Genomic DNA, 461,373 nt, shown 5'->3' on the forward strand with positions numbered 1-461,373 from the left:
GTGGTTTTTCCGCAGCCGCTTGTTCCCAGAAGCACCAGAATTTCCTTATCATTGGCCTGAAAGGAAATACCATCAACTGCTTTTTTTCCGTTAAAACTTTTTGAAACCGATTGAACTGTAATCATAGGCAAAATTATTGTGCAAGTCTGATTCCGGTGAACTGCCACTGTAAATGAGTCGGAAAAAAGTTCCGGTAGGTATTTCTGCTGTGTCCCGGCGGAGTGGCCACCGAAGCACCACGAAGCACCATCTGATTCACCATGAATTTTCCGTTATACTCTCCTACTGCTCCAGCTTCTTTTGTATATCCCGGATACGGAAGATAAGCAGAATTCGTCCATTCCCAACGGCTTCCCCAGTTGAAACAGGCTGATGCAGCTTCCCATTCAGCTTCTGTTGGCAGGCGTTTTCCTTTCCATGAAGCAAAGGCAGATGCTTCGAAAAAACTGATATGACAGACCGCTTCCTCTAAATCGATTTCCTGTAAGCCGTTTAAAGTATAGTTCATCCACTTCCCATCAATGAAATGCCAGTATAAAGGGGATTTAACATTATTTTGTTTTACCCAGTCCCAACCCTCGGCGTGCCAGTGTCTGAAATCTTCATAGCCTCCGGCTTCCATAAATTCTATATATTCTTTATTGGACACCAATTGACTGCTAATTTTAAAATCATTCAGATATACCTTGTGCCTACCCAGCTCATTATCAAAACAGAACCCTTCCCCTTTAAAACCGATTTCATAAATTCCTTCTGAAAAACTGATCATTTCTGAATTTCCGGCAGTTTCTTTTTTTGAATTCTTTTCTTTTTTATAAGCAGGAAATAAAGGATTATGTCCTAAAATGTATTTGATATCTGTAAGTAACAATTCCTGATGCTGTTGTTCGTGGTTTAACCCTAATTCCAGCAGGGATTCCAATGGTTGTGTAAGATATCCGCTCTGAAGAAATTCATCCATCTTTTGATCCACATATTCCCGGTATTTAAAGACATCCGAAACAGAGGGACGGCTCAGGTTTCCCCTGTCGGTGCGGATAACACGGGCACCGATGGTTTCGTAATAACTGTTGAACACAAAATTATACTGAGGATCAAAAACTTCATACCCTAGAAAATTGGACTGTAAAATAAAGGTTTCAAAAAACCAGGTGGTATGTCCTAAATGCCATTTCGGAGGACTCACATCTACTACGGGCTGAACTACATAGTCTTCAATTTCCAGAGGACTGCAAATTTCAACGGAACGATTTCTGACTTCAGAGTATTTCTTAACCCAGTCTTTATGAGGATTTGCCTTTACAGGTAATGCATCTTTTTTCATAAAAATCTTTTTAAATTATACCATCCAGATAGAATCTACAAACCAGTTTTTAGAATCTTTAATTTCAGCAAGAATATGAAAACCCGAGTCGCCAGCCAGTTTTCTGATATCCTGTTCAGAAAATTTCCGGGAGATCTCCATATCAATCAATTCATCTTTTTTAAAGGTAAACAAACAGTTTCCTATATGAACTTCCTGATCACAAAGACTTACCAGGAAACTTCTGCAATCTCCTGAAACCGGATCGTAATTTTGATAATGCTGGAAATTTTCCACCTTGAAATCTGCTTGCAGTTCGCGGTTGATTCTTGTAAGAAGATTTAGATTAAATGAAGCGGTAATTCCCGCAGGATCGTTGTAAGCAGCAAGAATGGTGTGCGGATTTTTCTTGAGGTCAAATCCTACAAGAAACAGATCCCCGGAATTCAGTTTTCTTTTCACTTCACTGCAGAAATGTGCAGCTTCCTCGCTTTCCATATTGCCTATATTTCCGCCTAAGAAAAAAACTACTTTTTTCCTTTTTGAAATCCCGGTGGCTTTATCAAGCATATCAAAATACTCTCCTTCCAACGGTAAAACTTTCAGTTCAGGCAGGCTCTTTTTGAGGTTTTCCTGCAAAACAGAAAGAATATTTCCCGAAATATCAATAGGCATATAGGTGAAATTTGTTCCTTTCTCTACCAGATTTCTGAGAAGGTATGATGATTTCATCGCATCGCCAGCGCCTAATTCTATCAGATCAAAAGATTCATTAATATTGGAAATTGCTTTTACAAGTTCCTCTGTTTTATTTTGAAATATATCCAGTTCACAATTGGTAAGATAATATTCCGGCATCGCCATGATCTGCTGGAAGAGATGATCGCCTGTTTTGTCGTAAAAATATTTTGAAGATAATTTTTTCGGATGAGCGGACAATCCTTTTAAAATGTCCGAACCGAAATTATCGGCACCGTCATTTTTAAAATGACAATTCTGTTTTAACTGTACATTCATAGTTTATATTCTGTTTGGTCGTTCATTGAGTACAACTATCTTGCCGACACCGGATTACTTTCCGCATATCTGTAAGCTTCTTCAATTCATATAATTAAAGATAGCTTTTATTTGCGGTTTTAATGTACCACATCTCACCTTATTGAGAAAATTATCAATATTGCCCGGTAATTTTATTAGACCGTATTGTTTTATAAAACATCATATTGTTAAAAAACACCGGTAGTTCTGCAAGTAAAAACTTTAGTAAAAAATAGCCTATACATTGGATAATTATAAGTTTTTAACCTTTCCGGAAGTCTTTAAATGATTACATTAGCAAAGAATTAAAATGTGCTGAGATTTCTATGAAAAAAATATTCTGTGTAATGCTTCTTTCGATGGTACAGCCTATTATGGCGCAAACCAAACTGGAAAAAGCAATTACCAATCTTGAAGATCATTACGAGCAGGAGAAAGTATATGTACTTACCGACAAATCACAATATGCAGCGGGCGATAAAATCTGGTTTAAAAGTTTTGTATTTAACGGTTATAACCGATCGCCACTCTCTACTACCCTATTTGTAGAGCTTTACAATGCCGATAAAAAATTAATCGACTGGAAAACTGTACTTCTTACGAACGGCGAAGGCAGCGGGGATTTTCAACTGAAAGAAGATCTCCCGGAACAGGTTTATTTTGTGAGAGCCTACACTCCTTATATGACCAATTTCAATGAAGATTTCCAGATTGTCAAAACCATTCCGGTTTACAATCCGAACTCTGCGGAATCATTGGTTATTGCAAAAAATTCCGACTGGTCTGCCAAAGTATTTCCGGAAGGCGGAACTTTCATTAACGGTACCTCTACCAAATTTGCTGTAAGGTTATCGGGTAATTCTTTCCTCCCGGAGAGCTGGTCCGGAAAGATAATTGATATTCAAGCTCCCAACACTCCTGTTACTACATTCAAATCTTTTGATAAAAATGTGGCTTCCTTTAAAATAACTCCGGTATCAGGAAAAAAGTACCAGGCCATTATTCAGGATAATAAAGGAAAAAGCCAGACCATTGATCTGCCGCAAGCTGCAGACAGCGGTCTTAGTATAGAGGTTGTAAGTTCCAAAGAAGGGATAAAATACAACATAAAGGGTATTCATCTGAAACAACAGCTTCAGGGTTATAAAGTTGTAGGACTCATCAACAACCATCTTGCTTACAGAGCCAATATCAACCATCTGACGAGTGATGTATCAAGCCTCATTCCTACAAAAGTAAGTAATGGTGCGAATGGTATTTTACAGTTGGTTATTTTTGATGAACAGGACAATATCGTGGCAAAAAGGCTTTGCTTTATAAAACCTGCTGATCTAAAAATTGAGAAAGCAGAAATAATAGGACAAAGCTTAAAACCAACGCCAAGAGCATTCAATAGTATTGATCTTTCCCCTGAGTCTTATTTTAAACATTACACAGTTTTAGTGAGTGAAGATGACGGTAGCCAGACTCCTGAAGAGGAAAATATTCTGAGCGGACTTTGGCTGACGGGAGACTTTACAACAAGAATAGACAGCCCGGCGCAATATTTCTCTAAAAATGCCAACACCGAAGCTCTGGACGCCCTGCTTATTTCAGAAAACTGGAAAAGATTCGACTGGAATTCTGTACTCAGCGGAGCGGCACCCACCATTAAAACACAGTCTCAGCAATATCTTTCCTACAGGGTGAAACCTATTAAAAATAATGCCCTGATGATCAATTCGGCGGTCAATTTACTATCAAAATCGGGAGAAAATCAGCCCGTATTCGGTCAGTTCAAAACAGATCAGAATGGGTATATCTATTTAAACAACCTCAATAATGATGAACCGCTGGAGATCTCGGCCTTTGTGAATTCAGAAAATAAAGAATCGGGAAATGATGATTTGTTTGTTACCATAGAACCGTTAGTGACGCCTTCCCCATTTACAGGTAATTTCCCGGCAACCCCATACACATTGGTAAAAACCGACAAAAATAAAAGCCTGCCTCCAACCATTTCCAGAGCGATCAACACTCAGAAAAATACTAAAAAGAAAGAAAGTAATGATATACAAATCCAGGCAGTAGCTTTGGTAGGAAAAAAGAAAGATCCGAAAGCAGAGCTGGATAAACAACTTTCCAGTGGCATGTTCAGTTCTGTCAATTCGACAGTATTTGATTTCGTTAATGAAGACCAGCATATTTCAGGATCAAGCAATATTTTAGACTGGCTGCAGGGAAGAGCTGCCGGCCTGACATTTCAGAAAAACAACTCAGGAGCAAGCGTTCCTTATATCCGCGGACAGCAGGCTAAGCTCTATTTGGATGAAATACAGACCGACCCTACTATGATTAGCAGCCTTCCGGTTAATAATATTGCGATGGTAAAGATCATCAAAGGATCCGGATTAATAGGTGATGCCGTAGCCATCTATACCATGAAGGGGAATATGAAATCTAAAAGCAATGAAAAAGAATTGAAGAAGAACAATGTATCAATCATCAAAGGATATGATAAACCTTCAGAATTTCCTATTGAAATGATCGATGACGATGCTCCGGAAAAAATTGAAAATGATACGCGTGAGACACTGTACTGGAATCCTAATTTATTTGACAGTGATTATGTTCCGCCAAGAATTAAATTCTTTAACAACGACAGTGCCAAGCAATATAAAGTTTTGATCATAAGCTTTGATGAAGATGATAATATTCTCTATGATAAGCAGGTTCTAAAATAAAAAGTAGAGAGACTATCCCGGTCTCTCTATTTTATTTTGAAGAAGAAAATCAGAAATCATAGTAGCCAAAAAGATACCGCTACGTTTCTCAGTTTTATACTAGTCTACTACAAACTATCTTTTGTAATAGAAAAAAACTTGTAAATCTTTACGTTAAACGAACGTTCTCTAAAGTATTTATTGGTAAGCTCAAAGTTTCTCCTCACAGCCTCGAATATACTTTCGTGTTAAGCATTATAAATCAAAGATTCTGAAAACAACATTTTAAAATAATAACAAAACCCTTTTCAGTTTTTCTGAAAAGGGTTTTCTAGTTTTGAAGCTGAAAGGAAATTATGAAGTTAACCGGAACAGCTGCTTATATTTATTAAAAAATGGTGTTATAACTGTAATATCTTTAAGATACTTATTACAAAGGTGTACAAACAACAGACATTGTAGCTTCCATCTGTCTGTACGATCCACCTTTATTACATTGGCTGTATGCATAAAACTGTTCACCAGCATTTAGTATAAAAACAGCAGTAATATTGGTGTATCCATCGCCTAAATAATTAGATCCGTAATGCTGGGTTAGCTTGCCACCCGAAATATTCCTTACCCCAACGGTTACTCCTCTGTAATGGCTTTCCTCTACTGTCCCTGCAGGAACCTGGTCGAAGTGTGCGGTGATGTTTATGGTGTATAATCCTGTTTTGGTTGCCTGAAAGGTACCGTTATCTATTCTTGTAAGATAAGCGTTATTAGAAAGGTAGGTATTTTCAAACCACATGATGGCAGAGGAACCATCTGCAGATTTTACTGAAGGCCCTGTTCTTGTAGCAACCAAAGCACTGGCCGGTGTTGTGATGTCTACTTTTTTAGCAACCCCGTTAGTATCTAATGCCATTAACATGTCTGTGCTGTTCATTGTGGATGACGGGACACCTCTGAATCTTACATTTCCGTCTACATCAAGCTTTTGTGTAGGAGACATTGCATAGTTGGTATCATAACGTCCTATTCCCATAGATCCGTATTCGTTAATTACAACAGCCGGCCGGTCACTGGTAGAAAGTGTAAGAGCTGAAGAATTGGTTGAGCCGTCTCCCCAATAATTGGCTTTTATCCCTGCCAATGGGTAATTAGCCCCAAAAATCTTTCCGTTAAAGGATAGTTTTCCAAGCTCTGTTCCGGCAGATAGGTTATTCCCTGCTGTTCTTTCCAGATTAATTAATGGAGAACTATTGGTTGACTGAACTTTCAACTGATTACTATCAGGATTTCCGTTTTCTTTTATATGCAGCGCTGTATCAGGGGAAGCAGTCCCTATTCCTACTCTTCCATTGTCTTTAATGACAAAATCAGTGTTTGAAGATCTGGCAGTTCCGGTAGAAGATGCTCCTAATTTTACCATTGTGTTGGCGGGATCATCTATGAAAGCATCGGTTGTAGGATCCCCTGCGGCGATAGTTCCCGAGTTCAGTTTTTGCCAGCGGTTCAGGTTGCTGTCAAAATAAAAATATCCAGTGCTGGTTACTTCAGTTGTCTGCCCGCCGGGAGCCGTATCAGCAGCTGTTACATACACCAATGCTCCCTGCTGTTTTTGGGTATATGTTTTTGCTCTGAGTTGTGCTCCTGTAATTCTGGGTGCAATAATACCATCGAATACATTTGTAGATGTGGGCTTACCTACTACATCCAGGCTAGCCTGAGGATCTGGTGTATTAATACCTACTTGAGAGAATACCTGAAGGCTTAATAGTAAGCCTCCAAGCAATAGAAATTTTTTTTTCATTATTTGATCATTTTGTTGGCGTAAATGTAAGTAGATGTGAAATGACAACAACAATATTTGCATACATCAATGATACACCTCCAATAAATTTAACATACAGCAATAGTGCATTTATCCTCTATATACGTTGTATAAACGGGTGGACTTTTTTCATCAGAATATTCTATTCCACTATCTTCTGCACGCAGAAATATCCCCGTCAAGGTTTAAAACCTTGACAGCGATTCCAACATAAGCCTTTTTCTGTGGAAATTATACTGCACAGGAAAACCGTACTTTCTTTCTTCACTTTGGCCCTGCTACTATATGAAGCTTTTTGCATAGTAAGTAAGAATCTTCAAAAAAAACATCATCTTTCAAAAGAAACTCCCAAATATTCCGTTTAATTCTTAAATTTGGCTTATGCGAAAGAATTTTTATTTCATCCTTATATTATGCACGCTTACCAGCTGCTATACCTATCAGGTAAAAAAGCCAGCGGATCCGGCTGCCAACAATAATCAGGCTTCTAAAAAAAATACCGTTGCAGCGAATAATACTTCTGCAGAAATGGCGGGTACAAACCCTGCATCCCAGAGTCTGAACGCCCAACCTGCACCTGTGAATATTCAGGAGAAACTGGCTGCCGGTAAAAATGTTAAAATTGAAGTCGACAGCAAAAGTTATAAAGTCATTGTCGACCGATGGGAAGGAGACAGTCTGGTAGTACACCCGGTTCGTAATGCTAAAAAAAATCTGAAATTCCATAAGAACCAGATCAATAGTGAGAGAATTGCAGAAAAACGCTTTTCACAGCCTATTGCTGATATTCTTACCGTTACGGCTTATGCAGCCATTGGTGTTGGAATCTATCTTTTGGTCAAATAGTTTTTAAAACTTTAATACAATACAATCTAACAAAATAGACTGCCTTGTTGAGACAGTCTATTTTTATGATCTATTTTTGGGTTGGTTATGGCCAGATCACTCCGGATTGTTTAGGACTTGTCCAGGGTTTTCCTGCAGGGCTTGTACCCGGATGGGCGGCAAGACATTCGCTGACCCACGTAGCCCCCACAGCATGCGATTTTACTTTTTTCACAGAACAATAGGTCGTTCCGAAGTTATCTTTATACAGCTGATAGTTAGGATAGGCACCTTTAGCGACTAACTCTTCATCATTAAGAAGCTCAACATCATCACTCACTTCCGCAGGATAATCCACAATAGCACCAAGAACCCACGCTATGGAATCTCTATTATTACCTGCTACCAGACTTGGCGGAGGGCTGAGTGTGATCTTGATCGTAGATTTTGACTGATCCACAGAAAACGAAGAAGAATAGGTAGATTCTTTAACACTTGCCAAAGGAATTCCCAAAAAAGAAAGCGTAGCAGAAGAAGACTGTTCAAAGGTTTTCTGAATGCTTTTATAATCTTCACCTGTTACGGTGATTTCTACTGTAGGATAATTGGAAATGGCCACTCCGTTCAACAAACCGAAAGGTCCTTCAGGTCCGAATTTCATTCCCGGATCCGGAGAAAATTTGTATCCTGAGATATGTTTTTCTTCCTCTTTATCTCTGCTGTTGATCTGTGCTTTACGGATAGGATCGAACCATGCCCAGTACATATTGCTGGCTATATTAAAATCTTTTGGTCCAAAGTTTACAAGGGTAACTCCTGTAAACATCATGGATATTTTGATGGAGTTTTTGCTTGTCGCAATATTTTCACTAAAATAGTTGGCATTGCCTCCAATTCCTAAGGTAAAGAAATCAAAGATAGGAATAGAAAAACCCGTTTTCCCCTCAACGGAAACACGGAAACGGCTATCAGATTCACGGCTTACTTCCATATCAATCTGTGCGGTTTGAGATGTATTTTTAAGACCATTTAAAATCTGGTCAAGCGGAGTGGTCACCTCAAAAGCCGGTAAGATACTGTCATCATTCAGGAGCAGTCCGCCATTTTCTTTTTTAGGATTCTGTACATTTTTTAAGGCTTTGGATAAGTATCCGTTATTCATTGTTACATTGTTCTGCAAAGATATGGTGGCACCCAGCGCATCCAGATAACTGGCCAATACAGGGATAATAGGTTTTCCGCTAGCCGGTGTCTTATTCAGTAAGGCATCGAGGTTATCACTTTTCTGAATCTGGTATAAAGTAGTAGCAGGATTCGCCCATTCTGTAGCAATTTTATCCATAATGATATCGATAGGCTGCATGGTATCGGTAGCCGGAGGAAGCGTATTATAAGCAGCTACCCAGGCGTTAAGCAATGCCATTTGCTGATCTGTAGCTCTTGTATGGGCATCATTCAGTACAGCTGTATCTTCTAATGATAGAGAATAATTGACTTTTGAGAAAGCATCAATAAAATAATTGGTAAATACCTGATCCAGCTGCACGGGTTCAGTACTGGCTCTAAGGTTGGAAGAGATCCAGTCATACGTTTTCTTGTTAAACTTCAGATTAGACGGATCCTGCCAGTAGTAAGGAAAATTTCCTTTGCCGTTGATGGTGATCGCCGAGAGCTCTGTACTTAAAACACTTGCTAGAATATCATTGGCTCTGTCTTTCAGTTCTGTAATAATTTGTGATGCTTCTACAAACGGAGCAACATTTTCTGGATTTTTCATGATAATAATATTGGGTATGGTTCCTACTCTTTTGCTGGCTTTTCGGATGCTGCCGTTGTTCAGGGTTTCGAAGCTTCTTTTGAACATAACAAAGTAACGGTGAAAAAGAGCCGGATCTCAGAGTATAAATTTCCGATTTTGAAGCCAGGTATTTGTACTGTACCCTATAGGCATTTGTACGTATAAAAAGTAATAACGCTAACCGCCAGCCTCTGTGGAAGCCGGTATAATCAGTGAAAAAACAAACCATAAAAACCACAAAAGGTTTAAACACTTAAGTAGATTTAGAGTATATCTGGTGCATAATCAGTCCACGTAAGTTTAAAAAATATTTGATTTTAATTTCCGTCTGGGATGCTATACATCAAAAGGAAAAAGAATACGGGAGAATTGTCCGAGAAAAGTTTAAAAAGTAAAAAATACATCTGTTAAAATGATAAATCGCATTATTGAAGGTCAATAATGCGATCTTGTTTATTCAGGAAAAATCCGTTTAGTTTAACGTCTGATTTGTTTTCTTAACAAAATCATTCCATTGCTGGTTCAAATAAGTTATTGCTTTCTTTTTTTCACCATCATTCATAGAAGAATAATTAATAGAATTGAAAACCAGTTTTTTCAGGGCTTTCACATCCAGCTCCCAATACACCTGTGTTACCCAGAAATCATAGCTGAGACCGGTATATCCATAGACAGAAGGGTCATCACTGCTGATGGAACACTGTACTCCGTTACTTAATAAAACTCTTGCCGGATGATTTCTCAGATCACTTACATAACCTAAGATCTGATTACTGATCGGGCTTACCTCAACCAGCTTGTTTTGTTTTCTGATCTGATCCATGGTTTTTGGAAAATAGATGAGATTCAGTCCGTGACCGATTCTTTTATTATTGAGCGGTGCTACATCCAGAACATTTGTATTCAACCTAGAATTGCTTTCTCCGGCATGAAGGAAAAGAGGTAGCTCCACCTTATACTTTGCACTAAGTTCATTCATTTTTGCCCAGTTTTTTTCAAAAAAACTGATATGATGACCTGCTGCTTCATCTGCTACAAGGTCAAAACCTGAGATCATATCCGGAAATTCTTTCTTCATTTCAAACGCTGTTTCCAGCTGTTTCCCAATGCTTTCATTATCCAGGAATTTAAAACTTGAATAGATCAGTTTCAGGGTGAACTGCGGATCTGACTGGTGTATAACTTTAAGAATGTCCTGCAGATCTGTGATAGAAGTTTCCAAAGAATATTTTCCATGCTGAAAATCATAAAGTTCATCAAAGATATATCTGATTTCTACGTGCTGTACTTTGTCTTTTATCAAATCCTGAAATCCTTTCAGATAATATGCTTTAAAGAAAGGACGGTACGGAAGCAGCAAACTGATACGTTTAAAACGTTTTTCAAATTCAATCCAATAATCTGTGTAAGAGCAAAGGTTGTCTCTTCTCAATGTAAGAAGATCCTGCAGTTCTTTTTCAAAACCAGGGTTTGAAGTAAGCTTTTTATCAAGACTTACAAATCCGTCCGGAACTTTTCCTTTTTCAAAAAAAGCCAGCTGTCCGAAAATGTACTGATCATTATCTTTCTGATCGAAAACATAGCATTCCTGGTATTTTCTGGCCGTTGAAATAATCCATTTTACGTCTGTTATTCCACCGCTGTGGGTATGCAGCAGGCCTCCTTTAGGCATTGTCTGAAGAATTTCAAACAGCTTGCTGCTTTCTATTAATGGTTTTAATTCATTAAAAGAGCTGTTATATAAAGATATTTTCTTGGCTTCCGAATCACTGATAAACTGTTTACGAATCTGGAATAGTTTTTTATCCAAAGCGCTTTCTTCGTCGGACAATTTTATATCAGCATCAAATGCCATTAACGCATTTTCTGTCTCTGATAATGCCAGATTCTGTTGGTATACAGGTTTTTCAGTCACTTTAGCCTGGCCCCAAAATAAGGGTGCTCCAAAAAGTGATATATAAATAAGGTATTTTTTCATCATAATAAATATTGGAGGAGTTTTTTGTACTATCGGTTATGCTTTAACCGTTAAAAGTAGCTTTTTACAGCAAAAATTGTGCAAAATAAAGCTAATTCAAAAATAATATTAAATTTTTTAAAACCTCCAAGTAATTATAATGAAATAAAAAGGATGTAACATCAATGCTGCAGACTTATATTGACCAAAAATTATCTATGATCCTTTACTGGAAAGAGGTTCTGAACTGCGGAGGAGAAAGACTGGCATTATTTTTAGACAGCCCGGTAAAGGATTGGAATTGCTCACCCCTGATTCCTACCTTATTTCATTTATTTTTTCAATGAAAAAACTTACTTTTTAACACTTTTTTAATCTTTAGCGGTTGCACCTATTTTGAAGTTTAATTACCTTTGTCTCTGGGATGCGGAAAAGATTTTATCAATATTTATACAGTTTGCTATTTGCGTTGCTTACCATTTTAGGATGGTATTACGGGCAAATTCAGCAGTATATATCAACGGATATTTCTTCCGATCTTCATTTTACCACTGATCTTCTTGTTCACGAAAAAAAGAGCTTCAAAGACTCTTTTGCATTTCTTAAAAATAATGAAGCTCACGATACTTACAATGTCAGCCATCCCCGGTACAACAAAATCAGAGCTAATCTTTCTGAAAACGACAATGAAAATGACGACAACGTAGAGACCTCCGGTTCTACCGAGCTTCTTGCCCTTTTCAAAGATGGTTTCTGGCATCTGATTTCAGGTTTCGTTACTACATTTCACAACAGACAAATCGCTGTTTCACTTGCCCAATCAGAACATTTAAAGACCTTACATGATGATCTGTACATCCAGTACAGGGTCATCCGACTGTGATTTTATACTAATTTTTTCGAAAACCTTATCCGCTTTCATCCTTTATTGTGAAAGCCGGTCACTCTATTTTTTCAATTATAAATTATTATAAAACAATATATTATCATGGTCAAGAAAAGTCTCATGTATATCAACTTGTGCCTTATTCTCTTGTTTGTAAGCTGTCAATCTGAAAAAAAGGAAAAAACAGAAGCAGCGTCATTCAACGTAACAAGCCCGCTTATTAAAGATACTTTGGTGAACAAAGATTATGTTGCGCAAATCCGTTCTATTAATCATATTGAGCTTCGAGCCCAGGAAAAAGGATACATTCAGTCTATTTATGTAGATGAAGGACAGTTTGTACAAAAAGGGCAGCTGCTGTTCAAAATCATGCCTAATCTTTATGAATCTGATGTAAACCGTGCCAAAGCGGAAACCAAATACGCACAAATCGAATATCAGAATACCAAAAACCTTTCTGACAAAAACATTGTTGCCCCTCAGGAAATGGCTATGGCTAAAGCAAGATATGAAAAAGCCCAGGCCGAACTTGCTTCAATGAATACCCATTTAAAATTTACCGAAATCCGTGCTCCTTTCAATGGAATTGTAGGAAAATTACACGTACGTAAAGGAAGCCTTGTAGATGAAGGCGAGCTTGTGACTGAACTTTCCGACAACAGCAAAATGTGGGTATATTTCAATGTACCGGAAGCTGAATATCTTAATCAGATGGACGCGAAAAAAGATGACAATCCATTGCATGTACGTCTTAGAATGGCCAATGGCAAAGAGTTTACACAAGATGGTATTGTACAAACCATAGAGTCTGATTTTGACAATGAAACCGGAAATATCGCTTACAGGGCTACTTTTCCGAACCCGAAGGGACTGCTGAGATACGGAGAAACCGGAAACATCGTTATCACCTCTCCTTATGCCAATGCAATGATGATTCCACAGAAAGCAACTTTCGAAGAGCTGGAAAAGAAATATGTCTATGTGATCGGTAAAGATGGTAAAGTACATGCAAGAGAAATAAAAGTGGCTGCCGAATTACCGCATATTTATGTAGTGGCTTCAGGACTTGGAAAGGATGACAGAATCCTACTTGAGGGTCTTAGAATGGTACAGGAAAATCAAAAGATCAGTTCAAAATACCAAAAGCCTGAAAAAGTAATGTCGAACCTGGATCTGTACGCCGAGTAACCCAAAAGCAGCATTATGTTTAAAAAAGTAATACACCGACCGGTTTTCGCCATTGTAATATCGGTTGTGATCCTGTTTATGGGAGGTATCGCCATGAAGCAGCTTCCTACGGAACAGTTTCCAAAAATTGCCCCTACCACTGTAGCCGTTTCTATTGCCTATCCCGGCGCGAGTGCAGATGTATTGGTAAAATCATCTTTGATTACGATTGAAAATGCCATCAATGGAGTTCAGGGAATGCGTTACATCACCACCGATGCTACCAGTGCCGGGGAAGCTACCGTGAATGTTGTCTTTGATCCCGGAACCGATCCGAATGAGGCAGTTGTTCTGGTAAAAACCAGAGTGGACCAGGTAATGCCTTTATTACCGGAACTGGTACAGAAAGAAGGAGTTGTTGTCAACCCGATTCAGCCGAGTATGCTGATGTACGTAAACCTTTACAGTACGAATAAAAGTATGGATGAAAAATTCCTTTACAACTACTCTATGGTGAATATCATCCCGGAAATCAACCGTATCCACGGGATTGCAAAATCTCAGATCCTGGGTAGCAGAAGATATGCCATGCGTATCTGGCTGAACCCTGACCGTATGCGTGCGTATTCTATTTCTGTAGATGAGGTGATGAAAGCTATTGGCGAACAGAGTATCATCGGACGCCCGGGAAGAATCGGGCAAAGTTCCGGTATTGCAGCACAGTCGCTGGAATATGTATTGACTTATAAAGGACAATATAATAAACCGGAAGAGTATGAAAATATCATCGTCCGTTCCAATGCAGAAGGAGAAAATGTAAAGCTGAAAGATATTGCCAAAGTAGAATTGGGAAGTGAGTTCTTTGATATTTATTCCAATCTTGACGGCCATCCTTCTGCCTCTATCGTTTTAAAACAGAATTACGGAAGTAATGCCAATGACGTGATCAGAGATGTGAAAGCAAAACTGGCAGAAATGAAAGGAAACTTCCCTCCGGGAGTTGATTATAAAATCAGTTATGACGTATCCCAGTTCCTTGATGCTTCTATTGAACAGGTGATACATACCTTAAGAGATGCATTTATTCTGGTGGCCATTGTGGTTTTCATTTTCCTTGGTGACTGGCGTTCTACATTGATTCCTATTATTGCCGTACCTGTTTCTCTGATCGGAACTTTCTTTGTCATTCAGTTCTTTGGGTTAACCATCAACCTTGTTACCCTTTTTGCTTTGGTACTGGCGATCGGTATTGTGGTTGACAACGCGATTGTTGTCATTGAAGCTGTCCACGCCAAGATGGAAGACAGTAATATTTCACCTTATAAAGCGGTAAAAGAAGTGATGGGTGAAATAGCCGGAGCTATTATTGCCATTACAGCCGTGATGGTAGCCGTGTTTATCCCTATTTCATTTATGACGGGTCCGGTGGGAACTTTCTACCGTCAGTTTTCGATTACAATGGCAAGTTCTATTGTAATTTCTGCGGTAGTAGCCCTTACTCTGACTCCGGTTTTGGCCGCAATGTTATTGAAAAACCATCATGGAAAGCCTAAAAAAGCCAATATTTTCACCAAAGCTTTAGATTCATTCAATAGCGGGTTTGATAAAATAACAGGAAAATACGCTTCATTCCTTAGAAAAATTGTGAGCCGAAAGGTGGTAACATGGGGAATTCTGATCGCATTCTGTGCCGGAATTGTGATGATCAATAAGGTTCTTCCGGGCGGGTTTATCCCGAATGAAGACCAGGGAACTATCTATGCCATCATCCAGACTCCTCCGGGTTCTACCCTTGAGCAGACGAATAAGGTTTCCAGAACGTTGCAGAAAATCTGTATGGGAGTAAACGGTGTGGAATCTGTATCATCCCTGGCAGGATATGAAATCATGACGGAAGGCCGTGGATCGAATGCAGGGACCTGTCTGATCAACCTTAAAAGCTGGAACGACCGTGATCATTCTGTGAAGGAGATCATGGAAGAGCTGGAAGAAAAATCAAAAGACCTTGGAGCAACCATTGAGTTCTTTGAACCACCGGCTGTACCGGGGTTCGGATCTTCGGGAGGTTTCTCTATGAGATTGCTTGATCTGAACAGAACGACCGATTATCAGGAATTTGATAAAGCCAATAAAGATTTCATCGCACAGCTTAAAAAACGTAAGGAGCTTTCAGGAGTCTTCACCTTTTTTGCGGCTAATTATCCTCAGTATGAGCTGGTTTTTGATAATAATGCGGCGATGCAGAAAGGAGTTTCTATCGGAAAAGCGATGGACAACCTCAACATTCTGATCGGTAGTACCTATGAACAGGGCTTTATCCGTTTCGGACAGTTCTTTAAAGTCTATGTACAATCCTCTCCGGAATTCAGAAGACTTCCGACGGATATTATGAATCTGTATGTGAAAAACGACCGTGATGAAATGGTGCCTTATTCCGCATTTATGACGATGAAAAAGACACAGGGGCCTAATGAAATCACCCGTTACAACATGTACAATTCTGCGGCAATCCGCGGACTTCCGGCTGCAGGGTATACAACAGCGGATGCTATTCAGGCAATCAATGAAACAGCGGCTAAAACACTTCCTCACGGATATAAAGTGGCATGGGAAGGATTGTCTTATGATGAGGCCCAGCGTGGGAATGAAGCCATATATGTCTTCCTTGTTGTTTTGGTATTTGTGTATCTGGTTCTGGCGGCTCAGTATGAAAGTTTTCTTATTCCGTTTGCGGTACTTTGTTCACTCCCAGTCGGAGTTTTCGGATCTTTCTTATTATTAAAGGCAATGGGACTGGAAAATGACATCTACGCACAGGTTGGATTGATCATGATTATCGGATTACTGGGTAAAAACGCAGTACTTATTGTAGAATTTGCCGTGAAAAGACGCCAGGCAGGAGATTCTATTCTTGAAGCTGCGGTAGAAGGCTCCAAAGCCCGTTTCAGACCGATCCTGATGACTTCTTTTGCCTTTATTGCAGGATTGGTTCCGCTTGTTTTTGCAAGAGGTGCGGGAGCGATCGGAAACCATACCATTGGGGCATCTTCACTGGGAGGAATGCTGATAGGAACGCTATTCGGAGTGATTGTCATTCCGGGGCTCTACTACATATTTGCCAAGTGGTCTGATGGTAAAAAAATGATCAAAGACGAAGATGAATCTCCATTAAGCGAAGACATGATCCATTATGAATAAAAGAAAAATATATCAATATGCAGGTCTGGCAGTCGTTTTATTAAGTCTTACTGCCTGTAAACCTATAGAAATAGCACAACGTACTGAGAACAAAACTGTCCCTGAAAAATACGGTTCAGCAGAAAATGACACTATCAATACGGGAAAAATGAAATGGAATGAATATTTCAGTGATCCTCATCTTCAGGAGCTGATCAGTCAGGCCCTGCAGAATAATCAGGAACTGAATATTGTTCTTCAGGAAATTGAAATGTCTAAAAATGAAATCAAAGCCAGGAAAGGTGAATATCTTCCTTCTGTAGGTTTAAAAGCCGGAGCTGGCGTAGACAAAGTAAGCCGGTACACCAATATCGGAGCCATGGAGGCCAATACTGAAATAGAACCCGGCAGAGAAATGCCGGAACCTTTATTTGACTTTGGTGTTGGTGCCCAGGCACAGTGGGAAACAGATATCTGGGGAAAACTTCATAATGCTACAAGAGCACAGGTGCAAAGGTATCTTGCGAGCATTGAAGGAAAGAACTTCATGACCACTCATCTGATTTCTGAGATTGCCGATTCTTATTATGAGCTGCTGGCACTGGATAATGAGCTGGTCATTTTGAATCAGAATATCAAAATTCAGAATGATGCTTTGGAGATTATCAAAGAACTAAAAAAGAATGCGCGATCCAATGAACTGGCCGTACAGAGATTTGAAGCCCAGGTTCTGAAAACCCAGGGCATGCAGTATGACATCCAGCAGAAGATTGTTGAAACCGAGAATAAGATCAACTATCTGGTGGGTAGATTCCCCCAGCCTGTAGAAAGAAGTCAGGATTCTTTTGATTCTGTTGTTCCGCAAGCTGTGTATGGAGGAATTCCTTCCGAACTTTTGGAAAACCGTCCGGATATCAAACAGGCTGAATATGAACTGGCTGCTGCCAAGCTTGACATTAAAGTGGCCAAAGCAAGATTCTACCCTTCTCTTGATCTTTCTGCAGGAGTCGGGTTACAGGCTTTTAATCCGCTGTATATCATCAAACCTCAGTCGTTCCTGTTCTCTCTTGCTGGAGAACTTACGGCTCCGCTGATTAACAGAAGAGCGATTAAGGCCGCCTATTATAATGCCAATGCGAAACAGATTCAGGCAGTGTATCATTATGAGCAGACTGTTCTGGGAGCTTATATTGAGGTAGCCAATCAGCTGTCTAAAATTCATAATCTGGAAAGCAGTGTGAATATCAAAACGAAGGAAGTAAATGCTTTAACAAAGTCTATAGACATTTCCAACGACCTGTTCAAATATGCCCGTGCTGATTATATGGAGGTTTTACTGACTCAAAGGGATGCCCTGGAATCAAGGTTTGAGCTTGTAGAAAAGAAAGTGAACCAACTTAAAGCGAGTGTTGCTGTTTACAGAGCGCTTGGCGGTGGTTGGGATCAGGCTCCGTTGGCAGTTCCGGATATTACCAAACAATAAATTCTTTTCAATCTTGTTTTTATAGGGGTCTGCCGTGAGGCAGGCTTCTTTTTTTAGATGATTTCTTTAATCTTTGGTAAACGGGCTAAAGACCGTTCCTATTGAATGTTTTTGTTTTTCCCACAGATCGCACAGATGGGCACAGATGTTTGAGTATATTTCTTCAATTCATAATTCATAATTCATAATTCATAATTTATAATTCTATTCTAGCCCTGATAGCAGCGGTTACCCCGCAGCAGGAAGTGGATTCAGCCCTGTGCGAGGAGTATGAGCGGATAGCAGGATGAAGCTTCTAATGCTCAGCATGGTTTATCTCATATCCCCTTTTATAAGGGTTTGCCTTTTATTAAATTATTTTGACTCTAAGGTAAGGTGCTGATATTTTTTTGACTTTCACTTGCTAAAAATCTTTCTTCTCGCGGCTTAAAATTATTCATAGAATTAAAGAAACTTTGCATTTTTCGTTTTCAAAAAACATATAATTTTCATGGAAACTAAATTATTAAAATATTCTGATTAAAATAACAGTATATCAATATTTGTGTTATTTCAGATTCCTGCCCTATCTTCTTTCAAATTCTCTGAGTTTGTGCTTCATCAGCTTGATTTCTTCGGATTGTGTTTTAAGAATATTTTTCTGCAGGGTAATCAGCTGCGGATCGGTAAGATGTGCCTTTTGAGACATTAAAATAGCTGCTGCATGATGAGGAATCATACTTTTGACAAACTGCCTGTCATCAACATTCATCTGTTCTCTGATTCCGAACCAGGAAAAAATACCTGATGTTACGGCAATGATCACGATAGTCCAATTTATGGCTTTGTTGGTATACATCTTTCGCATCACCCACAATTCTATGAGAAGCATCGCTGAAGTCATCAACAAAGCCATATATAGATTATTAATGTTCGAAATAAGATTCTTCAGGCTGTCTATCATCGCATACATAATGATATACATCGCGCAAAACATCACTACAGCCATCAACACAAATTGTCCGTACATTGCAGAGGAAGGACGTTTTGAATGCTTTTCAACTTCCATGGAAGAAGGTGCTCCATGCTTATGCTCTGTATTTTCCATAAAAAAGAAATTTAATTGATTATTGACATTTCTGAATAAGGTACCATCAGCATTTTTGAAGTATTACTCCTCATATAAATTCAAACCACCATTAAAAATACTGACTTTTATCTTACTGATTTATGTTTTCACTCATATTAATTGACAAAAATATTTACTTGTACAATCTGAGGAAAAAGATATATTCGGGAGCTCAAATCTTTAAAACAACCATTTAAAGATTCAATAAGAATTTTCTTATATCTCAATTTTTAGCAAAAAAAAAGTAATGACCAAAACACAATTATTTTTCACAGGTGTATTTTCTACGTTGTTATCTGTTGCCGCAGCAGCTCAGAAACAAGACGTGAATACTGGAGTTTCAAAGAAGCTGCAATAAAGAATGTAATTCTTACAGCTATAGCTTCTCATTGATATTTTTTATTGATTAATTCACAAAACCTCATTTTTAACATTTATTTTTAATAAATTTTTAATTTCATAACACCTGAGTAAATTTCACTCTGTTTCTCAACACCTTACACCAGATTTGAAATATAAACCTGGCTTATACAAAAATAACAGCACTGTCACAAAAGAGATTAAAACCCTGTGAATCACAACTCTTTACATAAACAATGAAGCCCATAACATCAGCAGATGATCTCTTATAAGTATTAAAAAAAAATGTTACTTTTGCTTTAACGAATTAAAATTGCTTTTTAGCTTTTTTATGAGTAAATTTATGTGCACCAAGTTATAAAACATTAAAATTCATTCCATGAGAAAAATAATTCTACTTATTACATGTATGTTCGGTATTTCAGTTTTCTCACAGATCAAAGTGTTGAAAAATGAAAGTTTGGTGGAAATTGGTAAAGATAATTCCGTTGGTCTCTATAAAAAGGAAGATAAATTTACAGTTAACTACCAGGATCTGAACACCAGCAACCTGAATACAATCCGATCTTTTTCATTCCAGAACCTTAATGGAGATGTTGCCGGGCTCTATAAACTGATTATGGATGGTTTTATTTCCACTCCAGAAGAAAATGTTATATTGGAACTGCCTAATGATATCATAGAGCTTCATTATGAAAAGAACTACGGGCAGCAGACCATGCAGTTTATTCAGGTGATCAACAAGAACCGGAAATACATTGGAAAATCACAGTTTTTAACCCAAAAACAGGTGGAGAAAATTTTTGGAAGAACAAACGGAAAATATGCCATGTATGACAAACCTTCCAGCATAAACCCTTCGGCAGTAAAAGGAGCCACCAATACTGCTTCTACAGCAGCTCCGGCATCTGGCGGAGCCAAGAAAAAATCAAGAAAATAATTATATTTTATAAATATTGCGAAACTCATTCTATCGGATGAGTTTTTTTATTTTATTTTTGCAGAAAGACATTATAATTTATGCCGCTTCAGATAATCAATTTAACCAAAAAATTTGGTGAACAGACTGCTCTTGACAACATCAACATTTCTATTGATAAAAATGAGATCATCGGTCTTCTTGGCCCAAACGGTGCCGGAAAATCTACGCTGATGAAGTCTATTGTCGGTGCGCTGAAAATTGATCAGGGAGAAATTATTTTTAATGGAATGAATATCTCAGACCATGAGATTGAAAGCAAAAAGAAAATCGGTTTTCTTCCTGAGAATAATCCGCTGTATCTGGAGATGTATGTGAAAGAATATCTTCAGTTTGTAGCCAATATCCACAAAATTTCCGAATCCAGAGTAGATGAAGTGATTGAACTCGTAGGAATTACTCCGGAAAAATCAAAAAAAATCGGACAGTTGTCTAAGGGATACAAGCAACGTGTAGGATTGGCACAAGCGATCATTCATCAGCCGGATCTGCTGATTCTGGATGAACCTACCAATGGTCTGGATCCTAACCAAATCATTGAAATCCGTAATGTGGTGAAACAGATCGGACAGCAAAAGACTGTTTTACTATCTACCCACATCATGCAGGAAGTGGAAGCGCTTTGCTCAAGAGTCATTCTGATCCATAAAGGAAATATTCTTCAGGACTGCCCTATTGATGAATTCAAAGGAAAATTTGAAAGCCTGGAAGATGCTTTTGCAAGTTATACACAGAATTTTGAGATTAAACCTGAACATTAAATTAGGAGATCTATTTTGTAATTATGAATACAAAATTTACTTTTAAAGCTTTTTTACCAGCTTTATTGTTGATTGCCTGTTTATATATTATTATATCAATTATCCCCGGGATATTTATTACAAAAAATTATAATACTCCAGTATTTCCAAGAATATTTCTCCCAAGTATACTTTTTTTTTCGTATGTAGTACTCTTTGGAGAAGTAAGAACAAAATGTATCAAGATAACAATCAATAAAGATACTATTGTTGTAAGAAGATTTTTTGGACTTCTAACTAAAACTTATAAAACTCATGAAATTGAAGGTTGGAAGTTTAGCCATTTGACAGGTAAAGGAGGAACTTACGAATATCTTTACTTGTATAAAGAAGGAAATAAAGTTGTAAAAATATCACAATTCTATCATAAAAATTATTTTCAGATAAAAAATTACATTCAAGGAAATTTTAAGTACTTAGGTTATGAAAAGTTATCTTACACAGATGAGTTCAAAGAAATATTTAAATAATTATTTAATCTATTTTTAGCTTATACAAATTTATTATAATTAAAAAATCATTGTATAAACTTTACGCACTTGTTCTTAAAAAGAAAATTCAGCTGAAAAATGGCTCTATATTTGATAGAGTCTGAAATGTTAACCAATAACCACTCAATATGATAAAGCATATTTTATTAGGGACTTTCTGTTTAGCCCAGTTTTCTTTTGTTCAGGCTAAAGAAGTTCCCGCTCCGAAAACAGACGGTTTTATAACTTCTTCTGCCCTTCAGCAGGTACCGAAGACTGTTATTATTAAAACCAAAAAGTTCAAGATCAGAATCGACAAACAACCGAATGGAAAATACCTTTACCAGTCCTGGAATGCCAATGCAAAGATCACCGCTAAGCCAAGTATGATTATCAGTGATGGTGAGTTGATTCCTGACGGTACTGGAGGAAATTATTATATCGAATTCAGCAATGAAGGACACAGCTATCAGATCTGGAGAAATTACCTTACAGATTCTCCCAAAAAAGCACCTTACACGCTGGTTGTAAATGATGCGAATGATCGTGAAATTGTTCGCCAGGATGGCTATGTAGTGAAGAATTAAAGATGAAGATGGAGGTGAGAAGCTGGAAGTTGTTATCGTCTTTCTATAACTTCTCTTTAAGAACTCAAAACCGTTTTAAGCTTTTATAAAATAAAAATCCTGTATGATACAGGATTTTTTTATGTTCCGGATTGTCTTAATTCCGTAAAAAAACTACTTTCTTCGTAGCTATCTTTTGCTGCTTTGTAACCGATATTGAAAATCTCTTCCAACCTGTCTTTTCTTCGTTCAAAAGTCCCGTAAGACGATAGTTTCTGGGAAGAAATGAACCAGTCACAGTAATCAAATTTTATTTTTTCGATTCTGTAGGACAGAAGATCATAAGAACGGGAAACGATTGCTTTAATAGAGTTCAGATCTTTGATCTTTGCTTCATTGGGCGGAGATACAAATACACCGATCAGCTTATCACAGTCTTCTCTAATGATATCTGCGGGGAAGTTATTCAGTACTCCTCCGTCACAATACATTTCATCTCCAATGATGTAGGGAGTGGTGATTCCCGGAATGGAGCAAGAGGCAATAATAGCATCAACAATTTCAAAATCCTTATCAAAAATTTTCTGGGTACCTGCAACTAACTCTGTAGCTACGATTTTCACTTCGATATCAAGATCACCTAATTTCATTTCGTGGAAAATAGGTTTCAGGTAGTTTCTGAAGATCACTGAAGAAACCAGTCCCGGCTGATTGAACGTAAAGTGTTTCCAGTTGAAAAAATAGACAGAATTGAAGAATTCAAGGATTTCGTCCGGAGTTTTCCCGACAGCATGAAGACATCCTACAATAGATCCCGCACTGCAACAGGAAAGAATATCTATCTCAATACCTTTTTCCTGTAAGAATTTTAATACTCCTGCATGGGCGATTCCTTTGGTACCGCCTCCTGATAAAACAAGTCCTACTCTCTCAAAATTCATTGAATAAATGTAAGAAAACAGTCTGAAATAATTAAGTTAATTTTTATAAATATGTTAATTTTAAAATTATTTTAAGAAAAACGACTGTAATCACATCAAAATTCAATCAAACAGCTTTAAATCCTTAAGCGGCCTGACCTTATAATCTGCTATTAAAACCCATACTTTTCAAAATTAATGTAAAAATGACCATGCAGATATTAAAATATATCCTATAGTTTTTTACTTTTATTAAATCATTTTTTTTTAAATGGTCCTGGTAAAACCCATCGTTTAAAGTGAACAATAATAATGACTTAAAAGACCTTGCCAAATTATTTCTGAAGCTCGGGATCATTGGATTTGGAGGCCCTGCTGCCCATATCGCAATGATGCAAAAAGAAGTAGTGGCTGAAAAAAAGTGGCTGACAGATCAGGAATTTCTGGATCTTGTTGGAGCTGCCAATCTTATTCCTGGTCCTAACAGTACTGAAATGGCAATCCATATAGGACGTGAAAGAGCAGGCTGGAAAGGACTGATAGTTGCCGGGCTTTGTTTTATATTTCCTGCGGTTATTATTACAGGTATCTTTGCATGGCTATACAAAGAATATGGCCGGCTTCCCGAAGTATCTCCCTTTATTTGTGGAATAAAACCTGCCATTATAGCAATTATAATAGGTGCTGCATTCCCACTGGCAAAAAAATCAGTAAAAACTTTCCCATTAGCGGCTGTGGGAGGAATTGTTCTCCTATGCTCTTTGTTAAAAATCAATGAAATAGTTTTAATGTTCGGAGCCGGATTTTTAATATTGATAATAGAGTATCAAAGAAATAAAAAACTGAACAATTTTATTTTTATCAGTCCACTTCAGTTTTTACTATCCAACACTTCTTCCCTGCTCAATTTAAAATTATTCTGGATCTTTCTGAAAATCGGAGCCATATTATACGGCAGCGGATATGTTTTATTCGCCTTTCTGGATACAGAGCTTGTTTCAAGAGGGATTATTACCCGTCAGGAACTTATAGATGCTATCGCCGTAGGCCAGTTTACTCCGGGGCCTGTGTTTTCTTCAGTGACATTTATCGGATATCAGATTAATGGACTTTCAGGGGCTTTGGTATCTACTTTAGCCATATTCCTTCCTTCTTTTATATTTGTTGCTTTGTCGGGTCCTTTCGTAAATAAAATGAGAAATTCTGCAACATTTTCTTCTTTTCTTAACGGCGTAAATGTGGCATCTGTAGCTCTCATTCTGTCTGTATGCATCACTATGGGAATTGACAGCATTACCGACTGGAAAACAACTCTTATCGCCTGTATAAGTATAGCTGTTGTATTCGGATTAAAAAAAATAAACAGTGCTTTTGTTGTTATCGGAGGAGCACTACTAGGTTTTTTACTAAGCTTTTTATCCTGAAAAATACTAATGAGTATACTTTCACAGATAAAAATCTTTGGTTGTATGTGTATTAAACTTAACCGGTTTTTGAAACCTGTCAGGTTATTTTTACCTGTTTAAAGAATCAATTGCCAGCCTTACACGCTATTGAAGAATCTAAATAATAATAAACTCAATTTGGAACGATTGGTTTAAATTGTATATTTGCAGTATGCCAAGAAATAAAGAATTCGACTATACGGAAAAACTGGAACTAGCCCGTAATCTCTTTTGGGAAAAGGGATATCACGCTACCTCAATGCACGATATTGTAGATGCTATGAAGCTGAACAGAAGCAGTATTTATGATACCTATGGTAATAAACATGATTTGTTTTTAAAATGCTTATCCAATTATTCTGATTTCAAAGAAAATCAATATTACCAGGCGTTACAAGCAAAAAATGAAGGTATAACCGCGCTTGAAAATATTATCCGTGATGTTGTTGAACAAACTGTAACTGATAATAAAGCATGCCTTACGGTGAAAACCATTTTCGAAATTGTTCCGGAAGATCAGGAAGCCAGGCAGCTTATTTTACAAAGCGGCAAATCTTTACTGGCTATTTTAGAAAAAGCAATATTACAGGCTCAGGAAGATGGAAATATCAAAAGTACAACTTCAGCTCAGATTATTGCCCGCTATATATTATCTTCTTTCAGCAGTTTCTGGAGCCATTATAACCTGACCCAAAATAAAAAGGAAGTAATGGAAATGGTTGATTTTTTAATAGATCAAATTAAGAAATAATTTTTTTTATTAAATTCCGGAACGATCGGTTTAAATAAAATAAATGAAGAACAATATCATAATAACAGCTACTTTTCTGATATTCATAAACAGTACCCATATGAAAGCTCAGGAAAGGCCAGCAATACAACAACAAAAAAATATGAACAATACAGATCTTGCGACACTTCGCAAAAACAAAGTGAAAACGTATTTCAAAAAAGTGGATGAAGGGCAATTTGACGAAGAATATTTTAATCTCTATACAGATGATGTAGAAATATATTATCCTAAATTCGGGTTTGAAAAGGGAAAAAATGGAATCACAAATTTTGGAAAAGTAATGGGTGCCCATCTTCAAAGCCTCAGCCATGATATTGATAATTTTAAATATGTAATTTCTGACCATAGTATTGTGGTAGAAGGGACAGAAAGGGGAATTACAAGATCCGGAAAGGAGTGGCCTGATCATAAGATTTCTTATGGTAAATTCTGCAATGTTTTTGAATTCGAAGATGAATTTATCAAACGTGTACATGTGTATGTAGATCCTGATTTTACTTCAGAAGATGCAGATAGAGTAAATATCTTTAAAAATCCATCGCTGCCTATCAACAAAGAATCTCTAAAAACAACAAAAGAGGTGATAGATGAATTTTTTGCTTTACAATCCGGAAAAAAGGAAGGAAATATTTTAGATTTATTTTCTGATCATTTAGACTGGGACTTACCCGGAAATAAACAAAAATTTCCGTGGACAGGTAAAAGGCAAACCAAGAAGGAAATAGAAGAGTTTTTTAAAGAATTATACTCAAATGTCAAACCGGAAAAATTTGAAATTGACTTTATAGCTGTTAATGGTGAAAATGCCACTGCTGCCGGACATCTGTCTTCAAAAATTTTAAAATTCAACAAGATATTTACTACTGAATTTGTTGTGATTTTTAAAGTAGTGAATGGTAAAATTGTGAAATATCATTTTCTTGAGGATAGCTATAAACTTAATGAAGAAATGCAGTCCGAAGCTATTAATGTGCAATAGAGATTTACAAAGTTATTATTACTTTCACTAAAAAAACCCGGAAAATCCGGGTTTTTATTGTATATAAGATTCTGTATTTCAGATTAAATGTGAATCACTTCACCGTAAGCAGCAGCTGCAGCTTCCATAATCGCTTCAGAAACTGTTGGGTGCGGGTGAATAGACTTGATGATCTCATGACCTGTAGTTTCCAGTTTTCTGGCTACAACAGCTTCAGCAACCATATCAGTTACCCCTTCACCGATCATGTGGCATCCTAACCACTCACCATACTTAGCATCGAAAATCACTTTGATAAATCCGTCTGTGTTTCCGTTTGCAGTAGCTTTACCACTTGCAGAAAGAGGGAATTTACCAACTTTGATTTCGTATCCTTTTTCTTTAGCCTGCTTTTCAGTAAGACCTACAGAAGCTACTTCAGGGTGGCAGTAAGTACATCCAGGGATATTACCATAGTCGATTTTCTCAACATGCATTCCTTTGATTTTTTCCACACAAGTAATTCCTTCTGCAGAAGCTACGTGAGCCAATGCCTGAGTTGGGATAATATCTCCGATCGCATAGTAACCAGGTACTGAAGTTTCATACCATTCGTTTACCAATACTCTTCCTTTATCTGTCTGGATTCCTACTTCTTCTAATCCGATGTTCTCGATATTAGCAGCAATACCTACAGCAGATAATAAGATATCAGCTTCAAGGGTGATGTTTCCGTTAGCTGTTTTCACAGTAGCTTTTACACCTTCACCACTTGTATCAACACTTTCTACAGAAGCGTTTGTCATGATTTCGATTCCTGTCTTCTTCAGAGATTTCTCCAAGTGTTTAGAGATTTCTTCATCCTCTACCGGTACGATGTTTGGCATGAATTCAACAATGGTTACTTTAGTTCCCATTGTGTTATAGAAATCAGCAAATTCTACCCCGATTGCTCCGGAACCTACAACGATCATAGATTTTGGCTGCTCAGGAAGAGATAATGCCTGTCTGTATCCGATTACTTTTTTACCATCCTGTGGTAAGTTTGGTAATTCTCTTGAACGGGCTCCTGTAGCGATAATGATATGAGTTCCTGTATATTCAGTTACTTTACCTTCTTTATCTGTAACAGAAACTTTTTTACCTTTCTGTACTTTTGCAGTACCAAGAATTACGTCAATCTTATTCTTTTTCATCAAGAATTCGATTCCTTTGCTCATTTTGCTGGCAACACCACGGCTTCTCTGAATTACATTCGGGAATTCAAAGCTTGCCTCCACTTTATTCAAACCATAATCTTCAGCATGGTTGATATAATGAAAAACCTGAGCAGATTTCAATAAAGCTTTAGTTGGAATACATCCCCAGTTAAGGCAGATTCCTCCTAAATTTTCTTTCTCGATAATTGCGGTTTTGAAACCTAATTGCGCTGCTCTGATCGCAGTAACATATCCACCAGGACCACTTCCAATGACAATAATATCGTAATTCATTACTTTAAAAATTTTTATGCGAATTTAAGGAAAAATATTGGATGTTTTATGTTTCTTCAAACTGATCTTAAAATGCACCAATAAAGCTATTTTCATTCAATTTTCAACAAAGAAAGAGAATACACGATGTATTCTCTTTCAATAAACTTTCCTTACGTTGAAAACTTTTCAAAACTTTACGGATAAAAAAATGGTTTTACCATTTTAAAAACTGCAAAAATACTGTATTATCTTGCCTGTCTAAGCAATCGTTTTTCAGCTGCATATCTTTCATTCAAAGCTTTCATCTGATCTCTCTTCATCTTTTTGGTCGCAAGCGGGTGATTAAGGATCAGTTTTTTTTCAGTATTGTATTTTTTGGTAAGCTCTTGCATTTTAATATTGACCAACTCACTTTTTGAAGGATGCGGAGGTACTGGCGGATGTTTCTGTGCAGCAACATTCATGGATAAACCTAATAACAATACTGTTGAAATTAATAACTTTTTCATAATGTTCATATTTTTGAATGTTTTCAATTAAACCAATATCATTTAATGAAATTCATTCCGGTTCACGATAAATCTTACATATATCATACCAAGATTTTTTAAAGAAAGCATAGTATGTATCTCCAGGAGATGATTCCGCTTAAAATAATGTATATTGAGAAATGTCTGTTTCCGAACATTGATTGATATTAAAATCTTAATGATTTATTTAAAAAACATTTAAAATATTCATTATCAAATAATTTTCAGATGTTTTTTTTTATATTTTTGTGCTAATTAAATTATGCAATATGAGAAAATACATTTCGATCCTTTTATTGGCTGCTGTTCCCTTAACTGCGCAAGTAGGCATTAATACAACAACACCTAACAGTACACTTGCTGTAAACGGTTCTTTAAGGGCTGGCTATACTCAGATTACTGCTACAACGTATAATATTCTGGCTACTGATCATTATATTACCTATAACGGAACTGCAGATGCTACCTTTACCCTTCCTGTGATCGGAACAGGGACCACCAGTTTTACAGGAAGAATTTATAAGATTAAGAACATTTCTCCCAATGCTATTACATTACAGGCTTCCAGTGGAAATACTTTAAGAATAGACAATACTCCTGTTGCTTCTTTTGTAATCCCTACAGGAGCATATGCCGAAGTAGTAAACAACAGTAATACTTCCGGAGGAACATGGGATTTATCTTTTACAGTTCTTCCAAAACCAAGCAATGTAGAAATTTATGGTACACAGCTTTTCATTCCTCCTCATGCCCTTGGAACAGCAGCCCTTGCGGACTGGACCAATCATGCTAATGCAGGCTATGATTCAGGTACTGCAACAGACAGGTGGTGGATTGTGAGCAAAACATCTGTGGACAGAGCCCAGACTGCTTCCTACTCCAATGCCAGCAGAATGACCCTTGTGTATGAATATCAGGGTACTCCTTTCAATGTTACCAATATGTATCCTATTCTTACCGCAGGAAACAACTCAAGTTTCCCGGATGTGTTTACAGCATCTTTTGTAAGTCTGGCCAATAGCGGTACTGGCGGTAAAACCAGGCTTACTGTATCTGTGGCCCGTGTAGACTTTATCGGTACGAATGGTGTAACGACCAATAACAGTAACTGGGCAGGAACATTCTTACTGAACGTTTTACTGGCCAGAAAATACTAGACAATCTCAATAATAGATACAAAAAAGAGCAGAAATTTCTGCTCTTTTTTATGGTCATAAAACTTCAATATTTTGTTTTAAGGGAAGGTTCTTCGATGAATTACCGATCATAATTCTGTAGGTTCCTTTTTCTACAGCCCATTCCATTTTTTCATTTAAAAACTGTAATTGCTTTACAGGAACTTCTATAGTGACTGATTTTGATTCTCCAGGTTTTAGTTCTACTTTCTGAAATCCTTTCAATTCAATAACCGGTCTTGAAACGGAAGCCAGCACGTCTTTCACATACAGCTGAACGACTTCACTTCCGGCTTTTGAACCTGTATTTTTCACCTTGACTTCAGCAACAATGCTTTCATTTTCAGAATACTGAGTCTTGCTCAACTGAAGGTCAGAAATTTCAAAAGTAGTATAGCTTAATCCGAAACCAAAGGGATATAACGGTTCTCCGCTCAGGTCATGGTAATCATTTCCTCTTCCTGTCGGGTGATGATTATAGGTTAAAGGTAACTGACCTTCCTGAACCGGAAAAGTGACAGGCAGTTTTCCGGATGGATTTTCAGCTCCGAAAAGTGTTTTTGCCACCGCATTTCCGCCTTCTTCTCCCGGATACCAAATATCCAGGATCGCTCCTACTTTATCTTTCCATGATGTTGTTTTGATGGCAGAACCTCCTACTAAAACAACGGCAATCGGTTTATTTAATTTTGAAACTTCATGAATAAATGCTTCCTGATTTCCAGGTAAGCTTAGTGATGATCTGTCCTGAAATTCACCTTCATGAATTCCGGCCGTAATAAGGATATAGTCTGCTTTTCGGGCAAGATCCAAAGCTTCTTTAACATCTTTCTGATAATCATATAAACCATAGTTCCAGATCAATTCCAGATTGGCTTCGCCTCGATTTTCATGAAATTCGATCTTTATATCATATTTTTTCCCTTTTACAAAATCTACATCCACTGTTTTGGTAGAATAGCTCAGCTTTTCCCACTGATCAATCACTAATTTTCCATCCAGGTATAATCTGAAACCATCATTCCCACGTAAGCCTATCTGATATTTTCCGGAATTGGGAGCTTCCAGTTTTCCGGTCCAGCGGATACTGTAATTGTCAGACTGCAATTTTTCCGGATCAGGAGAATATAAAGTCCATTTGAAACTGAGGTTTTCATCCTGCCTTCCAAAAGCCGGATTGCCTATTAAATTGGTATTGGCAAAATAGAATCCTGTTAATCCTTTTTTGTTTTCAGAGGACAGATATTCCTTTGAAATTGTGGTGAAGTCTTTTACATTCCAGTCAATTCCTTTTGAATATATAATTTCGGTCTCTGTATTTTTCACATAGTTTTTAAGGCCATCCAGGATATTTACTTTTTTGTTTCCAGGCCCTGAGTAACCTCCTAATCTTGCATCCACAGCATCTGTTCCTACCACCAGAATCTTTTTAACATTCGTGGGAACAGGTAGCGTTTGGTTATTGTTCTGAAGTAAAACAAAAGACTCTGCTGCTGCTTTTTCTGCCAAAGGTTTGTGATTGAGTTTTTTTAATTCTTCAATTTCCTTAGCAGAAACATAAGGGTTTTCAAATAATCCAAGTTCAAATTTGGCTCTCAATACTCTTGATACGGCATCATCTATTCTTTCTTTTGAAATTCTCCCATCCAAAAACGGTGGAATGAAGAGCTGATAATGTTTGTAGTCGGTTTGAAAAATCACGTCAAGCCCTGCATTGATGGCCTGTGCAGACGCATCATCATAGTCTTTTGCCGTAAAATGCAGAACATTGGCGCCTCCTACTGCACTGGCATCACTGATAACAAAGCCTTTGAAATTCCAGTCTTTTTTCAATTTTTCCGTTAACAGCCAATGGTTTGCAGTTGAAGGTCTTCCATCAAGCAAATTATAGGAAGTCATCACTGAGCAGCTTTTTCCTTGGGTAAAAGCATTATGAAAAGGAATCAAATGGGTTTCTTCCAGATACCTTTTGCTCCAGTGAATCGGGTATGAATCTCTCCCTCCTTCTCCTACATTGGCCAAAAAGTGTTTGGGAGTGGTAATAATCCCCATCTTTTCAAAGGAAGTGACAAAACTTACGCCCATTACGGATGTCAAAAATGGATCTTCACCATAAGTTTCCTCTGTTCTTCCCCATCTGACATCATTGGCAAGGTTGACTACAGGTGTCAGAATCTGGCGGATTCCTCTCAGTTTTGATTCTTTTGCAATCGCTGTTGAAACCCTGGTCATTAATTCGGGATTAAAAGTAGCAGCCAGACCAATAGCCTGCGGAAAAGCCGTAGCACCTTCCCGAACCAACCCGTGTAAAGCTTCATCAAAAGGGATGATTGGAATTCCCAATCGTGATTCTTCCACAAAATATTTCTGAATGGCATTGATCTTTTTCACAAGTATCTCTGCATTTTCACTGGCATTGTATTTCAGCAGTTGTCCTGCTTCTCCGCCTCCCTGACTTCCTGCGCTTACCTGCAATCCGAAAATTCCGTGGGAATACTGTCCTTTCGGAACGTTATCTAGATCTCCGGGAATCATAAAACACTGCCAGAATTTTTCCTCCGGGGTCATTCTCTGCAACAGATCCTGAACTCTGGCTTCAACGGGCTGCTTGGGATCTTTATATAAAGGTTTTTGAGCAGAGATAAATACTGAGCTCAACAAGAAAATTCCTAAAATTTCAAATCGAAGTTTAAAACACATCTAAAGAATAATTTAGTTTAAAATTTGTTCTTTTACCTTGATGCAAAAGAACCAAAAGTTCAAGACCTGGAACTCTCCGCTAAAAATAAAATCTGTTCTCTAAAAATTCTAAAACTCGCGCGAATTTGATGTTAGTTTTTCTCTTCAACAGTTATCTCGCGCTCAAACAGTAGAGTTTTCTTAACGTTCTCAGACTTTATTCTCTTAACGCTCCGATTTCCTATGTCACTTTAATATAAAAAATGAGTCACAAATTCAACTATTGCAGTATTTGAATGACAGTTGAATATTTTAACTGAGCTCTTTCTTTCGGTAAATTAATTTCAATTGAATTCCCTGATTTTTTCCATTGAATTTTGTTTGATAATCCTAAAATTTTCAAAGATTTTGGTTTAAAATTTTCCGGAACTGTAAAAATTAATGTTGATGGAGACTCATAGTTTGTTTTTTCATCCAAGTGAAAAACATTTACTGTTTTTCCATCTTTGCTTTGTGTATAATAAAAATTTCCGTCATGATAAGGCGCAATGCTTCTGGTTGCAAAAACAGCGGACTGATTTTTCTCCATCCAACCTGAAATTTGCTGTAATCTTTCATAAACTACCGGATCATAATCTCCGTTAGGTCCGGGCGCAATATTCATAAGGTAATTTCCTCCTCTTGAAATGATTTTAACCAATGTTTCAATGATCTTTTGAGAGGTTTTATAGTTGTCATTGGGAACGTAAGAAAAGGACTCTCCCATAGTGATGCAGCTTTCCCAGGGAATGGAAAGCGCGTGTTCCGGAACTGCCTGCTCAGGAGTGACATAGTTCTCCCATTTTCCGGAAACGGTACGGTCTACAATGATCATTCCCGGCTGATTTTTTCTTGCCATTGTCCCTATTTTATCCATATCAATATCCTGCTCTACTTTAATGGTACGCTGCCATTCTACTTTAGGGTCTATCGTATGAAAAGGACGTACCCAGCCGCCATCCAGCCAAAGAATATCAACTTTCCCATAATTGGAAGTAATTTCATTCAGCTGATTGAAAGTGAATTTTTTAAAGTTCTCCCATCTTTCCGGGTATTTCTTTGGATCGTAATTGACATTTCTGTCTTTGGGCGGAAAATAAGACCACCAGTAATCATCGGAATGCCAATCAGGCTTTGAGAAATAAGCTCCTATTTTAAATCCTTCTTTTCGGAAAGTATTGAAAATTTCTTTCGTCACATCAGATTTTGGATTTTTTGAAAAAGGGGTCTTGGGAGATGTAATTTTATAATCTGATTGTTGGGTATCAAACATGGCGAAACCATCGTGATGCTTGGTGGTAAAAACCACATATTTCATTCCGGCATTTTTTACTGCATCAGCCCATTTCTTAGGATTGAACTGAGTTGGATTGAATGTTGTCTGAAGATTTTCATAATTCTTCACATATTCGTAATAAGATTTCCCGTGTTCAGGTTTTCTCTGTGTCCACGATTCATCTTCCGGGCATAAGCTCCAGCTTTCAACAATCCCCCACTGGCTGTAGGTTCCCCAATGCATAAACAGTCCGAATTTCATATCCTGCCACTGCTCAAGATTCTGGACAACCAATGGGTCTGTAGGCTTCTGATAACCTTCTGATACATTATGAGCTTGTGAAAAAGCAATTGAACTTATTAAAAAGGATGAAAGAAAAAAGGGTTTTATTTTGGATATAGCCAGCATAGGGAATAGTTTTCTGCTAATTTAATTATCCTTTGGGAAACCCGCAAACATTAGGATTCCAAGAGATTAAGAATCGCTTCATCAAATGTGGGATATGAAAAGTGAAATCCGTTTTTTATAAGTTTTTCAGGGTAAACGTTTCTGCTTTTTAATAATAATTCTGTTTCTGTATTCAGGAATAGGGAGGCTATTTCCAACTGCCACACAGGAGCATTGAGTCCAAAAGGAACTTTTATTTTATGTCTTAGTTTTTTCATCATATTTTCATTGGAAAGAGGATCCGGAGCAGTTATATTCACTGTTCCTGAAAGATTCTCATCCTGAATAATCCAATCCACTGCTTTACAGAAATCTTCGATATGAATCCAGCTTACCATCTGGTTTCCTCTTCCCTGTTTTCCACCTAACCCCAGTTTTGTAATCATTTTCAGTTTTGGAAAAGCACCGCCATTATTTCCAAGGACAATAGAAGTACGAAGGGCAACTTTTCGTATTTCTTCATTTTTAACTGCAAAAAATTCTTTCTCCCAGCTTTTGCAGATATTCATAGAAAAATCGTCTCCGATAATTCCGTTTTCTTCTGTATTTAAGTTATTTTCAGAGTGAACATAAATGGTTGCAGAACTTGCATTCAGCCATATTTTTGGTTTTTCAGAACATTCATCTACTGCTTTCTGTAATATTTTTGTACTGTTGATTCTTGAAGAATAGATCTCCTGTTTATTTTTTTCATGATACCGGCAGTCTACAGATTTCCCCGTAAGATTGATCAGAACATCGGCATTTTCAAGGCTGTTTTTCCATTCTCCTATTGTTCGGGCATCCCAATAGATTTCGTTTTTACGTTGAGGATTGCGGGTAAAAATATAGACATGATGTCCTTTTTCTGTAAAGTATTTTTCTAAGTTTTCACCGAGAAATCCGGTGCCTCCGGCTATGATGATTTTCATTGTTTTGAAGTTTAAAGTTTTGAGTTCAATGTTTAAGGTTTTCCCACAGATTTCGCAGATTTTCACAGATGATTATGTTGTATTTTCCTTGTGCTTATTTGTGAAAGTATTGGTGATATTTGTGTTTAAAATAATTTGTAGCAACTATTATTGGAAAGTGTTTTTTTCCCACAGATGACACAGATTTTCACAGATGTTTATGAATAAACAAGATATTTTAATCTCTTCATTTTTCAGCTGATGCATTTCTTGGTTTTGACCTGAATTTCGGAGCCTTCGGCAAGCATTACCGATAGAGGTTTCTGATGATTCAGGCATGCAAAATCATTGCCGTATATTTTTTGAAAATCTACCTCCAGCTCATATTCTTTTATGCTGTAGCATTCCCATTTCGGATGACATACTTCGTATTCGGAGGTTGTATTTTCCTTTTTTGTAAAGCCAAAATAGTGTTCTGTGATAAATTCAAATTCTGAGTTTTCCTCCATTGGTTTTGCTGTATTTCCAGCCTTAATCTGAATAGAATGCCAGTTTTTATCTTTCCATGAATAACGGATCAGCAGTTCATCCTCTCCTTTTTCCATCTGATTTTTCATCTTCATCGTGTGATAGTTTTCCTTGTAAACAGCATTGGCGACCAGGCTTAATGCAGGTTTGGGAACAATTTCTTTGATAAACACCACTCCTCTTTTCCAGATGCCTTTTTCTTTTTTCTTGACGTAAAACCTTAGATTCACTTCTTCAAAATTCCGGTGAAAGGGAATAGGAAGGCCTAACAGCCTGGTATTTAAAAACATAAATCCCACCAAGCTTACATAGCATCTGCCTTTATAAAAATCGAGCTCTGTTCCTTTTGGAAGATAGGGCAGCAAAACTTCAGGATTGATTTCGTAATTGATGATGGCCAACTTTCGCCATTCTGCTTTTAAAAAGTTCATAACGTTGTTTTTAAGGTTAAAAAATCGCAATCCCGTCACGGACAGAAGATTCTGCAATAGTTTTGATCATTTCATTTCTTCTGAGTAAAAATTTCCTTAGATATCCTTTAAGAAAAATTGAGTTAAATAATTTCCCTAAAATACCCAGCGGAGATTCAAACTCGAAAATATCTGTCATCAGGGTATTCCCATTTACGGATTTAAAAATATGTCGGTGGCGCATGGATTTGAAGGCTCCTTCCTGCATAACATCAATAAACTGAAACGGTTTTTCCATGCTGATAATTTTCGTGGTGAGATTTTGATAAACTCCCAGATGTTTTGCCCGCCAGGTTACGGTTTCGTTTTCTTCAATCAATCCAGAGGTACGTCCTCCAATGGCTTTTTCATGAGACTTAGAAGTGGATTGCTGATGCAGATCGATATTTCTTGCCAGATCAAAAACATAGTGAATATCTGCTTTAATGACTGTGTTTAAATAGATGGTTGACATTTTTAAAACGTTTTGGCTTGTTATATTTTATTTCCAAGTGGCCAGAAAAATGATTGTTAGCGCTGTTATTCTAAATAATATCCATGAAATGGTAGGAAGAAAATTTAGCTTTAGTATTCTACATCTCCTGATATGTTCCACAAACATGATCAATACTACAATTCCAAAATAGATCATATAAAAAACAGGAGCAAAACTGGTCATCAGCGCAGGAATTAACAGTAAAGTTCCGATTAACGAAACAGTCATCATATTTCCGAGATAATCCCAGATTTTATCTTTGACATAAGCTTTTAAAAAGATAATCTGCCAAAGGATCTGGCCAAAGCAAACGGCAAATTCTCTCACGAAATTCCTCTCTAAATTCAAGTTCAGTTTACCGGAAAATATACTTAGGATACATGCTGAAAAAATAACAACAAAACTGATGTATGCCATTCTGTATTTCAGATTAAAATCCGGAACACAGGATTGTTCTGTATAGTCTTTTGAGGAAGGAATGATCTGTTTCCTGTTATAAGAAACGAAAGAATACAGTTTTTGAAAAAACCAATACAGAGGTTCTGTCCGTGCAATTTTTGCCAACAATGGAAAAGAGTTTCCAATGATGAGGAGCAGACTGTCTAATCCGTAAACGACTTCATTTTTGTTGTGATCTACCAGAGCAATTTCATTTTTCGCACGGTTGAAGTCTATCAGGATTTTATTTCTCAATGTGATTTCTGTAAAGGCTTCTCTTCCATCTGCATCCAGCATTCCGCATTTAGTAAAACCTTTGGAGTAGAGATTGCACATAGGACATTCATTGTCGTAGATTAATGTGTGGTTTTTGAGCGTTTTCATAATTGTGATTGATAAGGTTGATAAATAGTATAACAGTCATAAACATACGCCACTGCCATCACAGGACTATATAAAAGAGCGGCCATTAAAACATATCCAAAAAAATCATTGATGTGTTTCTCTGTAAACAAGATGGTTACAATAATCCAGACCGGTACTATTACAATTCCATACGCGATATACAATGCTGACTTTTTTGTTTTGAAAAACAGTTTGATCAGGAAACTTACCAATTGAGGAATTCCTACTATAAAATAAAACAGAACAAATCCAGACAAACCACCCAATATAAAAGCCTGAGGCCCAATTATTATAAAGAATAACTGAATGTAATAATCATATTTTGCAAATGTTTTCATGGCAGCAATGGTTTTAAAGTGATCCTTTTCTTCTGAAATAAATAATCAGGAATAAGTGAATGATTAAATTTTTCATAATTATTATTAATTTTATATTTTCAGTAATTTTTGAAAATTATATTGAAATAAAAAAGGATTTTCACCCTCTTTATTTTTATTTCAACAGATTGGTAATCTTCCCTACCAGCCAGTGGTCATCACTTTTTATCGCCAGATCCATGATGTTATTGATTTTTCCGGTGACAGAACTGAAATCATTCATCAGCTTGATAAATTCCTGCGCTTCTTCCGAATCTTTATCCTCAATATTTTTTAACTCTTCAAGAAAGGAAATCACAGGTTCAATCTCTCTTTTTCTTCTTTCTTTGGTAATTTGTTTGAACAGATACCAGACATCTTTTTCAGCTACAAAATATTCTTTACGGTCGCCTTTTACAAATTCCTTTTTTACGATGCCCCAGTCTATCAAAGCACGTAGATTCATATTGGCATTTCCTCTTGAAATCTCCAGTTGTTCCATGACTTCATCTGTAGAAAGAGGTTTTCCGCTCGCCAGAAGCAATGCATGCACCTGTGCCATCGTACGGTTGATTCCCCAATTGGTAGCAAAGGTTCCCCAGGTCTGAATGTATTTTTCTTTGGCTTCTGAAAGTTGCATCTTGTTTCCTTTTTTAATTTCTGTAACAAATGTAATTATATTTTTTGAATTTTCAATAATTTTTGAAAATTAATTTAAGGTTATTTCTTTTAAAAAGATTTTTAATGATCCTTGCCAAGGTTTAAAACCTTGACAAGGATCAATAGATGTCTGTTTCAGTTTATAAAAATTAAGGTTCAATACTGGTTGTAATCCCTTGGTTCCAATATTTTGCTTCCGGCATATAATACAGATATACGTTACTCGATTTTCCTGTATACGTTCCGGCAAATTCTACTTTGAGATCAAGATTAATAGTCTTTGTTTCCTCTGCATTGAAATGTTCCCAGTATAAAACCAGATAGTTATCGAAAATTTCATAGTAAGAAACCTGTTTTTTATCAACCATATCTTTCAATAAGGCATTTTGCAGCGTCAGTCCTGCCGGGATACCAATCTTTGCTATGGTCATCGGCAATTCACCGTTTATTTTATTTTTTACAGTAATGGTCATTCTCCTGGTCTCCCCTGTTTTTGATATTCCGGATTTTAATTTGGTCTCCATGGTAAGAGGAATATCCTTGCTTTCCGGAGCCTGAAGCGTGTAATATTGATATTCCAGCTTATAAGGCAGTCCATTCTTATTTGGATAATGAATATTAATCGTATTTTCTCCGGCTTTAAACGCTGATGAAGTACTTATCATAGGTAAGGTTTGTGCTTTATTAATGGTAATCAGCGGTTTTTCAGTTCCATACAACTTATCATTTTTAGAGAAAAAATCAGATAATGCCTGGATTGCCAGTGTTGTGGCCTGCGTAGATCCGAATCCGAAATAGCCATTCAAACCAATAAGCTGATCAACTGCTTCAGCGATTTTCAACTGATTAAGTTTCTCATCTTTCTGAAGTGCCATTATATATAACGAAAGTGTTTCTGCATCTGCAGACATTCCCCATGAACCCGTAAAAGTAACTTCAGATTTTACCTTCTTTGTTTCATATTGTTTGTCCAGAATGTCTATCATATCGTCATATTCTTTTTGTTTCCCCAGATATGCTGCTGCATTAGCAAGTAAAGCCAATTGATAAGAATCTTTCGTAGCCAAAGCTCTTTTCAGCATTACCTGAAAGGAATCTTCAATTTCATTTTTAAAGCCCAGTTTGGATAAAGCATATACAACATACATATTTCTCGACCAGGAAAATTCAGAAAAGTCTTTTTGGGACTCATAGGGTTTTCTTACTTCGAATAATCCGTTTGCATTCTTTTTTGACAAAATAAATGAGGAAAGTCCCTGGATGAGCTTAGTATCCGGGTTCACATACTTCTTTAACTCCGTAAATTCCAGTAATGCGAATGCTGAAAGGGCAACATCTGATTCTGCGGAGCTGAAATATCCGAAACCTCCGTCTTTATTTTTATAACTCAGCAACTTCTGGAAGCCTTTTCTCAGGTTTTTTATCACCAGATTTTCAGTCGCGGTGTCTATTTTTTTATTTGATTTTAAATAATCAAGAATAAAAATGTTAGGATATACTGTTGAGGAAAGCTGTTCAAAACATCCATGAGGTTCCTTTTTAAGTTGCTCTATGTCTCCAAACATCTTCAGAGCCGTACTTTCAAATACATAATAGGACGAATACAGACTTCCGTTGATATACTCCGGAATATTGATTTTGAGATCTTCTGTTTTATTATTAATGATGGAAAACTGATGGAGAAATCCTTTTTCTTCTACTTTAAACGGAAGAATCATTGTCTCTCTGAAATCTCCTGATCTCACTGAAAACTGAATATCAGAATTCACAGTCTCATCAGCCTGTATTTTCACAAATAATCTTCCTGATTCTAATGGTTTCAGAGTGATAAGACTATCAGAACTGATGAGTTTCACATGGTTCGGTACAATAACGTCCATGGTCATTTTACGCGTTTCAGAAGAATTATTTTTAATCACCACAGGAATTGTCATCTGGTCTGTTCTCGTCAGGTACTGAGGAATTTTAGTATCTATCGAAATCAGACTCTGGGCAGCATATGTTGTTTCATCTCTTCCCAAAAGTCCTGATGCGGCAATTCCTTCTGTCATAATTCTGAAAGTGGAATTCGCATCTGAATTATAAAACTCTACTTTTGCTTTTCCGCTTTTATCGGTTTCTACTACGGGATTCCAGTAAAGCGCTTCTCTGTAATCAAAACGGTAAGAGGTACTGGTGGATTTATACTCAGGATAAACGAATTCTCTTGCCCCCTCATATGCTATTAGTTTTCCATAAGGCACGGTTTCTATGGCAAGGTAAGATTTCGGGGTAATATCAAAACTTATTTCTGATTTTCTATTTTTGGATGAGTTGACGATCACTACTCCATTCACAGCTCTGCTTCCGTAAATAGCGGTAGCCGCAGCATCTTTCAAAACGGTAATACTGTTGATATCATTTGGATTAATCGTCGTATTAAAGTTTTCGACAGGAATACCATCCACAATGAATAGAGGGTTCTTATTGGTAATAGAGGCCGTTCCTCTGATATTGATCTGTTCTCCTGTCCCCGACTGTCCGGTACCTGTTATAACTAATCCTGCTACTTTTCCACTCAACATAGAAGTTACGCTGGCATTCTGCATTTCCATAGAAGAAGAAACTGTGGTAGAAGCAACCGTTAATTGATCTTTCTTTACCCCGTACCCCACAACAATTACTTCTTCAATACTCTTATTTTTACTGATGGTATCGGTTTTTGATCTGCCGGGATTATTCAGCTGACTGGTATTGTTTCTGTTTTCTTTTTTTACTTCTTCTTTTCTTTCAGCTTCCTTTACAATTTCTTCTACGTCTATATGGGTAAGTTTCTGTTTTACTAAAGGATTAATATCCAGATTATAAGACAGAATTCTGATTTTCATCTGATGTTTAGGCTGAAAAGACTTTGCAATAATTTTATAAGAATTATTTGCATTTAAATCCGAAAAATAAAACTTCCCGTTTTCAGCAACAGTCTGTTTGAGGATCTTTTTATTATAGGTGTCCAAAAGAAAAACATCTGCTTTCACCGGTTTTTTGTTTTCATCTTCTACCACGCCATAGATTGTGTTTTTCTTTTCAGGAAGATATTTGTATTTATTGCTCTTCACAATTTCCGGAATAGGCTCAAAATATCGGTAACCGTTTGTCAGCATCACAAGATCTAAGCTTTTATCTGCTTTTTCTTCTTTTTTATCGAAATAAAACTGAGGCTTTTCAATTTTCCCTTTGAGCTCAGAGTCCATCAAAAGCCAGGAAATAATATGATTCTGTTTATCATCGGCATAAGTCCATAGCTTATCATCTACCACACTTATTCCAAGATTAGCGGGAACAGGTTTATTATTTTCATCGGTAGTTTCAATATTCAGCATTACTTTTTCCCTTGGAAGATAATGTTGCTTTACAGGGGTAACTTTTATATTCAGCTGGTTTACTTTATTGGTAAAAACAATCCTTTCTGCAAGTGGCATACTGTTTTCCAGAATGGTAAACCTACAGATTCCTGTGGGGAAATCTTTTTCTGCAATTTCTAAAGAATTTATTCCTTTTTTCAGCGAAATAATTTTGCTGTAAACGTCTTTTCCACGGAAACTTCCCTGCAGGGTAATTGTTTTTTCCCGGGTGGAAACGATGGTAACATTCAGGTTTTTATTTTCATTCCGAATATTCAAAACCAGTCCTTCATTTTTTGCTACCGGGAGATTAAAAGTCTGGGTAATATTTTCCGGTTTTACAACTTTTGCATAATAAGTTTCTCCTATTGTAGGCGTAAACCAGAAGTTTCCCATTCCGAAATTATAGGCTGAAATTTCTTTTATTTTTACGTGATTCTGATTGTAAACTGCCAGAACAGCATCTACAGGTTTTTCAAACTCATCCAGAATTTTAAAAGCGATATTCTGTTCTATTCCATTGACAAAAGTTCCGCCTTCCGGTAAGAATTTTACATCCAGATTATTCAGGACAACAGGAATATTTCTGGAGATGGATTCGGTAAATCCGTCAAAATTCACTTTGATATTCAAAAGAGCATCAGAGGATTTCAAAACTTCAGGAAGCTTAAAGGTCAACAGTTTTTTGCCTTCTTTATCCGTAATGAGTTTTCCTTCTGAAACGGTTTCTCCGTTGTGCATTACGGTGTAATCTGCTTCATAAAAAGGAATCGGAAGATTGCTAAGACTTCTCATTGAAAAATCAGCACTTACCTCATCCCCAGGGCCATATCCTTTTTTAGGAAAATCCAGTTTCATTAAAATTCTTGGAGATACAATTTTCTGGAGGGTAATTTCTTTTTCGAAGGTATTTTTCCCTTCTTCGTTCTGCATCCAGTTGGTAAAAGCTCTGATTTTATAGATGCCACCCTTCATATCTTCAGCAAAATAGAAATCTCCCACGGCGTATCCATTGGTAATTTCATATTTCAATTTTTTCACAACACTTCCTGCAGGGTCTGTTATTTCGAAATTTACGACTCTGCTTTCTTCGACCGGTAAATTATTGTTTCCTTTTACCACATATATTTTAAAATACATTTGCTCCCCAGGTTTATAAAAAACATGATTGGTCTGAATGTAGGTTTTTTCTTTTTCAAAGTCCTGAAATGGTTGCTGGCCTTTCACAGAAAAGGCTGAAAACAATAAGCACAGCAGGATGATATAGGTGGATATAAACTTGAGATTCATGAGTTAAAATTTAAGTGAAACAATACAGCCAAATGTTTTAAAGGAAGGAAGATTAAAAAAATCCAATCCTCTTCCATTGCTCATATCGTAGAAATTCTGGTTGGGATCTACCCCATTATTAGCCTGCCAGAGCATGACATTGTTTACATAAAAAGTCAGTTTAAGATTCTGTTTACTGTTGTTAATCGGGAAATCTGAGGAAACGGATATATTGTTGATTCTTATATAATCTGCCTTTTGAACATAATTTTCAGCCATGCCTAAATAACCGTACCTCGACCACCTGTTTTCCATAACATTCTGGTTGGGATCATAGAAATCCACAGGAATCTGGTTGACAGTTCCATTGGCCTGTACACCTTCGAAAATATAATTTTTGATGTTCCTTTCTTCTCCTGAGCCGTAAGAACGACCGTAGTAATCGAGAACCGCCTGTGTCCCGTTCCAAAGGTGGCCTCCTTTTTTCCATTCCCAATTGATATCTAAGGACCAGTTTTTATAGGCAAAACTGTGGTTGAATTTCATCACAAAATCCGGTGTAGGATCTGCAATAATTTTCATTCCGTCTGCTTTTTCAGGAAAACCGAACTCATCAATGATCAGTTGTCCGGCTGCATTTCTTTCAAAGTAACTGCCCATCACAGCACCCAAAACCTGACCTTCTGATAGTGTTTTATAAATATCTTTGAATCCTGAAACCGTCAGATCCTGATATCCCGGAGCTATCCGGTCTACAATATCTTTATATTTGAAAAAGGAAACTTTATGGGTGGTATACATATCGTATCCCAGACGTAATCGTTCGTAAGCAAAATTGAATTCATATCCGCTGTAGGTATGATCTGCTACATTCTTTAACCTCAGCTGATTGTTTTCAAAGACAGGAAATATATCGTCAGTATTCTTTTTATTAAAATATTCTCCATCTACACTTATTTTATACCCAAGATTCAGCCTGGCTCCAATTTTCCATTCCTGTGTATTAATATTAGATAAACCCCGGAAGCTTTCTACTTCCTGCACCGGAAAGTATTGATTGTAATTTTCCGCCTTCAGCAAAGTAGTAGAATACGAAGCATAGGATCTTATAATTTCCGGCTCGGAGCCTAATTGTGTATAGCTTCCAAATAATTTAAAATTGTAATTATACCAATTGAAGATCTCATTGAACTTCAGATAAAAGTTAGCCTTTGGAAGCCAATAATTATTTTTAATAGAAGTATTAGAGATATAAAATGAATTTCCAAGATTAAGACCTGCTTCGAAATCATAATCGCGGATGTTCATATTATAATTAAAAATATGATCCTGTGAAGTTCTCTGATAGAGATATCTTTGATGGGTCAGGCTGTTATAAATGTCGGATTTTTTGTCATTTAAAATAAAATTCAGGCTGAAAGTATTTCTAAAGTCATAGTTTCCCAATGAATAAGAGCCCTGTATATTGGAATGATAGGAGTTGTTGTTTTGAATCCTTTCATTCGATACACCGCTGATGAAACCATAAGTAGAAGGTTTATATTGGTCCTGATTCCAGGTAGTAATACTTTCATAGGACTGAGTAATATTCAGTTTAAACTGATCCCAGTCTTTCGCTACGCTGAGACTCAACTGTCTGTCCCGATTCTTATAGCGGTATTGGCTATCCTGCTCAAAAAGGAAAGAAGGATTGTCTGCATATTTGCTGTAGCTTCTCTGCGAACCGTTATTCAGGAGAGTATTTTGTTCATTTGAAAAAGAAACCGGCGTTAACAATGAGTTTTGGTAAGCTCTGTTGAACAGTCCTATTCTATTGGTATTCGTAGCTTTATCTTCTTCGTAGTTAAAAGCAAGATTAATGTAATATCTACCCAAATCTGCATTCAGCTTTGCTTTAAGGGTATTGGTAATATCAAACTGATCAATAAAATACATCTGGTTCTTTTGCTGCCCCAGATTCAGTGCAAGACGGAGTTTTTCATTGTTACCCTGTTGTATAAAAGCATTTACATTCAACTGGTTATTATAACCTACCGTTGTTCTAAAGAGGTTATTATCATATCTTTTTGCACGCTGAAGTCCATTAATCCACGGAATCAGTTTTCCATTCTGATCGTACTCATAAGGTAATCCATTAAATCCAAGGGTAGATAGCGCTGGTCCAAAACTGAACATTTCATTCGTTTCAGGGCCTTTCCAAACAAGGTTTCCATTTTCAGATCTTCCCTGGACATACTTATTTTGAGTCCCCGGAACAGCATTCCTGCTTTTAATATCAAAAGATGTGGTAAAGCTTCCGTTAAAGAGCAATGTTGTCTTATTGATCCTTTTTAAAACATAAACACTATCATTCTTCTGCTTTAATTTTCTTATTTTATCAAAATAAGAATGTGATCTTTTACTGAGTCGGGTTTTGGTTTTTTCAATACTGAAATCGTCTTTAATCTCCTTTGAAACAAGACTGTCATAGGCTTTACTGTAAACATTTTCTACACTTTTACTTCCTGTCTGATTTTCCAGAATTGTTTTTAATTCCCTGAGTTCATAAGAAGAAATAACATGGGTATTTTTCCCCTGGTTCCACACTAGGGTATCATAAGGTTTAGCTGCAATAATGGCAAATCCCTTTTCATCAGTCAGTTCATAAATACCACTGTTTTTATTATAAACCTTTAAAAAGTTGTGTTCTTTATCCTTAGATGTTAAAAATTTTCCGGAATAGTACAATTGTGAATTTTGTGCCTGTAATAAGGTAATCGTAAATGGCAATAACAGCAAATAATTCTTTTTCATCAATTATTAGTATGCTTAAAAATATAAAAAAAGAAATTTCCGGGGAAATTTCTTTTTTTATGAATTATTTTTGAATTGTTTTATAGCTCTCTATCAGCCTTATAAATTCTGAACGATAGCCTTCTTCATCCTTACTTTTTCCCTGTTTAGCAAGGTTTTCAATATCGGAAAGATCTTTTTTTGTAATCAGTTCTGAGTTTCTTAATACCAACCCGAACCAGGCTACGGAAGATGCAAATTTAAAATCCGGACTTACTGAAGATTTATTTTCTTTTTTAATAACTTTAGTTGTCTCAATGCTTTTATCTCCATCAGGTTTTTTGTATCTGAACTTTACCGTTGCCATTTCATCTCCAAAGTTCTTCTTTTTAGAAATTTCAGAGTATTTCAATTTTGTTTCTTTTGGGATAAATTCAGAATCTACGTTGGCCGGGATCACTTCATATAAAGCAGTTACTGTATGTCCGCTTCCTAGTTCTCCTGCATCAATCTTATCATTTATAAAGTCTTCATTTCTCAGTTTTCTGTTTTCATAGCCGATCAGTCGGTATGATTTTACATATTTAGGATTAAATTCAATCTGCACTTTTACATCTTTGGCAATGGTATAAATGTTTCCGGCAAATTCTCTTCCCAGGAATTTATTGGCTTCCTGCATATTATCAATATAAGCATAATTTCCGTTTCCTTTGTCCGCCAGAATTTCCATGGTATTGTCTTTGTAATTTCCCATTCCATAGCCGAGGCAGGTAAGGAAAATCCCGGTTTTCCTTTTTTCTGTGATCAATGTTTCAATATCAGTGGTAGAAGAAGCTCCCACATTAAAATCACCGTCTGTTGCCAGAACAACTCTGTTATTTCCTCCTTTTATAAAGTTTTGCTTCGCTAGTTTATAGGCCAGTTCAATTCCTTCTCCTCCCGCTGTACTTCCTCCTGCCTCAAGCTTATCTAGTGCCTGAATTATTTTTTCTTTTTCACCTGCTGACGTTGGGGGAAGTACCATTCCTGCACTACCGGCATATACTACAATCCCAACTTTATCCTTAGGTCTGAGCTGGTTCAGTAAAACTTTAAGAGAAGACTTCAGCAATGGCAGTTTATTTTCCTCACTCATTGAACCTGAAACATCAATAAGAAAAACAATATTGGAAGCAGGCAGACGATCCATCGGAATATTTTTCCCCTGAAGTCCTATTTTGAGCAATTTATGTTTAGGATTCCATGGAGATGCACTGTATTCTGTATTAATTGAAAAAGGATCGCCATTTGCGGGTTGAAGATAATCATATTTAAAATAATTGATCATCTCTTCTACTCTCACTGAGTTTTTATCAACCTTACCTCCGTAACTGATCATTCTTCTGACATTGGAATAGGAAGCATTATCTACATCAATGGAAAATGTAGAAACAGGTTGATTACGGGTTAATTCAAATGCATTTTCAACTAACGCTGCATATTCTTCATTGTTATAATCAATATCCTGATCTGCCTTTTTTGTAGGCTTTTTAATATTCTTTTTATCACCTACCTGATGGTCGTACACTCTTCCTGATTCAGGGAATTTTATGGAACGTTCTACTTCCATTGCGGTCACTGACTTCGGTTTTGGGCAGCCATTATATTCCGGTAATCCCGGAACCGTAGGACAGGCATCATCTTTGTCCAAAATACCATCTCCATCTGTGTCCGGCCATGGACAGCCATTATTTTCAGGAGGTCCTGCCACTGTAGGACATGCGTCATCTTTATCAATAACACCGTCTCCATCCGACTCTACCCACGGACAGCCTTCATTTTCTACCGGACCGGCAATATCAGGGCATTTATCCAATTGATTAGGAATTCCATCCTGATCCTTATCTTTCCTGACACTGTAAGTCTTTGTCTCCTTGGACATTTCAGTATTTTTTTGAGTTTTACAGCTTGTCAATGCAACAAGCCCTAGCATGGTTATTACAATTTTTTTCATCTTTAAAAATTTCGACAGGAAATTATTAAAATAAATTCAAACCTGTTAATAATTGTTAAATAAAACTTATTCCTTAAATAAAAAAGACAGTTAATTTTTAATGATCTTAAATGTCTCCCACAGATCATTAGTATGAATACGTACTAGATAAATCCCTTGAGGATAAGAAGTTAAATCAATTGTATTTTTACCTTCCGGCAGTTTTTCTTTTCTCATAATAATCTTTCCGGCAAGATCATAGATAAACAGTTCTTCAATTGGTTTTCTTGTTTTTATCTGCAGCTGACCTTTTGTAGGATTTGGAAATAGTACAGTTTTACTCTCAACCTGACTGTCAATTTCTTTTTCCATTTTTTTGTTGATGTTATCATTTGAAATTCCTGCGCTGCATTCTGGCAAAACAGCTCTCTGAAGGATTAATCTTAATAGTAAATCATTCAGTTTTTCAACTTCATAAGAATCTATGGTAGGTTTGATATGGCTGTTTCCTATTCCACTGTCATCTGTAAGGAACGTATAGGTTCCATTGGTGAGTAAAGCAAATGTACGCATCAGATATTCCGTTTGTTTATCGGTATCACTGGCTGCCAGTGGAATAATGGTAATTCCTTTCTTTGCGGCAGCCTTTATTGTACTATAAAGTTCCTTTATATTCTGTTCTGAATGGTGCGGAGGAGCATCCAGAATTAAAAACATTATTTTAGTAGAATTTTCATCACTCCACTTCAGCTCATCAACGGAAACTTTTAGTGCTTCTACAACAGCTTCCGGCGTATCGCCGCCACCGCCGGCCATCTGTTTTTTAATAAATCCTACAAGGTCTTCTGCTTTGTCTGAAAAATCAAACTTCCGGGTTACATATTCATCTCCCTGATCTCTGTAAAAAACTGATCCATATCTTACCGTTGTATTCTTAAGCTGTCCTTCGATCTTTTTCAACACATCCAAAAGTTCAGACTGAAGATAAGAAATCTCATCCCCCATAGAACCGGTAGCATCCACTACGAAAGCAAGATCTAATACACGCTTTTGCAGACAGTGTTTATCAAGAATAATCAGGTTTTGTCCATTTTTAAAGGTTCTGAGATTACTACTGATGATCTGCCCAGAACCATCAGATAAATAATATTTCTGAGAATCTGAGTTTTCATCAGTCATCGGTGATATCCATAATTCCACATTGCCCAGATTATCTGAAACGGCTTCCCAGATAATATTTTTCTTATCATCCAATAGTTTTATTTTCTCCCCTATTACCGGTTTTCTGTCTTGATTGACCAACTGAACTGAAACCCTTTTATCAGGGAAGAACTTCCATGTATTTTTATACTGATCCAGAGTAGGAACTGCAATATCTTTCCAATAATCCCACTTAGAAAAATCGTTAACTTCTCCTGCTGTGAGCTGGCCTGCTTTCGGAAGTACTTTTTCAGGTTCTTCAGGTTCTTTTAGTATTTTCTCTTTACTTTCTGAAGAAACTTTTTTAAGTTTTTCTATTTCTTCTTTAGATAATCCATTCGTGGTGATGACAACAACTCCGTTATTAGCTTTGCTTCCATACAGCGCAGTAGCTTCAAGACCTTTCAGTACTTTTAATTCTTTTATTTTTTTAGGATCAAGGATATTTAAAAATCCAGATTCTCTGCCTGATAATATTCCATCAACAATATATAAAGGGTTCGTAGAATGGCCATCAATACTTTTTGCTCCTCTGATTGATATTTCATCACGTTTTTTAATTCCAGTGGTTACTTCTATTCCGGCAACACTTCCTGCCAATGAAGATATTGCAACCGGAGCATGTGCAGAAGTTTTGTCTGTGGAAGCAATCATCACAGTGGAAGCAGATGAAACAGTCTTACTTTTAACTGTTTTTGAATATCCCATCACTACCACTTCTTCAATACTCTTAACGGCATTGGTATCTTTGCGTTGCCCTGAATAGATATAATCTACTTTTCTATCACTATATAAAGTATCATTTTTCTCTTTTTCTGAAAACACGGGATTGGGCAATGTTTTCTGAGGAAATCCCACAGGATATTGAGTATGAGTTGGCAGTGTATTAATTGCCAGTTTTTCTACCGGCTTAACACTATTTTTCTCTTTCTGGATATTCTGTTTTGTAAGGCTGTCTATTTTTGCAATATCAACTTTATTACCAGGAACGTTTGACCCTTTATTTTCTGTTATTACAGGTTGTGAAGGCTCTGCAACCTCTTTTTTATTCATAAAGTAAAAGGCCCCAAGACCAATCATCAAACTTGCGGCAATACCATACGGCAGCCAAAGTGGAATTGTTTTCTTTTTATCTTCTTTTTTATCTAATTTCTCTTCAATTTTATCCCATACTTTCTCAAAACCAGGAAAAACAGCTGGCTCTTCTGAAAGTCTGGAAGCTTCATTGAATTGTTGATCTATATGATTATTTTCCATTGTTGTAAAAGTTTAAATGTTTTGATTTACGAGAAGTTCCTGCAGCTTTTTCCTTGCAAAATTGAGCTGGGATTTTGATGTTCCCTCACTGATGGAAAGCATCGCCGCTATTTCTTTATGAGGATATCCTTCAATAGCAAAAAGATTAAAGATGGCTCTGCAGCCTTCAGGAAGAAAGTTCAGTAAGCTCAGAATATCTTTTTCCAGAGAAAGGTTTTCTGTAGTTCCTTCAGAATGATCAGTGAAATTTTCTTCCAGGGAAATAAACAGTCCTTTATCTGATCTCAACTTCTGCAGGCATTCGTTTACCGCTATCTTTCTTGCCCATGCTTCAAAAGTTTCGGGATTCTGAAGCTGAGTAATTTTCGTAAAGATTTTATAGAATGTATCAGCCAATACTTCTTCTATATCTTCGTCGTTTTTCAGATAGCGTCTGCAGACTGCGTAGAGTCTGCCCGCCATTTTCTCGTAAACCTTCCGCTGGGCATTGCGGTTGCTACGCTGGCATTCCAATAATAATTCTTGTTCCATAGTCAGGAGTTATACTATGATAGATGCGGAAACTTTTGAAAGGGTTGGAAACATGATCAACTTTTTTAAGAAAATAATTAAAAAATAAAATTATAAAGCAACTTCTTACTTCTTTTGAGTCTTTTTTTAATTTCAAATTTAACTTTTCCTTGTGTAACAAATCTCTATTATCAACGACTATTAATACAAATAATCTTTTTATAGTAATGAAAAATGCCAAAATTGCATCATTACTTTTTGTTTTGTCTGCAGGAAGTATGATGTTTGCCCAAGATGACTTAATCAACAAGTTAAAAAACAACCAATCACAAAATGCTAATTTTCAGTTCACAACGTTAAAGGACGTAGGTGCGACTTCTGTAAAGAACCAGGGTTCATCAGGAACTTGCTGGAGCTACTCCGGAAACTCTTTCCTTGAATCTGAAATGCAGAGAATGGGCAAAAAACCTGTAGATCTTGCTGAGATCTTTACAGCAAGAAATTCTTACCACGATAAAGCCAAATTATATGTTTTGAATAATGGTGCTATCAGCTGGGGTGACGGAGGAGAACTTCACGACGTAATCAATATGTACAAAAAGTACGGAGCAGTTCCTCAGGATGTTTACACAGGATTAAAAGCCGGACAGACTACGAATAACTTCAAAGAAATGCAAGGAAAACTGAAGCCGGTTCTTGACAGCCTTGTTCAGGCTTCTTCAAAAGGAAAACTGACCGATAACTGGATGGATTCTGTAGATGCTATTCTTGATGAATATTTGGGAAAAGTACCTGCCAACTTCACTTACGAAGGGAAAAACTATACTCCGAAAACATTTGCTAAAGAAGTTGTAGGAATCAATCCTGAAGATTATGTAGAATTATCTTCCTATAAAGATTATCCATATTTTCAGAAATTTGTAGTTCCGATTCCTGATAACTGGAGCCACGATTCTGACTGGAATGTTCCGATGAAAGATCTTACTGCAATTATTGATAACGCTGTAAATAAAGGATATTCTGTAGGTTGGGCAACGGATGTTTCTGAGCCTTATTTCTCTTACAAAAACGGGGTAGCTTATGTTCCGGACATGGATCTTGACCAGATTACTGCTGAGAACAAGCAGACTTTATTTACAGAGCCTAAAAAGGATAAAAGCATCACTGAAGACATGCGTCAGAAAGCACTTAATAATCTTTCTACAACGGATGACCATGGTATGCATATCGTAGGTCTGGCAAAAGACCAGACTGGTAAAGAATATTATATGGTAAAAAATTCATGGGGTGTAACCAATGATTTTGCCGGATATATTTATGTAACAAGACCTTATGTTGAATACAAATCAACAGCAATTCTTGTTCACAAAAATGCCATCCCGAAAAGCATCTTAAAACAATTGAAACCGACCAAGAATATCGGTTTATAAGGAAATCATTTCTGCCAATTTAAAGGCAGTTTTAGATATTTAAATCTGTTAAAACCCGCTCATGAAAATTCTGTGAGCGGGTTCTTTAATAAATAGGTGAAAATTAAATATAAAATAAAGTGAATTTATGCTGATTTAATACCAGATTGAATCGTCAATTCCTTTTCGCAAATGAATAAATTATGCTGTTAAAAAACCACCGCGAAACGAAATCACAATTCATAATTGATATTAAAATAAAACGCCCATACTCTCAGCTGAGAAGTCAAGCAGAGCTTCTGTATTGCCATCTTTGATCTTCTGTACCCACTGGTGATCCTGTAAAATAGCTCTTCCTACAGCAACAAGATCAAACTCTTCATTGTCAAGTCTTCTGATCAATTCTGTAAGGTCTCTTTTTTCTGTTCCCTGTCCTGCAAAAGCATTAAGAAAATCTCCGTTTAAGCCTACAGAACCTACGGTAATAGTTGGTTGCCCGGTAATTTTCTTGGCCCATCCTGCAAAGTTTAAATCAGAACCTTCAAATTCAGGTTCCCAGAAGCGACGCTGTGAACAGTGGAAAATATCCACCCCTGCTTCTTTTAATGGTAATAACCAGTCTTCCATTTCGTTTGGAGTAAATGCCAGTCTGGTTTTATAATCCTGCTGCTTCCACTGGGAAAGACGGATAATAATCGTAAAATCCTCTCCTACTGCTGCTCTGATTGCTTTTACTACTTCTACAGCAAATCTGCTTCTTTCTTTCAATGTTTTACCCCCGTATTCGTCAGTTCTGGTATTGGTTACTTCCCAGAAAAACTGGTCGATAAGGTATCCGTGAGCGCCATGAATTTCAATACAGTCGAAACCAAGATCTTTCGCTGACTTTGCAGAGGCTGCAAACTGTGCAATCGTATCCTGGATATCTTCGATGGTCATCGTAGAAGCTTTTTCCATTGGAACTAACGGATAGTCCTCTGACATTCTTGTATCTCCAACATGCCAGATCTGAGGGCCCATTTTACCTCCATTCTGATGTACAGTATCAATGACGTTTTTCCAACCATTCAAAGCTTCTGTTCCATAGAAATCTGGGATATTCTGCATATTTTTTGATCCAGGTCTGTTGATCACAGTTCCTTCGGAAAGAATCAATCCTACTTCTGAAGCAGCTCTTCTTCCATAATAATCTGCAATATTCTGAGTGGGAACTCCATTATCAGACTGTGCTCTGGTCATTGGAGCCATTACAATTCTATTTTTAAGCTGTAAATTCTTGTATTGGAACGGTTTAAATAATGATGATGTGCTCATATTTAAATTTATATTTTATAATTGTTACACAAAGTAACTAATAATAGTTCACTTTTGTATCTTATATAAAAAAAATAGTGGTAACTTCGCAGTAACTTACATTAGTAACATCAAAGTAACATATGAAACTACATTTTCATATGATATTAAAATAAAGATCTCTCTATGAAAAAGAATGAATTAATGCAATACAGCTGTCCTTTAGGGAAGGCAATGGCCGCTTTGGGAAGCAAATGGAAGCCTATTATTGTTCTGGTGATTAAAGACAGAAAGTTACGTTTTGGAGAACTGGCAGTACGCATTAATGTCATTTCCAGAAAGGTACTGACTGATCAGCTTAGAGAAATGGAAACCGATGGATTGGTGATCCGTGAAGAGTTTAAAGAACTTCCTCCCCGAGTAGAATATTCCCTTACAGAAAAAGGATTGGCTCTGCTGCCTATTCTTTATTTACTGGAGGAATGGGAAGCCAAATATCAGGTGAAAGGACAGCATGAAGATAAAGACTGTGCTTTTCTGAATGAGGAAGTAAAAAATAAAAAGGCTGTCAATGTTTGATAGCCTTTTATCTTGGATAGCACTTCCAAAAAGGTAAGTATATCACCAAAATGTAAGCATATAGTTTCAAAACTATTTCTGATGCAAATTTGCAGAAAAATATTCATTATGAATTACAATGAAATTGCAAAAGAAACCATTGGAAATCTCTACAGAGCCCATAACAGCATTAGAAAATCCGGTATTGATAAAAAACTGATCGCTTTGGTGGAGCTGCGTGTGTCTCAAATCAATGGATGTGCCTATTGCTGCAGTTATCACGCTAAAGAACTCTCTGATTTTGGCTTTGAACAGGATCTCATCAACAGACTTCCGGGCTGGAAACATACCAATGTCTTCAATGATCAACAAAAGCTTGTTTTAAGCTGGGCTGAAGCTCTCACTTATGGTAAAGATGACTGGCTGGAAATTAAAGCAAAACTTGCAAAGCAATTCACAGAACGGGAAATTGTAGAACTTACGGCAAGTATAACGCTGATGAATACTTTGAATACACTAAGGATTGCTTTGGCGGAAGAGGATTAGCAAACAAAAACCGCTCCCAAAAAGGAAGCGGTTTTAAATTTATCTAAAATCCCGATTAGAATATCGCTGGATATTTCTGAGGATTTGTTTCATTAAACATAGCGTAGATTTTTTCTACCATATCGTCTGCAGACGGCTTACTGAAATAATCACCATCACTTGCATATGCCGGTCTGTGATCATTGGCAGAGATCGTCAACGGATCTGAATCCAGATATCTGAATGCCTTTTGCTTTTCAAGGATCTGTTGCAGGATAAATCCTGTAGTTCCTCCTTCCACATCTTCATCAATCACTACTAATCTGTTGGTTTTCTTAACACTTTCAGCAATTTCGTGAGATAAATCGAAAGGAATCAACGACTGAATATCAATCACTTCTGCAGAAATTCCTAATTTTTCCAATTCATTAGCAGCTTCCGTTACAATTCTCCATGTAGATCCGTAAGTGACCAAAGTAACATCTTTTCCTTCTTTTGTTACTTCAATTTTCCCTACAGGAACAGTAAATTCTCCTAAGTTATCCGGTTGTTTTTCTTTTAATCTGTATCCATTCAGACATTCTACGATGATAGCAGGTTCGTCAGCCTGAAGCATTGTGTTGTAGAATCCTGCTGCTTTCGTAAGGTTTCTAGGAACCAATACCAAAATACCTTTTGAAAGGTTCAGAATACCAGCCATTGGAGAACCGGAATGCCAGATTCCTTCTAATCTGTGACCTCTTGTTCTGATAATTAACGGAGCTTTCTGACCTCCTTTTGTTCTGTAATGTACCGTTGCCAGATCATCACTCATCCCCTGTAAACAGTAAAGAACATAGTCTAAGTACTGGATTTCAGCAATGGGTCTTAAACCTCTCATCGCCATACCAATTCCCTGTCCAAGGATCGTTGCTTCACGTATTCCCGTATCAGCGATACGTACAGCACCGTACTTTTCCTGCATTCCTTCCAATCCCTGGTTGACATCACCAATGTTTCCGGTATCTTCTCCAAAGATTAAAGTTTCAGGATATTTTTCAAAAATTTTGTCAAAATTGTTTCTGATCACTACTCTTCCGTCTACCTCTTCGGAACTGTCAGAGTATACAGGTTTGATTTCCTGAACATTCTCAGCTTTCCATTGGGACTGAGAATATAAGTGAGAAGAATAGTTGTCTTTTTCAACAGCAGATACTTCATTGTACTTCTGCATCAATTGATTTCTTTCAGCAGAATTTGTTCCTCTTGTCGCCAGTAAAGTCTGTCTAACCAGATGGAAAATATCTTTCTTCGCTTTTGAAACCAATTTGTTAAAATGAGCGATATAATTTTCAACTTCAGCATTCTGTCCTTTAAGGTTTTCTACTAAAGGTAAAATAGACTGGATCAGTTCTGAAATGGCTTTCTGATAATTTTCCCAGGCTGTTTTCTGTCCGGTTTTTGCCGCTTTTTTCGCTTCGTCGTCGATAGCATCCAATTCTTCAGCAGTAGCAATTACTTCTTCTTTTCCGTCAATTTCGATAGAATAGTTCAGTATCCACTCTTTGAATTTCGCCAGCCCGTCATACTCAGCTTCCCATGCCAGACGCTCTTCGTTTTTATATCTTTCGTGAGATCCGGATGTAGAATGTCCCTGTGGCTGAGTAACGTCTACCACGTGTACTACCACCGGTACACTTTCTGTTCTTGCAAAATGTTCTGCCTTAGCATAAGCATCCAATAATGCAGGATAATCCCAGGCTCTTACCTGGATAATCTCACATCCCTGGTTTTCTCCTTCTTTTCTCTGGAAACCACTTAGCATTTCACTGATATCAGCTTTTGCTCTCTGATTTTTCGTAGGAACTGAAATTCCGTATCCGTCATCCCAGATAGAAACGATCATAGGAACCTGAAGCGCACATGCTGCATTCAGAGTTTCCCAGAAATGTCCTTCTGCTGTAGAAGCATCCCCAATAGTTCCGAAAGCAATTTCGTTACCTTCTCTTGAGAATTTTTCTGAACCGTCAAATTTTACGCTTTTATAAATAGTTGAAGCCTGAGCCAATCCCAATAATCTTGGCATCTGTCCGGCTGTAGGAGAAATATCGGAAGAAATATTTTTCTGAGCTGTCAGATCTTTCCAGCTTCCGTCTTCATGTAAACTTCTTGTTGCGAAATGCCCGTTCATCTGTCTTCCCGCTGAAGCAGGTTCCCTTTCCACGCTGGTATCTGCATACATCTGCGCAAAGAAACTTTCTACTGTCAAGGCATCTATTGCCAATGCAAAAGTCTGATCCCTGTAATATCCTGAACGGAAGTCTCCATTTCTGAAAACTTTCGCCATTGCAAGCTGAGGAAGTTCTTTTCCATCCCCAAAAATTCCAAATTTAGCCTTTCCTGTGAGTACTTCTCTCCTTCCGAGATAAGACATTTCACGAGAGATCCTTCCTAACCTGTAGTCTTCAAGTATCTGATTTTTAAAATCTTGAAAGGATATTTGCTGTGTTTCAATATAGGTTGTTTGCATAGCTAAGTAAAAAAGTTTTTAATCTTCAAGTATTTTGCTAATATACACTTTTTAAATTAATTTTAATTTTTAATAATCTTTTTTAAAAATTTGATAATAAAAAAAATTGTGCTTTATTTTGAAAAAAATTGTAAAAGATGGAAAAAAAATCACCACATATCTTGAATGCTTCCAGCAATCTTTTAGGATTTTCCTTACTCATTATCACCTCATTGAAAATCTCTAAAATCAGTCAGCATACCTATTTGGACGAATTTGCAGGATTTGCCTGTATTCTTTTTGCCTGCAGCTGTTTCTTTTCCTTTCTGGCAATCAGAACAAGGAATAGCAAGCGGGAATACACGTTTGAGAACATTGCGGATTATTTATTTTTAATCGCTTTATTTTGTATAGTTCTAGCCGTTATCATTGTAACCCTGAAAATTATTTAATTTAAATTTTTCGCTTAATTAAACAATCGAAGGTAATAAATAAGGATAATTACATGTAAATACAAGAATTCATTAAGTAGCTCTTTTCTCATTTTTTATACTGAATCACTATCAGATTCTGAATTTAAAAAGAAAAGTGCTGTACATACATTTTCAGTTTCCCGAAAACCTATATACAGCACTTTAGTTTGATTAAAGTAAAAATAGAATCAGATCTTCTGAACAGTTACATTGGTAACATTTCCACTTCCTGTAGATCCTGTTTCTGTCGAAATAATCGTAGAATTCTGATTCGGCGCCGCCGTAAAACGGATCTGATATCCGGCTGTAGGTGCAACAACTACGGTTGTATAATTCATCAGTTCGCCTACAGTTCCCGAAGCAGCAACTGCGTTATAATGGCTTCCTCTTCCCAGATAATTCGCATCCGGTACAGGTCTGATACCAATGAGCAGCTGTGTTCCTGCGGGCATATTGGTAAAACTAGCCTGCAGCGTTACCAGATAATTTCCGGGCTGGTTAAAAGTCATCACCCCAGTTCCGGTATTATAAGAATAGAAAGGGGAAGTCGCTATCGGTGCAGCGAATAATAATGTCGTGATCGTAGAAGAACTGATGTTCTGGTTCGCTGCCAAACGCGCATGAAACAGTGAATAAGCTGTAAAATCTATGGTCTTCAGAATTCCGGTAGCATCAGCTACAACCACCCTGTCGGTTCCTCCGATACCTACATTCGAATTAATATTACGGATACGGGCATTTCCAGACGCTACATCCAATTTTTCAGTGGGCGAAACTGTACCAATCCCTACTTTAGCACCTGAAGTTACACTGAAATCATTATCCTGTTGAGCCACAGAAGGAATTCCTGTTGCAGGATTGTCTTTAGAACCGTCAATATGAAAAGTTGTCTGGGGATTTTGAGTACCTATTCCCACTTGTGCGTACGCGATGAAGCTTGAACTGATAGCACATGCTATCATCATAGTTTGAATTTTTTTCATTATTTGTTGTTTTTTTCTAACGACAAATAAACAAAATTTATATTGAAAATCAATGAATTATTAGCAATTATTTTACTTAATTAATGCAAAATGTTAATTTACAGTAATTTAATCTTACAAAAAAGCTAAATAATCACAACTCATTGAATTATTGGAAGATAGGGTTATTTTTCTTTCAATAATATGGATCCGTTACACCATGCGGGATTAAAGGAAATAGAAGAATAAAAAAATCAGAACTGATAAAAAACGTTAATATCAGAATTTTCTTTCAATGACATAATCCAGCATACTATGCAGCGATTTTCTTGCTTCGGAATCCGGAAATTCATTCAGGATATTTTGAGCTTTCTGTTGAAATTCTTTCATCACTGTAATGGCATAATCCAATCCACCGGAGCTTTTCACGAATTCAATCAGCTCTTTTACACGTTTGGGATTGTTATTATATCGTTTTATGGTATCGAAATAATACTTTCTATCTTTTTCAGGCGCTATTTTCAAGGTATGAATCAAAGGCAGCGTCATTTTCTGTTCTTTGATATCAATTCCAACAGGCTTACCGATGACGTTTGAACTTAAATAATCGAAAAGGTCATCTTTGATCTGAAATGCCATTCCGGTATAAGTGCCGAAATCCATCATCTTTTTGGCTAAAGCTTCATCCGCATTATTGGAAAGAACTCCTATTTCACAGCACGCAGCAATCAGAGTTGCTGTTTTCTGTCTGATAATTTCATAATAAACCTCTTCCGTAATATCCAGCTTTCTGGCCTTTTCCAGCTGAAGAAGTTCTCCTTCAGACATTTCACGGATGGTTCTGGAAATCACTCCAAGCAGGTCATAATCTTTGTGGTCTGTAGATAGTAAAACTGATTTTGACAAAAGATAGTCTCCTACCAAAACTGCAATCTTATTTTTCCACAGTGCATTGATTGAAAAGAAATTACGACGTTTAAAACTTTCATCCACCACATCATCGTGTACCAGAGTAGCGGTGTGGATCAGTTCGATCATTGAAGCACCCCGGTATGTTTTTTCCGTCACCTCACCCACCAGTTTGGCACAAAGAAACACAAACATAGGACGCATCTGCTTTCCTTTGGTGGTAACAATAAAACGGGTTACTTTATCCAATAAAGCTACTTTACTCTGCATTGACTCATAAAACTTCTGTTCAAAAAGTTTCATTTCATCATTGATCGGTCGTTTAATCTCTTCTACAATGTTTGCCACAATCTGCGATGCTGGGTGAATAATTATTAATTCTCACAAAGATAATTTTTTTCGCTCAATTTTAAGGCAAATTAATCTTTGAGTTGTTCTTTCGGGATAAAATAAAATGAAGGTTTTGTAGTTCCCAACGGAGATCTGAACTTTTCCCCTGAAATATAAATTCCCGTTTCATCTGCACTTATTCCCTCAATCTGTGCTAATGAAAGCGCAGTCCCGAGGTAATAATGCTTTGGTTTTTCTTTAAAAAATATTCCGGGTTCTGTTTCTGTAAAAATATCTAAAAAGACTTCTGTTTTCCTGGTATATCCTACTAAGTAAAGCTTTTTATCAAAGTAAGAAGCATCTGTAACCACGAAGCCTGTTTTATAGGTTTCTATTTTTTCTGCTTTTTGCATTTCTGAGATTTCAGGATCTACGATATAATGCGTGGTTGTTTTTGAAGCCCATTCTTTGGTAAATATGTGCAGCTTTCCATTCAGGTAAATCATTGCTTCTGCATCGAAATCGTTCTTTGCGTTTTTAGCAATAAATTCGGTCTGTTCAGGATAATAAAATAAAATTTTCGTTCCATCGAGGGCTCTTTCCGAACCGGGAATTTTAATGACATTAGACTCATCGAGACGTTCGTATGGGACTTTGTAAATCGTCAGATCCTTTCTTGTTCCGGTATTATTTCCGAAATCCCCGATATAAAAATTCTCTCCGTCATTGGTTAACGCTTCCCAATCTGTATTGATTAAATTGGTTTTCAGTGTCCTGATAATTTCACCACTTTTTTTATCCAATTCAAAAATTTCGGCAGGATTTCCACTGTCATTGAATGTATACAGCTTTCCATTGAAAATATTCAGTCCTGAAGTTTCTTCAATCTTATCATCCAGGTAATTAACTCTGTATTTTTTTATTTTCAGAAAATCAGTCCGCTGGGAAAATGCAGATTGGCCAACGAAAAGAGCAACTATCAGAAGGAGTTTTTTCATAAGACAAAAATAAGGTTTTATTGTGAGTTGGAGAGTTGGAGGGTTTGCATGTGATGCGGGATGCGGGTTTCGGGATGTGGGCTGCGGGTTTGAGGGGAGAGTGTGGATTGCTGCGGAATATAAATATTGTATAGCCTTTGAAAAATGCCAATTCTAAAAATAGAAAAACGGGCCGAAACAGCCCGCTTTTCCCTTAGATTTCTATTGATTTTAAATCAGAAGTTAAGCCGTTTTCTGCTCTTTCTGATTTTGCTGTTGTTCTTTCTTTTGTGCCTGTCTTGCAAAATACTCTTTCTGATACTGTCTTACGGTTTTTCCTGTTCCGTCATGTCTCCATCCCGGGGAATTAAAGATATAATTGATTCTGTCTGTGAATTTTAATCCCGGCTGCTTCAGATCTTTCCAGATTTTTCTCCATTCATAAAATAATACCGTATCCGGTCTGTTATCCGGCATTTTTGGATAGATTCCATATTTCACGGGTACATTCGGATCTTCTTTTTGGAAAGTCCCAAATATTTTATCCCAGATAATGAGACACATTCCCATATTTTTATCCAGGTATTTCACATTACATGCGTGGTGTACGCGGTGATGAGAAGGTGTTACCAGAATATATTCCAGGAATCCCATACTCTTCACAGTCTGCGTATGTACCCATGTTCCATACACTTGTCCGATGGCGTATGCCACCATAATATGCCAGGGATTGAATCCTAAAAATGCCAGCGGTGAAAAATATAAATATCTGTAAAGCGGCTGTAATACGGGACTTCTGAATCCTGTTGTCAGGTTAAAATATTCTGAACTGTGGTGCGTAATATGAACTGCCCAGAATGCTCTGGAACGGTGATCCACATAATGCAGCACATAATAGGCAAAATCTGTGATGATAAAACAAGCCAGCAAGTACCATACGCTAAGGTCCCAAGAGAAAAGCCTGTGATGGTAAAAGAAGAACATTACGCCCATGGCAAATGCCTTCATGATAAGGTCAAGACCAAAGTTCATCAATGCAAGATAAACATTGGTGGCAAGATCTTTCCCGCTATATAATTTAGCTTCTGAAACGTGGCTGTAAATCATTTCAGCTAAAATGACAGTGGCATGCAATGGGATAGCCCATGCATACACATTTTCCAGCCCGTCCTCGCTCATAAGAAAATCCATCATCACAAAATAATTTGTGCAAAGGTAGGGTTTTAAGCTATTTTTTAAGAAAGTTTTAGGCTTTTTTTAAGGAAATTTTAATCTGTTGTTTTGTTGGCCAACTGCCCGCAGGCGGCATCAATATCACCTCCACGGCTTCTTCTGACCATTACGGTAATCCCTGCATTTTCAAGCTGACGGATGTAATTTTCTTCTGCCTGCTTGTTGCACTGGTCATATTTTCCGTCTCCGATCGGATTGTATTGAATCAGGTTTACTTTTGAAGGAACCTGTTTACAGTATTTGATTAAAGCTTTAATGTCTTCATCGCCGTCATTGATTCCTTTCCATACGCAGTATTCAAAAGTAATTACAGAACCTGTCTTCTGATACCAGTACTGAAGAGCCTCCATAATATCCGTCAACGGGAATTTATCAGAGAAAGGCATGATCTCATTACGCTTGGATTCGATAGCAGAGTGAAGGGATAAAGCTAGCTTCACGCGCAGTTCATCATCTGCAAGCATTTTGATCATCTTAGGGATACCGGATGTAGAAACGGTAATTCTTCTTGGAGACATTCCCAATCCTTCCGGCTGGGTAATTTTTTTGATGGCTTCCACTACGTTTTTGTAATTCATCATTGGCTCTCCCATCCCCATAAAGACGATATTGGAAAGCGGTCTGTCGAAATACATTCTGCTCTGGCTGTCAATCAGGGCTACCTGATCTACAATCTCAGCTACTTCAAGGTTTCTCATCCTTTTCAGTCTTGCTGTAGCACAGAATTCGCAGTTTAATGAGCATCCTACCTGCGAAGATACACAGGCTGTAGTTCTTGTTTCTGTAGGAATAAGAACAGATTCCACCATCAGCCCGTCATGAAGCTTTACTCCGTTTTTGATGGTTCCGTCAGAGCTTTTCTGAAGAAGGTCTACGGAAACAGGATTAATGGTATATTCTTCCGAAATTCTCTCACGAAGTGATTTTGAAAGATTCGTCATTTCGTCAATCGAATGGAGGTTTTTACTCCATAGCCAGTCATAGACCTGTTTCGCACGAAACGGCTTTTCTCCTAAAGACACAAAGTAGTCTTTAAGCTGGTCTAGTGATAATGTACGGATATCTTTCATTGTAAGGTTGTAGATTTTAGGTGGCAGGTTGCAGATACTATTATCTGCAACCTATTACCTATTATCTTTTTTATAGAATTAACATTGCGTCACCGTAAGAATAGAATTTATACTTTTCTTTTACGGCTTCTTCATAAGCGTGCATTACGAAATCTCTTCCGGCAAATGCAGCAATCATCATGATCAAAGTAGACTTCGGTGTGTGGAAGTTCGTAATCATTGAGTTCGCTACTCCGAAATCGTGAGGAGGATAAATGAATTTGTTTGTCCATCCGTTGAAAGCAGAGATTTTTTTGTTTGAAGAAACAGAAGTTTCCAATGCTCTCATGGTAGTAGTACCTACTGCACATACTCTTCTGTGAGATTCAACTGCTTTATTAATGATCGCAGCATTTTTCTCATCAATGATAATTTCTTCAGACTCCATTTTGTGCTTAGAAAGATCTTCTACCTCAATCGGGTTGAATGTTCCCAATCCTACGTGAAGGGTAACCTCAGCAAAATTGATTCCTTTGATCTCTAATCTCTTCATCAAATGCTTAGAGAAGTGAAGACCTGCTGTAGGGGCAGCTACTGCTCCTTCTACTTTTGCATAGATTGTCTGATATCTCTCTGCATCTTCAGGTTCTACAGCTCTTTTGATATATTTTGGAAGCGGAGTTTCTCCCAATTCTTTTAGTTTTGTTCTGAATTCGTCGTAAGATCCGTCGAATAAGAATCTTAATGTTCTTCCTCTAGAAGTTGTGTTATCAATAACCTCAGCTACCAAAGACTCATCTTCAGTGAAGAATAATTTGTTACCAATTCTGATTTTTCTTGCAGGATCTACCAAAACATCCCAAACTCTGGTTTCTTTATCAAGCTCTCTTAATAAGAAAACTTCAATTTTAGCACCTGTTTTTTCTTTATTTCCGTAAAGACGTGCAGGGAAAACTTTTGTATTGTTGAAGATGAACAAATCTTCTTCATCAAAATAATCCACAACATCCTTGAATAATTTGTGCTCGATAGTCTGTGTTTTTCTATCAAGTACCATTAATCTCGCTTCGTCTCTGTGCTCTGATGGGTGTTCTGCTAATAATTCCGCAGGAAGATCAAAATTAAAATCTGATGTTTTCATTTTTTAAATTACGGTTTAAAAATTATTGAAATTACAAGGTGTAATTTTCGGAGTGCAAATATACGACATTGAACACCCCTTTGTCAAGTATTATTTACAATCAAACATAAAACCGTGATTTTACGGGGAGTTTCAAGACATAAAAAGAGTATTTTTGGAAAAATTAAAATTCAATATGGAACCTGTAAGTAAAATATACTTCATTGATAATCCGTATCCTGACGGCCATACAATTGAAAATTTCAGCTGGAGTGGAAGAATTGATGAATATGGATTTATCTGGTTTGATTTTCATTTAAAAACTGAAAAATATTATGCCAATGACAATGAAAACAATGAAGAAGAAGACGAAGATCTGTCCGACTGGGACTCCAAAATCGTATGGAGAAACTATCATGCCTGTACACTCTCGTCCAACTATTGGGGTGAACAGAGAGGAATCAGAATTAATAATCTTGATGAAAAATTAGATTTCGATGCTGTTGTTCAAAATGATCTTTTCAGTAATGATCTTCCGTCTGAACACCATTCTGATGATGACGATCTTGCTTTCAACATCTACCTGCTGGGGCATGACAGCTGTGCCGGACATCAGATCCGGTTTTCAAAAAAAGAAAATCACCGGTATGATATTATATGGACAGGCAAAATAGCACTAACCTACGCAGGTGATCATGAATTTTCACATGATTTCAAAGCAAAAATTGTCAATGCAGAATTTGAAGGTTTTCATTACCCTAAAACCTGGTCACTGGAAAAGGCAACAGAGATGTTCAAAGCCAGGCTTGCCGGTTTTGAAGCATATGAATTTGTGGATCTGAATCCTAAAAGTAACAAAAGGGAGTATAAACTCGACAAACTAAAATAATAACACTATACATCAACCAATAAAATTATCATTATGAGCAAATATTCAATAGAAGCATTTATCAACGAAACAAAAGAAAATCCACAACAAAGAGATTATTTTGAGCTGGAAACAAAGCATCTTCTGGAAATCAACCTTAATAATCAGGCGGTATGGACCAAAAGAGGAAGTATGGTAAGTTATGTGGGAAATATCAATTTTGAAAGGCAGGGAATGCTTTCCGGAGGACTTGGAAATCTTTTGAAGAAAGCGATCAGCGGTGAAGGTGCCAGATTGATGAAAGCAGAAGGAACCGGAAAATTATATGTTGCTGATTCCGGGAAGAAAGTCCGTATTCTCTATCTGAACAATGAATCTGTTTGTGTAAACGGAAATGATATTCTTGCCCACGAACAAAGTGTGAAAAGTGATATCACCATGCTGAAAAGCATTGCTGGAATGATGTCCGGAGGTCTTTTCCAGGCCAAACTTTCAGGAACGGGACATATTGCTATTACGACTCACGGAGATCCTTTAACTTTACTTGTAACTCCTGATACACCTGTATTTACAGATCCGAATGCTACTGTGGCATGGTCCGGAAACCTCAGCCCGGAACTGAAAACCAATGTTTCTTTCAAAAGCCTTATCGGCAGAGGAAGCGGCGAAGAGTTTCAGATGAAATTCTCAGGTCACGGATGGGTACTGATTCAGCCTTATGAAGAGGTATATTATATGGAAAAATAAAAGAGACAAATTTTGAAGAGATTTAGTGTACATCCTTTAATGATAATGGACTTTTTGATGAGATTACAAAAATGACTTATCCTGATTCAAAACAAATTGCATTAAGAAAAGCCTGGATCAATCAATAAATTTTCACGCATATAACAAATATTTTAAAAAAAATATAAATGAGCAAAACCAATAAAAAAGTGAAAATTAATAATCTATATTTTAATAACTACAAAACTGTTCAATTTTAAAATCCAATAAGCCTCAAATTCTTACAAACCACCTTCACCACTTCATTCTCTAATTACCTATCACCTTACCGGGATTTACAAAAGTTTTAATATATTTAAAAAAAAAATAGATGGACAATAGTAACTCCCGCAGAAACTTTCTTAAGACTGCCGCTTTAGCAAGCTTTGGGGCATTGGTTTTACCCAATTCTTTATTTGCTTATTCCAATGATTTTAAAACAGATAAAAAAGTCCGCGTTGGTTTTATCGGCGTCGGTCTTCGTGGTCAGGAACATGTAAAATTACTGGCAAAACGTAATGATGTAGAGATTGTTGCATTTGCAGATCCGGAGAAAAGAATGCTTGTCGCGTCTCAAAAAATCTTAAAAGACAACAATAAACCGGCAGCTCAGGAGTTTTCCAACGGAGAATACGATTATAGAAATCTATTGAAATTAAAAACAATAGATGCTGTTGTGATCGCTACTCCATGGGAATGGCATCTTACCCAGGGTGTGGAAGCTATGCGTGCTAAAAAAATTGTAGGCATGGAAGTTTCCGGGGCGATAAAGCTTCAGGACTGCTGGGAATTTGTAAAGGTATATGAGGAGACGAAAGTTCCTATCTTTATGATGGAAAATGTATGCTATCGAAGAGATATTATGGCCATCCTGAATATGGTTCGTAAAGGAATGTTCGGAGAACTGGTACATGGAAGAGGCGGTTATCAGCATGACCTGAGAGGTGTTCTTTTCAATGACGGAGTTACTCCATACAATTCCGGTGCTGAGTTTGGAGAAAAAGGCTTCAGTGAGGCAAAATGGAGAACTGAACATTACGTAAAACGTAACGGGGAACTTTATCCTACCCATGGATTAGGTCCGGTTGCGATGATGATGGACATCAACCGAGGAAACCGTTTAACAAGGCTTTCTTCATTCTCTTCAAAATCCGTGGGGCTTCACAAATACATTGTTGAACATGCAAAAGGCGGAGAAAACCATCCTAGTGCGAAAGTAAAATTCAACCAGGGAGATATTGTAACCACTCAGATTGCCTGTGCCAATGGAGAAACCATCCTTCTTACTCATGATACAAGCTTACAAAGACCTTATGATCTTGGTTTCAGAGTTCAGGGAACTGAAGGGTTGTGGCAGGATTTCGGATGGGGAGATTTCAACCAGGGACATATTTATTTTGAAAAAACCATGAACCATACCCACCGTTGGGACAATACTGAAAAATGGATGAAAGAACACGATCATCCGATGTGGAAAAAGTTTGAAGCTACTGCTGCAGGTGCCGGACATGGCGGAATGGATTTCTTTGTGATGAATACTTTTATTGAATGTATCAAACGGAATATAGAGTTCCCGATGGATGTATATGATCTTGCATTGTGGTATTCTATTACGCCATTAAGCGAAGAGTCTATTGCCAAAGGCGGTCAGGTAGTTGATATTCCTGATTTCACCAATGGAAAATGGAAAACCCGTAAACCTGTATTTGGAATGACCGATGAGTTCTAAGAAAACATTACTTATACTGGCAGGCGGATTAGGCAGCAGATACAAGGGGCTTAAACAGGTAGACGGCATACTCGATAACGGTTCGCCAATTCTTGAGTATTCCATTTTTGATGCACTGGAAGCCGGTTTCCAAAAAGTCGTTATTATTGTCAACAAACTGATTCCTGAAAGTTATATTGAAAGGCTCAACGGCATTTCAAAAGCTAAAAATTTTGAATTGATCTGGGTATATCAGGAGATAGACAGCATTCCTATTTCACTGGAAGGTTTTGATTATCCTGACCGTACGAAGCCATGGGGAACCGCTCATGCCGTACTTTGCGCCAAATATTCAATACAGGAGCCTTTTGTGATGATCAACGCGGATGATTTCTACGGAAAAGAAGTGTATCAGCTCGCTGCACATGAAATTAACCATCATCATATATCAGATACACAATTAGGAATGATTGCTTATCCTGTAGGTACAACGTTGAGTGGAAACGGTACTGTAGCCAGAGGAATATGTACGCTGGATGCTGAAAACTACCTGATCAAAGTAGTGGAACAAACATCCATTCAAAGAATAAATAACTCAATTGTTTACATTGAGAACGGAGAAAGTATACAACTGGATCCTGACACCCTGGTATCCATGAATTTTTTTATTTTCCACCCACACATTTTCTGTTATCTGGACACCTATTTTTATGATTTCATAGAATCTGATCCACTGCCTGATCAGGAATTTTATATTCCTTCTGCAGTACAAAGAATGATGGATGAAAACAGAGTAAAGGTAAAGGTAAAAGTATCTCCTTGCCCATGGATGGGAGTTACGTATGCTGATGATAAAAAGGAAGTTAAAGATTTTCTGATTTCAGAGATTAAAAATAACAGATACCCGGAAAATTTATGGAGCTAAATGATATTGTTGCTGAATTTATCGGTACGGACAGTTATGACCTTACTCCTATTACTGACGGGTTGATCAATACCACCTATCTTCTGGAGGATAAAGGACAGGGGAAAAAGTTTATTCTACAGAAAATCAACAATCATGTTTTTAAACAGCCGGAAGTGGTCGTTAATAACCATTTAATGATTAATGAAGTTCTCAGGTCAAATCATTATCAATTTGAAATTATAGAACCTGTTCCTTCTCTTACCGGTAAAATTCTGGTAAAAGATAAAAATGGTCAGCCATGGCGTATGCTCAGTTTTGTAGAAAACAGTATAACATTCCTTACTGCTCCCACTTTGCAGACGGCTTATGATGCTGCTAAAACCTTCAGTTATTTTCTCAATACGGTCAATACTGAAAAACTGCCTGCCATTGAAGATTCTCTTCCCAATTTCCTCAATTTTGAGAAGAGGGTTGCAGATTATAAAAACTCACTCAAAAATGCAGAGCCTCATTTAAGAGAAAATGCCAGGGTTGAAATTGAAATCACCAACCAGCTTTTGTCCTTGCCGGACCGATGGATTGAAATGGAGAAAAACAATCAGATCCCAAAAAGAATTATTCATGCAGATGTAAAGATCAGTAATATTCTCTTTGATCAGAATCATCAACCTTTAGCGGTGATTGATCTGGATACCATGATGATTTCCACTATCCTGTATGATTTTGGAACCATGATTCAGTCTTACACCAATACCACCCAGGAAGATGATGGAAGCGCCATAGATAATTTCAACCCTGAAATGTATAAAGTCGTAAAAGAAGGATTTTTATTTCATTTAAAAGAAAAACTGACACCACTGGAAGCTGAGAATCTCGATTATGCAGCACAGGTCGCTATTTATATTCAGGAACTTCGTTTCTTAACCGATTATCTGAATGGAAGTACGTACTATTCTATCACGCATCCTGAACACAATCTGGACAGAACAAAAAACCAATTGGAACTGTTGAAAGGATTGAGAGAATACTTGGGTGCTAGTGGAGGGTTGGAGAGTTTGAGAGTTTGAGGGCTGGGTTTATAAAGTGCATAGATTCCTACTGAATGACAAAGTGTATGGAAATAAAGCGCCCCAGTTGTCCATTCTGCAGGAATCTATACGTTTAAAATTTCAGCATTCTAACTCTCAAACCCTCCCACTCTCAAACTCTCAAACCAAAAATTCCAATATTCTCTTCCACTCTTCCAGCTTCTTTTCAAAGGAAACCGTATGAAGCGGGCTGGTAGAAGGCAATAAAAAAACGGGCAGCTTATAATCTTTCCCGAGCAGTTTCTGTAAGTTCTTGTATGACTTTCCACCGTTGCAGAAAATGGCTTTGATATTTGGGTGTTTTTCTAACAATTCTGCGATCTGATTGGCTTCTTCATTCCTGATTTCAGAATCCAGGCTTCCTTTTCTCTCGCAGGAATCGATAACATCCCAAAGGGCAATATGATGTTTCTTTATCGTTTCAATTCTTTGTTTGTAATCATCAGTAAATTCTTCGTTCAACAATTCAAAAATGATTTTCCAGAATTTGTTTTGAGGATGAGCATAATACTGCTGTTTTTCCAGTGATTTCACTCCGGGAATTGATCCTAAAATCAGAATTTCAGACTGAGCGTTAATAATGGGTGGAAATGAAGAAATACGGCTTTGCATATTCAAATATAAAGATTTAATTTATTTTAATTAGGCTGGAAGCCGGGAGCCTGAAGAAGGAAGCTATTGAGGTTTTGGCTAAAGCCGTTGGATTTTTGATTATAAAAAAAGCGGGCTAAAGCCCGCTCCTATTGATATTTTATATTGTCTGTCTATAAAGTTTCCTTCAGCCAGTCGAAGAATTCTCTCTGCCATACCAATCCGTTTTGAGGATGAAGTACCCAGTGGTTTTCGTTCGGGAAGTACACCAGTTTAGATTTTAATCCTCTTAATTTTGCAGCCTGGAAAGCTTCCTGACCTTGCTCGTAAGGAACACGGAAATCAATTCCTCCTTGAACAATCATGATGGGTTTGTTCCATTTTTCTACGAAGTTGCTTGGATTAAATTCTGTGTATGCTTTTGGAAGTGGTTTTTCCCATGGAGAACCAAGATCCCAGTTGGCAAACCATAGTTCTTCGGTAGTCAGATACCATGATTTCATATCAAATAAACCATCGTGAGCAATAAATGTCTTGAATCTGTTCTCATGGATTCCAGCCAGCATAAATACGCTGTATCCTCCATAACTAGCTCCTACAGCTGCTACCCTGTCACCATCCACGTAAGGTAAAGTTTTCGCAAAGTCTGTGGCTGCCAGATAATCTCTCATTGGCTGCCCGCCCCAGTCTTTTGAAATGTCTTCATTCCATTTTGTTCCCCAGCCCGGCATCCCTCTTCTGTTTGGAGCCACTACGATATAATCGTTGGCTGTCATAAGAGCAAAGTTCCATCTTACACTGAAATATTGAGTAAGTGCAGACTGTGGCCCTCCCTGGCAGTATACCAGCGTTGGGTATTTTTTGTTCGGATCAAAGTTCGGTGGATAGTGGAACCAAACTCCCATTTCCTTACCGTCTGAAGTTTTCACCATTTTAAGTTCAGATTTCCCCTGAGCCAGCTTAGCATACGTTTCCTTGTTCGCTTCAGTTACCTGCTTCATTTCTCCGTTCTTAACGTTTACAGAGAATAATTCTGTAGCATGATTTACGTCTGTTCTTCCTACTAAAAGTGAAGTTTTATTGTCTGTAAAGATTTCGTTGACGTCAAAATCTCCCTTGGTGATCTGCTGTACTTTTGCTGATTTTGAATCCAGCGAGAAAAGCTGTTTTGTGCCTCTGAATGCCGCTGTGAAGTAGATTGTTTTTGAATCTGCTCCCCAAAGAACATCTCCTGAAACACTTTCATCCCAGCCTGAGGTAAGGTTAGTGGTCTTCCCTGACTTCCAATCCAGGATTTTCACATCATTTTTATCAGCTTCATATCCGTCTCTTGCCATACTCTGCCAGATCAGAGATTTTCCGTCCGGGCTGAACTTAGGGTTTACATCATATCCTTTGTTGGATTCTGTAAGGTTTTTGGTAGTACCAGATGCCAGATCATAAGCAAAGATATCGGTATTGGTACTTGTAGCATATTCTTTACCACTTTTAGGTTTGGTAACATATAAAAGCTGGGCAGAATCCGGGCTCCAGATAAAATCTTCAGCACCACCGAAAGGTCTTTGAGGAGAATCCCAGGTTTTCCCTTCCAAAAGGTCTTTTGCTCCTTCTACCTTATCAGAAGTATTCACTACAAATACATGATTGTACTTACCTTCATTGAAATAATCCCAGTGTCTGTGGTTCAGGTCTGTGTATACCTGAGCCGTTGTTTTAGGAGTATCGCTGAATTTATCTTTCCCCATTACTTTCTCCACCAATACCTGCTTACTGAAGGCAATCTTCTTTCCGTCCGGAGAAATTACGATATTATCTGCTTCACCAATGGTATAAAATTCTGCCCAGGTTTTTCCGGCATCTTTGGAAAGATAGATTTTATCTCCTTCCTGAGCATATATTCCGTTTTTATCCCACTGAATAAGGGCTTTTTTCCCGAAATCTATTTTGGAAGACTGATGATTAAGAACATTCAGAAAATAGTTCTCGTTTTTCGTTTTCTCTGTTTTCAGGTCTACCTGTCCTACTTTATAGATAAGGGAGCCCTGATCCGGTGAAACTGCCTGTACTCCAACTTTTTTCAAAGTCCAAAGAATTTCAGGCGTCATTACTTGTTGTGCATTCATTAAAAGCGGAGCTGCCAAAGCCAGCAGACTGTACTTAAGTTTCATATGTTGATATTCATTTTTAACGGATGTACAAAATCAGCTGATTTCCTACATCCTTTTATTAAATTCAAAGATTGCCAAAGTTAATATTTAAAATAAAAACGGACGAAAGAATTAACATTAAGTTTTTAAAGTTGAAAAATAATTGATTTATGTATGGCAAAAATTTTATTAGTTTTACAAAAAACTAAACTAATACCCATTTAATATGAAAAAATTTATACTTTTTTCTTCACTTTGTGTATCCTCATTCTTTTTTTCACAGCTTACGATGAGTCCTTTTCCCAATCATTATTATAATCCTTATCAGGTCACTATTAATGGAAACGGGACTATTTATTATACCACTGACGGAAGCACTCCGACAATTAGTTCTTCCTATGCCGTAAATAATGTGCAGATTTCTATTGATCAGAATAAAGAGATCAAGGCATTTCTTGTTAACGGACAAGGAAGTTCGTCTCCTGTAATCAGTAAAAAGTATTACACAGGAAATATTCCTAATGCTGTTATTTATTTTAAAGCTCCTTCTACATGGACTTCAGGAAGCTGTGTAATGGTTGATATGGTCAGTCCCAATTCTATAGACGGATTTGCAATCGATACCTTCTGGCCCGGAGTTGTGATGCAACCTGCAGGGTGTGAATCATGGTATAAGACTACAAGAGATTTTGAAACTGCCAATGTCCGTTTTAATAACTGTACTCTATTTGAAAATATTCCTGCCACCATCAGCACCAATCTGATCACGATGGGAAGTACTTTGTATTATGATTTTACGGATGGGGTCATAACCACTCCGCCTTCATGCTTATTTTTAGCGTCTAATGAATCAGTCTCTAAAAATAACAGCATTTTAATCAAAGTTTATCAGAACCCTGTTTCAGATATTTTAAAAGTAAATACGGACCGGAATTTCAATGAATATGAAATTATAGATGTGAACGGAAGAGTGATTTTAAAAGATCAGTTTGTGAAAGAAATCTTAATTAGTCAGCTTATTTCGGGAAATTACTTTCTAAAGCTTACAGATTCGAAAGGAGATCTAGTGTTACTGAAGTTCATTAAAAAATAAAGAAATCCGCTCGTTGAGCGGATTCCTTTATTTTGATCTTTTATAATTTAATTAATCTCCATCTGAGAACATAGAGTTCGCCAGAGAAGTTACAATTGATAATAATATACTGAAGATAAATGCCCACCAGAACCCATCTACGACCATACTGTCGATGAAATAGTCTGCAATCAGGACAATTGCGGCATTAATTACCAGGGCAAAGAATCCTAAGGTAAGAATGGTCAACGGAAGGCCAAACAGACTTAAAATAGGCTTTACAAATATATTAAGAACCCCAAGTACAATCGCAAAGATGATGGCTGAAGAGAATCCTTCAAATTGTACTCCCGGTAAAATTTTGGTTAAAAGATAAGCAACAATCGCTGTAATAAATAGTCGGATAATTAAGTTCATTGTGATATTTTTTAATGTTTATGGGGTTTGTTGAGCAAAAGCTATTCCATTCCGGGAAAAAAAATGCTTTGAAACCCTTTATTGAAGGAATATTTTGTCTTTTATTTTATTTTCATCATGGTGACTAATGAAGTGGCTACATGACTTTCAGAATCAGAACCTTCGGTCTGAACATAGATTTCCGTTCTCACCACAACAATTTTTCCGCCCCCTTTGATGACATAGGATTTTGAAATCAAAGCATCACCCATTGCCGGACGAAGGTAGTTCACTTTCAGCTCAACGGTCACAACATAACAGTCTTCCGGATAGTGGCTCACAGCGGCATATCCTGAAGAAACATCCACCAGAGAGGCGATCATTGCGCCATTGAACATTCCTGCTTTTCGGGTCATCATTTCCATCTTAGGGATCTTCATGGAGATAAAATCAGTTTCTACTTCCAGCAGTTCTGCTTTATAGAATTTCAGGGTTTCCGAGCGGCTGAAGCTGTCTGTAATGAGTTTCTTTTTTTCTGGTGTCATGAATTTTATTTTAAACAAAGGTAAGTGCTACAGGCTTTTTTATCTCAATGATCTTTCAATTTTTCATTAAAAAGCCGCTTCATAAACATGAAACGGCTTCTTTTCAAGGATTTTAACCCTTCTTACACAACAAACGATAACTTTTCAGATGAACCTGACGCTTTCAGATGATGATCTTCTTTGATCATATCGGCTGCTTTTTCACCAATCATAATGGTAGGCGCATTGGTATTTCCGGAAACCACATCCGGCATAATGGATGCATCTGCTACCCTTAATCCTTTTATTCCATATACTTTCAGTCTCGGATCTACTACAGAATGGCTGTCGGTTCCCATTTTACAGGTTCCGGTCATATGATGATAGGTGGAACATGATTTTTTGATATAATCTATCACTTCCTCTTTTGTTTTTCCTTCTCCGGGATAGATTTCACCGTCATTCCATTCTTTCATGGCTTCTGTTTTTCCCATTTCGCGGCATATTTCAACACATTGGTAAAGGGCTTCCAGATCGGATTCTTCAGAAAGATACATCGGGTTAATTTCCGGAGAAGCGGAAGGATCGGAAGACGTCAGTTTAATATACCCTTTACTGGCAGGTCTGATAAATCCGGCGCAGAATGTAAATGCGTTTTGCGGCCCTGTGAATCCCGGACTGTAATAAGGAAGTCCCATAAACAAAGGCTGAAGATCCGGGAAAGCCATTTCTTCTTTGCTTTTCCAGAATAACTGGGCTTCCAGCAGATTGGCTTCCGGAGCAGGAATTTCTTTTTTAGCTTTAAAAATAACACTTGCCAAAAGATGATCCTGAAGGTTTTTTCCAACTCCTTTCAAATCTTTTACTACCGGAATTCCCACTGATTCCAGTTCCTGTTGATCACCAATTCCGGAAAGCATCAGAAGTTTGGCAGATTCTATGGTTCCACAGGATACAATCACTTCTTTTTCTGCTTCCACTTCTACTAATTCACCGTCTTTCAAATACTGAACTCCGATGCACTCGTTTTCTTCAAAAATTAACTTCTGAGCCAGCGCATTGGTATGAATATGCAGATTAGGTCTCGATTTCACAGGATCTAAGAATGCTTTTGCCGTAGAACATCTTTTATGATCTTTACCTACACTGAGATGATTAAGACCTGCACCCCAGATTTCTTTGTTAAAATCATCTGTCAAAGGATAGCCCAATTCTTTACAGGCTTCAATAGCACTTATTGAAATGGCATTCGGGCGCTTGATACGGCTTACAAAAAGCGGTCCTTCCCCTCCATGAATGTCATCTTCACCTTCTTCATGGGTTTCTGATTTTTTAAAGTAAGGCAGAACACTTTTCCAGTCCCAGCCCACACATCCTTTATAAGCCCAACTATCATAATCCTGCTGATGCCCTCTGATGTAGATCATTCCATTGATGGAACTTGAGCCACCCAATGTTTTACCACGAGGCCAGTATCTTGTATTCCCTCCTGCATGTTCCTGCGCAACGGTATGATAAGCCCAGTCTCTTTCGGTATTCCAGATAGCGGGCCAGCCGGCCTGTTCTTCCACTTCAGTAACTTTATCATCAGGACCTGCCTCCAGCAGAAGAACATTTATATTTTCATTTTCGCTTAATCTGTTAGCGATTACAGCGCCTGCCGAACCGGATCCGACAATTATAAAATCGTATTTCATGAGTTCTAACTTTATTTTTTAATGCTGATGACTTTAGGAACTGTAACTGCTTTTAATCCTTCTATTCCGAACTCTACTCCATAACCGGATTGTTTTGCCCCTCCGAAGGGAACAAACGGGTGAATAGCACCATGCTGATTGATCCATACGGTTCCTGCTTCCAGTTGTGCAGCCACTTTCTGAGCTTCGTCAAGATCATCACTCCAAACGGAAGCTCCCAGTCCGTTTTCTGAATCATTGGCTTTATTGATCGCTTCTTCCAACGTTTTATACTTAATAATTGGTAATACAGGACCAAACTGTTCTTCGTCTACAATTCTGTCTCCGTTATCTACATTTCCAACCAGAGTTACGGGAATAAAATAACCTTCCAGATCAGGTTTTTGCCCTGTGAATATGAAGTCTGCTCCGATATTTTCAGCATCAAGAATCAGATCCTGAATTTTATCGTACTGCATTTTATTCTGGATAGGCCCTAAAACGCTGGCTTCATCCGCTCCGTTCCCCATCGGAATATTGGAAGAATAGTCTGCCAATGCTTTAACGACTTTTTCGTAATCGTTTTCATGAACGTATAGTCTTTTTAAGCAGGCACAGGTTTGCCCCATATTCAGGAAAGCTCCCCAGAAAATTCCATCAATATACTTAGAGACATCAAGTCCGGGTAAAATAATTCCTGCATCATTTCCTCCACATTCAAGGGTTAATCGGGCCATATTTTTAGCAGAAGCTTCTATAGCTTTCTTCCCCGTCGCGATAGAACCTGTGAACATAATTTTCACAATTTCCGGATGTGAGGTAAGGTAACTTCCCACTTCTCCTCTGCCGGTAACTACCTGCAAAATATCCTCAGGAAGCACACTGTTGATCACTTTTATCATTTCCAGACTGCAGAAAGTGGTATATTCCGAAGGTTTGATGATGACAGCATTTCCCATTCTCAATGAAGGAATAATCTGCCAGATGGCAATCATCAAAGGCCAGTTCCAGGGAGCAATGGCTGCTACTACTCCAATCGGGTTTCTGTATACAACATCTTTCCGGGTGTCGTCTTCGAAAACAATTTCTTCGGGTAAATCCAGTGATGCGGGAACCTGTGTCCAGCCTACACAAGCCTGCATTTCGAAATTAGCTCCAGGACCATTCAACGGTTTTCCCTGCTCGCGGGTGATCCATTCTGCAAGGTGTTTTGAATTTTGCTGCAACGCTTCCGCTACTTTTAATAAAATCTCTTTTCTTTCTGCATCCGGTCTTGCGGCCCATAGTTTCCGGGCTTTTTTTGCTTTCTCAATTTTATCATCAATCTCCTCTCTGGAAGTATTGATAACTTCACCTATAACCTCTAAAGTAGAAGGATTTACGGATAAAAACTGAGTATCTGGGGTATGGGTTTGTTTGGCTGCTGATGTATTTTCCATTGTTTTAAATTATTTTGTATTTTACGTAATCCGAAAATGGCAATAACATGATATAAATTATTTACTTATTCTCTATTTTTTTTAACCTAAACTCTCCCTATCATGGAAAAGATCGAAGAAAAAACTGTTTTCAGCATTCCTTTTGGTGAATTGAATGTATTTGAAACAAATGTAGTTTGTCATGATTTTCCTTTCTTTTTTAAAGAGCCTGTTATTACGCTTATGCTGAGTGGCAATAAGATTATTCGCAGTGATGATGAGACTTTTGAGTTTAAGGAGAGAAGTGTATTTATTCCGCCCTGTAACAAGGAACTGAGTATCGATATCCATCCCGTTTTTAAAGCACCTACGAAATGTCTGGTATTGAATATTGAGCAGGAGTATATTGACAGTGTATTCTCCGAAGTGATTGAAAACTGGCATCCGGACTGGGACAGAACAGGAATTATGATGAAAGAAAACACTGTGAAAAAGTTCATCAGCTCGGATGAGTCTTTATGGAGAAGCCTTACCAATCTTTATAACAGAAGAATTGACGGAAATCTTCATAATACCTCGGATTTTCTTTTAAGCTTAAGTCTTAAAGAACTGATTTATGAGCTGATGAAAACCAATGCAAAGCATATCCTCCTCCATTCTGGAAAGGCAGAAAATATACAGAACGGACTTCAGGAAGTGGTTCATTTCATCAAAAACAATTACAGAGAACCAATTACCATCAGGAGACTTGCTGCGCTTGCAGGAATGAGCGAAGCCAATCTGTTTAAAAAGTTTAAGCATTCTTACAACTGTACTCCGGTAGAATATATTATTCAGTTGAGAATAGAACACGCCAAGCAGCTTTTGATCAGCAATCCTGAAATCGGGATTAAAAATATCTGTTTTGAATCAGGTTTTAATACATTGGAGTATTTTTACAGAAAATTTACCCAGATCACCGGAAAGTCTCCAAAGAAGTTTAAGGTAGATTGATAGATAAAGCTGGAAGATGGAGGTTAATACCGGTCTTTTTATTTCTGGCAGTTGTCATTATTTAATAAAGTAATCATCCTATGTACTGTAAAAAAGTGTTTATTGTTGTAAGTCTTCTCTTATGCTGTGTCTTTTATGCGCAAACCCTGCATTTGTATGGCGGTGCAGATCAAAAAGAATATCTGGGATGTTTAAACTGTGACAATTTTGATAAAAATTCGATATGGAATAAGTTTGGTGATTACGGAAATGTTTTCAGCTCAAAATCTATCTGGAATACGTATGGAAACTACGGAAGTACCTATGGCCCCTATTCACCATGGAATGCTTATGCTTCTTATCCTCCGGCAATTGTTGATCAGGATGGAAATTTCTTCGGGTTTCTTACTTTGAATCCTTATCAATCTGACAGGTCTGAACTGGAGCTTGCTGTGATTTTATGTAAGCATCATGAGGAGATTAAAAGCGATATTGGCGCCTGGTATGAGAAATTGTTCCAGTAAAACCACCCCGTCAAAAATTCATTGAATTTTCGCCACCGCTCCGGAAGAGGGGAATTTTTACGTCTTCAGTTGAGGTATTGGTACATAATATAACGAATGTGATTGTATAGAAAAAGGGTAAGGCGGGATTTCTGCGGAATGACGAATAAAAAGCTTAGTTTATCCATGCACCTGGTCATTCCATAGGAATTTCTGCATTGTTTTTGTTAGAAAACGCAAAGACGCTAGTTTTGTCTTAAGTAAGGCGCAAGGATTTTTATCTCCGATAAAATGGATTGTAGCTTTGCATTTACAATGTAAATTATTTAACTTTTCCTGATTATTGAATTCAAAAACTCACGTACTCCATTATGCTGAATGATTACAAAAAACACGAATTGTTTGGGAAAACCCTGATACAGAAAATTGATATATCAGGGCCCTTCAGGTATGATTTTCCGGTTTCGGAGCAAGCCTGCTTTCTGTATGTACTTAAAGGTGAGTTTCAGTACAAAACAGAGGAGCAGGAGTTTGATGTTACTGCAAATTATTCCCTTTTTCTGAATTGTATCAGCTCCGGAAAACATATTCAGAACTCAACGTCAGAGGATCATTGTGAAATTGTGATCATTACGTTCTATCCTGACATCCTGAAAAAAATTTATGACAGAGAATTGCCTTTATTGCTGCAAAAACCTTCCGATATCGTTTCTAATAAATCCAATGAGAAAATAAACAATGATTTCCTGATCCAGAAGTATGTAGAGGGGCTGCTTTTTTATTTTGAAAACCCTTCCCTCGTTAATGAAGATATATTGGTTCTAAAGCTCAAGGAAATCATTTTGCTGCTGGCTCAGTCACACAGTGCAAAGGCCGTTCAGCTGATCCTGTCACAGCTTTTCTCTCCCACCGCTTATTCTTTTAAGCAAATCATTGAAGCGAATTTATTTTCACAGCTAACAATCGAACAGCTTGCTGAGCAAAGCAATCTAAGTGTATCATCTTTCAAAAGAGAATTTGCAAAACTATACAACGATACTCCTGCCAATTATATAAGAAATAAAAAACTGGAAAAAGCCGCTGAATTACTTTTAATATCCGATGAACGCATTACCGATATCGCGTTCGAATGCGGATTCAATGATCTGGCCACTTTTACCAAAAACTTCAGTGATAAATATCTTATCTCCCCTTCAGGCTACCGTCAGGAACGGAAAGAAAAATAACTGAACCATATTTTATGATACGGACATTTCTTAATTTCGATAAGGAATGTTTTTTTGAACCGAAATCCCAAATTTTTGAACTAAATCAAAAAATAATTTCTATGATTCTATTGCAAATTTGTACCGTCAGTTTCAGGGAACAGTAATATACCTGCAGCTTATAAGTATCAATTTAAAATACAATCAATATGAATCTATCAGGTTTAGGAATTTTCCACACGATTATTGGCGTAACAGCTCTTGTTGGCGCAGTGATCGGATTTATCAGATATGGTAAAATCAATCTGGCTAAGCCGTCAGGAAAGGTCTATTTTTATGCGACGGCCATCACTTCACTTACTGCATTGGGTATCTCAAAAAACGGAGGTTTTAATGCAGGACATGTGTTTTCATTATTTATCATCGTTTTGATCGCTGCAGCCTATTTTCTTTTTGCCAATAAAAAAGGAAGTAAGAAAGCCCGATATTTTGAGAATTTTCTATTGTCATTCAGCTTTTTTCTGTCGCTTGTCCCAACTGTTAATGAGACATTCACACGGGTTCCGATTGGACATCCTTTGGCCAAAGACATCAAAGATCCGATCATTGGGCAGACTCTTCTTGTTATTTTACTGCTTTTTATTGTTGGATCTGTTTTTCAGTTTATCAAACAGAAAAGAGAGAATGTTGAAGTTTCATGATGACAGGTTATTCAAGAAACTGTAAAACCACCCCGTCAAAAATTCTTTGAATTTTTGCCACCTCTCAAGAGGGGAATTTTTACGTATTCAGTTAGGGTATTGGTACACAGATTGGATAGAAAAAGGGTAAGGCGGGATTCTTTCAGAATGACAAATACAACGCATAGTTTATCCATACAGCTTGTCATTCCCTAGGAATCCCGATATAAAATAACCGATACGCTTAATTAGGTATTGAAAAATCACGGGTTCGAATCCCGTATTCTCCATTTGATAATTCTAGTTAGTTTATTTTTTTCTAATGATCATTGACGATGTAGATCAAATATACTATTGATTAGCTCAATTGTACGTGGAAATCATCGCTTAAGGTCAATACACCTTCTGTGATCGCTTCCGGGTGGGTAGAGAAGCCTTTTAATTTTGAAGTTTTTCCTTTTAATACCAGGTCTAAAAGCTGTTTATCCGATAATTTTTTACCAAAGATTTCGAACGTAATTTTAAAACCGCAGTTTTTGAAATCGGAGCAGCCTACAGCGGTTTTTCCTTTGATCAGATTATGTTCTTTGCATTTTGGGCATTTCGTTTCTTCCCAGGACTGCAGTTCTTTTTTCTGTGCGGGTTCTCTTTTTTTCTTCTCCTTCACTTCTTCTTTTCCTTCTTCCTGAAGGGTAATTACTTTCCCTTTTCCGTACACCACTTTCTCTGTCAGTTCGGTCACCATCTGAATCAGTTCTTCTTTGAAAAGATTAGCTTCATACTCTCCTTTTTCAATTTTACGAAGTTTGGATTCCCATTCTCCGGTCAGTTCAGGGCTTTTTAACAGCTCATCTTCTATGGTATCGATCAGCTGGATTCCGGTTTGGGTAGCAATCAGATTTTTTCTTTTCTTCTCAATGTATTTTCTTTTGAAAAGGGTTTCTATGATGTTGGCACGGGTGGATGGTCTTCCGATCCCGTTGTTCTTCAGCATTTCACGCAATTCTTCATCTTCTACCTGTTTTCCGGCAGTTTCCATCGCTCTCAGCAGTGTTGCTTCTGTGTAAGGTTTTGGAGGCGTTGTTTTTCCCTGGTGGATCATCGGATCGTGGGGTCCGGTTTCTCCTACAACAAATTCAGGAATCGTTTGTTCTTCCTCTTTTTCTTTTTCCTTATCGGTGGTTTCCTCTTTCGGTTCTTTGGCGTAAACAGCTCTCCATCCTGCTTCAAGAACCTGTCTTCCGCTGGTTTTGAAAGGAATGGTACCTACTTTTCCTTCTACCAAAGTATTGGAAATTTTACATTCCGGATAGAATACGGCTATAAAACGTTTTGCAATCAGATCATAAATCAGTTTTTCTTCCCTGCTCAGATTCTGAGAAGGTGGAATTTCCGTAGGAATGATGGCGTGGTGATCGGTTACTTTGGTATCGTCGAAAACAGCCTTTGATTTTGGAATCGGAGCTTCCAGCAACGGGGCAATCAGATCCTGATACGGATACATTTTCTGAAGGATTCCTGCAATTTTCGGATATAAACTGTCTGATAAGTAGGTGGTATCAACACGCGGATAAGTTACGTGCTTCTTTTCGTACAGACTTTGCACATAATTCAGGGTATTTTCTGCTGAATATCCATATTTTTTATTGGCTTCTACCTGAAGTCCGGTCAAATCGAAAAGTCGTGGATTTTTTTCTTTTCCTTCTTTAATTTCGAAAGAAACGATCTCAAATGGATTGACTTTAAGGTATTCCAATCCTTTTTCTGCGCGTTCCAACGTCTTTAAACGATCTATGGCTGCACTGAAAAGGACATCACGGTATTTGGTTTTAAGCTCCCAATATTCTTCTGTGGTAAAAGCATCAATTTCTTTCTGACGCTGCACAAGCATCGCCAATGTAGGAGTCTGCACTCTTCCAATGGAAAGAACAGCTTTATTTCCCCCGAATTTCTTCGTAAAAAGCCTGGTAGCATTGATTCCCAATAACCAATCTCCTATAGCTCTGGCGTTTCCGGCCAGATACAGGTTTTTATAATCTTCTGCTGGTTTTAAGCTCGCAAACCCTTCTTTAATAGCATCTTCCGTTAGTGAAGAAATCCATAAACGCTGAATCGGTTTGTTGCATTTTGCTTTCTGCAATACCCAACGCTGAATGAGTTCTCCCTCCTGCCCGGCATCCCCACAGTTAATGACCTCATCACATTCTTCTACTAATTTCTCGATTACTTTAAACTGATTTTCCACGCCTTTATTCGGGATCAGTTTGATTCCAAAACTATTGGGAATAATCGGCAGTGAAAAGAGGTTCCAGGATTTGAACTGCGGACCGTAATCGTGAGGTTCTTTCAGGGTGCAAAGGTGTCCGAACGTCCATGTTACGCAATAGCCGTTCCCTTCCATATAGCCTTGTTTAGGCGTGGTAGCGCCCAATACTTTGGCGATATCTCTGGCAACACTGGGTTTCTCGGCAATACATAATTTCATGAACTCGGGTTTATTGAAGGAGTGCAAAAATCGGGATTTTTTTTGACTTTTCAAATTTCGTTGAGGATTGAGGCCTTAAAGTTGAGAAAGAGCAAATTACGTTTTTATATTCTAAAGAACTAAAGTTCTACAACATATGTAAACGCAAAGGTTATTGGATTCTATTATTTATTTGAGGGAGCAAATAATTGCGACTAAAGTCGCTGATGAAGCGAAAGGATAATACACAAGCTTAGAAAGGATCAATTTCATTGATTCCAACTTTGCTTCCTTAGAATTTTAAAAAAGGGATATTAAACTTTGCGTTTAACAAATTGCTTTTTAGATATGTAATCATAATCATTTTTATACAAAAAGCCCCCTTATAAAAAGAGGGCCGGATCAACAATGTAATGAAACTAGTTCATTATTTCTTTTTAACTTCTGAGATAGCATCGGAAATTCCTCCGCCTGCAGTTTCAAAGAAGGCAGGACCAGCCAGAAGGTATACTTTTTCTAATTTTTTGGTGGTGGATAATTTGTGTTCTTTAAGGTAATTTTCAGAACGGTTGGCATGTACGATTCCTCTTACCACATTCCCGGCTACCAAAGCGGTTGGTGAATCTATTCCGGCATCCTTCAGGTCGCTGGCGAATGCAAAATTGGTAACGCCTAATCTCATGGCTTCACGGGCTGCTACTTCGCCTACGGAAGTCATTAAATCGGGTGTGAATTTATTACGATCACCTAAACCGATCAATAATAACTTCTTTGCAGACATCGATCCTGCAGGCGGCGTAATTAAAATGGTTTCCAAAGAATGCCCCTGAAACTGTCCTGTTTTTCTAAGGTTGGTCAGTTCTCCTTTTAAAGCCTCATCGAGGTGAACCAATCCGTTCAATTTAGCGGGTAATGCCTGAGGACTGAAAATATCACCTTCTGTATATTCAAAAACACAGGCTACCTGAAGCTGGGCGTCAGCAGACGATGGCCCCTGTACCAATCCTATTATGGAAATTCCGTCTACGGTTCCCCAGGTTTTGGAAGTTCCGATGGCTGTTGTCTTTGCAGGAGCTGTAGTTGTAGTTTGGGCAAAATTAATTGTTGATAATGCTAAAGCTGTAGTTACCAGTAAGTGTTTTAGTGTATTTTTCATGTGATTTATTTTTTGTTGTTTGTTGCGGGGTTCGGGATTCGAGTTGCGGGTTATTTTTGTTGCTTGTTATTTTTGTTTGTTGGAATAACGCAAGGGCGCTAAGTTTTTTAAGGTTTATGTTGTTAAGGCGCAAGTCGCTTCGCTCCGGCTATTTTATTTGTTTTTCAAAGGTAGTTTCTGTGATGGAGAGGTGCATTGATCTGGGGTAATTGTTGAATTTATTTTCAAATGATCTCATTTTCAAATTTTCAAATTCCCTATGTTTTTTTAGAATTTAAATACAATTCTGGAGTTGATGAAGAGTCCGTCTTTGTGGTTGTCAATTACATCATTGATGAAGGCTCCGGTATTGAAATATTGTATTCCGGTATTAAAGGTTAAAAATGGATTGATCTTATAATTGAAACTTCCTAAAAATGCAGTTCCGATGTATCTCTTTTTTGAGTTGGAAGACGCCAGGTTCAATGTTCCGCTGGGTCTGTAAATTCCGTCCTGGATAGAATATCTCCAGTTGAAAACTACATCTGCCTGCACCGTTATTTTTTTACCAAAATCAATAGTGGCATAAGGATGGATATCAATTAAATTAACCGGACCGATCTGAGGATTAAATCCAAAATACCCACCTTTCGGGTACAGCGGATTGAATGTTCCCAATGTTCCGTCTCCTTTATTGCTGTCTCCTGAGATATAGTCGTTTCTAAGGTTGATGGTCGGTTTTCCTTTTACATTTTCAAACATATATCCGATGTCTGCAGAAGCCGTCCACGCGCTGATATTTCCTTTATTAAAATTCCCGAACTGATAGGCGGCTTCAAAATTGTAAATAAAACCTCCTCCATATTTCCAGAACCGCCCGCCAAAAGTATGTCTGTTCTCATCGGAAAGGCCGTCTTCAAAGCGTACATCCTTTCTGTGAATTCCCAGATAATACAGCTCCAGATTTCCGCTTCTGGGAATAATCCATGTGTTGTAACTTCCCCAAAGATTGATTGATTTTGAAGACTTGTTATCAAAAGCTCCCGGATTGATTTCACTGGCGGCCATCATAAAGGCATCAGATCTGAAGTTCCCTCTCTTGTACATGAACTTGAATCCATCAAAATAGAGTCTTAAATTCGGGCCTTCTCTTACTGAAATCAGTCTTCCGCTTCCATAATCAAGTTCCTGTCTTCCGGCACGCACAGTCAGCTTTTCTTTCTCATTTTTCAGAACATCAATATCAATAAAAAGGTTCTGGATATTCAAATGATCTTCATCAATAGGTCTCGGCCCGTTCTTTCTTCCATTTTCCCATGCACTTCTCACCTGCCCGAAAATTCTTACCCGTGAGCCCAGATGCAGATCTGCATGTACATTGTATCTCTGAATCAGAAAAGGATTGCTCCCGATATCCGTTCTACCCCAATCTTCATTATTAAAGTCTACAAATTCCAGTCTTGCTTCTCCTCCCAATGACAGATAATGGTTGCTTTTTTCTGCAATGGGTATGTATTTGATGGAGTTGTAAAAAGTTTTTGCAGAGTCTTTATAGGAAGCATAATCTTCATCAAACCTCATCAGCTTGAACTGAGCAGAAAGCTTAACCGGAATAAAAATCTGCAGCAACAGTACAATGGCAATCAGTTTTTTCATGATGATTTCTTTGTTAAATAATGATCCACAGAATATCTTCCCGCTCCCATAAACAGTAAAAACAGGTAACACAAACTGTACATAAAAGGAGTATCTTTCACCAATAAAGCATCATTCCAATGGAGAATAAAGTATCCTGTAAGCGTCACCGCTAAGATCGGCAACACAGCAATTCTTGTGAAAAAACCAAGGATTACAAATACCGGAAATACCAGATTGGCAGCATCAGCGAAAAGGCTGTTGAAAGCTTCAGGAAGATGCAGCGGGTTGGGTACCTGCTCTGCTTCTGAAACGCCTACTCCTATTTTTTTTAATCCGTGCGCTACGATTAATTCTACGGAAAGTAAGACTCTGAAAGCTAGAAGGGCAACATCTGTTAATTTTCTTCCCGGATTGGTATTGGTGATGATATGGATTAACTTTTTCATGATTGGAATGAATTTTTAAAATGATTTTTGTTTTTTTAACCGCAGATTACACGGATTGACACGGATGATTGGGGGTATTTAATACTGTTGATAGCTTTGAGTGTAAAACCACCCCGTCAATAATTCTTTGAATTTTTGCCACCCTCCAAGGGAGGGAATTTTTACCCCTTCAGTTGGAACGTTGGTTGATACTTGAATAATTAAAAACTTTTGTGGCTAAAAAATTATTTTGTCTGATAGCCTCCGTAATATTTTACAGGTGACCAGTCCGGGATGACTGGAAGTGGTGCGGGTGCTTCTGTTTTGTAAGTTTCATCTCCGTACACTACTTTCCCATCTACGATCGTCAGTTTTGAGGTAATGTTTTTGATTTCTTCATCATTGACTGTGAAATAATCTTTGTCCAAAATAGTAAGATCTGCAAAGTATCCTTTCTGGATTTTTCCTTTCTGGTAGTCTTTGATGAGTTCGTATCCTCCGTAAGTAGAAAGTGATAAAGCAGTTTTTCTGTCCAGCGTATTTTCTTTACCCATCACCTGAGTTCCTCCTATTGTTTTTCCTGTAGTAATCCAGTATAAAGCTACCCATGGGTTGTAACTTGCGACTCTTGTTCCGTCTGTTCCCAATCCAATCGGAATTCCCATTTCCAGCATTTTTTTCACGGGAGGAGAAGCTAAAGCGGGCTTTTTACCATATCTATGGATGAAACTTTCTCCCTGATACGCCATTCTGTGCTGTACTGCAATTCCTCCACCCAACGCTTTGATTCTTTTCATATTATCTTCGGTAACGGTTTCTGCATGGTCAATGAACCATACTAATCCGTTCAAAGGGGTTTCTTTATTAACTTCTTCAATGACATTTAAAAATCTGGTGATACTTTCATTATACGTCGCATGGATTCTGAAAGGCCATTTATTTTTTACCAGAAGACTTACCACCTCTTTCATATTTTTCTCCATCGTAGCTGGAAGTTCCGGTCTTGGGAAAAGGAAATTTTCAAAATCGGCTCCGTCTGATACGAGGTTTTCTCCTCCTCCGTTGACATGATAATCGATTTCATTAAAATCATTATGACCATGGTCATCAATTTCTACCATTCCGATCCATTTGGTGTAATCTGCAAGTTCAGAACCTTTCTTCTGGGCAAATAAATAGTAAGGAAGACGAACGGTAATTTTCCCCTGTTTGTTCAGTTGATCTGTTGTTCCGTAGTCGTCCGGGAAATTCTGAAATCCTCCGCCTGCGTCCATTACGGCAGTCACTCCTAATCTGTTCAGTTCCGTCATGTATTGAAGAGTAGAATTCACTTTTTCTTCTTCTTTCAGCTCCGGCAGTTTCGCCAATGTTGAATAAAGAATAAATGCATTAGGCTCTGCCACCAGTAATCCTGTAGGATCTCCGTTATTGTCTTTTTCAATTAAACCTTGGGTAGGATTGGGAGTATCTCCATTGATGTTCAGTTCTTTTAATCCGGCTTTGTTCAACCACGCTTTTCCATAAAGATACATGATGAAAGTGGGCACATTTCCTGTAGCTTCATTAATTTCGGCCAGCGTAGGGAGTCTTTTTTCTTCAAACTGGTATTCATTCCAGCCTCCGATGACCCTTACCCATTGTCCTTTCGGTGTTCTCTGAGCCTGTTCTTTCAGCATTTCTAAAGCTCTTTTTAAAGATTTCACACCATCCCAACGAAGTTCGGTATTGTAGAATCTTCCTCCTCGGATTACATGCAAATGGCTGTCAAACAAGCCGGGAATCACTCTGTTTCCCTTAGCATCAATGACTTTTGTATTGCCACTTTTTAATTTTAAAATCTGGGCGTTGGTTCCCACCTGTAAGATTTTGTGGTCTTTGATGGCAACAGCCTGTACTTCCGGATTCTTATCATCCATTGTGGTAATCTTCCCGTTGGTAATGATCATGTCTGCTTTCTGAGCATTCAGAATTCCTGCTGCCAAAACCGTGGAAAGTGTAAGTATATTCAGTAGTTTCATTATTTCAATATTTAAGTTTGAAGGTTTCGGCAGGCTTTCAGCCTGCCGAAACAGCTCCATTAGTGTTTTAACATTTCCTGAGCATACTGAATTCCAATACCGTAAGCTCCACCATGTTTTTTCATCAGGTCATTAACCGGTTTGTAGGTTTCTTTTCTAGCCCAGTCTCTCTGCAACTCCAATACATACTGAACAGAAGTGATTGGATGTGCTCCTGCCTGAACCATACGGGTGATTGACTGATCGTGCGCTTCTTTAGAAATATCCCCTGAAGCATCGGTTACTACATATACATCATATCCTTCGTCAATCGCTGATAATACAGGTCCTACGATACATACGCTTGTCCATAATCCGGCGAAAACCAGTTTCTTTTTATTTTTTCCTGTAATGGCTTTGTGAGCGTTAACATCTTCCCACGTATTCATGGTAGTTCTGTCTACATATCCGCTTGTTGCTTGAGGATATACTTCTGAAATTTCCGGGAAAACAGGTCCGCTGAATGACTTTTCTGCCACCGTCGTTACTACTGTAGGAACATTGAATATTTTTGATCCTCCTGCTACCAGTGCCACATTATTTCTTAATTCTTCCATGCTGATGCTTTTTGTGGCAAAAGCCATTTGTCCTTCATGGTCGATGAGTACTACTGCGTGATTGGTAGGGTTTAATAATGATTTTCCGGGGTTTTGAGCTGATGCTGTTAATGATAATAAACCAGCTGCAAATGATAGGATTAATTTTTTCATAATAATTTAAAATTTAAGGGTTGTTATTTTTGTTTAATTTTTTATTTATAGTGTCATTGGTACTTCCATCAAAAGGATTTCGGTACCTTCTTTAAGGGCTTTGATGTTAATTTCCTGAATATCCCAGACTCCGAATCCATCACGTTCTTCTATAATCTCTCCGGCTATTTCTGCGCTTCCTTTAAGGATGAAAGCATAGATTCCGTTTCCTTTTTTTCTGATTGGATAATGGGTTTCTTTATTCTGATCAAAAGTTCCCAGGTGAAACCATGCATCCTGATGAATCCATACACCTTCGTCATCTGCATTGGGGGAAAGAATCTGTTGAAATTGATTATGACCTTTAGTTTTGTCTAAAGTGATCTGATCATATCTCGGCGTCACATTTCTTTTTTTCGGATAAATCCAGATCTGAAGGAATTTCACCGGCTGATCACTGTTTTTGTTGAATTCGCTGTGCATAATTCCGGTTCCTGCACTCATGACCTGAATATCTCCGCTTCTGATCACTGCTGTATTTCCCATGCTGTCTTTGTGTTCAAGGTCACCTTCCAAAGGAATACTGATGATTTCCATATTGTCGTGAGGGTGGGTTCCGAAACCTCTTCCTGCTTCCACTTTATCATCATTCAAAACCCTCAATACTCCGAAGTGCATTCTTTCAGGGTTGTAATAATTGGCAAAACTGAAAGTGTGCTGGCTCAACAGCCATCCGTGATCCGCTTTCCCTCTTGAGTCGGCTCTGTGGATCACAGAGTTTTCTTTTATTTTTGATTCTGTATTGGGAAGATGATTGTATCCGATCGGTTCTAGTGGCTCGATCTCGTCGATGTCATTTTTCATAGCGCCGGCCAAAGAAGCTGATGCTACAAACATTCCTGTTCCCAATAATCCTTTCTTTAAAAAATCTTTTCTGTCCATATCAGATTGTTATTTGTTCTTGTTTGATAGGACAAATTTAGAGAGACCGGAAACCCTGCACATTTAACTAGTTTAATAAATGACTTTGCAGCAAAAAAAAATGCCGGATACTTTTGTATCCGGCAGTATAACTATAATGGATTGTTATTTTTTGGAAAGTGTAAAAGTCTTTTTACTCTTAGGAACTATTTAATTTGATACAATATTTTAAAGAATAACTTCACTTAGATTCCTACGGAATTACAAACTGTGTGGGTAAGACCATCATTTCAATTATGTCATTCCATAGGAACCTCTGTATGAATGACAAGCAAAAAAATAGTTGGAAAACGCAAAGACGCAAGTTGTTTTCTAAGCTAAATATTTTTATGACGCAAGGATTTTATCTCCGATAAAATGGGTGACTATAATTTCACAGTAATATTCACACCTATAAAATCCATGCAAATCTCTGCAATCTGCAAGTATAAAAAACTAAGATTTATTTCTCCTTTGAAGCAAGGCGCTTTCTTATGGTACTGACAAATTCTTTTGAAACTCCCAGATAGGAAGCAATATAATACTGCGCTACTCTTTGGGGGATTGAAGGATATACTTTGATGAACTCAAGGTATCTGTCTGATGCAGTCTTTGAAATGGTATTCACCAGTCGGCTTTGCAGGGTTGCCAGGTTCCTCTGAACCAGCATTCTGAAAACTCTTTCAAATTTGGGAACTTCCTGCAGCAGTTTTTCTTTTGTTGTAGTATTCAACATATAGATTTCAGAATCTTCCAGCGTTTCGATAAAAACCTTAGAAGGCTTCTGTTCATGAAATGATGCAATATCACTGATCCACCAATCTTCGATGGCAAACAGTAACGTTACTTCAGAACCATTATCATCCAAACAATACATTCTCACACATCCTTTGTGAATATACCCTTCAAACTGACAGATCTCTCCTTCTCTGAGTAAAACCGTTTTCTTTGGAAACGACTGGCAGACAAGCAGATCTGTAAAGGTTTTTTCTTCTTCGGGAGTGATTGAAATAAATCGCGTAATATTTTTGATGATATTTTCGAACATAATGTCAGGTTTTATCCCTGCAAATTAGGAAAAAGACTGTAAACTTCATTCTTTAAAAGTCCACTTCCTCCTCCATAATGATCGATTACTTTAACATCCTTATCCAAACCGGCACAGAATATTTTTATATCTTTCTCAAAATCCTCCTCTAGGCCAGAGCTTAAAAGGACAATATCCACCGTATTATTCTTTACATACTCATAGCAGAAATTTTCATCACTTTGTATGTCTGCTGTCCAGCCTTCATTGTTTTCTATAATTCTTTTTAAAGTATCCAGAATTTCCTGGTTCTTTCCTATGACTAAAAAATGTAATGTTTTCATGTTGTTCAATGTTTAAAGTTTAAAATTCAAGGTTTAAAGTTCGAGGTTCAGAGTTTAATGTTTAAATTGTTTACGTAAAGGGTAAAATGACGATTTGGATTCCTGCGGAATGACATAGTGCATGGATAAATAAAGTGCTTAGTTTGTCCATTTTGTCTGTAACAATTTACACTCTTATAATTTCAAACGCACCCAACCCCAAGCTCCTCTACTCAACATCCTAATCTAGAAACCTCGCACCCACTCTCAAACTCTCTTACTCTCTTACTCTCTTACTCTCTTACTCTCAAACCCGAAACCCGCATCTCGAAAACCCGAAAACCCGCTACAAATGCTTATTCCCCGTAATTTTCAATTCATTCAGATCCAGTTGTGATTCTGCTTTTCGGATTTCATCATCACTGAAAAGTTTTTCACGTTTCATTTTAAAGAGTTCTTTTCGCTGTAAGGCAAATATATCCAGCATTACTTTATGATATTCTGCCATATCATTTCGTCTGTTGGTACACATTTCAATAGAATTGAGATGATTCTGGTGAAGTTTGATATCACTTTCCAGCGCCTTTTTAAGGTTCTCCAGCAGACCATTGCTGTTCACAGCTTCATTGTATTCATTATCAAGTTTATGAACGGCAAGTTTATCCAGTCTCATCTGAATTCCGGCCTGCTGTTCGTGAGAAGGCAGAATATGATCAATCTCTCCTATTTTGGTTAATTTAATGATCAAGGGCAGGGTAAGTCCCTGAAACACTAATGTCACAAAAATGACCACAAATGTGATAAAAATGATCAGATTTCTCATCGGAAATTCAGCTTGTGAATTCATCATCACCGGAATAGATAAGGCTGTTGCCAGGGAAACTACTCCTCTCATTCCAGCCCAGCCTATGATTAAAGGATTTTTCCATCCCGGACTCGGATCACGGCGGGCTTTTTCACTGAACCATCTTGGAAGATGAGCTACGGGATAGATCCATAAAAGACGTACTACAATGACGATTAAGCTTATAATCAAACCATATTTAATACCTTCCATTACTGAAATGTCCCCTAATCCATTAATGATATCAGGAAGTTCTAGACCAATCAATACAAAAACCAAAGCGTTCATCACAAAAATCAGGGTGTTCCAGACTCCTGTCATATTGATTCTGGTAGTTCCGGTTTTGAAAATCTCATGAGCACGGAAAGACATAAACAATCCTCCGCTCACGACAGCCATCACTCCCGAAAAATGAAAATGTTCTGCAGAAAGAAATAAAATATATGGCGTCATTACCGTAAGTGCCGCATCAATAGCTGGTGTAGTGGGCAAAAAACGGTGAATAGCATAAAAAACATGAGCCCCTGCAATCCCTACGACAACCCCCATACCTGCTACCAGAAAAAACTGCCCAGTCGCTTCATGCATTGAGAAAGCACCTGTCATTACAGCTGCCAGAGCAAATCTGAAAACTATCAGTGAAGATGCATCATTAATCAGACTTTCTCCTTCCAGTATAGCGAGGGTACGTTTCGGTACTTTTAATCCTTTTAAAATCGTTGTGGCAGCTACCGCATCCGGCGGCGAAACAATTCCTCCCAATAAAAATCCTAATGCCAGCGTAAATCCCGGAATCAACATTTGTGAAGTGTAGGCAACTACTAAAGAAGTCAGAAATACCAGCCCGAAAGCCAACAAGCTGATGGGACGTTTCCATTTCCAGAAATCATTCCATGAAGTATACCATGCTGCTTCATATAAAAGTGGTGGTAAGAAAATCAGAAATATAATCTCCGGATCCAGCTTTAAAACGGGAACTCCGGGAATAAGGCTGATCCCCAATCCGGCAAGTACCAGAAAGATAGGATAGGCAATTTTGATCCGCTGTGCCAGCATGACCAGCAGCATGACGAGTAATAAAAGTCCAAGGATTAAAAGGAGTTGTTCGTGCATGTTTTTTAGAAGTTAGAAATTAGAGGTTAGTTTTCAGGTTCGAATGATTTAGGTTTGGGCTAAAGCCAGTGATTTTTTGTTTTTTGTTTGGCGGGCTAAAGCCCACCCCTATTGAATGTTAATTTATTTATTGAGACTTCTACGGAGTGACAATCTGTATGGATAGTTAATCCTCATACTTTGCCATTCCGTAGGAATCTCCACTTCACTAGGTTACTTAAAATGTAATAACCACAAAAGTCACAAAGTTTTTGTTTTAAAATGTTTGTAAAGTTTAATAATATACAATATAAAGATCACATGAGAGAAAAATCAAAGATTTTTATACAACTTAAGTGTTCTTTTTAAGCGTTCGATATTTACTTATCAAAACTTTTATGACTTTTATGACTTTTGTGGTTAAACTATTTAAATATAACTGAATTAGCAATTTCAATTTCTTCCTCGTTAATAGAATGTCCAAAATTGGCATATACTTTTTCTGTTACCTCCGCATTCATTTCTCTTAAAATATTGGCTGTAGCATATACCCTTTCTACCGGAACATGAAAATCAGGATTGCTGGTTCCCAGGAAAATTGGAGTTCCTGCAAAATCACCTTTATAATTTTCACGGTTGATTTTCTCCCCTATCACTCCGCCAATAATAGCAGCCGCACCACCGAATTTCTGAGCGTTTCGGGCTAAAAATTCAAGGGTAAGACAGGCTCCCTGGGAAAATCCGAAGAAGTAGATGTTTTCAGGCTTAATTCCTGCATTGACAGCAGCTTTTACGGTTTCTTCAACCATTTCAAGGGCCGATGATAACCACGGTTCGTTTTGTTCCACCGGAGCTATAAATGAAAAAGGATACCAGGTGTGATTCAAAGCTTGTGGGGCCAGCAAAGCATAATCTTTTACATTCAAATGCTGGGATAAACTCAGAATATCCTGAGCACTTCCTCCGCGTCCATGAATCATTATCAAAGCTTTTTCTGCCTGATTTAATGGAATTCCTGCTGTTTTTATATTTAAAGTATGACTCATTATTTCTATCTGAATTTTTCTGTTGGATAATCGATTTTAGGAAGAACTTCGTTCAAACGTTCTCTTCTTTTTTCAAACTGTAGCGGCAATTGCAGATCTTCTCCTAAAAATGCAGCTTCTTCATCTACATCGAAGCCTGGGCCTGAAGTTGCTATTTCAAACAAAACACCTCCCGGTTCTTTAAAATATACGGAAGTAAAATATTTTCTGTCTTTCACCTCGGTATGCTCCAATCCGTATGCATTTAATCTTTTTACCATTTCAAGCTGAGATTCCGCATCGGGAGTGGCAAAAGCTACGTGGTGAACTGTTCCTCTTCCTGCTAAACCTTTTAAAGCATTTGGGGTAGAAAGCAGATCTACATATTTCCCCGGCCTATTTTCTGTTCCCAATCTCAATCGATCAGGACTTTCTTTGATCACTTTATGATCCATCTGAGTGGTCAGAAGTGCTGCTGTTCTTTCATAAGCATCCTGCCAGATTTCTACATGGTGAATCCCTTTGATGGCATAATCTTTAGGAATATAGCCGTTGTAATATCCTTTTCTTTCGTCTTTATCATTAAAAATCAATTCCAATCCCAATCCATCAAAATCTTCAAGATAAATGAAAACTTCATCAGAAAATCTCTGCTGCGGCTGTTTGAAAGGAATATTGAACTGTTCCAGACGGTTCATCCAATAATCCAGGGCATCGATGGAAACTGAAAAAGCTGTTGTATTGAGCATTCCTTTCCCATGTCTGCCATTGATCAGATCTTTACCATAAGGAAAAGTAGTCATAATCGTTCCCGGTGTTCCGTATTCGTCACCGAAGTAAAAATGATAAACATCTGAGTAATCAAAATTGACCGTTTTTTTGACTAAACGAAGTCCCAAAGCTCCGGTATAAAAATCTATATTTTCCTGTGCATTGCCGGTAATTGCCGTAACGTGATGCAATCCTGTGATAAGTTTCATTGTGATAAAATTGTTAATTGGTTATTATGATGGAGGCGAGATTTCGGGGTTCGGGATTCGAGTTGATAAATTCGGGAATAACTTTATTCATCTTCTGTTTTTTAGCTCAAGATTCTCAAACCCTCTTCCCCTCAGACTCTCAAACTCGAATCTCAAAAACCCGCATCCCGAATCTCGAATCTCGAAAACCCGAATCCCGAAACCCGACTCTCAAACTCCCTACAGTTCTTCCTTCAACCATACATCATTATATTCTTCCGGATGACGCTTAAACTGTGCGTGAACATAGGGACATAGCGGCAGAATTTTCAAATCGTTTTCTCTTGCGTAGGAAACCAGTCTTTCCAGTAAAATTTTGGCAAAACCTTTTCCTTCGTATTCCGGGTTTACTTCCGTGTGGTAAACGGTCAGTTTCTTTCCTATCACTGATATGTCCATTTTACCTGCTTTATGATCGTCTGAGAAAAGCTGAATCTCTCCTTTTCTTCCTTCTAAAACTATTTCTGTTCTTTCCATTTTTTATTTTTTTGGTATTAAATCGCGTTTTTTTAACGCAAAGATTTAATAATAATCCTTCATATTTTAAGTTGACTTAAGAATGGAATCAACAAGTTGATTCGATGAAGCGCCCTGTTACAATTACCTAAAATAAGTTTATATTCCGGATGTTTAAATCTTTATTCAAAATTAGCATCTTTATAAAATATGACCGATGATCTATGATAAGTTCGGCAATACTCCTTGTATTTTCTCACGCATTCCTTCGTATTGAACAGGAAGTTTAAGGTGGGTTCCCAACTCTTCCAAAGGCTCATCTACAGTGAATCCAGGATTGTCGGTTGCTATTTCAAACAAAACACCACCTGGCTCACGGAAATACAGTGAGTAGAAATAATCTCTGTTGATTTTCGGAGTGATGCTTAGTCCTGCGGATAAGGCTTTCTCACGGTATTCCATTAAAACATTATCATCTTTTACCCTGAATGCAATGTGGTGATTGGTTCCCGCTGCATTTCTTCCGGATGGAATGGTTTCGTTTTCAATAATATCCACAATATTAGCGGTATCAATGGCATCAGTAGCCAGTCTGTATCTTTCGCCTTCCTGTTTCTGCAAGTCGTATCCTAAAATATCGGTCAGAACTTTGATCGTAGGATCTGCTTTTTTCAAGGTTAAAGTCACATTATGGAAACCTTTTAATGCATTTTTATCTTTGATATCATCCGTTGTCCATACTTTTCTGTTGTCTTCAACTAATGGTTCTATCAGCTGTAACTGGAGGCCGTCCGGATCTTTAAAAGAAATCATCTTTTCTCCAAATATTTCGCCTTCTTCTGTAGTTACATTAAGGCTTTGTAAATGGTTTTTCCAGAATTCAAGGCTTCCTTTCGGTGCAGAATATCCGATATGAGTTGCCATTCCGCTTCCGTTGTTTCCTTTTCCTATTCCTTCCCAGGGAAAGAATGTAAGAATGGTTCCCGGGGTTCCGTTTTCATTTCCGAAATAGAAGTGATACGTTCCCGGATCGTCAAAATTTACAGTTTTCTTTACCAGTCTTACTCCTAAAACTTTGGTATAAAAATCTAAATTTCTTTTCGCGTTGTCTGCAATAGCAGTAATATGATGCAGACCTAAAATTCTATTGTCCATGTCTTTTAATTTTGATGCTAAATTACAGTGAACAGAAATCCTGCGCATTTAACTAGTTTAATAAATGCAAAACTCCGTTTCCGCAAACACATTTTAAATCATTTTTTAAACAGCCCTCAACCAACTTTACACAATCCTCAAAAAATTCAATTTATTTTACGTTTTCCACAACCCCAATTACCAGTCAATTTCTATAGCATTTGAATTAAAAAGCATAAAACATTGATAAACAGTTTTAAATAAGCAAAAAATAAAAATACATAAAACACTGAAATAAAGCTAATTAATTCATTAACGATAATTTAATATTCAAAATGTCTACTTTTTTAGTGGACTAATAAAAATTATATTCTATATTTGCAACCGTATTCAGGAAATAAGACAAAATGAAGGCAGAATTAAAATATAATCCAATTAAGAAACATACCATCAATAATATGATGAAGGATATGTGTATGCCTGCACATCAAGAATACTGTGGTTGACCTTACTTTTATTTAGATATATTTTCAAAGGCTTTACCACGTGGTAGAGCCTTTTTTCATTGAACACAACAACATTAAAAACATAAAAATGAGCAATTCTAAAAACAAATGGTTAATTCCATTAGCGTTTACAAACATCTATGTGATATGGGGAATTACGTTTTTAGCTATTTCATTTGGCTTAAAAGGATTTCCGCCATTCATTCTTTCCGGATTAAGATTTCTGGTAGCGGGAATTCTGATGATCGGATACCTTCTGTCTAAGGGAGAAAAAGCAAATTCGCTGATCAACTGGAAGAAAAATGCCATTACAGGTATTCTTATTCTTACCGGAGGAACAGGGCTTGTAGCCTGGGGAGAGCAATATGTAACCGCTTCTGAGGCAGCTATTTCTATTGCAACAGGGCCATTCTGGTTTATTGCTATCGACAAAAAGAACTGGAAATATTATTTTTCGGATAAATTTATTCCCATAGGATTGTTGATTGGTTTCGCAGGATTGATAATGTTTTTAAAAGGCAGTGTAAATTCTAATGCTCATGCACTGGCAGATGGAAACCTGCGTATTACTGCGTTTGTGGTATTAGGACTAAGCTCCATTGCCTGGGTATTGGGTTCATTATATTCAAAGAAAAATCCGGCATCCCAATCTACCTTTATGAATATTGCCCAACAGCTTATAATAGCAGGATTAGCCTCTTTTCTCATCGCTTTTTTCAGAAAAGAATGGACTGATTTTTCAGTTTCTGCGGTTCCGCTATCGGCATGGTTTGGGGTTCTATTTTTGATCTTCTTTGGATCGATAGTCGCTTATTTGTCGTACATTTGGCTTCTGTCCGTAAAACCCGCTGCTTTGGTAAGCACCCACACCTACATCAATCCTATTGTAACAGTGATTGCTGGCTGGATTGTTGCCCACCAAAGCATCAATGGAGGTCAGCTGTATGGTTTATTCATCATATTGCTGGGAGTACTTCTAACCAATGTCACCAAGTATTTCAGACTTTCAAAACGGGCCAAGGTCAAAATCAGAAGAGTAAGGAGATTTTTAAACAGAACAGGCAGAAGATATCAGCCTATTTAAAAAGTATATAAAATCAGAATGATAGAAATCAGAAACATATCAAAAACATTTCATCAGAAAAAACAGTCTTTCAAAGCACTGGATAAGGTAAGTCTTACTATCGATAAAGGAGATATCGTAGGAATTATCGGTTTTTCAGGGGCAGGAAAAAGTACGCTGATCCGTACCGTTAATTTATTGGAAAGGCCGGATGAAGGACAAATTATTATTAATGGAAAGGATTTTACCAAACTTAGCTCCAAACAACTGGCTGAGGAGCGTAAAAAAATCGGAATGATCTTCCAGCATTTCAATCTTCTTTCTTCAAGAACTGTTTTTGACAATGTAGCGCTTCCATTGGAACTTGATCATACCAGCAAGGACGAAATCAAAAGGAAAGTCAACGAACTCCTGAAGATTGTAGGACTTGAAGATAAAGCCAACGATTATCCCAAAAGTCTTTCAGGCGGCCAGAAACAAAGAGTGGCCATCGCTAGGGCGCTAGCCAATGATCCTCACCTTTTGCTTTGTGATGAAGCAACCAGCGCACTGGATCCGGCTACAACACAGTCTATTCTGCAGCTTTTAAGAGATATCAATCAGAGACTGGGAATTACCATCCTTTTAATTACCCACGAAATGGAAGTCATCAAATCGGTCTGCAACCATGTGGCCGTGATCGATAAAGGAAAATTATTAACAAAAGGAACTTTAAGCGAGATTATTTCGGACAAAGAGAACCCGATCATCCGTCAGTTCATCAATTCAGACATCATGACCCTGCCACAGGAACTCATCAGCAGACTGCAGAAAGAACCTCAAGAAGGTTTATTTCCACTGGTCGAAATAGAACTTAACGAAAATATCAGTGTTGAACAGATTCTTTCAACACTATACAACCAATATAAAATCCCATATAAATTGTTAAAGGCGGATGTAGAATATTTTGGAAATTCCAATTTCGGTAAACTACTTTTGCAGCTTCAGGGTGAAGCCGAAGAAAACCAGCAGGCGATCTATTATTTCAATCAAAATAAAATTCAAAATACAGTAAAAGGATATGCTTAGTGATGCGGTAATTGCCCTTTTGGCAAAAGGAACCTGGGAAACGGTTTATATGACATTTTTATCCGGATTTTTTGGATTTGTGCTGGGACTTCCGGTAGGAATCCTGCTATTTTTAACAAGAAAAGGACAACTGCTGGAAAATGCAGCCTACCATAGAGGATTATCTATATTGGTAAATATTTTCCGTGCCATTCCCTTCATTATTTTAATTGTATGGATGATTCCTTTCACAAGGATTCTGGCAGGAACTTCCATTGGAGTGAATGCCGCTTTGGTTCCGTTAAGTGTGGGAGCTGCTCCTTTTATTGCTAGACTTGTAGAAAACAGCCTTATCGAAGTTCCACACGGTCTTATAGAGACGGCAAGAGCTTTGGGAGCTTCGCCGCTGCAGATCATCAGAAAAGTATTGCTGCCCGAAGCACTTCCTTCATTAATCAATAATGCGACTATCACTTTGATTACCTTAGTAGGTTACTCTGCAATGGGTGGTGCTGTAGGAGCTGGCGGACTTGGACAGGTAGGTTACCAGTACGGATATATCGGATATGATATTGTAATTATGAATACCGTTTTGATTCTGCTTGTTCTTTTGGTATTCATCATCCAGTTTATGGGCGACAGGTTGTCAAAAAGGTTTGATCACAGGTAGTTTTGAGTTGGAGGGTTTGAGATTCGGGGGGCGACTTTCGGGATGTGAGGATGGATAAGATCATTTTTTACTCCTTTGGTTCAATAGTATTTAAATAAAAAATAGAATGAAAAAAATAAAGATTTTTGGTTTAGTGGCTGCCGGAATATTGCTGTTCAGTGCCTGTTCGGGAAGAAAGGATGATCCGAATTTTATCCGCGTAGGAATTACTTATGGCCCGGAACAGGAAATTGCCGAAGTGGCTAAAAAAGTGGCTAAAGATAAGTACAATCTTGAAGTGGAACTGATCCCTTTCAACGATTATGTAGTTCCCAATGAAGCTTTGACCAACGGAGATATTGATGCCAATGCCTTCCAGCATATTCCTTATTTAACGGAACAGTCCAAGCAGAGAGGATATAACCTTGTGCCTGTAGGAAATACATTTGTGTATCCTATTGTAGCCTATTCAAAAAAAATTAAAAACGTTGGTGAATTACAAGCAGGTAATACGATTGTTATTCCCAATGATCCTACCAACGGAGGACGTTCCTTACTTCTTTTACAGAAAAACGGCCTGCTGAAATTGAAAGACGGAGTTGGGCTTCTACCTAAAGTAACGGATATTACAGAGAATCCTAAACAGCTTAAAATTATGGAGATTGAAGGAGCACAGATTCCAAGGGTTCTGGATGACAGAGATGTTGTTGTGGGGATAATTAATAATAATTTTGCAGCACAGGCAGGTCTGGATCAGGAAAAACAAGGTATTCTTGTGGAAGATAAAGATTCTCCTTATGTGAATGTGGTAGTCGCCAGACAGGATAATAAAAACAGCCAGAAAGTAAAAAACTTTGTAAAAGCCTATCAGTCTCCCGAAGTGGAAAAGAAAGCCAAAGAAATTTTCAAAGGAGGTGCTGTGAAAGGATGGGATTGATGAGTGAGAGGGTTTGAGTGTGGGAGAGTTTGAGAGTATTAGAGTTATGATAGTGGATTCGGGATACGAGATTCGGGATACGAGTTGGAGGATTTGAGAGTAAGAGGGTTTGAGTGTAGATTCCTTCGGAATGAACAAACTGCACGCTATACCGATACGTCCGCCTTATCATTCCATAGGAATCTAAACACTGTGTTAGGAGCGTTGTATGATTCGAGGTGTTAAATAAAAGTATACGAGAGTAGCTTCATTCGTCTTTTATCATTTTGCAATTTCGCTTTTAGCCTTTTCACTTGTATGTTTCCCCATCAACTTCTCTTCATTTTTTCTCGTAATAATTAAAAATATTTAATAAGAAGCTGTCTTCAAATGGGTAGACAGTTTTTTATTTGCTATTTTTTTATTTTCTCAATTTGAGATAATAAAAATTTTCTCTATTTTTGTTTTTAATCAAATAGAAAGGCATTATGTTAAAGAAAACCGTCATTATAAGTTTATTCACCTTTATTTCTGCTTCTTATATGGCTCAGACTAATACTACCATTCCTGTTTATCTGGATGAATCCAAACCTGTTGAACAGCGTATTCAGGATGCACTATCAAGAATGACACTGGAGGAAAAAGTGGCTATGCTTCATGCACAGTCCAAATTCAGTTCACCGGGTGTACCAAGATTGGGAATTCCTGAATTCTGGACAACAGATGGCCCTCACGGGGTTCGTCCTGAAGTAATGTGGGACGAATGGGATCAGGCTGGATGGACCAACGACTCTATTATCGCCTACCCTGCCCTGACTGCTTTATCCGCAACATGGAACAAAAAAATGTCATGGAACTATGGGAAAGCATTGGGCGAAGAAGCCCGCTACAGAAAAAAAGATATTCTTCTGGGACCTGGCGTTAATATTTACAGAACTCCACTGAACGGAAGAAATTTTGAATACATGGGTGAAGATCCTTATCTGACATCCAAGATGGTGGTTCCTTATATTAAAGGTGTACAATCTAACGGAGTGGCAACTTCTGTGAAACATTTTGCTCTGAACAATCAGGAAATGTTCCGTCATACAAGCAATGTGAATGTAGATGACAGAGCGTTGTATGAAATTTATCTGCCACCTTTCAAAGCAGCGGTAACAGAAGGTGATTCATGGACGATCATGGGAGCTTATGATATGTACAAAGGCCAGTATGCCAGCCAGAACCAGTATCTTTTAAATGATATTTTAAAGAAAGAATGGAAATATAAAGGGGTTGTTGTGTCCGACTGGGGTGCTGTCAACAATACGGAACAGGCCATCCATAACGGTCTTGATCTTGAATTCGGGTCATGGACCAACGGACTTTCTGCAGGAACTAAAAATGCCTATGACAATTATTATCTGGCAAAGCCTTACCTTGATTTGATTAAAGCAGGAAAAGTAGGAACTAAAGAATTGGATGACAAAGTAACAAGATTACTTCGTCTTGCCTACAAAACAACGATGAACCGCAACAAGCCTTTCGGAAATATTGCTTCTGAAGAACATAAAGCGGTTGCCAAAGAAATCGGAGAAGAAGGAATTGTTCTGTTAAAAAATCAGGGAAATATTCTTCCGATTGATCCTAACAAGGCTAAAAAAATAGCGGTTATCGGAGAGAATGCCATCAAAATAATGACTGTAGGCGGAGGTTCTTCTTCATTAAAAGTAAAATATGAAACGCTTCCTTTAGACGGAATCAAAGCCAGATTTGGAAAACAGGCTGATGTACAGTATGCAAGAGGTTATGTAGGCGATATCGGAGGAGAATACAATGGCGTAAAATCCGGACAGGATTTAAAAGACACCCGATCTGAGGCTGAATTATTGAATGAAGCCGTAGAATTGGCAAAAAAATCAGATTACGTCATTTTCGTAGGCGGACTGAACAAAGCAGACTTCCAGGACAGTGAAGGAAACGACAGAAAAAGCTATGGACTGCCTTACAATCAGGATCAAATCATCTCTGCTCTTGCCAAAGCAAATAAAAACCTTGCCGTTGTTTTAGTTTCAGGAAATGCTGTGGCAATGCCTTGGATTAAAGACGTTCCGACGGTTGTACAAGCCTGGTATCTTGGATCCGAAGCCGGAAATTCTATTGCTGCCATTTTAGCAGGAGATGCCAACCCATCAGGAAAACTTCCGTTTACATTTCCGGTAAAACTTGAAGACAATTCAGCACATCAGCTGGGAGAATATCCGGGACAGAAAGATGAATTGGCAGCAGGAAAAGGAAAAGACCAGAAAAATCCTATCAATATTACGTACAACGAAAGCATTTTTGTAGGATACCGCTGGCATGATACCAAAAATATAAAACCTCTTTTCAGTTTCGGACATGGATTGAGCTACACTACTTTTGAATTCGGAAAAGCAAAAGCAGACCAGACTACTATTTCACAGGATGGTAAAATTACATTTACAGTAACCGTTAAAAATACAGGTAAAAAAGCAGGAGCTGAAGTGGCCCAGCTTTATATCAGCGATTTAAAATCTTCTGTTCCACGCCCTGCAAAAGAATTGAAAGGTTTTGAAAAAATATACCTGAATTCGGGAGAACAGAAAGAAGTGACTTTCACCATTGATAAAACGGCTTTAAGCTATTTTGATGCTCAAAAACACGATTGGGTAGCTGAACCGGGAGACTTTGAAGCACTGATAGGAAATTCTTCCGATGCTATTAAAACCAAAGTGAAATTTACCCTTAAATAGAAAAACTGAGTATAAACTCTATTTATAATTATTTGATAGAATGCAAACAGATTCCGGATTGGGATCTGTTTTTTTATTGCTCCTTTTTTGTGGGTGCTAAACTTATCAGCGTTTTTCTAACGCAAGTTTAAATAAAAAAAGTAACATTTTAAGGAAGCTAAGAAAGTAACTTTGTTGCTTAAGAAGGATTATGATTACGTTCGCTTAGAAAGAATCAATGTAATTGATTCAAAACTTTGCCGGCTTAAAATAATAAGAAATTCAGATAAGAACTTTGCGTTAAAATTTATTCTTCTTTCTCACAGATTACAGAGATTGCACAGATTTTTAAAGACAATCAAGGACGTACCTCACTACTAGCTTCCAGCTTCCAGCCAAAAATAAAAAGCAGATTCCCGATTGAAAACCTGCTTTTAACGTATCTAACAAATCCTGAATTATTTTCCGCCGCCGCCGTTTTTCTCTACGTCGGTTTTTGTATTTTCCTTTACCTTCTGGTTTCCGAAACGCTTTACAAAAGTAAGAGAAACTCCATACCAGTCCCATTTTGAGTACTCTCTGAAAGTTCCGTCCGCGCTGTATGTTGTGTTATCGCCATAAGGCCTTTTAAAGATGTTCATCAGCTGCATGCTCAGCTCCATCTGGGTTTTCGGGAATATTTTAGTCACCGAAATATTATGGAAAACATTGGTATTGTTGGCATATGAGTTACCGTTATTCTGATTGGCAAGTTCCATCCATGCACTTACATTAATGTTTTTATTAAACAGATTAGTATAAGATATATTCGCTGAAGCTCCCCAATAGCTGATATAATCCTTAGCTCCCAATTTATTCTTCTCGTTAAAATCCTTATTATTAATGTAGTACCATCCAAATCCGGCATTCACATTCAGTTTATTTTTCAGGAAATTCTGATTGGTATTGGCAAATAGGTAGTATTTTTCAACCTTGCCATCAAAGTTCCCCGGTAGTGAAACTGTTCTGCCGTTTTCCGTAACGTACGTCGTCCAGTAATCCTGATTCGTGTGCATATATCTTGCAGAGATAAAGTACTTTTTCAGAATTCCGAACTTCAGATAAAGCCTGTCATTCGGGTTGGGATTCAGATAAAGGTTTCCTCTGGAATACGTTCCGTTAATTTCAGGCATAAGGAAGGGATTAAATTCAGAATACCAGGGTCTCCAGATGCTTCGGTTGTAGGTAAGACTCAGGTCAAACTTCTCTGAAAAACTATATTTCAGCAATAAGTTGGGAAGAAAAGAGCCGTAAGAATCCCTTCTTTCCGTACCTGCTACATCCTGTCTTACTTTATAATCAATATATTCGTAACGGATTCCGACTCTGGTTTCCAGTTTTTCGAAAAATGTCTTGCTGTAATTGGCATATAAAGAACTCAGATGATCTTCATAATGGAATCTGTCATTGCGGGAAAGATTAGCGAATTCCGGGATGGCATTATCAATGCTGAATCCATACAGGCTGTTAGGAATAACATGGTTGTTTATTTCGGTCTTCCCTCCTGCTTCCATGGTGCCTCCCGATTTACCAAAAGGTTGTGTATAATCAACTTTCAGATAATAATTACGCATCTGATTGCTACTGATAACGCCCAGCTGCTGATGGGTTATCACCCCTTGCTTAGTAATTTGCTTGTCGATCAGATTATCATTATTATCACTGGAATAATTGGTTCCTAAATTAATATCTAAAATCCTGTTTTTCTCTTTATCATAGTACTTGTAGAAAGCATTAGTCCCCAGATTACGGCTGAATCCCCAGTTGTTTTGGTTCTGAAGGAAAGATTCTCCCGGATCTCCGTCTTTTGTAGTGGCCCCATCAGATTCTGCAGTATGAAAATTCCTGTTTTGTGAATATTCCAGTACAAGCCCGAAGTTATTTTTATCATTAATTTCAAACTCCGAAGTGGAAGAAACAGAAGGGCTTTCATTTCTCATTACATTTTTCAGATTAAACTGTGTCAGTTTATTTTCCGCATAGCGGTTATCCCATGTCTGATTCGTCTGTACATAAGTTCCGTTATTATAACCTCCTATAAGGGTTTGGGTAAACTTTTTTTTATGGTAGTTCAGGTTGAAATTCGTGTATTGCGAGTTTTTGGTACTTTGTCTGTTGTTGAGAGATATACTTCCTTTTAATCCTTCATCATCCCTTTTTTTAAGGACAATATTGATCACGGAACCGGAAGTTTCATAACGGGAAGACGGACTGGTGATCACTTCAATTTTCATCAGGTTATCGGCAGGAATTGTTTTAAGATATTCCTTGAGCTCCTTACCTGTAAAAACAGATTTCCTGTCATTGATATATACGGTAACCAATTGTCCCTCAGCTTTTACCTCATCATTGTTATCAATACTTACCAGAGGAGTCATTCTCAGCACATCCCATGTTGTATTTCCCGCCAGAATTGCACTGTTGGCTACATTAAATACAGTTCTGTCTACTTTAGATTCTACGGTTGGTTTTCTGGCAACCAGCGTAACCGCTTCTATTTCTTTTGCATTTCCTTTTACAGTATCGTTGGCAGCCGGAGCTGGAACCTGTTGGCCCATTGCTGATACGCCTGTTAATATTGCTATGGGAAATAATAATATTTTCATGTGAAATTATAGTTTTTTCTATAAGACCACTATCTTCATTAATATGTTACATCAAAAAATAAAAAAAAGTAAAATAATTATTTAATTTTCAAGCATATAACAATTAAAACATAAACATAAATTTAAAAATGATGTAAATTTTTCAACAAATCAAGCCAATAAAACTCACTTTCATTATAAATATTCTTAAAAAACAATATTTATACGAAATTGAAAATTTATTTAAAATTCCAACAGTTTGACCAGAAAAAAAGCCCGGATCTCACCCGGGCCGTTAGCAATAGCAAATTGACAAGGATTACTATTAAAAAATATATGCTAGTTTACACTTTCAAAGTAATGAATAACACCTACCTCAGGCAGACGGAACGGATCTTTATTAAAACCGGATTCTTTATTCCTGCTGCTTTCCAGAAAAGAATTACTGAAAAGTGCATAAGAAGGCTGTTCAGCGACTCCGTTTTTTAAAAGCTGATGAGCCTCGACAATTGTTTTTCCATATAATTTTCTGAAGTTTCCGATATTATACTGTGAAAAAGATCCGTAATGAACAATAAACTTGAGAGCCAGATCAATTTTGGTACTTAAACTTTTACTTAACTCTTCTATTTTCCTGTTGAAAGCAGTCCGCATCTTCCACAGCATTGTTGAAATACTCTGGTAAGACGGATTTTCATCATAACGGTAAAATAAAATGGCATCTCCCTCAATCTCGGAAATTTCAAAATACTGATCGTTCACATCAATGAGTGTCGACAGTAATTGCCGTACAATATACTCACCTGTATACAATTTTGTATTGAACACAAATTCAGTAAATCCGCTGAAATCCGGAATGAGAATAATCCCCTCCTGTATAGTTGTCTTCATAATGATAATGGATTAAAACCTGCTTCATCCTTACAGACGAAGCAGATTCAATTTTACTTTATCATTGTAAGACATTACAAAGAATCCTGTGGAAATTTTACTTCTATTTTTAAACAACAATCATCAGCTCCTTATCATATCCATTATACTTTTCGTCAATATAACCATGAGGATTACAGATAATTTCCGTTTCTCCGATTTTATATCTTACGGGAGTATGAATGTGCCCGTGAATCCAGTATAAGGGTTGGTATTCTTTAATTACATCTTCCAAATCTGAAGCATAAGCCGCTGTTAAAGGATCATTTTTGTAATGTTCTGGCACAGATTGTATGCTGGGTGCATGGTGTGTAACTACTATATTTTTAAGTCCTTTTGAGTCTTCAAGACTTTCTTTTAGCCATTGTTTTGAAAGCTGATGAATTTTAAAGGTATCCAATGTTCTCATTTTCGAATAGGAAGGATCTCTTTTTATCATTTTATAGTCATTCATCTTAGATTGACAAAGCATTCCGTACTCAACAGGATTTCCAAAGATGGAAAAATCCGTCCATAAAGTGGCTCCATGAAAACGGATACCATCAATATCTGTATATGAATTTTCCAACACATGAACATTGGAACCCAAGGCTGCTTCTTTAATCTTGTGAAGTGTTTTCGGATATGAGCCTTTATAATATTCATGATTACCTAAAACATAGATGACAGGTTTATCAGGTATAGCCTCTTTCATCCATTCAATTCCTTTGGTTCCCAGGTTGACGTCTCCTGCCAGCACAATTATATCGGCATGATCAAAACATAATTCCGTACTCCCAAATTCCCGGTGAAGATCGCTGATAATCTGTATTTTCATGATATATAGTAAACAGCAAAGGTAATAAAGGGAAGCAGAATAACAAAAATCGAAAAAAAGAACCGGCCCCTAAGCACCGATTCTTTCGTCATATAGTTTGTGTATTTTTAAGCCCGCTTGCTATGAAACGGCTACTTCTGCCTGCTTCACTTTTATGCTTTTCAATATAAAATAAAATAACATTCCGAGAGCCAGTAAAGCGTAACTGATCAAAATAATCAGATTCAGGCTTCCCACAGAAAGTTCTGACGGAAAGATCTGGCTCATTAAGGTCATAAACGACAATCCGATACCTGCTCCCAAAAAGTAACTTGTAGAGCTCAGACTTGAAGCCAATCCGTAATGTGCTGGCTCAACATCCTGAATTCCCATTACTGAAAGTGCGGTAAAACAGAACGTCATTCCTATTCCTGAAATACATGCTGCTCCAAGCAAAACCATAGTCAGCGGATGTCCTGCATATACAGAAATTAAGAGCAGCAAACCACCGGCCAGCATAAACAACCATCCTAAAACACCCATTTGAGAAGAACTCAGACGTTTTGATATGTGTGGAAGAATAAATTTAGCCGTTAAAGCTGACAGAATACTGAACGGAACAAGCATTAATCCTGCAGAAGCAGCGCTGTAGCCCATATCTTTCTGAAGCATCAGTGAAATCAGGAATAAAAATCCGATAAAAAATGCTCCCAGAGTAAAGAATACAGCATTGGAAACTACTAAAGATCTGTGTTTAAACAGTTTTAAATCTACCAATGGCTCTGCAACGGATTTTAAACGGTAGTACACCATAACAAGAAGTACTAAAGCGAGTATTAAAGAACCTGTTACCAGGAAAGGCTGTTCTTTGATGTGAACCAATTCATGTGTTCCGTAAGTCAGGCTTAGCAATCCAAGCACCATCAATATTCCTGAAACCATATCGGTTTTCTGAGCGGTTTCGCTTTTTTCATCTGTTGGCAGATAATAGTACGACAGCACCAATGTGATTAAAAGAATAGGAACATTGATCAGGAAAACCCAATGCCAGCTCAGGTAAGTACTGATGATTCCTCCTACTGAAAGACCACTTCCTGAACCAATGGCAGCAAATGAACTGAAAATTCCGATAGCACGGTTTCTCTCCTGCTCTCCTCTGAAAGTATTGGTCACAATAGACAATGCAGAAGGCATTACCAATGCTGCTCCCAGTCCCTGCAAAGCACGGAATAGGGCCAGCACTTCAAAGTTCTGAGATAGTCCGGCTCCTAACGAAGTCAGCATAAAAATCAGGGCTCCCCATAAAAACATTTTCTTTCTTCCGATCTGATCTGAAAGTTTTCCTCCAATGATCAGAAATCCGCCAAAGAATAACACATAAAGTGTCTGCAGCCACTGAACCGTCTCGGCTCCAATCTGAAACTGCTGCTGAATAGAAGGAATGGTCAAATTAATAATGGCAATATCCAACGCCTCTACAAATGTTCCTACCGATGCTAAAATTAATATTACATTCTTCCTTGTATCCATGTTTCAAATTTCCTGCAAAATTAAAATTAACAGAACGTATTTGAAAATTTAACCTTAAATTTGGAACAATATTGAATATTCAAAATATTCAATAGAACAAAACACCTGATACATCATAAAAAACCTATAAAAACAGAACAAAATGGCAACTGAAAATTATATTCCAGATGAAAAAGACTTATCCATCCTCCGTCTGCTTCAGAAAGACGCGAAGATGAGTGTCCGTGATATTTCGGCAAGAATCAACTTAAGTCCTACACCTACTCATGAGCGTATCAAACGTATGGAAAAACAGGGAATCATCAAAGAGTATACTGCTGTGGTTGACCGTAAAAAGGTTAATAAAGGAATGATGGTGATCTGTATGATCGCTTTAAATGTTCACAACAAGAAAACTGCGGGAAAATTCATTGAGGAAGTGGGCAGATTGAAGGAAGTGGTAGAATTTTACAATATCAGCGGGGACTTTGATTTTATGCTGAAGATCCTTGCTCCCAATATGGATGAATTTCATGAGTTTTTCGTGAACAAATTATCAGAAATTGAAGGAATCGGCCAGACGAAGAGCATTTTTGTCATGAACAGCATTAAGGAAAGTGCGCAGATTGTTTAAGACAAAATAAAAAGCAGCTGCGTGAAAACATGCAGCTGCTTTTTATAGTTAATCAATATTAGATTAATTTTTCATCATCTATTTCCAGTAATTCCAGACTGATCCGTCAAATACCGCCAGTGTTTTACTGACCGTATCATAGCACATCATACCCGGATAAGGATTTTTAACATTAAGATGCGGTGCTGCTATCTGAGGAAGAATCATCGCTTTATTCTGAGATTCCAGAACCAATACGCCATCAGCAGAACTTGCAGCCTCCCCCATAATGACTCCTTTTCCCGTTTCTGCAGAATTATTAGCGATAACCACACTTGAATTACCGGCATCTGACAGGGATTTCCACACATCATTTTCGTACATTTTTACTTTGTTATCCGTGACATCAAAGATGAATGTTCCGTTCTCCAAAGATCCTGCAGGAAAACCAGATGTTGCGGGAAGAATTATACCCTTTGTATTTCCTGCCACGTTATCAAAATCTAAGACCGTACTGTTTCCATCCACGGACTGTTTACCAATAGCAACCTGAGCAAAAAATGTATTGGAAATAACCAAAGCTGCTGCTATACTTATATTTTTTATATTGTTCATATTCTTATCAGTTTAATCATTACAGCTTCTTTCTACACATTTCCATTCCGTACCGTTGTACAGTTTTACACATTTATCCTGAATATCATACAGAAGCATTCCTTCTTTCGGTTCTGCGATGGCATCTCCGGGCTGTGGCGTCTGGCTTACATGCTGAACCCTGGTAATCACAAAACCTTTATTTTTTGATTCCATGGCCAGGAATCCGTTAGGTATATTTTCAGGCCACGAATCGCTTTTCTGCTGTATGGTAATTCCAAATTTTGTATATCCGTCCGGTGTCCCAGAAATTCCGGGCTTTGTACAAAATCCGTCGATCTCATCAATAATCACGGGAGCATTTCCACAGCTTGTTTTGTCTTCTGATAATCCTTCAGGCCAGAGAGCAGGACACATGGCTTTGGTTGCATTGGGTCCGCAGAAGCTTGAATTCCCCATTCCCAATCCTATAACAGATCCCATGGCAATGGTTACGATCTGGCTGTCATCACTGATAATGGAAGCTCCTCCACCACCACTTACGTCTGCTTTTGCAATACAGTACGCTCTTCCGGTAGGAACACCTACATATTCAACAGAAGGGTATGTCGTAGACTGCTGGGTAAATGTTCCGCAAATTTCTACCACGCTGCTTGTTCCCATTTCAATAACAGACGTTGTTCCGGGATAGAAACCGCCAAATGTCGGATCCTCCTGAATCACCGATCCTACAAGAGATAAGAAAGATTTGGTTCCCAGTTTAATTTTTGAATTTTTCTGAGACCCGAAAGTTCCTACTTTCACAGTTCCCGTACATTTAACACTTGTTCCGTCAGTAATTTCCAGAATCCCATCAACCTGAATACTGTTGGACTGCAGCTGTCCGGATTGTATGATAAGGGTAGCTCCATTCGGAATGCTGATATTGGTACTTACACTTAGGTTTCCATTAAGACAATACGTGTTTCCGCTTGTCATGGCCTGCCCTGTATAAGGGATACACTGAGCATAGGCTGCAGCACTGAAAACGAGCATTAATAAAAAAATCAATTTTTTATTAGAAATTAAAAAAAATACTTTATTCATATACATTTATAATACTTTAACAAATTATTACTGCTTTAATAATAAATTTTTAAACTTTCAACATCATCGACCCCACTAACAACAATTAATATACCAAACATCTGTTTAATTTTTTAATACTTACATGATATTCTACAACCCTACATCATTACCGGCGTTGTTAAAAAAACCTTATAAATGTTACACCACAATCAACTACATCTTTCAAATTCTGTTTATATTCAGCAGAATTATTTTTAAAATTTTATATTTTAATTCGTGTTTTTGCTCTGTGTTTAATAGAAATAATTCTGCGCTTGTTGATATAACAGGTTCATCTTTTATACAACAAGCCTCTCCAAACACAGCCTGTTTTAGATCTGCGCAGTTTTTGACTGAATACAGCAATAGATAATCTGAATAACAGACTTCCATCCAAATTCACATTAAAAACCGTAAATTTGCAGCATGAATAACGATACGATATGCGCGCTGGCTACAGCCAATGGAATAGGTGCTTTAGGCATCATCCGTGTTTCAGGAAATGAAGCTTTATCTGTAGTTCAGAAAAGTTTTCCGGCCAAAAACCTGGAAAAACAGAAATCCCACACCATCCATTACGGTTATTTTATGGATGAAGATGAAGCGATTGATGAAGTGATGCTTTCCATTTTCCTGGCTCCGAAAAGTTTCACCACTGAGAATTCTGTGGAGATTGCTTTTCACGGCTCTCCGCATATCGGAAAACGTATTCTTGAAACCCTGATCAAAAATGGGGCGAGAATGGCCAAAGCAGGAGAATTTACCCTTCGTGCTTTTATCAATGGCAGAATTGACCTTTCCCAGGCAGAAGCGATTGCCGATGTGATTGCTTCTGAAAATGAAGCTTCGAGAAAAGTTGCGATCAATCAATTAAAAGGAGGCATCACCAATGAAATCTCTGTATTAAGAACGGATCTTTTAAATTTCGTTTCCTTAATTGAGCTGGAGCTTGATTTTGCCGAAGAAGATGTGGAATTTGCTGACAGAAGTGCTTTAAGTGGATTATTGGATAAAATTGAAGTCAAACTAAATTCTTTGATTGAAAGTTTCCAATACGGAAATGCCATTAAAAACGGAACCGCTGTTGCCATCATCGGAAAACCGAATGCCGGAAAATCTACGCTGCTGAACTCTCTTTTGAAGGAAGAAAGGGCGATTGTGAGTAATATCGCCGGAACCACGAGAGATACCATTGAGGAAGTTCTTCATATTAAAGGTCATGCTTTCCGGTTAATTGACACTGCCGGACTTCGTGAAACGGTGGATGAAATTGAAGCGATCGGGGTAAAAAAAGCTAAAGAAAAGGTAGAAAACGCTAATATTCTAGTGTATCTGGCAGATGCTGCTACCGAGGATTTTTCTGAGGATATTGAAATGATTCAATCCTTGTTGAGAGAAGATCTGAAGCTGATTATCTGTGCGACAAAAATTGACGAAGTAATTCCCACAAAATACGAAACGGTAGAAGATATTTTCAGAAACGCCATTTCTCATGATTTTGACTTTATTAAAATCTCAGCCGTTGAAAATCAAAACATCCAGGATCTGAAAAATGAACTTTCTTCTTATGTGGAACATTTAAAAACTGAAGAAAATAACGTTATCATCACCAACCAACGACACTTTGAAGCCTTAAGAAAATCCATGGATGCCGTTCATAAAGTGAAAGAAGCTATTTCTTTCCAGATCTCTACAGAATTACTGGCGTATGAGCTTAGAAATGCCCTGGAACATCTTGGCGAAATTTCCGGAGAGGTGACCAATGATGAGGTACTGGGGAATATTTTTTCTAAGTTTTGTATTGGGAAATAACTTCAATCTCCTTTATCATATTTTAAGAATTTTGAATTCAAAATATAAAACAGCCTTTTTTGAGGCTGTTTTTTTGTTTATTGAAGTTTCTTTTGGAAAATTGTTGTTAAAGGAAAACTTTCTTTTTTACTCAAAGTCTCCTGGTTTTGTGTAACTGATCATTTTAATTTGCAATATTAATAAAGTTAAATATTAAATGTTTCAACGTTTCTATATTAGAGTGGTTCGATTCATAGTAATATTCAAATAACTTATTTTTTTTAATAATCAAGATTTCTGTGTTTCTTTTATCCTTTATAAGTAAAGAATTTACTCCATCAATAGTTTTATCAATTTCTCCATCAAGTAGATACCCTATTAAACTACCATTTTGATATTTTTTCGAAACAAAATTATTAATTCCAGTATTGATATATCTACGCTTTAATGCCGTAGATTTTTGTTTTAGATTTTTTGCTTCAAAAAAGTACTCATATTCCTCATTTTTTGAAAAAACGGATAGTCTAAAATCTATTCTGGGAAATTTATCCGCAAAACCTCTAACTTTAGGAATATCCTTCGGAATATCAGCTTCAACGTTTGTTGAAACCCTCCATTTTTTTCTTAATGGATTCTCTTTTATATGCCTATGTATTTCGGAAGAAATATCGTTTTCATTCCAATTTAGTTGGATTATTTTTTCAGTCATAGAAATTTGATATGCTTCGATAATTAATCGAAAACATTTTTGTTCAAAAGCATTCCTGAAATTTTCGTAAATATTCGAATTTAGCCCCATATTAATTCCCGTTTAATATTTCAAGAATTAACTCATTTGCGTCTTCCAATGCCATTGAAGATGACCAAAACCTACGTTGATTTGGACGAATAATATAAATATCATTACCTTTTTTGTAATTCATTTTTTTTCGAAAATAGATGCTACTTGATTTTTCTTCCCATAAATATTGGTCTAAGTTTTTCAACTCTATATCAATGAATTCTTTTGATGTTGCAATTTTTTTCTCTTTTTTATCAAAGGTTAGTTTAACCATCATCAAAGGTGTAAACCTATTTATATTATATACTGTCAAACTTGCGTAGAGTTCTTGACCATAAAGGAAGTCATTAATTTCCCTGTTAATTATATTACAATAATCCATTACATGAGCTTTATTCGTAGGATATAAGGCAATTGATTTTTCTTGCTTATGAAATAAATCTAAACTATAGTTTATGCTATCATTTACCAATGCTTTTTCACTTTCATTCAAATTCAAACTTTCATAAATTACCTTATCAATATTTTCATATATATATGATTCAAGCTCATTGTTAGCGAAAAGGTCATTTAAAAAACTTTTCGATTTTAGTTTGTCAATAATGTATTTTGAAGAATTGACTAATAATTTGAAATATTCTTCGCTAAGAGATATTGGAATAGAAAGATATTCATTTTTCATTACTTGTTCTCTCTCAATTCCATAAGAAGAAATTGTCATAAATAGATAATAAGAGCTTAACTTTGAATTAAAATATGACATTAATAAATATAATTCATCCGTTTGCTGACCATCCGAATAAAAGCCGTAAACACCATCCTTAAAAGAGCAGGGTATATCAATAAAAGAAGCACATATTCTATTTTTTTCTAAGCCTTTCTTTATGACTATATGAGGATTAATGAAAGCATCAATATCGCCCAATCTTCTAAAAGCAGTAAGCCTTTCAATTTTATCAATATCAGAAACATTATAAAATTTCTTATAAAAATTAACTGCTTTAGATGTCTTTATTGAGGTTTTAACATCTGATAATGAGTCATTAGGAGTGTAGTATCTTGTAATTACATTTGCGTCTAAATATTTAATATTACTTAATACTTCAGAATATAAAGGTTTATCGACTGAGTTAGTAAGTAAACCAAAACCAACCCCTGATTTTATATTTTTATTTTCATTGAATTTTCCAATAGTGCTCAAGTTCGAATTATTAAGACGTTCTATAAGTTCCCAATCACTTATGCTTCCCCACATTGCTACTTTCCAAATTTTAGTGTCAGGTTTTTTACACTCTTCTCTTGGTAGGTATTTTAAGTCTGTAAAATCTATGCTCAAACCTTCAATCACATTGGATTTGATATAAGTTTTTGGGGCATAATAAGCAATTTTATCACTGTAATTTTGAGGTTCTCCTTTCTGATAATAGATAATACTTATCGGACCTGTTGCGTCACCAAATAATTGTCCTCCAAAATTTTTCTTTGCGTTACGAAGAATTGAAAAGTTGAAAACTTTATCTACATAACAATCATTAAATAACCATTTTCTGAAATTTTGATAAGTTCCACCCGTATTAGTTAGAACTTTAGTGTTAAAAATTAAAGCAATTTTTCCATTTGGAGAAAATTGTGTTGCTTTATGTAAAAATGGTAATACCATCTCTTTAGCAAAATTATATTGGTTACAATAGTTTCTAATATTTTTATGCTTTCCTTCAATATCCTTTTCCTCAGATATTAATTCCCCAAATGGAGGATTCCCAACAATTAAATCGAAGTTTTGTAACTCATTTATATCTGATATGTCTGATATGGTGTCTCTACAAAATAAGTTTTTACCTTGTTCTTTTATTGCTTGGTCATTAGGGTTATTGATTAGATTTGGTAAGCTGTGTTTTTTGCTTTGCCACAAAGTTTTAGGGTCTAAATTGTCAACTAATGCAAGATACAAACTAAAAGCAGCAACTTTTATAGCCTGTGGGTTTAGTTCAATACCATAAATATTGTCGGTTAATAATTTTTTTAATTTATCAAAATTATTAAGTTTTTCATTGTTATGATTCTCATAACGTTTTACTAATCTTTTAAAACTTTCTACTAAGAAAATCCCCGAACCACAACTTGGATCTAAAACTTTAACATTATAATTTTTTTCTTTGTTATTAGTAGGTAGTTTTTCATTTAAAATAAATTCTACTAAAGAGGGAGGGGTATAATAAGTTCCTGTTTGTTTTTTTAGCTCAGGGTCGGTTTTGAAAAGAAAGTTTTCATAAATTTCGCTTAGTAGTTCAATTTGAATAATGCTAAAATTAAATAATCTCCAATCTTCAAAAAGTTTTATTTGAGGTGTATTATCATTTCCACTGATGAAACATTTTTTTATGATTTGAAGATGTTCTGTTTTTATAGTTTCAGTTTGTTCTAATGTGAAAATGTTACCATTGAAATCATCTTCTAATCGTTCATAAAGTTTATAAGTAGCTTCTACATCATCTAGGATATCAAAATAAGAATTTGCATCTTTTTTATAAAGTGAATAAAGTTTTTCATCAGTTGCTCCTCTATCCTCAAGATACAGTAAAAATAAGGACCGTAAAATGATTTTATGAATCAAATTAATTTCCAATCCATCATTTTCAAGTTGCTTTGAAGTGTTGATTAAACTTTCAACCAAGTATTTATCAACTCGCCTTTGTAAACTAATTTTGTCTCGAACGAATTGAGCTTCTTCCAAAGTCCAAATTATACCCGTATCAATGGCAATTCTTGAAAATAGTTTATTTAATTCTTGTAATTGTTGTTTGTCAGAATATCTATATGATTGAATTTCAATTGATTTTAATTCTTTTTCATAACTAAAATTCTTTTCAGTTATAATAAGTGGTTTTTCTGAACAATTGTAAATTCGTATTTCTAATTCAGAATAAGCATACAAAAACATTACTTTTTTGTAATTCCAAATTTTCCGTTGTGTTTCAGCAATATCTTTTAAAATTTTTACATCATTAAAATCAGAGACTTTTTTCAGAAAAATAGAAGGAAAACTATTTTTAGTTTCTTCGTCTGTATTAAAGTAAACTAAATCAATTCCAAAATCTTTTTCTTTTACTTCATTTAGGATAGAAACTTCGCTATCCAATAATTTTTTACTATCAGAATGAATTGGCTTTGCTCTGTCCAAACCAAGAAATTCAAGTATATTAAGTTCTGCCATATTGTTTGCTCAATATATATAACTTATACTAAAAATACAAATTTTTCAATCTATAAAACTAATCAATTTTAGCTAATAAAATATGATTTTATACTTTGTATAAGATGATGGTAGATATTTTATAAAATTATTTTTGTTTCAGTTTGTTAGAATGTTTAAAATCTTAACATTTTGAATATTATTCAAAGTTTGGTCAATAATGCGACAAAAGTCGTCGCATTAAAATTTATTTTTTGATATCTCAATAAAGTATCTATATTAGTCTTATGGGGAAGGTATAAGACAGGTTTTTACCACACCCAATATAAGATTAGGTAAGATTCCGATAAAATTTGATTCTATATTATCACTATTTATTTTAATATATAGATAATCAATATCTACCATTTTCATATTGGGAACATAGCTCCAATTCCCTCTATCACCACTCAATTTCAAATCCAAAAACATAAAGACAGCCCTTTCCAAGGCTGTTTTTTTCTTTATTAAGCCTCTTCAACAAAAAAATAGCGAAAAAGGGTAATTCCCTGGTAATGGTCTACACGGTAACTATATCAAAAAATAAGTATCATGAACGCAATTATTAAAAAACTATCCATTTTAAGTGTGCTGATTTCACTAATGAGTTTCTGTTCCTTCCTGTTTGCGCAGGTTTATCCAATCGGACAGATGTTTTTGACCACTTATGGCCAGTCTTTTACGATGTATAATACCGGGGTGATTGTTCAGGATGGCAATCCGGGAAATGCCGGCCAGGCCGTATATGATCAGACCGGAATTAATTATTTACTCTTGCCGTCTGCCATTCCTTACCAAAAGGCATTTTTTCTGGATTTTAATAAAAATATTATAGAGCTGGATTACAGATATGGATACCGCGTCGTGGGTTATTCCAATATTCCTGTTCCTCCGCAGCCGGTTATGTATCTGCCAAAGCCTACATATGATCATCAGATAGGAATTGAAACCGCTGACGGACTAAGACCGTTACCTACGCAGATTATTGATGAACAAAAACCTTATGGGGATGTCATGATGACCAGTGAGCAGAATGCCGTGGACTGTTATAAAAATTCTTTGAATTTTGACGGATCATTAAACCAGTTGAAATTCGGGGACTGTATGGTAACGAATATGGCAGGACAGAAAGAGCTTGAAATTTATAAATGTGCCAAAAATTCAGCAACCATGGAGGAACAAAGCCTTTGTATGCTCAGTATTTTAGGCGGTTCAAAAGAAAAACAGATTACCCGGGATATGATGAAGTGCTATAAAGAATATGGCGGCAATTATGAAATGTATCCCCTTTGTTTTGCTGATAAAGTCAATGATCCTGAACTCAAGCAATTAGTTTCCTGCTTTAAAGATCAGGCCAACAGTGGCGAAATATCTTTTATGGGAACTGCCGTGTGTTATGGAGCAAGTAAGCTTAATCTGAATACGGAAGCTCAAATAGCCGTGGAATGTGCGGTAAGCACCGGAGGCCAGCCGTACGCATTTGCAGGATGTGCGGGCGGCCAGTTAACCTATCGTGAATTAAATAAATGTCTAACAAACGGAGTTGGTGGTGACAATGGATGTTTCGGAAAAAATAATACGATTGTTAAAGGATTAAACCAGATTGGAGACGCTTTAAAAGGTCAGTTTGGTCCTAATAACGATATCGTCAAAACATGGAATACTACCGTTCATGATTTACAATACGGCCCCGGGAAAAATCACGAAGCGGTAAAAGTGGTCAGAAACATTAGTAACGAGCTTGGGAAAGCAGGAACTAATATAGCCAAAGAAATAAAAAAGGTAGTGCCCAAAATAAAAATAAAATGGTGAAGCTGATCTTCTGAAAATAAATAACTGATATGTAACCCGGTCTATCAACGATGAAATCCAATATCCTGAAGATGTTGGATTTTTCATGACCTCATGATTTCGATGCAAATTGAATTAACAAATCAGGAGAAGCCTGTATTCACCATCATTTTCCACGGGTGCCCTATGAACACAAGGCAAAGCGGATTGCTCAGGATGATCTACTGCAATACGCCAAAGATGGCCAATTCCTAAATTGACAGGCTCTGCATCGGGCTTAGGCTGATAATGAAGATCAAAGAAATACTCTCTCAGGAAGTCTTCAAATTCATCTTCAGTGCCGTCATGTAATTTTTTGAGCTGTTCCCGGACTTCAGGAATTACAATTTTCTGTTCCACCTGATCATTAGCGATGATATCACTTGCCGTTCCGTGATAAGTGCATAGAAAAGTATCTGTTGCAACAGGCGAACGGTCAACATGATACGAGTATACATCCGTTGAAATAAAACCGAGCTCTTCGTCCCGTTCATAGTTTTTAAGCAAATTAAGAACCGGAGATGCACCAAAATCTGTCAATAATTGCAGGTCATTTAAAATAATTTCTCTCGCCATACTCCCCTCTTCTGACAATTCCAATGCTAAAAGATCTTCGCCGGAAACTTCTGTAATATCATCTTTCAGCTGAAGCTTTGTGACGATTTCTTTAAAGTCACCCACTAAATTCCTATGCCAGCAAATGGCATTCATAACGCCATGAAAACGGGTATTGACAAGTTCAGAAAAAGAAGAAACCACCTCAATTTGATCATGGCCGGAAAATGCAGTGCTCATAGGTTGGAATAAACAGTTTAGCTGCTTAATTCTGCACAAAAATACGGAATAGGTTTTCAATCGCATAAGATGAAGGCTAAAAAAAACAGCATCCTTTTTAAAGAATGCTGTTTATATCTAAGGTTATTAATTTTCAGTTTTGTTTTTTTACTTCTTCAGTATCTTTTCTGTTACTGTTGAAGATTTTGTTTTAAGTTTAATATAATATACTCCTGTCTGAAGAGAAGATAATACGATCTGTTCCTGCATCATAGTCAAAGTTCCCTGTTTTAACAGTTGTCCCGTAGTTCCAAAGATTTCATAAGAAACCAAAGGCTCTTTGCTCCTGATGGTAAGCACATCCTGAACCGGATTCGGGAATAATTGAATTCCTGCCTGTACGGCTGTTTCCTCTACGGACATCTGGCTGCATGCTGACTTAGAATATTTTGTAATGAAAGACTGGGATTTTCCTCCCGTCACATTTACTGTCATGGTATTGACATTATCATTGGAATCTGTAAAGAGCTGGTCATGAAAAAGACCGCCTAGTACATAGTTTCCATCTTTATCTACAGCAATGGCTGTAAATTCATCCTGAACCTGAAAATTACTATGAATTTCTCCGGTACCAATTACTGCACCCGTATCTTTATTGAAACGTACCAGCAAAGGATCTGATAAATCTGAATTAGGACGTGTCATTGAAAAGCTTCCCCAAATCTCATTCCAGCTTCCTTTGGCGAAGGCCAGTTCATTTCCGTTCAGTGCCAGTTTTCCTTTCATGAAACGGTACGCAGAAAAGCTTGTAAGCCCATCCGGAACTTTTGCCCATTGTACAGCTCCATCAGCATTCAGCTTCATCACAAAAGGAGTCTGTCCCTGATAATTTTGTACAGGAAAAGAATAGTTTCCGAAAGTGGTAGGAACTGTTCCTGAAAAATAACGTCCGGAAATATAAATATCTGAAGAACCTGAACCTTTGATTACGGAATGAATTTCATCATCCATAAATGCCGGTAAGCTATTGTCAAATTCTTTTCTCCATAATTCAGCTCCGGTACTACCGTTAAACGCAAGTATATAGGCATTTTTTGTAAAAGGAATATTATTGTACGAAAGACTTTCCATAGTACTGCTGTAGTTTCCTACCATTCTTTTTCCTGCCAGATAATATCTGTTTAAGCTTTCATCGTACAGCAGATTTACTTTACCATCAGTTCCTCCTGCAGTTAATCCTCCGCTTATAGGAAGCAACAGTGGCGTTGCAGGTGTCATACTCCCGTTATCATAGTTGAATTTAACCAGATAGTACTGAAAGGAGGTAGTGAAGGTTGAAGGCACGGTAATTAAACCATTTAAATGATTTCCTGCTCTGAAACCCATAACAGCATGAATATTTTTGGATGAATCCATATACATCATCTGAACATCACAGCGTCTGCTGAGATAACTGACATCTCCCTGCAAAGCTTTACTCCAATCCAATGTTCCGTCAGAAGTTTTATATTTAAGCAGATATGCCGCTTTATGCGCCGGCTCTACTGTCTGATCATAATAGGTATACAAAGGCATGGTGTGAGTCGCATCAAAATGCATAGGAAGAGCGGTAGGATCGCCGCTGTAAGAATTATTATAAAGAGTAGCCATTACATATAAACCACCATTATTATCCACTTCAATATGCCAGGCATTTTCACCATCTTCTGATCCGCCAATAATGGTAGACCACAGTGCATTACCCTGACAATCCGTAGCAAACAAAATAAGATCACGTAGTCCATAATTAGGCACAGCTACCCCATTCAGATTCTGGCCTCCATTCCATACACTTGCGAGATAATAGGTGTTGTTATTGTTATCTACAACAATATCCCGTATAGATTCATCAAATTGGTAATTAAACCCCGGATCGGCAGAACCGGATTGGCCGCCGGCCTGTTTTGCCCATTGCCACTGGTAAGTCTGACTGAAAGATAATACCGGCAACATCAATAGTAATCCCCAAAGCTTGTTTTTTAGTTGTATCATATAAATTCATTTAATTATCACATACTATAAAAAACAGTGCTCTCCGAAGAGAACACTGATTTATAAGTCACTAATTTTTAATTAGTTTCCCTTGTAATGATGTGTCTCCCGTTTGTACAATAACGATATAAACACCTTGCAGCCAGCTGGAAACTTCCACGTCTACCTCTCCGGAAGCCGCTTTCACTTCTTTACGGAATTTGACATTGCCCATGGCATCAAAAACTGTAATCTGTTTTGCCAATAACTTTTCGTTACCTGTATTGTATGAGATTTTCACTTTTTCCTTCGCAGGATTTGGCATCATTTTCAGAGAAGAAACAGCAGCAGCGGTAACACTTCTTGATGCACTTCTCATGCCTATCCATTCCGGATCTACCGCTTTGGTACTAAACTTACATGTCTCATTATAGAATAAAACCTCGTCTGTACCCTGGAAGTTTGGATTTGGATAGAAAGCTAACGGATTAGCATTCAAATCATACACCCCTCCTGCAGGAATGGTAATAATAGACGGAATATAAGTTCCGTATCCGTTAACACTTGAAACATTAAGACTTATTGGCTGTCCTCCGGCATTGTGAATAATACCAGAAACAGAGTAATGGTCTCCTACCCACTTCATTGGTTTAATATCTCCTTCAATCTTACAATCTGTTTCGTATCCACAATCTTTACCTGGATAATAATTCATGGTTCCTGATGTATACTGGCATCCTAAGTGATTTACCTGTAATTGGTATGTACCAGGAGAGCCGATATATAACGGGAAGATAAAGTTATTGTTCCCGGTTTGAATACTGTTTCCGAACAACATCCAGTCATGATGATCAAATACCCCTTTTGGTCCTATAATGTAATTCTTCTCTCTAAGACATTCATCATAACAACCTGTAGGGAATACCCACATCAGGCTTTCAAGGCTTAATGGTACTTCCACAGAGCTGGATACTTTACAACCGCTTGGCGCAGTATAAGTAACCTGGAATACACCACCTTCATTGACTGTAATTGTCTGACCAGACATTCCATTACTCCAGTTATAATTTCCTGTAGATGGCCCTGATGCAGTTAACTGGATTTTATAAGGTTGGCAGCTCACCAAACTATACGTTGCCGTAATAGATGATGGCGGATTACTTACCGTAAGGGTAAAGTTTTTAGAGCTTACACATCCTGATGTACCCGGAGTTCTTACTTCAAGAGTATAAACATAGGTACCTGCAGCTAATGATCCTGTATTAAGAGTGATCGGATAAGGAGCAGAAGTCCATGGTATAACTACTGAACCTGCTTTCTTCCATTGGTATTCTAATGTATTATCTGTTACAAGACCAGTCAGTATGGTAGAAGATCCTGCGCAGATAGTAGCTTTACCAGAAATATTTACATATGGAGCATTTTTAACCGTTACTGTTGCAGGTTTAGTACTCATGATGCTTGTTTTACAACCATCAGGTGATACCAATACCGGCCAGTAAGTTCCCGACTGAGTAGGCGTGAATGTCATTGAATTTGGAGCTCCAGGCACCGGCTGTGAACCATTCATCCAGATATACTGGCTGGCAGTTCCTACCGAACCATTAAATACAAGTGTAGGAACAGATCCTGCACAGGCAAGTACGTTAACAGGTGAAATATTACCATCAATGGAAGCTTCATTCACGCTAATGTTTGCAATTGGTGAAGTATATACACATCCGTTAGGAGTAGTTACTTTTAGCTGTATTGTCTTGGCACCACTTGTATTATAGGTAACCGTAGCAGTTGCTCCCGAAGCTACATACGCCGTACCATCAAAAAGCCATGTGTAGGTATTAGCCGAGTTGTATCCCGGTGCAGTGAATGTAATAGGTTCACGTACACATAGCCATGCCGGAACCAGGAAGCTGGTACTAGGAACCGGAGCTAATGTAATCGTCTGTGTAGTGGTACACGTCGGTTTCCCTGGTGCAGACATTGTCATGGTAAAGGTATAAGTACCTGGCGCAAGGTTGTTATAAGTAGCCGTCTGTCCTGTTTGAGTTGGCTGACCCGGGCTGGTGAATGTATATGTAATAGATGACTGGTTAATCTCAAATATAGTAGAGCTGTTAAACAGAGTCACGTTATACCCGCCCCCGCTGCACACCGTGCTTACACTGAATTTAGGCTCGTAGTTCTTTCTTACTTCTACTGCTTTGCTGTACCAGCATGAACCATATCTTAAACGTACAAAAACAATATGTGCTCCCGCAAGTGTAGTCTGATACGTTGCTGTAGGCTGTCCCTGAGGAGAAGTTAAAGTAAGTACGTTGTCTGATGACCATTCTATCTGATCAGGAGTTCCGTTATACGTTAACCCTGATGCTGAAATTGTATTACAACCTGACCACGCAGCTGTAAAGTTGATCTGAGGATCTGTATTACAAGTTCCGCTGCTTGGGCAAAGCTGGCTCACATTAATATTCTGTGAAGAAACCACACAACCATTAATATCTACAGCCTGCACTCTATAAGTTCCAAAAGCACCTGCACCGCCTATGGTGTATGAGTTGGTGGTAGCACCTGATATAGGTGAATTGTTTTGGAACCACTGCCAGGAAGTAATATTGGTAAGCCCTGTAGAACTATTTGCCGTAAGCGTATACGGTGTCATTGTTGTAGGATCACATACCAGGATATTATATACCGGAGAAACTGTAATAATAGTTTCAGGATAGATTGTAAAGTTTGCGCTTGCAGTAGGCTTATAGTTACATCCGTTAGTTCCTGTATAAGTTACTGTAACCGTTTGAGAAACGTTACTTCCTGATCCGTTTTGAATATATCCGTTATTCGGGAAGCTGTAATTTCCTGATGGATTATAAGTGGTATTATAGGTATTTCCGTTTGCAAAAGTGAAAGTTACACCCGTTGCTGAAGTGATTGATCCCTGATCAACAGAGAATGTAAGGTTGGAACCTAAACAGATTCCTCCAACATTTATGAAGCTTACCACAGGAAGCGGTAATAAAGATACCGGAACACTGATGATTTTTGTAACTCCACATTTTACAACTCTCAGGTTCAGCATAGTGCTGCTTGTTGTAGAGATTTCGTTGAAGTTGACAGTAATGTTACTGGTACCCTGTCCTCCTACAACACTTCCGAAGTTAGGACTTGCGAATGTCCATTCCATAAAATCAGGAACAATACCGTTCAGATTTGCAGTAAATGTCTGTGTGCTGCTCGGACAGAAAGGCCCGCCCGGATTAGGATTAACCGTAATGGTATTAAGATCTAACGGCGCTACACTGAACGAAATCGGAGCAGAAAGACATCCTGCATTACTCATCGATTTGTTCTGTGCAGATACTGAATATGATGAAGCCCCCGTATTAAAGATAACCGTTACAGAAGATCCTGCATTACTGCCCTGGATGGTTCCGTTAGTGACACTCCAAACAGGTACCATTCCCGGATCCACTGAACTGATGGTATATACATAAGGTTTTCCAGGACATACTTTATTCTCTCCTGAAATAGTTCCTGTAGGAGGCTGCGGAATTGGTAATACCTTAATAATTCTTGGGTTACTTTCACAATCCCCTCCTTGCTTCACAGCAACGATAGTATAAGTTCCCGCAGTGTTAAAAGTATAGCTGAATGGCCCGGATACTACTCCCGAAGTCACAGTAGAGCCTCCGGTAGTTACTTTCCAGATAACAGGTACGTTAGGGGTAGCTGTAAATGTCTGGCTTGTTCCCGCACAGATCTCATCCGTACCGCCGCTTATCGTTACAGGCTGTTCAACAGTGATATCAATAGAAGCATTTCCTTCACAAGCTAATAAAGTATTGTAGTAGGTTGCCTCAAGGTGATATGTTCCGGGCTGTGTAGCCGAGAAAACAATTTCATTTCTCTGCTGGGTATTGACCAGCAGCCCTGTTCCAGGCCCGGATACATTCCAGTTAACTTTTGTCGTAGGCCATTGAGGAATAGAATAGGTATATTGCTTTCCGGCGCATACTTTATCCTGTCCTTTAACTTTTGCATTCTTTAAAATCACTGGGATTTTAACTGTAGTCCATTCAGGGCAGGCACATTCAGACATATACATGACATATCCGAAACCGTCCAGAGGATCCACCTGATCCCAAACTACTTCAATTTCGTTACCGTTATTGTTTATAATGTTTCCACCAATAACTTTCCATTGTCCTTTGTTACATCCATCCTGAGCATTGTATTTCTCAGTACTTCCTTCACATACTACAGAAGCACAATTGATCTGTACAGGATAAGATTTTACTACCTTGATTTCCTTTCTGTACTTGCTCTGGCATCCGCACTTATTGGTTACGGTAAGCTGAATGGTGTAATTACCGGGATTAGTGTAGACATGAGACGGTTCAAAAGCTGTGGAAGTGGAAGTAGTTCCATCTCCGAACTGCCAGAAATAATTGACAATATCTGACCCTCCGTTTTGTTCGGAAAGGTTATCAAAATACACCGTTGTATTATTACATACCGTGTAATCCAGATTAAGCAATTCAAACTTAGCAATAGGCCTGTTGATTTTTTCAATACAGATGGTCTGTGTTTCCACAGTTCCGTCATTGTATGTGATAACAGCCTGTAAAGATCCATTACCGGCGGCACCCCACGTAACATACGCCAAGGTATTTCCGGTTCCGGAAATTGTGGCAGTTCCTCCCGAAACTGACCATTGTACATTAGAAACGTTGGATCCCTGAACCAGATATTTGACAGGGTCTATTGACTTCTCGCAGACGCGGAGGCACTGCGAAGAATTGATGTAGGAACTGGCGATACCGTTGTCAGGGATCTGACCTTCTTTTTCGCCGCGGAATTCCTGGCATCCGACCTCTTCGGTCCATGTAATTTGAGCTTGTGCTTGCAGTACCCACGGTACCAGAAGCCAACATAGCAGGAGCCATCTGAAGACGTGCTGCCTGCCAAAGTAGGTGTTGTTTTTCATAGTTATTAAAAAAGTGTTATTAATTTTTTGTCAAATTAATAAAAATAATAATACAAAAATCATTTAATCGTGAAAAAATAACATTATTTCACAACTGAATTTCAACAATATAAACAAATTCGTGATTATATACTATTTCACAAACACATTAGTTATGTAAAAAAATCCCTGTGCTCCGGCCTATTTAAGCGCTCCAACCCCATTTTAATAGAATAAAATCATTCATTTTAGCGTATTAAAATCCAAAACAAACAACAAAAAAGTAAATAAAATTAATTTTTTACTTTAAAATAATAATTTAAATTAAAATTAATCACATATACGAAACAGGTAAAACAACAAACTTTTATCCGTTTCTTTTCTTAAAAAATTTCTCATGCAATCCGGCAATTTATTCTTCTTCTATAAGCATCACCTATGCCCACCTGCACCGATATTCGTAACTACGGTAATGAGAATTGCTGACAAGATTAAAATACTTTATCTTTGTTTTTCAAGGCTTATCATCAACATTATATTTGAATACACCTTTCCTATGAAAAACAACAGCTTTTTATTTTCTGCTAAAGGAATCTGTACAGCAGCTTTTATTTTCTTAAACACAATTGTTTATGCTCAGAAAACCGCAGATATATCAACCATTTCGGACAAAACCCTAAACAACATCCTGGAGAAGAACAGAGCTTATTACAGCCAGGGAAAAGTAGCTGATTACATTCCTGAACTGGGAAAAATGGACGCTAAAGCAATAGCCTTTTCAGTGGTAGACAAAAACGGGAAAGTATTCAATGCCGGAGATGTCAATAAAAAATTCACCATGCAGAGCATTTCCAAAATCATATCATTAATGGTGGCTGTCAATGAAAAAGGAGAAACCAACATCTTTGAGAAAATGGGATATTTCGGTTCCGACAAACCTTTCAACCATTTTTCCAACCTTGAAACTACAGGAAAACCGCTTAATCCTATGATGAATGCAGGGGCAATTCTTACTACTTCATTAATTTCCGGTGACGGAGAAAAACCATTCCTGAAAATACTGGATATGGTAAGATATATTACCAAAAATTCATCCATAGATTACAACAAATCAGTTTACGAATCTGAAAAATCAACAGGACACCGCAACCGTGGGATGTTTTACATCATGAAAAACAGTGGACTGATTTCAGGAAACGAAGACCAGCTGGACAACTATTTCAAGCAGTGTTCCATTGAACTTACCGCTGAGGATCTTGCCAAAATAGGTTACTTTTTTGCCAACCAGTGTGTAAGATTCGACGGAGATACCACTTTTAAAAATGCCGATATGGCCAAACTGATAGAATCACAAATGCTGACTGCCGGAATGTATGAGTTCAGCGGTGAATACTCCAGAATGGTAGGACTGCCAAGCAAATCCGGTGTAGGAGGCGGAATTACCGTAAGTGTTCCGGGAAAAATAGGAATCGGAGTTTTCAGTCCTGCTTTAGACCAGCATGGAAATTCTCTGGCCGGCTATCATATGATTTTAGATCTGGCCAAACAGTATGGATTAAGTATCTTTTAAAGGTTCAAGTACATAGAATATAACAAATTCTCCAAAACATTTTGTTTTGGAGAATTTGCATAAAGGATTAATCATTCCTTCTCTTTAGTAAAAATGTATTTATTTTATCTGCAAGCCCAACCAGCACATGTCCTTTGTCGGGATCAATATAGGATTCAAAATCAGGAAGTAATCCTTCCAGTCTTTCTTTTATTTGTTGAGAATCCCTGACCACATCACCTGCTCCCCCTATAAAAAAGACAGACATCGTCATATTTTTTAATTCTTCATCAGAAAAAATATACTCTTTGTCCATCCTTGAATCCACAGAAGACTGCATGAGATTCATAAAGTCCAGAACAGACTGATCTATTTTTTGTGAACCCGTTATCAGTTTATTGATTTTTCTCTTCCCTGCATTTCCAAGTAGAGAAAAGAATATCGCTTTTAAAATAAAGCTACGCTGTGTTTTTACAATTCCTCCCGGAGAAAGAAGGACAAGCTGACTGATTTTTTCCGGATATCTGACTGCAAACTTTATCGCAAGCCATCCGCCTTGAGACAATCCCACCAAAGAAGCTTTTGTTATTTTCAGCTGTTGGAAAACCTCAAACAGCCAATCACTGTAATAACTGCCTTTATAAGGAAGTCTGTTTTGTTCACTTTTACCCGGTTCCCCGATAATATCAATAGCATATACTTTGTATTCTTTGCTGTACAAAGCAAGATCCTCCATCCAGGATGCAGCGTTAGAATTAGCTCCATGAAGTAATATAAGCTTAGGATGATCTTCATTTCCATAACTCAGAACATGGGTTTCTCCAAAGCTTGTCGGGACCGCCTGCTGACGGATATTTCCTTTAAAATTTGCTAATGCAGTATCATATTGCTCCAGCACCCTTTCTTTGTGAGCATCTGATCTGAAAATTGTTGTCTGTTTCATATACCTGTTTTCTTTTGTTGTACTTTTTAAATCCAAAAACAAATTCTGTATCATGCACCCGAAAAGTCGGATCTATGGAATCTGACCACAGTTATTCAAGATCGACCGGAAATTGGCCAATTTCAGAAAAGGAAGTCAATACGAATTGAGTAATGGATAGGATTAGAAACCCGTTACATTATCTTAATTGCAAAAACAAGAGATAACGAGCTCACTATTACAAATACAGGCATATGTACATCATAATTTCATCAAATCAAATTATGATTGAGTTCTTAAGAGTACAAAAATACAAAAGTTTTATAAATACCCATGTAATCAAAAAATTATAATAAAAAAAACAATTGTTTTTTTTAAATCCCAGAATATCACCAATAGATAACACATTAATAAACAGATTCTTTACCTTAAAAAATAAAGAGTACCAATTTTATACATTTACTGTTTTTTTATGAATTTCGAAAAGATATATTAATTATTCTTAAAATATCCTATCTGTTTATTTATCAAAAAGATAGAAAAAATTCATAAATAATTTAAAGTAAATCACAATACATTGATTAATTTTATATAAATTTGCGCTGTCCATTTATCAGATTGACAAAGGAGATTCTTACACTTTCCGACTCTTATCACTGTATATTATCTTTTTGTAATATTACTCAAAACAAATCTCTTGTTTTTGAAATATTTTATTTTTTATTCCTATATTTGCTTAACATTTTTTTAACTATAAATAGTTATAGTTAAAATTACTAAGATTGTATCGTCACGTTTCTAAGAATAATAAAACAATAAATATACTTTAATAGCATTTGAATAATTAAACTTTTTATATTAAAAAATAGTTATCAAATTGCATTTATGATTAAGCATATTATATAATTTTATTATTTTTATTTCATCATAACAAAATATCATTGCACATCCCAATGATATTGATGTTTTGTTATGAAATAACATTAACTATCCCAATACCGTAAATGCTATGAAAAACTTGACCAAAATCAGGCTGATGCCCTTTGAACAACCGGACTCTAACCTTATATTATGCAATCTATTCCAAACCAATAGATCATTAAATAATTACCATAAAACGATTCAATTCGTTAACGATCTAACAAAAACCAATTTTATTATATCATAATGATAAGCAATTGCCTTATTACCGAAAGGCAAAGCATATTGTTATGAATCTCTGCTATCATTCAATAATTATCACGCCATGAAAAACTTAACCATTATTGGACTGACGCCTTTTGAAAAGCCGGACGTTACTCTTATATCCAGACTACACCAGGCGGGTGCATTTCCCGTTTTAAGTTTAGGAAATGAGATAACGGCTGCACAGGAAGCGTTACATCAACTTGATCAGATAGACGTACCATCTTATGGTATTTATTTTTCTGCAGACAACTTCGTCTCTCTTCAAATTCCTGAAAAGGTAAGATTTGCGATCCTTCCATTCGGAATGTCTAAGCCCTCTGCGCTGCCTGCAGTTTATCAGGTAACCAGTCTGGAAGAAGCAAGACAGGCTGAACAGGCGGGAGCAGAAGGAATCATTATCAAAGGAAATGAAGCAGGCGGATGGGTAGGCTATGAATCCACGTTTGTATTATTCCAGCGTGTGATCAAAGAAATCCAGAGCATTCCGGTGTGGGTACAGGGAGGAATAGGTCTCCATACCGCAGCGGCAACAAAAGCTTTGGGAGCAACAGGAATTGTACTGGACAGCCAGCTAGCGTTGTTCCCCGAAAGTTCAGTTCCTCAGGACCTGAAAGAAGTATGCTCAAAACTGAATGGTACAGAAACTAAGGTGATTGCCAATCATCGTGTATTGGTGAGACCCAACTCACCTTCCTTACCCGAGAATGCAGCTGCCGGAGATCTGAAACAATATTTTACAGGCCTGGATCTCAGCACTTGTTATATTCCAATGGGACAGGACATTTCGCTGGCTATAGATCTGTATGAAGACTTTAAAACACTGAAAAAACTTATCTTCGGTTTCAAAGAAGCCATGTACGGACATCTGAAGCAGGCAAAAGCACTCAAAGTAATTGATAAAGGAAACTCTTTAGCTCAGGAACTGGGACTGCAATATCCTATTGCTCAGGGCCCGATGACCCGTGTGAGTGACGTTCCTTCATTCGCCAACGCGGTAGCAGATGCCGGAGCGTTACCTTTTGTTGCTTTATCCTTATTGAAAGGAGAATCTGCAAAGTCTTTGGTAATGGACACCAAAAAGCTGGCCGGAGAAAAAACATGGGGAGTAGGAATTTTAGGATTTGCCCCTCAGGAATTAAGAGATGAGCAAACCTCTTATATCTTGGAAGCAAAACCTCCGGTAGTTTTAATTGCAGGAGGAAGACCTGCACAGGCTAAAGTATTTGAAAAAGCGGGAATAAAATCATTCTTACATGTTCCGTCCCCTGCTCTTCTGGATATTTTCCTTAAAGAAGGAGCTAAAAACTTTATTTTTGAAGGGCGTGAATGCGGAGGCCACGTAGGTCCGCTGTCCAGTACTGTTCTTTGGGAAAAACAAATTGAACGTATTTTAAAAGAAGAGCATCCTGAAAACATCAGTGTATTTTTTGCAGGGGGAATCCATAACGCCTTTTCAACGGCATTTGTTTCCATCATGACAGCTCCGCTGGCTGCAAGAGGAGTAAAAATCGGGGTATTGATGGGTACAGCCTATCTGTATACTCATGAAGCTGTACAGACAGGTGCCATTCAGGAAGAATTTCAGTCCCAGGCTATGCAGGCGAAAGATACGGTCTTGCTGGAAACAGCTCCAGGACACGAAACCCGTTGTTTAAATACAGCATTTGCCCACCATTTCAACACCGAAAAAGCAAAACTTCTTGCTGCCGGAATGGATAAAAAACAGGTCTGGGAACAGCTTGAAAAATTAAATGTAGGCCGTTTACGTATTGCTGCTAAAGGCATAGAACGTCAGGGTGATAAGCTTGTCAATATTCCTAAAGAGGATCAGCTGGACTTAGGAATGTATATGATCGGACAGGTAGCCACCATGCAGAATCGTGTGATCTCATTGGCAGCACTTCATCAAAGCGTTGTAGACAATTACGAACATATTCAGGAGGCGGCATTACCGGAAGAACCCGTTTCTACTGAAAAACCGCTGGACATCGCCATCGTAGGAATAGAATGTATTTTCCCGGGAGCTAAAAACCTTGATGAGTACTGGAGAAACATCATTCTTGGAAAAGACAGTGTCACTGAAGTACCCGACGAAAGATGGAATAAGGAATTATACTACCGTCCGGATTCTGACGGACCGGATGTATCCCACTCCAAATGGGGAGGATTTATTCCCAAAATTGATTTCGATCCGCTGGCATTCGGTATTCCGCCACAATCTCTTGCCGCTATTGAACCTACTCAGTTGTTAACTTTATTGGTCGCCAAGCGTGCCATGGAAGATGCAGGATATGGAGAAAAACACATCAACAGAGAAAACATTTCTGTCATCATAGGTGCTGAAGGAGGAAATGATCTTGCCAACAGCTATAGTTTCAGAGGATATTATAAGCAGGTTTTCGGAGAACTTCATGAAGAAGTAAAAGAAGCCTTCCCACATACGACTGAAGATTCTTTCCCGGGTATTCTGGCAAGTGTAATCGCAGGTAGGATTACGAACAGATTAGACCTTGGTGGAAGAAACTTTACGGTAGATGCAGCATGTGCTTCTTCTTTGGCAGCCATTGATCTGGCATGTCAAGAACTTGTATTAGGAAAATCTGATATGGTTCTTGCCGGAGGGGCAGACTTACACAATGGAATTAACGATTATCTGATGTTTTCCAGCACGCATGCCCTATCCAGAAAAGGAAGATGTGCTACATTTGACAGCGATGCAGACGGTATTGCTCTTGGAGAAGGTATTGCTATCCTTGTTTTAAAAAGATATGAGGATGCCGTACGTGATGGAGACCGTATTTATTCAGTGATTAAGGGCGTTGGAGGATCCAGTGACGGTAAAGCATTGGGCTTGACTGCTCCAAGACAGATAGGTCAGGTAAGAGCATTAGAACGTGCTTACACCCAGGCAGGTATAAGCCCTGCATCTGTTGGATTAGTGGAAGCTCACGGTACAGGAACGGTGGTAGGTGATAAAACCGAATTAAGTGCACTGACTAATTTATTCAGCCGTTCAGGGGCATTACCGGGGCAGACTCATTTAGGATCTGTAAAAACACAGATTGGTCATACAAAATGCGCAGCAGGATTAGCAGGATTAATCAAAGCTTCTCTTGCAGTATATCACGGTGTAAAGCCACCTACCCTTCACCTTCAGCAGCCTAACGCGTATTACAATGCAGAAACCAGTCCGTTTGCATTCCATGCGGAAAGTGGATTATGGGCAGAGAAAAACCGTTATGCAGGAATCAGTGCTTTCGGATTTGGAGGAACAAACTTCCACACCGTTATTGCGAACCATCCAAAGCAGGATGATTCAATTGTCATGCAGTCATGGCCTTCAGAACTGTTTGTTTTCCGTGGAGATACGTATGAAGAAGCGAAAGAACAGTCCGGTCAGATTAAAACTTTATTAGAAATTAATGATGGTATTCCGTTACAGGATATTGCCTATAGCTTAAGCATCAGTTCAGAAAAGCCTATCCAGTTCAGCATTGTGGCAGATACGGTTGAAGATCTGATGATGAAGGTTGAGCTGGTATTGCTAGGGATTGAGACTAAAGATACATTTACCGTGAATAAAAAAGAAGGTAAAGTAGCGTTCACATTCCCTGGACAAGGCAGCCAGAGAATCAATATGGCCCGTGACTTATTTGTCGTTTTCCCGGCCATGCGTAAGATTATTGATAATTATCCTGAGCTTGAAAAAGTGGTTTTCCCATCTAAAACTTTTAATGAGGCTGATGTAAAACAACAGAAAGAAACCATTAAAGATACCCGTTTAGCACAACCACTTTTAGGAATTGTAGACCTTGCATTGGCTCAATTCTTAGAATCATTGGGTATTATTCCGGATATGCTGGCAGGCCACAGCTACGGTGAAATTCCGGCTTTATGCTTTGCAGGAGTATTTGATGAAAATAAACTGGTAGACTTAAGTGTTCAGAGAGCTCAGTCTATTTTAAATTCTGTGGAAGGAGGAGATCCGGGTTCAATGCTGGCAGCAAGCGCTACAGCGGAACGTTTGCAACCGATTATTGCGAAAGTAGAAGGATGTTATCCTGTCAACTTCAATGCGCCAACACAATGTGTGATCGCCGGAAGTACGGATGCGATCAATAAACTGCTTGAGACGCTTAAACAGGAAGGGATTTCTGCTAAAAAACTGGAAGTTGCCTGTGCTTTCCACAGTCCGTTGTTAGCAAAATCCAAGGAATTATATGCTGAGGTATTGAAAGATATTTCTTTCGGGGAAATGCAGATTCCAGTGTGGTCCAATACCACGGCAGAAGTATATCCGGCAGATCCGGCAGAAATAAAAGAAAGACTTACTGACCACCTGGTACAGCCTGTAAGATTTGTAGAACAGCTGCAGGCCATGTACAATGACGGAGCAAGAATCTTCATTGAAGTAGGACCGGGAAAAGTTCTTACCGGATTAACCAAATCCTGTCTGGAAAAAGATCAGCTGACCTTATATGTTGAAGACAACAGCCACAATAAATTCAGTCACCTGCTTTGTATGCTGGCACAATATTTAGGAACCGGCCGAAGCTTTAATATTGAAAAACTTTTTGATGGCCGAAACGTGAAGGTTATTGATCTTAACCAACCTGAGCTTTATAAGAAAAGTCCAGCCATCTGGCGTGTTAACGGGCAGACTGCCCATCCAACTCATGGTAATCTGCCATCTAATGGTGCATTACCACTCATAAACCCTATTCCCATGAACAATTTTACTACGAATCATCAGGCACCGGCAGCTGAAGCGCAATCTACCGCTGAACGTATGCTGCAGGAATATTTAAACAGTATGAAATTAATGATACAGGCACAGCGCGATGTGATGCTTTCCTTTATGGGACAGAACCCTCAGGCGTTTCCTGCTCCTGTTTATCAGGCTCCGGCTCAACAGCCAGTTTCTGCTATTCCGGTTCAGCCTGTTCAGCAGGAAAGACCAGTAGCCGCTGCAGCCGTGAAACAGGCTCCTTCAAAAGATATCAAATCCTTATTACTGCAGGTGGTAAGTGACAAAACAGGATATCCTCAGGAAATGCTGGGTATGGAAATGGATCTGGAAGCGGATTTAAGCATCGATTCTATCAAAAGAGTTGAAATCATCGGAACACTTCGTAACGAACTGGGAACTCTGGGCAACGGAAACACCAGCGAAGACACCGTTATGGAGCAGCTGGCAGGCATAAAAACATTAAGCGGATTAGTTTCATGGCTTACTGAATTCTCAGGTGCTGAAACAACTGCTGGCACAGAAAAAAATGGATCTGCAGCTGAATCAGCAGCCTCAAAACTACAGGCTCAGCCGGCATTTTCTCTTGAAGATCTTCAAAATGCGATTCTGAATATCGTAAGTGAGAAAACAGGATATCCGAAAGAAATGCTGGGTCTTGATCTGGATCTGGAAGCGGATTTAAGTATAGACTCCATCAAACGTATGGAAATCATAGGTGATCTTAAAACCAAGATCGGTTTTGGTCAAAACCTTGAACAGGCGGATGATGTGATGGAAAAACTGGCGGCCATTAAAACCCTTCGCGGTCTGGCAAGCTGGATCAGTGAAATGAATGGCGAAACCAATGAAGCAACTCAGGAAGTGAAAACAGAAAATACAGCAGAACCAGCTCAAAATGTACTTTCACGTCTTCGTTTTGACATCACGCCTACTGATCCTTCTTTAGTGCAAAACACAGAAGTATTGCAGGGAAAACGTTTTGCCATTACCCAGGATAACAGCACTCATACCTCCGCAATCAAAGAAGCTCTGGAAAAACACGGAGCCATCGTAGAAGTGGCAGATAGAGAAAAAGATCTTTCCAACATTGACGGATTAATTATGCTGGACCTGTTCTCAACAGCAGATAAACCAAGCATTATCGATCATGTGGATCTGATCAAAAAACTGGATTTTGATAAAGCAAAATGGGTATACCTGATCTCTGATATTCCTGCACATCTTCAGGAAATCACAGATGTAAGCGTATTGCGCCATCATCAGGGTTACCCGGGACTTTTCAAAAGTTTAGCCAGAGAATTTGACAATACCGCCTGCAGACTGATCAGCCTTAGCACGCCTCAGGAAGTGGATCAGATTGCTGAAATTACTTTAAAGGAAATCCTTACAAATGATAAACCCGCTGAAATCATTTACAAAAATGATCAGAGACATAAAATAGACATCATCCCTTCTCCATTATCCACAAGCTTGCATGAAGCGCATATCCAGTTGGATCAGAAATCTGTGGTATTGGTACTTGGAGGCGCACAGGGAATCACCGCCGAACTGGTAAAGCATATGTCTCAGGCTTATCCTTGTACCTATATTCTGGTAGGAAGATCCGCAGACCCAAGAAATGAACTTTCTGCGAAAGATTTTCAGGGAATGAAAACCAAAGAGGAAATCAGAGGATTCCTGATCAGATCCGGACAATTCACTTCTCCGGCAGAGATTGAAAAAGAAACAACGAAAATTTTCAAAAACAATCAGATTCTTCGCACCATCCGTGATATGGAAGAACTTGGAAATACGATCATTTACCAATCGCTGGATCTTTGTGACGAAGAAGGTTTGAGCAGATTAATCAGCAATATCTATGAAAAATACGACCGTCTGGATGGAGTCATCCACGGAGCAGGTCTTTTAGAAGACAAATTATTCAAACAAAAGACCACAAGCTCTTTCGGACGTGTATTTGACACCAAAGTGAAACCCCTGCGTGTATTGGCAGAACAGCTTCGTTCCGACTGTCAGTTTGTAGTATTATTCTCAAGTATCGCTTCAGTATACGGTAACAAAGGTCAGACAGATTATGCGGCAGCCAACAGTGTACTGGATGATTACGCGAATGCTTTAAACAAAAGATTAAAAGGAAAAGTAATCTCTATCAACTGGGGACCATGGAAAGGTGCCGGAATGGTTTCTTCCACCCTGGAATCTGAGTACGAACGCAGAGGAATTTCTATGATCCCGTTGGATGAAGGAAAAGAAATCTTCCTTAATGAGATCAAATACGGAACGGAAAGCCAGGTGCTGATCATGTCAGGAAATAATTGGTAAAACTCTGCATAAACAAAGTATGAAAAAAACAGATGTTGCTGTAATTGGTTTATCCTGTGTCTTTCCCGGGGCACAGGATGCCAACACTTTCTGGCAGAATATTGTCAATAAAGTTGATTCTACCGAAGTCGCTCCGGCGGATCGGATAGATCCTGTTCATTTCAGTGATGCCACAAGTCCCGTTGACCGTTTTTACTGTCAGCGTGGAGGATTTATCCCTGATTATACATTTGATCCTACCGCATTTGGTATTTTGCCACTGGCTGTTGAAGGAACGGAGCCTGACCATTTGCTTACCCTTGATCTGGTACAGAAAGCACTGGAAGATGCAGGTATATTTCAAAAGAATACTTCTCTTGAAAAAGCAGGAATCATCATCGGGAAAGGAAACTATACCGGTCCGGGAGCAACCCGTGCTATCGAAATCGTAAGAACCGGAGAACAGATTTCCTCATTATTACAGGAACTGTTACCTCATGTTTCTTCATCCGATATTGAAAAGGTAAAACATGCTTTTCAGGAACGTAAAGGCCGTTTTGCAGCAGATACCGCCATGGGATTAATTCCCAATCTTGTTGCTTCACTTGTCGCCAACCGTTTCAATCTTGGAGGCGCTGCATTTACCGTGGATGCTGCTTGTGCCTCTGCTTTAATCGCTGTAGATCATGCCGTACAGGAACTTCAGAGAGGCCGTTCCGACATCATGATCGCAGGAGGTGTACACACAGGACAGAACGCTGCCTTCTGGAGTATTTTTGCCCAGCTGGGAGCGATGTCACGCCAACAACAGATCAAACCGTTCAGTATGGATGCTGATGGTCTTTTGATTGGTGAAGGTTGTGGTTTCGTGGTGTTAAAAAGACTGGAAGATGCTGTTCGTGATCAGGACAAAATCTATGCTGTGATCAAAGGGGTGGGCGTAAGCAGTGACGGTACCGGAACCAGCGTGATAAGCCCATCTGTAAAAGGTCAGTTGAAAGCGTTGGAACAGGCATGGATCAACGCAGATTTAGATAAAAATAAAGTCGGTTACCTTGAAGCTCACGGCACAGGAACACCGCTTGGCGATAAAACAGAACTTCAGACCTTAGCCCAGTTCTTCGGAAAAGAAGAAGCAGCTCCGGCTGCGGGTATCGGATCTGTAAAGTCCAATATCGGACATGCCATGCCGGCAGCAGGAATTGCAGGATTAATTAAAACCTGTTTAGCATTACATCACGATACTTTGCCACCGACCTTATATTGCGAGAATCCCACTTCGGAGATGCAGAATACAAGGTTTGAACCGGTACAGGAAGCGAAAAACTGGTCAAAAACAGGACTGCCAAAAGTAGCGGCAGTGAATGCTTTCGGATTCGGAGGTATCAACGCACACGTTGTTCTGGAAGGCTATGATATGCCTAAAAAAGATAAGGTGCTAATTCTGGCAAGACCAACACACGAAGAATTGCTTTCCGCATTACAAAATAATGAAACAACCATTGGTGAAGGAGATTTTAGAGTTGCGATATTCGATCCAACTCCTGCCAGACTGGAAAAAGCCATTAAAATTGTTTCCAAAAATATCACCTGGAAAAACAAACAGGATATCTGGTACACTTCTACTCCATTATTAAAAGATGGCGGTAAAGTAGCCTTTGTATTCCCTGGATTAGATGGTCTGGCAAAAGGTGAGGTAGAAACGGTAAGCCGTTATTTCGGATTATCAGCACCAATCGAAACAGAAGGTGAAGGTCTTTTAACCGATGCCTTAAACATCTTCAACAACTGCAGTATCCTTGATAATTCACTGAAAAAACTGGGAATTATTCCGGATATGAATGCAGGGCACAGTTTAGGAGAATGGCTGGCAGGATATTCGTCCGAGCTGGCAGAAGCAAATTCTGTAAAAGCTTTAATTGACGTGCTGAACCCTGAAACTTTTGAATTAAAAGATTCCAGATTCATCGCCATAGGAGCCGGAATTGAGGTAGTACAGCCTTTTATTTCAGAAATTTCAGACTTATATATTTCCAATGATAACTGCCCTAATCAGGTGATTCTTTGCGGAAGCAACACTGCTCTGGATGAGTTGGTTCCCTTGTTAAAAGCAAAACAGATCTTCCATCAGGTATTGCCGTTCCAGTCAGGATTCCACTCTCCTTTTATTGCTGATAAATTGGATGTGATCCTTGCGGGGATGGAAAAAGCACAGTTCCAGCAGACGAAAATCCCATTGTGGTCTGCCACCACTTTAGAACCTTATCCTGCAGATCAGGCAGCGATCAGAAAACTGAGTGCCGAGCATTTGGTAGAACCTGTCCGTTTCCGTGAACTGACCGATAAATTATACGAAGAAGGCGCAAGAGTCTTCATTCAGGTCGGAACTGGCGGTCTGATTGGATTTATTGATGATACCTTGAAAGGAAAAGCTTTCAGCACCATCGCTTCCAGCGTTCCGACCCGTTCTGCATTGGCTCAATTACAAAGGGTAGTTGCCTCCTTGTTTGTAGAAGGAAAAACCATTGCCCTTGACTTTTTAGAAATTCAAACTCAATCGAAAAGAGCTTCAGGAAAAGGTATTAAACTGGAATTAGGTTCACCTATCATCCGTAATTTTAAAGAAGTGAAAGCGTTGGCTCAATCCTTCGATTCGCCAAAACAATATTCCGCTAACGCTCCGACCATGACTGCCAAAAGTGGTCATCCGCTGGTACAGGCATTTCAGGACAATGTTGCGGATATGATCCGTATGCAGGAAGAAGTATTGACTTTATTCCAGAACCGTCCGGAGATTACAATTTCACGTCCTGCTCAGGCTGCTCCTTTAGCACAATATGCTGCTCCACAAGCACCAAGAAATACAAATTTCACAAAAGATTTGTACGTAACACTGGAAAGCCATCCTTACCTGATCGACCACAGTTTATTGAGACAGCCCAAAGGCTGGGCTCATGTAGCCGATATGGAACCGGTTATTCCGATGACGATGATTTTTGAGCAATTAGCAGAAATCGCAGAAGCGGAAATCCCGGGAACATTGGTTCATAAAATCATGAACGTAAGTGTATTCCAATGGATGAACGTCGCCAAACCTTTCGAAAAAACCGTAAAAGGAGAATGGCGCTCACCGAAGCACGCTTATCTCGATATTGAAAACTTTGCCAACGCAGAAGTAGTCTTAAAATCGGGTTCTGTTCCGACACCTGACTTCAATCTTTCCATCGGTCATCTTTTACCCATTGAAAGAACGCCTGAGGAAATCTATGACATGCACATGTTCCATGGAGACCAATACCAGGGAATTACTGAAGTTTCTGCCGTTGGAGATAAAGGTATCATCGGAAAAATAAAAGGAAACGGTGGTAAAGGTTCTTTACTGGATAATGCAGGACAGCTTTTCGGGCTTTGGCTTCAGCTTACGTTGGTGAAAGACCGTATTGCATTCCCTGTCAAGATCAGAGATATTGAATTCTTCGGCGATATGCATGATCAGGAAGGTATTTTTGAATGTACCTGCATGCTCACCGAATTGAATGATGAATTTGCCATCGCCGATATCATCCTGAAAAGAGACGGAAAAGTATGGTGCGCCATTACGGGCTGGCAAAACAGAAGACTGGAAATTGATACCGCCTTATGGAATGTTTCCATGTCACCACTGCACAACCGCCTTTCGGAAGAAATTGCTCCTGATGTATTCTTCTTCCACCAAGCCTATACAAGAGTTGCTTCATGGGATTTTATCCTGAAAAGATATTTCAACCAAACAGAAAAACAGCATCACCAGCAGCTATTACCTAACAAAAAGAAAAACTGGATGGTAAGCCGTGTAGCGGTGAAAGATGCCGTAAGAAATCTTCTTCGCAAAGAAAAAAATCATGCCTGCTTCCCGATCACGTTTGAAATCCGTTCAGATGAAGTGGGAAAACCTTACCTCATCAGTGATTTTACAGAAAATATACATATTTCCTTGGCTCACAAAGGAAAAGATGCCGTGGGAATCGCGAGATATGGAAAATCTGTAGGAATTGATATGGAACTGATGGAAGAACGCAGTTCAGGATTCTATGACATGGTATTTACCGACAAAGAATTAACCTTATTAAGAGACAGAGATCAGGCGGAATGGACTACCCGATTCTGGGTCGCCAAAGAAGCCTACGGAAAGTTTCTGGGAACAGGACTCAAAGGAAATCCTAAAGCCTTCGAAGTCGAAGAAATAAAAGACGATCACCTGTGGATCAACAATATTGAAATCAAAACTATTAAACATAAAAATTATATTATCGGATGGACACTGTAAACGCAACATTAAAAATGAACCACGAAGAACTTTTTACTTTATTAAAAGGTTTTATTACTGAAGTGATAGGTGCTGAATTTGTAGAAGAGATGGATATTACTCCTGAAAGTTCATTCACCAGAGACCTTGAAATGGACAGCATCGAGATTGTCTCTTTCTCTGAAAAGATCAAGGCGCATTTTGGCGATCAGATCGACTTTACAGGTTGGTTATCTTCTATGGATCTTGACCAGCTGATCAATCTTGACCTTAGTATGATCATCAATTATATCTACGAATGCCAATAATCACTGTCAATAACAGACAAGTTCATGTACAGGAACTCAACAAAGGAGCCGGACAAACCGTGGTACTCATCCACGGTATGTTCAGCAACCTGTCCATTTATTATTTTAATATTGCCCCTGTGCTGGCAAAACATTTCCATGTGGTGATGTACGATCTGAAAAGCCACGGTATGAGTGAGCGTTTTCTGGATGGCTACGACCTTGATAACATGTCTTCCGATCTGATAGGTTTAATAGATCATCTTCAACTGGAAAAAGTACACCTTGTCGGCTACAGCTTCGGAGGTCTTATCGCTTTAAAAACAGCTTTGGAATATCCTGACCGCGTGAATCAGCTTGTGGTGATGGAAGCTCCGGATCCTCAGGATGAAAAAGCCCGTAACATCATTGATGAATACAGCAAAGAATTTCTTGAGCATTACGTAGCCAATTTTACAGATACCACCAAAGTACAGATGGGCAAAAGACAAATGGAGAAGAACCACCGTATGTATGAATTTCTGTTTAATCAGACCAGCATCAAAGCAGATATGATTAAGGAAAAACATTTCCTGGGTGAAGCCCGTTTTAATGAATTATCGTCTCCCACTCTATTGCTTTATGGCGCTGATTCCAACTGCAGACCTACCGGTGAGTGGCTGCAATCTCAAATCAGCCAGTCTGAACTTGAATTAATCCCGGGTGATCACAATATTCCGATTCAGGAACCTCAGCACATTGCTGAAACGATCGCTCAATTTTTATCTAAAATTTTAACACAAAACCATGGCTAAATTTGCATTTATAGTTCCACCATTGACAGGTCATGTCAACCCTACTTTAAGCATCGGTGCTACCCTGCTGAAAAGAGGACATGAAGTAGCCTGGATCAGCCTTGACCCGACTTTAGAGGCCAAACTTCCCGAAGGAGGAAAATTATTACTGATCCAATATGATCAGACCGACGAAGAAAAGAAAGAAAGTGAACAATATCTCGATATTATCTCCAAAAAAGTAGTGTATGGAATCGACAGCGTTAAATTCCTGTATGAAGAGGTTCTTATCCCGCTGAACAGACATTGCTATAATGGTATTGTTACTTTATTAAAAATAGAGCAGCCCGATTTGGTTATCGGGGATCATCAGTTATTTGCAGCTCCGGTTGCAGCCAAAACTCTTGGTATTCCTTACGCCACTTCCGTTACCGCTCCGGCAGCTATTAAAATCATGAATGAACTTCCAAAAGTACACGAATGGGAAGTGAATCAAATCATCGATTTGCAGAAAGAACTGGGTTTCCAGGAAGAACGCTCTCTGGCAACTTCAGACCTTCTGACCCTGGTTTTAACTTCCGGTTATTTCTTTGGGGAAATGGAAGATCTGCCGTCTCAATACCAATTCACAGGTCCGGTTCTTACGGAAAGACGTGTTTCATGTGAATTCGACTGGGAAAAATTAAAAAGCAAAGACAATAAAAAGATCTTAGTAAGCATCGGAACTACCTTCGATCACGACCATAAAAAGGCATTTTTCCAGAAGGTTATTGATGCCTTCAAAGATGAAGATTTAACTGTAGTAGTAGTTTCTGATCCACAACTTTTTGAGCAATGGCCGGATAACTTCATGGTGTATCAACAAGTTCCACAACTGGATCTGTTACCTCATCTGGATGGTGTAGTTTGCCATGGCGGCCATAATACGGTTTCTGAAACCTTATCCAACGGGATTCCTTTGGTCGTGATTCCGATTGCGTATGATCAGTCGCATGTTGCAGGACGTGTGGTGCGTACAGAAGCGGGTGAGCGCCTTAATTTTAACAGATTTAAAGCCAATCACCTGAGAGAAGCCGTACACCAGATTTTAAATACTCCGGGCTACCGTGAAGCAGCCCGGAAGGTTGGTCAGTCTTTTGTGGAAGCAGGAGGCGCTGCTACAGCAGCCAACCTGTTGGAACAAGCGACATCAAAGGCTTCAAAACCTGAAAAACCGTCTAAATTTTTATTCGTAGTTCCTCCTTTTTTCGGACATGTGAGCCCGACTCTGAGTGTGGGAGCAAGTCTGATTGCCCGCGGACATGAAGTAAAATGGTTTGGGATTACCCCTTTAGACAGTAAACATATTCCTGAAGGAGGTTCTTATTTCTACCCTGAAGAAGATCTTGTTCCGTATCAGGAAGAAATTGCCCGTATTTTGAAAAGGCAGGATGACGGACCCGCATGTTCCGGTCCTGAAGTCATGAAGCTGGCACTGGAAGAAACCTATGTTCCTTTCGCTAAAATGATGATGCCGGGATTAACCCGTTTAACAGAGAGCTGGATGCCGGATGTGATCGTGAACGACTGTATCACTTTCGGAGGGGCTCTTTTCGCCCATAAAAACAATATTCCTTGTGTAACGACAACTCCTGTACCACCGGATGTGATGGGAGATACGGAAAAAAGTGCTCCAAAAATCTGGGAATGGCAGCAAAACCTGATCAAAGACCTTCAAAAAGAAGTGGGAATTCATGAGGAGGGAATTTATATCCATTCTCACAAACTGAATATGGTGTTTACTTCACAGGCTTTCGCAGGATTTGAAACCGTTCCGCCTCATATGAAATTTGTAGGGCCGGTAAAAGGCCGTCCGAATGATGCTCCGTTTGACTGGGATAAACTGAATGCGTCTACCACTCCAAAAATCTTTGTATCATTGGGAACGCTGCTGGTAGACATCAGAAAAGCTTTTTTTGAAAAAATCATTGCAGCATTTAAAGATCAGCCCGTTACAGTGATTGCTGCTACTCCACCTGAAATTTTTGAAGAATGGCCGGACAACTTTATCGTGAACAGCTTTGTGCCACAATCGGCAGTGATGCAGCGAATGGATATGGTCATCTGCCACGGTGGTTTCAATACTGTAAATGATACTTTCCGTAACGGATTACCCATGCTGATCACGCCTATTGCTTATGATCATTTCCATATTGCCAAACTGATCGAACAGGCAGGCTGCGGAATCAGCATCCGGTATAAAAGACTCCGCGTAGAGGCCCTTCGTGAAACCGTTTTTGAATTATTGGAAAATCCTAAATACAGAACTGCCGCTCAGGAAGTAAGAAATACATTCACCCTTGCCGGAGGAAATGACAAAGCGGTAGAGCTGTTAGAAAATTTTGTAAACGAACATTCAACATTAGCTTCTGTGTAGCCTATGAATCAACCTATGAAAAGAAGATTGCTATTTGGTGAGCGTATGTTACTGGGAGACGGAACAGAACCTTTTAACGCGGTCATTCCGTTCAGACTGAGAGGGACTTTTACCTTAAAAGAGATACAGCAGGCTCTGGCCCGGATTCAAAACAAACACCCTTGGCTGAGAGCATTGATCAGCCATGATGAAAAAAATATTCCATGGTTTAATGTTCCTGAAAAAACGGTTTCCATTCCTGTAAGAATCGTCACCAGACAAAGTGAGGACCAGTGGCAGGAAGAATCCAGGAAAGAATGGAACACCATCTTTAATTACGAAAAATTACCCCTGATCCGGTTTGTCTGGATCAAAGGGGAAGACGTTTCTGACATGCTGTTTGCGTTCCACCATTGTCTTTGCGATGGTGGTTCTGCAATGGCCTTCCTGAAAGAGTTTTTAATGGCTCTGGACAATCCGGCAGCTGAAATCGGGACAGAAAACCCGATCTTGGGAATTGAAGATGTGGTTCCTGCCCATATCCTGAACAGCCGCAGACAAAAACTGAAAGCCAGACTTATCGGAAGAATGGCCGCCACTGCCATCAAATGGATTCCTACAGGCAAAAAAGCTGTGGAAAGACAGAGTGATTACCTCATCCATTGGAAGCTGGATGAATCGGTAAGCAAAGAATTAATCACTTACTGCAAATCCCGGGGGGTAACGGTAAATACATTTTTAAGTGCGGCGGTATTGCAGGCATTTAAAAAAGTAAGAGCAGAAAAGTCCTTCAATAAAGTTTCCTGTCCGGTAGACATCAGACGTTTTGCAGGACAGATCAAAGAAGATCATATTTTCGCTTTCGGGCTGATGATTGTGGTTTCTTCTGATGAAAAGCTAAGCTTTGAGGATAATCTCCGTGCCATGCAGAAATCTGTGGAAAAAAAGACCTCAAAACTGAATCCCTATATCACCATGATGGTCATGGAATCCGGGCATGATGCCCTGAGTAATTTCACCAGGCTGTTGAAGAACGGAAAATCCTCCAACGATTGTATGTTTTCCAATCTGGGACGCATTCAGATTCCTCATGAGTACAAGGAGTTTACGGTAGATACGATTTTCAGTCCGTCAGTAATAGGACCGCTGGGAAATACCACTACAATGGTAACCTCAACGTACCGGGGTGAAATGGATTTCTCATTCATGGGAAGCGAAGGATATTTACCTTACACAGATGCGCTGGCAGTTCGTGAAGAGGTAATGCAGGTCATCCATTCTCAACTAAAACAAATGGCAGTATCATGATCAAAAGACCCTTAATGATGGTGGAAAGGATCATGTATGTAGATCCTGAAACTCCTTTAAACTGTATCTATACGGCAAGAATCAAAGGAGAGATTCCTGAAGAAAATTTTAAAGCTGCTTTAATAAGAATCCAGCAGAAGCATCCTATTCTAAGAACGAATATTGATCATAACATCGGAAACTATCCTTATTTTATGGGACAGAAAGATATTGAACCTATTCCGCTTCGCATTGTAAAGCGTACAACAGACGATGACTGGTTCAAAGAATCCGAAAAAGGATGGTTTAAACTTTTTGAAACACCAAAAAAACCATTGGCCGAAGTAGTATGGGTAAAAGGACACAATACTTCCGAAATCCTTTGGGTCATGCCTCACTGCATATCCGATGGAACCACCGGAGTAACCTTACTGCGTGAGCTCCTGAGTTTGCTCGACAATCCTTATGCTCCATTAATTCCTTATGTTGCTTTTGAATCTGTTGATGATTTTCTGCCTTCGGATTTTAATACATCAATCAAAAAATATAAGGCCGGCCTTTACCTTCTGTTCGCCAGAATATTCTTTTCCATGCAGCGAAAAAGTAAAAAAAGAAACCAGGGAAAAAGCTATACCATTCACTGGAAAATGACTCAGGAAGAAACCAGGCTTATCACTGAAAAATGTAAAGCCAACCAGATTTCTGTGCATGCTTTGCTGTGTTCTTCCGTGATGCAGGCCTTCCGGGATGTTCAGGGAGACCGTGCCAAAGGTAAAGTGATCAGCCCGGTAGATGTGCGTCATTTTATTCCGGAAATTAAAGAAGATCATTTATTTGCTTTTGCCCCAACCGTGGAGCTTTCCATCAGGAAAAACAGCAATGATGTGATGGACAATGCCAGGCTGATCAAAAAAGACCTTACTGCAAAAATCAATAAGATGGAAGCCCGTGAACTCCTTTGGATGGGAGAACATATGCATCCTGTTGTAGGACGGATGATCAATATGCTGAAATCCAGCGAAGGCGGACATGACATTACCTTATCCAATATGGGCAAGATCAATATCCCGAATGATTATAAAAACTTCAGCCTGGAAACGATTTTTAGTCCTACCGTGGCTTTCCCATGGCTGAACTCAAATACCTTAGTCACCAGTACGTACAACCAGCAGATGGACTTCACCTTCATGTCCAATGAAAATTTTCTTCCCAAAGAGGAAGCTCATCTGATAAAAGATAAAGCCATCGAGCTATTGACAAGTTCTCTATGAAATTTAAAATAAAGCCTCCGAAGCCCAGACTGATAAAGAAAACCACCCTCAAACGCTTTCTCATAAAGCGTACGATTTATTATGTCCTTCCGAATGTGTTTTTTAATTTCATTATTGCTTACGCCAGTTTCAAGGAATTGGGCTACACCCATTTTTTTTCAGGAACCCAAAATCTTGCCCGTCTCACCCTGCCGATGGCCATCTTCCTTCCGGTGGTTCTTACCATAGACATCATCAAAAGAGTAACGGATGCCGCCAGCCAGGAAGCTATAGAGTTTACGGTAGACGAGCAGCTCAACATCAAAAAACTGATGACCAGACTGAGCATCTTACATGGATTAATTACCGGATTATTGGTATTGTCACTGCTGTTTATAGGACAGTATAATTTTTCAAAGGATTACAAACTGGATGCAACGGCAATGGCTGTCGTAGTAGGAACGCTGGCGGGAATTCTGTCTGTGGTTTTTGTATACTTACCCGTATGGAGGTTAAGAAAATGGATGTGCAAAGTAACATCAGTCCCAGCTGATTTAAACACATAATTCCCCAATAAAAAACATACATCATTGTCTATCATTTAATTAACAATGAAAAAAAGTATAACAATACCCGGTTGATCAGACGGTCACCGGGTATTTTCATGGACACTCAACTTAATTTTTTCCTTCAAAACTTACTATTTGGTAAATTTTTTATATTTATATAATAATTTACAAGAATTTTTCTTGAACAGAATGATTAATAATGTATGTACAAAATAACGGATCAGTTAAAAAATATAGGATTCAGTATCAATCGTTTAGATTATATTATCGCCCGAAATAACAACAAAAGAGAATTCAATACCCTGGAATATTTTTGCATTTATATTATTCTGGAAAATATCCAGCTAACGGTAGAGAATGTTCCATACCCTTTAAAAAGAGGAAGTATCGCCTTCGTAGGGCCGCAAAAGAAAATAGTCTTCGGTGAAACCAAAAGATCAGATGTATATTCAATTGCTTTTTCATCCAGTTTTTATGAAAGATCAAATAAAGACAGTCTTTTTATCAATTCTCAGCTTTTTTATAATTATAATTCCGATATATTTATAGCACCTTTCCTGAATGTAGAACAGATGAGAGTGGTTTTTCTGGAGCAGATGGAAAGTTTCAGGAAAAAGGATGAAAGCTTATATATAGCGGCTGCCCATAATGCTATAGAACGACTGATGCTGGATGCCCTTCTGCATATTCCTACTGAAGAAATCAAAAAGGAAATCAAATTTGACTATATGTATTATGTCAACCGGTTCAAAGTTCTGTTGCAAAGAGATTATAAAAAGGCAAAAAAAGTGGCTTATTATGCCGAAGAACTAAATATCTCATCAAGGAAACTGACCGAGATGACCGAGTATGTACTGGGAAAAACAGCCAAACATATCATCATTGAAAAACTCATTACCGAATGTAAAAAGGCCCTGAGCTTCTCCAACTCAACGATTTCTGAGATATCTTACGATCTGGGTTTCAGCAATGAAGGGAACTTTACTAATTTTATTAAAAAACATACGGGAAAAAATCCCTCCGAAATGAAATAATTTGTATATTTACATAAGTAACCTTTTGGGGAAAAATATAGGTTATATGCTTGCAAAGTATATTTTATTCATTTTGCTTTATTTTGCTTTTACAAAATCATTTGCACAGGCAGCAGACGGTTTAAGGCTTAACGTTAGGCTTTATCCCGTACAGATGCTTGCTGTAGGCACAGGATTTTCGGACGAAGGGAACGAGTCTTCCTTCCGGGAGGTTCAGTCTGTAACCATCTCTAGTCCGACAGGGTTTCAGCTGAATGCACAATATGATGAATATCGTGACGCCTCCGGTAATTCCGAAAGCAGCAGGGAAAAATCTGGTGATTATTCTCTTATCAGCCATCACAAAGGAGTGGTTCAGGAGAGATATATCATTGATCATGAGTTAGAAAATGCAATGGAAGATTTAAGCTCCAACAGCAGTGACGAGCAAAATTTTTTAACATTAACTCTAATTTCTCAGTAAAAAATAAAGCAAGGCTTAAAAAAATTACTATGCATCGAATAACAATTATGCAATTTATTCATTCCCTATATATTAAGTAAAATTAATGTTTAAGATTAATTAAACATTCTTTTTACTTTATGGTGATTTTATCAGCATTTAAAAGATACTTTTTATGTAATTATTCATAAAATGTACTCATCAGTGCGCGCCTATTTCTTCGTAAAAATTCACAAATAATAAGTATTTTTTCACAAAGACCATGATGTTCTTTGTATTTACCTTTGCAACCGCAATTTTTAAAAACAATTAATACAAAAAAACGTCTTTAACCTTATGAAAAATTTTATTCTAGCATCTTTTGCTATCCTTGGATTTTCAACATTACAAGCACAACAGAATGTAACGCTGAATGTAAGACTGAAGCCTATCCAGACTCTTGTTGTTAACAACGCTCAAAAAATCGTTAATTTAGACTACGAAACCAAAGATGACTATGCCAACGGGGTATCTTCTCTTAACGCAGATCACTTAAGCATTTACAGCACAGGAGGATTCCAGGTAAAAGTAAAAGGTGGTAACGATGTATTACAGCAGGGAGGTAAAAACATCCAGGCTAACACGATCCAGATTATTGCAAGCGCAGGCTCTGAAGCTGTAAACGGCGCTCAATATGCTCAGAATGTACATTTATCAACTAACGAAGCTACTTTGGTAACTTCTTCTACCGGAGGGGTAGACAAAAAAATCAATATTGAATATAAAGGTGCAGGAGCTAATACTTACCTGGATAACTACATCGCGGGACAAGATCCAACAGTATATACTACTGAGCTGACGTATACGATTATTTCTCAATAATAGCTATCATTATGTAATGATAAAGTGTTGTACCTACCCCAGCACTTTATCAACATTTAAAAACTAATCTCCGTCATGAGCAGACTCTCTCTTTTCCTTTTCAGTCTTCTTTTCCTATCATCTTTTCATGGATACGCACAAACAGGAGTTTCGGTTTCACCGCCAAGACTGTATTTTGAATCGGGAAACGGAAACAGCAATACCCAGACAATAACGGTAACGAATGTAAGTGCCAAGAACTCTCTGGACCTTGCGGTAAGCCTTGGAGACTGGGAGTATGACAAAAAAGGTGAGAATGTAACCTATCCCGCCAATACCCTTCCCACTTCCTGCGCAAGTTGGGTTTCGGTCAAAAAGGAAGATAATTACTTCACGCTGGCTCCGGGAGAAAAAAAAGATATTGAGGTCACCATTACGGTTCCGAATGCGCTTTCAGACCAACTGGCTGCCCATACAGCCGTTTTGTATGTAAGTCAGATGAATCCGGTAGATGATGTGGATCATAAAGGCGCCAACATCAAAGTGAGCATCCGCTCAGGAATCAAATTATTCCATAAGCTGCCTGCCGCCAAAACTAAAAAACTGGAAATCCAGAATCTGGTATACGGAAAAACGACCAATACCATCAACCTATTTTTTGACAATCAGGGCGATATATGGGGAGACGGAAAAATTTTCACCGACTTTGTGAATACCCAAACCGGAAAAAAAGTATCACTGGATCCCATTATCTTTTACACCATGCCCGGAAACAAAAGAGAAATGGATATCCCGCTTCCGGCAAGCCTTGAAAAAGGGAAATATACCGCTTCTGTAATGATCGATTACGGAGACAACAACAATCTGGAATTAGGAGAATTAAGTTTCAGCTATGAATAGTAAAAAATTCTTCTGTTTCTTTCTGCTGATCTCTCTGAACTGCTTCTCACAGGTCAATTATAATTCCTGGATAAACAGCTACTTACAAATTAATTCCTACAGCGGAAATACCAATCCTGATGCCTATACCTTTACCCTGGCAGGTAATGGAGCATTTAATATTCCTTACTGGAAAATATCCATGAGGCTGAAACAGCCTATCACTTCTACAGATGGAAATTATACGATGCCTGCCAACAAAATATCATTTCAGCCCGTTTCCACTTCAGGACAGGCTTATCCGGGACCCGTACCCACCATTCCGCAGATCGGAATGCCGTTAAATACTTTTCTTCAGGCCAACCAGGAAGTCTTTTTAATTCCACAGTCCAATGCAGCACTGTACAATCAGCCGCCACAGCCCAACGGCTATTATAACCTGCAGGTAAAATACAGCCTGACCGTTATGGGAGGATCCTATCTGGGAAGCTACCCTTCCTGGACCCGATTTAATGTTCCGGTACAGTTTACGGCGTATGACCGGTACAACAATATTATTGGCAGGGCTGATCATAATTTTCAGATTCACATCGGACCGCTCAGCGGAACTCCGACCGATGTCCCTGAAATGTCGCTTCAGTTTTCTGCAAAAGCGGTCAACGGATCACTGGAATTCAAAAGCATGTCGGATTATGTCAACGGAGTAAGCGTCACTTATTCCAATGGACTGATTGTAAAAAGCAATACCAATTATCAGATCAAATTACGTTCTCTTCAGGGGCAGTTCAGCTCTCCTGCCGGAAACTACATTGCTTTAGGAACCGTAAAAATGAATCTCATCCCCGTTTCCGGAAACAATGGGAATGTATATCCTATCCTGCTGAGTGCTTCTCCACAGCTTATTGCGACAGGAGGCTCCACGGGAAACTCCAGCCTGTATTACGATATCCGATATTCTACCAAAGCCAATGATGAAAGACTGATTAATGCCAAATCGGAAGAATATTCCACCACCCTTCAATACGAGATTATCCCCCAATAACCATGCTTCAAGACCTGTTCAAAAAAATCTTTTTCATTTTTTTGATTTCGTTTCAGATATGGATTCCGGCACAAAGCAGTTCCGGGATAAGTCTTGATATCCGTAATGAATCCAGAACAGATAAAACAGGGATCCTGGATCTGATCATCGTCCTTGACAATCAAAGCACAAATGATTTCAAAGGAAAAATAAATATTACCATTCCTCAAGGTTTCAGAAATATTTCGGGCAACAATCTTCAGGTCGAAATGAAATCTGGGGAACACCTTTTCCTTCCCGTAAAGATCGTGGTCAGCAATAATGCCGTTTCAGGAGAATCCCGTCTGGGTTTCCGTCTTTCGGACCAGCAGAATAAAACAATGGCGGAAAAAGAAATACCTTACACCGTTACTGAAAATAATGCCATGCGCATCACGGCAGAAACCCCTCTGATTTATGTGAATAAGGCTACCGATTCGGTAGAAGTAAGGGCAAGGGTTTCCAATCTTGGGAACAGAAAGCAGCATGTAACGGTTGTCTTTAAAATTCCGGAAGCTGAGCAGGGAAATGCTTTTATAGAGAAAACAGGAAGTATTGGCGTGCAGAAAGATTCAGTCTTTGTGTTCCGTTTTCTGCCTTCCCGAATCAGATCCCGCAGCACTCAGATTTCCGTTAATATTGCAGGTTTCAGAGAGCCGGACAGAGAAATATTCGGCAACACTACGGTATCTGTGCAAAATGTTTCTTCGGTACAGCGTTATGAGGATATGGAATCCACTGCTTTTTCCAACTTTACCAGGAATACCATCACAGCGAGTTACAGACATGCCGGAGAAAACCTTGACATGTATCAATTGGTAGGTTCCGGAGGTTTCAACCTTCCGTCAGGATATATTTTCATCCGGGGAAATATCTATACCATGACGAATCAGAGCGATCCTATTGTCAACAATACCTATCTGACCTATCACAGGGAAAACAATGAATTCACCATCGGAAACATCAATAAATTACTGGAACTTTCCATGTTCGGAAGAGGGCTGGAATATGCCTACACGTCTCCTGATAAAGACAAAAAAATTGAAGCAGGTTTCGTAGATCAGACCTACAGCCTGATCGAAAGAAATTCTTTTCTGAAATCTGGTTATGGATTTTATACCAGAGGAACTCTTGGAGCTCAAAACGCTTCCCATAATATCTCCGGAACCTATATTTTCAGGGACGATCCTTACGAAAAAGCCAGACATCATGTAGCCGGAACAGACCTTCAGTATGCTTTCGGTAAAGACTGGAGAACCAACACCAAGGTGTATGGCGGACTGAGTTTCTACGAAAATAACCAGCCTACCAAGCCTTCTTTAGCTTTGGAATCACAATATTCCGGAATGATCAAAAAGGTCAATCTGAACGGAAATTATTTCTACAGCACAGATTATTATCCCGGAAACAGAAGAGGAATTTTACAGATTCAACAGAATTTCTCTACCATGATTTTCAAAGATCATTATGTGTATGCCAACATTACGGCTTCCCACTTTTCACCTAAGTTCTACTTTTACGACAACACCCTGAATTCAAGCAATCTAAGACTGGATACGGGAATCAACTTCCCTAAAAAAGGGAATTTCGGGATGGGACTTGGCTACCAGTATCAGGAAGAAAATTCCAATTCTTATAATAATTTCTTCAATGCCCAGCCTTATGAGAATACCAAACAGCTGAAAGCCCAGCGTTTTACGGAATACCTTACCTGGCTGAGTCCTGATAAGCAACACACCTCCATCTTAAGCATGGAAACAGGATTGGCACAATATCCGGACAACGACAAACAGCAGTTTCAGATGAAAGTAAGCGGAACCTACAGCTACAAATGGCTTACCGTGAACGGGATCTATCAGCACGGAAGTTATTTCCTTTCTGAATATGCTTTTTCAAAAATGATGAACCAAAGCACTCCCTACGAAAAGCTTTCCCTTTCTGCTTTTGTGAATAAAAATTTCTTCAACCGTCAGCTGAATGTTACCTCAGGGGTGTCTTATACGGATGATGTTCTGTATGGAAAGTCGCCTTCCGGCTTTATGAACCTGAAGTATTCAAGGGAAAAGTACGCTTTATATCTGAACTCATCCTACTTCAGCTATACTGCAGGAAGTTTCACCAATAATCTATTGACCGTGGAAGCCGGTGTTACCGTCAACCTTAGAAACAGCACCCTTGATCCGGGTAAAAAAGGTGATATCAAAGTATTTGTCTATTATGACCTGAACGAAAACAATATCTATGATGAAGGCGACAAAGAAGCGGCTGACTATCTCATTATGCTCAACAATATTTCATTTAAAACTGACCCGTCAGGTTCTATCAGCTACCGTTCTATCCCTTATGGAAAATATGCCCTGAAACAGGTGATCCAGCAAGGCTGGTATTACGATGAAACCGAATTTACGGTAGACAGGCACCACTACTCTTTTGAAATCCCTCTTCATCAAAACGGAACGACCCAGGGAAAAATAACTTACGACTTTGATTCCAAAACCGCAGTAGATTTCACGCCCAAAGTCGGTGGTGTTCTCTTCAATATTTACCGCAACGAACAGTTAGTACATCATATCATCACCGACGACAACGGGGAGTTTGCCTCCTTCCTACCTTCCGGAACTTACAGGATTGAGTTGAACAAAAACTCTCTGCCTTCCAACACCTATTGCGAACGCTCTACTGATACTTTTAAAGTGGAAGCCGGGAAAATAGTACAACTTGAACCTTTTGTGATTAAGGTGAGGGAGAAGGTGATCAGGGTGAAGAAGTTTGGGAGTTAAATACTGATATATCTTACTGATTGAAGAGGTTAGTTCGTCCGAAGATATCAACTTTTTCATAGATAAAAATATCTCAAATAAAATCAGTTAACTAACATCTAAAACAATGGGTTTTATTTTAGTAAATGGGTTGTTTACAAAAAAATTATATATTTGTAAACAACCATTAAAAACTAAAATCATGTTGACAAATAGACCTCATAAAACTACTGTATAGATTTACTTAAATCTTTAGCTCAATATTTGATATCACAAAATATTGAAAATTCCATTAAGTACTTACGGTTTTCCGTAATGATTACAGAATAAAACTTCATAATATTGCTACCAATAATTGATATGTTATAATTTTACTTATACTCAAGTGAATATAAACCTATTAACTATCATTTTATGTCATTTTTATTTTGTATATTTTTGCAATTACTAATAATTTCAAAATAGTAAATTAAATTAATGTCCGATAAAAAAATTAAAGCTGTTGATTTCTTCTGCTCTGGGGGTGGAATGAGTTGTGGTATGCAACAAGCAGGAATTGAAATAATAGCAGGAATTGATCATGATATTTCTTGTAAAGAAACTTATGAAGCCAATATTAAAGGTGCTACATTTATTCATAAAGACGTATTTAAATTGGAAGAAGAATATCTTGAAAACACTCTAAAGCTTAATAAAAATGATGATAATTTACTACTTATAGGTTGTAGCCCATGCCAGTTCTGGAGTATTATCAATACTGATAAGAAAAAATCAAAAGAATCTAAGGACTTATTAAAAGAATTCCGACGATTTGTTGAATATTTCAATCCAGGATATGTTGTTGTAGAAAATGTGCCTGGTGTTCTTAGAAAAAAAAGGGCCAGTGGCTTGGAAAGCTTTATAAAATGGTTAAAATTAAATGGTTACAAAGTTCATTTTAATGTACATGAAGTAAGTGAATATGGAGTTCCTCAATATAGAAAAAGATTTACCTTAATAGCTAATAGAATAACTGGAGTTGAAATAGTTCCAATTGCTCTAAATGGCAAAAAGGTTACCGTAAGAGATGTACTTGGTACGCATAATGGATTTCCAGAAGTATTACATGGAAATAAAGATACCTCTGAGTTCTTGCATACGGTAGCAAGACTTGAAGAAATAAATTTAAAAAGATTGGCAGTAACACCAAAAGATGGTGGAGATCGATTAGGATATGTTTTTGATAAAGAATTGGCACCTGCTTGTCATTATGGAAAGCTTGACGGATTTAGAGATATTTATGGACGCATGTGGTGGGATCGCCCTTCACCGACTATAACCACAAAATTCTATAGTATGTCAAACGGAAGATTTGTACATCCTGAGGAAGACCGTGCTATATCCTTACGTGAAGGAGCTGTACTACAATCATTTCCGAAAAATTATAAATTTAAAGGTACTAGTCTTGCAGGTATAGCAAGGATGATAGGTAACGCTGTCCCTCCCAAATATGCCTCCGCAATTGGTCAAGCAATAATACAAAATCATAAAAATGCAATTTAGAACAAAAGCAAGGGCCGTTGACTTATTGGGAAAAGGTCAAATTGCAGATTTACCAACTGCCATTACAGAATTATGGAAAAATGGTTATGATGCGTACGCAGATAATTTAAAAGCTGAATTATTTAAAGAAGACTACAATGGATTATCCAAATCTTACTTTATAATTTCCGATGATGGTAAAGGAATGTCTAGCTCAGATATTCTAGATAAATGGCTAGTGCTGGGAACTGATTCTAAATCGAGAGCTGAACTAGATATTGAATCAGAAGATACTTTATGGAAACGTCCTAGAATTAAAGCTGGTGAAAAAGGAATTGGTAGATTATCAGTAGCTTATTTAGGTAATCCAATGTTAATGCTGACGAAAAAAATCGGTTACCCTTTACAAGCAGTATATTTTGATTGGAGATTACTTGAAAATTATAATTTATTTCTGGACGATATTGTCATTCCAATAAAGTCTGTTGAAAAATTAGAAACTTTAGATTCTGTTTTTTTAGAACTCAAAAATACATTTCTATCAAATTTTGATAAGGAATATGATATAGAACAAAAGCCTATTTGGGAAGGGAAGCAAATAGAACTTAAGTCTGAAATTATTTTAGAAACAAGCGACTCTCAATTAGAAAAACCTATTTTTAATTATATATATTCTTTCTTTAATTCAGATGATTCCCATGGAACTATATTTTTAATTTTTAATCCAATAAATCAAATAGTAGAGTTATCTGAAAATGATGAAGATAAGATGGCAGAAGGAAGTTTTGTGACTTCTAGCCTAATTGGATTTACAAATCCTTTTAAAAAAACATCAATTGATATTGAAACCGTTTTTAATATCCATAATGATTCAGAGACTTATGACCTATTAACGAAACAAGGTAATTTCTTTGACAAATCAGATTTTGAGTTAGCAGATGTATATATCAAAGGAGACTTTGATGGAAATGGAAATTTTGTTGGAACCATCAGAATATTTGATGAAATAATTGATTATACATATACTAATCCTAGAAAAAAAGATAAACGTTTTTATTATGGTAATATTCCTATTGAATTAGGATATTCCCAAGGAGAAGAAAAGTCATCCATTTTATCAGAAGTGCAATTTAACAAAATTTCAAATAAGGTTAAAGAATATGGTGGATTATATGTATTTAGAGATGACTTTAGAGTATTACCCTATGGAAGAGAAAATGCAGATTTTTTGAACTTTGAACTCAGAAGATCTAAAAGAGCAGGAACATATTATTTTTCATATCGAAGAATGTTTGGTTATTTAGATTTAACCCGTGAACGAAACCCAAATTTAAAAGATAAATCCAGTAGAGAAGGCTTAATAAATAATGCTCAATACAGAGCTTTTACTAGTGATGCAATAAATTTCTTTATAGTATTAGCACAAGATTTTTTTGCTACAAAATCCAAACAATCTGTTTTTAGAGATAAATTAAAAGAAATCCAAGACGAAAACAAAGCTTTACAAGCTGATAAGGCCAGAGAAAAAGCTGAAAAAGTTGTATTTACTAGATCTCTCAATAGTTATCCTAAAAGGTTAGACGAACACCAAACTAAGTACGAATATTTACTTAATCTTTTAAAAGATAAACTAGAAAATATCAATGTTACATATTCCGAAATTGAGGATATTTTAGACGAACTTCAGAAGATGGATCTTGAATTAAAAAGCTTAATTCCTAAAATCCCTAAACGTTATAGACCTACCGAAGCACAAAGAGAACGACTATTTAAATTTGAAACCCGTTTAAATAAATATATTGAATTTGTTACTCCGAGAAGAGAAGAGTTAAACAAGAAAGCTCAAGATAAATTAGAGATTAGAGATTTAAAAATTGATTTTACTAAGAAATATAATAGCTATATTTCTGCTTTAGAAAAAGCACTTAATGAAAATAGACAGCAACTAGAAGATAAGTTTTCATCATTAAATAAAGATTATAAAGAAAGAGCAAAACGAGTTCTTAACTCATTTACAGAAAACAAAGGAAACATAGTAAGTAATATTATATCCAAAGAACAGGTTAGCCAATTTACTTATGAAATTGAACAACAATATAACAACCTATTCGAAGAAATAGACAGAACTTTATTTCCTCTAGTAGAACATGTTAAACGTTTATCTTTTGACATTGATGAAGAACAAGTTCAAGGAGCTTATAAAGCTCAATATGAACAAATGAAATATCAATGGGAACAAACTAGAGATACGGCACAATTAGGAATTGCTGTTGAAATTATTGATCATGAATTTAATCAATTGTATGCAAAAATCAATAATCAATTAGATATCTTAAGTAAAAATAATATAGTTAGTTCAATTAAAGAATTTGATTTTCTAGAAAATAATTTTAAACAATTAGAAGATAAATATGCTCTGCTATCACCATTATACAGAATATCAGGGGCTTTAACCAAAGATGTTTCTTGCAATGTTGTTTATAATTACCTACTTGAGTTTTTCGAAAATCAGATCAATGAATATAATATAAACTTTGAAGTATCGGATTCCTTCAAAAAACACACTATTAATATAAAAGAACCCGTTATTCATACTGTATTTATAAATATCATAAATAATGCTATTTATTGGATGCGAAACAAAGAACAACGCACTATTAGACTTGATTATTATTTCGATTCTCAAGAAATAATAATTGCTAATTCAGGTGAAAAAATACCTGATTACAGATTGGACAAAATTTTTGAACTTTTCTACTCACAGCGTCCAAACGGAAGAGGAATTGGTCTATACCTATCAAAGCAAAGCCTTAACGAAGCTGACTTAGATATTTACGCCACCAATGATAAAAAATACAATTCTTTAAACGGAGCTTGCTTCGTAATAAATAAAACTAAAACCCACAATGTATAGCCAAAAAGCATTTGAAATATTAAACTCATCAATTAACAATGCTATTTTTATTGATGAGAAAGCTAAAGATTTTTATTCAGGAACAGCCTTAGATCCAAATATTGCTGAAGAGAAGTTATCATATGATTTATTTGATACATTTAAAAAAAATGGAAAAAATCTAACTGTTCATAGATTTGAAAAATCAAATTTAGGAGATGAAATGACTTTAGAATATTTATTTAAAGGTAAAGATCTAATTTTATTGGATTGGGAGCTAGCAGATCATGCAGGGCAGGAATATTCTTTAAGCTTACTAAATAAAGCAGTTAGCACACCTCATATAAATTTTTGTTGCATTTACTCAAATTCTAATAATTTTAATCAAATTTCACTTTTTTTAGATGCCTACTTTTCTGGTTTAACAAGGGAAGATTTTGAAATAATTAAAGATGAATTTTCATTTATTGAAACAGAAGAATTAAAAAATATACTGAACAATGACGAAAAAAATATTAAAGAATTTATTGAGGAGTATGATTTAGATTTTAATAATTTTCCTATCCAACACCTTAGAGACCAATCCTCACTCTTACTACTTCGTTACATATACATTTCATTAAATACAGACAAGTTTATAATCTCAAATGATTTAATAAAAAAATACGAAGTTTTAAATATCGGCGATGACTCTTTTATGATTAACAATACTTTTGTTTTAACTTTAAAAAAAGACTTTATAGATGATACAGACTTCAATAATCTTTTACAGAGGATTTCTAAAGTTATTGTTAAAAATGATGGAAGTTTTTTTCAATTATTGGGCTTAGAAATGCAATCCATTTTTAATTTAAATGAGAGCTTTATAGATAATACAATTTTAAAATCTTCGACTGAGGCTCTTTTTCAATTCCGAAATCACTTAAAGAATGATAAAACATTCGGTACTGTTATAAAAAAATTGTTGATTGAACAAGCTACCTTAAAGCTGAGAACAGCTAAGTTAAAACTTCTCGAAAAAGAATTTTTAGACTCTAAAAGTAAAGATTTAGAAGGTAAAGCCCCAACTCACAATGAATTAATGCAATTAAACATATTTTACAACTCCGTAAATGTCAAGGGATTAGACAAGGAAAGCATCCCTAATTTAAATTTCGGTGATGTATTTATTGATGAGAAAGGAACTTATTATTTATGTGTTACTGCACTGTGTGATTGTTATGATCCAAATAAAATTCAAGGAAACTTTTATTTTGTTATAGGAAAAGTATTTAAAAATCTGGAATTAGCTCTTAAACTTGGAGATACTGCATTTATTAATTTTTTACCAAATAATACTGCTGTTTATTGGGGCAATATTGAAAGTGCAAGATTCTCTGAGATTGATAAACAAAAGACTGGTGAAAGTATGGATGCATATAGAGTACGTAAATTAACAAATGAGATTGAGGGTTATAAGCATTTTCTCTATAAACCTTTCTATGTTAAACCTCAAGTTTTTAATGTTGAAAACAATAAACTTATAGATAATCAATTAAGAGTTTGGGATATTTCGAACAAATATACCAAAGAAGAGATTAATCAGAATCTTAATTGTTTCAATTTAACTTATATAACTACATTAAGAAATGACTATGCACAAAGAATAGCAAATCATGCTTTTGGACACCCCGCTAGAGTTGGAGTTGATTTTGTAAAGATCTAATAAATAATCTTTTATATATTAATGTTATAATTCTTTATTGAAAACATTCCATCTAAAAAGCAAAGCATCTTCTGAAGGTGCTTTTTCTCCAATTATTATTTTTTGATTTTCGAATATTTTATACTCAGTATCTAACAAGTTATCCGAAATAGTAAGAGTAAGTGTATAGGGATTTATAGCAATAAGATTAAGATCAAATAAGGTGTGTATATCCGCTCTAAGCAAAAGCCCATTCTCTGGGTGATTATCATTTATTCCACGATAAGGATTAATGTGTGCAGCTTCAAGAATATCAATTATTTTACACCCGGTCACAATACATGTATTATTGTATCTTTTAAGTAGTTTATTTCTAAAATCTTGCTGTCCTCTACGAAGTTTTATAGCACGTAAAACGCTATCTCTTTCATCTTTATTGTTATTTATATATGGCTCATCAGTATCTTTTATATAGCCCTCTTCTTTCTCTAATGTAGGATAGGAATTTAGTAGCTTTGCTTTAATATGAATAAACAAGTCTATAACAGCTGGGTTCAGTCGTTGCATAGACATATTTTGATTATAGCCATTCATATAAAAAGAACGAAGTAATTTAAGAGTATGATCTTCATTATTATTTGCAGTAAAAGATGAAAAGAAAGCTGTATACTTATCAACATTCCTTACTTCCTCAATCGGAACTTCGAATTCATGCCCTTTATTACAGCGGTATTTAGGTCTTTTTGTTTTACGTGTATCTATAGTTGTTCCCTGACACTTTGGACAACGTCGGATTGTCTTTGTACTAGGTGAAATATTAATATGTCCTATTGTTGCAAACCCTAGTATTTTTTCCTTATCTATCAAAATCACAAAATCATCAGAACTAATTTGTTTTGAGTTAGGAACGAGACTGTCATAATTATAGTACTCTTCTAATTTATCATTATAGCTATCAATAGTTTGAAAAGAACGATCTTTATCCTCAATAATCGTTTTCAGCACCCAATACTTTCTTACATCCTCAAAAATTTCACCTTTTAACATATATGATTCAAATAATTCTTAAATTGTAATTAATTATACAAATATAATAATGTCTGACATCTTTTCATCTGAAAAACGTTCTGAAATCATGTCCAAGATTTCTGGAAAAGAAACAAAGCCGGAAATCTTGGTAAGAAAATATTTATTTGCTAATGGATTTAGATTTAGAAAAAATGATAAACGTTTTCCAGGAAAACCTGATATTGTTCTTCCAAAATATAAAACTATTGTTTTTATAAACGGATGTTTTTGGCATGGGCATAAGAACTGTAAAAAAGCCAAACTACCCGAAACTAGGAAAGAATTTTGGGAAAATAAGATAAATAGCAATATTATACGGGACCAACAAAATATTGATTACTTGGAATCAATAGGATGGTCAGTAATAGTAGTATGGCAATGTAGGTTAGGGAAAGACAAAGAGCATACATTATCAAATTTAGTTGATGAAATTCATGATAACAGGCCATTATAATCAGCTTTATTACTAATAAAAAAGGTTCAACATTTCTGCTGAACCTTTTTCTATATCTTAAGTTATCCTTTCTCAATCAATCTCTCCAACCTCACCATCATCTCATCCTTCTCCTTCAGCATCCTTTCATAAAGTCCCATCTTTTCCTCATGCAATTTTTTTATTTCATCAATAGGACTAAAGTTGAAAGTTGAATTTGGATTTCCAACACAAGCATTATCCCCAAACGTATTAGAAATAATATTCACTGCCTGCTCCTCATCAAAATTCTGAAACGCTTCTACCGGAATTTTCAATACTTCGGAAATTCTTTTCAGTAAAGGGTCTTCAATAATTTCTTTCTGTTCCAGCAGAGAAACTTTCTTCTGGTTCCAGTCGTCCCCAAGGTCAAGAGCCAATGCTTCCTGCTTGATGCCCAGCATTTCTCTGAATCGTTTTACATTGCGTCCCTGATGTATTGTATGTTCCATGATAAATCAACATTTATGAGGTTTAAATATAGAAAAATATTTATAAAAACTCGCCTTAAAAAACAGCTTAATTACAATCTCTGTTCTTCATGCTGATACTGTGAAACGGTCCTCCTCTCCTATTTCGCCATTTCCGTTTTTATGCCCGCTTTTTTTCATCAAAAAGTCAGAAAAAATAAACCTTATTATCTGGTTTTCATTTTCTGATGAACACCCTCTGAAAATCTTACAACACCCTGTTTTTCTATGCCTGGCACTCGCTATATTTGATCATACAAACCAAAAAAACACAATATTATGGCACTAGACAATTTAATCAGTTTAAGTTTTACTGCTGAAGAACTCACCAAACTTGATCAGGCATTACAAACTATTGAGACGGTATTATCAGGAAAAACCATCAATCTTACTCCCGAGGAAAGACAACAATACGGAAGTATTGCAGAACAGAACAAACTCTTCGTTAATAAAGCCAAAATCTACATGGAGCAATATCCCCAATATGTTCCGAACTTTTTAGATAAAGTGGAATTCGATAAAGATTATCTGGGAAGAGAACAGGTAGAACAACGCCTGCAAATCCTGAGCTCATTAACAGAACAGCTGTCTGATACTAAAGTTCTGCTGGATCACGATAATTACCACAATGCCATCACCTTCTATAGAAACATGAAATTCCTTTCAGGAGAAAATGTTCCGGGAACGAATGTCATTTATGAAGATATGAAACAGTTTTTCATAACTACAACCCCTTCTACCCCTCCGGTAACTCCCTCTGATGACCTAAAGAACTAACAGCGATCGGTTGTACAAGTATCAACAGGCGGTTCTGAAGTTCAAACACCCATTTCTACAAGTGTCTGTACCCCCTTACCCAAGGGGGTATTATCATTTAAAAACTGCCTGCAGGTTATTAATGAAGTATCTTCAGCTTATTCGGAAATGCCTGCAGACACTTAACCAACTTGTTGCCGTTATTTCAAGACCGGCTGTTGATATATTGATAACCTGTTTCAGGGGCATATCTATCCGGTTGTAGATATTTAAAAAGTAACTGTGGACACTTGTATAAGTGATTATTGTATACAATTACGTTTTCCCGTAAGTAGAAGTTGGAGATTTTTATTATTATTGCTTCTTCTAATGCAGAAGTTGTTCTTTCGCCAGGAAGACAGCTAAACTAAACACCCAGGAAAACCAAATGTCAGTAATAGAAACAGCAACAAGTTATTTTGAACGCCTTATACAATCCGATGAATTTTACTTTCAAAAAGGAAAAGATGCATTAAAAAAATGGATGGATCTTTATTTATCCGATGAAGGACAGATAGAACTGCAAAATCTTTTAGAGGACTATACTACCTTTGCTGAAATTAAAGAGGGACATCAATTCTTTTCGATAAAGGAAATTCTCTTTAGTATTATTTCCTATTGTGATATTCACGCTCGTGGTAAAGCTTTTTATAATCAGTATGATGATAAAAGAGTATTAGCTAAAGCTGGGGTAAGAATGAAACCATGGGTCATCAATACTTTTAATTACAAATATCATAAAGACAATGTGAATATCACAGTGAAAAATGCCTTAGATATGCTGGCTACACCAGAAAACAATATCAATTCTATAGCATTAAGTCACAGAGAGCTTATATCAAACCATTACTTGAATCATCCCTATAATTCAGACACTTTTGTTTCTGAGTTAAAAGAAAAATTTTCGAATCTCGACAGAACCAGAAATCCGGAAAATCAAACATTACTAATAGCCGCCCATATCTATGACCAGAAAAAAGAATGGGATAAAAAGCAAATGGATTTTAAAACCTTTATTGCCAATCTAAAAGAATATACTGAGAAAAACCAACTCGAGTATGATTTTGGAAATCTTAATGGAAATAATATATGGATCTTTGATAAAGAACAGTATTTTAATCATAAAAGAGCTCATTATGAAGTGATCATAAAAAAGGGAAGTATTTCCGTTGACCTGCATTTTGAAGACGGTCATCAGAACGCTGAAAAATTGAGAACTCTGTTGGGTGAACTTCCTACTGATACTCTGGAGTGGAAAAAGTGGCACTTCGGAAACTCGGTTTCTCATATTAAGAAATTTACACTCTCCGATGAAGACCTTGTAGAAAAGGTAGTAGAATGCTTAGACGAGCTTTATGATGCTACCTCAGAAAAACTAATTGATGTTATAAAAAATATGAATTCAGAACTTACAATGAATACTGTAATTAATCATCCGCTTAATCAGATTTTATACGGCCCTCCCGGAACCGGTAAGACCTACAATACCATTAATAAAGCTATTCAGATCGCTAACCCTGATTTTGTTCTGTCTGATCATACCCGAAAGCAAATCAAGGACGAATATAAAAAGCTGGTAGATGAAGGAAGAATTGTGTTTACCACCTTCCATCAGAGCATGAGTTACGAAGATTTTATTGAAGGCATTAAACCTAAAATTGATGAAGATGAGAACGGAAATAAAAAAGTAATCTATGAGGTCGAAAGTGGAATTTTCAAAAGAATTGCTGATAAAGCCAGAAAACCAAGATTAAAAAGTGAAAATTCAGTAACACCATATACCTTTGATGATGCCTGGAGCGATCTTGTTCAGGATGCAAACAGACATCTGGAAGATGGAAATCCGCTTGTACTAACTATACAAACTCCGAATCTGGGATTGAAAATAGTGGATATTTCTGATAAAGGAAATCTAAATCTCAAGCCTATTTATTCTGAAGATTCAAAAATTTATACGATATCTTATTCCAGAGCTGAGAAATTGCAGCAGGCATTTCCTGATCTGTCCGTAATTAAAAATGTGAATACGGAATTCAGAGAAGTGATCGGTGGTTCCAATTCTACAGCGTATTGGTCTGTTTTAAATTATATCAATAATAAAATAAAAGAAAAATCTATTACCGAAGTAAAAGAAGAAACTCTTCCTCCCCTTCCTCATGTATTGATCATTGATGAAATCAACCGTGGAAATGTGTCTCAAATCTTTGGAGAGCTCATTACACTTATCGAAGAGGATAAACGTATTGGTAATAATGAAGCCTTAGAGATCATTCTTCCTTACAGTAAAAAGGAATTCGGAGTTCCTTCCAATTTATACATTATCGGAACCATGAATACAGCAGACAGAAGTGTGGAAGCTTTGGACACAGCGTTGAGAAGACGATTTTCATTTGAAGAAATGCCTCCTAAACCTGAGCTTCTGAACCCGTCAGCAATGATAGAAAATCTATTATGGGAATATAAAAGCTATGAATGGACCGACAAAGAATATCTGACTGAAGAGAATAAATTATTTTCTGTTTTAGGTGTTTCTGAAGACTTCAAAAAAGAAAAAGAAGGTATCTGGGAACAGATGAAAGAAGATAAAAAAAATAATATCGTCAGAGAATCCGGATATTTTCAAAGGTTTGATTTTGAAAGAATAAATTTTGAAAAATTATTGACCATCATAAACAACCGTATAGAAAAACTGATTGATAAAGATCACGCCATTGGACATGCTTATTTTATAGGAAAAGACAATACAACCATCAGAGATTCTTTTTATAAAAATATTATTCCTCTACTACAGGAGTATTTCTTTGGTGATTATGGCAAAATAGGATTGGTACTGGGCAAAGGATTTGTGAAAAAGAAAGTTACCGAATCATCTGTTTTTGCAGCATTTGATGACTATGAAAGTGAGTATTCAGAAAGAGAATCGTATGAAATCATAGATTACAGAAAACCAGATCATCATTATAAAATTGGAGATACCGACATGGATTTCTCGAAAGCTCTTCTATTGTTAATGAATCAGCCTGTTTAATGAAACCAATAGAATCCATTGTTGTTTTTGAGCATGAAAAGCTCTACTTTACTGATGAACATAAAAAACTAAAACTGGACCAGGCTTTAGAGAATTATTATGGAGATGGAACTCCTTTTTTTAGCCTTATAAAAAACGGTGTAAAGTTTAATCAACATGTAGGAGTCATAAGGATTGCCCAAACAACCATTGAAATTCTTCCGAAAGCAGATCATAACGGCAAAGATGAATGGAGACAGCTATTGCACGACATGATAAGAACGGTATGGGGATTTGAAGTAAAGGTCTCCAGCAGTGCTTCGTTAAAGCTGAAAAAAAACTCTATTCTGGATCTTTATTATGAACTGTATGTAAAAGAATTAGAGTATCTGCTTCACCGTGGACTCATCAAAAGATACAACAGGAAAGAGGGAAATCTGCATGCTTTAAAGGGGGCTCTGCAGTTTTCAAAACATATATCTCAGAATCTGGTTCACCACGAAAGATTTTATGTAAAGTACTCTCATTATGATGTCAATCATGAAATACACCGCATTCTCTACAAAGCTCTGAAGCTTATTGAACAGACTAACAGTAAACCGGATCTGAGCAGCAGAATTGGTACGCTACTGTTGAATTTCCCCGAAATGAGTGATGTCAAAGTCACAGATTCAACATTTGAGAAAATCAACTTTGACCGTAAAAATCAACATTATGAAAAAGCTCTGCAGATTGCAAAGCTGCTATTACTGAACTATCATCCTGATGTTTCAAGAGGGAAAAATAATGTACTTGCCTTAATGTTTGATATGAACCGTCTTTGGGAACAGTTTATATATGTTGTTTTAAAGAAAAATATACAGCATATTGATATCAAAGTAAGAGCCCAGCAATCCAAAGAATTCTGGAGATCAGAAAACGGAGCCAGCAGAATGAAACCTGATATTGTTCTGGAAGCTAATGGAAACAGAATTGTTCTGGATACAAAATGGAAAAACTTAAACGGAAATTATCTTCCGTCAATCGAAGATCTAAGGCAGATGTATGCTTATCACCGATATTTTAAAGCAACAAAAACAGCTCTGATATATCCGGGAGAAGAAAGCAAACTGATTAATGGGGATTATTCGGCTATAGAACATGATGAGGTTACCGATAGACTGACTTGCGGAGTTGCTTTCATTTCGACTCATCAAGATATTAAGCAATGGAAAGAGAATATTGTATCATTTGTGAAAGACAATTTTCTCGCTTCACACAAAACTTATTAAGGTAAATTTCGATTATTATAAAAGTTTAGATCCCTACGGAATGACTAGGTGGATGCTTCTGTGTGCGTGCATAGCCACTTACTTGCTTCGGACATACTACAACCTATTCACTTAGTCTATCCACAACGTTTGTCATTCCGATTTCTATGACAAAAGGTGGAATAAAAACAATTAAATCCAATTGAAAAAACAGTGGTATTATATTTTTTGTACCTTTTCTAAAACAAATACACAAATGACTGCATTTTCAAAAGGAAGATATACCTACTATATCTATATTCTTACCAATAAAAACCGAAGAGTACTTTATACGGGTGTTACAGGCAATCTGCACAGGAGATTGTATCAACACAAAACAAAGCTCAATCCACGCAGTTTCACAGCAAGATATAATCTTGAATTTCTCATTTATTATGAAAAATATAATTGGATTCATCATGCCATTCAAAGAGAAAAGGAAATTAAAGATTGGTCAAGAATTAAGAAACTTGAATTGATAAGGAGCACAAATCCTAATTTAGAATTTTTGAATTATTTGTTTGAGAATTGGCTTTGATATGGACTGTTCATATGAATAATAAAATAATATATTGTCAGATTGATAAAGTAGAAAGTTCATAGAGAATGTTTTTAAGAGTGTAGATTCCTGCGCAATGACAAAGTGGGCGCTTATTTTTTTTTGTGTACGTGTGTATAGTTATTTGCTTCGGACATACTACAACCTATTCGCTTAGCCTATCCGCAACGTTTGTCATTCCGTAGGAATCCAGGCACAGAAGCACTCTGATAATAATGATGATAAACTACTGCTTAGATTCCTGCGGAATGACAAGGTGGGCGCTTATTGGTGTGTATGTATGTGTGCATAGTTACTTGCTTCAGACATACTACAACCTATTCACTTAGCCTATCCACAACGTTTGTCATTCCGTAGGAATCCAAGCATAGAAGCATTCTCATGATAAATGAGGATAACTATTGTTTAGATTCCTGCGGAATGACAAAGTGGGCGCTTATTGATGTGTGTAAGTGAATAGTTACTTGCTTCAACATACTACAACCTATTCGCTTAGCCTATCCGCAACGTTTGTCATTCCGTAGGAATCCAGGCACGGAGAACTTTCTGAAGATAAATGAGGATAAACGATTGTTTAGATTCCTGCGGAATGACTAGGTGGGCGCTTATTTGTGTTTGTGTACGTGTGTATAGTTATTTGCTTCAACATACTACACCCTATTCACTCAGACTATCCACAACGTTTGTCATTCCCTAGGAATCCAGGGCACAGAAGCATTCTGATAATAATGATGATAAACTAACAGTATAGATTCCTGCGGAATGACTAAGTGGGCGCTTATTTGTTTGTGTTTGTTTTTGTGTTTATGTGTGCATAGTGAACGGATGAAGGAGTGCGTCAAGATACTTATTGCACAGCTGTTTCAACCAACTCCTACGCCCCTCATAATACTTTAACACCCTTTATACCCTCTCCCCCGATAAATTTTCGTTCTTTTGCAAAAAGTTTTAATTTTTACCTAACCGCATGTCTAAGTTTGATGAAATCCGGTATTTCAATGATCAGGAAGTGAATGAGAGATTACAGAGTATCGCCCGTGATCCCATGATGAAAGCCTTTATGAATTTCACTTTTCCTGATACGGATGAGCAGGTCTGGCTGGAACAGTTTAAGAATGTTCATTCCATCAGTGATTTTCAGCATCAGTTTGTAGCCTTTGCCGTTCGCCAGATTCTTGCAAAAAGTTCTGACGGTTTAACGACTTCAGGATTTGATAAGCTGGATAAAAACACTTCTTACCTTTTCATCTCAAACCACAGGGATATCGTTCTGGATACTTCACTGCTTAATCTGGTATTGCTGGAAGGGGGTTATGTAATGACAGCTTCTGCCATCGGAGATAATCTTGTGCGCAAGAAGTTCTTAAACGTACTGGCAAAACTAAACCGTAACTTTCTGGTACAAAGAGGTCTGCCACTTCGTGAACAATTGACAAGTTCACAAACAATGTCTGAGTACATTAAAGAGTTGCTCCTTCAGGAAAACCGTTCTGTATGGATTGCCCAGCGTGAAGGCCGTACCAAAAACGGTAACGATTCTACCCAGCAAGGTGTTTTAAAAATGCTTGCCATGGCAGCCGGAGACCAATCATTGACAGATTATTTTAAAACATTAAAGATTGTTCCGATTTCAATCTCTTATGAGTATGACCCTACAGATTCGTTAAAAATGCCTCAGCTGCTGGCACAACACAGGGATGAAGAGTACATTAAAGGTAAAAATGAAGATTTCACCAATATCATCAGCGGAATTCTGGGCCAAAAGAAACGCATCCACCTTCATGCCGGTGATGTTCTGGATAAAGAACTGGATGAAATTGCAGCGACCATTGACAACAAAAACAAACAGCTGCAGGCCATTGCACAGGTGATTGACCGTTCTATCATCAGTAATTATAAACTTTGGCCAACAAAGTACATTGCCTATGATCTGCTTCACAACACCAATACTTACGCTTCCGAATATACGGAGCAGGAAAAACAGTTGTTTGTCCGCAGGCTTGAAATGCGCATAGATCCTTCAGATCCTGTTTCCAGAGAGTATTTCCTGGCCATGTATGCCAATCCTTTGGTAAATAAGCTGAAGCTTGAAGAAGAATCTAAAAACTAGTTTAGGATAAAATAAATAAAAACCACTGTTGTTGAGCAGTGGTTTTGTTGTAATTCTTTCAGATTTTTATTTGGATTTCGACATGGAATCCACCTCTATGATTGCATCTGCGAATGCTTTTGGAGCTTCCTGCGGTAAATTATGTCCAATTCCACCTGTTAAGGTATGGTGTGTATATTTGCCTGTAAATCTGGAAGCATAACTTTCCGGTGCGGGAAATGCTGCTCCGTTAGCATCACCTTCCAAAGTAACCGTTGGAACTGAAATGGACGGAGATTTTGCCAGCCTGGCTTCAAGTGCATCATATTGTTTTTCTCCTTTTGCCAATCCCAGACGCCAGCGGTAATTGTGAATTACAATATCCACATGATCAGGATTATCGAATGCTTTGGCAGAACGCTCGTAAGTCTGGTCATCAAAAGCCCATTTTGGGGAAGCTGTTTTCCAGATCAGTTTATTAAAGGCTAAAGTATTGGCTGTATACCCCTTATACCCTCTTTCTGTTGAAAAATAATACTGATACCACCATAACAATTCGGCATTCGGGGGCAAAGGTTTTTCGTTTGCCTTTGGACTTCCAATCAAATAGCCGCTTACCGCTACCAGTCCGGTGCATCGTTCAGGCCACAGGGCTGCCATGATATCTGCAGTTCTAGCTCCCCAGTCGAAACTGCCAATGATGGCCTTATCGATTTTCAGGGCATCCATAAAAGCAATGATATCCAATGCAACAGCACTCTGCTGACCGTTGCGTTTGGTATTGGGAGAAACAAAGGTCGTTGTACCATATCCTCTTAAATACGGGACCAGAACACGGTAACCTTTTTCAGCAAGTATAGCGGAGGACTCTTCAAAACTATGGATATCATAGGGCCATCCATGAAGAAGGATAACCGGTTTTCCATTGGCCGGACCTACTTCTGCATATCCAACGTTCAACAACCCGGCTTTGATTTGCTTTGTATTTTGAAACGCAGATCTGACCGCTGTGTTTTCCAGGTCTTTTTCACCCTTGGTATACGTCTGTGCATGTAAAAACAATAATCCTGCTCCCATCAAAATAATCAGGGACAAAACGGATTGTATTTTTTTACTGAAGTTCAATGTAGTATTCATAATAGTGATGTTTTGTGATGGTAAAATTATGGTAAAGCCAAGCCGGAAGTAAGTGCAAATACGTTAACAAGGTCATATTAAACGGTGAATCCTGAATTTCGGGCGGTAAACCGGACAGGAGAAAAAACAACAGTGCTATATATTATGATGTTAATGGACAAAAACATTATTCATCACCATAATTTTTTTCTAAAAGCATTATCTTCGTATCTGGAAAAAATTGACAAAATGAAGAAATTCCTATTGCTGGCTTCGGCTGTATTCGTTCTCCATTCATGTGTGGTAAGAACAGCTACTAAAGTGGTTTCCGGAGCGGTAAATTTAAGTTACAAAGCGGTAAAAGGAACCGTTAACGGAATCAGCTGGGCAGTGAGCAAAGCTAAGGGAAAAATTGATGAAGACCGTCTGGATGGTACCTGGAAAGTAGTGGGCGTTTACCGTGGTTCTTTTGAAGATTTTTCAAAAGATCAGAATCCTGATGGTTCATTTACTTCGGAATGTACGGAAGGTTTTGATCAAATTGTTTTCAAGGCTAAGAAGTCTAAATTCAAGCCCGTGCATTGCAGCACACAGGATGAAGATTGGGTAAAATATTCAATGGAATTCGGAAAAAATCCTTCAACGAAGGAAAAGGAGAATTATATCGAATACAATTCCAATAGCTATATTTCCGTTATCGATGTAACCAATAAAACAATGGTTCTGGAAGGCAATCTTATGCCTAAATTGGGATTTTCCGAAGCTAAATTATATCTTCTTGAAAAAGTAAAATAGAACTAAGGGCTGTATTTTGCAGCCTCTGTTTTTGTAGTATCACCTGCAGTTTCTTTTCACTGTTTAAACCTTCAAAACCATGCATGATCTTAGTCCTTTCTTCGAAACAGCAATATATCCTTTGTTTGATCTTACTGATGAAGAAAAAGAAATACTCCTGGCTGAAGCAAAAATACAGCATTTGGAAAGCAACAGTTATATCATACGGGAAAACTCAAAGGCTGACAATCTTCTTTTCCTCCAAAAAGGCGTTGTCAGAAGCTTTTATGTGAAAGACCACAGGGAGATCAATACCGAATTTTTCTTTGAGCATGATTTTTTTACAGCACTGACAAGCTATCTGACCGGCGAAAAGACATCTCTTAATTTTCAATGTCTGGAAGCTTCAGAAATTATTGTTCTTCCCAAAATAGTGACAGACAGGTTTTTAAAAGATCCGAAATGGCATCAGTTCATGAATCAAATCCTTGCGAAAGAGTTTATTAAAAAATGCCGCCGTGAAAGCTCTTTCCTGCTTCAAGATTCTTATGAACGGTATCTTTATTTTCTTGAACAGTTTCCGCATTCTGAAAACAGAATTCCTCTTTTCCATATTGCTTCTTATCTGGGAATGAGTCCTGAAACCTTAAGCAGAATCCGTAGTAAAAAATTAAGGCCAATTGACTTAAGTCAAGTAAACAGGATCTGATTTTCTTCACTTTTGTCTAAATATTTTAATAATGGACAAAAGAGTACAATTTGATTTTGAAGTGTATTTTACCAATGGGGGAAGCCTTAAAGGGGAAGAATTCAGACTTGACATTACAGGAGATCATATTACAGACCAGGAACTGATTGATTATATTATTGATGATCTCCGGCTTCTTATGGCTGGTAAAGTCAATATCCTGAATAAGCAGATCATTAACGAACCCCATAAAAGAAAGACTGTAAAACAAAAACCTCCTGCGGAACGGCTGATCGATCTGAGCCACACGATTGAAGAAGGACTTATTACTTATAAAGGGCTTCCGGCGCCTCATATCTGTGATTATCTCAGCAGAACAGAATCACAAAAATTGTATGAGGAAGGAACTTCGTTTCAAATTGGTAAGATTGAAATGGTTACGAATACAGGAACTTATATCGACTGTCCTTTCCACAGGTTTGAAAACGGAAAGGATACCGCTGAGATGGAACTGGAAAAACTGGCTGAATTAGAAGCGGTAGTAATCCGGATTCCTTATACGGAGACATTGGAGATTACAGATCAATATCTCAGAAACAGGGAAATCAGAAATAAGGCAGTACTTATCCATACCGGATGGGACCGCCACTGGAACACCGAAACCTATTATGAAAATCATCCTTACCTTACACAAAGCGCGGCAGAATATCTTAAAGACTGCCAGGTAAAACTTGTAGGGATTGACTCTCATAATATCGATAACACAACAGGCAAAAGCCGGCCTGTACACACCATCCTTCTGGGCGCTGAAATAGTAATCGCGGAACATCTTTGTCATCTGGATCAGCTTCCTGATGAAGGTTTTACCTTTACAGCTGCCCCGCCAAAATTCAAAGGAGCCGGAACTTTTCCGGTAAGGGCTTTTGCTTCAGTACAACAAAACTTATAAAGAGTTTCCTTGAAAACAGCTCAAGAAATTGACAATGAAGATTATTTCAAAAACCGTTCTGCAATAAAATACCCGCTTCCCACCACCAGTAGTGGAAGTGCTATTGAGATCAGGATTAAGGGCCAGGCAAAAATTCTGAAATAGGTATATAAACTTACTGAAGAAGGGTCTTCAGGATCATAGATCACAGTCTCTGTTTCCCCAATGGCCCATGCTGAGGGATTGGTTCCTTCCGCCAGTTCAAAAGTATGCTCCATATTATTTTGCGACCGGAAGGTAAAGACAGGGCTGAATACGGTTCCCTCCGATTCATATTCCCTTAATGAGGTAACGGTTGCCGTTGCCTTTTCTGCTTTTTTCAGGAATGAAAGAGTATTTTTGAAACTTAATAATGCTGCTGCAAACAGAATGATACCTGCCGCAAGGATGAGATAATATTGCCACATAGCTTTCGTTTTTTTTCTGTTCATCGTATTGCATCCGAAACAAATATTTTGATTATCTTTCTTGTTTTCAGATTGATACCCCGAAGATACAAAGATTTACCATATCATTATTTTACCCTGACAAAACCAATCTGCTATCTGGTTTCTATATCTACAATTTTCTTCCCTTCCTTACCAAGATAATGGCGAACCAGCTTCTCATACACTTTATAACCATCATCAATATTGGTGAAAATTACAATTCCTTTACCTGAACCGGGTATTATGATGGCAATACATTGTGTGCCTTTATCAGCTCCACCGTGTGACAAGACATAATCACCGTTTCCCAGGTCATATATCTCGAATCCCATGCCGAAATATTTTTGATCTTTTACTTTCACCTGTTTTTTGATCATTTCCTGAAAAACATCCGGTTTCAGATTTTTTCCTTTCATGACCCTCACCATAAAATTCCCGTAATCTTCAACCGTAGTATGGAGATCGTCAGCGGCATTGGCTGTATTACTTTTTTCAAAGAGGTAAGCTTCCCCTTTTTCATTATATCCTGTTACAAATCTTGATTCATCAGTATTCTTATCCCAAATGTAACTGGTATCCTTCATTTTGAGAGGCTGGAAGACGAATTCCTGTGCAAGCTGCTCCAATGTTTTCCCAAACTTCTTTTCCAGTGCTTTCCGAAGGTATTCAAAACCTTCTCCTGAATATTGGTATCTGGTGCCGGGGTCAAACTGAAAATTCAGTTTTTTATCTGCATTCATCCATCTCCAGTTGGGAAAACCTGTCTGGTGGCTCAGGATCATTCTGGTGGTTAATTTTTTATGCCTTGAATCGTTGGCAATATCTGGATCTGTCCAATAGGCATCAAGAGGTTCATCAAGCTTCCATTTCCCAAGACTTACCAATCGTAATACAACCATTGCCGTAACAGGTTTTGTAAGTGATGCGACATTAAACAAGGCATTATCAGGCGCTGAAATTCCTTTCCTGATCTCGCCGAAAACTTTCGCCTGCTGTAATTTTCCATCTTTGATAATTCCTAATCCCAGCGTTGGAATATTGTTTTCTTTCAGCCAGCTTTGCATCGACTGATCGTTATCAAACATGGTTTCACTATCGGTAGTCTGCTTCGGATGATGATTAAAACTCAATGAATTTTTAAGCTTCCACTCATTATTTTCCAGCATCCATAAATGGGTAAATTTTGCTTCCCCGACTAGTTTCTCAGCTTGGCTTCCCATCTTTTCATAAAAAAGGTGATCTCCGTTCTGAATGGTAGCATAGATCTTTCCCTCTTTATACATGGGATAGATTTCTGTGCTTTTATCAACAAGCACTCTTCTTATCTGATAGGTCTCCGGGGATTTGCATAATCCGTTTTTAAAATCAATGATAAATTTTTCCCTGCTCTCAAAGCCGCCTTTATCGTGATAAAATTCAAACTTTTCGCTTAACAGGTTTTCCATCAGTTTAATGTTGCAGGTATTGTAGCCCACAGAAAAAAACAGGCTGTCTTTCGACATAATGGTTTTATACAGAGGATCTGTTTTTTCTGTTTGTGCCTGCGTGATATTCATCAACAGCATAAAAAAAGGAAGGAAGAATTTTGAAGACTTTGACATTGTTATTTTTTTTGACAAAGATTCTACTTCATTTCCTTTTTTGGGTAAAAATGAACCCGACAAAAACCCGACAAAGTCCTGACAGGTTTTATATCATACTGAATTTCAGTCTGAAATAAAGTTTTTTATTCTTATCTATTTCGGCTGCATTCCGAAGGATAATAAATACATTGGAAAGCACAATCAGGATCATCAGGATCAGGGTAAACTGTTTTCCGAACTTTAAAAAGATGCCGAGCATGAAGGTGATAGGTGCCATCACTGTCCAGATCATCTGAACAGAAATAATCTGTCTTGCAAGACTGTTTCTCTGCTTCATACTATGCATGAGAATAAGCGGTACAAAAATATTGAGTGGCGGTAAAAGAGTAAAGATGAGTGAGGAAAGGTTAATGATTTTAATGTATGAATAATTGATTGGAGCTTCCTCTTCTTTTACTTCTATTTCAATCTCATCTGTTTCTGAAATTATTTGTGGTTGATCCTGCTGTAATTCAATCTCTTCTATTCCTAAGGCCTGAGCCAGTGCTCTGAGGGTATGTCCTTTAGGTTCTGTTCCCGATTCTATACGTTGAATGGTTCTTACAGAAATCTTTGATTGTTCTGACAGTTCTTCCTGAGTCAGGTTCTTTTGTTCTCTTATGGCTTTTAGCTTGGACATTGTTGAGGTATTCGGAAAATATTTTGGCTAATTTACTGTTTTCATTATTAAAATCTTTTCCTAGATCCGAAGATATTTAAATTATTAGTCTTACAAAACAAATGCATCCTGAATAGTTTCAGGATGCAGTCTCTTACCCTTCAAGCAGTTTTTCGTAGTTTTTACTTCGCTGAGGGACGTACCTTTCATATGCTGTTTCTCTTTCTACCCAGTCTGCAGGTTGCAGATAACTAAGAATAATCTTCATATCGTTTTCGCTGAAACCTTCTGAAAAGCTTTCCTTACCTTTTTTAGGTATAGCACTCGGAGGAATATTATCTTTACGGGAAGGGGCCATTTCGGGGCCTGCATATATTTTCTTTCTGGCCTCTCCTTCATCGTCTATTTCTTTTATCTTTTTTTCGAGGTTTTTAATAGTTTGACTTTGCGGACTTTCCCCACTTTCTTTTAAACTTTTAATATGATCTTCAAATGGTTGCTTCCTTTCCCGGATTTCTTTGTTTATTTCCTGAATCTGATATTGAATAAATTTACCGGATCTTGTAGGAGGCTCTGCCAATACAAGTCTCTCATATCCTGTTGCTTTACCAGTTCCCTCTGTAAAACCATCTCCTTTATCAAACCAGCTGGTCATTCTGTCTCCGCTTTCACTGCCTTTTTCTTCCATATACCGAACCTTATATCCCAGCATGGCCATCACTTCCAGATTACCGCTTCTGAACCCGAGATGTTTTACATTCTGAAAGTGTGTATCCAAATATTCATACAGCTTAAACTGTCCCATACGGGTGTTTCCTCCCCATGCTTTCAGTTCCGGAGAATTTCCTTTCCAGAATTCCGTAATATTGAAAACTTTTCTGGATGGAGACTTGCTGTTAATTTCATCAGCTGTTTCATCATATTTCTTTGCTCTTTCTTTCAGATATCCTTTATCCCCGGTAATGATAACGGCATCATACATATCTGCCACCCTGTGCACAATCTGCTTGATTCCCCAATAGCTGGTATCATGTTCTATATGGATATCACCTCCCTTTCCGCTGAAACGGGACCATAAAATTAATAGATTATTACCGCTTGTCGGGATTCCCTGGGTTTCCAGCCATATTCTTATTGCATTATCCTGGCTTCCGTTGATGTCCCATGCGTTTCTTAATGCAGTTCTCATGTTATCAGAAAAGTTGTCCGCGATATACCGTGTGCCTTCTCCTACAGGTTTGTAGTAGTTTCTGATTATTTCTCCTCTTGAAATATTATTATCATAAATTTTTACAAGGGTGACTACCTTTTTTTTAAGTTCGCTTGCCAGCCCCGGACTCCGCACTTCGGCCACATTATGAGTATGGATCCTGCTTTCATCTATTCCGGAACTTCTGTAGAATTCTATAATAGATTTGCTGTTATCATAAGGGTCTGTCATATTTCTGTCTTTATCCATTGTTGTAGAAATCAACACATGGTATCTTTCATTGTTTATTAAAGTGGCGGCAATGGCAAACATGTCTCCTGTTGCGTATCCCGGCTGCACTATGATAAAGGGAATTACTGTTTCTTCGCTGTTCTGATTATTCATAATATAATTTTAATGTTAGAATAGGTTATCAGACAAATTTCAAGGTAAAGCAAGGACTGGTATAGAGGGGAAGCTCCCATTTTCAGAAACTAGGGGTTTTCCCTTATTTGCGGATGATGTATTCGGGTTTCGGGTTTCGGGATTTTTGGGTTCGGGATTCGGGATTTTGGGTTTCGGGATTCGAGTGTTTGAGTGTTTGGGTGTTTGGGTGTTTGGGTGTTGATCAAATTAAACTTATAGAATCGTTTTTTGGTTTATCATTATTAAAATACTATGTATTCTATCAAAAATTCACCCATAAGAGAATTCCCTTATTTTTTAAAATTCCGTTTTTTCCCTTAATGAAGATTTATTCTGATTGCTGAAATTTGTATCAGACAAAAGAGATCAACAATCTCATAGTCAACATTTAGTAAAAAAATAGTAACCCATTAAAACCAGAATATGGCAGAAACAGTAAACACCCAGACTACAGATGCAGTAACGCAGACTAACGTTACCGTACTTGGTGAGTCTCCCGCACAGGCTATGAGTATGCTTTACCAGATGGCCACCCATGCCAGTGGAATTTCCATTCAGAATTCTGTGACAAACCAGCAGAACTTGAACCAGCTCAACCCTGCGATTGTTGCAGATGCCATTAAAATTTTAAAAGGATAATTTAAAACCTTACCATCATGAGTGAAAACAACAGTGAAACCCAACAATCCCAGGCAGCCAATGCTACCACTCCGGCGGAGAAAGCTGTAGTATTTGTGAACAGTGAGGTACTGGCTCCGCCTAAAGCTTCTCCAATGACCGGAGTAACCAAAGTAATGATAGAACAGTCTACAGGAATGATGGTTCAGGATTTACAGTCTTTTCTAAAAGGATTTGAGCAGGTAGGTCTTATTGCATTAAGCAGACTGGCTAATAATCTACTGACCTATGGAACCACTTTCGGGCCGGCGCCTGGGAGTAAAGAAACCTCTGTTCAAATGGCTGAAAATATTCAGGGTCAGGATGCAGGAAAAGGCAATGAAATGATGAAGGACTTATTCAAAATGGTAAGTGATTATGCTGAAGTAAAGGCAAAAATTTCCAATACGATCTATAATGTCAACGCGCTTCCTGTCTCAGAAGCACTTCCTTCTCCCCCATCCTATACGGAAGTTTCTGATGAGACAGAAGGTCCCGAAAAAAAAAACGGGTAGATCCGGTTTCGGAAGAGACCTCCTCAGAAACAGAAAGTATGAGAAAAAGCTTTATCACGGCTGATCACGGGGGCAAATTAGTATTAAAGTCGGTTAAACTGACACAGCCACTTGTAAAACCAGAGATCAAAGAAGCGGTAATTCCTTCGGTCGAAACTGAAGGTGATCCCAAGAAAAAAACAATAATAGCCCAGCTCATTGAAAAAATTAAAATAAATAAAAGATGAATTATTCCTCAGTAACCAAACCCGCCAAGATTTTAAATCTGGAAAGCTTAGATGATTTAAATGAAAGACTTTATCTGCTCAAAAGCAATGAAATCAGTTATCTGGACACCAAAAGTTCAGAACCTAAAAAGACGGAGCACAATTCGGAACGATTTGTATTTAATCTTCAGACATCGGACATTAATATTCAACCGTCTTTACGACTGGTTAACTGCATCGGCAGAGGAGGCAAAAGGTACAACCATTTTCAGTCTTTTGTAGTGGAGCCTAAAGATAAATCGACAGGAATTGCCGTAATCATGGTCAAGCTGGATGATCCAAAGGTATTTTACTGCAATGTAAGAATCCTGCCTCTTACCACCCTGAACGAAATTGCAGTTCCTAATTATGATTCAAAACTTCTCACGATCAATCTTGAAAGATCAAAATGGATACTGAAATCAGATATTACGATTACTCCCTCTAATACGGGTGAAGCTCAGTATTCCGTACATGATGTGGATGTAAGTACCATTTCCGAACTGGTTACCCAGGATGAGATGGTTGCCTTAAAAAGAGAACTGGAATTTCAGGCCTCCAAGCTCATTGCCCATTATTTTCAGGAAATCCTGAGTATCATAGTAAATGAAGCTCCATCCGGCAGTAAATCTCTGATTATTCCGGATGAATATATCCTGACCCTTCCTGCGCATCAGTTAAAAGAAATGCTGACTGCCAGTGCTATTTCTGCATGTATTGCTTTAGAGATTACAGGTTACAACGTTGTAAAAGACCTCAACCGGGATTGGAAATCTGCGTCTGCATTTATTAACTATCTGCTGTAACAAGACATTTTCTTTTTTTACAATAGTATAAAACAATAAGTATGCGTAAAAGAATCCGCAAGAAAGCTCCTGCTCCCCAACCTCCGGAACCTGTAACGGAACCTGAGATGGTGGAAAAAGAAATCATGCCTTTTGTGTTAAGACATGAAGATGAAATTATCAGCTATATCAGGGACAAAGCTGTCAAAGAGACCATGAAGTCGCTTGCCCCTCTCCTGGAAAAACTGGAAGAAGCCGTAAAACAGCACGAAGCGGCTTCTGCCCCTGTTGCTGCTCCACCACCGCCTGAAACCCCTGTCATGAATTATGAAGAACAGCTGAAAAAGCTGCAGGAAGCCTCTACAGCAAAAGTAAAGGAGAAAGAACTTAAAATAATTGAGCGGATGAATAAGCTGAATACAAGATTGGGTAATATCAAACCTTAGAACCACCAAAACGAATTAATATGAACGAAATTGATACAATCGTTACCGGAATGTCTACCGCAGTACCTCAGGCTATTTCCGCACAGGTAAGCGCACATTCCACCGGACAGATGCAAATCAATTCTGCATTGAATCAGCAACGGAATGCTATGACCGGGATCAGCCATTATGTGATGGGATTAAAAAAAATGAGTCCCAAAAATATAAAAATAAAGGAATTGGAGTCATTTAAAAAACAGCGTTTCTAATTCCTTTTCCACACAACTACGGATGCGGTTTATTTCTCTGCAAAGATGAAATCCGGTGCCCTCAGCATATATACAATCAGGTCAACATTTATTTTTTGCACCGCCTTTCAGATGCTGTCGATGTACAAAAGCAATCATTCAGAATCCATCGTTAGCCCAAAGGGATCCGACATTGACAGCATACCTGCAGCAGGAATTTATTTTTAAGACAGATATTAAAATAAGACCGCATCCTTTTTAGAAAAAATATGCTTTAAACTCGCGCAGATTTTACAGACAGGGGTTTCAGCCATTGTATTCAGAGCCACCCTTCAGAGCCAATTTATTCATAACCTGTCTATACCAATGTTTTTGAAACGCATTGATCTGCAGGATCTGTGGTGAGTTTAAAACCCAGATATAAACTAGTTTACTTCAATAATTTATTAACCGAGATCCGATCTCAAAAAAACAATTACCATTATGCCAGTTAATGAACAAATCACAGACGCAGTAACACAATCGAACGTAAAAGTAGTGGGAGAATCTCCTGCAATGGCACTAGCCAACGTGTATCAATCTGCAGCCCATTCTACAGGAATCATGTTTGAAAATGCGGTAAACACGCAAAATCAGCAGAATATTTTAGGCCAGGCGGCAACCACTCAGGGAATCCTGCAGATCTATAGCCTGGACACTGTAGCAGACGCAGTTTCTATGGCTAAGATTCTTAAGCCTTAATTTTTAAACTTTTTGATAAAAGTAATCACCTCAGCCGGAAAGCCCGGTTGTTTTTAACCCAATAAATCATCATCATTATGCCAGTTAATGAACAAATCACAGACGCGGTAACGCAGTCTAACGTAAAAGTAGTGGCAGAGTCTCCTGCAATGGCGTTAAGTAATGTGTATCAATCTGCTGCACATTCTACAGGAATTATGTTTGAAAATGCGACCAACGCTCAAAATCAGCATAATATTGTTACCCAGGCGGCCACTACACAGGGTGTAACTCAAATCTACAGCAAAGATACCATCGCTGATGCGCTTTCTATTGCTAAAATTCTTAAACCTTAATCATATTTTGCCTACCGCAAAATAAATTAACCCGCCGGAAAACCCGGTAATTTTAATCAAAATAAACAATAATCATTATGCCAGTAAACGAAAAAATCACAGACGCAGTAACGCAATCCAACGTAAAAGTAGTAGCAGAATCTCCTGCAATGGCTCTAAGTAACGTATATCAGTCAGCAGCACATTCTACAGGAATCATGTTTGAAAATGCAATCAACACTCAAAACCAGCAGAATATTGTTACCCAGGCAGCCACTACCCAGGGAGTCACTCAAATTTACAGTCTGGATACGATAGCCGATGCGGTTTCTATTGCTAAAATCCTTACTCCGTAATCACTTTTTTACGAACCTATTATAATCAATTATCCGAACAGCCGGAAACTCCGGTTGTTTTTTAACCTCAATAAACAATAATCATTATGCCAGTAAACGAACAAATCACAGACGCGGTAACGCAATCCAACGTAAAAGTAGTAGCAGAGTCTCCTGCAATGGCGATGGCCAACGTATACCAATCAGCAGCTCATTCTACGGGAATTCTTTTTGAAAATGCAGTGAATACCCAGAACCAGCAAAACATTGTTACTCAGGCGGCGACTACACAAGGCATTGCACAGATCTACAGCCTGGATACTGTGGCTGATGCAGTTTCAATTGCTAAAATCCTTAATCCTTAATTCGTTTTTGCGAATAGCTTAAATACATTATCCGAACAACCGGAAATTCCGGTTGTTTTTAACCCAAATAAACAATAATCATTATGCCAGTAAACGAACAAATCACAGACGCGGTAACGCAATCGAACGTAAAAGTAGTAGGAGAATCTCCTGCAATGGCTTTGGCCAACGTGTATCAATCTGCAGCACATTCTACAGGAATTATGTTTGAAAATGCAGTGAATGCACAAAACCAGCAGAACATCTTAGGTCAGGCAGCCACTACACAGGGTGTTATCCAGATCTATAGCCTGGATACTGTGGCAGATGCCGTTTCTATTGCTAAAATATTACATCCTAAATTATAGTGTTTTTTTAGATTTCTTGTGATCAGGGAGTACTTTGAAGTGCTCCCTGATTCTTTTTGGATGAGACTATTTATCGAACAATATAATTTCATCCGGATCTATTACCTTATTCTGTACGGCATAAATAACAAGTCCGGCCATATTTTTCACGCCGGTTTTGATCATGAGATTGGTCTTGTGGGTTTCTACTGTTTTGGGTGAAATAAACAGAGAATCTGCAATTTCTTTGGTGCTCAGCTGCTGGCAGACCAGTCTTAACACATCAACTTCCCTGTCTGTGAGCTCATTTCTGGAAAACGCGTGAAACTCCGGAAGTTTATTGGAAAGCTGGGTTCTCATCACGTCGATCTGATCATTGGAAAAGTAATGCCCTGTATGATAAACCGCCTTCATAACGGATAATAATTCTTCCAGTTCAATTTCTTTAGGCAAAAAAGCATGCGCTCCCAGCTTCAGCATCTGCCCCATGAATGAGCGGCGGTAGAAGCTGGTAAGAACAATGATTTTTGTTTCACTTTCTTTTTGAGCCAGTTCGGCCAGTACTTCAAGGCCGTCACCGTTGGCCATCCTCAGATCCAGAATCAGGATATCTAAAGAAACAGAATCCTTTTCTTTAAGAAACTGATATCCTCCTGTTGAGGTAAGTACAACCTGATAATCTCCATTATTTTCAATATAATTTTTCAAAAGTTGTACAAACAGCAGATCATCATCTACAATTCCGATTTTAATTTTCGAGTGTTCCATGTTTATTTTTTATTGTAATGCCATACAGGCAATGAATTTTGTACCTTTTTCAGGCTGGGTTTTAAGTTTATAGATGGCTTTAATTTTTTGAGCTCTGGACTGAATATTCTTCAGCCCTATCCCTCCTGACTGGTTTTCAATAGCGAACCCGCGGCCGTTATCCTCTATGGTTAATATTAAATAGTTCAGAGAGATTCTCAGTGAGACATCTACTCTGGTAGCTTCAGCATGTTTTAAAATATTGGTGATCAGTTCCTGAACAATTCTGAAAAGATTTAGTTTTATAGGGTTGCTGATCGGGGTTCTGATCGTCATATGACTGAAAACGACCTCTATATTTTTATTGATCTGATCAAGATAATCTGCAATTAAATCTTCCAGTTCTATCTCATCGAGATCAGGCGGCGTAAGATTATGAGATAACTCCCGGATCAGCTGCATCGATTTTTTTAAATCACGATTCAATTCTTCCGGTTTTTTATCATTGATATTCAAACGGATAAGATTCAATTGTGAGATAATATTATCATGAAGTTCTTCTGCCAGCCTTTCTCTGTCCTGTTCCTGTAACAGCAGCATATTTTCCCGATATTCTTTTTGGGTGTTCCGGACCAGCTTTGAGACTTTCTGTTTATTTTTCTTTATACTTTTCAAGTAATTAATTACCAATAATGTAATGAATAATGTTGTTAAAAAAAACAGTCCAATACCAATCCAAATCCATAGAACTATCTGATCCTGATTTTCCCAACGCCCCATCCCAGATTAATAAAAGCAAGATAAAAAGACAATAGCAGAATGCCTCTAAAAAGCCAGACAGGAGCTACCCAGTTCAGATGATTGCTGATTAAGAAATTAAAGGTAGTGGAGATGATACATTCTATAGAGAAAAACAGAAAAACGATGATATTCACAATAAACAGATCTCTGTTTACCCTACCTTCCCTGATAATTTTCATAAAATAAGAAGCCGCATAACTACAAATAATAATACTGGTGATAATGTTGAAATAAAAAGTAACCTTTGTATCATTCTGAACGTACAGCACATTGGTAATCAGCACCAGTACAGCATAACAGTAAATCATCCACCTTAATTGACGGGAAAGCCGGATATAATAATTGCTGTAAATCACAGTAAGGATCATCAAACCAAAAAACTGGCTCAATATATAATTATAAGTATTGAGTGTATTTAATTTCATCAGCCGGTCTGTTAAATCCGTCAGCTCCAGCATCAATTCTCCTGAGAGCAATATAATCACAGGAAGTTTTGTTTTGATCCCTTCCCTTATCAATACAATCAATCCGGCACATAAGACGAGATTAATTATAATTTGTAAATAAAGAGATAAACTGTTATACGACAACACTGGTACTTTGCTTCAGAAGTTGATAATCATTAAGAGTATCAATAATCGTAAAGGGAGGTCTTGGTGTGGAATAATTTTCAGCAGTCTCGCTCATATGATTGATGGCAAGACTTTTCACGGTAATGATTTCAATATGATAAGGGAAGTCGGGATCTTTTCTTTCCAGATCATCTGTAAGTCCAAAGAAACTGGTACAGGTCTGTCCTGCGGTAATTCCAATATTCATATAATCTGAAAACGGAATGGAAATCAATTGAAAAATATCTTCTGTTTTCTGAGCCTGCAGCCAGGAAGTCCCGAACATATTCCATCTGAAGTTACGGTTAATGGCTGATTCAGCAGTAATGGGAGGAACATCTAGCACAATATCATTGCTGCTTTCTATTTTTGATTCACTGAATTCTACTAAGAAATCTTTAACAAGAATAGTATTGAAATGAGCATCTTTATCACTTTTAGAATCGATCAGGAAAAATTTCAGCTTACCTTCATGAATACCCACATAGGCATGAATCATTTGGGGTTCCGTGGTTCCCAGATTTTTTTTCCACAGTTCAATGTCTTCGCCTGAAACGCTGAAGTGGGTTCCCTGATTCAAATAATTCAAAATTTCTGCTCCATTGGTATCAATTCCATTTTTGTAAGAATCAATAAGATTTTTCCATTTTCTGATAGCTTCAAAGATGTTTTCAGTAGTCATGATAATATTTATTTGTGAATGATAATTATTTTATGTGTTGAAATTTACAAAAAAAAGAGACTGGTATTCCTTTTTAAATCACATTCAGGTGGAAAATAAAATTTAATTGAATAAAAATGAATTTTTCTTCTGTCTCTGATAAAATTAAACAGGAAACACCTCTTATCTTTGCACCGGAAACCTTCTCATTTAAATAAGAACTGTCATGATTCCATTCCACGAGCTCCTATTTTTCATACTGGCTGCACTCATTTTAGTCATCAGCCCCGGTCCTAATATGATTTATCTGATTTCAAAGTCGATAACACAGGGGAAAAAGTCCGGATTTATCTCATTAGCCGGAGTCGTATGTGGATTTTTATTCCATATCATCATGGTTTCATTTGGTCTTACTGCTGTTTTACTGGCTGTTCCACTTGCTTATACCGTTCTTAAAACCCTGGGAACGGTCTATCTTTTATATCTTGCTTATCAGGCTATCAAACCCAAAAGCAGAAATATTTTTGATGTTGATAAAAATGGTGCTCATGATAGTCCCAAGAAGCTATTCACCATTGGTTTTTTAACGAATGTACTGAATCCGAAAGTGGCTGTTTTTTACCTATCTTTCTTTCCTCAGTTCATCAAACCAGAATATGGCTCAATATTGACCCAAAGTCTGGAACTTGGGATCATCCAGGTTCTGATCAGCTTCAGCATCAACTTTATCATTGTATTAACAGCTGCAAGAGTTGCTGTATTCTTTTCCAATAATCCGGTCTGGATAAAGGTCCAGAAATGGTTTATGGCCAGCGTATTAACTTATTTAGCCATAAAAATGGCATTTTCAAAAGCAAAATAGAATCCGGAACAGGTTTCCTTCTGCTCCGAATTCCGGTGTATATTCATATAAAATCTGACTTGAAGAAAGCATCATGATTATGCACCGCGAATTTGAGATTAAAATCCGGGATGTAAAACCGTGAAAATACGTAATTTTACCATTCCGTATTATCCTCATCACAACAGGTTTAAAAGATGAAACAAACCATTCCCACCTATGATTTAAATGGTATTACCCATCATCAGTTCCATATCAAAAGAATGGATAAACAGCCTTATGATTCAGGGGATATTCTTCTGGACAAAGGTATACACCGAGACAGTCATTATATTTTCACCTGTATGGAGAGCGGTCATGTGAGAATGATGGTTGACTTTAAAACTATTGAAGCGAAAGAATCCACTATTTTCTGTGTATTGCCGGGACAGGTACATCAGGGGCTTCTCATGAAAGAGGTCTGCGGATGGTTTGTAGCGGTAAAAGCAGAACTTGTTCCGGATTCTGTACGTTCTTTTTTTGATGAATCTCTGGGTGAAATACTGCCGCTGTCTTTGGATAAGAATCTTGTCAAAAACCTGAATACGACAGCCGGCCTACTTCATGCTTCATATACGAACGAAATGCTTTCCACTAAAGAAGGATTTCTCATTGTTCAATCACTGCTTAATGCCTTTCTCGGAATGTTTGCCCAGTTGTATTCTCAGAAAAATACTTCTCCGGCTTCAGAGGAAAACCGTGCTTTACAATTAACCAGAGCATTCAGGACTCTTGTTCGGAAAAATTTCAAAACCATGAAAAGTCCATCTGAATATGCAGAAATTTTGAACATTACAAGAGGATATTTAACGGAAACGGTCCGTGAAGTCACAGGAAAGCCTGCACAACACTGGATTCATCAGGAAATTTTAATCGAAGCCAAAAGATTGCTGGTCTTTACCAATCTCAGTGTAAAGGAAGTGGCTTATGAACTGGGATACGGTGATCATACCTATTTCAGCCGTTTGTTTTCCAAACTGGAAGATCAGTCTCCATCAGAATTCCGGAATCAACACCAATAGATATTTAACCACGAATAGTCCAATTAATTCCCCGAAACCGCTATCGCTATTTTCTGATTTTGCAACGTCCTTTGCAATAAAAATGATTTATGCCAAGCCTACCAAAATGGGTCAATGACACCGTAGAAAATGTCTGGTCCTCCAAATTTAAAGAATGTACCGTTAGCCATATAGAACAGATTACCAATGATCTCCGACTGATACGCTTTGAAACAGAATTAGAGAATGTTCCTTATGAACCTGCCTATGCCATTGGAATAAGGATCAACGACAGGGATTTCCGTAACTATTCTCCTTTTAATTTTAACAAAGAAGCAGGAACTTTCGATGTTTTGTTTCATTTGCATGACAGGTCTGCTGCAGGAAGTCATTTTGTAACCGGACTGACAAAAGGAGATTCCATAAAACTTTTAATGCCCAGAGGAAAACAATTCTTTACTCCAGGTGCCCGGATTCATTTTTCTCTGGGAGATGAAACATCATTGGGAAGTTCTCTTTCGATCAAGGAAGCGGTGGAGGAATCCGGTTCTTTATTTATTTGCCTTCATGAGCTGGATGATTGCTCTGCTCTTGAAAAGCTCAGCTTATATGGCTATCACTGTCCTAAAAACAATACCATGAGAATGATTGAAGCTTTGAATGATTTTCTGCTGGAAGAAAAAGAATCCATCTCTGATGATGAGGTTATTTTTTATCTCACAGGAAACGGAGGACGAATGTCTCTGATCAGAAAATTCCTTAAAGCCAGAGGCGTTTCCCCGAAGTGCATCAAATCACAAGCCTATTGGATTGAAGGGAAAAAAGGACTGTAAAATTGATCAGCAAAAGTGTTTTAACTTTAATAATGATAACTTTATCTCATAATAAAAGACATTATTACCGGATAAAGTTATCATTCTCCGTTACCTAAAAAATAAGGTGTAAACTATTTATGCTTCTTTCCTAGTTCCTTCACTTTTCTAAGCCATTGAGTCCTCTGTTCATCTTTAGAATTCCTGATAATACCTACGTAAGTCACCTTCACCGGTTTTACCCCACAGTATTCTAAAATAGATTTTCTAAGCTGATTCACACTGGGTCTTCCGAAAAACAGACGGTAATACCATCCCGGTTGGTCTAATGTTGTTATGATATGGGCTGTTTTACCTTTTAAAAGCTTGTCCCACCATACCGAATTTTCCCGGTATTTATAAGCCATTCCCGGTAAAAAAAGCCGGTCTATGAATCCTTTCATTAATGCAGGAAATCCGCCCCACCAAACCGGATGTACCCAAACGAGATGATCTGCCCACTGAATAATTTCCCAGGCTTTCAGTAAATCCGGCTCAAGCTCCATTCTTTTCTGGTATCCGAACTGTAAATTGGGATTAAAGTTGAGATCCCGTATAACGATTTCCCTCACTTCCGCTCCTGTTTCTGAGGCTCCCAACCTGTAAGCTTCTGCCACCCCAAAATTGAAGGAATCTTTATTGGGATGTCCGTTGATAATAGCTATTTTTTTCATGATTTCACATTAATATTGATAGAATCGTAGGCATTAAGCTGTGCCATTAATGATAAAGGCTCATGCAGCTGATGGCTGAAATACACCTTGTTTTCATGAGGATTTCTCAACAGTTCTTCGGTGTGCAGAACAGCAGATAAAGCGGTTAATTCCGCCTGTCCTTTTTCACTCTGCAAACTCAGTCTCTTTTGTCCTGACGGATCATCGACTACAATTTCAAAGACCGCCTGATCTCCGTTTCCACTGGATCCAAAAATCATTTTTCTTTCTTTTAAAGACAGAATATTGTAGATTCTTAGATATTGAAATGCTCCCAGCAGCCAGGTTATGAATTTTGAATTGTAGGTCATCTTCACACTCACATCGGAAATTCTTTCCACTTTGTTGAGAATGTACAGATCCGGCACATCAAAATTATAGGCACTTCTCTGCCCGATTCCATAAGAAAAATTGAAGATTTCCGTATCAAGAAAATGCCGTATAGAAACCGGTTTATCGTTCTTATAATGCACAAAAGGAACGGCTACATTTTCTGCCATAAAGTGAGCTGAACTCTCGCCTGCAAGATCCTTTACGGAATAATAGACAAACAGTTTCACCTCATTAATATCACCGGAATCTGACAAGGTATTGACTAATCCCGGGACAATTCCTCCCATCCAGCCTGAACTGAAAACAATTCTGCTGCTAACATCTGATTTACCGGCAATATCATAAGCCTTCACCAAAGCTGGAGTAGGTTTTGTAATATCCAGATAGTCTATGTGGTGATCAATCGCAAAACGAAGTACATGATCTTCTTTATCATTCACGGAAAGGATAATGAGGTGTATTTTTTTCTCTGAGATCACTTTAAACGAGGAAGGATCTGTGACATCGATTTTCAGGTCTTTATCTGTTTTTCCACCTTTTCTCCCTCCGATAAAAACAGTAAGATGAGGATTTCTTGATTTCAAAATCCGGGAAATTGTTTTACCTACCAATCCATTTCCTCCAATTATAAGAATATTTTGCTCCATAACTTTTTTTGACAAAAGTAGAGCGCTGCTGTTTCAATAAGCAGGACAAATGTCTAAAAAGAAATTTCCTTTCTGATGCGGCTCAGGTGACGTTGCGTAATGCCGAGATAGGAAGACAGATACTGCAATGGAATGTTTTGAATATAATCAGGATGATTCTTTAACAGTGTTTGATAGCGCTGGGCTGCGCTGTCTCTCTGCAGCTGAAAAAACCGTGATTCCAGTTCAAGATATTCCTGCTCTGCAATTATTTTTAAAAACTTTGTCCAGTTAAGACTGTTCTGAACCAGCTCATCTACCGCATCTTTTTTAAGAATAATCAACTCAGCATCAGTAATAGCCTGCATACTTTCTTTGCTTGGGCATCCGGAAACAAATGAGGAATAGGCAGCGATCATATGATTGGGAAACCGGAAACAATACGTCATATCTTTTCCTTCATCAGAGGTGTAAAAGGAACGAAAGATACCGGACTTCACCAATCCTACTTCCTTGCAAAGCTCTCCTTCCTGTATGAAATAATCATTTTTGCTGATATGCCTGAATTCGGAATGCTTCAGAAATTCTTCAATTTCATTTTCTGAAAACAGATTAAAGCTTCGGAAATAGTCACGTTCCATTATATATATCAAATAAGTTTCAGCGAAAATAAATAAAAAGATGGAGCCAATGTTGTTTATAAACGCAAAGTTTTAATTTTTGCAGAGTTTTAATGTAAAGTGGGCAAAGACGGAGACTGTCTCAAAAGTGAAATAATTTGGTCTATGTCATTGACTACGTCGAATCTTCGATTTCTGACGAAGGAAGAATCTCATTAATAAACAAATACATGAGATTCTTCACTACATTCCTGAACTGCGTTCGCAGACTTTTAGTCTGTGTTCAGAATGACACTTTTGTAGCAACCACTTTTTAAGCAGAAGCATATTGATAAATTTCAATTGAAAACAAAAAAAATCATCTCAGGACGAGATGATCTACCGTTTTGAATTTACTTGAGTTATTTATGAAGATATGAATGATGTTTGTTGTAACAAAGATAGGTGAACCTTATTTTTTATGCATCAGTGGAATCCCTGTAATTATATCCGTAAAAATACGGTTGTATAAAACGAAAAGCCCTGCAGGAAATACCTTACAGGACTTTTGGATTATCTAACAATATTCAGTTTAATGTTTATCATTCAAGGTTTAAAGTAATGATTGTCATCTGCTTTCACCTTTGAATCTTTATTAAAGAGGGCTTACCAGTTGAAGGAACCATTCTTTAACTTCTCCATCCAGGTGTGGAGCAAGCTTTTCTTCACAAGTTTTATGGTAGTCATTCAGCCATGCGATTTCGCTTTCCGAAAGTATTTCTTTTACCACTGTATCTTTGAAGAACGGGCAGAATGTTAATGTTTCAAATTCATAGAATGTTCCGTGAATTGTTTTCTCTGCTTCTTTTACTGCAATCAGGTTTTCATGACGAATTCCATAATGACCTTCCAGATAGTAACCCGGTTCATTTGAACAAACCATTCCCGGAAGAAGTTCCTGAGGGTTCAGATCTTTTCTGATATTTTGCGGTCCTTCGTGTACATTCATGAAGCTTCCTACCCCATGTCCTGTTCCGTGGTTGAAATCTTTACCTTCCATCCATAGCGGAAGTCTTGCAATTGCATCAAGGTGCACTCCTTTTGTTCCTTTCGGGAATTTCACCATGGATAAACGGATCAATCCCTGTAGCACCAATGTCGAATTTCTTTTAAACTCTTCCGAAGGGGTTCCTAAGGCAAAAGTTCTTGTAATATCTGTAGTTCCTTCAAGGTACTGGCCTCCTGAATCTACCAGGATTGTTTCCTCGTTGGTCACTTCTTTGCTTCCTTCTTTTTTGGCAGAATAGTGCATGATAGCACCGTTATCTTTATATCCTACGATAGATCCAAAGCTTTCTCCTACAAAGTTTTCACCTTCTGCACGGAATTCTCTCAGTTTTTGTCCGATAGAATACTCATTCATGGCTTCTTTTCCTGCATTGTGCGTTAGCCAATAAAGGAATTTCACCATAGCTACTCCGTCTCTTACCATTACTGTTCTGAAACCTTCCAGCTCAGCCTCATTTTTCTGGGCTTTCATAAGATTCCCCGGAACCGGAGCTTTGATAAACTGATTGTCTGATTTTAATGTTTCAAAAATCTGTTGGTTGCTGTTTGGAGAAACCAGAACTTTTTCGTTTTTGAAAGTCTTCAGATAATTGTAAAATTCTTCGTAAGGCATCATTTTCACAAAGGAATCATCCATTTGTTTTCTCGCAGCCACTTCCATCTTTTCTAATCCTGTGAACAGAACAGCGTCGTTTTTAGTAATCACAATGTATCCTAAGAATACAGGATTGCTTTCTACATCACTTCCTCTCAGGTTCAGTGTCCATGCTACATCATCAAGACTTGAGATAATGTGTACGGTAGCTTCCTGCTCTTCCATTTTCTGGCGGATCGCAGCAATTTTATCGGATACTGATTTACCGGCTCTTTCTACCGGATGTACAAAAATCGGGTTAGCAGATGGAGTTCCTCTGTCTTTCCATACTTCTTTTAAAAGCGGAATATCTGACAGCGTAATATTTTTGGAGTTGAATTTTTGAGAAAGCAGTTCCCAGTTGGCATGAGAAGCTGCAACAGCATTTACCGCCACTTTACCGCCTGCAGGAATTTCTGAAATAATCCAGTCGATATAATTGGGAGTTCCTTCCATTCCATCTTTGAAAAGATCAATTCCGGAACCTTCCAGCTCTAAAGCAGCTTGTGTAAAGTATCTTCCGTCCGTCCAAAGTCCGCCTTTATCTTTGGTAATCACCACGAAACCGGCAGAACCTAAGAAACCTGACAGCCAAGCTCTCTCCTGCCATTCTTCAGGAAGGTATTCGCTCATATGCGGGTCTGCAGAATATACTATAAATGCATCAACATTATTTTTCTGCATTTCTTCACGAAGCGCAGCAACTTTTTCCTTTGAAGTCATTCTTTTTATTTTTAACCACCGAAAGTTACAAAAAATTTGATGTCTGAAAGGTAAATCTACCCGCTATTTTGCTTTATAATTCTTTATTGTCAAAGAGGTCAGTAAAAAATCAACCACTAAATATATTTCATAAAATACATCATTTTTAAGTAAAAAAAACTACCACATTATCAAAATAATAAATTTTTGGAAAGATTATTGCTACATTTTATTGCATGAAACAGCAAAACTACAATAACCACAGGAAATTTTATCCGCCACATCATTTTATTTATCTTCCATTGCTAATAATATTGGAGATTTTAGGAATTTACAAAATCTGGGATGACCCGGGAAATAAGCTGATCTGGATACTGTTTTCTGTCGTGATTTTTTTGCTTTTTTACCTGGCTTTGATGACAAGGCAGCATTACGCGCTGGGACTTCAAAACCGTATGGTGATACTGGAGTTTAAACAGCGTTATTTCGAGATCTTCAATAAAAGGTCTGATGAAACTGCTGAGAAACTGAAATTCGATCAGATTGCTGCCCTGAGATTTACGTATGATGATGAATTCAAAGAGCTTTTATACAGGGCACTTCATGAAAACATCTCAGGAGATGAAATTAAAAGGTCTATCAAAAAATGGAGGGCTGACCGACTCAGAATTTAACACACCAACAAAATATATACCTATGAAAAAATGGAGCTTTTACAGTATTATACTGTTAAGTATACTGACATTAACAAGTTGTGAAGCCGTAGAAACAATTTTTAAGGCAGGAATGTGGTGGGGAATAATCGTAGTCTGTGTGATAGTAGGGATTATTTTACTGATTTTTTCGAAGGGTAAAAACTCTTAACCATGCTTTATGGAGAAGAATACAGATTTGGAGATCATTTCTCACCTTAAGCCTTCAAAAATTGTTAAAATAATGAAGGATCCGGAAGCTTCTGCAAAGGCGGTACATCTCGTATATACCACCGATGCGGAAACCGCCGGAATTACCCGTAAGAAAACCGGAAAGAAATATTCCTATTATAAAGACGGCGAAAAAATAAAGGATAAAGAAGAAATTACCAGGATCAATAAACTGGTGATTCCGCCTGCCTGGGAAAATGTATGGATCTGTGCTCTTGACAATGGCCATCTTCAGGCCACAGGTTTCGATGTAAAAAAAAGAAAACAGTACCGCTACCACCCTCTGTGGAGTGCTTTAAGAAATCATACAAAATTTTACAGAATGCTTCAGTTCGGGTATGCATTACCGGACATCCGTCTGCATATAGAACAGGATCTTGCTCTGAGAAATTTTGAGAAACGAAAAATCCTTGCCTTAATTGTAAGCCTTATGCAAAGAACCAATATCCGTATCGGGAATAATGTATATGAAAAATTATACGGTTCTTTTGGTCTGACCACATTAAAGGATAAACATGTAAAGGTAAAAGGACAAAAAATTTCTTTTTCTTTTAAAGGAAAGAAAGGTATCATGCATCAAATCGACCTCAGGAGTCCAAGGCTGGCAAGGCTTATTCAGAAATGCAAGGATATTCCCGGGAAAGAACTTTTTCAATATTTTGATGATGAAGGAAACCGTCATTCTGTCGATTCCGGGATGGTAAATGAGTATATCAAAGAGATCAGTGGTGAAGATTTTACAGCAAAGGATTTCAGAACATGGTCCGGAACCGTAAGTGCCCTGATCGCTTTTAAAGAAATCGGATATGCAGAAAACGACAGTGAATATAAAAAGAAGGTAAAAGAAGCCCTGGACATCGTGGCAGAAAACCTGGGAAATACATCGGCTGTCTGCAGAAAGTATTATGTTCATCCTTTGGTCATCAACCTTTATGAGAATAATACCATCAAAAAATATCTTGATGAACTGGAAGTGATAGAAGAAAATGACGGAAAAGCCGATCTTACAAAAGAAGAAAGACTGGTGCTGAAAATCCTGGAAAATGAAAAGATGTAAGGGAGACCAATCAATAATGAATGGTGAATTTGCTTCGCAGTAAATTTTTTATTCTGTACTTCAGCAACTCATTGACTATTCACTTGCGCAGCAAAAATTGACCATTGACATTACACAAATTCAATTCTTTATATCAGACTGAAATCCTGCTGTTGTTCAAAAACTGGATTCTATATTCCTTTGGCGTAATTCCTGCAATTTTTTTGAAAAGCTGGGTAAAATGAGATGCGGTATGGAAATTCAGTTCATAGGCAATTTCTGCAATATCTTTACTGGAGTGAAGCAATGCTTTGCTGTAATTGATATCAATCTCATTGATCCATTGTTTTGGTGATTTCTGAGTAACTCCTTTGACACATTTATTCAGATAACTTTCCGTAACGGACAGTTTATCAGCATAAAAAGCTACTCTTTTTTCTCCTACATGATATTTAAACAAAAGATCACGGAACTGAAGAGACAGTTCCATGGGGCGTGTTGCAGATTTGTGATGAGTATCAGAATCTGTGCTCAGCATTTTGATCAGAATCAAATGAAGCATTGTCACCACTACATCATTGATATTGAGATTATTCAACCATAATTCCTGTTCCATAATCGGGAGAAGCTGTGTAATGGTTCCATACGTCAGGCTGTCCAGATTCAGGAAGGGAGTCATGAAGAAAATACTGCTTTTATGTTTGGGCAGTTCCTGTTCAGACAGAATATTATTTTCATAAGCAAGGAAGAAACCTTCAATATCGTCTGACAGCTCTACGGTTGCGGTGATTGTTCCTTGTTTAATAAAGATTACTCCTCCTTTTTCCGCATGATATTCTTTATTTTCAAGATACTGTCTGATATGCCCATTGGTAACGAAAATAATAAAATTAAATGTAGTACGGTACGGAATCACCGGCATCAGAATACCTTTAAGATAATTTTCTATCCGATAGAGCTGTATATCAGCATTATTGGCTAATATCTTATCCGTAATATTCGGCAGAAAAAGCTTTTTATATTGAAAATTGGATAGTACTTCCATATCCTTGTTATGATTATTTAAAGTTATACAAAATATTTTAAAGCAAAGGAGGTAAGTAAAAGAGTGAAAAAGCTAAAGTGTAAATAATAAAATCCCCGAAAACACGTATCCCGAAAACACGTATCCCGAAACCCGTATCCCGAAACCTATAATTTATTCTCTCCAACCCTTCTACTCTCAAACTCTCTCACCCTCTCACTCTACTACTCTCCTACTCTCCCACTCTCCTGTTTAGAACTTATAATACACTCCTACTCTTACTCCAAAAGGGCTTCCCGGTGTATAGGTAAGATCTGTAATGGGCTCTGCTTCTCCTTTTAACTGTGTTTCTGTGGCAAACTGAGCTTCGTTCCATTTTACATTGAAAAGATTGTTCAGCTGAACATTCGCTCCCCATTTCTGACGATTATAGGAAAGCATCAAATCATTCACAAAATAAGCTTTCGTTCTGATGCTGTTATCCTCTACAGCGGGTCTTGCTCCCAGATATCTGTACTGAAGTCCCAGAGAAAAGCCATTCAGGAAATCCCAGTTGACAGATCCTGTACTGGTAACTACCGGAGCCAGCGGAACGTAGTCCTGACCTTTTTCTTCTTCTTCGGTAAATCTGGCGTGGGAATAATTGATATCTGCATTCAGATAAAAGTTTTCCAATGGCTGGAAGCGAACACCAAGATCGGCTCCGAAACGTCTTGATTTTCCGGAAGGCTCTACCACTGCATCATCTCCTACATACACAAATTCCTGCTGAAGATCCATATACCATAAGGCCGGAGTAATGATCAAAGATTTGAACGGGTGTAATCTTACCCCGAAATCCGCTCCTATAGAATATGGAAGGGTATTTTCGTTCTTATTGGGAACCACCACCCTTAGGTCATTGGAGTGAAAGCCCATTCCTGTTTTCAGGAACCACATCACATTGTCATTCTGAGCGTAGGAGAAATTAAGTTTAGGACTCAACCTTGTTGCTTCTTTTGACTGTCCGGATGGCAATTGCTCCACATCCAGCAGATTATGCATATTAAAGATAAAATGATCCACTCTCAAAGCAGGATTAATGGTCCATTTTCCTGTTTTCCAGATCAATCCTGAATACGCATGAAGATTGGTTTCTGTTCCTGTCACATCTGATAATCTGTCCAGCAGAAGATCTCTGTGATACACATGATTAAGCTGTAAAGTATTAATATCATCATTTCTTAATCCGATTCCTGAAGTCCAGTTTAAAGAGCTGTTGGCAAAGGAAAAAGTCTTTGTATACTTTACTTCAGCACCGTAAATATTTCTTCCATCCGTCTGCTGAATTTCATCTCCATGCTCTTTATCTTTTAAATTAAAGGTAAAATCAGAATACAGGTTGAAGTTGTATTTTGAATAAAAAGCCATAGCATCAATCTGCTCGGAAGGAGAAATAATATGCTTGAAATTCATCTGAAGGTTTGTTCTGGAAGTTTTTCCACCTTCTGTAGGATCTATACTTCCCCATCTGCCGATGATTCCTTCGTCTACAGCACGTTCCGGAATCTGCCCGGAAGCATTCCACGAAGAATTGAATGTTGAAAACTGGATGTTGAAATAGTCTTTGTCAGTCAACCATTGATTGTATTTCCCAAAAATATTAACCCTGTTAAAATTCTGTTTCACGTCAAAAGGGCCGTCTGTATAATTATATTCTGCAGCTATATAGGCATTTTTTCTTCCCAGATCATCATGCAGAATATTGAACATTCCCAATACTCTTTTGGAGTTGAAAGAACCTCCTTCCAGTTTGATCATGCTGTTTTTCAATCCATTGTAGGTCTGAAAATCAACATAACCGGCTGTGTTAAAGTCCCCACGGTCCATGTAATAGGCTCCTTTTCCAAAATCAATATTATTGACAGTTTCAGGAATCACAAAGTGTAAGTCAGAATATCCCTGACCATGGGCATGGGAAACAATGTTCACAGGCATTCCGTCTACATTGACGCTTACGTCTGTACCATGATCGGCATCAAATCCTCTTAAAAAAAGCTGTTCAGCTTTTCCTCCTCCTGCATGCTGTGCAATAAACAGCCCCGGAACTTTTCTCAACAGATCCTGCGCTGAGCTGACCGGAAATTTATTCAGATCAACCTTTGTAATAGCAGACAGAAATGAACTGTGATTAATGGCTACTTCAGAAATCTGAAAAGGTTTATGCTGTAAAAAAATAACTTTATTTTTATCATCATCATTAATCACTACCCATTTTACTTCATCATATCCCTGACGGCTGATCACAAGGGTATCAGGAAGAGATTTTACGGGAACGGCAAATGTTCCGTCTGTTGCCGTATGGGTATGACTGTTTCCATGGTCGTATTTCACCAAAACATCTGCAATGGGAAATTTGTCATCTGCATCTTTGATCAGCAACTGTTTTTCTGCTTCCTGCGCCATCATTTTTCCACTGAATGCCATAGCCAGAAATACGGCTGCTATTTTTGTTACTTTCATTTTTTAGTTTAGTTATATTTTGATTTTAGAAGTTAGAGGAATGTCAATAGTGAATTTGGCTTCGCCAGTGAATTGTCAATCATCATGAAAAACTTTAAACTTTAAACCTTGAACTTTCTTACTCTCAAACCCTCCCACTCTAAGACTCTCTAACTTTTTATTTTTTTGTTTTAAGAAATACTTTTTGAATCAAAAGTGTAATCCATGTTCCGGCTACGAATGGGAAAGTAAATACTCCACCCACAATATCCAGACAGTGATTGTCTATTAAAAGATCATCAATGACAATGGTGATAAGAACAGCGATCAAGACCCACAAACCATCCGTTTTTTTGATTCCGGAAAAAGCAATTGCGGAAAGCACTGCATTAAATCCAAATAATCCCATGTGGATTTCTTTGATGGGTTCTCCATTCAACTGTGATAATCCTGCCCCCAAAATAGATGCTGCCAATCCGTATAAAGCTGATATTGGCGAACTGATGAAAACGGCAAGGAAGAAAATCATTCCCGAAAGGATTCCTCCCTGAAAGATTACCTCACCGAAACCATTGGTACAGGCAAGAAAATCATCATATTCTGTAGGCACCACTTCAGCGCTCAACATCGCAGAGGGTGGAATATGAGTAAAATGGTGGAGTACAAATACCATTACCCATGTAATAACAATAAAAGGAAAAGTAAACACCGGTATTTTCTTTTGGATAAAGAAATGCTGAATCACAGCCGCTAACGCTCCGCCCAAAACAATTAAAATCCAGATCAGCAAGGTTGTCTCAAATAGAAAGGACAGCGCCACTCCCACAAGAGCCGCACTGAAACCATAAAGTCCGGCATTGATTTCAGATTTGTTGTAATTAAGCTTCATTGCAGTAAAAGTTCCGGCTGCTGTTGAAAGCAATACGGCCACTCCACACTGCCAGCTTCCCATAAAGATTCCTATCAGAAAAAGTAATCCGGTCCATCTGTTTTCCTGGAGCATAATCTGCCCGATTCCTTTTAAAATATTGTCTGTAAAGGGTAGTTTTTTGAAAAATTCGTCCATAGTTTTTTTAATTTATTAATAATGGGGTTGTTGTTTGTTTTTCGTTGCGGGTTGCGAGGTGCGGGTTTCGGAATCCACATCAAAACTCTCAAACTCTCTTACTCTCAAACTCTCCCACTCGAATCCCGAAAACACGTTTACCATCCAAGAAAGACCATTCCAACTCCGCACACAGTTACTACTGCTCCGCTTACCACGCCCATATATCTTTCCAGTTTTTCGGTATTGAATAGTGTTGAGTACCCATAGCGTCCCAAAAGAACCATTCCAAGCATGGTCAACACCGTTGTAGCGGTGAAAGAGGTTACCAGTACAGCAATTTCAGACATGGAATGTTTTACTCCTGAATAAAATAATAAAGGAATCAAAGGTTCACTTGGTCCCATCACAAAAATCATGAACAGGACAAGCGGTGTTACTTTTATTCTTTTTTGAGGCATTACGACTTCGCTGTGATTATGTTCGTAGACATATACATCATCACCCATCACATCAAAATGTTTATGCGGTTTGTTTCTGATCGCCTGAATGAGACCGTATACAAGGTAAACACCGCCAAAGATCAGCAGTGCCCATCCGGAGAAATTTCCTCTGATATCCTGAAACCATGAGATTTTATTCAGCTGCCATCCCAGGAACACCCCGATAAAACCTAAGATCAGGGAACTGAATACGTGTCCGAAACCGCAGACAACTGTTAATATAGCCGTCTTCATTCCGCTCCACTTCTTAGATTTTGAGATCACTATAAAAGGCAGGTAATGATCCGGGCCTGAGGCGGTGTGTATAAAACTTATTGAAACGGCGCTCAAAAGAAGTGCCCAAACTGTACTATCCATTTTCTATTTATCTATTATTGTTCTCCATTAAGTTTTGGCTAAAGCCAATGGAAGATTAATTTTTATTTCGCGGGCTAAAGCCCGCTTCTATTGAATATATTAGAATCCTTGACAAGGATCTCTTTTTACTCCAATGACCAGAGAACCTCCTGAATATGCAGAAAGAAATTATACATTATTTCACCTCCATGTCCCAGAGCTCTTACTACAAAACCGTTGTTTTCCATTGCAGAAACTCCTGTCTCCATTTCTTCACCATGCTGTGCCGCGGCCTCAACAATTTCCTCAAGCAATCTGTTTTTATCTACATTTTCTTTTGTACTGTAGAAAATAAGGGTTCCCTGATGGGTATATTGTTCCAGGTTTCCAATGCTGCTGATCGGAATCATTTCAGGCTGAATCAGCACATTATCTTTCACAACCAGTTTATTGTTGTGGTAGATTTCCATCACGTTCTGAAAACGTTTCAGTTTAAAAACTTCACCGTAATGTTTTCTTCCGCAGGTAATAATTTCACTGATGATGATCTGGCTGTTGTTCCCGATATGAATATTCGCTTTACTCTTAAAGTTCGAATCCTCGTGGGGAACTATCGGATGAGGAACATAAGCGAAAGAAGTTTCATCTTCCATAGATACATTGAGTTCCTGAAGTGCTTTGTCCTGCATATTGAAAAGCCTTTGGTAGGATTGTGACTGCAACTGAAGCGCAGCTCCTTTTTCAAGGGTAACTTCCAAATGATAGTGATCTCCATCCAGAATTCCCGGAGAGGAGCTCATCACCATCTGATAGAGCTTTTTGTCACTTTTTCGCTGTCCTACAGAAACGACTCTGAAAGGAAGTGAGACATAAAGATCTTTCACATAGGATTCTCCTCCCTTGAATCCTGCAATAATTTTTAAATGACTATCCATTTATCTTACCAGATTCGGTTCTTCAATTTCTTCTAAAAGGGCATATTTTTTAATCCAGCCTATTACTTTATCCAATCCTTCATCTGTTTTCAGGTTGGTGAATACGAAAGGATTCCCTTTTCTCATTCTTCGGGCATCATTTTCCATCACTTCAAGGCTGGCACCTACGTAAGGGGCAAGGTCAATTTTATTGATGATCAGTAAGTCCGATCTTGTAATCCCCGGTCCTCCTTTTCTAGGGATTTTTTCGCCTTCTGCTACATCGATGATAAAGATGGTAACATCTGCAAGATCGGGACTGAATGTTGCAGAAAGGTTATCGCCACCACTTTCAATCAAAACCAGTTCGATTTCCGGGAAACGCGCTGCCAGTTCGTCTACCGCTTCAAGGTTCATACTTGCATCTTCACGGATCGCTGTATGGGGGCAGCCTCCTGTTTCTACCCCGATAATTCTGTCGTGGGGAAGAAGACTGTTTTTCGCCATAAATTCAGCATCTTCTTTGGTATAAATATCATTCGTGATGACTCCAAGATCATAAGTCCCGAATAATTTTCTGCTTAAACGTTCCAATAATGCAGTTTTTCCTGAACCTACAGGTCCTGCCACTCCTACTTTTATATATTTTCTGTTTTCCATTTTCTTTAAATTTTATTTTATTGTTTTAACGCTATAGGCGCTAAGTTTTCTTTACTGTGAATATTTTTCGATGGCAAGGGTGTTTCACTTAGCAAACAGCACCTTGTTTCACGTATAATTTTTTATTAATTGAGAATATGATAAAGGGCGCAAAGGCATTTCATTCAGCTAAGAAACACACCACCCAATCAGTCATAAGATTTTCATTTTCTTAGCTCTACAATCGTTATCCATCATTTTGCCTTTCCTCCCTTTTAACTTTTATCTTTTTACTTTTGTCTTTTTACTTTTGTCTTACGACATATAAAGTCTTGAATACAATCTTTCATGCTGCATACATCTGATGTCAAAGGCTGTATTACAAAGCCCCACAAGATCTCTGTCTAGTTCCATAGTTTCCAAAGCAGTTTTTTCCATGACGGGGTAGAGTGAGAATAAAATATCCTGTCCATCCAGCTGTCCAAGAGGAACAAGTTTTACAGCGTTGGTAATCATCCCGGCAACTGAAGTGTAATAGAATCCTAAAAGGGCTTCATACAAAGGAATTTTCATCAGATAAGCATATACTCCAAATACAATACAGTAATGAGAATTGGCTTCTTTATGCTGAACCGCTTTCTCAAAAGCTTCCATGAAAGGGAAACTTTCTCTCCTTTTGAAGATCTTAATGAGTCTGAGTCCCAGTTTCTGGCTCGCCTGGCGAATTTCCTTTGGACATTTTATCGCATTACATTCATTATCCAGTTCTAAAAGCTGCTGCAAATCTCCCTTTTCTGCTGCTTCATAAGCCAGTTTTACAAAAGCGCCGTCATTGAATTTAAGGTTGTACTGAAGCATATTCTGCACAAATTCTTTCGCGGTTGCCAGATCATGTACAATTCTTTCCTGCACATACGTTTCAAGTCCGTTGGAATGGGTATATCCTCCGATGGGAAGTGTAGGATCTGCGAGATGAAGCAGTCCTGACAGGAAATTCATATTATTCATCTTTCGGAGCAGCCATTTTTAAGATTTTTGTAAAGATTGTGGAGCCCAGACTTCCATGTCCATGCGGTTCTACATTAGATTTAAGAAGATTCAGCAGTTTCACCGATTGTTTTTCCGGTTTGAAGCCGCTTGCTTCCAGCCATCTGAACATCGGCATTTCAAAAGGAAGCAACACTTTGTCATTCTGAATAAAAAGCGGAATATGTTTATTTCCGATCTCATAACATACAGTACCCATTTCCAGCAGGGAAGCTGGTGACATCACAATGGCTTCCGTTTCCAGAACATTGATTGCAATTATTTTTTCGGCATCCTCAAAGAGAATATCCCCTTCCCATAATCGTTGTCCTTCTCTGAGAAACTTGATGGCAACATCAGTTCCCTGTCTGGTTTTTTTACGCTGGATTCTTTTGGTGGTTTCAAACCATTCCAGATCAAGATAGTCTATGGTTTTCTCCGTAGGGTTTTCAGCAAGATTGCCTATGATTTGATTAATTATCATTGTTGGATTTTTTTCTGAAGTCTAAGTTTTTGGAGATTCCCACCCCGAATGTTGAACCGCTGATTCCCGCTACATAGCTTTTCGTCCAGCCTTCTTCTTTTGTTTTGGTCTGAAGCATTGAAAGTTCTGCAAATTTGAATTTCAGTGCCCAGCCGCCACCTAATAGGATTCCGATCAAAGGATAGGCACGAAGACGGAATCCGTTAAAATTCTGCATAGCATCCGCTGCTGTTGAAAGTTGCTGTCCCCAAACATAGTGGGCATCCACCTGACCAATCAACACAAAATATTTTCCAAGCATTACTGAAGGACTATACCAGATTCCCGCTTCATTTTGTTTGTAAACTACATTGTGATCTACTGTATTCTGCGAGTAAGCATAATTAACTCCGACAAGGTCATTATTATTGATGAAGTACCCTACTCCAAGCGGTGCGCTGGAAACGGTACTGCTGCTGCTTGATGGGGTTGTAAGTTTTGAATAGTCTAATGAACCGTACACCATAAACTGTCCTTTGGGTCCGTCTTCATCACTTTTCAATCTGTGTCCGCCCAGAAACTGGGCACTTACATTACCGGGAAGTAATGACATTCCGGCAACAGTAAGAGAAACAACTGTTTTATTTAAATATTTCATTCTAAACTTAGTTCTATAATTGTTTTAAATTGTATCGGATAAACTTTGGCTAAGCCTAACAGGTTTTTGAAACCTGTTAGGTTTATTTGTAAAATTTATCTTAGAACAAGTAATACAACTGTGTTAAAGGAAGTGTTTCTGCCGGTTCACAAGTGATGTATTCTCCGTCTACCGTTACTTTATAGTTTTCTGGATTTACTTCTATTAAAGGCGTCTTATCATTGTGGATAAGATCTTTTTTGGAAATATTCCTACAGTTTTTCACAGGAAGAATCATTTTCTCCAGTTTATAAGAAGCAATGGTTCCATTGTCAATTGAGATCTGAGAAACGAAGTTCGCACAAGTACCAAACTTAGCTTTTCCATGGGCTCCGAACATATTTCTGTAAATAATAGGCTGAGGCGTTGGAATAGAAGCATTAGGATCTCCCATTTTAGCCGCAATGACAAATCCTCCTTTTACAATCATTTCGGGTTTTACTCCAAATAAGGCCGGTTTCCAGATCACCAAATCCGCTAATTTCCCTTCCTCAATCGATCCTACATATTCTGAAATCCCGTGTGCAATAGCTGGGTTAATGGTATATTTTGCCACATATCTTTTTGCACGGTAATTGTCATTTCCGCTATCTTTATCTTCAGCCAGATCACCTCTCTGCTCTTTCATTTTGCTCGCCGTCTGCCATGTTCTGGTGATCACTTCCCCCGGTCTTCCCATCGCCTGAGAATCTGAGCTCATGATACTGAAAACACCCATATCGTGAAGGATATCTTCTGCTGCAATGGTTTCAGGACGAATACGTGAATCTGCAAACGCTACATCCTCAGGAATGTTTTTGCTCAAATGGTGGCACACCATCAGCATGTCTAAATGTTCATCAATGGTATTGATGGTATAAGGACGTGTAGGATTGGTAGAAGCCGGCAATACATTCGGATACATGGCTGCTTTAATGATATCCGGTGCGTGGCCTCCACCTGCTCCTTCTGTGTGGAAAGTGTGGATTACTCTTCCGTTGATTGCTCTCATCGTATCTTCAAGAAAACCTCCTTCATTCAATGTATCTGTATGGATAGCCACCTGAACGTCATATTTATCGGCTACTTTCAGTGCAGCATCAATCGTTGCAGGAGTTGCTCCCCAGTCTTCGTGAATTTTTACTCCCAAAGCTCCGGCTTCCACCTGTTCTTCAATAGGTTCTTCAGCTGAACAGTTTCCTTTTCCGAAGAAACCAAGGTTCATAGGATATTCTTCTGCTGCTTCAAGCATTTTCTGCATGTTGAATTTTCCCGGGGTAACGGTAGTAGCATTGGTTCCGTCATTTGGACCTGTACCACCTCCAATCATTGTGGTAATTCCGCTGTATAGGGATGTTTCGATCTGCTGAGGGCAGATGTAATGAATGTGAGTGTCAATTCCTCCGGCAGTTACAATATATCCTTTTCCTCCGTGAACTTCAGTTGAAGCCCCGATAATCATATTAGGACTTACACCATCCATCGTATCAGGGTTTCCTGCTTTTCCGATTCCTACGATCTTTCCGTCTTTGATTCCGATATCACCTTTTACAATTCCCCAGTGGTCAATGATCACAGCTCCTGTGATACAAAGATCCAGCACGCCTTCGTCTCTTTTAGCGGTAACATTTTGCCCCATACCATCACGAACGGTTTTTCCACCTCCGAAAACAGCTTCGTCACCATAATGGGTGAAATCTTTCTCGATTTCAATAATAATTTCAGTATCGCCCAGTCTGATTTTGTCTCCCGCTGTAGGACCTAATATATTGGCGTATTGTTTTCTGTCTACGTGTAAGCTCATCTTAATGATTTTTAAAGTTTAACTCTTCAACTTTTGCAAGGCTTACTTTTTTCTGTTCTTCAGAATCTACCTGCCCATCGACAAGATTATTGAAGCCCATTGCTTTTTTGGTTCCTCCTATTTCTACCAATTCCACTTCTTTTTCTTCTCCCGGTTCGAAACGTACTGCAGTACTTGCTACAATATTCAGTCTCTTTCCAAAAGCTTTTTCACGATCAAAGCTCATCGCTTTATTAACTTCAAAAAAATGGAAGTGTGAACCTACCTGAATAGGCCTGTCTCCTGTATTGGTTACTTTTATTTTCACAGTTTCTCTGCCCTCATTGCAGATAATTGTACCTTCTTTTACAAAAATTTCTCCTGGTATCATAATCAGTAGTATTAGCGGATTGGATTGTGTACGGTTACCAGTTTGGTTCCGTCCGGGAAAGTAGCTTCAATCTGAACATCGTGGATCATTTCCGCAACGCCCGGCATTACATCCTCTTTAGTAAGGAGATTTGCGCCTTCCTGCATCAGTTCGGCTACTTTTTTCCCGTCTCTTGCGCCTTCAAGCAGAAAGTGGCTGATCAGAGCAATGGATTCCGGGTAGTTTAATTTAAGGCCTCTTGCCTTTCTTTTCAGAGCGAGTTCGCCTGCCAGAAACAGCATAAGCTTTTCCGTTTCTCTTGGTGTTAAGTGCATAATATTTTTATTTAAAATTGGACAAACAATATCCGGTTCACCTCTCCGTAAAGGCAAACAGACCTGTTCAAAAATGTAAAATGGGAAATGATGTTTTCAGATCTGTATTGACATGAATACAAACCACAACGGATCATTAAAAATTAAGAAAAGGGCTTAGCAGCCCGCTACCTGCAGACAGTGATACAGGATGTATCTTGGTGCCGTAATATAAACGCGGTTTTGAACAGCCGCAACCTGTGTATTGTAAGTGTAACGTGCAAAGAAATAGTGCAGCCACTGCTGTGCAAGTATTGAGTAATCGAATTTTACTTTCTCCCAGTCGTTGGAATCCTGCACATCCTGCACATCTGAAAAACTATAGAGTTCAGGCTGGGTCTGCTGATCAGATTTCTGCTGTAAAAGATGAATTTTTGAAAGGATATCAGAATATGGCTGAGTTTTCCCTTTATGTGCAAAAAGACCTGCACACAAAGCTGAGAAAAATATCACAAAAGAGAAAAATAAGACTCTTTTTTTCATACCTGATAATAATGATGTAAAATTAGAACAATCTGATCCCTCCGGCTATCAAAAAAATTATTTAAAATGTTCAAAATCGCAACAAAAGTGAATTTATATAATTTTAACATTGTAACATAAACCCTTTATTTACAGTCATTAACAGCAATTCTTAAACTATGACAAATGTTTTATTGCCTTAATTCCTATAATTATAACAAAATGGTGTATTTTTTTCTAAAACCTAAAGAATTCTGAAAATAAATCAAGATTTAATAAAAATTTATCTCAGAAAAAGCATAAATAATAGTATCAGATCTGTTTTCTGGTTTATCTGACAAAAAAAGACGGCATTTTTTCTTTCCTTATAATTATCGTAAATTTGTATACACATCTTATTAATTTAATAAAATAATAAAACGTAATATGTCAAAAGCAATTTCGCAAGTACCATTAGCGGTAAACGAGCCTGTAAACTCATACGAACCGGGATCTCCGGAAGTTAAAAGCCTTATCGACACTTATAAAAAAATGTGGGCTGAAAAGGTAGAAATCCCAATGATTATCAATGGAAAAGAAGTAAAAACTGAAACAAAAGTACAGCTTCAGTCTCCACAGGATCATGCTCATGATTTCGGATTCTACTACCAGGGTGGTATGCAGCATGTGGATGACGCTATCAACGCGGCATTGGCAGCTAAAAAAGAATGGAATGAACTAGGCTGGGAACAGCGTGCAGCAATTTTCTTAAAGGCAGCCGATCTTTTGGCAGGACCTTACAGAGATGTGATTAATGCAGCAACAATGATCGGGCAGTCTAAAAACGTACACCAGGCTGAAATTGATTCCGCTTGTGAGTTCATCGACTTCTTAAGATTCAATGTAGAGTTCATGACAGAAATGTATGCTGAGCAGCCGGTTTCTGATAACGGAATCTGGAACCGCGTTGAATACAGACCATTAGAAGGATTCTGTTTTGCAGTAACTCCATTCAACTTTACAGCGATTTCCGGAAACCTTCCTACTTGTATGGCGATGCTAGGAAACGTAGTGGTTTGGAAGCCTTCTGACAAGCAGGTATATTCTGCAAAAGTAATTATGGATGTATTAACAGAAGCGGGTCTTCCTGCAGGGGTTATCAACATGATCTTTACAGACGGAAAAGAAACTGCTGAGAAAGTTTTGGCTCACCCGGATTTTGCAGGTCTTCACTTCACTGGTTCCACAAAAGTATTCCAGGGAATGTGGAAAATGATCGGTGATAATATCCACAACTACAGAACATATCCAAGAATCGTTGGAGAAACTGGTGGTAAAGACTTCGTTATTGCTCACCCGTCTGCTAACGTGGAAGCTGTAGCTACTGCATTGGTAAGAGGTGCTTTCGAATACCAGGGACAAAAATGTTCTGCAGCTTCAAGAGCTTATATCCCTAAGTCTCTTTGGACTGATGTGAAAAAAGTAATGGAAGCGCAGATGAGCACTATCAAAATCGGTTCGCCGGAAGATACTTCTAACTTTGTCAACGCTGTAATCGACAAGAATTCTTTCGAAAAATGTAAAGGATATATCGACAGAGCAAACGCTTCAGGTGAAGCTACTGTTGCAATCGGTGGAAAATATGATGATTCTAAAGGATGGTTCGTACACCCAACAGTAATTGAAACTACAAATCCTCATTACGAAAGTATGGTTGAAGAGATCTTCGGACCAATCTTATCCATCTACGTATATGAAGATCAGGACTGGAAAGAAACGTTGAAGCTTGTAGATTCAACATCTCCTTATTCATTGACTGGTTCTGTGTTCTCACAAGACCGTTACGCAATCGCTGAAGCTTACAAAGCTTTAGAAAATGCATCAGGTAACTTCTACATCAATGATAAACCAACGGGTGCCGTAGTAGGACAGCAGCCTTTCGGTGGTGGTAGAGCTTCAGGAACAAATGATAAAGCAGGTTCTAAAATGAACCTTCTAAGATGGGTTTCTGTAAGAAGCGTAAAAGAAACTTTTGTTTCTCCTAAAAACTACAAATATCCATACCTGGGATAATTAATAAATAATAAGTAATGAGCAATGAGTAATTTGTTGTCTGTTCCTTGAATACAGCCTCGGAATTTCGGTTTCGGGGCTTTTTTGTGGGGTTTCGGGGTACGAGATTTGAAATACGAGGTGCGGGATTCGGGGTTGAGAGTTTGAGAGTTTGAGGGGTTGAGGGGTTGAGGGGTTGAGAATATTAGAGTATTTTTGGTAATAAAGTATTTTTTGGACTGCATTAAACATTAAACTCGAATCTCGCATATCCCCGTAGCTCGTATCCCGAAACCCGATAGCTGCACTAACATCTTTTAACAAACTTTACCGATATTTTACGATTTTCAATGTCCTGTTAGGAATAATTATTGATTTTCTGTTATTATACACCCCAAAATAAAATAATATGAAAAAGTTATTGCTAACAGCTGTCGGAATAGGAATATTTGCAGTGAGCTGTGGAACCAAAGAATCGACAATGTCAACAAGTAGCAGAGATTCAGCAACAGTAGACAGTACCCAAAAAAGTATACCGCCTACAACTACTGATACGATGACTACAAAAAGGACGAATCCTGATACAATCATGATCAAAAGGGATTCTATGGCAACGTCTCCTGTCAAATAACATGTATATACGTTTAATTTAAAATGGAAAATCTGCAGATGAAAGCGCTGCAGATTTTTTTATTGGATAACCATAAATATTGGATATTCAAATTTTGGCTTGAAAAGACGCTTATTCCAGGTTTTTGACTACAGTTGGTGATTATATATTATTTCTAACGGCGGGGCTAAAGCTCCCCCCTATTGAATCCAAAATTTAAAGGAACACCTTTTATCTTTTATCTTTTATCTTTTATCTTTTATCTTTTATCTTTTATCTTTTATCTTTTATCTTTTATCTTTTAATCCTTATATTTGATTACATCAACAATCAAAATTAACTATTATGAGAAAATTATGGATAGGAGCAGTTTTTGGACTTCTTTTCCTTGGAAGCTGTGCTCAAAACAAAGAAAAAAGAGAGGAATATAAAGAAGCTCACAATAAAGATTCCTTAAGAAACAGAATGGGAGATTCTGCTGTAGCGAATTCAATCCCTTCCTCGGATTCTTCAAAAGTAAAAACCGACAGTACGAAAGTTAAATAAAATCACAAATCCACAGACGTCTGTGGATTTGCACTTAAAAAAACTTGACTGAAAAAAAACCGGGCAATCAACCCCGATTATAGGATATGGCAGATATTCTGGTCAGAATATTTCCTTAAAAAGTTAAAAAAATGGGAATGGCAGTTTCTCTTATAATGATCTTAGTTCAAAAATGAAATAAAAGTGATAAGCTGTAACAGAACTGTTGTGTACTTTGAAACTGCCACAAAGATATGATAGCAGAGGGTTCCTTTAAAATAATAGGTTGTTCATTTTCGTGAAAATGGCAATATAGAATTGGATAAAATGCCCGTTTTTAATCATTTTCGGGAAAATGACTATTTTTTATCTGACCGGGTTTCACTATCCAGATATTTAATGTATGCTGATGGAGAATAGTCTGTGACCGCCTTGAAGACTGCAGCAAATTTACTGTGGGAAGAAAATCCGCATTCATCAGCAAGGATACTTATTTTATACTGTCTGTACTTCTCATCATTGATCAGTTTGTCTACAATATAGTTGATTCTTAAACGATTGATATACGTTTTGAAATCAGCATTTTTATGCTGATTGATCACATAAGAAAGATATTTTGTATTGGTGTTCAATTCTCCGGCAAGAAAGGACAGGGACATGCCTTTATTGTTATAGAGATTACCTTTTTCAAAATCCTCAAGCAGTTCCAGCAGTTTTGATTCTGTTTCCGGGGTCATCAGAGAGTCATTTCTTCTTCGGTCTGTCTCGGAGTCTTTTTCATCAATTTCTTCCACAAAAATATTGGAAAACTCAAAATCACCAGGTTGTTTTAAAGGATAGTGTGTCCTGTTACCGATCATGTTCAACTGGGTTCTGATGATATTTCTAAGTTTTGACCGCTGTTTTTTCTGTTTCCTTCTAATAAAAAGAAACAGGCCAACCAATGAAAGGGACAGAATGACAATAGCTGCATTCTTCACTCCATTCATCTGCGTATTTTTTTTGGTAGCTTTTCCTTTGGGATTTTCAAAATCTTTCATGGCAAAACTCTGGTTGCGCGCTGCAATACTGTCATAGGCACGTACATATTTTACCGCATATAAAGAAGCCTTGAAATTGTCCCCAACTCCTTCGTAATAATCATTAATATTGGAATAAACTGCTTTTTTAAGTTTAAGACTTCGGGAAGTATCGGCAATTTTTTCTGCTTTTTTAAGATACAGTTCAGCATCTTTCCAGTTTTTCTGCTTCAAACGGATTCCTCCCAGGCCATTATAAACCAATCCCAGCGTACAGCTTCCTTTCTTTAGCAATCCTTCTGCTTTTCGATAGTAATCTTCAGAGACGGAATAATTATTAAGCTTGAAATAGACATCTCCCAATAGTTGATAAGATGCCGCTACGGTTCTGTTTTCATTACAACTGTTGATTTTTTCAAAATATTTCAGGGAGGATTCGATATGCTGTATGGCATTAGGATAATTCCCCATCTCCATTTCATAAAAAGCCATTTCCTGATTCAGCAGTCCTGCGGCTTCATTACTTTTCTGAAAATCGGTGATCCGGGCTGAAGCCTGCAGTCCTTTTATAATATATTTTTTGGATCTTTCGTATAACCCTACCTGTCTATATTGTCTCGCAAGTAATCGGGTTACTACAGCCATCCATTCAGGATCATTAGTCAGATTGATTACCGAATGGGCATTTTCACTGTAACAGATTGCTTTTTTAAGTTCACCGGCATGATGGTACAGCTCTGAAGAAAGGATAAGACACTTAATTTTCTCTGATGGCTTTTGTGCCTTCATATAGAGAGAATCTGCTGTTTTGATGGCTTTGGGTAAATCTTTATAGGCTGTAAAAGAAGAAGTCCTTTCACAGATAAGATCAAAGCTATTTTTTTTCTGGGCAAATATGGGAATTGCTGTTGCCAGCAAAAACAAAAATTTCAAAAGACTTTTAGGCATAGAAAAACAAATTATTATTTTCATTTTATAATAATTCATCATTGATTTCACGGAGTGTCTTTTTGTTTTTTACAAAACTAGTGATATTTTATTTTTTATTAAAACATTATATTGAAATTTAATCATTTAACCAAAAACACCAATTTACATTAATTTTAATAATAAGACAGAAATAATATATGGTTTTCTTTAATATAAACTGATTTCTGTTTTAAAACCAAAATTCCTGTATAATTATTTTTAATATGGACGGCTCAGGTGTCGTCATATTTATTACATTTGCAGGGAATAAAAAGTTTTTATGAAAAAAATAGCCATACTTTCCTCAATCTTTATAGGAGTCCTTGCATGGGCACAGGGAATTAAATTTGAAGAAGGCAATTTTGCCTCCATTCTTGCCAAAGCAAAAAAAGAAAAAAAACTGGTCTTCATTGATGCATATGCTTCATGGTGCGGACCTTGTAAACTGATGGTTAAAAATATTTTCCCACTTCAGTCTGTAGGAGATTACTATAATTCCCACTTTATCAATGCGAAAATTGATATGGAAAAAGGAGAAGGAATTGAGCTGGCCAGAAAATATAATGTAAAAGCATTTCCTACTTACCTGTTTATCGACGGAAACGGTGAAGCTGTGCACAGAACTTTAGGATATGTGGAAGAAAAAGACTTTATCCAGTTTGCGAAAGACGCTGAAGATCCCAATAAAAGACTAACCTCTTTGAAACAGCAGTTTGAAAAGGGAGAAAAGAATCCTGAATTTTTAAAGAATCTTGCCGGGCTTACCATGTATAATGACGCCGAGTTTGCCGGAAAAGTTCTTAACCGTTATTTTCAACAGAAAGCAAGCTTAGATCAGGAAGATATCCAAATGCTTCTTTCAGGAGTACAAACTACAGACAGTCCTTTATACAAAATTTTCCAGGATAAAAAAGCTGATATCGTTAAGTTCTTCCCGGAAGATAAATATGAAAAGTTTGAGAAAAATATCAAGCTGAATACTATTTCTAAAAAAGCTTATAATCCGGATACTAAAAAATGGGATGACAGCTATTTTATGGCCGAAGCACAGAAATTTCTAAGCAAAGAAGAGGCTGACAAGATCTTAAAAAGAATGAAAGCCAACAGAGCTTTAAAGAATAAAGATATTCCTGAGTATGAAAAGCTGATCCTTGATATCTACAAAGATTATTCTGCAGCAGGTTCTGAAGAACTGAACTCTCTTGCATGGAACTTCTTTGAGAATGTGAGCAATAAAGCTTCTCTGGAAAAAGCCATTGCATGGGCACAGGAATCTGTAAAGAAAAACCAGAACTTTGCCAATACAGATACTTTAGCCAATCTTTACAATAAGGTAGGTGATAAGAAAAATGCAAAAATATGGGCTGAAAAGTCTATTGAACTGGCCAAAAGTACAGGACAGGATTCTACAGATACGGAAAAATTACTGAAAAGCCTTTAATTGATTAAGGTCTATCATAAAAAAACGCAGAACAGAGTTCTGCGTTTTTTTATGATGTATAAAACCACCCCGTCAAAAATCCTTTGAATTTCCGCCCCCTTCCAAAATATAGAAATTGAGCACTTGAGTTGTGGTATAATTGAAAATAAAGCTTCTCTTAGTATTCAAACAGAACGCTGCCCCAGGTAAATCCACTTCCAAATGCTGAAAGAAGGACAAGATCACCTCTTTTGATTTTTCCCTGCTCAATTGCTTCGCTTAAAGCAATCGGAATAGAAGCTGCTGTTGTGTTTCCGTATCTCTGGATGTTGTTGAAGACTTTATCGTTCGGTAATCCGAATTTCTCCTGTACAAACTGAGCAATTCTCAGGTTTGCCTGATGTGGAATAAACATATCAAGATCTTCAACCGTCTTTCCGGCTTTGTTCAAAGCTTCCATCATGGTTTCCGGGAATCTTGTTACCGCATGCTTGAATACGAAGTTTCCGTTCATAATAGGATATACTTCTTTATTCGTTACATTTTCAGGATCTTTTCTCATTCTGTCGCTCCATCCGAATTTTGAACCCGGGAACTGGGTACAAAGGTCATCCGCATATTTTCCTTCAGAATGCATATTCATCGCTAAAATATCTCCTGCATTCTCATCTTCTGATGCAGAAAGAACAATTGCTCCTGCCCCATCACCAAAAATAACAGAAACTCCTCTACCTTCGTCAGAAAAATCCAATCCGAAAGAATGAACTTCTGCTCCTACCACAAGAATATTTTTATAAGTACCTGATTTGATGAATGCATTGGCCACACTCATAGAATATACAAATCCTGAACATTGATTTCTTACATCCAGTGCTCCGATCGTATCACATCCCAGCATGTCCTGAAGCAAGACACCACATCCCGGAAAGTAATAATCCGGTGAAAGCGTTGCAAAAACAATATAATCAATATCTTTTGAGGTAAGACCAGCATTGCGGATGGCTTTTTCTGCAGCTTTAAAACCTAGATAAGCGCTGGTTTCCTGAGAGTCATATCTGTTTTTTCTGTGTCTTCTTTCCTTGATACCCGTTCTTTCCGTTATCCATTCGTCATTGGTAGTCATTAGTTTTGCTAAATCATCATTTGTAACAACGTTATCTGGAACATAAAATCCCACCCCTTTTATGGTACTTTTAATCATATAGTTTTTTAATTTTGGCAAAGATAAAACTTATTTAACACATAGTTTTTCAAAATATTAGTATTTTTACTTTATGCCAATTGATACGATATACAGAACCTCCCAGTGCGAATGGGTAGATGTAGAGGCTCCTACTTTAGAAGACCTGAAATTTCTTCATGAAAGATATGAAATCAACAACCTTCTTCTGGAAGATACGATGGATCCTAATCACCTTCCAAAATATGAAGAAGACGGGAATGTAAAATTCTTTTTACTCCGTGAAAGTACAGAGCTGGAAAGGAAAAATCTCAATACCATCAGTGATATCAGCACCAAGATTGGAATTTTTCTGGTGGAAAATACCATTATTACCATCCACAGGATGAAAACCAGGAGTATTACAGAGACCAAGAAAAATGTTTCTCTGATTCAGGAAGATGTTACTCCTCAGCAAATCACCCTGATGATTGCTATCTTAATTATGAAAAGTTTTGATGATGAATCCTTAAGTCTGTTCGAAACAATGGACAATATAGAGAATGAAATTTTTCTTAAAAACACGAATCATACGAGCCAGATCCGCCGTCTCTACAAACTGAAACGAAAATCGGGCTTGAATTCCCGCGTACTGGTAATCTCTACGGATGCTATTGATAAATTTAAACTGCTGAATTTACAGGACTCAGAAATTGTCGATTTGAAAGATAAGCATAAGGATGTCGTTGCCGATTTTGATCATTTAAACATTCAGATTACCAACCTTATTTCCATGTTCCTGGCACTTTCGGACCAAAAAGCCAACCAGGTGATGAAGGTGTTGGCCATTTATTCTGTTTACTTTTTACCGATCACTTTCATTGCCGGGGTTTACGGAATGAATTTCGATAATATGCCTGAGCTTCATCATAAGTATGGATATTTTGTAACATTGGGAGCGATGGCTACGGTTGTGATCAGTACATTTATTTATGTAAGGCGAAAACAGTGGTGATTCATTTTTATATCAATACAAAGACACAAAGATTTTGATCACCCAATTGATGATCTTTGTCTTTTACCGGCACACCCTCAAAACAAAATACCATGACTACTGAAAACCTCAACAAAATTCTGGAAGATCCTTCTCTTTCACAGGCATCCAAAGATAAGTTGCTTGCCTTACACGGGAATATAGCTGCTAAAGAATTCTCTGATCTTCTGGATCAGTCTGGTAATCAGTATATAGAGTTTGTACAGGAAGGTGGCGGTGTGTGGGGAAGCGCATTGGTTGGTTATCTTTATGGTCTGGAAATATTCGGGATCCGTTTTCTGAAAGTAGCAGGAACGAGTGCCGGAGCTATTAACACCATGCTTATTGCAGCCTGCAAAACCAAAGAAGAACCTAAAAGTGAGCTGATTAAGGATATTCTTTTCAGCTGGAATTTTGCAGATTTTATGGATGGGAAAACGTATGTAAAGACGACCCTTCATGCAATGCTGAACAACAAAGATTTTTTTAAGATCAATGCCATCATTGCGGTCATTCTTTTCATTATTCTGCTGAGTATTCCTTTTCTGGCTCCTCCCACAACCATACTGAACGCCAAACTAATGTTCCTGATTCCATTGATTCCGGCTGTCATTCTCTTTTTCTGTATTAAAAAGCTTTATAATAATTTCAGAAAGGAAAACAGCGGACTGAATCCCGGAAATGTTTTTCAGAATACCATGCAGAATGCGCTGGCCCAATTTGGAATACAAACAGTTGCCGATCTCAATAAAAAATTCATTCAGAAAGAAAAAGACCTCAATCTCAGCTACCGTTATGGGAACGGGCAGGAATATTATCAGATGGCTTTGCAAAGCATCGAAAAGATCAGAATCAAAAATCAGGAACACATTGACCAGACCCGATACAGAATTTTCTATGAAAGTGCCGTCAATAATGATTATTATAAAAACAATCCGTTTTATCTTCTTACCTCAGAATATGTGGTTATTACCACTGATATCAATGCTAAAATTAAGGTAGAACTTCCTACGATGGCCAATCTCTACTGGTCCGAAGAGGAACTGAAACACATCAGTCCGGCTGAATTTGCAAGAGCCTCTATGGCGGTACCCTTTTTCTTTGAACCTTTCCAGAAACAAATTAACAGAAACGATGATTCTGTAAAATATGCCTGGAGGTATTGGATGAATACCCAACCTGAAAATATAAACCCAGCAGGAGTTTTCATTGATGGCGGCAGTATCTCCAACTTCCCTATTGATCTTTTTCACGCTGATGAAGTTTTTTATCCGAGAATGCCTCTTTTTGGGGTACAGCTAACCAGTGATTCTGCCATTCTTTCTGAAAAAGGGAAAACCAGTGAAGAAATCCTTAAAACACCGTTCAGCTACGCAGGAAATATCATCAGCACTCTGAAAGGGTTTAATGATAAAACATTCCTTACCAAACATACTTTTTATAAGCTATACAGTATACAAACCGTTAACTGTGGGACCAGCAGCTGGCTGAATTTCTTTATGAAAAGAGAAGAAAAGGAAGAACTCTTCAACAGAGGTTTTCAGGCTGCCCTTGATTTTCTCAACACATTTGATTGGGAAAAGTACAAATATGAAAGAATGATGCTTACGATGAAGGAGAAAAAAATACTCAAAGAAGAGGATACGCCTACGGTGGGGTAAAGATTTTCAAGTATTTTTCTCTGTATTAAAAAAAAATACAGAGAAAAGTAAGTTGAACCCGTTTTAATTCAAGTTCAACTTCATTTTATTGGTTACAAATTATCCAGAAAATCCAGATACATCGGAACACTTCTGTTGATCCATTCATCGGAAGAATCTCTTTCAATTCCGTAATAGACGAAAGGTTCTTTATAATCGGCTTTTATATAATCGAAAGTCAGTTCATAAGGTCTGAAAAGTTCCTTCATCGTGTATTTATATTCCCCTGTTTCAGAATATCCATCTTCATCTATTCCTGCGGTAACAGCTAGTGTCATTTTCTTTCCGGCCAGTTTGAAACCGCTGTTGCTTCCATACGCCCAGCCGTATAAAACCACTTCATCCAGCCATTGTTTTAAAAGCGGCGGACTGCTGAACCAGTAAAAAGGAAACTGAAATACAATCTTGTCATACGATTCCATCAGCTTCTGCTCTTCTGCCACATTGATTTTTCCATCAGGGTAAGCCTTGTACAGTTGATGAACCGTATATTTTTCAGGGTATTTTTTTAACTCGTCGATCCATTTTTTATTGATCACTGATTTTTCAATATCAGGATGCGTCACAATCACTAATGTTCTCATTATGTTTAAATTTCGATCACAAAATTACAACGTGTTACTTACATTTCGTACATTAGCAACCTATTGTATGGTACTATAAAAAATGTAAGTAATGACTAAAATAAAGGAAACCTCAACCAATTTTGCCAATAAAAAAGCTCTTGCTGATGAATGTCCGGAAATCTATGCTTCCAATATTATCGGAGGGCAGTGGGCATTAGCCATATGCTGTTATCTGATCAATGGAAAAATGAGATTTGGAGAACTTAGAAAAAAGCTTCAGAACATTACCGAGCGTATGCTCACCCTTCAGCTTCGCAGGCTGGAAGAGGATAAAATCATTACCAGAACAGTCTATGCAGAAGTTCCTCCAAGGGTAGAATATGAGCTTACAGAAATCGGTTATAAGTTGAAGCCCATCATTCTTGAGTTTGAAAAATGGGGTAATGAGCATAAACAGATTATGGAAAAGAAATAAAAGGCTTGGGTTAAAGGAATTTCGCAAAGATCTTACATTAGCGAAGGCAAGCACCTAAAATGTGATCAGTTCAATAGCAATGGACTTTCTTTTTCTATTCTTAATTTCGGAAGCTGGATTCCTGCGGAATGACACAAGTATGCATAGTGTCAAACAGTTCTATATGTAATTCCGTAGAATCCCGGCTTGTTAATTGAAGAATAATCCGTATTCTACTTTTCCTCAGCTTTTTTCCACAAAGGTTTTTGTGCCAGTACTTTTGGGTGAACAGGACAGCTTTCATGATGAGCTCCCTGAAGATATCCGGTACTCATCAGAAATTCGTTGACAATCTCCCCGCCAGTGAATTTGAATGTTTTTTTGAACAGCTTCATCCATTCCTGCAATGTCATAGGATGATGGTGCTCCAGCCATTTTTCAAAGGAACCAAATTCCTTTTGTAATTCAATGATTGTTTTAGCATTTTCAATGGCAGCATTGACCTTTAATTTATTTCTGATAATTCCAGGATCACTCAACAGCCTTTCACGGTCTTCTTCTGTATAAGCCGCAATTTCCTGAATATCAAACTGATCATAAGCTTTTCTGAAGCTGTCTTCTTTTTTCAGAACCGTTTCCCAGCTTAGTCCTGCCTGATTAATTTCCAGAATCAGTCTTCCGAACAATTCATTATCATCGTGAATGGGAAACCCATAATAGTTGTCATGATAATTTTTGTGCAGTTCTTTTCTGCTTTCAGGCTGCATTCCTTCTATTGCTAAACAGTAACTCATTTCAGTATATTTTCTATTTTGTAAAACTTTCAGACTGTAAAGATAAAGCGGGATTGTGACAACTGTCCGTCAGTAGTGTTTTTTATTTTTAAATTTTAATAGCACAATTTTTTTTTAAGAGAATCCATTATTAATTAAAAGTCTGCTGATACATATTGAAATAAAGCGTAGTTTTGTAATTATGCCCAGTTCAGGACTTCATATGAAAATTTATAAAGGTGTCATTACGATGCTTATATTGTTGTTTTCGTTGTCTCCGTGCTCAGTCAAAAGAAATGTCCTTGATATTTTTGACATTCAGTACATCAGCGGGCTTAATAAGGTAAAAACAACCTCATCGCTCTCTTTCAGCTGTGATACCGCTTTTACTTCTTCAGAAACTGCCGTTTCAAAAACCAAAATTCAAAACCAGTACTATAAGTTTCTATCTGGTTTTAATTCAGCTGCAGCCAATCTTTTTGAAGAAAAATCTTTTCTCAATAACTATTCCGGGCATTCTACCGGGAACAGCCCTCCGAAATATATTCTGTTTAAAAGACTGAGACTTCATCTGGTTTAGACTTTTTAAGTCAGATTATAAAAAATCAGTTTTTTTACAACACAATATTAATTTCAATGAAACATACCTTAAACAGCCAGTCTTCAGACATGGCCGGATTATATACTTTATCCCTCCGTATGGTTATCGGATGGACCTACTTTTCAGCGTTCTGGCGCCGTCTTATCCTTGAAAACAAACTTATTCCTGACGAAAAGGGATATATCGGGGAAAAATTCAATCATTTTTTGCCCAATGCACTCGGAATAAAACCTGTTATTGAATATCTGGTGACTCATCCTGATGCTTTGCAACGCTCCATGATGATTTTTACCATTATTGAGGCAATTGTCGGATTATTCATCATCCTCGGTTTATTTACCCGGCTGATGAGTATTGGCATTTTCAGCCTTGCTCTCGGGATTTTATTAGGTTCCGGCTGGCTGGGAACAACCTGCCTTGATGAGTGGCAGATTGGTGTACTGGGTGTAGCCGGTGGATTTGTCATGTTTCTCACAGGAAGTGGTCCTTATTCTCTGGATCATTATTTTATGAAAAATAACAAAAAATTCACTCAAAAAAAATGGTTTCAATGGCTTGGCTCAGGAAATTTTCCTGTGTCAAATCCAAAGGGTTTTGTATTGGCGGGCTCACTCATCATATTGGGGTTAACTCTTTTTACCAATCAGTATTTTCATGGAGGTGTGTGGGGAATACTTCACAATAAATCGGTAAGACCCAAGCTGGAAATTTCAAAAATCTCTCATCAGCACTCAAAGTTAACGTTCGAAGTTTACAGGACGGAAGGTGCTGATGTGTATGGTTCTTTTCTGATAGGCATTCATATCCTCGACAAAAACGGAAAGATTTTAAAGGAACTGGATCATAAAGAACTTGCCGGAATTCCTAAAGAGGATATTCAGAATCATTATGTTGCCAAAGTGAAACCGGGAAAGCACAGTCTGGTAATTCCATTAGGAGCAAAAGCAGATGTAACACTGAATATTGATGATATTTTTCAAAAAAATGATATCTACAGTCTGAAACTGATTGATGTGAGTGGTATTGAATGGATAGAAAAGATTGATTAGCGATGCGGGGTGCGAGACACGGGTTTCATGTTTAGGCTGAAACCTATTCTTGATTTATTATAGAGAAAGCGGACTAAGGTCCGCTCTTATTGAATGCTGTCTGTACAATTTCCAGGTACTATTTATGTTTGAGGCTATTTCTCAGAAACTATGACATGATAGGTGCACTTGCTGTCCGGATCAAGTCTGAGTACTTTTATATCCAATAAAACATCCAGCCCCATGGTGTCGCAAACGCCCTGTATGAAAGGTTTTATGACTGGCCAATTCAACAGACCTGCAATTTGCAGGCTATTTGTGATTTTGTGGTAACGGTCTACTCCTTTAATAAGCAATTCGCATTTGTAGTCATTTAATTCTTTAAATTCAAAATTGTATTCGGGACTGGATGTAAAAACTGCTCCTATCAACATTTTTGCAACGGCCGGAATTCCAGGCTGCAGATTGGGTTTTGTTTCAAGATTCCTCAGTGTCATTCTTGATCCCAGATCATACATAAAGGTACTGGAAAGCTGTTCAATAGCTTCGGGTCCGTAAAGTTTTTCGATCTGTTTGAGCATACCTCCGTAAAAAGCTCCTGTAATATCAGAGAGGCGCTGTGTAAGCTCTGTGAAAGTTCCGGGAAAGAAATCTGCAATAATCTGAGCCTGATTCATTTCAGGGAGATAGATATCATTTTTTCTGAAATCTGATAATGCCGCGTAAGTTTCCGGCAGTTGAATTTGATTCATATATAATAAGTTATTAGTGACTTGAAATCATGATTTAGCTAAATAATAAAACGGAATACAATACTTCACACCGTTTTCTGATATTGGGAAATTGCCTTTAAGAAATATAAAAAGCAAAGTGAAAGACAGCCAGATCTTTCAGTTCAATAACCGGAAATCAGATAAAGTGTGATACAGCATTCCGGCAAATCCTTTTTGAATGGATTATTAAAAGGTGAGGGAATTTATTCATATTTTTTTCATTTGGTAATGTAAAGCTAGAAAAAATAAATAAACTCTCCAATAAGTGATATTATTTTTTATTTAACAAAATGAAAACAGAAAGTATTGTTTATTATCATGTTAAGGCAGATACAATAAAAAAAGACCTTCGAAATTCCGAAGGTCTTTTTTAAAATCTAGTGCATGGCTTCACTCAAATCTATTTTTTCTTTGCTCTTTCTTTCTTTTACTAGTAAGATAAACGGAATACATATCAGGAATACGATTCCGAGGTAAAGAAATACATCCATATAAGATAAAACAGTGGCCTGTTTTGTTACGGATAAATCGAGCATTTTATAAGCGGCATTCATTGCTGCATCAGGAGTCATCCCTTTCGCTATGAAATTGGCCTTCAATGCTGCCAGTCTTTGCTGAACATCAAAACTGTTTTCGTCCAGGTGGGAAATTAAGTTGTTTCTATACTTCTGCCCTGCATTGGCAATAAAGGTCGTGATCGCTGCAATCCCGAAAGATCCTCCCAGCTGTCTCATCATCCCTGTAAAGGCTGCTCCCTGGCCAATCTCCTGCCCTTTCAGGGTACTTAATGACAAAGAGGTAATCGGAATAAATAATAATCCCAGACCTGCTCCTCTTACAATCAGCATCCAGAAGAAGGCATCTTTACTGGTATCCGGGGTCAGAATTTTGTATCCCCAGAAACTGTAAACGAAGAAGATAAAGAGCCCTAATGAAACCAGGATCTGCTGTTTTGCTCCTTTTGCCAGTAGTCTCCCAATGATAGGCATCATAAAGGCTGTTGTTAATGCAGCCGGAATCATCAAAGCTCCCGACTGAAGTGCTGTCCATCCCAAAATACTCTGGGTGTACAAAGGAACGATGAATGTAGAACCATACAATCCGAATCCAAGAACAAATGACATCATAGTCCCGATTCTCAGGTTGCTGTTTTTAAGCACTCTGAGCTCAACAATCGGGTACTTGAAGGTAAGTTCCCGCCAAAGGAAGAGTATAAATCCTAAAATTGCTGCTACAGTAAAGGCCACGATCATTCCACTTTCAAACCAGTCTTCTTCATGTCCTCTTTCCAGAATAAACTGTAATGAGCCTACTGTAACTGCCAGCAGCGCAATTCCAAGCCAGTCAACATCTGAAGCTTTACGTTTTTCTGCATATTTCGGGCTTCTTACAAACTGAAGCGTCATCAGCGTTGCTGCAATCCCAATCGGAATATTAATATAGAAAATATAGGGCCAGCTGAAGTTATCAACGATGTATCCTCCAAGAGGCGGGCCCAGTGTAGGACCGATAATTACCCCAAGTCCGTAAATAGCCTGAGCCATACTTCTTTTTTCAATAGGATACGATTCCGTAATAATCGTTTGTGAGGTTACCAGTAAGGCTCCACCCCCGATTCCCTGCATCAATCTGAAGAACACAAGTTCCCAGATATTGGTCGCATTTCCGCATAAGAACGAAAATACGGTGAATATAATGATGGATGCCGCAAAGTAATTTCTACGCCCAAACTGCTGTGAAAGCCAGCTCGTCATCGGAACTATGATAACGTTCCCGATGGCATACGCCGTAATAACCCATCCTACTTCTGAAAGCGTAGCTCCAAGATTCCCCTTCATTTCATTCAAGGCAACATTGACAATCGTGGAGTCTACAATTTCAAGAAGGGCACAAAGGATAGCCGTAATCGTAATGATTACTCTCCGCGCTCCATATTCTACTAATGAATCTTGCATAAGTTTTTTTTGATGTGAAAAATCAATGATGAATTTTGCTTCGCAGGTGAACGGTGAATTGTATAGCTTATCGTTTTAATTGACAGCAAAGCCGATTCACTATTGACAGCGAAATTCGTTGACTTTTAACAATTTTAAATGTTATTTCAAAGCAACTTCTGCCTTCACGTTCATTCCTGTTCTTAATCTTTTGGCAATATTCTTGTCAAGATTTACAAAATCAATTTTTACAGGAAGTCTCTGAACTACTTTTACGAAGTTACCACTCGCATTATCCGGAGGAAGAATAGAGAAAGTAGCTCCTGTAGCGGGAGAGAATGAGCTTACCACTCCTTCAAATTCCTGATCAGGAAAAGCATCAATCTCAATTTTCACTTTCTGGCCTTCTACCATTTTGTCTACCTGTGTTTCTTTAAAGTTGGCCACCACCCATTTCTGGTCGTTTTTAACCAAAGCAAACAACTGAGCTCCCGCCTGCAGATACTGACCTGCCTGCGTAGGTACTTTTCCAACGTATCCGTCTTCAGGGGCAAGGATTACCGTATATGACAAATTCAGTTTTGCATTTTCTACATCTACTTCTCTTTGTTTAGCAACAGAACCTGCCACGCTGATTTGTTGTGAACTGGCAGCCGTCTGAGAAGAGGCTATATGAGTTTGCTGGGCAATCTGATTTCTTTGGTCCACCAAAACCTGTAATTGTCTGTCAGCAGATTGTTTTGCAGCCAAAGCCTGCTCATACTGCTGTTCTGTAATAGAATGGTCTTTTACAAGATTAGCATATCTCTTAAGATCCTGAGAAGTTTTCCATACATTTACTTTTGCCGCTTCAATCTGAGCATTAGCCGTTACTACTGCTGCTTCTGAAGAACCTATATTTTTCGAAGTAGCCGTTGTAGTCGCTTCTGCATTTGAAATGTTGCTTCTGGCTGTAGATAAAGCTGCCTGAGCTTGTTCCAGAGCCATTTTCTGATCTCTGTTATCCAAAATCACCAAGGTATCTCCTTTCTTCACAAACTGGTTGTCTTTTACTTCTACCTGAGCTACATAGCCGGAGATTTTAGAAATTACCGGTGCCATATTGGAAGCAATCTGAGCATCATCAGTCTCTTCGTGATACTGTCCGTAAGTAAAGGCTCTGTACCCGTAGATTCCTCCTCCGATTACTACTGCCGCTAAAATGATAGGAAAAACTAAACTTTTTTTCTTTTTAGGTTCAGCTGCCTGTGTATTATTATTTTCCATTTTGGTTTTGATCTGATTATTTAATTGTTAAAGTTCCTGTTATCTGTAATAGTTTTCTGTATGCCAGTGCAGCATCTGCCTTAGCATTGATCACGCCAACATTGGCAGCAATCTGTGCCGCGTCTGCATCCAGCAATTCAGTCATGGTTGCCAACCCGTTGTCGTATTTATTTTTGGTAATTCTGTAATTTTCATTAGCCTGTTCCGCCGATTTTTCAAAAACAGCAATTCTCTTTTTTGAATAGTCTGTGTTCTGATATTCTCTGTTGACATCAAGCTTAATGTTATCATTCAGTAATTCATCAGTAGCGGCAAGCTGCTTTTCTCTCGCCTGCGATTGTCTCAATGAAGAATTTTCTTTCCAAAGATTGGACAGGTTATAAGAAACCCCGATGCCTACATTGATGGCATTGTATACGGTAAGAAACTTAGGGATATCCGCTGCTACATAACCTCCTGTAAATGCGATGGAAGGAAGATTTTCTGCTTTTGCTGCTTTCGAACCTAATTCCGCCGCTTTTCTCTGTTGTGCCAGAGCCTGTAAATCTTTACGGTTTTCTCTGGCTTCATTAACATAATAATCAACAGGTTTTACATCTGTTCCTTCTTCAATATAATTTTCATCTACTGCCAGTTCCGTTGTTTCGGGAAGACCAAGCAATAAATCCATATTGATGTTGGCAATATTGTAGTTATTTTTGGCTTCCAACAGCTGAAGTTCAATATTTGAGGTCTGAAGATTTGCCTTTAATCTGTCGTTTCTTGCAATCAAACCATTGTTTTCCATTTTAAGGAAGGTTTCATCTCTTTTTTGAGAAGCGGAAAGATTTTCTTCAAAAACCTTGATGGACTGGTTGGCTTTAAACAGGTTATTATAAGCCTGGGCAACGTTATAAGCAATGGCAATTTTATCATTCTCAGTGCTTAGTTTAGAAGCTTCCACCAGATATTTTGCTGACTGAATTCCGTATTTGATTCTTCCACCGCTGTAAATGGGAACGCTAAGATTAGCAGAACCGTAAACTACCTGATGTATTTCAGGTCCGCCAGCTCCTCCTGCAAGACCAGGAAGTTTGATATCAACATTCGGTTTTATCGGAAGGTACATATAGCTACCAGACACCTTTAATTCCGGCAGTTGTCTGTTTTTAGCCTCCAAAAGATCAGCTGTAGCCTCTTCGATCTTGGCTGCATCGATCTTGAGATTCTTGCTGTTCTGGATTCCCAGCTGCACGGCCTCGTCAAGAGTAAGTGTTCTTTTCTCCTGAGCATTCGCATTTGCTATTCCTACGAATAGTGATAATGCAATCACTGAGTTATTTATTCTCTTCATAACCTAAAAGGTCTTTTAGTAAATATTTAATATGTTTATTAAGTTCTGTGTAGTATTTTTCATCAAAAGCTTCTTCATCTTCTGTTTCATTCAGGAACTCTTTATACATTTCTTTTGCATTGAATGCATAAAACAAGGTTCCGCTTACGGTAGAATGAAGGAGATAAATAGGTGGATTTTTGGTGAAAATTCCATTTTTAAGACCACTTTCCAATATTTGTGAATACATAGAAAGGAATCCCATTTTGGTTTGCTTCAAAAATTCAACAATCTGAGGATTCTTGGTATGCAGCTGCTCTCTCTGCATAATCCTGTAGAAGCATTTTTGAGTCCGGATCTTGTGAGAAAACTGATCGATGACTCTTTCAATCTTCTGCCAATCGTTGATGTCTGTTCTTCCCAAAAGGTCTTTTGAGAAAAACTGACCTTCATTCATTCTGTATTCCACTAATTTCTCATAAAGTTTTTCCTTAGAGCCAAAATAATATGAGATCATAGAGATGTTTACATTCGCCGCCTTTGCAATTTCCCGGGTGGAAGTTCCTTCGAATCCCTGTTCTGCAAAGAGCTTCTCGGCAGCGAATAATATATTTTCTTCTTTTGAAATCATGTTAGTGTTCATTTTTCAGGGCGCAAATGTACACAAGTTTTCATTCAAATCAAACGATTGATTGATTTTTTAATATAGATTTAATTTATTGCAAAGAAAAGACGGTTTCTATAATATATGCTGAAAGCGCAGGAAAGGCAGTTTTTAATTTAAAAGAGTTTTATTTTGAATTAATATTCGGGAAAACCTGAACGATAATTTTAATATTTCAGAATGCATTCAATTGAAGCAAACGTAAAAATATAAGGAAAATAGAGCTGAAATAATAATCTGTACAGGACAAAAACAAAAACTCCGGCATTTACCGGAGTTTATTTATGTGCTTTTATGAATATATCTTGATAATTTTATTCCCAGGTCGGTCCAGACGATTTTGGGGTTTCCGTTTCTGGTCAGGTGCAGATCAGCAGTATTGATTTCTTCTAAAATGCTCTCAATATTGGCTCCGCTGATAAATTTTGAAAAACCGGCCCAATTGAAACCGTTCGCATTGATCTTTTTATAAACCAGATTTTCGGACTGATAATTCTGAAGCAGCGCCAGTCTGAAAATTTCAGAACAATAATTGAGGAAGTTTTTTTGCTTTTCTCTGTTCCACCCAGCAATTTCCCTTGCCCATAAAATAATACTTCGGAGATATTCCGGTTTCTTTTTTACCATAAATGCATCTCTTACCCATTGTACAAAAAGCTTTTCAAACTCATTGCTTTTGTCTCCTGAGTTCAGAAGCTTAATGGCATCATTGAGATCTCCTTGTGCCTCATGAACAATTTCTCTTACCTTATCTTCGGAAACAGAAAAGTTCTTTTTAAGGTAGTTTTCAATATCCTCATCATTAATTCTCGGGATCTCTACAATCTGTGTCCTGGAAAGAATGGTAGGAAGAATATCATTGGTACTTTCGGCAGTAAGCAGAATGACCGTTTTTGCGGGTGGTTCCTCTAAAAATTTCAAAAATTTATTGGAAGCCGCGATATTCATTTTATCTGCTCTCCAGACAATAAGAATTTTGGTTCCGCCTTCAAAACTTTTTAAAGAAAATTTCTGGTTCTGATCATCCACTTCATCGGCAGAAATAAATAACTGTTTATTTTCGGATTCTAAAAAAGCAGTCCAGTCGTCATAGCTTGCATAAGGAGAAGCCAGGATCATTTCTCTGAACTCGTCAAATTTATTTTTGCTTAATGAATTTTTATTATCCGTAAAAACCGGAAAGCTGAAATGCAGATCCAGGTGATTGAGATGCTCAACCTTCGCAGCAGCATGTTCGTTTTCCTGGCTGAAAATTTCCCGTGCATAGGCCAATACCATAGGCAGTGTTCCGTAACCCTCCTTTCCTACAAAAAGTTGGGCATGGCTCACTCTGTTTTCAGCAATGCTTTCTCTAAGAAGTTTTTTCAGATTAGTCTGTCCGGCGATGTTCTCCCAATTCATGTTTCAAAGATAAAAAATCTTATTTCATTTCATAAAATTAAGTCTGCTTAAAATGGATAAAAATATAGATCATGCATTTTGAGTTTCTTTACATCTTTAAAAATGCAGGATGTAATAAAACCATTAAGAAGGATTGAAGAAATAAAGTATATTAAGATGAATCATTCTGATCTAAAGATTGAAGAGAAGCTTATCTTAATATTCGTAGCACCTTCATATAATCTTAATGGTCCAAAAGAAATGTGTCATATTATAGGTAATATCAATAATAGGATTAGAATAAAATATAAAATTAAATTTTACACAATTTAATTTTAAGCAATACATTTGTAGAGTGAAATTATTTGTAAATTTATTACCATTTCACACCAATTCAAATATTAAATTATATACCAATGGATACCAACCTGGAACAAAAAATCAAAGGGATATTTCAACAGCAGAAATCCTTTTTCAAAACTAATCAGACAAAAGATATTGAATTCAGAAAAGCACAATTAAGAAAATTCCGGGATGTTTTTCTTCAGCATACCGATGCACTTTGTGAGGCTTTGGATACAGATTTGGGAAAAAGCAGAAAAGAAGCGGAATATGTGGAGATTCAAATAGTGATCAGCGAACTTGATTATTTGCTGGAAAATATTGACGAATGGGCAAAACCGACTTCTGTACCTTCCAAACCACATCCTTCAGGTGCGGAAGTGGAAAGTAAAGTAACGTATCAGCCTTATGGGGTTACCTATATTATTGGTCCTTTCAACTATCCTGTTCAGTTAACATTCAGTCCGTTAATCGGAGCTTTGATCTCCGGAAATACAGCCATTATAAAACCTTCTGAAAATACACCACATGTCGCGCAGGTGCTTGAAGATATTGTGAAAGCATCTTTTGATGAATCTTATGTAGCCGTTATTCAGGGGGCTATTGAGGAAAATACTCTTTTACTCAGCTTACCTTTCGATTATATTTTCTTTACCGGAAGCCCGAATGTCGGGAAAATTGTGATGAAAGCCGCTGCCGAACAATTAATTCCGGTTACGCTGGAACTTGGAGGAAAATCTCCCACCATTGTTCATAAAGATGCCGATCTGGATAAAGCTGTGGCAAGAATATCCTACGGAAAATGGATAAATTGCGGACAAACCTGTGTCGCTCCCGACTATATTTATATCCATGAGTCTGTAAAAGATGCCTTTATAGAAAAATTTAAAGCTCATTTAAATACAACTTATGAAGGGAATTCTTTAGGGAAAATCGGGAAAATTGTAAGCCAGAACCAAATTAAACATCTAGCAGGTTACCTGGAAGCTGCTCCGGAAAAAGTAATTTACGGAGGACATTATGATCTTGAAACCCGTCATTTTGAAGCTACTTTAATGGATCATGTGAACTGGGATGATCAGGTGATGCAGCAGGAGATCTTCGGCCCTATCCTTCCTGTTATGACCTATAATAATATTGAAGAAGCTCTGGAGGAAATCAACAGCCGTCCAAAACCTCTCGCATTATATGTTTTCACGGAAGATCAGAAATTTGCAGATTATGTTTTAAACCATACCACAAGCGGTGATGCTGAAATCAACAGTTCCATTATCCATGTAGGTTCTCATTATTTACCTTTTGGAGGTGTAGGAACTTCGGGAATGGGAAAATACCATGGAAAATTTAGTTTTGAGTGTTTCAGCCACAGCCGTTCTGTACTTCAGGTAAAATAATAGTATAAATGCTTATTCATATAAACCGGGACTGTTCATCATAGAACAGTCTTTTTTTTGTAAAACAGAATTGCTGTTTTTATGGCTGAAAATTTGCATTTTTCTTTTAAAGGAAAGCCCTTAACAAACTTTAACCACATATAATTTTTACAATTCATTAATATTTAAGATATTTGCGCATTGTTTTAAAAATCAAGAATGAAAAAAATCTTTGTAGTATCATTCATATCAGTTGGATATTTTCTGAATGCACAGAGTCTAAGCAACTCCCCTTATGCAACTTATGGAATTGGAGATGTGAAATATGATAATACGATCGAAACTGCTTCTATGGGAGGTATATCTACTGCTTTTATAAGTGATTTTACCAGTAGTTTCAATTTTGCCAACCCGGCAAACAACGCCAATTTTGAACTTACGAGTATCAGACTGGAAGCTACCAACGAAAACAATTATTTCAAATCGAACTATAACGATATGAAATCTACAAAGCATTCTACGTACCTTTCCAATATTTCGATTGCATTTCCATTGTCTTCAAAAGTGAAAATGGGGATCTCTTATCAGCCTTACAGTTCTAAAAGCTACGATATCGTAACGGAACAGTTTACAGAAGATAAAACTCCTCTTTACAAAAACAGCTTTAAAGGAAGCGGAACTTTAAATACAGCTCAGCTTGCTGTGTCTTATAAGATCAATCAGGAATTATCCGTAGGAGCAAAAGCCAACCTTTATTTCGGAGACCTTAACGACCTTAATGAATTCCGTGCTTACAACAGTAACCTTGGGACTTACGTAGGGGAATATGTTAATGGCTATGAGACTAAAAACAGAGTCAGAAACTTTAATTTTACACTGGGTACAAGCTACCAGACTTTAAATACACGTACTGATAAGAAGTTCACATTGGGAGCTACTGCTACTTTTGGGAATACCAGTAATATGACGACACAGTATGTCAACAGTACTTACAGATACTCTGATGCTCAGGAAACCACCAAACTTAGCGGATCGGAAACCATTATTGAGCAAAAAGAAACAAAATCCAAAAACCTTCTTCCATTACAGGCTTCATTAGGAGTGGGATATGGTAGTGAAAACCATTGGTTTGTATCAGGACAGCTTGACTATAAAAAAGGAGAAGACATCTCTTATTTCGGTAAAACCTTTGATTTCCAGGACACTTACAGGATTTCTGCAGGTGGATGGTATCTTCCTAACTATAATAACTTCAGAAACTACTTCTCAAGGGTGATCTACCGATATGGAGCGTTCTACGAAAGAGGAAATCTTAAACTGGAAGGAAACAGCATTAATAAGTTCGGTATTTCAGCCGGGGTAATGCTACCGTTCAAGAACAGCAGTATCACAAGAATGAGTGGTCTTGAAATCGGATTGGAAGTGGGTAAAAGAGGTACTCTTAAAAACAACCTGATCAACCAGAACTTCGTCAACCTGAGAATCGGCTTTAATTTCGCTGATAAATGGTTCAGAAAGACTCTTTATAACTAAGATGAATTTTTCAGAAAAAATATCATATAAAAATATAGCATGCCTTTTTAGTTGTGCTATATTTTTTATATTGACATCCTGTGAGGAAGATCTTACCAAAAGAAATGGCAACCAAAGCAAGAATTTCCCTTCACAGATTATCAACAACGCCAATATTATACAGCGTGACTCCGGCTTTGTGACTTTAAAAGCCAAAGCCCCCATCATTGAAAAATACGAACTGATCGATAGCCCGTATGTGGTAGCCCGAAAAGGAATTGATATTGAGTTTTTTGATAAAAAGAAACCTAAAGTTCCGGGAAGAATTACCGCTAAATATGCCCGTATTTTCGAATATAAAAAATTCTACGAAGCCAAAGGTGATGTAAGGATAAAGACCAATGAAGGACAGAGATTTGCCATGCAGAGTATTTATTGGGATCAGAAAAGAAACAGAATCTACACCAAAGATACGGTGTATGTTACCATGGAAGACGGCTCTACCCTGGTAGGTGCCAATGGAATGACTGCCAAAGATGACTTTTCCGAATACACATTCTATAACAATTCCGGAGATTTCAGTTCAAAAAGAATTTCTGAAAATAAAAAATAAATCCAAAAAGAATGAAAGCTGTGGCTATTGGACTGATGTCCGGGACAAGTCTGGATGGTCTGGATATCTGTCTTGCTGAATTTGAAAAGCAGGACACATGGACTTTTAAAATCCTGAAAGCCGAAACACTCTCCTATTCTGAGGATTGGGAAACCCAACTTAGAAACTCCATTCATCTTTCGTCCGAAGGTTTGCTGGAACTGCATTCAGCGTATGGTTTTTATCTCGGGCAGCAGGTTAAAGCATTTATTCATCAGCATCAGCTTGAAAATATCGACCTGATTGCTTCTCATGGGCATACGGTTTTTCATCAGCCTAAAAGGAAATTCACCCTGCAGATCGGTGACGGCAGAGCCATAAAGCTGGAAACCGGATTACCTGTTATCTATGATTTCAGAAGCCAGGATGTGTTGATGAAAGGAAACGGAGCTCCTCTGGTTCCTATAGGTGATGCATTACTTTTCTCCGGATACAGCGCCTGCCTGAATTTAGGTGGATTTTCCAATATTTCTTTACAATGGGATGGGAAAAGGATCGCTTTTGATATTGCTCCCGTGAACATTGTTTTGAACCATCTGGCCCAGCAGCTTCATAAAAATTTTGATGAAAACGGAGCGCTGGCCGCACAAGGAAAGATAGATGAGACTTTACTGAACCAGCTTAACAGCCTGGATTTCTACCAGATTTCGCATCCAAAATCATTGGGAATAGAATGGTGCCATCAACATATATTTCCCCTTCTTGAAAATATTGAAGCCTTAGATGCTCTGGCCACTTTTACAGAACATGCTGCCCAGCAGATTGCCAATGTCATCAATGAATATAGTATAAAAGACATCCTTATCACTGGAGGAGGCACTTACAACACTTTTTTAATTGAAAAAATAAGAGCAAAAACACAAGCCGAAGTGATCATCCCTGAAAAAGAGATTATCGATTATAAAGAAGCCCTGATTTTTGCCTTTATGGGCGTTTTAAAGATGAATAACGAGATCAATGTATTGTCTTCTGCCACCGGAAGTACAGCGGATCATTGTTCGGGAGTTATTGCTTAGATATTTTTCATATTTTTATTTCACCGATCAGCCCAGCTGCGCAAAATCTCCTGACTTTGCGCCAGTAATAAAATCAATTCTCCAAATGCTCCAAAACAGGAAGAATTCGGTGAGCAGGGTTGCTTTTCAATCCTAATGATTTCAAAGGGCTTAATAAAGCAAAATTCAAATTGTCAAACGAATCCTTTGGTGTGGCATTCTCCTGAAATTAGTGATTAAATCATTAAATAAAAATATGATATTATATAAAGAAATCGAAATTAATGTGAATAATAACACTTATGTGAAAACAAAAGGATTATATTCTTATATATCTAAAGAAATTAGAGTTACTATTGGTAATAATCTACCTGAAAACTATATAGGGGTTATTAAGTACATTATAGATTACATTGTAGATAGTAAACCAATCATTTCTGAAAACCAAAATATTGGCTATTATTCGTGGCTTTTACAATTTAGGTTGGATGAAGATAGTTGTTATGAAATATATGAAGCAAACTTAGACGGTAGTGGCTTTAATAAAGGTTGTGATACAGCAATTTCAGTTGTTAGGCAGCAAAGTGAAATGTGTTTACAACATGATCTTATTCCTCTATTTCCAAACTTCAATCAGTCAATTGTTATTTCAGATGGTGTCTATGAAGGAAAGGATGTTGAAGGAATAAGATATGATTCACCTCATGATGAGAGTGGATGGTACCTTATTACAGATGATTACGATGGCAATATTAAGTCATTAAAAATGGTACATTTTTATCATGTTGCCTTTGCCCGACCAGATATTTTACAATATCTGGCAATACCTTTCGGATACAGATTTATCATGAAAGACGGAAATGTTGAAATATATAGGGATGAGGAAAAGTAATGCTCAGGCATGTTTCAAAATATCTACTCATTATTAAAGGACATTGACAAAGAAAATTATAATATAATAATTGACTAATCCTTTTAATTAATACTCAAGATTAGTGATTAATAACGGTTTTCTTATTGGGAACCCTTCGATCGGCTCAGGGTGACAGGTCGCATACCAACTGAAATTTTTAAACGTTGTCAGGCTGAGCCTGTCGAAGCCGTTATTATTGACAGAGATAGGTTAATAATTTAAAAACAGGTATTTATTGGTTACCTGTTTTATTTTCGCCAACTTTCCTGTAAAATAAAAAAACCTTCAAAATGAAGGTTTTTATTATTTATAAGCTTCGATTTTATCGGTAAGCGTATTGATAAAGTTCTGTAAAGGCTTTTCTACCATCATTTTAATGAATGGATTGAATTTTCCTTCAAATAACATCTGAACTTCAGTCTGGTTTTCACTGATCGGGTTCAATGTAGCTGTTAATGAGAAGTCCAGACTTGAACTTGCAGATCTTAAAACAGCTTTCTGATCATCCACTTCATCTATTTTTAAAGCGATTTCAGGCATTCCCTGTAATCCAAATTTAAATCCGTTATCTCTTGTTTCAAATTTCTGAAGACCGTCCGGCATAAAATCTTTATAATTTTCAGGTGATTTCAGCAACTCTGTAAGTTCTTTAGATGATTTATTGACAATAATCTTTCGTCCTTCTAAATTCATTTTTTATTTTTGTATTTAAATTCTTAACTATTACAAATGTATAAAGTTTTTGTCAACGAAAAAAAATTATTACTATCTAAGCATCCAGAAGAACTTGAAAAAAAGCTTGTATACGAAAATTATACAACTTTAGAGATCGCCCTGGATCTTCTGGAGAATACTTCTGTGCAGGAACTTAATGTGTATGGAGAGAATTTGGAAGAAATCTGGCATGAATTTCAAAAGCTATTCAGAATTATAGAGGCTGCAGGTGGTCTCGTTAATAATCCTGAAGGTAAGATTCTTTTCATCAGAAGATTAGGCAAATGGGATCTTCCCAAAGGTAAAATGGAAAAAGGAGAATCCAGAGAAGAGTCTGCCGTACGGGAAATAGAGGAAGAAACAGGGTTGAGTGATGTTGAGCTTGTACAATTCATCAACACGACTTATCATATCTATGTAGAAAGAAACGGGGAGAAAATCTTAAAATGCACCCATTGGTTTGAAATGAACTTTGATGGAGAAGATACCTCCAAACCGCAGATAGAAGAAGGTATTACCGAAGTAGCATGGAAAACGACCTCAGAAATTGAAAATGAAGTGTTCCCGAGTACTTTTAAAAATATCAAACTGATCGTAAAAGAATTCTGGGAGCTGAAGAAATAAGTAAGAAGGCTGGAAGAGTGAAGCTGGAAGTTACGATCAAGCATCCTCATTTTCCGGTGATCATTTTACAATGAAAATTTATAAAATGGTACAAAAAAGAGAACACTCTTTGATTGCCTTCAGGAACTTCCCTCTCCCAGCCTCCGGCTTCCCTACTCTAAATAAAGTCGATCACTTTCTCCAGAGCAATTCCTCTGGAACCTTTCAATAATATATTGTCAGACTGAATGGTATTCTGCTTCAGATATTCTGTTAATTCGGCCGTATTTTCAAAAGCAAACTCTGAATCATTAACCGCTTTAAAATGTTTCCCGACAGTAATGATCTCATCGAAATGAAGGTCCTGAGCCAGTTTTAAGATGTTCTGATGCTCTTTCTCACTCTCATCCCCCAGTTCCAGCATATCTCCGATGATAATGGTTTTACTGCCTTCAAAACTGATAAAATTATTTAAAGAAGCGGTCATAGAGCTTGGATTGGCATTGTAAGTATCAAGCACCAAAGTCCTGCCCTCTTTTTTCACCACCTGAGATCTCATATTGGTGGGTGTATACAGCTCCAGAGCATGTTTTATTTTTTCAAAGCTGATTCCGAAATGAAGACCAAGACTGGCAGCAGCACAAAGATTGGTAAAGTTATACTCTCCTGTCAGTTTTGAAACGGCTTTTACGCCCTGATAAGTCAATCCTACAAAATGTTCAGCGGAAAAAGATTCAAAGTTGTAATCCGATGTTTCTTTCCCAAAAGTAATTTTAGGTGAATAGTTTTCAGTCTTTTCAGCCTGGATCGGATCGTTTTCATTCACAACAATCGTTCTGTTATTATTTTTAAGATAATCATAAAGCTCAGACTTTCCTTTAATTACTCCTTCAAAACCTCCGAATCCTTCCAGATGAGCTTTTCCAAAATTGGTAATATAACCGAAATCAGGTTGTGAAATGGTACACAGAAATTCAATTTCTTTCTGATGGTTAGCTCCCATTTCAATCACGGCCATTTCATGCTCCGGTTTAATGGAAAGGATTGTCAACGGAACTCCGATATGGTTGTTCAGATTTCCTGATGTATACTGAACATTAAATTTTTCTGAAAGAACAGCATGAATAAGCTCTTTTGTAGTCGTCTTTCCATTACTTCCCGTAAGCCCAATAAAAGGAATATGAAGCTGGCTTCTGTGGTAGATTGCCAATTGCTGTAAAAATTCCAGCGTAGACGGAACATAGAAAATATTTTTATCTCTGTTTTCAAATTCCGGAAGTTCAACAATCACTGCCAGGGCTCCGTCATCAATGGCTTTTTCTGCCAGCGTTGCTGCATTGAAATTCTCACCGGAAAAAGCAAAGAAAATATCATTCTCAGCTATTTTTCTGCTGTCGATGGTTACTTTTGCCGCCTGCAGAAATAAAGGATAAAACTGTTCTATATTCATGTGGAAATATATATATCTTTTTTTTTAAAATCGCATGCAATCGCTCAATCAATACGAATGTTTTTAGACTTTTTAGCCAACGCGATTTCATGGTTCAAAAATAAAAAAACCTTCCGAAAGTCCGGAAGGTTTTTTGTAAGTATTTTTTGATAAATATTATCTTCTAGTTCTACTCTTATCGCTGGCTTTAGCATCCTGTGCAACACGGAATCCTACCCAACCATAAGCTCTGTTTTGATTTTTATATCTTCTTTGTCCCGGATCCAGCCAGTATGCTGTATCCTGCCATGAACCTCCTTTTACTACTCTAACCTCGTTAGAGATTGCAGAAGTTCTATCTTTAGTATCTTTCTGTAGTTTCACTCTACCGCTTCCATCTACAACGAAGCTTGTTTTAGGAGCGTTGTACATATCGAATCCGGCAGCAGAATCAGAAGCTCTGTAATATTCTAAAGAAGACTGTCTGTCACCGTCTCTGTAGTTTCTGTAGTCAGCGATAGTTTGTCTTTCGAATTGTCCCGGAAGACCTTTGTAAACTAATCTTCCATCTGCTAACGTATCATACTTGATAGTACCTTCGTCGATCATTTTATAAGTTCCGTCACCGTTTCTTACGATCGCCTGAGGCATGTTTCCTCTGTAGTAGTTGAAATCGTTGTAATCTTCATCGATGATAGGTCTGTAAACGTCAGCCGTCCATTCAGAAACGTTTCCGTACATACCGTAGATTCCTAAATCGTTAGATGGATATTGTCTTACATCAGAAGTCTGAGCTGATCCGTCGTTTTTCCAACCTGCGATACCAGAATAATCACCTCTACCCATTTTGAAGTTTTCAAGGAACATTCCTCTGTCTCTTCCTTTGGAACCTCTTAATCTTTCAATTTGAGGTTTTTTACCAAGATATTGGTTATATTCTCTGTTTTTAGCCATACCCAGAGCTGCATATTCCCATTCTACTTCAGTAGGAAGTCTGAACTTCTGTACCATTGCAGAATTCGGAGCTCTGTTAGCGGCAAGCAATCTCTGGTTTGTCGTTTTCATACCAGTTTTCTGCTGCATTCTTTTCTCATTGATATATCCCTGCATTTCAGGATCATTCGATTTGAATTTATCCATGTTGAAAGCAGTTCCACCCTGGTTGTTGGATTCGTTGATATACAAATCTTTGGCAATAATACCAGCCTGCATCAAAGCTTTTTCATTGGCTCTGTCAGACAGCCATTCACAGTATCTGTTTGCCTGAGTCCAGGAAACTCCTACTACCGGATAGTAATCAAATTCCGGAGAACGCAGATAAGTTTCGTTATAATCGTTTCTTGCTAATTTGTTGTCCCATAATAAGGTATCCGGTAAAGCACCGTTATAGATCTCCTTAAAACTCGGGTCACTTGGTGGGAATACATACTTCAACCATGTAAGGTATTCGCGGTATTCGTAGTTAGTAATTTCAGTTTCTCCGATAAAGAATGAACTTACCTGCATTCTGCGAGGTGTGTTATTCCAATCGTGCATAACATCATCTTTCACTAATCCCATTGTAAAAGTTCCACCTTCTACATATACCATCCCAGGCCAACCCTTCTGCTTCTGTTGCTTTCCTGCAAAAAACCAACCCTGTTTTTCGTTTGGTTTCCAACCTGTTTTGCTGACAAATTTTTTGGTACCGCCACCTTTGCTGGTTCCTGATCCGCCACAGCTGGTTAATGCAAGTGTAGAACTTAATGCTATTAATGAAAACAACTTTAGTTTTTTCATAGTCGATATAAATATTTTCAAAGTACAAAGAAAAAATAAATTATTCAATAAATCAAGTAAACATTTGATTTTTTTGAAAAACGTTAACAAATTAATTTTATTGTATCACAATTTAATTCTAAAATTTTCATTTATTTTGTAATTTAGCAATTTCAATAGTAAACATGAAACGAAAAATTACGATTTTATCTTTAATCGCTTTTGCATCAACACTTTACGCTCAAAGAAACACCATAGAATGGAACGGTTCTAAAATCCAGGATTTTGGTGACACAAAATTAAATCTTCCTAATTTTAAAAATGAAGGTTTTTCTTACAGCCAAAATAATGTTTTTATCGTAAGCAAGCAAAAAATCGGAGAAAAGCAATTAAAAATCTCAGACCTTGTCTGGGAAAACGTTTCAAACCAGGATTTGTTTGAGCTGGATAAAGGCAGACTTCCGGACTATGATGTAGCAGATGTTTCCTATTATACTTTAGAGGGTGAAAGCTATGCCAGCATTAGTATTGCTTTATTTAAAAATGTAAAAGGCCGTGTTCAGAGATTATCTTCGTTTAATGTTTCGGAAGCTTCTTCTTTTATCAATACCACAGGAACTGTTAATAAAATAGGAACCACCGGAAATCCTTTATCAAGTGGAAATTTTTATAAAATAAAGGTAGACAAGTCCGGAGTGTTCAAAATCACTTCCCAGTTTTTAAAAGACAACGGAATCAATCCTGGTTCTGTAAATCCTAAGAATTTCAGAATTTATGGAAACGGAGGGGTCATGCTTCCCGAATACAACCAGGATCCAAGGTATGGTGCTTTACAGGAAAATGCCATTCAGGTGGTAGGTGAAGATGACGGGGTATGGAATGACAACGACTACGCTCTTTTCTATGCGCAAGGTCCAGACGGATACAACCTTTATGATACTTCCAACGGGAACGGTTTTAAAAGACACGATACCCGGTTCAGTGAAAGAAGCAATAATGTCAAAAACATCTATGAGGATTTCTCCTATTATTATATCAACTTTGATAAAGGTGCGGGAAAAAGGGTTGCGACTGTAGACGGAAACCTTCCTGCCCAGCTGATTACAAGGTATGACAGTTACCAGGTGATCAACAAAGATCAGAAAAACCTGTTAAAAGTAGGAAGAACATGGGTAGAAGATACTCCTTTTACCAATGAAAAAACAGTAACATTTACTACCAATTCCCCGATACAGGCGAATGATGTCATACGATACAGAACCCAGGTGGTAGCGTACAATTCCCAGCAGAATACGATAGATTTTAAAATCAACAATTTAAATCCGCACCCGCTGCAGGTAATTCCGACGGACACTTCTTCCTATCAGTATACCTTCTATCCGGTAACTTATACCGGAACATTAACCAATCTTACCGGAAATCAGTTTACACTGGTTTATAATCCGGATATCTCCAAGAATCCGAACGGAACTTTCTATTTTGATTATGTAGAGGTTCAGTATAAGGAAAACCTTGCATTCAATGGTTCACAAATGAACTTCAGGGATTATTCGATTGTCAGTGGAAGCAATACGGACTATGGTTTCAGTATCAGTAATGCTGCTGCTATAGAACAGGTATGGGATGTAACGGATATTACCAATGCTAACAGAAGAGTGAATAAGGCAGGAGCCGGTTCCTTCAACTTTGCATATACGGCTGCTGATCAGAATTTCAACAATGAGTTTGTAGCTTTCCGTGCTGATGCGGCTTTCAGTCCGCAGTTTGTGGGAAGAATCTCGAATCAGAATCTTTCCGCAATACAAAACGTAGATTATCTGATCCTTACCGTTCCTGAAATGATGGGCCAGGCTCAGAGAATTGCCAACTATCATCAAACCAAGAATAACTATAAGGTAGAAATTGTTGACATCAATAAAATCTACGAGGAATATGGCAGCGGAAGTAAAGATCTTACCGCGATAAGAGATTTCGTAAGCAAACTCAATACTCCTCTGGGAAGACTTCAATATGTATTTATCCTTGGGGATGCTTCTTACGATTATAAAAACAGGGTTCCGAATAATTCAAACGTTGTTGCCAGCTATCAGAGTGAGCAGTCTTCCGATTATGTATCCTCTTTTGTGACGGATGATTATATCGTAATGACCAAGCCGCAGAATACATTATTAATTGAAAACAACCTTCCGGATCTTCCGGTTGGCAGAATTCCGGCAGCCAATGCCAGTGAGGCCGGAGACATGATCAATAAAACACTGGCTTACTACAATTCCCTTCAGGGACAGTCGAGCCCGTTTGGAGACTGGCGTATGCGACTTGACTTTGTAGTGGATGATAACAACGAAGGGGGAAGTCCTTTCCACAATGTCATGAACAGCTCCCTTGCCGGCATATTTGAACAGCCGGGCCAGCAGGAACTTAAAGAGTATAATGTTAAAAAATTATACATGGATGCCTTTACCGCCCAGAGCACTTCAGGAGGGCGAAGATATCCGCAGGTAAACCAGGCCATTTCCAATGCTATCGGAAACAGCTTATACCTGTTTTATTTCGGACACGGAGGAATCAACGGCTGGGCGCAGGAAAGAGTATTTACCAGCACAGAAGTTCAGAATGCCAACAATTTCTCTAATGTATACAGCAGATTCCCGTTTGTATCTACCATTACCTGTGAGTTTACATTATGGGACGAACCTTCAACCAACTCTGTAGGAGAACAGTTTATTAAGATGAAGCAGGGAGGTGTTTCCACCATGATTACTTCCAGCCGTGCTATCGGGGTTGATTATGGACGTGATTTTACCAATACCTTTACCCAGAATATTTTTAAGTTAACCAATGACGACTTTAATACGCTGGGAAATGCACACTTAATTGCTAAAAAACAAAAAGGACCAAACAGTAACCACTTAAAAGTAAACTTACTGGGTGATCCTGCCATGAAATTAAGCAGACCACAGAGACTCCTGGTTATTGATAATATTGAAACTCCTGTTCCGGGACTGATCAGAGGGCTGGATTTTGTAAAAATCAAAGGACATATCAATAATCCGAACGGAACACTGAACAATACTTTCAACGGAAAGGTCAGCATCAATATTTTTGATAAGAGATTAAATAAAAAAACATTAAATAACAGTGGCGTTTTATCTCCGGTGTTAGAGTATACCGAGGAAGGAAGTGCTATTGTAAAATCTGCAGGAACTGCTGTAAATGGGGTTTTCACTGCTGAATTCTATGTACCAAAAGACATTAACTATGCTGTAGGTCAGGGAAGAATACTAGCCTATGCAGATAATAAATCAACGGATGTTTTCAACAATCAGGCTGTACAGGTAGGCGATATTAATCCAAACGGAATCAATGATAATCAGCCTCCAAAAGTAAAACTGTATATGAACAACACCAACTTTGCAGATGGTGGAATTACCAATCAGAACCCAATGCTTCTTGCCTGCCTTACCGATGATACAGGAATTAATTCAACAGGATCCGGTGTAGGGCATGATATTACAGTTTATCTTGACGGGCAGATTATCAATACTGTTGTTTTAAATGATTTTTATGCTCCGGGAGAAGGAAATGGATGTTTAAATCCTAGTCTTGCCGAATACCAGAAAGGAAATGTAACCTACCCTTTCAGAAATCTTGCAATAGGACAGCATCAATTAACATTTAAAGTTTGGGATATAAACAATAATTCTACAACTGCTACGTTAAATTTTGAAGTTAAAGATGAATCTGACCAGCATCTGACCATAAACCGTCCGCTGAACTGGCCCAATCCATTTACCAATAAAACCTATATTCAGTTTGAACACAACTGTGATGATATTCTGGATGTAAACGTACAAATTTATACAATAACTGGAAGATTGGTAAGAACTTTATCGCAGCCGGTGGTTGCAGAACCGTTCCTACAGGGCTTCAGAACCCCTCGTCAGGCGATAGAATGGGACGGAAGAGATGATTTTGGAGCTACTGTAGCAAAAGGTACGTATATTTTTAAGATATTTGCAAAAAGTCAAAATCAAGAAAAATGCAAAGGAAGTGCTACAGCTGTAGAAAAAATGGTACTTTTGAAATAATAAAACAGAACAATAGACAATAATATTAATAAAAAACTGATAATATATAAAAGACAACATATGAATTTAACTACTAAACTGCTATTAGGATTTGGTTTGAGTGCTGGTTTTTTAGGCTATTCGCAAGATTTAGGTAAAGTAAACCCAGTTCTTACCGGAGCTCCTTTCTTAAGAATTGCACCTGATGCAAGATCGGGAGGTATGGGAGATCAAGGGGTGGTAACCTCTCCGGATGCATTTTCACAATTCTGGAATGCGGCTAAATACCCTTTCAGCAGGACAAGTTCTTCCGTAGGTCTTAACTATACGCCTTACATGGGAAAACTTACCAATGATGTATTCTTATTATATGCCTCGTTCCATAAGTTTTTGGGGCAGGAAGAAAGATCTACAATTTCCGCGAGTATCTATTATTTCAATATGGGACAGGTAGACCTGACTCAACTGGTGGGTACGGAAATCGCTTCTATGGGTACATCAAAACCAAACGAATTCTCCATTGACGTTGCCTACGCTTTGAAACTTTCTGATTCATTCTCCGGAGCTGTTACCGGTAGATTTATCCGTTCAGACTTAGCTGGAGGATTCAACACAGATACAACACTTAAGGCTGCGAACAGTTTTGCAGTAGACGTTTCAGGATACTATACCTCTCCAAGATTCTCCAGTATTGGCGGATATGATGGTAAAATCAATGCAGGTTTGGCCATTCAGAACTTAGGTCCGAAACTGGATTATACAGGGAATGAAGAATCAAGATCTTATCTTCCTACCATGGCAAGATTAGGGGTTGGATATGACATGTACCTGGATGATATGAACAGAGTAGGAATTTCTGTGGAAGGTTCAAAACTATTGGTTCCTGGATCTGAGTATGCCGGAATTGACCCGAATACAAGACAGCCTATTTATCAGATTCCTAATGTAGGGCCAATGGCTGGTATCGGAAAATCTTTCAAAAATAAAAACAGTATCATGTACAGTGGTGCTTTGGAATATTCCTATGACAATGCATTTTCTGTAAGAGGAGGTTACTTCCATGAAAGTGAAGAGCAGGGAGCAAGACAGTTTGCTACTGCAGGGGTTGGGCTAAGATACCGTTCTTTCGGACTTGACCTTTCTTACCTGATCAATATGTCTAAAATCAACAGTGCTTTGGATAACACGCTTCGTTTCGGTCTTACCTGGAACATCGGAGAAGAAACATCCAACAACGATCGTTAATAAAAGCAACAGCTCTATAAAAAAGCCTCATACATTTTTGTATTGAGGCTTTTTTTATGTCAATCGTCAATGGTGAATTCGCTTCGCTTGTCAATTTTTTACATCACCATTCACTTTGGATTCGTGAATAGTCAATCGTCAATCTGCTTCGCTTGTCAATTTTTTTTCATCAACCATTCACCATTCAATTTGCGAAGCAAAAATTCACTATTGACCTTTAAATAATGTAATCGTATAGTCAAGGAGCTTTCCGTCGCCATATTCGCCATGTCCGGGAACTACAATTTTCACATCCCGATATTCTTTTTTTACCTTTTCAACGGTATTGGACCAGGCAGAAACGTTGGCATCCCCCAAATATCCTTTACCTGCCTCCAGCTCTTTTAACAAACAGCCTCCAAATAAAATATTTTCGCTTGGAAAATAACCTACAGCATTGTCTTTTGTATGCCCTTCACCGAAAAATTTTGCAATGACATCTTTATCCCCGACTTTTAAAATAACAGAGTCATTAAAACTGTTTTCAGGAATAACAAAATTATTTTCTCTGGCCAGCTCAATTGTTTTCACGTAGGAATAGGATGGAATATTGTGCTTATGAAAAGTCATCAATCCTCCCAAGCTGTCATCATGAAAATGGGTTGGAATAATGGCCTTAATTTTCGAATCAAGCTTTTCATTAATCCATTGTATCAGTTCTTCTGAACTTTTATCATTGGTAGGTGTATCAAAAACAACGGTTTCGTGATGATCTTTTACAATCAATCCATTACAAGGTACATTCCCGAAATCATTGGTCTGTTTAAAGGAGGTATGAATAAAAGAATTTTCTGAAATCTGAGTAATGATCAAGGTTTTTGATTCATATATTTTCTTTGCTTTATAGCTGTTTTTGCTCTGTGCACTGCAGCTTAACATGATCATAGAAAACAAAATGCCCACTATATTTTTACTGATGAATTTCATAAAATAATTATTTATAACTGATGTAAGCTAAGGTAAGGATTCGTGGAACAGGATTTGTTAGCTGTTGTGTTAAAAAATGACGAATTGTGATAGGCGAATCATTCATATGTTTCATCTGTCAATTTATTTTAAATAATACTCCAGCTCAATTAAAAAAAATATAATATTTAAGTTAATAAAAGTCTCTTATTTATGGCAGTTTTCTTAAATTCAATAGCTATTTTTGTAATATGAACTATTCGGCGGAACTAAAAAAATTTGTAACCAGTCAGTATGTATATTCTGCGATCAGAATTACATTAGCTACTGTTCTGCCTTGTTTAGTCCTCGCCCACTTCGGGATTTTAAAAGAATACTTTCTATTCCCTCTCGGAACCAGCTTTGTAGCCCTTACCGACCAGCCCGGTCCTTTTATCCGAAGAAGAAATGCTCTTACTTTCGCCATATGCTGCTTTGTGTTTGTAGCGCTTATCGCAAGTCTGGTGATGAATATTAAAGTACTGGTCATTCTGGAAGTCATTGTCTTCGGGATGTTTTTCTCCCTGATCGGCGTGTATGGCCAGAGATTAGCTGCTGTAGGCTCATTATCCCTTGTGGTACTCGCCATCTTTATTGACGGGCATCTTACGGGAAGCAATATTTTCAAAAGTCTGCTGATATTTGCTTCCGGCTGTATATGGTTTCTGCTTATATTCCTTATTGTAACCACCATCCGTCCTTATAAGCTGGCAAGCCAGATGATTGGTGAAAATTATCTTCAGCTGGCTGAGTTTTTAAAGATCAAAGCCAATTATTATCAGAAAAATCCGGATTTCAATAAGCTGACCACTCAGGTTATTGCCAAGCAGATTGAAATAAAAAACCTTCAGGAAGATACCAGAGAAACAGTTTTCAAAACCAGAACCATCGTCAATGAATCTACGACCACCAGCCGTTTATTAATGCTGATGTTCCTTAATTCGATGGACCTTCATGAAAAACTGATGACCTCGGAAAGTGACTATCAAAAATTACAGCAAAGTTTTGAAGACAGTATGATCCTGGTGAATATCCATGATTATCTGAACCTTCTGGCGGAAGAGATCACCAATATCGGAATCGCCCTGCAAAGTGGTACCAGAGCCAGGTCGATGTTTAATCTGGAAGAGGAATTAAAAAACTTAAATTATAATTATTTCGAACTCAGAAATAAACAGCTTTCTCCCGACAATCTGGAAAATTTCATGATCCTGCGCCAGATCCTGATGCGTATCTATGAAATCACGAAAGAAATCAACGAGATCTATAAAGTATTTTCACAGGATATCAAACTGGCGAAAAGTTTATCTACAGGGTTGGATCTTAAGAAATTCATGCCCAATGAACCTAAACTGAATGCTAAGGTTCTGAGAAATAATATTTCATTATCATCTTCCCATTTCCGTCATGCCATAAGAATTACAACGGCTTTACTGCTGGGATACGTTTTTTCTATGTTTGATTTTCTGGGACTGGGACACACGTATTGGATCTTAATTACCATTACAGCCATCTTAAAACCGGCCTACTCTATTACAAAGCAGAGAAACCTGCTGCGTCTCTATGGAACCATTGCCGGAGCAAGTATTGCGTATGCCATTCTGTATTTTGTCCATATTAACGGCGTTTTATTTGCGATCCTTCTGATCAGCATGATTATGTGTTTCAGCTTTTTGAAAGGAAGATATTTCTGGGCGGTATTATTCATGACAATATATGTATTCCTCAGCTTTAATTTCTTAAACCCGGGGAAAGTCAATGTTATTTTTAAAGACAGAATCCTGGATACTGCTATTGCCGGGATCATTGCCTTTGCCGTGTCATATATTGTACTGCCGGTTTGGGAACATACGCAAAACCTGGATCTGATGAAGAAATCTGCCGCGGACAACCTTATCTACTTCCAGAGTGTGATTTCCAAATTCTTACAGGGAAATTTTGATCTCGAAGATTATAAGGTAAAGCGAAAAAATGCCATCATTTCTTTGGCTAACCTTTCCGATAATTTTCAGAGAATGATTTCTGATCCTAAAAATCAGCAGAAAAAACTGGAAGTGGTTCACCAGTTTGTGGCAACATCCCACCTGATTACTGCCTATACGGCTTCCCTATCCCAATATGCAAAAAGTAATGAGCAATATCCTGAAATAGATGCTGAAAGCTGGAGCAGAAAGATTGAGGCCGAAATGCAGCAAACCTCTACCCTTCTCAACGGAAATGATATTAATGAAACCCTGAAAATGGAAAGCCGCCTTGAGCCGGAAGATTCCTCCATTGAAGACATGCTCCTGAAAAGAAAAACAGAGATTGAAGAAAATGAAATTATTGACCGGAGAGATCCTGATAAAATTTCACATTTAACCGAGCTTAAAAATATCCACGATATTCTGGAGCTGATCTATGATGTCGCAAAAGAGCAGAGAAAAGTGATCGAAAAATATAAAAACGAAACTGAGCCTACTCCTCCACAATCGTAAAGCAGTAATCGTCAAAGAATTCTACCCTGGCTTTGAATTCATCTGAAAACTGATCGTCATACACACGGCAGCTTATTTTATGAAGGTGCTTCAGCTCAAAAGGTTTTACTTCATAGTTTTTCTTTAAAGACCAGTATTTTGAGTGATGAATTTTGTACATACTCTCTTTTACACTCCATATAATGGTATAGAAAGTATCTGCTTTGTCTTCCGGAATAAATCCACGCTCATTTTCATAGGTAAATTTATCAATCACCCTTAAAATCTTAGGATTGAATTTTTCAATATCAATTCCTATTTTATTTTTAGAAACAGCAATCGCCGCAAAAGGAAAAGAGTGCGTAATAGATATTTCCGCATCGTAGGGAGAAAGAAAAGGCTCTCTTTCTTTGTATAAAATTTTAGAATTGGGTTTTAATCCTTTCAGAAGCTTGCGCACCATCAGAACTTCCAGTAATTTTTTAGGATGATAATCTTTTACTTTTTCCGCATTTTCAGGTTCAAGAAGTTCATTGATATCAAGTTCTTCACTTTCATCATACTTCCAAACCAGAATGGTGGCATTGTCATCTGAAAAATCTCTGTAGAGGGGCATTCTTTTTTTATTGGACAAAAATAGTGAAAAGATGCGGAAGTTGAAAGGAATGGAAGATGGTGCTGGAAGATGGAAGTTACTATTCGTGGTAAAAAGAATTTTCAGACCCAAGAATCCGTTGAGGAAAAAACAGACTCTTTGTTTCCTTAATCTTTATAACTTCCAGCTTCCTTCTCCCAGCTTCCAGCTAATTATTTAGACTGATGATTCGCATCATTTCTGTGCTCTACAATTTCAAGTTTCGAATTTACAAAATATGCACTTCCGAAACCATTTACATAAGATCCTTTTAGAGGCTGCAATGCAATTAAAATAAAATCTCCCATTTCGGAAATTACCTCTACTACTTTGCCGTGAGTTTCTCTAAGTTTCCCAACAACAGTATTCCATACTTCAGAATCTCTTTCAATCTGAGAAGTGGCGGCTTCAAGGGTTAAACGTTCGCGCGCATAGATCTGCTTGGTTGCCGATTCGTCTTCAATAAACATAATGGATGTTTTTCTTCCGTCAGCAAGGTTTTTAGTATGTTTTGCCATGAAAGATACCAGAATATAGAACGTCTGATCTACCTGTACAAAAGGTGCATAGCTTGAATTTGGATTTCCTTCGGCATCAACAGTAGCAAGAATTACACTTTTTGAAGCATTGATCAGTTCCTGTACTTTGGGAGCAACAGGTTTGATTTTCTTTTCTGTATGGGTTTGGTTCATAATATATTTGTTTATCAGATAAAATTAGTTATTTATATTAAGACTAAATAATATTAATCCATGTTTAATCTCATAAAACCGAACTTGGTTTGCCGTTTTTATATCTTAATTATAAATCGTAATTTTGCCTTTCGTTATCAATTGAATTTTAAAACTATTCATTACATATGAGTACTACAACACAATACGTTCCTTATAAAGTTAAGGATATCTCCCTTGCAGAATGGGGTAGAAAAGAAATTACCCTTGCAGAAGCAGAAATGCCAGGTCTGATGGCTATCCGTGAAGAATACGGACCATCTCAGCCGCTGAAAGGAGCAAGAATCGCAGGATGTCTTCACATGACCATCCAAACGGCTGTGCTTATCGAGACTCTTGTAGCTTTAGGAGCTGAAGTTACATGGTCATCTTGTAATATTTTCTCTACACAGGATCACGCTGCTGCTGCTATTGCTGCTGCTGGAATTCCGGTGTATGCATGGAAAGGATTAAATGAAGAAGAATTTGACTGGTGTATTGAGCAGACTTTATTCTTTGGTGAAGACAGAAAACCATTAAACATGATTCTGGATGATGGTGGAGATTTAACAAACATGGTTTTTGATAAATACCCTGAGTTCACAAAGGATATCAAAGGTCTTTCTGAAGAAACCACTACAGGTGTTCACAGACTTTACGAAAGAATGAAGAACGGAACTTTAGTAATGCCTGCCATCAACGTAAATGATTCAGTTACTAAATCTAAATTCGACAACAAATACGGATGTAAAGAATCTGCTGTAGATGCAGTAAGAAGAGCTACAGATGTAATGCTTGCTGGAAAAAGAGTGGTAGTTTGCGGATACGGAGACGTAGGTAAAGGTACTGCTGCTTCATTCAGAGGTGCTGGTTCTATCGTTACTGTTACGGAAATCGACCCAATCTGTGCACTTCAGGCTGCTATGGACGGTTATGAAGTAAAAAGATTAGATACTGTGGTAGACAATGCTGATATCATCATCACTACAACAGGTAACTTCAATATCGTAAGAGGAGAGCACTTCCTTAAAATGAAAGATAAAGCGATCGTTTGTAATATCGGTCACTTCGATAATGAAATCGATATGGCATGGTTGAACAAAAACTATGGTCATACTAAATCTGAAGTGAAGCCTCAGGTGGATATCTATACAATCGAAGGAAAAGAAGTAATCATCCTTGCAGAAGGTAGATTGGTTAACTTAGGATGTGCTACAGGCCACCCAAGCTTCGTTATGTCTAACTCTTTCTCTAACCAGACGTTAGCTCAGATCGAACTATGGAATAACGCTGCAGCTTACAAAAACGAAGTATACATGCTTCCTAAGCACCTTGATGAAAAAGTTGCTGCTTTACACCTTAAGAAATTAAGCGTGGAGCTTGAAACTCTTTCTCCTGAGCAGGCTGAGTATATCGGTGTAGACGTAAAAGGGCCATTCAAGCCTGAGTACTACAGATACTAAGATCTTAACAAAACATGATATGATCCCACTATTGGTAAGATAGTGGGATTTTTTTATGCAGCATATAAAGCATTTCTTATTTTTGTCGCCTAAAAAAATAACATGAAAAAATTCTTATTTCTGGGGCTCGCGGGCTCCGTAATCTTCTTGAACAGCTGCAGCAGTAATGATGATAGTGATAATACAGCTACGCCAAAATTATTATTGAGTAAGGTTACCACTACTTATTATGATAATCCGTCTAAACCAGAAACTGTTGTAGAAATCTTAGAATATGACAAACAGGGACAACTGGTAAAAATGAATTCTAAAGGAAGAATCAGCACTTTTGAATACATTGATGGAAAACCGACCAAAATAAATTACTATAATGATAAAAATATTTTAGAATATTATTTAAATTTCTATTATAAAGGTGATCAACTTCTTAGTAACAAAGCTGTTTACACCAATTCCGGGTATAATAGATCTTATCAATATACATATAATACGAATGGCCAGCTTGCCTCTTCCACTCTCTGCCAATCTGAAAATTGCTCAAATCCAGGAATATCAACATTTACTTATAATGGGAGTAATGTTTCAGTGGAAACGTCAACAACCCCGGGATCATTTAGCTTTACTTCCAAAAGCGAATTTACTTATGACAGTAAATTAAACCCACATACCAATACAAATAAATACTTGAGAATCATGATGGGAGGAGCAAATACCTTAAGTGCAAACAATTATACCGTAAACAAAGACAGCTATAAAGGTAATGATGGAAATTGGTATCCAAGTGAAACTACTACATATACCCTACAGTATAATAGTTCAGGACTGCCTGTTCAGGCTACCGGAATAGGAAGTGACGGAAATCTTTCGGTTCAGTATACTTACGAATATATCACTCAATAATAAGACTTTAACTCTCCAAAATTTGGAGAGTTTTTTTTACCTGATATTTTCGCCATCCTCTAGACCTGTTTTTATAAATAATGAATATATTTAATCCTTATTTAATAAAACTTTTAAATACATGAAAAAACAATTATTTATCGGGTTGATGAGCTCATTTTTATTCCTCAACTGCAGTAGCAATAATGACGAAAATAATGAACCCAATCCTTCTGATTCTCAAATATTATTAAGTAAAGTCACTACAGTTTATTATACAAGTCCCTCCGGGCCACAAACCAGCATTACAAAATTAGATTATAACAGTCAGAAACAGTTACATAAAATTACATCAGAAACCACAACCTCCGTTCTGGAATATGATGGTGCCGGAAAACCTTCAAAAATCACTTACCAGAAAGCAGATGGTACCGTAGCTTATTATAAAACCTTTACTTATAATGGTGATCAGCTTACGATGATCAAGAAAATAGATCCAGATACTCACTATAATACAACAATGACTTATACTAATGGTAAAGTTACTGCTACTTCTACTTGTGAGGCTTCCAGTTGTCCCATCCCGTCTACCATGTCATATACTTATAGTGGTGATAATGTTTCGGAAGAAATTTCGGTTAGTGATGGTATTGGCGGTCCACATACTAATAAAAAAGAATTTTCATATGATAATAAGATAAATCCCTATTCTTTGGTGGGCAAATATTTTAGAATGATTATGGGAGGAGCAGAGTTTTTAAGTCAAAATAATTATACCACAGTAAAAATAAGTGGCAAAGATGGCACTGGAAACTGGAGCCAAATTATGAATTTCACCTATCAGATAGAATATAATAGTAATCAATTGCCAACTCAGGTCATGGTAAAACTGGATAATAATGATTATGCAAAATATACTTACGAATATATCACTCAGTAAAACAAAGCTCTCCATTTTGGAGAGTTTTTTGATGAGCTGATTCCCGCTATCCGCTCATACTCCTCACGCCAGCACCTTCAACCTAAGCGAAGCCGAAGGGCCTCAGCGCAAGTTCCGGGGTAACCGCTGCTATCGGGGCTAGGAAAATATAAATGATGAATGATGAGTGATAAATCATAGATAGATTTATACTATTCAATTGGAGCAGCTTTAGCCGAAACATAAAACCACTTTATCATTCTATTCAGAATTTTTCCCATATTTTCCCTTTATCAGAGCTCTATTTGTAAAAAATGAATATCTTAGCCCTCTTAAACAAAACATTAAACTATGAAAAAACAAAGAGTATCGAATGCATTTGTGGCTGCTTCGTGGGTAGCATTGGGAGCGGGAATGATTGGCTTTATTGTCGGTCTTGCAAGAGCAGAAATGCTGCTGAATGAGAAAGGATATTATTTTACCATCCTTCTTTATGGCTTATTTGCTGTGGTTTCGTTACAGAAAGCAGTACGAGACAGACTAGAAAACATTCAGGTAACCGATATTTATTATGGAATCTGCTGGTTTGCAACATTATCATCGATTGTACTACTGGCCATCGGACTTTGGAATGCCACCATCCTTCCAAGTGAAAAAGGTTTTTATGCCTTTGCCTTTTTACTGGCTCTCTTCGGAGCCATCGCAGTGCAGAAAAACACCCGTGATAATATGATTCAGGAATAAAGCAAACTCTCCAAAACGGAGAGTTTTTTTTATTTACATAAATTCATCAAAATTTATAAAATACTATAAATTTCACATTTAAGTTGAAAATATATTAAGTTTTTATTATTTTAGCACTGCTTATTTCACAAACTAATGACATGCACAAAAACTTTCACTTTTTTCCCATATATTATCATTTCATTTCACAAAAAACACATCCGGTAAAGTCATATAGGGACATGATCATAATTCCATATCCATTCAGCAACAAGTTATGACGGATAAGAGGATCTCTCCTCTCCATTATTAAACAATAACCAAAAACAACTAATACCCATAAAATGATAAACATGACTTTAAAAAAAATTCCAACATTATTTTTTTTTATGCTGGTCTTCTTGGTGAAGGCTCAGGATGAATTTATTACTATCTGGAAGCCGGCCTCTACTGTATTACCGGCGGTAAATGTAGATGCTCCCTATCAGGCAACCACACAGCAGATATGGTTTCCCGGAATTGGTGATAATTATGATATATACTGGGAAGAAGTAGGTTACCCGCAACACAACGGCTCACTCATCGACGTAACATCCACAAAACAGGTTCTTATCGACTTCGGTACGTCGATCGCAGAAAAAAATGATGCCAAATACAGGGTAAAAGTTACGAATGGTAACGGAATGTTCAGGCAGATAAAATTCGGAACTGCTCAATTGTTTCCTGGTCCTGAGCAAATCATTCCTATCTGGCAGATCAACGGAAGTTCAGATAAAATACTGGAAATAGAACAATGGGGTAATATTTCATGGACTACTATGAACGGAGCCTTCAGTCTGTGCAGGCTTATGGAGCTTACAGCAACCGATGCCCCCAATCTTAATAATGTGGAAGATGCTTCTTTCATGTTTTATGGCACAACCAGCTTTAAGGGTGCCAGTTCTATGCAAAACTGGGATACATCAAAAATTAAGAATTTCAGTTTTATGTTTTCACTTTTATTTGATACTCCCCCATCAGCAGGGCTGATAGAGCAATTCAACCCGCCTTATCTTGACAGCTGGAATATGTCTTCAGCCACCAACCTCAGCTATATGTTTGGAAACAGAACTGTCTTCAACCAGTCTCTTAATAGCTGGGATGTTTCCAAGGTGACCGATATGAGCTGGATGTTCGGACAGTGTTTAAGTTTTAATCAACGTCTGGATAACTGGGATACCTCAAATCTTGAAGATATGCACTTTATGCTTCACATGATTCCTGTTTTCAATCAGCCATTAAACTGGAATACTTCCAAAGTGACCAATATGGCGCATATATTTCATGGCTGTACATCCTTTAATCAGTCTTTAGAAAATTGGGACATGACTAAAGTAAAGAGAATCGATGATATACTGAATGGTGCAACGAATTACAATCAGCCATTAGGAAACTGGAACTTGGTTTCACTTATTAATGGTGCAGGCTCCTTAACACTGTCAGGACTTAATTGTGAAAATTACAGCAAAACACTCATAGGATGGGCAGACAATCCCAATACAGCGAACAATATCTCATTAGGTTCCTTAACAGTACTAAAATATGCCCCCAATGTATCAGACAAAAGAGATATTCTGATCAACAAAGGGTGGTCATTTGTAGGTGATACTCCAGGAAGCTGCTTATTATCTTCATCGGATATAAAGCTGAATAAAAAAACTCTGCTTTACCCTAATCCTGCTGTAGATGATATTCACATTGATGGAATAGCTGATATTAAGGCATATAAAATTTATGATGCCAGCGGAAGACTTGTAAAAGAAGGAAATCCTAATAATGATATTATCAATGTAAGTACTCTGCCAAAAGGAAATTATATGATACAACTTGTCATGAAAGAAAAAACGGTTTCTTCAAAATTCATTAAAAAATAACCATAAATTTTTCCCTATGCTACTCAGAAATTTTTTGGTAAGCTTTTGTATTACACTGGTATTCATGGCGAAAGCCCAGAATGAATTTATCACGATCTGGAAACCCGCCTCTATAATAACACAGCCAATCACTGTAAGTGCTCCCTATCAGGCAAGTTCCCAACAAATATGGTTTCCCGGAATTGGTGAAAACTACGATATCTATTGGGAAGAAGTAGGATATCCCCAACACAACGGTTCCCTCCTCGACGTAACCTCCACAAAACAGGTTCTTATTGACTTTGGTATGTCGATCGCAGAAAAAAATGATGCCAAGTACAGAGTAAAAGTAAGTAACGGAAATGGCGTTTTTCAACAAATAAAATTCGGAGATGTACAGGAAACTCAGCTTCCGGATCAGATTTTCCCGATCTGGCAGGTCAACGGAAGCGCTGATAAGATACTGGAAATAGAACAATGGGGAAACATTGTGTGGACATCGATGAACAATGCCTTCAGCCAATGTAAACTTGTTCAGATCACTGCTACAGATATTCCCGATCTAAGTAATGTTGAAGATGCTTCTTATATGTTTTATGGTACAAAAAGCTTTACAGGCACAAGCTCCATGCAAAACTGGGATACTTCTAAAGTTAAGCATTTCAGATTCATGTTTGCCCTGATCTTTGACACCGTTATCAGCTCAGTTTCTGATCAGTTCAATCCTCCATATTTTAATACTTGGGACATGTCCTCTGCAACTGATCTCAGTTTTATGTTTGCAGGAAGAGCACATTTTAACCAGACCTTAAACAACTGGAACGTTTCGGGCGTAACTGATATGAAATGGATGTTTGCTCTTTGCCCAAACTATAATCAACCTATGGATAACTGGGATACTTCAAGCCTTGAAGACATTCGTTTTATGTTCCATTTTGACTCTGCTTTCAATCAATCTTTAAACCATTGGAACACTTCTAAAATTACCAATATGGCCCATGCTATTCATGGCTGCACGGCCTATAGTCATTCCCTTGAAAACTGGGATATGACCAAGGTTACCAGAATAGACCAGATTCTTAAGGAAACACCCAACTTTAATCATTCCCTTGCAAGCTGGAATCTTGCCAGCGTTAATAACGGAGCCCAGGCTTTGATGCAGACAGGAATGGATTGTGAAAATTTCAGTAAAACACTGGCAGGATGGGCAGACAATCCTAATACTGCCAATAATGTTGATTTAGACATTGTAGCCCCTTTGACTTATGCTTCCAATGCAACAGATAAAAGGGATCTTCTTATTAATAAAGGATGGACGATGTCTGGTGATACGGTAGGAAACTGTTTATTGTCCTCATCAGAAGTCAGGCTGAATAAAAAACTTTCACTATATCCTAATCCCGCTGTGGATGATATTCATATTGAAGGACTAAGTGACATTAAAAAGTACAGAATTTTTGATGCAAGTGGAAGACTTGTACTGGAAGGAAATCCTAATAAAGAAATGATCAATGTAGGATCGTTACCGAAAGGAAATTATATTTTGCAGCTCATTTTGAAAGATCAGACCATCTCTTCAAAATTCATTAAAAAATAAAATAAAAAGCCTCGCTGAAAAGTGAGGCTTTTATTTTGAGTTGAAATAATTTATTGGTCAAAATGATTTGGGTGCTGTGCTTTAATATCATCCACAGTTCCCAGAACTTTATCTTTTAAGGAATCCTGGTATTTCTGAAGTTTTGCAGCGATTTCTTCATTACCGCTTCCTAAAATTTTTGCAGCTAAAATCCCTGCATTCAAAGCGCCGTTCAAAGCCACAGTAGCCACCGGAATTCCACCGGGCATCTGAAGGATAGATAAAACAGAATCCCATCCGTCTATGGAATTACTGGACAAAATAGGAACCCCGATTACCGGAAGTGTAGTACAGCTTGCCACCATTCCCGGAAGGTGTGCTGCTCCTCCTGCTCCTGCTACAATTACCTTCAGACCTCTTTCCTGAGCAGTTTTTGCATAATCGAACATTCTTTCCGGTGTTCTGTGCGCTGAAACTACTGTTAATTCATAAGGGATATCGAGGCTTTTAAGAAAATTTGCAGCCTGTTCCATAATCGGCAGATCACTCTGACTGCCCATAATAATTCCTACCATCTTCAATTTTATTAGATGTTCAAAGATAAAAAATAAAAATGTAAAGAGGAAAAACTACAAAAAATCCGGGAAACGGTTTATGCTTATAATCCCAAAAATAATTTAATTTTTCAATAGATCTGCCTTTTAAAATGTAAAGAATAAATAAAGATCTTTTTGGCTCAGATTTTTCATCTGTACTCCTATAAATTACAACATCTGTATCCATAACAATTCCTGGGAAAATAGATATATTTGTTGTTACACCACATTAAATTGAAAGATTATAAACTTACACTGGCTGTATGTACCGTTGCTATTGTCTGGGGTACTACGTTTTTATCAATAAGGGTTGCGGTAGAAACAATACCCGCCTGGTTTGTAGCAGGAATACGTCAATTCCTTGCAGCGATTATCATGTTCCTTATTCTTACCTATAGAAAAGAATTCAAATGGATAGGCTGGACAAGCCTGAAATACCAGTTTATCTTCTCTTTATTAATGCTTGTGATTGCAAACGGAATGACTACAGTAGCGGAAGAGGAAGTTACCAGCAGCCTTACTTCACTGATAAGTGCCTGCTCTCCTATCCTGGTATTTTTCGGAAGTATGGCTTTAGGCCTGCAGAAATTCAGCTGGCGGGCTTTTACCGGAGTTGTTCTGTGTTTCAGCGGCATTCTTTTTATTTTCTGGGATGGCATTAATGATCTGAAAAACCCGGATTATGCACTGGGAATATTATTTTTATTCATTGCCATTGCAGGTTGGGCTTCAGGAACTATTTTCACCAAAAAACTGAACATTCAAAGCGGGAATATCTCACTGAACCTCTTTTACCAGTTTGCCTTTGCGGGAATTATCCAGATTATTTTTGCCTTTCTTTTTTCAGAAAACTATAATTTCGGAAACTGGAGTCTGAAAAGTATTTCTGCGATGCTTTATTTATCCTGTTTTGGCTCTGTAGCAGCATTTTTTGCTTTCCATTATGCATTGACCAAAGTTTCACCTGTTCAGGTATCCATATTGGCTTACATCAATACGGTAATCTCCATTTTTTTAAGCTGGCTGATTCTTGATGAAAAAATTTCTGCCAAATTCATCATTGCTGCCATACTTATTATTGTTGGGGTTTTTGTGATCAATTACAATCCGGCCATGTTTAAAAAACAAAGAATCGAGTCGTAAATCAGAAAATATTATTCATTATTTCAACCCGTCTATCCCGCTGCTTTTTAATTTATTAAATAGAATTAAAAGCACATCCGTTATATAGGGATTTTCTATTTCCTTCATTTTTTCTTATATTGTATACTCCAACTGATACAATATGCTGAAAAACACATTTTTTTTATTGCTGGCTGCCTCTTTTCTATTGGTAAGCTGTGATTACAAAGAGAAGGAAAAGAACCTGACAGACAGGGAAAAACAATTATTAGAGAAAGAAAAAATATTCGCAAAAAAAGAATCCGAATATCAGTCTCTGCTGAAAATGAGAGACAGTATTTTTGCGAAAAAAGATTCTGTAGTGATCACCGCTGCATGGCCTGCAGAAATTTCCGGACCCTGGAACGGTAAAGTAATCTGTACAGAATCCAACTGCAGCGAGTATGCAGTAGGTGACCAGCGTACCGATATCTGGGAATTTGATAATGATTCTACCCAGCCTATTACCAAAATCATCAACAACAATAATCTGGTAAGGCTTTACACCGGCAAGTTTGAAAACAATGAGATCAGACTGTCTTTCAAAACAGATTCTACAGCCAAAAAGAATGTAGAAATGAGCGTTCTTCTTAATGATATTTCGGACAACAAGATCAAAGGAACAAGAACCATCACATCAGATGGCTGTACCGCCAAGTTCTCTGTTGAGTTAGTACGTTCCACAAAATAAACACTTATGATTTTACTGAGTATACACAACCTGAGCCTTCCTATAGAAGATCCGGTACTGAAGTTCCTGTTGGTACTGGTCATCATCCTCGCAGCTCCATTGCTGCTTAATAAAATTAAAGTTCCTCATCTCCTGGGACTGATCATTGCCGGAGCGATTATTGGTCCGAACGGATTCAATGTTTTATCCAGAGACAGCAGTATTGTAGTAACCGGAACCACCGGACTTCTTTACATTATGTTTCTGGCAGGTCTTGAGATCGACATGGGGGATTTTAAAAAGAATAAATGGAAAAGTCTCACCTTTGGTATCTATACCTTTACAGTTCCTTTTGTACTGGGATATCTGGGAGGATATTATATTTTACACTTCTCTATGCTGACTTCCATTCTGTTTGCCAGTCTTTTTTCGTCTCACACGCTTATCGCTTATCCATTGGTGAGTAAGTTGGGAATCGCGAAAAATAAAGCAGTTAACATCACCGTTGGCGGTACGATGATCACAGATATTCTTGCCCTATTGGTACTTGCTGTGATTGTGGGAATGTCTCAAGGTGATGTGGGAACAGAATTCTGGGTTAAATTATCGGTCTCTTTTGTCGTTTTTGCCCTTATTGTACTTATTGTATTCCCTATTATAGGACGATGGTTTTTCAAAAGAGTGGATGATAAAATTTCGCAGTATATCTTTGTACTGGTTATGATTTATCTGGCTGCTATGCTAGCTGAACTGGCTGGTGTAGAAGCTATCATCGGAGCATTCTTTGCCGGACTGGCGTTAAACAGACTTATCCCTCACACTTCTTCTTTGATGAACAGGGTTGAGTTTGTAGGAAATGCCATATTTATCCCGTTCTTTTTGATCAGTGTAGGAATGCTGATTGATTTTAAAGTTTTCTTTAAAAGCTGGGAAACACTTGAAGTTGCCGGAATTATGCTGGTTGCCTCTATCGGAGGAAAATACCTTTCTGCGGTTGCCACTCAGAAAACATTCAGGCTGACCAAAGAGGAAGGAAAACTGATCTTCGGATTAAGCTCTGCTTCCGCAGCAGCAACACTGGCTTCCGTAATGGTTGGATATAACATCATCCTCTCCGAAACTGAAACCGGAGAACCTGTAAGATTATTAAACGAACACGTACTGAACGGAAGTATTCTCCTTATCCTGATTTCATGTACCATCTCTTCATTTATTTCCATGGCGAGCGCTCAGAAAATTGCTGAGAGTGATAACGAAGATACTGTTTCCGGAAATACCCATGAAGAAGAAAATATTCTCTTAGCCATCAACCATGAAGCCACTGTTGAGAGAATGGTGAATCTGGGAATTCTGATCAAAGCACATTCTAATACAGAAGATCTTTTTGCTTTGAATGTCATCAACGAAGACAAAAATGAATCTTCGGTAAAGAATGCGGAGAAACTTCTACACCAGGCAGCAGATGCAGCCGCGGCAGCAGATGTAAAATTACAGGCTTTAAAAAGATATGACAATGATGTCATCAACGGGGTCAATAATGTGATTAAAGAACAGAAAATAACGGATCTTATCATTGGATTGGAAGACGAAAAAGGATTCTCCCCTTCTTTTGTATATAATCTTTATAACGGTTATCTTCAGAATGATGATGTGAATGTACTGGTTTACCATGCTGCACAACCGCTTTCCACCATTAAGAAATATGCAGTGATGATTCCCGAGAATGCTCATCAGGAAGCAGGATTCTTCCATGCATTGCTGAGGGTATGGAATATTGCCAGAAATTCCGGTGCTACAGTTGTTTTTTATGCTCCTGAAAACATTATTGATATTCTTCAAAAAATCATAAAGAAAGCCAATATAGAAGCTGAATTCATTATTATGAGCACATGGCAGGACGGAGAAAGAACCGCAGCACAGCTGAAAGATGATGAAGCCTTGATTATTCTGATGGCCAAACGCGGTATGAAGTCATATATTCCAAGAATGAGACTGATCCCTGAGCTGTTGAACAGGAATCTGAAAGACAATAATTACCTTTTGATCTTCCCTTTCTCGGAGTATGACAAAAACAGCCCGGAAATACGTTCTGTAGGAAATCACGGGGATTTTGTGGAGATTGGAAATGTGATTCAGAAGATTTTTAAATAAGAGATTGGACGCTGGAAGAGGGATGATGGAGGTTATCGATGTGTGAATATCGTTTTTTTCATCAATAAACAATTCAATAATCAATAGCATCGGGCTTTAGCCCGATGTGAACAATCGAAATAAAATTGGCTTTAGCCGAAACCTAAAATTAAGTTTCGGCTAAAGCCAATTGAATCTGTGATTATTTGTAAACGGGCTAAAGCCCGTTCCTATTGAATGAGTTCAAAAATAAAAGGGAGCTGTTTTAACTTTAAAAACAGCTCCCTTTTATTTATCTTACACTGATATTACTCCGCAATTACTCTCACCATTCCTTTTACCTGTACAAGCTTTTCCATAAGCTCTTCTCTGGAATCTGCAAGAACGTTGATATGTCCCATTTTTCTTCCCGGTTTGGTTTCTGTTTTTCCGTATAAGTGGATGTACGTTTCAGGAAGTTTAAGAACATCTTCCATTCCTTCATAGACTACTTTTCCGGCATATCCTTCCGCTCCAACCAGGTTCAGCATTCCGCTGTAAGTGATAGCATCAGTATCCGCTAAAGGTAAGTTTTTCACCACGCGGTACATTTGCTCAAATTGGGAATTGGTATTTCCTTCCTGACTCTGGTGTCCTGAATTGTGCAGCCTTGGAGCAGTTTCATTTACCCATACTTTTCCTTCTTTATCAAGGAATAATTCGATGGCAAATAATCCCGGAGAGTTCACTGCAGCCAGAAATTTTTCTGTAATGGAATCAATCTGGTTCTGAACATCTTCCGTCAGAAGAACCGGACATACATTGAAGTCCAGAAGATTCAGTTTTGGATCAGCTACCATTTCCGTTACCGGAAAAATATTGGTTTCTCCTTTTTCATTTCTTGCGACAATGACAGAAAGTTCTTTTTCAATATCTACTAGGCTTTCAATGACAGAAGCTTCGGTCCACAGATGCTGATAATCTTCTTCTGTTTTAATCACCTGTACTCCTTTTCCGTCATATCCTCCTGTATTCATCTTCTGAACAAATGGCAATGGCATAATGATCTTCTCATCACTGTTCCATACCACCTGAAATTCCGGACTTGGAATATCATGAGCTTTATAAAATTCTTTCTGAAGGATTTTTTGCTGAATTGTTTTGATAATATTGGCATTAGGAACCACTTTTATTCCCTGCTTTTCTAGTTCTGCCAGTGCATCAGCATTTACGTGTTCTATTTCAATGGTTACAACATCTTTATCTTTTCCGAAGTTTAAAACCGTATCATAATCATTGAAATTTCCCTGTGTAAAATACGAGATATTATGACATGGCGCATCAGAAGCCGGATCCAGAGTATAAAACTCATCATCATACTTCAATGCACTTTGTATTAACATTCTTCCCAGCTGTCCGCCTCCCAGAATTCCTATTTTCATTTTTTATTTTTATTAGATTTACTCTTATTGAATTTTATCGATTTTTAAATAGCCAAGTCCCATTGGGTTCTCCTGATTTTCTTCATCAGACTTATGAAGAACGATAGAATATTTTTCTTTCATGGAGGCAGGAAGGATATCACTTACATTGAAAATATCATCAATATCCACTCCATGCTTATCATCAATATGGCTTACAGCACCTTCAAACCCCATTGTCTGATAGAATTCGGTAGCTTTTGCTCTTTTCACAATTTCACCCATAGACTGCCCTACCATTAAATGCTGCTCATGAAATTCTTCAAAGAAACCAGGTTTGTAGCCGCCTAAATTCAGAAAAAATAATTGATCTTCTGAAGATTTCTCTCCCTTTTCTACAATCTCCACCTTGTACCCGTCCGCAAATCTCACTTCCTGATAACAGTCCAGGTGAATTTTTCCTTCTGCTTCCTTCCAGAAGTCTTTCATATCGGGAACCAGATCCTTAAGACTTTCCGCGATTCCGAAGAAAACATCGTGCTGTTCAATATTTCTTCCTTTGGGTGTTGCCCCGAGGATGACATAAAATAATTTCATTACATTTTTCATGCATACAAAAATACGTTAAATTTATCTTTTTCAAATGTTTGGCAGACTATCACAATAATTTTATATTTGTAGTATTATTTGTAGTATGTCAGAAATCATCATACTCTTCCTTGGCGCAATTTCGGCGGGTCTTTTAGGTTCACTTACGGGTTTAGGAGGAGGAGTTATCATCATTCCTTTATTAACGCTGGGATTCGGCGTTCCAATGCATTACGCTATCGGTGCTTCACTTATTTCTGTGATCGGGACCTCTTCCGGTGCGGCTGTAGCCTTTGTAAAAGAAGGTTTTACCAATATGAGAATCGGAATGTTTCTCGAAATAGCTACCACAGCAGGTGCTATTATTGGAGCCCTTGTTTCAGGAATGCTTAACCCCAATACAATCGGAATTATTTTCGCAAGTATCCTTCTTTTAACCGTTATTTTAAATCTTAAAGGGAAACCTGATCACCAGGAACCTTTGGTAAAAGGAAGTCTGGAGGAAAAACTGAAATTGTACGGAACATTTCCTGATAAAGGAGTACTGAAAAGCTATTCTGCAAGAAATACAGTTCCCGGATTTTTGATGATGATGTTTGCAGGAGCCATGTCCGGACTTCTGGGAATAGGTTCCGGTGCATTGAAAGTATTGGCGATGGACAATATGATGAAGCTTCCTTTCAAAGTATCTACAACCACCAGTAATTTTATGATCGGAGTAACGGCAGTAGCCAGTGCCCTGATCTATTTCCAGAGAGGTGAGATTATTCCTGTCATTGTAGCACCAGTATTGATTGGTGTTGTTATCGGAAGTTTTATCGGCTCAAAAACCCTGATGGTATCGAAGACCAAAAAATTAAAAGTATTTTTTGCCATCGTGATTACCATTCTTTCTATTTATATGATGTATAACGGTATCAACAAAAGTTTCAGATAATGAAAAAGAATTTTACAGATGTAGATCTGAACCGTTCGGTAGGAAATCTTCTGAGACTGGGTGTTATTCTGTCTGTGGCTACATCATTGATCGGTTTTATCAAGTTATTTTTCGAAGGTTTTAAAATGCCTGAAAAATATACCAGCCTTGTGGTAGGTACTTCTTCTGAAAAAGTATGGGGTCATTTTTGGGATTCCCTGTGCAAAGGAGAAGGAATGGCTATTATTCAGCTGGGTATTCTTTTGCTGATCTTCACTCCTCTTATGAGAATTGTTTTCGCTTTAATAGGTTATTTAAAAGAAAAAGACTACGTATATGTAGTCATTTCTTCTATTGTTTTAGCGATTATGGCGGTGAGTTTCTTTGCAGGTTACGCGCACTAATTTTTTATATTTCATAAAACTCTAACGGCAGCTGGTCTGGATCCTGGGTAAAGAAAAATTCTTTTCCGGTGAATTCGTCTATGCGGATTTCTTCACAGATTAATCCTTTTTCTACCAGTTCATTTCGTTTTTCAGTGACATTTTCTACCGAGAAAGCGAGATGCCTTAAACCACATGCTTCGGGACGTGACGGACGTTGGGGAGGATCGGGAAAGGAAAACAGCTCAATCACATAATGATCTCCTATAGCAAGATCAAGTTTATAAGACTGTCTTTCTTCACGGTATACTTCACGGATGATATGCAGATCTAAAATTTCCGTATAAAACTTTTTTGAAACGGCATAATCTGAACAGATGATGGCAATATGGTGAATCTTCATTTTTATTTTAACCTGATTTTCAATTGAACTTTATTATTGTATTTCTTTACAGTTATCCTTTCTTCTCGTATCAATAATATACTGGATCTTCCATTCATTATTCTGCTTTACCAGCTGAAAACTATTGGCTCCGCAGTGTGATAATTTTCCTTTTAAATAAAAAGAATAAGGGGTAAACACAGTTGCAAGATTTCCATCTGTATGAATGGCTTCCACTATAATTCTTTCATCCAGATCTCCTTTTGTAAATTTTGAAACCGAAGTGATGAAATCCGAAATACCATCACTTTTTACAGTACCGTCTTTTGTGATGGTTTGAAGTACTGCACTCTCTGCAAAAGCGGATTTTACCAACTCAGGATCTGCATTTTTCATACCAAGGAACAGGTTTCGGATAGGTTTTTCAATATCTGTATTCTGCTGGCCGAAGCACGAAATACTAATCAGAACAAGAAATGCCATTATTTTATTCATAGTATAGATTTAGATAATTAAAAATAGATAAAATAAAAATTAAATTGATTAACAAATTTTAAAATTCATTTTCCTTAAATTGTAACCCAATTATATCAGAGCTATTATATGTGGATTATTTATCTGATTCTGGCCATACTTCTTATGGTCATGACAATACTGCCGAAAATTCAGCATTCCCACTGGATATTCAGAGTTCCTGAATTTGCCAAAATACAGGTTACCTACCTTATCTTCTTTACTTTCGTATTAGGCTTTTTCACAGACTCTACAGAATATTTCTGGTATTATCAGGGGCTTCTGCTGGTCATGTTTATTCATCACGGTCAAACACTCATTAAATACACCCACTTTTATCCTGTAAAAAAACACAGACAACTTCACAGGTCTTCTGATAAACTGCATTTTATTTCGGCCAATGTCTATCAGTTCAATAAAGAGTATGAGAAATTCATAGGGCTTGTTAAAAAACATAACCCTGATTTTTTCATGACGATGGAAAGTAACAGTGACTGGGAGAAAGCAATGAGACCTCTGGAAAAAGAATATTCCTACCAACACAAAGTAACTCTTGAAAATACCTATGGAATGCATTTTTATTCAAGAGTTGAGATTAAAGAAGCGAAAACCCATTATTTTGTAGCTGATGATATTCCGAGCATAGAGATCCATATGAAAACTGCTGATGGCTTTTCTTTTGTTTTCTTTGGAGTTCATCCGCCGCCGCCAAGTCCTACGGAAGAAGAAACATCAAAGGAAAGAGACGGCGATCTTCTAAGTACAGCCAAGCGTGTAAAAGATATCAAAAAACCTGTTATTGTCGTAGGAGACTTCAATAATGTTGCCTGGTCGAGATCATCTGTCTTGTTCAGAAAAACAAGCCACCTGATAGATCCCAGAATCGGGCATTCTTTCGTTTCTACTTTTCATGCCAAATACCGTCTTTTAAGATTCCCTATCGATCTGATGTTTCACAGTGAGGATATTTTTATCCAACAGCTGAAAACATTGGAAAATTTTGGGTCAGACCACCTTCCGGTATACTGCGAGTTTTTCATAGATCATCACAACGATGAACAGGAAGAACTGATAGAAACAGCAACTGCTGAAGAAAAAGCAGAGGCTGAAATCATGATCGAGGAAGGAAAGAAAGAAGATGGAGAACGGGAAGCAGTTGTTACTGAAGATTAATAAAAAAAGTGGGCTAAAGCCCACTCCTATTGAATATTTATTCTTATTAAAATTTCATTATATCCTTCACTACTCCATTCTTTTGAGTGTGTTGTAATAATTCAGCTTCAATGAAGGTTTTAATCTGTTCTTCAGATCCATTATTTGGAAACAGAAGGTGAACATTAGCTCCTGCATCCAGGGTAAAGAATAGTGGAAGTCCTGTTTCTCTTCTGAAGTCCCAGATTTTATTAATGACTTCCAAAGTACCTGTTTTCATCAGGATAAAAGCAGGATCACTCATCATCATCATGGCATGTAATGTAAGTGCTTCGTGTTCTACCAGCTTGATAAAACGTTCCATATCTCCGTTTTTCAGGATCTCTTTCATGGGAACAAAGTTTTCCCTTGCTTCCTGAAATCTTCTTTCTGCATAAGGATTCGTCTTCATCAGGCCGTGTCCTACTGTTGAAGAAACACTCTTCTGCCCTTCATGGATTAACAGAACCCAATCATTAAAATTTTTGAATACTTCATGAATTTCAGCATCGGGATACTGTACTCCGAACAAATCTGAACTTCCTTCTACCTCATCGGTTTCACCCCACACTACAAGTCCGTTATACAAGCTCCGGCATGCGCTTCCACTTCCCAATCTTGCCAGGAATGAAGCTTTTCTCAAAGATTCTTCTCCAGACGTTTTTCCTGTAAACGAAGCATCCAACGCCATAAGACATTTTGCAATCGCTCCAAATCCTGAAGCCGAACTTGCAATCCCGGAACTATGCGGAAATGTATTCTCTGTTCTGATGATATATTTTCCTTTCAGAATCCATGGAAGATACTGTTCTATATTTCTGAAATATTTTTCAATTTTTTCGGCAAACTTCACTTCTTCATTTCCAGCCAGAAAAGTTTGTACTGAAAAAGGTTCATTCCCAGTAAATTCCATTGAAGTATTAGTTTTACAATGGTTTAACGTGTAGCTGATGCTTGGGTTAGCAGGAATCTGATCAGCATATTTTCCCCAATATTTAATCAGGGCAATATTGGACGGACAGCTTTCCGAAACCGTTTGGGTATGAATGGTGAAATTTTCTTTTCCTATAAAATCCTGTGTTGTCATAGTTTACTTTAAGTCATATTTTGAACCACCCCGTCAAAAATTCTTTGAATTTTCGCCACCCCACCAAAAGAGGGGAATTTTCACATCTTCAGTTGTAATTGATGTGAAAAGGAGATTAAAATTTTTAATACATCTTCTCTATAATATCCGCATATTTTTTGATCACCACATTTCTTTTGACTTTCAGGGTGGGAGTAATTTCTCCTGTGTTGATATCAAATTCTGCCGGCATTAACGTGAATTTCTTCACTTTTTCATAATCTGCCAGGTGGCTTTGTAATTCTTTGATTTTTTCTTTGTAAAGATCGATTACTTTCTCATTTTTTACAGCACCTTCCCAATTGGTAAAAGGAATATTATTTTTCTTAATATAGTCCTGTAAAAATTCGAAATTAGGAACGATCAGTGCTGAAACAAACTGTCTTCCTTCCGCAATCAGCATAATCTGCTGGATAAAATTATTATTGGTCAGTAGGTTTTCGATCTGTTGCGGAGCAATATATTTTCCGTTGGAAGTTTTCATCAGGTCTTTAATTCTGTCTGTGATGATCAGGTTTCCTTTCTCATCAAACTTTCCGGCATCACCGGTTTTGAACCATCCGTCTTCTGTGAATACTTTCTGGGTTTCTTCAGGTTTATTGTAGTATCCTTTCATGATTCCGTTCCCTTTGGCCTGGATTTCATCATTTTCTCCGATACGCATTTCTACTCCCGGAAGAGGCTTTCCACTGGTTCCATGCTCAAAGTGAGTTAAAGGGAAAAGTGTCAATGTTGCCGTAGTTTCCGTTAATCCATATCCAACAGTTACGTGAATGCCCACTGACTCAAAGAAACGGGTAACCTCTGGCGACAATGAAGCTCCACCACAAGGTAAAAACCAAAGTCTGCCACCCATTTTATTTTTAATTTTACTGAAAACCAACATATCAGCTATAGATTCTTTGAATTTTAATCCAAAAGGAACCGGCCTTTCATTTCTTCTTAATTCTGCGGTTTCCCATCCGGTTTTAAGCGCCCAGTCAAAGATTTTCTTTTTCAGAGCTGAACCTTCTTCCGCTTTTTCAAGAACTCCGGCATATACTTTCTGGAAAAATCTTGGTACGGCACACATGGCGGTAGGTTTTACTTCTTCCAGTGCTTTGGCAACATTTTTCGGATCTTCAAGGAAATACACACGGGCACCACCGTACAAACAAAGTAAACTCCAGCTTCTTTCAAATACATGGCTTAAAGGTAAGAATGCCAATGAAAGTTCTTCTTCAAAGTTTTTAAACTTAAAAAATTCAAAGTGTGAGTCGAATGCTTTGATGAAATTTCCGTGGGTAAGCATTACTCCTTTTGGAATTCCGGTAGTTCCGGAAGTATAGATCAATGTGGCCGTATCATCATTTTCTTTCTTACAGATCTCCAGCTCGGGTGAAGCTTTTGCAATGAAATCTTCAAGATAAAAACTGTTGAATTCTTTCTTGATCCACACTGCTTTTTTGGAAACAATAATCGTTTCCAGGTTATTTTCTTCTTTATGTAAAAACTCAAGACAGGCATCGTACTGCATCTGGTTTCCTACCAAAACGGCTTTAGCACCGGAATCGTTGATGATATGTTCTGCCTGCTCAGCATTATTCGTGGAATAAATGGGTACTGTAACTGCCCCGATAGCCATTGAAGCCAGATCCATGATCATCCATTCTGATGAGTTGTCTGAATAAATCGCGACTCTGTCATTCTCCTGAACACCGGATTCTTTTAAAGCATTGGCTGTTTTAAAAATAATTTCACTGAATTTTTTCCAGCTCAGCTCTTTCCAGGCATCTTTCTTTTTAAATCCGATGGCCGCTTTTATAGGATGTTTTTCTACATTTTTAAGGATAATTGCCTCTGCAAGATTCATTTCTTCAGCTTTTTGTCGTTAATATAATTGTTCAGGTGAAAGTCTATACTTTCTTTTACGGGAATAAACTGATAGTTCAGTTTTTCTCTGACTTTGTGATTGGAAATGGTGTTGAATGAAGAGATGGCCTCAATATTTGATTGGGTTACCATCCTTAGTTTGGGAATCAGCCATCCAAAAAGGGTGTTGGCTATTCTTCCGATATTGAGTACAGATTGTGAAAGAATTCTCGCATCTTTAAGTCCCAGGCGGGTTCTTACCTGTTTGGCAAGGTCTGCATATCTGTTATTTTCAGCAACAATAATAAAGCGTTCTCCGAAAAGGTTATTTTCCATTAATCCTATAGCCGTATTGGCTACATCCCTTACATCAACATACGCAGAGCCTCCTGAAAAGGTAAAGCTATTGTCTTCAAAGGTTGAGAAAAGCTCACCGCTGCTTTGGTTCCAGTTTCCGCTTCCTACGATCATGCCGGGATTAATGATCACCACATTCAGTCCTTCTGCAGAGGCTCTCCATGCCTCCATTTCGGATAAATGCTTGGAGATTGCGTAGGCAGAATGTTCCAGTTTTGGATTAAAGTCAGAATCTTCATCCAGTTCTCCTTTTTCATTAAAATTATCAAGAACGGCAACAGAACTTACATGAAGGAATTTTTTAACGTCGGATCCTTCACAGGCAAACAAAAGATTTTCCGTACCTTTAATATTGGTATGGTACATTTCTTTTTCATCTTTTGGATGAAAACTTACTTTGGCAGCACAGTGATACACCTCATCTACGCCTTGCAGTGCAGTTTTTAAAGAATCGAGATCATCAAAATCTACGTTTACCCATTCAATTTTATTGAAAAAATCGTCAGGATTCTCCGTATAAAAGCTGTATGAATGCTTTACTTCGTTTAAATTGCTGCCCGGCCGTTTGGAAGCACGTACATTTTTCCCTCTTTTAAGAAGTTCCAGTACAATTATTCTTCCCAGAATTCCGGTAGCCCCCGTTACAAAAATCATTAATTATTTTACTTGATTGCTGACTAAAATATAACAATATTTTCTATCCGGCAATGCTTCCGGATCGGTAAAAATTATTTGGAAAAACCGTTTTTGCAAATTTGCGATTTTTAAAGCATAATTCAACTTAATTTAACCAATATTATCATTCCGAATACCACAAACCTGAAAATTTAAATCACAAAAGGGTATCCAACTGAAAAGTCCTGAAAGAATTGACAACTTTCAGGACTTTTTATATTTAAAATTCTTTATTGCTTACGCCATTACCTCATTATTTCTTCTTGGCGCTTTATCGCAGAGAACATCTGCAATGCTTTTGGAAATAAGGTTTCCTTCTGTAAGATTATCCAGCCAGAAGAACTCTCCTGCCGCATTGATCTCGATAAAATAATATTCGTCTTCAGGGGAAACAATCATATCTATGGCTCCATAATCTACATTATAAGTATCAAGCAGTTCAAGCAGTTTTGCTTCTACATCTGCCGGAAGTTCTGTTCTGCTCCATTTATCAATCAAATTAACACCGTCTTTTCTCCAGTCTATTTTGGCATCTTCAGACTGCTGGGAATCTATTTCGAATGCGTAAACGTCTCTTCCCACAATGGTAATACGAAGTTCTTTTTTCTTCTGAATCATCTGCTGAAACTGCATCGGACAATACAGCAATGAATCCAGTTCTTCCAGTTTATCTTCGCCAACAACATTGGTAAACACAACATTTTCTATTCCATCTTCATAAATGGCAAAACCGGTCTGCATTTTGGCAACCACATTCTGATGTTTTACAATAAATTTCCTTGCTTCATCAGGATTATTGGTAAGACAGGTTGCCGGAATCGTCAGACCTAATTTATCTGCAATTTTCAATTGTTCTTCCTTGCTGTCGAGTCTTCTGTAAACACTTGGTTTTCCCAGAGAATAAGTATCCACAGATTCGAAGAAACCAAAAAGGGTATTTCTGATTTCTCCCATAGCCGCACCGTAAAATTTAGAGTCCATTTCTTCCTTTAATCCTTTTCCGATATTGTAAGCTCTTCTGTACCATATGGCAGAAATATCATCCAAACGATGTTTTGTTTCAGGCGTTTCAAGGTAACTTACCCATTCTCCATCCTGGAAAATAGTGGATAGTTTGTTTTGTAATGGATAAACGTCTACATCAAAGCGAATAACTTCACAATTATTTTTTTCAATGTATTCTGTTACTTTCTCAATGGAAAAGTTATCTGCGGTATGGGTAATTATTAAAATTTTATTCATGGAAATTAATTCTTTTGATAAGGTTATCGGCAATTTTTTCTGCAATGGGAAATCCCAGTTCTTTCTGAAGCATTCCCCATTCTCCCTGAGGATTGACTTCAAGGAAATAATACGCCCCGTCTCTTCCTTTGATCATATCGATCGCTCCTATATAAAGTCCCATTTCTTTCATCATGGAAGTGAGATTGGCTTTAATAGCATCAGGTAATTCGTAGGCTTCCCAGAAATATCCTTCACGGGCTACTCTCCAATCCGCATTTTCACTGTTATTGATTTTTCCTGTGAAAAACTCACCGTCTACATACACGATTCGTAATTCATATTCTTTGTCGATATAGGGTTGAAAAATCATCGGACAGTAAGCGATATCTGAAAGATGTTCCAGGGATTCTTCTTCAATAACTGTAGTGGAAATCATATTTTCCCCTGACATTGTTTTTGCGGTAACTCCGTGAAGCTTCGCTATGGCTTTTCCCTGGCAGTATTGATAAAAAAATGTCGTTATTTTTTCTTCATCATTGGAAAAAATGGTTTTGGGAATGGTTAAGTTATTTCTTTGTGCAATTTTCAGCTGAAAGATCTTATTACCGTCTATTTTTTTTTCACTTTCATAAGGGTTGATCCAGGGAATATGTTCTAAAGCTGTTATCAGATTATACCTCAGACTTCCATATTCGTTGAGAAAGATTTTTTCATAATCCTGATCCAGCTCTTCGGGAGCACTGATCTTCCAGGCTTTTCTGTGCCATACGCCTTTGATATCATCAGAATGAATGGTATTTCCTGATTCGTCAGTCAATTCAAATGAATCTTCATGAATACTGATTTTCTGAAGATGGTTCAGGCGGTCAGAATTCAGTCTGAAAAAGGGAATGTTTTTAGAGCTAAGATATCCGAAAAAGAGATCAATATTATAAAAATCCTGTGAGTGGGTGATGCAGAGAATCATTTGCCGGTTTTTTATTAAAAAGGGAAACTTACTATTTAAGTTTCCCCTATTATTTTATTGAATATTCTACTTATTATAGTGGAATAGTGATTGTATCATCATCACCGTCTGATGGATATTTCAGCGTGTGCATCATATCATCTTTTGGAGAGGTTACCGTGTCTATTGTCGGCTTTGTAATCAAATCTGTTTCAGCAAGTGTGATGTCACTTCCTCCTTTTACAGTTTCGGGATCCTTCACCTGTTTTTCCAGGAATGATGCGAAAAACGGCTTCTTCTTTGAGTTGTTGCTTTTCATAATGTTTTAGTTTTGGTTGGATTATAATTTAGCTTAATGCTTGTACATTATCATACTTCTAAAACATCCTCATCACCGTCTGAAGGATATTTCATCGTTACATTGTCATTATCAGGCGTAGTAACATTATCCTTAAGAGGAGTTGTGATCTGATCCTGCAGGGATGTAGTAATCTGATCTGCCAATACAGAAGTAATACCTCCACCTTTTACTGTTTCAGGATCTTTAACCTGTTTTTCTAAAAATGATGCAAAAAATGGCTTCTTTTTTGAATTTTTGTTTTCCATAAGTTAATATTTTTATTGTTTTTTGAAAATCCAAAGTACAAAAATTTCAACTCATGGAGAAATAATATATGTTTTTAATAAAATTTTAACATAATATTAAAAATCAAAGTATAAAATTAATTTAAACCAAGAAATTCCTTAACAACATTTGCAAAATCAACCGGATTTTCTGCCTGTACCCAGTGCCCAGCATTTTTCACCGTCACTATTTTAGCTTTAGGAAATTGCTGCTTGATACCAAATTCGTCCTGTGGCAGGATGTAATTGGATTTTGCTCCGGCAATGAACAGTGTATCACCTTCGAAAACTCCGAATTTAATGGCATTGGAGACAAATGCAGTATATTTTTCAGATAATGTTTTAAGGTTGAATCTCCAGCCCAGTTTTTTATTGTCATCCCAATACAGATTTTTCGTCAGAAACTGCACGGTAGATCTTTCGGGAATATATTGATTCAGAACTGCTTCCACCTCGTTTCTTGAAGTTACCGTATTGAAATCAACGGTTTCCAGTGCTTTGATAATTCCCTGATGATGCGGCGGATATGCCTTAGGTGAAATATCTACAACAATCAGTTTTTCAACACGTTCAGGATATTTTATAGCAAACTGCATTACTGCTTTTCCGCCTAAAGAATGCCCTAGAACATGTGCTTTTTGAATTCCGTAATGATCCATATAACGGGCAATATCATCTGCAAGGTCATCGTGAGACATGTTGTCTGAGTGAAAACTTCTTCCGTGGTTTCGAAGATCGATCAGGTGTACCGGAAGATATTCTCCCAGATCCTTTCCGAAACTTCCCCAGTTGTCGAGCATTCCGAATAGCCCGTGAAATACAAGAAGCGGCGTATTCGTTACATTTTCGCCGAATATTTTTGAGTTTAAAATTTCCATATTTTTAGAAGTTAGATGTGAGAAACTAGAAGTTAGATAAATCATGCATAATCTGTTTATGCTATTTTTAATATCATTGAAGTTGTACTAACTTCTCATCTCTAACTTCTGATTTCTTATTAATTACCATTTTGCCAGTCTCTTCAGATAAGCCTGAACTGTATTTTCCAATCCCATATAAAGTGCTTCAGAAATCAAAGCATGCCCGATAGATACTTCCAGAAGGTTCGGAATGGTATCTGAGAAATATTTCAGGTTTTCTAAGCTCAGATCATGTCCTGCATTAATTCCCAACCCGAAATTTGTCGCTTCAACAGCAGTGTCGTAATAAGGTTTTATAGCCTGTTCTTTATTGGTAAGATAGTTTTTTGCATAAGCTTCGGTGTACAGCTCTATCCTGTCTGCTCCAGTTTTGGCCGCATATTCTACAAGCTCCGGTAAAGGATCAAGGAAAACAGAAGTACGGATTCCCGCTTTTTTAAATTCTGCAATGATCTCTGTAAGGTAATCGAGATGTTTTTTGGTATCCCAGCCGGCATTGGAGGTAATGGCATCATCAGCATCCGGCACCAGCGTTACCTGCTCAGGTTTTACTTCCAATACCATATCAATAAAATCCTGATGAGGGTTTCCTTCAATATTAAACTCAGTGGTAACCAACGGCTTAAGATCATAGACATCTTTTCTTGTAATATGTCTTTCATCAGGTCTTGGATGGATGGTGATTCCCTGTCCTCCGAATTCCTGAATTTTTACAGCAGCTTCTGTCACACTTGGGGTTTCTCCTCCTCTTGCATTTCTTAACGTCGCAATTTTATTAATGTTTACGCTTAGTTTTGTCATTGTTATTTTAGATGTTAGATATGAGAAGTTAGATAACAAATTATTATTATAAGTTCCATTATACCTTCATACCATTATTAAATTTTATATTTATTATATTGCCTGACCACCAGTTGTAAAAGAGCTTAGCCTCTAACTTCTAATATCCAGTTTCTAACGTCTACACTTTCACGCTTACCTGCATCACCTGAAGTTCAAATTCTTTTGAAGCCACCAGTAAATGGTCAAAAATATCGGCCTGAATCTCCTCAAAACGTTCCCATTTGGAATCATTGGCAAAACAGTATACTTCAAGCGGAAGCCCTTGTGGGGTAATCTCCAGCTGGCGAACCATGCGGGTTCCGTTTTTATCAATATCAGGATCATTTTCAATATATTTCTGTGCATAATACCTGAAAACACCAATATTGGTAAGCTGTCTTCCATTCACAATTTTATCTTTATGCTCAAGACTTTCCTTTTCTTTTTTAATTTCTGAAGTTCTTTCTTCCAGATAATCTGAAATAAGGTTAATTTCCTTTAAGCGCTCAACATCTTCATCCGTCAGAAACTTAAAAGAATTGATATTAAAGTAGATTGATTTTTTTATTCTTCGGGTATTAGATTCAGACATCACCTGCATATTCTTGATCTCAGTGGTCATCAGATCATAGGTCGGAATTGTAGAAACCGTTTTATCAAAATTGGTGATTTTAGTCGTCAACAGGTTGATCTCCGTGATATTCCCTTCAATACTGTATTTGGGAATACTTACCCAATCCCCTACTTTTAAGTTTTTAGAAGTAGCCACATGAAGACCTGTAACAAATCCTAAAATAGTATCTCGGAAAACCAATACCAGAACAGCTGTAATAGCCCCCAGACTTCCTACAATGGTGGTTCCTTTGATCCCAAAAATCACACAAAGACCAACCACTGTAAATATAAAGAGTCCTAAAATCTTTACAGTTTCTGAAATAGCATTCAGCGCCATAATTTTGTAGAAATCCTGTTTGATGCTGAAATAATTTCTGAATGCGGTCAGCGATCTGTAGAGCATTCCTGCTAATATCAATACCAATCCAAGATTGATACATCTTATGATAAAAATGGTGGTCTTCGGGAGTGCATTTTCAGGAAATATAGATCCCTGTATCCCCGCAACCGCAGTCAAAGCAGCAAAATGGGCTACAGAATTGGTGATCTTCGACTGATAAATAGATTTTAAAATGGGAAACTTCTGCTCATTATAAAATAACCTGAATACTGAATTGATAATGAATTTAAAGATAAAATCAGTAATAAAAAACAGGACAAGAAGTAGACTCAGTTTGACAATGATATGAAAAACCCAGTCGAGCCCGGCTGGTGAAATCCGGGTAATATAGATGTAAAGCTGCTCGCTCAGCTCCTGTATAAAGTTTTTGGTTTCTTGTAACTGGTCATTCATTACAGCAAATTTATGAAATTAAGAATCATCATTTTACTATTCACAATCAATTTTCATCCCAAAAGGTATTCATCAGAAAATATTTAATAAAAATTACATACCGATTGTATTAAAAAATATTAAATCTTCTACAGCCTACCATTACAATTGAAAAATAAACCACAAATAACACATTTAAGTAAAAAAAATTAAAATAAATTTCAATTTTAATGTATTAATATTAAAATTTTTTTAAATTTGATTAAAACTAAACCCATCAAAATCAATTAAATATGAAACAAAACTACCTGTTGATCATGCTATGCAGCCTACTGCTCTTAGCTAATTGTAAAGGAGACGACTCTGCTACTCCCGAAGAAAATCCCACTAAAGTAATATCCACAGGAACAGTGGAAGGCAGAGTATTGGCAAAAAACGGGACCCAACCTATTGGAGGAGCTCTTGTATTTACTACTGACAGCCAAAGCAATATTTACCATACCTATTCCAATGCTGACGGAAGTTTCAGCTTAACAGCTCCTGAAGGCAAGACAACCCTTCACATTCAGACAGGTGACGGTAAAAATTTCAGAACAGAACTTCCTCTTACCATTAAGAAAGATGAAACAGTGACTGTAGCTGCCACAGATTCAAAATTGGATCAGATAGCAAAAATGGCTTATATAAAAGGAAGCTATGATGAAATTGAAGCCATTATAACTTCTCTCGGATATACTGCCACTGAAATTACGTATCAGGATTTAAAAAATATCAATACGATTTCCCAGTATGACATTATCTTTCTGAACTGCGGATCCCGTACTTACGCCCAAACAGGAACTTCAATGCCGAGCAATGACAACACTGTATATTCCAATCTTTCTACTTTTGTAACCAATGGTGGAAGCCTTTACAGCTCAGACTGGGCTTCGGCTTATCTGGTTGGAGGAAATACCAATACTGAAAACTGTAATGCTCCGGGAGGTTTTATCAATGATAACCTTCTTTGTCTGCAGGATACGGGCACAGCCACCACTTATATGGGCTGTAACGTTTCAAACACGGCCTTGGCAACTGCATTAGGATTTAATACCCTGGACATTCAATATGATATGGGCGCATGGGAAAAAATTCAAAACTATGATCCTTCATTCTGGGATGTTCTCGTAAAGAAAGGCAATGAACCGCTGATGATAAGAACAGGACATTATACCAATCCTTCTGCCCCACAGACTCCTGTAGGAACTTCTCTGAACAACAACCACATCACCATCTGCCATCACACAGCCAGTGGAAATAACATCACCATTACCATCAACCAGAATGCCTGGAACGCCCACCAGGCACATGGAGATACCATGGGATCCTGCACAGGAAATTCTACCAGCGGAAATATCTACTATACTACCTTCCATAACCACGCAAGCGGAAATATCGGTAAGGCAGGACCGATTCTGGAATACGTAATCTTAAATTTGTAATAAAATTTTATAACTCAGTTCTCAAAGTGGCTTTTTATAAGGCCACTTTTTTTATATTGCATCTTTAATTTTTAAAAGAATGGATACAACTATTATTAATATTTTATGCCTTATTTTATTATTTATAGGAATATTAGGAACTTTTCTTCCGGTATTGCCCGGTCTTTTGCTGAGTATCTGCGGACTGTTGATCTATAAATTCGGGACAGATGCGGATCTTCCGATGATTTATATCTGGGCCTTCGGAATTCTTACGGCAGCTTCTGTAGTGCTAAGCTACGTGATTCCGGCAAAGACCAACAGAAAATACGGAGGCACCCGTTGGGGAAGCATTGGTTCTGTTATCGGAACTATTGTCGGGATATTTATTCCGATTCCATTAGGTTTTCTGATAGGAATGTTTGCAGGGGTATTTATTGGTGAATTACTTCACGACAGTAAGGATATGAATAAGGCTTTACAATCTACCAAAGGAGCACTGATTGGATTCATTTACGGAACCGGATTCAGCTTTGTGGTAGGAGTGGCAATGTTTTTGGTAGTATTACTTGATATGTTCAACGTCATTTAATTAAATATAAGAAACTATGTTCCATAAAGTTATCATACTCAGTCTGGGAATATTTGCATTAACAGGATGCGATGCCCAAAAGAAATCCAGAATTAATACAAAATCCCCTGAAATGTCTACAGGCACAAAATCAACAAGTCCTGATAATCAGAAAGATGGTATTATCTACCTGAGTGAAGGCGAGAATAAGTTTTTAAGAGAATACCAGATGAATGTGACATTCAAAGGGGTTTCTGAAGACAGCCGTTGTCCTGAAGGAGTCAATTGTATCTGGGCGGGCGTTGCTCTTGCTCAGGTGGAAGTGATGGGAACTTCTACCCGGCCGATGATTCTGAACCTTGCCAGCGGAGATTTTCCGGCAAGAAATTACCACCAGTCGGCAGAATTTAATGGTTACACTATTACATTACAGGATATTGCTCCGTATCCGAAATCACAGGACGGGACAAAAGCACTAGCCGGAAAATATAAAATCGGAATTACAATAAAAAAAGCTGAACCATCAGCTGATTCTACCACGAAATAGGCTTCTTCCCTTTGGAAACAAGATATTCATTAATTTTTGAGAAAGGCTTGCTTCCAAAAAAACCTCTGTGCACAGAAAAAGGTGAAGGGTGTGCCGATTTCAGAATAAAATGTTTAGCCGGATCTATGAGTTCGGCTTTTTTTTGTGCAAAAGCGCCCCACAATACAAACACTACATTCTCTTTTTTATCTGAAATCTCCTTAATAATAAAGTTGGTGAATTTTTCCCAGCCAAGGTCTTTATGGGAATTGGGTGAATGAGCACGAACCGTTAAGGTAGCATTCAACAGTAAAACGCCCTGTCTTCCCCAATCATCAAGTTCTTTGGAAGTTCTTACTACGCCCAGATCATCTTTTAACTCAATAAAAATATTTTTAAGGGATGGCGGTGCGGCAACCTGTTCGGAAACAGAAAAGCATAAACCATTCGCCTGATAATCATTATGGTAAGGATCCTGCCCAATAATCACAACTTCAACATCATCAAAAGCAGTAAGTTCCAATGCTCTGAAGATCTGATTTTTTGGTGGAAAAACTTTGGTTGTTGCATATTCATTCTTCACTTTCTCCCAAAGGGTTGTAAAGTATTCCGTACTTTTTATCGGGGCTAAAATTTCTGTCCAGGTCATAGTGCAAAAATAATAATATTAAAATAAGGGCTTCCATTATACCTTAAATATCTTCACTTTTCTTTCAATCAGCATATAGGAAAAGTAAGACAGCAATAATGAAAAAGAGATTAACAATAAATTATTAAGATGATAATTATTCACAATAACAAAATCCTGTTTCTTCACCATATAATGGATAATATATAATGAGTAAGAGATATTTCCCAATAAATAAATGACTTTGGTTTCTAAAAATGCTTTTAGGTGATTTGACTTTCCTTCATAAAGGTATTTGATCATCAATGCTGATAGCAAAGGAATAAACAATAATCCTTTTTCTACAAACAACATGGATGCAAATAATATGAGAATGATATACATGATCAGATTTTCTTTCTTCATTTTAAATTGTGGTAAAAGGGCAGCCCCAATACCAAGAAAATAAGAAGAAATTGTCCTTAGAAGAGAAACAAGGCCGTATGGAAGATCAAGGTATCTTGGTGATTCTCCTACTTCCATGGGATGCTCAGAACCTATATATAAATGGCCGGGAATATAAGGAAGTGAAAACCTCAAAACCAAACTGGTAATAATTAAAATTTCGCTCCGTATTTTATACTGCAGAACAAACCATAACATAAAGGGGAATATCAGATAGCAAATCCATTCTGTGCTCAGCGACCAGTAGACAACATTCAACAGATAATCCGGATTAAAAAAACATTGTAATAAGGAAGCATTAATGAGAAATCCTGCTACAGAAGTCTTCACTAAAAACAATGCAATAAAAATAACTGATACAATATACACAGGATAAATCCTGTTGATTCTTTTTTTATAAAAAACCTCAACTCCTTTGTAGTTCAAATCCTTCAACTTTCCGGAATAGGAAACCGTCAGTAAAAAAGCGCTTAATACAAAAAAGATATCCACCGCTACATATCCTTTTCCTACTATATCCTGAATAAATTCGTTCCTGAAAAAACTAAAATGAAAAAAAGCTACCCATAATGCAACAACTCCTCTAAGCCCCGTTAAAGATTTTACTTCATTTTTCATATGTACTTTCAATCGGCAATAAAGATAGAGAAAAACCGGCTAGATCTCATAAGAGCTGCGAGAGGCTTTTTGCAGTCTGAAAATAATATTATCCGGAAAACCTTCATCCTGCTTTCCTTCCTGCAAAATGAAATGATGTTTTAAAAGAAGTCCTTTTGAGCTTTCATTGAATTTGTTGGTAATGGCTACAATTTCCTGCAAATGCAGTTCGTTAAATCCAAAATCCAAAACGGCCTTCAAAGCTTCAGACATAATTCCCTGCCTGTGGTATTCGGGTAGTAATTCATAACCGACTTCCGCTGTTTTACGGTCTTCAGAAAAATTCCAGAGACAAATTGTTCCGATAATTTCCGGCTGATCTTTTAAAGAAATTCCCAGATAGATGGTTTGGTTATTTTTAGTATTTTCTTTAATCGTCAGAATAAACTGGAGCGCATCGTAATTATTTTCAGGAGATTTCCTTATAACGAACCGATTGATCACCTCATTGCTTCTGATTCGCAAAATATCATCAACGTGGCTTTCGTTGATATCTCTCAGTACTATTCTTTGGGTTTCAAGTTTCATATCTCAAATGTAATAAAAGAACGTTTAAGAAAACATTTTTTCGATATTTAAAAATTTTCAATAAAACATAACACTAAAATCATCAAATTTAAAGGTAATTTATTCTGTAAATCTCTCAGATATACGTAATAATCAAAATTCTCACTAAATTTGCACTGTGTATATAGATAAAGAAGATTTAGACGAATTAGAGTTTCCGCAATTGCTCGCGGAAATCTCCCCATTTGCGTATTCTCCGAAAACAAGAGAAAAAATTCTTCAACTTCGTCCGATGGAAATTGACGAGGCGGAACTTTCATTAAAAAAAACGTCAGAATATCTGTCGAGTTTTGAAAGTTCAAATGCGATTCCGTTTGATGAGTATGAAGATATTGAAAGTGAGCTGAAATTGATGCTGATCGAGAACTACCGTCTGGAAAATGCTGCTTTCATCAAAATAAAAACCATCACGGAACAGATCGGAAGACTTCAGAAATTCTTCCCAACCATGCCGGAAACGTTTCCTACTTTATTGGACGAAGTTTCTGTACTGGAATTCAGAAAAGAGATCATTGAGAAGGTAGATAAGGTTTTTAACCGTTTTGGTGAAGTAAAAAACGAAGCTTCTCCAGCTCTCAAAGGGATAAGAACCGAAATTCAGCTTGCAAAAAAAGCAATCCAGGAAAATTTCAACCGCGCGCTTACCACGTACGGACAGAGTGACTTTCTGGATGATATCCGGGAAACGATTATTGACGACCAGAGGGTTCTGGCAGTAAAGTCAGGATTCAAAAAAAGGGTTGCCGGAAGAACATTAGGAATTTCCAAAACAGGCTCCATCACATATATTCAGCCGGACAGTGTTGTAAAGCACTATTTCAAACTCCGTGAGAATGAAGAGGAAGAGAAAAAAGAAATTGATAAAGTTCTCCGTAAGCTTACAGCAGAACTGGCGGAATTTCAGCCTCAGCTGTGGAGATATCAGGTGTATATTTTTGACCTTGATCTTACGAGAGCTAAAGCGAAATTTGGTGAACTGATTAACGGCGTTCTTCCGAAAATTAATCATCATAAAACGCTGAGATTAAAAGATGCTTATCATCCTCTTTTATGGTTAAGAAACAAAGTAGAGAACAAAACCATTCACCCTCAGACACTTACCTTAACAGAACATAACAGGATTATCTGTATTTCCGGTCCGAATGCCGGTGGAAAGTCAATTACCCTGAAAACGGTAGGATTATTACAGCTGATGATTCAGAGTGGTATTCTGGTTCCGGTTCACCCTAAATCTGAAATGTTTTTCTTTGAGAAAATTATGACGGATATTGGCGATAACCAATCTATTGAAAACCACTTATCAACCTATTCATCGAGATTGAAGAAAATGTCAGGAATCATCCGTGAAGCAGACGCCAATACGCTTTTGCTTATTGATGAGTTCGGTACAGGTTCTGATCCGGAGCTTGGAGGTGCGCTGGCAGAAAGTTTCATGGAGTTTTTCTATGATAAAAAGAGTTTTGCCATTATCACAACGCACTATACCAATATTAAACTGGTAATAGAACAGCTTCCCAACGCCCAGAATGCAGCCATGCTTTTCAATGAAGAAACACTGGAACCGATGTATAAGCTGGAAGTGGGACAGGCAGGAAGTTCATTTACTTTTGAGGTTGCAGAAAAGAATAAAATTCCAAGATTTATCATCCATTCGGCTAAGAAAAAGGTAGAGCATGATATTGTGAATCTTGATAAGACGATTGTAAAACTGCAGCAGGAAAAATTTGAGGTTGAGAAACTGAAATCCGATCTTGCCGAAAGAAAAGAATCCGTAGAAGATAAACGTGATAACCTTCAGAAACTGAATGACCAGCTTCAGCAGAAACTTTTCAATTTCCAGAAGCTGTATGAAGAGGAACACCGCAAACTTCAGTTCGGAAATAAGATTGAGGCATTCATCGACAGCTATACCAAAGGAAAATCCAGAAAGGATGTGGTAAAAGATTTTGTAAAGCTTCTTGAACAGGAAAAATTCAGAAAACTGGGAACAGATAAGGATGAATCCAAACGCCTTCAGGTTGTTAAGAGAAAAATCACTCAACAGCTGAAAAAAGAAGAAGTGATTGAAAAAATTGCTGAAACCAATGAAAAACTGGAAGAAAAGCGTAAAACCGATCGTGCTGTATGGATGAAAATCGGACAACGTGTCCGTATTACAGGAAGTACCAGTGTAGGAACCATTGAGAAAATTTCCAGAAACAAAGTGATTGTCAATTACGGAACTTTCAAAACCACGATTGATGCGGATGAACTTGAGAGAATTTAATGAATAAGAAATCAAATTAACGCAAATACAGAGAGAGCACTTTTCAGAGCTCTCTCTTTTTTATTATTTTTTAATGAATTTTAATCGGGTTACCTTTTCTTTATCTTTCAGCTGGATAAAATAAACTCCTTTTGATAAATGGTTAAGGTTTACAAGGTGTTTTGAAATTTTTCCTTCGTCAATTTTCTGTCCTGCTATATTATAAATTTCATAATCGGCGGCTTCTGAAATTCCGGAGATATTTAAAATATCATATGTGGGATTAGGATAAATTTCAGTTTTTACAGACCTTCCTGAGTCTTCCACTCCAAGGGTGAGATTGATTAAATCTACTCCATAATCTTCAACTTCCCCATAGGTAAATGTACTGCAGGCATCTAAAGGTATTGTTTGACTGGAAATAACTCTCATAGTAACGCCGCATAGTGTCACTGCTGCCAGACTTGGAATCGTAAACACAGATACAGCCGGAGCAACCTGAGTAACATTATTGGCTACCATCACTCTTTCGTTGGATTCAAAAATTCCGTTGGCATTAAGATCAATCCACGCCGTTACTGTTGTTGTGCCTGGAGTTCCCGTCCAGGTATTGGTTACTGAAAGCTTATTTCCTGTACTTCCTATAAAAAATTTAACTCTACGGCTTAGGTCACTTCTGTAATCTGTATAATCGGAAGGTCCGGAGTCACTTACCATTGGTGTGTTAACTCCTGTAGAATTTACGGTCACATTGGAAATATGCATCATCGTGGTATCCGTAGAAGCACTTGCACAATAATTAATGGTAGTGGTAAAAAATATAGGATTAGACCATAATCCCTGTGTCGTACACACTTTCACTACCTGTACTTCATACGTTGTACAAGGTTGCAAACCTGTAATTGTGAAAAAGTTTTGTCCTGGGGCAACATCCGCTGCCATCCATGTAGTAGTTCCCGGTATTCTATATCTGATCCTGTTATTGGGTGTATTGGGATCTGCAGTCCAGGTAACTGTTCCCGTTGTAAGCGTTATATCCGACATGTGAAGCCCTGTTGGAGCATTGGTATCACAGAAAAATAAAGATTGGGATTCTTCATCTATTTTGTGGGTTGCCTGAAAGCTGGATATTCCCAACATAAAAGAGAATACAAAAAGTAGTTTTTGGGTCATGTTTATTAGTTTTAAAATTTCCTTGAAAAATAGGGTATTTTTTCAAATATAGCTTATACTTTCTCCATATAGCATTGTATTTTTTAATATTTTTGACAATAAAGTGTAAAACACACAGAAACTCTATGCTTTAATATATGTTCAAAAGTATTTCTACTCTCTGGATTTTTTATAAAAAAATAATAATTCCCACCTTGATATTTTCTTTATTAGCTTCTTGTTTATCCTCTTTCAATATTGAGAACTTTGGATTGAGTTTTCTTTTAATATCTCCTGTCCTTCATTATTTTATATATGAACTCAGATTTAAAAACGAATATTACTTTTATGCCAATTCAGGGTTTTCCAGAAGTTTCCTTTGGGGATTCACAGTATCTGTCTGTGTGATTGTCAAAATAATAACAGGAATTTTATGAGTAAGCTTCATATTGACAGCATAACCAAGTCTTTTAAAGATAATAATATCCTGCGGGATATTTATTTAGGATGTGAAACCGGAAAGATTATGGGAATTCTGGGCAGAAATGGTGCTGGAAAATCAACATTATTAAAAATTATTTTTGGGACTGTCAGTAGTGATACCCAGTTTATAAGATACAATGACAAAGTTCTGAAAAGTATTTCCGACAGAAAAAACAGAATTGCTTACCTGCCACAGGATATTTTCTTACCGAAGTACAATACCATTAAAACCTTAATTCCTCTTTTTTGCAATAAGAAAAATACAGATCTATTATTGACTTCAGATCTGATCCGTCCTTTTTTGTCAGAAAAACCTAAAAATCTTTCCAGAGGTGAGCAGAGAGTCATTGAAGCTTTAATGATCATTTATTCTGAAGCTGATTTTGTTTTACTGGACGAACCTTTCCATAGTCTTTCTCCGAAAATTTCTGCAGCATTGAAAGCTGCAATCATTGAACAGTCTGCGTATAAGGGATTCATTATTTCTGATCATAATTATCAGGAAGTTCTTGATATTTCACACCAAATATTTCTTCTGCGTGAAGGCTATCTGAAACAAATACAAGATTTAAAAGAACTGCAACGGTATAATTATCTTCCGAAAAGCATTTAATTTATATATTTGAGGGATCAAAAAATTTTCATGATGACTTTCATAAATAAAGCATTCTATTTATCCGCATTCAGTATTTTATCTATTGCTTTTGTAAAAGGGCAGACTAAAGTTCCTTTTGGAGTGGTAAAAGCTGAAGAAGGATATGCCAACGTACGCGTACATAAAGACGATTATCGAAAAATTGTAGACAAGATCCGTATGCGTAAAGGCGATGTATTCGTTTATGTAAAGCCAGCTCCCGGAGAAACGGAATGGATATGGATTAAATATCCTGAGAAACAGGATGACGACAAACCTTTTGTGCGTTATGAAACTCTTGATAAAGAAGGAATGGTGAATAAAGGGCGTATTGCCTATGTAGACCAGCTTCCTGCCTATACTCCATCCAGATCTAAAAACGGAAGATCCCTGATTTTCACAGACAATTCTGATCCTAAGATTCCTACTGCCCAAAGAAGCAAAGTGGTGATTGATATTTATCCGTCTAATGCAGGATACCGTAAAAAGGAAAAAGATGCAGATGGAAAAATTCTTACGATTGATAAAGTAAAACCATGGGGAATTGGAAATGATCTTCCTGAAGGAATGACCGAAATCAAATCCATCAGAGTGCAGCAGCCCGGAAGAGGCTCTGTTTTTGTAAGGGAAGCCATCAAAAACATGTTCCAGCCTACCATGGATTTTGAGAACATCGGGGTAACTTCTCTCGACAATGATAATATTTTCCTTTATATGATCAATGGTTCAGGAGAAAACAGATATACAACACTCTGGACAATTAAGAAGGGAAGAGTAATCAGCCAGATTATTTATCATAATCCGGAATAAATTCATTATTTTTGCATTCGAAAAGTTTTACGCTTATTCATCACAGAAATTGGTTCTGCATCACTGCAGATTAAAAGGGAACCGTGTGAAAATCACGGACTGTCGCGCAACTGTAAAGTAACTGAAGTCTTTATCAAAGATCCACTGTGCGAGGCATGGGAAGGAGATAAATGATGTTACAAGTCAGGAGACCTGCCTTTTTCTTAAACATGTAACTTTCGCGATTTGAAGTTGTATTGATCTGATGGATTGTTTCAGGAGTTCTATAAGTTCCTGTCATTATTCTGTTGTTTTAGTATCCTTTCATTTCGCTTTAATTAATAATGATATATGACTACAGAAGAAAGAATTGAAGCATCCGAAACCAGAATCTTTAAAGCGGTTTTCCCTAACACAACCAATCATTACGATACCCTTTTTGGAGGTACTGCGATGCAGCTGATGGATGAAGTAGCTTTTATCACCGCAACCCGTTTTGCCAGAAAAAGAGTGGTAACCGTGAGCAGTGATAAAATCGATTTCAAAAAACCTATTCCTGCCGGAACTATTGTGGAACTGATCGGGAAAGTTTCCTACGTGGGAAAAACCAGTATGAAAGTAAATGTTGAGATTTACACTGAGCAGATGTACTCCTATGAAAGAGAAAAAGCTATTGTAGGTGATTTTACTTTTGTAGCCATCGACGAATTCAAGAAACCAATCCAGATACTATAAATAATAAAGTTTCGGGCGGCCAAAGGCCGCCCGAAGCTTTAAATATTTCCATTGACATTATTTCAATACCTTTTCTGTTTCCAGACTTCTGTTCAGTAAAAGCTCAAAAGCCTCTCCCATTTCGTCTGATGCTCTGCTGATTGCATTTTCAAGCATATTCCGGATCTGTCTTTCCGTCACTCCGGCTTCTGTCCAGCTCTTTCCTGTAGTATGGGAATTTAAAATAAACGGCATAATTCTATCGATTCCACAGGCAAAAATAGCATCCGGAGTTTTCTCTTCTTCAAACTCCAGCCACAGGTTAAAAAATTCTGTACGTAAAGGCTCATCCAGAATTCCAAAGATCTTTTGGGCTGAAGCTTTCTCTCTTTCAAACTTTCCGACCATAGCTTTTTCATCAAAAATAAAGGTGTCTCCGGCTTCTATTTCCACAAGATCATGAATGGAAAGCATTCTTATCACCCTTAACAAATCAATATCAGCTCGGTTTTTAGCATATGGATAAAGGATCTGGGCAAGAATAATGATCTGCCAGGAATGTTCAGCCGTATTCTCTCTCCGGGAATCGTCTGCATTATAATTTCTTCGTTGTACATTTTTAAGCGCATCTACTGCCAGAATAAAATCTATCTCTTTCTGAATTTTCATCTTACTTTTTATTTCTGTTATATTGATCTGCCGGATATACCTTTGTTCTGGTAATCCATTTATTATTGATCTTTTCTTTCGTTATGACCTTTACCTGATCCTCATTGGTCATATCTTCCTCTTTTTCCAGTACTCTATCCAGTCCTTTGTTCGGAATAACGGCATATTCTGTTGTAAAAATCCTGCAACAACCGGACTTACCATAGGAAATAAGACGCTTCCGTTTAGCATCTGTTTCAAAAAAATCAAAACCGTTTGAGCCAAGGTCTGTAAGTTCTTCACTTTTTACAAATGCCATTTTTGTAGTATTGAATACATAAACATCATAAGAAGCCGAACTGTAATTTCCCATATTTCCGTTTCTTATCGCTACATCTTCGGTACCGTCAAAATTAAAATCATCTACAATTACACTACGCTGATCCTTTGAAAGCGGAATCAATTTCCCGCGAACCGGTTTTTGGCCTTGTTCCGCATATACAACAAGATCATCAGAAACAAAAGTCTGTACTTTGCTGTTTTTATGGTCAAACAGTTCCACCGTTCCTTTTCCTCCACATCTGTCATCGTAACAGTTTTCTGTCTGAATGACTGCATCATAGTTTTTTGATACATTTTTAATTTCAAACTGATACTGCCCGAAACAGAGCGGCCCCAAAAGAAATACTGATAAGTGCCTGTACTTATTTAAAATAGTCATGGTAATAGGAATGATTTGGATGTTTTTTTATTTCTAACAAAAATACGAATCATAATACCGATCTCAAAATCCATGTCTCATTATCTGTCAGAATTTCCCTCCTATAAAACAGTATTCACAGATAACAAGCTTTCTCCCGCTATCCGCTCATACTCCTCGCGCCTGCCTAAAGCCGGGGCTGCTGTGGGGTAACCGCTGCTATCGGGGCTAGAACATGAGTGATAAGTGATAAAAGATCATTTTTTCTCTCCAATTTTCAAAATTCTATGTAAAAATTTAAAAATTCTCAGACATTTTCTTCTAAAATCCGTTTGACTCAAAATTGATGATAAAAATTATTTATCTGATTATCAATGTTTTAAATAATTTATTTTAAAAATTTCACTACTTTGTATTGCATAATACCATTTTATTTACATATCTTTGTAATGTAAAATTAGAATAGGCTCAGCTAGCTAGGGGCATTTTTCTAAAAATATAACTAATTAACAAAACTTATCAAAGATGAATACCGAAAATACCAAAGCGCAAATGCGAAAAGGAATTCTGGAATTCTGTATTCTAAGTCTCATCAATAACCGAGAAATGTATGTTTCTGATCTTATTGATGAACTGAAAAAAGGAAAACTGGATGTAGTGGAAGGGACCCTCTACCCTCTTCTTACAAGACTTAAAAACGGAGAATTTCTCTCTTACAGATGGGAAGAATCTACCGGAGGACCACCCAGAAAATATTATCAGATCACAGAAAAAGGAAAACTTTTCCTGGATGAACTTCTCAATACATGGAATGAACTGACAGCCTCAGTAAACCAAATCACCCAACAAAATTAAAAAACAAAGCTATGAACAAGACACTCTCAATAGGACTCGCAGGTTTTTCTTTTACCATAGAAGAACACGCATATATAAAGCTCAGCGATTACCTGAACGCACTGAGAAGCTCTCTGGATGCTTCTGAGGCTGATGAAGTAATGCATGACATAGAAATAAGAATGGTGGAAATTTTCAAAGATTCTTTAGGAAAACGTGAAGTGATCAACGATACCGATGTAGAAAGGGTAATCGCACAGATCGGAAGCCCTGAAAAAATCGAAGAGCAGGAAGAAGCGTATTATTCTGAAAAAACATCTGCCAGAAACTATAATTCAGGAACTCATTATACCGATAAAAAGCAGCTGTTCCGTGATCCGGAAAAACAAAAAGTTGCCGGAGTCTGCGCAGGCTTAGCTCAGTACGTAGGAATGGATATTACTACCATGAGAGCAATCTGGCTGGGAATTTTCGTATTAGGAATTTTTACAGCAGCCATTTCTTCTTCATTAATAGGTCTTCTATATGTAATCCTTTGGATCGTACTTCCAAAAGCTGAAACAGCAGCAGATTTCCTGAAAATGCAGGGAAAGCCTATGAACTTCGATAATCTTAAGAATGAGTCTAATAAATTGGTACAGTTTGCCAATGAATCTACTCAGAGGGTCGGAGAAATCTATAACGAAAACAAGCCGTACATCAACAATGCAGGAAGCGGAATCTGGAATGTATTTAAGTATATTGTAGGAGGATTCTTCGTATTGATGGCTGTAAGCAGCATTATCGGAGTGTTTGTATTATTTGCCCTTTTCGCAATGGACACAGACTTCCCGGGAGCTAATGAAATCAGATTCTATATGGATGATCAGGGATTGGATAAAGTACTGGCTGCGATGATGGTGATCGGAAGTTTAATTCCGGCAATCCTTTTCAGCTTGTTAAGCATCAAAATATTCTCTCCGAAAACAAAACTGAGAAATATCGGATGGGTTGTAGGAGGTTTATTCCTTCTTCTGATCGGACTTGGAACTTACTTCGGTATCAGCATGGCTAAGAAAGATATGATCTACAGAGGAAGTAAGGAAGATGTAGAGAATGTTGCCATCAATACTACTTCAGATACTGTTTATGTAGATATAAAACAGATCAACATCCCTCAGAGCTTCAAAGCGTATGACAATGATATTTATTCTGATAAAAAATCAGTGTATGAAGAAGATTATATTTCTGTAGATGTAACCAGAAAACCGGACATCAAAACACCGTATCTGATCATCAAAAAAGAAGGAAAAGGGTATAACTTCCCTATCCAGCTTACAGTTCCTGTAGAAGTGGTAAACAATAAAGTATTACTTCCGAACTACATCAAGTATCCATATGAGCACAGATTCAGAGATTACAGCCTTGATTATGAACTTGTAGTTCCTCAGAAAATGGTGGTTATATCGATGAAAAAAGACCGTATCAACATGGATGGAGACTTAGACGGAGACGGAATCAATGATAATGATCAGGACAGTGATGAAGACAGCAACGGTGTCAGAATCGAAAAAAATAAAATCACGGTAAACGGTTCCAGCATTGAGTACAACTCTGACGACAAAGACAGCATCATTGTAAACGGTAAAAAAGTTCCGAACAATCAGGCAAAGAAAGTAATTGATTCTGCAGTGTCCAATATTAAAAAATCAAATAAAGATATGGACATCAAAATCAAAGACGGAAAAAACGAAATTTCCATACAAACTAAATAATTAACTTCAGAGAGTGGTAGAAGGTGTGGGTGGATGGCAACCGTTTGAAATTCACACCCTTCTTCTCTCAGAAAAGTGAAAATAAAGCTCCATTTAGTTTCTTATGTGAAAAAAAAGTTTTAATTTCGTAAAGCTAAAATTTAATAACCAACCAATCAAAAACGCAGCCTTATCATGATACAATTTGCAATGGAATTCGTAATGAAAATCGTAGATTTAATTAGCGGTTTGTTTTAAGAGCGATAATATTTCAATATATTTGTAAAGTATAACCAAAGTTTGGTTATACTTTTTTGTTTTTAATCCGGGAAATCTATGAAAAAGCTATTAGGCAAAGCAATGTTAAAATTATTAGGTTGGAAGGTCGTCCTGCAGGGTGATGTCAACAACCTGAACAGGTGTATCCTTGTGGTTGCACCGCATACCCATAATATGGAGTACATTTTAGGAAATTTCGCCTACTGGTCCTTGGAAAAACCTTTAAAAATTATCATCAAAGATGCACATACCAAAGCCTGGTATGGAAGTATCGTAAAAGGACTTGGAGGTATCGGAATCGACAGAAGCCAGAAAAACGACCTTGTGAATTTCGTGGCCAACCAGTTTTCAAAGGAAGATTTCAGTCTTGTTATTACTCCGGAAGGAACCAGAAGCTGGGTACCGAAATGGAGAAAAGGATTCTATCACATGGCTTTGGCAGCAAAAGTTCCTATCGTTCTGGCAGCAGGGGATTTTAAAAGAAAAATTGTGTACCTGGGTTACACCATTCCTTATGAAAGAATAGCCTCAGTACCTTTTTCAGAAATCATGCAGGAAATCCAGGACTATTATGTAAAAAATGACATTGTTCCAAAAGTTCCGGCCAACTGGAATCCCAATATTATGGGAACCGAGCTGGAAGCTAGAAGCTAGAAGCTAGAAGCTAGAAGCTAGAAGCTAGAAGCTAGAAGCTAGAAGCTAGAAGCTAGAAGCTAGAAGCTAGAAGCTAGAAGCAAAATTAATCATCATTTATCAACTATTAAAATGAAAGGTCAGACAAAAGAAGAAATATTAGCATTCATCAATAACTGGGGAGACGTAACTCTTGCTAAAACACTTGAAATCAAATTCATCGATATTGATCTGGAAAATGAAACCCTTACAGCCACAATGCCTGTTCTCCCAAGAACCCACCAGCCGTTTGGCATCATGCATGGAGGAGCCAGCTGCGTTTTAGCGGAAACATTAGGGTCAAGCCTGTCGAATATTTTTATCGATGGTGAAAAATATTATGGAGTGGGAACCAACATCAACTCCAATCATTTAAGAAGTAAAAAAGATGGTATTGTAACCGCTACCGCACGTTTTATCAGAAAAGGCAAAACCATGCATGTCTCTGAAATTGAAATCCGTGATGAAAAAGGCGTTTTGATTAATCATACTACAATGACGAATAATATTATTCACAGATAAGTTGCAGCAACATAAAAAATAAAGAGCTTAAATTAAATTTAAGCTCTTTTTATTTTGACATCTTTAAGACTAGTAATACCTTTGTAAAAAGGAAAATCACAACGGGAATTTCTATGTATTCCATGATGATTTTTCAAAATCTTTCATAACTCATGATTTATTTCAAACTTCCTTTTGACGAGAGACTCCTGTCTGCTGATGAAAATAATACAAAAAATGCTGTCAACTTTTTTTCTTATAACGGCCTAGATCAAATCAGCTTCAGCGGAGGAATTCGTGAAATAGATGCTGTTGAATTTGCCCATATTTCTGTTACCAACGAAAACCTGATCAGTGATTCTACAAATTCTTCTGCCGAAACAAAAGAAGAATACTGCGAAACATTACAGAAAGTGATCGAAGTAATTAAAGAAAATCACCTGCCAAAGCTGGTTTATTCCAGAAGAAAGATTTTCAAAGACTTTAGTTCCATCGATTATAAAAAGAGCTTCAAAAATGTATGTGATACTTACCCCAATGCTTTCAGATATCTGTTTAATGATGGAAAAAATGCATGGATGGGAGCTTTCTCAGAAGTATTAGGGAAGTTTAATAAAACGACTCACGAATTTGAAACCATGGCTCTTGCCGGAACTCTTCCTGTGTCTGAGGAATGGTCTGAAAAAGAGATTGAAGAACAAAAGCCGGTTACTGCTTACATTGAGGATATTCTTAAAAACTATTCTGACCATGTAGAACAATCGGAAACCTATGATCATATTTCCGGTAATATCAAACATTTACGAACAGATTTTAAAACGAGTATACAACCTGAAGATCTTGATAAAATTATCAAAGATCTGCACCCTACTCCTGCAGTCTGCGGTATTCCAAAAGATTTTTGTAACGAAAATATCCGTAAATATGAGAAATTTCCCCGTGAATTTTATGCGGGTTATATCAAGGTTGAAACGGATGAGAGTATTCTGTACTTTGTCAATCTGCGTTGCGCAAGACTTTATAAAGACTCGGTACATGTTTTTGTAGGAGGCGGAATAACAGCTCAAAGTGATCCGGAAAAGGAATGGAGAGAAACAGAACTGAAGTCTGAAGCGATATTGAAAAACCTGGTTATTTCCTGATATTTTTAGATTTCCCCACAGATTCCGCAGATTTTCACGGATGTTTGCGCGCATTTTTTTACTGAGTAAAAACGAGTTCATGACCATTCATAAAAACCTAAGCGAGAATATTGCGATAATTATAAGTTTTGGCTAAAGCCAATGGAATATATTTCCTTCTTTTGAACGGGCTAAAGCCCGTTCCTATTGAATATAAAAACCAATATTGCATTTAAGACACCTAATTTCTAATCCCTTATTCCTAATCGCTGCTACCTAAAAAACAAAAACCTCCTTCAAAAGAAAGAGGTCTATATCTATATTGAAATAGTCAATTTATTTCTTTACACCGATTCTGCTCCAGGTATCCATTACAAAAAGCAGGATAAGGCCTATGGCAGCAGCGCCAGCAGAGAATACAAACTTGATGTTATCTTCATCTCCAAGGATATCTGTCGCTTGCCAGTTGATAGCATAAAGATTGATGGCGATGAATACGATAAACAGTACTAAAAATACTTTATAAAACTTCTTCATGACTCTTAAAAATTAATATAATTTTGCACGAGTTGAGCAAAATTTGCGGTGAATAATTTAATTGAAATTGCCAAAAGGATAATTCCGAAAACTTTCTGAAGGATCATCAAAGTAGCATCCCCAATTTTCTTCTCCAGCCATTTCGCTGATTTCAGCACCAAATATACGAAAATTGTATTAAGAATGATTCCACAGATAATATTAATATCATGAAATTCAGCTCGCAGAGACAGTGCGGTTGTTAGGGTTCCAGCTCCTGCAACCAGCGGAAATGCGATGGGTACAATGGATGCAGCCTTTGCTTCAGTGGTTTTATTGATTTCAATTCCTAAAATCATTTCCAGGGCTATGACAAAAATCACAAAAGCTCCGGCAATGGCAAAGGAATTTACATCAACTCCGATAAGCTTCAGAATCTTATTTCCTACGAACAGGAAAACGATCATAATTGCTCCGGCAGTAATGGCAGCCTTTCCGGCTTCAATCTGTCCGAACTTCTGCTGAAGGCTTACGATAATAGGAACTGAGCCGATGATATCGATAACGGCAAAAAGAACCATAAAGCTGGTAACAATCTCTTTAAAAGAAAAACCATCAAAAATTTCCATCTCTTTGTAATTAAAAATTTCGCAAAAATATGAAAATAAACTGACTATTTGCTAATTTGTGAATATAAATTAACAATAGTTTTCAAAAGTTCTTCCAAAGCTTCAGCAGATTTCACAGGATTGTATTTTTCCATCTGAACTTTCTGCTGCAGTCTGCTGTATTCATCTGCAACTGAAGAACCCTTGTGTTTTTCAAGAAAAGTCTTAAACTCAGGAGTAGAGCCTTGGAAATACTGGCTTCTTACTTCCTCATCCAGTTCTTCCAGAGTTGCAAAGAACTTTTCATACTCTCCGTTATCTTTAAGGTTTTCCAGATATCCAAAATAATCATTGATATCTGTTTTCATCAATTCTCTGATCTCCTTTTCCGTTTCGGCCACTGAACCTAAAGGTTTTGAAGGTACAGTTTCCCTAACTAATGTACGTTTTTTTTGCCAATTTTTAAATAGCAGATACGCAACAAATAAGCTGATCAGAATAGCAATATTGGTCAGAAGAATATTCCAGTGGAATTTGCTCTTTTCTTTTACTTTAAAAGAAGTGGTTTTTAATACCGGAGTATTTACCGTCTCCAAAAGGTTATTGGTATATTCATTTACTTTCTCCACTGTAGAACGTGCTTCCAAAATCTGGTCGTGGGAAAATGCATTCAGATCCAGTGTTTTCTGTCCAAGATCTACGTATTCTTTGCTTTCAGGATCAAAGAAAGCAAATTGTTCCGTTTTAATTGAAATTACTCCTGATTTTTTAGGAATAATCAAATAATTAGCCAGGATTTCACCTTTCATTCCGGAAGTTCCCGGAGCAACTTTTGAGGTAATTTTCGGGGCAAAAACTTCATAATCCGGAGAGGCGGCAATCTTAGGAAGTTCCATATCAGGTAAATTACCCTCACCTGAAACTTTCACCACTACATTCAGAGGCTTTTTGGCTTCCGGTTTTTCTTTGGAAGCATTGTATACGTTTACATTAAAGTTTCCAACAGCATTTTTAAAGCATTCTGGAGCTCCTTCAGGAAGCTTTCTTACGTTGATTCTGACTTTATTGGAAACAATTTTTGTTTTATTGGAATAGGTACTTACTGAAGCAGATACTCCGGGAACTTCTACATATCCTGCTTCATTAGGAAAAACCATAAACATGGCCAGAACCTGCGAAGGCATATTTCCATATCCGGACGGATCTATCTCAGACTTATTAAAATTAATAGGATGCACGTTGATATTGTCCTGCTGCGGAAGGTGGATATTTTTCACCTTTCTCAGGTTATCCATATTTCTTGAATACACTCTCAGAACAGCTACAGTAGGCTGATCCTGATAGACATCCCGATCATCAATTTCCATGTTCAGATAAACATCATTGGAAGTATTTGTGGCCAGAGATCTTCTGTCGACAATATCACGGATATTGACATCAAAAGGTTCTGTTTTATAAATTCTGTTGTTGACGGTAACGAGAACGGAACCAATTTTTATTTTTCCCTTTTTCTTTGGTTCAAGCGCAATTCTGGAAACTTTCTGGGTAATTAAAGTATTGGTAGCAGGATCAATCACGGTATTCGTAACAGAGCCGCTTCCTATAATATTAAATTTTGAAAGATCCGGAAGCTGGAAACCTGTCTGCTGTACAAGATCACTACCGTTAAGTTCAAGAACGATGGTCAGGTTGATGATATCCTTACCTGCATATTCGGTTTTATCTGCATCCATAGATAGATTTACCTGTCCGTAAGTAATTACGGATGCCAGCGTTAGCAATATGTAAATCAATTTATGCTGCATCACCAATCTTTCTCGTTGCTTTCAGGCATCGAATAAGAATTTTTGTTTAAAATTCTTCTGGCGGTTTCTTTTTCTTTTTCGTTTATTTTATCTAAGATCGCATTTTCAAGATTCTTGGGCATTCTGCCTTCATTATTTTGATTCTGCTTAGGATTGTCACCCTGGTCACTTTTACCTTCGTTTTGCGGGCCGTTACCCTGATCCTGTTTTTTGTCTTTGTCGCCTTTCTGATCATCCCCTTTGTTCTGATCATTTCCGCCGCCACCTTTTCCTGAGTTATTTTGTTCCTTTTTTTGCTGTTGTTTTTCTTTCTCTTTCAGTTTGGCAATCTCATAATTTTTTCTGGTTACCTCGCTGTGGGGGTCCTGCTTCAAAGCTTTTTTATAATAGTCGGCCGCTTTTTCCGGCTGATTCATCTGCATATAAGCATTCCCCAAATTATGAAGAGCAGCTGCTTTATCAGGCAGTGTCTGTGAAAGTTTTTCTGCTTTTTCAAACTCAGCCTTTGCTTCTTCGTATTTTTTACTTTTATACAATGCATTCCCCATGTTATAGTGAGCGGTAAAATCTTTATCATTGGATCTTATCGCTTCCATATATTTTGAAGAGGCACCTTCATAATCTTTACCGTCAAATTTCTGATTGCCTTCATACACTAAATTCTTATAGCTTTCCTGCCCAAACATCAGGCCTGAGAACGAAATGGCAACAATAAACGATAAAAATATGATTTTAGTATTCATCACTTGCAAAATTATTCCTTTATATGTTAAGAAACAGAGTTTTATTTGTTAAAGTTCGGTTAAAGTACTTGTAGAATTTCTTCTATAAATAAAGGAATTCTACACATTAAAATCTTTTTTAGGATTAAAAATATAAATTAAAAAGAAAAACAGAAGAGATACTGCAAGAAAATACTGATAATAATGATTGGCATTCTGTGATTTCACCATAGTCTCCGCACCGGCAGATTTTTTATTCACTGCATCTACAATTCTGTCCGGAGCTTCATTGATATTATTTCCGTCAATATAAGTTCCGTCTGTAGATTCCGCCATTTTCTTTAATGCTTCCGTCTGCCTTTTTGAAATTACCGTACCTCCGTTGGCATCGGTTTTATACCCCATCAGCTGTCCGAACACATATTCAGGAACCGGAGCACCTTCATCTGTGCCCACTCCTACAGAAGTAATGCTTATTCCTTCTTTATTAGCTAATCTGATGGCAGCATTATCATTTCCTTCATTATCTTCACCATCACTCAGCAGAATCACTTTTCTGGATCCTTTGCTTACATTTTTAAATTTTTCAGCAGCTGCCTGCATTCCTTTCAGAAAATCTGTTCCCTGAATCTGCATAGAGCTGGTTTCAATACCACTGATATAAGTTTCCGCAGAATTATAATCCGTTGTAAGAGGCATAATAGACATGGCATTCCCAGCAAAAATCACTATACCTACTTTGTCATTATTCATTTTCTTCATGGTAGCCAGCATCAGGTTTTTAGCCTCTGTCAGACGGCTTGGATCTATATCTTCAGCATTCATAGAATTGGATACATCCAGCATAAAGATGACATTGTTCAGTTTCTGGGTACTTTTCACTTCTTCAGAACCGTTCAGAAGATCTATGATAGAAAATATCAGAAATAATGTTCCCAATAAATATAATGCAGGAAAAAACTTTGTAAATCCTGATCTTTTTTCGAATAAATTCTCGTGAAACTGGCTGGCAGCAAAAATTTCTCTTTTTTTATTTCTCCATTGTAAAAAACGGACCAAAAAAGAAGCTAACAGCGGCAGAAGCAACAGTAAAAATAAATACCAATAATTTCCTAAAGACCAACTCATCAGCTTAAAATTTTATAAAACACCCATCTCAACAATGCATCCAGCACCAACATAGCAAGCCCAATCCAAAGGAATATTTTAAAATACTCTTCATAATTGTACAGCTTGGAAACCTTAACATCAGATTTTTCCAATTGGTTGATTTCATTGTATACTTCTTCCAGGCTGCTGTTTGAAGTAGCTCTGAAATATCTGCCTCCTGTTGTCTGAGCTATTTCTCTCAAGGTATTTTCATCAATCGTCACCTCTGTTTCAGTAAAAATAAGATCACCAAAAATATCCTGCGATGTCGGCATCAGTGCATAACCATTGGTTCCAATTCCGATTGAATATACCTTTATATTATTATTTTTTGCCAGTTCGGCAGCAACCTGTGGAGGAATCGCATTCTGAATATTGCTTACCCCATCCGTCATCAGGATCACCACTTTACTTTTGGCTTTACTTTTAATCAAATGATTCACTGCAACGGAAAGTCCTTCTCCTATAGCCGTTCCGGGTTCAAGACCTGCAGAATTCAGATTTTTAATTTCATCAATCACCACCTGATGATCTGAGGTTACCGGAACTTTTGTGAACGCTTCTGCAGCATATGCTACCACTCCTATCCTGTCATTCGGGCGTTTCTGAACAAATTTTACGGCAATATCTTTCAGGGCGGTAATTCTGTCCGGGCTCAGATCCTTCGCCAGCATACTTAGAGAAACATCAATGGATAACATAATATCGACTCCCTTTGTATCATCTCTGTCCTGAGAAATGGTAAACGTTCTCGGTCTTGCCATCGCAATAATCAACGCAGAAAGAATGATATATTTTGATATTTTCAGCAAAAAAAGCACACCCTGGATACTCCCGCTGTGATCCATATTTTTTACGGTAGGAACTTTTATACCTTTCCTTTTATTTTTTCCAATATCTTTAATTAAAAGTGGAATAAACAGCAGAAAAAGCAGCAAAAACCATGGGCTGTAAAACTCAAAATTAAACATCCTTTCTTAAGTTTTCGAATTCTAAATCTTTGGATGATCTTTTCACAAAATCCCTGATATTGGCAAAATCTCTTTCCATGGTTTCCTGATCCGGGAAGGTCTTGGCAAATTTCACCAGGTCTCCCCTAAGGAAAACATCTTCTATTATTTTTTCGTTGTCCTGCGAGATGGTATTATTTTTTTTCATAACCTCAATCAGATCATCGGTAAGAAGTACATCTGCCGGAAGGCGGTATTGTTTTGTAATGAAGGTTCTGGAAATATCGATCAGTTCCACATAAAACGAACGGAAGTTTCCTCCTTCAATATATTTTTTCTTTTTAAGAGAGTCGAGCTCTTTTAAGGTCTGGTTGGTTGCCACTACAGGAGAACTCTTCGATTTTCTTCCCCATTTTACAAACATAATAATGGCAATAACCAGTGCAATACCAGCCAATGCAGCAAGGATATAAAACTTATAAAGCTCCCAGTAATCTTTGGGTTCAAGTTTCACCTGCTTATTATTCATGATGTCATTAATCTGATCTGCTTTTTGAGCTGTATTAATAACATCTATTTCGTAAGGAATCGTTTTAAGTATTCTGTCCCCCACTTTGAATTCCAGTTCCGGAATGGTAAATTTCCCTTCTTCAAAAACAGCAAATTCTATCTTTCTCTCATAGGTGTTAGCCGTTTGTCCGATACTGTCTTTGGTTTCTTCAAAATGAAAAGGGAGCAGCTCATTTTTGGCTGCTGAAGTTACCTGCTGCTCATTAAGGTTATCAATCTTTATAGTAAGGTGATTGATCTCCCCCAAAGCAAGGGTTTTCTTTTCTACGTTAGAGGATAATATCTGTGAAAAAGCATTTGCACAGATCAGAAAAGATAATATTAAAAGTATTTTTCTCAATGTTAAATAATATGGCAAAATGCCTGATGTTTTTTAGTTACGGGCTCAGCCCGATGTTATTTTTTCTGAAAGTAATTATACAATAATTTTGAATAATCCGAACCGGTATTGATATTCATAAAACTGGCAGAGCTGTTGGCGAAGTCTTCTTCCAGCGCTCTGAGTTTTTGTTTTTGAGCTTCTGCGAAGGTATACCGCCATCTTGCACTGGAAGTATTGGCCCAGATCTCTTTTCCGGTTTCTACGTCAAGTAAACGGGCATATCCGACATCAGGAATCTCATTATCTTTCTCATCATAAATCCTCATTCCCAGCAACTGATGTTTCTTGGAAGCTACTCTCAGCATTTTGGAATCATAGGCATCCTCAAAATCTGAAAACAGAAATACCAGAGATTTTCTTTTAAAAATTCCCATCATATATTCCATTGCCTTGTCTATTTTAGATTCTGCAGGAACATAATCTGCAGTGAGAATATTGCTGATAATAGAAAGGATATGTTTTCTTCCTTTTTGAGGAGGAATGACTTTATATACTTTATCAGCAAACAGGATCAATCCTACTTTATCATTATTCCCAGCCGCTGAAAATCCTAAACTGGCAGCAATTTCGGCTACATATTCCCTTTTCAGCTGGACTTTTGTTCCATAATCCATGGAAGCGGAAATATCCACAAGAATCATCATTGTCAGTTCCCTTTCTTCTTCCATTACTTTTACGAAAGGCTCACGGAAACGTGCGGTTTTATTCCAGTCGATTCTTCTGATCTCATCTCCAAACTGATAAGGACGAACTTCAGAGAAAGTCATCCCCTGCCCTTTAAAAGCGCTGTGATATTGCCCCATCAAAGCAGCCTCCGTCTTTTTTCTGGTACGGATTTCAATCTGCTTTACTTTTTTTACAATATCTTTTATCTGCATAGACGAATTCAAAATTCAAGGTTTAAGATTCAAAGTTTAATATTGGGTGAGGTATCCGGGTTTTGGGTTAGTCATTAAACTCAATGGATACGTTCGACCACTCATTGTCAAACTTTGTGTTGTATTTTTTATAAAAATTGATGGCTGGCTCATTCCAGTTTAATACCTGAAACACCATTCCACTGTAATTATTGGTTTGACCATATTCCAGTGTTGCATCAAATAATTTTTTTCCAATCTGCTTTCCTCTTAGCTTTTCAGTGACTACAAGATCTTCAAGATACAGCCTTCTTCCTTTCCAGGTTGAATATCTGTCGTAATACAGGGATATTCCAACTATTTCTCCTTCATATTCCGCTACAAAAGCTCCCCAAACAGGAGAAGTACCAAAACCATCCTGAGTAAAATCCTCTAAAGTCACGGTTACTTCATGCAGCGCTTTTTCATATTCTGCCAATTCTTTTATCAAATCCAGCATAGCAGCACAGTCCTGCTGAACTGCTTTTCTTATGATCACATCACTCATTATGGTGCCTGTATTTTTGCTAAAATTCTATTGATAATTTCCTCAGTTGTGATCTCTTCCGCTTCTGCTTCAAAGGTCAATCCCATTCTGTGTCTCAATACATCTTTTGCCAATGCTTTTACATCTTCCGGAATGACAAATGCTCTTCCTTTTAAGAATGCATAAGCTCTTGAAGCAATAGCAAGGTTGATGGATGCTCTTGGAGAAGCTCCGAAGCTGATATAATTCTTAAGTTCAGAAAGACCGTAATTTTCCGGATAACGTGTTGCGAACACCATATCCAGAATATATTTTTCAATTTTCTCGTCGAGATAAATCTGATTGATCAGTTCTTTTGCATCTACAATATCCTGAAGGGAGATTACAGGTTTCACTGTTGGCTGATGTGATGTTGAAACCATTCTCATCACCTGTCTTTCATCTTCAAAAGCAGGATAATCTATGGTACACTTCAGCATAAAACGGTCGCTTTGTGCTTCAGGCAGCAGGTAAGTTCCCTCCTGATCAATCGGGTTTTGTGTTGCCAATACCAGGAACGGCTTTGGAAGCTTCATGGTTTCATCACCAATGGTCACCTGTTTTTCCTGCATGACTTCCAGAAGCGCTGATTGCACTTTCGCCGGCGCACGGTTGATCTCATCCGCCAGAACAAAGTTCGCAAATACAGGTCCTTTTTTTATAGAGAAATCATTGTCTTTGATATTGAAGATCATCGTTCCCACTACGTCTGCAGGAAGTAAATCCGGCGTAAACTGAATCCTTGAAAAATCTCCATGAACAGCATCTGCCAATGTTTTTATCGCTAAGGTCTTAGCCAGTCCCGGTACTCCTTCAAGAAGAACATGTCCATTTCCCAAAAGCCCTACCAAAAGACGGTCTACCATGTATTCCTGTCCAATAATAACTTTGTTGATTTCCTGTCTCAGAAGAGTAAATAAGTAGTTTTTTTCTTTTACTTTTTCCGTCAATTGGCGGATATCTTCAGCTTGATATATCTCTGACATAGCTTGATTTAAAATAAGTGGTAAATTTCTGATAAATACTTGCATTAATCAACATAATAAATGCCATTTTTGAGTTAAAGTTTGTTAAAAATCCGGGATTGACAAGATATCTAAAGCTATAACGTTGAATTTCTTATGTATAAATAAATCAAGAAATTCAAATTCCCTTCATAAAACCACTCACTTGTTTCCTCCCATTATCCATAAAAAAATGTCACAAAATTACTTTTGCAACATTTTTATTTTTTAATCATAAACTTGATTATTTAATCTTAAAGCTTGGTTATTATAATGGTGAATATATTTTCAGGAGCATCAGTATTATCTTCATAAGCTCCAACATTTATAAAATAATTTGTTCCCGATACCGTGGTAATAGTAAGCGTTTCTGCGGTACCTCCACCGCCGCTATCTACAGTCCCGGTACATGATAAATTACTACAGCTGCCACTATATACTCCTATCTGCGGATCATAGCTGCTGCCAGAAGGCATAGTCACTTTAATCGTATACTGACTTCCATCACCAGTCAGTTTAAACCATGTCCCGTCATTCATTCCTGTATCTCCATTGCTTGTACATACGCTTATATTTCCTGCATTATTAGTGGTAGACACTGCATCATTCTGGGTATAAGAGTATGGAAATACCGATGCCTGCAATGCTCCAGTACATGCATCATTTACAGGTATTGGAGGTATAGTTTTAAAAACAAGTTCTGAGCATCCTAAAGATTCTGTATTCCCGGAAACTGATGTCACTTTTAAATAGTAAGTTGTTCCGGCTGTAAGCGCCATGGAAGGGGTAAAGTTATTTCCGGATACGGTTTGCTGATTAATAATATCAGAGCTTCCAGAACTTGTTCCCAATGAAACTTTGTAGGATGTAGCACCTGAAACCGGAAGCCAGTTGAAATTAGGCAACAAAGAGATGTTCTGAGCATTATTTACTGGATAAACAACAAAAGGACAGGCAGGAGCTGCACTTGGTGTAAGACCAGAAATTGTAACTGACGATTTATAATCCGCTCTAATTCCTCCAGGAGGAGATGCAATATTCACTACTGCACGATCTCCTTTATAATATAGAGTTGAATAAGGGATATGAGGATATACATGAAAGACTTCATCAAAATTATTAATATCGATATTCGGAGAATTCTCTTTTGCTGCAATAACCAGATTATCAGTATTATTATACGCAAACGGTGTAGTAAAAACAATTTCAACCTTATTATTGTTTTTGGTAACAGCTCCTGTAAATACCTGCGTCAACTGTGCAGCAGGAATCCAGTCCGTTCCTGAAACAAAACTTGTTTTTGACGTATGTCCAAGATATACTGTCCAGTTTGAAGATTCAGTAAGGGTAGAGGAAGAATCCACATAAAATGTAAGGCCTGTAATATTACCTGCAGCATTGGCGTTAAGTTCCTGCTTAGGATATATCTGCTGTACATAAGAATAGGAAAAAAAGCTGCTTACCGGAGCAACACCAACATTTGAACTTCCAATATTGATATTGATTTGTGCACCCATCACCTCAAATATAAAAAACAAAGATAAAAGTAAAATTCTTTTCATTATTAATAACATTTATGTAAAATACAATGCCAATTTAATAATAAATACTTTAATTATAGCAATAAAAAAAACATTTCATCACATAATTCAATACTGATAAATAATTTAACCAAAAAATTAATTAGAATTAAAAATAATAAACATTTAACAACAAATAAAGACAAAAACATAAAAATAAAACAAACTAAAGGTAATTTTAATAAACATTTCATATATTTACACTAAACATCAATAACATGTATAAAAAGCTATTCTTTTCGAGTTTTTTGATTACCAACCTCGTTTTCGCCCAAACGACAATGACCAATGTGATTTCAGATGCTGTCTATTATGACGGTTATGCAGCTACAGTATCCAACCCTACGCCCGCCGGTTTAACCAGGCTGACTAACGCAAGATACACAAGAAAGCTTACTGACTCCGAATTAGACTCTTTCAAAGCCAAGATTGCGATGCGGGTAACCATAGCTGCATTGTGTGACAATTACGACCGTCTTGGAGAAGTCTTTTTATCAATGGTTCCTAAAAATCAAGCTACTTATACGATCAATGACACTAATGTCAAAAGAATAGAAATAGGCAGATATATTACTCCTTTCATGAATAAAAACAAAACTCCTTCAGAAGTTCCCTATACTTATGATGTCAGCAATTTATACAGTGTATTTCATGATACAGCATTGCGAGGCATGTATGATCTTTACATAGAGCTGGATGTTTTCGGAGTTCCCTATGCAGCACAAACCCAGGTTTCAGGCTGTACAAACAGAACTGATGTGTTTTCAGGAACCCTTACTTTTTTCTCAACGGATACGGGAGCAACACCTGCAGACAGCAATAATCTTTTACCTCTTCTAACTTACAGCAGTCTTAATAATTACAACAGCACCGATGTTACCGGAGAAACGGTTAGAATTGTTACTTTTAATCTGCCAAGCCCTGTTACAAATGCCCGCTTTTTTGTAATTTCTACTCCCCATGGGGCCAACAATGGCGGCGAAGAATATGTAAGAAGACAAAACTATACCTATATAGATGATGTACAGGTTCTCACCTATACTCCCGGAGGAATTTCATGTGAACCCTATCGTGTATACAATACCCAAGGAAACGGAATCTACGGTTCTACTCCAAAAACTTTTGCTGATTGGACCTCCTGGAATAACTGGTGTCCGGGAAATTCTGTCCCTATCAGAGAATTTACACTGCCCAGCTTAACTGCGGGGAATCACACCTTGAAACACACAATTCCAACTGCCGTTTTCAATCAACAACAGGGAGAAGTCAGGTTATCAGTTTACATGCAAGGAAAAAGCAATACAGCATTGAATGTAAAAGAGATCAACACAGTGGATGTGAATATTTACCCCAACCCTACATCTGACTTTGTGAATATAAAATCAAAAGTAGAGGCCAGTTCAATAAGTCTTTTCAATATAGAAGGAAGAAAACTTTCCGAAACTTATAAAGAGAACAGAATAGATCTTTCCTCATACAGCACAGGAGTCTATTTTTTACATATTGTTTTAAAAGACGGAACAACTTTTATACACAAAATCATAAAAAAATAACTTCAGGTAAAATTTGTAAACAAAATAATAAAACCCTCTCTGAAACTTCCCTCAGGAGGGTTTTTATATTAACCATCCTGCACAGCTTAATATAAAAACATTCCGATTTCGATAAGAATTTGTTAAAAAACCACCTTAATTCACTCTTTTTTTCAATAGTTAAAAAATTTTAACTTCAATCCTCTACCCAAAAAAATTGTCATTTCCAGTTTATTAAACTATTTTTGGTGATTAAAAATTTTGCAAAATGAATTATCATTTTCAAGCACACAGACAGGTAAGAAAAAACCTTTTAGATATCCTTCAGAACACATCTCATGAAGATCTGATCCTGATTCCGGATGGTTTCAACAACAATATTTACTGGAATATTGCCCATACTGTTGCCACACAGCAACTACTGCACTATTACCTGAGCGGAAATCCTTTCCGTATAGACAAGTATTGGATTGAAACCTATAAGAAAGGGACTTTACCCAACTTAAATGTTCAGAAATCAGAAGTGGAAGATTTAGAGTTTTTACTTACCGAAACTTCAAAGATTTTAATGAAGGATTATGACAGTGATTTCTTCTCAGACTACACTCCTTACACCACAAGTTTCGGAATGGATCTGAAAAGCATCCAGGATGCCATCATCTTCAACAATATGCACGAAACCCTTCACTATGGATATGTGATGGCACAAAAAAGAGCAATTTTAGGAGAGAAAGGGAGATAGTAAATCTTGCTACGCAAGTCAATGGTCAGAAGTGAATAGGCATCCAACCCATTGACTTACAAAGTAAAATTCACGATTGACCATTCACTCTATAACTATATAATACATTTTCAATGAAAGACGATTTTATTTTCGGGCTGCGTCCCGTGATTGAAGCAATTGAAGCGGGAAAAACGATTGACAAGATCTTTGTGCAGAATGCACTTCAGGGTCCTATTTATGCTGAATTAAAAGCCATTTTAGCGAAAAATAAAATCCGTCCCAATTATGTTCCGGTTGAAAAACTGAACCGTTTTACAAGAAAAAACCACCAGGGTGTGGTTGCTTTTATTTCGGACGTACCGTTTCATAAAGTGGAGGATATTGTTCCACAGTTATTCGAGCAGGGTAAAACACCTTTCCTTTTAATTCTGGACAGACTTACTGATGTTAGAAACTTTGGAGCCATCTGCAGAACAGCGGAATGCGTAGGAATAGATGCAGTTATCATTCCTGAAAAAGGAGCCGCTCCTATCAATTCCGATGCGATAAAAACTTCTGCCGGAGCAATCTATAATATCAAAATATGTAAGGAAAACAATCTTGCCCACACGGTAGACTTCCTTCAGCAAAGCGGAATTTCCGTATATGCAGCCAGTGAAAAAGCTCAGAAGTTAATCTATGATGTTAATATGACTGAGCCGTGTGCTATTGTTATGGGAAATGAGGAAACCGGAATTTCTAAAGAAGTATTGCATCATGCGGATGAAAAAATAAAACTTCCTATTGAAGGAAAAACCCAATCCCTGAATGTTTCTGTAGCATGTGGAGCGATTTTGTATGAAGCGGTGAGACAGAAAATGTCCGTGATACCCAATCCGTAAACCATGAAAATACAATCACTTTTACCCTTATTTTTTGTCCCGTTGGCTTTTAACGCCCAGGCAAAAAAAATAGCAACAGACAACCGTCTTACCACTGATCTTGATAAGATGGTTCAGAAAGAAGCTGTTGCTTATATGCAGGATCCTGCACGTGTAGGAATTTCAATAGGCATTTTCAAAGATGGTAAAAGTTATTTTTATAATTATGGGACAACAGAAATAGGGAAATCAGAACTTCCGACCTCTAAAAGTCTGTACGAGATTGCATCTATCACCAAAACTTTTACAGGAACACTTCTGGCTCATGCTTTAGTAGATGGAAAAATCAAAATGGATGACGATATCCGAAAATATCTGGATGGCAATTATCCTAATCTGGAATTTGAAAAGTACCCGATAACGATTGGCACTCTTACCAATCACTCATCGGGGCTGCCACAGTTTTTGCCGGATCAGTCTGAAACATTCAAAAAACCAATGGACTCTGTTGCCCTGGCACTGTCTGATTTTTATAAGAACTATTCAAGGAAAAAATTTTATGAAGATCTTCATCAGGCTAAAGTAGATTTTGTACCCGGAACAGAGTATAAATATTCCAATGTCGGAACACAGATCGCCGGGGATATCCTGGAAAAAGTGTACCATAAAAGTTATGCAGATCTCCTGTCAGAGTATATTACAAAGCCTTTGAAAATGAATCAGACCATTGTTGGTACGAATTCTGCACAGCTATTGACTTGTTATAACGAAAAAGGAAAGATAATGCCGAAAAATTTCACAACAATCTTTGCTCCTGCCGGTGGAATTATGTCCACCACGGGGGATCTCGTGAAATATATGCAGTATCATCTCGGCGAGAGTAATATGTATGTAAAAGCATCCCATACTCCTCTTGTAAATAATAAAGGAGATGCCATTGGATTGTATTGGAGGCTGCACACTTATGAAGACGGAACGCAAACCGTTTATCATACAGGGGTACATTTGGTTTTTCAAGTGTTCTGCAGATATATCCGTCAAAAAATATGGGAGTCGTTGTACTTTCCAATGAATCGGATGGAGAATCCCAGGGGAAACTGCATGATATTGCAGATAATATATTAAGAAACAGTAGTAAAAAATAAAGTTAAAAAAATCGAATGAAGAATATTGCAGCGCTTGCGCTTATATCATCAATAGCTCTTGTATCTTGTAAAAAAGAAACAGCAAAAATAACGAAAGTAGATCCTAAAACCGGAAAAACAGTAACGGTAGAAGTTCCTGCTGATTCTGTAGCGAAAGTTTCAGAAAACCCGGCTATCAAAGATTCTGCGGGAGTTATTACACAGACTTTCAAGCTGGAAAAAGGTAAAACATATCCTCTTACCACTTATCAGAGAGATGTGAAGACTATGACTGACCCTCAGGGGAAATCCATCACCGCTACCAGCGAATCTACAGATGAAATGAATTTTGTAGTGGATGACATCAAAGGAAACGTATATGAAATGACCCTTAACCTTGTAGCAAAGAGAAGCTCTCAGTCGGCACAGGGAAAAACGGTAGTAGTAGACACCAAACTTCCTCTTCCTAAAGAAGATGATCTTAAAATGATCTGGAACGTCAACAAAGCGCTTACCGGAAACAAACTTCAGATGAAGATGGATACAAAAGGGAATGTGATTTCTATTACAGGATTTGATGCTGTTTACACAAAAGTGGGTAACGCAGTGGGTACACTTATCAAAGATGCCAATGAAAAAGCAAGCGTAGTAGCAAGTCTTAAGCAGTCATTCAACGAAAAAGTACTGAAAGACCAGTTTCATAAAAACCTGATGATTATTCCTAAAAAAGGAGTTAAAATCGGAGAAAAATGGTCAACTTCTGAAAATGCTGACGCTAGCGGAGCTGTTAAAGTAACCTCCAATTATGTAATGAAAAGCTTAGGAAACGGAGCTGCAGAAATTGCAGTAACCGGAGGTATTCCCAAGAAAACAGAAAAGAAAACTCAGGGACCTATCACCCACAGCCTGAGCAGTGAGCTTGTTCAGAACGGAACCATTAAGTTTGACGAAAGCACAGGCTGGATAACCAACCAGAATATCAACGTAAAAACAACTCAGATAGAAACCATTTCAGATGGAAAGCAGTCTCAGTCTATGAAGAGCGTTTCCAATTCTTCGGTAATGGTCAACCCATCTGCTAAATAACTTGAATAAACATTCAGGGTTTAAAATCTAAATTTTAAACCCTGAACTTTAAACAAAAAAATTATGAAGTACATTCTTGAGTTAGTACTCACTGCCATTATTATTTTCTTTGTCTGGAATATTCTGAAAAGAATTTTCTTTAAGACATTCTATAGTTATCGTTTTAATAACAATAATCAAAACAACGGGCAGCAGGACATCAACAACTCGAATAAGAATAACAAAAAGAACCTTAAGTGGGATGCTGAAACGGTAGACTACGAAGAGGTGAAAGAGAGTAATGACAAAAGGTAAAAATTCCAAGAAATAAAAGATAATAACCAGCATGGCAAAAAATAAAAACTTAATTTATATTGCAATTTCATTAGTAGTATTTATAGTTTTAGCATTTTTATATTCCACTCCTGTATTTTCAGGGAAACAGCTTTTCCAGCATGATATCGTACAGTACAGAGGAGGAGCAAAAGAACTGCTCGACTATAGAGCCAATACCGGAAATGAAACCTATTGGAGTGACTCCATGTTTGGGGGAATGCCGACTTATCAGATGGGAAGCCAGTTCAAAGGTGATATCATCAAAAAAATCGACAGCAATCTGAATTTCCTGCCAAGGCCGGTTAATTATCTCTTCCTGCTGTTTGCAGGTTTTTTCCTTTTGGGAATGGTAGTGGTCAGAAACTGGAAATATGCTCTTTTGGGAGCTACTTTCTTCGGACTTTCCACCTATTTTTATATTATTATTGCAGCCGGACATAATGGTAAAGTAAATACTATTGAATATTTCGCACCGCTGTTAGCCGGAATTTTACTGGTGTATATCAGGAAACAATACATCTGGGGATTCATCGTCACGACCCTTTTTATGGGGCTTCAGATCGCGGCCAATCACCCGCAGATGACCTATTATCTGTTTCTTGCTTTAGGATTCTTATTCCTTTCTGAACTGTTCAGAGCCATCCAGAAAAAAACACCGATGAAGCACTTCCTTATTTCATCAGGAATTATCGCAGCGTCATGTGTTATCGGGGTTGGAATGAATTCACAAAGAATTATGGCCAATTCAGAATATGTAAAAGAAACGGTTCGTGGAAAGCAGATTTTAAATAACGACAGCCATACTTCAGGAAAATCCGGAATGGATAAAGAGAGTATGCTGATGTGGAGCTACGGGCAACTGGAAACTTTAAACCTTTTCATTCCAAGATTAATGGGAGGCGGAAGCCAGGAACCTGAAGGAAAAGAAATCATGAACAGAGTGCAGGAGCTGGTTCAGGAAAATGTGGGTTCACAGGCTGAAATGGACAGAATTTCCAAAGGTTTCAGCGGGGTTACTTACTGGGGAGACCAGCCGGGAACTTCAGGACCTGCCTATCAGGGAGCAATTGTTTGTTTTCTTGCTTTATTGGGATTCTTTTTTGCCTCGAAAAAATACCGTTACTGGATTTTAGGAGCTTCCATTCTGACTATTTTACTGGCCTGGGGAAGTAACTTTATGCCATTGTCTGATTTCTTTATCGACTACGTGCCATTCTATAATAAATTCAGAGCACCTTCTTCAATCCTGGTTGTAGTAGAGTTATTATTCCCGTTAATCGCTATTCTGGGATTATACAGATTTTTTACAGATGAAAAGCTGACTGAAGAGTATAAGCAAAAAATCCTTCTTTATGTAGGAGGTGGAACTTTAGGTTTTTTATTGATTCTTTTAATCTTTGGAAAGTCATTACTAGGATTTGCGACAGAAAATGAAAAGACTTATTTCCCTCCTTTCCTACTCGATTATCTTGTAGATGAGAGATATAAACTGTTCAGAATAGATGCCATAAAAGCATTCATTTATGTGGCGATTACTGCAGCTGCGTTATTCTTAACTTTAAAGAAAAAGCTTAATCAGAATATTGCTTTGGTAGTGATTGGACTTGTCAGTTTATTTGATCTTTGGACGGTAAACAAACGTTATTTAAATGACGAAAACTACGTAGATAAAATCTTTGCTGAAAATCCTTTCCAGACAGAAAGTTCAGATCTTCTGGCTGAAAAAGTACAGGGAAATCCAAATCTTGAATCTATTTTATCCAATGTCAATATCAACAAAACATTGGAAACTATTGCTGAAAAAGATAAAACACATTACAGAATCTACAACCAGACACTGGGCGTAACCAGCGAAACCAATACCTCTTATTTTAAAGCTTCTATTGGCGGTTATCATGCTGTAAAATTAAGAAGATACGATGATGTATTAAATGAATATATCAACAGCATTGACAGTGTAAAAACGCCTAATGTATTAAATTTACTGAATGCCAAATACATGATTTTCGGGGGACCAGATCAGCCACAGGTTGTTCCTAATCCAAAAGCCAATGGCAATGCATGGTTTGTAAGTGATTTAAAATTTGCAGATACTCCTAATCAGGAAATTAAAGCTATCGGGACTATTGACAATAAGAAAACAGCTGTTATTGCTTCATCTGACAAATCTTATTTTGATAACAAACCTGTTCAGGCAGATTCTACCGCATTCATCAATCTTACGAAACACCAGCCTAACGAACTTGAATTTAAATCCCAGTCGAAGACGCCTCAATTGGCTGTATTCTCTGAAGTGTATTATCCACACGGATGGAAAGTACTGGTAGATGAAAAAGAAGTTCCATACATCAAAGCAGATTATTTGCTTCGTGCCGTACATGTTCCGGCAGGAAACCACCATATTAGAATGGTTTTCGAACCTGAAGTGATTGAAAAAGGGAAATGGCTTTCTCTTCTTTCATTCGGATTATTTATCCTGTTGGCTGCATTTGGAATTTTCTGGATGAACAAAAACAGGAAAAAAGAAATTGCTGCTGAACAAAGTGTTTAAATAATAAAAATAATGTTGCGCAATGTCATTCTGAATGAAGCATAGCGTAATGAAGAATCTCAAATGAAAACGTTTGGCACTCATAATTACTACGTTTACATACTGACTAATAAAATAAAAACAGTATTATACACAGGGGTTACCAACGATTTAAAGAACAGATTATATTGGCATAAAAACCCTGAGGCTATTGAAAAAAGCTTCACTTCAAGATATAAATGCTTTTATTTAATATATTTTGAACATTTTGGCAACATTGAGACAGCAATAAATAGAGAGAAACAAATAAAAGGCTGGACCAGACAAAAGAAAGAAAACTTAATTAATGGATTCAATCCAGATTGGAAATTTCTCAATGAAGAGATAGCGTGAGATTCTTCACTGCGCTTCGCTTCGTTCAGAATGACAGAAAGTATTTAAGCTAAGAAAATGGAACAGAAAAAAATACTGATTATCACCTATTACTGGCCTCCTGCGGGAGGTCCTGGTGTTCAAAGATGGCTGAAGTTTGCAAAATATCTGCCTGATTTTGGTTGGAAACCGATCATCTATACCCCGGAAAATCCAAGTTATCCATTGCTGGACGAAACATTGATGAAAGATATTCCTGAAAATATCGAGATGGTAAGAACCAAAATCTGGGAACCTTATCAGCTGGCTGAAAAACTGAATAAGAGCAATAAAAAATTCAAAGCCGGACAATTTGATGTAGGCAAAAACCAAAGTTGGAAATCTAAACTTTCGATTTGGGTACGAGGTAATTTTTTCATTCCTGATGCCAGAGTTTTTTGGGTAAAACCATCCATTACATTTTTAGAAAAATACCTGAAAGAAAATAAAATAGATACAATTGTAACGTCCGGGCCTCCCCACTCGCTGCATTTAATTGGTTTGGGGCTTAAAAGCAAAATGCCGGACCTGAAATGGATTGCCGATTTCCGTGATCCATGGACAGAGATCTCCTACTACAAACATCTGAAATTAACTAAAAGTTCAGATAAAAAACACCGGCAGCTGGAAAGTGCTGTATTTAAGAATGCAGACATCACTTTGGCAACAAGTTATACTGATGCCGAAAACTTCAGGAAAGCAGGAGCCAATGCCGTTTGTATTACCAATGGATTTGATGAAAGTGATTCCGGTAAAAAAGAAGAGGGGCAAAATAGCGAAAAGCCCAATTTGCAAAATGGACAAGCATTTACTCTAAGTTATATCGGGGTTCTTGAACAGCTCAGAAATCCCGAAAATCTTTGGAAAGCTCTTGATGAACTTATCAAAGAAAACGCTGCATTTGCTGCTGATTTTAAATTAAAATTTGTAGGGAGAATAGATGATAAAATCCTACAATCCATCGAAAATTCAAGTCTCAAAAATCATATTCTGAACCTTGGATATCTTGCTCATGGAAAAGCCGTAGAAGAGATGCAGAATTCCAATCTGCTTTTGATCACCAATTTCCCGAATGATTCTTCAAAAGGAATTATCCCCGGAAAAATTTTTGAATATCTGGCTTCGGGAAAACAGATTCTCTCATTCGGTCCTGACAAAGCTGATGTGGCAAAAATTCTGGAAGAGACGCAGGCAGGAAAACATTTCAGTTATCAGGATACAGAAGCAGTCAAGAGCTTTATTCTTGAAAAATTCAATCTTTGGAAAAACGGAAGTCTTCTTGAAAACACCCAGCATATTGAGCAGTTCTCAAGAAAAAATCTTACTCAACAGCTGACTGAAGTTTTGAAATAAAAAAAGAAAGGAAGTTAGAGGCTGGAAGCTGGAAGTTTATTCCAGTCGCCAACTTCTAATTTCTAACTTCTAACTTTTATATCGTCCACTGGTCATTCACAACGGCAATCAGATAGTATTTACCCTCAAATTCTTCGAATACGAAACGAACCGTTTTCCAATCCATATTACCAGATTTTTCGGTTCCTTTGATATAATTTTCCGTGAAATCAGCTTTTGGATACATCTCCTTTAAATTATTCAAGGAGTTTCCTCCGCCGATAAATTTATTCACTGAATATTGTGAAGCTGTAAAGTCTTTAGAAAAAAGCCATTTGCCAAGATAATCGTTGATGGTTGCTTTATAAGGATCTCCTGAACCATCCTGTGTACCCCATGTAAACAAGGTTTTAGTAGGCTGGTATTTTTCAAAATCTGCTTTAGAAAAATGTTTATCTTCTTTCAAATTAACAAAAGCATACATTGAAAAACGGATCCCTTTTTGCGGGTGAATGAAGGAGGCAAAAGTTGCATAATCTTTAGTTTTCAGTGCTTTCAAGACCTCATCATTAGCCAACTTTAAAGCGGCTTCTTTATCCGCACGGGTCTGAACCGTACCTGCAGTGTCTGTTTTATTTTGTGCAATAGAATCTATTTCGTTCGGAACAGGTTTCCCGGCCTCTTTCTTACAGGCCGTAACAAGGCTCAAAACGAATACAGTAATCAATAATTTTTTCATATTTTATATTTTGCAATAAGTAAAAAACACCAAAACTGATGCCAAGCGATACATAATCTAAAGAGATAAAGACTATGAGGATTGGTAGGTTTCCGCTTCTCATTTTAAAAATTACATCGTACATTTGTTAGATGGAAATGTTGGACATTCTGATTATCGGGGCCGGACCTATTGGTCTGAACTGTGCCCTTGAAGCTCAAAAAAACAATCTTAGTCATATAATCATAGAAAAAGGAACCATTGTCAATTCACTGTACAATTATCCTTTGTACATGCGTTTTTTCTCCACTGCTGAAAAGCTGGAAATTGATGAGATTCCCTTTATTTCTACTGCTCCAAAACCTGGAAGGCAGGAAGCGCTGGAATACTATCAGGGAATTGCCAGACAAAAAAGCCTGAATATTAACCTGTATGAAAAAGTTCTGAGCGTTTCAAAGAATGATGGAATATTTGAGATCAAAACCACCAAAGCAAATTATCAGGCTAAAAATGTAGTCATCGCTACGGGGTTTTATGATATTCCTAACCTGATGAATATTCCGGGTGAAGACCTTCCGAAGGTTAAACATTATTATACGGAACCTTACCCTTACGCAAAGCAGAAAATTGTGGTGGTAGGCTCCAGTAATTCTGCTGTAGATGCAGCCCTGGAAACGTACAGAAAAGGAGCTGATGTAACGATGATTGTCCGTCATGCTGAGATTTCCAAAAGTGTAAAATATTGGGTAAAACCAGACATTGAAAACAGAATTGCAGAGGGCAGCATTAAAGCCCATTTTAATGCAGAAATGATCGAAATTAAAGAAAATTCTGTTGTTTTTAAAGATGCGAACGGAGCTATTCATGAAATTGACAATGATTTTGTACTGGCCATGACAGGCTATCTTCCTGATTTTGATTTTCTGAAAAATTCAGGAATAGAACTCAACGGAGACTGCCTGAATCCTTTTTACCATCCTGAAACCATGGAAACCAATATTTCTAATCTCTATCTTGCAGGAGTAGTTTGCGGAGGAAAAGATACTCATCTATGGTTTATTGAAAATTCAAGGATTCATGCGAATATGATCATCAATTCGATTCTTTCCAGATTTTCATCGTAAATGATTACAGATATTAAAAAAGGTTTCGGGCAATTTCTGCGAAATTGCCCGAAACCTTTTTTACTTTTTAATCAAAAGCGTTATATCATCTCTTTTTCTACCTTATTTTTATCCTTAAGCATCCATGGAACGATAAAATAAAAGCCAATAGCAATAACTGCCGCCAGTACTCCTGTTCCGATCCATAATGCATTGAAACCTAATTTTTCTGCTATCAGTGTTCCTATATAAGGTGTTACAATAAATGCGATGGAGAATGACATTCCGTTCAGTCCCATATAAGCGCCTTTATTGTTCTCTCCTGAACGCAATGCCGTAATCGTTGACATAAATGGAAGTGTCCATATTTCTCCCACACAAAGCAATGTCATAGACAGCACAAGGGTAATCAGACTGTAATCGAAAGCAAGCATGGCATAGGAAATACCACACAGGAAAGTCCCGATCAGCATAGTAAAGGCTAAAGTAAAATATTTTTCAGCAACCTGTACCAGTCCCATTTCGAGCAGTACAATCAGAAAACCGCTGTATCCCAGAATATATCCGATATTCTGCTGGCTCAGATGAGCTGTATCCTTATAAAATATCGTCAGGGTACTGAACAGCTGGAAGAAACATATGGAAAACAGCATACAGAATACACAATAAATCAGGAATTTACTGTCGCGGTAAGGAGAACTTTCTTTTTTAATAATAATAGCTTCTTTTACCTTTTTTGCTTTCAGTTTAGCTAATCGTGCCCGGTCTTTAAAGAACCAGATATACATCAATCCCGCAAGCAAAGCAGCCAATGCATTGCTGAAAAACAGAAATTCATAAGAAATAGCCGACAAAATACCACCCAGTGCAGGACCAATGGAAAACCCAAGATTGACGGCCATACGATTGAGCGAGAAAGCACGGGTAATATTTTCAGGTTTTGCATATTTGGTAATCGCCACCGAGTTTGCAGGACGGAACGTTTCACTTACAATACTTTGGGCTAAAATAATTCCTGCCAATCCGGCTTCTGTTGTAAAAAGCGGAATTAAGCAGAATAAAGGAACGCTGAGCAGCAAACTCAGACTCTGCACTCTGTACTCTCCTATTTTATCCGTAATCATACCTCCAAGCCATGATCCGATAACCGAACCTATTCCAAAAAAGCTCAGTACAATTCCGGAATTTTCAATACTGAAATGCAAATGATTCGTCATATAAACTCCCAGAAACGGAAGTACCATAGAGCCGGCCCTGTTGATGAGCATTACCAACGCCAGCATCCAACTCTCCTGCGAGAGTCCTTTGAAAGAACTCGTATATACGTTAATTAATCTCACAATAATATTTTGGGGAAATTTGAAAGTGCAAAATTAGATAAAAATAACCCAAAAGTCTTTGTTTAAACCCTATTTTTATCAATAACCTTCAGCAGAGAATCAACTTTAATCTGAAAAAACAGTTTTATCTTCTATATAAAAACAATAAACTTTTATAAAAATCGTAAATTGCAGTAACAACAGATACTTTTATACTAAATTCACTTAGAAACATAATAAAATTTTAACCAATACTGAAGAATGATAACCTACGAAAATTTACATGATACGCTATCTTTTTACAGTATTGACTGCTGCCAATCCTATTACATTTCTTCCGGAAAACCCATTTTTGAATTTCCAAAAGCTCCTTTCAGAATGGATTATTATGCACTATGTATCTGTACTGCCGGAGAAATCAATATTGAAATAGACCGTCAGAAATACAAAGTAGATGCTGACAGCTTTCTTATTGCAGCACCCTCTACCATTGTAAAATTTGGAAAAACCAGTGATGATTTTACGATGAAACTGCTGTTCTTCGACAAGAACTTTCTGATTAAAAATATTTCCAATCCTTTTATCATTGAGAAAATGAATCTTTTCTCCAAAGGTTCATACAGCGTCGTAAAAACTACGGCAACCAATTCTTCACTTCTGCAAAATCTTCTGGATTACCTTGATAAAAAATCGAAAAAGCAGGGAAAATTTACAGAGGAGATTATCCGTACCATTATTTTCAATCTGCTGCTGGAGACTGCTGAGATTATGGAACAGGAAAATGCTGCAAATCCGGAAAAGGAAGAAGGAAAAAAAGACCTTTATCTCAAATTCAGTAAACTGATCCGTGAAAATATCACCAGGGAAAGAACGGTTCAGTTTTATGCGGATCAACTTCATGTTTCCAATAAATACCTCATCGAAATCATTAAGAAATCAAGCGGAAAAACACCTCATGAAGTGATTGATGAAGCATTACTGAAGGAAGCGTATGTCATGCTTGGGAACCCTGAGGTCACCATATCGGAGATCGCCTTTGAGCTTCAGTTTAACTCGGCATCAGCTTTCGGCCGTTTTTTCAAAAAACATACTGCACTTTCTCCATCGGAGTACAGAACTAAAGAAAATATTCAGTCATGAGAATTTGGGGATAATAATTCTGAACTTGGGGATATATATCGCTTCCTGAATAGAGGTACCTTTATACTGTTAATTAAAAACAATAAAAGATGAGTACGATCAATTCAAAATTCGATAAAGTTTTAAATGCCTCTGAGCAGTTTGGAAATGTAAACCACGAACCGGATTCAAGTAAAGAAGTTCAGATTAACACTCCTGAAAAAACGATGCCTTTCTCCGATCAGATCGGAAATTATCAACGTAATAAAGGTATTCCTCTGCAATCTTACGAAAACAGTAAAATCTATATTGTAGGTAGCGGAATTGCCGGAATGTCTGCCGCTTATTATTTTATCCGTGACGGCCGTGTACCCGGCAAAAACATTATTTTCCTTGATCAGCTAAATGTGGAAGGCGGATCTCTGGATGGTGCCGGTAACGCAAAAGACGGTTACATCATCCGTGGAGGAAGAGAAATGGATATGACCTATGAAAATTTATGGGATATGTTCCAGGATATTCCTGCTTTGGAGCTGCCTGCACCTTACAGTGTATTGGATGAATACCGTCTTATCAATGACAACGACCCGAATTATTCCAAAGCGAGACTCATCCATAATCAAGGACAGATCAAAGATTTCAGTAAGTTCGGACTTGAGAAAAAAGATCAGCTGGCGATTGTAAAACTATTGCTAAAGAAAAAAGAAGAGCTGGATGATCTTACGATTGAAGATTATTTTTCTGAATCTTTCCTCAACAGTAATTTCTGGTTCTTCTGGCGTTCTATGTTTGCCTTCGAAAACTGGCACAGCTTACTGGAACTGAAACTGTATATGCACAGGTTCCTCCACGCCATTGACGGAATGAAAGACTTCTCATGTCTGGTATTCCCAAAATACAACCAGTATGACACGTATGTAACTCCATTAAAAAACTTCCTGGTGGAAAAAGGAGTGCAGATCCAGTTCAATACATTAGTAAAAGATCTTGATATTCATATTAATACAGAAGGAAAAACTGTTGAAGGAATCATCACTGAACAGAATGGAGAGGAAGTAAGAATACCGGTTGGTAAAAACGACTACGTAATTGTGACTACCGGATCTATGACTGAAAGTACATTCTACGGAGACAATAATACCGTTCCTGAAGTCACCATAGACAACAGCAGCGCCGGACAAAGTGCAGGATGGAAGCTTTGGAAAAATCTTGCTGCAAAATCTGAAGTATTCGGGAAACCTGAAAAATTCTGCAGCCATATTGAAAAATCTTCCTGGGAGTCTGCTACCTTAACATGCCGTCCTTCTGCTTTTACAGAAAAGCTAAAAGAACTGTGTGTAAATGATCCTTATTCAGGAAGAACAGCCACAGGAGGTATTATTACCATTACAGATTCTAATTGGGTGATGAGTTTTACCTGCAACAGGCAACCGCACTTCCCTACTCAGCCGGATGACATCCTTGTTGTATGGGTATATGCTTTACTGATGGATAAAGAAGGTAATTATATCAAAAAAACAATGCCTCAGTGTACCGGAAACGAGATTATGGCCGAGCTGTGCCACCACCTTGGAATAACAGATCAGCTGGATAACGTCACAGAAAATACCATTGTCCGTACAGCATTCATGCCATATATCACTTCTATGTTTATGCCGAGAGCGATGGGAGACCGTCCGAGAGTGGTTCCTGAAGGATGTACCAACTTAGGTCTTGTAGGACAGTTTGTAGAAACCAATAATGATGTTGTCTTCACTATGGAAAGCTCTGTGAGAACTGCGAGAATAGCTGTTTACAGCCTTCTTAATCTTAACAAACAAGTGCCGGATATCAATCCGTTACAGTATGACATCCGACATTTATTAAAAGCGACTCAGGCTCTGAATGACTATAAACCTTTCTTAGGAGAGGGAATTTTAAGAAAAATATTAAAAGGAACTTATTTTGAACACATCCTGGTAAACCGTCCGGAAGAAAAAGAAGAACACGAATCTTTCTTAACCAGATTTCAGGAATGGGTAAAAGGAGTAAAAGATTGAAAATATTAGCTTACAAAACAATAGTTTTAAAGTAGTGCATACCTTATTTTTAACGCAAAGATTTATAAAAAAACTTATTCTTATTTTAAGAGAGCAAAGGCAGATAAATCTGCTCCGCAAAGCAATACGCTTCATCAAATCAGCTTGTAGATTCTCTTCTTTGCTTCCTATAATAAATCATTATTATTCTAAGCCTTTGCGTCAAAGACAAAGTATCATTTTTTTAAAAAGTATCATTTACTTTAAAAACATTTTTAATTAAAAATAAATCTTATGGATTTTAAAAATATAACGATAGCGGGAAGCGGCGTATTGGGATATCAGATCGCCTTCCAGACTGCCTATCACGGTTTCAAAGTTACCGTATATGATATCAATGATGAAGTATTGGAAAAAGCCAAAGGTAAATTCACTGCTCTAAGTGAAACTTACAAAAAAGACCTGGGTGCAACGCAGGAACAACTTGATGCCACATTCAAAAATATCAGCTATTCATCTGATCTTGCTGAAGCAGTAAAAGATGCCGACCTTCTGATAGAAGCAGTTCCAGAAGATCCAGCCATCAAAACGGAATTCTATCATAAACTGGCTCAGGTAGCCCCTGAAAAAACAGTATTTGCAACGAATTCTTCTACTCTTCTTCCAAGTCAGTTTGCTGAAGCTACAGGAAGACCGGAGAAGTTTGTTGCACTCCATTTTGCCAATGAAATCTGGAAGCATAATACCGGAGAGGTAATGCGTCATCCGGGAACTTCTCAGGAGGTATTTGATTCTGTGATCAGATTTGCGAAAGCAATTGGAATGGTAGCACTGCCTATCCAAAAGGAACAGCCCGGGTATATTGTCAATTCATTATTGGTTCCGCTGCTTGGTGCCGCAGTCAATCTCTGGGTTGATGAAGTCTCAGATATAGAAACGATTGACAAGACATGGATGGTCGCTACCGGAGCACCAGCAGGGCCATTTGGTATTCTGGATATTGTAGGAATTACGACGGCTTATAATATCAATAAGATGGAAGCTGAAGAAACTCAGGATCCACTAAAGATAAAAGCTGTAGAAAAATTAAAAAAAGAATATATTGATAAAGGAAAACTGGGAGTATTAACCGGGGAAGGATTTTACAAATATCCAAATCCCGCTTATCAGGACAAGGATTTCCTGAAGTAGAATCTTAAATTTCAGATTTTTAGCTATTAAAATAAATCAGGACTCCAAATGAAGTCCTGATTTTGTTTTTATGATCTATTCCTGAAAATTATTCAGGTTTATAAGAATCTTTCAATGTTACTGTTCTGTTGAATACCAAGGTATCTTCAGTAGAATCCTGATCTTTTGTAAAATATCCAATTCTCTGGAACTGTAATGGTTCTCCTACAGCAACTTCTTTCAGGCTTGGTTCAGCAAATCCTTTCACTGTAGTTACAGACTCAGGATTGATGAAGTTTAAGAAGTCTACATCTTTTTCCGCATCAGGCTGTTCCACTGTAAACAGTTGGTTGTAGATTCTTACTTCTACAGGAATAGCATGTTTTGCAGATACCCAATGTAAAGTTCCTTTTACTTTTCTTAAACTTTCCTCTGTTCCGCTTCCTGACTTACTCTTCTCATCATACGTAGCGTAGATCGTTGTAATCTCACCATTTTCATCCTTCTCTACTCTTTCAGCTTTGATGATGTAAGCAGACTTCAAACGAACTTCTCCTCCTAATTTAAGTCTGAAGAATTTATTGTTAGCTTCTTCCTTGAAGTCTTCACGTTCAATATAGATTTCTCTTGAGAATGGTACTTCTCTTGTCCCTGCATCTTCCTGTTCAGGATTATTCTCAGTTTCTAACCATTCTTCCTTATCTTCCGGATAGTTTTCGATCACTAATTTCACTGGATCTACTACTGCCATCACACGCTTGGCAACCTTATTCAGGTCTTCACGCACGCAGAAATCAAGCAGCTGAATTTCAATAAGGTTTTCTCTTTTCGCTACTCCTACTTTCTCAATAAAGTTTCTGATAGAAGCCGGAGTAAATCCTTTTCTTCTCATCCCCGAAATAGTAGGCATCCTAGGATCATCCCATCCGGTTACTACCCCTTCAGCTACCAGTCTCTGAAGCTTTCTTTTGGAAGTAATCATATAGGAAACATTCATCCTTGCAAATTCCCTTTGTTTGTTTTTAACCCTTCCTTCTTCATATACCTGATCTAAATACCAGTTGTACAATGGTCTGTGGTTCTCAAACTCCAAAGAACAAAGTGAATGTGAAACCTGTTCGATATAATCGGATTCACCATGAGCCCAGTCGTACATCGGATAAATTTTCCAGGCTGTACCTGTTCTGTGGTGAGGTTTATTCAAAATTCTGTACATCACAGGGTCACGCATATTCATATTAGGCGAAACCATGTCGATTTTTGCACGAAGAGACATCGAACCGCTTTCAAACTCTCCGTTTTTCATCCTTTCGAATAAATCTAACGATTCTTCAACAGGACGGTTTCTATATGGAGATTCAATTCCCGGCTCTGCAGGATTTTTTCTTTGCTCGGTAATCACTTCAGAAGGCTGCTCATCTACATAAGCTTTTCCATCTTTAATTAACTGAACTGCCCAATCGTAAAGCTGCTGGAAGTAATCGGATGCATACAAAACTTTATCCCATTTGAAACCCAGCCATTCAACGTCTTTCATAATAGAGTCTACGAATTCCTGTTCTTCTTTTTCAGGGTTCGTATCATCGAAACGGAGGTTTACGGGAGCATTGTATTTTTCGCCCAGCCCAAAGTTGATGCAGATGGCTTTTGTATGCCCTACATGCAGGTAACCATTAGGTTCAGGCGGAAAACGGAAACGAATCTGCTCTCTTTTCAGACCGTTTGCCAGATCATCTTCTATAATTTGCTCAATAAAATTGAGTGATTTTTTTTCTTCTTCCATTAAAGTAGCTTTTATTTTTTAGCAAAAAAAGTTTCACAAAGTTACGGAAAAATAAGCTTTTGTAAAAGTGGTAATTTAAATGCCTTACCTGTTGTATTTCAATATTTTTCACTAATTTCGGGAAGCTAATACCATTTTAACCATTAACCGTTATGGCTGTTTATATCCTAAGCAACCGGAAAATTATCCGGCATAAAGGTGAAAGAGTAGACTCTTTTTCCAATGAAGAATACTCGATTCCTAATTTCAGAATCGCCAGGTGCGATTTTGAGAACTATAAGGAGCCTTCAGCACAAATCAAAAAGAAAAAGGATTATACCAACAGAAATATTTTAAATTATAAGCTTTTTTCTGAACCCGAAAAACAGGGTTATGAAGAAGTTCTGGAGGTATTGCTGAGCGAAAAAGGAATTAAAAAATCCTCTCTAACAGCCAATAATCTTGGCGGAACCCAAAGAATGTTTTATGAACTGTACAAAAACATGTCTTCCACCAAAGACAGAAGTGATGTAATGATATTCATCCATGGTTATTTATATGATTTTGATGATGAATTAAAAGCTATACTTGACCTTAAAAAAATATTTATTGATAATCCGGCATCGCCTGTAGAGCATATTTTATTTGTGAGCTGGCCCGCCTCCGGCAGTATAATTCCGTTGAGTTATTTTGATGATAAAGCTTCCAGCATCAATTCGGGAACATCTTTGATGAGATTGTTCTATTTCTACACTCAATTTTTAAAAGATATTTTTTCCAACCGGGATCTTGCTCCCTGCAATCAAAGAATACATCTTGTGGCCCACTCTATGGGAAACAGGGTACTTCAAAGTATGTTATACAGCCTTAAAAGGGAAAATATCCTCCGTGTTATCGACCAGGTCCTTCTGTTAAATGCTGACGTGAGCTATAAAGTATTTGAAGATGCTGAGGATTCATTTAATAAGCTTCCCTTACTGGCTAACAGGATTTCTATTTATTTAAACAGGCAGGATATTATTCTAGCGGCTTCTCAGTTTACGAAAAATATTCTTACTCCAAGACTTGGTAAAAATGGTCCTAGCGGTATTGATCAATATAAATATATTGTGTCTGTTATCGACTGTACCTTTGTAAAAGATGATCTGCTTAATAGCTTTAAATATGAAGCGGGAAACCATTGGGGATATCTTTCCAGTTCGCAGGTACAGCATGACATCTTCCAGAATTTATATGGAATTGACAGAAATCTTATTACCAACAGATCCAAAGATAATGAAAACATTTTCACAATTATTTCTTAACAAATAATTAAATAATCCCTGAAAAATGAATTATACGTTAAAAATTCTCTAAAAACAACCACTATGGCACAATGATTGCTAATTCATTTATTAGGGAATTACAATTTTTAATTATGGGACAGATTAAAAAAAGGTTTTCTAATATATTAAACTATATAAAGAAAGCTATTTTCGTAAAGGATGTGATTTAATTGTGTAACAACCTCTAAATCAACAAAATATTCGATCTATAACTGCCAGGTCCTCCTACAGACCGGATTAAAAAAAATTCAAATATTCTGAACAGGAAGGGATTGCAGGTAAAAACTGAAACCATACAAATCCATATTCAATACTATGTAAATATTTCAAGGGAATTGTTAAATAATATTAAATAATTCCCCACATGTTGTATAATTCAAAAAAGTTATCGACATTTACTTACCAATCAAATAAAATCAATAACATGAAAAATCTAAAGAAAATCAAAAGAGGAGAATTGAAAAAAGTAAAAGGGGGAAGACCACCGCTTGGTTGCAATAACTGGGATCCGGCAGCGATGTGCTGCAGAGCATGGGCACCTGACTACTGTGGGCAAACTACATGTCCGGATTCACCTCCACCATTATGCTAATTAACTTTTTCAGTTATATTTTGAACCACAGCAGCTCATTTCTGAGCTCTAAAACGGATTCAAAATTATTGACAAATAAAGCTCCAGTGCCTAAACCTTGAGGCATTGGATTTTTTTTGGTAAAAGTATACTGAGCAATGGCATTCAATCCAATATTACTTTCTAATGCTGAAGTAATCCACCAGTTTATATTCTGATTTTCCGCAAGGGAAATCCATTCATCAGAACCTGAAAAACCTCCTACCAATGCAGGTTTCAAAATAATATATTGTGGCTTAATTGTTTCCAAAAGCTGTTTCTTCTTTTCGGGATCTATAATTCCGATCAGTTCCTCATCCAATGCAATCGGAGTAGGTGTTTTTGCACATAACTCAGCCATTTCATTCCAATTTCCGGCCTTGATAGGCTGCTCAATGGAATGGATATGAAGATCAGCAAGCTGCTGTAAAACCATTATCGCTTCGTCTTTACTGAATCCTCCATTGGCATCCACACGCAGTTCCAACTGATCTTTGGAAAACTTTTCTCTTAATTTCTGAAGAATAATATGCTCAGACTTCCAATCCACACCGATTTTTAATTTGATACAGTGAAAGCCTTTTTCCAGTTTTTCCTGAATCTGTTCTTCCATATACGCTGCGTCGCCCATCCATATCAGACCGTTGATGGTAATAGCAGATTTTCCATCGGTAAATTCACTTGGAAAATACAGGTTGCCTCCATATTTTAAATTCTGCATAGCCTGTTCATATCCAAACCAGATCGAAGGAAACTCTTTCAGTTCCTGCTTCAAAAAAACGCTGTCCTGATTAATATTTTCACAAAGCCACTTCAGTTTTTCTTCATAATCAGGTCTGTCATCAAAACTCAGCCCTCTGAAAACAGCACATTCCCCCACTCCTTTTCTTCCCTCTTCGGAAATCGTCAGAATAAAGGTCTCTTTATCAAGCAAAACGCCGCGAGATGTTCCACTCGGGCGCTTAAATTGTAATAAATATTGTAAGTACGTTGCTTCCATTTATTTTACGCTGTCGATACGCATAAACTCTTCTGCTTTTTCCACCATATCGATACTTCCACAGAAGAATGGAATTCTCTGGTGAAGTTCTGTAGGTTCTATCTCCAAAATTCTTCTGAATCCGTCAGTTGCTTTTCCTCCGGCCTGCTCTGCAAGGAATGCCATCGGGTTACATTCGTATAAAAGTCTTAATTTACCATTCGGAGCCTGTGAATAAGAAGGATAAATATAAATTCCTCCTTTCAGCATATTTCTGTGGAAATCCGCCACTAAAGAACCGATATATCTTGAAGTGTAAGGACGGTCACCTTCTTCCATCTGGCAGTATTTAAGGTAATTTTTTACTCCCTGAGGGAATTTGATATAATTTCCTTCGTTGATAGAATAGATTTTACCTGTTTTTGGGAAAGTCATATTAGGATGGGAAAGATAATATGTTCCTAAAGACGGATCTAATGTAAATCCGTTTACTCCGTTACCTGTTGTATAAACAATCATGGTAGATGAACCGTAAATAACATATCCCGCAGCAATCTGGTTGATACCTTTCTGTAAAAAGTCTTCCAGCTGTACCGGAGTTCCCGGTTCTGTAACTCTTCTGTAGATGGAGAAAATAGTTCCTACCGAAACATTTACGTCAATATTGGAAGATCCGTCCAAAGGATCAATCAGTACAACATATTTACTTAAATGTCCGTTTTCACCGCATTTGATATCAATAAAATCATCATTTTCTTCAGAAGCAATACCACAAACAACCTCTCTCTGAGACAAAGCCGTAATAAAAATTTCGTTAGCAATTACATCAAGTTTCTGCTGTTCTTCCCCCTGGATGTTCTGGTTTCCTGCAGCTCCTGTTATATCTACAATTCCGGCTTTATTTACTTCTCTGTTTACCACTTTCGAAGCCAATCTTATTGCACTTAGAAGACGAGAAAATTCACCTGTAGAATACTGAAAATCGTCCTGTTTATCTATAAGAAATTCTCCTAAAGTCTGTAATGGTTGATTTGACATATTTTTCTTTTTACGTTTTGCCCAAATTTCGGAAAATTTATCGCATTGAGAAAATTTAATTAAAAAAGAGATTAATCATTGTATTTCAGAAAGATACAAACAAAACATAACATTACACGAACCCTGTACTGAAAATTATACCTCCTAATTTGTTTAATCAGAACCAAAAAAAATTAATTTATTTCATGAATTGTTGATTTTAAGGAAATCTTAATTCTATCTCCGCATAAGGCTATTTCATATCTCGTTGTAAATTTATAATTTTGACGTCCGTAAAAAACTCATGTAATTTTTTATCTAACAATTTTATTTTTAACAATTTAATGAAAATTTTCAAGTTTGGTGGAGCATCGGTAAAAGATGCTGACAGTGTAAAAAACGTGTCCATGGTTCTAAAAAGCCAGGGATTTGCCAAATGCTTGCTGGTGATTTCAGCAATGGGTAAAACGACAAATGAGTTGGAAAAAGTTGTAGAACTTTATTTCAAAAAAGATAATTATCAAACTGAGATTGAAAAGATAAAACGAAAACACATTGAGATTGCGGAAGGACTTTTCCCTGAAAATCATGCGGTTTTTGCTGAAATCAATCTTTTCTTTGATGATATTGATTCTTTTTTACGAAGAAATAAATCTCCCAACTATAACTTCGTATACGATCAGGTGGTAAGCTGTGGAGAAATGATCTCTACTAAAATCGTGAGTGAATACCTGAATGAGATCCAGTTTACAAATCAGTGGCTGGATGCCAGAGATTATATAAAAACGGATAATTCATACCGGGAAGGTATGGTAGACTGGACAAAAACGGAAGAATTTATTTCCCATCTTAATCCTGAAATCTGCTATGTAACTCAGGGGTTCATCGGTTCTGACGACAACAATTTTACGGTAACATTAGGAAGAGAGGGTTCCGACTACTCCGCTGCTATTTTTGCTTACTGCTTAAATGCTGAAGCAATGACAATATGGAAAGATGTACCGGGAGTAATGACCGGAGATCCGAGAAAGTTCAGTGATGTAACCCTTCTTTCCAATATTTCTTATGAGGAAGCTATAGAAATGGCTTATTATGGTGCCAGTGTTATTCACCCGAAAACATTACAGCCGCTACAGCAAAAAAATATTCCTTTTTATGTAAAATCTTTCGTGGATCCAAGCAAAGAAGGAACAAAAGTAGGTGCTTCCGAAAAAAACCAACAGGAAGAATCTTATATTCTGAAAGAAAACCAGGATCTTTTGAAAATCTCTACAAGGGACTTCTCTTTCATTGCAGAAGACCATATGAGCCTGATTTTCGGATATTTATCCAAATACAAAATCAAAGTTTCCCTGATGCAGAATTCTGCAATCTCTCTGGCACTGTGCCTTGAGGATAAATTTAATCATATTGATGAGCTCAATGAAGAGCTTCAAAAAATTTTTAAAACCGAAGCAATTAAAAATGTATCTTTATTCACAGTAAGAAATGCGAAGAAGGATCACATTGATAAATTTTACCATGAAAAAAATGTATTATTGGAACAAATCTCCAAGAATACTCTTCAAATGGTAACACAATAATATTAATTGCGACTAAACACACATGAGTTTAATTTCGAAAAACGATCTGATCAAAGCTTCCGGCTTAAATAAAATTGGGTTTCTCAAGAACCCGGTAGCATCTGCTGTGATGAGCATTGCTAAAATAAATGAAGTAAATAAATTATACGATAAATTAAAAGACAAGGAAGGCAAAGACTTTTTCGACTCATTTGTGAGAGAAAGAAACCTAAGCTATGTAGCTTTTGAAGAGGATCTGGCAAAGATTCCGAAAACAGGACCGTTTATTCTGGTTTCCAATCACCCGCTGGGTGCTATTGACGGTATTCTGATGTGCAAGATCTTATCAGAGGTTCGTCCGGATTTCAAGGTAATGGGGAATTTCCTTTTGGAAAAGATCAAACCTATGGAGCCGTATGTAATCGCTGTAAATCCTTTTGAAAACAGAAAAGAAGCTTACAGCAGCTCTTCGGGAATGCGTGAAACACTCAAGCATTTGCAAAACGGAGGCTGTGTAGGTATTTTTCCGGCAGGAGAAGTTTCCAACAAAAACAATCCTTACGGAGAGATTTTAGATAAAGATTGGGAAAAGACAGCACTTAAGCTTATCAGAATGGCTAAAGTGCCGGTAGTTCCTATGTATTTCCATGCCAAGAACAGCAGACTTTTTTATCAGGTAGCTAAACTTCACCCGAATTTACAGACGCTGATGCTTCCTGCAGAAATGATGAATGACAGGGAAAAACCTATCAGAATCAGAATCGGACGTCCTATTACCGTAAAGGCAATGGACGACATGGAAACGATTGAGGAATTGGGAGAGTTTCTGAAACGTAAGGTTTATATGATGAAATCTTACTATGAAAAAAGAAAATCTCTTGCTCAAAGCATTAACCTTCAAAATTTATCGGTCAAATTTCCTTTACTCAAGGAGGAAAATATTGTTCAGAATATCATTGATGAAACACCTCTGGAAGACATTATCAAAGATGTTGATAAATTGAGAGGAACTGAAAAAATGCTTTTCAGTAACGGAAATTACGAGATTTACTTTACGACTTACGAGGAAATCCCTTCTATTATGAGGGAAATCGGACGTCAGAGAGAGCTCACCTTCCGTGCGGTAGGTGAAGGTAGTAATCTTCCGTTTGATCTTGATGAGTATGACAAACATTACCACCATCTTTTCCTGTGGGATAACGGTGAGAAAAAACTGGCCGGAGCTTACAGAATGGCATTGGGTAGAGAGGTAATGAAGAAATACGGCATCAAAGGGTTCTATACAAGCTCTTTATTTGAGTTTGAGCAGGATATCCATCCTTTTTTCAAAAAGGTGATTGAAATGGGCCGTGCATACATCTGCCAGGAATATCAGCAGAAGCCACTTCCACTCTTTCTTTTATGGAGAGGAATAGTGCATGTATGTCTGAGAAATCCGGATCATAAATTCCTTATGGGTGGTGTGAGTATCTCGAACAAGTTCTCTGAGTTCTCAAAATCGCTGATGATTGAGTTCATGCGTTCCAATTATTTCGATTCTGCAGTAGCACAATATATCACTCCTAGAAATGAATATAAGGTAAAGCTTCGCGACAGGGATAAAAATATTTTCTTTGAAGAAATGGAGTCTGACCTCAACAAGCTGGACAAGATTATTGATGATCTTGAACCTGAATTGAGGCTTCCTGTCCTGATCAAAAAATATATCAAGCAAAACGCAAAAGTAATTGCTTTCAACGTAGATCCAAACTTCAACGATGCGATCGATGGATTGATGTATATCCGAATCAGTGATCTTCCGGAAAACACGATTAAACCGGTATTGGAAGAGATGAGTGAGCAGATCAGAAAAGAGCAGGAAAATAATCCGGCTGATAATCAGTAAGTTTTTAACTTTATTCAAAAAAAGTACGATGAATACTTGCTTTGTATACTAAAACTTACTACTTTTGCATCACTTTAAAACAACGAAGTAAGTCAAACAAAAATATAATGGTTTCTTAGCTCAGTTGGTAGAGCAATGGATTGAAAATCCATGTGTCCCTGGTTCGATTCCTGGAGAAACCACTTTAAAACCTCTGATTAGTCAGAGGTTTTTTTGTTTTTATATGTTCCTATTTTTGATTAATGAAACCGTTTTTAAAAATCTAATTTAACCGCTCCTTTTTGCCTGATGAATAAAGGATGACATGCATCAGCTCCAAATAAATGATTTAAAGTTGCGGTGTATTTTTCAAGTAAATTTTCAGGAACAAAGGCTTGTATTGTTCCTGCAAATCCTCCCCCGTGTACACGCCATGCTCCGGCATCTTTCAGTACCAATTCGCTGTAGGCCAATCCCAGTGAAACGGCTTGTTCTTGTATGTTATCTGGTACATAAATGTTTTGATTGTACATGTACGAACTATGCCCTGAATCTACTACCAATTGCAAAAATTTTGCAAAATCATTATTCTCCAGGGCTGCTACTTGATCTGCTACCCGATCGTTTTCACATTCAAAATGAATAGCTCTTAAAATGGCCCGATCTCCTACTTTTTTACGGATAGAAGGAGCGATATCCATTATTTTTTTCAAAGTAGTTTCTCTCAACACACTGCATCCTAAATGAGCTGCAACTTCTTTCATTTCTTTCGGTAAAACAGCATATTCATCATTCAAATTAGTATGATCGCCCCGGGTATCTGTAATCACTAAAGAAAAACCAGTTGATTCAAAATTAAAATCTACTTTTTTAACAACAGGATTTGTTACATCTTCAAAATCAATCATTACCAGCCCTCCTACCGAACAAGCTACCTGATCCATTAATCCACAAGGTTTTCCAAAGAAGACATTTTCTGCATATTGCCCTATACGGGCAATTACTATGGGATCTATGTTGCCTTCATTAAATAAATGGCTCACAATTGCACCAATTAAAACCTCAAATGATGCTGATGAACTTAATCCGGAACCTTTAGGAACGCCTCCGTTAATTACAGCATCGAATCCTCCTATTGTATATCCCAGTTCTTTTAACCGGGCATTAATTCCACGAACCAGAGCGTTTGAGGTTAAAAACTCATTTTCCTGGGGAATGAGATGATTTAAATCTACTTCAAATGATGGATAATCTGACGATTCAATCCTGATTATATTTGAGTTATTTTTAGCAGCAACGGCAATATTATCTAAACTTACAGCACTCGCCAGTACGCGGCCATGGTTATGATCCGTGTGATTACCTCCGATTTCGGTTCGTCCTGGTGAACTAAAAAAAGAAACCTCTTTTTCTCCAAAAATCTCTTTAAAACGGGATAATGTTCTGGTATACCGGATTGTCTGCTGATGTAACAATTCAGAATTTTGTCCGTACAACTCTCTAAATTGAGTAATATCACCTTTATTAATTAAAGAATCAATATATTTACTATTTGACATGTATTGGTATCTGATTTATAAAACTGTCTATTTTATGAAGAGCTATTTTGTTGATTTTTATAATGAGTTGTTGAACTTTTTTTAAGAATCCCGGCACTTTGTTCCGGAGTAATATCTCTTTGGGCTTCTGCTAACATTTCGTATCCTACCATGAATTTTTTCACACTAGCTGAACGAAGCAAAGGGGGATAAAAATGCATATGAAAATGCCATTCTTCATGAGATTCCAGGTCTGTAGGTGCCTGATGCATTCCTGCGGAATAAGGAAAAGAAATTGAGAAAATATTATCGTATTTCGTCGTCAGATCTTTCAATATCTGAGCAAATAAAACCTGATCTTCATATGAAAAAGCCAATAAACTATTTAAAGGTTCTTTACTAATAATCATTGTCTCATAGGGCCACGTTGCCCAAAATGGAACCAAAGCCACAAAAGCTTTATTTTCTAAAACAATTCGTTCCTGGCTTTCAATTTCTTTCTGAAGGTAATCTGACAAAAGGGTTGTTCCATATTTATCATAATAGTTTTTCAAATTTTGCTGTGTTCTGACCACTTGGGAAGGAATGGATGCCTGTGCCCAAATCTGACCATGAGGATGAGGATTACTACAGCCCATCACTACCCCTTTGTTTTCAAAAATCTGAACATGATTAATATAATCTAATTTACCCAGATTCTGATATTCTTCTTTCCAGACGGACACCACTTTTGTAATTGCTTCTAAAGACATTTCAGGAAGAGTCAATGAATGGTCGTGTGAAAAGCAGATGACCCGGTTAATTCCTCTTTCAGGTTTCATTTTAAATAACTCATCCTCTTCATCATTCGTTTTATCTGTGGTTACTTCTTCTTTCAATAAAGCTCCAAAATCATTATCGAATACATATACACCTTCATAACGGGGATTTTGGGTCTCATTAGCTCTTGAATTTCCGGGACATAAATAACATTTTGGATCATATTGATTTTGAATGCTTGTTAAAGGCTTTTCCTCTTGGCCCTGCCATGGGCGTTTTGCCCTTTGAGGTGATACCAAAACCCATTCGTCCAATAAAGGATTATATCTTCTATGCGGATGATTTTTGCTGTTAAATGGATTACTCATACTGAGTTTATTATTTATATCAGTTTGACCCGTTTTCAGGGTTTAATTTGTCTAAAATAGGTTCGGATAATGTGTTTAATTCTTTTTGAAGTTTATTATTTTTCTGTTCAAAAATAACAATCTCATTATTCCCCTTTTTTAAGTAACAGCCCGGTAAATACAGAGTCTGTTGTGGTCCTACCGACCAATACCTTCCCAGATTAATTCCATTGACAAATACAATCCCTTTTCCGAAAGGCCGCATATCTAAAAATGTGTCTCCCACCTGCGATACATTAAAATTTCCTTTATAGATAACTGGTCTGTTCTCTTTTACATCAGATTTTTGTTTTGCATCAATTACCGGAGCCTTTTCAAAAGGAAGTCCATACATTTCCCAATCTCCTGTTATTTTTCGGTCATTAATAAATACATGAGAAATAATTCCTTTTGTATTCTTATTAATTTCAGCCCCGTAGTTAATTCGCCCCATGTTTTCTACTATAATGTCTAATTTTCCATTGAAGGGGATATTAACATTACATTCATATTTTTTATAGTAACGGTTAAGCTCTCCTACTTTTTCTCCATTCACATATACAATTGCATAATCTCTTAATCCATCAAGTTTTAAAGTTCCTTTAATGGGCTGATTAAAATTTTTGCTGTACCAGACATAGCCATGCCCTTGATTTAACTGCTCAAAAGTCAAAGGATTGTCATTAACGACCGGTTTTACATTCTTTTTTAAATCTTCTAAATCAATTGCCTGAGATAGTTGAATAGCCGGAATCTTAATAACTGGAATTCTTGAAGGAACAGGAGGTGTAGAGGAATTTTTTAATAATTCTCTTAATTTCATATACTTTTCGGTTTCCCAACCTGCCTCAGTAATAGGAGCATCATAATCATAACTGGTCATACTTGGCTGTATATCATGATCTTTATCGTAATTAGCTCCAGAGGTAAATCCGAAGTTAGTTCCTCCATGTACCATATAAATATTAAAGGAAATATCATTATTCATGAATTTTTCAATGTGACCTTTTACTCTTTCCGCAGCTTTACGGGGGAAAGGTTCTGCCCAATGGTCTAACCAGCCCGGATAGTATTCCGCAACCATAAAAGGACCTTTCCCATTATGGTATTTTTTCACCTCTTTCTTAATATTTTCCGGGTCTTCATCTCCATTTGCAGTTGGTAATGCGCCGGGCAAGGCACCCCCTTCAAATAACCAGTCTCCATCTGAGGTAAAAAATGTCATTCCTTTGAAACCAACTTCTTTTAATTGATCAAACACAGATGAACTGTATTTTTTATGATCTTCCAGCTTAATGTCTTCCCGTTGACTCACAAAAGATCCGAATTCATTTTCCCCCTGCACCATAACAATAGGACCTCCGTTAACAATCAGATAAGGTTTGACCACCTTGTAAAGTTCTGTGAAATAAGCTTTTGTTGAATTTAAAAACGGAGTATTATATTCTCTGATTTTCATATCCTTGTCGTTTTGTAAAAACCAGGGATAACCACCGAATTCCCATTCTGCACATACATAAGGACCTGGACGAAGGATTACCATTAAACCTTCTTCTTTTGCTATTTTTAAAAATTCAGCTAAGTTTCGGTTACCGGTTTGAAAATCCCATTTTCCAGGAGCTATTTCATGATAATTCCAAAAAACATAAGTAGCTATCGCATTTAACCCCATAGCTTTAACCATTTGTAACCGATGTCTCCAATAAGCCTGAGGAATTCTGGCGTAATGAATCTCACCAGAATGCAATTTAATTGCCTGTCCGTTCAATTTAAATTCTCCATCTTCAATTTTGAAAGATTCATATTTAACAGGTTTTTGCTGGGCATTTATCACAGTTGCTCCCACTAAGCAAAAGGCTAAAATTATGTTTTTAATAAACTTCATTGTATATGTTGTATTAGTGATTAAAGTTAGTTATGTATTAAAACAAATTTATAAATTTACCTGATGCTGTAATACTGGCTACCACCGGTTTTTGCAGCTTTACCACCAGTTGAAACAATATTTAAATAATATGAAACTTGTGGAATTTTTCAATGCAAAACTCAAAATTATTTCTGTTACCAAAAACGAACATAAATAGCAGTCAGAAGTAATACAATAATGACGATCAGGAATAATGTTCTATTGTCCACATTGAACATATTTTTGTCTGTAACAAAAGCTTTTGGATTTACTTTTGGACCAAAGACACTTAAAAGTACCATTACCACTACAGTAATGAAAAATGACCAACCCATATTGATAAGGAAAGGAATCTCTGTAATAGTTTTCACCACGCCATTTTCCCACTTTTCATATGTAAATGCTGTATATATCCATGTTTCTTTTCCAAATAGTTCAACTGCAAAACTGTTAAAGAATATAGATAATAAAAAGCCGAGAATAACCCCAACTATAGCAGCAGTTCCGGTAGTTCTTTTCCAAAACATTCCTAAAATAAACATAGCAAATACACCCGGACTAATAAAACCAGTATATTTTTGTATAAATGTAACCCCCCCTTCACCACCGATTCCCAAAATATCTGTCCATGTAAATATCAAAGCAACAAGCATTGCCACTATAATTGTCAAACGTCCTGTTCTTACCATTTGCGTTTCAGATGTGTCGGTTTTTAAATATTTTTTATAAATATCTAAAGTAAAAATGGTGGAGATACTGTTTACTTTTCCGGCAAGTGATGCTACTATTGCAGCTGTTAAAGCAGCCACTGCAAGACCTTTAAGTCCAGATGGAAGCAGCCCCAGGATTGCAGAGTAAGCACTATCTTTTACCCCATTAAAATTGGGCAAATGACCTTTTGTATAAAGTACATAAGCTGCAATCCCAGGAAGCACAACGATTACAGGCATAAAAAGTTTTAAAAATCCTGCAAATAAAATTCCTGTTCTTGCTGTTTTTAAATCTGCTCCTAATGCTCTTTGGGTAATGTATTGGTTGCACCCCCAATAATTAAGTTGTACAATCCATTGTCCAGCAAGATACATTGCTAAACCTGGCAAAACTACATATTTCCGTACCGCTAAATTTTCTGACATTGATAAAGTAGTGGTGGTAATTTGTGGTTTATCAAGAATGAGTTTGAAATGTCCCGGAGCTTCTTTCAAAAGGGTATTTAAACCCATTAAAGCATTTCCAACAGCAGCACCATTAATTCTTTGATCCACAACCTGTAATGCCATATAAACTGTAGCAAAGCCACCAATAATAAGAACAGCCACCTGAATAACATCCGTGTAGCCAATGACTTTCATTCCACCCAATCCAATAACCAAAGCCATTAGTAAAAGTGTAACCATAATGATATGCAGATGCCCTCCTCCAAGCAATGAATCAATAGCTACAGCTCCTAAATAAAGAATGGAAGTAAGATTAACAATTACATATAAAAATAGCCAAAAAACAGCCATAATAAGAGAAACAGCCTTATTATACCGTGTTTCCAAAAACTGAGGCATCGTATAAATCTTATTTTTGAGATAAATAGGAATAAACCAGACTGCAATAATTATCAGTGCAATGGCAGCCAGCCATTCATAAGCGGCCACCGCTACTCCTGTGAAAAAGCCTTCGCCGCTCATCCCAATAAATTGTTCTGCTGAAATATTAGATGCAATCAAACTTGCTCCAATTGCCCACCATGTTAGTGAACCTTCTGCAAGGAAATAATCTTTACTTCCTGTAATTTTTGATTTTTTCCGATTGTATATCCATAGGCCGTATACTGTTACAACAAAAAAATAAATTAGAAATATAACAAAATCAAGTGTCGATAGTTTTCCCACGCTTAAAAATTTTTATAGTAAGTTTATCATAGATTTCTATACTTCCCAGCACTTTCATGTACTATAAAGTATTTAATAGTTTAGTAATCTTAATATATTATTTAGAATAAATTCGAATCTTTTACACTTAAATCATACAAAAGAAAACCTTGTATTATCAAATGTATCAATTTGAAAAACACAACCATACTTGTTCCTACCGGTTTTTGTATATTTACTACTAGTTAAAAAATTGGCAATGTTATGAAGCTTATTAAAATAATCCCCGATTCAGTTATTCCTAAATACCAGCAGATTATAAATTCCATTGAACAAGCTCTTGCCCAACAACTCCTAAAAAAAAATGACAAATTACCTTCCGTCAATAAAGTGTGTATGGAATTCGGTATTTCCAGAGACACTGTTCTGTATGCCTACGAGATACTAAAAAAGAAAGGAATAATAAATGCTATTCTGGGTAAAGGATACTATATAAAAAGTACTGATTGGAATTTTGAAGAGCGCATCTTTTTACTGTTTGATGAACTGAATGCTTTTAAGGAAAATCTTTATTATTCTTTTTTGGAAGAGATACAGCAAAGAGCGAATGTACATGTATTTTTCCACTATTTTAATATTGATGTCTTCAAGAAATTAATAGAGGAAAACAACGGAAACTACACAAAATATATCATTATGCCCGGGAATATGAATGATACAGCTCCCATTATTAAAATGCTTCCCAAGAAGGATGTATACCTATTGGATCAAACCAATATATCTTTAAGGGAATATTCATCAGTATATCAGAATTTCGCAAAGGACATGTACAATGGGTTATTAAAAGCGAAAACTAAGCTTGAAACCTATCAAAGATTAATTCTTATTTTTCCGGGACAAAAAGAGCCTGTAGGTATGGTAGAAGGATTTACCAGTTTTTGTGAGCAGTATAAAATGAAATATGAGATTATCTGTACTTTCACTGATGGGGAAATACTGAATGGAGACGTATTTGTAATCCTGGATGACAAGCATTTGGTCAATGTCATTAAGCAATCTAAAAAACAGAAGCTAAAAATCAGAAAGGATTTTGGAATTATATCCTACAACGAAACGCCCCTAAAAAGTATTGTAGAAAATGGCATTACTACGATTTCTACGGATTTTTGGCAAATGGGAAAGATTCTGGCAGAGATGGTTCTTAATAGCAAAGAAGGAAGAATTGAAAATACTTCTAATTTAATCATAAGAAATTCTCTATAATTATTTTGAACAAAGGCTCAGATTATAAAATCTGAGCCTTTATTTTTTAGCTTTAAACTTCGTCATTAAAAGTCAATAGAATTCAGTGTCTTATCCACCAATAATCCGTTAACAGCTTTTATATTAAATGATCCGTTTCTTTTGGCTTTAAATTTAAGAATGAATAAATCTGTTGTGCCTTCTAAAGATTGTTTTTGTCCTGTATTAACCAGCGTAGGATATAATACCTTCTCTTTATTGGTATGCAATCTATCATAAGTGAGGTTTTCCATTTGTTCAATATGTAATGGTGTAATGCCTATATATTCCAGTTCCTGCTGGTTATATGGAACGGCAAAACTCAGTGCATTTACAGATTGTAGATTATTACCTTTTACCACTACTTCTACAATATCATTCTTAGCATATTGCTGTTTTGAGACAGAGACTGTAATGTTACCTTTCAGTGGCTTCAATTCTTCATCATTTATCCCTCCATCAATTTTTGTAGCGACGTTAGAAATATCAAATGCATCAATGGAACCGTTCTTATTAATATCACCATTACTGATATATCCCTCAAAGTCAGAATCTCCTTTTCTCAAACCTGTATAATTCATATACGAAGTAAAGTCATTTCTATCAATTTTCTGATCATTATTAATATCTCCAGGAAGTAAAGTTGCAGAACCTGGTACTTTAAAGATATATAGCTCATTTCCGGAAGCAAAGTTTCCGAAGGCGCTGCCGACTTCAATTTTAATGAATCTTGTGACAGGGTGTGCCGCAAAATCTAAAGATTTGGGTTTGTTATTTCTGTCCCAGGCAAAAGAGCCAAGCTCTGTCCAGTCCTTTTTATTATCACTATACGCAATTTTACCTTTCATCCATATTCCATTGTAACCGTTGCTTCTAGGGATATATTCCAATTTACTTATTGTATTAACAGAGCCCAAATCCAAAATTATTTCAAAAGGGACTTTGCTCTTTTCATAATCCGAATGCCATCCCGTATTTGCATCCTGATCAAAAAGGTTTTCTATCCCTTCTCCTTCCTGGCTTGGAATGGAGGATGTGGCTTTTATGCCTTTAATTGCAAATTCGTAAGGATTTTTATTGGTTCGGGATGAAAAAGGAACCCAATCAGAAGTATTGGTTTTATTGACAGCTCTTACTTTGAAATCATATTTTGTTTCAGGGGTCAACCCTTCAAACAGGAAAGAACTATCTTTAATATTACTGTATACCATATTATCGTATAGTATTTCATAGTAATCAGCATTAGGTATTTTATTCCACGATGGCAATATTGAATACGCGGTGTTTGTACTTTCTGAAGTGACAGGTTTTAAAGCTTCTGCCAATGCCCCGGAATTATTTTTTAAATGGTTGTAACTGGAAAACTGATACCCCTCGACAACAAGCTCTACTTTGTTTTTGCTGACATCGGTGATCTCTGATTTTACCCAAAGTTGGGGATTTCGGGTAATAGAAACCTTTGAAAAATCAGAATCTTTTGTAGAGAAATTATTGAATTCAGGCTTGCTGTTGTAAAAATATACGTTTGCCCCTTTATTGAATTCATCTAACGTATTTACTGCTTTCAGATTTACATTTTTACCTCCAACAGAAAGTTTTACACCGGATGGCTTTTGAGTAACGTTAACTCTGAATTCTGTCATTTTTTCTTTTTCAAAACCCTTAAAGTTACCTTTGGCAGGAGAAATACTTATGACAGCTGTATTTTTCACTACATTACTTTCTACAAGCGTATATACAGATTCATTTTTCTTATAATTTTCGGTAATACCATCGTCATCATATTCTGTAAAACTGGATTTTTCTGAAGGATACACTTCATAAATCCTTACTTTTCTATTGATTTCATGAACATTATTATTAGCATTTACCATCGGAATAATAGCACCCGGCTTTACAAATAGGGGAAGTTTCCAAACAGGAGCATCGAAATGATTTAAAATAATTCCTCCTTCATACGTTTGTCCTGTGAAGTAATCAATCCAGTTTCCTTCAGGGAGGTAAATATTATTTCTGATATCATTCCCTTCTTTATCCGTTTTCGTGGCTTGATATATGGGAGCTACTAAAAAATAGGGACCATACAGATACTGATACTGAGTAGATTTTCCGAGGGTATAATCATTAGCCTGTTGCAAAAACATTGCTCTGATGATTGGCAGCCCATCTACAGCTTCTTTAGCCACACTATAAGTATAAGGAAGTAAGCTCGACTTTAATTTTAAATAGTTCCTGTTGATAGAAGTAGCTTGTTCACCCAAAGCCTGAGGATATTTTTCATTGGCTCCCCAGCCATCCATATTGAGCTGCATAGGAGTGAAGGTTTTCCATTGGAAATCTCTGGTATTGATAACCGGGTTTTGCCCACCAAAAATACCATCCATATCCGAAGTAATATTAGGCTGGCCAGACAGACCAGAACCTATATAGGTAGGAATATGGAATCTTATGTATTCCCACTCTCCCCCTGTTTGGTCTCCTGTCCAGATACCTGCATATCGCTGTGAACCCGCCCATCCGTCCAGTGAAATGATAAAAGGACGGCTTCCGTTACCATATCGTGGCATTATTTGAGCGACATCTGAAATGCCATTCAGTCCGAATGAGTAACCAGGACCTACCCAGGCCACATCAGTTTTTAGTACTCTTACCCCTGCATCCTGCACTTCTTTTATAATATCTCTCTGCAAAAGAGCGGCAACTCCTTCTTTAGGATGTAAATCTGATTGTGTCCACAATCCTATTTCTACTCCATTTTTTCTGGCATACTCTCCAAATGATTTTAAATTGGCAATGTTGCCTTCCAACGTTTCAGTTTGTCCATAGCCTGCACCATATCCATCATTTGGTAAAATCCATCCTAATGGCATATCTGCATTTTTATACCGGTCTATCACTGCTCTGGCAGAAAACTTATAATTGTTTTTTTCGCCATTTAACGATTCTTTAATTCCGCCATTGTCTTTTTGGCTCTCTTTATATCTTTTTCCGTCTTCAAATGGTATTCCTTTTACATCTTCTTTCCAATAATCTCTGTTGTAGGCATTAAGATGCCCTTCATAAAAACCAAACTTGGGTAAAAGTACAGGGTTTCCGGTAAGCTGGTAAAAATCATTCAACAAAGATTTGGGGGTATCATCTACCATAAAGAAAACGTCCAGATAATCGGTCTCATGAGCCAGCTTCACTTCATTTTTATTTTGTTTACCAAAATCATAGTATCCTTTTTTGAAAGTATGCCACATACAACCATATCCGTTGGTAGACCAATAATAAGGATTGGGAGATGCTACACCACCATCAGTCCAGTTATTCTGATTTACAATAAAAATAGTGTTTCCTTTATGAGAGAATCTCCCATTCTGTACACCACCTCCATAGAAATATTCATCTTTTCCCTGAGATAAGGTCAATGCGACTTCTTTAGAATTAAATTCTATGGGAGCCATAAAGGAAAATACTTCTTTATGAAGATTCAGATCAAATACTTTAAATAAAGAAGTTGCTTTTTCAATTTCTATTTTAGTTTTAGCGGTAGAAACGGAAACAGTCTGTGACAAATTACTGACCGCAATTTCTTTTACTTTTTTTCTGGGCTGATCTGCCAGAATCTGAGCGGGAGGTGATGCTTCCGGGTTTCTTATTTCTCCACCTTTGGGATCTAAAAATAATCTAAAAAGATTTTCTCCGTAAAAATCTATGATCAGCTTTTTGTTATCGGAAAACAAAACCTCTACAGAGGTTTCTCCCTTCCTGGAAACATTATCAATTTTTTGAGCCTGAGTTCTTCCGGTGAAGAAAACAAGAAAAGAACTCAGGAGTAAAATTTTTTGATTTTTTGAATTTAAAACGGTATTCATGTACCTTGGTATTATATTAATTTGTATATTACTCTAAGAACGTGAGATCAATATTAGAGATAAAACAACTGTATCATCTTTTGTGATCACAGGACTTTCAAAAATATAGATCATTTATTCACTACTTTATTTAATAAGCTGACTCTGTTTATTTCAGAAATATAGCTCATACAATAGGTCTGCTCAATTTACTGCTTAATTTTAATTCATCGGTTGGTGGAGAAATAAAATTCCGTTTCTGTCTGTAAATTTGGACGTCTGGTCATACAAAATTCCCACATCAAAAGTGTGGGAATTTATCAATTCAAATTTATTTAATAATGAATTTTTCGATATACTTATCTGATTGTTTAATAAATAATGCCGTGTAAGTTCCCTGAGGAAGGTTAAGCAATATATTTTCATCAGCTTTTAAATTGAATTTCTCAGCAATTTTTCTTCCTGAAGTATCATAAATGATCAGATGAGAACTTATCCATTTTTCTGGTAAACGTATAGAAATAGGAGTACCATGTAATATGGGATTGGAAACGATCTGTGGATGAGCAGCCTTGGATTTTACAGGATTAAGAGCTGATAACACAGATGAATTAACGGTTAGTATAAACTGACTGAAAGAGCTAACGTTAAGCCCGTTATTAAAGGTTACTTTTGTATTAAGCCCACTTCCTGAAACAGTATCTGCATTGTCAATACTGCTTCCCCAGCTATTTCCGAAATCATTACTGCCTCTTTTGAAAAGATGGTAAGAAGATGCTGAAGGATAATTAGCAAAATCAGCATTCTTATAAAAAGACAGTGAGGTAAGCGGAGCAAATGTTTGGTTAGCACCATAATTATTAACAATAGAATAAAAGCCAAAGTTCGTATTACTATCAGGCAGCTGATCAGGATTTATACTGCCTCTCGACACCCAAACATCACCATTAGGATAGGTTCCCGGAGCAAATTCCATAGATATTCCTGCGTTGGTAAAATCTTTTAACCCGGAAGAATTGATATTAATCTTCTCGCTTACTCCATGAAAAACAGGAACATTAGATAATAATCTTGTATACCCGCTGCCTTTATATGAGGCTGCAGTATTAGAGTTATTTTTATTGATCGTAATATTACCCACTGATTCATTAAACTGAAGATAATATACTAAACCGTTTAGTATAGGGCTTGCTGCTGTGCTTTTTGTAAGATGTCTCCATTGTCTGACCTCATCTATTGATAAAGCTCTGTTCCATATAGCCACTTCATCCATTTCCAATTTGGTGAACCTATTAGAAAAACCTCTTCCATAACTTCCTAAAAATAAAGTATTAACAATTTCTGAAGGCAATGCTGTACTGTTCACACTTTCTTTTCCATTAACATATATTTTTACGTTGATCCCATTGCTTACCAATGCTACATGTGTCCATTGATTTGGAGGAGCCTGCAAACCTGAAGACCACGACCACCCCGGGTGAAAACCTATGGTATTATTTCCACCGTTAAAATTCATTCCAAACGCACTCGTATCGCCCTGAGACATAAAAATACCACTATAATCCGTCTGTACTCCATCCGGTTTAATCCAGCAGGAGAAGGTAAATGAGTTTTTGTTAATATTCAGATCATTGATTTCTACGTAATCTTTATTACTATCACCGGTAAGCTTTATACTGTTTCCAGGGACGCCATCGGGCTGGCTTGATCCACACTGATTATTGACTTCAATAAAATTATTTAATGTTTGTGTGCTGGTGCCATACTGATCTGTTACCGTTAATGTTACAGAATACAATCCATTCGGAGCATTTTTGTAAGATACTACCGGATTTTCCAGTGATGACGTTGAAGGAGTTCCACCAGGGAAGCTCCATTGCCATGTTGCGCCGACATTACGGACTACTGAATAATCTTTAAATTGTACAATTTCTGTTACCGGACAATATATTTTGCTTTTATCAGCTGATATCAGAGCACTGGGCGGACTTATTTCATACAAAGTGTGTTCAAAGGCACCACGGGAAGTTCCTATTTTTAATTTATTTTCATTATAATTAATAAACATAAAGCGTACATCACACATTGGCAGGCCATTACCCAGCATAGCCCAGTTATTCATATTGTTATTTCTATAAAAGACTCCTGCCTTATTACCTACATATACTCCGCCATTAGAACCTCTCTGAAAAATAATTTTCGTAACAGGGGAAGTAGTGAGCACGGGAGAACTAAGATTAGTCCAGGTTACTCCTCCATCATTAGATTTTAAAACCTTACAGTCTGACTGGACTCCACTGTAGGTTACCCAAATTTCATTAGGATTATTATCTCCGATAGCAATATCTGATATGTTCTTTGGGCCTAATGTGACGGTTGTATCAGGTGTAATATCAGTCCAGGTAGCTCCCTGATCTGTAGTTTTCCAAAGCTTATTACTGGTAATACCTTCTACAACGCACATTACATTTGGATTCTTAGCAGAAATTTTTTCTCTGAATACCTGTTTAGTAAAAGTCTTAATAATAGAAATGCTGTTTCCGTTATCTTCAGTTTTGATTAGAGAATTTTTCCATGTTGCAAGATTAGGATTTCCATCCGGATATTGACCTGCATGATGGGTAATAATGCTGTAATATTTATTGGGATGAAATTCTATAGAATTGAAATAATCATAGATTCCTCCCAAATCCAAAAAATTAGGTTCATTTACCAAAGTATGTACACCGGTTCTGAAATAACGGTAGTTGCTATATCCCTGGCTGTAAATATAACGGTCATCCAATGGATTTACATCTGTATTTCCCTGATCTGCTCCTGGCCCATTGTACCATGTAAAACCATTAGCACTTTCTTTGATCATAGCAGGACCATGGTTATTTCCTGATGCCACTAAATTGCTCTTAAATGCACTGCCAAATCCCCATAATTCATGATTACTGATACTATTGGTTTTGGTGGTCAAAGTATTTCCCAAATCATTAGAATCTGTCATTTCCCCATCACTTCCTACGACTAACTTTCCGTTGATAAAATCAATGGCCCTGATATCGGAATGCGTAGTTCCTGATGCTAGTGAAAATGAAGCACCATTGTTGGTAGAAATATGTATTTTTTCATTTCCATAGCCTCCATAAGCTATTTTATTTTCATCTTTACGGTCCATCTGAATATCTCCATGGTGTAGTAACGGATCATGATTATACACATCTCCAATGCCGGAAACCATATTGGTTCTGGTAAGCTCTATATTTCCAGTTAATTTATTGAATTTGTATAATTGAACCGCATTATGACCATAAGCACTTGAACCTGTACCTGCCGCTACGTAGAATGAAGCCGTATTATTAACAGGTAAAAAAACTTTCGTCCACCCAATGATCTGGCCATTTGCGGAAGTATCCAATGTGGTTGAATTCAACTGGGAAAAACTTGATCCCTGATCCACAGACTTATAAACTTTGAAAACATTAGTATTGGAAGTACTGGCAAAGTAAACAGAATTACTGTCATTGGGATCCCATTCCAAACATTCGCTGTGTATGGATGAATCCCATATTGCATAATTAGGAAGCCCGGTATAAACCTCATTCCAGGAGCTTCCTCCATTGGTGGTACGATAAAGCGATGTCCCCCAGCGCACAACTACGATATCAGGATTTAAAGGTGAAACGGCAATATCATACGCTTTACCTGGATAGTTAGCCGCAGTCATAGTGGTCGTAAGCCAGTTAAGCCCTCCATCGGTAGATTTAATGAGCTGACTGTCGCTTAATGCATACACAATTTGCGGATTAGCAATGCATACATCTACGTCATTATATTTAGAATCCGGAAAACCGTTATCTACCAGATTCCAGACTGATCCCCCATCGGTTGTACGCCATAAGCCACCGGTTACAAAAGATACAAATATCTTCTGAGGATCAGTAGGATCAATTTTATTCAGATATACATACCCTCCATGGTTTCCCTTACCTGAGTAAAATGTACTTGCACTGTTTAAAGGACCAATCATAGACCAGCTTCCCACCTGGGTCTGCGTAGTTATTAATGGGCTGTTGCTGGCTTTTGAATGGTTTATTAACAAAGGTTCCGGAACTACTTTTCCTTTCTCATCCAGGTAAAACAGCTTGGTTCTGAGCCAGTCTTCACCAAGGCTTCGCGGTTTACTTTTTTCCCATCTGTGGTTTCCGAAATACTTATCAAAATTGGACTTGATTTTAAAATAGTCTGCATAATCTTTCATGTCTGAAAACCAGGACATCGACTTATGTTTAATTTCATACTCAATATCTTCATCATCTTCTTCTGTCCGTAAGGTTTTATTTGATGAAAAATCCTGACCATTGCAGATTGTAGATATCAGTAATATCAACAAGAATAATTTGTTTTTCATATGTGTTTATTTAATTAATTGACAGTTAAATACTGCTAATCCTTGTAATCTATATTTAGTATCCTTTTGCTGCCTGAGCTTCTTTTAATTTTGGATTTAAATCCACGGCAGTCTGAGGATAAGGGAATCTGTAAAACTTATCATTCCAAACTCTTGTTGCAACCTGTGTATTTGTGATATCGTAGATTGTTTTCATTACATTGGGAGCAGTTTTCCATCTTCTGATATCGTAGAATCTATGTCCTTCGTTGGCTAGCTCTATTCTTCTCTCATTTCTAATAATATCCCTCAACGTTTCCTTTGTTTGTGTTCTGCTTACTACGGTCATACCTACTCTGTTTCTGATTTTGTCTAATGCATCGTAAATGGAGGCATCCGGCCCATACAATTCATTTTTTGCTTCAGCATAAGTAAGCAGTACCTCTGCATAGCGAATCAGCATAAAATTATTACTCGCATTTAAGTTTTCATCTAATGAACTATAGTCTGCCATTTTTTTATAGTTATAGCCAATTTTTGATGTATTGTTTCCTCCTTTACCCCAAGTGAACAGTTTGCTTGTTCCAAAGCCTTTCAGATAAGACCAGGGGCCATTCGGGTGCATAATACTTGCATATAAACGGGTGTCTCTGTTTTTGAACTCGTCGAGATAGGCACCATTTGGATTTCCATCATTATAGTTTGACGCTCTTACAGCATCAGAAGGAGGGGTAAATGCTGTACCATCTTTTTTCCAATAGGCATTCACCAGATCGATTGTTGGGGTGATAGAGCTCCAACCACTCTCTTCATTGGGCAATAGAAGAAGGGTCATGTAGTTACTATATGTTCCTTTTGAATCCGGTACATACTGGGCTTCTAAAATTGATTCTATACTGCCCTCATTTTTAGCCCAGAATAATGCCTGATAATTACTTAAACCTTTATAAAAATTATCTTTATCCGTGGTAGAAGTAAAAGTAACAAAGCTATCATAGTCTGTACTTGTGTCTACTGTAGCTGTATTGAAAAGCCCGTAAGTTCCGGAATTCATTACCAGTTGAGCTGCTTCATAAGCTTCTTTATATTTTCCTGTGTATAAATAGACCCTTGCCTTAAATGCTAATACAGCTCCTTTTGTTATTCTACCCTTATCCTGGCCGGAAGTATAGATAGCAGGTAAATCATTTTCAATAGCATTTAATTCATTGGTTACAAAATCATCAATTTCAGCTTCAGAAACCGGTGTAAGAGATGTTTCATCTAATTTACCTGATTTTTGTACCAACGGAAGAGCACCAAAACGCTGAGATAAATCAAAATAATTAAAAGCTCTTATAAATCTTGCTTCTGCGCTATATCTTTTAGCAAGATTTTTGTCCATTGGGATCTTATCGATATTTTCTAAAAAGGTATTTACCATTCTGATTGTCGTAAAGTCATATCCGAAATCTGTAGAAGGAAGTATATTTCCTGCAGAAGCATCTACTGCCATTGTCTCCCAGGGGTATTGAGCATATGAATTATCTGTGTAACAATCATTGTATAAACTTAGGTAAGCTGCCCCGGACAAGTATTTATAAATACCATTCAGCGCCATGGTAGCATCTTTTTCAGTTTTCCAAAATGTATCTTCGGATATTTTGTCTTCCGGAAACCTGTCTAAATTACAGGAACCGGTAACTATAGATAGGGTAACTGACAGTACTATGATTTTTATTTTTTTCATTTGATATCTTATTTAAGTTAAAAAGTTGCATTTATACCAAAGGATACGGTTTTTAAATTAGGATATGAGGAACGTGCACTTGCCATTTCAGGATCAAAATCTTTTATTCTTTTGTCACCTCTCAGCGTAAAGTAATTTTCCAGGTTTGCGTATATTCTGAATTTTTTCAGTCCTATGTGGTTGATCACGTCCTGAGGAAGGGAATATCCTAAAGTAACAGACTTAATTCTAAAATAACTTGCATCAAAAAGCCAGAAATCAGAGGTAACACCTATATTTTGAGTTCCTCCTCCAGCCGGCAATACTCTATGGTACAAAGCATCAGGATTTGGATTTTCAGGAGTCCATCTGTTATCTAAAACATATTGCTTTACCCCTGCACCATTGAAAAATGCCTGAGAGGATTCTTTATCCAGATATACCTGAACATTCGCTACCCCTTGCCCCACTACGCTGAGATCAAAATTTTTATATCTTCCTCCGATGCTCAGACCATAGGTAAAAGCTGGAACATCATTGCCTATAACCGTTCTGTCATTTTCATCAACAACTCCGTCGCCATTAATATCCACATACTTTATATCACCTGGCTGGGATGAACTGTATAATTTAGGATAATTATTATTAATATCTTCCTGGGTTAAGAGACCGGCAGTTTTATATCCATAGAAATCTCCAATTGAACCTCCTACCTGCGTGATCCAATAATCATTATACAAAGGCTTACTATTGACAAGTGATAGAATAGTGTTCTGGTTCTTAGCAAAATTAGCATTGATGTAAAAGTCTCCATTTTCAAAATTTTTATTGTAGCCCAAAGTAACTTCTATCCCTTTATTCTCTACATCCCCTGCATTAATTGGCGGTGCCTGGTTTGGTGCCACACCTGTCTCATATTCTAACTGATTGCTCATTAAAGCCCCTTTTGTAAGACGGTTATAAAAATCTACTGAGAAAGTGAAGGTATTATTAAATAAAGATCCATCCAGTCCTATATTTTTGGTAACAATTTTTTCCCAGCCTATATCTGAAAAGCCTAGTTTGCCTGGTACCACGGCCCCTACTATAACATTTCCCAGAACTGAAGAATCATTATCCATATAGGTCTGACTGTCATAATAACCAATAGTATTAATAGATCCGGTGCTTCCGTAAGACCCTCTCAATTTCAGGGTATTAATAAAATTAAGGTTTTTAATAAAATTTTCTTTATCCAACCTCCAGGAAGCCATAAATGCTGGAAAATAACCCCACCTGTTTTCTTTAGCAAAACGCGAAGATGCATCTGCCCTTATAATACCTTCCAGAAAATATTTTTCCTGATAATTATAATTGATACGGGCGAAAGCAGACTGGAAAGCATATTGTTGAGTATTAGATTTCAACTCATCTAAAGTTCCATCCAGAGTACTAAGAGCACTTAAAGCATGCAATCCATCTTTTGGTATATTAGATTTTTTGCCATAGATTGATCTTGCTGTATAGTCTTCATAAGAAGCTCCTCCTAAGATTTTAAAATAATGCGATGAAATATTTTTTTCATAACTCACCAGAACCTGAGTATTGAGTAATTCATCAGAATTCCAGGACTCAGAATAGTTGTTAATTGCTCTTGCAGTTGCAGTTATAGGAGCTTTGGTTAAAAAATTATACACAGGGTTTAGTGTATTTACAAAAGTTCCCGAACGATAATTCCAGTTTGAATAACTGATCTGAGCATCAATATTGAAGCCTTTTGCAGGAGCGTAGCTGGCAGATAATGCTCCCATAAATTTTTGATCATTTGACTTGAAGTCTCCCCCCTCAATGTTATTTCTTACAGGATTGGTATTTGCAAATGTGTTATCTACTTTACCCGCATTAACAGATCCCCACCATCCATTAGATTGTCTTAGTGCCATCGTAGGAGATATTCTTGCCAACTCTGTAGTATTAATACCTCCTCCCTGATCATTGATCATTTGTTTGATGAACGATATATTAGAGTTTACTGTTAGTTTATCACTTAATTTAGATGAGGTGTTCGTTCTGAAAGAATACCTATCCATTCCTTTTGTAGGGGACAGAGATTCCTGTTTCAGGTACCCTAAGCTTGCGAAATAACGAATTTTATCACCACCTGACACATTAATCTCATTATTAAGCACATTGGCCATTTTTCGGTAGGTTTCCTTATACCAGTCAGTGTTAGGGTATCTGTCAGGATCTGTACCTGCAGCTGTAAGATCTATTTGCTCCTGCTTGTACTGAGAAAAAAGACCAACATTATGATCAGCATTGAAATAGGCTTCATTTTTTAATTTCATGTATCCAACGGCATCCACATACTTAGGCAAATAAGTGGGGGTCTGATAGGCATTATACATATTATAACTTATGCTCATCTTACCTCCGCCTCCTTTTTTGGTCTCTACAAGAATGACCCCATAGCCGGCTCTTGTACCATAGATAGCTGCTGAAGCATCTTTTAAAATACTTATATTTTCAATATCAGCGGGACTTAACCTTGAAAAGTCTGCAGCACTTGAGAGAATACCATCTATAATATAAAGTGGTGAATTACCGGCAACACTTCTTCCCCTTACATTTAAATCAGGTACATAACCTACATCTCCTAATTTGGATTTAATTGTAACCCCGGGTAAGGCACCTTGTATACTGGCTGTTAAGCTTGTTGTCGGACGATCCTGTAGTATTTTTTTGTCAACGGAAGCTATGGATCCGGAAACAGTTCCCTTCTTCTGTTTTCCATATCCTACTAAAACAATTTCTTCCACATTTTTTACTTTCTTTACAGTGTCCGAAGGTTTGTTTTTAGTTTCCTGTGCATGAACAAGTGTTACAGAGGACAAAAGAACTGCACCTAAAATAATCTTTTTTTTCTTCATGTTTTTTTAAGTTTTTATTGAAATATTCTATCTAAGGGTAGTTGCTGAATGGGAACAAGCTATTACTACAATGTTAAATATTTGTTACTCAAATGTATATTTTTACTGTACACCTCCATACTGGTAACCACCAGTTTTTGTCCTTTTACCACCAGTTTGAAGATTATTCCAATGTATCTTATTGAGTCTATAGCAGATGGGCTGTGTCTGCCAGAATTTATATTTTCTGGTTTCTGTTTAAAGAGAAAAGATCTGTTTAATTAGATTTATAGATTTGTATTTATGAAGAGTTAATTCCTATCAAAAACATGGAATGTAATAGATTGCAAAGAATTTCGGGTACAATTACCCAATAAATTTGCAAGTTGCTTAAAATTTGTGCTATATATCCTTGAAATATGGGAATAATGCCCCCTTCACAAGCCTTCAGGGAGTGAAATTTGTTCTATATCATTTATGGTATTTACAAGAACTTGTATTTTTTGTTTACCTGTTTATTACTTAATTCAGAATTTTAATTTTTTAGAATTTCCATCTTACAAAAGCTTCCATGGCAGCATAAGTAGCAAGTCCCATTTTGTGATAGGTCTCTGCCGTTTCTCTGTTTCTTTCTTCTGCTCTCTGCCAGAATTCTCTCATATCTGTCCCTTGAAATACTACCCCATCTTTTTGAGATTGATGTTTAAAAGTCCCATAGCGTTTTTCCAAAATTTGATCCGGACTTAATGGTACTGCCATTTCTATTTCTTCTATAGACCATTCTTTCCATGCTCCTCGATATAACCATAACCAGCAATCTTTCATGTATTCCTTCGATTTTAAATTTTTAACAGATTCAAAAACAGCATCCAAACACACTTTATGTGTTCCATGAGGATCTGCTAAATCACCAGCCGCATATATCTGATGTGGCTTTACGCTGTCTATAATATCTGTTACAATTTCTATATCCTCTTTACTCAATGGCTTTTTTTCTATTCTGCCTGTTTCATAGAAGGGCATTTCCAAAAAATGAATCTGGGTGTCTGGTATTCCCACATAATAACAGGTAGATCTTGCCTCCCCTTTCCTTATTAAACCTTTTATATGTCTTACTTCAGGAATATCGATATCACTGTTTTTCTTATTTTGTAAAAATTTGATGGCTTTGTCAAAAATCTTTTGTGCTGCATTATTTTCGATGCCAAACATTTCATTATAATCACATACAAAATTGGCAAACCGCAATGCTTCAGAATCTGCTACAGCTATATTGCCGGAAGTTTGATAAGCTACATGAACTTCATGCCCCTGTTGGTGCAGTCGGATGAAAGTTCCTCCCATACTGATAATATCATCATCCGGATGCGGACTGAATATAAGGACTCTTTTTTTGGCAGGAGTTTTCCTTTCCGGCCTGTTACTGTCATCTGCTCCCGGCTTACCTCCCGGCCAACCCGTTATGGTGTGTTGTAATTTATTGAAAATCTCAATATTGATATTGTAAGCCGGACCTTTGTCTGCCAACAGATCACTCATTCCGTTTTCTATATAATCAGAATCGGTAAGCTTCAATATAGGTTTCTTTATTTTTTGGGCCAATCCCAAAACTGCTTTTCGGGTTAATGCATCAGTCCATTCTATTTTCTCTACCAGCCATGGAGTATTAATTCGGGTAAGTTTATGAGCTGCTGCCTGATCCAATACAAAAGTTGCGTTTTTGTGTTCCTGCAAATAGGAAGCCGGTACCATGTTGGTAACAGGACCTTCTACAGACTCTTTGATGATATTTGATTTAGATTCTCCCCACGCTAATAGTATTACTCTTTTCGCCTCCATTATTTTCCTCACTCCCAATGTAATAGCTGTTCTGGGAGTATTCGATAGTCCCAAAAACTCATTGCTGGCTGCCACTCTTGTGATATGATCTAAAGCTACAAGTCGCGTTCTGGAATTTTGCAGGGAGCCCGATTCATTGAATCCGATATGACCATTACCGCCAATACCCAGAATCTGCAAATCTATCCCGCCTAAGGCTTCTATTTTAAGTTCGTATTCTGCACAGTAGTCTGCTATTTCCTCTTTAGATAATGTTCCGTCAGGGATGTGATAGTTTTCAGGAAGAATATCTACTTTATCAAACAACAGTTCTTTCATAAAACGAACATAACTATGGACGGAATCCGGTTCCATAGGATAATATTCGTCAAGGTTGAAACTAATGACGTTTTTGAAACTCAATCCTTCTTCTCTGTGCATGCGTACCAATTCAGCATATAAGCTCTTGGGTGATGAGCCGGTAGCCAAACCTAAAATACAGGGTTGTTTTTGAGACTGCTTTACACGGATAAGGTCTGAAATCTCTTTTGCTACGGATTTTGAAGCTGAAAGTGAATCCGTGAAAATAACCGTTTCTATCTTTTCAAATCTTTTTTCAAATCCTGTAGAGGAATCTATTGTGCTTTTTAACATAGTAATTGGGTTTTGGAAAGTGATAAAATTAAATTATATATAGAACTTGTATTTCTAATTTCAATAAAAAAACAAAAAAAAGAGATACTTCATATATACATCATGTTATTATATGATTAATTATCAACACTTTAAAATTTAAACATTAAAAAGATAAAATTTATTTCTTGCGCCCGGAAGATTGGTAATATCTATTTAAATAGCGTTCAACTGTATTCTCATACTGTTTCCGGCAGAATCAATAGGGATATTCAACGCAAAAAGTGTCCGGGAAGTTACAAAGTGATTAAAATTTCAGGCTAGTAATATTAATCAATTAATACCAAGCTCCATTTCTTTTCCTCATTTAATCCGCTCAGAAATATGGAAAATAGGGCGAAAAACGTATTCGTTCAAAAAAATTAATCAAATTAATGGGAATTATTTTTTTTTATTTGATAAATAAATTTAATTTAGTGGAAATAAATACAAATACAATTATGAAACTAAAATTATTAGCTGATACTTTTTGGGGTATCGCCGTATTACTTATTTTTCAATCATGTGCAGAAACTACTGCCACTATGGAGGACACTGTTTCTATCCAAAATGTTTCACCTTTAAAGAAAGTATTATCCTTTAATGTTCCCGTTGCAGGAAATTCTTTTTTAACTGTAAAACCTTTGGGAGCCGGCGAGGTGATCACTTCCACCAAACTGGATAACTGGACAAACTCTAATACGGTGATCAGTACTTATTTCAGGGTAAGCAATACAGGAACATTAAAAATTGGACTAAAAGCTTCTGTTCCATCAGGAACCAGTATTGTTAAAGTAACGGTAGGCAATACCTCCCAGAATGTTACTTTAACAGGATCTGTTTCTAAAGAGTATACAGTGGGAGATTTTATTGTTTCCACACCAGGTTATGTAAAAGTAGACCTTCAGGGTGTTTCTAAAACCGGCGGATATTTTGCAGATCTTACGGATGTGACTTTCAGTGGCACAGCTTCTACAGGAACCAATGTTTACAGCAATGATCCTTCTTACTATTATTGGGCACGCAGAGGACCTTCATGTCATCTGAACTATATCGTTCCCACCACAAATAATGTGAGCTATTATTATAACGAAGTAACAGTTCCTGTGGGAGAAGATAAAATCGGTTCTTATTTCATGGCCAATGGCTTTAGTGCGGGATATTTCGGTATGCAGGTTAATTCTGCTGCTGAAAGAAGGATTTTATTCTCTGTATGGAGTCCCTTTGTAACCGATGATCCTAACAATATTCCTCCTGAGCAGAAAATTATTCTCAACAGAGCAGGCAGCGGGGTAACGATTGGGGAATTTGGCAATGAAGGTTCTGGCGGACAGAGTTATTACAAGTATAACTGGAGTGCCGGGCAAACCTATAAATTTTTATTAAAAGGCGAACCGGACGGAACAGGAAAAACAGACTTTACAGCATGGTTTTTATCCCCGGATGCTACGGAATGGAAACTAATAGCCAGCTGGAAACGGCCTGAAACCAACACCTATCTACAAAGCTTTTATAGCTTCGTGGAAAACTTCAATCCTGAAAATGGATATCAGGGCAGAAAAGCAGAATTCAAGAATCAATGGGTGAGAACTTCAGACGGAAACTGGATTGCTATTTCCGGAGCAAAATTTACTGTGGATAATACTTATAATGCACAACAAAGAATAGATGCAATAGGTGGAACAAATGGTAATGCTTTCTTTTTGCAAAATGGCGGCTTTATTAGTACAATTGTTGCTCCCGGATCGCAGTTTTCTGTTACAGCACCTTCACAAGCTCCAAACATCAATTTTTCAACGCTTCCTTAAAATTATATCCAAAAATAAAAAGCCAGTTCTTATAAAGTAACTGGCTTTTATTTTTTCTGATTCATGCTTTATAATGAGATATCGGAATTTACAGCTGTATTTTGGGAATGAAAATTATTTAACAACAATACCGCCAGGAAAATAAAATTCTTTTTATCATTGTTGTGTTTTTAACAAAAGCACAGTTAAATCCAACTGTGTTATTTTTTATTAAATTTACTCAGAAGAATGTTCAATAATTGCTTGAACTCTTATCAGGCTATCTTTTAAATCAGGCAGCCCATAATAGTTGTTTTTCTGAAATACTGAAATAATATTTCTATCTTTAACTACACTATTATAAAGTAAGCTTTCAGCATTCCATATAGCATTCCCAGAATTAACACCTGCAAAATTCAAGTAAAAAGGATCAACTGTATTTCCTATATAAGCAAGTATTTTATATTTTTCATCTAATGTAAAATTGGTATTATCTTTCAATGCATATCCAAAATTCTCCAAAGCATTCAAAAACCTGTTTTCGTCTGCTTTTGTATGGCCTTTTATATACTTTAATAACTCTGTTCTTATTTCTAATTCTCCTTTACAGTTTTTTACAAAAATAATATCGCCGATGTCGGAAGAGGTTTGATATACTTTTAAATAATCTTTCATGACAAGATCATTGAAGTGCGGCTCCTTAGTAAATCCAAAGTTTTTCACCAGCATCTTCACAAATACTTTATCGTGCTCTGCCAACCAGCCCACATAAGATTTATTATCATTGAAAAGAAGCATATTCCTTGCTACAAGGGTTTGAACATTTTTTTTCCGAATTTCATTTAAATTGGTAACATCTTTCCAATGTGGAATTGTAATATCCAAATTATCTATACTTGATTTTCTTGTTATATTGATGTTTTCAAAATCATTTAATCTAGAATATTCTTTTTTATAATCAATAAGCTCAGGTATATAATACAAATCTGTAATTAATTTTCTTTGTTTATCTATAAACGGGCCTTCGTAATCAACTCCATTATTACGATACATAACAAACTCTTTATCACATTTATCCAACAAGTTAACGTATAAAAAATGTGATTGAGAATCTGAATCAATGATTCTTCCAAAAATATTTTTGATTTTTTTATTAAAATCTTCAGTACCAAGAGTATTATACCCATTTGAATTTAATAATTCATGAGCTACTATTGCTGTTGCTTCCAATTCTTTAGTCTCAAATTGAATTTTTGGTAGTCCAGCACCAGCCTCATCAATAGTGTAGGTTGACCCCTGTTTAAGTTGTTTTTTTAAGACATTTTCGACGATACTATCACTCTTATATTTTGTACCAATAGAATGAATATCTTTTCTTTCTTGCCCGTTATTATTACCACTAGTGAGTAGTAGAGGTACCATCAAAACATTTAGTATTTTCATCATATTAAATTTGTGTTTCACAATTAAAAAGAAGCACACCCATTTCTGACTGTGCTTGATATATTATTTTTTAGGATGTTGTTTTCGCCATTCTGTAACATTCATAGGTCGGTTATCCGGGCCACATGTTCCGTTGTATTCACATTCTTCAACAAAATATTCATCATAATCTGCGTTATCCCACCATTCTTTAAATTTTGGAAGGTTGAAATAATTATTTTTCTGTAAAATGTCTACTTCTTCCTGATCTAAAAAGAATCGTAACCTTCCCATCATCTTTGAATTATCTCCATATCCCGAAACAAATCTTTTGTCATACTTATATTGTTCAGCAAAATAAACGATATTCGCTAGTATTTTTACCTTATCTACCTTTGAAACGCCAGTTTCTTTGTTATTAAAATCAGCAAAATATTCAAGATATCCTTTAATATAATCAAGTAAAAATCTATTCTCATTTGACATATCGTTTGTTATATCTGGAGTATAAATCTCCTGTAAAATTTTAAAAGTATTAGCATGTATTTTTACTGTTTCATCACATTGCTTTACCCAAAACAAATTCCCATAATCAGACGGGTCTTTTTTATCAAATTTTGTTCTTTCAATAACCCACTTCAGTAAATCAATATCCTGAGTGTAGCCAAAAGTTTTTACTAAAGCCTCCATAAAATATGAATCATTAACAGTAAGCCATTTGTATTGAGCCTTATTATCATTAAACAAATAGAGGTTACGCGCAACTAATGTTTGTATGTTCTTCTTTCTCTGCTCCTTCAGATTGTGTATATCTTTCCATAAATATTTCTTAACTTCATTTCCATTTGCATCTTTATAGTTTTTTGAAGCCGAATTTTCTTCCTGAGCTGCTTCACTATATGTTTTTTGATAATCAATAATCAAGGGAAGTGGATAAAGATCAGTAATGAAGTTCTGATTTTTAACTACAAATACACCATTATTCTCTGCGTTATTTGGAAAAAAATTCAACTCCTTGTCACACTTATCAATTAAATTGATATACAGAAATTTACTGGTTGAGTTTTTATCAATAATTCGGTTAAAAATCTGTTTTATTTTATTACTAAATTCTTCATTTCTAATAGCTTTATAACCATTATCTAAAAGTAATTGATTCAATATTGGAGTTGTTACTTCCAAATCTTTATCGGAATACTGATATGGATTATCAAAAGAAGGTTTTCCGTATTCTAATTGTTTTTTTAGCATAATATTAACATCTTGATTAAATTGCAGACCTGCTGAACTTTCTTTAATATTTGTCACATTCTTATTATTTTCAGCCTTTTTATCCTGACATGATACTAAAGCAGAAGAAATAAAAAGCAGGCTCATTAAAATTCTATGTTTCATTTTCTTTTTATATTTTAAAGTTCAGATCCTTTTGCACCAGGATTTCCTTTATATTCCGGTAAATTATAATCTGCGTCTGTAATTTCGTAATTTTTTGGAACAACATATGCAAAATAGTCAGAAATATCATAAGATACACAATAAAGCTTTTGCGATTGATTTCCTCCTAAAATAACTACTTTATTTCCTTTTTTTCCTGCAACAAACCCTACGTGTCCACCTCCTGATCTTGTTTTTACAGCTATTGCTCCATATACTGGTTTTCCGAGATCTTTACCTTCAGCCCAAGTTGCCCACTTTAATGCTCTTACAGCATCATATCCTTTATCTGTAGTAACTCCTTCGTAACCATAATGTTTCATAATCCAGTTGACAAAAGCAGCACACCAAGCAATATCTGTTTCATCTTTTGTGCCATTTTTCATATCATTTTCATAAGGAGTCCCATCAAAAAATTTCTGGATTTCTTTATTCGTTCCGGTTTCAACAAGGTTCTTAGCTTCTTCTTTCCAAACCAGCTCCATCCATGGTGCTCTGCCTTCAAGATTTGGCATTGCTACTACTTCCCCATCGCATACTTTTTTATCGTATTTAAACCATGCTTTAAGATTGGAAAGACCTTGTTTTCTATCTGCCCATCCATTAGGATTTACTTCTAATTTATGAGTCAGAGTATAGCCGTTTAATACTTTACAAATTAAAAAATAGTAACGTTCTTCTTCATCCTCCATCAATAGTGCAGTTTCATTTAATGTTTTCCCTAATGCCTTACTAAAGTATTCTCTTTTAAACTTCATCGCATCTTTTTCTGCTTGAGAATAGTTTTTATTAGGGTTTTCCTTCCAATTTGGTATTTTTTTATAAACTGACCAAAACCAACCGCCACTGTCTACCGCTAAATAAAGTTTAGTGGCCACTAATTCAGGATATGTAACAATATCTTCAGAAACTTTTTCATCATAATCTTTATATGCAACAGGATCACTCCCATCCCCAGTAAGCTGCTGTATTCCGCGACCTTTATATTTGTATCCACTCGAGGCGTGAGAACTTGATTCTTCTCCTGCTGTTCTAAAAAAACTGGTTTCAGAATAAACATTTGCTAAAAATGCTATTTTTTGAATGCATTTATTAATATCATATTTTCTAAACATAGCATTCAACTCCATTGTTAAATCTGCAAAACTTTCACGATCCATGTCTGTAGATTCCCATATTTCTTCCTTACCACGCATATGTTTTACCAAACTTCTGATTTCACTTTCAGTAAAATCACGATTACAATAGCATGTTTTCTGTTTTCTCACCTCCGCCATTTCCACCACCACAGGCATCACATCATTATCAATAGCTTCGGGGGTCTCTTTCTGAGATACTTTGAGACAACCACTCTCATAAAAAATTAATTGCTTACGCAGCTCCAACATCTCTTGCTGAGTAAACGCTGTTCCGTCTTTTTTATACGCTTTAATCCCCAGTTTTTCCATATCCTCTGTTCTAACCAGATCGGCCGGAAGTGTACTGTTGATCGTAAACTGGCTTTTTTCTATTTTCCAGACTTTCTTTTTGGGATCTGCGGGATCCTGAATCTGGCGGGAAACCTGCGCGATGTAATAGTCAAAGTTTTTCGGTGGATTTTTCCATTCTTCTTTTGCGGTGAAGGCCACTTCAAGCAAGCCGTCTTTTCCTGTTTTTTCCTCGTTATAACTTTGTTTGCTTTCGTGGGTATAGGTGATATGATCTTTTTCGTTTAATCCTTCTTTGGGAATCTCCTTCAGCACATCAATCTTCAGAGTTTCTTCCGTCATATTGACGGTATGAACCCAAAGCTTATGGGTTTTACCATAGAAAGTCTGCATCCGCTGAATATCTTTACCATCTTCGGTAGAGAACATGATCGATACAATTTTCTGTTCGGAAGTGATGGTCAGTTCTTCATTGGAATCCAAAACTTCAAGATAAGTTGTGGTGCTGTCTACCACCACAGGTTTCGTTCCCTGAATGGTAATATTTCCCGGAAGTACAATATCCGCAGATGAAGCTGCCTGAAGCTCTACCGTGAATACCAGACGGTAAGACGGGTTCGGATTTTCTGTCGTTTTAGGGATAGCAGCCAGCAATTTTTTCTTGTAATCATCATTCGTGGTGATAAGGAATGAAGCTTTGCCTTCGTTATTAAGAGTAACTGTTTTCTCTTCCAGCATGTATTTATCTTTCTCTTTATAGAAATCATCACCTTCGCCTTTTACCCAGATTTTTACTTTTAACGTCTGATTCTGCAGTCCGTCAATTTCAATAAATCCATAGGTTTCCTCTCCGAATCCTGTTTCGGTACGTTTCACACCGGTTCCATAAGCCCACAGCGCCCTTTTTACAGCAGGCTCAGAAACTTTTACTTTCGCTTCTATTTTCTTTCCATCGGTATAATCTCCTGTTAAATAGGCAGAAATAGTGTATTCGCCGAGATCATTGAATGTAATGGTCCCGTCTCCGTTATTGGTCACTTTATCAGGAACTTCTATTTTTATGGCTTCATTGCTAGCCAGCGCAGCAATTCTTGCTGTTGCCGTATATTTTATTTTTGTTCCTTTCGGAATATTAACTGCCGGAAGGGTAAATTTATCTATGATATTTTGAATCACCTCAAAATTAAAACAGTCTGATCCGGAAAAACCTGGCTGCTTTCCTGCTCCCAAAGGATTAGCATAAGCTTCGAGTATATATTTCCCGAAATATTGATTGCTGGCCAGTTTTGCATCATTATACAGAAGTTCAGCTACCTTTTTATTGATGGTGCCTGTTCTGAATGAAGGAGAGTTTTCAAATAATGCCACTCTTCCTAGCCCATCTTTTTTTAGGTACCAATATACAGAAGTGCCCGAAGGCATATAATTCACATTAAATTTCGAAGCCTGTACTTTAATGGTATCACTGAATCTCACCAAGCCCGGTTCTCCTTTTACTCCCATGACCCCCAGACTGTTTTCTATTTTAATCTCTACAGACTGTGGTTGTGGATCTGTGGGATCTGTAAATGCTTCTACCGTATATTTACCGGCATTTTTAAAGGTAAGAATGACACGGTCGCCAGCACCCGCAACGGAAACAAGATGTGAAGAAGAAGCTCCTGAAGAACTGTTATACAGAACAGCTGTTCCCTGCTTTACAGTCCAGTGAACGGTATTTACAGGCATAAAGAATCCTCTGTTCAGTATTTTTGCCTGATCTGTCGTACTGTTGAGTTTACGCTCAATGGATAGAGGTAAAGGAATATTAATCAACGTTGACGAACCTGGACTGACAATTTTCTTAACAAAATCCTGTATAACTTCCACATTGAGAGAGCATTTGGCATCGCCCGCTTTTTTTCCATAAGCTTCCAGTCTGTACTTCCCTTCTGTAAGTCCATCGAATATTTTACTCATGGATTGACTGAAATTGCTTCCCAATCCAATAAATGTTTTTATTTTATCTTTTGTTCCTTCCCCTTTGAACAACGCCCAGATGATTTTTTTCTCATCACCTTTGAACTGGGCTTTTAAGTCCAGGTTATCACCACCAAAAGGGTTCATAATAGGAAGAAGCGGGCCATTCATTCCTTTGATATAGTAATAAGTACCACTCAATTTATCAGTCGGTATCGGTCTTACCATTGAAATTGATGACACTGCTATGCTTACCTGAGAAGCAGAGGATGACGGCCATTGTGGCGAAGTATTGGCTACTGAAAACTCATCAGCTTCTTTGACATCTATCTGTGAAACATTGTTGGCCTGTCCGGTGGTTGCAAAAGCAATCGTTCCGGGAACACCATGTCCCGGACAGTTTCCTGTAGAAGCATCCAACAGGATTTTCATACTCTTGTTGAATTCTACGTTTTCGTAATAGTCTTTATATTTGATATTGCATTTGCCTTTACAGGGATAGGTTTTCCCGTCTGAACCTTTGCAGTTCCCGAATCCGTTTCCGCCTCCGAAACTGTCTGCTTTATCATCAAGATAAGTGGCTACAGGTTTATTTTGTGCAAAATATTTGTTTTTGCCCAATTTTTTTTTCTGGCTTTTCACTTCCATCGGAACGGCCGTACCATTGGAATTGTTGGTTACAGAGCTGCTGCAATATGCTGTAGCTCCTTCTATAATGATGTATCCTTTATCCGCCATTTCATTTGTTCATAAAGATTAAGTCATTGTGATCGTTTCCCGGTATACTGTTTTTTCTCCGTCTGACAATATAAAGTCTGCGCTCTTTTTGGAATACTGTTTTTTTCGGGAATTGTATTCCATTTGTATATTTAATTTTACCTGATACTGTCCCGTCTGATACAGGTATTTTTTGTCCAATTCTTCTTTTATATGAACCGGAACTTTGATTTCAGAGGTAAAAAAGGCTTCAAATCCATATTCTCTCTGTTCGGCAATAATAATTCCGGTACATTCTACATCCCCGATCCCTTTGATATTCCAAACAATGGATTCTTCATTTTTTCCTCCATTGTCTACATAATAAGGAGCAAATAAAAGGAGGTTCCAAAAGGGTTCTTTCAGTTTATTCTTATAAAAGACGGCTTCATCTTCAAACGCGGTAAGATATTGGTTTCTGAAAACATCCGCATTCTGGTATTTTTCCTGAAGGTTTGATGTTTTAAGTTTCCAGTTTTCTATATTATTCTGATGATCTGCAGCACCCAGAAAGTTTCCTTTTTCATCAACTTTTATTTCCAAAGGATAAGAGCTTTTTTCCAACACATGCAAAATTTCCATGAATTTATTTTCTGAAGGAAAAGGGGAATCTTCTACTTTTTCTATCATCCAGATTTTGGTGAGATCTTCATTTACCTTTTCCTGCAGCGTAATGCTAAAAGATGAATAAAGTCCTTTTATTTCTCCAAACTGTATTTCAAGAGCATTTTCCACCTGATAATGATGGATTCCCGATGTATATTTCTGAAAAGGCTTTACTCTTGTTTCTACCATTTGGGATTATTATTTAGAAAAAATAAACAGCACTATTTATCACAGTTTTTGTTTACCACCGTCTCTTCCGGCAGATTGTAGAGGTATATTTTCTCTATTGTTCCTTTTCCACATTTGTTTACCAGATAATTGGCTATATAATCTTGCTGATAATGTGATATTTCTTCTCCTAACAGCTCTCCGGCACTTTCCTTATTCGTGATAAAATATGAAGTATTATCCGTTTTTCTGTAAAAAACAAAGTTGAGTGAGGAGGTTTCCGGTTTTGCAAGAACCTTATTTTTTTTCAATATGTTTTCTACATACTTTATAATTTCTTTTTTCAGAACACTTTCAGTAGGTTCCGGATTATCTATAAGTATATAGTATGAAACCTTGACCGCATTTTTATAATAAGCATTAGTAAAAGTCATATGCTCAAGGGGAATAAAGTCATTATGTTTCTTGTCACAGCTCAAGGCTATTAAAAGAAAGCATACTATCGTGATCATTTTTATAGATTGTAAATACTTCATTTATATGTAATTCCTATTATTATTTAACCACTCAACCTGCTACTTTCTCATAAAGGAGTAAACATATTCTTTACCATCAATGCATTCGTAAAATATCTGGTATTTATAATAATTCTGATGTAAACTAATGTCATCCAACCTCTTTTTTATTGAAGAAGCATTATTTTTTAACATTAATGTATCAGATGTACAGGGTATTTTATTGACAATGATTTTATAAACTGTTGTATCCTTAGGTTGATCAATATTATATTTAGGTTCTCTTAATACCTCTTTTGCGTGATTTTCTGTTTTTATTTTTTCTAAAAGTATTTTTTCAGATGAACTTAAAGTACCTTCCTTAGGTGTTGTAAGCCAAAATACAATGAGAAAACCATATCTATAAATGATCAGACACAGTACTGCAATAATTCCTATTATTAAATATTTCTTCATTAATTTTCTGTATAATATTTTTTTGTTTTTTCATCATAAAAGTAAAATTTAGAATTTTTATATACTCTTGAAAAAGGCGTTGGACTTTTTACTTTTAAAGCATTAAAATTCTTTTGTAATACGGTTGTAGATGTTCCTCCATATCCCATTCCGCTACCAGGTGTTGAGTAGGTTTTATTTTCCTGATTTACAAATTGGAACTCTATAAGCTCAAGATCTTCAAACCATCCCCACACAAAAGCTTCATCTTTTGTATACATATGTCCAAATTCATCCCCTTTCGGATTCTTTGATATACCGCTGAATTTCACACCTCTTATTATAGAGGAATCATTTGCATTTTTATACATAAGCACAGGATCCCAATCAATATCTATCTGGTAAGTTATTTGTGGAAATGTAACACCAAAACCTGATGTGTCTGCCGGGGATAAATGAACAACTTTTTCAATATTGAGTTTTTGATTTTTTAACACGCTCAAAACTCCTTCTGCGAAAGCTCCTCCCATACTATGGGAAACCACCATTATGCGACGTTCTTCCTTAAATATTTCCTGATAAAATTTTGATGCCTGATTTTTAAGTCTGGCTTCTGCAAACTCTTTACCTTGTTTATATCTATCTCCTCCTGATGAAAACTTTGTACCGGCACCATTTATGAAATATTCTTTTGTGGATTTAAAATACTTTTTAGCACTGCTCTTAAGCCCAATACCCCAATATTGTTCTCCCCATTCGCTGCCTGCATATGGCATTTTTTTATTCCAGTATCCACAAATATAAATAATGATTGGATCCAAAACTTTAAATGAAACTTCTGCTCTTACTTTTTGATCCGGAGATTTAAAAAATGCATACACTCTTAATTTGGATATTTTCCGGTCTTTGGGAACATTATATGATATTTTTTCTTCACCTGTCACCTGAGAAGCATTAGCTAAAGGGGTATCATCGTACTGTATCGCCCACTTAAGGCCTTTTAATTCTGATTTCGTTGGATTTCTACTATATTGTGTTGCTTTAAAGAAATAAGATTTTCCTTTTCCTATTATTTTAACCTCTTTTGTACATTCTATATCTTCATAGCATTTTACAGCCTTTACAAGTAATGACTGAGTTTCTCTTTTCTCTTGGTATTCATCAAATTTCTTCCCACCTTTTTTTCCATAAAAGGTGTTCTCCTGAGGAGATTTAAAATCCAGAGTTCCCTTGGAAGCATCTTTCATGATATGTTCTGCTTCTTTATAGGATTTCCCAAAGACATTTCTTATAATATTTCCGCCTTCGCCTGCCATATTACTGCATTTTTACCTGTTTACCGCTATTGATAAGCACTTCCTTGGCACTCTCTACATTAATGGCATCTTTTGTACTGATGTAAGAGCCGGATTCCATATTTTCTGTAATATTTTTCGCTGTAGATTTTCTGCCTGCTTCTGCTGTTTCAATGATATTACTTGCTGTCAGGTTGTAGTCGTCATTGGCTGTTTCTGTGATATCTTCTCCCGCCATAATATTGACATTTCTCTGGGCAGAAGCAATGATATTTTTACCTGCATTGATCTGTACATTTTCTCCGGCAGTGAAGGTGATATTTTTGGGAGCATTGACAACAATATTTCCTTTTCCATCCATGAGATAAGTATTACCACTTGGATCTTCAATAAAAATACTTCCTTCCTGATCGTTAAAAATCACTTTATTTCCACTTCTTGTCTGAATAGATTTAAGATGGTTATTAATGCTTCCTCCCAATGCAACCTGTCCGTGGAACATTCCTCCCATCGCAAACGGAAAATCAGGATGATGGTATTCAAAACCTACCATTACCTGATCTCCTACTTCGGGTATTGCTACAAAACCTCTGTTTTGAGTGATCATATCTGTACCTCCTGCATCAGGGCTCATCATTCTGATAAAATGAGTGGTATCAGGATGTTGCTGCCAGTCGAATCTCACCTGTATTCTTCCCTGATTAAGCGGATCTGTATTGGAAATAACCGTAGCCACCTGCGGCTCAGCTTTAGGCTGTTTAAAATCCGGTTTTGGCATAAAGCCCGTGCCTTCAGCAATAGCTTCAAAACTTCCTGTATAATATCCTCTGGCATTGACTTCATGTAAGACTTCGGTAATTGTAAGTTTTGTAAAATAGGAAGTCTGGCTGGTATCCGGTTTCCGCATTTCCATATCTGCAAGGCATCCCGGATATAAAAACGGAACGGTTGTATTTCCTGAAACCGTAAATACTTCTACAGCAGCACTGCCTGCAGCACTTTTCTGAGAATCGCTTACATCCACAAACATATTGGCATTAATGGGAGCCGGAGAAAGTGAACGGGTTTTAAAGATATTATTGCTCAGTTCATATGCTTTGGAGGGTATTTCGCCCAAATGTCTGATATTATTTTCAGAGCCTTCCATTTTGGTATGACTGCTGCTGTTATAGCCGAAAAATTCAGGATTGGTGTGCACTGCATTCAGTTCTACCTGAACATCTGTTGCATTGCTTCCGTATACAAGCCGGATCGGTTTTTCTGAAGGGGGAAGTTTTCCGAAATGAAGCACCTCGCCATCGTAGTAGAACTGCTCTCCGTAGGCTTCAGCTGTTCTTGCAAGATAGTTATAATGGGTTTCGTTATATTGTGAACTATAATTGATATAGCTTTTATTCTGCGTATCTACTCTGAAATCAAATTTCTCTGATCCCAGGGCTTCTTTAAGTATTTTGTTGGCAATAATTCCTGTATTCACAGCCTGATCACCTCCAAAACTTTGAGTATGGGGAGCTGCATCCATCAATATGGTAGGGCTCTGGCCTCTCAGTACAATATTTCCCAGGCTCATCTTTTCCTGGCTGAATGCAGCTTTGGTGATAACTCCTACAAAAGTTCTTTCCGGGCTTTCACTTTCATAATCTTTGTATTTGAAAACAATGGTGATTCTTTTTCCCAGAAACTGGCGTGCCTGTTCCAGCGTATGGTTTTGAGCCTCCCCGAGAGAATCATGAGCTAAGATCAGCTCAAAATTGTGGTGTCTTCTGGCACTTTGCTGCAGACGGAAATGTTTGAAGTGTTTGATAATTTTGCCTTCAATCACAATATCCAGTTTCACCACACGGTTGATTCCGGGAATATGATTCTCAGAAATCTTATCTGAATTCGAGATATTTTTATTCATAGTGATTAGGTTTTTTCAGAACTTTATTTGGAATAAACAGTCGTTCTATAAGGTTAAAAAAGGCAGAACAGCAGCCCTTGAAACGGGTGTACTATTCTGCCTGATATTTAAATTCTGAATTTGCTTAAGAAGGCCATGCTCCGAAGTATGATGAATTCCCCAGATCGATCTGTTCTGCACTTACCACAAAACTGATATACATACTGTTGTCATCCACAGCATCGAAATCTACTTCATGCTGGATTACATAACCGTTGTTCCACTTCAATGTTGTTAAAGTTCCTTCTTCGTGAGATTTGTTGAAAGTGATCTCTCCTACTGTAGGCTTATATTTTCCGTTCAGTAAACTTTCCAGGATGTCTGATTTTTCAGTAGCTTCTACTGTGATTTTGATAAGAGCATTGGAAGGATCTGATGCCACACGCCCTGAAACGTCCGTAGATCTTGATACACTGTAGTTAAGCTTTAACAGTTTTTGCCCTTCACCGTTGTTGAATTTTAAAATTCCTCTTGAATTTCTTTCTGCCATGATTGTAAATTTTAATGGTTAATATATTGTGATTGTTTGCTTTCTATATCACCAAATATAGATGTATTTACAAAAAGCAAATTACATTTATTATTAAATTTCAAAAAGTGTAGTAATAATACGACTAACACCTGTTAGGCAAATTAACTCTTATAAATCAGGTGTTTGCTGTTTTTTATCACTGAAAATAGGATAATTGTATTGGCTGTTTAAAATTGGTTAAAGAAACAATAATATATTCCCAAAGCAACCGTAAGAAAAATCTTAAATACCAGGCCTAAAAACCTTTTAATAAAACGCTGTGAAAATAATTTTCAAAAAAAACAGAAAAAATTAAAGTACCAAAATACTGATGAACAGTACATTGAATACTGAAACCAGCTTTATCAGGATATTTATTTGAAAAAATAAAACAAAATACTTGCGCGGTATTATAAAATGTTATACTTTTGCATCACTTTAAAACAACGAAGTAATAAACGAAAACATAATGGTTTCTTAGCTCAGTTGGTAGAGCAATGGATTGAAAATCCATGTGTCCCTGGTTCGATTCCTGGAGAAACCACTTTAAAACCTCTGATTAGTCAGAGGTTTTTTTGTTATTATATTCATACTAGCAATGTTAGGTTTTCTTAGTAACCTGACTTAATTTTTTTATTCTCTGCTTCAAAATTACAATTCTTAACCTCTTCTATTTTCTTATACAGCCGACGTTTTCTTGTCTAAATAAGCAACATCAAGAATATTTAATCACACAAAAAGGAATTATTTATGATAATTATATTATATTTAAACATAAACAATTATTGATATACATCTTCAACAACACCAATCCAATAAACAAATTATGAAACATCCAATCATTCCCGAAAATGCTGACCACGAGTTGAGCATTCAACAAAGTCAGTTTAAAAATGTAATTTCAATTTTCAAAGAAGTAAGCCGTTCTTTACCTGAAAAAACAGCCATTATTTCAGAAAGTAAAAGCCTCTCCTATGAAGAGTTAGATATTCAGTCAGACCAATTGGCTGCTTATCTTCTTGGCCTTCCATTGAAGAAGGGAGCTTCAGTTGCAGTCTGCATGTCTCAATCTGTAGAGCGTATTGTAGCTTTTTTAGCTGTTCTGAAGATAGGTTCAGCCTATATTCCTATTGACGGACAATTACCAGAAAACAGGATTAAAATGATCATTGAAGATTCGCAAACCGAACTTGTCATCACTGAAGATCTTTATCTTGATAAATTTGAACAGATGCAAGTTCAATTGGTTAATATGAGCCACGGAATCAGTGAACCTGCAGGCAATCAGATCAGCATTATTCCCGATGATATAGATATGATGCAGACAGCCTATATTATTTACACTTCAGGAAGTACCGGAGTTCCAAAGGGTGTAGAAATTCATCACGAGGCCTTTTATGCTTTCGTCGTGTCCTTCACAGAGCTTTTGGGGTATTCTTCCAGGGACAGGACACTCCAGTTCAGTTCTGCAGGATTTGATGTTTCTATCATTGACATCTGGATTCCATTATTTACAGGAGCAACCGTTGTCCTGTATCCTGACAACAAAATTATCGGAAAGCCTTTGCTGGACTTTATTGTTGATCATAAGATTGAAGTTGTTCCCTTTATTCCTCCCGCTGTATTGAGCACATTACCAACAAATCTTCCCATCGGAAAGCTGCATACTATTTCCATTGCAGGTGAAGTTCCGTCAGAACAAACTGTAAAAAACTGGTGCAACAGAGTACGTCTCATTAACGTATATGGCCCTACGGAAACTACCGTAGGTGTTATTGCCCATCATTTTCAGGATGACACCAATCCTCATATTATTGGGAAGCCTCTAGAAGGCACTCATATTCATATCCTCAATCAGGACCTGGAGTATGTGAATGAAGGTATAACCGGGGAAATTTATATCGGGGGTAAGCAGGTAGCGAAAGGATACATCAATAAGCCGGCAGAAACTTCAGAAGTATTCATTGAAGCCCCTGAATGGATACAGTCTGATTACGGAATCAGCTACAGGTTATACAAATCCGGTGACCGCGGATTCTTGCGAAAAGACGGTAACATTGAGTTTGTAGGGCGTCTGGACGAACAGGTAAAATTACGGGGATACAGAATCGAATTAAAAGAAATTGAACATCATATAGGACAACTGGCACAGGTTGCAAATGTAGCAGTAAAAGTACATCGCCCGGAACAGGGACAGCCTGTTCTTGTTGCATTTCTGGAACTTTATGAAACAGACAAAGAACATATCACTGTGGAAGATATCCGTGCAAGGCTGAAACAAAGTCTTCCCACTTATATGCTTCCTGAAAAAATAATTTTGTACGACAAACTTCCTTTGACAATTACCGGAAAGATTGATAAGAGCAAGCTTCAAGTTCCCTTGCAGCAAACTGCGAGAAAGGCAAAAGAAAAAGTGGACGCCTCGGATCTTATGCAGGAAATAAAGGAAATATGGATGGATTTACTGAATCTTGATGAAATGAATGAAAATGATAATTTCTTTGAATTGGGCGGACATTCTTTAATGCTGGGACAGCTGCACGCCCGGTTACCATTAAACATTCAGAAAAGAATATCACTTCCAGAGCTGTATCAGTTTCCAACCGTGTCTCTTTTTGTAAAGGAAGCAGAAACCCGTCTGGCACAAAATCAGCTTAGCCAGCAACAGAAAGCCCGTTTAGTTGAAGAACAGCTTATAAAGGATGCCGAGCTTCCTTTTGATTTTGAAATTGCCGTACAGCCGGACCCTAAGATTCTATCCGATCCCTCAACCATTTTCCTCACAGGAGTTACCGGTTTTGTAGGTTCCCATCTTTTGGAAGAACTCATTCCCCGAAATCCTAATGCTGTCATTTATTGTCTTGTAAGGGCTGAGAATGAAACGTTAGGTCTGGAACGTATTAAAAGTACTTTTTTAAAATTCAAACTGATATGGAAAACAGAGTATGAGGATAAAATCAGAATTGTTTTAGGTGACCTGACCCAGCCCAAATTGGGAATTGATGAAAAATTATATGAATATCTTCTGAAAAACATTGAGGTAATTTACCACATGGGAAGTGATGTAAGCTATGTAAAACCTTACGAACACATCAAAAAACCAAATGTTGACGGAATGGCACATATTTTACACCTGGCAGTGCATGAAAAAACAAAATTCCTGATCATTTCTTCATCTATAGGGGTTTACAGCTGGGGAAGAAGCTTTACAGGAAAAACCTGGATGACAGAGGATGATCCTATTGAACAAAATCTTCCCGCCGTATGTCGTGATATGGGATACATCCGAAGCAAATGGGTTATGGACAGTATGGCTTCGAAAGCCCGTGCAAAAGGTCTTCCTCTTATCAATTTCCGTCTAGGGTTTGTAGTCTGCCACGGGGAAACCGGAGCCACTCCATTAAACCAATGGTGGAGCTCACTGATGCGTTCCTGTATTGAACTAAAAGCTTTTCCACTGGTAATGGGACTAAAAGATGAAGTGATTACTGTAGATTATGTCTCTAAATCCATTGCTCATATCAGCCAGAATCCGGAGGCAATTGGACTCAACTTCAATTTGAATCCTTTACCGGAACACGACCTGTCCCTTACCGACTTTTGTGTCCGCATCACTGATTATTGCGGATTGGAAATGAAAAGTTTAGATTTTGAAACCTGGTTTGAACAATGGAAACGAAATCATGAAACACCTGTCTACGCCCTGCTTTATCTGTTCTCGGATGATGTTCACGAAGGAAAATCTCTGGTTGAAGCTTATGAAAATACCTATTATTTTAAAAGCAGCAATACGGAACGTTTCTTAGAAGGTTCAGATATCAGACCCGCTATTTTTAATAAGCCGGTTATAGAAGCGTATCTCAGATATATGAAGATGATTTAATTATTAAAGTCCTTTATCAGATAATTCAAAACCTCTGTTCATCGGAGGTTTTGTTTGTTTATGTCTTAAAATGATTATCAAGTGTTCAGCCAGCTCAGACATTCAGTAATCTGCAATTTACTGATAAAGATTTCAGCATTTACTTCAGGTTCCGGTGAAAGTCTAAGTTCTACTTTCTGGCTGGAATGCTTGATAATTTCGGAAACCGCGTCTTTATTAATGATAAATTTCCTGTTGATCTTAAAGAAAATTTCAGGGTTCAGCTTCTGAATAATATCTTTAATGGTATCATCATAAATATAGGTCTGATGATCTTTTGTGGTCAGGAAAAGGTATTTCCCGGAGGCAAAAAAGTAGGCAGTGTTATGCTCGTCTATTGATTTTAGTTTATTTCCTTCTCTTACCATGAAACGTTTCATCACCTCATCTTCTGCCTGTCGTAATGAGGACATAGATTTAAGAACCGGTTCAGGATCAAAATTATTTCTTATGGAAATAAATTTCTGTAAAGCTTTATGCAAATCTTCTTCCTCGAAAGGTTTCAGAAGGTAATCAATGGTAAAATGTCTGAAAACCCTCATGGCATATTCGTCAAATGCGGTAATGAAAATAATCGGGGTAAAAAGTTCTACCTGTTCAAAAATTTCAAGGCTCATTCCGTCTCCGAGATGAATATCCATAAAAATAAGATCAGCAGAATCTTTCTCAAAGAACTCAATTGCCTGTTTTTTGGAACGAAGAATAACCGTCTCTGTAATAGGGACTATGCTCTGTGTATCCAAAAGATTTTTCAGATAATTCACAGCCAGCAGTTCATCTTCTATAATGGCAATTTTCATAACGATGCAAAAGTACAAAAAAACCGCTGAAACAATTAAGTTCAAGCGGTTTCCTCTGTATTGAATTTGATATGAAGTTCTATAAATTAGGGTTATTCTTCTTCGCACTCATTGGATATTCAATGGTATATCGCGGATCATTCTGCTGAAGAATATACTCGTTGCCACTAATGGTGTGGCTTATTTTTTTCTGATTTGCTCTTCTTAAGTCGAACCATCTTTGTCCTTCCAAAGCAAATTCCCTGAATCTCTCATCCAGGATAAAGTTCATCAATGCTGCAGAATCCATTGAATTTACTGCATTTTGTACTGAAGTATATCCATCTGGAGTATATCTGTTTTTCATTACTTTGAGAAGTGTTTCTTTAGCTTCTGCGAGTTTATTCAACTTTAATAATGCTTCAGATTTTATAAAATACTGCTCTGCTGTTCTGAAAGACACTTTGAATTCTAAACTTCCTCCTTTGGTGACTTTATACTTACTACCATTTTTTTCAAAATACATGCCAAACCTTTTATCTGCCGTAGTATTGTATGAAGAAATCAACTCCGGAGATGCAAAAGACAAGTTCTTTATAGAGTTATCCCATGTATTATCCAAAGCCATGATCGATTCCGGGGAAGCATAATGGTTGGGTGGTGTGTTGACCGTATTTAAATTGCTCAACTCTCCTTTTACTGCCAATACCTGATCTGCATAGTTTAAAGCCTTATCCCATTCTCCTTCATATAAAGCAGCTCTTGCCTCAAATGCCAGCAATGCGGTTTTTGAAAATCTGTAGTTCAATCCTGTTGCTTGTTTCTGTTCTACCATCAGATCTTCTGCTTTTTTAAGATCTGCATGAACCTGATTGTACACCTCCTGTACTGATGATGGCTTCAATACCTGCTCAAGATCGATTTCAAGACTGATCGGAACTCCTCTGTCGGTAGAAGCCGTAGCACTATTGTATGGTTTACCATATAGATTCACCATGTCAAAATACAGGTAAGCACGAAGAGCATACGCCTCTGCTAAAATCTGATTCTTTTCAGGAGAATCCTGCATAGTTTTGCTTCCTTCATTGATAATCTGATTCAGGTAAAAGTTCACGGAATAAAAGCTTACCCATGGAAATTCTGTAGATGCCTGATCATTATTAGCATCTTTCCACATCGCAATTTCACGATAGGAAATAAAATCTGTTGAATTATCATCAATATTCACCTCATCGGTACGAAATGCCACCAGTGATTTGTGAACAGGATATTTTGAATAGGCAGATGTAAGGACTTTTCTGTAATCTTCAACTGTGGTAGGAATCACTTTTCCTTCAGGCTGAATATCTAAAAACCTGTCGCATCCGATATTGATAAAGCTGATTGCTGCAAGTGCTATGATTGCTGTAATTTTTCTCATTTTTCTCAAGTTTTAAAAAGAAACATTAAATCCTACGGTCACCGACTTGGTGATAGGCTGTGCATAAATATTACCATACGTTTCCGGATCGAAATACCCTTTGTATCCGTTGCTGAATACAAACAGGTTACGTCCTTCAACACTCAGTCTTAAACTTGTGACTCCCATAGGGTTTGTAAATTCTTTAGGAAGTGTATATCCCAAACGGATGCTGCTGATTCTGATATAGCTGATTTCTTTTGCCCATACATCCAGTAAGCTGTAGGCATTGGAACGGTTTCCGGTAAACCATTTATTCGTCATCCATCCGTCCGGATTAGCTTCCATATCAGGACTTGTAATTCCCGGAAGCGAACCTCCAGCTTCATAAATATCTCTGGTGTAGTTTCTTCCTCTGTCCAGCTCCATACCTCGGTAAGAAGGTGTTCTCATTACTGTCTGCTTCAGGTTGAATGTTGCAGAGATGGTAAGGTCAAAATTACTTACCTTAAAGGTGTTGATAATACCTCCTGTAAACTTAGGATCTCTGTCTCCCACGTAAGTAAACAGGCTTCTCAGCTCCGCGTTTGAAAGTTTGGTATCAACAAGCTGCCCAGGCAGAAAATCCGCATATACATCATATAACTTAAAGAATTCTGCTGCTGAAATCTTCTGATCTCCTTTCCAGAATAATGGGTTTCCATGTTCATCCATTCCTGCAGTTTTCAAAGCAAAAACAGCATTTACAGGAAGTCCCTCTCTTGATGGAAGCAATGCATTATCACGCGGCTGCTCACTCAATACTCTGCTCTTGTTATGTGCAAAGTTGATGGTAGTCGTCCATTTGAAATTATCATGATTGATGTTTCTGGTAGATATCGCCAATTCAAAACCTTTGTTGGTCAGGCTTCCCCAGTTCATCATCGTATATTCAAATCCTGTTTCCAAAGGAGTTTCTTTCATACTGATCATATCCGTACCTTTTCTGCTGTAGACATCAGCGGTAAGGCTTACACGGTTATTGAACAATCCCAAATCAAGTCCTAAGTTGGTATTGGTGGTTTTTTCCCATCTCAGTTTATCATTCGGAGGGCTGAGAACATTAATAATGGATTCTTTTCCTCCCGGAAGAATGGTGGCATCATTATATTCACCGATAAAGAATGGTGAAGTGTTTCTGTCAATATTTCCCTGAAGACCGTAAGATGCTCTCAGTCTAAGGTTGGATATCGCAGAAATATTTTTCATAAAGTCTTCCTTCGTTACCAGCCATGATCCTGAAACGGCCCAGATAGGAAGGTATTTATACTTTTTGTTAACCCCGAAAAGGTTCGTTCCATCATATCTTACACTTCCGAAAAATGTATATTTCTGGTCATAAGTATACGACGCTGTAGCAAACATAGATGCATAGGCATTCTCTATAGGAGCTGCTTCACGGTAGGTTTCATATCTTTTGTCCGCTGCAAAACCTGAATTCGGGAATACAATCGCTGTAGCTCTTCTTGTTTTCGGGTCATATCCGAAAGCTCTTGTAATTGTTGTATTATCTTCTGTTTTGCGGATTTCTGTACCGGCCATCAAATCAATTTCATGTTTATTGATCTTTGTGCTGTACGCTGCCTGTAATTTCCAGTTGTACTGGAAGAAATCATTATCCCAGTTTTGTTTTACCGCACCAGCCGGTAGAAAGTAATTGTATTTACCGTCTTTGTAATAACGGGTATTTTCTCTCATTTTTCTGGTGAAGTAGGTATTCTCTGCTGCAAATTTCTCTGTTTTATTTGCATCATACTGAAGTCCCAACTGAGAGGTGAATCTTAAACTTTTTGAAGCTTTATATTCTAAATCTAAAATTGCTTTCAAAGAGTTATTTTTCAGTGAATAGTTGGTATTCTCTCTTTCTTCCAGGAAGTTGAAAGGAATATAACGATCTTCAAAACCATCCATATCTCTGTCATAATTGTAGCTTCCATCTGCATTGAAAGGCTTCATGTAAGGATTGGCATTTCTTGAATAATTCACAGGGTTGATTGAAGCATCAGCGTCCGTTACAAAAGATGTACGTTCACTTTGCGTTCCGAAAATAGAGATTCCTGCATTTAACTTATCGCTTAATTTATAGTTGTTTTTTAAAGTCAGGTTATAACGCTTAAAACCAGTACCGATAGTTGTTCCTTCTTCATCATAGTATCCCAGGGAGAAATAGTAATCTGCGCGGTCACTTCCTCCGGAAACACTTAATCCGTATTGTTTGTTGATGGCATTTCTGTACAACAGTTTGCCCCAGTCTGTATTGTTATTTCTTAAACCGTTAATTTGCTGGCGTGTAAAAGAATTCAACGCATCAAAACCTCCGTTTCTGAAAGCATCAAGCTGGCTGTTCTGCGTCAGAATTCTCATTACTTCTCCTTTATCTGCACGGTAAGTAAGATCTGCACGCTTGGCAAGCATCAGTTCCAGATCTACTTTTTCGGAAGCATTTAAAAGATTTAATTTATCAAAATCAGGGCGTGATGTTACGAAAGTGTCTGCTGAAAAGTTCAGCTTCAGACTTCCTTTCTTTCCTTTTTTGGTGGTAATGGAAATTACTCCGTTTGCAGCTCTTGCTCCGTAAATTGCTGTTGCCGCTGCATCTTTAAGGATGGTAATATCTTCAATATCATTAGGGTTCAAACCTGCGATAGAGAAGTTCTGGAGCTGATCAATATTGTCTTTATCCGTAAAGTTCGGAACATCATTTCCTTCTAACGGAAGACCGTCAATGACCCATAGCGGATCCTGGGGACCGGAAAGGGAAGCTGTACCTCTGATTCTGATCTTCGCCGGACTTCCCGGAGCTCCCGTTTCAGGAGTTACTGCCACACCAGCAATCTGTCCTGCCAGCATCTGGTCTACACTGGCAACACCAGCCTGGCTGATGTTGTCCATTTTCACAGTAGAAACCGCTGAGGTTTGCTTACGTTTTTCAATTTTCTGATATCCGGTGATGATGACTTCCTGGATTTTATTTTTATCTGAAATCTCAGAAGTCAGTCTGATAGTATAATTAGTCTGTCCTTCATTAAGCTGAATGACTCTGGATTCATAACCCGGAAAACTTACCAGTACCGACTTTGTATCGGCAGGGATTTCCAGGATGAATTTTCCGTCCTTATCGGTCACCGTACCTACTGATACACTTTCGATAATTCCTTCCAACTCCGTTTTTGTAGACACCGATTGGGTCTCGATTTTTATAGATGCACCGCTGATAGTCTGAGAAGTATTTCCGTCTTCTATTTTCCCGGTGATGGTTTTCTTTTGCTGGGCCATTGCTATATTAGCAGCCAAAAGAGGTAAAAGTATTAGAGTTTTTTTCATTGCCGTTTATTTGTTTAAAGCCTCTTGTATACGAATGATTAAATCAGTGTAATGTGCTCTGGAAGCATCATCACCTCTGTACCTTGTTCTGTTCAGTAAATCCAGAACTTTCTGAAGTTCAGCTCTCTTGTAAGTTGTCACCTCAGATACTCTTTTCATGGATGAATAATTGATATTCCTCAAACCGTGGTCATCTTCATGAAAATTACAGATGGTCGGGATATTCAAAGTTTCATCTGTTTTCAATCCTTTTACTGCTGTTTTTTCAAACAATTTGTTCACAGAGACAATCAAAGCATCCACATAATTTTTCTGTGTCATTTTCTCAAGCATCGTAAGGCTTCCTTTTTTACTGAAAATGGCAGTTCTTACCTGATCAAATAAATTTTCAACCGTATAGATTTCTTCTTTAGAGCCAGACATCTGATGTTTCAGTTCATTCTCAAGTAACCTCAACAGTCTGTCATCCATAAACAAAGAATAGATATTTGCATACTGCATTCCTCTTGCCATGGTATATGGTGTCTGCTCAAATGGTCCCATTGGCGAATCTTTTACTGGGTACGTTTTTTCTGTAATCGGATTAAAGAATAACCACTCCGGAAGGTTGATCGCATTTTTAACAAGATAATCAACCGCTCTTCTCTGAATTTCTGCAGGAACAGCTTCATAAGCTTTCTTTTTGTTACCAAAAACAGTATTGTTCAGGTAAATTCCTCCTACATTCGCCATCACATGACCTGTATACAAATCCCACTGCCCGATCACTCCCAGATACAGTTTTCCGGCATCTGTATATTCTTTACCATCTTCATACGTCCATTTCAAAAGGTTGTTAATAACCACTTTCAAATTCTTCATTCCGTACTCGCTGGCTTTCATCGCATCATCACCTAAATCTTCAGACTGCGAACGCGGATCAATGGTTTCCAGGTAGCTCTGCTGCTCACCATAGAAATACATCGGGTCATCTTCGTGTTTTCCAATTAAGTTTTTCAGTGCTTTTTTCTCTACGAATTCATCCTGATACCAACGGTACCCCCACTCGATGGCATATTTATCGTAAAGACCGATTTTCGGAGTGATTGCTGTAACGCCATCTTCCGGCTGAGCTACGTAATTGTAACGGGCATAATCCATAATGGAAGGTGCCGTACCGCCCATTTTGTCTGTAAATTCTTTGGAACGAAGCGACTCTACCGGGAATGCAAAGGATGCTCCCATATTGTGCTTCAATCCGAAAGTGTGCCCCACTTCATGAGATGAAACAAAACGGATGGCTTCTCCCATATGTTCATCACTGAATTTATTTCCTCTTGCTTTTGGATCAATAGGCCCTGTCTGAATTCTCATCCAGTCATGAAGAGAAGTCATTACATTATGCCACCAGATGATATCTGCTTCGATAATTTCCCCACTTCTCGGGTCTACTACTGATGGTCCCATTGCATTTGACTTTGGCGAAGCGGCGTAAGTAATCACAGAATATCTTACGTCATCAATATCAAAATCTTCATCTTTTTCATCCGGCATTTTCGCAATCACTGCATTTTTGAATCCTGCCTGCTCAAACGCCGCCTGCCAGTCATGTACTCCGGCAATGATTTTCTCACGCCATTGTTTTGGAGTTGCCGGGTCGATATAATAAACAATCGGTTTCTTAGGCTCTACCAGCTCACCTTTTAAATATTTTTCTTTGTCCTCGTCCTTCGGTTCAAGATTCCATTTGGTAATAAAGAATTTCTCATCCATTTTTTGCTGATTGTCATTAAACGACCAGTGTTTTTCGGAGAAAAATCCTACTCTTGAATCCGCGACTCTTGGTTTCATCGGTATTTTAGAAAGAAGAACCAGATTGGTAGTAACACCTAATGTTACCGGAAGATCTACCCCGCCTTCATTGACAGAAGTAGACAATTGGGACTTCACCACAAGGTTTTTAGGAAAAGTCTTCACACCTTCTATATAAGAAAGACTTGATTTCACAGATCCACCCAATCCTACATTAGCCAGCACATCATTAAAGCTTTTCTGGTTTCCATCAAAAACTTTGTTCACTTTAATGGCTACAGCCGTAGAGTCGTTGTTTTGTGCCTCAATATCAAAAACTTCAATCACAGATTCTGAAAAATTGTCTTTCACAGATTTTGTAATGGCATCATTTTTTGGGGATGACACTTTAGGCACCACCGTTTTTACCCATACTTTTTTAGCTACAGGATCACGGTAAAAAGAGATGACCTTATTCTCATAGTTCATTCCTTTGTTCAAACCAGCCTCATTGACCTGCATGGGTACCTGAGAAAGTTTATTGACCACCAAAAACTGACGTCCCATCAAACTGTCAGGAATTTCAAAATAAATATCCGTCTTTACCTGAATGGTATTAAAAAGTCCTTTTTTATAGGTTCCTTTTTTGATCAGGTCTTCAATCTTTTTGGTTTTCTTGGAGGAAGAGGTTTCTGTCTTATCCGTTTTTTCTTTGTTGACCTTTACTGTATCTTTATCTTTTTTCTGTGCTATTGCCATTGGTGAGGCCATAGCAAGACCGAGATACAGTGCCAGCCTGTAATTCTTCATTAAAATAGTCCGATTCATTCCAAATAGTAAATATCTTAGTTTCAGCCAGCAAAGCTATAGGTATCATGAATCATATATATAATATTAGGGAGTGAGTGGTGAAATTTCGGGAGTGAATGGATTTTTATTTTACTTCATTAAAGGCAAAAAACATACGAAATATTCACCATCTACAGAAATATTAAGAATATTATTCTTAAAATATCCATAAACCTGATTCAAATACTCAATTCCGAATTTCTCTCCCTGTACCGTTTCCGCCTTAGGCTGCCAGGTATTCTTTACCATGATCCCGTCCTCATCAACGATAATGATAATTTCCAGAGGCTGATCCATCGTTGCAATATTATGTTTGGTCGCATTTTCCGTGACTATCTGAAGGGATAAATACGGAATTCTTTTTTCAAGACTTTCAGGAGCATTAATGATCAATTCAAACTTCAGTTCTTCATCAAACCTGCTTTTCAGAAGTTCCATGTACTGCTGTATAAATTTAATTTCCTGCGAAACAGGAACAATATTATCTTTTGGAGGCACTATAAGATACCTGTAAATCCTGGAAAGATTCATGGTAAATTTCTGTGCATTTTCTTTATTGATCCCGATCAGCATATAAAGGGAATTCAATGAATTGAAAAGAAAATGCGGATTAATGTTATTTTTAAGCTGCTGAAGCTGATTGATCACTTCGGCTTTGTGCATCTTTTCGTTCTCTATCAACAGCAAATTCTTCTCAGACTGTATTTTTTCTTTTTCCTGATAAGCCAGACTGGTTGCTCTCTGAAACAATATGAATACTGTTACAATGAGAAACAACGCTGCCAGAAAAATATAAACAGTATAGGTTTTTATCTTGCTGATATTTTCGTCAATAATAAAATTCACATGATTCACTACCGTATATCCATCAAAATTATCAGTCTTCAATGGTTTTATGAAACGGGTTACCTCCACTCCCAGATATTCTGAAACTGCTGTTCCTTTGGTATATCCTGCTTCAGTTTTGCTGGTCAGTGTATCATTAGATTTAATATCCGTAAAATCAAAAATATTCTTTCCGATATATTTTTTTTCCGGATGGGTAATACAAATTCCTTCTTTAGTAAAAACATAGGCGTAGGTATTGGAACTTTTATCCACGTTGATAAAATATTGATGAAGATCATCCAGACTTACCGTAGAGCCATAGTACAATTTGTTTTTATCGGGCAGTACCAGAGAATCATAGCTCATCCAGTACATACTGTCTTTTTCAGTAATCAAAAGATCTTTGAAATGCCCCGGACCGTTATTTTTTATAACAATAGAATTCTCTTTACGATCTGTCTGCCTGAAAATACCGGATAAAGGATTGTTGCTCTCAGACTTTCCCGAATTACTGTTTTCATAATAATACCAGCTATAAGGGAGCAGATTTCTTTTTTTATTTAAATCATTTAAAACCAAAGAATAATCTTTATAGTTCTTCAGTCCGTCTTTTTGAATCAGTGCGCGAAGCAGGTACTGATAATCTTCAATATTTCTGAATTCATGTTCTATCGATTCATACTTTCGGAAGAATGTTTTCTTTGCAAAATCATCGGTATTCTTACGGCTGTCCTCTGTGATCAAAAGACTCAAAACAGCAAATGCTGCCACTGCGATCAGGCAGGCAGATAAAGCGGTGATGTAAATGGATTTTTTGGATAAGGCGTGCTTAAAATTAATAATCAAATTCTCTAAATTATGGATTCCTCTACATATAAATTATTCGTTTGCAAAGATATAACAAAGATTTCAGGACTGTAAAGTGAATTAAATTTAGATTTCATATTTTAAAGTGAAAAACAAAAATCAGATACGCTTAAGTCTTAAAGTTCGTTAATATCGTCATTGAGACCACCTATTCATCACGCTATATTTTGAAAATTAATTATCTTCGCCTACAAATCTTATTTGAAAATGAAGAAGATCATCTCCGGGATATCTATTTTTTGTGCCATCGCTATTTCAGCTCAGGAAGCCATCCAGTTTCAGGAACTGCCATTCAAGGACATTATTGCCAAAGCCAAGAAAGAAAAGAAATTGGTTTTTATTGATGCCTATGCATCTTGGTGCGGCCCTTGTAAAATGATGGAAAAAAATGTCTTCACACAGAAATCCGTGAGTGATTATTACAATACCAACTTCATTAATGCGAGATTTGATATGGAAAAAGGAGAAGGCAGAGATATCGCTTCGAAATTCGGAGTACGCTCTTATCCTACTTATCTTTTCCTGAACGGTGAAGGCGAGCTTATTTCCCGAAATACAGGATATATGGAAGAAAGCCTGTTTGTGGCAATGGCTCAGGATATCAATTCACCGGGAAACAAAAAAGGATCTCTTAAAGACCGCTTTGCCGGCGGGGAAAAAGACCCTGAATTCCTGATCAATATTATGAAGCTTAATGCCAACTCAGATTATGAATTTGCCAAAAAAGCTTCAGAAAGATACTTCCAGAACAAAAAGAAAACTGAAGAGCTTACAAAGGATGAAATTGGATTTCTTCTTTACTTCGTAAAATCATCGGAAGATACCAACTATCCTGTTTTTGCATCCAGAAAAGCAGAGATTATTAAATTCCTTCCTGAAGAAACTTACAATGAATTTGATGCCCAGCTGAAACTGGGAAAAATAGTAGAACAGTCTATTGATGATAAAAATAAAAAAATCAATGATAACTATTTTATGAAAGCTGCCGAACCATTGGTAGGGAAAGAAGCTGCTGTCAAAAAGCTGAATCAGACTAAACTCAGCTATTATGAACAGAACAGCAATTTTCCTGAATACGAGAAAGCGGCTTTAGATTATTATAAAAATTCTGATGCCTTTGATCCGAATGAGCTCCTGAGAGCAGCATGGATATTTGCAGATCATGTGAAAACTCCATCTTCATTAAAGAAGGCTACAGAATGGGCAGAAAAATCTGTTATGAGAAGCGAAACTTCGGAAAACACTTATATTCTTGCCAAACTTTATCACCTTACCGGAAATAAAGAGATGGCAAAAAACTATGCTGAAATGTCTAAAAATATGGCAGTTCAGGCCAATAAGGATTCTCAACTGGCAGATGAACTATTAAAGCAGATAAAATAAACATTATAAACCGGATGAAATATAAATTATTAGCAGCAGGCATTTTAGCTTTCCTGTCTACAACTACGTTGAGCGCTCAGGAACAGGAACAAGGAGGACAGGATAACAGTTTATACATAAAAGGGAATGCTTTATTTGCTCCGATAGGGATTTTAAACCTTGGAATAGAAAAACAGATCAGTCCGAAATATACCCTTCAGGGAGATGTTTTCATTTCACCATGGAAATCATTCGCAGGACACAAACTACAGTTTTACTCTGTCTCTGCAGAAGGAAGATATTATTTTACCGAAGCTTTCAAACACTGGTATGTAGGTGCAAACATAGCTGTTGCTGCTTACAATGCCACAAAATGGAGTTATTGGAATGACGATACTTTTGAAAACTGGAATGGAGAAATCCTTAAGAACTCCAACCTGTACCAGAAAGGATTTTCTGTAATGCTGGGAGTTACAGCCGGATACCAGTTTCAATTATCAGAGCGCTGGAATCTTGATATTTACGGAACAATCGGAACATCACAAGGGTTTTATAAAGGGTACGACAAATCTACAGGAAGACGTTACGATTCTGCCAAGGAATTTAATAAAAGCGGTGAAATCATCCCATACAGAGGCGGTGTCATGATTTCTTATAAATTAAAATAATACAATGAAACCATTCGGAAGAAATCATATTATCATTTCAGTCATCACTTTTGTGATTCTTTTTTTAATGAATTATATCGGGAATGATCTACCTGATAAATTACAGAGAGCTTTAATGACTGCTTTTGCAGGTGTTGTCGGCTTAACTATCGGATTTTTTATATTAAATAAGGGCAGAAATGATAAAAATCCGCCCCAAAATTTTGATTAATTAATCTTCGTACACCACATATCTGGTTCTGATCTTTTCGAAACTTTCCAGATCTTTTTTCCATGAATCTTTAATTTCCGGAATTGATTTTCCTGCGATGATCTGTTTTCTCAATTCATCAGTTCCGGATAAAGTATCAAACCACAGATTTTTCAGGAAGAAATCCTGCTGTGGATTTTTATAGTTTTGATAGGATTTGATTACCCATTCAAGATTCAGTTCTCTTAAATCTTTAGGATAACTGGAAAGGTTTTCACCATAACACAGTTTCCCGTTCAGGAAAGGATCTTTGGCACCATAGCTTGGTTTTGGCGTAAACTGATAAGGCAGATTTTCCGTCCATGGAGAACCATAAATCTGGAAAGGAAGATCTGTTCCTCTTCCTACAGAAACCTGAGTACCTTCAAAAAAGCAAAGGCTTGGATATAAATTAATCGCTTTATCATTGGGTAAATTAGGAGAAGGTTTATCAAGTATTGGGTAACGCTGTTTTTTATGATAATTCTTCATCTGAACAAGCGTATATTTCGCCTGTACTTGATTTTTAAGCCATTTCTCTCCGTTTACCATCTTTCCATACTCTCCTATTGTCAGTCCATATACTACAGGAACTTCGTGAAGTCCGACAAAACTTGCCCATTTTTTCCTTAATACAGGTCCGTCCGTATATCCGTCATGCGGATTGGGGCGATCCAAAACCATGATCTCCACATTATTTTCAGCTCCGGCTTCCATCAGGTAAGACAAAGTGGAAATATAGGTATAAAACCTCACTCCAACATCCTGAATATCAAAAACAACTACATCAATTCCGGAAAGCTGTTCCGGCTTTGGCTTTTTATTATTTCCATATAGTGAAACAATGGGAATTCCTGTTTTCACATCTACTCCGTTCTTCACTTTTGCCCCTGCATCTGCATCTCCTCTGAATCCATGTTCAGGAGCGAAAATAGACTTGATTTTAATTCCGTTTTTTACCAGAAAATCAACCAGGTGGGTTTTATCACTCATTAAACCTGTCTGATTGGTTACCACCCCAATTGTTTTATTCTTTAACAGCGGCAGGTAGATTTCAGGCTGGTCGGCACCCGTTTTAAAATCCGGTTGAACTTGAGTCTGAGAATAATATTGGTTGAATACTCCTAAAAAAATTAGGCAAATCAGAAGTAAATTTTTAATTTTGAAATCTAAATTCATAAGCTTGAAATTTCCTTTATATTTCTCTAGAAAAATAGCATTTTCCAAAGATAACAAAAATAACCTTTCAAGGGTTATCATCTTCATTGGCAGGCTTTCCGTAGCTTTGGGAATTATTGTTTCCCTCATTACCGTAGCCACCGGTTTTGGTTCAAAAAAAGCTATCAAAGAAAGGCTGGCTGATTTCAGCGGACATATTACCGTAAGATCTACAAGATCCAATTCTTCATACAATACTTCTGTACTGGACAATCAGGGACTGAATATTGCCAAGATAAAAGAACTTCCCGATGTGGAAAGCACTCAAAAATATGTAACAGTTACCGGAATTATGCGTAATGAGCACAATTTCGCAGGCATTATATTTAAAGGAATCGGTAAGGATTTTGACAGTTTAAGATTTAAAAAATTCCTTATAGCCGGAACGACTCCGAAGGTAACAGAAAAAGGATTCAATAGTGATGTAGCGATTTCTCAGAAAGTAGCCAACGACCTTCATCTTAAATTGAATGACAGCATTGTAACCGTATTTTTAAAAGCTGATCAGAAGCCGCTTTACCGTAAGTTCAGAGTTATCGGAATTTACAGAACGGATATCAAGCTCATTGACGAGCAATTCGTTATCGGCGGTATCAATCATGCCAGAAAAATTCAGGATATGAAGCCTGATGAAATTGGCGGAATTGATATCTTCCTGAAGAATGTGAATGATATTGACAAAGATTTTCCTGACATTGAGAAACTGATCGGGTATAAAAATTATGCTGAGAAAGCGACAGAAAAATTCCCGCAGATTACAGACTGGATCAGTATTTTTGATACCAACATTGCTTTGATCATTATTATTATGCTTATCGTAGTGGTCATCAATATCATTATGGTTTTGCTGATCCTTATTATCGAAAGAACCAATTCTATTGGTCTTCTCAAAACACTAGGGGCAAGCAATTCACAGATAAGAGCTACCTTTATCAATTATACCCTGATTATTATGATTCCGGGACTTTTGTACGGAAATGCTATCGGATTGGGATTGATTTTAATACAGAAATTCTTTGGAGTTATCAAACTTAATCCTGAAAATTATTATGTAAGCACCGTTCCGGTAGATCTTAATCCTATTGCTATTGTCTCCATCTCAGTAGGAATTCTTATTATCTCAGGGCTGGCTTTGATTATTCCTAGCTACCTGATCAGTAAGATTTCTCCGGTGAAGGCGATTAAGTACAACTAATACGATATTTTGATATTTGATATTTGATATTTGATATTTGATATTTGATATTTAAAAGTTATTAATTGTGTATCAATTGATTTCAGTGTTATCCACAACTTATCCACATGTTATCCACAATGAAGATAATTTTAAAAGCCGTATCTTTGTGCCGCTTATAAAACATTTATGAAATACGCAAAAAATATCCTTGAAACGATAGGTAACACACCGCTGGTAAAGCTTAACAAAGTATTAGGTGAAGATTTTCCGGCATTGGTATTAGCAAAAGTAGAGACCTTCAATCCCGGAAATTCCGTAAAGGACAGAATGGCTCTTAAAATGATAGAAGATGCCGAAAAAGACGGCAGATTAAAACCTGGAGGAACCATTATTGAAGGAACTTCCGGAAATACAGGAATGGGACTGGCACTGGCTGCCATCATCAAAGGATACAAATGTATCTTTGTGACTAATTCAAAACAGTCAAAGGAAAAATGTGACATTCTTCGTGCTGTAGGAGCTGAAGTAATTGTTTGCCCTACCGACGTAAAACCTACCGATCCAAGATCTTATTATTCAGTTTCAAAAAGACTGGCAAAAGAAACGGAAAACGGATGGTATGTCAACCAATATGATAACCTGTCCAACAGAGCTGCTCATTATGAATCTACCGCTCCTGAAATCTGGGAACAGACAGAAGGAAAACTGACTCATTTTGTGGTAGGAGCCGGAACAGGAGGTACAATCACCGGATGCGGAACATTCTTCAAAGAAAAAAATCAGGATATCAAAGTAATCGGAGTGGATACTTATGGCTCTATTCTGAAAGAATTCCACGAAACAGGTGAACTGCATTATGACCATGCTTACACCTATATTACAGAAGGAATCGGGGAAGATATCATTCCTGAAAACTATGATATGTCTGTAATTGACCATTTCGAAAAAGTAACGGATAAAGACGGTGCTATCTACGCAAGAAAACTGGCTAAAGAAGAAGGTATTTTCTGTGGATATTCTGCCGGAAGTGCTATTGCATCTTTGATTCAGATGAAAGATCAGTTTACAAAAGATGATGTCATTGTCGTTTTACTTCATGACCATGGTTCAAGATATGTAGGAAAAATCTACAATGATGAGTGGATGAAAGAAATGGGTTGGCTGGAAGAAAGCAAATAAGCTTAACTTATAAATAATAGAAAACGGAGCAAAATGATTTTGCTCCGTTTTTGTTTTATTGATCGGTTTTAACTTTCTCTTTCAATGTATTCTTTAGAAAGCTGTATTCTTTCTCATTCATTGATTTTCTGGGAAACATATAGCTGTATTTTCCTTCCAGAGAAATAAATTCATGAGTGCTGTCAAAATATTCAAAATCTTTCCATTCGCTGGTTTCTTTTTCGCCATCAATATTGACGATGAAAAAGTTCTTATCCAACCTGATCTCATATACTTTACATCTTTCAAGCCCGCTTAAATAATGATTCACCTGTTTTTTCCATCTTGAAACTTTATTAACGCCTACGGATAAAAAAACAGCACAAAGCAAAAATATAAAGCTTAAAAAGTATAAAATCCCAACACTTTCTTTACTCAAAAGATCTTTGAAAAGAAAAACGATGAAAACAACTACTGCTGCTGTAATGGTGGCAATCGTTTTACTTTTTGTAGTGGGTGAAAAAAGCAGACTTCCCTGATTACCGCTAAAATAAATATCTTCAAAAATTTTCCTGTCCGGTTTTAGTGTAATCACCTTTTCTTCATTCATAATTATAAAATTTGCTTTAAAAAGCTACAAAACTAAACTAAATATCTTCATATTGATCACTTATTGCAGAAAGTTTGTTCATCAATTCTCTGTTTCTGCGGTTCAGCGCATCCAGTTTTTTCAGCATATTATGAATCACTTCCAGGCCGGGCAGGTTAATTTCAAGATCATAATGCCAGTTGGCAAATTTTTCCAGGTCAGGCAGATCTTCATACATCAGATAATGAATATTGTTTTCAATCTGAATATTCAGCAGCCCGTAATCTACAAGCTCATCAAAAAAAGTAATTTCTATATTATAGATTTTTACGAGTTCTTCCCGTGATATTCTTTCACTCATAGCTTAGGAATTTTTTAGTTGTTCAAAAAGTTCTTTCTGCTTTTCGGTAAGGTTGGTTGGCAGTTTCACTTCATAGGTTACAAAAAGATCACCGTGTTCTCCTTCTTTTTTATAGACAGGGAAACCTTTTCCTTTGAGTCTTACCGTCATTCCGGTTTGGGTTTCCGGTTTTACTTTAAGGTTTACACTTCCATGGAGCGTATGTACTTTTACTTCTCCGCCCAGAACGGCTGTATACAGATCAATAGTGACTTTGGTTTTCAGATCATCACCGATTCTTTCAAAATCCGGATCAGCCGGAATATTGAAGGTAATGTATAAATCTCCATTAGGCCCTCCGTTTACTCCGGGATTCCCGTGTCCTTTTAACTTGATCTGCTGCCCGTCATATACTCCTGCAGGAATCGTGATTCTTACTTTTTTACCATTGATTTCAAAAGTTTGCGGATGAGTAGTTGCGGCGTCCCTTAAATTTAAGTTCAGTTCAGCATGAATATCCTGCCCTTTGAACTTTCCGGAAGCTCTTCCTCTGGAACTTCTGCCAAATCCACCGCCTGCACCGCCAAACATATCCTGGAAGAAATCTGAGAAATCTTCACCTCCACCAAAGTCTGCACCGGAATAACCTCCGTTATAACTTTGTTGTTGATACTGTCTTTGCTGTTGCTGCTGGGCTTTTTCGTATTCTTCGCCGTGCTTCCAGTGTTCTCCGTACTTGTCATATTTTGATCTGTTTTCCGGATTACTCAGGACTTCGTTCGCTTCATTCAGTTCCTTGAATTTCTTTTCTGCTTCTTTGTCTCCGGGATTAAGATCGGGATGATGTTTTCTAGCCAATTTTCGGTAGGCTTTTTTGATATCATCCTGTGTTGCGTTTTTATCTACGCCTAAAATTTTATAATAATCTATATAAGCCATAGAAATGAGGTTTACTCAAATTTATGAATTTTAGGTCTGAAAATTGTATAACAGAATGTTAAAAATAAACCTATCTTTGATAAAAAGCCATACATGAAAGATGTATTGAAAAACTACTCCGGAATCATATTTTTACTTTTAGGAATCATTGTTGGAAGCATCATAGGAATTGTTGCACCCGGTTTTGTGGAATACATTAAACCTTTGGGAGATATTTTTCTGAATCTTCTTTTTGTGAGTGTGGTTCCTTTAGTATTTTTTGCGGTATCCAATTCTATTGCCTCTCTGGAGCAGCAGTCTAAATTTGGAAAGATCATCCTTGTAATGGCTCTTACTTTCTTATTTTTTATTCTCACAGCAGCTGTTTTCACAATTTGTGCGGTCTATCTTTTTCCAGTTTCAGGGGTCTCTGGAAGTTCTGAGATTATTTCTGAAGCAGCCAATGAGGATACATGGGGTAACAGAATTGTAAGTTTCTTTACCGTGGGAGAATTTACAGAGCTTTTTTCAAGAAGGAATATGCTGGCTCTTCTGGTATTTGCTTTCCTGACAGGGTTTGCAGCCAGAAAAACAGGAGAAAAAGGACAGCCTTTCAGAGTGTTTATCGCTTCAGGATATGAAGTCATGAAAGAGCTTCTTTTGTTGGTGATGAAACTGGCACCTATTGGTTTGGGAGCCTATTTTGCTTATCAGGTAGCTACTTTGGGGCCACAGCTTTTTGGATTTTATGCTAAACCTTTAGGGTTATATTATATTGCAGGAGTTATTTATTTCCTCGTGTTCTTTTCTATCTATGCATTCATGGCGAATGGACAAAATGGAGTGAAAAGTTTCTGGACCAATGCGATCTACCCTACTTTAACCGCTATAAGCACTTGCAGCAGTTTTGCAACAATGCCTGCTAATTTACAGGCGGCTTCCAAAATCGGGATTCCGAATTCTATTGCCAATCTGGTAATTCCTATTGGAACGACACTGCATAAAAACGGGTCTTCAATGTCTTCGATTATCAAGATTTATGTGGCCTTTTTAATTATTGGAAAAGATTTTTTTGATCCTGCCAATCTGCTTTTAGCTTTGGGGATTACTGTTTTTGTGAGTATTGTAGCGGGTGGAATTCCTAACGGCGGGTATATTGGGGAAATGCTGATGATTTCTGTTTATAAACTACCCCAGGAAGCAATTCCTGCGGTGATGATCATCGGGACATTGGTAGATCCGTTGGCTACCGTTCTAAACGCTGTAGGAGATATCGTGGCGGCTATGTTTGTCAACCGGTTTGTCAAGGTCTGACTTTTTTGTTAAAAACACTATTCACTGCGTTTTACCGGTTCCAGGTTTTCATATTCTTCAGGAGTGAAAAGCCTGTAATGAACTTTAAACGTTTTTCCCAAAGGAGTTTCCAGTGAAAACCCACCAGGTCCGAAACCTTCTGTAACATCGAGGGTAAAATGTGAATATTTCCAGTATTCAAACAAATCGCGGTCTATCCAGAACTCATGTCCGTTGATGGTTCCGATCATAGCATCATTCATTCTGGGAAAGAAACCTCCTTTTTCAAAACATTGCGGCTGAGTTCCCTCACAACATCCTCCTGCCTGGTAAAACATCAGGGGGCCGTATTGATCTTCCAGCCTGTGAATCACTTCAAGCGCCTGCTCCGTAGCGGAAAGTCTTGATCTTTTTGTTTCCATTGTTTTTATTTTGATTTAATGCAAACCTTTAATTGACAAAAGATCCCGGTATAATAAATTAACCGGGATCATCTATACATCATCAAATTAATTTGAGCCGGCAATATCCAGAACGATTCTGCCGTCAATCTGTCCTTTTTTCATTTTATCGAATACATCATTGATATCTTCCAGTTTTGCAGGAGTAACGGTGGCTTTTACCAGTCCTTCATTGGCAAAATCCAATGCTTCCTGCAGATCTTTTCTGGTTCCTACAATAGAACCTCTCACGGTGATCCTCTTCAAAACCGTTTCAAAAATAGGGAGTTCAAAAGAGCCGGGAGGCAGGCCATTCAGAGCAATGGTACCTTTTCTTCTCAGTACATCTATTCCCTGTTTGAAAGCGATAGGTGAAACCGCAGTAATCAATGCGCCGTGCATTCCGCCGACTTCTTTATGCAAATATTCTCCAGGATCTGTGTTTTTTGCATTGACTACAAGGTCTGCACCTAATTTTTTCGCCAGTTCAAGCTTATCATCTGCTACATCAATAGCAGCAACATGCATTCCCATAGCTTTTGCATATTGAACCGCTACATGTCCCAGTCCACCGATTCCTGAAATGGCTACCCATTCGCCGGGTTTTGTTTCTGTTTCTTTTAATCCTTTGTAAACTGTGACTCCGGCACATAAAATTGGGGCAATTTCCAAAAAGTTAACATCAGATTTCAAATGTCCCACATATCTTGAGTCTGCAATGACGTATTCTGCAAATCCGCCATCTACACTATATCCTCCGTTTTTCTGTGCTTCACAAAGAGTCTCCCATCCTGTAATGCAATAATCGCAGCATCCGCAAGCACTGTACAGCCATGGAACTCCTACCGCATCTCCTTCTTTCACAAAAGCTTCCGGTCCGCAGGCTACCACGATCCCTACTCCTTCGTGTCCGGGGATGAGCGGCATCTTAGGTTTGGCAGGCCAGTCGCCATCCACAGCATGTAAATCTGTATGACAGACTCCACAGGCGATGACTTTAACAAGCACTTCATATCTTCCGGGTTCTCTTACAGGTACTTCTTCTATTTTCAAAGGTTGGCCATAGCCCTGAACTACCGCCGCTTTCATTGTTTTTGGAATCATATTTTCTTTTTTGGATTGAGTTATTTCACGTTATCAGTTTTTATCTCTGCTTCTGAACAGGTAATTTCCCTGCGTGAGGGATAGGAAGGGCGGCGAGGAACGAGCCGGTGCGCAATGCAATGGAGCACCGAAACGAAGTGCAGCCCTGGATAGCCCGACCGTTTTGCCCTGGATAAAGCCAAGGCAATCGGGCACGTCCTAAATAATAATATTAAAAGAAACCTAGCTTATTCTTGTTATAGGAAATCAGCATGTTTTTGGTTTGTCGGTAATGGTCGAGCATCATTTTATGATTCTCTCTTCCTATTCCTGATTGTTTGTAACCTCCGAAAGGTGCTCCTGCCGGATAAGAGTGATATTGGTTTACCCATACTCTACCTGCTTCAATCTGTCTTGGAATATTGTACAGCTGGTGGGCATCTCTGGTCCATACACCTGCTCCCAGTCCGTAGATGGTATCATTAGCAATTTTCACGGCTTCTTCTTCATCTTTGAAAGTGGTAAATGCCAGCACAGGCCCGAAAATTTCTTCCTGGAAAATTCTCATTTTATTATTTCCTTTGAAAATAGTCGGCTGAATGTAGTAGCCGTCTTCAAGATCTTCTCCCAGGTGATTGACATCTCCACCCACCAATACTTCTGCTCCTTCATCTATTCCCAGCTGGATATAGGAAAGGATTTTATCTTTCTGGATCTGCGAAGCCTGGGCTCCCATCATTACGGTTTTATCCAGTGGATTTCCTACTTTAATGGCTTTTACCCTTTCGATCACTCTTTCGATAAAGGCATCTGCAATTCCTTCCTGAACCAGCAGCCTTGAAGGACATGTACAGATTTCTCCCTGGTTAAGGGCGAAAAGAACAGCTCCCTCTATAGCTTTGTCTAAAAACTCATCATCTGCGTCCATTACAGAATTGAAGAAAACGTTCGGTGACTTTCCTCCCAATTCCAACGTTACCGGAATAATATTTTCTGTAGCGTATTGCATTACCAGTCGTCCGGTAGCGGTAGAACCAGTAAATGCTGCTTTGGCTACTTTCGGATTGGTAACGAGCGCTCTTCCAAGTTCTGCTCCGAATCCGTTGACAATATTAATAACTCCTGCCGGTAAAAGGTCACCAATAAGCTCCATTAATACCATAATGGAAACAGGAGTGCTTTCTGCAGGCTTTAAAACAACACAGTTTCCTGCAGCCAATGCCGGAGCCAGCTTCCATACAGCCATCAGGATCGGGAAATTCCATGGGATGATCTGTGCAATTACTCCAAGAGGTTCGTGAACAATTAAGGAAACGGTGTCTTTGTCCAGTTCGTTATGAGATCCTTCTTCTGCGCGGATCACAGACGCAAAGTATCTGAAATGATCTATAGCTAAAGGTAAATCTGCTGCCAGCGTTTCTCTTACAGCCTTTCCGTTATCTATTGTTTCTACTGTAGCAAGGTATTCCAGATTCTGTTCCATCCTGTCTGCAATTTTGTTCAGGATGATGCTTCTTTCTGTAGAAGAAGTATTTTTCCATGTCTGAAATGCTTTTTCAGCTGCATCTACAGCCAGTTCCAGGTCTTCTTTGGATGAGTGTGCTACCTGAGTAAAGTTTTTGCCATCTACCGGGGAAACCACGTCAAAATATTGTCCTTTAACGGGTGGTGTGAATTTCCCGTCAATATAGTTATCGTATCTGTTTTTAAACTCCGGGCGCTGTAAAAGCGTTGTTGATCTTGGTTCTGTAATAGTGCTCATATTAGTATTGTTTTTATTTTTCGATAACGCCAAATTACACTGAGAAGCCAGAAAGAGTATAGCACAATCGTATAAAAAAAGTGGAAAATAGTGCAAGAGGTTCAATTTTAGTATTTTATTAACAGCAACGTACACTCAAATTTTCTATATTTGAGTTACCTCTTTTTCAAAAAAATTTAGAAATGAATAACAATAGTAAGATTTTATTAAACACTCCTGAATTACGAAAGGAGAGCCAACTATTGAGTCTTGTTGAAAACCAGACGAAATTCAATCTAAACAATTGTGAGTTCAGCATTTATGAGACTCATAAGGCCGCTTTTGATGTAAAACTTCATTTTGAAAACATTGCATTTACGGCAATGCTGAGGGGTAAAAAACATATGAAACTGGATAATAAGACCGGTTACTTTGATTATTATCCGGGAGAAAGCATTCTGGTAGCTCCGGGAGAAACAATGGTGATTGATTTTCCTGAAGCGGATGAAACTCCTACCCAATGTATTTCTTTAAGCCTTAATCCTGATTTTATTGAAGATTCTCTCAACTATCTGAATTACCATCTTCCCAAAGCAGATGAAACTTCTCATTGGAATATTCAGCTTGATGAGTATTTTCTGTTTAATAATAAAGCGCTTGCTTCTGCCACCAACAATATTATGAGAATTGCCATGGACGATAATTCTCAAAAGGATATCATGGCTGATTTTGCATTGAAAGAACTTCTGATAAGGCTGATGCAGACTCAGGCAAGGGGAATGGTGGAAAAGAATATTGTAAAAAATAAATCCAGGATAGGTTTTGCGGTGGATTATATTAAAAGAAACCTGCATCAGAAATTATCTATTGACAGTATTGCCAAGCTGGCTTATGTAAGTAAGTCGAATTTCTTTAAAATGTTCAAAGATGAGTTGGGAACATCTCCCAATGATTTCATTTTGCAGGAAAGAATCAGCAAAGCGAAGGAATTGCTGGCAAGCCGGACCAGCATCAAAGAAACCGCTTTTCAGACGGGATTTTCAGATACCAACTATTTTACAAGAGTATTTAAACAACTGGAAGGAGTAACTCCGAAAAGTTATCAGGATAAAATAATATTTCCTAAATAAAATGGTAAATATGTAAAAAAACGAGACTGTCCGCAAAAGTACAGTCCCGTCAATTTTTGATCAGCGAACTACCATAGATCCTTATTTATAACCTTCATTTTGCTGAATAGAAGAATTAATATTAATTGCTGCCAATGGAATCGGCCATTGCCATTTGTAGCTTGAAGAAGGCAGGGTAAGTGTGGGAGCAGGAGCTCCTCCTCCTGTACTTAAGGCGCCCAGAGCAGGTCTCGTCAAACCAAGTCCTAATCTCTTGAGGGTGTACCATCTGTCATCTTCTCCCATGAGTTCCAATCTTCTTTCTTTCTGAATTTCATTCCACAACGCTATCCCTGTAAGGTTTAGAGGGGTATAATCAGAATACCTTGATTTTCTAAGAATATTAAGCAATGCAAGAGCTCGGGCAGGATTAGAGGTATAAGCTGCTTCAGCACCGTTAAGGTAAACTTCTGCCGTTCTGAGGTATTTGTAATTCACAACATTTGGTAAAGATCCTCTGGTATTATATTTTATAACATTTATATAGCTTTGGCCTGAATAGGAACTTACCTGGAAATAGGTACTTTTTCTGATATCTTTAGAGGTATACATATCATAAAAATTTTTATAAACTACAAATTCAGATTTGATAGCACCTCCCACAATCTGATTATATGAAACACCCACTGTAACCTTTTCTGCATCAGAATTCAGTATTTCAAGCAAAGTTCCGTCCTGATTGGTATTGTTCCAGACTGACGGGAAGTTATCAATTGACCCTACACTTGGTGAAAGAGCAATCGATTCTTCCGCTGTCTGAAGCGCTTTTGTATTATCTCCTCTGTAAAGATACACTCTTGAGAGTAAACCATCTATTGCAGCTTTATTAAGCCTGCCTTTCGTAAATGGTGCAGCAGTGTCATTTGTCTGAGGAATATTGATTCTTGCAAACTCCAGATCTCCTATAATTTTATCATAAACCTGAGCTACGGTCAGATCTCTCGTTACCGGACTATTGGAGGTAGTTGTCATATATGCTATTCCTAAAGAGCTGTTGGCATCCGCAGACTGAGTAGGTATTTTGCAATATGCTCTTACAAGATCAAAATGAATAATTCCTCTTAGGGCTCTTGCTTCTGCCTCAACTTTCAAGGCATCAGCGGGGGAAAGAATTCCTTTACCCAGATTTTCCAAAACAAAATTAGCTCTCGAAATTGCCTGGTATGCTGCGCTATACAGAGCTGTAGTCTGACCATCGTCGGCACCAAATTCTAAAATCCAGGCTCTGTTATTGGATAATCTGCCTGAAGGGCTCTGAATTAAATTATCAGATGTGATATCTGCCATAATATTCTGGTTCCCACTATCGCCTGAGAAATAGCCTGTTTCTTTCATAGCATCATAGATTCCGTCTAATGCCAATCTGTAATCCGAAGAGGTTTGAAATGCCTGATCAGACAATGTATTTTTACTTGAATACTGATCCAAATCTCTTTCGCAAGAAGCTGCAGTTAAGAGAGAAAGGAATAATCCCGATATAATTAACTTTTTCATTTTTTTTACATTTTAAAAATCTACCTGAATACCGAACATAAACTGTCTGACAGCCGGATAACCAAATTGTGCAAATGATCCTGCCACATAGGTTTGACCAGCCTGCAGCTGACTCTCTCCTGACCCTACTGCTACCTCCGGATCTCCTTTAAAACTGGTCCACGTTAATAAATTCTGAGCCTGCACATATATTCTTAATGAGTTGAGCGGAACTTCATTGCCCAGACTTTTTTTACTGAAAGTATAGCCAATCATCAAGGTCCGGAATCTCAGATAATCTGATTTTTCCAGAAACTGATCAGATGCTCTCAGTCCTAAAGTCGTCGGTTTTGGCAGTACATCGGTATCTCCGGGATTTTTCCAGTAATTAAATGCATCTACACTCATATTATTTTTTCTGTTGGAAGGATTCTGCAACATTTGTGACTGATAATTATAGGTATACGCACCTGTTTTGAAAGAAAAGTCTGCGGAAAGATCAAATCCATACGCTTCAAGGCTTAGCCCGAATCCCCCAAAAAATTTTGGCAGCGGGCTTTTATCTGTGATATCCTTTTTATCCAAAGTGGCATTGTAAACATCTGTGGCTGTTCTTCCATTCACTGAATAAAAATTTTCTCCTATATCCGGGGTTGTTCTGTCTGTATAGTACAGTGCTTTTCCATCAGCAGAATTTACTCCGGCATATTCTACCAGCCTGTAGAAATAAGGTGTTTCCCCTACCTTTAAAGAGGTTTCGCCTAAATTTCTCTGTGTATTTATGCCATCAAGAGAAATTATTTTAGCTCTTTGCCAGGAAGCGTTGCCTCGTAATGAGAGTTTTATATTTTCCTTTTTGATGACATCAAAGGTAAATTCTGTCTCAATTCCTTCAGTACGCATATTACCAAGGTTTTGGTAGATAGAATAATTTCCCGATTCGTAAGGCATAGGCAGGAGCTGGATAAAATCTTTACGGTCCGAGCGGTATACTTCAGCAGCACCTCTGAATCTGCTTTTCAGAAATGCAAAATCAAATCCTAAATTGGTTGTTCTGTTGGTTTCCCATTTAATATCAGGATTCCCTATAACATCTGTGGGAATCATCGTTCCTCCTGTTCCGTAATCTCCATACGCCACATATCCTATATTGGCATAATTGGGTATATTTCTGTCATTCCCGGTAATCCCATACGATGCCCTTAGTTTAAGGTCATTAAAAAAGCTTTGGCTGAGAAAATCTTCCTTACCGATATTCCATGCTACACTGCTGCTCCAGAAAACCCCTGATTTGCTATTGGCACCGAATTTCGAGCTTTTGTCCTGACGAATAGAAGCTGTGACTAAGTATTTCTTCTGATAATTATATTCAAAAAGACCTAATAATGAAAACAGGGTACTTCTTATCTTACTTCCTGTAAAGGTATTTTTATCTGACGGAGTGGTGTTTGAAGGTACATCAGAATTGGGATTTTTATAGTTGGTACCACTTGCTGTAATATCTTCTGTAAATTCATTGCTAAACTCTACAATACCTGTTGCACCCACATAGTGATCGTTCAACTGTTTCCTGAAATCCAACCGGTTTCCATAAATATAATTGAATGTGTAGAATGTTGATTTGGTCAGTTTGCCTAATCCGTTGGCTCCGTTGGTAGTAATATCTAATTGTGAACCTTTTTTAACATTTGTAGTATTTACCAGATTGTCATATAAAGAATTAAAGTACATTCTGTAGGACAATCCGTCATTGAATTTATACTCTCCAAATATATTTCCGGATACCCTTAATCGTTGTTCAATATCGGGTACATTTCTTAATGATTCAACCACATTTGATCCTGCTCTCAGTTTTATATTGTAGGATCCGTCAGAATTATATACCGGCTCAAACGGATTGTACCTGTACATTGCACCAAACGGGCTTTGGGTATTATTTCTGTCGCGAATATTCTGAGTATTCTGGTAGGCAGCCCCCAGGTCTAACCCTACTTTTAGTCTGTCACTTAGGTTATTTTCAAAATTAAACCTTCCTGTATATCTGTCAAGACCATTTATATCACGTACAATACCATCGTCTTTATCATATCCGAGAGAGTAGTAGAATTTATTTTTAGCACCTCCACCTCTTGCAGAAAGCAGATAACTCTGAAGAAAAGATGTTCTTAAAATATCTTTTTGCCAGTTATGGTCTAGCTTCAGAAGAGCTTCTTCATCCGCAGGGGTATAAACCGGCAGCCCACCAAGCCCGAGTGCGTTCATTTCCCTTTCATATTGCAGTTTTTGGGCAGAATTCATCATTTCGAAATTAAGTTCTTTATCAGAAATTTTTTCTGAAAATCCGAGCCTGCTTTCAAATGAATACTGAGTTCTGCCACTTCTACCCTTTTTTGTAGTGACAACAATCACTCCATTTGCTCCTCTTGAGCCATACTGGGCAGTTGCTGCGGCATCTTTAAGCACGACCATGCTTTCGATATCATTTCCATTAACTGCGCTGAATTGTCTGGCTGTCATATAAATTCCATCTACGACATATAAAGGTTCTGAACTTCCGCTAAAGCCTGCAATACCACGAATATTAATTTCAGCAGCAGCTCCCGGTTGTCCGTTTTTAGCCTGTACAAATACTCCAGAAGCACGCCCCTGCAGCATATTACCTATAGAAGTTGCGGGAGTTTGGGTTTTTAACTCATCAGCTGTAATAACAGATTGAGCCTGGGCAATTTCATCTTTGGTCTTTTTTTGATACCCTGTTACAATAACTCCTTCGATTTCATTCCGGATGGTATCATTTTTTGTTTTCTGTGCATACACCGTATGTCCCGAAAAGAACAAAACACCTACACTTAATGCATAAAGTTTAACATTCATATTTAACACATTTTAATATCCATAGACAAATATGTTAATAAACGCAAACAGAAACAAACATTAAATAACTGACAAACAACAACTTAAACTGCAATAATTTCGTTAAAAAAGCAATTTTAAAAAATCAAACATGAAGTGATTTGAAAAAAAGAAAAAAAAATCCAGAACAACTTAATATGAACACAATATTAAGAAGTTTTTAAAAATTTAGTAAGGTTAGCTTTAGTGCAAACAATTAACTAAAAAAATCAGTACAAAAATCAATTATAATAAGTAAAATACCGTTTTCCACTGGTAAAATCCATAAAAATAGCAATAAAATGGTCAAAATAATAGAGATATAATTCATTATTTAAAGCAATATCACCATTTCTTTGCATTCGCTTTTCAACTTTTAATTCCTGATCTTCCATAACATAAGCGAACTGACTGTCAACTTATTTCAGGATGGGGCAAAAAAAATAAAAGCATTCCATATAATGAAATGCCTTTACTTTTGATATTAAAATATATTATTTCCGAGTATACAATTTTACTCCTATAAGAATAGGGTTCCTCAAAAATCAAATATGATTAATACTTATCATTCTGCTTAATGTTCGGATTCGCCTGAATAGCAGTGATAGGAATAGGCCACTGCCATTTGTAGCTTCCGGCTTCAAGAGTCTGTGCAACTGCAGGGGTACCTGTACCATCAGAAAGATCTCCTTTACCTGATCTCTGAACGGCAAGGTTTAATCTCTTCAGTGTATACCATCTGTCATTTTCAAATGCAAGCTCCAGTCTTCTTTCTTTCAGGATAGCATCTAAAAGTGCCTGTCCTGTTTCTGTACCAGGAGTAAATGTATTATATCTTTCAGCTCTTAACTTGTTGAGTAAAACAAGAGCCTGTGCACCATTACCTGTTCTGTAATATGCTTCAGCCACATTTAGTAATACTTCAGCTCCTCTTAAATATTTAATTGAAACAATGTTAGCAGGACCTCCGTTTCCTGAATATTTTGTTACATGATTATAATTTTGTTTGCTGTATACACTGGTAGTGAAATAAACAGGTTTTCTCACATCATTATCTGTATATGAGGTATACAGATCATAATCCACAACAAATTCAGATCTTAGGGCCGGAACTGATTGATTATATGCAACACCTACTGTATTTTGTTCTGATGCCGCATTTAACACCTGGAATAAAATTCCGTCCACATTCTTAGCATTATTTTCTTCTTTCCACAGAGAAGTAAAATTTTTCTTTTCAGTAATGCCTGGTGAAAGTCCTAATGCCAGCTCTCCATATTCTACAGTCTTAGCATAGTCTCCTTTGTATAGGTATACTCTTGATAATAAACCATAGATAGCAGCTTTACTTAGTCTTCCTTTATCGGCATCATTTTGTGTAATATTATCGGCACCGAATAATAAATCAGCTATAATCTTATCATACACTTGCTCAACAGTTAAATTTCTGGAACCTGTATTGTTGAGAGGCTCATATTTTTCAGCGTAATAAATTCCGATACTGGATTTTGCATCTGCAGATTGAGTCGGGATCTTAGAATACGCTCTTACAATATCAAAATGAGCTATTGCTCTTAATGCTCTTGCTTCAGCTTCCAGATTCGTTTTCTGTGTTCCGGATAATACACCGTTATTGATATATTTCAAAACGAAGTTAGTTCTGCTGATCACAAGGTAAGCAGCACTATACAATCCTGTCGTTTGTGAATTATCTGATGAGAATTCGAAGTTCGAAGCAGCCAGATTGGTATTTCTACCTGTAGTTGTACGAACAAGATTATCAGTAGTAAGATCTCCCATGATAAGCTGGTTTCCTGTATCACTCGTATAATACCCAGCTCCTTTAAGCGCTGTATAGGCACCATCCATAGCTTGTCTGAAAGTTTCAGGTCTGGTCATTGCCTGCTCCTGATCTTCATTGATTGATGAGATTTGATCTAAATTTCTGTCGCAAGACGTTAACGAAACAAAGATGGTTAACGCAGCTAAACTTATTTTTATTATATTCTTTTTCATAAGGCTATTCAATATTAAAATTCTAATTGCAGTCCTACCAGGATTGTTCTTACAGCAGGGTAAGTATAAAGGTTATATGATCCTGGAACGAACAAAGCTGTAGATTCATCTGATCCTACTGAAACTTCAGGTTCTCCGTGGAATTTAGTCACTGTAAATAGGTTTTGTCCCTGTACATATGCTCTAAGCTTATTGATTGGAGATCCTTCTCCAAGGAACGCTTTATCAAATGTGTATCCTAATGTAAGTGATCTTAATCTTAAGTAATCTGATTTTTCAATCCACTGATCAGAATCACGCATACCGTTTGAGTCAACTTTCTGGAATACTCCTGTATCTCCAGGGTTTTGCCAAACCTGAGCAGCAGCCTGAGCCATGTTTCTTCCAGCAACAGCCAATGTTGGATCAACAGCAGCAGCATACATGTTGTTATAAGTATAACCACCTAGCTTGAATGAGAAATCTGCACTGAAATCAAGTCCTTTGTACTGAACTGTCGTTCCAAAACCACCAAAACTTTTTGGGAATGGAGATTTATCCGTAATAGGAACTGCATTGGATGCACTGTAAACATCAGTAACATTACCTTCTTTATCATAATACAGAGCTTTTCCGTTGCTTGGATCTACTCCGGCAAATCTTACATTATAGAATACGTATGGAGACTCTCCTACTTTTAAATAAGTATCTCCTAAGTTTCTTTCAGTCTGTCCGTCTGCTAACTTGTCAAGAACAGATTTCTGGAAAGAAATGTTAGCATGTAAATTCCACTGGAAATCTTTCTGCTTAATTACATCTACACTAAGTTCAACTTCAAGACCTTTCTGAGACATATCCCCTGCATTGATATACTGGTAGTATCCTCCTTCCTGTTTATCCAAAGGTACAAGCTGTACGAAGTCTTTTCTCTTGTTCTGATATACTTCAACGGATCCACGAACTCTTCTGTTCCACATTGTGAAATCAACTCCTAAGTTGGTAATTGCATTAGATTCCCATTTCAGGTTGCTGTTACCAATGATATAATAACCTTGTGAAGATGTTCCGGGATATGAAGTACCGTTAGTACCATATAAACCGTAGCTGATATTATTGACATTATAGTAATCAGGCAAAGTACCATCGTTACCTGTTGTACCGTAAGATCCTCTAAGCTTTAAATCATTAATAAAACCACCTTTCATGAATTCCTCCTTCGCAATATTCCATGCTGCACTTGCAGACCAGAAAATACCACTTTGGTTATTGGCACCAAATCTTGATGAAGCATCTCTTCTCAATGATCCTGTCACCAAATATCTACCTTCGTAATCATAGTTTAACATCCCCGCTAAACTGAACAGGGTATTTCTTACTTTAACCCCTGTAAATGTATTTCTGTCAGAAGGTGTTGTGATTGATGGAACATTGATTACCGGAGATTTCAATCCGTAAGCGCCACCATTCATTGTTTCATTGTAGTTATCGTTATATTCGATAAATCCTAAGAAATCAAAGTTGTGACCTCCATATGATTTTTTATAATTAATGGAGTTATTCCAGGTATAGTTAAATGTGTAGAATGAGTCTTTGTTCAATGAACCTGTAGGAACTTTGTTCACTGTAATATCCAGGTTTGAACCTTTTTGCATCCATCGAGTTCTCATGTACCAATCGAAAAGTCCATTAAAGTTTGATTTAAACTTCAGTCCATCAATAATTTTATATTCAGCAAATAAAGTTACCGGAATTCTCAGTCTCTGATCATCTGATCTATTAGTACGGATCTGCTCAACAACGTTAGAACCAGCTCTCATGGTTTGGTTGTAGCTGCCATCTGCATTATAAACCGGCTCATAAGGGGCATATTTATACATAGCTGCAAATGGGTTCTGCGTGTTGTTTCTGTCTCTGAAATTCTGCGTTTCCTGATACTGAACCCCCAGGTTAATACCAACGTTCAGTTTTTCACTCAGTTTATTGGTAAATCCAAAGTTACCAGTATATCTTTTAAGACCATCAATGTCTCTGATAATTCCATTGTCAGAATCATATCCTAAAGAGTAATAGAAAGTACTCTCTCTGGAACCACCCTGTGCACTGAATAAATAAGACTGGATGCTTGAAGGCTTCAACAGGTCTTTTTGCCAGTTGTGGTCATAGGCAGCAAGTAGATCTATTTCCTGTTGAGATCTTGGTTTGAATCCAAGATATCCCAATTGATTCTGGAAATTCATCAGCTCCCTGGAGTTCATCATAGTGTAGTTTTTGTCTCTCAGCTTTTCACTGAAACCAAACTTGGTTTCAAATGAATAATGAGTTTTTCCGGCTTTACCGGCTTTAGTAGTTACTACCACTACCCCATTTGCTCCTCTTGCTCCATACTGCGCTGTAGCAGCAGCATCTTTAAGAATTGAAATCGATTCTACGTCTGCAGGGTTGATTGCACTGAACTGCCTTGCAGTCATGTACATCCCGTTTACTACATAAGTAGGTTCTGAAGAACCACCAACACCGGCAATCCCTCTTACCTGGATGGTAGCAGCAGCACCTGGCTGTCCGGTAGTACTTTGTACAAATACCCCTGAAGCCCTACCCTGTAAAGAGTTACCGATAGATGTTGTAGGAGAGTTTCTTCTGATTTCATCACCACCAACAACAGCCTGAGCCTGGGTAATTTCATCTGCTTTTTTCTTCTGGTATCCAGTAACGATTACTTCATCGATCTTATTCTCCTTCAGAACAGAATCATTCTTAGATTTTTGTGCAAAAGCAGCTTGTCCTAAAAAAAACAAAGCTCCGGCACTTAATACATGCAACTTCACATTCATATTAACAGATTTTAATATATTCAAGCGACAAATATGTCGATAAATATCTATAACATCAATTCGCTGAATGCTGAAAACGCGTTTCCAGAACGGAGAGATTCACATTCATCTTAAAAAAATGATGAGGAATCATTTTGAAAATATTTAAAAATTTAACAAAAAATAAGTCAATTTATATATTAACGGAATTTTAATAAATTTTAAAATTAAAATCAATTTACATTAATTTAAAATAAATGATTAAAAAAATAAACCTCGACGATCAATTGTAAAGTAAAAAATACATTTAAATAATTCACCAATTGGAAGAAAATGGAGTAAAAAACAGGCTTTCTTCTTAAATTTTATATAAAAAACAGCCTTCCGCAAACAGAGAATTCCTGTTTCAGAATTTTTTGTTCATCACAACAGTAAAAAAAACCGTTCATTTACTGTTTACTGAGTTCAAATAAATTGTAGAGAATTTCACACAGCATTTATTGTTATTTTGTGACTGTCTCGTTATTAAAATTACAAATAATCCAACTGTAAAATACTATAATATTTCTATAGATAAAAAAGTAAAGCATCCCGAAGTATGAGATGCTTTTATACAATTTTACTGAGAATATAGTTACTTCTGATAATGATAGTATCTTGCTCCAATTAAAACAGGGTTTTCTGTTTCGATAGCGACAAGTCCAAAACCTTTGTAATTTCTATTTACAGAATCTTTCAGCTGTTTTCTGTGAAGCTTTTCATAGGTTTCAAAGTCCACAGCAGTTCTTTTCTTCAAACTTTCAAACAAATTCCATTTTTCTACTACCTTTCTCCAGTTCCCGGACAATTTTCCGGCAAACACCTTTGATTTTGAGCCACTTCCATACCCTACAAAGCCAATTTCTTTTCCTGAAAGTTCTTCATTTTCGTTAAAAGATGTCTGTAAAGCAGAAAGAAATGCCATAAAAACAGAAGCGGTGTACATATTTCCGATCTCAGAAGAAGCTCTCTGGGTCTTTTCTATTTTATCATTGATTAATTTCAGATAATTTTCTGACTTGGCAATTGCTTTCTGTTCATCAGCCGTTTCATAGGAAAGACCGTTCTCAAGACTGTAGATTTCTGTGAAAACTCTTTTTCCGTGGAAGGCATAAGGAAGATGGAAGATAATATACTCCCAGTTTTCATATGGTTTATCCTGTCCTGTCAGTTCTTTATAATGATAATAAGCTTCTTTTATTCTATCCTGATAGCATTGGTTAGAATATTGTCCGTCAAAAACCGGCTCATCTGTGAAAACTTCAATCTTTTCGGGATATGTTTCAGGAGCCCCATTCAAGTCTTCTTTTTTATATGATCTTCTGGGTTTGAAAAAATCAAAAACGCTTTCTGAAGCAACTCCCCAATTATTTTCAATTTCAAAAAGGTCCGGTTTGGATGAAACCAAAAGGGCTACCGCACCACCTCCCTGTGTATATTCTCCTGAAGAAGCCAATTCATATTTTGCATAATCACTGGCAATCACTACTGCTTTTTTATCGGGATTCACCCTCACAAAGTCCAGAGCATTGTGTAACGCATCTACTCCTCCTACACAGGCAAAAGTCATATCAAGCACATCACAGTTTCTGAAACATCTGGTTCCCCATTCATCTTCCAGTACTTTTTCCACCATCTGTACAGCATAGGAAGCTGTAGGTTTTGCTGCATCCACAGCACTTTCTGTTCCCAGATATACTCTTGCTATTTCCTTAGGATTGATCTCATAATCTTTTATAAGCTTCAGTAATGCTTCTGCTGCAAAAGTGGCAGCGTCTTCGTGAACATCAGAAAGTCCCATTTTATGAAGACCCAGGCCTTTTTCCAATTTCGCCGGCTCTATCCCTCTTTTTTCTGCTAAATCCTTAATCTCCAAATATAAACCAGGCACATAATAACCCGCTGCTTCAATTCCAAAACTCATAATTGTCTAAATTTTAAACGAATTTATGAAAGATAATGCAAAAAACGGTGGTAAAAAATGCTAATTTTTGCAACATCATTAAAAACCAATACGTTTTAAAATATAATACAGTAATCCAGAAACCTTTAACAGTAAAAAAGAAAGCCGGTAAATTTACCGGCTCCTTTCTTTATTTATAATTTTCAATAGCTTTATTGAGAACATCAATCTGCTTGTTGATACTTGCTGCGTTTTGCGGATTCTGTTTCAGCAGTTCCATTTTTTTGCTCAAGCCATCTTTCAGCATCTGAACCATCATCATTTTAGCCTGTGGATTGTCTGCCATTTGGTTTTTGGCATATCCTGCTATTTTAGTAACGCTTTCAGTTGCTTTCAGGTTATCGGAAGTCATGATCCAGTTGAAACCGTCTTCTGCTGCTTTTCCCAATTCCGGATTCTGGAATTTAATGAACGGATAGAAAGTAGCAAGAGGTGCAATATTTTCGATCTGTGAAGTAATCCTGTTCTTTACAATAACAGGAAGCAATTGTGCCTGCAATTCTTCTGAAGCACCTTTCATATCAATTTTATCAGCAAGACTGTTTGCTCTTGACGGATCAATAGAAAGAAGCGCACCCATCGAACTTCCTTTTACTGCATTGGAAACAGCACTTACTCCTTTTTCAAATAAAGGAAGGTATTTTTTGTCTTTTGTTTTTCCTAAAGCAGCAATAGCCGCAGCCTGAGTTAATGTTTTTGGATCATTGGAAGCCAGTTTTTCAACTTCAGCACCCAATGCTTTCATTTGTTCAGGATTAGTAAGGTCTATTAAGTTTAATGCTTTTATTCTTACTCTGAAGAAAGGATCTTTTAATGCAGCAGCCAATAATTTTACAGCGGCAGGACTTTTCCCGGCCTGATCTTTAATTCCGTTTAGAGCCAGATATCTGCTTTTAAATTCCTTGGAGTTGGTAAACTGCATCAGATTCTGTTCCGGAGTTTTAGTATCCGTAATATCAGCCAGTAAAACTCCGTCTGCATTGATATTGACGAGATCCGGTGTTTTAGAAACATCAAAACTGAACGTATTTTTTGCTTCCGCATTTACCCAGACATTGTACCTTTTGGGTTTTCCATTGTCATAGACATCAATAGCCAGAGGAAATTCAAATGGTTTTTCCTGAGTTTGATTAATGGTTACATCAACCTGTTTTTTTACCGGTTCAAAGGTGGATGAATAATTAATCTTTGGGTTTCCGCTTCCAAAATACCATTGATTAAAGAACCAGTTTAAGTCTTTCCCGGAAACTTTTTCAAAAGAGAGTCTTAATTGATGGGCCTCAGCATTTTGGTATTCATTGGTTTTCAGATAATCGTTCATTCCGGCAAAGAAGGCATCATCTCCAAGATAATTTCTCAGCATATTTAAAATGCCACCTCCTTTCTGGTAGGTTACAAGATCAAAAACATCTTCACGGGATTCGTAATTGAATCTCACCAGATTTTTATTAAAATCGGATGGATTATGAAGATAATTATTCACATCTGTCATCAGGTGATAATCTGCCTGGTCTTTTCCGTACTTGTATTCATTCCAAAGATATTCGGAGTAGTTGGCAAAAGATTCATTGACAGTAAGGTTGCTCCAGCTTTCTGCCGTTACCAGATCTCCAAACCAATGATGGAACAGTTCATGGGCAATGGTATCTTCCCATGTGTTTTCATCGATAAGCTGACCCGGTTTCTGAAGGATATCACTTCCATGAAGAGTAGCTGTGGTATTTTCCATTGCACCACTTACATAATCTCTTCCGGAAATCTGGGCATATTTCGCCCATGGGTAGTCATAATTCAGTTTTTTGGAGAAAAAGTCGATCATTTCCGGAGTATTTCCGTAGATCTGTTTAGCATAAGGCTCGTATTCCTTTTCAATATAATAATCAACAGGAATGTTTTTCCATTTGTCTTTTACGATGGCATATTCTCCAACGCCCATAAAGAAAAGATAAGTAGAATGTCTCTTGTCCATTACCCAATGATCGGTTCTAAGTCCGTTGGATTCTTTTTTAGAATCTTTCATAAGACCGTTGGAAAGCGTTACATATTTATCAGGAACTGTCATATAGATTTCCTGTGTTGTCTTTTGGTTGGGTTTATCAATAGTAGGAAACCATGCTGAAGAAGATTCTGTTTCTCCCTGTGTCCAGATTTGTGTTGGTGTGTTGGGATCTGTCCCCTGAGCGTTTATGAAATACAAACCTTTCGCATCATTGATTGCCATGCTTCCCTGTTGTTTCACTTCATTCGGGCGGGAGGTATATTTGATGTAAACGGTATAATCCCGATTTCTCTGATAGGTTTTATCCAGCGTAATTTTTAGAACGTCATCTTTGTATTCGTATTTTAAAGGAGACTTTTTGCCGTTGTTATCAAGAGCCACTTCATGAATCAGCATTCCTTTTGCATCAAGGGTAAGCTCATTGGTGGCATAGAAGTAAGGTGATGCGGTAAGCCATTCTTCCCCATTCATCTGTTCTTTCTGATAATCGAAATTCACTTTCAGCTTTGTGTGCTTAAGCTCTGTTACTTTCGTGTGGGTAGCTCTGTATACTTTTTCTCTTCCTGAAGTGTCGGTTTGTGCTGATACATTGGCGGAAAATAAAATTCCAAGTATAGCAATTGATAAAATAGCCTTTCTCATCGGTCTGCTTTATTATTTTTTAGAATTATTTTTTTATGATGATGTCGAAAATATCATTGACAAGGGTTTCATAGTCGCCCTTTTTAAGCTGTTCCTTCGTTTTTGCAAACGCTTTTTTGAGTTCACTTTCCGGGTTTTCGTCATCCACTATTTCTGCGGATGCCACACCTTTCAGCTGAAGTACAGCATTTTTCAGTACTTCAATATCTGCATTTTCTTCAATATTAATTTTTAAATACTTCATAATCTGTTCTTAAGCATTTGATATTTATGACTTACTGCCTGTCACCGGATCATCTTACAAAAGAAATCCGGTGAATGGGCGTTGTTCTTCCAAATGTAAGAAACTATTGCCAAAGAAAGTGTACCAAAGGATTATATTCTGATCTCCCGGCTTATGAGCACAGATAATGCTTCTATTACTGTTAAAATAATAGAAGTAAATTTAAAAAATAAAAAGATAGAAAAATATTAAATCGCTACTGGAGCTTTAATCCCCGGATGCGGATCATAATTTTCCAGCGTAAAGTCCTCGAAATCGAAATCAAAGATATTCTTAACGTCAGGGTTTAATTTCATTGTAGGAAGTGATCGTGGTTCTCTTGCAAGCTGTCTGTTTACCTGTTCAAAATGATTATTGTAGATATGAACATCTCCAAAGCTGTGAACATAATCCCCTACCTCAAGATCACACACCTGTGCTACCATCATCAGCAGCAATGCATAACTTGCAATATTGAACGGTACGCCAAGGAAAACATCGGCACTTCTCTGATACAGCTGCAGCGATAATTTACCATCAGCTACGTAGAACTGGAACAGGGCATGACAAGGAGCCAAAGCCATGTTAGGAATTTCTGCAACATTCCATGCAGATACGATAAGTCTTCTGGAATCCGGATTTTTTTTGATCTGGTCAATTACTTCTGTAATCTGGTCTACCACTTTTCCGTCTGCTCCACTCCAGCTTCTCCACTGCGCTCCGTAAACAGGTCCCAGATCTCCATTTTCATTGGCCCACTCATCCCAGATGCTTACTCCGTTATCTTTAAGATACTTTATATTGGTATCTCCTTTCAGGAACCAAAGCAACTCGTAGATAATGGATTTCAAATGCACTTTTTTCGTCGTTACCAAGGGAAATCCCTTAGACAGGTCATATCTCAGCTGATATCCGAAAACACTTCTTGTTCCAGTGCCGGTTCTGTCGGTTTTATCAGTTCCGTTGTCTAAAATATGCTGTAAAAGGTCCAGGTAGTTTTGCATTTTGAATGAGATTTTAAGTTTCAAATTTAGTAAAAAAAAAGCACCCAACCTATGGATGCGTTTTATAAGATGTATATCTCTTTTTTATTAAATGCGCGTATATTCTACAGCTTCAAGCTATTAAAGCAATAGAAGTATTATAATACAGAAACGCTAATTTTTTCACTGTTTCCATTGATTGATTTTAGCTGACCATAACTGTTTTTATCAATAAACTTATCATTTGAATAATCCAGTCTCACCGGACCAAACTTTATAAGCTTCTGGAATTTACTTTCATCAATAATATCTTTTGTTCCATAGTCAATAGAAATGTCTCCTATTATTTTCAGTTTGCCCATCCTGCTGTTATCTATCACATCATTTGACCAGTAATCTATACTGAGGGCACCTATTTTCTTTACTTTACCTGCTTTTTCTCTGGTAAAGGCAGAGTCTTCCCAATAGTCTACAGAAATATTTCCTATACTTTTCAGCTTCCCTGTTTTTTCTGTGGCAAATATGGAATCATCCCAGTACTCTATTTTGACATTCCCTATACTTTTAAGCTTACCATATTTAGCTTTATCAAAAACCTGATTATCATAATACTTAAGTTCCCCATTCAGAGCAGGGGCATTAAAATCAGAAATTGATCCGTCAGCATTCAGCGTAATTACAAAATCCTCTACCGTTAATTTCACTGTTTCCAGATCGTATGTTTTTGCGGAAACGGTGGCACGAACCTGAGCATTGATGACCAAACTGCCCAATAGAAATACAAAGACAAATAAATTTTTAAATTTCATATTATTAAAGATTAATTTACCAAATATCTTCAATATCCTGATTGATATTGTTGATGGTAAAGTTATCTCCCATTTTCTTGCCAAACATTGCTTTTACCAAAGGAGATTCTGCAGAAACTGTCATTATTTTCCGGTTTTCAAAAACAAACTCTCCCATTGAAACTGAGATAAAAAACATTCCTTTATTGGTTTTCACCAATGCTCCGTTCTGCACTTTTTCTGAAGGATCGGATGTTATTTTCTGCAAAACAGCCTGCTGATTCAACACTTCATTGAGCTGCCTCTGCAGGTTATTGATTTCCTGCTGAAGCATTTCTCTTCCGGTTTCATATTTATCACCCATCGAACTTTTAGTATCGTTGTTGGAAGCCCGTGTTTCAGCAATAAGGTTTTCAAAATACTGAATTTTGTCTGCGGCTTTTGCTTTGATGATGTTGATTATTTCCTGTTTGTTCATTGAATGATCTTTTTTATTGCAGGTAGATAAACCACCCCGTCAAAATCACAGATTTTGACACCCCTCCAGCGGAGGGGAATTGAGTTCCTCTAAAGACTAGTGATTAAAATTTACTGTTTAAGCTAAGTTTCAAAGCCATTACTTTTTATTTTTCAAATACGGCATAATCAGAAACTTTGAAGCTGAAGTCTTTTCCATTACTGAAGTCTCTTTTTGTTTTATCAAAAACATTTCTGAATGTTCCGGACAGATGGTCGTCTTCAATGAAGAAATTAACCGGTTCTTTTGACATGTTCAGGACTACCAGCACTTCATCTTTCCCATTTTTCCTTACATAAGCAAGAATTTTATCATTGGCTGTCGTATTGAGAAGATAGGTCGTCACGTTGGAATCTCCACCTCTTAATGCAGGATTTGATGTTTTTAAATCCAATAGTGTTTTATAGAAATCAGCAGCCTGATAGGTATGGGTCCATTTGATGGCATCTTTTTCGAAAAATTCCAGCCTCTTCATGTTCGGAAGTTCCTGTCCTGAATATAATAACGGAATGCCATTCCATGTTGCAGAGAATACTGCCATAGGTTTTGTAATGACTCCGTATTTTTCATATTCGGTTCCGTTCCATGAGTTTTCATCGTGGTTGGTGGTAAACCAGGCTCTCATCGAAGCGTCTCCGATATTGGAATATTGTCTCAGAAGATCTTTTAATTCCTGAAGAGGTTCATTATTTTTGTAATAGTCGGCAGATTTATGCATCCATTTCCAGGAATAACTGGCGTCAAAAACTTTACCATATTCAGGACTTTCCAGCTCATCAAATTCTCCAAGCCAGAAAAGAGGCTTTATTTTTTCCACTTCAGGACGTGCCTGTTCCCAGAAATCGACTTCCACCCATGAGGCAAGGTCACATCGGAATCCGTCGATATTGGTTTCCTGTACCCAGAACTTCATAGCATCAATCATTGCCTGGCGCATTTCCTGATTTTTATAATCCAATTCAATAATATCATCCATTCCGGAAGCAATATGGAATTTCCCATCCGGATCTTTAAGATAAAATTCAGGATGTGTTTTTGTCCACACATGATCCCAGCCGGTATGATTGGCTACCCAGTCGATAATGACTTTGAATCCTAACCTGTGAGCTTCATTCACCATATCTTTAAAATCCTGCAGGGTCCCGAATTCAGGATTGATGGAAGTATAATCTGCTGCGGCATAAGGACTCCCCAGACTTCCTTTTTTGTTTTGCTGGGCAATCGGAGTAACAGGCATAAACCAAAGGGTTTTTATTCCCATAGATTTCAGTCGGGGCATTTCTTTTGCAAATGCTTTGAAAGTTCCTTCCTGAGTGTATTGTCTTATGTTTACTTCGTAAATATTTGTATTATGTTTCCAATCTTTTGGCAGTTCTGTCATCTTCCGCTTATTTTTTTGAGTGGTACAGGAAACAATTCCCAGACCAATTACAGCTAACAAAATTAATTTTTTCATTAAACTATTTTTAACAAAAGTAAGGATTGTTTTTGGGGTAAAAGGGTAAAAAGGCAAAATCGTTAAAAGCAGAATGGCAATTTGCTTTAATCAGCATAAAAAAAGCCCCGGATCTAAATCCAGGGCCAGTATATTGTATGATTATCTTTCATCATCATTGTCATCCTCATCATCAAAGACATCGTCATTATAGTCTTCTTCTTCCTCATCATCAAAGCTGTCATCATCTTCGTCTGAAAAGTTTCCTCCCGCTCCGAAATCATCATCAAAACCGAACTCATCATCTACCAATGGCATTGCTGATTTCTTTTTGCCACCTCCGGTACTTCCGTTTTTGCTTGGAGCTTTTAATGGAACATTTCCAAATCTGTATACAGTGATCGGATAGTTCACGCCTTTTGTTTCTTCAATTACCTCCACAAGCTCGCAGAAGAATTCCCAAAGATCAAGAAGTCCATACTGGAATTGCGCTTTGTCACCTACATTTTCAAAAGCTTCATCAATGTAAACATCTGACATGATCTCACCATCACCATCATCACTCATATCTTCCAATGGGACACTTTTTACGATCGTTCCGTCATCTTCCAACAGATTAAAAGTAGAAAGCTCATCTCCCTGCAGACTGAATGCACTTTTAATTCCTAAATGTAAGTTCCATAACGTTTGTTTTCCCTTAACTTCGACATCACGGAAAATATCCTCTTTCGCATCTAATATTACGCGGATTTTGTAAACCATATCAGTTTCTTAAATTACTTTTTGCCTTTATAATTATGATAAATCTCTGTTGCAAATATATAATAAATGACATGTGACAAAAAAATATTTCAGGATTTTTTAAAATATTTTTTTTTCTTACATTTTGCCGGAATTATTTACTTTTTTCAAGCATGAAACTGAACTTCGTCCCTTCAAGGTAAACGCTTTCTACGGTAATGTTTTCGTTGTGAGCTTCAAGGATGTGTTTTACAATAGCCAGACCGAGTCCGGAGCCGCCTTCTCTTCTGCTTCTGCTGGTTTCCACACGATAAAATCTTTCGAAGATTCTTGGAAGAATTTCAGATTTGATACCCATTCCATTGTCTATAACTTCGATCAGCACTTTATTTTTAAGGACACTGGTTTTTACGATCACTTTTGCTTCCTGCCTGTTGGCATAATGAATAGCATTGGAAATCAGATTAATAAAAACCTGGGAAATTTTCTGTTTATCGGCTTCCACAAAAATCTGCGGATGAAGGGTCTGAATCTGTAATGTTGTATTTCGTTTTTCAGCTTCAAGATCAAGAAGGTCAAAAATCTCTTTGATCAGAAGGTTCACATCGAATTTTGAAACGGTAAGATTGATTTCACCGGCTTCCAGCCTGTTGATCATATCAAGATCTGTCACAATAGCAATCAGTCTTTCTACCGATTTATCAATTCTTTCCAGATATTTGTCGCGGATCGTAAGATTATCCACGCCGCCGTCTCTCAAGGTTTCTACATATCCCTGGATAGAAAAAAGAGGAGTCTTCAGCTCATGGGAAACATTTCCGATGTATTCTTTACGGTAACTTTCCATCTCTTTCATCATATCAATTTCGGAAGCTCTCTGCTGATTAAGGTCTGAAAATCTTTCTCCTAATTCTTTAATGGTTATATTTTCATCATTATCATGAACCATTTCCTGAGGAAGGATTCCGGAAAGTCCTTTCACCTGCTTTCTTCCGTAATAATTAAAGAGCAGCTCCAGTACTACACAGTTGATCATAAAGATCAGGATAATACAGATGAAAAGACCCGTTTTGAACAAAGGGGTCTCATAATAGATATCTTTCAGCGAATCGAATACGACTACTAAAAGGAGCATTACCAGTGTCAGAAGACAGGAGGCAACGAGGGTAAGTCTGTAAAATTTCAATTTTACAACGTTTTAATGATTGAACGTAAAGTTAGGATTTTTAAATAATTAAACGATCAGTTTATACCCAATCCCTTTCAATGTCTGAATCGTATTGATTCCCAGTTTTTCTCTTAGTCTTCTGATGTGAACATCAATGGTTCTTTCTCCTACGATCACATCATTACCCCAAACTTTTTCCAGGATCTCTTCTCTTTTGAAAACCTTCTCAGTATTGGAAGCCAAAAGGTAAAGCAAATCAAATTCTTTTTTAGGAAGAAGAAATTGCTGTCCGCTTTTGGAAACCCTGAAGTTATCTTTATCGATAACAAGGTCTCCGATTTCGATGAGTTTAGCATTGTCAGACACCTGAGAGGTTAGCTGTAATAATGCATTTACTTTAGAGATAAGGATTTTCGGTTTGATCAGTTTTACAATATAATCATTAGCACCTGCCTGAAAACCTGCTAATTGAGAAAACTCTTCGCTTCTTGCAGAAAGGAACACGATAAGTGTTTTTTGCAGTTCTTTCACTTTACGAAGTTCCTGACAGGTTTCTATACCATCTTTTTCAGGCATCATGACATCTAATAAGATAAGATCCGGAACAATTTCCTTCGCTTTTTCTATACCTTCGTTACCATTGGTAGCGGTATAGATATCATACCCTTCTTTTTCCAAATTGTAAGACAGAATCTCTAAAATGTCCAGTTCATCGTCTATTAAAAGAATTTTTTTGCTCATCTTCTAGTTTAAGAATTCCCACAAAATTAATTATTTCAATTGATTTCATCTATCCGCCAAATGTTAACTAATTATTAAAAAATTACATTTTACACATTAATTACAAAATCAATAAAAAAATCAATAAATAAATATACACAAATCAAATATAAGGAATAATAATTAACATTAAAACAAAAATTATAATTATATAAATTAAACATCGATAAGTATAAAATCTGTTCTTTCGTTAATACAAACTTCATAATTAATTAAGATTCTCCTAAAGTTTTCTTAAAAACTTAGCCTTTATTTTGCCCTTGAAAAAGAAGTAAAAGAAGTAATAATGAAAAAACAACTCCACAAGAGCATCATGCTACTTGCCTTGTTTTCTGCTGGCTATGCTTTTGCACAAAGTCAGATTTTGGAAGGTAGGGTATTGGACGAGAAAGATAACACTCCAATAGAAGGTGTAAAAGTAAAAGTAAATGGTCAGGAAGTAACCACTGACATTTCCGGATACTACTCTATCAACCTTTCCCCTGGCACCAATTACATTGTAACCGTAAGCTCCAATGGGTATAACAGAAAAGAGATCAGTGAAGTTATTATCAAAAATGAAGGTAATACTCACCTTGATATTGTTTTGGATAAGCCATCCACCAAAGAGAAAGAAATTGAGGGAGTTGTCATAAAATCAAACGCAAGAAAAGAAACCATAGCCTCTACCATCGGTTTACAAAAGAATGCCGGTGTAGTTTCTCAGGTTATTGGTGTTGAAGCGATTAAAAGAAGTCCGGACAGAAACACCGGCGAAGTTCTGAAAAGAGTTTCAGGGGTGAGTTTATTTGACGGAAAATATATTGTAGTAAGAGGTTTATCAGACCGTTATAACCAGGCGATGCTGAACGGTATTCAGTTATCCAGTACGGAGCCTGACAGAAAGACTTTCTCTTTTGATCTTTTCCCTGCCAACGTTATCGAAACCCTTGTCATCAATAAAACGTTCATTCCTGAATATACAGGTGAATGGGGCGGTGCTTTGATTCAGGTAAATACTAAAGATATTCCTAATAAAAACTTCTTCAATGTACAGGTAGGTGTAGGAGGAAATACAGCTACTATGGGACAGGAGTTCCATATGCAGAAAGGTGGAAAGTGGGACTTTTTAGGAATTGATGACGGTTACAGAAAACTTCCTACCAATATGCCTGCGAAAAATGCTTTCAGTATTCTGACTGAAGCTCAGAAAACAGAGATTGGTAAAGGATATACCAAGAATCTTGGATACAACAGCATTGGTTATCCTGAAAACTTAAGTTTACAGTTAGACGGAGGTTTCAACACGAAAGTATTCGGAAAAGATTTAGGAGTAATTGCTGTTTTAAATTACAGTAACAACAAAAGAAGAACCGAATCTACCAACCGTTTCTTTACCATCAACGACCAGCTTGCTGATACCAACTTCGATTATTTTACAGAAAAATACAGCAATGATATTATTTTAGGAGGGATGTTGAACCTTGCTTTAAAGCTGAACAACAATAATAAAATCTCCTTAAAGAATATCATTACCAACAATACGGTAAACCATATGTCCTTCAGAACAGGAAAGGACTTTGAATTTGATCCGATCAACGGGACCAATATCATGGCAAGGGAAATCGGGTTTAAAGAAACGACTTTCTATAACTCCACCCTTTCCGGTAATCATAAAATTGATGTTCTTGGCGGTCTTACCGTAAACTGGTACGGAAGCTTCGGGATCCTTGATCAGTATATTCCTTTGCTGCAGCGTTTACAGTATAACCAATATACAAACATGCCGGGAAGTCCTTATTTAGCATTGATTTCTAATGGTCTTTCTCAAAAATCAGGAAGTGTATTCTACTCTACTCTGAGCGACTATCTGTATAATGCAGGAGGTGACGTTTCCAAAACGTTTACGATGTTCGGACAGAAGCAAACGATCAAAGGAGGTTATTTATTCCAGGTAAAAGACAGGATATACAACTCCCGACCATTCTCTGTAAGACTTGAAAACTTCAATCAGGGATTACTTTCCCAGCCTTTTGAAACCATCTTCAATCCAGGTAACTTCGGAACTAACGGTGGATTCACATTTGATGAAATTGCAGGAAACCAGTACAGATATATTGCCAACACCATCCTTAACGCAGGATACTTACAGTTTGACAATAACTTCACACCATGGTTAAGAGCTGTGTGGGGATTAAGAGTGGAGAACTTTGACCAGTTGGTAGGAAGCACGAAGAAAAGCGATGACCGTTTTGTAAACACTCGTGTTACAGATTTCTTACCTGCTGTGAACTTAACATTCAAGGTAAATCCTAAAATGAATATCCGTCTTGCAGGTTCACAAACTGTTGTAAGACCGGAATTCAGAGAAGTTTCTCCTTTGGCATATTATGATTTTGACCTTGGAGCAACGGTAATCGGTAACAAATCTATCGAAAGAACCAAAATTACGAGTGCCGACCTTCGTTGGGAATTCTACCCAAGAAACGGGGAAATTATTTCCGTGGCAGGTTTCTATAAAAACTTTAAAAAACCGATCGAATTATACTTCAACCAATCAGGGGTAGGAACGAGTAACACCTTCAACTATCTTAACGTAGATAAAGCTGATGCTTACGGACTGGAAGTGGAAGCCAGAAAAAAACTGGATTTTGTAAGCGCTCTTAAAAACTTTACGCTGGGTGGAAACGTAGCATTAATCAAAAACAGAGTAACAGACGAAGCTACCAATATTGACAGACCAATGCAGGGACAATCTCCATATACTGTCAACCTAAGTCTTCAGTACGATACTGAAAAATCAGGATGGTCTTCAACGCTATTATTCAACATGATCGGAAGAAGAATTCTTTATGTAGGAAACGATCAGGTTCCACCAATCTGGGAAGCACCAAGACCTCTTTTAGATTTCCAGCTTTCTAAAAAATTATGGAGCAACAAAGGAGAGATCAAGCTGAATGTTTCAGATATCCTGAACCGTCGTGCCAAATTCTACCATGACCTGAACGACAACGGTAAGTATGACAGCAAAGATGCTCTTGCCATTGAAAGACTTACAGGAACCAATATCAGTTTAACACTGGGATACAATTTTTAATTCACTCAACAAATAATCTAATAAATAATTTAATTCTTTATAACATGAAAAAGTTCGTTTTATATTCTTTAATGCTTGGCGCTCTAGTATCAACTACCGCATGTAGAAATATAGAAGAAGATGGACCTACCATTATTCAAAATGGAGGTAACGGAAACGGAGAAACTGAAAACCTTATTCTTTCAGGAAAAATCACTTCCAATACTACACTTAAAGCCAATAAAATCTATAAGCTGAGAGGATTGGTATATGTAACTAACGGAGCTACTTTAACGATCGAGCCAGGTACAAAGATTGTAGGTGAAGCTGATAAAAACGGAGCTTTGATCATTACAAGAGGAAGTAAAATCATGGCAGAAGGTACTGCTGCCAACCCTATTATTTTCACTTCAGAAAAACCAAGTCCTAAAAGAGGAGACTGGGCAGGTTTAGTTATTTTAGGAAATGCTCCTACCAATGCCTCTTTCGGAGGTGCAAACGGAGTTGGAGAAATTGAAGGAGGAATCAACAACTCTGAAGGTCTTGGACTTTATGGCGGAACCAACGCTGCGGACAACAGTGGTGTATTAAAATATGTAAGAATAGAATATGCAGGATATGCATTTTTACCAGATAAAGAGGTTAACGGACTTACATTCGGTGGTGTAGGTAACGGAACTACAGTAGATTATGTAGAGGTTGCTTATGCTAACGATGACAGTTTTGAGTGGTTCGGAGGAACAGTAAACTGTTCTCACCTTATTTCTTACAAAGGTCTTGATGACGATTTCGATACTGACAACGGGTATTCAGGAAAGGTACAGTTTGGTATCGCAGTAAGAGATTCTCAGGTAGCAGATGTTTCAGGTTCTAATGCATTTGAATCTGATAATGATGCCAACGGTTCTACTTTAACGCCTCAGACATCCGCTACGTTCTCTAACATGACGATTATCGGGCCAATCAACTCTGCAGCTCCGGGATCAATCAATGCGTTATTCCAGAATGCATTACAGATCAGAAGAAACTCTTCAATCTCTGTATTCAACTCTGTATTCACAGGATTCCCGGTTGGTTTATTCATCGATGCCACGAAAGGTTCTCCAACAGATAACAATATTGTTGGTAACAAATTATTCTTCGAAAACAACATATTGGCTGGAACTACAACTCCTTTAAAATTCGGACCATCTACCTCTACTCCTACAACGTATACATTGGCCGATCTTACAACATGGTTCAATGCTAAAGGAAACACCATCCTTGCGTCTACAGCTGATGTAAAACTTGCCGGTGCTTGGGCTCCTGCAGGAACTACTCCAAACTTTACACCTACTTCAGGTTCTCCATTATTAACAGGTGGAGCATTTACAAACGCTAAATTAGCAACATGGTTTACGCAGGTTACTTACAGAGGTGCTGTAAAAGATGCTACGGATACATGGTATGCAGGATGGACTAACTTTAACTTATAACATCATCATATAAGTACCTAGATTTAATTTCAAATAGAGGCCTCCGGAAGTAATTTCCGGGGGCTTTTTTTATCGTTATTACGGGATATTACAAATAGTAGGAATTTTGAATATGAATAGATGTTCACATTGTAAAACATATAAAGGGAATATGAACAGTAATTTTGGGGTTTGAATACAGATATTCTTTCATAAGTTTTGGCTAAAGCCTGAGGTATATTTTTTTCCATTCAAACGGGCTAAAGCCCGTTCCTATTGAATATAAATAATCTCGAAATTTATAATCATAATCTCAAAACTCGAATCACGAATCTCAAAAGCTCGCATCCCGCACCCCACACAAAAAAAGCCACCAGAAAAGCTTCCGATGGCAGTTACAAAAAACAAGTGTATAAAAATATATATACTTCACATTAATTTCTCCAGAATAAATTCCCGCCATTCATCAGGGCTTTAATTTCGGACATTCTGGAAACAGCTTCAGCAGAACATGACGCGTCTGTCAGAACAATAGCGGCTTCATCACCGGCTGTTGGCCACTGCTGGTTTCCTTTTTCATCCAGAGGAAGAATGGCTTGAGTCGCAAACTGCAAAGCTCTTGAAAGGGCATATTCTGTAGTATAACCGTACAGTTCAGCAATAAGATTCGCTTTCTGCAGCATACTTCCGGATCCGAAAGTGCTCCAGTAGTCCTGTACGTTGTCATTTCCAATCAATACGTTTACTCCGTATTTTTTCAGGGTTGGAATAGGCATTACTTTTCCTTTAAAAGGTACGGAAGAAGCGATTCCTACTTTTCCGGCAGCCAATCTTTCCGCAATCTGTTCAGTTTCTTTAGGAGAAAGATGAGCTAAAGCAAATGCATGGCTTACAAACGTTTTTCCCTGAAGTACCGGGTTTTCGACCGCTTTATCAATCAGATAATTGATCGTTTTCATTCCGGACTCTCCTGCTTCGTGCAGATGAATATCAATTCCTTTGTTGTGATCTAAAGCCAACTGAACCGTAAAATCCATTACTTTTTCAATGCTTCCATCAATACTGAAAGGATCCAGTCCGCCAATAAATCCTACACTTTTCAGTTGGGCTGCTTCTTTCATCAGTGGAGCAGATTCTGTGTAATATACTCCATGCTGTGGGAAGGCCACCAGTTCGGCTTTAAAAGAATCTTTTTTATTTTCAAGAGCCTGCTCAAGATGTTCCAGAGATTTCAGTCCTGATGTAGGATCAATATTGAAATGCGTTCTTACGAAATGCGTTCCGTAATGCTGTTGTAAACTGATCAGCTGTTCTGCCCTGCTTACCGAAGTTTTCAGCAATTCAGGAATGATTTCCTGCTCATAGGCGATCATATCTTTCACCGTTTTTCTTTTCGGAGAAAGGGCCTGCCAGGGAAGGCCATATAATGTTTTATCCAGATGAATGTGCATATCCCTGAATGCGGGAAGCATCAGGTATCCTTTAGCATCGATGGCATTGGAAGCCGGATCATTGGCTTTTACTGTTTTTATTTTTCCGTCTTCAATTTCAATACTGAAAAGGTCTGTTTTTGTTCCGGTAACCTCTTCATTTTCGTATTCAAAACCTGTTTCCAGACGGACATTTTTCAGGAAATAGTTTCCTTTTGCAGTTAATTGATAGGGAAATTTCATGATGTAAAATTTAACAATACAAAATTAAGCCGGCCTGAAGTAAAACCGGTGTATCAATCATGTCTTGTTTTGTACAGATTATTCTTTGAATTGGGAAGGTGTCATTCCCGTCTGCGCTTTAAAGAATTTGGAAAAGCTGGCATGATCATAGAAACCAAGATCATAAACAATATCTTTTACAGACATTTCGGAAACTTTCAGCAGTCTTTTGGCTTCCAGTAAAATGCGGTCCTGAATAAGTGAAGATGCTGAAGCATTGAGATTTTTCTTACAGACAATATTCAGGTAGTTGGCAGAAATATTCAGTTTATCGGCATAAAATGATACAGATCTTTCTGTTTTAAAATATTCATCAATCAAATGCAGAAATTTTGAAATAATAGGATTTGAGTTATAGATTTCAAAGTCTTTAAAAGCGCCTTCCACAGATTTACTTACCAGCAGACCAATTAATTCACTTCTTTTCTGGATCAATTCCCAGAATACTTTTTCTCCATTCAGTTCTTTCCGGATTTCCTGAAATTCATAAAAAAACTTAGCAAACGTTTCTTCAGAAAGAGTGATTACCGGATGATTCTGATAATAAGAGGCAGAAAATCTTAATGAAGGCAGAAAACTTTCAAACCAGTCCCGGCTGATCATCAGCTGATAACCGATGGTTTCTTTTCCAATCACCCATTGATGTACCTGATCAGGAAAAACAAGGTGAATCTGATAATCTTTTACCTGATATTCTGTAAAATCGATGGTATGTGATCCTGCTCCCTGCTCAAAGAGATTAATGATGAAAAAATCATGTTTATGGGGATCATCAATGGAACGTGCTCCGGAGAGATCATTAAACAGCAAATTACAGCTGTTCAGCTGATTTTCACTAAATTCCTGTATTCCCAAAATAGGAAAATGATCTGTATGGTAAGCCACTCTGCCTGATTTTCTCCTAAAATTACTAAAATTTACGAGAGAAAAAACTAAAACAACCACAAAAGGGACAAAAGCTTTATTGTATCACGCTATCTTCATTTTCCATCTTCGTTTCGTGACTTTTCGTAAACTTTCATCCCCTTTATGGTTGAAAAAACACAACTAGATTATAGATTAATTTATTTAATCCTTTTTTTCTACATTAAAAAACAACGTTTCCTTCATGAACTAAAGACTCCACGTCTGAAATTCTTGATACTGCTTCTGCAGAACAACTTGCTTTGATCAATACAAAATTTGCTTTATCACCCGACTTTGGCCATTGCTGAGTTCCTTTATCATCTAACGGAAGGATATTTCCAGTGGCCAGTTTTAAGCTTCTTGATAATAAAAACTCTGTTGAATATCCATACAATTGTGCCATTAAATTGGCTTTCTGAAGTACACTTCCTGTCCCGAAAGTATTCCAGTGATCCACAATACTGTCATTTCCTGTGAGAACAGTTACATTATGCTTGTAAAGTGTTGGTATTGGCATGATCAGTCTTCCGAAAGGGATTGTAGAGACAATTCCGATCTGTGCTTCACCTAATTTTTCAGCAATTTCTTCCTGTTTTGCAGCTTCTAATTTTGCAAGAATAAAACAGTGGCTTACATATGTTTTCCCTTTCAAAGCAGGGTTTTCGTTTACTTTTTTAATCAGGTATTCTACCGTTTTCAATCCCGAATCTCCGGTTTCATGTAAATGAATATCAATTCCTTTTTTATGATCCAACGCAAGCTGAACAGTAAAGTCTACCACTTTTTCGATATCGCCATCAATGTTGAACGGATCTACTCCACCAATAAAATCGATGTCCATCTTCGCAGCTTCTTTCAGATAAGGTACGGAATCCGTATAGAAAACACCATGCTGTGGGAATGCCACCAGCTCGGCTCCAAAGCCTTTCTTTTTATTTTCTAACGCTTTCTGCAGATTTTTTAAAGACTGAAGTTTTGAAGTGGGTTCAATATTCACATGGCTTCTCGCGTAGGAAGTTCCTTTCGACTGTAACAGTTCAATTAGCTTTTCAGCCTTAAAGGTGGAATTTTTAAGCATCTCAGGAAGCATTTTCTGCTCCAGCTCAATCATTCCTTTGACACCTCCTGTTCTTTTTCTAACGGCCTGCCATTGATCTCCATAAAAAGTTTTATCCAGATGGATGTGCATATCCTTAAATGCGGGAAGCATCAATAGTCCTTTTGCATCTACCGCTTTAGCATTAGGTTGGTTGGGAGCGACCTTTGTTATTTTTCCATTCTCAACTTCTACATAGAACAGATCTGTTTTGGTGGAAGCCACTTCTCCGTCCTGGTATTCGAAACCTGTTTCCAGGCGAACATTTTTAAGGCTCATTTTTCCTTTTGCTGAAAGATTTTCCTCATCGAAAGGCGATGCAGTCATGATATTGGGTATTAAAGTTAATCCCGCTCCAGCCAACGCTGAATTCCGGATAAAATCTTTACGGGAGATGGTATTGTCTGAGGTCTTCATTTCCAATCTATTTAAGACAAAATTAAAAAGAAGCCCCCTTGAATGAGGTGTATGGTTTATTACAAAATCTGTATGATTTATACTTTGTGGTAATTATTTGGGAGAATACTTTATCATTTCCTTAAATTATCTTTTCTATACTACAATAAAGAAAATATCCACAACGCTTGTCATTCCGCAAGAATCCCCAATTATGCTGTTTTTACGCTGTTGAAACTTCTACAGAGTGACAAAGGGGACAGCCTTTACTTTTTGTATAAAACTAAGACTAGTAATTCCGACTAGTATAAAAATAATACACATAGTTTGTCATTCCATAGGAATTCAGATTATACTGTTCTACCTTGCTGAGACTTCTACGTAATGAGAAAGATTGTGTTAATTTTTTTTCAATTCAAACTCTTTAAATCAAATTTCTTTTGCATAAAAAAAACCGGATGTGAAATCCGGTCTTGTTTATATTTATTTATTTGAATACTCAAATTTTCTTACTGCTTCCAATGTCATATCAATTTCTTTATCCTTGATGGCATCGCTGATGAAGTAAGTTTCATAACCGCTTGGCGGGAGGTATACTCCATTCTGAAGCATCTGGTGGAAGAAGTTGTTAAACAATGAGTGGTTAGCTTCCTGTGCCTCATCAAAGTTGGAAACACTTTTAATATGGAAGAATACAGACATCATAGAACCTTTTCTGTTGATTCTGTGAGCAATCCCCTTTTCGTTTAATATTTTTCCGATCTCAAAATCTAATGTTTCTGTTGTTTTTTCCAGTCTGTTGAAAAACTCAGGGTCATTTTTAATAAGCTGAAGGGTTTTTAATCCTGCTCTCATGGCTAAAGGATTTCCGCTTAATGTTCCCGCCTGGTATACCCCTCCTTTTGGTGCAAGGTGATCCATAATTTCATTTCTACCTGCGAAAGCTCCTACCGGAAGACCTCCACCGATTACCTTTCCGTAAGTCACTAAATCTGCTTTTACATTGAAAAGTTCCTGTGCACCTCCGAAAGCTAATCTGAAACCGGTCATTACTTCATCAAAGATTAACAAAGCACCGTTTTCATCACAGATCTTTCTCAGGTTTTGTAAGAAATCGTTTTCAGGCAGCACACAACCCATATTTCCAGCAACCGGCTCTATAATCACAGCTGCAATTTCTCCCGGATTATGACGGAATAAATCCTGAACCTGTTCAAAATCATTATAACGGGCCAGCAAAGTATCTTTTGCAGTTCCGGCAGTTACTCCCGGAGAATTTGGGTTTCCGAATGTAGCGGCACCGCTCCCTGCCTTGATCAGGAATGAATCTGAATGCCCGTGATAACAGCCTTCAAATTTTACGATTTTATCTCTTCCTGTATACCCTCTTGCCAGTCGGATGGCACTCATACATGCTTCTGTTCCTGAAGAAACCATTCTGATCTGGTCAATATTCGGGACATTTTCAATGATGAATTTTGCTATTTCCGTTTCCAGTTCTGTAGGAGCACCAAAAGAGAATCCTTTCTCTGCCTGTATTTTAAGTTCTTCCAGTACTTCAGGATGTGTATGTCCTAAAATAGCAGGACCCCATGAGTTAATATAATCGATGTAAGTATTATCATCTGCATCGGTAAGGTAAGCTCCTTTTGCCGATTTCATGAAAACAGGCACTCCTCCTACGGATTTGAATGCTCTTACCGGAGAGTTCACGCCTCCCGGAATGTATTTGTAGGCTTCATCAAATAAAGCCGAACTTCTCTGATACTTCATTTTTCTTTTATTTTATTATTTAACCCTCAAAGTAAAGGGTTCCATCTTCTCCTGCATAATTTTTCTGCCCATTACTTATCATGTAATATATCTGAAAAGGATTGCCATTTTTCAAAACGATCATAGCTGGCTCAAATTTTCCGTATAAAACCTTATTATTGGGAAGAATTGTCTTAAAAATCACATTATTTCTGTTATTCGGATCAGGTTCTGAAAGAACAACTAAATGGCTGTCATCTATCAGATTGATTGTTTCATATCGTATAGGATAAACCTCCCGCAAATTTTCATCTGCTAACCCCAAAAAACCTGAAACGTTGGTTGTCAAAATATAAGGTTTACCTTTATAAAACTGCCATCCTACGTATGCTATATCCTGTGTATTGAGAAATACTTTCTTAAGTTTAGGGACATACATCCCGACATAGGTATTTCCGTCCATGATCTCCAGAAAATCAGCTTTGTAATTCCATTGATAACCATCATTATCATATGACTCCAGCATATCCAGATCATCATCATCAAGATCTTCCCTGCTTAATGTCAATTTTGCGTTATTTCTGTTAAGCGGACTATAATTTTCCCAACCACTGTCTCTTACAGGATAACTTTCTTGCTTAATATATTTGTCAAGACGCATTTTGGTCTTGATGGAATAGTAATAATAATCCCATCCATCAAAAACCAGATATTTATCTCCTTCTACAGATATAGGTATATTGGAAATAAATGGCATGATCATAACAGCATTTCGATCCACGATTCCAAATCGTCCATTTTGTTCCGCATGAAACCCTCCTATAGATTCGTCATAACTGCTTATGCTGCTATATTGTGGTTGTACAACTATAAATTTATTAATATCGCAAAGTCCCCATAATTTTCCTTTTCTGTAAGGAATATAATTTTGCTCCTGAGAAAACATTGTACACGACATAAATATCAGAAATATCAACAGATATTTAGTTTTGATATTTAAGATTCTCATTGTTTTGGGGTTATTATTAGTTTCGCGGTTTTTTGTCTATTAAATAAATCAGCTGTCCTGCTGAAGGCTGCTGCCCTTCATCCATTCTGTTTTTAGCATATAATTTATTTAACTTGATTCCGAATTTCTGTGCAATATCATGCATATCTTCTCCAGACACCGCTTTATAGGTTGCGGTATTTCCTGTAGAGTTTTTTGATTCAAGGAAAACGATATCATTTTTCTTTAAAGACTCATTTTCCAGTTCATTCCATTTCATCAGCCTGCTTTCGCTTACTTTGAATTTGTTGGCAATGAATTTCACATCGGTATCTTCAGGAATGATAATATATTTCAGCCCGTCATTCGGGTGACTTTTGATAAGAATAGAATTAAGAATTTCAGCCTTCGTTTTGATTCTCTCTACTCTTTTTTGCTGTTGGGCATAAGAAGTCTGTTTGTAGGGAACTTCTACCGTCACCGGCTCTTTCACTTTTCTGGTTGCTTTTGAAGGTTCCAGCTGTGCCATGAAAGTTCTGTCGTCTTTCAGATCCGGGTACATTTTAAGAACAGCATACAATACTTCATTGGAATTGGTATTGTCGTATTCATATAATTTATACTTTTCAATTTTCGAGATAAGAATGGAAGCATAGCGCGGATTGGTAGCATATCCTGCTTTTTTTAAGCCGGTTGCCCACGCTCTGTAATCTTTCATATCCAGTTTGAAAAGGTTGGCGTAATATTTTCTTGTAGATAAAAATATAGAATGGTCTTCATAAGACTGTCTCGGATCGTCGTATACACGGAAACACTCATTGGGTGCATCATCGGTATGCTTCATTGTTCTACCGGTCCAGTCTTCTTTACATTTTATACCGAAGTGGTTTTTACCTTCCTGTGCCAGTCTGCTCTGTCCGCCCCCGGTTTCCAATAATCCCTGGGCAAGGGTAATAGAAGCCGGAATTTTATATTTTTCCATTTCTTCTACGGCATATTTAGCAAACTTCTGAATATACTGATCTTCGGTTGCCCAGGTCTGGGCTGAAAATTTTGATAAAACTAAAAGGCTTATGGATAGAAAAAGTCTTTTCATCTTATATTTTTTATTGTTTTAAAATGAAAGATGGAACACTAAGTGTTTCATGTTTTTCAATTTTACTTATATAATTAAATTTCTATTCTGTTTTTCCAACAGCAGATTCGCTCCTTCAATTCCCTGTAAACCACCAGTGTGAAAGCATAAAATCTTACTGTTTTCAGGAAAATATTCTTCTTCTATCATTTCAAAAACCTTCTCCATCATTTTCCCTGTATAAACCGGTTCCAGAGGAATACCGTATCTCTCCTTGAAATCATTGATAAAACGGACGTTTCCATCACTTATTTTACCATAACCTCCAAAACATGAATCTATTAGATTAAAATTCTGTTTCAAAGTTAATTCAAAAATTTTATTTTCAAGTGAAGCATCGTCAACAGCTTTAAATCCTATAACTTTCTGATTCTCTTCACAAAATTTTGAAATTCCGGCAATGGTACCACCGGTTCCAACTGCGGTGCAAAGATAGTCAAAATCTTTTGTTTGTTCGTTGAGCATCATTTTCACTCCTTCTACAGCCTCTTTATTGGTTCCTCCTTCAGGAACTATCAAAGCTTCAGGGAACTCCTGCTGAAGGAATTCTGTAAGTTTTTCTTTGTGACGGTATTCTTCACGGGTGACAAATTTCAGGTTCATCCCATTTCTTTTCGCAAAAAGTAAGGTTGGGTTATCGCGCCATTTATGCTCCAGTTCTTCCCCTCTGATGATTCCCAGTGTTGGAATACCCGCCCTGTTTCCTACCGCAGAAACCGCTGCAATGTGATTGGAAAAAGCACCTCCAAAAGTAATGATATAAGGGTTTCCCTGATTTTTTTCGAGATAGTTATTGACATTGTGAAAGAGTTTCCAGTATTTATTCCCTGAAATCAACGGATGAATCTGATCTTCCCTTTTAATGAAAAGTTTAATATTTTTATGAATGGGAATTTCCTGAATGGAAACGGGTTCTGTGGGAAGTTTTAATAGCATTTCAGTTTTACAACTCAAGATTTATTCTTTACAAAAGTAGGAAAAGATTTAATGTTGTGAGGAGTTTCTTTTTTCCCACAGATCGCACGGATTTGCACAGATGATGTTTTTGATTTTTTTGTGATGTGGGTTATTTAGTTGTAAGTTTTGGTTAAAACCGAATGAATATTGATTTATTTGATAAGTGGGCTAAAGCCCACCCCTATTGAATATTAAATGCTGAATATAGAGAATATTGAAATCCACCGTTTAAAATATAAAATCAAAAAAAATAACCTCTCCAACCTCGAATCCCGACACCCCGAAACATTAAACATGAAATTCATCATTTATAATTTCAGAGGTATTTCCTGAAGTTCCAGAATTTTCTTTTTCTGAGATAGTTCAGGTTGTTTTCATTAGTGTAGGCTTCTCTTTCAAAGGATATTCTTCTATAGGCCAGATATCCGTCTTTGAGTTTAAAAAACCAGTAATAATATTCAATACCATAGAAAATATAGAAGAAAATAACGAGCATTTCCAGTTGCTGGCGTAAATGAATTTTTTCGTGATTGATCAATACATTATTTTCCTTATCTTCGGGTTTCCTAATGAAGATAAAGGGAAAGAGAGCGATGCCATTAATTTTTAATTTTTTTAAAGGCTTTTGGCATACAATTATCATAGTAACAAATATAAAAAGTTTTTTGACTAGCATTTAACTTATGGCCCATTATGACATCAAAGAAGGTGAAGACTTCTACTATAATGAACAGGGGTACAAGGTTTTTACGGAAAAATTCCATCTGAAAAGGGGATATTGCTGTAAAAGCGGCTGCAGACACTGTCCTTACGGGTACGATAAAAAGACTGATACATTCATTAAAAGTGATAAAAAAAATAAATAAAATGAAAAAATATATTTTTATTTTGTTGGCATCTGCTACATTAGGTTTAACTTCTTGTAGCCCTTTTCAGGTACGTTCGGATTATGCTGAAACCGCCAATTTCAATTCTTACAAAACCTATAAAATAAGAATTGATGATCTAAAACTGAATGATATTGATAAAGACAGAGTGCTGAATGAGCTGTCGAGACAGCTTCAGAGCAAAGGACTTCAGTCCGGAGAAAACCCTGATCTGATTATCAACGTAAAAGCAAATCACAAAAAGATTACTGATATCAATTCCTCTTCTCCTTACGGAATGTGGGGATGGGGCGGACCATTCGGATGGGGTGTTGGCATGAACAGAACATGGACAACCAACTACAATGAAGGCGCACTTATTGTTGACCTTATTGATGCAAAAAGCAATAAATTGGTTTGGCAGGGTATCGGAAGCGGAATTTCTGTAGATTCTCCAAAAGCAAAACAGAGACAGATTCCAGAAATTATGGCTGAGATTATGAAAAATTATCCGCCACAAAGAAAATAAGATGTAAGTCATCCATTATATAGCCGGTACGTTTGGTATCGGCTTTTTTTATGGATAAAATTATTAAGTTTTAAGTTTTGGCTAAAGCCCGATAAATGGAATTACAATGTATAAGGCGGGCTGAAGCCCACCTCTATTGAATTGAATACAGATACAGATATTTAACCACAACATCATTCATCATTTACCACACATTATGCATTACATACAGTGTGTTTAAAATTAACAATTTTGTAATTTTTTATTCACAAAAATTGTGGTATTCTTGCTGAAACTTTATATTAAATATTAATTATGAAAAAAATCATTTTATTTTCTGTATTTGCGGGACTTGCCCACGCTCAGGCTCCTGCAGGATACTACAATTCTGCCAGCGGACTAAGTGGTGCAGCACTGAAAACTGAATTAAGCAGCATTATCACCAACGGACATATTGATAAAGGATACACTGGACTTTGGACAGGCTATAAAACTACTGATATTGACAAAGATTATGAAAATGACGGGACTATCCTTGATATTTATTCTGAAAAGCCTGCAGGGGCTGACCCGTATAACTATACTCCCGGAACCGACCAGTGCGGTACCTATTCCAGTGAAGGAAACTGTTATAACAGAGAGCACATTGTTCCTCAAAGTTTTTTTAATCAGGCCTCTCCAATGGTGTCTGATATTCACTTTATCAGAGCTACAGACGGAAAGGTAAACGGAATGAGAAGCAATTATCCTTTCGGAAAGGTAGGAAGTGCTTCTTTTACTTCACAAAATGGTTCCAAACTGGGAACCTCTTCTTCTTCAGGGTATTCAGGAACGGTATTTGAGCCTATTGACGAGTTTAAAGGAGATGTTGCCCGTATGATTTTTTATTTTGTAACCCGCTACCAAAGCAAGCTTTCTTCTTTTTCATCAGGAAATATGTTAGGAAGTTCTGCGTTCCCGGGACTACAGACATGGGAACTTAATGTCCTTTTGGCATGGCACAATCAGGATCCGGTTTCTCAGGCAGAAATCAAAAGAAATAATGCTTCCTATACTTTTCAGGGAAACAGAAACCCGTTTATCGACAATCCGAATTATGTTAATCTTATCTGGGGCTCCCAGCAGCCTTCAGGTGATACCCAGGCGCCAACTACAGCAACAGGTCTGAATGTTTCAGGAACAACTTCCAGCAGTATTTCTCTGGCTTGGAATGCTTCTACCGATAATGTAGGAGTAACAGGATATAATGTTTACATGAACGGAAGTCTGCAAACGACTACGAGTTCAACTTCCACAACAATTTCAGGACTTACTCCTTCCACAACTTACAGCTTTTATGTGGTAGCGAAGGATGCGGCTGGAAATTCTTCATCGAACAGCTCAACAGTTTCAGGTACTACTAACTCAGGAGGTACTACTCCGGGGACCAGCTGTGCCAATGAAAATTTTGAAACCATTCCTGCAGCCAACTCTACGTATACCACCAGAACATGGAGCAATGGTGGTATTTCCTGGACAGCAACGGATGCAAGAACAGACCAGACCATTAACAATAAAGCAATTACGGTAAGAAACGGCTCTTTAACTTCCGGAAGCTCTGCAAACGGTATTGGGTCTTTAACGGTAACTACACAGCTTAAATTCTCAGGAACCAATGGTACTTTTGATGTAAAAGTAAACGGAACAACCGTAGGAACTGTTCCTTACAGTACTTCAGTTACAACGACAACCATTAACAATATCAACGTTTCAGGAAATGTAGTGGTAAGTCTGGTTAATAATTCAACAAGTAACAGAGTGGCTATTGATGATCTTTCATGGACATGTTATTCAGGATCAACAGCAAGAATGGCTCAAAATACGGCAGCAGAAACTACATCCAACAGCTTTAAGATCTCTCCTAACCCTGTTACCAATCAGGAAATTTTTGTAAAAGGAGATCTTCAGAAAGTAAAAAAAGCCGAGATTTATAACCTTCAGGGGAAAACTCTTCAGACAATTGACCAGCCTTTCAGAAATGGAAATTCTATTAAAACCAGAAATCTTGGTCAGGGAGTTTATATTTTGAAACTGGATCAGGTGACGATGCAGTTTATAGTGAAATAGTTCAAATAGTAATTTGATATAAAAAATGCCGGTCTTTTTAGACTGGCATTTATTTTTTTAAACCCTCGCAGATTTTGCTGATTGAGCAGATCTTTTTTAATGCAGAGATTTTATTTTTCTAATGTTTTATTTTAGAGGGCAGAGAGGAATTAGCAAGCTGATCTGACTCAGCGAATGTTCTAAATTCCCTGTTTATTTTATCTTAATTAATTCGCAGAAATTTTATCCAGGTCTGGATATCCGGATCCTTTTAAAAGGTCTTTCCATTCTTTATTTCTGAATACGAAGAGATTACAGCGGTATTCGTCCGGTCTGTTATCTATTTTGGTTTCGCAGTAATAATAGAGCATATCTTTACTTCTCCAGATTGCGACTTCCTGTCTGAGTTTGTTATGTGTCCGGATGATCTCATTATCTTTAACTTCTGATTCAAAACCTTCCCGTATGGTATCAAAGCTAGGTTTCTGAAGTGTTTTATTTAAGTTTTCCAGAAGTGCTGTTTTTTCCTGCTCTGTATAAATATCAAGCTGATACATTCCAAGTTCGTCTTCTTTTTCATTGGCAAGCGGGCCAATTTCCTGATCTACTTTTCCGAAATGTAAAATTACTTTGTTTGTATTTTTATTATTTTTTCCTTCCAGATCAATTCCGTTGAAGTGCAATAATTCTTTTGAAGCAAAAGCCAGCTTTTCATTTCCGATCAGGGTAACTTCACTGGTACGGACAGCTTCTTTTGCTGTTGCTCCGGCAGATTTTAAAATATCGTTGATATTTTGTCCTGCTTTCAGTTTAGCAAGATTGAATGGTTCGGTCTGAGTACTTCCCTCTGTTTCAACCAAAGACTCACTTTCTTTATTTTTCTGCTGGCCGCATGACGCAAAGCTCAGACAGATTACCGCTGTTAATGCATATTTCAGATTTTTCATAATGTTAGTGTTAGTGTCCGGTTATCAATAATAAAACAGAAAAAACAGGATTCAAGTATCTGGAAACTGTTTTTTTATTTTGACTGACTGTTTTAATTCATATACTTATACTATAGGTTCATTATGTATTTTAGAAAAAATCTATTTCATAATAGGGTTCATTTTTATTTTTTAGGATAAGCAAGGGTAAAACTGTCTAAGATGGAGAACGTACCTGGATCTGAAGAATTCTCCACTCTGGTTCCTTTCTTTACTACAATCAGTTTGGTATTGGTATATTTTGTATTGTCCTGTGTCAGTTCCTGAGTTTGGGTTAAAAATATCCATTTATTTTTAGCTGATGCATCCCAGAAGTATGCAACCCCTGTTTTATCAGTGGATCTTTTCTCCGGGTGACCATAGGTTTTAGTCAAATAATCAATCAGCTTTTTCCCTTCGTCTTCTTTAGCAAGGTTCAGTATAAATCCAAGGTATTGATTATTCTGATAAGAGTTTACAAAAAGCGCAAGGTTGTTGTTGGAATAATCATATCCTTTAGGCACGGTATATTCAGAAAATGATACTGTTCCCAGCTTATAGTTTTTAACATCGGCCTGTTTATATGATAATAATCCGTAATTGGCTTCTGTTTCTTTTCCCCCCTTCGTAATATTATCCGATACTTTTTCATCAAATTTTAAAGATTCCAGATCGGTTTGTCCGTTGCAGGACACAATAGCCAAAAAGCTAAAGAATAAGATAAGATTTTTCATAATGATAATATCAGGTTTAATTAAAAACAGAAAAACAAGATTCAAGATCCGGAAACTGTTTTTTATTTTGACTGACTGTTTTAATTCATATACTTATACCATGGAGAAGCCGGAGGGGCAGGAAATTTTAATCCAAATACCGCATTATTACGATAAGCCTCTTTAGTAACAGAGATGTATTTATTTCTTATTCTTCCGTCATCTTCAATAGAGATGCTTAGTATGGAATAGCTCTTTCCATTATCCCAGAAGAAAGAAGTTGGATAAGTAAAGGAATTTTTCTCATTTTGATCCCATGACACTTTTTCCGGAGAAAGTTTTTTCAGTTTTTCAAAAATTGGTTTTACTAATTTGGCATCTACGGTTGTTTTGTCTGTAGTAGAAGCCGTAGGATTTCCATGTTTTTTTATTATTTTTTCTACAAACTCCAGAGAGTATTTTTCAGCAGCATTGGTATCAACAGCACCTACTTTTCCTTTGTATACGGTAATTCTTGTACCCATTGTATTATCTAATGGAATATTTTCATAAGACAGTCCTTTATTTTCATCAGCATAATATTGAATGATGTCTGGCTTAGCTGCATCTTTCAGAAACAGATTTTTGTTTTCAAAATCATACTTCTTTGCATCATCACCTAATGAAACCGTTGACAAATCAAATGATTTATTTCCACAACAGATATTGATCAATACTACAAAGATCAATATCAGAACTCTTACTTTTTTCATATTATTTTATATTTTGATGATTACTATAATCCGTTTAACTATACTTCTGTTTCTTTATGATTTCAAATATATGAATACTATACAGGAAATATTAATGAAAATAAGCAATAATGCAATCCTGAAGGACAAGGTCATTCTTTTTTTCATGGAATATGATGTGGTGTATGTAGAAATTAACGACGCGAAAAATGCTGCAAATCCTGTAAAAATACATCCTGCAGCAAACATTACCCAATCCAGCTGAAGTGTGTTTGTACTATCTTTCCCTACTTTATCTGTTATCTTCAATTTCTGTCCCATAGCGGGTGGGTGATCAGTTGTAATATCCAGTGTTTTTATTACTTTTTTTCCATTTGCATCAGTATATTCTACTTTCGGAAAGAAAATTACTTTGTCTCTATAGGTGGAAGTTGAAAAGTTCTTAAACTTTGTAATTTCTTTTTTATACCCCACAACAGTTGCTACATATTGCGGCTCATCAAATGTTCTGTAAGCCTTTTCCCAGAAAAAGGTATATGATAAGACAAACGCCATTGCATTGACAGAAATCATAATGATTGAGATGATTAAAAGAAGGAATGCTTTTTCCAGAAAACCTCCTTTTTTTCCTGCATTATTTCTGTTCGCTGCAAATTTCAAAAAGATTTTATATCCTTTATACAGAGAAAATATGACAATTATTGCTATAAAATATCCTAAAAAAGTCATTTTCAATGATTAAATAATACTGAAACCTTTTTCTTTTGTTCTCATATGAAGTTTCACCTCCATTTCTATATTGCTTTGTTTTTCAATATCCGGACTTTTAAACTGTAATGGTTGTGAGCCATCTTTTTTCATCAACCTTACTAATTTTCCATGTCCCATGATCTCGAGCTGTAGATCTCCTTCATGAAGTTCTTCCACCTCTAAATTCTGGGCAAATAATTGACCAGCACTTTCCAAAAAGCTTTTTTTCCGTTCTTCTGTATAGTATAAAGCTTGTTCCTGCAGCTTCATTTTATCCTGTGACATTTCCAGATACCTTCCGGCACTGTGGCTTTGCAATACTGTTCTAATCTGTTGATAATATTTGAAAACATCGCTGAAAAGATCTTCTTTTTTGATGTCTTTCAGATCTACCGAGTTCTGCCATCCATCAAGTACAAAAGGGAGCTCAACTTCTATTTCACCTTTGATTTCAAAATGAGGATATTTAATATTGTCACTCAAACCATCCCAGGGAGATTCTATTTTAGGATGAAACGCAAATCGTGAAGCCTTCCAGTTATCAAGCTCTGCACAGAAGAAATCGATGGACATCATATCATCTTCATCCAAAATATTTTTTCCTAAACGAGGATACATTTTCCCGGTTACTTTATATTTCCCACTCTGAAGCAATGCCTGATTGATCATTGTATCTCCTCCGAATCCTCCTTCTTTTGTTTCGTCTCCGTACCAGTCTATCACAGGAACATCATTTACGTAGATGGTTCCTGAGCAGTACATTCTCGGATATACAGAATATAATGGTTTTTTAAAATTATGCATACGTCAATTTAAGTTAAATATTTTTTTTCCAAATAATGAGTTTCTTCTTTTATAACTTTTTCTTCTACTTTAAAATTGCTTTTCCACCAGCCTACTTCTCCTTCTATTTCTACTGAAAGTACTACTCCTGAAAATTTCAGAATCGGCTGTATGAATAATCCCTTAGAATCAGAATCCAGTACAATATCTCCACCAAAGTAAGAATCTGCTTTTGCAGCGGCTTTAAATGTCATAATAGGCTTCGATTTTGTCCCTTTTACTCTTCCTACCTCAACGCTTACACTGAGTTCAATAGTGGCTCCCATTTTTCCTCCAATGGTAGTTTTTCCCTGCATATTGATCCCGTTGATACTGTCAATCTTCAGGGCATCTACCATTATTTCCAGCTCCCCATAAAATGTTGCTGTAAAGGTTACCGAAGCACCTAATTTTTCTAATCCTCCACGAAACTTATTAATAATTCTTGCCGCTGCCGGGTTTCCGGTTGCTCCATACGAAGCCGCCGCAATGGCTGCTCCCAATATATCAATAACAACTTCAGCTCCAATTAAAGGTTTAAATCCAAAGCCTACTTCACCAATAACGCTAAGTGTATTTCTTTCGTTGACTCTTTCCAGGTACCATTTTCCTACGACGGTAAATTTTGGATACCTGATATTGAAACCAACCGGTATTGCTGTTTCTTTTGCCGCACTTTGCGCATAGTTGATTGCATTTTGTACAATATTGACCGCAGTGGCAATCATTCTGGCTACCAGTTTGATTTTATCTGCAAATTCATTAGTAAAACTTCTCTTTTCTCTCCCGGCATCCCATTCGGCAGATATGCCCAACCCTATTGAAATCGGAACTTTCCCGGTTTCATTCATCCTCATTCTGTTATATCCTGCCTGTCTGGATTTTTCCTGGTGTTTTGCATAAACAGATCCTGGCGGCATATTGGCTGCTTTATAATTGGAAACATTCACCAAAAACTCAAGAGCAAGTTCCCATTTAATATCCGGATAAGCCTTGATCAGTACTGTAGTTCTTTTTTCATTGCTGAAATACCGGCAGCTATGCACATGCAGATGAAACTGATTCGGATTGGATGCTGAAGGCCAGATATATTCTACCGGAAAAGCGTTGACTCTGGAAAGGTTTGAATATACACCATATGTAAATGTAGGTGTATTAAATGTTTTTACAGTGTCTCCCTTATCTATTGCCTGCCCTACGTCTACAATCAGGGTCTGCTTTTTATGTTTTCCTTTGCTGTCTCTGAAACATTCATTGGTTTGAAAACCTGTAATATCAATTACTAAATTTTTCTTTGTAGATACACTCGGTGCTGTTACTTCATAACTGATGGTCTGTGCATCATGGGCATTGAATACAAATGAGATGTCTACTCTACGGTTATTTTCGTAGTCTTTCTCATTTTTGTATTTGATATTGTCTCTTCCCATTTTATCATCGGTAGGATCTACTTCTCCTTTTCCCACGGATATTATTCTTCTGGGATCTAATCCACCATCGGCAAAGAATTTTTTGACAACATCTGCTCTTCTTTGGGAAAGTCCTTTATTATAATTTTCTTTCCCTATAACGCAGGCATAACCACTGAGATTCATGGTGGCATCTTTATGTTCAAGAAGAAATTTGAGCACATTATTCAGGACGGCTTCCCCGTCTTTATCAATAATTGTAGAGTCAAACTTATAGTAGATGGTTCTCTGAATATGTTCCTGTAAAGCGGCGGATTTTATCAGTTTGACACCATTCCCGTTATCAAAGACTTTAACGGTTGTGTTGCTGGCTTTGCCGTCCTTGGTTTCATTTTCAGTAATCTTGATGACTTCAAATTTACAGGGTTCGAGTCTAACGGAATTGACATCCGGCTTATAAACTTTAGTCGGCGTCTGGTTCTGGGCTCCGTTGGTATTGGTAGTGGCAATTTTATTTTTAACATTCAGATAGATGGCATGAAGGTCATCTCCAAGCTTATCTTTAATGTATTTTTTGGATGCAACATCTTTTACTTTAACATAGAATTCCTCTACATTCTGAATATTGTCCACATAGGCCATCCAGGCAAAGGTATTTTCTATTTTCAGATTGACTTCACCATCGATTACCTGTACATTATTGTAGGTATGTACCAGTTTATCTGCTTTTGCGGATTGCTGATTCCACAATTCAATGCTGACTGTATTTCCATTCAGACCTTCTGTCACGAGGTTCAGATGAACAATATGTCCATAGGAAATATAATCAACTTTTTTATTGTTTTTAATGCTTTTGCTGTTCTTCTGGGTAGACCATTTGCTGCTCACAATTTTGGGTTCACACCAGCCTTTTACATATAGTCCTGTATTACCTTTAGGGTCTCTTACTCCTGAAAGGCTGGCTTCAATATAAAACTGATAGCTTCCGCAATACTGCTTACCAATTAAAAATTTATATCCGGTAGCAGAGGTGATCTGATTGATGATAATTTTTTTGCTGCTGTTCTGCCTCATCCAGGTAAGAGGTTTCTTTTTGTCGGCATCTGTGGTGCCCGGCAGCCATTCGTCTACACCAAACTGCACCCACTGATCCGGTTTTATGGTAATCCTTTGCCCTAATACAGACATTTTTGGATAATACAACCCGCTTACAACTTTTATTTTTTTTACGCCTTTTGCCATTTTCTTATCATTTAGATTGCACCATCCTGCCCTCCTCCTGAAGGCTGTTCGTTATACATTTCTTCGGAATCCACCAGCGGATTGATCTGCTGCTGAACGTCTTTGTCGGCATTTTTAAAGTTCTGCTGGCTGGCTTCTGCTCTTTGCCCGTGGTCTATAATTTCTATGCATGGCGTTCCGGCAACAGCACATACGGCTTTGCTGTCTTCCACAATGATATATCCACCGTTGCTGAGCTGTACTTTATCATAAAAGTTCTGCCATTCTGTAACCATAATTTTACACGGAGGCGGCGGACCTCCCATTTTGGTACAGTTTCCGAATGTATTTTTTTCAAATGTGGCGGCTCCTATTTCTTTCGTGGTAACGATCAGTTTTTTGGAAGCGCTTTTATCATTGGCATATTCTTTTTGGTGTGTAAGTACTTTCAGCTTGTCCGGAACCTGCCCGAACTGGCATTTGCATAAGGCGTCCTGTACTACAATATGTTTTTCTGCCATATTAATTTTATCTTTAGTGAAGTGGTTATTTATTATCAAATCCTGAAACTGATACTGAAATCTTTTTCTCTTCCTGCAGCATGATACTGCATTCGAGGTAAAGAGATTCCGGAAGTGAAGTTTCTCCTTTCAGATAACTTATGAGTCTGAAAGTTCCTTCTTCATTCATCACAGGATGATCTTCTATAATCAATGAAAAAGGTGATTTTCTTATAAAATCATCAATATTTCTTTCTTCATATAACTTTCCATATCCTTCTATGGTAATCAGGCCGGTTTCTCCTTTCACCGGATCTGTTTCCAGTGTCAGTTTATATACTGGTTCAATGGCATTGTCTGTTACCGGAAAGGTTTCTGTCATCTCAGTTCTATATTCATTTCCGAAACGCTGGTATATTCCAAAAAATAATGAGCGGATGAAATAATCATTTTTAATATACAGATTGATTGCTTCGGGCTGGCTGATCACTTTTTCAATTTTTCCGCAGTATTCGTCTACCGTTTCGCCTTCAAATTCTTTATAGAGTTCTTCTTTTACAGCTGCCCATCTTTTGGAAAATACCTCTGCATTTTCTACGGTTTCAAACCTTCCGTGTTCATCTGTACTGATTTGTAAAGGATATAAGACCCCGGAGGTTCTGTAAGCCAGCAGATCTGCAATTTCATTCACTTCTTCTTCGTTGAGATAGAGTTTTGATGTTCTGTCTATCTCAAAAAAATGATGTCCTTTTTCTGTTTTCAGCCAACGAACTGATGTTTCATATTTTAATTCGTTTTTCGATTCTCCTTTTTCAATGGTAATAACGACACTGTATCTTCGCACTTTGTTTTCAGGCTGAAGAGTAAGGCTGTTTCCTTTTCCGAATTTTACTAAAATGTTTTTATCTGCAACCGCCGTTCTCGGAACAAAAAGCTCTTTCTGCCCGTTGAGATTGATCAGGATCATATCCTTCACAGCGCAGTGGTTATTATGGAAGAGTTTTAATGCATCTTTATCAAGCCCGTACAGCGAGGCTATACTTTTTAAAGTTTCATCTTTCTGAACGGTATGTATATTATATTTCTGCATAAAAATGTTCCTGCTTCAAATTCTTTCTTGGTATAATACTCTTATTTAAATATTTAATGGATAACTCTTGTTCTGTTGGGTCTTGGATCCATCCCAATCTTTTCCCTTCTTGCTGACCAGTGAAGGTATTTATGGCGAAGTTTTCTTAAATCGGCTTGTTCCTTTACTTCTTTCTGATAAGCTTCCTGACGGTCTTCCGGAACTTCGTTTCCTCCATAAGCATCCCTAAGCTCTTTATAATGTCTGAAAGAATAAGGTTTGCCATCTCCCATCACATAAGTCCTGAGACGGTCTTTAATTCCTATTAAGAACTGATCATCCAAAATGGAATATTTGTCATCTGTCATTTTTTTTAAGGTGATAGGAAGATTTTTCTCAATGCCGTATTCCGCCATGAAATGCAATGGAATGTAACTGAAAGTCTTCACAAGATCACGTGTTCCTCTTAATGACAAATAGAATCCGGGAGTAATGGTAAGCTCACCTTTTTCGTACCATCCTTCATTTTCAAGTTCTGTTTTTAATGCTTCCAGCTTGCTGCTGGTAGTCCATGACGTTTCAATTTCTTCCCATGTTTCCTCTCCGTTTTCATAGGCACCTCCGACGTCGCAGTGTACACCTGGGAATGTTTTTTCGATTCCGATATGTACTCTTGTAAGGTCAAAGTTTTCTCTGTGCTCATCGGCTGCGATAAAGTGAACCACAGTCTGGGCTTTTCCGATGTCATTCAGGCTTAATTCTTCAACATCGTTACTGAAATTAGGCATTGGAGACAGGTATTTTGAATAGGAAGAAACGGTATCGTAAATCCCCAGAAATCTCACTTTCAACACATCAACTTTTAATCCTGCTTCTTCGAGTTTAAGACCGAGATGCCCCCATTTTGGAAGTTCTTCGGAATCAACATTTTTCCCATCATCATCTGAATAGGTGGTCACTGAAACAGCTTCGTTTGCGACGGTGCGTGAACTGGCTTTATATTTTGCTTTTCCGATTTCGTATACAAAATTACGGGCAGCGGCAGCTCCACGGCTGAATCCGAATACATCGAAAGTAAGTACGGCAATTTTATCAGCTTTCTTTTCAGCTTTAATGGTTTTCACCTTTTTTACGATTTCTTCGCAGCCTTTTCTAACTTTTGATCTGATCCCGGTTTCTCCGGTACCGAAAGCGTATCCGAGCGTTGCATCTCCTTCTTTATCCAGTGTACCGATACCTTCTATATAAATCCCGAAGTTTTTATCATAGTTATCCCACATGCGGGCTACATTACTCCAGTCATTGTTATAACTGGTATTGTCTTTAGCTCCGCCACCATGTTTTTTATGGGCATCTGTTCCCTTTTTTCTTTCCTCTGTATTGGTTTTATTATTCAGGGTTCCGTCAAAAAAAATCCCAATGGTAATATCCAGTACTTCCTCTTTGGATACAGATGGTGTATAACTTCCAAATTGATTGTTGTGCATCGTTCTTGTTTTTAAATTGACTGAGTGAATATTATCATTCTATCTTTCGGGATACCCTTATTTTTGCTTTGGTAACTGCCAGTTTTTCTTTTTCAGATTCTAAAGAGATTAAAACTTTTGTATTGTCTTCGTTTACTTTAATGGTCAGATCAATATTTTTGTCTTTTCCTGATTTCTGAAACAAATCAAATATCTCTTTATCATCAAAAGCGTCTATCCATACTGCATACCTGTTGTTGTTTTTATCTTTCCAGTAAAAACCGCAGAATCGTGGTATAGCCCTGCTTTTGTACGTATTCTCTTTTAAGCTCTGGTCAAAAAGATTTTCCTGCTCGCCGTTGTAACCGGTAAAACCAAAATCTATCCAGGCGGCTCCTTCAGGGAGAATCACGGAAGGTTTCCAGCTGTATCTTTCCCGATAAACGTTATAAATATCTGCTGGCGGATAGCCTTCTTTTTCAATTTTCTCACGAATTTCCGGCTTGAATGTCTTATAAGACGGATCTTTCAACATTCTTTCTGCAAAGCCTTCATTCAACATATACTGAGCATTATCGTATGCTTTTTCTTTGGTGATAATGGTATCATGAGCCTGAAAAGCACCTACTTCTTTCTGGTTTCCCGGACCTTTCATCCAAAGCACAACTCTTCCTTGCGGAGCTAATCCCACCACAAAGGAATTGTAAGTGGCTTTCTTTTTTGTGTCCTGGTCTACAAACCCCTGATCCAAAAGTTTTTTGATCTTTTCTTTATCCAGGTCCCATTTTCCGGTGTAGAATTTATTTTCTACCAAAGAGTACCATGTAAATTCCAGTTTATGGGGAGCACTCATGCTTTCGGTATTGACATTCATGGTACCGCCTTCTTTACCCCAACCTGTATTCTGTGTTCCCCAGATGGCATCAAAACTGTAAGTAAAACCATCTGCAACAATAGCTCCTTCATATACTTCCATCGGGTATTCCTCCGGGGCAGAAACGGTTCCCAGCCAACTGTATTTTTCTTCCATTTTTTTATTCTGACAATTCGTTAATGAAAAACACCATATAAAAAGAATCAGCAGGTTACATTTACTTATGACCATGGGACATAATCTTCTTGTTACTCGCTAAAACCAGATTTTCCTTATGTGCTTCCACATTGATTTTCTTTGCTATTTTTTCAACCTTTTTTCCTACGCTCAGATGGTAAGAATCTTTAACTGTTATGCGCAGGTTGGTTGCTGTTTTGATGATCGCCATATCAGAAAAGTTTTGATTTTTCAGCACTGTTGAATTCTACAATCTTTCCGCTCTGCATGGTCATATTTTCCAGTTCGCTGAACATGGAAATTTCCCCTGCTATTTCGTTGGATGTTTCAGACTGTCTCTTGAATTCTTTTTCAATCATTTCCGTTCTGGTGTCGGAAGCTTCCGTGATGTCTCCTGAAGCGGTTAATTTCATATCTTTTCCTGCGATGGAAACAATATTATCGTTTGCGGTACTGGTAATACTTGCTCCTGCTCCTATTGAAATTTCTTTTCCTGCAGTGATGTTGATATTGTCGCCTGCATTTAACGTAAAATTTTTAGGGGCTTTCATGCTGATATTTCCCTGTCCGTCCATGTAATAGGTATTTCCGCTTGGATCAAGAATCGTTACACTTCCTTCTTCATCATTCATTAGAATCCTGATTCCGCTTCTGGTCTGGATAGATTTCAGGTGATTGTTGACGCCACCTCCCAACGCTACACCTCCGTGGAACATTCCTCCCATTACGAAAGGTCTGTCGGGATGGCTGTGTACAAAATTGACCATCACCTGATCTCCCACTTCCGGAATGGCTACGTAACCACGGTTTTGGGTAATCTGATCTGTTCCTCCTGCATCAGGGCTCATCATACGGATAAAGTGAGTGGTATCATTGGTCTGCCAGTCAAATCTCACCTGTATTCTTCCCTGTCCTTCAGGATCTGTATTGGAAATTACAGTGGCAGTCTGTGGCTCCGCCTTCGGAATGGTGTAGTCCGGCTTTGGAAGAAACCCTGTATCTGCTGCTATTCCTACGAAGCTTCCTTTGTAATGACCGATGGTGTCAATTTCATGTTCTGCTTCCGTAATCATGATTCTGGTGAAATACGAGGTTTCATTGGAATCCTGTTTACGCATCTGGACGTCTGCTACACACCCCGGGTGAAGGAAAGGAACCGTTGTATTTCCTGAAACGGAAAAAACATTCACCGCCTCACTTCCTGAAGCGCTTTTCTGCGAATACTCCACATCCAGGTGTGTGGCAGCTTTGATCGGAGCAATCTGTAAAGCCGGTGTTTTATAAATAGTTTCGTTATGGCTGTATGCTGTTTTTGCAAGATCACTCACATGTTTGATGGGTGTAGACCCAGAAGTCAGCTTTTCATTTTTATTACTGTTATAACCGTAAAATTGTGGTTTGGTGTGTACCGCTTTCAGCTCAACTTTAATTTCATTGGCGCTGCTTCCGTAAGTAAGGGTAATAGGTTTATTCTGAGCCGGCAGTTTTCCGAAATGTAAAACTTCACCATCGTAGTAGAATTGTTCACCATACGCTTCGGCCATTCTTGCCAGATAGTTATAATGGGTTTCATCATACTGGCTGCTATAGATGATCTGAGAAAAATTATTGGCATCTACCCTGATATCAAAACGGCTTTTATCAATTCCCTGTTTGATCACTTCTTCTGCAATAATTCCGATATTAACCGGCTGGCTTCCTCCAAAACTCTGGATGTGCGGTGCTCCGTCAAGAAGGATGGTCGGACTGTAACCTGTAAGTACAATATTTCCCAGACTCATATGCTCCTGACTGAATCCTACTCCGGTAATCACTCCCACAAAAGTTCGTTCCGGACTGTTATCTATATCTTTATAGGAAATAACCGCCGTAAGTCTTTTTCCGAGAAATTTGTTAGCTTCCTCCAGTGAGTGGGTCTGTCTATCTCCCAGGGTATCGTGTGCCAGTGTCAGTGTAAATTCGTGATGTCGTCTGGTACTTTGTTTAAGCTTGAAATGCTTGTAGTACTTGATAATTTTCCCTTCTATGACAAGAGAAAGCTTTACCAGACGGTTGATACCTGTGTGATGGTTTTCGGAAATACCATCTGCATTCTGCGTCGGACGAAAAGACGCCGCTTGTGAGTTTCCAGGTGTATTTGACATATTTTTAGTGATTTGATTTGTTTTTTAAACGATTATTCAACAGAAAGAGAGTTTAAAAATTAAAAACAAAAATCCTGTAGAATATAGTCCTAGGTAAAAAAAGACCGTCTTGTAAGGACAGTCTTTTATTTCTGGCTCATGAAAGACTTAGCTCATCGGCCAAAGTCCGTCATAAGATGAGTTTCCATATGTGATGCTTTCAGCACTTACTACAAAGCTGATCAGCATATTATTGCTATCAATGGCATCAAAGTCTACTTCATGCTGGATAACATATCCGTTTTCCCATTTCAGAGAGATCAATGTTCCTTCTTCGTGAGATTTATTAAAGTTGATTTCCCCGCTAGTTGGTTTGTATTTACTGTTTAATAAACTTTCTAAAACATCAGATTTTTCTGTTGCTTCAATTGTTACTTTGATCAATGCGTTTGACGGGTCAGAGGCTACACGTCCTGAAACATCTGTAGATCTTGACACACTATAGTTAAGCTTTAACAACTTCTGACCTTCACCTCCATTGAATTTTAAGATTCCTCTTGAATTTCCTGCCATATTCTTAAATTTTAATCATTAACGAGATCCCTGCTATAGGATTTATAAAACAAAGATAAAGGTCATGTTCTAATTTAAAAAGTTTTTAAGGCACTGTTTCATAAATTGTAGTAGTTCTACGACATTTTAAAATTCTACACAACAAAACAATACAGGAATTTTAATCTAATAAATTATATTTTTTATTAAAATTTTTCTACGTAACACCAAAGAAGATCAAAACACAAAAACAACTAATAATCAAACGGTTACTGTTGATTCTAATAGTTAACAGTGTTTGTACATATACCCGATTACCATAATAATCAGGTTAACGATCACCATAATCATTAAAATTTTACTGTATTTTCTTTTTCTATCGATAAAACTTACCCCAAGGATCAAAAAGAATAACAATAAAGTGTATACAGCCGGATACATTTGAAACGCTTCCGAAAACTTTCCTTCAAATACCAACAGGATCGCTCTCTGAGCACCACATCCCAGACATTCTACCCCAAGGAATTTTTTACTGGGGCAGGTAAGCATGAAATCATCAATATTCATTCCTGTGGTTTTACAGATTATTGGGGTAACTAAGAAGAGATTTTGGCTCTGGTATACTGATGCGGAAAAAAGCAGTCTTCTTTCATTTCAAAAGATCCCTGAACAGCAATATAAGGATTTCTCAGAATCTCCCTTGCTACAAAGATAAGATCAGCATCCCCTTTCTGAAGGATTTCTTCAGCTTGTTCTACCCTGGTAATCAATCCTACCGCTCCTGTCTTCACTTCAGCCTCATTTCTCACCTGCGAAGAAAAAGGAACCTGATAACCATCGAAAACCGGAATTTTAGCTCCATGAATATTTCCACCACTGGATACATCTACAAGGTCTACGGAATGCTCTTTTAAAATTTTTGCCAGCGCTACACTACTCTGAATATCCCAGCCATTCTCAGCATATTCCGTTCCTGAAATTCTGACGAAAAGGGCTGTATTTTCGTCCAGTTCTTCATTAACAGCATCTACAATTTCGATCAGAAATCTGATTCTGTTTTCAAAGCTTCCTCCATATTCATCCGTTCGGATATTGGAAAGCGGCGACAGAAACTGATGGATCAGATATCCGTGAGCTCCATGAATTTCGATGATATCAAATCCTGCTTTTACAGCTCTTCGGGCTGCTTTTTTAAAATTATGAACAATCTCCTTTACCTCATCTGTACTCAGTACATGCGGAATTCTTTCCGTAGGGTGATAAGGAATAGGACTTGGTGCCACCGTTTCCCAACCTTCTTCCACAGGAATCTGTATATTATTCCATGTTGATCCTTTTCTTCCGGCATGAGCCAGTTGAATTCCTATTTTACTTTCTGAATTTTTGTGTACAAATTCTACGATTCTTTGCAGTTTCGCTGCCTGTTCATTATTCCAGATTCCCATGCAGTGATTGGTAATTCTTCCTTTGGGTTCTACTCCTGTAGCTTCTACCATCAAAAGACCGGTACCGCCCTGCGATCTGCTTCCGTAGTGTACAAAATGGAAGTCGTTAGCCTCTCCGTTTTCACATGAATACATACACATGGGTGACATTACCCATCTGTTTTTCAACTCTATATTTCTGAATTTTATCGGTGTGTATAACATTTTTAAACATTAAAAAATTGAACTTTTCAGGGGAAGAATAAATATTGCCCACTTCATTAAAAAGAACTAATTTTACCCCCCTTTTTTAGTTGACAATATATGAAAAAAGACATACAGATCGGTTACGAATATTTTAAAAATAGCAGTGAGCTGAGCGATATAGAAAAACAATTATTTGAAAGAGCAAAAGAAGCTCGTGAGAATGCATATGCACCTTATTCTCAATTTTTGGTAGGATGTTCCGTATTACTGGAAAACGGAGAAATCTATTCCGGGAACAACCAGGAGAATGCAGCCTATCCTTCAGGATTGTGTGCAGAAAGAACGACTGTTTTTTGGGTAGCTGCCAACTTTCCGGATGTGAAAATAAAAAAGATCTTTGTAGTAGGAGGTCCGAAAGAGTTTCATGAGAAAAACCCACCAATTCCTCCATGTGGCGCATGCCGTCAGAGTTTAATTGAGTATGAAACCAAGCAGAATGAAAATATAGACCTTTATTTTTCAAGTATGAATGAGGAGGTTGTAAAAGTGCATGCCGTGAAAGATCTGCTTCCTTTTTATTTTGATTCGACGTTTTTGTAACTAAAGCGAGATAGCAAATTGACCAAAAGATGAGATTTTTAACTAAAGTAAACTTGATATTTTAAACCCTGTCCAAGTTTGAAGCTTTTACAGGCTGTGAAGCAAAAAGTTCACATCGGCTCATCCTGAATAAACGTTACAGTGAAATAAAATAAGAAACCTAACAGGTTTTGGAAACCTGTTAGGTTTGATTCTGTTAGGTTTGGATAAGGATTCTAATACTCTAGAATAAGGATCAGCATAAAAAAGGCTGTCTCCTGTATTGGGACAACCTTTATTTTTTATTCTTCTTCAGATTCTACATCATCATCTTCGTCTTCGTACTGCTCAAGATAGTAGCTAAAACTAAATTCTTCAACTTCTTCTTCCGCATCTTCCAGAGTAGTCAGCAGGTCTTCGAAAATCTCAAGCTGATCTACAGTCATGTTGACGAATTCTAAATGGAGCGGCATTTCCAGACTACCGGTGATGGTATCAAAAAGGGCATCAAGATTATCCCCAAAATGCTCAGGAAGCTGAATTTTCTCCTTGAGCTGGGCGTAAAAATCTTCATAATCACCTATGTCTGTAAAATCTATATATACTGTCTTCATATTGAATTAAATTTCCAATTTTTATTAATTAAAAAAGTCTTGCATTTTTTGCAGAAATCCGTTTCTTCATTGGTAGGATTCTTACCTTCTGCATCTCTCATAAAACACATTTTTTCCGGGCAATGTGGCAGCCCTTGTGTATGGCCCAGCTCATGAATGGCTATTTTGTAAAACTGCTCATCCCGGTTTTCTTTACTCAGTCTGAAACTTGAAGCCACGCAAGCTTTTCCTGGTCTATACCCCAACCCCATGATTCCAAAGTCTCTGATCTTTCCTCTGGTAGCACTGATATCCTTCGCTGTCAGACCAATTGTGACAAAACCTTCTTTTGTTTCTTTATTCAAAAACTTAATGATTGAATCGGCTCTATATCGGTTTCTCTCTTTATAATAAGTATTTTCAGGAAATTCTATCGCATCCAGAACTTTTACATTCGGGTATACATTTCTTATTCCTTCGGCTACTTTTGCTACAGTTTCATCATTAATATCCTTAAATGGCTGTATAAGTATCGTTATGGTTGGTTTTACTGCTTTTTCCGCTGCCTTGTCTTTCTTTTCTGAACATGAGTATGCCAGAATCAAAAGAATGGGAAGGTAAAAAAAGCTATAATTTTTCAAAATTAAGATTTATAATAATTACAATCAAATTATATATTGGTCATTGCTTTTCAAAGCTCTTATAATGGTTTTTGGTAAGATACACATCACCATTCCGGGTATAGATGATACGGTCTGCATTTCTTCCGCCGCAATGATAGTTTACATCTGCTTCAAAGTACTTTTCTCCATCCGGCAAACGTCCTTCCCTGTTTCTGAATTGATCTCCGCCAATAGCTTTTCCGGGAAGTACATCACAAAGATTTCCTTTAGAAGGGTTCCAGCCTTGTTTCCTTGCTTCATTTTTAGTGATATAATAATCCGGCAGCTTATGGTTTTGTTTCACATAGCTGATCACCGTTTTCTCCTCTGTAAGCTGATCTATAGAAACCTGAGCAGATGAATTCCCCTCCGAAGAAGTACTGCCATAACTCACCGTTTCCTTTTTTGCAGAACCTGACTGATCTTTTTTATCTTCAATAAAGTTCCTGTAGACATACATCACAGACATTCCGAAGAGAAGCCCCAGACATATAAAAAATACAGATCTTATTTTACCGTTCATCGCTATGATTTAATGTAATATTATTTTTATGCTCTCCACTCTTCAGGAATATCACAAACAGGAATTGGATCCATTTTATGTTTCGCAGCTTTATGCATTCTGTCGAAGATCAGGAACACTTCCTTATCTCTCCCTTCGTAATCTTCAGCCGTTTTCGTTCCGTATTCTTTCTGGATTTTTTCCAGTTCCGGATAACTTGCACCAATCTGCTGCTCATCTGTTCTTTCCGTATCCCAAAGCCCGTCTGTAGGAATAGCCTCCTGAATACTTTTGATAAGATTTAATCCCTTGGCCAATTCATATACTTCAGTTTTATAAAGATCAGCAATCGGAGAAACATCTACCCCACCATCACCATATTTTGTATAGAAACCAATTCCAAAATCTTCTACTTTATTTCCTGTTCCACAAACAAGAAGCCCGTTCAGCTGTCCGTAATAATAAAGTGTAAGCATTCTGAGACGCGCTCTTGTGTTGGCAAAAGTCAAATTCTCATTAGCATATACCTCATCATTTACATGGAAGGTTTTATAGATCTCTTCAAAGGCCGGGGTCAGATTTACAGATATTGTTTCTACATTGGGAAATCTGGATTTAAGATCATTCATATGATCCTGTGCACGATCTACCTGATCAGCTTTCTGACGGATCGGCATTCCGATCAGCAGTGTTTTCATGCCTGTCATTGCTGCTAAAGTAGAAACTACTCCGGAATCTACTCCTCCGGAAACTCCGATTACATATCCGTTTACTTTAGCATTTGTAGCATAATCCTTTAACCAGCTTACAATACGATCTATTACTTTTTGTGTCTGCATTGTTTATATTTTTTAGTCTATTCCAAATTCATGAGGGTATTTTACCACTCCTTTTCTATCTTTTAATCCGTCTTTTACCAATTCTACAGCCATTCCGTTTTCTTCCGGAATATCAAATGGAAAAGAAACTCCAAAATTACTTGTTTTTTTGTAACCAAAGCGCGGATAATATTTTTCATGTCCGATAAGGATTACAGATTTATATCCCAATTCTTTGGCAATTCGATGTCCCTCAAGAATCAGTTTCGTTCCGATTCCCTGATTCTGAAACTCAGGTTTTACGGAAACAGGTGCCAGTGCAAGGGATTCAAACGATTTTTCTTCGTTGACAATTTTAATTTTAGTAAACAGAATATGTCCTGCAATTCTACCATTTTCATCTTCAGCCACCAATGATAATTCGGGGATAAAAGCGTCAGATTTTCTCAATTTTTCTACCAGAAACTGTTCCTGATGATCACTGTGTTCCATTTCACTGAAAGCTTCTTCCGTAAGCTGAAAGACCTGTTGATGATCTTTTTTTTCTTCCTGCCGTATTGTTATCATTTTTTACTGTATTTTTCACGCTTCAGTTCGTACCAGAAACAGATTCCGTCGGGTTCTTCAAACTCGCCGGTTTTTTCAAAACCTAATTTTCTTAGAATATGATTGGAAGCATCATGTTCAGAATGGGCATAGGCATAAATGACTTCTGCATTTAAATCATTAAAACCATACTCCAGAGAAGCTTTTCCGGATTCCACAGCATATCCTTTTCCCCATGATTCCGGCAGAAAACGATATCCCAGTTCCAGCACATTTTTATAACCATTGGTTTCATGGGTAAGCAGTTTCAAGCCGCTCCATCCTATCAGAAGTCCGCTCTCTTTTTCTACCACTCCAAGCCTTCCTACTCCATTCTCCTCATACTGTTTCTGAATCATGCTGATGACCTTTTTTGATTCATTGATATCCGTCAAAACCGGTACACCAATGTATTTCATAACTTCAGGATTGGAATCCAGCAAAAATATGCGTTCAAAATCTTCATCTTCGAGTTTTCTTAAAATCAGTCGTTCTGTTTCTATCATCATAATTATTAGTTTATTCTTCAGCTCCAAAAATGGTTACGTTAGTTTTAGCCCCCTTCTTTATATCTGTTTCTCTTATCTTATTTCCCATTATATTAAGGGTTTGTAAAGCCGGGTTGCCGGAAATATCAATTTTCTGAAGCTTGTTATGTTCTACATTCAGCTTTCTTAATACTTTAAACTGAAGCAGATTTATTGTTTTTAATTGATTTAAAGATAATGTTAATTGATCAATTTTGGGAATCTCCGTCAGCGAAATACTTTCCAACAAATTATTATCGAGATATAATGAACTTAAATTTTTAAGATTTTCGGCTTTGAATGAAGAAATTTTGCATCCCGTACATGAAAACAATTCAAGCTGAGACAGATTGTTTACGGCAATATCGGGAATTATATTATCGTCCAGGATAACCATTTTTACATTTTTGAAAAATGGCAGATCTTCTACAGAAGTAATTCCTTTCTGAACCAGGAACAGATTGGTAACCCTACCTGCTTCCGGAGATTCAAGTATTCCGTTTTTATTCAGATCAAAATTTTCCAGTACTGCTTTTTCAAAGTTTTTATCTTTAAATTCAAGGTTTTGCCCGCAGAAAAAAGAAAGCCCGGAAATAAGGCAACCCGCTGTAAATATTTTAATTTTCATCATGAATTGTGTATTTAATCCTTATTTTTGTAAACTTAAATTCCATGTAAAAATAATGAAGATTTTTAGATATATTGCGCTTTCTTCCGTTTTAGCTGCAGGGCTTGTTTCCTGCAAAAAAGAACCTGAAAATCAATGGAAGGTCGAAGTTAAACAAACTGCCGAAAAAGTTGACATTACAGATATTTCCAAAGAATTCTACAATCCGAATATTCCACTGGATCAGTTTAAAACTCAATTCCCATGGTTTCAGGGGAGTGTTTCTGATGCTGATTTCGAAAAAAGAAGAGCAGATGCTGAAGAGATAAAAATCTACAAGGAAGCTATCGGGAAAATAGATCAGGCAAAGCTGCAAAATGAACTTCAGAGCTTATTTGCTCATATCAAATATTACTTTCCCCAATTTAAAAATCCAAAAGTATATCTGTTCTCATCTGCTCTACAGATGGTACAGGACCCTATATTTTATGATGAAAAAGGCAATCTGTTATTCATAGATGTAACCGGTTTTATGGGTGATGGAAATCCTAATTACAAAGGACTGGAACTATATTTCCAAAAATCAATGAATCCGCAGAATATTGTTCCTAAGGTATCACAGTTGTTTGCAGAAAATATTGTAACGGAATCTCCTGATCATCAGAAATTCATTGATCAGATTATTCTGAACGGAAAAGTAATGATTCTTCAGGATGCTTTTCTTCCGGATACTCCCGATTATCTGAAAATGAATTATACTCAAAAGCAGTATGAATGGGCAACCAGTAATGAGGCGAATATCTGGAATTATTTTGTAGAAAGTAATCTGATCTTCGGAGATGATCCGAGACTGGGAGAACGTTTTATTTCACCAGGCCCATTCTCGAAGTTTTATACAGAAATTGACAATGAATCTTCACCACAAATCGGGATTTTTACAGGCTGGCAGATCTGTAAAGCATACTTTAAGGAAAAACCCGAAACAAAATTAACGGAGTTCCTGAAAATGGATGCTACCACAATTTTTAATCAATCCGGTTATAAACCGAAGCTTAAATAATAGAAATTTTAGAATTAGAAAAAATAGAAAAATGAGAAAGACTCAGATTACGATAGATGTAGAGCTTGATGAAAATCACGTACCGGAAAATATTACATGGAACGCTCAGGATGGCGGTATTGAAAAACAAGATACCAAGGCAACCATGATTTCTGTATGGGATGATAAAACAAGAGAAGCGCTAAGAATTGATCTTTGGACCAAAGAAATGCCTGTAGACCAGATGAAGATGTTTATCCACCAGATTTTAATATCTTTAGGAAATACGTATCAGAGAGCAACCGGAGAAGAAGATGTAGCACAATGGATGGAGGAAATTGCAGAAGAATTTGCGGTAAAATCTGCTATTAAGTAAAAAAATATAACTGCGGTAAGCTGCAGGCAGTAAGCGGTAAGCTTTTTGTATTCAGCTAGAGCAAATTTTAATAAAACAATCCGCTTAAGCAATATACTTTATTGTTTAATGCTAAGCCTAAAGCAAAAAATTATGAATTTTAATACAAAAGTAATTCACGGAGGGCAGCACCACGAGTCTGCAACAGGTTCTGTAAATGTACCTGTATTTTTAACCTCTACGTTTGCACAGAAAAGCCCGGGAGTACACTCCGGATATGAATATTCAAGAGCTGCCAACCCTACAAGACAGGCATTGGAAGATTCTTTGGCAAGCATTGAAAACGGAGCGAGAGGTCTGGCTTTCGGTTCCGGTCTTGCAGCCATCGACTGTGTTTTGAAATTATTAAACCCAGGTGATGAAGTGATTGCTGTAGATGACCTTTACGGAGGCACTTACAGAATGTTCACGAGACTTTTCGAAAAATATCAGCTGAAATTCACATTCGTGAATTTTGACGATGTTTCTAAAATTGCCGATGTCATTACAGATAAAACAAAACTGATCTGGGTAGAAACTCCTACGAATCCTTTGATGAAATTAGTAGATATCAAAGCAGTAGTAGAAATTGCAAAAGGGAAAGATATTCTGGTGGCAGTAGACAATACTTTTGCTACGCCTTATATCCAGAGGCCTATTGATTTGGGAGCTGACATTGTAATGCACTCCGCAACGAAATATTTAGGAGGCCATTCTGATGTGATTGCAGGAGCTCTTATTGCTAAAGATGCCGAACTGGGAGAAAAACTTCACTTTATTCAGTTTGCAAGCGGTGGTATTTTAGGTCCTCACGATTCTTATCTTGTATTGAGAGGAATTAAAACACTGGCCTTAAGAATGCAGAGACATTCGGACAATGGTCTTGCTGTAGCGAAGTATCTTGAGAAACATCCAGCTGTGGATAAGGTAATTTATCCGGGATTGGAATCTCACCCACAGTATGAACTGGCAAAATCCCAGATGAAGGAATCAGGGGGAATGGTTTCATTCACTTTTAAATCCGGTAAGAAAGAAGATGCTGTCAAATTCTTAGAAAAAGTAAGAGTATTTACCCTTGCGGAATCTTTAGGAGGCGTAGAATCTTTGGCTAACCATCCTGCGTTGATGACTCACGCTTCAATCCCGGCAGAAAAACGTGCTGAACTGGGAATAACGGACGACCTTGTACGTTTAAGCGTAGGTATTGAAGATGCAGAAGATCTTATTGCAGATCTTGAGAAAGCTTTTTCTTAACATACAATACATTAAATGGGAAGGGTTTTGATAATCCTTCTCATTTATTATAACACCAACTGATATTATGAAAAACTCAAGGAAAGCAACTATTTCCGACTTACCACAACTCGCAGAATTATTTGATCAGTACAGGATATTTTATCACAAAGAATCAGATATTCCTGCTGCCACAACCTTTCTTCAGGCAAGACTTGAAAACAAAGATTCCGAAATTTTTGTTACGGAAGAAAATGGTAACCTGACAGGTTTTGTACAGCTATATCCTATATTTTCATCTACAAGAATGCAGCGTTACTGGCTGCTGAACGACCTGTACGTAAATGAAAGCCACAGAGGAAAAGGATACTCTAAAGAATTAATTGAAAAATCCAAGGAACATTGCCGCTCTTCAAAAGCCTGTGGTATTCTTTTAGAAACAGGAAAAAGTAATGACATCGGAAATCAACTCTATCCATCCTGTGGATTTGAACTGTATGACTCTGTGAATTTCTACGAGTGGACGAATCATGAGTAATGAGTAATTGATACATTACACTCACCATCCCGAATCTCAAAACCCCGAATCCCAAATCCCGTAACCCGTAACCCAAACAAAAAATAATATGACCGACTTTCAAAAATACATCCAAAGATATTTAGATCAGATTCCATCAGGAAACTGGATCAATGAACTGCAGATATCAGCAGACAAAACCATCGGAATTTATTCCAACCTTACCGAAGAGCAATCCAATTTTGCTTATGCAGAAGGAAAATGGACTTTAAAAGAACTTCTACTCCATTTATCTGATACAGAAAGAGTCTTCCAATACAGAATATTAGCTTTTGCGAGAGGAGAAAAAAACAATCTTCCCGGATTTGATGAAAATGAATATGCAGAAAATTCTTTTGCAGGTGAAAGAACCCTTGAATCTCTTCTGGAAGAATACAAACTGGTGAGAAAATCTTCACAGATTTTATTAGAAACTCTTCAACCTTCTGCTCTACAAAACACAGGGACAGCCAATGACCATGAAATTTCTGTAGAAACCATCGGAAAACTTATTGTAGGGCACAATTACCACCACCTGAATATTATTGAGGAAAGGTATTTATCGAAATTGGGATGGATGTAAGAAAACGAATTACTATTATCAGCCTGTTAATTTTCATTCTATCTCTTTGTTTTACAGCTTTTAAAGTTGAAGATATGGGAGAGATTAAAAATTATAAATCATTTGAAGCTTTTCTCATAGGTCCGATTAGTTTCTTAGGCGGAGGATTATTTGAATTCCTGGTATGGACTGCTAATATCTGGTTCCTTATTTCCGTAATATTCTGCTATAAAAAACTTTTTTCAATCTCTTTGATATTGGCTACAATATCTTTTTTCATGGCAGGAACATTTTTTTTCTGGAAGGAAATTTTAGTTTCTGAAAATGGAAGGATGGGGAGAATATACAGCTTGGAAACAGGTTATTTTTTGTGGATAGCTTCTATTGCATTTTTAATAGTTGGCTCATTATATTTAATTATAAAATCTAAATTTAAAGATCATAAATTATCATCCTGATGTCCAATGAGGTCTCTAAAAAATTTAAGAATCACAGAAAGTATTCAAACTGAAAAATTAGTTTTTGAAGAAAGTTCATACGATAAGTTTGATACGATCTCGATCTATTTTGGATTTTCTGCATTGGCAGGAGCTTCTCTGCTGTTATTAAAAGAAGTAGATTTTTCTCTTAATAACAGCTTCGAGTGTGCAATTCTTATAAGTTTATTCATCTGTAGCGTATATGTGCTGTATTGTAAATACACCGAAAAACATTTGAAAGAAATTAAGTTTGAAATTTCTAAAGAAGAAGCTAAAAGCAGAATCATTGAGTATGGAAAAAAACATCATTACAGAATTTCAAAGATTTCTGGGAATCTGATTTTCCTTAATGAACCGACAGATCTCTACAGTTTGGGTAAAGATTATGAACAGACAACCATTGTATTTTTTAAAAACAATGTGATTCTTTATACTTTAATTAAAGAAGGTGCAAAATCAAATTTCCCTGTTTTGATTTCACAACATCTTACCAAAAGAGATTTCAAAAAAATACTACATCCTGATTATATTGAGCCTATTAAGCGTACAACTTATTTTAATTCATTTTTTCATGGATTATAATCTTTCCGTCTTGTCATAATAATCAAACTGACAAACCATATTTACACCCTATTTTTTTTGTCCAAAATTTACAGATTTTCTACCTTTATCCACTCTTTGAACTCATATACAATTATGGAGCATATTATCGAAATATTAAAATCGGGTGGAACAATTCTTTACCCTACTGATACTATCTGGGGAATTGGTTGTGATGCCACCAATATAGAAGCGGTCAATAAAATTTTTGACATTAAAAAGCGCGAAAAAAACAAATCCATGATCATCCTTGTAGAGTCAGAAAAAAGACTTCAGGACCTTGTAGACGTTCCTGAGATGGCATGGGAAATTATTGATCTTAGTGAGAAACCGGTAACCATTGTTTATGAAAACCCAAGAGGTTTACCTAAAGAACTTCTTGCTGAGGATGGAAGTATCGGAATTCGTCTTGTAAAAAATGATTTCTGTAAAAAACTGATAACAAAGCTGAACAGACCTCTGGTATCTACCTCTGCCAATTTCAGTGGCGAAAAAAGTCCATTGAAATTCTCTGATATTTCTGAGGAGATGATCAGTCTTGTAGATTATGCCGTGGAAGAAGATAGAGAAAAAGTTTCAAAATACTCAGGTTCTTCGGTGATCAAAATATGGAATGACAACAGAATAAAAGTTCTTCGGGAATAAGAATCCTGAACTTTTATGTTTACTTTTTAGAGTCTTGTCAGTTCATATCGGCAGGATTTCTTTTTTTTAATTCTATCTTTGCAAACTCAACTCATAAACTATTTGCTATGAATCATCACGAATTTGCCCAAATGTGGATCAATGCGTGGAATTCTCATGATCTGGAGGATATACTTTCCCACTATTCAGATGATATTGAGATTACAACTCCTATGATTGCGCTGGCTACAGGCGGTAAAGAAAGCTCTTTAAAAGGAAAAGAAGCTGTTCGTGAATATTGGAGAAAGGCATTGGATAAATTTCCGGACCTCCATTTTGATCTGATCCATTCCACAGCAGGAGTAGATTCGGTAGCATTATTTTATAAGTCGATTATGGATAAACATGCCGTTGAAGTCATGTTTTTTAATGGAGAGGGAAAAATTAGTAGAATGTATGCTCATTATGATTAATGGGTAACATACGTAGAAATTGTCACTATTATCAACGATGAAAATTAATCTTAATCAAAATAAGAATTTAAAACTATTTAAAATCATTTCTGAAGCAGCAGAAAGGAATAACCAGTCCGTATACATTGTGGGTGGTTATGTGCGGGATCTGCTGATGAACAGAAAAGCATCTACCGATATAGATTTTGTAACGGAACAAAGCGGAATTGAGCTTGCTCAGCATGTAGCGCAGGATATAGATCCGAAATTGAAGGTTTCCGTATTCAAAACTTACGGAACGGCTATGATCAAGTATAAAGAACTTGAACTTGAGTTTGTGGGAGCAAGAAAGGAAAGCTACACAGAAAACAGCCGGAAGCCGGAAGTGGAAGGCGGAAGTCTTGAAGATGACCAGAAAAGAAGAGATTTCACCATCAATGCGATGGCTATTTCTTTAAATAAAAATAATTTCGGAGAATTGATTGATCCTTTCAACGGGATTGATGATCTTGAAAAAGAAATTTTAAGAACTCCTCTGGAACCGGCACAAACCTATTCTGATGATCCGTTAAGGATGATGAGAGCAGTGCGTTTTGCTTCCACTTTAAATTTTAAAATTGAGGAAAATTCTCTGAAAGCGATCCAGCAGGAAGCGGAAAGAATCAGGATTGTTTCTATGGAAAGAATCATGGTAGAGTTTAACAAAATCATGATGTCTGAAAAGCCGTCTATCGGATTGAGACTGATGGAACAAACCGGTCTTATGAAGCTTGTTATTCCTGAACTGATTGAACTGAAAGGCGTGGAAGAAGTGGAAGGACAAACCCACAAGGATAATTTTTACCATACGCTGGAAGTAGTGGATAATATTTCTGTGAATACCGATAATCTTTGGCTTCGCTGGTCTGCCCTTCTTCATGACATCGGAAAAGCTCCTACGAAAAAGTTTGTAGAGGGAACAGGATGGACTTTTCACGGGCATGAATTTTTAGGTTCAAAAATGGTAAAAACACTTTTCCAGAGATTGAAATTACCTTTGGGAACTGACATGAAATATGTTCAGAAAATGGTCAAGCTTTCATCAAGGCCAATTGCACTGATTACGGATGATGCTTCAGATTCTGCATTAAGAAGACTTTTATTTGATGCAGGAGAAGATCTGGAAGACCTTTTCACCCTTTGCAAGGCAGATATTACCACTAAAAATTCTAAAAAACAGGAGAAATTCAAAAGAAACTTTGAATATGTAGCGGTCAAGATCAAGGAAGTGGAAGAAAAAGATCAGGTAAGAAACTTCCAGCCGCCGATCACCGGAGAAGAAATTATGGAAATGTTTAATCTTAAGCCGGGCCGTGAAATTGGTATCCTGAAAGAGAAAGT

At 37.3% G+C, this 461,373-nt stretch carries 383 protein-coding genes, 2 tRNA genes and 1 riboswitch (2 of these 386 only partly in view); of the genes, 167 read left to right on the forward strand and 218 right to left on the reverse strand.

Going from position 1 to position 461,373, the window contains the following annotated elements; genetic code table 11:
- The 3 genes in view from V0410_RS08035 to egtD are tightly spaced (at most 15 nt apart) and all read right to left on the reverse strand, a layout consistent with a single transcriptional unit that may run on beyond the window.
- On the reverse strand, positions 1 to 125 hold the 5' portion of the coding sequence (locus V0410_RS08035; RefSeq protein WP_330747055.1) for an ABC transporter ATP-binding protein. Its footprint begins 796 nt before the window's first position; the window shows 125 of its 921 coding nt (coding positions 1-125); it begins with the start codon at positions 123 to 125; its stop codon lies beyond the left edge, outside the window.
- 8 nt (positions 126 to 133) lie between these two features.
- Positions 134 to 1,324, reverse strand: coding sequence for an ergothioneine biosynthesis protein EgtB (egtB, locus tag V0410_RS08040; protein WP_330747056.1), 1,191 nt, complete (start codon positions 1,322 to 1,324; stop codon positions 134 to 136).
- Positions 1,325 to 1,339: 15 nt separating this feature from the next.
- Positions 1,340 to 2,320, reverse strand: coding sequence for an L-histidine N(alpha)-methyltransferase (gene egtD, locus V0410_RS08045; protein WP_330747057.1), 981 nt, complete (start codon positions 2,318 to 2,320; stop codon positions 1,340 to 1,342).
- 347 nt (positions 2,321 to 2,667) lie between these two features.
- On the opposite strand from egtD, the gene V0410_RS08050 reads away from it, so the two are divergent.
- On the forward strand, positions 2,668 to 5,064 hold the full coding sequence (locus tag V0410_RS08050) for a hypothetical protein (protein WP_330747058.1): 2,397 nt from the start codon (positions 2,668 to 2,670) through the stop codon (positions 5,062 to 5,064).
- 409 nt (positions 5,065 to 5,473) lie between these two features.
- Here V0410_RS08050 and V0410_RS08055 read toward each other — a convergent pair whose 3' ends face one another.
- Positions 5,474 to 6,841 (reverse strand): hypothetical protein, encoded by a 1,368-nt coding sequence (locus V0410_RS08055; protein ID WP_330747059.1) that lies wholly within the window; start codon positions 6,839 to 6,841, stop codon positions 5,474 to 5,476.
- A gap of 402 nt (positions 6,842 to 7,243) precedes the next feature.
- On the opposite strand from V0410_RS08055, the gene V0410_RS08060 reads away from it, so the two are divergent.
- Complete coding sequence (locus V0410_RS08060) at positions 7,244 to 7,708, forward strand: hypothetical protein (RefSeq protein ID WP_330747060.1); 465 nt, start codon at positions 7,244 to 7,246, stop codon at positions 7,706 to 7,708.
- An 85-nt stretch (positions 7,709 to 7,793) separates the two neighbouring features.
- Here V0410_RS08060 and V0410_RS08065 read toward each other — a convergent pair whose 3' ends face one another.
- Together V0410_RS08065 and V0410_RS08070 are read right to left on the reverse strand one after the other, a co-directional pair.
- Entirely contained in the window at positions 7,794 to 9,551 is a 1,758-nt protein-coding gene (locus V0410_RS08065; RefSeq protein WP_330747061.1) for a lamin tail domain-containing protein, read from the reverse strand.
- A 406-nt stretch (positions 9,552 to 9,957) separates the two neighbouring features.
- A complete protein-coding gene (locus V0410_RS08070; protein ID WP_330747062.1) occupies positions 9,958 to 11,466 on the reverse strand; it encodes an adenosine kinase in 1,509 nt (502 codons plus the stop codon).
- 433 nt (positions 11,467 to 11,899) lie between these two features.
- Here V0410_RS08070 and V0410_RS08075 point away from each other — a divergent pair, with 433 nt between their 5' ends.
- The 4 genes from V0410_RS08075 (at position 11,900) to V0410_RS08090 (ending at position 18,155) form a co-directional block, all read left to right on the forward strand.
- A complete protein-coding gene (locus V0410_RS08075; RefSeq protein WP_330747063.1) occupies positions 11,900 to 12,325 on the forward strand; it encodes a hypothetical protein in 426 nt (141 codons plus the stop codon).
- A 105-nt stretch (positions 12,326 to 12,430) separates the two neighbouring features.
- Positions 12,431 to 13,516, forward strand: coding sequence for an efflux RND transporter periplasmic adaptor subunit (locus V0410_RS08080; protein ID WP_330747064.1), 1,086 nt, complete (start codon positions 12,431 to 12,433; stop codon positions 13,514 to 13,516).
- 15 nt (positions 13,517 to 13,531) lie between these two features.
- Positions 13,532 to 16,693 carry an efflux RND transporter permease subunit gene (locus V0410_RS08085; protein WP_330747065.1) on the forward strand — a complete coding sequence of 1,054 codons (3,162 nt, stop codon included), beginning with the start codon at positions 13,532 to 13,534 and terminating at the stop codon, positions 16,691 to 16,693.
- Positions 16,686 to 18,155 carry a TolC family protein gene (locus V0410_RS08090; RefSeq protein WP_330747066.1) on the forward strand — a complete coding sequence of 490 codons (1,470 nt, stop codon included), beginning with the start codon at positions 16,686 to 16,688 and terminating at the stop codon, positions 18,153 to 18,155. The genes V0410_RS08085 and V0410_RS08090 overlap by 8 nt, the downstream gene beginning before the upstream one ends.
- A gap of 565 nt (positions 18,156 to 18,720) precedes the next feature.
- Here the strand turns inward: V0410_RS08090 and V0410_RS08095 are convergent.
- Positions 18,721 to 19,242 (reverse strand): DUF305 domain-containing protein, encoded by a 522-nt coding sequence (locus V0410_RS08095; RefSeq protein WP_330747067.1) that lies wholly within the window; start codon positions 19,240 to 19,242, stop codon positions 18,721 to 18,723.
- 760 nt (positions 19,243 to 20,002) lie between these two features.
- Between V0410_RS08095 and V0410_RS08100 the strand changes: the two genes are divergently transcribed.
- The 4 genes from V0410_RS08100 to V0410_RS08115 all read left to right on the forward strand — a co-directional run bounded on the left by V0410_RS08100 (position 20,003) and on the right by V0410_RS08115 (position 22,459).
- Entirely contained in the window at positions 20,003 to 20,563 is a 561-nt protein-coding gene (locus V0410_RS08100) for a hypothetical protein (protein ID WP_227941789.1), read from the forward strand.
- 80 nt (positions 20,564 to 20,643) lie between these two features.
- Positions 20,644 to 21,363 carry an ABC transporter ATP-binding protein gene (locus V0410_RS08105; RefSeq protein ID WP_110010464.1) on the forward strand — a complete coding sequence of 240 codons (720 nt, stop codon included), beginning with the start codon at positions 20,644 to 20,646 and terminating at the stop codon, positions 21,361 to 21,363.
- A 23-nt stretch (positions 21,364 to 21,386) separates the two neighbouring features.
- Positions 21,387 to 21,872, forward strand: coding sequence for a hypothetical protein (locus tag V0410_RS08110; protein ID WP_330747068.1), 486 nt, complete (start codon positions 21,387 to 21,389; stop codon positions 21,870 to 21,872).
- A gap of 149 nt (positions 21,873 to 22,021) precedes the next feature.
- Positions 22,022 to 22,459 carry a hypothetical protein gene (locus V0410_RS08115; protein WP_110010462.1) on the forward strand — a complete coding sequence of 146 codons (438 nt, stop codon included), beginning with the start codon at positions 22,022 to 22,024 and terminating at the stop codon, positions 22,457 to 22,459.
- Positions 22,460 to 22,578: 119 nt separating this feature from the next.
- Here V0410_RS08115 and V0410_RS08120 read toward each other — a convergent pair whose 3' ends face one another.
- Positions 22,579 to 23,379 carry a patatin-like phospholipase family protein gene (locus V0410_RS08120; RefSeq protein ID WP_330747069.1) on the reverse strand — a complete coding sequence of 267 codons (801 nt, stop codon included), beginning with the start codon at positions 23,377 to 23,379 and terminating at the stop codon, positions 22,579 to 22,581.
- A gap of 278 nt (positions 23,380 to 23,657) precedes the next feature.
- Between V0410_RS08120 and chrA the strand changes: the two genes are divergently transcribed.
- The 3 genes from chrA to V0410_RS08135 all read left to right on the forward strand — a co-directional run bounded on the left by chrA (position 23,658) and on the right by V0410_RS08135 (position 26,575).
- The gene (gene chrA / locus V0410_RS08125; protein ID WP_330747070.1) at positions 23,658 to 24,782 is read left to right on the forward strand and encodes a chromate efflux transporter; all 1,125 of its coding nucleotides are present in this window, start codon (positions 23,658 to 23,660) and stop codon (positions 24,780 to 24,782) included.
- Positions 24,783 to 24,975: 193 nt separating this feature from the next.
- Complete coding sequence (locus V0410_RS08130) at positions 24,976 to 25,554, forward strand: TetR/AcrR family transcriptional regulator (protein ID WP_330747071.1); 579 nt, start codon at positions 24,976 to 24,978, stop codon at positions 25,552 to 25,554.
- A 43-nt stretch (positions 25,555 to 25,597) separates the two neighbouring features.
- Positions 25,598 to 26,575, forward strand: a complete 978-nt coding sequence (locus V0410_RS08135) for a nuclear transport factor 2 family protein (RefSeq protein ID WP_330747072.1) — start codon at positions 25,598 to 25,600, stop codon at positions 26,573 to 26,575.
- Between the two features lie 83 nt (positions 26,576 to 26,658).
- Here V0410_RS08135 and lpdA read toward each other — a convergent pair whose 3' ends face one another.
- The gene (gene lpdA / locus V0410_RS08140) at positions 26,659 to 28,047 is read right to left on the reverse strand and encodes a dihydrolipoyl dehydrogenase (protein WP_137904683.1); all 1,389 of its coding nucleotides are present in this window, start codon (positions 28,045 to 28,047) and stop codon (positions 26,659 to 26,661) included.
- A gap of 227 nt (positions 28,048 to 28,274) precedes the next feature.
- Positions 28,275 to 28,538: a hypothetical protein gene (locus V0410_RS08145; RefSeq protein ID WP_238349598.1), complete on the reverse strand. Its 264-nt coding sequence runs from the start codon at positions 28,536 to 28,538 to the stop codon at positions 28,275 to 28,277.
- A 290-nt stretch (positions 28,539 to 28,828) separates the two neighbouring features.
- Between V0410_RS08145 and V0410_RS08150 the strand changes: the two genes are divergently transcribed.
- Positions 28,829 to 29,716, forward strand: coding sequence for a hypothetical protein (locus V0410_RS08150; protein WP_330747073.1), 888 nt, complete (start codon positions 28,829 to 28,831; stop codon positions 29,714 to 29,716).
- 54 nt (positions 29,717 to 29,770) lie between these two features.
- On the opposite strand, the gene V0410_RS08155 is transcribed toward V0410_RS08150, so the two are convergent.
- The 13 genes from V0410_RS08155 to V0410_RS08215 all read right to left on the reverse strand — a co-directional run bounded on the left by V0410_RS08155 (position 29,771) and on the right by V0410_RS08215 (position 50,778).
- Positions 29,771 to 32,434: a beta-glucosidase gene (locus V0410_RS08155; RefSeq protein WP_330747074.1), complete on the reverse strand. Its 2,664-nt coding sequence runs from the start codon at positions 32,432 to 32,434 to the stop codon at positions 29,771 to 29,773.
- A 259-nt stretch (positions 32,435 to 32,693) separates the two neighbouring features.
- On the reverse strand, positions 32,694 to 34,136 hold the full coding sequence (locus tag V0410_RS08160) for an alpha-L-fucosidase (RefSeq protein ID WP_330747075.1): 1,443 nt from the start codon (positions 34,134 to 34,136) through the stop codon (positions 32,694 to 32,696).
- A 50-nt stretch (positions 34,137 to 34,186) separates the two neighbouring features.
- Positions 34,187 to 35,086: a TIGR01777 family oxidoreductase gene (locus V0410_RS08165; protein ID WP_330747076.1), complete on the reverse strand. Its 900-nt coding sequence runs from the start codon at positions 35,084 to 35,086 to the stop codon at positions 34,187 to 34,189.
- 233 nt (positions 35,087 to 35,319) lie between these two features.
- Positions 35,320 to 36,024, reverse strand: coding sequence for a YqjF family protein (locus V0410_RS08170; protein WP_330747077.1), 705 nt, complete (start codon positions 36,022 to 36,024; stop codon positions 35,320 to 35,322).
- 16 nt (positions 36,025 to 36,040) lie between these two features.
- Positions 36,041 to 36,517 (reverse strand): SRPBCC family protein, encoded by a 477-nt coding sequence (locus V0410_RS08175; RefSeq protein ID WP_330747078.1) that lies wholly within the window; start codon positions 36,515 to 36,517, stop codon positions 36,041 to 36,043.
- Between the two features lie 27 nt (positions 36,518 to 36,544).
- Positions 36,545 to 37,360, reverse strand: a complete 816-nt coding sequence (locus V0410_RS08180) for a DCC1-like thiol-disulfide oxidoreductase family protein (RefSeq protein ID WP_330747079.1) — start codon at positions 37,358 to 37,360, stop codon at positions 36,545 to 36,547.
- A complete protein-coding gene (locus V0410_RS08185; RefSeq protein ID WP_330747080.1) occupies positions 37,357 to 37,719 on the reverse strand; it encodes a hypothetical protein in 363 nt (120 codons plus the stop codon). The genes V0410_RS08180 and V0410_RS08185 overlap by 4 nt, the downstream gene beginning before the upstream one ends.
- A 154-nt stretch (positions 37,720 to 37,873) precedes the next feature.
- Positions 37,874 to 38,377: a GbsR/MarR family transcriptional regulator gene (locus V0410_RS08190; protein ID WP_034696386.1), complete on the reverse strand. Its 504-nt coding sequence runs from the start codon at positions 38,375 to 38,377 to the stop codon at positions 37,874 to 37,876.
- Between the two features lie 169 nt (positions 38,378 to 38,546).
- On the reverse strand, positions 38,547 to 43,067 hold the full coding sequence (locus V0410_RS08195) for a TonB-dependent receptor plug domain-containing protein (RefSeq protein WP_330747081.1): 4,521 nt from the start codon (positions 43,065 to 43,067) through the stop codon (positions 38,547 to 38,549).
- Positions 43,068 to 43,070: 3 nt separating this feature from the next.
- Positions 43,071 to 45,839, reverse strand: a complete 2,769-nt coding sequence (locus tag V0410_RS08200; protein ID WP_330747082.1) for a hypothetical protein — start codon at positions 45,837 to 45,839, stop codon at positions 43,071 to 43,073.
- 64 nt (positions 45,840 to 45,903) lie between these two features.
- The gene (locus V0410_RS08205; protein ID WP_330747083.1) at positions 45,904 to 47,811 is read right to left on the reverse strand and encodes a vWA domain-containing protein; all 1,908 of its coding nucleotides are present in this window, start codon (positions 47,809 to 47,811) and stop codon (positions 45,904 to 45,906) included.
- Positions 47,812 to 47,901: 90 nt separating this feature from the next.
- Entirely contained in the window at positions 47,902 to 50,247 is a 2,346-nt protein-coding gene (locus V0410_RS08210) for a T9SS type A sorting domain-containing protein (protein ID WP_330747084.1), read from the reverse strand.
- A gap of 12 nt (positions 50,248 to 50,259) precedes the next feature.
- Positions 50,260 to 50,778 carry an RNA polymerase sigma factor gene (locus tag V0410_RS08215; protein WP_330747085.1) on the reverse strand — a complete coding sequence of 173 codons (519 nt, stop codon included), beginning with the start codon at positions 50,776 to 50,778 and terminating at the stop codon, positions 50,260 to 50,262.
- A gap of 206 nt (positions 50,779 to 50,984) precedes the next feature.
- On the opposite strand from V0410_RS08215, the gene V0410_RS08220 reads away from it, so the two are divergent.
- On the forward strand, positions 50,985 to 52,187 hold the full coding sequence (locus V0410_RS08220) for an aminopeptidase C (protein WP_202839256.1): 1,203 nt from the start codon (positions 50,985 to 50,987) through the stop codon (positions 52,185 to 52,187).
- A gap of 231 nt (positions 52,188 to 52,418) precedes the next feature.
- Here V0410_RS08220 and V0410_RS08225 read toward each other — a convergent pair whose 3' ends face one another.
- Entirely contained in the window at positions 52,419 to 53,480 is a 1,062-nt protein-coding gene (locus tag V0410_RS08225) for an NADH:flavin oxidoreductase (protein WP_034696378.1), read from the reverse strand.
- Between the two features lie 165 nt (positions 53,481 to 53,645).
- Here V0410_RS08225 and V0410_RS08230 point away from each other — a divergent pair, with 165 nt between their 5' ends.
- On the forward strand, positions 53,646 to 54,038 hold the full coding sequence (locus tag V0410_RS08230) for a winged helix-turn-helix transcriptional regulator (RefSeq protein WP_330747086.1): 393 nt from the start codon (positions 53,646 to 53,648) through the stop codon (positions 54,036 to 54,038).
- Positions 54,039 to 54,146: 108 nt separating this feature from the next.
- Positions 54,147 to 54,563: a carboxymuconolactone decarboxylase family protein gene (locus V0410_RS08235; protein ID WP_330747087.1), complete on the forward strand. Its 417-nt coding sequence runs from the start codon at positions 54,147 to 54,149 to the stop codon at positions 54,561 to 54,563.
- Positions 54,564 to 54,618: 55 nt separating this feature from the next.
- Here the strand turns inward: V0410_RS08235 and V0410_RS08240 are convergent, their stop codons facing one another.
- Positions 54,619 to 57,051: an alpha-ketoacid dehydrogenase subunit alpha/beta gene (locus tag V0410_RS08240; protein WP_330747088.1), complete on the reverse strand. Its 2,433-nt coding sequence runs from the start codon at positions 57,049 to 57,051 to the stop codon at positions 54,619 to 54,621.
- A gap of 137 nt (positions 57,052 to 57,188) precedes the next feature.
- On the opposite strand from V0410_RS08240, the gene V0410_RS08245 reads away from it, so the two are divergent.
- Entirely contained in the window at positions 57,189 to 57,482 is a 294-nt protein-coding gene (locus V0410_RS08245; RefSeq protein ID WP_227941821.1) for a hypothetical protein, read from the forward strand.
- Between the two features lie 209 nt (positions 57,483 to 57,691).
- Here the strand turns inward: V0410_RS08245 and V0410_RS08250 are convergent, their stop codons facing one another.
- From V0410_RS08250 to queA, 6 genes are all read right to left on the reverse strand, one after another.
- Positions 57,692 to 58,486: a hypothetical protein gene (locus V0410_RS08250; protein WP_330747089.1), complete on the reverse strand. Its 795-nt coding sequence runs from the start codon at positions 58,484 to 58,486 to the stop codon at positions 57,692 to 57,694.
- A 258-nt stretch (positions 58,487 to 58,744) separates the two neighbouring features.
- Positions 58,745 to 59,722 (reverse strand): polyprenyl synthetase family protein, encoded by a 978-nt coding sequence (locus V0410_RS08255; protein WP_330747090.1) that lies wholly within the window; start codon positions 59,720 to 59,722, stop codon positions 58,745 to 58,747.
- Positions 59,723 to 59,793: 71 nt separating this feature from the next.
- On the reverse strand, positions 59,794 to 60,702 hold the full coding sequence (locus V0410_RS08260) for a hypothetical protein (protein WP_330747091.1): 909 nt from the start codon (positions 60,700 to 60,702) through the stop codon (positions 59,794 to 59,796).
- Positions 60,703 to 60,924: 222 nt separating this feature from the next.
- The gene (locus V0410_RS08265) at positions 60,925 to 61,875 is read right to left on the reverse strand and encodes a sterol desaturase family protein (RefSeq protein WP_062672048.1); all 951 of its coding nucleotides are present in this window, start codon (positions 61,873 to 61,875) and stop codon (positions 60,925 to 60,927) included.
- 74 nt (positions 61,876 to 61,949) lie between these two features.
- Entirely contained in the window at positions 61,950 to 62,984 is a 1,035-nt protein-coding gene (gene rlmN, locus V0410_RS08270) for a 23S rRNA (adenine(2503)-C(2))-methyltransferase RlmN (protein ID WP_120231776.1), read from the reverse strand.
- Between the two features lie 70 nt (positions 62,985 to 63,054).
- Positions 63,055 to 64,104: a tRNA preQ1(34) S-adenosylmethionine ribosyltransferase-isomerase QueA gene (gene queA / locus V0410_RS08275; protein WP_034696367.1), complete on the reverse strand. Its 1,050-nt coding sequence runs from the start codon at positions 64,102 to 64,104 to the stop codon at positions 63,055 to 63,057.
- Positions 64,105 to 64,258: 154 nt separating this feature from the next.
- On the opposite strand from queA, the gene V0410_RS08280 reads away from it, so the two are divergent.
- The 5 genes from V0410_RS08280 to V0410_RS08300 all read left to right on the forward strand — a co-directional run bounded on the left by V0410_RS08280 (position 64,259) and on the right by V0410_RS08300 (position 69,398).
- Positions 64,259 to 64,972: a hypothetical protein gene (locus tag V0410_RS08280; RefSeq protein ID WP_330747093.1), complete on the forward strand. Its 714-nt coding sequence runs from the start codon at positions 64,259 to 64,261 to the stop codon at positions 64,970 to 64,972.
- A gap of 33 nt (positions 64,973 to 65,005) precedes the next feature.
- Entirely contained in the window at positions 65,006 to 65,698 is a 693-nt protein-coding gene (locus tag V0410_RS08285; RefSeq protein WP_047433734.1) for an AIM24 family protein, read from the forward strand.
- Positions 65,699 to 66,047: 349 nt separating this feature from the next.
- On the forward strand, positions 66,048 to 67,445 hold the full coding sequence (locus tag V0410_RS08290) for a Gfo/Idh/MocA family protein (RefSeq protein WP_330747095.1): 1,398 nt from the start codon (positions 66,048 to 66,050) through the stop codon (positions 67,443 to 67,445).
- The gene (locus V0410_RS08295) at positions 67,435 to 68,349 is read left to right on the forward strand and encodes a nucleotidyltransferase family protein (RefSeq protein ID WP_330747096.1); all 915 of its coding nucleotides are present in this window, start codon (positions 67,435 to 67,437) and stop codon (positions 68,347 to 68,349) included. Before V0410_RS08290 ends, V0410_RS08295 begins: the two co-directional genes overlap by 11 nt.
- Positions 68,340 to 69,398: a phosphotransferase enzyme family protein gene (locus tag V0410_RS08300; RefSeq protein ID WP_330747097.1), complete on the forward strand. Its 1,059-nt coding sequence runs from the start codon at positions 68,340 to 68,342 to the stop codon at positions 69,396 to 69,398. Before V0410_RS08295 ends, V0410_RS08300 begins: the two co-directional genes overlap by 10 nt.
- Positions 69,399 to 69,539: 141 nt before the next feature.
- Here V0410_RS08300 and V0410_RS08305 read toward each other — a convergent pair whose 3' ends face one another.
- Together V0410_RS08305 and V0410_RS08310 are read right to left on the reverse strand one after the other, a co-directional pair.
- Entirely contained in the window at positions 69,540 to 70,031 is a 492-nt protein-coding gene (locus tag V0410_RS08305; protein WP_330747098.1) for a DNA-deoxyinosine glycosylase, read from the reverse strand.
- 152 nt (positions 70,032 to 70,183) lie between these two features.
- The gene (locus V0410_RS08310) at positions 70,184 to 72,178 is read right to left on the reverse strand and encodes a S9 family peptidase (protein ID WP_330747099.1); all 1,995 of its coding nucleotides are present in this window, start codon (positions 72,176 to 72,178) and stop codon (positions 70,184 to 70,186) included.
- Positions 72,179 to 72,383: 205 nt separating this feature from the next.
- Between V0410_RS08310 and V0410_RS08315 the strand changes: the two genes are divergently transcribed.
- Entirely contained in the window at positions 72,384 to 73,250 is an 867-nt protein-coding gene (locus V0410_RS08315) for a chitobiase/beta-hexosaminidase C-terminal domain-containing protein (protein WP_330747100.1), read from the forward strand.
- Positions 73,251 to 73,301: 51 nt separating this feature from the next.
- Here the strand turns inward: V0410_RS08315 and V0410_RS08320 are convergent, their stop codons facing one another.
- The 4 genes from V0410_RS08320 to V0410_RS08335 all read right to left on the reverse strand — a co-directional run bounded on the left by V0410_RS08320 (position 73,302) and on the right by V0410_RS08335 (position 77,264).
- Entirely contained in the window at positions 73,302 to 73,646 is a 345-nt protein-coding gene (locus V0410_RS08320) for a phage holin family protein (protein WP_114821738.1), read from the reverse strand.
- 101 nt (positions 73,647 to 73,747) lie between these two features.
- Positions 73,748 to 74,170 (reverse strand): PaaI family thioesterase, encoded by a 423-nt coding sequence (locus V0410_RS08325; protein ID WP_062672074.1) that lies wholly within the window; start codon positions 74,168 to 74,170, stop codon positions 73,748 to 73,750.
- Positions 74,171 to 74,292: 122 nt separating this feature from the next.
- The gene (locus V0410_RS08330) at positions 74,293 to 75,846 is read right to left on the reverse strand and encodes a GMC family oxidoreductase (protein ID WP_330747101.1); all 1,554 of its coding nucleotides are present in this window, start codon (positions 75,844 to 75,846) and stop codon (positions 74,293 to 74,295) included.
- A gap of 11 nt (positions 75,847 to 75,857) precedes the next feature.
- On the reverse strand, positions 75,858 to 77,264 hold the full coding sequence (locus V0410_RS08335; protein ID WP_330747102.1) for an aldehyde dehydrogenase family protein: 1,407 nt from the start codon (positions 77,262 to 77,264) through the stop codon (positions 75,858 to 75,860).
- Positions 77,265 to 77,366: 102 nt separating this feature from the next.
- Here V0410_RS08335 and V0410_RS08340 point away from each other — a divergent pair, with 102 nt between their 5' ends.
- The 4 genes from V0410_RS08340 to V0410_RS08355 all read left to right on the forward strand — a co-directional run bounded on the left by V0410_RS08340 (position 77,367) and on the right by V0410_RS08355 (position 80,624).
- Positions 77,367 to 78,236 carry a helix-turn-helix domain-containing protein gene (locus tag V0410_RS08340; protein ID WP_330747103.1) on the forward strand — a complete coding sequence of 290 codons (870 nt, stop codon included), beginning with the start codon at positions 77,367 to 77,369 and terminating at the stop codon, positions 78,234 to 78,236.
- Positions 78,237 to 78,316: 80 nt separating this feature from the next.
- On the forward strand, positions 78,317 to 78,739 hold the full coding sequence (locus tag V0410_RS08345) for a hypothetical protein (RefSeq protein ID WP_330747104.1): 423 nt from the start codon (positions 78,317 to 78,319) through the stop codon (positions 78,737 to 78,739).
- Positions 78,740 to 79,089: 350 nt separating this feature from the next.
- A complete protein-coding gene (locus V0410_RS08350) occupies positions 79,090 to 79,944 on the forward strand; it encodes a helix-turn-helix domain-containing protein (RefSeq protein ID WP_330747105.1) in 855 nt (284 codons plus the stop codon).
- 188 nt (positions 79,945 to 80,132) lie between these two features.
- Entirely contained in the window at positions 80,133 to 80,624 is a 492-nt protein-coding gene (locus V0410_RS08355; RefSeq protein WP_330747106.1) for a hypothetical protein, read from the forward strand.
- A 337-nt stretch (positions 80,625 to 80,961) separates the two neighbouring features.
- Here V0410_RS08355 and V0410_RS08360 read toward each other — a convergent pair whose 3' ends face one another.
- The 14 genes from V0410_RS08360 to V0410_RS08425 all read right to left on the reverse strand — a co-directional run bounded on the left by V0410_RS08360 (position 80,962) and on the right by V0410_RS08425 (position 96,912).
- Positions 80,962 to 83,088: a type IA DNA topoisomerase gene (locus V0410_RS08360; RefSeq protein WP_330747107.1), complete on the reverse strand. Its 2,127-nt coding sequence runs from the start codon at positions 83,086 to 83,088 to the stop codon at positions 80,962 to 80,964.
- Positions 83,089 to 83,494: 406 nt separating this feature from the next.
- A complete protein-coding gene (locus V0410_RS08365) occupies positions 83,495 to 84,223 on the reverse strand; it encodes a M17 family peptidase N-terminal domain-containing protein (RefSeq protein WP_330747108.1) in 729 nt (242 codons plus the stop codon).
- Between the two features lie 267 nt (positions 84,224 to 84,490).
- Positions 84,491 to 85,858: an alginate export family protein gene (locus V0410_RS08370; protein WP_330747109.1), complete on the reverse strand. Its 1,368-nt coding sequence runs from the start codon at positions 85,856 to 85,858 to the stop codon at positions 84,491 to 84,493.
- Positions 85,855 to 86,286 carry a DoxX family protein gene (locus V0410_RS08375; RefSeq protein ID WP_330747110.1) on the reverse strand — a complete coding sequence of 144 codons (432 nt, stop codon included), beginning with the start codon at positions 86,284 to 86,286 and terminating at the stop codon, positions 85,855 to 85,857. The genes V0410_RS08370 and V0410_RS08375 overlap by 4 nt, the downstream gene beginning before the upstream one ends.
- Positions 86,287 to 86,510: 224 nt before the next feature.
- Positions 86,511 to 88,283 carry an amidohydrolase gene (locus V0410_RS08380; RefSeq protein ID WP_330747111.1) on the reverse strand — a complete coding sequence of 591 codons (1,773 nt, stop codon included), beginning with the start codon at positions 88,281 to 88,283 and terminating at the stop codon, positions 86,511 to 86,513.
- A gap of 59 nt (positions 88,284 to 88,342) precedes the next feature.
- Entirely contained in the window at positions 88,343 to 89,032 is a 690-nt protein-coding gene (locus V0410_RS08385) for a hydrolase (protein WP_110010611.1), read from the reverse strand.
- A 45-nt stretch (positions 89,033 to 89,077) separates the two neighbouring features.
- The gene (locus tag V0410_RS08390; RefSeq protein ID WP_330747112.1) at positions 89,078 to 89,953 is read right to left on the reverse strand and encodes a pirin family protein; all 876 of its coding nucleotides are present in this window, start codon (positions 89,951 to 89,953) and stop codon (positions 89,078 to 89,080) included.
- Between the two features lie 481 nt (positions 89,954 to 90,434).
- Positions 90,435 to 91,019, reverse strand: a complete 585-nt coding sequence (locus V0410_RS08395; protein WP_202839206.1) for a Crp/Fnr family transcriptional regulator — start codon at positions 91,017 to 91,019, stop codon at positions 90,435 to 90,437.
- Between the two features lie 11 nt (positions 91,020 to 91,030).
- Complete coding sequence (locus tag V0410_RS08400; RefSeq protein WP_330747113.1) at positions 91,031 to 91,342, reverse strand: hypothetical protein; 312 nt, start codon at positions 91,340 to 91,342, stop codon at positions 91,031 to 91,033.
- Between the two features lie 325 nt (positions 91,343 to 91,667).
- Positions 91,668 to 93,278 (reverse strand): Na+/H+ antiporter, encoded by a 1,611-nt coding sequence (locus tag V0410_RS08405; protein ID WP_330747114.1) that lies wholly within the window; start codon positions 93,276 to 93,278, stop codon positions 91,668 to 91,670.
- A 404-nt stretch (positions 93,279 to 93,682) separates the two neighbouring features.
- Positions 93,683 to 94,303 (reverse strand): alpha/beta hydrolase, encoded by a 621-nt coding sequence (locus V0410_RS08410; protein ID WP_330747115.1) that lies wholly within the window; start codon positions 94,301 to 94,303, stop codon positions 93,683 to 93,685.
- A gap of 5 nt (positions 94,304 to 94,308) precedes the next feature.
- The gene (locus tag V0410_RS08415) at positions 94,309 to 95,262 is read right to left on the reverse strand and encodes a VOC family protein (RefSeq protein WP_330747116.1); all 954 of its coding nucleotides are present in this window, start codon (positions 95,260 to 95,262) and stop codon (positions 94,309 to 94,311) included.
- 219 nt (positions 95,263 to 95,481) lie between these two features.
- Positions 95,482 to 95,778, reverse strand: a complete 297-nt coding sequence (locus V0410_RS08420; protein WP_047433770.1) for a GNAT family N-acetyltransferase — start codon at positions 95,776 to 95,778, stop codon at positions 95,482 to 95,484.
- Positions 95,779 to 95,979: 201 nt separating this feature from the next.
- Positions 95,980 to 96,912 carry a ring-cleaving dioxygenase gene (locus tag V0410_RS08425; protein WP_330747117.1) on the reverse strand — a complete coding sequence of 311 codons (933 nt, stop codon included), beginning with the start codon at positions 96,910 to 96,912 and terminating at the stop codon, positions 95,980 to 95,982.
- A gap of 573 nt (positions 96,913 to 97,485) precedes the next feature.
- On the opposite strand from V0410_RS08425, the gene V0410_RS08430 reads away from it, so the two are divergent.
- The 5 genes from V0410_RS08430 to V0410_RS08450 all read left to right on the forward strand — a co-directional run bounded on the left by V0410_RS08430 (position 97,486) and on the right by V0410_RS08450 (position 103,825).
- The gene (locus V0410_RS08430) at positions 97,486 to 98,481 is read left to right on the forward strand and encodes an EamA family transporter (protein ID WP_330747118.1); all 996 of its coding nucleotides are present in this window, start codon (positions 97,486 to 97,488) and stop codon (positions 98,479 to 98,481) included.
- Between the two features lie 18 nt (positions 98,482 to 98,499).
- The gene (locus V0410_RS08435; RefSeq protein WP_330747119.1) at positions 98,500 to 99,528 is read left to right on the forward strand and encodes a methionine ABC transporter ATP-binding protein; all 1,029 of its coding nucleotides are present in this window, start codon (positions 98,500 to 98,502) and stop codon (positions 99,526 to 99,528) included.
- Positions 99,521 to 100,177, forward strand: a complete 657-nt coding sequence (metI, locus tag V0410_RS08440) for a methionine ABC transporter permease MetI (protein ID WP_110010601.1) — start codon at positions 99,521 to 99,523, stop codon at positions 100,175 to 100,177. The genes V0410_RS08435 and metI overlap by 8 nt, the downstream gene beginning before the upstream one ends.
- Positions 100,178 to 100,283: 106 nt before the next feature.
- The gene (gene metQ / locus V0410_RS08445) at positions 100,284 to 101,093 is read left to right on the forward strand and encodes a methionine ABC transporter substrate-binding lipoprotein MetQ (RefSeq protein WP_330747120.1); all 810 of its coding nucleotides are present in this window, start codon (positions 100,284 to 100,286) and stop codon (positions 101,091 to 101,093) included.
- 521 nt (positions 101,094 to 101,614) lie between these two features.
- Complete coding sequence (locus V0410_RS08450) at positions 101,615 to 103,825, forward strand: glycoside hydrolase family 3 C-terminal domain-containing protein (protein ID WP_442879201.1); 2,211 nt, start codon at positions 101,615 to 101,617, stop codon at positions 103,823 to 103,825.
- Positions 103,826 to 104,262: 437 nt separating this feature from the next.
- Here the strand turns inward: V0410_RS08450 and V0410_RS08455 are convergent, their stop codons facing one another.
- The 4 genes from V0410_RS08455 to V0410_RS08470 all read right to left on the reverse strand — a co-directional run bounded on the left by V0410_RS08455 (position 104,263) and on the right by V0410_RS08470 (position 109,684).
- On the reverse strand, positions 104,263 to 106,449 hold the full coding sequence (locus V0410_RS08455; protein ID WP_330747122.1) for an outer membrane beta-barrel protein: 2,187 nt from the start codon (positions 106,447 to 106,449) through the stop codon (positions 104,263 to 104,265).
- A 318-nt stretch (positions 106,450 to 106,767) separates the two neighbouring features.
- Complete coding sequence (locus V0410_RS08460; RefSeq protein ID WP_227941854.1) at positions 106,768 to 107,319, reverse strand: DUF2652 domain-containing protein; 552 nt, start codon at positions 107,317 to 107,319, stop codon at positions 106,768 to 106,770.
- Positions 107,320 to 107,428: 109 nt separating this feature from the next.
- Entirely contained in the window at positions 107,429 to 108,175 is a 747-nt protein-coding gene (locus V0410_RS08465; RefSeq protein ID WP_330747123.1) for a metallophosphoesterase, read from the reverse strand.
- A gap of 120 nt (positions 108,176 to 108,295) precedes the next feature.
- A complete protein-coding gene (locus V0410_RS08470) occupies positions 108,296 to 109,684 on the reverse strand; it encodes an MFS transporter (RefSeq protein WP_330747124.1) in 1,389 nt (462 codons plus the stop codon).
- Between the two features lie 142 nt (positions 109,685 to 109,826).
- Here V0410_RS08470 and V0410_RS08475 point away from each other — a divergent pair, with 142 nt between their 5' ends.
- On the forward strand, positions 109,827 to 110,297 hold the full coding sequence (locus V0410_RS08475; protein ID WP_131435042.1) for an Lrp/AsnC family transcriptional regulator: 471 nt from the start codon (positions 109,827 to 109,829) through the stop codon (positions 110,295 to 110,297).
- Between the two features lie 78 nt (positions 110,298 to 110,375).
- On the opposite strand, the gene V0410_RS08480 is transcribed toward V0410_RS08475, so the two are convergent.
- Together V0410_RS08480 and V0410_RS08485 are read right to left on the reverse strand one after the other, a co-directional pair.
- A complete protein-coding gene (locus V0410_RS08480; RefSeq protein ID WP_330747125.1) occupies positions 110,376 to 110,891 on the reverse strand; it encodes a hypothetical protein in 516 nt (171 codons plus the stop codon).
- 12 nt (positions 110,892 to 110,903) lie between these two features.
- Entirely contained in the window at positions 110,904 to 111,920 is a 1,017-nt protein-coding gene (locus V0410_RS08485; RefSeq protein ID WP_330747126.1) for a hypothetical protein, read from the reverse strand.
- Between the two features lie 483 nt (positions 111,921 to 112,403).
- Between V0410_RS08485 and mnmE the strand changes: the two genes are divergently transcribed.
- Complete coding sequence (gene mnmE / locus V0410_RS08490; protein ID WP_330747127.1) at positions 112,404 to 113,789, forward strand: tRNA uridine-5-carboxymethylaminomethyl(34) synthesis GTPase MnmE; 1,386 nt, start codon at positions 112,404 to 112,406, stop codon at positions 113,787 to 113,789.
- A gap of 163 nt (positions 113,790 to 113,952) precedes the next feature.
- Here mnmE and V0410_RS08495 read toward each other — a convergent pair whose 3' ends face one another.
- Positions 113,953 to 114,477 (reverse strand): hypothetical protein, encoded by a 525-nt coding sequence (locus V0410_RS08495; protein ID WP_330747128.1) that lies wholly within the window; start codon positions 114,475 to 114,477, stop codon positions 113,953 to 113,955.
- 91 nt (positions 114,478 to 114,568) lie between these two features.
- The gene (locus V0410_RS08500) at positions 114,569 to 117,763 is read right to left on the reverse strand and encodes an HsdM family class I SAM-dependent methyltransferase (protein WP_330747129.1); all 3,195 of its coding nucleotides are present in this window, start codon (positions 117,761 to 117,763) and stop codon (positions 114,569 to 114,571) included.
- Positions 117,764 to 118,333: 570 nt separating this feature from the next.
- Between V0410_RS08500 and V0410_RS08505 the strand changes: the two genes are divergently transcribed.
- Positions 118,334 to 119,593: a hypothetical protein gene (locus tag V0410_RS08505; RefSeq protein WP_330747130.1), complete on the forward strand. Its 1,260-nt coding sequence runs from the start codon at positions 118,334 to 118,336 to the stop codon at positions 119,591 to 119,593.
- Positions 119,594 to 119,707: 114 nt separating this feature from the next.
- Here V0410_RS08505 and V0410_RS08510 read toward each other — a convergent pair whose 3' ends face one another.
- The 3 genes from V0410_RS08510 to V0410_RS08520 form a co-directional block, all read right to left on the reverse strand.
- On the reverse strand, positions 119,708 to 120,406 hold the full coding sequence (locus tag V0410_RS08510) for a DUF1826 domain-containing protein (RefSeq protein ID WP_330747131.1): 699 nt from the start codon (positions 120,404 to 120,406) through the stop codon (positions 119,708 to 119,710).
- A 147-nt stretch (positions 120,407 to 120,553) separates the two neighbouring features.
- A complete protein-coding gene (locus V0410_RS08515) occupies positions 120,554 to 122,416 on the reverse strand; it encodes a T9SS type A sorting domain-containing protein (protein ID WP_330747132.1) in 1,863 nt (620 codons plus the stop codon).
- Between the two features lie 70 nt (positions 122,417 to 122,486).
- Positions 122,487 to 127,379 carry a PKD domain-containing protein gene (locus V0410_RS08520; protein ID WP_330747133.1) on the reverse strand — a complete coding sequence of 1,631 codons (4,893 nt, stop codon included), beginning with the start codon at positions 127,377 to 127,379 and terminating at the stop codon, positions 122,487 to 122,489.
- A 535-nt stretch (positions 127,380 to 127,914) separates the two neighbouring features.
- Between V0410_RS08520 and glsA the strand changes: the two genes are divergently transcribed.
- Positions 127,915 to 128,928 (forward strand): glutaminase A, encoded by a 1,014-nt coding sequence (gene glsA, locus V0410_RS08525; RefSeq protein ID WP_330747675.1) that lies wholly within the window; start codon positions 127,915 to 127,917, stop codon positions 128,926 to 128,928.
- Positions 128,929 to 128,995: 67 nt separating this feature from the next.
- Here the strand turns inward: glsA and V0410_RS08530 are convergent, their stop codons facing one another.
- Entirely contained in the window at positions 128,996 to 129,850 is an 855-nt protein-coding gene (locus tag V0410_RS08530; RefSeq protein ID WP_330747134.1) for an alpha/beta fold hydrolase, read from the reverse strand.
- A 1,225-nt stretch (positions 129,851 to 131,075) separates the two neighbouring features.
- On the opposite strand from V0410_RS08530, the gene V0410_RS08535 reads away from it, so the two are divergent.
- The 17 genes from V0410_RS08535 (at position 131,076) to V0410_RS08615 (ending at position 162,047) form a co-directional block, all read left to right on the forward strand.
- On the forward strand, positions 131,076 to 138,089 hold the full coding sequence (locus V0410_RS08535) for an SDR family NAD(P)-dependent oxidoreductase (protein ID WP_330747135.1): 7,014 nt from the start codon (positions 131,076 to 131,078) through the stop codon (positions 138,087 to 138,089).
- 19 nt (positions 138,090 to 138,108) lie between these two features.
- Positions 138,109 to 142,374: a beta-ketoacyl synthase N-terminal-like domain-containing protein gene (locus V0410_RS08540; protein ID WP_330747136.1), complete on the forward strand. Its 4,266-nt coding sequence runs from the start codon at positions 138,109 to 138,111 to the stop codon at positions 142,372 to 142,374.
- Positions 142,362 to 142,661, forward strand: a complete 300-nt coding sequence (locus tag V0410_RS08545) for an acyl carrier protein (RefSeq protein WP_034696900.1) — start codon at positions 142,362 to 142,364, stop codon at positions 142,659 to 142,661. The genes V0410_RS08540 and V0410_RS08545 overlap by 13 nt, the downstream gene beginning before the upstream one ends.
- Complete coding sequence (locus V0410_RS08550) at positions 142,652 to 143,434, forward strand: alpha/beta fold hydrolase (protein WP_330747137.1); 783 nt, start codon at positions 142,652 to 142,654, stop codon at positions 143,432 to 143,434. Before V0410_RS08545 ends, V0410_RS08550 begins: the two co-directional genes overlap by 10 nt.
- Complete coding sequence (locus V0410_RS08555) at positions 143,427 to 145,829, forward strand: glycosyltransferase (RefSeq protein ID WP_330747138.1); 2,403 nt, start codon at positions 143,427 to 143,429, stop codon at positions 145,827 to 145,829. Before V0410_RS08550 ends, V0410_RS08555 begins: the two co-directional genes overlap by 8 nt.
- 15 nt (positions 145,830 to 145,844) lie before the next feature.
- Positions 145,845 to 147,116: a condensation domain-containing protein gene (locus V0410_RS08560; protein ID WP_330747139.1), complete on the forward strand. Its 1,272-nt coding sequence runs from the start codon at positions 145,845 to 145,847 to the stop codon at positions 147,114 to 147,116.
- Positions 147,113 to 148,366 (forward strand): phthiocerol/phthiodiolone dimycocerosyl transferase family protein, encoded by a 1,254-nt coding sequence (locus V0410_RS08565; RefSeq protein ID WP_330747140.1) that lies wholly within the window; start codon positions 147,113 to 147,115, stop codon positions 148,364 to 148,366. Before V0410_RS08560 ends, V0410_RS08565 begins: the two co-directional genes overlap by 4 nt.
- Complete coding sequence (locus V0410_RS08570; protein ID WP_202839129.1) at positions 148,363 to 148,911, forward strand: hypothetical protein; 549 nt, start codon at positions 148,363 to 148,365, stop codon at positions 148,909 to 148,911. Before V0410_RS08565 ends, V0410_RS08570 begins: the two co-directional genes overlap by 4 nt.
- Before the next feature lie 206 nt (positions 148,912 to 149,117).
- The gene (locus tag V0410_RS08575) at positions 149,118 to 149,948 is read left to right on the forward strand and encodes a helix-turn-helix domain-containing protein (protein ID WP_330747141.1); all 831 of its coding nucleotides are present in this window, start codon (positions 149,118 to 149,120) and stop codon (positions 149,946 to 149,948) included.
- Positions 149,949 to 149,994: 46 nt separating this feature from the next.
- The gene (locus V0410_RS08580; protein ID WP_330747142.1) at positions 149,995 to 150,411 is read left to right on the forward strand and encodes a hypothetical protein; all 417 of its coding nucleotides are present in this window, start codon (positions 149,995 to 149,997) and stop codon (positions 150,409 to 150,411) included.
- Between the two features lie 315 nt (positions 150,412 to 150,726).
- The gene (locus V0410_RS08585) at positions 150,727 to 151,251 is read left to right on the forward strand and encodes a hypothetical protein (protein ID WP_330747143.1); all 525 of its coding nucleotides are present in this window, start codon (positions 150,727 to 150,729) and stop codon (positions 151,249 to 151,251) included.
- Positions 151,252 to 151,326: 75 nt separating this feature from the next.
- Entirely contained in the window at positions 151,327 to 152,130 is an 804-nt protein-coding gene (locus tag V0410_RS08590; RefSeq protein ID WP_330747144.1) for a fimbrial biogenesis chaperone, read from the forward strand.
- Entirely contained in the window at positions 152,123 to 153,151 is a 1,029-nt protein-coding gene (locus V0410_RS08595) for a hypothetical protein (protein ID WP_330747145.1), read from the forward strand. Before V0410_RS08590 ends, V0410_RS08595 begins: the two co-directional genes overlap by 8 nt.
- A 41-nt stretch (positions 153,152 to 153,192) precedes the next feature.
- Entirely contained in the window at positions 153,193 to 155,949 is a 2,757-nt protein-coding gene (locus V0410_RS08600; protein ID WP_330747146.1) for a hypothetical protein, read from the forward strand.
- A 456-nt stretch (positions 155,950 to 156,405) separates the two neighbouring features.
- Positions 156,406 to 157,470, forward strand: coding sequence for a DNA cytosine methyltransferase (locus V0410_RS08605; protein ID WP_330747147.1), 1,065 nt, complete (start codon positions 156,406 to 156,408; stop codon positions 157,468 to 157,470).
- Positions 157,460 to 160,363: an ATP-binding protein gene (locus tag V0410_RS08610; RefSeq protein WP_330747148.1), complete on the forward strand. Its 2,904-nt coding sequence runs from the start codon at positions 157,460 to 157,462 to the stop codon at positions 160,361 to 160,363. Before V0410_RS08605 ends, V0410_RS08610 begins: the two co-directional genes overlap by 11 nt.
- Positions 160,356 to 162,047: a response regulator receiver domain gene (locus tag V0410_RS08615; RefSeq protein WP_330747149.1), complete on the forward strand. Its 1,692-nt coding sequence runs from the start codon at positions 160,356 to 160,358 to the stop codon at positions 162,045 to 162,047. The genes V0410_RS08610 and V0410_RS08615 overlap by 8 nt, the downstream gene beginning before the upstream one ends.
- 24 nt (positions 162,048 to 162,071) lie before the next feature.
- Here V0410_RS08615 and V0410_RS08620 read toward each other — a convergent pair whose 3' ends face one another.
- Positions 162,072 to 163,073: an HNH endonuclease gene (locus tag V0410_RS08620; RefSeq protein WP_330747150.1), complete on the reverse strand. Its 1,002-nt coding sequence runs from the start codon at positions 163,071 to 163,073 to the stop codon at positions 162,072 to 162,074.
- A gap of 49 nt (positions 163,074 to 163,122) precedes the next feature.
- Between V0410_RS08620 and V0410_RS08625 the strand changes: the two genes are divergently transcribed.
- Positions 163,123 to 163,548 carry a very short patch repair endonuclease gene (locus V0410_RS08625; RefSeq protein ID WP_330747151.1) on the forward strand — a complete coding sequence of 142 codons (426 nt, stop codon included), beginning with the start codon at positions 163,123 to 163,125 and terminating at the stop codon, positions 163,546 to 163,548.
- A 62-nt stretch (positions 163,549 to 163,610) separates the two neighbouring features.
- On the opposite strand, the gene V0410_RS08630 is transcribed toward V0410_RS08625, so the two are convergent.
- Positions 163,611 to 164,018 carry a helix-turn-helix domain-containing protein gene (locus V0410_RS08630; RefSeq protein WP_330747152.1) on the reverse strand — a complete coding sequence of 136 codons (408 nt, stop codon included), beginning with the start codon at positions 164,016 to 164,018 and terminating at the stop codon, positions 163,611 to 163,613.
- 297 nt (positions 164,019 to 164,315) lie between these two features.
- Here V0410_RS08630 and V0410_RS08635 point away from each other — a divergent pair, with 297 nt between their 5' ends.
- The 5 genes from V0410_RS08635 to V0410_RS08655 all read left to right on the forward strand — a co-directional run bounded on the left by V0410_RS08635 (position 164,316) and on the right by V0410_RS08655 (position 171,796).
- On the forward strand, positions 164,316 to 164,813 hold the full coding sequence (locus V0410_RS08635; protein ID WP_330747153.1) for a hypothetical protein: 498 nt from the start codon (positions 164,316 to 164,318) through the stop codon (positions 164,811 to 164,813).
- A 406-nt stretch (positions 164,814 to 165,219) separates the two neighbouring features.
- The gene (locus V0410_RS08640) at positions 165,220 to 167,859 is read left to right on the forward strand and encodes an McrB family protein (RefSeq protein WP_330747154.1); all 2,640 of its coding nucleotides are present in this window, start codon (positions 165,220 to 165,222) and stop codon (positions 167,857 to 167,859) included.
- Positions 167,859 to 169,109, forward strand: coding sequence for an McrC family protein (locus V0410_RS08645; RefSeq protein ID WP_330747155.1), 1,251 nt, complete (start codon positions 167,859 to 167,861; stop codon positions 169,107 to 169,109). The genes V0410_RS08640 and V0410_RS08645 overlap by 1 nt, the downstream gene beginning before the upstream one ends.
- Positions 169,110 to 169,344: 235 nt before the next feature.
- Complete coding sequence (locus V0410_RS08650; RefSeq protein WP_330747156.1) at positions 169,345 to 169,665, forward strand: GIY-YIG nuclease family protein; 321 nt, start codon at positions 169,345 to 169,347, stop codon at positions 169,663 to 169,665.
- A 988-nt stretch (positions 169,666 to 170,653) separates the two neighbouring features.
- Complete coding sequence (locus V0410_RS08655; protein WP_330747157.1) at positions 170,654 to 171,796, forward strand: 1-acyl-sn-glycerol-3-phosphate acyltransferase; 1,143 nt, start codon at positions 170,654 to 170,656, stop codon at positions 171,794 to 171,796.
- A 66-nt stretch (positions 171,797 to 171,862) separates the two neighbouring features.
- Here the strand turns inward: V0410_RS08655 and V0410_RS08660 are convergent, their stop codons facing one another.
- On the reverse strand, positions 171,863 to 172,912 hold the full coding sequence (locus tag V0410_RS08660; protein WP_330747158.1) for an alpha/beta fold hydrolase: 1,050 nt from the start codon (positions 172,910 to 172,912) through the stop codon (positions 171,863 to 171,865).
- Between the two features lie 228 nt (positions 172,913 to 173,140).
- Here V0410_RS08660 and V0410_RS08665 point away from each other — a divergent pair, with 228 nt between their 5' ends.
- The 3 genes from V0410_RS08665 to V0410_RS08675 all read left to right on the forward strand — a co-directional run bounded on the left by V0410_RS08665 (position 173,141) and on the right by V0410_RS08675 (position 175,302).
- Positions 173,141 to 173,686: a hypothetical protein gene (locus V0410_RS08665; RefSeq protein ID WP_330747159.1), complete on the forward strand. Its 546-nt coding sequence runs from the start codon at positions 173,141 to 173,143 to the stop codon at positions 173,684 to 173,686.
- A gap of 79 nt (positions 173,687 to 173,765) precedes the next feature.
- Complete coding sequence (locus V0410_RS08670; protein ID WP_330747160.1) at positions 173,766 to 174,374, forward strand: Crp/Fnr family transcriptional regulator; 609 nt, start codon at positions 173,766 to 173,768, stop codon at positions 174,372 to 174,374.
- Between the two features lie 31 nt (positions 174,375 to 174,405).
- Positions 174,406 to 175,302 carry a cyclase family protein gene (locus V0410_RS08675; protein WP_330747161.1) on the forward strand — a complete coding sequence of 299 codons (897 nt, stop codon included), beginning with the start codon at positions 174,406 to 174,408 and terminating at the stop codon, positions 175,300 to 175,302.
- 41 nt (positions 175,303 to 175,343) lie between these two features.
- Here V0410_RS08675 and V0410_RS08680 read toward each other — a convergent pair whose 3' ends face one another.
- From V0410_RS08680 to V0410_RS08695, 4 genes are all read right to left on the reverse strand, one after another.
- Positions 175,344 to 175,772 (reverse strand): DUF3592 domain-containing protein, encoded by a 429-nt coding sequence (locus V0410_RS08680; protein WP_330747162.1) that lies wholly within the window; start codon positions 175,770 to 175,772, stop codon positions 175,344 to 175,346.
- 110 nt (positions 175,773 to 175,882) lie between these two features.
- Positions 175,883 to 177,370 carry a serine hydrolase gene (locus V0410_RS08685; protein ID WP_330747163.1) on the reverse strand — a complete coding sequence of 496 codons (1,488 nt, stop codon included), beginning with the start codon at positions 177,368 to 177,370 and terminating at the stop codon, positions 175,883 to 175,885.
- A gap of 88 nt (positions 177,371 to 177,458) precedes the next feature.
- Positions 177,459 to 178,031 carry a helix-turn-helix domain-containing protein gene (locus V0410_RS08690; protein WP_330747164.1) on the reverse strand — a complete coding sequence of 191 codons (573 nt, stop codon included), beginning with the start codon at positions 178,029 to 178,031 and terminating at the stop codon, positions 177,459 to 177,461.
- 133 nt (positions 178,032 to 178,164) lie between these two features.
- A complete protein-coding gene (locus V0410_RS08695; protein ID WP_330747165.1) occupies positions 178,165 to 179,604 on the reverse strand; it encodes a hypothetical protein in 1,440 nt (479 codons plus the stop codon).
- Positions 179,605 to 180,048: 444 nt separating this feature from the next.
- Between V0410_RS08695 and V0410_RS08700 the strand changes: the two genes are divergently transcribed.
- The 11 genes from V0410_RS08700 to V0410_RS08750 all read left to right on the forward strand — a co-directional run bounded on the left by V0410_RS08700 (position 180,049) and on the right by V0410_RS08750 (position 184,602).
- A complete protein-coding gene (locus V0410_RS08700) occupies positions 180,049 to 180,264 on the forward strand; it encodes a RebB family R body protein (RefSeq protein WP_034697211.1) in 216 nt (71 codons plus the stop codon).
- A 17-nt stretch (positions 180,265 to 180,281) separates the two neighbouring features.
- Complete coding sequence (locus tag V0410_RS08705; RefSeq protein ID WP_330747166.1) at positions 180,282 to 180,797, forward strand: hypothetical protein; 516 nt, start codon at positions 180,282 to 180,284, stop codon at positions 180,795 to 180,797.
- A 38-nt stretch (positions 180,798 to 180,835) separates the two neighbouring features.
- Entirely contained in the window at positions 180,836 to 181,024 is a 189-nt protein-coding gene (locus tag V0410_RS08710; protein WP_227941899.1) for a hypothetical protein, read from the forward strand.
- Positions 181,021 to 181,848: a hypothetical protein gene (locus V0410_RS08715; protein WP_330747167.1), complete on the forward strand. Its 828-nt coding sequence runs from the start codon at positions 181,021 to 181,023 to the stop codon at positions 181,846 to 181,848. Before V0410_RS08710 ends, V0410_RS08715 begins: the two co-directional genes overlap by 4 nt.
- A gap of 41 nt (positions 181,849 to 181,889) precedes the next feature.
- On the forward strand, positions 181,890 to 182,273 hold the full coding sequence (locus tag V0410_RS08720; protein WP_330747168.1) for a hypothetical protein: 384 nt from the start codon (positions 181,890 to 181,892) through the stop codon (positions 182,271 to 182,273).
- 20 nt (positions 182,274 to 182,293) lie between these two features.
- The gene (locus V0410_RS08725) at positions 182,294 to 182,521 is read left to right on the forward strand and encodes a hypothetical protein (protein ID WP_330747169.1); all 228 of its coding nucleotides are present in this window, start codon (positions 182,294 to 182,296) and stop codon (positions 182,519 to 182,521) included.
- 462 nt (positions 182,522 to 182,983) lie between these two features.
- Positions 182,984 to 183,241, forward strand: a complete 258-nt coding sequence (locus V0410_RS08730; protein WP_110011409.1) for a RebB family R body protein — start codon at positions 182,984 to 182,986, stop codon at positions 183,239 to 183,241.
- Between the two features lie 77 nt (positions 183,242 to 183,318).
- The gene (locus V0410_RS08735; RefSeq protein ID WP_034697223.1) at positions 183,319 to 183,576 is read left to right on the forward strand and encodes a RebB family R body protein; all 258 of its coding nucleotides are present in this window, start codon (positions 183,319 to 183,321) and stop codon (positions 183,574 to 183,576) included.
- A 77-nt stretch (positions 183,577 to 183,653) separates the two neighbouring features.
- Entirely contained in the window at positions 183,654 to 183,911 is a 258-nt protein-coding gene (locus tag V0410_RS08740) for a RebB family R body protein (protein WP_034697225.1), read from the forward strand.
- Positions 183,912 to 183,997: 86 nt separating this feature from the next.
- Positions 183,998 to 184,255 carry a RebB family R body protein gene (locus tag V0410_RS08745; protein ID WP_034697227.1) on the forward strand — a complete coding sequence of 86 codons (258 nt, stop codon included), beginning with the start codon at positions 183,998 to 184,000 and terminating at the stop codon, positions 184,253 to 184,255.
- A gap of 83 nt (positions 184,256 to 184,338) precedes the next feature.
- On the forward strand, positions 184,339 to 184,602 hold the full coding sequence (locus V0410_RS08750; protein WP_034697228.1) for a RebB family R body protein: 264 nt from the start codon (positions 184,339 to 184,341) through the stop codon (positions 184,600 to 184,602).
- Positions 184,603 to 184,668: 66 nt separating this feature from the next.
- On the opposite strand, the gene V0410_RS08755 is transcribed toward V0410_RS08750, so the two are convergent.
- The 4 genes from V0410_RS08755 to V0410_RS08770 form a co-directional block, all read right to left on the reverse strand.
- Positions 184,669 to 185,349 (reverse strand): response regulator transcription factor, encoded by a 681-nt coding sequence (locus tag V0410_RS08755; RefSeq protein ID WP_330747170.1) that lies wholly within the window; start codon positions 185,347 to 185,349, stop codon positions 184,669 to 184,671.
- A 9-nt stretch (positions 185,350 to 185,358) separates the two neighbouring features.
- Complete coding sequence (locus V0410_RS08760; protein WP_330747171.1) at positions 185,359 to 185,928, reverse strand: sensor histidine kinase; 570 nt, start codon at positions 185,926 to 185,928, stop codon at positions 185,359 to 185,361.
- Between the two features lie 149 nt (positions 185,929 to 186,077).
- Positions 186,078 to 186,614, reverse strand: a complete 537-nt coding sequence (locus V0410_RS08765; protein WP_330747172.1) for a hypothetical protein — start codon at positions 186,612 to 186,614, stop codon at positions 186,078 to 186,080.
- A 94-nt stretch (positions 186,615 to 186,708) separates the two neighbouring features.
- The gene (locus tag V0410_RS08770; protein ID WP_330747173.1) at positions 186,709 to 187,422 is read right to left on the reverse strand and encodes a hypothetical protein; all 714 of its coding nucleotides are present in this window, start codon (positions 187,420 to 187,422) and stop codon (positions 186,709 to 186,711) included.
- Positions 187,423 to 187,627: 205 nt separating this feature from the next.
- Between V0410_RS08770 and V0410_RS08775 the strand changes: the two genes are divergently transcribed.
- The 3 genes from V0410_RS08775 to V0410_RS08785 all read left to right on the forward strand — a co-directional run bounded on the left by V0410_RS08775 (position 187,628) and on the right by V0410_RS08785 (position 190,115).
- The gene (locus tag V0410_RS08775) at positions 187,628 to 188,263 is read left to right on the forward strand and encodes a LysE family translocator (RefSeq protein ID WP_227941907.1); all 636 of its coding nucleotides are present in this window, start codon (positions 187,628 to 187,630) and stop codon (positions 188,261 to 188,263) included.
- A gap of 176 nt (positions 188,264 to 188,439) precedes the next feature.
- Positions 188,440 to 189,303: a helix-turn-helix domain-containing protein gene (locus V0410_RS08780; RefSeq protein ID WP_330747174.1), complete on the forward strand. Its 864-nt coding sequence runs from the start codon at positions 188,440 to 188,442 to the stop codon at positions 189,301 to 189,303.
- Between the two features lie 89 nt (positions 189,304 to 189,392).
- Positions 189,393 to 190,115, forward strand: coding sequence for a siderophore-interacting protein (locus V0410_RS08785; protein WP_330747175.1), 723 nt, complete (start codon positions 189,393 to 189,395; stop codon positions 190,113 to 190,115).
- Positions 190,116 to 190,228: 113 nt separating this feature from the next.
- Here the strand turns inward: V0410_RS08785 and V0410_RS08790 are convergent, their stop codons facing one another.
- From V0410_RS08790 to V0410_RS08805, 4 genes are all read right to left on the reverse strand, one after another.
- A complete protein-coding gene (locus V0410_RS08790) occupies positions 190,229 to 190,807 on the reverse strand; it encodes an NAD(P)H-dependent oxidoreductase (RefSeq protein ID WP_330747176.1) in 579 nt (192 codons plus the stop codon).
- The gene (locus V0410_RS08795) at positions 190,804 to 191,826 is read right to left on the reverse strand and encodes a saccharopine dehydrogenase (protein ID WP_330747177.1); all 1,023 of its coding nucleotides are present in this window, start codon (positions 191,824 to 191,826) and stop codon (positions 190,804 to 190,806) included. Before V0410_RS08795 ends, V0410_RS08790 begins: the two co-directional genes overlap by 4 nt.
- Positions 191,827 to 191,879: 53 nt before the next feature.
- The gene (locus V0410_RS08800; RefSeq protein WP_110011420.1) at positions 191,880 to 192,446 is read right to left on the reverse strand and encodes a Crp/Fnr family transcriptional regulator; all 567 of its coding nucleotides are present in this window, start codon (positions 192,444 to 192,446) and stop codon (positions 191,880 to 191,882) included.
- A 613-nt stretch (positions 192,447 to 193,059) separates the two neighbouring features.
- On the reverse strand, positions 193,060 to 194,829 hold the full coding sequence (locus V0410_RS08805) for an aminopeptidase P family protein (protein ID WP_330747178.1): 1,770 nt from the start codon (positions 194,827 to 194,829) through the stop codon (positions 193,060 to 193,062).
- A gap of 215 nt (positions 194,830 to 195,044) precedes the next feature.
- Here V0410_RS08805 and V0410_RS08810 point away from each other — a divergent pair, with 215 nt between their 5' ends.
- Positions 195,045 to 195,482, forward strand: a complete 438-nt coding sequence (locus V0410_RS08810; protein WP_330747179.1) for a DUF6526 family protein — start codon at positions 195,045 to 195,047, stop codon at positions 195,480 to 195,482.
- Positions 195,483 to 195,681: 199 nt separating this feature from the next.
- On the forward strand, positions 195,682 to 196,788 hold the full coding sequence (locus V0410_RS08815) for a DNA topoisomerase IB (protein ID WP_110011424.1): 1,107 nt from the start codon (positions 195,682 to 195,684) through the stop codon (positions 196,786 to 196,788).
- 133 nt (positions 196,789 to 196,921) lie between these two features.
- Here V0410_RS08815 and V0410_RS08820 read toward each other — a convergent pair whose 3' ends face one another.
- From V0410_RS08820 to V0410_RS08880, 13 genes are all read right to left on the reverse strand, one after another.
- Complete coding sequence (locus V0410_RS08820; RefSeq protein WP_213280179.1) at positions 196,922 to 197,812, reverse strand: helix-turn-helix domain-containing protein; 891 nt, start codon at positions 197,810 to 197,812, stop codon at positions 196,922 to 196,924.
- Positions 197,813 to 198,043: 231 nt separating this feature from the next.
- Positions 198,044 to 200,293 (reverse strand): TonB-dependent receptor, encoded by a 2,250-nt coding sequence (locus V0410_RS08825; protein ID WP_330747180.1) that lies wholly within the window; start codon positions 200,291 to 200,293, stop codon positions 198,044 to 198,046.
- Positions 200,294 to 200,450: 157 nt separating this feature from the next.
- Positions 200,451 to 201,338, reverse strand: coding sequence for an urea transporter (locus V0410_RS08830; protein ID WP_330747181.1), 888 nt, complete (start codon positions 201,336 to 201,338; stop codon positions 200,451 to 200,453).
- Positions 201,339 to 201,475: 137 nt separating this feature from the next.
- On the reverse strand, positions 201,476 to 202,177 hold the full coding sequence (locus tag V0410_RS08835; protein WP_047421274.1) for a membrane protein: 702 nt from the start codon (positions 202,175 to 202,177) through the stop codon (positions 201,476 to 201,478).
- Between the two features lie 125 nt (positions 202,178 to 202,302).
- Entirely contained in the window at positions 202,303 to 203,091 is a 789-nt protein-coding gene (locus V0410_RS08840) for an urease accessory protein UreD (protein ID WP_330747182.1), read from the reverse strand.
- Positions 203,092 to 203,730, reverse strand: a complete 639-nt coding sequence (gene ureG / locus V0410_RS08845) for an urease accessory protein UreG (protein ID WP_047094673.1) — start codon at positions 203,728 to 203,730, stop codon at positions 203,092 to 203,094.
- Positions 203,731 to 204,024: 294 nt separating this feature from the next.
- Positions 204,025 to 204,717 (reverse strand): urease accessory protein UreF, encoded by a 693-nt coding sequence (locus V0410_RS08850; RefSeq protein WP_330747183.1) that lies wholly within the window; start codon positions 204,715 to 204,717, stop codon positions 204,025 to 204,027.
- Positions 204,710 to 205,219, reverse strand: a complete 510-nt coding sequence (gene ureE, locus V0410_RS08855) for an urease accessory protein UreE (RefSeq protein WP_330747184.1) — start codon at positions 205,217 to 205,219, stop codon at positions 204,710 to 204,712. Before ureE ends, V0410_RS08850 begins: the two co-directional genes overlap by 8 nt.
- Entirely contained in the window at positions 205,209 to 205,856 is a 648-nt protein-coding gene (locus tag V0410_RS08860; protein ID WP_330747185.1) for a hypothetical protein, read from the reverse strand. Before V0410_RS08860 ends, ureE begins: the two co-directional genes overlap by 11 nt.
- A 100-nt stretch (positions 205,857 to 205,956) precedes the next feature.
- Entirely contained in the window at positions 205,957 to 207,678 is a 1,722-nt protein-coding gene (gene ureC, locus V0410_RS08865; protein ID WP_330747186.1) for an urease subunit alpha, read from the reverse strand.
- 1 nt (position 207,679) lies between these two features.
- Positions 207,680 to 208,048 carry an urease subunit beta gene (ureB, locus tag V0410_RS08870; protein ID WP_034697259.1) on the reverse strand — a complete coding sequence of 123 codons (369 nt, stop codon included), beginning with the start codon at positions 208,046 to 208,048 and terminating at the stop codon, positions 207,680 to 207,682.
- Between the two features lie 11 nt (positions 208,049 to 208,059).
- Positions 208,060 to 208,362 carry an urease subunit gamma gene (gene ureA / locus V0410_RS08875; RefSeq protein ID WP_002977652.1) on the reverse strand — a complete coding sequence of 101 codons (303 nt, stop codon included), beginning with the start codon at positions 208,360 to 208,362 and terminating at the stop codon, positions 208,060 to 208,062.
- Positions 208,363 to 208,518: 156 nt separating this feature from the next.
- Positions 208,519 to 208,884 (reverse strand): hypothetical protein, encoded by a 366-nt coding sequence (locus V0410_RS08880; RefSeq protein WP_330747187.1) that lies wholly within the window; start codon positions 208,882 to 208,884, stop codon positions 208,519 to 208,521.
- A gap of 405 nt (positions 208,885 to 209,289) precedes the next feature.
- On the opposite strand from V0410_RS08880, the gene pruA reads away from it, so the two are divergent.
- The 3 genes from pruA to V0410_RS08895 all read left to right on the forward strand — a co-directional run bounded on the left by pruA (position 209,290) and on the right by V0410_RS08895 (position 212,050).
- Entirely contained in the window at positions 209,290 to 210,915 is a 1,626-nt protein-coding gene (pruA, locus tag V0410_RS08885) for an L-glutamate gamma-semialdehyde dehydrogenase (protein ID WP_330747188.1), read from the forward strand.
- 388 nt (positions 210,916 to 211,303) lie between these two features.
- Complete coding sequence (locus V0410_RS08890; protein ID WP_110011429.1) at positions 211,304 to 211,525, forward strand: cytochrome C551; 222 nt, start codon at positions 211,304 to 211,306, stop codon at positions 211,523 to 211,525.
- Positions 211,526 to 211,849: 324 nt separating this feature from the next.
- Positions 211,850 to 212,050, forward strand: a complete 201-nt coding sequence (locus V0410_RS08895; RefSeq protein WP_330747189.1) for a hypothetical protein — start codon at positions 211,850 to 211,852, stop codon at positions 212,048 to 212,050.
- A gap of 338 nt (positions 212,051 to 212,388) precedes the next feature.
- Here V0410_RS08895 and V0410_RS08900 read toward each other — a convergent pair whose 3' ends face one another.
- Positions 212,389 to 214,020, reverse strand: a complete 1,632-nt coding sequence (locus V0410_RS08900) for a tetratricopeptide repeat protein (protein ID WP_330747190.1) — start codon at positions 214,018 to 214,020, stop codon at positions 212,389 to 212,391.
- Between the two features lie 277 nt (positions 214,021 to 214,297).
- On the opposite strand from V0410_RS08900, the gene V0410_RS08905 reads away from it, so the two are divergent.
- The gene (locus V0410_RS08905) at positions 214,298 to 215,458 is read left to right on the forward strand and encodes a thioredoxin family protein (protein WP_330747191.1); all 1,161 of its coding nucleotides are present in this window, start codon (positions 214,298 to 214,300) and stop codon (positions 215,456 to 215,458) included.
- Between the two features lie 157 nt (positions 215,459 to 215,615).
- Here V0410_RS08905 and V0410_RS08910 read toward each other — a convergent pair whose 3' ends face one another.
- Positions 215,616 to 216,638 (reverse strand): 3-oxoacyl-ACP synthase III family protein, encoded by a 1,023-nt coding sequence (locus V0410_RS08910; protein WP_330747192.1) that lies wholly within the window; start codon positions 216,636 to 216,638, stop codon positions 215,616 to 215,618.
- 73 nt (positions 216,639 to 216,711) lie between these two features.
- Here V0410_RS08910 and V0410_RS08915 point away from each other — a divergent pair, with 73 nt between their 5' ends.
- Positions 216,712 to 217,611, forward strand: a complete 900-nt coding sequence (locus V0410_RS08915) for a magnesium transporter CorA family protein (RefSeq protein WP_330747193.1) — start codon at positions 216,712 to 216,714, stop codon at positions 217,609 to 217,611.
- A gap of 92 nt (positions 217,612 to 217,703) precedes the next feature.
- Positions 217,704 to 219,290, forward strand: coding sequence for a patatin-like phospholipase family protein (locus V0410_RS08920; RefSeq protein WP_330747194.1), 1,587 nt, complete (start codon positions 217,704 to 217,706; stop codon positions 219,288 to 219,290).
- A 92-nt stretch (positions 219,291 to 219,382) separates the two neighbouring features.
- Here V0410_RS08920 and V0410_RS08925 read toward each other — a convergent pair whose 3' ends face one another.
- Positions 219,383 to 219,913 (reverse strand): NAD(P)H-dependent oxidoreductase, encoded by a 531-nt coding sequence (locus V0410_RS08925; RefSeq protein ID WP_330747195.1) that lies wholly within the window; start codon positions 219,911 to 219,913, stop codon positions 219,383 to 219,385.
- 91 nt (positions 219,914 to 220,004) lie between these two features.
- On the opposite strand from V0410_RS08925, the gene V0410_RS08930 reads away from it, so the two are divergent.
- A complete protein-coding gene (locus tag V0410_RS08930; RefSeq protein ID WP_110011437.1) occupies positions 220,005 to 220,370 on the forward strand; it encodes a winged helix-turn-helix transcriptional regulator in 366 nt (121 codons plus the stop codon).
- Between the two features lie 212 nt (positions 220,371 to 220,582).
- Here V0410_RS08930 and V0410_RS08935 read toward each other — a convergent pair whose 3' ends face one another.
- Entirely contained in the window at positions 220,583 to 221,143 is a 561-nt protein-coding gene (locus V0410_RS08935; RefSeq protein ID WP_330747197.1) for a DNA-3-methyladenine glycosylase I, read from the reverse strand.
- A 181-nt stretch (positions 221,144 to 221,324) separates the two neighbouring features.
- Here V0410_RS08935 and V0410_RS08940 point away from each other — a divergent pair, with 181 nt between their 5' ends.
- Positions 221,325 to 221,702 carry a hypothetical protein gene (locus tag V0410_RS08940; RefSeq protein WP_330747198.1) on the forward strand — a complete coding sequence of 126 codons (378 nt, stop codon included), beginning with the start codon at positions 221,325 to 221,327 and terminating at the stop codon, positions 221,700 to 221,702.
- A 56-nt stretch (positions 221,703 to 221,758) separates the two neighbouring features.
- Positions 221,759 to 222,772, forward strand: coding sequence for a TQO small subunit DoxD (locus V0410_RS08945; RefSeq protein WP_330747199.1), 1,014 nt, complete (start codon positions 221,759 to 221,761; stop codon positions 222,770 to 222,772).
- Positions 222,773 to 222,906: 134 nt separating this feature from the next.
- Here V0410_RS08945 and V0410_RS08950 read toward each other — a convergent pair whose 3' ends face one another.
- The 6 genes from V0410_RS08950 to V0410_RS08975 all read right to left on the reverse strand — a co-directional run bounded on the left by V0410_RS08950 (position 222,907) and on the right by V0410_RS08975 (position 230,101).
- The gene (locus tag V0410_RS08950) at positions 222,907 to 223,503 is read right to left on the reverse strand and encodes a hypothetical protein (protein ID WP_330747200.1); all 597 of its coding nucleotides are present in this window, start codon (positions 223,501 to 223,503) and stop codon (positions 222,907 to 222,909) included.
- A gap of 398 nt (positions 223,504 to 223,901) precedes the next feature.
- On the reverse strand, positions 223,902 to 225,479 hold the full coding sequence (locus V0410_RS08955) for a DHA2 family efflux MFS transporter permease subunit (protein ID WP_062674556.1): 1,578 nt from the start codon (positions 225,477 to 225,479) through the stop codon (positions 223,902 to 223,904).
- 141 nt (positions 225,480 to 225,620) lie between these two features.
- Positions 225,621 to 226,724 carry an HlyD family secretion protein gene (locus V0410_RS08960; protein WP_330747201.1) on the reverse strand — a complete coding sequence of 368 codons (1,104 nt, stop codon included), beginning with the start codon at positions 226,722 to 226,724 and terminating at the stop codon, positions 225,621 to 225,623.
- Between the two features lie 16 nt (positions 226,725 to 226,740).
- On the reverse strand, positions 226,741 to 228,057 hold the full coding sequence (locus V0410_RS08965) for a TolC family protein (protein WP_330747202.1): 1,317 nt from the start codon (positions 228,055 to 228,057) through the stop codon (positions 226,741 to 226,743).
- Entirely contained in the window at positions 228,041 to 228,679 is a 639-nt protein-coding gene (locus tag V0410_RS08970) for a TetR/AcrR family transcriptional regulator (RefSeq protein WP_330747203.1), read from the reverse strand. Before V0410_RS08970 ends, V0410_RS08965 begins: the two co-directional genes overlap by 17 nt.
- 303 nt (positions 228,680 to 228,982) lie before the next feature.
- Positions 228,983 to 230,101, reverse strand: coding sequence for a DNA polymerase III subunit (locus V0410_RS08975; RefSeq protein ID WP_110011445.1), 1,119 nt, complete (start codon positions 230,099 to 230,101; stop codon positions 228,983 to 228,985).
- Positions 230,102 to 230,496: 395 nt separating this feature from the next.
- Here V0410_RS08975 and mdlD point away from each other — a divergent pair, with 395 nt between their 5' ends.
- The 5 genes from mdlD to V0410_RS09000 all read left to right on the forward strand — a co-directional run bounded on the left by mdlD (position 230,497) and on the right by V0410_RS09000 (position 235,846).
- Positions 230,497 to 231,816 (forward strand): NAD(P)-dependent benzaldehyde dehydrogenase MdlD, encoded by a 1,320-nt coding sequence (gene mdlD, locus V0410_RS08980; RefSeq protein ID WP_330747204.1) that lies wholly within the window; start codon positions 230,497 to 230,499, stop codon positions 231,814 to 231,816.
- A 198-nt stretch (positions 231,817 to 232,014) separates the two neighbouring features.
- A complete protein-coding gene (locus V0410_RS08985) occupies positions 232,015 to 233,328 on the forward strand; it encodes a hypothetical protein (protein ID WP_137905272.1) in 1,314 nt (437 codons plus the stop codon).
- A gap of 1 nt (position 233,329) precedes the next feature.
- On the forward strand, positions 233,330 to 233,920 hold the full coding sequence (gene lptC / locus V0410_RS08990) for an LPS export ABC transporter periplasmic protein LptC (protein ID WP_110011447.1): 591 nt from the start codon (positions 233,330 to 233,332) through the stop codon (positions 233,918 to 233,920).
- Between the two features lie 11 nt (positions 233,921 to 233,931).
- Positions 233,932 to 234,975, forward strand: coding sequence for an anhydro-N-acetylmuramic acid kinase (locus V0410_RS08995; protein ID WP_330747205.1), 1,044 nt, complete (start codon positions 233,932 to 233,934; stop codon positions 234,973 to 234,975).
- 235 nt (positions 234,976 to 235,210) lie between these two features.
- Positions 235,211 to 235,846, forward strand: coding sequence for an immunity protein Imm33 domain-containing protein (locus tag V0410_RS09000; protein ID WP_330747206.1), 636 nt, complete (start codon positions 235,211 to 235,213; stop codon positions 235,844 to 235,846).
- A 324-nt stretch (positions 235,847 to 236,170) separates the two neighbouring features.
- On the opposite strand, the gene V0410_RS09005 is transcribed toward V0410_RS09000, so the two are convergent.
- Positions 236,171 to 236,560, reverse strand: a complete 390-nt coding sequence (locus V0410_RS09005) for a hypothetical protein (RefSeq protein ID WP_034699917.1) — start codon at positions 236,558 to 236,560, stop codon at positions 236,171 to 236,173.
- A 36-nt stretch (positions 236,561 to 236,596) separates the two neighbouring features.
- Here V0410_RS09005 and V0410_RS09010 point away from each other — a divergent pair, with 36 nt between their 5' ends.
- A complete protein-coding gene (locus tag V0410_RS09010) occupies positions 236,597 to 237,205 on the forward strand; it encodes an NUDIX hydrolase (RefSeq protein WP_330747207.1) in 609 nt (202 codons plus the stop codon).
- 157 nt (positions 237,206 to 237,362) lie between these two features.
- On the opposite strand, the gene V0410_RS09015 is transcribed toward V0410_RS09010, so the two are convergent.
- Positions 237,363 to 238,634, reverse strand: a complete 1,272-nt coding sequence (locus tag V0410_RS09015) for a UDP-N-acetylmuramoyl-tripeptide--D-alanyl-D-alanine ligase (protein ID WP_330747208.1) — start codon at positions 238,632 to 238,634, stop codon at positions 237,363 to 237,365.
- A 156-nt stretch (positions 238,635 to 238,790) separates the two neighbouring features.
- Complete coding sequence (gene gldJ, locus V0410_RS09020; protein WP_330747209.1) at positions 238,791 to 240,392, reverse strand: gliding motility lipoprotein GldJ; 1,602 nt, start codon at positions 240,390 to 240,392, stop codon at positions 238,791 to 238,793.
- 164 nt (positions 240,393 to 240,556) lie between these two features.
- Between gldJ and porU the strand changes: the two genes are divergently transcribed.
- Positions 240,557 to 244,459 carry a type IX secretion system sortase PorU gene (porU, locus tag V0410_RS09025; protein ID WP_330747210.1) on the forward strand — a complete coding sequence of 1,301 codons (3,903 nt, stop codon included), beginning with the start codon at positions 240,557 to 240,559 and terminating at the stop codon, positions 244,457 to 244,459.
- Positions 244,460 to 244,519: 60 nt separating this feature from the next.
- Positions 244,520 to 245,683 carry a type IX secretion system outer membrane channel protein PorV gene (gene porV / locus V0410_RS09030; RefSeq protein ID WP_062674515.1) on the forward strand — a complete coding sequence of 388 codons (1,164 nt, stop codon included), beginning with the start codon at positions 244,520 to 244,522 and terminating at the stop codon, positions 245,681 to 245,683.
- A 207-nt stretch (positions 245,684 to 245,890) separates the two neighbouring features.
- Here porV and blaCHM read toward each other — a convergent pair whose 3' ends face one another.
- Positions 245,891 to 246,649 (reverse strand): CHM family subclass B1 metallo-beta-lactamase, encoded by a 759-nt coding sequence (blaCHM, locus tag V0410_RS09035; RefSeq protein ID WP_330747211.1) that lies wholly within the window; start codon positions 246,647 to 246,649, stop codon positions 245,891 to 245,893.
- Between the two features lie 230 nt (positions 246,650 to 246,879).
- Here blaCHM and V0410_RS09040 point away from each other — a divergent pair, with 230 nt between their 5' ends.
- The gene (locus tag V0410_RS09040) at positions 246,880 to 249,144 is read left to right on the forward strand and encodes an FUSC family protein (protein WP_330747213.1); all 2,265 of its coding nucleotides are present in this window, start codon (positions 246,880 to 246,882) and stop codon (positions 249,142 to 249,144) included.
- On the opposite strand, the gene V0410_RS09045 is transcribed toward V0410_RS09040, so the two are convergent.
- Positions 249,125 to 249,739: a 4'-phosphopantetheinyl transferase family protein gene (locus V0410_RS09045; RefSeq protein WP_110011775.1), complete on the reverse strand. Its 615-nt coding sequence runs from the start codon at positions 249,737 to 249,739 to the stop codon at positions 249,125 to 249,127. The genes V0410_RS09040 and V0410_RS09045 overlap by 20 nt on opposite strands.
- Before the next feature lie 31 nt (positions 249,740 to 249,770).
- Here V0410_RS09045 and V0410_RS09050 point away from each other — a divergent pair, with 31 nt between their 5' ends.
- Positions 249,771 to 249,938, forward strand: coding sequence for a hypothetical protein (locus V0410_RS09050; protein ID WP_330747214.1), 168 nt, complete (start codon positions 249,771 to 249,773; stop codon positions 249,936 to 249,938).
- On the opposite strand, the gene V0410_RS09055 is transcribed toward V0410_RS09050, so the two are convergent.
- The gene (locus V0410_RS09055) at positions 249,931 to 250,449 is read right to left on the reverse strand and encodes a pyridoxamine 5'-phosphate oxidase family protein (protein ID WP_330747215.1); all 519 of its coding nucleotides are present in this window, start codon (positions 250,447 to 250,449) and stop codon (positions 249,931 to 249,933) included. The genes V0410_RS09050 and V0410_RS09055 overlap by 8 nt on opposite strands.
- 167 nt (positions 250,450 to 250,616) lie before the next feature.
- Here V0410_RS09055 and ahcY point away from each other — a divergent pair, with 167 nt between their 5' ends.
- The 6 genes from ahcY (at position 250,617) to V0410_RS09085 (ending at position 257,940) form a co-directional block, all read left to right on the forward strand.
- Positions 250,617 to 251,930, forward strand: coding sequence for an adenosylhomocysteinase (gene ahcY / locus V0410_RS09060; protein ID WP_330747216.1), 1,314 nt, complete (start codon positions 250,617 to 250,619; stop codon positions 251,928 to 251,930).
- Positions 251,931 to 252,032: 102 nt separating this feature from the next.
- Positions 252,033 to 252,830 (forward strand): hypothetical protein, encoded by a 798-nt coding sequence (locus tag V0410_RS09065; protein ID WP_330747217.1) that lies wholly within the window; start codon positions 252,033 to 252,035, stop codon positions 252,828 to 252,830.
- 121 nt (positions 252,831 to 252,951) lie between these two features.
- Complete coding sequence (locus tag V0410_RS09070) at positions 252,952 to 253,749, forward strand: hypothetical protein (RefSeq protein WP_330747219.1); 798 nt, start codon at positions 252,952 to 252,954, stop codon at positions 253,747 to 253,749.
- Between the two features lie 330 nt (positions 253,750 to 254,079).
- The gene (gene yiaA / locus V0410_RS09075) at positions 254,080 to 254,472 is read left to right on the forward strand and encodes an inner membrane protein YiaA (RefSeq protein WP_089790546.1); all 393 of its coding nucleotides are present in this window, start codon (positions 254,080 to 254,082) and stop codon (positions 254,470 to 254,472) included.
- 332 nt (positions 254,473 to 254,804) lie between these two features.
- Entirely contained in the window at positions 254,805 to 256,364 is a 1,560-nt protein-coding gene (locus tag V0410_RS09080; RefSeq protein WP_330747221.1) for a BspA family leucine-rich repeat surface protein, read from the forward strand.
- A 16-nt stretch (positions 256,365 to 256,380) separates the two neighbouring features.
- Positions 256,381 to 257,940, forward strand: coding sequence for a BspA family leucine-rich repeat surface protein (locus tag V0410_RS09085; protein ID WP_330747222.1), 1,560 nt, complete (start codon positions 256,381 to 256,383; stop codon positions 257,938 to 257,940).
- A 50-nt stretch (positions 257,941 to 257,990) separates the two neighbouring features.
- On the opposite strand, the gene purE is transcribed toward V0410_RS09085, so the two are convergent.
- The gene (purE, locus tag V0410_RS09090; protein WP_330747223.1) at positions 257,991 to 258,494 is read right to left on the reverse strand and encodes a 5-(carboxyamino)imidazole ribonucleotide mutase; all 504 of its coding nucleotides are present in this window, start codon (positions 258,492 to 258,494) and stop codon (positions 257,991 to 257,993) included.
- A gap of 255 nt (positions 258,495 to 258,749) precedes the next feature.
- On the opposite strand from purE, the gene V0410_RS09095 reads away from it, so the two are divergent.
- The 3 genes from V0410_RS09095 (at position 258,750) to V0410_RS09105 (ending at position 262,497) form a co-directional block, all read left to right on the forward strand.
- A complete protein-coding gene (locus tag V0410_RS09095) occupies positions 258,750 to 259,658 on the forward strand; it encodes a DMT family transporter (RefSeq protein WP_277695299.1) in 909 nt (302 codons plus the stop codon).
- A gap of 142 nt (positions 259,659 to 259,800) precedes the next feature.
- Positions 259,801 to 260,367, forward strand: a complete 567-nt coding sequence (locus tag V0410_RS09100; RefSeq protein ID WP_330747224.1) for a hypothetical protein — start codon at positions 259,801 to 259,803, stop codon at positions 260,365 to 260,367.
- 6 nt (positions 260,368 to 260,373) lie between these two features.
- Complete coding sequence (locus tag V0410_RS09105; RefSeq protein ID WP_227942038.1) at positions 260,374 to 262,497, forward strand: cation:proton antiporter; 2,124 nt, start codon at positions 260,374 to 260,376, stop codon at positions 262,495 to 262,497.
- 287 nt (positions 262,498 to 262,784) lie between these two features.
- Here the strand turns inward: V0410_RS09105 and V0410_RS09110 are convergent, their stop codons facing one another.
- Positions 262,785 to 263,897, reverse strand: coding sequence for a 5-(carboxyamino)imidazole ribonucleotide synthase (locus V0410_RS09110; protein WP_137905721.1), 1,113 nt, complete (start codon positions 263,895 to 263,897; stop codon positions 262,785 to 262,787).
- 24 nt (positions 263,898 to 263,921) lie between these two features.
- Positions 263,922 to 264,473, reverse strand: a complete 552-nt coding sequence (locus V0410_RS09115) for a DUF1543 domain-containing protein (protein WP_330747226.1) — start codon at positions 264,471 to 264,473, stop codon at positions 263,922 to 263,924.
- A 97-nt stretch (positions 264,474 to 264,570) separates the two neighbouring features.
- On the opposite strand from V0410_RS09115, the gene V0410_RS09120 reads away from it, so the two are divergent.
- The gene (locus V0410_RS09120) at positions 264,571 to 265,401 is read left to right on the forward strand and encodes a sulfite exporter TauE/SafE family protein (protein WP_076597404.1); all 831 of its coding nucleotides are present in this window, start codon (positions 264,571 to 264,573) and stop codon (positions 265,399 to 265,401) included.
- Positions 265,401 to 265,784, forward strand: a complete 384-nt coding sequence (locus V0410_RS09125; protein WP_309421921.1) for a DUF1634 domain-containing protein — start codon at positions 265,401 to 265,403, stop codon at positions 265,782 to 265,784. Before V0410_RS09120 ends, V0410_RS09125 begins: the two co-directional genes overlap by 1 nt.
- A 4-nt stretch (positions 265,785 to 265,788) precedes the next feature.
- Here the strand turns inward: V0410_RS09125 and gloA2 are convergent, their stop codons facing one another.
- Together gloA2 and V0410_RS09135 are read right to left on the reverse strand one after the other, a co-directional pair.
- A complete protein-coding gene (gene gloA2 / locus V0410_RS09130) occupies positions 265,789 to 266,166 on the reverse strand; it encodes an SMU1112c/YaeR family gloxylase I-like metalloprotein (RefSeq protein ID WP_330747227.1) in 378 nt (125 codons plus the stop codon).
- A gap of 33 nt (positions 266,167 to 266,199) precedes the next feature.
- Positions 266,200 to 266,640, reverse strand: coding sequence for a nuclear transport factor 2 family protein (locus tag V0410_RS09135; protein WP_330747229.1), 441 nt, complete (start codon positions 266,638 to 266,640; stop codon positions 266,200 to 266,202).
- A gap of 150 nt (positions 266,641 to 266,790) precedes the next feature.
- Here V0410_RS09135 and V0410_RS09140 point away from each other — a divergent pair, with 150 nt between their 5' ends.
- Positions 266,791 to 267,831 (forward strand): endonuclease/exonuclease/phosphatase family protein, encoded by a 1,041-nt coding sequence (locus V0410_RS09140; RefSeq protein ID WP_330747230.1) that lies wholly within the window; start codon positions 266,791 to 266,793, stop codon positions 267,829 to 267,831.
- A 46-nt stretch (positions 267,832 to 267,877) separates the two neighbouring features.
- Here V0410_RS09140 and V0410_RS09145 read toward each other — a convergent pair whose 3' ends face one another.
- The 10 genes from V0410_RS09145 to V0410_RS09190 all read right to left on the reverse strand — a co-directional run bounded on the left by V0410_RS09145 (position 267,878) and on the right by V0410_RS09190 (position 277,802).
- Positions 267,878 to 268,936: a diphosphomevalonate/mevalonate 3,5-bisphosphate decarboxylase family protein gene (locus V0410_RS09145; RefSeq protein WP_330747231.1), complete on the reverse strand. Its 1,059-nt coding sequence runs from the start codon at positions 268,934 to 268,936 to the stop codon at positions 267,878 to 267,880.
- 124 nt (positions 268,937 to 269,060) lie between these two features.
- Complete coding sequence (locus V0410_RS09150) at positions 269,061 to 270,827, reverse strand: AMP-dependent synthetase/ligase (protein ID WP_330747232.1); 1,767 nt, start codon at positions 270,825 to 270,827, stop codon at positions 269,061 to 269,063.
- Positions 270,824 to 271,837, reverse strand: coding sequence for an NAD-dependent epimerase/dehydratase family protein (locus V0410_RS09155; protein WP_330747233.1), 1,014 nt, complete (start codon positions 271,835 to 271,837; stop codon positions 270,824 to 270,826). Before V0410_RS09155 ends, V0410_RS09150 begins: the two co-directional genes overlap by 4 nt.
- A 258-nt stretch (positions 271,838 to 272,095) precedes the next feature.
- On the reverse strand, positions 272,096 to 273,100 hold the full coding sequence (locus V0410_RS09160; RefSeq protein WP_330747234.1) for an MvdD family ATP-grasp ribosomal peptide maturase: 1,005 nt from the start codon (positions 273,098 to 273,100) through the stop codon (positions 272,096 to 272,098).
- Positions 273,093 to 274,049, reverse strand: a complete 957-nt coding sequence (locus tag V0410_RS09165) for an MvdC family ATP-grasp ribosomal peptide maturase (RefSeq protein ID WP_330747235.1) — start codon at positions 274,047 to 274,049, stop codon at positions 273,093 to 273,095. The genes V0410_RS09160 and V0410_RS09165 overlap by 8 nt, the downstream gene beginning before the upstream one ends.
- Positions 274,050 to 274,122: 73 nt before the next feature.
- Positions 274,123 to 274,347, reverse strand: coding sequence for a microviridin/marinostatin family tricyclic proteinase inhibitor (locus V0410_RS09170; protein ID WP_110010111.1), 225 nt, complete (start codon positions 274,345 to 274,347; stop codon positions 274,123 to 274,125).
- 50 nt (positions 274,348 to 274,397) lie between these two features.
- Positions 274,398 to 274,634: a microviridin/marinostatin family tricyclic proteinase inhibitor gene (locus V0410_RS09175; RefSeq protein ID WP_227944394.1), complete on the reverse strand. Its 237-nt coding sequence runs from the start codon at positions 274,632 to 274,634 to the stop codon at positions 274,398 to 274,400.
- Positions 274,635 to 274,750: 116 nt separating this feature from the next.
- Positions 274,751 to 275,530 (reverse strand): alpha/beta fold hydrolase, encoded by a 780-nt coding sequence (locus V0410_RS09180; RefSeq protein ID WP_330747236.1) that lies wholly within the window; start codon positions 275,528 to 275,530, stop codon positions 274,751 to 274,753.
- 123 nt (positions 275,531 to 275,653) lie between these two features.
- Complete coding sequence (locus tag V0410_RS09185) at positions 275,654 to 276,373, reverse strand: pyridoxine 5'-phosphate synthase (protein WP_330747237.1); 720 nt, start codon at positions 276,371 to 276,373, stop codon at positions 275,654 to 275,656.
- 160 nt (positions 276,374 to 276,533) lie between these two features.
- Positions 276,534 to 277,802 carry a mechanosensitive ion channel family protein gene (locus V0410_RS09190; protein ID WP_330747238.1) on the reverse strand — a complete coding sequence of 423 codons (1,269 nt, stop codon included), beginning with the start codon at positions 277,800 to 277,802 and terminating at the stop codon, positions 276,534 to 276,536.
- A gap of 272 nt (positions 277,803 to 278,074) precedes the next feature.
- Between V0410_RS09190 and V0410_RS09195 the strand changes: the two genes are divergently transcribed.
- The 3 genes from V0410_RS09195 (at position 278,075) to V0410_RS09205 (ending at position 280,359) form a co-directional block, all read left to right on the forward strand.
- The gene (locus tag V0410_RS09195; protein WP_330747239.1) at positions 278,075 to 279,262 is read left to right on the forward strand and encodes a carboxypeptidase-like regulatory domain-containing protein; all 1,188 of its coding nucleotides are present in this window, start codon (positions 278,075 to 278,077) and stop codon (positions 279,260 to 279,262) included.
- A gap of 79 nt (positions 279,263 to 279,341) precedes the next feature.
- Positions 279,342 to 279,833 carry a DUF456 domain-containing protein gene (locus V0410_RS09200; protein WP_330747240.1) on the forward strand — a complete coding sequence of 164 codons (492 nt, stop codon included), beginning with the start codon at positions 279,342 to 279,344 and terminating at the stop codon, positions 279,831 to 279,833.
- A 16-nt stretch (positions 279,834 to 279,849) separates the two neighbouring features.
- Positions 279,850 to 280,359 carry a hypothetical protein gene (locus V0410_RS09205; protein WP_330747241.1) on the forward strand — a complete coding sequence of 170 codons (510 nt, stop codon included), beginning with the start codon at positions 279,850 to 279,852 and terminating at the stop codon, positions 280,357 to 280,359.
- Here the strand turns inward: V0410_RS09205 and V0410_RS09210 are convergent.
- Genes V0410_RS09210 through V0410_RS09220 form a run of 3 tightly spaced genes read right to left on the reverse strand, consistent with a single transcriptional unit; the run spans position 280,346 to position 282,595 of the window.
- Positions 280,346 to 280,987, reverse strand: a complete 642-nt coding sequence (locus V0410_RS09210; RefSeq protein WP_227942919.1) for a uracil-DNA glycosylase — start codon at positions 280,985 to 280,987, stop codon at positions 280,346 to 280,348. The genes V0410_RS09205 and V0410_RS09210 overlap by 14 nt on opposite strands.
- A gap of 36 nt (positions 280,988 to 281,023) precedes the next feature.
- Complete coding sequence (locus V0410_RS09215; protein WP_330747242.1) at positions 281,024 to 282,028, reverse strand: acyltransferase family protein; 1,005 nt, start codon at positions 282,026 to 282,028, stop codon at positions 281,024 to 281,026.
- A 39-nt stretch (positions 282,029 to 282,067) separates the two neighbouring features.
- Entirely contained in the window at positions 282,068 to 282,595 is a 528-nt protein-coding gene (locus V0410_RS09220) for a GNAT family N-acetyltransferase (protein ID WP_330747243.1), read from the reverse strand.
- Positions 282,596 to 282,752: 157 nt separating this feature from the next.
- On the opposite strand from V0410_RS09220, the gene V0410_RS09225 reads away from it, so the two are divergent.
- Entirely contained in the window at positions 282,753 to 284,900 is a 2,148-nt protein-coding gene (locus V0410_RS09225) for an endonuclease MutS2 (protein WP_330747244.1), read from the forward strand.
- A 63-nt stretch (positions 284,901 to 284,963) separates the two neighbouring features.
- On the opposite strand, the gene V0410_RS09230 is transcribed toward V0410_RS09225, so the two are convergent.
- On the reverse strand, positions 284,964 to 286,052 hold the full coding sequence (locus tag V0410_RS09230) for a GEVED domain-containing protein (protein ID WP_330747245.1): 1,089 nt from the start codon (positions 286,050 to 286,052) through the stop codon (positions 284,964 to 284,966).
- Between the two features lie 412 nt (positions 286,053 to 286,464).
- Between V0410_RS09230 and V0410_RS09235 the strand changes: the two genes are divergently transcribed.
- The 3 genes from V0410_RS09235 (at position 286,465) to V0410_RS09245 (ending at position 288,672) form a co-directional block, all read left to right on the forward strand.
- Positions 286,465 to 287,127 (forward strand): ATP-binding cassette domain-containing protein, encoded by a 663-nt coding sequence (locus V0410_RS09235; RefSeq protein ID WP_330747246.1) that lies wholly within the window; start codon positions 286,465 to 286,467, stop codon positions 287,125 to 287,127.
- A 30-nt stretch (positions 287,128 to 287,157) separates the two neighbouring features.
- Positions 287,158 to 287,958, forward strand: a complete 801-nt coding sequence (locus V0410_RS09240) for a hypothetical protein (RefSeq protein WP_110010123.1) — start codon at positions 287,158 to 287,160, stop codon at positions 287,956 to 287,958.
- Between the two features lie 33 nt (positions 287,959 to 287,991).
- Positions 287,992 to 288,172: riboswitch (cobalamin riboswitch) on the forward strand.
- Positions 288,173 to 288,288: 116 nt separating this feature from the next.
- Positions 288,289 to 288,672, forward strand: coding sequence for an acyl-CoA thioesterase (locus V0410_RS09245; protein ID WP_002977578.1), 384 nt, complete (start codon positions 288,289 to 288,291; stop codon positions 288,670 to 288,672).
- Positions 288,673 to 288,729: 57 nt separating this feature from the next.
- Here the strand turns inward: V0410_RS09245 and V0410_RS09250 are convergent, their stop codons facing one another.
- On the reverse strand, positions 288,730 to 289,320 hold the full coding sequence (locus tag V0410_RS09250) for an HD domain-containing protein (protein ID WP_137905730.1): 591 nt from the start codon (positions 289,318 to 289,320) through the stop codon (positions 288,730 to 288,732).
- A 1-nt stretch (position 289,321) separates the two neighbouring features.
- Entirely contained in the window at positions 289,322 to 290,020 is a 699-nt protein-coding gene (locus tag V0410_RS09255) for an XAC2610-related protein (protein ID WP_330747247.1), read from the reverse strand.
- A gap of 504 nt (positions 290,021 to 290,524) precedes the next feature.
- Here V0410_RS09255 and V0410_RS09260 point away from each other — a divergent pair.
- From V0410_RS09260 to V0410_RS09280, 5 genes are all read left to right on the forward strand, one after another.
- Entirely contained in the window at positions 290,525 to 290,854 is a 330-nt protein-coding gene (locus tag V0410_RS09260; RefSeq protein ID WP_002977573.1) for a PadR family transcriptional regulator, read from the forward strand.
- Between the two features lie 11 nt (positions 290,855 to 290,865).
- Positions 290,866 to 292,587: a PspC domain-containing protein gene (locus V0410_RS09265; RefSeq protein WP_330747248.1), complete on the forward strand. Its 1,722-nt coding sequence runs from the start codon at positions 290,866 to 290,868 to the stop codon at positions 292,585 to 292,587.
- A 315-nt stretch (positions 292,588 to 292,902) separates the two neighbouring features.
- Positions 292,903 to 293,499 carry a 1-acyl-sn-glycerol-3-phosphate acyltransferase gene (locus V0410_RS09270; protein ID WP_110010128.1) on the forward strand — a complete coding sequence of 199 codons (597 nt, stop codon included), beginning with the start codon at positions 292,903 to 292,905 and terminating at the stop codon, positions 293,497 to 293,499.
- Between the two features lie 111 nt (positions 293,500 to 293,610).
- Positions 293,611 to 294,039: a PaaI family thioesterase gene (locus V0410_RS09275; RefSeq protein ID WP_002977570.1), complete on the forward strand. Its 429-nt coding sequence runs from the start codon at positions 293,611 to 293,613 to the stop codon at positions 294,037 to 294,039.
- A gap of 152 nt (positions 294,040 to 294,191) precedes the next feature.
- On the forward strand, positions 294,192 to 295,160 hold the full coding sequence (locus V0410_RS09280; protein WP_330747249.1) for a chorismate-binding protein: 969 nt from the start codon (positions 294,192 to 294,194) through the stop codon (positions 295,158 to 295,160).
- Positions 295,161 to 295,475: 315 nt separating this feature from the next.
- Here the strand turns inward: V0410_RS09280 and V0410_RS09285 are convergent, their stop codons facing one another.
- The 11 genes from V0410_RS09285 to V0410_RS09335 form a co-directional block, all read right to left on the reverse strand.
- Positions 295,476 to 295,676 (reverse strand): hypothetical protein, encoded by a 201-nt coding sequence (locus tag V0410_RS09285; protein ID WP_110010130.1) that lies wholly within the window; start codon positions 295,674 to 295,676, stop codon positions 295,476 to 295,478.
- A gap of 5 nt (positions 295,677 to 295,681) precedes the next feature.
- A complete protein-coding gene (locus V0410_RS09290) occupies positions 295,682 to 296,284 on the reverse strand; it encodes a MarC family protein (protein WP_062674416.1) in 603 nt (200 codons plus the stop codon).
- Positions 296,285 to 296,328: 44 nt separating this feature from the next.
- Positions 296,329 to 298,068, reverse strand: coding sequence for a BatD family protein (locus V0410_RS09295; RefSeq protein WP_330747250.1), 1,740 nt, complete (start codon positions 298,066 to 298,068; stop codon positions 296,329 to 296,331).
- Positions 298,068 to 298,811, reverse strand: a complete 744-nt coding sequence (locus V0410_RS09300; protein WP_330747251.1) for a tetratricopeptide repeat protein — start codon at positions 298,809 to 298,811, stop codon at positions 298,068 to 298,070. The genes V0410_RS09295 and V0410_RS09300 overlap by 1 nt, the downstream gene beginning before the upstream one ends.
- A gap of 99 nt (positions 298,812 to 298,910) precedes the next feature.
- Positions 298,911 to 299,918: a vWA domain-containing protein gene (locus V0410_RS09305; RefSeq protein ID WP_330747252.1), complete on the reverse strand. Its 1,008-nt coding sequence runs from the start codon at positions 299,916 to 299,918 to the stop codon at positions 298,911 to 298,913.
- Positions 299,918 to 300,910, reverse strand: coding sequence for a VWA domain-containing protein (locus V0410_RS09310; protein WP_330747253.1), 993 nt, complete (start codon positions 300,908 to 300,910; stop codon positions 299,918 to 299,920). The genes V0410_RS09305 and V0410_RS09310 overlap by 1 nt, the downstream gene beginning before the upstream one ends.
- Entirely contained in the window at positions 300,903 to 301,799 is an 897-nt protein-coding gene (locus V0410_RS09315; protein WP_227942933.1) for a BatD family protein, read from the reverse strand. The genes V0410_RS09310 and V0410_RS09315 overlap by 8 nt, the downstream gene beginning before the upstream one ends.
- 56 nt (positions 301,800 to 301,855) lie before the next feature.
- The gene (locus V0410_RS09320; protein ID WP_076597442.1) at positions 301,856 to 302,719 is read right to left on the reverse strand and encodes a DUF58 domain-containing protein; all 864 of its coding nucleotides are present in this window, start codon (positions 302,717 to 302,719) and stop codon (positions 301,856 to 301,858) included.
- 67 nt (positions 302,720 to 302,786) lie between these two features.
- On the reverse strand, positions 302,787 to 303,245 hold the full coding sequence (locus tag V0410_RS09325; protein ID WP_110010135.1) for a GNAT family N-acetyltransferase: 459 nt from the start codon (positions 303,243 to 303,245) through the stop codon (positions 302,787 to 302,789).
- A complete protein-coding gene (locus tag V0410_RS09330; protein ID WP_202838932.1) occupies positions 303,245 to 304,249 on the reverse strand; it encodes an AAA family ATPase in 1,005 nt (334 codons plus the stop codon). The genes V0410_RS09325 and V0410_RS09330 overlap by 1 nt, the downstream gene beginning before the upstream one ends.
- A gap of 272 nt (positions 304,250 to 304,521) precedes the next feature.
- Complete coding sequence (locus V0410_RS09335) at positions 304,522 to 305,829, reverse strand: hypothetical protein (RefSeq protein WP_330747254.1); 1,308 nt, start codon at positions 305,827 to 305,829, stop codon at positions 304,522 to 304,524.
- Between the two features lie 236 nt (positions 305,830 to 306,065).
- Between V0410_RS09335 and V0410_RS09340 the strand changes: the two genes are divergently transcribed.
- The 9 genes from V0410_RS09340 (at position 306,066) to V0410_RS09380 (ending at position 315,782) form a co-directional block, all read left to right on the forward strand.
- Positions 306,066 to 307,400 carry a peptide-N-glycosidase F-related protein gene (locus tag V0410_RS09340; RefSeq protein WP_330747255.1) on the forward strand — a complete coding sequence of 445 codons (1,335 nt, stop codon included), beginning with the start codon at positions 306,066 to 306,068 and terminating at the stop codon, positions 307,398 to 307,400.
- Between the two features lie 247 nt (positions 307,401 to 307,647).
- Positions 307,648 to 308,121 (forward strand): DinB family protein, encoded by a 474-nt coding sequence (locus V0410_RS09345; protein ID WP_110010139.1) that lies wholly within the window; start codon positions 307,648 to 307,650, stop codon positions 308,119 to 308,121.
- 113 nt (positions 308,122 to 308,234) lie between these two features.
- On the forward strand, positions 308,235 to 308,984 hold the full coding sequence (gene rlmB / locus V0410_RS09350) for a 23S rRNA (guanosine(2251)-2'-O)-methyltransferase RlmB (RefSeq protein WP_062674398.1): 750 nt from the start codon (positions 308,235 to 308,237) through the stop codon (positions 308,982 to 308,984).
- 3 nt (positions 308,985 to 308,987) lie between these two features.
- A complete protein-coding gene (locus tag V0410_RS09355; RefSeq protein ID WP_330747256.1) occupies positions 308,988 to 310,088 on the forward strand; it encodes a serine hydrolase domain-containing protein in 1,101 nt (366 codons plus the stop codon).
- A 35-nt stretch (positions 310,089 to 310,123) separates the two neighbouring features.
- Positions 310,124 to 311,173 carry a DUF6263 family protein gene (locus V0410_RS09360; protein WP_227942940.1) on the forward strand — a complete coding sequence of 350 codons (1,050 nt, stop codon included), beginning with the start codon at positions 310,124 to 310,126 and terminating at the stop codon, positions 311,171 to 311,173.
- Positions 311,174 to 311,236: 63 nt separating this feature from the next.
- Positions 311,237 to 311,467: a hypothetical protein gene (locus V0410_RS09365; RefSeq protein ID WP_110010142.1), complete on the forward strand. Its 231-nt coding sequence runs from the start codon at positions 311,237 to 311,239 to the stop codon at positions 311,465 to 311,467.
- A 31-nt stretch (positions 311,468 to 311,498) separates the two neighbouring features.
- The gene (locus tag V0410_RS09370) at positions 311,499 to 314,039 is read left to right on the forward strand and encodes a YfhO family protein (protein WP_330747257.1); all 2,541 of its coding nucleotides are present in this window, start codon (positions 311,499 to 311,501) and stop codon (positions 314,037 to 314,039) included.
- A gap of 63 nt (positions 314,040 to 314,102) precedes the next feature.
- Positions 314,103 to 314,411: a GIY-YIG nuclease family protein gene (locus tag V0410_RS09375; protein ID WP_330747258.1), complete on the forward strand. Its 309-nt coding sequence runs from the start codon at positions 314,103 to 314,105 to the stop codon at positions 314,409 to 314,411.
- Positions 314,412 to 314,468: 57 nt separating this feature from the next.
- The gene (locus tag V0410_RS09380; protein ID WP_330747259.1) at positions 314,469 to 315,782 is read left to right on the forward strand and encodes a glycosyl transferase family 1; all 1,314 of its coding nucleotides are present in this window, start codon (positions 314,469 to 314,471) and stop codon (positions 315,780 to 315,782) included.
- Between the two features lie 76 nt (positions 315,783 to 315,858).
- On the opposite strand, the gene V0410_RS09385 is transcribed toward V0410_RS09380, so the two are convergent.
- Positions 315,859 to 316,500, reverse strand: coding sequence for a hypothetical protein (locus V0410_RS09385; protein WP_330747260.1), 642 nt, complete (start codon positions 316,498 to 316,500; stop codon positions 315,859 to 315,861).
- 131 nt (positions 316,501 to 316,631) lie between these two features.
- Here V0410_RS09385 and V0410_RS09390 point away from each other — a divergent pair, with 131 nt between their 5' ends.
- Positions 316,632 to 317,603, forward strand: a complete 972-nt coding sequence (locus V0410_RS09390; RefSeq protein WP_330747261.1) for a YpdA family putative bacillithiol disulfide reductase — start codon at positions 316,632 to 316,634, stop codon at positions 317,601 to 317,603.
- Positions 317,604 to 317,683: 80 nt separating this feature from the next.
- On the opposite strand, the gene V0410_RS09395 is transcribed toward V0410_RS09390, so the two are convergent.
- Positions 317,684 to 318,865, reverse strand: coding sequence for an MFS transporter (locus tag V0410_RS09395; RefSeq protein ID WP_330747677.1), 1,182 nt, complete (start codon positions 318,863 to 318,865; stop codon positions 317,684 to 317,686).
- Positions 318,866 to 319,162: 297 nt separating this feature from the next.
- Between V0410_RS09395 and V0410_RS09400 the strand changes: the two genes are divergently transcribed.
- The 3 genes from V0410_RS09400 to V0410_RS09410 all read left to right on the forward strand — a co-directional run bounded on the left by V0410_RS09400 (position 319,163) and on the right by V0410_RS09410 (position 323,229).
- Positions 319,163 to 320,041: an AraC family transcriptional regulator gene (locus V0410_RS09400; protein ID WP_330747262.1), complete on the forward strand. Its 879-nt coding sequence runs from the start codon at positions 319,163 to 319,165 to the stop codon at positions 320,039 to 320,041.
- Positions 320,042 to 320,130: 89 nt separating this feature from the next.
- Positions 320,131 to 322,059: an oleate hydratase gene (locus tag V0410_RS09405; RefSeq protein ID WP_330747263.1), complete on the forward strand. Its 1,929-nt coding sequence runs from the start codon at positions 320,131 to 320,133 to the stop codon at positions 322,057 to 322,059.
- A 273-nt stretch (positions 322,060 to 322,332) separates the two neighbouring features.
- Positions 322,333 to 323,229, forward strand: coding sequence for a 3-hydroxyacyl-CoA dehydrogenase (locus tag V0410_RS09410; RefSeq protein ID WP_330747264.1), 897 nt, complete (start codon positions 322,333 to 322,335; stop codon positions 323,227 to 323,229).
- An 88-nt stretch (positions 323,230 to 323,317) separates the two neighbouring features.
- Here V0410_RS09410 and V0410_RS09415 read toward each other — a convergent pair whose 3' ends face one another.
- Entirely contained in the window at positions 323,318 to 324,991 is a 1,674-nt protein-coding gene (locus tag V0410_RS09415) for a glutamine--tRNA ligase/YqeY domain fusion protein (protein ID WP_330747265.1), read from the reverse strand.
- A gap of 152 nt (positions 324,992 to 325,143) precedes the next feature.
- Here V0410_RS09415 and V0410_RS09420 point away from each other — a divergent pair, with 152 nt between their 5' ends.
- Complete coding sequence (locus V0410_RS09420; protein WP_330747266.1) at positions 325,144 to 326,274, forward strand: alpha/beta hydrolase; 1,131 nt, start codon at positions 325,144 to 325,146, stop codon at positions 326,272 to 326,274.
- Positions 326,275 to 326,719: 445 nt separating this feature from the next.
- Positions 326,720 to 326,887, forward strand: coding sequence for a bacteriocin-like protein (locus tag V0410_RS09425; protein WP_171006348.1), 168 nt, complete (start codon positions 326,720 to 326,722; stop codon positions 326,885 to 326,887).
- A 13-nt stretch (positions 326,888 to 326,900) separates the two neighbouring features.
- On the opposite strand, the gene menC is transcribed toward V0410_RS09425, so the two are convergent.
- Both menC and fbp read right to left on the reverse strand, forming a co-directional pair.
- The gene (gene menC, locus V0410_RS09430) at positions 326,901 to 327,905 is read right to left on the reverse strand and encodes an o-succinylbenzoate synthase (protein WP_330747267.1); all 1,005 of its coding nucleotides are present in this window, start codon (positions 327,903 to 327,905) and stop codon (positions 326,901 to 326,903) included.
- Positions 327,906 to 328,922 carry a class 1 fructose-bisphosphatase gene (gene fbp / locus V0410_RS09435; RefSeq protein WP_110010152.1) on the reverse strand — a complete coding sequence of 339 codons (1,017 nt, stop codon included), beginning with the start codon at positions 328,920 to 328,922 and terminating at the stop codon, positions 327,906 to 327,908.
- A gap of 323 nt (positions 328,923 to 329,245) precedes the next feature.
- On the opposite strand from fbp, the gene V0410_RS09440 reads away from it, so the two are divergent.
- From V0410_RS09440 to V0410_RS09450, 3 genes are all read left to right on the forward strand, one after another.
- Positions 329,246 to 330,484, forward strand: coding sequence for an aspartate kinase (locus V0410_RS09440; protein ID WP_330747268.1), 1,239 nt, complete (start codon positions 329,246 to 329,248; stop codon positions 330,482 to 330,484).
- Positions 330,485 to 330,506: 22 nt separating this feature from the next.
- On the forward strand, positions 330,507 to 332,348 hold the full coding sequence (locus tag V0410_RS09445; protein ID WP_227942952.1) for a lysophospholipid acyltransferase family protein: 1,842 nt from the start codon (positions 330,507 to 330,509) through the stop codon (positions 332,346 to 332,348).
- Positions 332,349 to 332,457: 109 nt separating this feature from the next.
- A tRNA-Phe gene (locus V0410_RS09450) sits at positions 332,458 to 332,530 on the forward strand.
- 72 nt (positions 332,531 to 332,602) lie between these two features.
- Here V0410_RS09450 and V0410_RS09455 read toward each other — a convergent pair.
- From V0410_RS09455 to V0410_RS09470, 4 genes are all read right to left on the reverse strand, one after another.
- Positions 332,603 to 333,886 carry a galactokinase gene (locus V0410_RS09455; RefSeq protein WP_330747269.1) on the reverse strand — a complete coding sequence of 428 codons (1,284 nt, stop codon included), beginning with the start codon at positions 333,884 to 333,886 and terminating at the stop codon, positions 332,603 to 332,605.
- A gap of 32 nt (positions 333,887 to 333,918) precedes the next feature.
- Positions 333,919 to 334,992 (reverse strand): UDP-glucose--hexose-1-phosphate uridylyltransferase, encoded by a 1,074-nt coding sequence (locus V0410_RS09460; protein WP_330747270.1) that lies wholly within the window; start codon positions 334,990 to 334,992, stop codon positions 333,919 to 333,921.
- Positions 334,993 to 335,011: 19 nt separating this feature from the next.
- Positions 335,012 to 336,895 carry a beta-galactosidase gene (locus V0410_RS09465; protein ID WP_330747271.1) on the reverse strand — a complete coding sequence of 628 codons (1,884 nt, stop codon included), beginning with the start codon at positions 336,893 to 336,895 and terminating at the stop codon, positions 335,012 to 335,014.
- 176 nt (positions 336,896 to 337,071) lie between these two features.
- On the reverse strand, positions 337,072 to 338,799 hold the full coding sequence (locus V0410_RS09470) for a sodium:solute symporter family transporter (RefSeq protein ID WP_330747272.1): 1,728 nt from the start codon (positions 338,797 to 338,799) through the stop codon (positions 337,072 to 337,074).
- 243 nt (positions 338,800 to 339,042) lie between these two features.
- Here V0410_RS09470 and V0410_RS09475 point away from each other — a divergent pair, with 243 nt between their 5' ends.
- Positions 339,043 to 340,041 (forward strand): GntR family transcriptional regulator, encoded by a 999-nt coding sequence (locus V0410_RS09475; RefSeq protein WP_330747273.1) that lies wholly within the window; start codon positions 339,043 to 339,045, stop codon positions 340,039 to 340,041.
- A gap of 65 nt (positions 340,042 to 340,106) precedes the next feature.
- On the opposite strand, the gene V0410_RS09480 is transcribed toward V0410_RS09475, so the two are convergent.
- From V0410_RS09480 to nagB, 5 genes are all read right to left on the reverse strand, one after another.
- Positions 340,107 to 343,919 (reverse strand): TIM-barrel domain-containing protein, encoded by a 3,813-nt coding sequence (locus V0410_RS09480; RefSeq protein ID WP_330747274.1) that lies wholly within the window; start codon positions 343,917 to 343,919, stop codon positions 340,107 to 340,109.
- Between the two features lie 310 nt (positions 343,920 to 344,229).
- Positions 344,230 to 348,297: a LamG-like jellyroll fold domain-containing protein gene (locus tag V0410_RS09485; protein ID WP_330747275.1), complete on the reverse strand. Its 4,068-nt coding sequence runs from the start codon at positions 348,295 to 348,297 to the stop codon at positions 344,230 to 344,232.
- A 55-nt stretch (positions 348,298 to 348,352) separates the two neighbouring features.
- Positions 348,353 to 350,005, reverse strand: coding sequence for a RagB/SusD family nutrient uptake outer membrane protein (locus V0410_RS09490; RefSeq protein WP_330747276.1), 1,653 nt, complete (start codon positions 350,003 to 350,005; stop codon positions 348,353 to 348,355).
- A gap of 17 nt (positions 350,006 to 350,022) precedes the next feature.
- The gene (locus V0410_RS09495) at positions 350,023 to 352,893 is read right to left on the reverse strand and encodes a SusC/RagA family TonB-linked outer membrane protein (RefSeq protein ID WP_330747277.1); all 2,871 of its coding nucleotides are present in this window, start codon (positions 352,891 to 352,893) and stop codon (positions 350,023 to 350,025) included.
- Between the two features lie 522 nt (positions 352,894 to 353,415).
- Positions 353,416 to 355,344: a glucosamine-6-phosphate deaminase gene (nagB, locus tag V0410_RS09500; protein ID WP_330747278.1), complete on the reverse strand. Its 1,929-nt coding sequence runs from the start codon at positions 355,342 to 355,344 to the stop codon at positions 353,416 to 353,418.
- A 479-nt stretch (positions 355,345 to 355,823) separates the two neighbouring features.
- Here nagB and V0410_RS09505 point away from each other — a divergent pair, with 479 nt between their 5' ends.
- Positions 355,824 to 357,170: a DUF3472 domain-containing protein gene (locus V0410_RS09505; protein ID WP_330747279.1), complete on the forward strand. Its 1,347-nt coding sequence runs from the start codon at positions 355,824 to 355,826 to the stop codon at positions 357,168 to 357,170.
- Positions 357,171 to 357,386: 216 nt separating this feature from the next.
- On the opposite strand, the gene V0410_RS09510 is transcribed toward V0410_RS09505, so the two are convergent.
- The 9 genes from V0410_RS09510 to tssD (V0410_RS09550) form a co-directional block, all read right to left on the reverse strand.
- On the reverse strand, positions 357,387 to 358,595 hold the full coding sequence (locus tag V0410_RS09510; protein ID WP_330747280.1) for a hypothetical protein: 1,209 nt from the start codon (positions 358,593 to 358,595) through the stop codon (positions 357,387 to 357,389).
- Between the two features lie 60 nt (positions 358,596 to 358,655).
- Positions 358,656 to 359,966, reverse strand: coding sequence for a hypothetical protein (locus V0410_RS09515; RefSeq protein ID WP_330747281.1), 1,311 nt, complete (start codon positions 359,964 to 359,966; stop codon positions 358,656 to 358,658).
- Positions 359,967 to 359,980: 14 nt separating this feature from the next.
- Positions 359,981 to 364,129 (reverse strand): TIGR02594 family protein, encoded by a 4,149-nt coding sequence (locus V0410_RS09520; RefSeq protein WP_330747282.1) that lies wholly within the window; start codon positions 364,127 to 364,129, stop codon positions 359,981 to 359,983.
- 18 nt (positions 364,130 to 364,147) lie between these two features.
- The gene (locus V0410_RS09525; protein WP_330747283.1) at positions 364,148 to 364,942 is read right to left on the reverse strand and encodes a hypothetical protein; all 795 of its coding nucleotides are present in this window, start codon (positions 364,940 to 364,942) and stop codon (positions 364,148 to 364,150) included.
- 32 nt (positions 364,943 to 364,974) lie between these two features.
- Positions 364,975 to 365,433: a hypothetical protein gene (locus V0410_RS09530; protein ID WP_330747284.1), complete on the reverse strand. Its 459-nt coding sequence runs from the start codon at positions 365,431 to 365,433 to the stop codon at positions 364,975 to 364,977.
- Positions 365,434 to 365,496: 63 nt separating this feature from the next.
- Positions 365,497 to 365,892, reverse strand: coding sequence for a hypothetical protein (locus V0410_RS09535; RefSeq protein WP_330747285.1), 396 nt, complete (start codon positions 365,890 to 365,892; stop codon positions 365,497 to 365,499).
- On the reverse strand, positions 365,892 to 367,118 hold the full coding sequence (locus V0410_RS09540; protein ID WP_330747286.1) for a hypothetical protein: 1,227 nt from the start codon (positions 367,116 to 367,118) through the stop codon (positions 365,892 to 365,894). The genes V0410_RS09535 and V0410_RS09540 overlap by 1 nt, the downstream gene beginning before the upstream one ends.
- A 70-nt stretch (positions 367,119 to 367,188) precedes the next feature.
- A complete protein-coding gene (locus V0410_RS09545) occupies positions 367,189 to 369,069 on the reverse strand; it encodes a type VI secretion system Vgr family protein (RefSeq protein WP_330747287.1) in 1,881 nt (626 codons plus the stop codon).
- Between the two features lie 124 nt (positions 369,070 to 369,193).
- Positions 369,194 to 369,598: a type VI secretion system tube protein TssD gene (gene tssD / locus V0410_RS09550; protein WP_047421063.1), complete on the reverse strand. Its 405-nt coding sequence runs from the start codon at positions 369,596 to 369,598 to the stop codon at positions 369,194 to 369,196.
- A gap of 492 nt (positions 369,599 to 370,090) precedes the next feature.
- Between tssD (V0410_RS09550) and V0410_RS09555 the strand changes: the two genes are divergently transcribed.
- Both V0410_RS09555 and V0410_RS09560 read left to right on the forward strand, forming a co-directional pair.
- A tRNA-Phe gene (locus tag V0410_RS09555) sits at positions 370,091 to 370,163 on the forward strand.
- Between the two features lie 282 nt (positions 370,164 to 370,445).
- Positions 370,446 to 373,502 (forward strand): non-ribosomal peptide synthetase, encoded by a 3,057-nt coding sequence (locus V0410_RS09560; protein ID WP_330747288.1) that lies wholly within the window; start codon positions 370,446 to 370,448, stop codon positions 373,500 to 373,502.
- A gap of 77 nt (positions 373,503 to 373,579) precedes the next feature.
- On the opposite strand, the gene V0410_RS09565 is transcribed toward V0410_RS09560, so the two are convergent.
- The 5 genes from V0410_RS09565 to V0410_RS09585 form a co-directional block, all read right to left on the reverse strand.
- Positions 373,580 to 374,341: a LytR/AlgR family response regulator transcription factor gene (locus tag V0410_RS09565; RefSeq protein WP_330747289.1), complete on the reverse strand. Its 762-nt coding sequence runs from the start codon at positions 374,339 to 374,341 to the stop codon at positions 373,580 to 373,582.
- Between the two features lie 79 nt (positions 374,342 to 374,420).
- Positions 374,421 to 375,740, reverse strand: a complete 1,320-nt coding sequence (locus V0410_RS09570) for a RagB/SusD family nutrient uptake outer membrane protein (RefSeq protein ID WP_330747290.1) — start codon at positions 375,738 to 375,740, stop codon at positions 374,421 to 374,423.
- Positions 375,741 to 375,752: 12 nt separating this feature from the next.
- The gene (locus V0410_RS09575) at positions 375,753 to 379,082 is read right to left on the reverse strand and encodes a SusC/RagA family TonB-linked outer membrane protein (RefSeq protein WP_330747291.1); all 3,330 of its coding nucleotides are present in this window, start codon (positions 379,080 to 379,082) and stop codon (positions 375,753 to 375,755) included.
- Between the two features lie 6 nt (positions 379,083 to 379,088).
- Entirely contained in the window at positions 379,089 to 381,662 is a 2,574-nt protein-coding gene (locus tag V0410_RS09580; RefSeq protein ID WP_330747292.1) for a zinc-dependent metalloprotease, read from the reverse strand.
- A 129-nt stretch (positions 381,663 to 381,791) separates the two neighbouring features.
- Positions 381,792 to 383,375, reverse strand: a complete 1,584-nt coding sequence (locus V0410_RS09585) for a histidine kinase (RefSeq protein ID WP_330747293.1) — start codon at positions 383,373 to 383,375, stop codon at positions 381,792 to 381,794.
- A 228-nt stretch (positions 383,376 to 383,603) separates the two neighbouring features.
- Here V0410_RS09585 and V0410_RS09590 point away from each other — a divergent pair, with 228 nt between their 5' ends.
- The 3 genes from V0410_RS09590 to V0410_RS09600 are packed head-to-tail and all read left to right on the forward strand — an operon-like array spanning position 383,604 to position 385,637.
- Complete coding sequence (locus V0410_RS09590; protein WP_330747294.1) at positions 383,604 to 384,779, forward strand: thioredoxin family protein; 1,176 nt, start codon at positions 383,604 to 383,606, stop codon at positions 384,777 to 384,779.
- 14 nt (positions 384,780 to 384,793) lie between these two features.
- Complete coding sequence (locus V0410_RS09595) at positions 384,794 to 385,426, forward strand: DUF3575 domain-containing protein (protein ID WP_330747295.1); 633 nt, start codon at positions 384,794 to 384,796, stop codon at positions 385,424 to 385,426.
- A gap of 4 nt (positions 385,427 to 385,430) precedes the next feature.
- Complete coding sequence (locus V0410_RS09600; RefSeq protein WP_330747296.1) at positions 385,431 to 385,637, forward strand: hypothetical protein; 207 nt, start codon at positions 385,431 to 385,433, stop codon at positions 385,635 to 385,637.
- On the opposite strand, the gene V0410_RS09605 is transcribed toward V0410_RS09600, so the two are convergent.
- Positions 385,638 to 386,834 carry an exo-beta-N-acetylmuramidase NamZ family protein gene (locus tag V0410_RS09605; RefSeq protein ID WP_330747297.1) on the reverse strand — a complete coding sequence of 399 codons (1,197 nt, stop codon included), beginning with the start codon at positions 386,832 to 386,834 and terminating at the stop codon, positions 385,638 to 385,640.
- 4 nt (positions 386,835 to 386,838) lie between these two features.
- Here V0410_RS09605 and V0410_RS09610 point away from each other — a divergent pair, with 4 nt between their 5' ends.
- Entirely contained in the window at positions 386,839 to 388,068 is a 1,230-nt protein-coding gene (locus tag V0410_RS09610; protein WP_110010172.1) for an ABC transporter permease, read from the forward strand.
- A 168-nt stretch (positions 388,069 to 388,236) separates the two neighbouring features.
- Entirely contained in the window at positions 388,237 to 389,229 is a 993-nt protein-coding gene (locus tag V0410_RS09615; protein WP_105701725.1) for a PLP-dependent cysteine synthase family protein, read from the forward strand.
- A 55-nt stretch (positions 389,230 to 389,284) separates the two neighbouring features.
- Here the strand turns inward: V0410_RS09615 and V0410_RS09620 are convergent, their stop codons facing one another.
- Genes V0410_RS09620 through V0410_RS09630 form a run of 3 tightly spaced genes read right to left on the reverse strand, consistent with a single transcriptional unit; the run spans position 389,285 to position 391,076 of the window.
- Complete coding sequence (locus tag V0410_RS09620; protein ID WP_330747298.1) at positions 389,285 to 389,818, reverse strand: hypothetical protein; 534 nt, start codon at positions 389,816 to 389,818, stop codon at positions 389,285 to 389,287.
- 37 nt (positions 389,819 to 389,855) lie between these two features.
- A complete protein-coding gene (locus V0410_RS09625) occupies positions 389,856 to 390,158 on the reverse strand; it encodes a chaperone modulator CbpM (RefSeq protein ID WP_079242769.1) in 303 nt (100 codons plus the stop codon).
- A 3-nt stretch (positions 390,159 to 390,161) separates the two neighbouring features.
- The gene (locus tag V0410_RS09630) at positions 390,162 to 391,076 is read right to left on the reverse strand and encodes a DnaJ C-terminal domain-containing protein (RefSeq protein WP_110010175.1); all 915 of its coding nucleotides are present in this window, start codon (positions 391,074 to 391,076) and stop codon (positions 390,162 to 390,164) included.
- A 93-nt stretch (positions 391,077 to 391,169) separates the two neighbouring features.
- Here V0410_RS09630 and V0410_RS09635 point away from each other — a divergent pair, with 93 nt between their 5' ends.
- Complete coding sequence (locus V0410_RS09635) at positions 391,170 to 392,369, forward strand: dicarboxylate/amino acid:cation symporter (RefSeq protein ID WP_137905907.1); 1,200 nt, start codon at positions 391,170 to 391,172, stop codon at positions 392,367 to 392,369.
- A 17-nt stretch (positions 392,370 to 392,386) separates the two neighbouring features.
- On the opposite strand, the gene V0410_RS09640 is transcribed toward V0410_RS09635, so the two are convergent.
- The 3 genes from V0410_RS09640 to V0410_RS09650 all read right to left on the reverse strand — a co-directional run bounded on the left by V0410_RS09640 (position 392,387) and on the right by V0410_RS09650 (position 395,633).
- A complete protein-coding gene (locus V0410_RS09640; protein WP_330747301.1) occupies positions 392,387 to 392,770 on the reverse strand; it encodes a DUF779 domain-containing protein in 384 nt (127 codons plus the stop codon).
- An 87-nt stretch (positions 392,771 to 392,857) separates the two neighbouring features.
- The gene (gene adhP, locus V0410_RS09645; protein ID WP_110010178.1) at positions 392,858 to 393,892 is read right to left on the reverse strand and encodes an alcohol dehydrogenase AdhP; all 1,035 of its coding nucleotides are present in this window, start codon (positions 393,890 to 393,892) and stop codon (positions 392,858 to 392,860) included.
- 211 nt (positions 393,893 to 394,103) lie between these two features.
- Entirely contained in the window at positions 394,104 to 395,633 is a 1,530-nt protein-coding gene (locus V0410_RS09650; protein WP_330747302.1) for an aldehyde dehydrogenase family protein, read from the reverse strand.
- 182 nt (positions 395,634 to 395,815) lie between these two features.
- Here V0410_RS09650 and V0410_RS09655 point away from each other — a divergent pair, with 182 nt between their 5' ends.
- Positions 395,816 to 396,742, forward strand: coding sequence for an AraC family transcriptional regulator (locus V0410_RS09655; protein ID WP_330747303.1), 927 nt, complete (start codon positions 395,816 to 395,818; stop codon positions 396,740 to 396,742).
- A gap of 81 nt (positions 396,743 to 396,823) precedes the next feature.
- Here the strand turns inward: V0410_RS09655 and V0410_RS09660 are convergent, their stop codons facing one another.
- From V0410_RS09660 to V0410_RS09725, 14 genes are all read right to left on the reverse strand, one after another.
- On the reverse strand, positions 396,824 to 398,275 hold the full coding sequence (locus V0410_RS09660; RefSeq protein ID WP_330747304.1) for a RagB/SusD family nutrient uptake outer membrane protein: 1,452 nt from the start codon (positions 398,273 to 398,275) through the stop codon (positions 396,824 to 396,826).
- A 12-nt stretch (positions 398,276 to 398,287) separates the two neighbouring features.
- Complete coding sequence (locus tag V0410_RS09665; protein WP_330747305.1) at positions 398,288 to 401,128, reverse strand: SusC/RagA family TonB-linked outer membrane protein; 2,841 nt, start codon at positions 401,126 to 401,128, stop codon at positions 398,288 to 398,290.
- A 573-nt stretch (positions 401,129 to 401,701) separates the two neighbouring features.
- Positions 401,702 to 403,162 carry a RagB/SusD family nutrient uptake outer membrane protein gene (locus V0410_RS09670; RefSeq protein ID WP_330747306.1) on the reverse strand — a complete coding sequence of 487 codons (1,461 nt, stop codon included), beginning with the start codon at positions 403,160 to 403,162 and terminating at the stop codon, positions 401,702 to 401,704.
- Between the two features lie 14 nt (positions 403,163 to 403,176).
- Positions 403,177 to 405,972 (reverse strand): SusC/RagA family TonB-linked outer membrane protein, encoded by a 2,796-nt coding sequence (locus V0410_RS09675; RefSeq protein WP_330747307.1) that lies wholly within the window; start codon positions 405,970 to 405,972, stop codon positions 403,177 to 403,179.
- 613 nt (positions 405,973 to 406,585) lie between these two features.
- The gene (locus V0410_RS09680) at positions 406,586 to 407,914 is read right to left on the reverse strand and encodes a hydroxymethylglutaryl-CoA synthase family protein (RefSeq protein ID WP_330747308.1); all 1,329 of its coding nucleotides are present in this window, start codon (positions 407,912 to 407,914) and stop codon (positions 406,586 to 406,588) included.
- Positions 407,915 to 408,083: 169 nt separating this feature from the next.
- Positions 408,084 to 410,594 carry a M1 family metallopeptidase gene (locus V0410_RS09685; RefSeq protein ID WP_330747309.1) on the reverse strand — a complete coding sequence of 837 codons (2,511 nt, stop codon included), beginning with the start codon at positions 410,592 to 410,594 and terminating at the stop codon, positions 408,084 to 408,086.
- 25 nt (positions 410,595 to 410,619) lie between these two features.
- On the reverse strand, positions 410,620 to 410,838 hold the full coding sequence (locus V0410_RS09690; RefSeq protein ID WP_110010187.1) for a hypothetical protein: 219 nt from the start codon (positions 410,836 to 410,838) through the stop codon (positions 410,620 to 410,622).
- Between the two features lie 227 nt (positions 410,839 to 411,065).
- A complete protein-coding gene (locus V0410_RS09695) occupies positions 411,066 to 411,860 on the reverse strand; it encodes a thymidylate synthase (RefSeq protein ID WP_330747310.1) in 795 nt (264 codons plus the stop codon).
- A gap of 137 nt (positions 411,861 to 411,997) precedes the next feature.
- Positions 411,998 to 412,648 (reverse strand): hypothetical protein, encoded by a 651-nt coding sequence (locus V0410_RS09700; protein ID WP_330747311.1) that lies wholly within the window; start codon positions 412,646 to 412,648, stop codon positions 411,998 to 412,000.
- A gap of 16 nt (positions 412,649 to 412,664) precedes the next feature.
- Complete coding sequence (locus tag V0410_RS09705; protein ID WP_330747312.1) at positions 412,665 to 413,105, reverse strand: hypothetical protein; 441 nt, start codon at positions 413,103 to 413,105, stop codon at positions 412,665 to 412,667.
- 145 nt (positions 413,106 to 413,250) lie between these two features.
- On the reverse strand, positions 413,251 to 414,600 hold the full coding sequence (locus V0410_RS09710; protein WP_330747313.1) for an alpha-amylase family glycosyl hydrolase: 1,350 nt from the start codon (positions 414,598 to 414,600) through the stop codon (positions 413,251 to 413,253).
- 141 nt (positions 414,601 to 414,741) lie between these two features.
- Complete coding sequence (locus V0410_RS09715) at positions 414,742 to 415,341, reverse strand: IS1096 element passenger TnpR family protein (protein ID WP_330747314.1); 600 nt, start codon at positions 415,339 to 415,341, stop codon at positions 414,742 to 414,744.
- 133 nt (positions 415,342 to 415,474) lie between these two features.
- Entirely contained in the window at positions 415,475 to 416,506 is a 1,032-nt protein-coding gene (locus V0410_RS09720) for a sensor histidine kinase (RefSeq protein ID WP_110010193.1), read from the reverse strand.
- 48 nt (positions 416,507 to 416,554) lie between these two features.
- Positions 416,555 to 417,229, reverse strand: coding sequence for a response regulator (locus V0410_RS09725; RefSeq protein WP_002977493.1), 675 nt, complete (start codon positions 417,227 to 417,229; stop codon positions 416,555 to 416,557).
- A gap of 325 nt (positions 417,230 to 417,554) precedes the next feature.
- Here V0410_RS09725 and V0410_RS09730 point away from each other — a divergent pair, with 325 nt between their 5' ends.
- Positions 417,555 to 420,344, forward strand: a complete 2,790-nt coding sequence (locus V0410_RS09730) for a TonB-dependent receptor (protein WP_330747315.1) — start codon at positions 417,555 to 417,557, stop codon at positions 420,342 to 420,344.
- 44 nt (positions 420,345 to 420,388) lie between these two features.
- Positions 420,389 to 421,798, forward strand: coding sequence for a hypothetical protein (locus tag V0410_RS09735; RefSeq protein ID WP_330747316.1), 1,410 nt, complete (start codon positions 420,389 to 420,391; stop codon positions 421,796 to 421,798).
- A gap of 413 nt (positions 421,799 to 422,211) precedes the next feature.
- Here V0410_RS09735 and V0410_RS09740 read toward each other — a convergent pair whose 3' ends face one another.
- From V0410_RS09740 to V0410_RS09775, 8 genes are all read right to left on the reverse strand, one after another.
- Positions 422,212 to 423,450, reverse strand: a complete 1,239-nt coding sequence (locus V0410_RS09740) for an amidohydrolase (RefSeq protein WP_330747317.1) — start codon at positions 423,448 to 423,450, stop codon at positions 422,212 to 422,214.
- Between the two features lie 78 nt (positions 423,451 to 423,528).
- A complete protein-coding gene (locus V0410_RS09745) occupies positions 423,529 to 424,374 on the reverse strand; it encodes an AraC family transcriptional regulator (protein ID WP_330747318.1) in 846 nt (281 codons plus the stop codon).
- A gap of 202 nt (positions 424,375 to 424,576) precedes the next feature.
- Positions 424,577 to 425,908, reverse strand: a complete 1,332-nt coding sequence (locus V0410_RS09750; RefSeq protein WP_330747319.1) for an amidohydrolase — start codon at positions 425,906 to 425,908, stop codon at positions 424,577 to 424,579.
- Between the two features lie 462 nt (positions 425,909 to 426,370).
- Positions 426,371 to 427,660, reverse strand: coding sequence for a glutamate-1-semialdehyde 2,1-aminomutase (gene hemL, locus V0410_RS09755; protein WP_227943004.1), 1,290 nt, complete (start codon positions 427,658 to 427,660; stop codon positions 426,371 to 426,373).
- Between the two features lie 19 nt (positions 427,661 to 427,679).
- Complete coding sequence (locus V0410_RS09760) at positions 427,680 to 428,648, reverse strand: hypothetical protein (RefSeq protein WP_330747320.1); 969 nt, start codon at positions 428,646 to 428,648, stop codon at positions 427,680 to 427,682.
- A 16-nt stretch (positions 428,649 to 428,664) separates the two neighbouring features.
- The gene (locus V0410_RS09765) at positions 428,665 to 429,723 is read right to left on the reverse strand and encodes a glucosaminidase domain-containing protein (RefSeq protein ID WP_202838884.1); all 1,059 of its coding nucleotides are present in this window, start codon (positions 429,721 to 429,723) and stop codon (positions 428,665 to 428,667) included.
- Between the two features lie 66 nt (positions 429,724 to 429,789).
- Positions 429,790 to 430,698, reverse strand: a complete 909-nt coding sequence (locus tag V0410_RS09770) for a 1-aminocyclopropane-1-carboxylate deaminase/D-cysteine desulfhydrase (protein WP_330747321.1) — start codon at positions 430,696 to 430,698, stop codon at positions 429,790 to 429,792.
- A 337-nt stretch (positions 430,699 to 431,035) separates the two neighbouring features.
- On the reverse strand, positions 431,036 to 431,362 hold the full coding sequence (locus V0410_RS09775; protein WP_330747322.1) for a hypothetical protein: 327 nt from the start codon (positions 431,360 to 431,362) through the stop codon (positions 431,036 to 431,038).
- 40 nt (positions 431,363 to 431,402) lie between these two features.
- On the opposite strand from V0410_RS09775, the gene V0410_RS09780 reads away from it, so the two are divergent.
- The 3 genes from V0410_RS09780 to V0410_RS09790 all read left to right on the forward strand — a co-directional run bounded on the left by V0410_RS09780 (position 431,403) and on the right by V0410_RS09790 (position 434,199).
- Complete coding sequence (locus tag V0410_RS09780) at positions 431,403 to 431,585, forward strand: DUF5522 domain-containing protein (protein ID WP_047434227.1); 183 nt, start codon at positions 431,403 to 431,405, stop codon at positions 431,583 to 431,585.
- A gap of 1 nt (position 431,586) precedes the next feature.
- Complete coding sequence (locus V0410_RS09785; RefSeq protein WP_110011388.1) at positions 431,587 to 432,114, forward strand: DUF4136 domain-containing protein; 528 nt, start codon at positions 431,587 to 431,589, stop codon at positions 432,112 to 432,114.
- 294 nt (positions 432,115 to 432,408) lie between these two features.
- On the forward strand, positions 432,409 to 434,199 hold the full coding sequence (locus V0410_RS09790; protein WP_330747323.1) for an endonuclease: 1,791 nt from the start codon (positions 432,409 to 432,411) through the stop codon (positions 434,197 to 434,199).
- 206 nt (positions 434,200 to 434,405) lie between these two features.
- On the opposite strand, the gene V0410_RS09795 is transcribed toward V0410_RS09790, so the two are convergent.
- The 15 genes from V0410_RS09795 to namA all read right to left on the reverse strand — a co-directional run bounded on the left by V0410_RS09795 (position 434,406) and on the right by namA (position 449,199).
- The gene (locus tag V0410_RS09795; RefSeq protein ID WP_330747324.1) at positions 434,406 to 435,125 is read right to left on the reverse strand and encodes a hypothetical protein; all 720 of its coding nucleotides are present in this window, start codon (positions 435,123 to 435,125) and stop codon (positions 434,406 to 434,408) included.
- Positions 435,126 to 435,289: 164 nt separating this feature from the next.
- On the reverse strand, positions 435,290 to 435,877 hold the full coding sequence (locus V0410_RS09800; RefSeq protein ID WP_330747325.1) for a hypothetical protein: 588 nt from the start codon (positions 435,875 to 435,877) through the stop codon (positions 435,290 to 435,292).
- An 80-nt stretch (positions 435,878 to 435,957) separates the two neighbouring features.
- Positions 435,958 to 436,608 carry a hypothetical protein gene (locus V0410_RS09805; protein WP_330747326.1) on the reverse strand — a complete coding sequence of 217 codons (651 nt, stop codon included), beginning with the start codon at positions 436,606 to 436,608 and terminating at the stop codon, positions 435,958 to 435,960.
- Between the two features lie 54 nt (positions 436,609 to 436,662).
- Positions 436,663 to 437,316, reverse strand: a complete 654-nt coding sequence (locus V0410_RS09810) for a hypothetical protein (RefSeq protein ID WP_330747327.1) — start codon at positions 437,314 to 437,316, stop codon at positions 436,663 to 436,665.
- A gap of 9 nt (positions 437,317 to 437,325) precedes the next feature.
- Positions 437,326 to 438,141, reverse strand: a complete 816-nt coding sequence (locus V0410_RS09815; protein WP_330747328.1) for a hypothetical protein — start codon at positions 438,139 to 438,141, stop codon at positions 437,326 to 437,328.
- An 8-nt stretch (positions 438,142 to 438,149) separates the two neighbouring features.
- Entirely contained in the window at positions 438,150 to 440,810 is a 2,661-nt protein-coding gene (locus tag V0410_RS09820) for an OmpA family protein (protein WP_330747329.1), read from the reverse strand.
- An 11-nt stretch (positions 440,811 to 440,821) separates the two neighbouring features.
- Positions 440,822 to 441,310, reverse strand: a complete 489-nt coding sequence (locus tag V0410_RS09825; protein WP_330747331.1) for a DUF4280 domain-containing protein — start codon at positions 441,308 to 441,310, stop codon at positions 440,822 to 440,824.
- A 25-nt stretch (positions 441,311 to 441,335) separates the two neighbouring features.
- On the reverse strand, positions 441,336 to 442,379 hold the full coding sequence (locus V0410_RS09830; RefSeq protein WP_330747332.1) for a hypothetical protein: 1,044 nt from the start codon (positions 442,377 to 442,379) through the stop codon (positions 441,336 to 441,338).
- Positions 442,380 to 442,432: 53 nt separating this feature from the next.
- Positions 442,433 to 443,845 carry a T6SS phospholipase effector Tle1-like catalytic domain-containing protein gene (locus V0410_RS09835; protein ID WP_330747333.1) on the reverse strand — a complete coding sequence of 471 codons (1,413 nt, stop codon included), beginning with the start codon at positions 443,843 to 443,845 and terminating at the stop codon, positions 442,433 to 442,435.
- 34 nt (positions 443,846 to 443,879) lie between these two features.
- Complete coding sequence (locus V0410_RS09840; protein WP_330747334.1) at positions 443,880 to 444,854, reverse strand: DUF2931 family protein; 975 nt, start codon at positions 444,852 to 444,854, stop codon at positions 443,880 to 443,882.
- 61 nt (positions 444,855 to 444,915) lie between these two features.
- Complete coding sequence (locus tag V0410_RS09845) at positions 444,916 to 445,086, reverse strand: hypothetical protein (protein WP_153816338.1); 171 nt, start codon at positions 445,084 to 445,086, stop codon at positions 444,916 to 444,918.
- A gap of 1 nt (position 445,087) precedes the next feature.
- Entirely contained in the window at positions 445,088 to 447,019 is a 1,932-nt protein-coding gene (locus tag V0410_RS09850) for a type VI secretion system Vgr family protein (protein WP_330747335.1), read from the reverse strand.
- A 147-nt stretch (positions 447,020 to 447,166) separates the two neighbouring features.
- Positions 447,167 to 447,571 carry a type VI secretion system tube protein TssD gene (gene tssD / locus V0410_RS09855; RefSeq protein WP_002977458.1) on the reverse strand — a complete coding sequence of 135 codons (405 nt, stop codon included), beginning with the start codon at positions 447,569 to 447,571 and terminating at the stop codon, positions 447,167 to 447,169.
- A gap of 267 nt (positions 447,572 to 447,838) precedes the next feature.
- A complete protein-coding gene (locus V0410_RS09860) occupies positions 447,839 to 448,117 on the reverse strand; it encodes a DUF2752 domain-containing protein (protein ID WP_330747336.1) in 279 nt (92 codons plus the stop codon).
- Positions 448,118 to 448,146: 29 nt separating this feature from the next.
- Positions 448,147 to 449,199, reverse strand: a complete 1,053-nt coding sequence (gene namA / locus V0410_RS09865) for an NADPH dehydrogenase NamA (RefSeq protein ID WP_330747337.1) — start codon at positions 449,197 to 449,199, stop codon at positions 448,147 to 448,149.
- Between the two features lie 99 nt (positions 449,200 to 449,298).
- On the opposite strand from namA, the gene V0410_RS09870 reads away from it, so the two are divergent.
- Complete coding sequence (locus V0410_RS09870) at positions 449,299 to 449,781, forward strand: cytidine deaminase (RefSeq protein WP_110011371.1); 483 nt, start codon at positions 449,299 to 449,301, stop codon at positions 449,779 to 449,781.
- Positions 449,782 to 450,062: 281 nt separating this feature from the next.
- Here V0410_RS09870 and V0410_RS09875 read toward each other — a convergent pair whose 3' ends face one another.
- Genes V0410_RS09875 through V0410_RS09905 form a run of 7 tightly spaced genes read right to left on the reverse strand, consistent with a single transcriptional unit; the run spans position 450,063 to position 454,078 of the window.
- Positions 450,063 to 450,374 carry a barstar family protein gene (locus V0410_RS09875; protein WP_202838866.1) on the reverse strand — a complete coding sequence of 104 codons (312 nt, stop codon included), beginning with the start codon at positions 450,372 to 450,374 and terminating at the stop codon, positions 450,063 to 450,065.
- The gene (locus V0410_RS09880; RefSeq protein WP_330747338.1) at positions 450,371 to 450,994 is read right to left on the reverse strand and encodes a Zn-dependent protease; all 624 of its coding nucleotides are present in this window, start codon (positions 450,992 to 450,994) and stop codon (positions 450,371 to 450,373) included. The genes V0410_RS09875 and V0410_RS09880 overlap by 4 nt, the downstream gene beginning before the upstream one ends.
- Positions 450,995 to 451,034: 40 nt before the next feature.
- Positions 451,035 to 451,538: a ribonuclease domain-containing protein gene (locus tag V0410_RS09885; protein WP_330747339.1), complete on the reverse strand. Its 504-nt coding sequence runs from the start codon at positions 451,536 to 451,538 to the stop codon at positions 451,035 to 451,037.
- Between the two features lie 26 nt (positions 451,539 to 451,564).
- The gene (gene nadE / locus V0410_RS09890; RefSeq protein ID WP_330747340.1) at positions 451,565 to 452,356 is read right to left on the reverse strand and encodes an NAD(+) synthase; all 792 of its coding nucleotides are present in this window, start codon (positions 452,354 to 452,356) and stop codon (positions 451,565 to 451,567) included.
- Between the two features lie 12 nt (positions 452,357 to 452,368).
- Positions 452,369 to 452,902 carry a GNAT family N-acetyltransferase gene (locus tag V0410_RS09895; RefSeq protein ID WP_330747341.1) on the reverse strand — a complete coding sequence of 178 codons (534 nt, stop codon included), beginning with the start codon at positions 452,900 to 452,902 and terminating at the stop codon, positions 452,369 to 452,371.
- Positions 452,899 to 453,429, reverse strand: a complete 531-nt coding sequence (locus V0410_RS09900) for a GNAT family N-acetyltransferase (RefSeq protein WP_330747342.1) — start codon at positions 453,427 to 453,429, stop codon at positions 452,899 to 452,901. Before V0410_RS09900 ends, V0410_RS09895 begins: the two co-directional genes overlap by 4 nt.
- Positions 453,430 to 453,439: 10 nt before the next feature.
- Entirely contained in the window at positions 453,440 to 454,078 is a 639-nt protein-coding gene (locus V0410_RS09905) for a leucine-rich repeat domain-containing protein (RefSeq protein ID WP_330747343.1), read from the reverse strand.
- Between the two features lie 52 nt (positions 454,079 to 454,130).
- Between V0410_RS09905 and gldB the strand changes: the two genes are divergently transcribed.
- From gldB to V0410_RS09955, 10 genes are all read left to right on the forward strand, one after another.
- Positions 454,131 to 455,114 (forward strand): gliding motility lipoprotein GldB, encoded by a 984-nt coding sequence (gene gldB / locus V0410_RS09910; protein WP_330747344.1) that lies wholly within the window; start codon positions 454,131 to 454,133, stop codon positions 455,112 to 455,114.
- 31 nt (positions 455,115 to 455,145) lie between these two features.
- Positions 455,146 to 455,469, forward strand: a complete 324-nt coding sequence (gene gldC / locus V0410_RS09915) for a gliding motility protein GldC (RefSeq protein ID WP_002977443.1) — start codon at positions 455,146 to 455,148, stop codon at positions 455,467 to 455,469.
- A 132-nt stretch (positions 455,470 to 455,601) separates the two neighbouring features.
- Complete coding sequence (locus V0410_RS09920; protein ID WP_330747345.1) at positions 455,602 to 456,741, forward strand: cystathionine gamma-synthase; 1,140 nt, start codon at positions 455,602 to 455,604, stop codon at positions 456,739 to 456,741.
- A gap of 67 nt (positions 456,742 to 456,808) precedes the next feature.
- A complete protein-coding gene (locus V0410_RS09925; protein WP_330747346.1) occupies positions 456,809 to 457,258 on the forward strand; it encodes a GNAT family N-acetyltransferase in 450 nt (149 codons plus the stop codon).
- 88 nt (positions 457,259 to 457,346) lie between these two features.
- Positions 457,347 to 457,859 carry a DinB family protein gene (locus V0410_RS09930; RefSeq protein ID WP_330747347.1) on the forward strand — a complete coding sequence of 171 codons (513 nt, stop codon included), beginning with the start codon at positions 457,347 to 457,349 and terminating at the stop codon, positions 457,857 to 457,859.
- Positions 457,860 to 457,933: 74 nt separating this feature from the next.
- Positions 457,934 to 458,296, forward strand: coding sequence for a hypothetical protein (locus tag V0410_RS09935; protein WP_330747348.1), 363 nt, complete (start codon positions 457,934 to 457,936; stop codon positions 458,294 to 458,296).
- A 6-nt stretch (positions 458,297 to 458,302) separates the two neighbouring features.
- Positions 458,303 to 458,899: a hypothetical protein gene (locus tag V0410_RS09940; RefSeq protein WP_330747349.1), complete on the forward strand. Its 597-nt coding sequence runs from the start codon at positions 458,303 to 458,305 to the stop codon at positions 458,897 to 458,899.
- Between the two features lie 114 nt (positions 458,900 to 459,013).
- A complete protein-coding gene (locus tag V0410_RS09945; RefSeq protein WP_047378653.1) occupies positions 459,014 to 459,562 on the forward strand; it encodes an L-threonylcarbamoyladenylate synthase in 549 nt (182 codons plus the stop codon).
- A 107-nt stretch (positions 459,563 to 459,669) separates the two neighbouring features.
- On the forward strand, positions 459,670 to 460,014 hold the full coding sequence (locus V0410_RS09950) for a nuclear transport factor 2 family protein (RefSeq protein WP_202838856.1): 345 nt from the start codon (positions 459,670 to 459,672) through the stop codon (positions 460,012 to 460,014).
- A 37-nt stretch (positions 460,015 to 460,051) separates the two neighbouring features.
- A protein-coding gene (locus tag V0410_RS09955) for a CCA tRNA nucleotidyltransferase (protein WP_330747350.1) crosses the window boundary here: on the forward strand, positions 460,052 to 461,373 show its 5' portion. The gene runs 97 nt beyond the window's last position; only the first 1,322 of its 1,419 coding nucleotides appear in the window; its start codon is at positions 460,052 to 460,054; its stop codon lies beyond the right edge, outside the window.

The organism is Chryseobacterium sp. CP-77 (assembly GCF_036362765.1).
In the GTDB taxonomy this organism is placed as follows: Bacteria; Bacteroidota; Bacteroidia; order Flavobacteriales; family Weeksellaceae; genus Chryseobacterium; species Chryseobacterium cupriresistens.

What these genes read in the sequence shown, in the direction of transcription:
- V0410_RS08685 (WP_330747163.1), bottom strand. Translation starts at nt 177,370, where the DNA reads ATGTCAAAGTCTTCAAAATTCTTCCTTCCTTTTTTTATGCTGTTGATG.
- V0410_RS08900 (WP_330747190.1), bottom strand. Translation starts at nt 214,020, where the DNA reads ATGAAAATAATAATTTGTTTTTCTATGCCTAAAAGTCTTTTGAAATTT.
- V0410_RS09155 (WP_330747233.1), bottom strand. Translation starts at nt 271,837, where the DNA reads ATGATTTTTGTAACGGGGGCTACCGGAATTCTGGGAAGAATAATTGTA.
- V0410_RS09710 (WP_330747313.1), bottom strand. Translation starts at nt 414,600, where the DNA reads ATGAAAAAATTAATTTTGTTAGCTGTAATTGGTCTGGGAATTGTTTCC.
- V0410_RS09380 (WP_330747259.1), top strand. Translation starts at nt 314,469, where the DNA reads ATGGAACAGAAAAAAATACTGATTATCACCTATTACTGGCCTCCTGCG.
- V0410_RS08295 (WP_330747096.1), top strand. Translation starts at nt 67,435, where the DNA reads ATGAGTTCTAAGAAAACATTACTTATACTGGCAGGCGGATTAGGCAGC.
- V0410_RS08115 (WP_110010462.1), top strand. Translation starts at nt 22,022, where the DNA reads ATGATAAAGCATATTTTATTAGGGACTTTCTGTTTAGCCCAGTTTTCT.
- V0410_RS08805 (WP_330747178.1), bottom strand. Translation starts at nt 194,829, where the DNA reads ATGACTTCAAAGGAAAAAGTTGCTGCGCTTCGTGAAGAAATGCAGAAA.
- V0410_RS09440 (WP_330747268.1), top strand. Translation starts at nt 329,246, where the DNA reads ATGAAAATTTTCAAGTTTGGTGGAGCATCGGTAAAAGATGCTGACAGT.
- V0410_RS09650 (WP_330747302.1), bottom strand. Translation starts at nt 395,633, where the DNA reads ATGAGCACTATTACAGAACCAAGATCAACAACGCTTTTACAGCGCCCG.
- V0410_RS09140 (WP_330747230.1), top strand. Translation starts at nt 266,791, where the DNA reads ATGACAATACTGCCGAAAATTCAGCATTCCCACTGGATATTCAGAGTT.
- V0410_RS09160 (WP_330747234.1), bottom strand. Translation starts at nt 273,100, where the DNA reads ATGAATAAAATTTTAATAATTACCCATACCGCAGATAACTTTTCCATT.
- menC (WP_330747267.1), bottom strand. Translation starts at nt 327,905, where the DNA reads ATGGAAGCAACGTACTTACAATATTTATTACAATTTAAGCGCCCGAGT.
- V0410_RS09810 (WP_330747327.1), bottom strand. Translation starts at nt 437,316, where the DNA reads ATGACTTTTTTAGGATATTTTATAGCAATAATTGTCATATTTTCTCTG.
- V0410_RS08465 (WP_330747123.1), bottom strand. Translation starts at nt 108,175, where the DNA reads ATGAAAATACAGATTATCAGCGATCTTCACCGGGAATTTGGGAGTACG.
- V0410_RS09005 (WP_034699917.1), bottom strand. Translation starts at nt 236,560, where the DNA reads ATGAATTTAGAAGGACGAAAGATTATTGTCAATAAATCATCTAAAGAA.
- V0410_RS08955 (WP_062674556.1), bottom strand. Translation starts at nt 225,479, where the DNA reads ATGCAAGATTCATTAGTAGAATATGGAGCGCGGAGAGTAATCATTACG.
- gloA2 (WP_330747227.1), bottom strand. Translation starts at nt 266,166, where the DNA reads ATGAAGATTCACCATATTGCCATCATCTGTTCAGATTATGCCGTTTCA.
- V0410_RS09420 (WP_330747266.1), top strand. Translation starts at nt 325,144, where the DNA reads ATGGCTGTTTATATCCTAAGCAACCGGAAAATTATCCGGCATAAAGGT.
- V0410_RS08300 (WP_330747097.1), top strand. Translation starts at nt 68,340, where the DNA reads ATGGAGCTAAATGATATTGTTGCTGAATTTATCGGTACGGACAGTTAT.
- V0410_RS08425 (WP_330747117.1), bottom strand. Translation starts at nt 96,912, where the DNA reads ATGGACAATAGAATTTTAGGTCTGCATCATATTACTGCTATTGCAGAC.
- purE (WP_330747223.1), bottom strand. Translation starts at nt 258,494, where the DNA reads ATGGTAGGAATTATTATGGGCAGTCAGAGTGATCTGCCGATTATGGAA.
- V0410_RS09425 (WP_171006348.1), top strand. Translation starts at nt 326,720, where the DNA reads ATGAAAAATCTAAAGAAAATCAAAAGAGGAGAATTGAAAAAAGTAAAA.
- V0410_RS08060 (WP_330747060.1), top strand. Translation starts at nt 7,244, where the DNA reads ATGCGAAAGAATTTTTATTTCATCCTTATATTATGCACGCTTACCAGC.
- V0410_RS09320 (WP_076597442.1), bottom strand. Translation starts at nt 302,719, where the DNA reads ATGCAGATAAAAGATATTGTAAAAAAAGTAAAGCAGATTGAAATCCGT.
- V0410_RS09015 (WP_330747208.1), bottom strand. Translation starts at nt 238,634, where the DNA reads ATGAATATAGAACAGTTTTATCCTTTATTTCTGCAGGCGGCAAAAGTA.
- V0410_RS08165 (WP_330747076.1), bottom strand. Translation starts at nt 35,086, where the DNA reads ATGAAAATCATCATAGCCGGAGGCACCGGATTTCTCGGTGAAAACTTA.
- V0410_RS08940 (WP_330747198.1), top strand. Translation starts at nt 221,325, where the DNA reads ATGCCCAGTTCAGGACTTCATATGAAAATTTATAAAGGTGTCATTACG.
- ureG (WP_047094673.1), bottom strand. Translation starts at nt 203,730, where the DNA reads ATGGAAAACAGAAAATATATAAAAGTAGGAGTGGCAGGACCTGTAGGT.
- ureB (WP_034697259.1), bottom strand. Translation starts at nt 208,048, where the DNA reads ATGATACCAGGAGAAATTTTTGTAAAAGAAGGTACAATTATCTGCAAT.
- V0410_RS08110 (WP_330747068.1), top strand. Translation starts at nt 21,387, where the DNA reads ATGAATACAAAATTTACTTTTAAAGCTTTTTTACCAGCTTTATTGTTG.
- V0410_RS08735 (WP_034697223.1), top strand. Translation starts at nt 183,319, where the DNA reads ATGCCAGTTAATGAACAAATCACAGACGCGGTAACGCAGTCTAACGTA.
- V0410_RS09235 (WP_330747246.1), top strand. Translation starts at nt 286,465, where the DNA reads ATGAGTAAGCTTCATATTGACAGCATAACCAAGTCTTTTAAAGATAAT.
- V0410_RS09835 (WP_330747333.1), bottom strand. Translation starts at nt 443,845, where the DNA reads ATGCACAACAATCAATTTGGAAGTTATACACCATCTGTATCCAAAGAG.
- V0410_RS09765 (WP_202838884.1), bottom strand. Translation starts at nt 429,723, where the DNA reads ATGAAAAGACTTTTTCTATCCATAAGCCTTTTAGTTTTATCAAAATTT.
- V0410_RS09185 (WP_330747237.1), bottom strand. Translation starts at nt 276,373, where the DNA reads ATGACAAAACTAAGCGTAAACATTAATAAAATTGCGACGTTAAGAAAT.
- V0410_RS08555 (WP_330747138.1), top strand. Translation starts at nt 143,427, where the DNA reads ATGGCTAAATTTGCATTTATAGTTCCACCATTGACAGGTCATGTCAAC.
- V0410_RS08615 (WP_330747149.1), top strand. Translation starts at nt 160,356, where the DNA reads ATGTATAGCCAAAAAGCATTTGAAATATTAAACTCATCAATTAACAAT.
- V0410_RS08530 (WP_330747134.1), bottom strand. Translation starts at nt 129,850, where the DNA reads ATGAAACAGACAACAATTTTCAGATCAGATGCTCACAAAGAAAGGGTG.
- rlmB (WP_062674398.1), top strand. Translation starts at nt 308,235, where the DNA reads ATGAAAGACGATTTTATTTTCGGGCTGCGTCCCGTGATTGAAGCAATT.
- V0410_RS09750 (WP_330747319.1), bottom strand. Translation starts at nt 425,908, where the DNA reads ATGAAGACCTCAGACAATACCATCTCCCGTAAAGATTTTATCCGGAAT.
- V0410_RS09815 (WP_330747328.1), bottom strand. Translation starts at nt 438,141, where the DNA reads ATGCATAATTTTAAAAAACCATTATATTCTGTATATCCGAGAATGTAC.
- V0410_RS09485 (WP_330747275.1), bottom strand. Translation starts at nt 348,297, where the DNA reads ATGAAAAACAAATTATTCTTGTTGATATTACTGATATCTACAATCTGC.
- V0410_RS08935 (WP_330747197.1), bottom strand. Translation starts at nt 221,143, where the DNA reads ATGAGTTACTGTTTAGCAATAGAAGGAATGCAGCCTGAAAGCAGAAAA.
- V0410_RS08625 (WP_330747151.1), top strand. Translation starts at nt 163,123, where the DNA reads ATGTCTGACATCTTTTCATCTGAAAAACGTTCTGAAATCATGTCCAAG.
- V0410_RS09170 (WP_110010111.1), bottom strand. Translation starts at nt 274,347, where the DNA reads ATGAAAAGCAACAACTCAAAGAAGAAGCCGTTTTTCGCATCATTCCTG.
- V0410_RS09385 (WP_330747260.1), bottom strand. Translation starts at nt 316,500, where the DNA reads ATGAAAAAATTATTGATTACTGTATTCGTTTTGAGCCTTGTTACGGCC.
- V0410_RS08620 (WP_330747150.1), bottom strand. Translation starts at nt 163,073, where the DNA reads ATGTTAAAAGGTGAAATTTTTGAGGATGTAAGAAAGTATTGGGTGCTG.
- V0410_RS08290 (WP_330747095.1), top strand. Translation starts at nt 66,048, where the DNA reads ATGGACAATAGTAACTCCCGCAGAAACTTTCTTAAGACTGCCGCTTTA.
- V0410_RS08550 (WP_330747137.1), top strand. Translation starts at nt 142,652, where the DNA reads ATGCCAATAATCACTGTCAATAACAGACAAGTTCATGTACAGGAACTC.
- gldJ (WP_330747209.1), bottom strand. Translation starts at nt 240,392, where the DNA reads ATGAAAAAACTAAAGTTGTTTTCATTAATAGCATTAAGTTCTACACTT.
- V0410_RS09125 (WP_309421921.1), top strand. Translation starts at nt 265,401, where the DNA reads ATGAAAAAGAATTTTACAGATGTAGATCTGAACCGTTCGGTAGGAAAT.
- lpdA (WP_137904683.1), bottom strand. Translation starts at nt 28,047, where the DNA reads ATGAATTACGATATTATTGTCATTGGAAGTGGTCCTGGTGGATATGTT.
- V0410_RS09950 (WP_202838856.1), top strand. Translation starts at nt 459,670, where the DNA reads ATGAATCATCACGAATTTGCCCAAATGTGGATCAATGCGTGGAATTCT.
- V0410_RS09190 (WP_330747238.1), bottom strand. Translation starts at nt 277,802, where the DNA reads ATGAATGACCAGTTACAAGAAACCAAAAACTTTATACAGGAGCTGAGC.
- V0410_RS08065 (WP_330747061.1), bottom strand. Translation starts at nt 9,551, where the DNA reads ATGTTCAAAAGAAGCTTCGAAACCCTGAACAACGGCAGCATCCGAAAA.
- V0410_RS09540 (WP_330747286.1), bottom strand. Translation starts at nt 367,118, where the DNA reads ATGAAAGATGCTTCCAAGGGAACTCTGGATTTTAAATCTCCTCAGGAG.
- V0410_RS09920 (WP_330747345.1), top strand. Translation starts at nt 455,602, where the DNA reads ATGAATTTTAATACAAAAGTAATTCACGGAGGGCAGCACCACGAGTCT.
- V0410_RS09475 (WP_330747273.1), top strand. Translation starts at nt 339,043, where the DNA reads ATGAAGCTTATTAAAATAATCCCCGATTCAGTTATTCCTAAATACCAG.
- V0410_RS08995 (WP_330747205.1), top strand. Translation starts at nt 233,932, where the DNA reads ATGAAAGCTGTGGCTATTGGACTGATGTCCGGGACAAGTCTGGATGGT.
- V0410_RS08800 (WP_110011420.1), bottom strand. Translation starts at nt 192,446, where the DNA reads ATGGAACGTGACTATTTCCGAAGCTTTAATCTGTTTTCAGAAAATGAA.
- V0410_RS09480 (WP_330747274.1), bottom strand. Translation starts at nt 343,919, where the DNA reads ATGAATACCGTTTTAAATTCAAAAAATCAAAAAATTTTACTCCTGAGT.
- V0410_RS09150 (WP_330747232.1), bottom strand. Translation starts at nt 270,827, where the DNA reads ATGAATCTTGCAGAGGCAATTATCCTTAAAAATGTAGAAAAACATCCT.
- V0410_RS08260 (WP_330747091.1), bottom strand. Translation starts at nt 60,702, where the DNA reads ATGAAAAAACTCCTTCTGATAGTTGCTCTTTTCGTTGGCCAATCTGCA.
- V0410_RS08225 (WP_034696378.1), bottom strand. Translation starts at nt 53,480, where the DNA reads ATGAGCACATCATCATTATTTAAACCGTTCCAATACAAGAATTTACAG.
- V0410_RS08930 (WP_110011437.1), top strand. Translation starts at nt 220,005, where the DNA reads ATGACTAAAATAAAGGAAACCTCAACCAATTTTGCCAATAAAAAAGCT.
- V0410_RS08770 (WP_330747173.1), bottom strand. Translation starts at nt 187,422, where the DNA reads ATGACTACTGAAAACATCTTTGAAGCTATCAGAAAATGGAAAAATCTT.
- V0410_RS09360 (WP_227942940.1), top strand. Translation starts at nt 310,124, where the DNA reads ATGAAGAATATTGCAGCGCTTGCGCTTATATCATCAATAGCTCTTGTA.
- yiaA (WP_089790546.1), top strand. Translation starts at nt 254,080, where the DNA reads ATGAAAAAACAAAGAGTATCGAATGCATTTGTGGCTGCTTCGTGGGTA.
- V0410_RS09615 (WP_105701725.1), top strand. Translation starts at nt 388,237, where the DNA reads ATGAAATACGCAAAAAATATCCTTGAAACGATAGGTAACACACCGCTG.
- porU (WP_330747210.1), top strand. Translation starts at nt 240,557, where the DNA reads ATGAAACGAAAAATTACGATTTTATCTTTAATCGCTTTTGCATCAACA.
- V0410_RS08350 (WP_330747105.1), top strand. Translation starts at nt 79,090, where the DNA reads ATGCTGAATGATTACAAAAAACACGAATTGTTTGGGAAAACCCTGATA.
- V0410_RS08665 (WP_330747159.1), top strand. Translation starts at nt 173,141, where the DNA reads ATGAAGAAATTCCTATTGCTGGCTTCGGCTGTATTCGTTCTCCATTCA.
- queA (WP_034696367.1), bottom strand. Translation starts at nt 64,104, where the DNA reads ATGAAAACATCAGATTTTAATTTTGATCTTCCTGCGGAATTATTAGCA.
- hemL (WP_227943004.1), bottom strand. Translation starts at nt 427,660, where the DNA reads ATGAAGTATCAGAGAAGTTCGGCTTTATTTGATGAAGCCTACAAATAC.
- V0410_RS09590 (WP_330747294.1), top strand. Translation starts at nt 383,604, where the DNA reads ATGAAGAAGATCATCTCCGGGATATCTATTTTTTGTGCCATCGCTATT.
- V0410_RS08450 (WP_442879201.1), top strand. Translation starts at nt 101,615, where the DNA reads ATGGCTCAGACTAATACTACCATTCCTGTTTATCTGGATGAATCCAAA.
- V0410_RS08590 (WP_330747144.1), top strand. Translation starts at nt 151,327, where the DNA reads ATGAGCAGACTCTCTCTTTTCCTTTTCAGTCTTCTTTTCCTATCATCT.
- V0410_RS09395 (WP_330747677.1), bottom strand. Translation starts at nt 318,865, where the DNA reads ATGCTGGCGTTGGTAATGCTCATCAACAGGGCCGGCTCTATGGTACTT.
- V0410_RS09930 (WP_330747347.1), top strand. Translation starts at nt 457,347, where the DNA reads ATGACCGACTTTCAAAAATACATCCAAAGATATTTAGATCAGATTCCA.
- V0410_RS08605 (WP_330747147.1), top strand. Translation starts at nt 156,406, where the DNA reads ATGTCCGATAAAAAAATTAAAGCTGTTGATTTCTTCTGCTCTGGGGGT.
- V0410_RS09375 (WP_330747258.1), top strand. Translation starts at nt 314,103, where the DNA reads ATGAAAACGTTTGGCACTCATAATTACTACGTTTACATACTGACTAAT.
- V0410_RS09785 (WP_110011388.1), top strand. Translation starts at nt 431,587, where the DNA reads ATGAAAAAATATATTTTTATTTTGTTGGCATCTGCTACATTAGGTTTA.
- V0410_RS09445 (WP_227942952.1), top strand. Translation starts at nt 330,507, where the DNA reads ATGAGTTTAATTTCGAAAAACGATCTGATCAAAGCTTCCGGCTTAAAT.
- V0410_RS09040 (WP_330747213.1), top strand. Translation starts at nt 246,880, where the DNA reads ATGAACTATTCGGCGGAACTAAAAAAATTTGTAACCAGTCAGTATGTA.
- ureA (WP_002977652.1), bottom strand. Translation starts at nt 208,362, where the DNA reads ATGCACTTAACACCAAGAGAAACGGAAAAGCTTATGCTGTTTCTGGCA.
- V0410_RS08375 (WP_330747110.1), bottom strand. Translation starts at nt 86,286, where the DNA reads ATGAAAAAGTTAATCCATATCATCACCAATACCAATCCGGGAAGAAAA.
- V0410_RS09335 (WP_330747254.1), bottom strand. Translation starts at nt 305,829, where the DNA reads ATGAAAAGAATTTTACTTTTATCTTTGTTTTTTATATTTGAGGTGATG.
- V0410_RS09620 (WP_330747298.1), bottom strand. Translation starts at nt 389,818, where the DNA reads ATGAATGAAGAAAAGGTGATTACACTAAAACCGGACAGGAAAATTTTT.
- V0410_RS08320 (WP_114821738.1), bottom strand. Translation starts at nt 73,646, where the DNA reads ATGAACTTAATTATCCGACTATTTATTACAGCGATTGTTGCTTATCTT.
- V0410_RS08610 (WP_330747148.1), top strand. Translation starts at nt 157,460, where the DNA reads ATGCAATTTAGAACAAAAGCAAGGGCCGTTGACTTATTGGGAAAAGGT.
- V0410_RS08475 (WP_131435042.1), top strand. Translation starts at nt 109,827, where the DNA reads ATGGCAACTGAAAATTATATTCCAGATGAAAAAGACTTATCCATCCTC.
- V0410_RS08480 (WP_330747125.1), bottom strand. Translation starts at nt 110,891, where the DNA reads ATGAACAATATAAAAAATATAAGTATAGCAGCAGCTTTGGTTATTTCC.
- V0410_RS08385 (WP_110010611.1), bottom strand. Translation starts at nt 89,032, where the DNA reads ATGAAAAAATTAATCCTATCATTTGCAGCTGGTTTATTATCATTAACA.
- V0410_RS09310 (WP_330747253.1), bottom strand. Translation starts at nt 300,910, where the DNA reads ATGTTTAATTTTGAGTTTTACAGCCCATGGTTTTTGCTGCTTTTTCTG.
- nagB (WP_330747278.1), bottom strand. Translation starts at nt 355,344, where the DNA reads ATGTTAAAAAGCACAATAGATTCCTCTACAGGATTTGAAAAAAGATTT.
- V0410_RS08650 (WP_330747156.1), top strand. Translation starts at nt 169,345, where the DNA reads ATGACTGCATTTTCAAAAGGAAGATATACCTACTATATCTATATTCTT.
- V0410_RS08740 (WP_034697225.1), top strand. Translation starts at nt 183,654, where the DNA reads ATGCCAGTAAACGAAAAAATCACAGACGCAGTAACGCAATCCAACGTA.
- V0410_RS09135 (WP_330747229.1), bottom strand. Translation starts at nt 266,640, where the DNA reads ATGAATAAAATAATGGCATTTCTTGTTCTGATTAGTATTTCGTGCTTC.
- V0410_RS09010 (WP_330747207.1), top strand. Translation starts at nt 236,597, where the DNA reads ATGTATAAAGTTTTTGTCAACGAAAAAAAATTATTACTATCTAAGCAT.
- egtB (WP_330747056.1), bottom strand. Translation starts at nt 1,324, where the DNA reads ATGAAAAAAGATGCATTACCTGTAAAGGCAAATCCTCATAAAGACTGG.
- V0410_RS08835 (WP_047421274.1), bottom strand. Translation starts at nt 202,177, where the DNA reads ATGGATAGTACAGTTTGGGCACTTCTTTTGAGCGCCGTTTCAATAAGT.
- V0410_RS09535 (WP_330747285.1), bottom strand. Translation starts at nt 365,892, where the DNA reads ATGAAGAAATATTTAATAATAGGAATTATTGCAGTACTGTGTCTGATC.
- V0410_RS08570 (WP_202839129.1), top strand. Translation starts at nt 148,363, where the DNA reads ATGAAATTTAAAATAAAGCCTCCGAAGCCCAGACTGATAAAGAAAACC.
- egtD (WP_330747057.1), bottom strand. Translation starts at nt 2,320, where the DNA reads ATGAATGTACAGTTAAAACAGAATTGTCATTTTAAAAATGACGGTGCC.
- V0410_RS08880 (WP_330747187.1), bottom strand. Translation starts at nt 208,884, where the DNA reads ATGAAAAAAAGAGTCTTATTTTTCTCTTTTGTGATATTTTTCTCAGCT.
- V0410_RS09055 (WP_330747215.1), bottom strand. Translation starts at nt 250,449, where the DNA reads ATGAACCAAACCCATACAGAAAAGAAAATCAAACCTGTTGCTCCCAAA.
- V0410_RS08210 (WP_330747084.1), bottom strand. Translation starts at nt 50,247, where the DNA reads ATGGAAAATAATCATATAGATCAACAATTCAATGAAGCTTCCAGACTT.
- V0410_RS09800 (WP_330747325.1), bottom strand. Translation starts at nt 435,877, where the DNA reads ATGAAAAATCTTATCTTATTCTTTAGCTTTTTGGCTATTGTGTCCTGC.
- V0410_RS08325 (WP_062672074.1), bottom strand. Translation starts at nt 74,170, where the DNA reads ATGACACCAGAAAAAAAGAAACTCATTACAGACAGCTTCAGCCGCTCG.
- V0410_RS08575 (WP_330747141.1), top strand. Translation starts at nt 149,118, where the DNA reads ATGTACAAAATAACGGATCAGTTAAAAAATATAGGATTCAGTATCAAT.
- V0410_RS09270 (WP_110010128.1), top strand. Translation starts at nt 292,903, where the DNA reads ATGAAAAAGCTATTAGGCAAAGCAATGTTAAAATTATTAGGTTGGAAG.
- V0410_RS08920 (WP_330747194.1), top strand. Translation starts at nt 217,704, where the DNA reads ATGACTACTGAAAACCTCAACAAAATTCTGGAAGATCCTTCTCTTTCA.
- V0410_RS09935 (WP_330747348.1), top strand. Translation starts at nt 457,934, where the DNA reads ATGGGAGAGATTAAAAATTATAAATCATTTGAAGCTTTTCTCATAGGT.
- adhP (WP_110010178.1), bottom strand. Translation starts at nt 393,892, where the DNA reads ATGATTCCAAAAACAATGAAAGCGGCGGTAGTTCAGGGCTATGGCCAA.
- V0410_RS09255 (WP_330747247.1), bottom strand. Translation starts at nt 290,020, where the DNA reads ATGACTATTTTAAATAAGTACAGGCACTTATCAGTATTTCTTTTGGGG.
- V0410_RS09260 (WP_002977573.1), top strand. Translation starts at nt 290,525, where the DNA reads ATGAATACCGAAAATACCAAAGCGCAAATGCGAAAAGGAATTCTGGAA.
- V0410_RS08215 (WP_330747085.1), bottom strand. Translation starts at nt 50,778, where the DNA reads ATGGAACAAGAATTATTATTGGAATGCCAGCGTAGCAACCGCAATGCC.
- V0410_RS09530 (WP_330747284.1), bottom strand. Translation starts at nt 365,433, where the DNA reads ATGATCACGATAGTATGCTTTCTTTTAATAGCCTTGAGCTGTGACAAG.
- V0410_RS09390 (WP_330747261.1), top strand. Translation starts at nt 316,632, where the DNA reads ATGGAAATGTTGGACATTCTGATTATCGGGGCCGGACCTATTGGTCTG.
- V0410_RS08365 (WP_330747108.1), bottom strand. Translation starts at nt 84,223, where the DNA reads ATGAAAAATACACTAAAACACTTACTGGTAACTACAGCTTTAGCATTA.
- V0410_RS08815 (WP_110011424.1), top strand. Translation starts at nt 195,682, where the DNA reads ATGGAGAAGAATACAGATTTGGAGATCATTTCTCACCTTAAGCCTTCA.
- V0410_RS09790 (WP_330747323.1), top strand. Translation starts at nt 432,409, where the DNA reads ATGAAAAAAATCATTTTATTTTCTGTATTTGCGGGACTTGCCCACGCT.
- V0410_RS08390 (WP_330747112.1), bottom strand. Translation starts at nt 89,953, where the DNA reads ATGGACAGAAAAGATTTTTTAAAGAAAGGATTATTGGGAACAGGAATG.
- V0410_RS09145 (WP_330747231.1), bottom strand. Translation starts at nt 268,936, where the DNA reads ATGACAACACAGGATTTTATAGGAAAAGAAAATTTCACCATTCATACC.
- V0410_RS09630 (WP_110010175.1), bottom strand. Translation starts at nt 391,076, where the DNA reads ATGGCTTATATAGATTATTATAAAATTTTAGGCGTAGATAAAAACGCA.
- V0410_RS09840 (WP_330747334.1), bottom strand. Translation starts at nt 444,854, where the DNA reads ATGGAAGAAAAATACAGTTGGCTGGGAACCGTTTCTGCCCCGGAGGAA.
- V0410_RS08470 (WP_330747124.1), bottom strand. Translation starts at nt 109,684, where the DNA reads ATGGATACAAGGAAGAATGTAATATTAATTTTAGCATCGGTAGGAACA.
- V0410_RS09245 (WP_002977578.1), top strand. Translation starts at nt 288,289, where the DNA reads ATGACTACAGAAGAAAGAATTGAAGCATCCGAAACCAGAATCTTTAAA.
- V0410_RS08700 (WP_034697211.1), top strand. Translation starts at nt 180,049, where the DNA reads ATGGCAGAAACAGTAAACACCCAGACTACAGATGCAGTAACGCAGACT.
- V0410_RS09230 (WP_330747245.1), bottom strand. Translation starts at nt 286,052, where the DNA reads ATGACCCAAAAACTACTTTTTGTATTCTCTTTTATGTTGGGAATATCC.
- V0410_RS09655 (WP_330747303.1), top strand. Translation starts at nt 395,816, where the DNA reads ATGAATAACAATAGTAAGATTTTATTAAACACTCCTGAATTACGAAAG.
- V0410_RS08080 (WP_330747064.1), top strand. Translation starts at nt 12,431, where the DNA reads ATGGTCAAGAAAAGTCTCATGTATATCAACTTGTGCCTTATTCTCTTG.
- V0410_RS08265 (WP_062672048.1), bottom strand. Translation starts at nt 61,875, where the DNA reads ATGATGGATTTTCTTATGAGCGAGGACGGGCTGGAAAATGTGTATGCA.
- V0410_RS08730 (WP_110011409.1), top strand. Translation starts at nt 182,984, where the DNA reads ATGCCAGTTAATGAACAAATCACAGACGCAGTAACACAATCGAACGTA.
- V0410_RS09825 (WP_330747331.1), bottom strand. Translation starts at nt 441,310, where the DNA reads ATGGCAGAAAAACATATTGTAGTACAGGACGCCTTATGCAAATGCCAG.
- V0410_RS09265 (WP_330747248.1), top strand. Translation starts at nt 290,866, where the DNA reads ATGAACAAGACACTCTCAATAGGACTCGCAGGTTTTTCTTTTACCATA.
- V0410_RS08785 (WP_330747175.1), top strand. Translation starts at nt 189,393, where the DNA reads ATGCCAAGCCTACCAAAATGGGTCAATGACACCGTAGAAAATGTCTGG.
- V0410_RS08595 (WP_330747145.1), top strand. Translation starts at nt 152,123, where the DNA reads ATGAATAGTAAAAAATTCTTCTGTTTCTTTCTGCTGATCTCTCTGAAC.
- lptC (WP_110011447.1), top strand. Translation starts at nt 233,330, where the DNA reads ATGAATTTTTCAGAAAAAATATCATATAAAAATATAGCATGCCTTTTT.
- V0410_RS09925 (WP_330747346.1), top strand. Translation starts at nt 456,809, where the DNA reads ATGAAAAACTCAAGGAAAGCAACTATTTCCGACTTACCACAACTCGCA.
- V0410_RS08415 (WP_330747116.1), bottom strand. Translation starts at nt 95,262, where the DNA reads ATGAAACTTATCACAGGATTGCATCACGTTACGGCAATTACCGGCAAT.
- V0410_RS08890 (WP_110011429.1), top strand. Translation starts at nt 211,304, where the DNA reads ATGAAAAAGTTATTGCTAACAGCTGTCGGAATAGGAATATTTGCAGTG.
- V0410_RS09065 (WP_330747217.1), top strand. Translation starts at nt 252,033, where the DNA reads ATGAAAAAATTCTTATTTCTGGGGCTCGCGGGCTCCGTAATCTTCTTG.
- V0410_RS08810 (WP_330747179.1), top strand. Translation starts at nt 195,045, where the DNA reads ATGAAACAGCAAAACTACAATAACCACAGGAAATTTTATCCGCCACAT.
- V0410_RS08200 (WP_330747082.1), bottom strand. Translation starts at nt 45,839, where the DNA reads ATGAAAAAGAATTATTTGCTGTTATTGCCATTTACGATTACCTTATTA.
- V0410_RS08180 (WP_330747079.1), bottom strand. Translation starts at nt 37,360, where the DNA reads ATGAAAACGCTCAAAAACCACACATTAATCTACGACAATGAATGTCCT.
- V0410_RS09725 (WP_002977493.1), bottom strand. Translation starts at nt 417,229, where the DNA reads ATGAGCAAAAAAATTCTTTTAATAGACGATGAACTGGACATTTTAGAG.
- V0410_RS09340 (WP_330747255.1), top strand. Translation starts at nt 306,066, where the DNA reads ATGTATAAAAAGCTATTCTTTTCGAGTTTTTTGATTACCAACCTCGTT.
- V0410_RS08285 (WP_047433734.1), top strand. Translation starts at nt 65,006, where the DNA reads ATGAGCAAATATTCAATAGAAGCATTTATCAACGAAACAAAAGAAAAT.
- V0410_RS09940 (WP_330747349.1), top strand. Translation starts at nt 458,303, where the DNA reads ATGAGGTCTCTAAAAAATTTAAGAATCACAGAAAGTATTCAAACTGAA.
- metQ (WP_330747120.1), top strand. Translation starts at nt 100,284, where the DNA reads ATGAAAAAAATAAAGATTTTTGGTTTAGTGGCTGCCGGAATATTGCTG.
- V0410_RS08460 (WP_227941854.1), bottom strand. Translation starts at nt 107,319, where the DNA reads ATGAAGACAACTATACAGGAGGGGATTATTCTCATTCCGGATTTCAGC.
- V0410_RS08705 (WP_330747166.1), top strand. Translation starts at nt 180,282, where the DNA reads ATGAGTGAAAACAACAGTGAAACCCAACAATCCCAGGCAGCCAATGCT.
- nadE (WP_330747340.1), bottom strand. Translation starts at nt 452,356, where the DNA reads ATGCAGACACAAAAAGTAATAGATCGTATTGTAAGCTGGTTAAAGGAT.
- V0410_RS09000 (WP_330747206.1), top strand. Translation starts at nt 235,211, where the DNA reads ATGATATTATATAAAGAAATCGAAATTAATGTGAATAATAACACTTAT.
- V0410_RS08710 (WP_227941899.1), top strand. Translation starts at nt 180,836, where the DNA reads ATGAGAAAAAGCTTTATCACGGCTGATCACGGGGGCAAATTAGTATTA.
- fbp (WP_110010152.1), bottom strand. Translation starts at nt 328,922, where the DNA reads ATGTCAAATCAACCATTACAGACTTTAGGAGAATTTCTTATAGATAAA.
- V0410_RS09295 (WP_330747250.1), bottom strand. Translation starts at nt 298,068, where the DNA reads ATGCAGCATAAATTGATTTACATATTGCTAACGCTGGCATCCGTAATT.
- V0410_RS08760 (WP_330747171.1), bottom strand. Translation starts at nt 185,928, where the DNA reads ATGCTGCTGTTACAGGAACAGGACAGAGAAAGGCTGGCAGAAGAACTT.
- V0410_RS08975 (WP_110011445.1), bottom strand. Translation starts at nt 230,101, where the DNA reads ATGAATTGGGAGAACATCGCCGGACAGACTAATCTGAAAAAACTTCTT.
- V0410_RS09575 (WP_330747291.1), bottom strand. Translation starts at nt 379,082, where the DNA reads ATGAAAAAAACTCTAATACTTTTACCTCTTTTGGCTGCTAATATAGCA.
- V0410_RS08795 (WP_330747177.1), bottom strand. Translation starts at nt 191,826, where the DNA reads ATGGAGCAAAATATTCTTATAATTGGAGGAAATGGATTGGTAGGTAAA.
- ureE (WP_330747184.1), bottom strand. Translation starts at nt 205,219, where the DNA reads ATGATAATTAATCAAATCATAGGCAATCTTGCTGAAAACCCTACGGAG.
- V0410_RS09565 (WP_330747289.1), bottom strand. Translation starts at nt 374,341, where the DNA reads ATGAAAATTGCCATTATAGAAGATGAACTGCTGGCTGTGAATTATCTG.
- V0410_RS08635 (WP_330747153.1), top strand. Translation starts at nt 164,316, where the DNA reads ATGGCACTAGACAATTTAATCAGTTTAAGTTTTACTGCTGAAGAACTC.
- V0410_RS08190 (WP_034696386.1), bottom strand. Translation starts at nt 38,377, where the DNA reads ATGCAACTTTCAGAAGCCAAAGAAAAATACATTCAGACCTGGGGAACC.
- V0410_RS09070 (WP_330747219.1), top strand. Translation starts at nt 252,952, where the DNA reads ATGAAAAAACAATTATTTATCGGGTTGATGAGCTCATTTTTATTCCTC.
- V0410_RS09370 (WP_330747257.1), top strand. Translation starts at nt 311,499, where the DNA reads ATGGCAAAAAATAAAAACTTAATTTATATTGCAATTTCATTAGTAGTA.
- ureC (WP_330747186.1), bottom strand. Translation starts at nt 207,678, where the DNA reads ATGAGCTTACACGTAGACAGAAAACAATACGCCAATATATTAGGTCCT.
- V0410_RS08985 (WP_137905272.1), top strand. Translation starts at nt 232,015, where the DNA reads ATGAAAAAAATCTTTGTAGTATCATTCATATCAGTTGGATATTTTCTG.
- V0410_RS09775 (WP_330747322.1), bottom strand. Translation starts at nt 431,362, where the DNA reads ATGATAATTGTATGCCAAAAGCCTTTAAAAAAATTAAAAATTAATGGC.
- V0410_RS09905 (WP_330747343.1), bottom strand. Translation starts at nt 454,078, where the DNA reads ATGATGAAAATTAAAATATTTACAGCGGGTTGCCTTATTTCCGGGCTT.
- V0410_RS08540 (WP_330747136.1), top strand. Translation starts at nt 138,109, where the DNA reads ATGAAAAAAACAGATGTTGCTGTAATTGGTTTATCCTGTGTCTTTCCC.
- V0410_RS09660 (WP_330747304.1), bottom strand. Translation starts at nt 398,275, where the DNA reads ATGAAAAAGTTAATTATATCGGGATTATTCCTTTCTCTCTTAACTGCA.
- V0410_RS09505 (WP_330747279.1), top strand. Translation starts at nt 355,824, where the DNA reads ATGAAACTAAAATTATTAGCTGATACTTTTTGGGGTATCGCCGTATTA.
- V0410_RS08455 (WP_330747122.1), bottom strand. Translation starts at nt 106,449, where the DNA reads ATGAAAATATTATTATTTCCCATAGCAATATTAACAGGCGTATCAGCA.
- V0410_RS09465 (WP_330747271.1), bottom strand. Translation starts at nt 336,895, where the DNA reads ATGAAGTTTATTAAAAACATAATTTTAGCCTTTTGCTTAGTGGGAGCA.
- V0410_RS08565 (WP_330747140.1), top strand. Translation starts at nt 147,113, where the DNA reads ATGATCAAAAGACCCTTAATGATGGTGGAAAGGATCATGTATGTAGAT.
- V0410_RS08750 (WP_034697228.1), top strand. Translation starts at nt 184,339, where the DNA reads ATGCCAGTAAACGAACAAATCACAGACGCGGTAACGCAATCGAACGTA.
- V0410_RS09280 (WP_330747249.1), top strand. Translation starts at nt 294,192, where the DNA reads ATGATTTATTTCAAACTTCCTTTTGACGAGAGACTCCTGTCTGCTGAT.
- tssD (WP_047421063.1), bottom strand. Translation starts at nt 369,598, where the DNA reads ATGGCAGAAAGAAATTCAAGAGGAATTTTAAAATTCAACAACGGTGAA.
- V0410_RS09455 (WP_330747269.1), bottom strand. Translation starts at nt 333,886, where the DNA reads ATGTCAAATAGTAAATATATTGATTCTTTAATTAATAAAGGTGATATT.
- V0410_RS08790 (WP_330747176.1), bottom strand. Translation starts at nt 190,807, where the DNA reads ATGAAAAAAATAGCTATTATCAACGGACATCCCAATAAAGATTCCTTC.
- V0410_RS08850 (WP_330747183.1), bottom strand. Translation starts at nt 204,717, where the DNA reads ATGAATAATATGAATTTCCTGTCAGGACTGCTTCATCTCGCAGATCCT.
- V0410_RS09875 (WP_202838866.1), bottom strand. Translation starts at nt 450,374, where the DNA reads ATGAAGACAGTATATATAGATTTTACAGACATAGGTGATTATGAAGAT.
- V0410_RS09845 (WP_153816338.1), bottom strand. Translation starts at nt 445,086, where the DNA reads ATGGCGATCATCAAAACAGCAACCAACCTGCGCATAACAGTTAAAGAT.
- V0410_RS08055 (WP_330747059.1), bottom strand. Translation starts at nt 6,841, where the DNA reads ATGAAAAAAAAATTTCTATTGCTTGGAGGCTTACTATTAAGCCTTCAG.
- rlmN (WP_120231776.1), bottom strand. Translation starts at nt 62,984, where the DNA reads ATGAAAGATATCCGTACATTATCACTAGACCAGCTTAAAGACTACTTT.
- V0410_RS09860 (WP_330747336.1), bottom strand. Translation starts at nt 448,117, where the DNA reads ATGAATATTGATGATTTCATGCTTACCTGCCCCAGTAAAAAATTCCTT.
- V0410_RS09850 (WP_330747335.1), bottom strand. Translation starts at nt 447,019, where the DNA reads ATGTCAAATACACCTGGAAACTCACAAGCGGCGTCTTTTCGTCCGACG.
- V0410_RS08670 (WP_330747160.1), top strand. Translation starts at nt 173,766, where the DNA reads ATGCATGATCTTAGTCCTTTCTTCGAAACAGCAATATATCCTTTGTTT.
- V0410_RS08095 (WP_330747067.1), bottom strand. Translation starts at nt 19,242, where the DNA reads ATGGAAAATACAGAGCATAAGCATGGAGCACCTTCTTCCATGGAAGTT.
- V0410_RS08500 (WP_330747129.1), bottom strand. Translation starts at nt 117,763, where the DNA reads ATGGCAGAACTTAATATACTTGAATTTCTTGGTTTGGACAGAGCAAAG.
- mdlD (WP_330747204.1), top strand. Translation starts at nt 230,497, where the DNA reads ATGGATACCAACCTGGAACAAAAAATCAAAGGGATATTTCAACAGCAG.
- V0410_RS09895 (WP_330747341.1), bottom strand. Translation starts at nt 452,902, where the DNA reads ATGATAACAATACGGCAGGAAGAAAAAAAAGATCATCAACAGGTCTTT.
- glsA (WP_330747675.1), top strand. Translation starts at nt 127,915, where the DNA reads ATGAAAAACAACAGCTTTTTATTTTCTGCTAAAGGAATCTGTACAGCA.
- V0410_RS08640 (WP_330747154.1), top strand. Translation starts at nt 165,220, where the DNA reads ATGTCAGTAATAGAAACAGCAACAAGTTATTTTGAACGCCTTATACAA.
- V0410_RS09100 (WP_330747224.1), top strand. Translation starts at nt 259,801, where the DNA reads ATGCTGAAAAACACATTTTTTTTATTGCTGGCTGCCTCTTTTCTATTG.
- V0410_RS08825 (WP_330747180.1), bottom strand. Translation starts at nt 200,293, where the DNA reads ATGAAAGTAACAAAAATAGCAGCCGTATTTCTGGCTATGGCATTCAGT.
- V0410_RS08430 (WP_330747118.1), top strand. Translation starts at nt 97,486, where the DNA reads ATGAGCAATTCTAAAAACAAATGGTTAATTCCATTAGCGTTTACAAAC.
- V0410_RS08970 (WP_330747203.1), bottom strand. Translation starts at nt 228,679, where the DNA reads ATGAACACTAACATGATTTCAAAAGAAGAAAATATATTATTCGCTGCC.
- V0410_RS08660 (WP_330747158.1), bottom strand. Translation starts at nt 172,912, where the DNA reads ATGAATACTACATTGAACTTCAGTAAAAAAATACAATCCGTTTTGTCC.
- V0410_RS09200 (WP_330747240.1), top strand. Translation starts at nt 279,342, where the DNA reads ATGGATACAACTATTATTAATATTTTATGCCTTATTTTATTATTTATA.
- V0410_RS08370 (WP_330747109.1), bottom strand. Translation starts at nt 85,858, where the DNA reads ATGAAAAAACTGATTGCCATTGTACTGTTGCTGCAGATTTTTATTCCG.
- V0410_RS08420 (WP_047433770.1), bottom strand. Translation starts at nt 95,778, where the DNA reads ATGGAAAGAACAGAAATAGTTTTAGAAGGAAGAAAAGGAGAGATTCAG.
- V0410_RS09695 (WP_330747310.1), bottom strand. Translation starts at nt 411,860, where the DNA reads ATGCAAAACTACCTGGACCTTTTACAGCATATTTTAGACAACGGAACT.
- V0410_RS08205 (WP_330747083.1), bottom strand. Translation starts at nt 47,811, where the DNA reads ATGAAAAAAATTGTAATAACCATGCTAGGGCTTGTTGCATTGACAAGC.
- V0410_RS09635 (WP_137905907.1), top strand. Translation starts at nt 391,170, where the DNA reads ATGAAAGATGTATTGAAAAACTACTCCGGAATCATATTTTTACTTTTA.
- V0410_RS08860 (WP_330747185.1), bottom strand. Translation starts at nt 205,856, where the DNA reads ATGAAATATTTAAATAAAACAGTTGTTTCTCTTACTGTTGCCGGAATG.
- V0410_RS09215 (WP_330747242.1), bottom strand. Translation starts at nt 282,028, where the DNA reads ATGAAAAATGAAGTAAAATCTTTAACGGGGCTTAGAGGAGTTGTTGCA.
- V0410_RS09570 (WP_330747290.1), bottom strand. Translation starts at nt 375,740, where the DNA reads ATGAGAAAAATTACAGCAATCATAGCACTTGCAGCAATCAGCTTTATC.
- V0410_RS08105 (WP_110010464.1), top strand. Translation starts at nt 20,644, where the DNA reads ATGCCGCTTCAGATAATCAATTTAACCAAAAAATTTGGTGAACAGACT.
- V0410_RS09885 (WP_330747339.1), bottom strand. Translation starts at nt 451,538, where the DNA reads ATGAACGGTAAAATAAGATCTGTATTTTTTATATGTCTGGGGCTTCTC.
- porV (WP_062674515.1), top strand. Translation starts at nt 244,520, where the DNA reads ATGAATTTAACTACTAAACTGCTATTAGGATTTGGTTTGAGTGCTGGT.
- V0410_RS08135 (WP_330747072.1), top strand. Translation starts at nt 25,598, where the DNA reads ATGAAGAACAATATCATAATAACAGCTACTTTTCTGATATTCATAAAC.
- ahcY (WP_330747216.1), top strand. Translation starts at nt 250,617, where the DNA reads ATGAGTACTACAACACAATACGTTCCTTATAAAGTTAAGGATATCTCC.
- V0410_RS09115 (WP_330747226.1), bottom strand. Translation starts at nt 264,473, where the DNA reads ATGAAATTATTTTATGTCATCCTCGGGGCAACACCCAAAGGAAGAAAT.
- V0410_RS08355 (WP_330747106.1), top strand. Translation starts at nt 80,133, where the DNA reads ATGAATCTATCAGGTTTAGGAATTTTCCACACGATTATTGGCGTAACA.
- V0410_RS08585 (WP_330747143.1), top strand. Translation starts at nt 150,727, where the DNA reads ATGAAAAATTTTATTCTAGCATCTTTTGCTATCCTTGGATTTTCAACA.
- V0410_RS09735 (WP_330747316.1), top strand. Translation starts at nt 420,389, where the DNA reads ATGAAAAAGTTCGTTTTATATTCTTTAATGCTTGGCGCTCTAGTATCA.
- V0410_RS08170 (WP_330747077.1), bottom strand. Translation starts at nt 36,024, where the DNA reads ATGAACTTTTTAAAAGCAGAATGGCGAAAGTTGGCCATCATCAATTAC.
- V0410_RS09105 (WP_227942038.1), top strand. Translation starts at nt 260,374, where the DNA reads ATGATTTTACTGAGTATACACAACCTGAGCCTTCCTATAGAAGATCCG.
- V0410_RS08580 (WP_330747142.1), top strand. Translation starts at nt 149,995, where the DNA reads ATGCTTGCAAAGTATATTTTATTCATTTTGCTTTATTTTGCTTTTACA.
- V0410_RS09700 (WP_330747311.1), bottom strand. Translation starts at nt 412,648, where the DNA reads ATGAAATTTAAAAATTTATTTGTCTTTGTATTTCTATTGGGCAGTTTG.
- V0410_RS08175 (WP_330747078.1), bottom strand. Translation starts at nt 36,517, where the DNA reads ATGTCAACCATCTATTTAAACACAGTCATTAAAGCAGATATTCACTAT.
- V0410_RS09795 (WP_330747324.1), bottom strand. Translation starts at nt 435,125, where the DNA reads ATGAAAAATCTGAAATATGCATTAACAGCGGTAATCTGTCTGAGCTTT.
- V0410_RS09730 (WP_330747315.1), top strand. Translation starts at nt 417,555, where the DNA reads ATGAAAAAACAACTCCACAAGAGCATCATGCTACTTGCCTTGTTTTCT.
- V0410_RS09195 (WP_330747239.1), top strand. Translation starts at nt 278,075, where the DNA reads ATGAAACAAAACTACCTGTTGATCATGCTATGCAGCCTACTGCTCTTA.
- V0410_RS09945 (WP_047378653.1), top strand. Translation starts at nt 459,014, where the DNA reads ATGGAGCATATTATCGAAATATTAAAATCGGGTGGAACAATTCTTTAC.
- blaCHM (WP_330747211.1), bottom strand. Translation starts at nt 246,649, where the DNA reads ATGAAATTCATCAGTAAAAATATAGTGGGCATTTTGTTTTCTATGATC.
- V0410_RS08520 (WP_330747133.1), bottom strand. Translation starts at nt 127,379, where the DNA reads ATGAAAAACAACACCTACTTTGGCAGGCAGCACGTCTTCAGATGGCTC.
- V0410_RS08380 (WP_330747111.1), bottom strand. Translation starts at nt 88,283, where the DNA reads ATGAAACTACTGAATATACTTACACTTTCCACGGTTTTGGCAGCAGGA.
- V0410_RS08085 (WP_330747065.1), top strand. Translation starts at nt 13,532, where the DNA reads ATGTTTAAAAAAGTAATACACCGACCGGTTTTCGCCATTGTAATATCG.
- V0410_RS08330 (WP_330747101.1), bottom strand. Translation starts at nt 75,846, where the DNA reads ATGAAATACGATTTTATAATTGTCGGATCCGGTTCGGCAGGCGCTGTA.
- V0410_RS08680 (WP_330747162.1), bottom strand. Translation starts at nt 175,772, where the DNA reads ATGAACAGAAAAAAAACGAAAGCTATGTGGCAATATTATCTCATCCTT.
- V0410_RS09275 (WP_002977570.1), top strand. Translation starts at nt 293,611, where the DNA reads ATGAAAGGTCAGACAAAAGAAGAAATATTAGCATTCATCAATAACTGG.
- V0410_RS08830 (WP_330747181.1), bottom strand. Translation starts at nt 201,338, where the DNA reads ATGGACGAATTTTTCAAAAAACTACCCTTTACAGACAATATTTTAAAA.
- V0410_RS08965 (WP_330747202.1), bottom strand. Translation starts at nt 228,057, where the DNA reads ATGAAGAGAATAAATAACTCAGTGATTGCATTATCACTATTCGTAGGA.
- mnmE (WP_330747127.1), top strand. Translation starts at nt 112,404, where the DNA reads ATGAATAACGATACGATATGCGCGCTGGCTACAGCCAATGGAATAGGT.
- V0410_RS09870 (WP_110011371.1), top strand. Translation starts at nt 449,299, where the DNA reads ATGAAAAAAGACATACAGATCGGTTACGAATATTTTAAAAATAGCAGT.
- V0410_RS09900 (WP_330747342.1), bottom strand. Translation starts at nt 453,429, where the DNA reads ATGATGATAGAAACAGAACGACTGATTTTAAGAAAACTCGAAGATGAA.
- V0410_RS09305 (WP_330747252.1), bottom strand. Translation starts at nt 299,918, where the DNA reads ATGAGTTGGTCTTTAGGAAATTATTGGTATTTATTTTTACTGTTGCTT.
- V0410_RS08820 (WP_213280179.1), bottom strand. Translation starts at nt 197,812, where the DNA reads ATGGAAGTACTATCCAATTTTCAATATAAAAAGCTTTTTCTGCCGAAT.
- V0410_RS08945 (WP_330747199.1), top strand. Translation starts at nt 221,759, where the DNA reads ATGAAACATACCTTAAACAGCCAGTCTTCAGACATGGCCGGATTATAT.
- V0410_RS09520 (WP_330747282.1), bottom strand. Translation starts at nt 364,129, where the DNA reads ATGGCGGATAAAGGATACATCATTATAGAAGGAGCTACAGCATATTGC.
- V0410_RS08090 (WP_330747066.1), top strand. Translation starts at nt 16,686, where the DNA reads ATGAATAAAAGAAAAATATATCAATATGCAGGTCTGGCAGTCGTTTTA.
- V0410_RS08245 (WP_227941821.1), top strand. Translation starts at nt 57,189, where the DNA reads ATGGAAAAAAAATCACCACATATCTTGAATGCTTCCAGCAATCTTTTA.
- V0410_RS09290 (WP_062674416.1), bottom strand. Translation starts at nt 296,284, where the DNA reads ATGGAAATTTTTGATGGTTTTTCTTTTAAAGAGATTGTTACCAGCTTT.
- V0410_RS08535 (WP_330747135.1), top strand. Translation starts at nt 131,076, where the DNA reads ATGAAAAACTTAACCATTATTGGACTGACGCCTTTTGAAAAGCCGGAC.
- V0410_RS08130 (WP_330747071.1), top strand. Translation starts at nt 24,976, where the DNA reads ATGCCAAGAAATAAAGAATTCGACTATACGGAAAAACTGGAACTAGCC.
- metI (WP_110010601.1), top strand. Translation starts at nt 99,521, where the DNA reads ATGCTTAGTGATGCGGTAATTGCCCTTTTGGCAAAAGGAACCTGGGAA.
- V0410_RS09705 (WP_330747312.1), bottom strand. Translation starts at nt 413,105, where the DNA reads ATGAACAAACAGGAAATAATCAACATCATCAAAGCAAAAGCCGCAGAC.
- V0410_RS09120 (WP_076597404.1), top strand. Translation starts at nt 264,571, where the DNA reads ATGTCAGAAATCATCATACTCTTCCTTGGCGCAATTTCGGCGGGTCTT.
- V0410_RS09595 (WP_330747295.1), top strand. Translation starts at nt 384,794, where the DNA reads ATGAAATATAAATTATTAGCAGCAGGCATTTTAGCTTTCCTGTCTACA.
- V0410_RS08185 (WP_330747080.1), bottom strand. Translation starts at nt 37,719, where the DNA reads ATGAAAACATTTGCAAAATATGATTATTACATTCAGTTATTCTTTATA.
- V0410_RS09770 (WP_330747321.1), bottom strand. Translation starts at nt 430,698, where the DNA reads ATGCTATTAAAACTTCCCACAGAACCCGTTTCCATTCAGGAAATTCCC.
- V0410_RS08315 (WP_330747100.1), top strand. Translation starts at nt 72,384, where the DNA reads ATGAAAAAATTTATACTTTTTTCTTCACTTTGTGTATCCTCATTCTTT.
- V0410_RS08360 (WP_330747107.1), bottom strand. Translation starts at nt 83,088, where the DNA reads ATGAAATTATGTATTGCCGAGAAACCCAGTGTTGCCAGAGATATCGCC.
- V0410_RS08690 (WP_330747164.1), bottom strand. Translation starts at nt 178,031, where the DNA reads ATGTCCAAGCTAAAAGCCATAAGAGAACAAAAGAACCTGACTCAGGAA.
- tssD (WP_002977458.1), bottom strand. Translation starts at nt 447,571, where the DNA reads ATGGCAGGAAATTCAAGAGGAATCTTAAAATTCAATGGAGGTGAAGGT.
- V0410_RS09780 (WP_047434227.1), top strand. Translation starts at nt 431,403, where the DNA reads ATGGCCCATTATGACATCAAAGAAGGTGAAGACTTCTACTATAATGAA.
- V0410_RS09365 (WP_110010142.1), top strand. Translation starts at nt 311,237, where the DNA reads ATGAAGTACATTCTTGAGTTAGTACTCACTGCCATTATTATTTTCTTT.
- V0410_RS08675 (WP_330747161.1), top strand. Translation starts at nt 174,406, where the DNA reads ATGGACAAAAGAGTACAATTTGATTTTGAAGTGTATTTTACCAATGGG.
- V0410_RS09405 (WP_330747263.1), top strand. Translation starts at nt 320,131, where the DNA reads ATGAGTACGATCAATTCAAAATTCGATAAAGTTTTAAATGCCTCTGAG.
- V0410_RS08695 (WP_330747165.1), bottom strand. Translation starts at nt 179,604, where the DNA reads ATGAATAATCAGAACAGCGAAGAAACAGTAATTCCCTTTATCATAGTG.
- V0410_RS09080 (WP_330747221.1), top strand. Translation starts at nt 254,805, where the DNA reads ATGACTTTAAAAAAAATTCCAACATTATTTTTTTTTATGCTGGTCTTC.
- V0410_RS08230 (WP_330747086.1), top strand. Translation starts at nt 53,646, where the DNA reads ATGAAAAAGAATGAATTAATGCAATACAGCTGTCCTTTAGGGAAGGCA.
- V0410_RS09640 (WP_330747301.1), bottom strand. Translation starts at nt 392,770, where the DNA reads ATGGAAACAAAAAGATCAAGACTTTCCGCTACGGAGCAGGCGCTTGAA.
- V0410_RS08510 (WP_330747131.1), bottom strand. Translation starts at nt 120,406, where the DNA reads ATGAGCACTGCATTTTCCGGCCATGATCAAATTGAGGTGGTTTCTTCT.
- V0410_RS08780 (WP_330747174.1), top strand. Translation starts at nt 188,440, where the DNA reads ATGAAACAAACCATTCCCACCTATGATTTAAATGGTATTACCCATCAT.
- V0410_RS08725 (WP_330747169.1), top strand. Translation starts at nt 182,294, where the DNA reads ATGAACGAAATTGATACAATCGTTACCGGAATGTCTACCGCAGTACCT.
- V0410_RS09580 (WP_330747292.1), bottom strand. Translation starts at nt 381,662, where the DNA reads ATGAAGAATTACAGGCTGGCACTGTATCTCGGTCTTGCTATGGCCTCA.
- V0410_RS09760 (WP_330747320.1), bottom strand. Translation starts at nt 428,648, where the DNA reads ATGAGAATCTTAAATATCAAAACTAAATATCTGTTGATATTTCTGATA.
- V0410_RS09805 (WP_330747326.1), bottom strand. Translation starts at nt 436,608, where the DNA reads ATGAAAAAAGTAAGAGTTCTGATATTGATCTTTGTAGTATTGATCAAT.
- V0410_RS08220 (WP_202839256.1), top strand. Translation starts at nt 50,985, where the DNA reads ATGAAAAATGCCAAAATTGCATCATTACTTTTTGTTTTGTCTGCAGGA.
- V0410_RS08895 (WP_330747189.1), top strand. Translation starts at nt 211,850, where the DNA reads ATGAGAAAATTATGGATAGGAGCAGTTTTTGGACTTCTTTTCCTTGGA.
- V0410_RS08435 (WP_330747119.1), top strand. Translation starts at nt 98,500, where the DNA reads ATGATAGAAATCAGAAACATATCAAAAACATTTCATCAGAAAAAACAG.
- V0410_RS09410 (WP_330747264.1), top strand. Translation starts at nt 322,333, where the DNA reads ATGGATTTTAAAAATATAACGATAGCGGGAAGCGGCGTATTGGGATAT.
- V0410_RS08960 (WP_330747201.1), bottom strand. Translation starts at nt 226,724, where the DNA reads ATGGAAAATAATAATACACAGGCAGCTGAACCTAAAAAGAAAAAAAGT.
- V0410_RS08655 (WP_330747157.1), top strand. Translation starts at nt 170,654, where the DNA reads ATGTCTAAGTTTGATGAAATCCGGTATTTCAATGATCAGGAAGTGAAT.
- V0410_RS08495 (WP_330747128.1), bottom strand. Translation starts at nt 114,477, where the DNA reads ATGACTGAAAAAATAATCCAACTAAATTGGAATGAAAACGATATTTCT.
- V0410_RS09220 (WP_330747243.1), bottom strand. Translation starts at nt 282,595, where the DNA reads ATGAAACTTGAAACCCAAAGAATAGTACTGAGAGATATCAACGAAAGC.
- V0410_RS09560 (WP_330747288.1), top strand. Translation starts at nt 370,446, where the DNA reads ATGAAACATCCAATCATTCCCGAAAATGCTGACCACGAGTTGAGCATT.
- V0410_RS09515 (WP_330747281.1), bottom strand. Translation starts at nt 359,966, where the DNA reads ATGAAACATAGAATTTTAATGAGCCTGCTTTTTATTTCTTCTGCTTTA.
- V0410_RS08345 (WP_330747104.1), top strand. Translation starts at nt 78,317, where the DNA reads ATGTACTGTAAAAAAGTGTTTATTGTTGTAAGTCTTCTCTTATGCTGT.
- V0410_RS09670 (WP_330747306.1), bottom strand. Translation starts at nt 403,162, where the DNA reads ATGAAAAAGAATATAATAAAAATAAGTTTAGCTGCGTTAACCATCTTT.
- V0410_RS09490 (WP_330747276.1), bottom strand. Translation starts at nt 350,005, where the DNA reads ATGAAAAAAATAAAAATCATAGTACTGTCAGTTACCCTATCTATAGTT.
- V0410_RS09175 (WP_227944394.1), bottom strand. Translation starts at nt 274,634, where the DNA reads ATGGAAAACAAAAATTCAAAAAAGAAGCCATTTTTTGCATCATTTTTA.
- gldB (WP_330747344.1), top strand. Translation starts at nt 454,131, where the DNA reads ATGAAGATTTTTAGATATATTGCGCTTTCTTCCGTTTTAGCTGCAGGG.
- V0410_RS09675 (WP_330747307.1), bottom strand. Translation starts at nt 405,972, where the DNA reads ATGAATGTGAAGTTGCATGTATTAAGTGCCGGAGCTTTGTTTTTTTTA.
- V0410_RS09460 (WP_330747270.1), bottom strand. Translation starts at nt 334,992, where the DNA reads ATGAGTAATCCATTTAACAGCAAAAATCATCCGCATAGAAGATATAAT.
- V0410_RS09180 (WP_330747236.1), bottom strand. Translation starts at nt 275,530, where the DNA reads ATGGAAATTTTAAACTCAAAAATATTCGGCGAAAATGTAACGAATACG.
- V0410_RS08925 (WP_330747195.1), bottom strand. Translation starts at nt 219,913, where the DNA reads ATGAGAACATTAGTGATTGTGACGCATCCTGATATTGAAAAATCAGTG.
- V0410_RS08560 (WP_330747139.1), top strand. Translation starts at nt 145,845, where the DNA reads ATGAAAAGAAGATTGCTATTTGGTGAGCGTATGTTACTGGGAGACGGA.
- V0410_RS08235 (WP_330747087.1), top strand. Translation starts at nt 54,147, where the DNA reads ATGAATTACAATGAAATTGCAAAAGAAACCATTGGAAATCTCTACAGA.
- V0410_RS09205 (WP_330747241.1), top strand. Translation starts at nt 279,850, where the DNA reads ATGTTCCATAAAGTTATCATACTCAGTCTGGGAATATTTGCATTAACA.
- V0410_RS08340 (WP_330747103.1), top strand. Translation starts at nt 77,367, where the DNA reads ATGGAAAAGATCGAAGAAAAAACTGTTTTCAGCATTCCTTTTGGTGAA.
- V0410_RS08100 (WP_227941789.1), top strand. Translation starts at nt 20,003, where the DNA reads ATGAGAAAAATAATTCTACTTATTACATGTATGTTCGGTATTTCAGTT.
- V0410_RS09345 (WP_110010139.1), top strand. Translation starts at nt 307,648, where the DNA reads ATGAATTATCATTTTCAAGCACACAGACAGGTAAGAAAAAACCTTTTA.
- V0410_RS08950 (WP_330747200.1), bottom strand. Translation starts at nt 223,503, where the DNA reads ATGAATCAAATTCAACTGCCGGAAACTTACGCGGCATTATCAGATTTC.
- V0410_RS08070 (WP_330747062.1), bottom strand. Translation starts at nt 11,466, where the DNA reads ATGATGAAAAAATACCTTATTTATATATCACTTTTTGGAGCACCCTTA.
- V0410_RS08240 (WP_330747088.1), bottom strand. Translation starts at nt 57,051, where the DNA reads ATGCAAACAACCTATATTGAAACACAGCAAATATCCTTTCAAGATTTT.
- V0410_RS08335 (WP_330747102.1), bottom strand. Translation starts at nt 77,264, where the DNA reads ATGGAAAATACATCAGCAGCCAAACAAACCCATACCCCAGATACTCAG.
- V0410_RS08840 (WP_330747182.1), bottom strand. Translation starts at nt 203,091, where the DNA reads ATGGATAGTCATTTAAAAATTATTGCAGGATTCAAGGGAGGAGAATCC.
- V0410_RS08545 (WP_034696900.1), top strand. Translation starts at nt 142,362, where the DNA reads ATGGACACTGTAAACGCAACATTAAAAATGAACCACGAAGAACTTTTT.
- V0410_RS09625 (WP_079242769.1), bottom strand. Translation starts at nt 390,158, where the DNA reads ATGAGTGAAAGAATATCACGGGAAGAACTCGTAAAAATCTATAATATA.
- V0410_RS08905 (WP_330747191.1), top strand. Translation starts at nt 214,298, where the DNA reads ATGAAAAAAATAGCCATACTTTCCTCAATCTTTATAGGAGTCCTTGCA.
- V0410_RS09285 (WP_110010130.1), bottom strand. Translation starts at nt 295,676, where the DNA reads ATGAAGAAGTTTTATAAAGTATTTTTAGTACTGTTTATCGTATTCATC.
- V0410_RS09050 (WP_330747214.1), top strand. Translation starts at nt 249,771, where the DNA reads ATGCGGAAGTTGAAAGGAATGGAAGATGGTGCTGGAAGATGGAAGTTA.
- V0410_RS09250 (WP_137905730.1), bottom strand. Translation starts at nt 289,320, where the DNA reads ATGAAAATTCAGAAAGAGATAGATTTTATTCTGGCAGTAGATGCGCTT.
- V0410_RS09665 (WP_330747305.1), bottom strand. Translation starts at nt 401,128, where the DNA reads ATGAATGTTAAACTTTATGCATTAAGTGTAGGTGTTTTGTTCTTTTCG.
- V0410_RS08155 (WP_330747074.1), bottom strand. Translation starts at nt 32,434, where the DNA reads ATGTGTTTTAAACTTCGATTTGAAATTTTAGGAATTTTCTTGTTGAGC.
- V0410_RS08395 (WP_202839206.1), bottom strand. Translation starts at nt 91,019, where the DNA reads ATGTTCGAAAATATCATCAAAAATATTACGCGATTTATTTCAATCACT.
- V0410_RS09740 (WP_330747317.1), bottom strand. Translation starts at nt 423,450, where the DNA reads ATGAAATTTCCCTATCAATTAACTGCAAAAGGAAACTATTTCCTGAAA.
- V0410_RS09685 (WP_330747309.1), bottom strand. Translation starts at nt 410,594, where the DNA reads ATGAGAAAGGCTATTTTATCAATTGCTATACTTGGAATTTTATTTTCC.
- V0410_RS09525 (WP_330747283.1), bottom strand. Translation starts at nt 364,942, where the DNA reads ATGGTAGAAACAAGAGTAAAGCCTTTTCAGAAATATACATCGGGAATC.
- V0410_RS09085 (WP_330747222.1), top strand. Translation starts at nt 256,381, where the DNA reads ATGCTACTCAGAAATTTTTTGGTAAGCTTTTGTATTACACTGGTATTC.
- V0410_RS08310 (WP_330747099.1), bottom strand. Translation starts at nt 72,178, where the DNA reads ATGAAACTTAAGTACAGTCTGCTGGCTTTGGCAGCTCCGCTTTTAATG.
- V0410_RS08720 (WP_330747168.1), top strand. Translation starts at nt 181,890, where the DNA reads ATGCGTAAAAGAATCCGCAAGAAAGCTCCTGCTCCCCAACCTCCGGAA.
- gldC (WP_002977443.1), top strand. Translation starts at nt 455,146, where the DNA reads ATGAGAAAGACTCAGATTACGATAGATGTAGAGCTTGATGAAAATCAC.
- V0410_RS08305 (WP_330747098.1), bottom strand. Translation starts at nt 70,031, where the DNA reads ATGCAAAGCCGTATTTCTTCATTTCCACCCATTATTAACGCTCAGTCT.
- V0410_RS08910 (WP_330747192.1), bottom strand. Translation starts at nt 216,638, where the DNA reads ATGATTAAAAGTACCATAAAAGGGGTGGGATTTTATGTTCCAGATAAC.
- V0410_RS09495 (WP_330747277.1), bottom strand. Translation starts at nt 352,893, where the DNA reads ATGAAGAAAAAAAAGATTATTTTAGGTGCAGTTCTTTTGTCCTCTGTA.
- V0410_RS09210 (WP_227942919.1), bottom strand. Translation starts at nt 280,987, where the DNA reads ATGACCTGGACAGAAATTTTAGCCCCGATAAAAAGTACGGAATACTTT.
- pruA (WP_330747188.1), top strand. Translation starts at nt 209,290, where the DNA reads ATGTCAAAAGCAATTTCGCAAGTACCATTAGCGGTAAACGAGCCTGTA.
- V0410_RS09415 (WP_330747265.1), bottom strand. Translation starts at nt 324,991, where the DNA reads ATGGAAGAAGAAAAAAAATCACTCAATTTTATTGAGCAAATTATAGAA.
- V0410_RS08250 (WP_330747089.1), bottom strand. Translation starts at nt 58,486, where the DNA reads ATGAAAAAAATTCAAACTATGATGATAGCATGTGCTATCAGTTCAAGC.
- V0410_RS08515 (WP_330747132.1), bottom strand. Translation starts at nt 122,416, where the DNA reads ATGATACAACTAAAAAACAAGCTTTGGGGATTACTATTGATGTTGCCG.
- V0410_RS08145 (WP_238349598.1), bottom strand. Translation starts at nt 28,538, where the DNA reads ATGAAAAAGTTATTAATTTCAACAGTATTGTTATTAGGTTTATCCATG.
- V0410_RS09300 (WP_330747251.1), bottom strand. Translation starts at nt 298,811, where the DNA reads ATGAATACTAAAATCATATTTTTATCGTTTATTGTTGCCATTTCGTTC.
- V0410_RS08630 (WP_330747152.1), bottom strand. Translation starts at nt 164,018, where the DNA reads ATGGAACATACAATACATCAGGGACGCAATGTAAAACGATTCAGAGAA.
- V0410_RS09600 (WP_330747296.1), top strand. Translation starts at nt 385,431, where the DNA reads ATGAAACCATTCGGAAGAAATCATATTATCATTTCAGTCATCACTTTT.
- V0410_RS08755 (WP_330747170.1), bottom strand. Translation starts at nt 185,349, where the DNA reads ATGGAACACTCGAAAATTAAAATCGGAATTGTAGATGATGATCTGCTG.
- V0410_RS08120 (WP_330747069.1), bottom strand. Translation starts at nt 23,379, where the DNA reads ATGAATTTTGAGAGAGTAGGACTTGTTTTATCAGGAGGCGGTACCAAA.
- V0410_RS09110 (WP_137905721.1), bottom strand. Translation starts at nt 263,897, where the DNA reads ATGAAAATAGGAATTCTGGGAGGCGGACAGCTGGGAAGAATGTTAATA.
- V0410_RS08505 (WP_330747130.1), top strand. Translation starts at nt 118,334, where the DNA reads ATGAACGCAATTATTAAAAAACTATCCATTTTAAGTGTGCTGATTTCA.
- V0410_RS09690 (WP_110010187.1), bottom strand. Translation starts at nt 410,838, where the DNA reads ATGAAGTATTTAAAAATTAATATTGAAGAAAATGCAGATATTGAAGTA.
- V0410_RS09165 (WP_330747235.1), bottom strand. Translation starts at nt 274,049, where the DNA reads ATGATTCTCTGCATCACCCACTCACAGGATTTTTATAATATTGATCTC.
- V0410_RS08405 (WP_330747114.1), bottom strand. Translation starts at nt 93,278, where the DNA reads ATGCACGAACAACTCCTTTTAATCCTTGGACTTTTATTACTCGTCATG.
- V0410_RS09715 (WP_330747314.1), bottom strand. Translation starts at nt 415,341, where the DNA reads ATGGTTTACAAAATCCGCGTAATATTAGATGCGAAAGAGGATATTTTC.
- V0410_RS09680 (WP_330747308.1), bottom strand. Translation starts at nt 407,914, where the DNA reads ATGAGTTTTGGAATTGAAGCAGCGGGTTATTATGTGCCTGGTTTATAT.
- V0410_RS09045 (WP_110011775.1), bottom strand. Translation starts at nt 249,739, where the DNA reads ATGCCCCTCTACAGAGATTTTTCAGATGACAATGCCACCATTCTGGTT.
- V0410_RS08775 (WP_227941907.1), top strand. Translation starts at nt 187,628, where the DNA reads ATGATTCCATTCCACGAGCTCCTATTTTTCATACTGGCTGCACTCATT.
- V0410_RS09330 (WP_202838932.1), bottom strand. Translation starts at nt 304,249, where the DNA reads ATGTCAGAGATATATCAAGCTGAAGATATCCGCCAATTGACGGAAAAA.
- V0410_RS08745 (WP_034697227.1), top strand. Translation starts at nt 183,998, where the DNA reads ATGCCAGTAAACGAACAAATCACAGACGCGGTAACGCAATCCAACGTA.
- namA (WP_330747337.1), bottom strand. Translation starts at nt 449,199, where the DNA reads ATGTTATACACACCGATAAAATTCAGAAATATAGAGTTGAAAAACAGA.
- V0410_RS08160 (WP_330747075.1), bottom strand. Translation starts at nt 34,136, where the DNA reads ATGCTGGCTATATCCAAAATAAAACCCTTTTTTCTTTCATCCTTTTTA.
- V0410_RS09400 (WP_330747262.1), top strand. Translation starts at nt 319,163, where the DNA reads ATGATAACCTACGAAAATTTACATGATACGCTATCTTTTTACAGTATT.
- V0410_RS09545 (WP_330747287.1), bottom strand. Translation starts at nt 369,069, where the DNA reads ATGAATAAAAATATCTCGAATTCAGATAAGATTTCTGAGAATCATATT.
- V0410_RS09325 (WP_110010135.1), bottom strand. Translation starts at nt 303,245, where the DNA reads ATGAGTGATGTGATCATAAGAAAAGCAGTTCAGCAGGACTGTGCTGCT.
- V0410_RS09510 (WP_330747280.1), bottom strand. Translation starts at nt 358,595, where the DNA reads ATGATGAAAATACTAAATGTTTTGATGGTACCTCTACTACTCACTAGT.
- V0410_RS09830 (WP_330747332.1), bottom strand. Translation starts at nt 442,379, where the DNA reads ATGCAGAAATATAATATACATACCGTTCAGAAAGATGAAACTTTAAAA.
- V0410_RS09240 (WP_110010123.1), top strand. Translation starts at nt 287,158, where the DNA reads ATGATGACTTTCATAAATAAAGCATTCTATTTATCCGCATTCAGTATT.
- V0410_RS09820 (WP_330747329.1), bottom strand. Translation starts at nt 440,810, where the DNA reads ATGGCAAAAGGCGTAAAAAAAATAAAAGTTGTAAGCGGGTTGTATTAT.
- V0410_RS08715 (WP_330747167.1), top strand. Translation starts at nt 181,021, where the DNA reads ATGAATTATTCCTCAGTAACCAAACCCGCCAAGATTTTAAATCTGGAA.
- V0410_RS08915 (WP_330747193.1), top strand. Translation starts at nt 216,712, where the DNA reads ATGCCAATTGATACGATATACAGAACCTCCCAGTGCGAATGGGTAGAT.
- V0410_RS08410 (WP_330747115.1), bottom strand. Translation starts at nt 94,303, where the DNA reads ATGAGTCATACTTTAAATATAAAAACAGCAGGAATTCCATTAAATCAG.
- V0410_RS08400 (WP_330747113.1), bottom strand. Translation starts at nt 91,342, where the DNA reads ATGAAAACATTACATTTTTTAGTCATAGGAAAGAACCAGGAAATTCTG.
- V0410_RS08050 (WP_330747058.1), top strand. Translation starts at nt 2,668, where the DNA reads ATGAAAAAAATATTCTGTGTAATGCTTCTTTCGATGGTACAGCCTATT.
- V0410_RS08195 (WP_330747081.1), bottom strand. Translation starts at nt 43,067, where the DNA reads ATGAATCTCAAGTTTATATCCACCTATATCATCCTGCTGTGCTTATTG.
- V0410_RS08645 (WP_330747155.1), top strand. Translation starts at nt 167,859, where the DNA reads ATGAAACCAATAGAATCCATTGTTGTTTTTGAGCATGAAAAGCTCTAC.
- V0410_RS09605 (WP_330747297.1), bottom strand. Translation starts at nt 386,834, where the DNA reads ATGAATTTAGATTTCAAAATTAAAAATTTACTTCTGATTTGCCTAATT.
- V0410_RS08150 (WP_330747073.1), top strand. Translation starts at nt 28,829, where the DNA reads ATGAGAAAATACATTTCGATCCTTTTATTGGCTGCTGTTCCCTTAACT.
- V0410_RS09355 (WP_330747256.1), top strand. Translation starts at nt 308,988, where the DNA reads ATGAAAATACAATCACTTTTACCCTTATTTTTTGTCCCGTTGGCTTTT.